Origin of the sequence: Mediterraneibacter torques (assembly GCF_044591705.1) — a bacterium.
Taxonomy (GTDB): Bacteria; Bacillota; Clostridia; order Lachnospirales; family Lachnospiraceae; genus Mediterraneibacter; species Mediterraneibacter torques.
Map to the genome: position 1 here is coordinate 2,133,849 of NZ_CP172594.1, position 461,373 is coordinate 2,595,221.

Annotated in this window: 385 protein-coding genes, 12 tRNA genes, 3 rRNA genes, 1 pseudogene, 2 riboswitches and 3 other annotated features (2 of these 406 running past the window's edge); of the genes and pseudogenes, 67 read left to right on the forward strand and 334 right to left on the reverse strand. The window is 42.2% G+C overall.

What is annotated here, in order from left to right; genetic code table 11:
- A protein-coding gene (aroB, locus tag ACH9UM_RS10105; RefSeq protein ID WP_004846269.1) for a 3-dehydroquinate synthase crosses the window boundary here: on the forward strand, positions 1 to 1,023 show its 3' portion. The gene continues 39 nt to the left of window position 1, outside the view; only the last 1,023 of its 1,062 coding nucleotides appear in the window; its start codon lies off the left edge, out of view; it ends in the stop codon at positions 1,021 to 1,023.
- Between the two features lie 190 nt (positions 1,024 to 1,213).
- Here aroB and ACH9UM_RS10110 read toward each other — a convergent pair whose 3' ends face one another.
- The 3 genes from ACH9UM_RS10110 to ACH9UM_RS10120 form a co-directional block, all read right to left on the reverse strand.
- A complete protein-coding gene (locus tag ACH9UM_RS10110; protein WP_044998050.1) occupies positions 1,214 to 3,493 on the reverse strand; it encodes a molybdopterin cofactor-binding domain-containing protein in 2,280 nt (759 codons plus the stop codon).
- A gap of 62 nt (positions 3,494 to 3,555) precedes the next feature.
- On the reverse strand, positions 3,556 to 4,035 hold the full coding sequence (locus tag ACH9UM_RS10115; protein WP_004846267.1) for a (2Fe-2S)-binding protein: 480 nt from the start codon (positions 4,033 to 4,035) through the stop codon (positions 3,556 to 3,558).
- Positions 4,035 to 4,838 carry a xanthine dehydrogenase family protein subunit M gene (locus tag ACH9UM_RS10120; RefSeq protein ID WP_044998049.1) on the reverse strand — a complete coding sequence of 268 codons (804 nt, stop codon included), beginning with the start codon at positions 4,836 to 4,838 and terminating at the stop codon, positions 4,035 to 4,037. Before ACH9UM_RS10120 ends, ACH9UM_RS10115 begins: the two co-directional genes overlap by 1 nt.
- A gap of 379 nt (positions 4,839 to 5,217) precedes the next feature.
- A riboswitch (Lysine riboswitch) is annotated at positions 5,218 to 5,391 on the forward strand.
- Positions 5,392 to 5,488: 97 nt separating this feature from the next.
- Here ACH9UM_RS10120 and dapA point away from each other — a divergent pair.
- Positions 5,489 to 6,373 carry a 4-hydroxy-tetrahydrodipicolinate synthase gene (gene dapA, locus ACH9UM_RS10125; protein ID WP_004846066.1) on the forward strand — a complete coding sequence of 295 codons (885 nt, stop codon included), beginning with the start codon at positions 5,489 to 5,491 and terminating at the stop codon, positions 6,371 to 6,373.
- A gap of 149 nt (positions 6,374 to 6,522) precedes the next feature.
- On the opposite strand, the gene ACH9UM_RS10130 is transcribed toward dapA, so the two are convergent.
- Positions 6,523 to 8,976, reverse strand: coding sequence for a hypothetical protein (locus tag ACH9UM_RS10130; RefSeq protein ID WP_009243442.1), 2,454 nt, complete (start codon positions 8,974 to 8,976; stop codon positions 6,523 to 6,525).
- Positions 8,977 to 9,275: 299 nt separating this feature from the next.
- Between ACH9UM_RS10130 and ACH9UM_RS10135 the strand changes: the two genes are divergently transcribed.
- Both ACH9UM_RS10135 and ACH9UM_RS10140 read left to right on the forward strand, forming a co-directional pair.
- A tRNA-Trp gene (locus ACH9UM_RS10135) sits at positions 9,276 to 9,346 on the forward strand.
- Positions 9,347 to 9,582: 236 nt separating this feature from the next.
- Positions 9,583 to 10,101, forward strand: a complete 519-nt coding sequence (locus tag ACH9UM_RS10140; RefSeq protein WP_004846077.1) for a DUF6560 family protein — start codon at positions 9,583 to 9,585, stop codon at positions 10,099 to 10,101.
- Positions 10,102 to 10,168: 67 nt separating this feature from the next.
- On the opposite strand, the gene ACH9UM_RS10145 is transcribed toward ACH9UM_RS10140, so the two are convergent.
- On the reverse strand, positions 10,169 to 11,146 hold the full coding sequence (locus ACH9UM_RS10145) for a DNA/RNA non-specific endonuclease (protein ID WP_009243443.1): 978 nt from the start codon (positions 11,144 to 11,146) through the stop codon (positions 10,169 to 10,171).
- Positions 11,147 to 11,370: 224 nt separating this feature from the next.
- On the opposite strand from ACH9UM_RS10145, the gene lepB reads away from it, so the two are divergent.
- Positions 11,371 to 11,946, forward strand: a complete 576-nt coding sequence (lepB, locus tag ACH9UM_RS10150; RefSeq protein ID WP_004846080.1) for a signal peptidase I — start codon at positions 11,371 to 11,373, stop codon at positions 11,944 to 11,946.
- A gap of 22 nt (positions 11,947 to 11,968) precedes the next feature.
- On the opposite strand, the gene ACH9UM_RS10155 is transcribed toward lepB, so the two are convergent.
- From ACH9UM_RS10155 to ACH9UM_RS10170, 4 genes are all read right to left on the reverse strand, one after another.
- A complete protein-coding gene (locus ACH9UM_RS10155; protein ID WP_009320977.1) occupies positions 11,969 to 12,658 on the reverse strand; it encodes a hypothetical protein in 690 nt (229 codons plus the stop codon).
- Positions 12,659 to 12,764: 106 nt separating this feature from the next.
- The gene (locus tag ACH9UM_RS10160) at positions 12,765 to 14,744 is read right to left on the reverse strand and encodes a DUF6449 domain-containing protein (protein ID WP_009320978.1); all 1,980 of its coding nucleotides are present in this window, start codon (positions 14,742 to 14,744) and stop codon (positions 12,765 to 12,767) included.
- On the reverse strand, positions 14,719 to 15,615 hold the full coding sequence (locus tag ACH9UM_RS10165) for an ABC transporter ATP-binding protein (protein ID WP_009243445.1): 897 nt from the start codon (positions 15,613 to 15,615) through the stop codon (positions 14,719 to 14,721). Before ACH9UM_RS10165 ends, ACH9UM_RS10160 begins: the two co-directional genes overlap by 26 nt.
- Before the next feature lie 15 nt (positions 15,616 to 15,630).
- Positions 15,631 to 16,614, reverse strand: coding sequence for a D-isomer specific 2-hydroxyacid dehydrogenase family protein (locus ACH9UM_RS10170; RefSeq protein WP_400091262.1), 984 nt, complete (start codon positions 16,612 to 16,614; stop codon positions 15,631 to 15,633).
- A 130-nt stretch (positions 16,615 to 16,744) separates the two neighbouring features.
- On the opposite strand from ACH9UM_RS10170, the gene pdaA reads away from it, so the two are divergent.
- A complete protein-coding gene (gene pdaA / locus ACH9UM_RS10175; RefSeq protein ID WP_129795027.1) occupies positions 16,745 to 17,530 on the forward strand; it encodes a delta-lactam-biosynthetic de-N-acetylase in 786 nt (261 codons plus the stop codon).
- Between the two features lie 8 nt (positions 17,531 to 17,538).
- On the opposite strand, the gene ACH9UM_RS10180 is transcribed toward pdaA, so the two are convergent.
- Positions 17,539 to 18,321, reverse strand: coding sequence for a ZIP family metal transporter (locus tag ACH9UM_RS10180; RefSeq protein ID WP_009320980.1), 783 nt, complete (start codon positions 18,319 to 18,321; stop codon positions 17,539 to 17,541).
- A 355-nt stretch (positions 18,322 to 18,676) separates the two neighbouring features.
- Between ACH9UM_RS10180 and ACH9UM_RS10185 the strand changes: the two genes are divergently transcribed.
- Positions 18,677 to 19,099, forward strand: coding sequence for a hypothetical protein (locus ACH9UM_RS10185; RefSeq protein ID WP_004846089.1), 423 nt, complete (start codon positions 18,677 to 18,679; stop codon positions 19,097 to 19,099).
- 85 nt (positions 19,100 to 19,184) lie between these two features.
- Here the strand turns inward: ACH9UM_RS10185 and ACH9UM_RS10190 are convergent, their stop codons facing one another.
- The 4 genes from ACH9UM_RS10190 to ACH9UM_RS10205 form a co-directional block, all read right to left on the reverse strand.
- Entirely contained in the window at positions 19,185 to 20,801 is a 1,617-nt protein-coding gene (locus ACH9UM_RS10190) for a hypothetical protein (protein ID WP_004846090.1), read from the reverse strand.
- Positions 20,802 to 20,844: 43 nt separating this feature from the next.
- Complete coding sequence (locus ACH9UM_RS10195) at positions 20,845 to 22,290, reverse strand: TrkH family potassium uptake protein (RefSeq protein WP_004846091.1); 1,446 nt, start codon at positions 22,288 to 22,290, stop codon at positions 20,845 to 20,847.
- A gap of 1 nt (position 22,291) precedes the next feature.
- Positions 22,292 to 23,665 carry a Trk system potassium transporter TrkA gene (gene trkA, locus ACH9UM_RS10200; RefSeq protein WP_004846092.1) on the reverse strand — a complete coding sequence of 458 codons (1,374 nt, stop codon included), beginning with the start codon at positions 23,663 to 23,665 and terminating at the stop codon, positions 22,292 to 22,294.
- Between the two features lie 263 nt (positions 23,666 to 23,928).
- The gene (locus ACH9UM_RS10205; protein ID WP_009243451.1) at positions 23,929 to 26,001 is read right to left on the reverse strand and encodes a translation factor GTPase family protein; all 2,073 of its coding nucleotides are present in this window, start codon (positions 25,999 to 26,001) and stop codon (positions 23,929 to 23,931) included.
- Positions 26,002 to 26,311: 310 nt separating this feature from the next.
- On the opposite strand from ACH9UM_RS10205, the gene ACH9UM_RS10210 reads away from it, so the two are divergent.
- The 4 genes from ACH9UM_RS10210 (at position 26,312) to ACH9UM_RS10225 (ending at position 30,458) form a co-directional block, all read left to right on the forward strand.
- On the forward strand, positions 26,312 to 27,421 hold the full coding sequence (locus ACH9UM_RS10210; RefSeq protein ID WP_004846094.1) for a prephenate dehydrogenase: 1,110 nt from the start codon (positions 26,312 to 26,314) through the stop codon (positions 27,419 to 27,421).
- 35 nt (positions 27,422 to 27,456) lie between these two features.
- Positions 27,457 to 28,746, forward strand: a complete 1,290-nt coding sequence (aroA, locus tag ACH9UM_RS10215; RefSeq protein ID WP_004846096.1) for a 3-phosphoshikimate 1-carboxyvinyltransferase — start codon at positions 27,457 to 27,459, stop codon at positions 28,744 to 28,746.
- A gap of 129 nt (positions 28,747 to 28,875) precedes the next feature.
- A complete protein-coding gene (locus ACH9UM_RS10220; RefSeq protein WP_009321477.1) occupies positions 28,876 to 29,079 on the forward strand; it encodes a hypothetical protein in 204 nt (67 codons plus the stop codon).
- Between the two features lie 137 nt (positions 29,080 to 29,216).
- Positions 29,217 to 30,458: an IS256 family transposase gene (locus ACH9UM_RS10225; RefSeq protein ID WP_009321026.1), complete on the forward strand. Its 1,242-nt coding sequence runs from the start codon at positions 29,217 to 29,219 to the stop codon at positions 30,456 to 30,458.
- A gap of 282 nt (positions 30,459 to 30,740) precedes the next feature.
- Here the strand turns inward: ACH9UM_RS10225 and ACH9UM_RS10230 are convergent, their stop codons facing one another.
- Complete coding sequence (locus tag ACH9UM_RS10230) at positions 30,741 to 31,727, reverse strand: diaminopimelate dehydrogenase (RefSeq protein WP_400091268.1); 987 nt, start codon at positions 31,725 to 31,727, stop codon at positions 30,741 to 30,743.
- Between the two features lie 226 nt (positions 31,728 to 31,953).
- Between ACH9UM_RS10230 and ACH9UM_RS10235 the strand changes: the two genes are divergently transcribed.
- The 4 genes from ACH9UM_RS10235 to ACH9UM_RS10250 all read left to right on the forward strand — a co-directional run bounded on the left by ACH9UM_RS10235 (position 31,954) and on the right by ACH9UM_RS10250 (position 36,448).
- On the forward strand, positions 31,954 to 32,724 hold the full coding sequence (locus tag ACH9UM_RS10235; RefSeq protein ID WP_004846099.1) for an ABC transporter ATP-binding protein: 771 nt from the start codon (positions 31,954 to 31,956) through the stop codon (positions 32,722 to 32,724).
- Entirely contained in the window at positions 32,714 to 34,690 is a 1,977-nt protein-coding gene (locus ACH9UM_RS10240) for an FtsX-like permease family protein (RefSeq protein WP_055159296.1), read from the forward strand. The genes ACH9UM_RS10235 and ACH9UM_RS10240 overlap by 11 nt, the downstream gene beginning before the upstream one ends.
- 103 nt (positions 34,691 to 34,793) lie before the next feature.
- The gene (locus tag ACH9UM_RS10245; protein ID WP_004846101.1) at positions 34,794 to 35,453 is read left to right on the forward strand and encodes a response regulator transcription factor; all 660 of its coding nucleotides are present in this window, start codon (positions 34,794 to 34,796) and stop codon (positions 35,451 to 35,453) included.
- Positions 35,441 to 36,448: a sensor histidine kinase gene (locus ACH9UM_RS10250; RefSeq protein WP_009243455.1), complete on the forward strand. Its 1,008-nt coding sequence runs from the start codon at positions 35,441 to 35,443 to the stop codon at positions 36,446 to 36,448. Before ACH9UM_RS10245 ends, ACH9UM_RS10250 begins: the two co-directional genes overlap by 13 nt.
- 4 nt (positions 36,449 to 36,452) lie before the next feature.
- Here ACH9UM_RS10250 and ACH9UM_RS10255 read toward each other — a convergent pair whose 3' ends face one another.
- A complete protein-coding gene (locus tag ACH9UM_RS10255) occupies positions 36,453 to 36,896 on the reverse strand; it encodes a C-GCAxxG-C-C family protein (RefSeq protein ID WP_004846103.1) in 444 nt (147 codons plus the stop codon).
- Between the two features lie 239 nt (positions 36,897 to 37,135).
- Positions 37,136 to 38,416, reverse strand: a complete 1,281-nt coding sequence (gene eno / locus ACH9UM_RS10260) for a phosphopyruvate hydratase (RefSeq protein ID WP_009243456.1) — start codon at positions 38,414 to 38,416, stop codon at positions 37,136 to 37,138.
- A gap of 146 nt (positions 38,417 to 38,562) precedes the next feature.
- On the opposite strand from eno, the gene ACH9UM_RS10265 reads away from it, so the two are divergent.
- Positions 38,563 to 39,402 carry a YitT family protein gene (locus tag ACH9UM_RS10265; protein WP_004846108.1) on the forward strand — a complete coding sequence of 280 codons (840 nt, stop codon included), beginning with the start codon at positions 38,563 to 38,565 and terminating at the stop codon, positions 39,400 to 39,402.
- A gap of 158 nt (positions 39,403 to 39,560) precedes the next feature.
- Here the strand turns inward: ACH9UM_RS10265 and ACH9UM_RS10270 are convergent, their stop codons facing one another.
- The 7 genes from ACH9UM_RS10270 to ACH9UM_RS10300 form a co-directional block, all read right to left on the reverse strand.
- Positions 39,561 to 40,052, reverse strand: coding sequence for a GNAT family N-acetyltransferase (locus ACH9UM_RS10270; RefSeq protein WP_009243457.1), 492 nt, complete (start codon positions 40,050 to 40,052; stop codon positions 39,561 to 39,563).
- Between the two features lie 27 nt (positions 40,053 to 40,079).
- Entirely contained in the window at positions 40,080 to 40,781 is a 702-nt protein-coding gene (locus ACH9UM_RS10275; RefSeq protein ID WP_009243458.1) for a cell wall hydrolase, read from the reverse strand.
- Positions 40,782 to 41,033: 252 nt separating this feature from the next.
- Positions 41,034 to 41,603, reverse strand: coding sequence for an ECF transporter S component (locus ACH9UM_RS10280; RefSeq protein WP_009320984.1), 570 nt, complete (start codon positions 41,601 to 41,603; stop codon positions 41,034 to 41,036).
- 146 nt (positions 41,604 to 41,749) lie between these two features.
- Positions 41,750 to 42,220 carry an IS200/IS605 family transposase gene (tnpA, locus tag ACH9UM_RS10285; protein WP_004845078.1) on the reverse strand — a complete coding sequence of 157 codons (471 nt, stop codon included), beginning with the start codon at positions 42,218 to 42,220 and terminating at the stop codon, positions 41,750 to 41,752.
- Positions 42,221 to 42,437: 217 nt separating this feature from the next.
- A riboswitch (FMN riboswitch) is annotated at positions 42,438 to 42,574 on the reverse strand.
- Between the two features lie 423 nt (positions 42,575 to 42,997).
- Positions 42,998 to 43,531, reverse strand: coding sequence for a hypothetical protein (locus ACH9UM_RS10290; RefSeq protein WP_004846117.1), 534 nt, complete (start codon positions 43,529 to 43,531; stop codon positions 42,998 to 43,000).
- On the reverse strand, positions 43,522 to 44,175 hold the full coding sequence (locus ACH9UM_RS10295) for a J domain-containing protein (RefSeq protein ID WP_004846118.1): 654 nt from the start codon (positions 44,173 to 44,175) through the stop codon (positions 43,522 to 43,524). Before ACH9UM_RS10295 ends, ACH9UM_RS10290 begins: the two co-directional genes overlap by 10 nt.
- Entirely contained in the window at positions 44,172 to 45,008 is an 837-nt protein-coding gene (locus tag ACH9UM_RS10300; protein ID WP_004846119.1) for a DUF5685 family protein, read from the reverse strand. The genes ACH9UM_RS10295 and ACH9UM_RS10300 overlap by 4 nt, the downstream gene beginning before the upstream one ends.
- Positions 45,009 to 45,393: 385 nt before the next feature.
- Here ACH9UM_RS10300 and ACH9UM_RS10305 point away from each other — a divergent pair, with 385 nt between their 5' ends.
- The gene (locus tag ACH9UM_RS10305) at positions 45,394 to 45,957 is read left to right on the forward strand and encodes a biotin transporter BioY (protein ID WP_004846121.1); all 564 of its coding nucleotides are present in this window, start codon (positions 45,394 to 45,396) and stop codon (positions 45,955 to 45,957) included.
- Between the two features lie 364 nt (positions 45,958 to 46,321).
- On the opposite strand, the gene ACH9UM_RS10310 is transcribed toward ACH9UM_RS10305, so the two are convergent.
- From ACH9UM_RS10310 to ACH9UM_RS10375, 14 genes are all read right to left on the reverse strand, one after another.
- Positions 46,322 to 47,500, reverse strand: coding sequence for an ABC transporter substrate-binding protein (locus ACH9UM_RS10310; RefSeq protein ID WP_009243463.1), 1,179 nt, complete (start codon positions 47,498 to 47,500; stop codon positions 46,322 to 46,324).
- Between the two features lie 132 nt (positions 47,501 to 47,632).
- On the reverse strand, positions 47,633 to 48,295 hold the full coding sequence (locus ACH9UM_RS10315; RefSeq protein ID WP_009243464.1) for an ABC-2 transporter permease: 663 nt from the start codon (positions 48,293 to 48,295) through the stop codon (positions 47,633 to 47,635).
- Complete coding sequence (locus ACH9UM_RS10320; RefSeq protein ID WP_004846125.1) at positions 48,292 to 49,143, reverse strand: ABC transporter ATP-binding protein; 852 nt, start codon at positions 49,141 to 49,143, stop codon at positions 48,292 to 48,294. Before ACH9UM_RS10320 ends, ACH9UM_RS10315 begins: the two co-directional genes overlap by 4 nt.
- A gap of 3 nt (positions 49,144 to 49,146) precedes the next feature.
- Positions 49,147 to 49,518 (reverse strand): GntR family transcriptional regulator, encoded by a 372-nt coding sequence (locus ACH9UM_RS10325; RefSeq protein WP_004846126.1) that lies wholly within the window; start codon positions 49,516 to 49,518, stop codon positions 49,147 to 49,149.
- A 220-nt stretch (positions 49,519 to 49,738) separates the two neighbouring features.
- On the reverse strand, positions 49,739 to 50,248 hold the full coding sequence (gene ilvN / locus ACH9UM_RS10330; protein ID WP_004846127.1) for an acetolactate synthase small subunit: 510 nt from the start codon (positions 50,246 to 50,248) through the stop codon (positions 49,739 to 49,741).
- A gap of 16 nt (positions 50,249 to 50,264) precedes the next feature.
- Entirely contained in the window at positions 50,265 to 51,983 is a 1,719-nt protein-coding gene (ilvB, locus tag ACH9UM_RS10335; protein WP_009243466.1) for a biosynthetic-type acetolactate synthase large subunit, read from the reverse strand.
- 262 nt (positions 51,984 to 52,245) lie between these two features.
- The gene (locus ACH9UM_RS10340; protein WP_004846129.1) at positions 52,246 to 53,067 is read right to left on the reverse strand and encodes a metal ABC transporter permease; all 822 of its coding nucleotides are present in this window, start codon (positions 53,065 to 53,067) and stop codon (positions 52,246 to 52,248) included.
- Positions 53,060 to 53,770 carry a metal ABC transporter ATP-binding protein gene (locus tag ACH9UM_RS10345; RefSeq protein ID WP_004846130.1) on the reverse strand — a complete coding sequence of 237 codons (711 nt, stop codon included), beginning with the start codon at positions 53,768 to 53,770 and terminating at the stop codon, positions 53,060 to 53,062. Before ACH9UM_RS10345 ends, ACH9UM_RS10340 begins: the two co-directional genes overlap by 8 nt.
- A complete protein-coding gene (locus ACH9UM_RS10350) occupies positions 53,770 to 54,801 on the reverse strand; it encodes a metal ABC transporter substrate-binding protein (RefSeq protein ID WP_044929796.1) in 1,032 nt (343 codons plus the stop codon). Before ACH9UM_RS10350 ends, ACH9UM_RS10345 begins: the two co-directional genes overlap by 1 nt.
- The gene (locus tag ACH9UM_RS10355) at positions 54,788 to 55,276 is read right to left on the reverse strand and encodes a dihydrofolate reductase (RefSeq protein ID WP_009320990.1); all 489 of its coding nucleotides are present in this window, start codon (positions 55,274 to 55,276) and stop codon (positions 54,788 to 54,790) included. The genes ACH9UM_RS10350 and ACH9UM_RS10355 overlap by 14 nt, the downstream gene beginning before the upstream one ends.
- A gap of 23 nt (positions 55,277 to 55,299) precedes the next feature.
- Positions 55,300 to 56,148, reverse strand: a complete 849-nt coding sequence (thyA, locus tag ACH9UM_RS10360) for a thymidylate synthase (RefSeq protein WP_009320992.1) — start codon at positions 56,146 to 56,148, stop codon at positions 55,300 to 55,302.
- Between the two features lie 61 nt (positions 56,149 to 56,209).
- Positions 56,210 to 56,644 carry a MarR family winged helix-turn-helix transcriptional regulator gene (locus tag ACH9UM_RS10365; RefSeq protein WP_004846134.1) on the reverse strand — a complete coding sequence of 145 codons (435 nt, stop codon included), beginning with the start codon at positions 56,642 to 56,644 and terminating at the stop codon, positions 56,210 to 56,212.
- A gap of 74 nt (positions 56,645 to 56,718) precedes the next feature.
- Positions 56,719 to 57,996: a homoserine dehydrogenase gene (locus tag ACH9UM_RS10370; RefSeq protein WP_004846135.1), complete on the reverse strand. Its 1,278-nt coding sequence runs from the start codon at positions 57,994 to 57,996 to the stop codon at positions 56,719 to 56,721.
- Between the two features lie 176 nt (positions 57,997 to 58,172).
- Positions 58,173 to 58,245 (reverse strand) — tRNA-Gly (locus ACH9UM_RS10375).
- Positions 58,246 to 58,493: 248 nt separating this feature from the next.
- Between ACH9UM_RS10375 and ACH9UM_RS10380 the strand changes: the two genes are divergently transcribed.
- Positions 58,494 to 58,772: a type II toxin-antitoxin system HicB family antitoxin gene (locus ACH9UM_RS10380; protein ID WP_004846136.1), complete on the forward strand. Its 279-nt coding sequence runs from the start codon at positions 58,494 to 58,496 to the stop codon at positions 58,770 to 58,772.
- A gap of 128 nt (positions 58,773 to 58,900) precedes the next feature.
- Here ACH9UM_RS10380 and aspS read toward each other — a convergent pair whose 3' ends face one another.
- The 16 genes from aspS to ACH9UM_RS10460 all read right to left on the reverse strand — a co-directional run bounded on the left by aspS (position 58,901) and on the right by ACH9UM_RS10460 (position 82,917).
- Positions 58,901 to 60,694: an aspartate--tRNA ligase gene (gene aspS / locus ACH9UM_RS10385; protein WP_155236793.1), complete on the reverse strand. Its 1,794-nt coding sequence runs from the start codon at positions 60,692 to 60,694 to the stop codon at positions 58,901 to 58,903.
- Entirely contained in the window at positions 60,687 to 61,937 is a 1,251-nt protein-coding gene (hisS, locus tag ACH9UM_RS10390; RefSeq protein WP_118188629.1) for a histidine--tRNA ligase, read from the reverse strand. The genes aspS and hisS overlap by 8 nt, the downstream gene beginning before the upstream one ends.
- The gene (gene hemZ / locus ACH9UM_RS10395; RefSeq protein ID WP_004846140.1) at positions 61,928 to 63,406 is read right to left on the reverse strand and encodes a coproporphyrinogen dehydrogenase HemZ; all 1,479 of its coding nucleotides are present in this window, start codon (positions 63,404 to 63,406) and stop codon (positions 61,928 to 61,930) included. The genes hisS and hemZ overlap by 10 nt, the downstream gene beginning before the upstream one ends.
- A gap of 98 nt (positions 63,407 to 63,504) precedes the next feature.
- Entirely contained in the window at positions 63,505 to 64,128 is a 624-nt protein-coding gene (locus ACH9UM_RS10400) for an MBL fold metallo-hydrolase (RefSeq protein ID WP_004846141.1), read from the reverse strand.
- A gap of 111 nt (positions 64,129 to 64,239) precedes the next feature.
- Positions 64,240 to 66,543 carry a bifunctional (p)ppGpp synthetase/guanosine-3',5'-bis(diphosphate) 3'-pyrophosphohydrolase gene (locus ACH9UM_RS10405; RefSeq protein WP_009243473.1) on the reverse strand — a complete coding sequence of 768 codons (2,304 nt, stop codon included), beginning with the start codon at positions 66,541 to 66,543 and terminating at the stop codon, positions 64,240 to 64,242.
- Between the two features lie 60 nt (positions 66,544 to 66,603).
- Positions 66,604 to 68,322, reverse strand: a complete 1,719-nt coding sequence (gene recJ / locus ACH9UM_RS10410; protein WP_009243474.1) for a single-stranded-DNA-specific exonuclease RecJ — start codon at positions 68,320 to 68,322, stop codon at positions 66,604 to 66,606.
- A 148-nt stretch (positions 68,323 to 68,470) separates the two neighbouring features.
- The gene (locus tag ACH9UM_RS10415) at positions 68,471 to 70,831 is read right to left on the reverse strand and encodes a protein translocase subunit SecDF (RefSeq protein ID WP_009321001.1); all 2,361 of its coding nucleotides are present in this window, start codon (positions 70,829 to 70,831) and stop codon (positions 68,471 to 68,473) included.
- Between the two features lie 101 nt (positions 70,832 to 70,932).
- Positions 70,933 to 72,336, reverse strand: coding sequence for a thioether cross-link-forming SCIFF peptide maturase (gene scfB / locus ACH9UM_RS10420; protein ID WP_009243476.1), 1,404 nt, complete (start codon positions 72,334 to 72,336; stop codon positions 70,933 to 70,935).
- Positions 72,337 to 72,440: 104 nt separating this feature from the next.
- Positions 72,441 to 72,584, reverse strand: coding sequence for a six-cysteine ranthipeptide SCIFF (scfA, locus tag ACH9UM_RS10425; protein ID WP_004846150.1), 144 nt, complete (start codon positions 72,582 to 72,584; stop codon positions 72,441 to 72,443).
- 123 nt (positions 72,585 to 72,707) lie between these two features.
- Positions 72,708 to 73,088 (reverse strand): TIGR04086 family membrane protein, encoded by a 381-nt coding sequence (locus ACH9UM_RS10430; protein WP_009243477.1) that lies wholly within the window; start codon positions 73,086 to 73,088, stop codon positions 72,708 to 72,710.
- Positions 73,089 to 73,198: 110 nt separating this feature from the next.
- A complete protein-coding gene (gene spoVT / locus ACH9UM_RS10435) occupies positions 73,199 to 73,741 on the reverse strand; it encodes a stage V sporulation protein T (RefSeq protein ID WP_009243478.1) in 543 nt (180 codons plus the stop codon).
- A 459-nt stretch (positions 73,742 to 74,200) separates the two neighbouring features.
- Positions 74,201 to 77,186 (reverse strand): 23S ribosomal RNA (locus ACH9UM_RS10440).
- Between the two features lie 505 nt (positions 77,187 to 77,691).
- A 5S ribosomal RNA gene (gene rrf, locus ACH9UM_RS10445) occupies positions 77,692 to 77,809 on the reverse strand.
- Between the two features lie 189 nt (positions 77,810 to 77,998).
- Positions 77,999 to 79,529 (reverse strand): 16S ribosomal RNA (locus ACH9UM_RS10450).
- The 16S, 23S and 5S rRNA genes sit together here, the layout of an rRNA operon.
- An 854-nt stretch (positions 79,530 to 80,383) precedes the next feature.
- Positions 80,384 to 81,409 carry a branched-chain amino acid aminotransferase gene (locus ACH9UM_RS10455; protein ID WP_270188322.1) on the reverse strand — a complete coding sequence of 342 codons (1,026 nt, stop codon included), beginning with the start codon at positions 81,407 to 81,409 and terminating at the stop codon, positions 80,384 to 80,386.
- 80 nt (positions 81,410 to 81,489) lie between these two features.
- Positions 81,490 to 82,917 carry a hypothetical protein gene (locus ACH9UM_RS10460; protein ID WP_004848111.1) on the reverse strand — a complete coding sequence of 476 codons (1,428 nt, stop codon included), beginning with the start codon at positions 82,915 to 82,917 and terminating at the stop codon, positions 81,490 to 81,492.
- A 226-nt stretch (positions 82,918 to 83,143) separates the two neighbouring features.
- Here ACH9UM_RS10460 and ACH9UM_RS10465 point away from each other — a divergent pair, with 226 nt between their 5' ends.
- Both ACH9UM_RS10465 and ACH9UM_RS10470 read left to right on the forward strand, forming a co-directional pair.
- The gene (locus ACH9UM_RS10465) at positions 83,144 to 83,545 is read left to right on the forward strand and encodes a DUF2752 domain-containing protein (protein WP_004848110.1); all 402 of its coding nucleotides are present in this window, start codon (positions 83,144 to 83,146) and stop codon (positions 83,543 to 83,545) included.
- Between the two features lie 22 nt (positions 83,546 to 83,567).
- The gene (locus tag ACH9UM_RS10470; RefSeq protein WP_270188321.1) at positions 83,568 to 85,073 is read left to right on the forward strand and encodes a DUF4234 domain-containing protein; all 1,506 of its coding nucleotides are present in this window, start codon (positions 83,568 to 83,570) and stop codon (positions 85,071 to 85,073) included.
- Between the two features lie 199 nt (positions 85,074 to 85,272).
- Here ACH9UM_RS10470 and ACH9UM_RS10475 read toward each other — a convergent pair whose 3' ends face one another.
- From ACH9UM_RS10475 to ACH9UM_RS10485, 3 genes are read right to left on the reverse strand one after another with little or no spacing between them, the layout of a single operon-like run.
- Positions 85,273 to 86,232 carry a serine hydrolase gene (locus tag ACH9UM_RS10475; protein WP_004848108.1) on the reverse strand — a complete coding sequence of 320 codons (960 nt, stop codon included), beginning with the start codon at positions 86,230 to 86,232 and terminating at the stop codon, positions 85,273 to 85,275.
- Between the two features lie 39 nt (positions 86,233 to 86,271).
- Positions 86,272 to 87,138, reverse strand: coding sequence for an N-acetylmuramoyl-L-alanine amidase (locus ACH9UM_RS10480; RefSeq protein WP_022003010.1), 867 nt, complete (start codon positions 87,136 to 87,138; stop codon positions 86,272 to 86,274).
- Positions 87,139 to 87,157: 19 nt separating this feature from the next.
- Complete coding sequence (locus ACH9UM_RS10485; RefSeq protein ID WP_270188320.1) at positions 87,158 to 88,387, reverse strand: YARHG domain-containing protein; 1,230 nt, start codon at positions 88,385 to 88,387, stop codon at positions 87,158 to 87,160.
- Between the two features lie 194 nt (positions 88,388 to 88,581).
- Here ACH9UM_RS10485 and ACH9UM_RS10490 point away from each other — a divergent pair, with 194 nt between their 5' ends.
- Positions 88,582 to 89,364, forward strand: a complete 783-nt coding sequence (locus ACH9UM_RS10490; protein WP_004848102.1) for an EFR1 family ferrodoxin — start codon at positions 88,582 to 88,584, stop codon at positions 89,362 to 89,364.
- Between the two features lie 208 nt (positions 89,365 to 89,572).
- On the opposite strand, the gene ACH9UM_RS10495 is transcribed toward ACH9UM_RS10490, so the two are convergent.
- From ACH9UM_RS10495 to mtaB, 9 genes are all read right to left on the reverse strand, one after another.
- Entirely contained in the window at positions 89,573 to 95,641 is a 6,069-nt protein-coding gene (locus tag ACH9UM_RS10495) for a beta-N-acetylglucosaminidase domain-containing protein (protein WP_009243252.1), read from the reverse strand.
- Between the two features lie 257 nt (positions 95,642 to 95,898).
- Complete coding sequence (locus tag ACH9UM_RS10500) at positions 95,899 to 97,134, reverse strand: U32 family peptidase (protein ID WP_009243253.1); 1,236 nt, start codon at positions 97,132 to 97,134, stop codon at positions 95,899 to 95,901.
- Between the two features lie 62 nt (positions 97,135 to 97,196).
- Positions 97,197 to 97,862: an O-methyltransferase gene (locus ACH9UM_RS10505; RefSeq protein ID WP_004848095.1), complete on the reverse strand. Its 666-nt coding sequence runs from the start codon at positions 97,860 to 97,862 to the stop codon at positions 97,197 to 97,199.
- Between the two features lie 3 nt (positions 97,863 to 97,865).
- Entirely contained in the window at positions 97,866 to 99,536 is a 1,671-nt protein-coding gene (locus ACH9UM_RS10510; RefSeq protein ID WP_009243254.1) for a ribonuclease J, read from the reverse strand.
- A gap of 16 nt (positions 99,537 to 99,552) precedes the next feature.
- On the reverse strand, positions 99,553 to 100,014 hold the full coding sequence (locus ACH9UM_RS10515) for a Fur family transcriptional regulator (protein ID WP_400091287.1): 462 nt from the start codon (positions 100,012 to 100,014) through the stop codon (positions 99,553 to 99,555).
- A gap of 147 nt (positions 100,015 to 100,161) precedes the next feature.
- On the reverse strand, positions 100,162 to 100,422 hold the full coding sequence (locus tag ACH9UM_RS10520; protein ID WP_004848089.1) for a DUF1292 domain-containing protein: 261 nt from the start codon (positions 100,420 to 100,422) through the stop codon (positions 100,162 to 100,164).
- 157 nt (positions 100,423 to 100,579) lie between these two features.
- A complete protein-coding gene (ruvX, locus tag ACH9UM_RS10525) occupies positions 100,580 to 101,017 on the reverse strand; it encodes a Holliday junction resolvase RuvX (protein ID WP_004848085.1) in 438 nt (145 codons plus the stop codon).
- 6 nt (positions 101,018 to 101,023) lie between these two features.
- On the reverse strand, positions 101,024 to 101,287 hold the full coding sequence (locus ACH9UM_RS10530; RefSeq protein WP_004848083.1) for an IreB family regulatory phosphoprotein: 264 nt from the start codon (positions 101,285 to 101,287) through the stop codon (positions 101,024 to 101,026).
- A gap of 114 nt (positions 101,288 to 101,401) precedes the next feature.
- Positions 101,402 to 102,697: a tRNA (N(6)-L-threonylcarbamoyladenosine(37)-C(2))-methylthiotransferase MtaB gene (gene mtaB, locus ACH9UM_RS10535; RefSeq protein WP_009243255.1), complete on the reverse strand. Its 1,296-nt coding sequence runs from the start codon at positions 102,695 to 102,697 to the stop codon at positions 101,402 to 101,404.
- Between the two features lie 119 nt (positions 102,698 to 102,816).
- Here mtaB and ACH9UM_RS10540 point away from each other — a divergent pair, with 119 nt between their 5' ends.
- On the forward strand, positions 102,817 to 103,050 hold the full coding sequence (locus ACH9UM_RS10540) for an HPr family phosphocarrier protein (protein ID WP_004848079.1): 234 nt from the start codon (positions 102,817 to 102,819) through the stop codon (positions 103,048 to 103,050).
- Positions 103,051 to 103,208: 158 nt separating this feature from the next.
- Here ACH9UM_RS10540 and thiI read toward each other — a convergent pair whose 3' ends face one another.
- From thiI to ACH9UM_RS10615, 15 genes are all read right to left on the reverse strand, one after another.
- A complete protein-coding gene (gene thiI / locus ACH9UM_RS10545) occupies positions 103,209 to 104,393 on the reverse strand; it encodes a tRNA uracil 4-sulfurtransferase ThiI (RefSeq protein ID WP_009243256.1) in 1,185 nt (394 codons plus the stop codon).
- A 42-nt stretch (positions 104,394 to 104,435) separates the two neighbouring features.
- Positions 104,436 to 105,593, reverse strand: coding sequence for a cysteine desulfurase family protein (locus ACH9UM_RS10550; protein WP_004848074.1), 1,158 nt, complete (start codon positions 105,591 to 105,593; stop codon positions 104,436 to 104,438).
- Positions 105,594 to 105,627: 34 nt separating this feature from the next.
- On the reverse strand, positions 105,628 to 106,395 hold the full coding sequence (locus ACH9UM_RS10555; RefSeq protein WP_004848072.1) for a 16S rRNA (uracil(1498)-N(3))-methyltransferase: 768 nt from the start codon (positions 106,393 to 106,395) through the stop codon (positions 105,628 to 105,630).
- A gap of 19 nt (positions 106,396 to 106,414) precedes the next feature.
- Positions 106,415 to 107,368: a 50S ribosomal protein L11 methyltransferase gene (gene prmA, locus ACH9UM_RS10560; protein WP_004848070.1), complete on the reverse strand. Its 954-nt coding sequence runs from the start codon at positions 107,366 to 107,368 to the stop codon at positions 106,415 to 106,417.
- Between the two features lie 3 nt (positions 107,369 to 107,371).
- On the reverse strand, positions 107,372 to 108,391 hold the full coding sequence (locus ACH9UM_RS10565) for a glycoside hydrolase family 25 protein (RefSeq protein ID WP_009243258.1): 1,020 nt from the start codon (positions 108,389 to 108,391) through the stop codon (positions 107,372 to 107,374).
- 78 nt (positions 108,392 to 108,469) lie between these two features.
- The gene (locus tag ACH9UM_RS10570; protein WP_004848067.1) at positions 108,470 to 108,934 is read right to left on the reverse strand and encodes an MOSC domain-containing protein; all 465 of its coding nucleotides are present in this window, start codon (positions 108,932 to 108,934) and stop codon (positions 108,470 to 108,472) included.
- 80 nt (positions 108,935 to 109,014) lie between these two features.
- Positions 109,015 to 109,986, reverse strand: a complete 972-nt coding sequence (moaA, locus tag ACH9UM_RS10575; RefSeq protein ID WP_009243259.1) for a GTP 3',8-cyclase MoaA — start codon at positions 109,984 to 109,986, stop codon at positions 109,015 to 109,017.
- On the reverse strand, positions 109,983 to 111,059 hold the full coding sequence (gene moaCB / locus ACH9UM_RS10580; RefSeq protein WP_009243260.1) for a bifunctional molybdenum cofactor biosynthesis protein MoaC/MoaB: 1,077 nt from the start codon (positions 111,057 to 111,059) through the stop codon (positions 109,983 to 109,985). Before moaCB ends, moaA begins: the two co-directional genes overlap by 4 nt.
- Positions 111,060 to 111,215: 156 nt before the next feature.
- Entirely contained in the window at positions 111,216 to 113,153 is a 1,938-nt protein-coding gene (locus ACH9UM_RS10585; protein ID WP_004848060.1) for an FAD-dependent oxidoreductase, read from the reverse strand.
- Positions 113,154 to 113,178: 25 nt separating this feature from the next.
- On the reverse strand, positions 113,179 to 114,123 hold the full coding sequence (locus ACH9UM_RS10590) for an NmrA family NAD(P)-binding protein (RefSeq protein ID WP_004848058.1): 945 nt from the start codon (positions 114,121 to 114,123) through the stop codon (positions 113,179 to 113,181).
- Between the two features lie 82 nt (positions 114,124 to 114,205).
- Positions 114,206 to 115,078, reverse strand: a complete 873-nt coding sequence (locus ACH9UM_RS10595; protein ID WP_227070116.1) for a LysR family transcriptional regulator — start codon at positions 115,076 to 115,078, stop codon at positions 114,206 to 114,208.
- Between the two features lie 336 nt (positions 115,079 to 115,414).
- Positions 115,415 to 117,250, reverse strand: coding sequence for an ABC transporter ATP-binding protein (locus tag ACH9UM_RS10600; protein WP_400091294.1), 1,836 nt, complete (start codon positions 117,248 to 117,250; stop codon positions 115,415 to 115,417).
- Positions 117,243 to 119,567 (reverse strand): ABC transporter ATP-binding protein, encoded by a 2,325-nt coding sequence (locus ACH9UM_RS10605; RefSeq protein ID WP_004848052.1) that lies wholly within the window; start codon positions 119,565 to 119,567, stop codon positions 117,243 to 117,245. Before ACH9UM_RS10605 ends, ACH9UM_RS10600 begins: the two co-directional genes overlap by 8 nt.
- Complete coding sequence (locus ACH9UM_RS10610) at positions 119,564 to 120,019, reverse strand: MarR family winged helix-turn-helix transcriptional regulator (RefSeq protein ID WP_004848051.1); 456 nt, start codon at positions 120,017 to 120,019, stop codon at positions 119,564 to 119,566. The genes ACH9UM_RS10605 and ACH9UM_RS10610 overlap by 4 nt, the downstream gene beginning before the upstream one ends.
- Before the next feature lie 136 nt (positions 120,020 to 120,155).
- On the reverse strand, positions 120,156 to 121,319 hold the full coding sequence (locus ACH9UM_RS10615; protein WP_004848049.1) for a DUF4317 domain-containing protein: 1,164 nt from the start codon (positions 121,317 to 121,319) through the stop codon (positions 120,156 to 120,158).
- Positions 121,320 to 121,650: 331 nt separating this feature from the next.
- On the opposite strand from ACH9UM_RS10615, the gene ACH9UM_RS10620 reads away from it, so the two are divergent.
- Positions 121,651 to 122,991 (forward strand): MATE family efflux transporter, encoded by a 1,341-nt coding sequence (locus ACH9UM_RS10620; RefSeq protein WP_004848047.1) that lies wholly within the window; start codon positions 121,651 to 121,653, stop codon positions 122,989 to 122,991.
- A gap of 75 nt (positions 122,992 to 123,066) precedes the next feature.
- Here ACH9UM_RS10620 and pflA read toward each other — a convergent pair whose 3' ends face one another.
- The 6 genes from pflA to ACH9UM_RS10650 form a co-directional block, all read right to left on the reverse strand.
- Entirely contained in the window at positions 123,067 to 123,819 is a 753-nt protein-coding gene (gene pflA, locus ACH9UM_RS10625; RefSeq protein WP_004848044.1) for a pyruvate formate-lyase-activating protein, read from the reverse strand.
- Positions 123,820 to 124,025: 206 nt separating this feature from the next.
- Positions 124,026 to 126,278 carry a formate C-acetyltransferase gene (pflB, locus tag ACH9UM_RS10630; protein WP_004848042.1) on the reverse strand — a complete coding sequence of 751 codons (2,253 nt, stop codon included), beginning with the start codon at positions 126,276 to 126,278 and terminating at the stop codon, positions 124,026 to 124,028.
- Positions 126,279 to 126,561: 283 nt separating this feature from the next.
- Positions 126,562 to 127,893: an MATE family efflux transporter gene (locus tag ACH9UM_RS10635; protein WP_009320016.1), complete on the reverse strand. Its 1,332-nt coding sequence runs from the start codon at positions 127,891 to 127,893 to the stop codon at positions 126,562 to 126,564.
- Positions 127,890 to 128,333, reverse strand: a complete 444-nt coding sequence (locus ACH9UM_RS10640) for a MarR family winged helix-turn-helix transcriptional regulator (protein ID WP_227077125.1) — start codon at positions 128,331 to 128,333, stop codon at positions 127,890 to 127,892. The genes ACH9UM_RS10635 and ACH9UM_RS10640 overlap by 4 nt, the downstream gene beginning before the upstream one ends.
- Positions 128,334 to 128,669: 336 nt before the next feature.
- The gene (locus ACH9UM_RS10645; protein WP_227077126.1) at positions 128,670 to 130,682 is read right to left on the reverse strand and encodes an immunoglobulin-like domain-containing protein; all 2,013 of its coding nucleotides are present in this window, start codon (positions 130,680 to 130,682) and stop codon (positions 128,670 to 128,672) included.
- Complete coding sequence (locus ACH9UM_RS10650; protein ID WP_227077127.1) at positions 130,675 to 131,949, reverse strand: hypothetical protein; 1,275 nt, start codon at positions 131,947 to 131,949, stop codon at positions 130,675 to 130,677. Before ACH9UM_RS10650 ends, ACH9UM_RS10645 begins: the two co-directional genes overlap by 8 nt.
- A gap of 468 nt (positions 131,950 to 132,417) precedes the next feature.
- Here ACH9UM_RS10650 and ACH9UM_RS10655 point away from each other — a divergent pair, with 468 nt between their 5' ends.
- Complete coding sequence (locus ACH9UM_RS10655; protein ID WP_227077128.1) at positions 132,418 to 132,897, forward strand: GNAT family N-acetyltransferase; 480 nt, start codon at positions 132,418 to 132,420, stop codon at positions 132,895 to 132,897.
- Between the two features lie 110 nt (positions 132,898 to 133,007).
- Here ACH9UM_RS10655 and ACH9UM_RS10660 read toward each other — a convergent pair whose 3' ends face one another.
- The 22 genes from ACH9UM_RS10660 to ACH9UM_RS10765 form a co-directional block, all read right to left on the reverse strand.
- A complete protein-coding gene (locus ACH9UM_RS10660; protein WP_155236733.1) occupies positions 133,008 to 133,634 on the reverse strand; it encodes an AAA family ATPase in 627 nt (208 codons plus the stop codon).
- Between the two features lie 15 nt (positions 133,635 to 133,649).
- A complete protein-coding gene (locus ACH9UM_RS10665; protein ID WP_004848031.1) occupies positions 133,650 to 134,360 on the reverse strand; it encodes an ABC transporter ATP-binding protein in 711 nt (236 codons plus the stop codon).
- An 11-nt stretch (positions 134,361 to 134,371) separates the two neighbouring features.
- Positions 134,372 to 135,130, reverse strand: coding sequence for an ABC transporter ATP-binding protein (locus ACH9UM_RS10670; protein ID WP_004848029.1), 759 nt, complete (start codon positions 135,128 to 135,130; stop codon positions 134,372 to 134,374).
- Positions 135,130 to 136,197, reverse strand: a complete 1,068-nt coding sequence (locus ACH9UM_RS10675; protein ID WP_004848027.1) for a branched-chain amino acid ABC transporter permease — start codon at positions 136,195 to 136,197, stop codon at positions 135,130 to 135,132. Before ACH9UM_RS10675 ends, ACH9UM_RS10670 begins: the two co-directional genes overlap by 1 nt.
- Before the next feature lie 12 nt (positions 136,198 to 136,209).
- Complete coding sequence (locus ACH9UM_RS10680; RefSeq protein WP_004848026.1) at positions 136,210 to 137,094, reverse strand: branched-chain amino acid ABC transporter permease; 885 nt, start codon at positions 137,092 to 137,094, stop codon at positions 136,210 to 136,212.
- A gap of 238 nt (positions 137,095 to 137,332) precedes the next feature.
- On the reverse strand, positions 137,333 to 137,977 hold the full coding sequence (locus tag ACH9UM_RS10685; protein ID WP_004848025.1) for an AAA family ATPase: 645 nt from the start codon (positions 137,975 to 137,977) through the stop codon (positions 137,333 to 137,335).
- An 89-nt stretch (positions 137,978 to 138,066) separates the two neighbouring features.
- Positions 138,067 to 140,217, reverse strand: coding sequence for an ABC transporter permease (locus ACH9UM_RS10690; RefSeq protein WP_009243267.1), 2,151 nt, complete (start codon positions 140,215 to 140,217; stop codon positions 138,067 to 138,069).
- The gene (locus ACH9UM_RS10695; RefSeq protein ID WP_400091302.1) at positions 140,214 to 140,978 is read right to left on the reverse strand and encodes an ABC transporter ATP-binding protein; all 765 of its coding nucleotides are present in this window, start codon (positions 140,976 to 140,978) and stop codon (positions 140,214 to 140,216) included. Before ACH9UM_RS10695 ends, ACH9UM_RS10690 begins: the two co-directional genes overlap by 4 nt.
- A 127-nt stretch (positions 140,979 to 141,105) precedes the next feature.
- Positions 141,106 to 142,098: a HAMP domain-containing sensor histidine kinase gene (locus ACH9UM_RS10700; protein WP_004848019.1), complete on the reverse strand. Its 993-nt coding sequence runs from the start codon at positions 142,096 to 142,098 to the stop codon at positions 141,106 to 141,108.
- Entirely contained in the window at positions 142,095 to 142,787 is a 693-nt protein-coding gene (locus tag ACH9UM_RS10705) for a response regulator transcription factor (protein WP_004848017.1), read from the reverse strand. Before ACH9UM_RS10705 ends, ACH9UM_RS10700 begins: the two co-directional genes overlap by 4 nt.
- 27 nt (positions 142,788 to 142,814) lie before the next feature.
- On the reverse strand, positions 142,815 to 143,237 hold the full coding sequence (locus ACH9UM_RS10710; RefSeq protein WP_004848015.1) for a GNAT family N-acetyltransferase: 423 nt from the start codon (positions 143,235 to 143,237) through the stop codon (positions 142,815 to 142,817).
- A complete protein-coding gene (locus ACH9UM_RS10715; RefSeq protein WP_004848013.1) occupies positions 143,238 to 143,996 on the reverse strand; it encodes an SseB family protein in 759 nt (252 codons plus the stop codon). It lies immediately after the preceding gene.
- 77 nt (positions 143,997 to 144,073) lie between these two features.
- Positions 144,074 to 144,472, reverse strand: coding sequence for a diacylglycerol kinase family protein (locus ACH9UM_RS10720; protein WP_004848010.1), 399 nt, complete (start codon positions 144,470 to 144,472; stop codon positions 144,074 to 144,076).
- 16 nt (positions 144,473 to 144,488) lie between these two features.
- The gene (locus ACH9UM_RS10725; RefSeq protein ID WP_004848009.1) at positions 144,489 to 146,072 is read right to left on the reverse strand and encodes an AarF/ABC1/UbiB kinase family protein; all 1,584 of its coding nucleotides are present in this window, start codon (positions 146,070 to 146,072) and stop codon (positions 144,489 to 144,491) included.
- 2 nt (positions 146,073 to 146,074) lie between these two features.
- Positions 146,075 to 146,398, reverse strand: coding sequence for a phasin family protein (locus ACH9UM_RS10730; RefSeq protein ID WP_004848007.1), 324 nt, complete (start codon positions 146,396 to 146,398; stop codon positions 146,075 to 146,077).
- 110 nt (positions 146,399 to 146,508) lie between these two features.
- Positions 146,509 to 147,066, reverse strand: coding sequence for an inorganic diphosphatase (locus ACH9UM_RS10735; protein WP_004848005.1), 558 nt, complete (start codon positions 147,064 to 147,066; stop codon positions 146,509 to 146,511).
- A gap of 105 nt (positions 147,067 to 147,171) precedes the next feature.
- Complete coding sequence (locus ACH9UM_RS10740; RefSeq protein WP_009320019.1) at positions 147,172 to 147,594, reverse strand: hypothetical protein; 423 nt, start codon at positions 147,592 to 147,594, stop codon at positions 147,172 to 147,174.
- A 173-nt stretch (positions 147,595 to 147,767) separates the two neighbouring features.
- Positions 147,768 to 149,396: a Na/Pi cotransporter family protein gene (locus ACH9UM_RS10745; RefSeq protein ID WP_400091306.1), complete on the reverse strand. Its 1,629-nt coding sequence runs from the start codon at positions 149,394 to 149,396 to the stop codon at positions 147,768 to 147,770.
- A gap of 261 nt (positions 149,397 to 149,657) precedes the next feature.
- Entirely contained in the window at positions 149,658 to 152,786 is a 3,129-nt protein-coding gene (locus ACH9UM_RS10750; protein ID WP_004847995.1) for an ABC transporter permease, read from the reverse strand.
- Positions 152,787 to 152,826: 40 nt separating this feature from the next.
- Entirely contained in the window at positions 152,827 to 153,531 is a 705-nt protein-coding gene (locus ACH9UM_RS10755; RefSeq protein WP_004847993.1) for an ABC transporter ATP-binding protein, read from the reverse strand.
- A 42-nt stretch (positions 153,532 to 153,573) separates the two neighbouring features.
- Positions 153,574 to 154,815, reverse strand: a complete 1,242-nt coding sequence (locus ACH9UM_RS10760; RefSeq protein ID WP_009320020.1) for an MFS transporter — start codon at positions 154,813 to 154,815, stop codon at positions 153,574 to 153,576.
- Positions 154,816 to 154,936: 121 nt separating this feature from the next.
- Positions 154,937 to 155,758, reverse strand: coding sequence for a zinc dependent phospholipase C family protein (locus ACH9UM_RS10765; RefSeq protein WP_004847991.1), 822 nt, complete (start codon positions 155,756 to 155,758; stop codon positions 154,937 to 154,939).
- A gap of 235 nt (positions 155,759 to 155,993) precedes the next feature.
- Between ACH9UM_RS10765 and ACH9UM_RS10770 the strand changes: the two genes are divergently transcribed.
- A complete protein-coding gene (locus ACH9UM_RS10770; RefSeq protein ID WP_004847990.1) occupies positions 155,994 to 156,251 on the forward strand; it encodes a helix-turn-helix domain-containing protein in 258 nt (85 codons plus the stop codon).
- A 139-nt stretch (positions 156,252 to 156,390) separates the two neighbouring features.
- Here ACH9UM_RS10770 and ACH9UM_RS10775 read toward each other — a convergent pair whose 3' ends face one another.
- The gene (locus ACH9UM_RS10775; protein ID WP_009320021.1) at positions 156,391 to 156,942 is read right to left on the reverse strand and encodes a S24/S26 family peptidase; all 552 of its coding nucleotides are present in this window, start codon (positions 156,940 to 156,942) and stop codon (positions 156,391 to 156,393) included.
- A complete protein-coding gene (locus ACH9UM_RS10780; RefSeq protein ID WP_004847983.1) occupies positions 156,935 to 157,216 on the reverse strand; it encodes a PqqD family protein in 282 nt (93 codons plus the stop codon). The genes ACH9UM_RS10775 and ACH9UM_RS10780 overlap by 8 nt, the downstream gene beginning before the upstream one ends.
- Before the next feature lie 170 nt (positions 157,217 to 157,386).
- On the opposite strand from ACH9UM_RS10780, the pseudogene ACH9UM_RS10785 reads away from it, so the two are divergent.
- Positions 157,387 to 158,773: pseudogene (locus tag ACH9UM_RS10785) on the forward strand (transposase).
- A 182-nt stretch (positions 158,774 to 158,955) separates the two neighbouring features.
- Here ACH9UM_RS10785 and ACH9UM_RS10790 read toward each other — a convergent pair.
- From ACH9UM_RS10790 to ACH9UM_RS10805, 4 genes are read right to left on the reverse strand one after another with little or no spacing between them, the layout of a single operon-like run.
- Entirely contained in the window at positions 158,956 to 159,678 is a 723-nt protein-coding gene (locus tag ACH9UM_RS10790) for a hypothetical protein (protein WP_009320024.1), read from the reverse strand.
- Positions 159,679 to 159,733: 55 nt separating this feature from the next.
- Positions 159,734 to 160,723: a hypothetical protein gene (locus tag ACH9UM_RS10795; protein ID WP_009320025.1), complete on the reverse strand. Its 990-nt coding sequence runs from the start codon at positions 160,721 to 160,723 to the stop codon at positions 159,734 to 159,736.
- A 56-nt stretch (positions 160,724 to 160,779) separates the two neighbouring features.
- Positions 160,780 to 161,949, reverse strand: a complete 1,170-nt coding sequence (locus ACH9UM_RS10800) for a nucleotidyltransferase family protein (RefSeq protein ID WP_009243276.1) — start codon at positions 161,947 to 161,949, stop codon at positions 160,780 to 160,782.
- A 32-nt stretch (positions 161,950 to 161,981) separates the two neighbouring features.
- On the reverse strand, positions 161,982 to 165,701 hold the full coding sequence (locus ACH9UM_RS10805; RefSeq protein WP_044998274.1) for an N-6 DNA methylase: 3,720 nt from the start codon (positions 165,699 to 165,701) through the stop codon (positions 161,982 to 161,984).
- 238 nt (positions 165,702 to 165,939) lie between these two features.
- Here ACH9UM_RS10805 and ACH9UM_RS10810 point away from each other — a divergent pair, with 238 nt between their 5' ends.
- The 6 genes from ACH9UM_RS10810 (at position 165,940) to tnpC (ending at position 171,082) form a co-directional block, all read left to right on the forward strand.
- Positions 165,940 to 166,155 carry a type II toxin-antitoxin system Phd/YefM family antitoxin gene (locus ACH9UM_RS10810; RefSeq protein ID WP_287501128.1) on the forward strand — a complete coding sequence of 72 codons (216 nt, stop codon included), beginning with the start codon at positions 165,940 to 165,942 and terminating at the stop codon, positions 166,153 to 166,155.
- On the forward strand, positions 166,152 to 166,583 hold the full coding sequence (locus ACH9UM_RS10815; RefSeq protein WP_303057175.1) for a PIN domain-containing protein: 432 nt from the start codon (positions 166,152 to 166,154) through the stop codon (positions 166,581 to 166,583). Before ACH9UM_RS10810 ends, ACH9UM_RS10815 begins: the two co-directional genes overlap by 4 nt.
- A 767-nt stretch (positions 166,584 to 167,350) precedes the next feature.
- A complete protein-coding gene (locus tag ACH9UM_RS10820; RefSeq protein ID WP_400091313.1) occupies positions 167,351 to 168,403 on the forward strand; it encodes a P-loop ATPase, Sll1717 family in 1,053 nt (350 codons plus the stop codon).
- A gap of 120 nt (positions 168,404 to 168,523) precedes the next feature.
- On the forward strand, positions 168,524 to 168,940 hold the full coding sequence (gene tnpA, locus ACH9UM_RS10825) for an IS66 family insertion sequence element accessory protein TnpA (RefSeq protein ID WP_009321018.1): 417 nt from the start codon (positions 168,524 to 168,526) through the stop codon (positions 168,938 to 168,940).
- Positions 168,934 to 169,272 carry an IS66 family insertion sequence element accessory protein TnpB gene (tnpB, locus tag ACH9UM_RS10830; RefSeq protein WP_009243282.1) on the forward strand — a complete coding sequence of 113 codons (339 nt, stop codon included), beginning with the start codon at positions 168,934 to 168,936 and terminating at the stop codon, positions 169,270 to 169,272. The genes tnpA (ACH9UM_RS10825) and tnpB overlap by 7 nt, the downstream gene beginning before the upstream one ends.
- Positions 169,273 to 169,405: 133 nt before the next feature.
- Positions 169,406 to 171,082 (forward strand): IS66 family transposase, encoded by a 1,677-nt coding sequence (gene tnpC, locus ACH9UM_RS10835; protein WP_009243281.1) that lies wholly within the window; start codon positions 169,406 to 169,408, stop codon positions 171,080 to 171,082.
- Positions 171,083 to 171,119: 37 nt separating this feature from the next.
- Here the strand turns inward: tnpC and ACH9UM_RS10840 are convergent, their stop codons facing one another.
- The 28 genes from ACH9UM_RS10840 to ACH9UM_RS10975 form a co-directional block, all read right to left on the reverse strand.
- Entirely contained in the window at positions 171,120 to 171,494 is a 375-nt protein-coding gene (locus ACH9UM_RS10840) for a hypothetical protein (protein WP_178832673.1), read from the reverse strand.
- A 155-nt stretch (positions 171,495 to 171,649) separates the two neighbouring features.
- Positions 171,650 to 172,189, reverse strand: a complete 540-nt coding sequence (locus ACH9UM_RS10845) for a VanZ family protein (RefSeq protein WP_282928588.1) — start codon at positions 172,187 to 172,189, stop codon at positions 171,650 to 171,652.
- A 185-nt stretch (positions 172,190 to 172,374) separates the two neighbouring features.
- On the reverse strand, positions 172,375 to 173,244 hold the full coding sequence (gene rfbA / locus ACH9UM_RS10850; protein ID WP_282928587.1) for a glucose-1-phosphate thymidylyltransferase RfbA: 870 nt from the start codon (positions 173,242 to 173,244) through the stop codon (positions 172,375 to 172,377).
- A gap of 109 nt (positions 173,245 to 173,353) precedes the next feature.
- Positions 173,354 to 174,430, reverse strand: a complete 1,077-nt coding sequence (gene rfbB / locus ACH9UM_RS10855; protein WP_303145171.1) for a dTDP-glucose 4,6-dehydratase — start codon at positions 174,428 to 174,430, stop codon at positions 173,354 to 173,356.
- Positions 174,431 to 174,487: 57 nt separating this feature from the next.
- Positions 174,488 to 175,594 (reverse strand): DegT/DnrJ/EryC1/StrS aminotransferase family protein, encoded by a 1,107-nt coding sequence (locus tag ACH9UM_RS10860; protein ID WP_306543513.1) that lies wholly within the window; start codon positions 175,592 to 175,594, stop codon positions 174,488 to 174,490.
- Positions 175,595 to 175,784: 190 nt separating this feature from the next.
- Entirely contained in the window at positions 175,785 to 176,990 is a 1,206-nt protein-coding gene (locus ACH9UM_RS10865; protein WP_306543514.1) for an ATP-grasp domain-containing protein, read from the reverse strand.
- A gap of 15 nt (positions 176,991 to 177,005) precedes the next feature.
- Positions 177,006 to 177,566, reverse strand: coding sequence for an acyltransferase (locus ACH9UM_RS10870; protein WP_306543515.1), 561 nt, complete (start codon positions 177,564 to 177,566; stop codon positions 177,006 to 177,008).
- 2 nt (positions 177,567 to 177,568) lie between these two features.
- On the reverse strand, positions 177,569 to 178,765 hold the full coding sequence (locus ACH9UM_RS10875) for an acetyl-CoA carboxylase biotin carboxylase subunit family protein (RefSeq protein WP_306543517.1): 1,197 nt from the start codon (positions 178,763 to 178,765) through the stop codon (positions 177,569 to 177,571).
- Between the two features lie 27 nt (positions 178,766 to 178,792).
- Positions 178,793 to 180,247 carry a lipopolysaccharide biosynthesis protein gene (locus ACH9UM_RS10880; protein ID WP_306543519.1) on the reverse strand — a complete coding sequence of 485 codons (1,455 nt, stop codon included), beginning with the start codon at positions 180,245 to 180,247 and terminating at the stop codon, positions 178,793 to 178,795.
- Between the two features lie 36 nt (positions 180,248 to 180,283).
- Positions 180,284 to 181,315 (reverse strand): glycosyltransferase, encoded by a 1,032-nt coding sequence (locus tag ACH9UM_RS10885; protein WP_306543521.1) that lies wholly within the window; start codon positions 181,313 to 181,315, stop codon positions 180,284 to 180,286.
- A gap of 12 nt (positions 181,316 to 181,327) precedes the next feature.
- Positions 181,328 to 182,347: a Stealth CR1 domain-containing protein gene (locus ACH9UM_RS10890; protein WP_349159124.1), complete on the reverse strand. Its 1,020-nt coding sequence runs from the start codon at positions 182,345 to 182,347 to the stop codon at positions 181,328 to 181,330.
- A 23-nt stretch (positions 182,348 to 182,370) separates the two neighbouring features.
- Positions 182,371 to 183,318 carry a glycosyltransferase gene (locus tag ACH9UM_RS10895; protein WP_306543525.1) on the reverse strand — a complete coding sequence of 316 codons (948 nt, stop codon included), beginning with the start codon at positions 183,316 to 183,318 and terminating at the stop codon, positions 182,371 to 182,373.
- The gene (locus ACH9UM_RS10900) at positions 183,319 to 184,344 is read right to left on the reverse strand and encodes an acyltransferase (protein ID WP_306543527.1); all 1,026 of its coding nucleotides are present in this window, start codon (positions 184,342 to 184,344) and stop codon (positions 183,319 to 183,321) included.
- 10 nt (positions 184,345 to 184,354) lie between these two features.
- Positions 184,355 to 185,026 carry a DUF1919 domain-containing protein gene (locus ACH9UM_RS10905; RefSeq protein WP_306543528.1) on the reverse strand — a complete coding sequence of 224 codons (672 nt, stop codon included), beginning with the start codon at positions 185,024 to 185,026 and terminating at the stop codon, positions 184,355 to 184,357.
- Complete coding sequence (locus ACH9UM_RS10910; protein ID WP_400091320.1) at positions 185,013 to 185,561, reverse strand: glycosyltransferase; 549 nt, start codon at positions 185,559 to 185,561, stop codon at positions 185,013 to 185,015. Before ACH9UM_RS10910 ends, ACH9UM_RS10905 begins: the two co-directional genes overlap by 14 nt.
- A complete protein-coding gene (locus ACH9UM_RS10915) occupies positions 185,551 to 186,087 on the reverse strand; it encodes a glycosyltransferase (RefSeq protein WP_400091323.1) in 537 nt (178 codons plus the stop codon). The genes ACH9UM_RS10910 and ACH9UM_RS10915 overlap by 11 nt, the downstream gene beginning before the upstream one ends.
- A gap of 6 nt (positions 186,088 to 186,093) precedes the next feature.
- Complete coding sequence (locus tag ACH9UM_RS10920; protein ID WP_278885449.1) at positions 186,094 to 186,966, reverse strand: hypothetical protein; 873 nt, start codon at positions 186,964 to 186,966, stop codon at positions 186,094 to 186,096.
- 27 nt (positions 186,967 to 186,993) lie between these two features.
- Positions 186,994 to 187,701: a glycosyltransferase gene (locus ACH9UM_RS10925; RefSeq protein ID WP_349159119.1), complete on the reverse strand. Its 708-nt coding sequence runs from the start codon at positions 187,699 to 187,701 to the stop codon at positions 186,994 to 186,996.
- A gap of 24 nt (positions 187,702 to 187,725) precedes the next feature.
- Positions 187,726 to 188,268 carry a serine O-acetyltransferase gene (locus tag ACH9UM_RS10930; RefSeq protein ID WP_400091327.1) on the reverse strand — a complete coding sequence of 181 codons (543 nt, stop codon included), beginning with the start codon at positions 188,266 to 188,268 and terminating at the stop codon, positions 187,726 to 187,728.
- A gap of 119 nt (positions 188,269 to 188,387) precedes the next feature.
- The gene (locus tag ACH9UM_RS10935) at positions 188,388 to 189,098 is read right to left on the reverse strand and encodes an acyltransferase family protein (RefSeq protein ID WP_400091329.1); all 711 of its coding nucleotides are present in this window, start codon (positions 189,096 to 189,098) and stop codon (positions 188,388 to 188,390) included.
- A complete protein-coding gene (locus ACH9UM_RS10940) occupies positions 189,076 to 189,273 on the reverse strand; it encodes a hypothetical protein (protein WP_400091332.1) in 198 nt (65 codons plus the stop codon). The genes ACH9UM_RS10935 and ACH9UM_RS10940 overlap by 23 nt, the downstream gene beginning before the upstream one ends.
- A gap of 7 nt (positions 189,274 to 189,280) precedes the next feature.
- Positions 189,281 to 190,162, reverse strand: coding sequence for a glycosyltransferase family 2 protein (locus tag ACH9UM_RS10945; RefSeq protein ID WP_400091334.1), 882 nt, complete (start codon positions 190,160 to 190,162; stop codon positions 189,281 to 189,283).
- A 16-nt stretch (positions 190,163 to 190,178) separates the two neighbouring features.
- Entirely contained in the window at positions 190,179 to 190,685 is a 507-nt protein-coding gene (locus ACH9UM_RS10950) for a hypothetical protein (protein ID WP_400091337.1), read from the reverse strand.
- 13 nt (positions 190,686 to 190,698) lie between these two features.
- Positions 190,699 to 191,280, reverse strand: a complete 582-nt coding sequence (locus tag ACH9UM_RS10955; RefSeq protein WP_400091339.1) for an acyltransferase family protein — start codon at positions 191,278 to 191,280, stop codon at positions 190,699 to 190,701.
- Positions 191,280 to 192,371: a glycosyltransferase family 1 protein gene (locus ACH9UM_RS10960; RefSeq protein WP_278885456.1), complete on the reverse strand. Its 1,092-nt coding sequence runs from the start codon at positions 192,369 to 192,371 to the stop codon at positions 191,280 to 191,282. Before ACH9UM_RS10960 ends, ACH9UM_RS10955 begins: the two co-directional genes overlap by 1 nt.
- Before the next feature lie 48 nt (positions 192,372 to 192,419).
- Positions 192,420 to 193,511, reverse strand: a complete 1,092-nt coding sequence (locus ACH9UM_RS10965; protein ID WP_278885458.1) for an EpsG family protein — start codon at positions 193,509 to 193,511, stop codon at positions 192,420 to 192,422.
- 27 nt (positions 193,512 to 193,538) lie between these two features.
- Positions 193,539 to 194,660, reverse strand: a complete 1,122-nt coding sequence (locus ACH9UM_RS10970; RefSeq protein WP_400091341.1) for a glycosyltransferase family 4 protein — start codon at positions 194,658 to 194,660, stop codon at positions 193,539 to 193,541.
- Complete coding sequence (locus ACH9UM_RS10975; RefSeq protein WP_400091344.1) at positions 194,653 to 195,576, reverse strand: transketolase family protein; 924 nt, start codon at positions 195,574 to 195,576, stop codon at positions 194,653 to 194,655. The genes ACH9UM_RS10970 and ACH9UM_RS10975 overlap by 8 nt, the downstream gene beginning before the upstream one ends.
- A gap of 278 nt (positions 195,577 to 195,854) precedes the next feature.
- Here ACH9UM_RS10975 and ACH9UM_RS10980 point away from each other — a divergent pair, with 278 nt between their 5' ends.
- Positions 195,855 to 197,024 (forward strand): IS110 family transposase, encoded by a 1,170-nt coding sequence (locus ACH9UM_RS10980; protein ID WP_009243756.1) that lies wholly within the window; start codon positions 195,855 to 195,857, stop codon positions 197,022 to 197,024.
- Positions 197,025 to 197,159: 135 nt separating this feature from the next.
- On the opposite strand, the gene ACH9UM_RS10985 is transcribed toward ACH9UM_RS10980, so the two are convergent.
- The 14 genes from ACH9UM_RS10985 to ACH9UM_RS11050 form a co-directional block, all read right to left on the reverse strand.
- Positions 197,160 to 198,158, reverse strand: a complete 999-nt coding sequence (locus ACH9UM_RS10985) for a transketolase (RefSeq protein ID WP_278885462.1) — start codon at positions 198,156 to 198,158, stop codon at positions 197,160 to 197,162.
- A gap of 16 nt (positions 198,159 to 198,174) precedes the next feature.
- Positions 198,175 to 199,161, reverse strand: coding sequence for an acyltransferase family protein (locus tag ACH9UM_RS10990; protein WP_400091346.1), 987 nt, complete (start codon positions 199,159 to 199,161; stop codon positions 198,175 to 198,177).
- Positions 199,158 to 200,096, reverse strand: coding sequence for an aldo/keto reductase (locus ACH9UM_RS10995; RefSeq protein WP_278885465.1), 939 nt, complete (start codon positions 200,094 to 200,096; stop codon positions 199,158 to 199,160). The genes ACH9UM_RS10990 and ACH9UM_RS10995 overlap by 4 nt, the downstream gene beginning before the upstream one ends.
- Positions 200,097 to 200,110: 14 nt before the next feature.
- Positions 200,111 to 200,770 carry a sugar transferase gene (locus ACH9UM_RS11000; RefSeq protein WP_278885467.1) on the reverse strand — a complete coding sequence of 220 codons (660 nt, stop codon included), beginning with the start codon at positions 200,768 to 200,770 and terminating at the stop codon, positions 200,111 to 200,113.
- Positions 200,771 to 200,921: 151 nt separating this feature from the next.
- Positions 200,922 to 202,862 (reverse strand): nucleoside-diphosphate sugar epimerase/dehydratase, encoded by a 1,941-nt coding sequence (locus tag ACH9UM_RS11005; RefSeq protein WP_004847937.1) that lies wholly within the window; start codon positions 202,860 to 202,862, stop codon positions 200,922 to 200,924.
- 281 nt (positions 202,863 to 203,143) lie between these two features.
- Positions 203,144 to 203,857 carry an LPXTG cell wall anchor domain-containing protein gene (locus tag ACH9UM_RS11010; RefSeq protein WP_004847933.1) on the reverse strand — a complete coding sequence of 238 codons (714 nt, stop codon included), beginning with the start codon at positions 203,855 to 203,857 and terminating at the stop codon, positions 203,144 to 203,146.
- A 43-nt stretch (positions 203,858 to 203,900) separates the two neighbouring features.
- Positions 203,901 to 204,653, reverse strand: a complete 753-nt coding sequence (srtB, locus tag ACH9UM_RS11015) for a class B sortase (RefSeq protein WP_004847932.1) — start codon at positions 204,651 to 204,653, stop codon at positions 203,901 to 203,903.
- A gap of 25 nt (positions 204,654 to 204,678) precedes the next feature.
- Entirely contained in the window at positions 204,679 to 205,671 is a 993-nt protein-coding gene (locus ACH9UM_RS11020; protein WP_004847930.1) for an LCP family protein, read from the reverse strand.
- A 40-nt stretch (positions 205,672 to 205,711) separates the two neighbouring features.
- On the reverse strand, positions 205,712 to 206,434 hold the full coding sequence (locus tag ACH9UM_RS11025) for a CpsD/CapB family tyrosine-protein kinase (RefSeq protein ID WP_004847928.1): 723 nt from the start codon (positions 206,432 to 206,434) through the stop codon (positions 205,712 to 205,714).
- Positions 206,416 to 207,174, reverse strand: coding sequence for a YveK family protein (locus ACH9UM_RS11030; RefSeq protein ID WP_400091351.1), 759 nt, complete (start codon positions 207,172 to 207,174; stop codon positions 206,416 to 206,418). Before ACH9UM_RS11030 ends, ACH9UM_RS11025 begins: the two co-directional genes overlap by 19 nt.
- A gap of 187 nt (positions 207,175 to 207,361) precedes the next feature.
- Positions 207,362 to 208,084 (reverse strand): CpsB/CapC family capsule biosynthesis tyrosine phosphatase, encoded by a 723-nt coding sequence (locus tag ACH9UM_RS11035; RefSeq protein WP_004847923.1) that lies wholly within the window; start codon positions 208,082 to 208,084, stop codon positions 207,362 to 207,364.
- A 402-nt stretch (positions 208,085 to 208,486) separates the two neighbouring features.
- Entirely contained in the window at positions 208,487 to 210,325 is a 1,839-nt protein-coding gene (gene glmS / locus ACH9UM_RS11040; RefSeq protein ID WP_009243572.1) for a glutamine--fructose-6-phosphate transaminase (isomerizing), read from the reverse strand.
- Between the two features lie 198 nt (positions 210,326 to 210,523).
- Complete coding sequence (locus ACH9UM_RS11045; RefSeq protein ID WP_129794948.1) at positions 210,524 to 211,477, reverse strand: hypothetical protein; 954 nt, start codon at positions 211,475 to 211,477, stop codon at positions 210,524 to 210,526.
- Between the two features lie 378 nt (positions 211,478 to 211,855).
- Complete coding sequence (locus ACH9UM_RS11050) at positions 211,856 to 213,499, reverse strand: Na/Pi cotransporter family protein (protein WP_009243574.1); 1,644 nt, start codon at positions 213,497 to 213,499, stop codon at positions 211,856 to 211,858.
- A 287-nt stretch (positions 213,500 to 213,786) separates the two neighbouring features.
- On the opposite strand from ACH9UM_RS11050, the gene ACH9UM_RS11055 reads away from it, so the two are divergent.
- Positions 213,787 to 214,530 carry a hypothetical protein gene (locus ACH9UM_RS11055; RefSeq protein ID WP_330578785.1) on the forward strand — a complete coding sequence of 248 codons (744 nt, stop codon included), beginning with the start codon at positions 213,787 to 213,789 and terminating at the stop codon, positions 214,528 to 214,530.
- A gap of 111 nt (positions 214,531 to 214,641) precedes the next feature.
- Here the strand turns inward: ACH9UM_RS11055 and ACH9UM_RS11060 are convergent, their stop codons facing one another.
- Positions 214,642 to 214,998: a SpoVA/SpoVAEb family sporulation membrane protein gene (locus ACH9UM_RS11060; RefSeq protein ID WP_004846688.1), complete on the reverse strand. Its 357-nt coding sequence runs from the start codon at positions 214,996 to 214,998 to the stop codon at positions 214,642 to 214,644.
- Between the two features lie 90 nt (positions 214,999 to 215,088).
- On the reverse strand, positions 215,089 to 216,135 hold the full coding sequence (locus tag ACH9UM_RS11065; protein WP_004846691.1) for a stage V sporulation protein AD: 1,047 nt from the start codon (positions 216,133 to 216,135) through the stop codon (positions 215,089 to 215,091).
- 233 nt (positions 216,136 to 216,368) lie between these two features.
- Here ACH9UM_RS11065 and spoVAC point away from each other — a divergent pair, with 233 nt between their 5' ends.
- Positions 216,369 to 216,830, forward strand: a complete 462-nt coding sequence (gene spoVAC, locus ACH9UM_RS11070) for a stage V sporulation protein AC (protein WP_004846693.1) — start codon at positions 216,369 to 216,371, stop codon at positions 216,828 to 216,830.
- Here the strand turns inward: spoVAC and malQ are convergent.
- From malQ to ACH9UM_RS11290, 44 genes are all read right to left on the reverse strand, one after another.
- On the reverse strand, positions 216,823 to 218,310 hold the full coding sequence (gene malQ, locus ACH9UM_RS11075; protein ID WP_044998113.1) for a 4-alpha-glucanotransferase: 1,488 nt from the start codon (positions 218,308 to 218,310) through the stop codon (positions 216,823 to 216,825). The two genes, spoVAC and malQ, sit on opposite strands and share 8 nt — an antisense overlap.
- Before the next feature lie 52 nt (positions 218,311 to 218,362).
- Entirely contained in the window at positions 218,363 to 220,630 is a 2,268-nt protein-coding gene (locus tag ACH9UM_RS11080; RefSeq protein WP_004846697.1) for a glycogen/starch/alpha-glucan phosphorylase, read from the reverse strand.
- A gap of 53 nt (positions 220,631 to 220,683) precedes the next feature.
- On the reverse strand, positions 220,684 to 221,700 hold the full coding sequence (locus tag ACH9UM_RS11085) for a molybdopterin-binding protein (protein ID WP_004846699.1): 1,017 nt from the start codon (positions 221,698 to 221,700) through the stop codon (positions 220,684 to 220,686).
- A gap of 130 nt (positions 221,701 to 221,830) precedes the next feature.
- On the reverse strand, positions 221,831 to 223,750 hold the full coding sequence (locus ACH9UM_RS11090; RefSeq protein ID WP_004846701.1) for an NAD(+) synthase: 1,920 nt from the start codon (positions 223,748 to 223,750) through the stop codon (positions 221,831 to 221,833).
- 114 nt (positions 223,751 to 223,864) lie between these two features.
- Positions 223,865 to 224,740 (reverse strand): Hsp33 family molecular chaperone HslO, encoded by an 876-nt coding sequence (hslO, locus tag ACH9UM_RS11095; RefSeq protein ID WP_004846703.1) that lies wholly within the window; start codon positions 224,738 to 224,740, stop codon positions 223,865 to 223,867.
- A gap of 114 nt (positions 224,741 to 224,854) precedes the next feature.
- Positions 224,855 to 225,733, reverse strand: a complete 879-nt coding sequence (locus ACH9UM_RS11100; protein ID WP_009243579.1) for a class I SAM-dependent methyltransferase — start codon at positions 225,731 to 225,733, stop codon at positions 224,855 to 224,857.
- Positions 225,734 to 226,310: 577 nt separating this feature from the next.
- Positions 226,311 to 226,724: a HEPN domain-containing protein gene (locus ACH9UM_RS11105; protein ID WP_004846709.1), complete on the reverse strand. Its 414-nt coding sequence runs from the start codon at positions 226,722 to 226,724 to the stop codon at positions 226,311 to 226,313.
- The gene (locus ACH9UM_RS11110) at positions 226,711 to 227,046 is read right to left on the reverse strand and encodes a nucleotidyltransferase domain-containing protein (RefSeq protein ID WP_009243581.1); all 336 of its coding nucleotides are present in this window, start codon (positions 227,044 to 227,046) and stop codon (positions 226,711 to 226,713) included. Before ACH9UM_RS11110 ends, ACH9UM_RS11105 begins: the two co-directional genes overlap by 14 nt.
- Positions 227,047 to 227,419: 373 nt before the next feature.
- Positions 227,420 to 231,706, reverse strand: a complete 4,287-nt coding sequence (locus tag ACH9UM_RS11115) for an InlB B-repeat-containing protein (protein ID WP_400091360.1) — start codon at positions 231,704 to 231,706, stop codon at positions 227,420 to 227,422.
- A gap of 351 nt (positions 231,707 to 232,057) precedes the next feature.
- The gene (locus tag ACH9UM_RS11120) at positions 232,058 to 233,002 is read right to left on the reverse strand and encodes an AEC family transporter (RefSeq protein ID WP_009320085.1); all 945 of its coding nucleotides are present in this window, start codon (positions 233,000 to 233,002) and stop codon (positions 232,058 to 232,060) included.
- 56 nt (positions 233,003 to 233,058) lie between these two features.
- Positions 233,059 to 233,226 (reverse strand): AAA family ATPase, encoded by a 168-nt coding sequence (locus ACH9UM_RS11125; protein ID WP_004846721.1) that lies wholly within the window; start codon positions 233,224 to 233,226, stop codon positions 233,059 to 233,061.
- A gap of 104 nt (positions 233,227 to 233,330) precedes the next feature.
- Positions 233,331 to 236,939 carry an ABC transporter ATP-binding protein/permease gene (locus ACH9UM_RS11130; RefSeq protein ID WP_009320087.1) on the reverse strand — a complete coding sequence of 1,203 codons (3,609 nt, stop codon included), beginning with the start codon at positions 236,937 to 236,939 and terminating at the stop codon, positions 233,331 to 233,333.
- A 210-nt stretch (positions 236,940 to 237,149) separates the two neighbouring features.
- Positions 237,150 to 237,614, reverse strand: coding sequence for a stage V sporulation protein AB (locus tag ACH9UM_RS11135; RefSeq protein WP_004846726.1), 465 nt, complete (start codon positions 237,612 to 237,614; stop codon positions 237,150 to 237,152).
- A complete protein-coding gene (locus ACH9UM_RS11140; protein ID WP_009243587.1) occupies positions 237,598 to 238,260 on the reverse strand; it encodes a stage V sporulation protein AA in 663 nt (220 codons plus the stop codon). Before ACH9UM_RS11140 ends, ACH9UM_RS11135 begins: the two co-directional genes overlap by 17 nt.
- Entirely contained in the window at positions 238,232 to 238,417 is a 186-nt protein-coding gene (locus tag ACH9UM_RS11145) for a hypothetical protein (protein ID WP_004846736.1), read from the reverse strand. The genes ACH9UM_RS11140 and ACH9UM_RS11145 overlap by 29 nt, the downstream gene beginning before the upstream one ends.
- Before the next feature lie 89 nt (positions 238,418 to 238,506).
- The gene (sigF, locus tag ACH9UM_RS11150) at positions 238,507 to 239,226 is read right to left on the reverse strand and encodes an RNA polymerase sporulation sigma factor SigF (RefSeq protein ID WP_009243588.1); all 720 of its coding nucleotides are present in this window, start codon (positions 239,224 to 239,226) and stop codon (positions 238,507 to 238,509) included.
- On the reverse strand, positions 239,205 to 239,660 hold the full coding sequence (gene spoIIAB, locus ACH9UM_RS11155) for an anti-sigma F factor (RefSeq protein ID WP_004846740.1): 456 nt from the start codon (positions 239,658 to 239,660) through the stop codon (positions 239,205 to 239,207). The genes sigF and spoIIAB overlap by 22 nt, the downstream gene beginning before the upstream one ends.
- Positions 239,657 to 239,971 (reverse strand): anti-sigma F factor antagonist, encoded by a 315-nt coding sequence (spoIIAA, locus tag ACH9UM_RS11160; RefSeq protein ID WP_004846741.1) that lies wholly within the window; start codon positions 239,969 to 239,971, stop codon positions 239,657 to 239,659. The genes spoIIAB and spoIIAA overlap by 4 nt, the downstream gene beginning before the upstream one ends.
- A 182-nt stretch (positions 239,972 to 240,153) precedes the next feature.
- Positions 240,154 to 241,476 carry a tetratricopeptide repeat protein gene (locus tag ACH9UM_RS11165; RefSeq protein WP_009243589.1) on the reverse strand — a complete coding sequence of 441 codons (1,323 nt, stop codon included), beginning with the start codon at positions 241,474 to 241,476 and terminating at the stop codon, positions 240,154 to 240,156.
- 20 nt (positions 241,477 to 241,496) lie between these two features.
- Complete coding sequence (locus ACH9UM_RS11170; protein WP_004846746.1) at positions 241,497 to 241,631, reverse strand: hypothetical protein; 135 nt, start codon at positions 241,629 to 241,631, stop codon at positions 241,497 to 241,499.
- 1 nt (position 241,632) lies between these two features.
- Positions 241,633 to 242,937, reverse strand: a complete 1,305-nt coding sequence (locus ACH9UM_RS11175) for a folylpolyglutamate synthase/dihydrofolate synthase family protein (protein ID WP_009321398.1) — start codon at positions 242,935 to 242,937, stop codon at positions 241,633 to 241,635.
- Positions 242,934 to 245,132 carry an LTA synthase family protein gene (locus tag ACH9UM_RS11180; RefSeq protein WP_009243591.1) on the reverse strand — a complete coding sequence of 733 codons (2,199 nt, stop codon included), beginning with the start codon at positions 245,130 to 245,132 and terminating at the stop codon, positions 242,934 to 242,936. Before ACH9UM_RS11180 ends, ACH9UM_RS11175 begins: the two co-directional genes overlap by 4 nt.
- Positions 245,125 to 247,770 carry a valine--tRNA ligase gene (locus ACH9UM_RS11185; protein WP_004846750.1) on the reverse strand — a complete coding sequence of 882 codons (2,646 nt, stop codon included), beginning with the start codon at positions 247,768 to 247,770 and terminating at the stop codon, positions 245,125 to 245,127. The genes ACH9UM_RS11180 and ACH9UM_RS11185 overlap by 8 nt, the downstream gene beginning before the upstream one ends.
- 208 nt (positions 247,771 to 247,978) lie before the next feature.
- Positions 247,979 to 248,253: a binding site (T-box leader), on the reverse strand.
- Between the two features lie 497 nt (positions 248,254 to 248,750).
- Entirely contained in the window at positions 248,751 to 250,004 is a 1,254-nt protein-coding gene (locus ACH9UM_RS11190; RefSeq protein ID WP_009242193.1) for an IS4 family transposase, read from the reverse strand.
- Between the two features lie 303 nt (positions 250,005 to 250,307).
- On the reverse strand, positions 250,308 to 255,143 hold the full coding sequence (locus ACH9UM_RS11195; protein WP_400091368.1) for an InlB B-repeat-containing protein: 4,836 nt from the start codon (positions 255,141 to 255,143) through the stop codon (positions 250,308 to 250,310).
- Positions 255,144 to 255,452: 309 nt separating this feature from the next.
- The gene (locus ACH9UM_RS11200) at positions 255,453 to 256,265 is read right to left on the reverse strand and encodes a glucosaminidase domain-containing protein (protein ID WP_004846754.1); all 813 of its coding nucleotides are present in this window, start codon (positions 256,263 to 256,265) and stop codon (positions 255,453 to 255,455) included.
- A gap of 137 nt (positions 256,266 to 256,402) precedes the next feature.
- Positions 256,403 to 257,149, reverse strand: a complete 747-nt coding sequence (locus ACH9UM_RS11205) for an SDR family NAD(P)-dependent oxidoreductase (protein WP_004846756.1) — start codon at positions 257,147 to 257,149, stop codon at positions 256,403 to 256,405.
- A 221-nt stretch (positions 257,150 to 257,370) separates the two neighbouring features.
- Positions 257,371 to 258,306: an N-acetylglucosamine kinase gene (locus ACH9UM_RS11210; protein ID WP_009243599.1), complete on the reverse strand. Its 936-nt coding sequence runs from the start codon at positions 258,304 to 258,306 to the stop codon at positions 257,371 to 257,373.
- Positions 258,306 to 259,529: an AGE family epimerase/isomerase gene (locus ACH9UM_RS11215; protein ID WP_004846760.1), complete on the reverse strand. Its 1,224-nt coding sequence runs from the start codon at positions 259,527 to 259,529 to the stop codon at positions 258,306 to 258,308. The genes ACH9UM_RS11210 and ACH9UM_RS11215 overlap by 1 nt, the downstream gene beginning before the upstream one ends.
- Before the next feature lie 9 nt (positions 259,530 to 259,538).
- The gene (locus ACH9UM_RS11220; RefSeq protein ID WP_009243600.1) at positions 259,539 to 260,687 is read right to left on the reverse strand and encodes an ROK family transcriptional regulator; all 1,149 of its coding nucleotides are present in this window, start codon (positions 260,685 to 260,687) and stop codon (positions 259,539 to 259,541) included.
- Between the two features lie 20 nt (positions 260,688 to 260,707).
- Positions 260,708 to 261,532, reverse strand: a complete 825-nt coding sequence (locus tag ACH9UM_RS11225; protein ID WP_004846763.1) for a carbohydrate ABC transporter permease — start codon at positions 261,530 to 261,532, stop codon at positions 260,708 to 260,710.
- A 4-nt stretch (positions 261,533 to 261,536) separates the two neighbouring features.
- Positions 261,537 to 262,403, reverse strand: a complete 867-nt coding sequence (locus ACH9UM_RS11230; RefSeq protein ID WP_004846765.1) for a carbohydrate ABC transporter permease — start codon at positions 262,401 to 262,403, stop codon at positions 261,537 to 261,539.
- Positions 262,404 to 262,446: 43 nt separating this feature from the next.
- Positions 262,447 to 263,775, reverse strand: coding sequence for an ABC transporter substrate-binding protein (locus ACH9UM_RS11235; RefSeq protein ID WP_009243601.1), 1,329 nt, complete (start codon positions 263,773 to 263,775; stop codon positions 262,447 to 262,449).
- A 305-nt stretch (positions 263,776 to 264,080) separates the two neighbouring features.
- Positions 264,081 to 265,367 (reverse strand): phosphoribosylamine--glycine ligase, encoded by a 1,287-nt coding sequence (gene purD / locus ACH9UM_RS11240; RefSeq protein ID WP_004846769.1) that lies wholly within the window; start codon positions 265,365 to 265,367, stop codon positions 264,081 to 264,083.
- 94 nt (positions 265,368 to 265,461) lie between these two features.
- Complete coding sequence (gene purN / locus ACH9UM_RS11245; protein ID WP_022002986.1) at positions 265,462 to 266,091, reverse strand: phosphoribosylglycinamide formyltransferase; 630 nt, start codon at positions 266,089 to 266,091, stop codon at positions 265,462 to 265,464.
- On the reverse strand, positions 266,085 to 267,110 hold the full coding sequence (gene purM, locus ACH9UM_RS11250) for a phosphoribosylformylglycinamidine cyclo-ligase (RefSeq protein WP_009243602.1): 1,026 nt from the start codon (positions 267,108 to 267,110) through the stop codon (positions 266,085 to 266,087). The genes purN and purM overlap by 7 nt, the downstream gene beginning before the upstream one ends.
- Positions 267,111 to 267,123: 13 nt before the next feature.
- Complete coding sequence (gene purE, locus ACH9UM_RS11255; RefSeq protein ID WP_055158712.1) at positions 267,124 to 267,630, reverse strand: 5-(carboxyamino)imidazole ribonucleotide mutase; 507 nt, start codon at positions 267,628 to 267,630, stop codon at positions 267,124 to 267,126.
- A gap of 25 nt (positions 267,631 to 267,655) precedes the next feature.
- Positions 267,656 to 269,749: an aminopeptidase gene (locus tag ACH9UM_RS11260; RefSeq protein ID WP_055158713.1), complete on the reverse strand. Its 2,094-nt coding sequence runs from the start codon at positions 269,747 to 269,749 to the stop codon at positions 267,656 to 267,658.
- A gap of 76 nt (positions 269,750 to 269,825) precedes the next feature.
- Entirely contained in the window at positions 269,826 to 270,212 is a 387-nt protein-coding gene (locus ACH9UM_RS11265) for a DUF6142 family protein (protein ID WP_004846779.1), read from the reverse strand.
- Positions 270,181 to 270,663, reverse strand: a complete 483-nt coding sequence (locus ACH9UM_RS11270; RefSeq protein ID WP_009243606.1) for a VanZ family protein — start codon at positions 270,661 to 270,663, stop codon at positions 270,181 to 270,183. The genes ACH9UM_RS11265 and ACH9UM_RS11270 overlap by 32 nt, the downstream gene beginning before the upstream one ends.
- A 246-nt stretch (positions 270,664 to 270,909) precedes the next feature.
- A complete protein-coding gene (locus ACH9UM_RS11275; protein ID WP_004846784.1) occupies positions 270,910 to 271,059 on the reverse strand; it encodes a hypothetical protein in 150 nt (49 codons plus the stop codon).
- 16 nt (positions 271,060 to 271,075) lie between these two features.
- Positions 271,076 to 271,756 (reverse strand): orotate phosphoribosyltransferase, encoded by a 681-nt coding sequence (pyrE, locus tag ACH9UM_RS11280; protein ID WP_004846787.1) that lies wholly within the window; start codon positions 271,754 to 271,756, stop codon positions 271,076 to 271,078.
- Positions 271,757 to 271,846: 90 nt separating this feature from the next.
- Positions 271,847 to 272,023, reverse strand: a complete 177-nt coding sequence (locus ACH9UM_RS11285; protein ID WP_330360047.1) for a tyrosine-type recombinase/integrase — start codon at positions 272,021 to 272,023, stop codon at positions 271,847 to 271,849.
- A gap of 659 nt (positions 272,024 to 272,682) precedes the next feature.
- Entirely contained in the window at positions 272,683 to 279,147 is a 6,465-nt protein-coding gene (locus ACH9UM_RS11290) for a glycoside hydrolase domain-containing protein (RefSeq protein ID WP_009320107.1), read from the reverse strand.
- 184 nt (positions 279,148 to 279,331) lie between these two features.
- On the opposite strand from ACH9UM_RS11290, the gene ACH9UM_RS11295 reads away from it, so the two are divergent.
- Positions 279,332 to 279,847: a DUF6512 family protein gene (locus ACH9UM_RS11295; RefSeq protein ID WP_004846805.1), complete on the forward strand. Its 516-nt coding sequence runs from the start codon at positions 279,332 to 279,334 to the stop codon at positions 279,845 to 279,847.
- Positions 279,848 to 279,925: 78 nt separating this feature from the next.
- Here the strand turns inward: ACH9UM_RS11295 and ACH9UM_RS11300 are convergent, their stop codons facing one another.
- The 7 genes from ACH9UM_RS11300 to ACH9UM_RS11330 all read right to left on the reverse strand — a co-directional run bounded on the left by ACH9UM_RS11300 (position 279,926) and on the right by ACH9UM_RS11330 (position 288,291).
- The gene (locus tag ACH9UM_RS11300) at positions 279,926 to 280,429 is read right to left on the reverse strand and encodes an 8-oxo-dGTP diphosphatase (protein WP_009243608.1); all 504 of its coding nucleotides are present in this window, start codon (positions 280,427 to 280,429) and stop codon (positions 279,926 to 279,928) included.
- A 76-nt stretch (positions 280,430 to 280,505) separates the two neighbouring features.
- Complete coding sequence (locus ACH9UM_RS11305) at positions 280,506 to 282,350, reverse strand: ABC transporter ATP-binding protein (protein ID WP_004846809.1); 1,845 nt, start codon at positions 282,348 to 282,350, stop codon at positions 280,506 to 280,508.
- On the reverse strand, positions 282,343 to 284,076 hold the full coding sequence (locus tag ACH9UM_RS11310; RefSeq protein WP_004846811.1) for an ABC transporter ATP-binding protein: 1,734 nt from the start codon (positions 284,074 to 284,076) through the stop codon (positions 282,343 to 282,345). Before ACH9UM_RS11310 ends, ACH9UM_RS11305 begins: the two co-directional genes overlap by 8 nt.
- A 1-nt stretch (position 284,077) precedes the next feature.
- Positions 284,078 to 284,701, reverse strand: a complete 624-nt coding sequence (nth, locus tag ACH9UM_RS11315) for an endonuclease III (protein ID WP_004846812.1) — start codon at positions 284,699 to 284,701, stop codon at positions 284,078 to 284,080.
- 18 nt (positions 284,702 to 284,719) lie between these two features.
- Positions 284,720 to 284,887: a nucleotidyltransferase family protein gene (locus ACH9UM_RS11320; protein ID WP_004846814.1), complete on the reverse strand. Its 168-nt coding sequence runs from the start codon at positions 284,885 to 284,887 to the stop codon at positions 284,720 to 284,722.
- 222 nt (positions 284,888 to 285,109) lie between these two features.
- On the reverse strand, positions 285,110 to 286,864 hold the full coding sequence (locus ACH9UM_RS11325) for a S8 family peptidase (RefSeq protein WP_009243612.1): 1,755 nt from the start codon (positions 286,862 to 286,864) through the stop codon (positions 285,110 to 285,112).
- A 203-nt stretch (positions 286,865 to 287,067) separates the two neighbouring features.
- A complete protein-coding gene (locus tag ACH9UM_RS11330) occupies positions 287,068 to 288,291 on the reverse strand; it encodes a 6-phosphofructokinase (protein WP_004846821.1) in 1,224 nt (407 codons plus the stop codon).
- Positions 288,292 to 288,501: 210 nt separating this feature from the next.
- Here ACH9UM_RS11330 and ACH9UM_RS11335 point away from each other — a divergent pair, with 210 nt between their 5' ends.
- The 5 genes from ACH9UM_RS11335 to ACH9UM_RS11355 all read left to right on the forward strand — a co-directional run bounded on the left by ACH9UM_RS11335 (position 288,502) and on the right by ACH9UM_RS11355 (position 291,149).
- Complete coding sequence (locus tag ACH9UM_RS11335) at positions 288,502 to 289,518, forward strand: glycosyltransferase family A protein (RefSeq protein WP_009243613.1); 1,017 nt, start codon at positions 288,502 to 288,504, stop codon at positions 289,516 to 289,518.
- A 327-nt stretch (positions 289,519 to 289,845) separates the two neighbouring features.
- Positions 289,846 to 289,917 (forward strand) — tRNA-Gln (locus tag ACH9UM_RS11340).
- Between the two features lie 35 nt (positions 289,918 to 289,952).
- Positions 289,953 to 290,026 (forward strand) — tRNA-Pro (locus ACH9UM_RS11345).
- Positions 290,027 to 290,230: 204 nt separating this feature from the next.
- On the forward strand, positions 290,231 to 290,701 hold the full coding sequence (locus tag ACH9UM_RS11350; protein WP_009320111.1) for an RNA polymerase sigma factor: 471 nt from the start codon (positions 290,231 to 290,233) through the stop codon (positions 290,699 to 290,701).
- Complete coding sequence (locus tag ACH9UM_RS11355; RefSeq protein ID WP_004846828.1) at positions 290,694 to 291,149, forward strand: zf-HC2 domain-containing protein; 456 nt, start codon at positions 290,694 to 290,696, stop codon at positions 291,147 to 291,149. Before ACH9UM_RS11350 ends, ACH9UM_RS11355 begins: the two co-directional genes overlap by 8 nt.
- Positions 291,150 to 291,271: 122 nt before the next feature.
- Here ACH9UM_RS11355 and dapF read toward each other — a convergent pair whose 3' ends face one another.
- The 7 genes from dapF to ACH9UM_RS11390 all read right to left on the reverse strand — a co-directional run bounded on the left by dapF (position 291,272) and on the right by ACH9UM_RS11390 (position 296,822).
- A complete protein-coding gene (dapF, locus tag ACH9UM_RS11360; protein WP_009243616.1) occupies positions 291,272 to 292,105 on the reverse strand; it encodes a diaminopimelate epimerase in 834 nt (277 codons plus the stop codon).
- Between the two features lie 99 nt (positions 292,106 to 292,204).
- A complete protein-coding gene (locus tag ACH9UM_RS11365) occupies positions 292,205 to 293,152 on the reverse strand; it encodes a GTP-binding protein (protein ID WP_004846835.1) in 948 nt (315 codons plus the stop codon).
- A gap of 82 nt (positions 293,153 to 293,234) precedes the next feature.
- Positions 293,235 to 294,389, reverse strand: a complete 1,155-nt coding sequence (locus tag ACH9UM_RS11370; protein ID WP_004846837.1) for a CobW family GTP-binding protein — start codon at positions 294,387 to 294,389, stop codon at positions 293,235 to 293,237.
- A gap of 24 nt (positions 294,390 to 294,413) precedes the next feature.
- Complete coding sequence (locus ACH9UM_RS11375; RefSeq protein WP_400091383.1) at positions 294,414 to 295,166, reverse strand: exodeoxyribonuclease III; 753 nt, start codon at positions 295,164 to 295,166, stop codon at positions 294,414 to 294,416.
- Between the two features lie 102 nt (positions 295,167 to 295,268).
- Entirely contained in the window at positions 295,269 to 296,051 is a 783-nt protein-coding gene (truA, locus tag ACH9UM_RS11380) for a tRNA pseudouridine(38-40) synthase TruA (RefSeq protein WP_118188543.1), read from the reverse strand.
- Between the two features lie 8 nt (positions 296,052 to 296,059).
- A complete protein-coding gene (gene nrdR, locus ACH9UM_RS11385) occupies positions 296,060 to 296,509 on the reverse strand; it encodes a transcriptional regulator NrdR (protein ID WP_009243620.1) in 450 nt (149 codons plus the stop codon).
- 58 nt (positions 296,510 to 296,567) lie between these two features.
- Positions 296,568 to 296,822, reverse strand: coding sequence for a PRC-barrel domain-containing protein (locus ACH9UM_RS11390; RefSeq protein ID WP_004846843.1), 255 nt, complete (start codon positions 296,820 to 296,822; stop codon positions 296,568 to 296,570).
- Between the two features lie 168 nt (positions 296,823 to 296,990).
- On the opposite strand from ACH9UM_RS11390, the gene ACH9UM_RS11395 reads away from it, so the two are divergent.
- The 3 genes from ACH9UM_RS11395 to ACH9UM_RS11405 all read left to right on the forward strand — a co-directional run bounded on the left by ACH9UM_RS11395 (position 296,991) and on the right by ACH9UM_RS11405 (position 299,963).
- Entirely contained in the window at positions 296,991 to 297,365 is a 375-nt protein-coding gene (locus ACH9UM_RS11395; RefSeq protein ID WP_004846848.1) for a DUF3783 domain-containing protein, read from the forward strand.
- Positions 297,366 to 297,432: 67 nt separating this feature from the next.
- On the forward strand, positions 297,433 to 299,007 hold the full coding sequence (locus ACH9UM_RS11400; RefSeq protein ID WP_009243621.1) for a DUF975 family protein: 1,575 nt from the start codon (positions 297,433 to 297,435) through the stop codon (positions 299,005 to 299,007).
- A 146-nt stretch (positions 299,008 to 299,153) separates the two neighbouring features.
- Complete coding sequence (locus tag ACH9UM_RS11405; protein ID WP_009243622.1) at positions 299,154 to 299,963, forward strand: PAQR family membrane homeostasis protein TrhA; 810 nt, start codon at positions 299,154 to 299,156, stop codon at positions 299,961 to 299,963.
- Positions 299,964 to 300,044: 81 nt separating this feature from the next.
- Here ACH9UM_RS11405 and ACH9UM_RS11410 read toward each other — a convergent pair whose 3' ends face one another.
- From ACH9UM_RS11410 to ACH9UM_RS11425, 4 genes are all read right to left on the reverse strand, one after another.
- Positions 300,045 to 300,788, reverse strand: a complete 744-nt coding sequence (locus tag ACH9UM_RS11410) for a DeoR/GlpR family DNA-binding transcription regulator (RefSeq protein ID WP_022003149.1) — start codon at positions 300,786 to 300,788, stop codon at positions 300,045 to 300,047.
- A 230-nt stretch (positions 300,789 to 301,018) separates the two neighbouring features.
- On the reverse strand, positions 301,019 to 302,935 hold the full coding sequence (locus tag ACH9UM_RS11415) for a fructose-specific PTS transporter subunit EIIC (protein WP_400091388.1): 1,917 nt from the start codon (positions 302,933 to 302,935) through the stop codon (positions 301,019 to 301,021).
- A 211-nt stretch (positions 302,936 to 303,146) separates the two neighbouring features.
- Complete coding sequence (gene pfkB, locus ACH9UM_RS11420) at positions 303,147 to 304,055, reverse strand: 1-phosphofructokinase (RefSeq protein WP_009243623.1); 909 nt, start codon at positions 304,053 to 304,055, stop codon at positions 303,147 to 303,149.
- Between the two features lie 260 nt (positions 304,056 to 304,315).
- A complete protein-coding gene (locus tag ACH9UM_RS11425) occupies positions 304,316 to 304,891 on the reverse strand; it encodes an HD domain-containing protein (RefSeq protein WP_004846865.1) in 576 nt (191 codons plus the stop codon).
- Positions 304,892 to 305,079: 188 nt separating this feature from the next.
- Here ACH9UM_RS11425 and ymfI point away from each other — a divergent pair, with 188 nt between their 5' ends.
- Together ymfI and ACH9UM_RS11435 are read left to right on the forward strand one after the other, a co-directional pair.
- Positions 305,080 to 305,811, forward strand: a complete 732-nt coding sequence (gene ymfI / locus ACH9UM_RS11430; protein WP_004846869.1) for an elongation factor P 5-aminopentanone reductase — start codon at positions 305,080 to 305,082, stop codon at positions 305,809 to 305,811.
- 129 nt (positions 305,812 to 305,940) lie between these two features.
- Entirely contained in the window at positions 305,941 to 306,810 is an 870-nt protein-coding gene (locus ACH9UM_RS11435) for an N-acetylmuramoyl-L-alanine amidase (RefSeq protein ID WP_350308062.1), read from the forward strand.
- A 107-nt stretch (positions 306,811 to 306,917) separates the two neighbouring features.
- On the opposite strand, the gene spoVG is transcribed toward ACH9UM_RS11435, so the two are convergent.
- The 3 genes from spoVG to ACH9UM_RS11450 are packed head-to-tail and all read right to left on the reverse strand — an operon-like array spanning position 306,918 to position 309,640.
- Positions 306,918 to 307,199, reverse strand: coding sequence for a septation regulator SpoVG (gene spoVG / locus ACH9UM_RS11440; protein ID WP_004846875.1), 282 nt, complete (start codon positions 307,197 to 307,199; stop codon positions 306,918 to 306,920).
- 51 nt (positions 307,200 to 307,250) lie between these two features.
- Entirely contained in the window at positions 307,251 to 308,369 is a 1,119-nt protein-coding gene (glgD, locus tag ACH9UM_RS11445; RefSeq protein ID WP_009243029.1) for a glucose-1-phosphate adenylyltransferase subunit GlgD, read from the reverse strand.
- Positions 308,366 to 309,640 (reverse strand): glucose-1-phosphate adenylyltransferase, encoded by a 1,275-nt coding sequence (locus ACH9UM_RS11450; protein ID WP_004846879.1) that lies wholly within the window; start codon positions 309,638 to 309,640, stop codon positions 308,366 to 308,368. Before ACH9UM_RS11450 ends, glgD begins: the two co-directional genes overlap by 4 nt.
- A gap of 320 nt (positions 309,641 to 309,960) precedes the next feature.
- Here ACH9UM_RS11450 and murC point away from each other — a divergent pair, with 320 nt between their 5' ends.
- From murC to ACH9UM_RS11480, 6 genes are all read left to right on the forward strand, one after another.
- Entirely contained in the window at positions 309,961 to 311,346 is a 1,386-nt protein-coding gene (gene murC, locus ACH9UM_RS11455) for a UDP-N-acetylmuramate--L-alanine ligase (protein ID WP_055158716.1), read from the forward strand.
- A gap of 565 nt (positions 311,347 to 311,911) precedes the next feature.
- On the forward strand, positions 311,912 to 313,102 hold the full coding sequence (locus tag ACH9UM_RS11460; RefSeq protein ID WP_187305819.1) for a DnaD domain protein: 1,191 nt from the start codon (positions 311,912 to 311,914) through the stop codon (positions 313,100 to 313,102).
- A gap of 47 nt (positions 313,103 to 313,149) precedes the next feature.
- Positions 313,150 to 314,148 (forward strand): ATP-binding protein, encoded by a 999-nt coding sequence (locus ACH9UM_RS11465; RefSeq protein ID WP_004846885.1) that lies wholly within the window; start codon positions 313,150 to 313,152, stop codon positions 314,146 to 314,148.
- Entirely contained in the window at positions 314,148 to 315,332 is a 1,185-nt protein-coding gene (locus tag ACH9UM_RS11470) for a ribose-phosphate pyrophosphokinase (RefSeq protein WP_004846887.1), read from the forward strand. The genes ACH9UM_RS11465 and ACH9UM_RS11470 overlap by 1 nt, the downstream gene beginning before the upstream one ends.
- A 45-nt stretch (positions 315,333 to 315,377) precedes the next feature.
- Positions 315,378 to 316,481 carry an ATP-binding protein gene (locus ACH9UM_RS11475; protein WP_004846890.1) on the forward strand — a complete coding sequence of 368 codons (1,104 nt, stop codon included), beginning with the start codon at positions 315,378 to 315,380 and terminating at the stop codon, positions 316,479 to 316,481.
- The gene (locus ACH9UM_RS11480) at positions 316,474 to 317,181 is read left to right on the forward strand and encodes a response regulator (RefSeq protein WP_278918843.1); all 708 of its coding nucleotides are present in this window, start codon (positions 316,474 to 316,476) and stop codon (positions 317,179 to 317,181) included. Before ACH9UM_RS11475 ends, ACH9UM_RS11480 begins: the two co-directional genes overlap by 8 nt.
- 473 nt (positions 317,182 to 317,654) lie before the next feature.
- Here ACH9UM_RS11480 and rpoC read toward each other — a convergent pair whose 3' ends face one another.
- From rpoC to ACH9UM_RS11545, 13 genes are all read right to left on the reverse strand, one after another.
- Positions 317,655 to 321,404, reverse strand: coding sequence for a DNA-directed RNA polymerase subunit beta' (gene rpoC, locus ACH9UM_RS11485; protein ID WP_009243035.1), 3,750 nt, complete (start codon positions 321,402 to 321,404; stop codon positions 317,655 to 317,657).
- A gap of 17 nt (positions 321,405 to 321,421) precedes the next feature.
- A complete protein-coding gene (locus tag ACH9UM_RS11490) occupies positions 321,422 to 325,285 on the reverse strand; it encodes a DNA-directed RNA polymerase subunit beta (RefSeq protein WP_009243036.1) in 3,864 nt (1,287 codons plus the stop codon).
- A 478-nt stretch (positions 325,286 to 325,763) separates the two neighbouring features.
- Positions 325,764 to 326,138, reverse strand: a complete 375-nt coding sequence (gene rplL, locus ACH9UM_RS11495) for a 50S ribosomal protein L7/L12 (RefSeq protein WP_004846905.1) — start codon at positions 326,136 to 326,138, stop codon at positions 325,764 to 325,766.
- 108 nt (positions 326,139 to 326,246) lie between these two features.
- Positions 326,247 to 326,777: a 50S ribosomal protein L10 gene (rplJ, locus tag ACH9UM_RS11500; protein WP_009243037.1), complete on the reverse strand. Its 531-nt coding sequence runs from the start codon at positions 326,775 to 326,777 to the stop codon at positions 326,247 to 326,249.
- A 132-nt stretch (positions 326,778 to 326,909) separates the two neighbouring features.
- Positions 326,910 to 327,052: a sequence feature (ribosomal protein L10 leader region), on the reverse strand.
- Positions 327,053 to 327,060: 8 nt separating this feature from the next.
- On the reverse strand, positions 327,061 to 327,828 hold the full coding sequence (locus tag ACH9UM_RS11505; protein WP_009321449.1) for a hypothetical protein: 768 nt from the start codon (positions 327,826 to 327,828) through the stop codon (positions 327,061 to 327,063).
- Between the two features lie 449 nt (positions 327,829 to 328,277).
- Positions 328,278 to 333,287 carry a discoidin domain-containing protein gene (locus tag ACH9UM_RS11510; protein ID WP_287500686.1) on the reverse strand — a complete coding sequence of 1,670 codons (5,010 nt, stop codon included), beginning with the start codon at positions 333,285 to 333,287 and terminating at the stop codon, positions 328,278 to 328,280.
- A gap of 303 nt (positions 333,288 to 333,590) precedes the next feature.
- Positions 333,591 to 334,832 carry a GTPase HflX gene (hflX, locus tag ACH9UM_RS11515; protein WP_004846915.1) on the reverse strand — a complete coding sequence of 414 codons (1,242 nt, stop codon included), beginning with the start codon at positions 334,830 to 334,832 and terminating at the stop codon, positions 333,591 to 333,593.
- A 153-nt stretch (positions 334,833 to 334,985) separates the two neighbouring features.
- The gene (locus ACH9UM_RS11520) at positions 334,986 to 335,570 is read right to left on the reverse strand and encodes a lipopolysaccharide assembly protein LapB (RefSeq protein ID WP_009243041.1); all 585 of its coding nucleotides are present in this window, start codon (positions 335,568 to 335,570) and stop codon (positions 334,986 to 334,988) included.
- Between the two features lie 7 nt (positions 335,571 to 335,577).
- Positions 335,578 to 337,443: a heavy metal translocating P-type ATPase gene (locus ACH9UM_RS11525; protein ID WP_004846917.1), complete on the reverse strand. Its 1,866-nt coding sequence runs from the start codon at positions 337,441 to 337,443 to the stop codon at positions 335,578 to 335,580.
- Between the two features lie 104 nt (positions 337,444 to 337,547).
- Entirely contained in the window at positions 337,548 to 337,913 is a 366-nt protein-coding gene (locus tag ACH9UM_RS11530) for a metalloregulator ArsR/SmtB family transcription factor (RefSeq protein ID WP_004846919.1), read from the reverse strand.
- 100 nt (positions 337,914 to 338,013) lie between these two features.
- Positions 338,014 to 338,733 (reverse strand): GTP pyrophosphokinase family protein, encoded by a 720-nt coding sequence (locus ACH9UM_RS11535; RefSeq protein ID WP_004846925.1) that lies wholly within the window; start codon positions 338,731 to 338,733, stop codon positions 338,014 to 338,016.
- A 90-nt stretch (positions 338,734 to 338,823) separates the two neighbouring features.
- Positions 338,824 to 339,879 (reverse strand): PTS transporter subunit IIC, encoded by a 1,056-nt coding sequence (locus ACH9UM_RS11540; RefSeq protein ID WP_004846927.1) that lies wholly within the window; start codon positions 339,877 to 339,879, stop codon positions 338,824 to 338,826.
- A complete protein-coding gene (locus tag ACH9UM_RS11545; RefSeq protein ID WP_055158720.1) occupies positions 339,876 to 340,340 on the reverse strand; it encodes a hypothetical protein in 465 nt (154 codons plus the stop codon). Before ACH9UM_RS11545 ends, ACH9UM_RS11540 begins: the two co-directional genes overlap by 4 nt.
- 204 nt (positions 340,341 to 340,544) lie before the next feature.
- Here ACH9UM_RS11545 and ACH9UM_RS11550 point away from each other — a divergent pair, with 204 nt between their 5' ends.
- The gene (locus tag ACH9UM_RS11550) at positions 340,545 to 340,808 is read left to right on the forward strand and encodes a hypothetical protein (RefSeq protein ID WP_009243043.1); all 264 of its coding nucleotides are present in this window, start codon (positions 340,545 to 340,547) and stop codon (positions 340,806 to 340,808) included.
- Positions 340,809 to 340,917: 109 nt separating this feature from the next.
- Here the strand turns inward: ACH9UM_RS11550 and ACH9UM_RS11555 are convergent, their stop codons facing one another.
- From ACH9UM_RS11555 to ACH9UM_RS11595, 9 genes are all read right to left on the reverse strand, one after another.
- On the reverse strand, positions 340,918 to 342,339 hold the full coding sequence (locus tag ACH9UM_RS11555; RefSeq protein ID WP_009243044.1) for an ABC transporter permease: 1,422 nt from the start codon (positions 342,337 to 342,339) through the stop codon (positions 340,918 to 340,920).
- Positions 342,305 to 343,933, reverse strand: a complete 1,629-nt coding sequence (locus tag ACH9UM_RS11560; protein WP_004846932.1) for a COG1361 S-layer family protein — start codon at positions 343,931 to 343,933, stop codon at positions 342,305 to 342,307. Before ACH9UM_RS11560 ends, ACH9UM_RS11555 begins: the two co-directional genes overlap by 35 nt.
- Positions 343,920 to 344,663 (reverse strand): ABC transporter ATP-binding protein, encoded by a 744-nt coding sequence (locus ACH9UM_RS11565; RefSeq protein ID WP_004846933.1) that lies wholly within the window; start codon positions 344,661 to 344,663, stop codon positions 343,920 to 343,922. Before ACH9UM_RS11565 ends, ACH9UM_RS11560 begins: the two co-directional genes overlap by 14 nt.
- 235 nt (positions 344,664 to 344,898) lie before the next feature.
- Complete coding sequence (gene ung / locus ACH9UM_RS11570) at positions 344,899 to 345,567, reverse strand: uracil-DNA glycosylase (protein WP_004846934.1); 669 nt, start codon at positions 345,565 to 345,567, stop codon at positions 344,899 to 344,901.
- Positions 345,568 to 345,659: 92 nt separating this feature from the next.
- On the reverse strand, positions 345,660 to 346,421 hold the full coding sequence (gene hisF, locus ACH9UM_RS11575; RefSeq protein WP_004846935.1) for an imidazole glycerol phosphate synthase subunit HisF: 762 nt from the start codon (positions 346,419 to 346,421) through the stop codon (positions 345,660 to 345,662).
- Between the two features lie 12 nt (positions 346,422 to 346,433).
- On the reverse strand, positions 346,434 to 347,039 hold the full coding sequence (gene hisH / locus ACH9UM_RS11580) for an imidazole glycerol phosphate synthase subunit HisH (protein ID WP_004846936.1): 606 nt from the start codon (positions 347,037 to 347,039) through the stop codon (positions 346,434 to 346,436).
- A 93-nt stretch (positions 347,040 to 347,132) separates the two neighbouring features.
- Entirely contained in the window at positions 347,133 to 348,536 is a 1,404-nt protein-coding gene (locus ACH9UM_RS11585) for a sodium:alanine symporter family protein (RefSeq protein ID WP_009320117.1), read from the reverse strand.
- A 188-nt stretch (positions 348,537 to 348,724) separates the two neighbouring features.
- Positions 348,725 to 350,206 (reverse strand): HAMP domain-containing sensor histidine kinase, encoded by a 1,482-nt coding sequence (locus ACH9UM_RS11590; RefSeq protein WP_004846939.1) that lies wholly within the window; start codon positions 350,204 to 350,206, stop codon positions 348,725 to 348,727.
- A 17-nt stretch (positions 350,207 to 350,223) separates the two neighbouring features.
- Positions 350,224 to 350,901: a response regulator transcription factor gene (locus ACH9UM_RS11595; RefSeq protein ID WP_009243052.1), complete on the reverse strand. Its 678-nt coding sequence runs from the start codon at positions 350,899 to 350,901 to the stop codon at positions 350,224 to 350,226.
- Positions 350,902 to 351,100: 199 nt separating this feature from the next.
- Here ACH9UM_RS11595 and ACH9UM_RS11600 point away from each other — a divergent pair, with 199 nt between their 5' ends.
- The 4 genes from ACH9UM_RS11600 to ACH9UM_RS11615 all read left to right on the forward strand — a co-directional run bounded on the left by ACH9UM_RS11600 (position 351,101) and on the right by ACH9UM_RS11615 (position 359,457).
- Positions 351,101 to 351,661 carry a manganese efflux pump MntP family protein gene (locus ACH9UM_RS11600; protein WP_009243053.1) on the forward strand — a complete coding sequence of 187 codons (561 nt, stop codon included), beginning with the start codon at positions 351,101 to 351,103 and terminating at the stop codon, positions 351,659 to 351,661.
- A 65-nt stretch (positions 351,662 to 351,726) separates the two neighbouring features.
- Entirely contained in the window at positions 351,727 to 353,076 is a 1,350-nt protein-coding gene (locus ACH9UM_RS11605; protein ID WP_009243054.1) for an MATE family efflux transporter, read from the forward strand.
- Between the two features lie 70 nt (positions 353,077 to 353,146).
- The gene (locus ACH9UM_RS11610) at positions 353,147 to 353,803 is read left to right on the forward strand and encodes a YoaK family protein (protein ID WP_055158722.1); all 657 of its coding nucleotides are present in this window, start codon (positions 353,147 to 353,149) and stop codon (positions 353,801 to 353,803) included.
- Between the two features lie 242 nt (positions 353,804 to 354,045).
- Positions 354,046 to 359,457 carry a glycosyl hydrolase family 95 catalytic domain-containing protein gene (locus tag ACH9UM_RS11615; RefSeq protein ID WP_238102424.1) on the forward strand — a complete coding sequence of 1,804 codons (5,412 nt, stop codon included), beginning with the start codon at positions 354,046 to 354,048 and terminating at the stop codon, positions 359,455 to 359,457.
- 102 nt (positions 359,458 to 359,559) lie between these two features.
- On the opposite strand, the gene ACH9UM_RS11620 is transcribed toward ACH9UM_RS11615, so the two are convergent.
- From ACH9UM_RS11620 to glf, 13 genes are all read right to left on the reverse strand, one after another.
- A tRNA-Leu gene (locus ACH9UM_RS11620) sits at positions 359,560 to 359,639 on the reverse strand.
- Between the two features lie 139 nt (positions 359,640 to 359,778).
- Positions 359,779 to 359,851: transfer RNA gene (locus ACH9UM_RS11625), tRNA-Lys, on the reverse strand.
- Positions 359,852 to 359,881: 30 nt separating this feature from the next.
- A tRNA-Gln gene (locus tag ACH9UM_RS11630) sits at positions 359,882 to 359,953 on the reverse strand.
- A 52-nt stretch (positions 359,954 to 360,005) separates the two neighbouring features.
- Positions 360,006 to 360,079, reverse strand: a tRNA-His gene (locus tag ACH9UM_RS11635).
- 5 nt (positions 360,080 to 360,084) lie between these two features.
- Positions 360,085 to 360,158 (reverse strand) — tRNA-Arg (locus tag ACH9UM_RS11640).
- Between the two features lie 46 nt (positions 360,159 to 360,204).
- Positions 360,205 to 360,275, reverse strand: a tRNA-Gly gene (locus ACH9UM_RS11645).
- Positions 360,276 to 360,283: 8 nt separating this feature from the next.
- A tRNA-Pro gene (locus ACH9UM_RS11650) sits at positions 360,284 to 360,358 on the reverse strand.
- Between the two features lie 163 nt (positions 360,359 to 360,521).
- Positions 360,522 to 361,004 carry a metallophosphoesterase gene (locus tag ACH9UM_RS11655; protein WP_004846950.1) on the reverse strand — a complete coding sequence of 161 codons (483 nt, stop codon included), beginning with the start codon at positions 361,002 to 361,004 and terminating at the stop codon, positions 360,522 to 360,524.
- Positions 361,001 to 361,615, reverse strand: coding sequence for an RdgB/HAM1 family non-canonical purine NTP pyrophosphatase (gene rdgB, locus ACH9UM_RS11660; protein ID WP_004846951.1), 615 nt, complete (start codon positions 361,613 to 361,615; stop codon positions 361,001 to 361,003). Before rdgB ends, ACH9UM_RS11655 begins: the two co-directional genes overlap by 4 nt.
- Complete coding sequence (locus ACH9UM_RS11665; protein WP_004846952.1) at positions 361,612 to 362,781, reverse strand: class I SAM-dependent RNA methyltransferase; 1,170 nt, start codon at positions 362,779 to 362,781, stop codon at positions 361,612 to 361,614. The genes rdgB and ACH9UM_RS11665 overlap by 4 nt, the downstream gene beginning before the upstream one ends.
- Positions 362,782 to 362,943: 162 nt before the next feature.
- Positions 362,944 to 363,201, reverse strand: coding sequence for a hypothetical protein (locus ACH9UM_RS11670; protein WP_004846953.1), 258 nt, complete (start codon positions 363,199 to 363,201; stop codon positions 362,944 to 362,946).
- Between the two features lie 498 nt (positions 363,202 to 363,699).
- Positions 363,700 to 365,037, reverse strand: a complete 1,338-nt coding sequence (locus tag ACH9UM_RS11675; protein WP_004846955.1) for a tol-pal system YbgF family protein — start codon at positions 365,035 to 365,037, stop codon at positions 363,700 to 363,702.
- Positions 365,038 to 365,275: 238 nt separating this feature from the next.
- Complete coding sequence (glf, locus tag ACH9UM_RS11680; protein ID WP_400091407.1) at positions 365,276 to 366,376, reverse strand: UDP-galactopyranose mutase; 1,101 nt, start codon at positions 366,374 to 366,376, stop codon at positions 365,276 to 365,278.
- A gap of 234 nt (positions 366,377 to 366,610) precedes the next feature.
- On the opposite strand from glf, the gene ACH9UM_RS11685 reads away from it, so the two are divergent.
- From ACH9UM_RS11685 to ACH9UM_RS11700, 4 genes are all read left to right on the forward strand, one after another.
- Entirely contained in the window at positions 366,611 to 367,843 is a 1,233-nt protein-coding gene (locus tag ACH9UM_RS11685; RefSeq protein ID WP_004846958.1) for a 6-phosphofructokinase, read from the forward strand.
- A gap of 250 nt (positions 367,844 to 368,093) precedes the next feature.
- Positions 368,094 to 369,359, forward strand: coding sequence for a dihydroorotase (locus ACH9UM_RS11690; RefSeq protein WP_004846959.1), 1,266 nt, complete (start codon positions 368,094 to 368,096; stop codon positions 369,357 to 369,359).
- Positions 369,360 to 369,825: 466 nt separating this feature from the next.
- Positions 369,826 to 370,377: a hypothetical protein gene (locus tag ACH9UM_RS11695; protein WP_004846960.1), complete on the forward strand. Its 552-nt coding sequence runs from the start codon at positions 369,826 to 369,828 to the stop codon at positions 370,375 to 370,377.
- Positions 370,378 to 370,438: 61 nt separating this feature from the next.
- Entirely contained in the window at positions 370,439 to 371,083 is a 645-nt protein-coding gene (locus tag ACH9UM_RS11700) for a hypothetical protein (protein WP_009243064.1), read from the forward strand.
- 71 nt (positions 371,084 to 371,154) lie between these two features.
- Here ACH9UM_RS11700 and ACH9UM_RS11705 read toward each other — a convergent pair whose 3' ends face one another.
- Together ACH9UM_RS11705 and ACH9UM_RS11710 are read right to left on the reverse strand one after the other, a co-directional pair.
- On the reverse strand, positions 371,155 to 372,654 hold the full coding sequence (locus ACH9UM_RS11705) for a hypothetical protein (RefSeq protein WP_227069757.1): 1,500 nt from the start codon (positions 372,652 to 372,654) through the stop codon (positions 371,155 to 371,157).
- An 87-nt stretch (positions 372,655 to 372,741) separates the two neighbouring features.
- Positions 372,742 to 374,031 carry a helix-turn-helix domain-containing protein gene (locus ACH9UM_RS11710; protein ID WP_004846964.1) on the reverse strand — a complete coding sequence of 430 codons (1,290 nt, stop codon included), beginning with the start codon at positions 374,029 to 374,031 and terminating at the stop codon, positions 372,742 to 372,744.
- 268 nt (positions 374,032 to 374,299) lie between these two features.
- On the opposite strand from ACH9UM_RS11710, the gene ACH9UM_RS11715 reads away from it, so the two are divergent.
- Positions 374,300 to 374,383: transfer RNA gene (locus ACH9UM_RS11715), tRNA-Leu, on the forward strand.
- A 282-nt stretch (positions 374,384 to 374,665) separates the two neighbouring features.
- Positions 374,666 to 375,490, forward strand: coding sequence for a hypothetical protein (locus tag ACH9UM_RS11720; RefSeq protein WP_022002984.1), 825 nt, complete (start codon positions 374,666 to 374,668; stop codon positions 375,488 to 375,490).
- A gap of 241 nt (positions 375,491 to 375,731) precedes the next feature.
- On the opposite strand, the gene ACH9UM_RS11725 is transcribed toward ACH9UM_RS11720, so the two are convergent.
- The 6 genes from ACH9UM_RS11725 to ACH9UM_RS11750 are packed head-to-tail and all read right to left on the reverse strand — an operon-like array spanning position 375,732 to position 382,863.
- The gene (locus tag ACH9UM_RS11725; protein ID WP_155236775.1) at positions 375,732 to 376,691 is read right to left on the reverse strand and encodes an N-acetylglucosamine kinase; all 960 of its coding nucleotides are present in this window, start codon (positions 376,689 to 376,691) and stop codon (positions 375,732 to 375,734) included.
- Positions 376,688 to 378,001, reverse strand: a complete 1,314-nt coding sequence (locus ACH9UM_RS11730) for an alpha-glucosidase/alpha-galactosidase (RefSeq protein ID WP_004847470.1) — start codon at positions 377,999 to 378,001, stop codon at positions 376,688 to 376,690. Before ACH9UM_RS11730 ends, ACH9UM_RS11725 begins: the two co-directional genes overlap by 4 nt.
- 17 nt (positions 378,002 to 378,018) lie before the next feature.
- Positions 378,019 to 378,834, reverse strand: a complete 816-nt coding sequence (locus tag ACH9UM_RS11735; protein ID WP_009243072.1) for a carbohydrate ABC transporter permease — start codon at positions 378,832 to 378,834, stop codon at positions 378,019 to 378,021.
- A 12-nt stretch (positions 378,835 to 378,846) separates the two neighbouring features.
- Positions 378,847 to 379,743 (reverse strand): carbohydrate ABC transporter permease, encoded by an 897-nt coding sequence (locus ACH9UM_RS11740; protein ID WP_009321436.1) that lies wholly within the window; start codon positions 379,741 to 379,743, stop codon positions 378,847 to 378,849.
- 51 nt (positions 379,744 to 379,794) lie between these two features.
- A complete protein-coding gene (locus ACH9UM_RS11745) occupies positions 379,795 to 381,111 on the reverse strand; it encodes an ABC transporter substrate-binding protein (RefSeq protein WP_009243074.1) in 1,317 nt (438 codons plus the stop codon).
- 18 nt (positions 381,112 to 381,129) lie between these two features.
- The gene (locus ACH9UM_RS11750) at positions 381,130 to 382,863 is read right to left on the reverse strand and encodes a glycoside hydrolase family 2 protein (RefSeq protein ID WP_009243075.1); all 1,734 of its coding nucleotides are present in this window, start codon (positions 382,861 to 382,863) and stop codon (positions 381,130 to 381,132) included.
- A gap of 307 nt (positions 382,864 to 383,170) precedes the next feature.
- Between ACH9UM_RS11750 and ACH9UM_RS11755 the strand changes: the two genes are divergently transcribed.
- On the forward strand, positions 383,171 to 383,896 hold the full coding sequence (locus tag ACH9UM_RS11755; protein WP_004847482.1) for a GntR family transcriptional regulator: 726 nt from the start codon (positions 383,171 to 383,173) through the stop codon (positions 383,894 to 383,896).
- Between the two features lie 164 nt (positions 383,897 to 384,060).
- Here ACH9UM_RS11755 and ACH9UM_RS11760 read toward each other — a convergent pair whose 3' ends face one another.
- The 58 genes from ACH9UM_RS11760 to ACH9UM_RS12045 all read right to left on the reverse strand — a co-directional run bounded on the left by ACH9UM_RS11760 (position 384,061) and on the right by ACH9UM_RS12045 (position 435,493).
- Positions 384,061 to 384,366 carry a hypothetical protein gene (locus ACH9UM_RS11760; RefSeq protein ID WP_400091414.1) on the reverse strand — a complete coding sequence of 102 codons (306 nt, stop codon included), beginning with the start codon at positions 384,364 to 384,366 and terminating at the stop codon, positions 384,061 to 384,063.
- 27 nt (positions 384,367 to 384,393) lie between these two features.
- Positions 384,394 to 384,636, reverse strand: a complete 243-nt coding sequence (locus ACH9UM_RS11765; protein ID WP_400091417.1) for a TetR/AcrR family transcriptional regulator — start codon at positions 384,634 to 384,636, stop codon at positions 384,394 to 384,396.
- Between the two features lie 60 nt (positions 384,637 to 384,696).
- The gene (locus tag ACH9UM_RS11770; protein WP_009243077.1) at positions 384,697 to 385,452 is read right to left on the reverse strand and encodes an aminoglycoside phosphotransferase family protein; all 756 of its coding nucleotides are present in this window, start codon (positions 385,450 to 385,452) and stop codon (positions 384,697 to 384,699) included.
- A gap of 268 nt (positions 385,453 to 385,720) precedes the next feature.
- Positions 385,721 to 388,339, reverse strand: coding sequence for a bifunctional acetaldehyde-CoA/alcohol dehydrogenase (gene adhE, locus ACH9UM_RS11775; RefSeq protein ID WP_009243078.1), 2,619 nt, complete (start codon positions 388,337 to 388,339; stop codon positions 385,721 to 385,723).
- A 279-nt stretch (positions 388,340 to 388,618) separates the two neighbouring features.
- Positions 388,619 to 389,137: a bL17 family ribosomal protein gene (locus ACH9UM_RS11780; RefSeq protein WP_400091420.1), complete on the reverse strand. Its 519-nt coding sequence runs from the start codon at positions 389,135 to 389,137 to the stop codon at positions 388,619 to 388,621.
- A gap of 261 nt (positions 389,138 to 389,398) precedes the next feature.
- Entirely contained in the window at positions 389,399 to 390,361 is a 963-nt protein-coding gene (locus ACH9UM_RS11785; RefSeq protein ID WP_009243080.1) for a DNA-directed RNA polymerase subunit alpha, read from the reverse strand.
- Positions 390,362 to 390,420: 59 nt separating this feature from the next.
- Entirely contained in the window at positions 390,421 to 391,014 is a 594-nt protein-coding gene (gene rpsD, locus ACH9UM_RS11790; RefSeq protein ID WP_009243081.1) for a 30S ribosomal protein S4, read from the reverse strand.
- Positions 391,015 to 391,099: 85 nt separating this feature from the next.
- Positions 391,100 to 391,495, reverse strand: a complete 396-nt coding sequence (rpsK, locus tag ACH9UM_RS11795) for a 30S ribosomal protein S11 (protein ID WP_005613028.1) — start codon at positions 391,493 to 391,495, stop codon at positions 391,100 to 391,102.
- A gap of 151 nt (positions 391,496 to 391,646) precedes the next feature.
- The gene (gene rpsM, locus ACH9UM_RS11800) at positions 391,647 to 392,015 is read right to left on the reverse strand and encodes a 30S ribosomal protein S13 (protein WP_009243082.1); all 369 of its coding nucleotides are present in this window, start codon (positions 392,013 to 392,015) and stop codon (positions 391,647 to 391,649) included.
- Positions 392,016 to 392,406: 391 nt separating this feature from the next.
- Positions 392,407 to 392,520, reverse strand: coding sequence for a 50S ribosomal protein L36 (gene rpmJ, locus ACH9UM_RS11805; protein WP_003497809.1), 114 nt, complete (start codon positions 392,518 to 392,520; stop codon positions 392,407 to 392,409).
- A 286-nt stretch (positions 392,521 to 392,806) separates the two neighbouring features.
- Complete coding sequence (gene infA, locus ACH9UM_RS11810) at positions 392,807 to 393,025, reverse strand: translation initiation factor IF-1 (protein WP_004847497.1); 219 nt, start codon at positions 393,023 to 393,025, stop codon at positions 392,807 to 392,809.
- Positions 393,026 to 393,072: 47 nt separating this feature from the next.
- Positions 393,073 to 393,717, reverse strand: coding sequence for an adenylate kinase (locus tag ACH9UM_RS11815; RefSeq protein ID WP_044929484.1), 645 nt, complete (start codon positions 393,715 to 393,717; stop codon positions 393,073 to 393,075).
- Positions 393,718 to 393,873: 156 nt separating this feature from the next.
- The gene (secY, locus tag ACH9UM_RS11820; RefSeq protein ID WP_004847499.1) at positions 393,874 to 395,226 is read right to left on the reverse strand and encodes a preprotein translocase subunit SecY; all 1,353 of its coding nucleotides are present in this window, start codon (positions 395,224 to 395,226) and stop codon (positions 393,874 to 393,876) included.
- Complete coding sequence (gene rplO / locus ACH9UM_RS11825; RefSeq protein ID WP_004847500.1) at positions 395,226 to 395,666, reverse strand: 50S ribosomal protein L15; 441 nt, start codon at positions 395,664 to 395,666, stop codon at positions 395,226 to 395,228. The genes secY and rplO overlap by 1 nt, the downstream gene beginning before the upstream one ends.
- A 20-nt stretch (positions 395,667 to 395,686) precedes the next feature.
- Entirely contained in the window at positions 395,687 to 395,869 is a 183-nt protein-coding gene (gene rpmD, locus ACH9UM_RS11830) for a 50S ribosomal protein L30 (RefSeq protein WP_004847501.1), read from the reverse strand.
- A gap of 59 nt (positions 395,870 to 395,928) precedes the next feature.
- On the reverse strand, positions 395,929 to 396,438 hold the full coding sequence (gene rpsE / locus ACH9UM_RS11835) for a 30S ribosomal protein S5 (RefSeq protein ID WP_004847502.1): 510 nt from the start codon (positions 396,436 to 396,438) through the stop codon (positions 395,929 to 395,931).
- Between the two features lie 15 nt (positions 396,439 to 396,453).
- On the reverse strand, positions 396,454 to 396,822 hold the full coding sequence (gene rplR / locus ACH9UM_RS11840) for a 50S ribosomal protein L18 (RefSeq protein ID WP_004847503.1): 369 nt from the start codon (positions 396,820 to 396,822) through the stop codon (positions 396,454 to 396,456).
- 17 nt (positions 396,823 to 396,839) lie between these two features.
- Positions 396,840 to 397,382: a 50S ribosomal protein L6 gene (rplF, locus tag ACH9UM_RS11845; protein ID WP_004847504.1), complete on the reverse strand. Its 543-nt coding sequence runs from the start codon at positions 397,380 to 397,382 to the stop codon at positions 396,840 to 396,842.
- A 179-nt stretch (positions 397,383 to 397,561) separates the two neighbouring features.
- Positions 397,562 to 397,963 (reverse strand): 30S ribosomal protein S8, encoded by a 402-nt coding sequence (rpsH, locus tag ACH9UM_RS11850; protein ID WP_004847505.1) that lies wholly within the window; start codon positions 397,961 to 397,963, stop codon positions 397,562 to 397,564.
- An 88-nt stretch (positions 397,964 to 398,051) separates the two neighbouring features.
- Positions 398,052 to 398,237, reverse strand: a complete 186-nt coding sequence (locus ACH9UM_RS11855; RefSeq protein WP_004847508.1) for a type Z 30S ribosomal protein S14 — start codon at positions 398,235 to 398,237, stop codon at positions 398,052 to 398,054.
- A 12-nt stretch (positions 398,238 to 398,249) separates the two neighbouring features.
- Entirely contained in the window at positions 398,250 to 398,789 is a 540-nt protein-coding gene (rplE, locus tag ACH9UM_RS11860; RefSeq protein WP_009243084.1) for a 50S ribosomal protein L5, read from the reverse strand.
- A gap of 23 nt (positions 398,790 to 398,812) precedes the next feature.
- The gene (rplX, locus tag ACH9UM_RS11865) at positions 398,813 to 399,124 is read right to left on the reverse strand and encodes a 50S ribosomal protein L24 (protein WP_009243085.1); all 312 of its coding nucleotides are present in this window, start codon (positions 399,122 to 399,124) and stop codon (positions 398,813 to 398,815) included.
- Positions 399,125 to 399,138: 14 nt separating this feature from the next.
- Positions 399,139 to 399,507 carry a 50S ribosomal protein L14 gene (gene rplN, locus ACH9UM_RS11870; RefSeq protein ID WP_004847511.1) on the reverse strand — a complete coding sequence of 123 codons (369 nt, stop codon included), beginning with the start codon at positions 399,505 to 399,507 and terminating at the stop codon, positions 399,139 to 399,141.
- Positions 399,508 to 399,529: 22 nt separating this feature from the next.
- Positions 399,530 to 399,808 carry a 30S ribosomal protein S17 gene (gene rpsQ / locus ACH9UM_RS11875; RefSeq protein WP_004847512.1) on the reverse strand — a complete coding sequence of 93 codons (279 nt, stop codon included), beginning with the start codon at positions 399,806 to 399,808 and terminating at the stop codon, positions 399,530 to 399,532.
- Between the two features lie 24 nt (positions 399,809 to 399,832).
- Entirely contained in the window at positions 399,833 to 400,033 is a 201-nt protein-coding gene (rpmC, locus tag ACH9UM_RS11880) for a 50S ribosomal protein L29 (RefSeq protein WP_009243087.1), read from the reverse strand.
- Positions 400,023 to 400,460: a 50S ribosomal protein L16 gene (rplP, locus tag ACH9UM_RS11885; RefSeq protein ID WP_004847514.1), complete on the reverse strand. Its 438-nt coding sequence runs from the start codon at positions 400,458 to 400,460 to the stop codon at positions 400,023 to 400,025. The genes rpmC and rplP overlap by 11 nt, the downstream gene beginning before the upstream one ends.
- Entirely contained in the window at positions 400,460 to 401,116 is a 657-nt protein-coding gene (gene rpsC, locus ACH9UM_RS11890) for a 30S ribosomal protein S3 (RefSeq protein ID WP_004847515.1), read from the reverse strand. Before rpsC ends, rplP begins: the two co-directional genes overlap by 1 nt.
- A 9-nt stretch (positions 401,117 to 401,125) precedes the next feature.
- Positions 401,126 to 401,512 carry a 50S ribosomal protein L22 gene (rplV, locus tag ACH9UM_RS11895; RefSeq protein ID WP_004847516.1) on the reverse strand — a complete coding sequence of 129 codons (387 nt, stop codon included), beginning with the start codon at positions 401,510 to 401,512 and terminating at the stop codon, positions 401,126 to 401,128.
- Between the two features lie 31 nt (positions 401,513 to 401,543).
- The gene (rpsS, locus tag ACH9UM_RS11900; RefSeq protein ID WP_004847517.1) at positions 401,544 to 401,825 is read right to left on the reverse strand and encodes a 30S ribosomal protein S19; all 282 of its coding nucleotides are present in this window, start codon (positions 401,823 to 401,825) and stop codon (positions 401,544 to 401,546) included.
- A 26-nt stretch (positions 401,826 to 401,851) separates the two neighbouring features.
- Positions 401,852 to 402,694, reverse strand: a complete 843-nt coding sequence (gene rplB / locus ACH9UM_RS11905) for a 50S ribosomal protein L2 (RefSeq protein WP_009243089.1) — start codon at positions 402,692 to 402,694, stop codon at positions 401,852 to 401,854.
- A 68-nt stretch (positions 402,695 to 402,762) separates the two neighbouring features.
- Positions 402,763 to 403,062, reverse strand: a complete 300-nt coding sequence (rplW, locus tag ACH9UM_RS11910) for a 50S ribosomal protein L23 (protein ID WP_004847519.1) — start codon at positions 403,060 to 403,062, stop codon at positions 402,763 to 402,765.
- Entirely contained in the window at positions 403,062 to 403,682 is a 621-nt protein-coding gene (gene rplD, locus ACH9UM_RS11915; RefSeq protein WP_004847520.1) for a 50S ribosomal protein L4, read from the reverse strand. The genes rplW and rplD overlap by 1 nt, the downstream gene beginning before the upstream one ends.
- Positions 403,683 to 403,711: 29 nt before the next feature.
- On the reverse strand, positions 403,712 to 404,395 hold the full coding sequence (gene rplC / locus ACH9UM_RS11920; RefSeq protein WP_009243092.1) for a 50S ribosomal protein L3: 684 nt from the start codon (positions 404,393 to 404,395) through the stop codon (positions 403,712 to 403,714).
- A 96-nt stretch (positions 404,396 to 404,491) separates the two neighbouring features.
- Positions 404,492 to 404,809, reverse strand: a complete 318-nt coding sequence (rpsJ, locus tag ACH9UM_RS11925) for a 30S ribosomal protein S10 (protein WP_004847522.1) — start codon at positions 404,807 to 404,809, stop codon at positions 404,492 to 404,494.
- A gap of 411 nt (positions 404,810 to 405,220) precedes the next feature.
- On the reverse strand, positions 405,221 to 406,621 hold the full coding sequence (locus tag ACH9UM_RS11930; protein WP_044998211.1) for a glycoside hydrolase family 1 protein: 1,401 nt from the start codon (positions 406,619 to 406,621) through the stop codon (positions 405,221 to 405,223).
- 25 nt (positions 406,622 to 406,646) lie between these two features.
- Positions 406,647 to 408,602, reverse strand: coding sequence for an FAD-dependent oxidoreductase (locus ACH9UM_RS11935; protein ID WP_004847525.1), 1,956 nt, complete (start codon positions 408,600 to 408,602; stop codon positions 406,647 to 406,649).
- A 2-nt stretch (positions 408,603 to 408,604) separates the two neighbouring features.
- Positions 408,605 to 409,963 (reverse strand): PTS transporter subunit EIIC, encoded by a 1,359-nt coding sequence (locus ACH9UM_RS11940; protein ID WP_004847526.1) that lies wholly within the window; start codon positions 409,961 to 409,963, stop codon positions 408,605 to 408,607.
- Positions 409,964 to 410,104: 141 nt separating this feature from the next.
- The gene (locus ACH9UM_RS11945; RefSeq protein ID WP_207634938.1) at positions 410,105 to 410,794 is read right to left on the reverse strand and encodes a PRD domain-containing protein; all 690 of its coding nucleotides are present in this window, start codon (positions 410,792 to 410,794) and stop codon (positions 410,105 to 410,107) included.
- The gene (locus ACH9UM_RS11950) at positions 410,755 to 410,934 is read right to left on the reverse strand and encodes a CAT RNA binding domain-containing protein (RefSeq protein ID WP_004847528.1); all 180 of its coding nucleotides are present in this window, start codon (positions 410,932 to 410,934) and stop codon (positions 410,755 to 410,757) included. The genes ACH9UM_RS11945 and ACH9UM_RS11950 overlap by 40 nt, the downstream gene beginning before the upstream one ends.
- Before the next feature lies 1 nt (position 410,935).
- Entirely contained in the window at positions 410,936 to 411,439 is a 504-nt protein-coding gene (locus tag ACH9UM_RS11955) for a PTS glucose transporter subunit IIA (RefSeq protein ID WP_004847529.1), read from the reverse strand.
- 2 nt (positions 411,440 to 411,441) lie between these two features.
- A complete protein-coding gene (locus ACH9UM_RS11960; RefSeq protein WP_022003196.1) occupies positions 411,442 to 411,570 on the reverse strand; it encodes a hypothetical protein in 129 nt (42 codons plus the stop codon).
- 81 nt (positions 411,571 to 411,651) lie between these two features.
- The gene (hydF, locus tag ACH9UM_RS11965; RefSeq protein ID WP_004847530.1) at positions 411,652 to 412,878 is read right to left on the reverse strand and encodes a [FeFe] hydrogenase H-cluster maturation GTPase HydF; all 1,227 of its coding nucleotides are present in this window, start codon (positions 412,876 to 412,878) and stop codon (positions 411,652 to 411,654) included.
- 52 nt (positions 412,879 to 412,930) lie between these two features.
- Entirely contained in the window at positions 412,931 to 414,154 is a 1,224-nt protein-coding gene (gene tyrS / locus ACH9UM_RS11970) for a tyrosine--tRNA ligase (protein ID WP_004847531.1), read from the reverse strand.
- A gap of 515 nt (positions 414,155 to 414,669) precedes the next feature.
- Positions 414,670 to 415,464 carry a copper homeostasis protein CutC gene (locus tag ACH9UM_RS11975; RefSeq protein ID WP_004847532.1) on the reverse strand — a complete coding sequence of 265 codons (795 nt, stop codon included), beginning with the start codon at positions 415,462 to 415,464 and terminating at the stop codon, positions 414,670 to 414,672.
- Between the two features lie 12 nt (positions 415,465 to 415,476).
- Entirely contained in the window at positions 415,477 to 416,208 is a 732-nt protein-coding gene (gene nagB / locus ACH9UM_RS11980) for a glucosamine-6-phosphate deaminase (RefSeq protein WP_004847533.1), read from the reverse strand.
- Between the two features lie 105 nt (positions 416,209 to 416,313).
- Positions 416,314 to 417,129, reverse strand: coding sequence for a tRNA pseudouridine(38-40) synthase TruA (truA, locus tag ACH9UM_RS11985; RefSeq protein WP_129794729.1), 816 nt, complete (start codon positions 417,127 to 417,129; stop codon positions 416,314 to 416,316).
- A gap of 220 nt (positions 417,130 to 417,349) precedes the next feature.
- Positions 417,350 to 418,174: an energy-coupling factor transporter transmembrane protein EcfT gene (locus tag ACH9UM_RS11990; RefSeq protein ID WP_004847536.1), complete on the reverse strand. Its 825-nt coding sequence runs from the start codon at positions 418,172 to 418,174 to the stop codon at positions 417,350 to 417,352.
- Positions 418,171 to 419,016 (reverse strand): energy-coupling factor transporter ATPase, encoded by an 846-nt coding sequence (locus ACH9UM_RS11995; protein ID WP_004847537.1) that lies wholly within the window; start codon positions 419,014 to 419,016, stop codon positions 418,171 to 418,173. Before ACH9UM_RS11995 ends, ACH9UM_RS11990 begins: the two co-directional genes overlap by 4 nt.
- Entirely contained in the window at positions 419,001 to 419,852 is an 852-nt protein-coding gene (locus ACH9UM_RS12000; protein ID WP_004847538.1) for an energy-coupling factor transporter ATPase, read from the reverse strand. Before ACH9UM_RS12000 ends, ACH9UM_RS11995 begins: the two co-directional genes overlap by 16 nt.
- A 166-nt stretch (positions 419,853 to 420,018) precedes the next feature.
- Positions 420,019 to 420,900: a YitT family protein gene (locus tag ACH9UM_RS12005; protein ID WP_129794730.1), complete on the reverse strand. Its 882-nt coding sequence runs from the start codon at positions 420,898 to 420,900 to the stop codon at positions 420,019 to 420,021.
- A gap of 77 nt (positions 420,901 to 420,977) precedes the next feature.
- Complete coding sequence (locus tag ACH9UM_RS12010; protein ID WP_004847541.1) at positions 420,978 to 422,015, reverse strand: DnaJ C-terminal domain-containing protein; 1,038 nt, start codon at positions 422,013 to 422,015, stop codon at positions 420,978 to 420,980.
- A 272-nt stretch (positions 422,016 to 422,287) separates the two neighbouring features.
- On the reverse strand, positions 422,288 to 423,481 hold the full coding sequence (tuf, locus tag ACH9UM_RS12015) for an elongation factor Tu (RefSeq protein ID WP_009243125.1): 1,194 nt from the start codon (positions 423,479 to 423,481) through the stop codon (positions 422,288 to 422,290).
- Positions 423,482 to 423,604: 123 nt separating this feature from the next.
- The gene (gene fusA / locus ACH9UM_RS12020) at positions 423,605 to 425,722 is read right to left on the reverse strand and encodes an elongation factor G (RefSeq protein ID WP_009243126.1); all 2,118 of its coding nucleotides are present in this window, start codon (positions 425,720 to 425,722) and stop codon (positions 423,605 to 423,607) included.
- Between the two features lie 95 nt (positions 425,723 to 425,817).
- Entirely contained in the window at positions 425,818 to 426,288 is a 471-nt protein-coding gene (gene rpsG / locus ACH9UM_RS12025) for a 30S ribosomal protein S7 (protein WP_009243127.1), read from the reverse strand.
- 388 nt (positions 426,289 to 426,676) lie between these two features.
- Entirely contained in the window at positions 426,677 to 427,096 is a 420-nt protein-coding gene (gene rpsL, locus ACH9UM_RS12030) for a 30S ribosomal protein S12 (RefSeq protein WP_004847546.1), read from the reverse strand.
- A gap of 358 nt (positions 427,097 to 427,454) precedes the next feature.
- On the reverse strand, positions 427,455 to 431,948 hold the full coding sequence (locus ACH9UM_RS12035; protein ID WP_400091450.1) for an alpha-L-fucosidase: 4,494 nt from the start codon (positions 431,946 to 431,948) through the stop codon (positions 427,455 to 427,457).
- Positions 431,949 to 432,174: 226 nt separating this feature from the next.
- The gene (locus tag ACH9UM_RS12040) at positions 432,175 to 433,644 is read right to left on the reverse strand and encodes a response regulator (RefSeq protein WP_238095069.1); all 1,470 of its coding nucleotides are present in this window, start codon (positions 433,642 to 433,644) and stop codon (positions 432,175 to 432,177) included.
- On the reverse strand, positions 433,637 to 435,493 hold the full coding sequence (locus ACH9UM_RS12045) for a histidine kinase (protein ID WP_400091452.1): 1,857 nt from the start codon (positions 435,491 to 435,493) through the stop codon (positions 433,637 to 433,639). Before ACH9UM_RS12045 ends, ACH9UM_RS12040 begins: the two co-directional genes overlap by 8 nt.
- 136 nt (positions 435,494 to 435,629) lie before the next feature.
- Between ACH9UM_RS12045 and ACH9UM_RS12050 the strand changes: the two genes are divergently transcribed.
- Positions 435,630 to 435,887, forward strand: coding sequence for a helix-turn-helix domain-containing protein (locus ACH9UM_RS12050; protein WP_009321419.1), 258 nt, complete (start codon positions 435,630 to 435,632; stop codon positions 435,885 to 435,887).
- 80 nt (positions 435,888 to 435,967) lie between these two features.
- On the opposite strand, the gene pgmB is transcribed toward ACH9UM_RS12050, so the two are convergent.
- From pgmB to ACH9UM_RS12065, 3 genes are all read right to left on the reverse strand, one after another.
- On the reverse strand, positions 435,968 to 438,862 hold the full coding sequence (pgmB, locus tag ACH9UM_RS12055) for a beta-phosphoglucomutase (protein WP_317305135.1): 2,895 nt from the start codon (positions 438,860 to 438,862) through the stop codon (positions 435,968 to 435,970).
- A gap of 17 nt (positions 438,863 to 438,879) precedes the next feature.
- Positions 438,880 to 439,563 carry a carbohydrate ABC transporter permease gene (locus ACH9UM_RS12060; RefSeq protein ID WP_009243138.1) on the reverse strand — a complete coding sequence of 228 codons (684 nt, stop codon included), beginning with the start codon at positions 439,561 to 439,563 and terminating at the stop codon, positions 438,880 to 438,882.
- Positions 439,564 to 440,099: 536 nt separating this feature from the next.
- A complete protein-coding gene (locus tag ACH9UM_RS12065) occupies positions 440,100 to 444,032 on the reverse strand; it encodes an exo-alpha-sialidase (RefSeq protein WP_009243139.1) in 3,933 nt (1,310 codons plus the stop codon).
- 279 nt (positions 444,033 to 444,311) lie between these two features.
- Between ACH9UM_RS12065 and ACH9UM_RS12070 the strand changes: the two genes are divergently transcribed.
- Positions 444,312 to 445,481, forward strand: coding sequence for an IS110 family transposase (locus ACH9UM_RS12070; protein ID WP_009243756.1), 1,170 nt, complete (start codon positions 444,312 to 444,314; stop codon positions 445,479 to 445,481).
- Positions 445,482 to 445,870: 389 nt separating this feature from the next.
- Here the strand turns inward: ACH9UM_RS12070 and ACH9UM_RS12075 are convergent, their stop codons facing one another.
- From ACH9UM_RS12075 to ACH9UM_RS12095, 5 genes are all read right to left on the reverse strand, one after another.
- Complete coding sequence (locus ACH9UM_RS12075) at positions 445,871 to 446,590, reverse strand: hypothetical protein (RefSeq protein WP_009243760.1); 720 nt, start codon at positions 446,588 to 446,590, stop codon at positions 445,871 to 445,873.
- 157 nt (positions 446,591 to 446,747) lie between these two features.
- Complete coding sequence (locus ACH9UM_RS12080) at positions 446,748 to 451,214, reverse strand: alpha-L-fucosidase (RefSeq protein WP_238102377.1); 4,467 nt, start codon at positions 451,212 to 451,214, stop codon at positions 446,748 to 446,750.
- A gap of 293 nt (positions 451,215 to 451,507) precedes the next feature.
- Positions 451,508 to 452,950, reverse strand: a complete 1,443-nt coding sequence (proS, locus tag ACH9UM_RS12085; RefSeq protein WP_118188831.1) for a proline--tRNA ligase — start codon at positions 452,948 to 452,950, stop codon at positions 451,508 to 451,510.
- Positions 452,951 to 453,214: 264 nt separating this feature from the next.
- Positions 453,215 to 453,426: a binding site (T-box leader), on the reverse strand.
- Between the two features lie 111 nt (positions 453,427 to 453,537).
- Positions 453,538 to 454,680, reverse strand: a complete 1,143-nt coding sequence (locus ACH9UM_RS12090; protein WP_400092451.1) for a toxic anion resistance protein — start codon at positions 454,678 to 454,680, stop codon at positions 453,538 to 453,540.
- Between the two features lie 139 nt (positions 454,681 to 454,819).
- Positions 454,820 to 456,340 (reverse strand): 5-bromo-4-chloroindolyl phosphate hydrolysis family protein, encoded by a 1,521-nt coding sequence (locus ACH9UM_RS12095; protein ID WP_055159357.1) that lies wholly within the window; start codon positions 456,338 to 456,340, stop codon positions 454,820 to 454,822.
- 105 nt (positions 456,341 to 456,445) lie between these two features.
- On the opposite strand from ACH9UM_RS12095, the gene ACH9UM_RS12100 reads away from it, so the two are divergent.
- Positions 456,446 to 457,234, forward strand: a complete 789-nt coding sequence (locus ACH9UM_RS12100) for an RluA family pseudouridine synthase (RefSeq protein WP_022003274.1) — start codon at positions 456,446 to 456,448, stop codon at positions 457,232 to 457,234.
- Positions 457,235 to 457,384: 150 nt separating this feature from the next.
- Here ACH9UM_RS12100 and ACH9UM_RS12105 read toward each other — a convergent pair whose 3' ends face one another.
- Positions 457,385 to 461,373, reverse strand: partial view of a discoidin domain-containing protein gene (locus ACH9UM_RS12105; protein ID WP_400091460.1) — the 3' portion only. Its footprint extends 2,320 nt past the window's final position; the window shows 3,989 of its 6,309 coding nt (coding positions 2,321-6,309); the start codon falls outside the window, past its right edge — the gene reads right to left on this strand; the stop codon is at positions 457,385 to 457,387.

Consider the following 461,373-nt stretch of genomic DNA (forward strand, 5'->3'; position numbering starts at 1 on the left):
ATCTATATTGAAAACGGGATTTTAAATCGCGCGGGAGAATACATCGCCGATCTGTTTCACGGACAGCGTATTATGATCGTCTCCGATGACAATGTATTTCCACTGTACGGAAAACAATTATGCGATTCCCTTTCTGGCTACGAGTGTCATTCTCTCGTCCTCCCTCATGGAGAACCGACAAAAAGTTTCGACACACTTCCGAAAGTCTACTCCGCAATGCTTGACGCAAAACTGACCCGAAGCGATCTTGTGATCGCTCTCGGAGGCGGAGTGATCGGGGATCTGACCGGATTTGCGGCATCTACCTACTTGCGAGGAATCAAATGTGTGCAAATACCGACTTCTCTTTTGGCACAGGTAGACTCATCCGTCGGCGGCAAAACCGCCGTAGACCTTCCTCAGGGGAAAAATCTTGTAGGCGCGTTCTTCCACCCGAAAATGGTGCTGATCGATCCTCTTGTACTGAACACACTGCCTGATCATTTCATCCATGACGGCATGGGCGAAGTGATCAAATATGGCTGCATCAAAGACTCCGGGTTGTTTGATCTTCTCCTTTCTCATTCTTCATTTGAAGATCTCAAACCGGATCTGCCAAAGATCATTGCCAGATGTGTTGATATCAAACGGATCGTTGTAGAAGCAGACCAGTTTGATACCGGAGAGCGGATGCTTTTAAATTTCGGTCATACACTGGCCCATACGATTGAACAATATTATCAATATGAGCGGGAAAGCCATGGAGAAGCCGTCGGAATCGGCATGTATCAGCTTACGAAAATGTCAGAAAAACGCGGCCTTACCGCAAAGGGATGCGCTGAAAAGATTCGGAAAGCTTTAGATATCTACAATCTTCCGACAAGCTGCAAATTGACTGTTTCCGAACTGATCAAAGCGATCTCCCTTGATAAGAAAAACTTAAACGGACACTTAAACCTCGTCCTTTTAAAAGAAATCGGCGACAGTTATATTTATCCTACAAAAATCGGTTTTTTTGAAAACGAGTTGAACACATTTATGTGAGAATGTTGTACCTATAGTCTTCATAAACGAATAAACTTTTACATAACGACAAAAATAAAGCAGGAGATGCCGCAAATCAACAGCGCATCTCCTCTATTTTTATATCTTTTATATCTTTATTTTTTATATCTTTGTTTTTAATATTTTTTTAATATCTCCATTTTATATACTTGCTTTTACATACTTGCTTTTATTCTTTTTCCGCCATTCCTTTATACACTTTCTCCGCCGTGATCGGAAGCTCCCTCACAATTACTCCGACTGCATTTTGAACTGCATTTGAAATTGCAGGAGACGGAGTATTGATAACGATCTCTCCAATGGATTTTGCGCCGAAAGGTCCTGTCGGTTCATAACTGCTCTCGAATTCCACACGGATCTCTCCGACATCAAGACGGCTCGGTATTTTATACTGCATAAAGGAATTACTGTAGTTCTTTCCTTTTTCGCTGTAAATGATATCCTCATAAAGCGCCATTCCGATTCCCTGGGCGATTCCCCCTTCAGTCTGCACTCTTGCAAGATTCGGATTAACGACCGTTCCGCAGTCTACAACAGCGGCATAATCGATTGGTTCAACAACTCCCGTCTCTTTATCGATCTCCACTTCTGCAATACCGACCATGAACGGCGGCGGAGATACAGGAGAAGAAAAGGCTTCTGTTGCGGACAGCGGCGCGTTGCTGCTGCACATTACTTTGTTTCCTATTTCTTTTCTCGTTATCTCTTCTTTTGTTTTCAGATTGACAACTTTTTCTCCGTCAAACTCCACATCATCAGGACTGCATCCGAGATATTCCGCCCCTCTTTCGCATATCTTTTTCCGAAGTGTCTCACACGTTTTCACAACTGCCATTCCCGTAACATATGTCGTACTGGATGCGTAAGATCCGCAGTCATACGGGGAATTATCTGTATCTACTCCATGCACGACAATATCTTCCATCTCACACTCAAGACATTCTGCAGCCATCTGTGTCAGTATCGTATCGCAGCCCGTTCCCATATCGGTCGCCCCGATCATTAAACTGTAAAATCCGTCATCGTTTACTTTAATTTCAACCGCGCCTGTATCTACTCCCGAAATTCCCGATCCCTGCATCGCCATAGCAACGCCGACACCGCGGACTTTTCCGTTTCCACAGTCATAACAGGGATATTTTTCATCCCATCCTATCATTTCTTTCGCACGTTCAAGACATCTGTCGAGAGCACAGCTTCTCGTCGTCTCCCCATAGTAGGCAGGCATCATCTGACCTTCCCGCACCATATTTTTCGCTCTGAGAACGGTCGGATCCATATGAAGTGTCTGTGCCAGTTCATTTACCGCAGACTCTAAGGCAAAAATACCTTGTGTCGCCCCATATCCCCTATAAGCTCCCGCAGACATAACATTTGTATACACTACGTCATAACTGAACCGAAACGCTTCTGCGCTTCCGTAAAGAGGAATCGATTTATGCCCGGATAACCCGACCGTTGTGGGGCCGTGTTCACCGAACGCGCCTGTATTTGACAATGTATACAGATCAATCCCTTTGATATTTCCCTCTTTATCCGCTCCTAAACGAACATGGATTTCCATTTCGTGGCGAGGTGACGAAGCGATCAGAGACTCTTCTCTTGTGTAAATAATCTTTGCCGGTTTTCCTGTTTTCCATGTAACAAGCGCCGGATAAATCTCCGAAACCGACGTCTGTTTTGCCCCGAATCCGCCGCCAATACGCGGCTTTATAACACGGATTTTATGCTTCGGAATATCAAGCGCATTTCCGAGAATGCGGCGGACATGGAAAGGCACTTGGGTAGAAGATACAATATTCAGCCTTCCGTATGCATCCATATATGTATATGTACGAAATGTTTCCATCATCGCCTGCTGATTTGCTTTTGTATGGTATACCCGATCGATCACATGGTCGCAAGATGCAAGGACTGCATCTACATCTCCGCTCTCACTTACGTCATGAGCACACAAATTACGTTTGTTATCCGCTCCGACAGGACAAAGACTTCTCCAGTTTTCTTCCGGATGAACGAGGATCGGATGATCTTTTGCCGTTCTGAAATCTAAAACCGGCTCCAATACTTCGTATTTTACTTTGATCAGCCTCATAGCCTGCTTTACAACCGCTTCCGAAGTTCCAGCGACGATTGCGACCGCATCTCCTACGAACCGGATTCTCTGATCAAGAATAAGCCGGTCGTACGGACTTGGCTCAGGATATGTCTGACCTGCCAGCGTGAAACGTTTATTCGGACAGTCTTTATATGTAAGCACACATTCAATTCCCGGGAGCGCCTCCGCACGTGTAGTATTAATCTCTTTGATCAGCGCATGAGCATGAGGGCTTCTTACAAGCTTTACGATTAAGCTGTCTGAAGATGCGATATCATTTGTATATACGGCGCGTCCTGTCACGAGCGCTTTTGCGTCAACTTTCCGGATTCCTTTATTTACAACACGCATCTGCCGCATCGTTTCTCTTATTTCCTTGTTCTCACTGCACACATTCTGTCCTTCTGCCATGTCTACTCCTCCTTTCCGCCTTTTTTCTCTGCATTTTTTACTTCTATATATTTTTTAATCGCGCGAAGCTGTCCCATATATCCCGTGCAGCGGCAAAGATTTCCCGCAAGGTATTCTTTGATCTCGTCCAATGTCGGGTTCTGAAGTTCTCTTGCCATTGCGAGCACGTTCATAATAAATCCCGGAGAACAGAAACCGCACTGCTCCGCTCCTTCATCTGCCAAAAATTCTCCGAACTGCGCAGCCTCTTTTTCAACGCCTTCCAAAGTCGTAACGCTCTCTCCCTCGATACTTGCGGCAAGAACCGAGCAGGAAAGGCGGGATTTTCCGTTGATCCAGACTGTACACAATCCACAGTTTGTCGTCTCGCAGCCGCACTTTACGCTCTTACATCCGAGATCTCTCAACACATTTAACAAAATCGTATCTGCGCCAACTTCTGCTTTTACCTGTTTGTCATTTAAAACGAACTGTATCTCCATTATATTTCCTCCGATAAAATCGACATTATTTCTCTCTTGATAAGGACCTTTGCCAAATGCTGTCTGTACCCGGCGCTTCCGCGCATATTTGTACCGTACTTAAATTCTGCCGCTGCCAAAGCCGCATATTCCTCGATTTTCTCTAAAGACGCATCTTTTGCGACAGACCATTTCTTTTCGATCATATCTGCCTTCATCGGTCTTGCGCCTACCGCAAAATACCATGTCTCCTGCCCGTTCGCTTTCTCTCTTGACACTGAACAGGCGATCACAGGGAAATCCGTCTTCGTCTGACGGATGGAATCATAACGGAACTGTCTTTTCTTCTTCTTAACAACTATGAAAAGAAGCAGATCATTATCCGGTTTTTTCTTTGCAAATTCAGCTAAGCAGATTCTTCCTCCGTCATAAAGTTCTACATATGTATCCAGTGCCAAAAATGCAGTTAATACGTCTGAAAAACCGAATCTTCCGTAAATGCTTCCTCCAACCGTCGCCTGATTCCGAAATTGAACTCCGACAATGTGACGCACAGCCTCCTCTATTCCGTCTCCGCATAATTTTTTAACTGCTTCGCTTTGCTCGATCTGACGCAGCGTACACATTGCTCCGATTCGTATCTCATCTTCCGTTTCTTCTATTTGATCCAATCCTAAACCTGAAATATCGATCAATGTTTTCACTCTTGCATTTGAAAGGCGCATCCACATCATTCCGCCCATGATCCTGCTGCTGCGCGCCTGATTTAATTCATATGCTTCTTCCGGCGTTTTCGCCTTTACATAATTTCCAATCGTAAGCACAATCGTTCTCCTTTCCTGATACATACATAACAAAGTGAGCTAACATACCTCAACGCCCTCCTTCCCTTACTCATAAAGGGCTTGGCCTTTGCGCGCCGCAGAGCGGCAGACTTCCTCGATGCGGCATACACATCCTCCCGGAGGGTTTTATGCTGTAAGAAATTAAAATTTGCTACAGCATAAAAAAAGTGCAAATGAAAATCTTGTCATTCACACTGCAGATGTATATATTTTACCATGAAATAATTTGCTTGTCAAAGAGCAAAACAGTTGACATCATTCCACGTGGGTGTTATGATTTTTTTATATTAGATGAAGCGTTTTGTATAACTCATTTCAGGTTCGCAAAACAATTTTTTTCATATAATAACTAATAAAGGAACGAGATAGAGGTCGCATTTTTCATAAGTACGATGACGGATGTATTCAAGAGCAGAAGAACTCATCAGAAAGGGGAAGATGCCGAAAGGATATGGAGACTTGAACCCTTTTCCTTGGGCATGTCGTCAACAGCGCCATGACTGTCATCGCAAGATGGAGAGCTATCGAAGTATACCGTAAAGTATATTTTGAGACGGCGCATCCTGCCGTTTCTTTTATTTACGCAAAGCACTATCAAACGAACGCAAACATTTAAGGAGGATTTAATTATGTCAATTTTCAAAGGCGCAGGCGTAGCGATCGTTACTCCTATGAAATCAGATCTTGAAGTCAATTACGATAAACTTGCGGAACTACTCGAAGAACAGATTGCAGGAAAAACAGATGCGATCATCATCTGCGGAACGACCGGAGAATCTGCAACAATGTCCGAAGAGGAACACAGCAAAGTGATCCGTTTTGCCATTGAACGTGTAAACCACCGTATCCCGGTGATCGCAGGCACAGGATCCAACTCTACACGCACAGCGATCCAGCTTTCTCAGGAAGCAGCCAAAGACGGTGCAGACGGACTTCTTCTTGTCACACCGTACTACAACAAAGCGACGCAAAACGGTTTGATCGCACACTATACACAGATTTGTAACTCCGTCGATATCCCGGCGATCCTTTATAATGTGCCGAGCCGTACAGGATGTGCGATCCAGCCTACAACTGTAGCTCATCTTGTAAAAAATGTAGATAACATCGTCGGCATCAAAGAAGCTTCCGGCGATATTTCGGTCGGTGCAAAGATCATGCATCTGTGCGACGGAAACATCGACCTTTACTCAGGGAACGATGATCAGGTAGTACCTCTTCTTTCCCTTGGCGGAATCGGTGTTATCTCCGTACTTTCCAACGTAGCTCCGACTTACGTTCACGACATGGTAACAAAATATCTTTCAGGCGATACGGCAGGAAGCTGCAAAATGCAGTTAGACGCGCTTCCGATCTGCGACGCTCTTTTCTGCGAAGTCAATCCGATCCCTGTAAAAGCCGCTATGAACATGATGGGCAAAGAAGTCGGTTCTCTTAGAGCTCCTCTTACAGAATTAGAAGAGCCTCACAAAGAACTGCTGAAAAAAGCAATGACTGAATTCGGTCTGCTGTAAAATTTTCTGTTTTGAATCTTTTTACTGCATATATTCTGCTATAATTAATCATTAAAGAGGTCTGCTCCACTTAGTGGAACGGACCTCTTGCTTTTTCATTGTTTCGATTTTCTTCTGTTCGATTTTCTTTTATTCTATTTTCATCTATTCTATTTTCTTCTGTTCTTTCTGTTCCCTGCCGATAAGATTGCGATCATCCCGCCTGTCAAAATGACAAAGAAAATATAAACTGCCGGATCTGTTTTGTCACCGGTTTTCACAGAAGCCGTTTTGTCTGATTCTTTCCGCGGCTCTTCTGTTTTGCCTGCTGCTTTTATCACCGCCGTTTCTTTATGACCACATACAGTACAGCTCCGCTCTTTTCTTCCGTCCTTTTTCTCTGTCGCTTTCTCTGTCACTTTCCATTCTCCGAATGTATGCTCTGCCACATCAGTTTTATTTTTACAGATCGTACATTCGTGCCAGTGAACCTTTCCGTCCGAACTCCATTTTTCTTCATATTCATGCGGCGTCACCGTACATTTAACAGGATCGCTCTTCGCGCCTAAAGAAGTTAACGTTGTTCCGTCTTTTTCCAGAACCGCAAATACTTCAACAGCGTAGTTTCCGCTTTCTGTAACTTCCAATTCCGCAGAAACAGCTCCATTTAACAACGCTCCGTCTTTGTACCACCGATAAAGATAATTCACCTGCTTTGTATCGTGTTCTGCCGAAGCTTTCAGCCGGATCTTTTTGCCGATGTGTACAGTCTTGCAGTCTGCCGTAACGGTTACATTTTTCGGTGCTGAAAGTTCTTCTGCATTAACAAGTTCATATGTTTTAGATCCGTCTTCATGAACAGTTTCTTTTACGATCATTCCGTCAATTCCGGATGTCACTTCCAAAACGACTCCGGGAGCAACTGTCAATATTACGTTTTCTCCTTCCAAAGCTTCCTGTTTTACAGAAGAGTTTTCGTTAATATATATGTGAATATTTCCGTCTTCCGTATTCGATCCAAGCGCTTCTTCTACTGTATTATAATATGTTGTCTTTCCGTCTCTGTCCGTTGCCGCAGCAGCTACATCCTTTGCAACTTTTACGGTAGTATTGGATTTCATTGTGTCAAGAGTCTTTTTATCCGGATCAAAACGGGTCGTATTATCTCCGCTTGTAATTACTTTGACCGCACCTTTTCCTGCTGCCGGCTGCAAAGATCCGCCTGTCACAGAAATATCTGCTCTCACATCTGATTTTTCTTCTGTATTATAGATCGTGACCGCATTACCGTTTACGCTTTTAAGCGTTCCACCGAGAATATTAACGACAAGAGAAGAATCATTGATGCAGCCGTCGTACATCTGCGCCGATCCAAGAAACGCTGAACCTTCAGGATTTGCCCCACCGTTTTGCGGCTTTTCTTCTTTCCATTCGCCGCTTCCTGTGATGACCGCATTATCCTTGATCGTAATTGTTCCCATTTTTGCTTCGATCCCGGTTCCTCCTTCGATCACCGCATTGCCGCCGATCGTAAGTTGTCCTTCCATCGGCCAGTAAATAGCTGTTCCGCCCGATATATTTTTCAGGCTTCCGCCTGTGATCGCAACTTCCGCTCCTGCCGACTCCTGATTGTTTCCCGAAACCGGAAAATCTTTTGTCTCGATCCTACCGCCTGTAATCTCTACTTGCGCCGATACAGTACCTTCTTCGTTTCTGTTGCTGTTAAACACATCGATCCCGCCGTTTCCTGACAGCACCGCATCCCCCGAAAGAGTCATCTTTGCTCCGATCAACTGAACCGCAGATTTCCCTTCTCCTGCTGCCATAAGATGGGCCGATGCGCCTATATGCACTTCGCCGAACTGTGAAAGAACCGTATTTCTTGCTGATGCCGTCAACGTACCGCCTGTGATGTTCACGATTCCGCCTACATTCTGCACAACTCCCTGACCGGTGATCTCACTGCTTTGGATATTTAAAACCGCGCCGCCGGTATTATTGATCATGATCAGCGGGTACGTTCCCACACTGCCATCAATCTTTCCGCTTCCGACAATATTGAATGTTCCCCGATTCGTAAACATAAAATTGCCTTTGAATCCTGCTGCCGCCGATACAGTAAATCCATTTGTATCTAACGTCACATTCTTTGTCAGCAAGATCGGTTGTGAAACTTCTGCATTTTCTAAAAGCCGCAGTACGTCCCCGTCTTTTGCCGCTGCAAATGCTTCGGTAAGAGTCGGATATATCTGCTCTCCGATCTGAACTTCCCCTGCCGTCCTTTCCTCCGCCTGTACATCGACTGCATCTGAAGCTTCTTCGGCTTTTTCTGTATTCTGCCGTACCGCTTCCAAAACACCCTGTTTTGCCTGATTTTGTCCTTCTGCCTGCACATCCGATTTTTCTTCATTCTGTGTTTCTGCCGTCATATCCGGCATTTCTGCTGATATTTCTTCCTTTTGTGTTTCTGCTGTCACATTCGGCGTTTCTGCTGATATTCCCGCTGTCGGCGCGATATTTTCGCCTTCTTCCACTGTTTCTGCATTTGCCGGAATTCCAGCCGGGATCATCATAGCCGCCACAGTTAAAATAACCAGCCATTTCCTAATAAATTTGTTTTTCATCTTACTCTCCTTTCCCACCATACATAATCGTCATGCATTAAGTGTTTTTTCTTTAATAATACGATGCTTTTTCTGCTTCTTCAATATATTTTCAGTAAATTCCGACTTTATTTACAACAATTAACCATTCTATCTCAAAACGCCTGTTTCATGACCTCTCCTGAAATCCATTTAAGTTATGTTCCGTTTTTATCGAAACTTTTCAAATTTTTTCAAAAAATAACTATATTTTTCTTGACAAATCCGATATGAATAGGTATTATATACAAGTGACTTGCGATAAGAAGTCAAACATACATAGGGGATTGGTCAAATGGTATGATAGGGGTCTCCAAAACCTTTGGTGGGAGTTCGATTCTCTCATCCCCTGCTTTCAGAAACGCCGGAAGCCTTGATTTTTTCAAGGTATCCGGCATTTTTCATTTTCCGGAAAATTCCTATAAGGAATGAAATAAAAAGAAAAATCAAACTATTTATTGACACAGTGCTTAGATTCAATGCAATGATATTAAATCATTCGTTTTCGATAAATCAAATCTAATTTAAAGCAAAGACAAACAATAGATAAAAAAACAGCGAACAGCGCTTAGCAAGGAGGAACATGGGATGGGAGAGATAATAAAATTTCTTATATATGCTATTTCTATGTGCGCCATAGAGCTCGTGATCAATTCTTTATATAACCGAAAAAGTATCACTGACAATGCCGGCCGGAATGAATTCCATTATGTGCTTAAAATCCCCGGAGCATTAAAATATACATGCATGGCTTTCTTCATTTTAGGATTATGCATGTTTTGCATCTTTTTTGTATTTAAACTACAGAATAATCCAACTGTAACAAACGGACACCTATGGATGTGTTTGGGGGTAATGGCAATCGGTCTTCTTGGCATAATCCGGGCAAGCAAATGGAAGATCGCGGTAAACGGAAATCAGATGGAGATACAACGTTTATTTCGGAAAAGTATAGTTTTACAGATAAGTGAAATTGAACGTGTGGAAATCGGGAAAAAGAACCAACTACTTTTATACGCCAGCGGTAAAAAACTGATAACGATTGATTTTCTTACCGAGAATTATGAATACCTGGAAGAGACATTAAAAAGAAACGGGAAGTATTGACCGGCTCTGCGTATTTCCTCGCAAGCCGATCCAACTTCCCGCCTTAACATTTCAAAAGTGTAACCTTTCAGGGATTACAGCTTTTACAGGGGCTGTACCCATCCTCAAGCAGCTTAGATCTTTTTCCTTTATATGGTTTCTTGTTTTTCTCTTTCATATCTTTCACCCCCGCACAATCCGGCCTGTGGAATTTATGTGTACTCGTATTTAAAATATACTCGCTCTCTACAGACACTTTTCCGGCGCCGGATGTCCCCGCCGCCTCTTTTTCATCGTCATCTTCTGCTCTGTTATCTCCTGTTTTATAGTCAATGATAATATCCGGCTGTATATTGTACACATAAACATTAAACTTGATTCCCTTTCCGCCATCTTCTACAGATTCCGCTTCCATCTGTACTCCTGAAGCAACAAGATTTTCATTTTCAAATATAGGCGTTACACGATACATCACATGATTATCTGTTTCATGCACATATTCTGCCACAAGATTTTCAAAAGGGAGCATTCCCTCTGTATTCATATACCGTGTTCCGGTAATCAGATTTTCTTCATTTGCATTTTCTCCGGACAACTGATACGCGATCAAATGGCAGCGATTATACAGCGATCCTCCCTCCACATTTTCATACCGAACAGACTGCCATCCCGTCGGCTTTACACTGCTGATATCACCGCGCTTTTCATCAGGCATCAGTTCTTCTCCCACGCACGCTTCTGCCGTCTGACATCTCCCGTAGCTGTCCAAAGGACTGTACTGCTCATAAACTGTCGTCGTCATCTCGTCCTCTGTAAACGCCGGCTCGTTTCCGTCCAATATCACGTATGGTTCTCCTTCATATTCCGGCACTTCAACAGCAGAATCATAACTTTCTTCACTATATGCAGAATCAAAAATTTCTTTCTGAAGATTCTGCCATCCCTGCTGCCTGCCAACCCCGTTACCGCCTGTACCGCCGCCAAGCGCCAGTTCGGCAATGACTGCCGCTCCTGCTAACAGCGCACATGTACTCGTAATAATAATCCCTTTTTTTCTCTTTGCCATCTTTGATACTCCCATTTTTCCCGATCAGATATATTTTTTGCAATACCTGTTTTATCTGCCGGCTGTTCTTCTTCGTTTATACGAAATCTTATTTATGAAAAATCATTGTATCACAGAAGATTCTTTTCTGCAAAATCAGATCATGACAATACTGCATCTTGCAAATTTTTCATACACTCGTTATTATTGAAGTACATAAAATTTACGGAAAGCAGGAATACACTATGGCAAATCAATGTTTTGACCAAAAACAAGAATCACTCGAACCGGAACAAGAACCTTCCGACAAAAACGAACTCTTCCACTGGATACTGACACTCGCAATCGCAGTTATCATTGCCCTTTGCGTCAACCGTTTTGTCCTTGTAAATGCGGAAATTCCTTCCGGTTCTATGGAGAATACGATCATGACCGGAGACCGTGTTTTCGGAAACCGGCTTGCTTATATATTCGGCGAACCGAAACGGTTCGATATCATTATCTTCCGATACCCGGATGACGAAAAGCAGCTTTTTATTAAACGCATCATCGGACTTCCCGGTGAAACAGTGGAAATCCATGACGGACAGATCTTCATCGACGGCTCGAAAACCCCTCTTAAAGATGTAACGACAAAAGAATTTATGCAAGGTTCTTTCGGTCCTTATACTGTACCTGACAACTGTTATTTCGTCATGGGGGATAACCGAAACAACTCAAAAGACTCCCGCTACTGGGAACATACTTTTGTTACGGATGATGAAATCGTCGGAAAAGCTTTCCTACGGTACTGGCCTCTCAACAAAATCAAATTCCTCTGATCAAATCCCGCTTAAGCAGATCTCACTCAATCGGATGGACTTCTTCAATCAGAAGTCCATCCAGTTTTTTCATGTCTTTCTGACGGATTTCGTAATTCCCGCGCCCTTCTTTTTCTATATGCAGTACAACATCTTCCGCTCTTCCATAAAGCATTCCCACCTCTGCCTGTTCTTTTAGCACCTCATAATAAATCTGATAAATCTTTTCCTGCATTTCTTCATCCGTAGGCATCTGCGCGCCTTTCGTCACATGATCTGTAACTTCTTTCGCATACTGCTCTGCACGACTCAAAAACAGATCATATGTATCAGTAAAAAGTGTGATCGGTTTTACTTTCACCGAAACGATATATGTTCCGTCTTTTTCCTTTTGCGCCTCCCCTACTGTATAATTTACTTTTTTTGCAATTTCACCGAAGAGTTCTCTGTATTTTCCTTTTAACGAATCCGGCATATCAGATGCATCAAACCCCTGCATCGTCGCATCCAGATTCTTTTCAAATACTGCTTTTGCCTCCTTTTCAGACACATCTGCCACTTCCTGATACAAGGTTGTCTTATTTTTATAAGACACATCAAGCACAGCCTGCACATACTTTGATGCATCAAACCTGTTCACATACAGATAAACGCCAACTACAGAGGCCAGAATCATAACCCCCACAGAAACACCTATCAATATTTTCTTTAAGTTACAACCCTTTTTATTCATACTTTTCCCTCCTGTCATTTCGCCACAGTATAACATCTTCCAAATAAAAAAAAAGAAGAACTCTGTCATATAGACAAAATTCTTCTTTCTATTATCCATCACTTTATTATTTCAATATACACTTCACTCTCACATAAGAAGCCGTCTCCTCATCTGTCACTACCGCCTCTGCGTTTTGGGTGTGATCTGTCGGATAGAGAATCTGCTGCACATCAAATGCTTTCGGGATCAGCTTTTCTTTCCATTGATCTACTTCCTCAGGTTCTTCATAAAAATGCACATAACTTCCGCCGCTTACATTCGGCAAAACCGCAGAAGTTTTCTTTATTTCTACAGATTCAACAGGATAATCTTTTATCTGTTTTTCCGGATCAATCCCCCGGCTTTCAAGGAAATCGCATGTTTTTTCAAAAAACGGATATACGATAAGCTCGGTTTCTTCTCCGTCTGCCGGAGACGAGATTTCAAGAATTCCGCATGGACAGGCTTTCGTAAGCTGCTCCATCTGAAATCGGAACACGTCTTCTTTGTACCGCTTTAAAAGCTCCTCTTTTTCCTCAGCTTCTATTTTCATAGTCTGCGAGAAAACGCCGTCTTTCCAACTAAACTTATCTTGTCCCACTTCCTCAAGCGAAACTCCTTCATAAGCAAGCGTCTTATACTCTTTTGTTTCATAAACGGAGGAAAACTTGCGCAGACTTTCTTCTGTCACCGGATAAGTCCGATAATGTCTGCTCCCGCCTTCTGTTTCATAACAAACAGTCGCTTTCGTCACCGATTTTTGTTCTTCCGCATCTCTGCCGTTCACAGCAACCGCCAAATCTTTTGCCCATTGAAGCGTCATTTTTTTACCTTCTCCCGTCATACGGAAGCGATATAAATACTTTTCTGTCACCGTATTTTCCTGTCCGTCGAGCATTTCATATTCATCGCGGCTCATTCCCACTCCCTCGATCACAACGCTTACCGCTTCCGCTTCTTTCGGAAAATATCCGTCATAAAAACGTGCGCCAAACATCATAGCAGGGCCTATACAGGCGGCGGCAATACTTACTGCCGCAAACTGCCCCTTCCTCCGCAGAAGACTAACCCCCTGCTTCTTCACAGCCAGTTCTATCAGGTACTGTACAAAAAAAGCTGCCGCCGCCCCACACAGCGCTTCCACAAACCCGAAAAGTAAACTGTCTGTTTTCGTCAATTCCGCTGCAAATGCCGCAAACCACGCTCCTGCCAAAACGGAAAGCAATATTTCTGTCAGTCTTTGCACATTGCGAAACATAAACGGTGTTCCTACATATTCCGGTTTTCTTTTCTTCTGAGCAGCAGAAAACAAAACGAACAGAACAGCCGCCCATACAACAGCAGCGATTATGTAAGGCGCCGGAACCGGATACTGCAGAGCTATCCTCTTCTCATATATTCCAAGTCCCGCCAGCCGTTTTGCCAATCCAAACGGAGATAGTATATTATTTAGTTTTTCAAGCAATTCAATTTTGTAATAAGTAACAAAATAATGTTTTGCAAACACTTTGATGACATTTTCAATAAATAAAGAAGAATACGCAATGATCGAAACACAGAGTGAGACTGCACATATAAAATTGCCGCATACCGAAACACACAAAATCCCTATATGATAGAAGATTAAAAAAGCAAATCCAAACGCAAGAATACTTTTCGCGGTATAACTTCCGACAAAAGGAGCAAATTCCGGATCGACCATCGCCTGCCATATTCCACATACGGAAATCATGAGCAAAAACGGAAGAAAGAAATGGATCACCCCATGCGTATATCTAGACCAAAAGATCATTCCTTTTTTCACCGGAAGACTGTAATAAAAATCCTGTTTCTTCTGCTGCAGCAAATAAAAGAACTCCAGAAAAGAAAACAGGACGCCCAGTCCCATACTCAGCCAAAGCAGAACTGTATTTCCAATCCCGAAAAACGTATAGGAAGTATCAAGACTTAAACGCATTACAAGAAGGACAGTATATATAAAAAATGTTGTCCATCCAAACAACGCGGTAAGGTGTCCTCTTCCGGCTTCTTTCAGCCAACTACCGAAGCACTTTACGGATGTCATACTCTTTTCCCTCCATTTCGGCAATAAAAATCTCTTCTAACGTCATCGGCACTTCTTTCATAAACACAGGCGAAAAACTGTTCAGCCGGGCCATTGTTTCCGGCTGCATACGAACGATAAGCGTCACAAAATATCCATCCGCATGAAAACGAATAAGATCGACCGCCTTTTTTACTTCTTCAAGATCGGTCTGTTCCGAAAATACACACTGATATTTGCATATATTTCCGGCCTGATGCCTCATATCTTTCGAGGTCAGGACTCCTCCTTTATGAAGGATCGCGATACTGTGGCATATATCCTCAAGTTCCCGAAGTTTATGAGATGCCACTACCACCGTAAACTTCCGTTCTTTCATTTCCTGACGAAACAGGTTTTTCATCACTTCCGTCACGATCGGATCAAGACCGTCGAACACTTCATCACAGAGAAGGTATTTTGTTCCGGCACAAAGGGCAAGGATAAGAAATGCCTGACGTTTCATACCTTTTGAAAATGTACGAAGTGGGCGCTTCGTTTCCAGATTCAATTTCCCCGCCATATAAGCCGCCGCCTCAGCATCCATGCGAGGATAATATTTCTTATAAAACAAAATCATTTCTTCCATAGAGGCGTTCGGAAAAAAATAAGGATCATCCGGCAAATAAAAAATCTCTTCAGATACGTCTCCGGATGTGATATTTGCACCGTCAACGACAATGCTGCCGCCATCGGCTTCCAGCACTCCCGCAATCATACGGAGGAGCGTTGTCTTCCCCGCTCCGTTCGTTCCGAGCAGGCCGAGCATCTCTCCTTCCGGAATATTTAAAGTAATATTATTGACCGCACATACATCATCAAAATTTTTCACAAGTTCTTTCACGCAGATCATCTGAATCCCCTTTTCTTAAACAACCTCCCACGGGTCTTTCTTTCCGGCTTCACGGAGAATACAGCTTTCTATCGAATGTTTTACCATATCGCTCACAGCCTGATCGGTATAAAACGCCATATGCGGCGTGACGATCACATTCGGGAAACCACGCAGAACATACAGATCTCTTTTGGACAATATATCTGATTTCCTGTTGTAATAATACATTCCAAGTTCATCTTCGATCACATCCAGACCGGCTGCGCCGACTTTCTCGGATTCCAAAGCTTCGATCAATGCCTTTGTGTCGATCAGACTTCCCCTCGCTGTATTGATAATAACGACACCGTCTTTCATATTTTTCATCGCAGACGCATCGATAATATGGAAATTATCTTCCGAAAGCGGCATATGCAAAGTAATCAGATCACACTTTTCATAAATCACCGAAAGATCCGCATACTCCGCGAACTGTTTTACCGCTTCATTCTCATATTTATCGTACGCATAAATCTTACACCCGAAACCGTGCAGATCCCGGATCACCGCTTGTCCGATCCTCCCCGTACCGAGAACTCCTATTGTAAAATTAGGAAGCTCACGTCCTTGAATCCCCGGCAATGAAAAATCATTGATCTCCGCCCTCTGCATGATCCGTTTCATTTTTCGGATCGACATCAAAATAAGCATCATCGTATAATCCGCCACACATTCCGGCGAATAGGATACGTTGCTCACGCGTATTCCGAGCTGCCGCGCCGCCTCCAGGTCAATGTGATCGTATCCGACTGTCCTTGTCGATATCATCTTCACCCCGAACTCACGGAACTTTTCCAAAAGAGGTCGGTCGATCTTCGTTGTGATAATGCTTACATATTCATACCCTTTTACAAGATATGCATTTTCAAGCGATGGCGCCTCTTTGCAGATACCAAGCTCCACATGATACTCTTTTGAAAATTTTTCAAAATATTCCGCCTCGTCAAACTCTCTGTAATTATATACAAAAATTTTCATTCTCATCACCTCGCACAATAATATTTGCCTTATTTTACTCCCCTTTTCTCGAAATGTCTACCTCTGTTTTGTTCATACTTTTCCCTGCCTTTTCATATAAATATGACAAAACTTAAGAGGTTTATCTACTATGTTTTCAAACATATCTAAAAAAACTTTTTTCTTACTTCCCGCTCTTTTTCTCTCATCCTATGTGATCGGAGCCGGAGCCGGAAGCCTCACCTCTGCCGCTGCCGAAGGAAACTGGGGATTAAGTTTTCATGAAGAAAACACACCGCCGACAGCTAATGCTTCCACAGATGAACTTGCACAGTATGACGCTTATTATATGCAAGATACAGATGAAAAAATACTCTATCTTACATTTGATGCAGGATACGAAAACGGAAACACAGAAAAAATTTTAGACGTATTAAAAAAGCATCACGTATCCGCTGCTTTTTTCGTTGTCGGAACATATATCGAGTCAAATCCCGAACTCGTCAAGAGGATGTGCAAGGACGGACACATCGTAGGAAACCATACATGGCATCATCCTGATATGTCGCAAATGTCAACTCTTGAATCATTTCAAAAAGAATTAACGGATGTAGAGAAAATATATAAAGAAACCACCGGAAAAGATATGGTTCGTTTCTATCGTCCTCCGCAAGGAAAATACAGCAAAGAAAACTTAAAAATGGCTCAAGATCTCGGATACAAAACTTTTTTCTGGAGTCTTGCCTATGTCGACTGGTACGATACAGATCAGCCTACAAAAGCAGAAGCGTTTGATAAACTGCTCAAACGCATCCACCCAGGCGCGATCGTCCTGCTCCACAGCACATCAAAAACAAACGCCGACATCTTAGATGAATTACTGACAAAATGGAAAGAAATGGGTTATCAGATCAAGCCTTTAACCCAACTTCCTTAAGTTTTCGCTTATCCAAGCGCCACATCAAGTATCATCATCAGAACAAAGCCTGCCGCCACTCCGATCGTTCCGATATTGGAATGTTCTCCGGCCTGAGATTCGGGAATGAGTTCTTCTACAACGACATAGATCATGGCTCCTGCCGCAAAAGACAAAAGATAAGGAAGGAGAGGCACGGCGATTCCGGTCAGAAAAATGGTGATCACCGCCGCAATCGGTTCTACAATGCCGGACATTGCCCCGTATAAAAATGCCTTTCCTTTTGACAATCCATGACTTTGCAGAGGCATGGATATAATTGCCCCTTCCGGAAAGTTTTGAATTGCAATCCCAATCGAAAGCGCCAGCGCGCCGGCAAGAGAGATTACCGAATTTTCTGTCATTACTCCCGCAAACGTCACTCCGACCGCCATCCCTTCCGGAATGTTATGAAGCGTTACCGCAAGGACAAGCATCGTCGTTTTTTTTAACTGAGACGGAACTCCTTCCGGCTTCTCTTCCGTAAAGTGGAGGTGTGGGATCAATGTATCCAAAACAAGAAGAAAACCCATTCCAAATAAAAAGCCGACTGCCGGAGGCATCCATGAAATTCCTCCCGCCTGCTCTGACATGTCAATGGCCGGAATAAGAAGCGACCAGACCGACGCCGCGATCATTACTCCCGACGCAAATCCGAGAAGCATTTTCTGCAGGCGGACATTCATTTCCTTTTTCATAAAAAATACCATTGCCGAACCAAGTGTCGTTCCGATAAACGGAATCATTATTCCTAATAAAATATTACTGTTCATCTCTATTCCTCCGATTTTTATACTGCCGCGGACAATCTTCTTCACCATATCCACCGCCGACTGTAATATAGAATTACACCGATACTTTATCCTATGCATATGCCCAAAACTCTGACACATATATTCATAATTCATATATCGGATCATATCATACGTTTCTGCATATTGCAATTATTTTGATATCTATTCTCATTTCGTCTTTTTCAACGCTCTTCTTTATAGTAATATTGTTTAATTTTTTTTATTTTTTTATCCTTTTTTTAGTTGTTTCACACATAGAATTAGTGTATAATAAGTTTAACACATTTGAGAGGTGATATTCTCAAACAATACTTACATAAAGGAGAGATTCGCCATGGTATATTTAGTAACAGGCCCGAGAGGCAGCGGAAAAACTCAGCAGATGATCGATCTTGCTAACGAAAAAGTAAAAACATCTAACGGTAATGTAGTATTTATCAAAAAAAGCCATAAAGATACTTACACGGTTGACTTCAATATCCGTGTAATCCGCATGGCTGATTATCCGGACGTTCTAACGCTCGAAGAATTCGTAGGTTTCCTTTACGGTATGGCAGCCGGAAACCATGATATCGAAGCAGTCTTTATTGACAGTGTTTTAAAACAGGCTAACATCACTCTTGAAAGTCTTGCCGCTTTCCTTCACAAATTAAACAAGATTTCAACAGAAAACAATATTGATTTTTATCTCAGCATCAGCGCGGATAAAAAAGATATTCCCGGAATCGATTCATCTGATTGTACAGTTGTCAGCTAACTGCTGCATCTATATTTTATCGACAGTCACCTGTACAGCAAAACGGTTCACAGCGCTATTGACTGTGAACCGTTTTTTAATTCTTTTATTGTATTGTTTTCACTTCGGTAAGCGACAGAACCGTATTGCTCTTTTCGCCTTCTTTATATTCTATCGTCACCTGATCTCCCACGTTATAGCGGATAATGTCAATAAAATCAACAACCGACACATCAAATATATCGTCAGATCCTTCCACCATAATATAGTAATGTGAGTTTCCTTCCACTACTCCCTGAGCAATTTTCGTAATCGGAGCCGTAATCGTCTGTACTTCCCTTACGTCTTCCTCTTCTTCTTTAATACCGTTTTCATACATTAAATCTGTATAAACGCTTTCACACTCGCTTACAGTATCGCCGATCGCAACGATCTGATATTTCTGAACATTTACCATCGCATACTTTTTCACAAGTCCCGCATCATCTTTAAGTGCAATAAAATATGTCGGTTCTCCTGAAATATTTAACAGTAAAGGAAACGTCGCAACATATTTCAAGTTCTGTACCTGTCCTTCTGCAGAAGACATCGCAGACGCCTCTGTCGCACCTTCAACTTCGTAAAATTTAGTTTCCATCGTACGCTGATTCATCAGAACAAACCCGACATTCGACTGATCGCCTGTGATCGAAGTAACTCCTGTATAAACCCATACATCATCGTTGATCGCCAGATAATTATATCCGTCCGTTGTGGCAAGACAGTCTTTCTGTCCGAGCACGCTGTTAAAATATCCATGCTTCAATGTTCCGTAATAATCGTATAATTGAACAAGAAGATCTGCCGAATATACGCGATCTACCCACTGCGGAACGTCTTTGACTTTATAATCTACCGTTTCTCCGGTAACTGCGTTGCAAAGCACAACCCGATCCACTGTCACACCGCCGAAAAGACCGATATTATATTTTTTCACAGGGCAAACCCAATACGGCGTACCTTCTTCGTCTACTTCAAAGCTTAAATCATTAAAAATATATGTCGGATACTTAAATCTCAAATGACGATAAATATTTCTGTTAAAATGATCGCTTGTCGTATATTTCATCCCTTTTTCAAGTTTCACAAGCTCCGTATTCTGTGTTGCCATATCAATCTTGATATACGCCGGTATTCCATCTGACTGATTCGTAAACCATTTGATGACGCTTGCGTATTTCAGCGGAGAAACACGTACAGGACGATCCTGGTAATTGATCTGTGAATAGAGCTCATCCACTTCAAACTGAGAAACCATATCAACCATACTTCCCATCTTTCTGTTACCCAGAAGCGTCGCAGAATCACGGTCAAGAAGCGGAATCTGATCAAAAGAAAGTTCCTCTATATCCTTTGTAAACTCTCCGGTCTCCACTTTCATAAGCTTTTGATATTTCTTTGCGTTCACTATCGGAGAGGAAAGAAGAGATCCCAACAGATATACCGCTACGATCACTACAAGAACCGTAAGAATCGCTTTTAATCCTTTCGATTCCTTCATCTCGTATCTGTTTAACTTTTTCTTCCTGACATAGATCAGCGCTGCCAAAACAACAAGAATCACAAGGAAGATCCAAAATTCTGTCGCATGAATGTTAACTGCAGGAAGAGCTACGTAATAGTAAACACCAAGCAACGCGATCACCGCCAGTACAACCGCTATCTTTCCACCTATTTTTTTCATATACTTTTCTTACCTTTCTGGAATCCCATTTTAAAGCTTCTCTCTAAAACCTCTTTCGCCAAAGATCAGGTGACAGTATCAGAAGATAAGGGAATATTTCCAATCTTCCGAATAGCATATCAAAACTAAACACAATCTTCGACAGCGCAGAAAACGCATGGAAATTATCGGTAGGGCCTACTTGTGAAATTCCCGGTCCTACGTTGTTTATTGTTGTCAAAACTCCGCTGAATGATGTGGCAAAATCAAAATTATCAAGCGAAACAAGCAGCACTGACACAATAATGATAAATACATATGCCGAAAAATAAATATTAATGCTGCGCATCGTATCTGCGCCTACTTTCTTTCCGTTCATCCTAACCATCGTCACCGCATTCGGATGAAGCATCTTATGAATTTCCTGACGGATCGATTTGCAAAGGATCATAAAACGACTTACTTTAATACCGCCTCCCGTTGATCCCCCGCATGCTCCGATCACCATAAGCATCATCAGTATCGTTTTAGATAACTCGGGCCACTGTTCAAAATCGGCCGTATAAAATCCCGTTGTCGTAATGATCGCCCCTACCTGGAACGAGGCATAGCGAAACGCGTGCGCCACTGTTTCATACATACTCAATATATTGATCGTAATCGTTACGATCGCCGCGGCAACTACTCCGAGATACACTCTAAGCTCTTCATTTTTCAACACGCTCTTCCAGTCTTTAAGCAACAGCAGAAAGTAGAGATTAAAGTTGATTCCGAACAAGATCATAAACACGGTGATCACGCCGTCAATATATGCGCTGTCATAAAATGCAACGCTCGCATTTCTGTTGGAGAATCCTCCTGTTCCCGCCGTACTGAACGAATGAACGACAGCATCATACAAATTCATTCCGCCAAACATAAGGAAGATCACTTCCGCGATCGTCAGAACAAAATACATCTGATACAACAGTTTTGCCGTATGACGAACTTTCGGAACGAGTTTATCCATCTCCGGTCCCGGCACTTCGGCCCGCATAAGCGACATAGAATTATCCGTATCAAGAGAAGTGATCATCATCACAAAAACGAGCACTCCCATTCCGCCGATCCAATGTGTAAAGCACCGCCAGAAATTCATTCCTTTCGGAAGAGCCTCTATATTCTGCAAAATAGTAGATCCGGTCGTCGTAAAACCGGAAACCGTTTCAAAAACCGCATCAATATAATTCGGAATACAATCCGACAAAAAGAACGGAAGCGCTCCGAACAACGACCATAAAATCCACGCAAGTCCGACGATCACAAAGCCTTCCTTCCCGTAGATCTGTTTGTTCTCCGGCTTTTTCCTTCCCAATCCAAGATAAAGAGCAAATAATACCGCCGCCACTACAAGAAAATAAACTCCCGTTTTTTCTTTGTAAAGGAGAGACACCACCGCCGGTATAAGAAGCAAAAGCCCTTCCGTACCAAGCATTTTCCCCAGTATATACACTATCATCTTTTTATTCATCTTACTGTACCTGCGCTATAATATCCGAAAGATCTTCCAGATGTTTTTCCATCGTAACAACAATCACGCTGTCTCCTGCCTCTATGCTGTCATTTCCATTCGGTATGATAATCTGACGCTTTCTTACGATACATGCGATCAGATTATTCGGTTTCACTTTCAAATCTTTCAACGTTATACCTGTATAATTCGTTTCATTTTTCACAATGAACTCCAATGCTTCTACTTTTTCGTCCACAAGTTGGTACATCGTCTCTACATTTGCGCTCTTTTGGGAGTTCTTTCTCGCTCTGACGTAACTTAAAATCGCATCTGCCGTTGCCGTTTTCGCCGAAACGATACTGTCGATACCGAAATCCGCTACCATTCTCGCCCTTCTGTCTTCATTCACTTTGGCAATAATCTTTCCCGCGCCCTGGCTTTTCGCATAAAGCGAAAGAATAATGTTTTCTTCATCGATTCCTGTCAGCGCAACAAATGCATCTACATTCTCCACGCCTTCTTCACTTAAAAGATCATGATCTGTCGCATCTCCGTGGATCACTGTTACTTTCGGAAGACAATCGCATAATTCTTCACACCGATTTTCGTCTTTTTCGATGATCTTTACATGCATTCCGATCTTACAAAGTCTCGCCGCCAGATAATAGGCCACCCGGCCTCCTCCGCAAATAAGAACTTTCTTGATCTTTGTCTGAAGCTGACGTTTTCCATGCATTTTGAAAAACGCTTCCATCGCCTCATGCGCACCGGTAATATGAAGTTTATCCCCTGCCTGAAGTACATATTCCCCATCCGGTATAAATACTTTTCCCTCATGTTCTACCGCGCAAACAAGGATTTTGATCTGAAACTTTTTATAGATTGCCGCAAGAGACATTCCTACAAGACGATTGTCCTCCGAAACAGTAAACTCTATCAATTCAACTCTTCCTTTTACAAACGTCTCAATCTTACTCGCAACCGGAAACAGAAGCAGACGACTGATATCATTCGCCACGATCAATTCCGGATTCACCGCCATACTAAGATGAAGCTCTTCTTTTAAAAGACCGATCTGTTTAAAATAAATCGGATTACGCACGCGGGCGATCGTATGACGAGCTCCGAGCTTTCTTGCAATAAGACAGCTCAACATATTACATTCATCTGCCGATGTACATGCGATCACCAGATCTGCATGCGGCACATCCGCCGCTTTTTGCACGTCGGCATCCACCCCGTTTCCGTGGACGCAGAAAATATCAAGTCTGTCGATAGCAAACCGAAGTTTTCTCTCGTTACTGTCGATCATCACAATGTCATAATCATCCGCCGAAAGCTGACGGGCCAGTTTATATCCGACTTTCCCATCACCTATAATCACAATCTTCATTCTCTTTCCCTCTAACTGATTCTCTTAAATATCATTTTATAATTTTAAATTTTATGTCTGTATTTCTTGACAGTAGAGCAATTATAGCACCTTTACACATAAAGTACAATGATCTTTGCAAATTCTTAACGAACCGCCGTCATAAGAAAAGCAGAATACCGCACACCATAAAAGATGCGCGGTATTTGATCCTTTTTATAACAGAAATACCTGCCGGTCCGCAAACTGAGCATACCGTTCTTTTCTGTTCTTTTTTTTCTGTTTTACTCTTCCGCTCTTGCTGCGATCTCTTTCTCCTGTACATCAGACGGAGCCTGCTCATATCTTGCAAATTCATATGCGTATGTTCCTCTTCCGCCTGTCATGGAGCGAAGCACCGTACAATACCCGAACAATCCTGTCATCGGAATGTCCGCTTCGATCACTTGCTTTCCACCTGCGATCGGAGTCATGCCAAGCACTCGTCCGCGTCTCTTATTCAGATCTCCCATCACATCTCCCGTATAATCGTCCGGAACAGTCACTTTCAAAGAAGCGATCGGCTCAAGAAGTACCGGAGATGCCTCAAGAAATCCTTTCTTAAACGCCTGGGTTGTAGCTGTTTTGAACGCCATTTCCGAAGAATCTACCGGATGATAAGATCCGTCATACAAAGTCGCTTTTACACCGACCACCGGATATCCGGCAAGAGGCCCTTTAAGAACCGATTCCTGCAATCCTTTTTCTACAGCCGGGAAATAGTTTTTCGGAACTGCTCCGCCGACTACGCACTCTTCAAATACATACGGTGTATCAAGATCGTGAGACGGTTCAAATTTCATCTTAACGTGTCCGTACTGTCCGTGGCCGCCGGTCTGTTTCTTATATTTCATATCTACATCCGAATTTTTGCGGATCGTTTCGCGGAATGCAACTTTCGGTGTCTCAAGCGTGATCTCCACTTTATATCTCGCCGCAAGTTTGCTTGCTGCGATCTCGAGATGCTGATCTCCCATTCCATAGAGAAGCGTCTGACGGTTCTCACTGTCATTTACCGACTTCAGAGTAACATCCTCTGCCGTCATTTTTGCAAGCGCCTGTGAAACCTTATCTTCATCGCCCTTTGTTTTCACCGTATACTTCATATATGTGTAAGGAACAGAATAATCTGTTTTCGCATAAGATACCGGATTTGCCTTTGTAGAAAGCGTATCGCCCGTGCGTGTACTGCCGAGTTTTGCGATAGCCCCGATATCTCCTGCAAACAGTTCGGAAACTTCCGCCGGTTTATTTCCGCACATTGTGTAAATCTTTCCGGGTTTCTCTTCTGCGTCTGCGTCTGCATTATATAAAATATCATCGCCTTTCAACACTCCGGAGCATACTTTTACGAATGAATATTTTCCAATGAACGGATCGACCATCGTCTTAAATACATATGCGGTCTTTGCTTTTGAGAATTCATAATTGCCTTCAAAAATCTCGTTTGTTCTGCGATTAATACCTGCGCATTTTCTTTTATCCGGACTCGGGAAGAATCTTACAATGTCAGAAAGCAGATTCGCAACGCCTTGCGCCTGCACGTTTGATCCCATAGCGACAGGAACGATATCTCCGTCCATCACTTCCGTACGCATTGCAGAGCGTATCTCTTCTACCGAAAATTCTTCGCCGTTGAAATAACGCTCCATAAACTCTTCACTTGTCTCTGCGACAGCTTCCATAAGAGAGTCTCTCAAAATCTCAAGATTCGGTTTACAGTAATCAGGAATCTCGCACTCTTCTCTTTGCCCGATCTCCGTATATCTTCTTCCTGCATTTTTAATAACATTGATATATCCGACAAGTTTTTCGTTCTCGCGGATCGGCTGGAAATGCGGCGCGATCTTTTTGCCGTAACGGGTAGTCAGATCTTCTACTACCTGACGGAAACTTGCATCGTCAACGTCCATCTCTGTCACATAGATCATTCGCGGAAGGTTATACTTATCACACAGCTCCCAGGCTTTCTCCGTGCCTACCTGAACTCCCGCTTTGCCGGAAACAACGATGACCGCTGCGTCCGCCGCGCTTACCGCTTCTTCCACTTCTCCCACAAAATCAAAATATCCCGGTGTATCAAGAATGTTGATCTTCGCCTTTTCCCATTCGATCGGAACAAGACTTGTGCTGATCGAAAAACCACGTTTCTGTTCTTCTTTATCAAAATCACTGACCGTGTTAGATTCTGTCACTTTCCCCATTCGGTTCGTAACGCCTGATACATACAGCATCGCTTCAACAAGACTCGTCTTTCCGCTTCCGCCGTGTCCGAGCAATACCACATTTCTAATTTCGTCTGTTCTGTAAACTTTCATGCTGCCGCCTCCTTGATATGTAGTTATTTTGCATGTATTTCTTTCCTCTCGCCATGCACATCATAGGTATATTGTACTAAATTTTTTTATAAATTACAACTATTTTATATATTTTTCACATATTTCTTGTGCAGTTCAACATTGCAGTTCTCTTCCTGTTTCTGAGGAAAACAGTGTCGTCATACACGATAAGCATACGGTGCGGTTTTACGAACCGGATCGGCTTAACTATTACCATTACTTTGTTTACTTTTACAAGTCAGCGTGTTAAAATACCTCTATATTATAATAAGGAAAGGATTTTACTTTTATGTTTTCAGACATCACTCCTGCAAAAATCGGCTTTATCGGGCTCGGACTTATCGGCGGTTCTGTCGCAAAGGCGATCCGCACATACTTCCCCGATTATGAGCTGATTGCATTCGATAAAAATAAAGAAACTCTCGCTCTCGCAGTCCAGGAAAACATCATCGACACTTCCTGTTCTGCGATCGATGACAATTTTAAAGGCTGCAGCTATATTTTCTTATGCGCCCCCGTTTCATACAACACCGCCTGCCTTACCCAGCTAAAATCTCTGATCGATCCAGACTGTATTTTAACAGATGTAGGAAGCGTTAAAACTTCAATCCACGAAGAAATAATCTCGCTTGGTATGGAAGAAAATTTTATAGGCGGTCATCCGATGGCAGGTTCGGAGAAAAACGGATTCGCCAACTCAAAAGCTCATTTGATCGAGAACGCTTACTATATTCTCACCCCTTCAGCTAAAGTATCCGAAGAAAAAATCAATGCTTACCGGAACTTTGTTTCTTCTTTAAAAGCGCTGCCTATTGTCCTCGACTACAGGCAGCACGACTGCATAACCGGAACGATCAGCCATCTGCCTCACATCATTGCTTCTACACTTGTAAACTTCGTCCGGGATACCGATACGAAAGAAGAACTGATGAAAGCGCTTGCCGCCGGCGGTTTCAAAGACATTACGAGGATCGCATCCTCGTCCCCGGTTATGTGGCAGCAAATCTGTCTGAAAAACGGAAAAAATATCTCGCATATTTTAGGACAGTATATCGAAGCACTCATACAAGCTAAACTTTCTATAGATACGGAAGATGAAAATGCGCTTTATACTTTATTTGAATCTTCCCGCGATTATCGTAATTCTATGCCTAACACCTCGGCAGGGCCGATCAAAAAACAGTTTGCCGTATACTGTGATATTATTGATGAAACCGGAGGAATCGCGACGATCGCAACTATATTGGCAAGCAATAATATCAGTATTAAAAATATCGGCATTATCCACAACCGCGAATTTGAAGAAGGCGTACTCCGAATCGAATTTTATGATGAATCCTCCTCTTCCAAAGCTTCTGCGCTGCTGAAAAAATACCGATATATCGTATACGAAGTCTAAGAAAGAAACAATAATTTAAACAGGAGGAAAAAGCAATGGAATTAGCCGGTATTCAAGGATTAAAGGGAACAGTTTCCGTTCCCGGAGATAAATCAATTTCCCACCGATGCATCATGTTCGGATCGATTGCAAACGGAACGACGGAAATCCACAATTTTCTGAAAGGCGCGGACTGTCTTGCCACGATCCGCTGCTTTCAGTCTATGGGCATTAATATAGAAGAAACAGATCATACGATCACGGTCCACGGGAAAGGATTACACGGACTATCCGCTCCCTTAAATATCCTCGACGTCGGAAACAGCGGCACTACAACCCGCCTTTTGTCTGGCATTCTCGCGGGACAGAAGTTTGAATCAAAACTTTCGGGAGACGAGTCTTTAAACTCCCGCCCTATGAAACGGATCATCGAACCGCTTACAATGATGGGCGCAAATATTTCAAGTATTCTCAGAAACGGATGCGCTCCGCTGTACATCGCTCCGGGAAATCTGCACGGAATCCACTACGATTCCCCCGTCTCTTCCGCACAGGTGAAATCATGTATCCTGCTTGCCGGATTGTACGCAGAAGGAGAAACTTCGGTTACAGAACCGTCGCTTTCCAGGAACCACACTGAACTGATGCTGAAAGAATTCGGCGCTGACATACGGACTCTTCACTCGCTGTCAGGAACAGAAGCAACCGCATATATTAAACCGTACCCAAAACTATACGGTCAAAAAATCGTTGTTCCGGGAGATATTTCTTCTGCGGCATATTTTATCGCAGCAGGACTGATCGTTCCCGATTCGGAAATATTGATCGAACATGTGGGGATCAACCCGACCAGATCCGGTATTTTGAAAGTATGCGAAGATATGGGCGGCGATATCACACTTCTTAACGAACGATGTGAGGCCGGCGAAAAAATTGCCGACATCCTCGTCCGCACGAGCAGTCTGCACGGAATTACGATCGAAGGCGATATTATCCCGACATTGATCGACGAAATTCCGATCATCGCAGTCATGGCTGCCGTCGCAGACGGAACAACTGTCATCAAAGACGCCGCTGAACTGAAAGTAAAAGAAACTGACCGCATCGAAACTGTGACAGATAATTTAAAAGCGATGGGATGTAACGTCACCCCCACAGAAGACGGAATGATCATCACAGGCGGAACACTTCACGGCGCTTCGATCCACACCCTTCTCGATCACAGGATTGCAATGGCGTTCAGCATCGCGGCTCTTGTCGCTGACGGAACAACGAAAATCCTTGACAGTAAATGTGTGGACGTATCGTATCCTACTTTTTATGATACATTTGAACAATTATTATAATCGTATCCGAATTCATATAACTTCAAAAAAGTTATTTAACTTCCTTATTTTCAATGGTAAAAATCACGTTTTTGCTATATTGGAATTGAATAATATCAGTTTCTTAATAGAAAAAGGAGGGTACAATTTATGATTAAAAAGCTAATAAAAAAAGAAAAGAAGCAGCTTATCGCCCTATTCATATCACTTATATCTCTTATTATATTTTCTTTGATAGACAATAAAATAGATAAAATTTTTCTATTTTTCTTTATCGGGGATTTAATTATTATATTTGTCGACGTTTGTTTGGAACTTAAAAAAGATTGGAAAGGTAAAAAAGATAAAAAATAGCATTTTAAAAGAGACATTCATCGATCGCACTGTTTTCATTCGATCAGAAACAGTAGAGAATGTGAAACTTTTTCTGTAAATAATGTTTTAGAAGGTCTTCTATGGTAAAATATTTTATCATAAGGAGGCCTTTTATTATGGCAAGAGAAAAGAAACCTGTACACAAAGTACAAATGACAGAAGGAAAACGTAACATCATTCACCAGCTCTTGAAAGAATACGATATCCAATCAGCAGAAGATATCCAGGATGCGCTGAAAGATCTTCTTGGTGGAACCATCAAAGAGATGATGGAAGCGGAAATGGATGACCACTTGGGATATGAAAAATCACAACGTTCTGATAGCGGTGATTATCGCAATGGTTATAAGCGAAAAAGAGTGAATAGTCGTTATGGTTCTATGGAGATTGAAGTTCCACAAGACAGAAAATCAACTTTTGAACCTCAAGTAGTAAAGAAACGTCAGAAAGACATTTCAGATATCGATCAGAAGATTATTTCTATGTATGCAAAAGGTATGACAACCCGGCAGATTTCAGAAACAATCGAAGATATTTATGGTTTTGAAACATCCGAAGGTTTTATATCAGATGTTACAGACAAGATTCTCCCACAAATTGAAGACTGGCAGAATCGGCCATTAGATGAAGTTTATCCAATCCTGTATATTGATGCGATTCACTATTCCGTCCGTGATAATGGAGTGATCCGGAAGCTTGCTGCGTATGTCATTCTTGGGATTAATGCGGAAGGTAAGAAAGAAGTGCTTACTATCAGTATTGGAGAAAATGAAAGTTCCAAGTATTGGCTCTCCGTCTTAAACGAATTAAAAAATCGTGGTGTAAAAGATATCCTGATCATTTGTGCAGATGGACTCACAGGTATCAAAGAAGCGATTGCGGCAGCATTTCCTAAGACAGAATATCAAAGATGTATCGTTCATCAAGTGCGAAATACCTTGAAATATGTTCCAGATAAAGACAGAAAAGCATTTGCCACAGATTTGAAAACGATATATCAGGCAGCGGATGAAAAGAAAGCTTTGGCAGCTTTGGATCGGGTAATGGAAAAATGGACTGCAAAATATCCGAATTCCATGAAACGCTGGAAGGATAACTGGGATGCTATTTCCCCAATCTTCAAGTTTTCAGCAGCGGTTAGAAAGGTCATTTATACAACAAATGCCATTGAATCTCTGAATTCCACTTATCGGAAGCTGAACCGTCAGAGAAGCGTCTTTCCAAGCGATACAGCCCTTTTAAAAGCCCTTTATCTGGCTACCTTTGAAGCTACAAAAAAATGGACTGCAACAATCCGGAACTGGGCTCAGGTTTATGGAGAGTTAAGTATCATGTATGAAGGTCGCTTGCCAGAGTAATAAAAAAAGCAGAAAAACAGGCGGATTACCCGCCTGCTGTTGACATGCAATTTTGTAACTGTTATATATAAAGCAAGGGCGAAAAGCTGATTTTGTTTAAGCCTATCGCCCATTCTTATCATAGAAGATCATATTTACAGACTTTTCTTCATAGTCTCAAACAGTAAGATCATCGATGTCTCTTTTTTGTGACGGCAATAAACTAAGGTCCGGGCAACCCCGGACCTCAGCGACTGTTTACAATCGCGAAATGTGCCTTTTGGCACTTCAGACGATTGCTTTTTACAGCATCTCTTTTCTTAATTCTTCTCCGCTTTTTGCGCTTAAATATGCCGGAGCGATATCGAACACTGTCTTGCATCCGCTCTGACCTTCCGCAGCAAGTCTGTAAGCTGCGCGGGCATATGCAACGATCACGGACGATGTAAACTCAGGATTAGAGTCTAATTTTAAGCTGTACTCGATCAAATGGCTGTTTTCTCCGTCCCAGCCTGTCTTTCCGCTTCTAAGTACGAAACCGCCGTGCGGGATTCCGCTGTGATCGCGTTTTAATTCTTCTTCACTTATAAAATGAACCGTCGTATCATAATCGACAAAATAGTTCGGCATCGATTTGATCTCCGCTTCTACTTTTGCCGCGTCCGCGCCCTCTTCAAGGACAACAAAACACTCTCTTGTATGTTTCTGACGTGTCGTAAGTTCCGGGTTTTCTCCGTTTCGCACTGCCTCAAGAGCTGCTTCTGACGGAATCGTATACTGTTTTCCGTCTTTTACGCCTTCTACTCTTCTGATCGCATCTGAATGACCCTGGCTTACTCCTTTTCCCCAGAATGTATAATCTTTTCCGTCAGGAAGGATCGCGTTTGCATACAATCTGTTTAAAGAGAACATACCCGGATCCCAGCCTACGGAAATAATTCCGACTTTTCCACTCTCCTTCGCCGCAGCATCCACATTCGCAAAATGCTCCGGAATGCGGGCATGTGTGTCAAAACTGTCAATTACATTAAACAGCTTTGCAAACTCCGGCGTCTGTTTCGGAAGATCTGTCGCGCTTCCTCCGCAAAGAATCAATACGTCGATCTTATCTTTCCAGTCTGCGGTGTCATCCACACTGCATACCGGAACTCCTTCTGTCAAAATTGTCACGCCTGAAGGATCTCTTCTTGTAAATACTGCCGCAAGTTCCATATCATCATTTTGTTTTACTGCACATTCTACACCTCTGCCTAAGTTACCATATCCCAAAATACCAACTCGAATACTCATTGTCTGCACTCTCCTTTTTGAATATTTTTCGCATAGCCCTTCCCGTGACAACTCACGTTTTTCAAACTATCACTTTGCTATTATACAATCGTCAAGATAAGTTTTCAATGCCATTTTTTTGAATATTTTGTGAGTATTTCTGATCTCTTACTTTCAAAACTGTAAGTGTATAACGCGCCGTTGATTGTTATAATCTAAACAGACAGAAGCCGAAAGGAGTATTCTTATGGAACATATATTAAAACTGGAACAAGTCAAAAAATATTACGGCGGAGCTGCCGGAAATATTACGAAAGCGGTAGACGGCATTTCCATGGAAGTAAACAAAGGAGAATTTACTGCGATCATGGGTGCAAGCGGATCAGGCAAAACAACGCTTCTAAACTGTATTTCCACGATCGACACCGTAACCGCAGGACACATTACTGTCAATCATCAGGATATTACAAAAATCAAAGAAAAAGACTTTGCCTCATTCCGACGAAAGAATCTGGGATTTATCTTTCAGGACTTTAACCTTTTAGACACATTAACTATAGAAGAAAATATTTCTCTCTCGCTCATCATCAATAAAGCGAACCCGTCTTCGATCGAGCGGCGTGTCCATGCGATTGCCGACAAATTAGGTATCCGCGATATTTTATCGAAATTTCCTTACGAAGTTTCCGGCGGTCAGAAGCAGCGCTGTGCCTGCGCAAGAGCATTGATCAACGAACCGAATCTAATCTTAGCCGATGAACCTACCGGTGCTTTAGATTCCCGTTCATCGAGATTATTACTGGAAACAATGTCTGATATTAACCGGAAAATGCATACGACAATTTTAATGGTAACTCATGATCCGTTCAGCGCCTCTTTTTGCGAGCGTATCCTGTTTTTAAAAGACGGAAAATTATTCAACGAAATATTCAAAGGAGAAAAAAGCAGAAAAGAATTTTTCAATGAAATATTGGATATATTGACCTTGCTCGGAGGTGAATTGGGAAATGTTAGGTAAACTGGCTTATCGAAACGCAAAAAGAAGTATCAAAGATTATTTGATCTATCTGATTACAATAACACTTTCTTTTTCTTTAATACTTGCGTTTAATCTTGTGGCAAGTTCTGATGAGGTTGCAGCGCTGTCATCCGGAATGAGCACATTTAAAAATGTATTGATCTTCGTAAATATCGTCATCGTATTTGTAGTATGTTTTTTAATCAACTACACGACGAAATTTATGTTTGAAAAAAGAAGCAAAGAATTCGGAACATATATGCTGCTCGGTATCAAAAAAACATCAATCGCCCGTCTGCTTGTAACGGAAAATATATTAGTAGGAATCTTTGCATTTATTTTGGCAATCCCTATCGGCTTTGTATTCAGTCAGTTTATATCTGTAATCATCGTAAAACTGCTCAAAATACCGAAAACAATCTTCATCTTTGTAAACTTTGTGTCTATCGGAATGCTGGCTGTTTACTTTCTGCTGATCTACCTTTTAGTTCTTCTAAATCTGTTAAGACGAATAAGGAAAATGACTGTACACGATTTTCTTTACTTTGAAAAGCAAAATGAAACGAAAATGTTTCACGGAAACAGAAAACGAAACATTTTATTTCTATTGAGTATCATACTCGGAATTGCCGCTCTTGCCCTTTGGGCTTCCCGGTGGACACTGGAAAAAAACGGAGCACAGGAAACGCTCACTTATTTAATTATCAGTATGTCGATACTGATCGTAAGTATGTACGGCATTTGTGCCACATGCGCAGACATGTTATTGTCCGCTTTATTGAAAAGCAAAAAAATAAAATACAAAAAAGATTACCTTTTTACAGCCAGAACGTTTGCGTCAAAGGCGCGGACAATGAGTTTTACGTTCGGAACTCTTTCTATGCTGATCCTGCTTTCTTTATTATGTTTAAATTATTCAAGCATATGCAAAGGAGTCTATCATAGAAGTATTGAATTAACAGCTCCTTACGACGTTGATATTTTCGATTATGAACAGCCTTTTGACGATTTTAACGAATATCTTCGTGTGATAGATGAAGATTATACGATAAACGAATCAATCGAATTTAATATTTACAAAGATCCTGCCCATCAAATACAAAATTACTACGATGTTCAATTTTATAATTTTGATCCGGTAATGAAATTAAGCGACTATAATAAATTATTAAAAATGCGCAGCTTAACTCCGATCGAGCTAAAAAGCGACGAATATTTCCTTGTCACCGACCGCCAGTTGTTATATAAAGTGGAAGGTAACAACGAGATCCAAAATATCCGGTTCGCAGATCAAAAGCTGCATTTAAAAGGAATCGATACAAACTCCTTTTGGTATACTATGAATAATACAGGCAGATTTACGGTAATTGTTCCCGACAAATATGTCAGCGGATTAGAAATAAGCGAAAAGCATCTGATCGCAGACACGAAAGAAGATACAACATCTAAATTGGAAGAAAAAATAAAAACGGATTTAAACCATCTGCTCGTCACAAAAAATGATGACAACGAGACAATCCGCGAATATTACAGAGTCAATGTAAGAGGTACTGCTGTCGAGGAACAAAATACAATGACTGCAATGATCGCAAGCCTCTGCCTGTATATTGCTTTCATCCTGATCTCTGCAGTAGGTACAATTCTTGCGATACAATCGTTGAGCGACTCTGCAAAATATAAATACCGCTACACGACACTGCAAAGGCTCGGCGTAAACGATTCTTCTATTTTTCGGACGATCCGCAGACAATTACTTATCTTTTTCTTTGTACCTGTCATTTGTCCTGTGATTGCCGGATTTTGTATGTTAGCTTCTATGAATAATGTTTATCATATCATGCTGGAAAGCAGATATACTTACCTGCTCTATTTTATAAGCGGATTAGCGATTTTCTTTTTCATATACGGTATTTACTGGATCACGGCTTACATCGGCTTTAAACGAAATATCAATGAGGAGAGTTAGATTTTTCTGGCTCTCCCGCCGTAATTTTATTATAATAATAAATCAGGAATACTAAGCAAAAGGATCACCGCAATTACAAAAAGCAAATCAAGAGGTACGGAAAATGAAAATTGCAATTATAGAAGATGACAAAATCACCCGTCTCGAACTTTCCAAATTACTGAACTCGCACGGATATGAAACTGTTTTATTAACAGATTTCGAGAATTTATCAGAAGAATCAAAAAAATATTCTTTCGATCTGATCTTACTGGATATTAATCTTCCATACGAAAACGGATATGAAATATGCAGGAAGATGAAAAAGCTCATGTCTGTACCGATTATTTTTGTGACAAGCAGGGACACAAGCGCCGACGAACTGCTAAGTATTCAGGCAGGAGGGATCGATTTTATCACGAAACCATATGACACACTTATTCTCCTGGAGAAAATCAAACGGGCACTTCAATTATCAAATCCGAATAATTTCCGGGAACTTACAAAAAAAGACTGCACTCTCGATCTTCATTTGTCCGTATTAAAATACGAAGGAAAAAGTATCGAGCTGACAAGGAACGAATTTCGCATTTTATATTATTTTTTCATGAACGAAGATAAGATCATCAGTAAAGAAGAGCTATTAGAAAAACTATGGAACGATAAATATTATTTAGATGAAAACGTACTGCTTGTTAATATGACCCGGTTAAAAAAGAAAATGAAAGAAATCGGAATTATTCATCTATTAGAAAATATAAGAGGAAAGGGGTGGAAGTTGTGAGCTTTTTGACATTTTTAGAAGGGAAAATATCCGAATTATTATTTCAAATTTTCTTTCTTTCAGGCATTGTATTTCTCTTGATTTTCTACGATGTAGATTCATCATTTATTATTTTATCGGCAGTCCTTTTTCTTTCGGCGCAAATCTCTTTTCTATGGTTTTCATTTCAAAAGAAACAAAAAGATTCACAACGCATTATTAATCTTGCAGATGAGCTTCAAGAGAGCTATTATATCTCAGATATTTTGCCAAAGCCGGGCGACCCTCAGAACAAAGCCTACTATTATGCGTTAAAAAAAGCGTGCAAAGCTATGAATGACAAAATCTCACAAATCGAAAAAGAAAAACAAGAATACGAAGAATATGTAGAAAGCTTCGCGCATGAGATCAAAATTCCGATCGGCGCGTTATCTTTGACTTTTGACAACACAAAAAACTATGCGCTGAAAAAAGAAACCGACAAACTCTATCGCCTTACAGAACAGATGCTTTATTATGCGCGAAGCGAAAGTACAGAAAAAGATTATTTTGTAAAAAAACTGAACTTAGAAGAAGTCATACACAACGTCATTTTAAAGTTCCGCCATGATCTGATCGATCACAAAGTCATAATAGAAACTCATGCGATTGACCAGATCGTCTACACAGATGAGAAATGGCTGACTTTCATACTGTCACAGATCATACAAAATTCGATCAAATACTTTGACAAACAAGAAAATAAACTTACGATAACCGGTCAGGATAACGACACAAATATTATCCTTTCGATCAAGGACAACGGCTGCGGCATCTCCTCTTCCGACCTGTCAAGAGTATTTGAAAAAGGGTTTACCGGATCTGACCGGAGCAAATCGAACTCAACAGGCGTAGGGTTATATCTCGCCCGAAAACTTTCCTTTCGTCTGGGACTAAAATTAGATATTGCATCCGAAGAAAAAGAATATACCATATTACAGATCACTTTTCCGAAAGGAACGGTTCACCGGATCTGAAAATCTATCCTCTGTTTGCCAGGTAGCTTTCCGTCAGCGCAACCGCATCTAAAATGCATTGGTCGCAGCTTACTCTTTGCTTTCCGTCCACAACGCTTTTGAGTTCACGGCAGTAATATGTTCCGTTTTTCTCTTTAAACCGATTGGCGTATTCTTTTACTTTCTTATATGTATCTGCTTTTGTAAGTTTTCCGTTGTCAGGATTTCCAACGCTATTATCCAGTCCCATCACCATAAACATACCAGTAACCGCACCGCATATGTCCATCATGCCCATACCGAAACCAAAACCTTCAGCAATACGAAACATCGTTTCTTCATCCACTCCAAACTCCTCACAAAAAGAACATGCCACTGCTTGTGAGCAATTATATCCTTTCTTATGATATTCCAAAGCTTTCTTTGCTCTTTCATTCATTTCTTGCATTTCATTGATTTCCATACTCATCCGTTTCTCCTTTTTTATCTTATCTTGTTCTTTTCAAACTCATTTCCAACTTTGTTTATCGCCATAGCCTGCGTCATCCTCCCAATAAAATATCAGATCAAAACGGCGTTTTGCCAGATGGCTTCCGCGTAAAAGTATAACAGGTGAAGAAAAGATATGCAACCATTCCCGTATCTTCACCTGCACAGCCCTCACTACACGTCTCTTACGCTTCTTCCGCCGCTCGCTGCATATCGTTCCTACATCTTTTCTTTCTCACCGATCTGTTCTTCGATCCGTAAGAGTCTGTTGTATTTTGCCACTCTCTCAGACCGGCATGGCGCTCCTGTTTTGATCTGCCCGGTATTAAACGCCACGGCGATATCAGCGATGATCGTATCTTCTGTTTCTCCGGAACGATGCGATACAATTACATTATAACCTGCTTCCTGAGCTGTTTTTATCGTCTCGAACGTTTCACTTAAAGTACCGATCTGATTAACTTTTATGAGTATCGCATTAGCGGCTCCAAGTTCGATCCCTTTTCTCAATCTCTGCGCATTTGTGACAAAAAGATCATCTCCTACAAGCTGGACTCTGTTTCCAATCTTTTTCGTAAGCTTTTTCCACCCGTCCCAATCTTCTTCATCAAGCGGATCTTCGATCGAAAAAATCGGAAATTCTTCAACAAGTTCCTCATAATAAGAGATCATCTCTTCTGTCGTCCGCACGACAGGTTCTCCTTTTTTCCCTTCTCCCGCGAAAATATATCCGCCTTTTTCTTCAATATACAGCTCAGACGCCGCCACATCAAGCGCGATCATAATATCCCGCCCCATACGGTATCCTGCCCTTTCTGCCGCATCCCTTATCGTCCGAAGCGCTTCTTTCGTATCTGCAAGTTCAGGCGCAAATCCGCCTTCATCCCCAACTCCTGTCTGAAGACCTTTTCCTTTCAGAACCGCTCTTAGCATATGATAGATTTCCGCACAAATACGAAGTCTCTCCCGAAAAGAAGTCTCTCTTACCGGAACGATCATAAACTCCTGTATGTCTAACGGGTTATCGGCATGTACTCCGCCATTTAAAATATTCATCATCGGAACCGGCATCTTCTTCGCCTGAACCCCTCCCAAATATCTGTATAAAGGAATATTCAGTCCTTTCGCCGCCGCTCTTGCCGCCGCCATGGACACTCCTAAAATCGCGTTTGCACCGAGGTTGCTTTTATTTTCTGTTCCGTCCGCTTTACAAAGAGCACGGTCGATCTCCTTTTGATCGAACACGTTCATTCCTATCACCGCTTTTGCCAGACAACTGTTCACATTTTCAACTGCCCGCTCCACTCCTTTTCCTCCGTAACGCTCTTCCTGATCCCGAAGCTCCACAGCCTCATATTTTCCTGTTGAAGCGCCGGATGGAACTGCGGCTCTGCCGACGATATTTTCCCCTGCGAGAACTTCAGCCTCAATCGTAGGATTTCCCCGTGAATCTAATATTTCCCTTGCAAATATATCCCGAATCAACATCTCTTTATCCATATACTGTCTCCTTATTTATTTTCTTTCTTTCTATTCTTTTATTAATACATTATCTCCTCATTTTTATACTTAATGCGTTGACTTTTTATTTTTAGAAGATTACAATTCGAGTAGAGTTTTTAATTTCATACTTTGGAGAAAATAAAATGAATAAATTAAAACATTTCTTTATGCTTACATTCAGCACGCTTCTTATTGCATTCGGAACATACTTTTTTAAATTTACGAATAATTTCACTTTTGGCGGAATTACCGGTCTTGCCGTTCTTATCGCTAAAACCGGACTCATTTCGGCAGGTGACTTTAACTTTATCGCAAGCATGATTCTGCTCATCATCGGAATGTTCATCCTCGGGAAAAAATTCGCCGCAACTACCGCCTACTGCAGCATCCTTCTCTCCGTTTCGCTCTCGGTGCTGGAACGGCTCTTTCCTATGCACTCTCCTTTTACCGATGAACCGATGCTTGAATTATGTTTTGCCATAGCTCTTCCGGCGCTTGGATCGGCGATTCTTTTTAACATCGGTTCTTCCAGCGGCGGAACAGATATCATCGCAATGATCCTGAAAAAATATTCCAGCTTCGACATCGGCAAGGCATTATTGATTTCAGATGCATTGATAACGGCATCCGGATTTTTTATTTTCGATATAGAAACCGGACTGTTTTCCCTGCTCGGACTTTCTATTCGTTCTTTCATGATCGACACATTTATCGAAAGCTTTAACCTGTCGAAATATTTTAACGTCGTATGCGATAACCCTGAGCCGATCTGTGATTACATCGTACATACGCTCGGACGAAGCGCCAGCGTGTGTCTCGCCAAGGGAGCGTATTCAGGAAATGATAAATACATCATCCTCACTGCTTTAAACAGAATGCAGGCTGTGCATCTTCGCAACTTTATCCGTGAAAATGATAAAGAAGCTTTCATCCTTATCTCAAACACAAGCGAGATCATCGGAAAAGGCTTTCACAGCGTATAAATCACAAAACGCGCAAAAAAGCATTCCAAAATCATAAGCGGCTGGCAAAGCCTTAGGAAAACCCGGACTTTGTCTCGTCGCCGTTACAACAGGAGGCTGTAATTCTAACAATTAAATTCTTGTCAGAATTACAGCCTCCTTACAATACATATCATTAATTATAATTCATGATAATGCGGAATAATATCTTCATAATGTCCGTCATTCATTTCAAACCCTTTTGGAATCGTTCCTAAACGGACAAAACCAAGCTTTTCATAAAGTTTCAAAGCTCCTGCATTGCTTTTCACAACCGCATTAAACTGTAAAATGCGAAAGCCGAATTTTTTTCCCATTTTCATGCAATGTTTTACAAGCATTTCCCCGATATGAAGTCCCCGCATATCTTTTCGGACAGCATAACTTGCATTACATATGTGACCGCATCTTCCGATATTATTCGGATGCAAAATGTACATTCCGACAATTTCTTTTTTCTCTTCGTCATAAGCGATCCCCGTAAATGTCTGCTCTTTAAAAAACAGATCTCCTGTCGACTCTGTAAGAGTCTCTTTCTGTGGAAATGCGATCCCTTCTTTTACAACTTCGTTCCAGATGGCAATCGTTTCTTTTACATCCTCTTCCGCATACTGTCTGATCTTAATATCCACACTATTTCCTTCTTTCGTATCTATGATTTAATGAAAAAAATGATCCCCGATCTGGATTCCCCAGTTTCCGTTTCCGAAGGAAAGGCAATCGCCAATCGGATTACTTCCCGCAAGAGCGTCTGCCGCTGCCTGCATCGCTGTCTCTGTATAGCCTCCCGACGAAAGAACCGAATCAAGCCACCCTGTCATCGCCGGTCCGAACTGCCCAGACTGATAGATCACTTCACTGATCGTATTCGGATAAGAACCGCTTCTCACACGATTCATTACAACTGCTCCGACTGCAACCTGACCTTCATATGGCTGATTTCCCGCTTCGCAATAGATAAGAGCGGCAAGAAGTTCCTGCTCCCCTGCCATAACATTCGCCGCTTCCAACTGTGTCGCTTCCAAAGCCGCTGCCTGTGCTGCTTGTTCTTCGGCAATTCTTGCTTCTTCTGCGGCTCTTTCTTCCTCTGCCCGAATCATTTCTTCAATACGGACAGCCTCTGTTTTCCATACGTCTCCTGCCGTTTGAACGCTTTGCGAAACCTGTTTCGTTCCTTTGATCATACTAATCGTACCGTCCACAACTGAATCCCCGATCTGAACGGCTATTTCACCTCCCGCATAACGGAGATCTCCGGCGGTATTCATCTTTGTCCCGGGACTTGTAAATCCCGAAAGCAGCATAACACTTGACACTGTAAGATGCAGCGCCACAATCATTCTTTTTTTATTATAATTCATATACTCCTCCTCGTAAACATTTGCAATATCTTCACAATATATTTTTAATAATCCCCTTTTAAAATATATGTGTTGTTTTCATATTTATTACAGATATTACAAAAATGTTACGACTGGGATTGTACTACAAAGAAAAGAAGTTGTCAACTTTTTTCTTTCTCATTTTTTGCTGCATCTTTTTCTGCCGCAAAAAAACAGTCCTATCCGCATCTTTTCAAAACAAAGATACAGATAAGACTTTCATCTACTTGATCATTTACGCAAAAACATTGCGATCCGCTTATACAAAAGAAATGTAACCGCCCCGTTTATTCCCGCTTTTATCACATTGAAGCCGATAATAAACGGCATTAATTTCCATACGACATCTTTTGATACTCCCATAAACATCGGAGTAATCAATAAATTTGCCCCGACCATAACAACTGCCATTGCAGCCATTCCCGCCGTCAATCCAAAAACAGCCGTTGCCTTTGTCTTTTTTCTGTTGTAGATCATTCCAGATACGAGGACAAGAACACCCGTAGCGATCATATGCATCAATATCCCATACAGTCCGCTCCCCGCACTCACTGTCAGTCCCTGAACAACCGCCGTCACAACTGTCAAAACAAGCCCAGCCTCCGGTCCGAAGGCAAATGTTCCGATCAGAATAGAAATATCCGCCGGATCATACTCTAAAAACGGCACTGCCGGAAAAATCGGAAAATGAACAAGATATACCATCGCTACCGATATGGCTACCATCACTCCCATTTTTACCATTTTCACTGTTTTCTTCTTACTCATCACCATTTTTACCGTTCCTGTTTCCTCTTCCATTTTTTCTTCTCCTTTTTTTCGTTTCTGCAATTTTATAAATAAACATCCACCCGCCTAGCGGGTGGTTTTTCATTTTCGGGCATAGCCCTAATATTACTAGCCACGCACAAGTGCGTCTTTTATTGGCCTGCCAGCCACGCGCAGGATTACTTGCTACCCGTAAACGGGTCTCGCGGATCGAATAGACTAATCTGATCCATTTCCTTATCTTGTTTTAGCTGGTTGGCTATGTAACTTTTTATTGCTGCCGTGTTCTTCCCTACTGTATCAACATAGTATCCCTTACACCAAAACTCGCGGTTTCGGTATGCAAATTTCATATTTCCGAATCTCTGAAATATCATTAGGCTACTCTTTCCTTTTAAGTATCCCATGAATCCCGAAACGCTCATTTTGGGCGGGATACTCAGAAGTAAATGAATATGATCCGGACATACTTCTCCTTCGATGATTTCAACACCTTTCCATTGGCACAGTGTTCGGATTATTTCACGAATTGCTTCTTTCTTTTCGTTATAAAATACTTTCCTTCGATATTTAGGTGCAAACACTACATGATATTTGCAATTCCATTTTGTATGTGCTAAGCTTTTTACGTCTGTATTTTGTTCTGACATTATACGGTCCTCCTAATGTGTTTTTATTTACGTAACTGGCAGGTCACGTTTTTATTATACACATTAGGAGTTTTTATTTCTGAATACACCGCTAAAGCTTTCACGGAACCACGCGACTATCGCGTGGTTTTCTTGATACAAAAAATCCCGAACATATATCATGTTCGGGATAAACTGCACCTGTGTAACTTACCGCCCTTTCCTGAGCAATAAGCGGCACTATCTTCTCTCATCCAGACTATACTGTCGGTATCGGAATTCTTTCTGTTTAAGAAAGTCACCGATTCCACCGCATCGCTGCGGGTCGCGGACTATACCGCCGGTTGGGACTTGCACCCTACCCCGAAGATCGTATTCCATTTACTCTATTCATTATAAATCTATAGTTCTCTATTTTCAAGGACTTTGTTTTCTTTTTAACCTCTATTTTCACATTTTCACAAGCACAAATCCTCCAAAAAAACAAATTTTCTTATGGGTAGTCACTTTTTTAATTTACTTTATCATCTTTTTATTTCTTTTATCACTTTTTCATGTATATAAATATTGTAATAATATCATTTTTCTTTCTGATGCCTTGATTTCTCCGTCAAAGATTCCTCTTTATCCGTTTTTTTCATATTTGGTTCAAATTTTTTCATATTTGGTTCAAAAGTTCCTCACATTTTTTACACATTTTCTGTGTATACTAAAAGTGTTCTCAGATGAGAACACTTTTTCATAAACTTTTTCCCCCATGAGCCGCAGAAATGTGGCTCATCCTTTTTATATCGTTCTTTATGACATCACTCTTCCGCGCATCTTTCCCCAAAGGCGAACCTGAACATAATCATATGCCTTATCATAGATAAGTATTCCTATCTGTCCGGCTATCATAACACCGACAAGAATCGGGGTCGATACTGCTTTTGCAAATAACATTTCTCTGAAAATAACAACGATCGGGATATATACAAGATTAAAGATTCCGTATTTAAAAAGAAGAAACGCCGTCCTGCTCTTTTCTTCCCGCACATGCCGCACGATCCATCTCCATGCAGCTTCTCTCCCCCATATGTATAATCCCATCGCCGCAAATGTAAACACATAAAACTTATTCGGCGCTGTAATAAATCCAAGTATCACTCCTGCCGCATAAAATGCCGCTCCTATCCTAAGTCCGAACTCCCGGATAATGATCCCGACAAAAAAAGATGCCGCCGCCAGCAGAAATAATGTGCTCGTCTCGATCACACTGCCCAACACCATAAAGATCACAGTCAGCGCAAGAAGAAGTCCGCTAAACGCCATTGTTTTTGCCTTTACATGCATGAACACAAGTCGCCTCCCATACATTCGCACAACGAATCCGCAACAAACAGATCACAACACATATTGCCTGTACCGCACGGTGTAGTACCGCTGCTGTATCCATTGCCATAAGAGCTGTTCTGATAACGGCTGCTCGCATAATTCAACTGATTCAAAAGCTGTCTGTACTGCATATTGTTCGGCTCCATATTCACAGCCTGAGCCGCATGGTCTCTTGCCAGAACATTATTGCCAAGTCCCGCATTCGCACAGCTGCTTAAATAATACCAGATTGCAGATCGTTCGTTAATCTGATCAAGCGTGTTGAGCGCTTCGCGAAATCTTCTGCTGTTAATATAATTCACAGCCGCCTGAAGCCTCGGATCCTGCTGTGCGTTCTGATAATTACCGCCCGCACCATAAGAAGAACTGCCCGAGGACGACCCGTAACCATAAGAATATCCGCCGCCCGAAGCTCTCTCTTTCATGATCATATCATAAGCTTCCTGTACTTCTTTAAACTTTTCTTCTGCAAGATCTGCAAGAGGATTATCAACATTCGCATCCGGATGATACTTTCTTGTAAGATCACGATATGCTTTTTTTATCTCATCATCTGACGCGCTTGGAGAAACGCCGAGCACTTCATACGGGTTATTTATCATTTTTTCTGTTCCTCACTTTTCTTTCTCTGTATCTTATTATAACAATTCCACACTCCATCATACAATATATTCCGCAAAATGTCTATATCCGAAAGGCATGGAAGCTTCTCAAATTCTGCCGTACTCTCTGCTATCATCATGCATAAGATCTGTTTGATCCGCTCTTCATATCCTTCTTCTTCGGCAATCTTCTTCAACGGGTTATAGCATCCTTTTTCCAGATCATTCGGCAGATCTTCATATGCGTCCATAAGATAAATAAACTTTCCCATAAAAAATCCCATCTTCCGAAGAGTTTCTTCCCACCGGTCTTTTTTATATAAAAACAGCTCTTCCATCAGTTTCCCGAAACATCCTGCCGTTTTATCCAAATCTGTACTTCCTTCTCTTTCGCAAACAGACAATTCATTCAGAGCCGATTCGATTGCCCTGCTCTGCCTCGGATATTGTTCCATGATTTTTTTTACTTTACCTCGAAGCATCGTTTTTACAGTCAGGCTTGAAACTTTCCTTTCATCCTGCCAATCATCTTCCATATGATAATATGCCATCAACACGTTCATGGCCGCACCATATGACGTAATCTCGTTTGTCAACATTATCTGCTTTTTTACCGGATGCACTTTGCAGCAATGCATATCTGCTCTCGTGTCACTTTCATATAGCGAAGATAACAAAATAATTGCAAATGTCATATCATATGTAAGTGTCATCTGACCTATAAACCCATACTCTTCTTTTAATACATGACACAAACCGCAATAATATGCCTTATATTTTTTTAAATCTTTCACCTTTAATTCCGGTTCACATACCGTCACATACCCAAACATCACTCTTCTCCTCAAACACTTCTTCATTTTCTACATTGTCTTGCTTTGACATGCTTTCATTGTAAAACAATATTTTCCGTCACATTCTTATCGCATTATAACACGCATTCGGCCTGCTGTTTATAAAAATACGGTGAATTATAACTGTGTACTGTTACACAGCTTGCTGATATTAACTATAAATAGCCTTTACAATGTTTTATAAAGTATTTTCAACGTCAGATTCTAATTGTAAACCTGTTTTTATTTTAGGTTGACTTTTGTTTCATTTTCTATTATACTACGCTCGGATACACCAATAAAACCGTGTTCTTTTTCATAACAGTTTTTATGTGCTTTCGTTCTTTTTTATCAAACCATACATTTTACGTAAAGGAGTAATCTTATGAACCAGCGCCTCACTGCCTCACAGGCAGAAAAAACAAAAAAAATCACAATGATCGGACTTATGACAGCTGTAACATGCATTCTCGGACCTCTTTCCCTCCCGCTTCCATTTAGTCCTGTGCCGATCACTCTGACAAACTTTGCGGTTTTTCTTTCTATTTATATACTCGGAATGAAATACGGAACGATCAGTCTGCTCATTTACCTTGCTCTCGGTACAATCGGACTTCCTGTCTTTTCGTCGTTCAGCGGCGGTCTTGGGAAGCTAGCCGGACCGACCGGGGGATATTTGTTCGGTTTCATCTTCCTTGCACTCATCCATGGATTTTTTATGCTGAGATTTCATAAAAAAACGTTTGCTTCAATCATCGGCATGACTCTCGGCATGATTGCCTGTTATCTATTCGGAACGATATGGCTTGCACTACATATGAGCCTTACTTTCAAAGCTGCCCTTATGATCGGAGTCATCCCTTATCTTCCCGGAGATGCTGTCAAGATCGCTCTCGCAGCAATCATCGGACCGAAACTATCAAGCGCAATACAAAAGACACAGAAATGATTATATACTTTCTTAATTCCCTGTTTATAATTTTTCGTATTCTTTTATAGTTTAAACATACTTTTGACATATTTGTTCTTTATAATCTGAGTTAGATAGTTGATAAGCAACTATCTTCCCCTCATAAAGTTGAAGTGTCAAAAGCACTCTACTTTAACTCTCATTCCTTTAGATAACTATAAAACAACGAAACCCGTTAGCCGGAAGGTTAGCGGGTTTTCGCTGTTTATCGTATTCTATGCATCATTTAAAACTATCAAAACAAACTGTCCTATACAAAAAGATCCCGCTTAACGCAGGATCTTTTTCTCACATATAAGAAGCACTTTCACATAACATAACCGTTCTGCTTCTGTTTTTCTTTTTATTCTGCATGAAGGATTTTATAAACTCCGCCCTGAACAATTACAACTGTCGGATCTTTTGTCGGTTCTCCGTCTTCACTCCATGTAATTGATTTTCCTGTCATTCTGTCAACTTTGATCTCTGTCATCGCTTTTTTCAAAGCATCACTCATATCGGAAACGCTCATATCAGGTGTAAGTTCAGCCTTTTCTGCTGCCTCTTTGATCACATATACGCAGTCATAAGCATCCGCTGCAAACTGATTCGGAGTTCCCTTGAAAGCAGCTTCAAAATCGGATACAAATTTCTGTGTCGCTTCATCTTCCGCATCTGCCGTAAACGGTGTAAGGAACATTAAATTCTCAGCCAACGCTGCATCAAATCCGTCTAATGCAAGCAGTCCGTCCATTCCGTCACATCCGAACCACTTCGGTGCAAATCCCATTTTGTTTGCCTGAGCAAGAATCAAAGATGCCTCCTGATAATAAATCGGCAGGAAAACAAGTTCTGCGCCTGCGTCTTTCGCTTTCTGAAGCTGAACGGAAAAGTCTGTCTTACTGTCTGCCGTAAACGCTTCTGCCGCTACAATATCAAGTCCGAGTGTTTTCGCCTGCTCTGCGAATTTCTGATAAACTCCCGATGAATATGTGTCGGAACTGTTGTAAATAACCGCTATCTTTTTCGCCAGATTATTCTCTGAGATATAATCAGCCGATGCTTTTCCCTGATCCGGATCTGAGAAGCACATACGGAATGCATTGTCATACTGAATACTTTCTACAGCCGTTGCCGACGGTGTGAGCTGGAACATATTATCTGCATGTGTCTCTTCTACAACTGCCGTACACGGTGTTGATGTCGTCGTTCCGACTAACATCTGCATTCCCCAGTCTTTCAGCGTATTGTACGCATTAACCGACTTTTCGGAATCAGACTGGTCATCCTCAAATTTAAATTCGATCTGATATCCGTTGATACCGCCAGCTTCATTGATCTCGTCAATCGCAAGCTGGATACCGTTTTGTACTGCCGTACCATAAATCGCCGCATCTCCTGTTGTAGGTCCGATACCTCCGATCTTAAATGTATCCGCGTCTGCCGAACCCTTGTCACTTCCGCCGCCGTTTCCGCAAGCCGCCATTGATACTGTCAGAGCTGATACAAGCGCGATACTTGCTGCTTTCTTCCACATTTTCATAACTAAAACTCCTCCTTGCTAACTTACTGTGTTACTATGGTAACTTGCAGAAGCAGTTTTGTCAAGAGAAAAAACAGATTGTACTCTGTTTTTTCCCTCAAGCTTTTTCACCGATAAAATCAAACCGCTGATTTAAAACTCTTTTTTTTCTAAAATCCGCTGACTCCAAAACCACGAAGCAATCGTAACAATAACTGCCGCCACTATGACAATCGCTGCAATCCCATATTCTCCTATATTGAAAGCAGCCAGAAGAAACTTCTCTTTTAAAGTTTCCGACAGCATTCCTGCTAATTTTGCAGCAATCAGGGCAATCACCATTGCTCCTCCGAATACAATAGGAATAACCAAGCGGCCCTTCTCGCTTTCAAATCTTAATTTCAAAGGAATCATAATATCGTTTAAAATCAATACGGTGATTGTATAAACTCCGTACATCAAGATAAGTTCAGTCAAGCTTTCTTTCGGAGTAAGTAAGAAAAACTGTACAACGACTGAGATTATGCCGACCAAAAACGAAATCGCTGTCATGATCAAAACAAACACGTACTTTTCATTTACATACTGTCTTCTTGTAATCGGCAGAGTAAACAAAAACGGATAACCGTTATCATATTCATCATAACTGATCGTACTTACCGTAAACAAAGTAAAAATAAAAGTGACATATCCAACTGCCGCATAAAGTTCTTTCGTCATGATCCCCATCATCGTTCCGATGATCAAAAAGACCAGCAGCAGATTTTTCCCATTATTTTTCATTAATTTCAAATCTTTGATCAAAAGTCCTTTCACAGTTCGTTCCCTCCTATCATCATCGCAATCAATTCGTCTACAGTGCCTTTTTCCACTACAATATCCGGATAATTTTCGATATAATATTGTTTCTCTTTTGTCAGACAGGCATATCCATAATGTTCTTTCCTTTTTTTCAGCAAATACCTCTTGTCAAGTTCCTCAAACTGCTTTTCATCTACTTTCAGCAATCCGTATTGATTCAGAAGTACATCCGTATCTTCATGAAAGATAATCCTTCCTTCATGAATCATATAAATATCGTCGCACAAACCTTCCAGATCAGAAGAAATATGGGAACTGATCAAAATTGTTCTCTCCCCGTCTTCCTCCATATATTCTCTGAACAGATTCAAAATACTTTCTCTCGCCATCACATCCAGACCTGCTGTCGGTTCATCAAGAAGCAGAAACTTCGCTTTATGCGTCAGCGCGCAAAGCACTTTCAACTTTGCTTTCATTCCGGTTGAAAACTCTTTAATCGATTTATTAAGAGGAATATCCAACTTATTACACAAATCCAGAAAACGCGACTTCTCAAATTCGGTATATAGCGACTCCATCACCGGTATGATATCTTTTACTTTTAAATATCCGCTGAATCCCGAATCTGTCAAAACAATTCCCATCTTCGCTCTGTCTTTCGCTGTTAGCTCCAAAGGTTTTTTCCCGAAGATAGTGATTTCTCCTCCATCCGGCTTTATAAGGCCGAGAAGCGCTTTAAATGTTGTACTTTTTCCTGCTCCGTTTTCACCTACGAGCGCCGTAATATACCCTTTTTCCACCTTCATCGAACAATTCAGCTCGAAATTTTCATATTTTTTTTGCAATTTATTTATTTCCAACATCTTTTAGTCCTCCATGATCAACTCTAACATTTCCCTAATCTGACTGTCATCCAGACCACATCCTCTTGCCTTTTGAACTACTTTTTCCAGATCGCTTTCTATCTCTCTTTTCAATTCCTCTAATATCCGCTCTTTATTTGAAGCCGCGACATAAGTTCCCTTTCCGTGAATCGTCACTGTAAATCCTTCCTGTTCAAGATTATCATACGCTTTCTTTACAGTCAGCGCACTGATCTTCAACTCTTTTGCAAGAGTTCGGACTGAAGGAAGAGCATCATTTTGCTTCAGATCTCCGCCTGTAATAAGTGATTTGATCTGATCCATAATTTGTTCATAAATCGGTACCATCGACGAACTGTTGATTATAATCTTCATATACTTCCTCCTTTCGTCAAACAGTATATAACAGTATATAACTGTTTGTCAACTGTTATATACTGTTTATTTGAAAGTTCATCATAACTTTTCCAAAATGCAAATCCATTTTCTTACATTAACCCAGAAATATCAGAAGGCACATTTCCGTTACAAAAAGCGGGATCGACTGTTTTTTCAACAATCGATCCCGCTATACTAACCGTCCCGGCGCTTCGGACTATCGTTCCATCATACTGATAGACTCTATTCCTACGCTTCCTCCCCGGACAACTTCTATTGTTTTAAATTCTTCCTTCATTAATTTTACGACCGCGTCGTTTTTCGTAGCAGTCTGAACAAACTCCACAAGCACACTGTCTTTTCCGTAATCGATCACTTTCGCCTTAAACGTTTCCGCAATCTGAAACACTTCAACTTTATCCTCAGGTGTGCATTTAAACACTTTCACATATAAAATTTCTTTCATACGCACAAAGATATTTGTAAAATCAATCACTTTGATCACTTCTACCATTCGGTTCAGCTGTTTTTTGATCTGCTCAAAAGTTTCATCATCGCTCACTGTAGCGATCGTCATTCTTGATACTGTCGGGTCTTCCGTTGTTCCTACTGTCAGACTGTCCAGATTATATGTCTTTCCGGAAAAAAGTCCTGTAATTTTTGAAAGTACGCCGACTTGATTTTCAACATAAAGGGAAATCCATCTTTTTTTCATTTTATTTTCCATATTCACGCGCTCCCTTCTAACATTCCACAATCATTTCTTCCAGTGTTCCGCCCGGTTTTATCATCGGATAAACCATCTCTTCCGGATCAATGATAAACTCGATCAAAGTTGGCACAGTTGTATTTTTTCCGGCTTCTTCAAAAGCCTCCTTTATCTCTTCTTTCTTTGTCACGCGGATTCCCTTTGCGCCGTAACTTTCTGCCAGACGCACAAAATCCGGTGTATATTCCGGCATTTCTTCCCCATTTGTTCTTCGGAACAACGCCCCGGAACGCAGATTCGTCATCCCGTAGCGTTTTCCATAAAACAGTTTCTGCCACTGACGGACCATACCGAGATATTCATTATTAAAGACGCACAGAATCAACGGAAGTTCCTCCAAAACAGCAGTCGCAAACTCCTGTATATTCATCTGCATTCCGCCATCACCGGAAATCGCGATCACGGTTCTGTCCGGATTGCCTATCTTCGCTCCGATCGCAGCGGGGAATCCATATCCCATAGTTCCGAGTCCGCCTGATGTAACGAGCTGCTTCTTTTCCGTTATTTCTGCATACTGCGTCACAAACATCTGATGCTGTCCTACATCCGTTGTAATAATAGCATCGTCAAACTGTCTGTTCATCTCTTCGATAATATCTCTTGGTCCTATCGAACCGTGAACTTTCATTGTAAGCGGATGTTCTGCATTCCACTGCGCGATACGTTCTAACCACTCTTTTGTCTCACATGGTTCCACATATTCTCTCATCTTCGCCACAGCTTCTTTCGCATCGGCAACAATAGGCACATGCACATGAATATTTCTTGATATCGACGCTGTATCAATATCTATATGTACAATCTGTGCATTCGGTGCAAATTCATGAAGTTTCCCTGTAATCCGATCATTAAAACGAGTACCGATAGAAAACAACAGATCGCATTCGCTCACTGCCATGTTCGCGGCATACGCCCCATGCATTCCCAGGTTTCCGATAAACAGCGGATGATCTGTCGGAACCGCGCCTCGTCCCATGATCGTCGTCACTACAGGAACGTTTGTTATATTGACTACTTCCGTAAACTCTTTATTCGCTCTTGCGATATTCACTCCGCCTCCTGCAAGAAACAGCGGTTTTTTCGCCTTATTGAGCATCTTAAGCGCGCGTTTAAGCTGCCCCATATGAACGCTCGTATTCGGCTTATATCCACGAAGATTTACCGTTTCCGGATATTCCGGGCTTCCAAGCTCACTCATCACATCTTTCGGAAGGTCGATCAGCACTGGTCCCGGTCTCCCTGTCCGCGCAATATAAAACGCCTCTTTAATGATCCTTCCAAGATCTTCTCTTTTACTCACGGTCACACCGTACTTTGTAATACTTCGTGTGATTCCTACGATATCCACTTCCTGAAACGCATCGTTTCCGATCAGATGGCGGGCCACCTGACCTGTAAAACAAACTAACGGCACACTGTCATAATTCGCCGTTGCCAACCCGGTAACAAGATTCGTCGCTCCCGGACCGCTTGTCACAAGGCACACGCCGACTTTCCCCGTTGTCCGCGCATATGCATCTGCCGCATGTACAAGCGCCTGTTCATGTCTTGGCAAGATCACTTTGATCTCATCTTGTCTGTATAACTCATCGCTAATATCAATCGTACACGCTCCCGGATATCCGAAAATCGTATCGACTCCTTCTTCTTTTAACGCTCTTACGAGCAGCTTATTTCCCGTAATCTGTCTCAAAATCTTACCTCCTCAAACTAAGGGTCTGTCTCTCATACTCTCATTGCCTGAAAAAACAACAACTCCGAATCCAAATTTTCTCTTCCGGCATCTTAAGCAATATGATACTTTGTATCCGGTATCTTGTCAATTTCCTATCCTTGATCTTTTTTATCTATGGCAGCAGTTCAGCCATACAGACGTCCGCCCGTTCATGAGTAAAACAGCAGCACCGGCCACAAGAAGCACCCGTGCGGTTTTACGAATGACGCAGTCGGAACTGTTACTTTCTGCATCGTATCATTCCGACAATAGAATACACCGCTAGAGCCGCAGCATTTACGATGACAACACTTGCTCCTGCGGGAGTTGCCCATACATAAGAAATCGCAATCCCGATCACAAGACATAAAACAGATATTACGGCGGAATTTATAATGACAGACCGAAATGTTCTGCATACACGCATCGACGTCAGCGCCGGAAAGATGATCAGACTGGAGATCAAAAGAGCTCCCATCATCCGCATCCCAAGCACGATTGTCACGGCTGTCAGCACAGCGATCAGCGTATTGTACAGATTGGCTTTTACTCCCGTTGCCTGCGCAAATGTTTCATCGAATGTGACCGCAAATATTTTATTATAAAAAAGAAGATACAAAACGAGAACGATTCCCGCCAAAATAACACTCAGCCGAACATCTTCGGCGCTCATAGCCAAAATACTGCCGAACATATAATTGTACACATCTGTATTCATTCCTGTCGTCATGGAAATCACCATGACTCCAAGGGCAAGAGAGGTTGTCGAAATAAGCGCGATTGCCGCATCACCTTTGATCTTGCCGTTTCCCTTTATCCTTAAAATCAAAACAGCAGCAAGTACAACAACCGGGATCGCAACAGAAAGCGGAGCTGCCTGAAACGCAGTTGCCACCGCAAGAGCGCCAAAACCAACATGAGACAAGCCGTCTCCTATCATCGAATATTGTTTCAGCACAAGACTGACGCCAAGCAGCGCGGCGCAAAGGGCAACTAATGAACCTACCGCAAACGCCCGTACCATAAACGGATAAGAAAACATTTCCACAATCGTATCAATCATGCTCTTCACCTCCGAGGAATTTCTTTCCGATCCGGCTTTTACGATAGTCTTCTGCCGTTCCGAAAAATCGGACCGTCTCCTGCAAATGAAGAATATGACTTGCATTTTCCACTGCAGTTTCTATATCATGAGAGACCATCACAACCGCGATATTTGATTCCTGATTGATCTTTCGGATCAGATCATAAAATTCTCCTGTTACGATCGGATCAAGTCCCGTCACAGGTTCATCAAGTAAAAGTAGGCTTTTCGTCGCACAAAGCGCCCTTGCAAGAAGCGCTCTTTGCTGCTGTCCGCCCGAAAGATCCCGAAAGCATTGGCGCGCCAAATCTGTGATTCCTAACATTTCCATCTTTTCTGCCGCAGCTTCTTTATCTTCTTTCCTATAAAACGGCTTCCACCCACGGCCGTTTAATCTTCCCGACAAAACGACTTCATAAACGCTGGCAGGAAATCCTTTTTGCTCTTCATTTTTCTGCGGCAGATATCCGATCTCATTTTTCTTCAGTCCGTCTCCGTATATGATTTTCCCCCGGTCTGCGCCTTTTAGTCCGAGCAGGCTTTTGACAAGGGTGCTTTTACCTGATCCATTCTCTCCGACAATGCAGAGGTAATCTCCCCTTTCAATAGAAAAATTCAATTCTTTTACAACCGTTTGTCCTTCGTAACCGATGGAAACATTTTCACACGTTATCAGCGCCATCAGTTCAAAACCTCCTTTAACGTATCTGCGTTCTTTTGCATCATCGTAAGATATGTCTCGCCTTTTTCAAAATCTTCTGCCGAAAGGTTATGGCAGCTATAAAATATTCTCACTTCCGTACCGGAAGCTTCGGCTACCGCATTTGCAATGTCTGCATTGCTTAACTCCATTTTAAGCACTGCCGGAACGTTCTCGTCTTTTGCCTTTTCAATCAAAAATACCATTGTCGCCGCGCTCGGCTCTGTATCACCTGCGCATCCCGGAAATGCCGCATAATATTCCAATCCATACTCTTTTGCAAAATAAAGAAACGGAAAACGATCTCCGAATATTAATAAATTTCTTTTTGACTGTCTCACAACTTCTCGAAACCGCTTATCCAATTGTGCAAGCTCTGTCTGATATCTATCTGCGTTTTCCTCATACGCCGCTTTATTTTCAGAGTCTTTTTGAATGAGAACTTCTTTGATCTTCTCCACGATCACAGATGCATTGACAGGAGACGTCCATACATGTTCGTCAATTTCATGGACAGATCCCTCATGTTTCTCTTCACCGTGCATTTCATGGTGAGAGTCTCCTGCCGGTTCTTTCATTCCTTCTACATGTTCTTCTTCCTCCGTTTCAACACAATCGAGAAGTCTTATCGAAACCCGGTCTTTATCCGGCATGGAACTTAAAATATCTTCAACCCACACATCATTTTCCCCGCCGACATAAATGAACACGTCACTGTTTTCAATAGCGATCATATCTTGCGGCGTCGGCTCATAAGAATGACTTTCCTCCCCGGGTTTTAAAAGCATTTTTAAGTCTACGCAGTCTCCGGCGATCTCCCTTACAAAATCATACGGAGGAAAAATTGTCGTCACAACACTCAGCCGCCCATTTTCATTTGTTTTGTTTTGTTCTCTATGCCCCCCGTCTTTATCAGCCGGGTACCCCGCACATCCCTGCACAATAACAGCAAGGCACAGAACGAGAACCGCCGGTCCCCGTCTGCGCCATATTTTTTTCTTAACATCTTTCATATGTTGTAAAACAAAATTCCAGATCAAAACAAGTCTGCTCCTCACTTTCCTGCGTCATCTTCCACTCGCTCATCTCATCCAAATTCGGGAAATAAGTGTCTGCCTGAAATGCACGATCCACTTTTGTCACATAAATTTTATCACAATGCGAAAGCATCATCTTGTAGACGCTCTCTCCTCCGATAATGTAGATTTGTTCCGTATCATACTTTCCGAGTTCATTCATCAATTCTTCTTCATCGTGAACGATCACCGCACCTTTTGCTTCATAGTTTCTGTCTCTTGTAAGCACAATATTGATCCTGTTTTTAAGCGGCATCCCATTCGGGAAACTTTCCAGTGTCTTTCGACCCATTACGATAACTTTACCTGTCGTTGTTTCTCTAAAAAACTTCATATCAGACGGAATACTCACAAGAAGCCTGTTCTTGTATCCGATTCCCCAGTTTTTATCGGCACATACGATTGCTCTCATACTCCGCACACTCCTTTCTCTACTCAAACAGCAATCGGAATATTTTTAATCTGCGGATGCGTCTCATAGCGATCCAGTCTGACGTCATCCGGTGTAAAATCATAAAAGTCTGTAATCTCAGGATTCAGCCAGAACGTCGGCGCCGGAAGCGGTTCTCTGGAAATCAGTTCCTCGATCATCGGAACATGCCTGTCATAAATGTGCGCATCTGCGATCACATGCACAAACTCTCCTGCTTTCATTCCGCATACTTGTGCAAGCATATGAACGAGAACCGCATACTGACACACATTCCAGTTATTTGCCGCAAGAACGTCCTGAGATCTTTGATTTAAAATAGCATTCAGCGTCAATTTCTCACTGTCTTTTTCTTTTGTCACATTGAACGTCATACTATATGCACACGGATAAAGATGCATCTCATGCAGGTCATTATGAACATAAATGTTCGTCATGATACGTCTGCTGTACGGATTATTTTTCAGATCAAATATGACACGGTCCGTCTGATCCATCCGGCCTTCTTTATACTGATGCTTCACTCCCATTTGATAGCCGTAGGCTTTTCCGATCGACCCTGTCTCATCCGCCCAACTGTCCCAAATGTGGCTTTTTAATTCATTTACATTATTTGATTTTTTCTGCCAGATCCAAAGCAGCTCGTCCACACAGCTTTTTATCGCTGTACGGCGCAGTGTCAACGCCGGAAATTCTTTCGATAAATCATATCGGTTCACAACGCCGAATCGTTTGATCGTATATGCAGACGTTCCGTCTTCCCAGACCGGACGCACTTTTTCTCCTTCTGTGCTCGTACCGTTGTCAATAATATCACGGCACATATCGATAAACACTTTATCTGCGTAACTCATATATCTTCTCCTTTTATCAATTCCTTTTCCGCTCTTCCGGCTCATTTACTTCCGCCTGCTCTCACGGATCTGCAATATTATTCAATATCTTATCCAAATTCTTTCTAAGAGCTTCTGTTTCCCTCTTTGTCATCCCTCTCGTCAGTTCTCTGTCCAGCTTGCGCCTGTCAGCTTCCATTTTTCTTCTAATATCATAAGCTTTTTCCGTAAGATAAATTATCTTTTTTCTTCTGTCGTTTGCATTCGGTACACAGAAAATATATCCTTTTTCATCTAAGCGCTTCAGTATTCCGGTCACAGTCGGATTTTTCAGATTCAGATTTTTCTCCACATCTCTCTGACTCACTTCATCTTTACTCGTATGAAACAAATAATCGAGCACCGCGCACTGGGATGATGTGATTCCTATTTTTTTCAATCGTTCATTAAGATCTTTTTCATATACATTATTGACCTGTTTTATGATAAAACCGATCGGCAAACTCCGATTTTCCATCTGCACTCCTTATTCGGACTTTTTGAAAATTCAACTGCTCCCGCCCGGCATCTAAAATCCGGCGGCAGTTTCTATCAATACTCTCTGATCATGCTGCTCACTTCAAAAATACTTTTCATTTCCTTCAACTCACAAAGCGCGCTTCCCATATGTTTTTCTTTCACTTTCTCCGTTACGATCACAAGCTCCGCTCTGTCCGTCTTGGCGTTTTTCTGTACGACTCTTGCAATACTCACCTTATGTTCCCCGAACACCTTCGCGATCTGCGCCAGAACACCCGGGCAGTTTTCAACCTGCATCCTAAGGAAGAATTTATTTTTCACATCTCCGAAATCTTTTACGGCAAGCTGCTGATAACATGTACAGCTTATCCGTCCGCTGCATCCGTATTCAATATTTCTCGCCTCGTCGATCACATCCCCTACAACCGCGCTTGCCGTCGGCATCTCTCCTGCGCCTCTTCCGTAGAACATCGCATCGTCCACTGCATCTCCGTGAATAAATACAGCGTTAAAAGAATCTCTTACAGATGCCAGCGGATGATCTCTCGCGATCATGACCGGGTAAACTCCGACCTCGATTCCTTCCGGCGTATTTCTCGCCACACCAAGCAGCTTGATCACGCTGTCAAACTCTTTGGCATAGGCGATATCTGCCGCCGTAATTTTTGTAATTCCTTCCGTATACACATCCGCAAACACGACTCTTGAATGAAATGCAATAGAAGCCATGATCGCCATCTTCCTTCCGGCGTCAAGACCTTCTACGTCCGCCGTCGGATCTGCTTCCGCATAGCCGAGTTCCTGCGCTTTTTTCAAAGCATCCGAAAATTCCATTCCATCCTCAAACATCTTCGTTAAAATATAGTTCGTCGTACCGTTCACGATTCCGAGTATGTCTGTCAGGTCGTTGCCCGCAAGACACTGTTTCAGTGGTCGGATGATCGGAATACCACCTGCCACTGCCGCCTCAAACAGAAAATCTTTTCCCGCTGCCTGTGCCGTGTCAAAAATCTCTTTTCCTTCTTCCGCAATCAGATCTTTATTTGCAGACACAACGTTTTTCCCTGCTTTTAAAGCCTCCAGTATCATCGTTTTCGCCGGTTCGATACCGCCGATTACCTCAATTACGATCTGAATCTCATCATCTTCTATAATTTCTTTCCAATCATCTGTAAGAAGCGTCTCATCGACTCCTTCTCTTTTCTTATTCTTATTATGGACAAGAATCTTTTTAATCTCAAGCTGCGCACCGATCGTCTTATCCATCGTCTCCGCCCTCTTACGAAGAAGCTTGTACACACCCATTCCGACAGTTCCAAGTCCGAGAAGTCCTACTTGTATTTTACGCATATCGAAACCTCACCTTTTCTTTCCGTTCTTTTATAAATCTAATCTCTGAGATACATGTTATTTATTATACTTTGAAAAAAACAAATTGTAAAAGACTTTTTAACGTATATCATCTATTATATAGTATAAAATAAAAAGCACTCGCATCTCATCTGAGATATCAAGTGCTTTTTAAGAGCGACAGACGGGGTTCGAACCCGCGACCCCGACCTTGGCAAGGTCGTACTCTACCAGCTGAGCCACTGTCGCATTTTCTCCGTTCCGTTGACCGGAACAATACATACTATACTACGCACAAAGAGAAATGTCAACACCTTTTTTTATTTTTTTATCATAAATTGCATTCATGGATTGTATTCCAAAAATTCTCAAAACTTTTTTATTTTCTCATTACTTTTAAAGAGTTTTCAGCTCCATATATTTTCGCATTGCACCTCACCCACTTCGATGCTATACTTTTTATGTATTTGTATTACTCAGAAAGGAGTCCTATCATTATGAAATTTATATATCCTGCGGTCTTCCGCAAAAACGAAAGCGGCGGGTACGATGCATATTTCCCGGATCTTGAATGCTGCGAAGCATCGGGAGATACTCTCGACGATGCAATCGACAATGCAAATGAAGCCGCCCGCAACTGGATCATGGTAGAATTTGAAGAAGAAAATCCTGTCTTCCCATATATTTCAGATATCAATGATATTGAAACAGAGGCGGGCGATATCGTTCGGAATATCTCGGTAAACATCCGGTTCTATGAAGGCTGGGATGAATAAAGACGCATCCGGCGATATACGCTGAAATTCGTTTAGCTATAATAAAATAAAACCTCACTGCAAAAACGTACCGGGCTTTGATCTGACTTTTTCAAAGCAGTACAGTTAAGGCAGTGAGGTTTTTATTCTTATTTTTCTGTTTCGGCTGTTGTTTCAAGACCAAGTTCATTCAGCTGTTTTACATCAACGACACTTGGCGCTTCCGTCATAAGGCAAGACGCATCTTTCACTTTCGGGAATGCGATCACATCACGAATGCTGTCCTGTTTTGCCATAAGCATAACGAGACGATCCAAACCGTAAGCAAGTCCTGCATGAGGCGGAACTCCATATTTAAACGCATCAAGAAGGAATCCAAACTGGCTGTATGCCTGCTCTTTTGTAAAGCCGAGCACTTCAAACATCTTCTCCTGAATATCATCCTGGAAGATTCGGACGCTTCCTCCTCCGATCTCATTTCCGTTCAAAACGATATCATATGCTTTTGCGCGCACTTTTCCCGGATCGCTGTCGATCAGCGGAAGATCTTCCTCCATCGGCATCGTAAACGGATGATGCATTGCCACATAGCGGTTCTGCTCTTCACTCCACTCAAGAAGAGGGAACTCTGTGATCCATACAAATCGGAATTCATTTTTATCAAGCAGTTCAAGCTGTTTTGCCAGTTCCACACGAAGCGCTCCGAGGCTGTCCCACACAACCTTGTTCTTATCTGCCGCAAAAAGCAGTAAATCACCGGCTTCTGCTCCCATCGCCTTGATCAGCGCATCCATCTCTTCTTCCATCATAAATTTTGCAAAGGAAGATTTTATACTTCCGTCTTCCTGGATCGCAATATAAGCGAGTCCTTTTGCGCCGTAATCTTTCACAAATGCCGTCAGTTTATCAATCTTCTTTCTCGGCATCCCGCCCTGACCTTTCGCGTTGATACCGCGTACACTTCCGCCATTTTCGACTGCTCCGGTAAATACGGAAAAGCCGCAGTTTTTCACGACGTCTGTCACATCTGTAAGTTCCATGCCAAAACGAAGATCGGGCTTATCCGAACCGAAACGATCCATCGCTTCCTGCCATGTCATTCTCTGGATCGGAAGCGGTACATCTACGCCGAGAACTTCTTTAAATACTCTCGCAAGATAACGTTCATTTACATCGATCACTTCATCTACATCGACAAAAGAAAGTTCCATGTCGATCTGTGTAAATTCCGGCTGTCTGTCCGCACGGAGATCTTCGTCACGAAAACATCTTGCAATCTGAATATACCGGTCAAATCCCGAACACATCAAAAGTTGTTTATAAAGCTGCGGCGACTGCGGAAGTCCGTAAAAACTTCCCGGATGCACGCGGCTTGGCACTAAATAATCTCTCGCGCCTTCCGGCGTACTTTTTCCGAGTACCGGCGTCTCTACCTCAAGAAATCCTTCCTCTGAGAAAAACTGTCTTGTCAATGTCATCACTTGACTTTTCATCATCAGATTTCTCTGAAGATCGGCTCTTCTAAGGTCAAGATAGCGATATTTCAAACGAACTTCTTCTTTTGTCTTAGAGTTTTCCTCAATCGGAAACGGCGGTGTCAAAGCCTCTGAAAGAATTCTGAGTTCACTTGGGATAACCTCGATCTCCCCTGTCGCAATCTTATCGTTTACAGCGCCGGAACGCATTGCCACCTCTCCGACGATCGCAACGACATATTCGGAACGAAGTCCTGCTGCCTTCTCGATCAGCGCCGCATCTGTCTTGCCTTCTTCACATACGACCTGAATGATTCCCGAACGATCACGCACATCTACAAACACAAGCCCGCCTTTATTTCTGTTCTTTTGAACCCATCCCATAATGGTCACTTTTTCACCTGCGTTTGCCGCAGATAATTCTCCACATCTGTGAGTTCTCTTAAGTCCCTGCATTGATTCAGCCATTGTACACCTCCGTAATATCTGTATATCCCTGTTCTGCAAGCTGTTCCTTTTGGAACTTCTTGTTTTTCTTCATATTTACTATCATAACCTGTCTGCCTGCTTCCCGCTCTTTGCGCGCTTCTTCAAGCACCTCCAGAAGTTTCTCCTGCGGAAGTTTTTTCTCGATCAGAAACGCTTTTTTCGGTTTGCTCGTCGGCACTTCGTATCCCCGTTCCAACAGCAGCATGACGATCCGCTCAAACCCGATGGAAAATCCAACTGCCGGCGTATCCTGTCCCGTAAATTTTCCGATCATCTTATCATAACGTCCGCCTCCGCCGACGCTTCCGCCGAATTCATCCATGGAAATCTCAAAGATTGTTCCTGTATAATAAGACATTCCCCGCACAAGCGTCGGGTCAAAACTCATCTTAAATTCAGCTTCTTTCTGACTCTCCACACTCGTGATGATCATTTCCAGTGAATCCGCCGCCTCAGGCGCAAGATAGCCCTGTAATTTTTCTTTGCAGAGACGGACGCCTTCCACATCATTCGTAATCTCTTCAAAAAGCGAGAGGTATTTTTCCACCGATTCTTCCGCATATCCGTTTCCTTTCAGCTCTGCCGCCACGCCGTCCAATCCGATCTTGTCCATCTTATCGAGCGTAATAAACACACTGTCATAATCTTCCTCTTTGAATCCGCTGTACGCAGCCATTGCTTTCAGAAAACGCCGGTCGTTGATACGGATTGTAAAATTCTTAAAATCTAACTTTCCAAGCAGCGCTGTTGTGGCAAGAATCAATTCAATCTCTGCCAGATTCGACGGTTCTCCGAGGATGTCTATATCGCACTGCATAAACTGACGAAAGCGTCCTCTCTGCGGACGATCCGCTCTCCACACATTTCCCATCTGAAGTGCCTTAAACGGAGACGGCAGTTCATTCGCATGATTTGCATAGTATCTTGAGAGAGGAACAGTCAGGTCGTAACGAAGTCCTCCGTCCACGAGATCTGCCTCTTCTTTCGCTGTATCAAGTTTTAGCTTCTCCCCTCTTTTTAAAATCTTAAAAATAAGTTTTTCATTATCTCCGCCCTGCTTACTGCATAAGTTCTCGATATGTTCCACACACGGAGTTTCCATAGAGGAAAACCCAAATGTTTTATATGTCTCTTTGATAAGACCGATAACATAATCCCGAACTTCCATTTCCGCCGGCATCATGTCTTTCATGCCTGTAACCGGTTTCTTTTTCAGCGCCATAACCATTCTCCTTTTCGTTCTATCATTTCATCGACCCTGTCGATATATTCCATAATATTTTTCACGTTTTCACAGCGAACCAGATTAATCTCTTTCCCGCTATCTGTCCGGATCGGATCTTTGAGTAATATCTTCGTCGACGCTCCCGCTCCGGCTGCCAGTATCGTCTGTTTTTCTTCCATAATCAGTATATTGTATATTCCGGCTTTGTCAAGTTCTGCATAACCGACATTTTCAAAATTTCCCGCAATATTTTTCTGCCTGTATAAATAATACGGCTGCAGTCCAATCCGCTTGGCACAATCAGCTGCCGACATTATCATCTGCGAAATCTCAGAATGAAGATCCTGTTTTCTTCCCTCCTGTCCGTATCTCGCCGCTCTTTTGATCGCCAGCGCATGAACCGTCAGACTGTCAGGATGCATTTCTTCCACCTGCCGAAGCGTATCTTCCATATCAGAAGCATCCTCTCCCGGAAGCCCGGCGATAAGATCCATATTAATATTGTCAAATCCCAGTTTCCTCGCCAGATAGAATGCATCTTTTGTCTGTGCCACCGTATGATTTCTTCCGACCAGATCTAATGTCTTTTGCTGCATTGTCTGAGGATTTATTGAAATACGAGTCACCGGGTATTTTCTGATCACCGCAAGCTTTTCTTCCGTAATGCTATCCGGTCTTCCTGCCTCCACTGTAAATTCAAGTACGTTTGACAAGTCGAAATTCTCCGTGATCGTCTTTAATAAACGATCCATCTGCTCTGCCTCCAAAGTCGTCGGCGTTCCTCCTCCGATATACACGCTGTCCGGTCTGTGCCCTTCCGACATTTTCCCGATTGCCCGGATTTCTTTCAACAAAGCAAAAAGGTAACTTTCCACCTTATCTTTCCACTCTGCGATCGGCGAAGAACTAAACGAACAGTAAGAGCATACGCTTGGGCAAAACGGAATCCCTACATATAAACTAAACCCATCCTTATAATCCAATTTGGACAAAAGTTTCTTTTCCCTCACAGCAATCTCACATGCAAGCTGCGCTTTCTCTTCACTGACAAAAAATTCATCACGAAACGCTCCGACTGTCCTGCGGACTGCTTCCGCTTCCGTCATCGATTCATATTGTTCCAATTTTGTCATGGCAAGTTTTGTCGGCCGCACTCCTGTAAGTGTTCCCCATGCAAGCGTTGTCCTTGTCTGTTGTTCGAGATATCGGTACAACAAACGAGTCAGTTCTTTTTTTATTGCCTGTTCTTTCGCCTCTTCTGTCTCCATTTCCGAAAGATCACCTGCTGCCGCTTCCACTTCCTCAAGCGCAATGGAAAAGCAAGACCCTCCGGGCAGATTTAATGCCACAAGAGATTCCTGCTTTTCATCTACATTCTGTATGATCTCTTCATTGGGGAAAAAGGCTTTTACAAGATGATATACATTGTATGTATATTTATTTTTCTTACTTGATACTTTAATCATCGTCTCTTCCCATTTCCTATTATCTCTGCGAAGCCTATTCCATCGCCACCTGTTATATCCATTCCTATATTCCAATCATTCCCGTTCACTTATTAACTTTATATGAAAGGATTATATTTCTTTTCATGCGAAATCGTTGTCTCTTCCATATGTCCGGGATATACTCTCGTATCTTCCGGCAAAACCAGAAGTTTTTCTCTTACCGAACGGACAAGCTCACTTCCGCTTCCCGTAGGAAGATCCGTTCTTCCGATAGAATTATGAAAAAGGGTATCTCCGCTGAACAATACATGTTCTTCTCCGATATAATAACAGCATCCGCCCTCTGTATGTCCCGGAGTCGGAATAATCTCCACCTGAAAGCCTGCGGTTTCTATCTGCGTATCCGCTTTTACATACTCTGCTTTTGTAAACACATATGACTGTCCGAGCATCGTCGCCGATGCATTCAGCACCGGATCGCATAAAATATTTTCTTCCCCTTCATATGCATAAACCGGACATCCGAAGATTTCCGCAAAGCGTTCCGCTCCCATAATATGATCAAAGTGACCATGCGTCAAAAGCAGCGCTTTTACGCAAAGTCCTGCATCTTTTATATGCTTTACGAATTCCTGAGGACAATCCGCCATATCTACGGCAAAACATTCCGAAGTCATCTCGTTTATTACGATATAACAATTCGTTCCTACAGGTCCGAATACAAATTTCTCAATGCGCATGAACTGTCTCTCCTTTTTATCAACTCTGACTTTGTTCAAACTGTCATTTTACTCCCGCCGCCTCCGCAACGGGAACGCTATTGCTTCTTACTTGAAAGGCTTCATATAAGATCAACCCGTCGTTCTCTCAATATCAAGAACTCCCTGAAGCTGACGCAGTTTCTCTATGATCGCATGGAGTTCCTCTCTTCCGTTTACAATAAATCCCATATCGATCGTTGCTGTTCCCTTTTTGCTTGTGCGAACATTCATAGACTTCACATCTATTTTCGCTTCTGTAAATACTTTTGAGATATCCATAAGGAATCCTTGTCTGTCGTTTGCGTACATCTTAAGCTCTGCCAGATATTTTCCGCCGCCCTCTGTCTCGGACGTATCTTCCCACTCCGCGTCGATCAAACGCGCCCTCTCTACATCAGAAAGGTGGAGCATATTAATACAGTCCGTCCGATGGATTGACATTCCCCGTCCTCTCGTGACAAATCCGACGATCTCGTCTCCGGGAACCGGATTGCAGCATTTTGAAAAACGCACTGCCATATCATTAATTCCTTTTACAACAATACCGCTCTTTGACTTTGCAATGTGAACTTTTTGAGAGTTTGCTTCTGAGATTCTCTCAAGAATCGTCTCGTCTGTAATTTCTTTCTTATGTTCTTTTTCGTACTCCTCAAAAAGTCTGTTTACAACCTGTCCTTCCTTTAAACCGCCATGACCGATCGCCGCCAAAACAGCGTCCCAATCCCTGAAGCCGTACTTTTTCTGAACAACCTGCTGATACTTCGGTTTCAGTATATTTTGGAGATTAATTGATTTCCCCCTGCAATAGGAAACGATCAATTCTTTTCCCCGGATAATATTATCTTCCTTAAACTCTTTTTTGAACCACTGGTTAATTTTATTTTTTGCCTGTGTACTCTTAACGATATTCAGCCAGTCGCGGCTCGGTCCTTTTGAATTCTGCGACGTAAGAATCTCGATCCTGTCGCCGTTTTGTATTTTATAATCTATATTGACAAGTTTTCCGTTTACACGTGCACCGACCATCTTATTTCCCACGGCGCTGTGTATCGCATACGCAAAGTCAACCGGTGTGGAACCGTTCGGCAAATTCTTCACGTCACCGTTTGGCGTAAAACAGTAAACGTCTTCAGCAAACAGATCAAGGTCGCCTTTTAACAGGCTTAAAAACTCCCGGTTATCCGACATGTCTCTTTGCCATTCCAAAATCTGACGCAGCCAGTTCAGCTTAGCCTCCTGAGATTCCATACTCTTCGCTGAATCTCCGCCTTCTTTATATTTCCAGTGAGCCGCAATACCGTATTCAGCCGTCTTATGCATCTCTTCTGTTCTGATCTGGATCTCAAACGGCTGTCCTGACGGTCCCATCAGCGTTGTGTGAAGAGACTGATACATATTCGGTTTCGGCATCGCAATATAATCTTTAAACCTTCCGGGAATCGGCGTGTACATCTCGTGGATTACTCCAAGCGCCGCATAACAATCTTTTACAGAATCAACAATTATCCGCACCGCAAACAGATCGTATACCTGATCCAGCGTCTTATTTTGATTCACCATTTTCTTATAAATACTGAAAAAATGCTTTACACGTCCATATACTTTCGCCTCTATATGCGCATTTTTCATATGTTTCGAAACTTCGGCTACTATCTGCTGCACAAATTCCTCGCGTTCTGTTTTCCTTCGGTTCAGATCCCTCACGAGATTATAATAAACTTCCGGTTTCCAGTATTTTAAAGACAAATCATCTAATTCTGTCTTAATCTTGGAAATTCCGAGTCTCTGCGCGATGGGAGCATAAATATCCATCGTCTCTCTCGCTTTTTCCTGCTGCTTTGTCGGAGTCATAAATTCAAGCGTACGCATATTATGCAGTCGGTCTGCCAGTTTAATAATAATAACCCGGATGTCCTTCGCCATCGCAAGAAACATTTTCCTGAGGTTCTCTGCCTGAACTTCTAATTTGTCCTGTGAATAATTCAACTGGCCAAGCTTTGTAACGCCGTCCACAAGAAGAGCGACTTCTTCTCCGAACTCACCTGCCACATCGTCAAGCGTCATATCCGTATCTTCTACTGCGTCGTGGAGCATTCCTGCCACGATCGTCTCTTTGTCCATCTCAAGATCCGCCAAAATAATACCGACCCAGAGAGGGTGGATAATATACGGCTCTCCTGATTTTCTCACCTGATCACGATGCGCTTCTTTCCCTATACGATAAGCTTTTTCGATCATGGTAATATCCGCAGACGGATGATACTTTCTCACTCTTTCAATAAGAACATGATAAAGCTGCTCCGGATCTTGATAATCCTCCGGCGCTTTTACTGCATGACCGTCCACGATCTCCAGATTTTTATTCAATTCTTCATATTCTGCCGTTCCTGCCATAGTAAAGTCCCCTTCTCTCATGCAGCTCATTCAACAAAGTTATAAGATCGTTTAATTATATCATTTCTTTTGATAATTTACAATCGTAAGCTGTATGCTTCGTCTGCCCATATATTCGTTAATTGACGGAAAATAAGTAACCGCGGTGACTTTTCCTGCCAGCATCTCTTTCAGGCAAGTCTTTACATCGCCGAAATAAACCGCTTTCATACGATTTCCCTGCTTATCTTCCAATATACACTGCAAAACATTCTCGTTTTTCCCTACAATTTTAGGTTGAATCACCTTCAGATCTTTCTCCGCAAACAGCGGTCTTTTATTTCCTTTTCCGAAAGGTTCCATCACCTGAAACTGCTCGATCAAATCTTCTGTTAAATACGGAAAAGGAACTTGCATATCGATATATACTTTCATTTGAAGGTCTTCTTCTGTCAATGTACAAAGAGAATTGATCGTTTCTCTGAATCGCTGAACATTCTCCTCTTTCAGGGACACGCCTGCCGCCTGCCTGTGGCCGCCGAATTTTGTAAACAGCGCCTGACATTTACACAATTCTGTAAACATGTCATACTCTTCCGTAGACCGTCCCGATCCTTTCACTCCGTCTTCTGCCTTTGTTAAGATGATCGTAGGCCTATAATATCTGTCTCTGATCTTTCCTGCGATAATTCCCGCAATACTTTCATGACAGTCCGGCAGATAGATCACAAATACTTTGTCCTCTTTCAGCGAGGTAGTTTCTATCATCTCTGCCGCTTCTTTAATTCCTCGTTCCGTCATTTCCTTACGGCTGTCATTTAACGCCTTTAAATCTTCCGCCAACATGACCGCATCCCGCCTCGTCCGTGTACTCAGCAGTTCCAATGCTCTTTTTGCGGTGTCCAGTCTCCCGCTCGCATTAATACATGGTCCAAGAACAAACCCGAGATCGTATGTATTCAAATATTCGGGATTGATTCCCGTACATTCTATAAGCGCTTTTAACCCTTCATTTTTTGTGCGCTTGAGCATCTCAAGTCCCTGTTTCACAAAAATACGATTTTCTCCCTTTAGCGCCATCACATCACCTACTGTTGCAATCGCCACATTTTCCATAAGATAATCAACGTCTTCCGGATCTCGGAGCATAACATTATACAATGCCTCTACTAACTTATATGCGACCGCTGCCCCGCACAGATTTTTAAAAGGATACTCACAATCCGGACGCCTTGGATCTACAACCGCATCAGCCTGCGGCAGGAGATATTCCCGTTCTTTGTTTATTTCTACAAAAGGAACTTGATGATGGTCTGTCACGATCACCGTAAGACCGTTTTTTCTTCCGTAAGTGATTTCTTCCGCAGCCGCAATCCCGTTATCACATGTAATAATCGTATCGATCCCATCATCTAACGCCCGGTCGATCAGCATTTTATTTAATCCGTATCCGTCTTTAATCCTGTCGGGAATATCTGTATCAACATCTGCTCCGAGTCCTTCCAGACCTTCTTTCAAAATATAAGCTGCATTCACACCGTCAATATCATAATCTCCGATCACCCTTACGGGTTTTTCTTCCCTGATCTTCTCCGATAAGATCTCAACCGCCTTATCCATGTCCTTCATTAACATTCCGTCATACAGGTCGGCAATCGTTCCGTTCAAATAAAGATTAATCTCTTCATCTTCTATAATATCTCTGTTTCTGATCAGGCGGGCAATGACCGGCGAAATATTATATTTCGCTCCGATACTGCTGAAATCAGCTTTCTTCATCATTACATACCAGCGTTCCATCGTTTGTTCCTCCAAGTATATCACGTACATTTTTGTATTATAGTATCATAATTTTCAAAATATCACCATAGAGAAAACCGGCCGTAAAACGTTTCCGCTTCACGACCGGTCTTTTCATTTTCGTTTCAAACAATCTTTTAACGAAAATTTATCTTCTCTTTTTTTTCTTTTTTGTTTTTGATTTTGCTGCTTTTTGAACATTTCCGTCCGATGAGCTTTCTTCTGACGACTCTGTCTTTACACTTTCAACCTGTTTCGCCGGTACGGAAGCAGCCTGAACTTTTGCATTCTTCCCGGTCTTCATAACATACCAGAGCGCGCCTGTGATACATACAGATGAATAAGCTCCGCAAACGATTCCCGCCATAAGCGGAAGTGCGAATTCTTTGATCGAACTTACACCCATCACATACAGAACCGCCACCATGACAAATGTTGTCAGCGATGTATAAATACTTCTTGTCAGCGTCTGTGTGATACAGCGATTTACAAGATCTTTCAGATCTGTGTTTCTGGAACTGTTCTTCATCTCCTCACGGATACGGTCGAAAATAACGATTGTCGCATTAATAGAGTATCCGACGATTGTCAGCATACATGCGATAAATGTATTTCCCACGGAAACACGGGCGATCGCATAAAATGCAAGTACGACAAGCACGTCGTGCAGAAGCGCCACTACCGCGCTCGTAGCAAAACGAATATCTTTAAATCTGAACCAGATATACAAAAGCATGAAGATCGTCGCGATAATAACTGCGATCACCGCATCCATTCTCATTTCGGAACTTACCGTAGAACTGATATTTTCTGTGGCAATCTCTTCTTTTACGCCAAACTCGTTCTGCATATAAGATTCAAAAGCTTCTCTCTTTTCAAGGTCAAGAGTCTGTGTTTTAAACACTACCTGATTTGTTCCCTTTACAGTCTGTACCTGTACGTTTTTATCGCCTGTGATCTTTTCAAGTTCAGGCACCATCTGACTGTCAACTTCTTCTAATGTATACTCTTTGTCAAACGTTACCGTTGTCGCCGTACCGCCGACAAAATCAAGGCTGTAATTCAGCGCTCCCACGTCCCTTGCGGAATTGATTCCCATAACAACAAATCCGCTCAGGCAAAGTGCGATAGAAACGACAAAGAACACTTTTTTCTTTCCGAGAAAATCGATCGGTTTTCTCTCTTCTTTTACTCTGCCGTATACTTTCGGATTGCGGATGCCGATAGCATAGAAAGAATATACGAGCAGTCTTGTTACAACAAGCGCCGTAAACATCGAAACGACGATACCAAGAGCCAATGTCTGTGCAAATCCTTTTACCGGACCGCTTCCTCTAAGCCACAATACTGCAGCCGCGATCAATGTTGTAATATTTCCGTCAAGGATTGCCGACATCGCTTTATGAAATCCTGCCCGAAGCGCTGAATGAACAGACGCTCCTGCTGACAATTCTTCTTTCACACGAGCAAAAATGATAACGTTCGCGTCTACTGCCATACCGATACCGAGGATAATACCTGCGATACCAGGAAGTGTAAGCGTGATGTCAAACGCATTTAACAGAAGTAAGATCAAGCCGACATAAATGACAAGCGCGATACTTGATGCAAATCCCGGAAGCAGGTACACAAAGATCATAAACAGACATACGGCTGCAAGACCGATCGCTCCTGCCTTAAGACTTGTACTGATCGCTTCTTCACCGAGCTGTGCGCCGACTACTTTTGAACTGATCTCTTCCAGTTCCAGATTCAGACCTCCGATACGGATCGTAGATGCGATATTATCCGCTTCTTCGTATGATGCAGAGCCTGTGATCTGTGCCTGTCCGTTTTCAATGATTGCATTTACACTCGGAACACTGATCAATTCTCCGTCATAATAGATTGCGATCGTATCGTTTCCGTTGTTGTATGCTTCTGTTGTAGCTGCCGCAAACGCATCTGTTCCTTCTGCATTCAGCGTAAGATCTACCCCATACATTTTCTTACCTGTCTTCTGATCGTCCCATGCGCCTGCCGTAGCGGATTTCACTTCCGATCCTGTTAAAACGATAGAACCGTTCGCTTTCAGTTCATCGATCGTTTTATTCAATACATAACCTTCTGCTCCAAGTGTGTAGTTCTCATTTCCATCAGCATCTTTGTGCTTAATGAAATACAGTGATCCCGGCTGTCCTAATTCTTCAAGGATTGCATTCGCGTCTTCTACGCCCGGGATCTCGATGCTGATCCGGTTGTCACCTTCCTGATATGCCTGTGCCTCTGTACTGTACTGCTCTACACGACGCTGCATTTTATATACAGTGTCATCCATGTCTTCCTGTGACGGTTTGTCGCCTTTTACCTGATATGTAATGCTGACTCCACCCTCAAGATCCAGTCCCAAATTAATATTTTTCGCTGCGCCCATTCCTTCGGAATCCAATCCGCGGATCGTAGTCACACCGAGCAGGACTGAAAGTGCTGCCACGAGAATAAGGCTTAATATACCTCTGCTCTTTTTCATGACTTCTTTTCCTTTCTTACTTTTCTTTTTTATCTACATTTATGCAGACGTTTTATTCCGTCCGCTCATGTACCTTTCTTTATGCTCTATGCGCTTTTCCGTTACTGTGCGTCGGCGTCGGCCAATGCAGCTTTGATCATGATCGCACATTCAACACGTTTTCTCTCCATCTCGCAACTTACTTCATATGTATCATTGATCGAATGATTGAACTTATAAGAGTTCGCCATACAGCCGCCGCTGCAATAAAATCTTGCGAAACAATTTTTGCAGCTTTCTTTTGAATATACGCTGCATCCTCTGAATTCATCCGCAATCTCCGTATGCGTAATACCTTCGTCCACATTTCCCATAAGGAATTCTTCCTGTCCGACAAATTGATGACATGGATACAAATCTCCCCACGGAGTTACTGCAAGATATTCTGTTCCCGATCCACATCCCGACAGACGTTTTGAAACGCACGGCCCGCCTTCCAAATCGATCATAAAATGGAAAAATGTAAAGCCCCGTCCGCTTCTTTCACGCTCTACCATGATCTTTGCCAACTTGTCATATTCTTCAAAAATCTTCGGAAGATCTTCCTTTCTGATCGCATAAGGATCTGTATCTTCTCCTACGACCGGCTCGATTGAAATCTGCTCAAATCCAAGATCCGCAAAATGAAGTACGTCGTTGGAGAAATCCAGGTTATTTCTCGTAAATGTTCCTCTTATGTAATACTTCTCCTGATTCCGGCTCTCTGCAAGTTTCTGAAATTTCGGCACAATGAGATCATAACTTCCCTTTCCGTTTCTAAACGGACGCATTTTGTCGTTAACCTCTTTTCTGCCATCCAAACTAAGTACGACGTTATCCATCTCTTTATTGACAAATTCCTGGATCTCATCATTTAGAAGCACTCCGTTTGTCGTCACTGTAAAACGGAAATGCTTATCGTGGATTTTTTCCTGCTCTCGCCCGTAAGCGACAAGATCTTTTACAACCTGCCAGTTCATAAGCGGTTCTCCGCCGAAAAAGTCTACTTCCAGATTTCTTCTTTTTCCCGAATTCGCAATAAGGAAATCAAGCGCTTTTTTTCCTACTTCATAAGACATAAGCGCCCGGCGTCCATGATATTCCCCTTCTTCTGCGAAGCAGTATCTGCAGGCCAGATTACAGTCATGTGCGATGTGCAGGCAAAGCGCCTTGACAACTGTTTTTCTCTGCTTCACTTCATCAATGTAGTCTTCATAAACATCTCTCGTAAAAAGTCTTCCCTCTTGCGTAATCGTTGCGACAGCTTCCAAAATATCTCTTATATCTTCTTCTGCGTATGTACTTCCGAGTTTTGATCTTAAGAACTCAAAAGTTTCCGGTGTTTTCAATGTTTCTGCCGTATGTAATTCATTTTGCTCTTCTAACGCGCCGATCACATCGTACGCTGCCTTATCTACGACATGCACTGCACCGCTGTTGACATCCAACACTATATTATATCCGTTATTCTGATACAAATGTATCACGAAAAATACCTCTCTTTCATTTCGTTCAAACAAGCATAAGGCAGCGGCTTTTAAAGACCGCTGCCTTCTTCACCCTATTGCCCCGTATTCTTACGATATTTTAATTATTTCTTCTGCTCGCAAGTCTGGTTTCCAACAGTACAAGATGTCTTACATGCTGACTGGCATGATGTCTGGCACTCGCCGCATCCGCCTTTTTTTACTGTGTGATTCAATGTCTGTGTATTTAATGTTTTAATATGTTTCATGTCCTGTCCTCCTAATCTTATAACATTATTACGCTCATAAAATTATAGCACAGTATGCGCCATTTTTAAAGAGTTTTTTAACTGCTCTGCAAGATTGAGAAATGATTGAGATATGAACTGTTTTCAGGCAATCATTCCTCCGAGCATTCCCCCTCCGGCGCACAGCAAAAATGTCACAGCAATATTTGTCACATTCCCTTGAAACGCATGGTATACTCCCAAAGTAATCAGCATAAGCAGGACAAAATATGTTATTCCGGCAAACAGCCCCCATAAGAATTTTCTTTTTCCCGCCAACTTCCCAAGTACAAAACCCGCGGAAAATGTTGAAATCACATAAATTAAAACAATTCCGGCATTGACATTTTGTTCACTCAAACCAAGCTTATAAAGCATCAGCGCCAGTATCAAAAGTAAGAATCCTGTCACAATATAACCACACAAAAGTGATTTCACGAACCAGATCGCCTTTTTCCCAACATTTCCATATTCTTTTGCTTCCATCACAAACCTCCCGTTTCGTATCATCACTAATAAAGCATATGTTTGTCCCGAAAGATTTATGACTGGTGAAAATACTTATTTCCCTCATATTTACCAAGCTGTTCTTGCTGTTATTCCATTTGTCTTCCCAAAAAATCCGCTGCGCTGACGGCAACTCTTTGTTCTACTTCGCCAAAATGTTTTTTCTTATCTTTGTTTAATAAAACGACTGCCCCGATTATATCTCCCGCGCTGATAATAGGAGATATAACTTCATCCTCATATTCATTCATTTCTTCCGTCACTTTTACATATCTGTCATCTCCTTGACACGCCGTTAAAACTTCTCTGTCTCCCAAAACCTGAAGAAACTCTTTTCTTACAAATCTTTCTTCTAAATCTTTTTTACCTGCTCCCGAAACAGCGATAACCTGATCTGTATCTGTAATACACACTGTACACCCCATTGTCTGAGATAAACTTTCCGCATACAATTTTACAGGCATTCCAAATTCACCGATCGGAGAATACTTTTTCAAAATAATTTCGCCTTCTCTGTCAGTAAATATTTCCAAAGGATCTCCCTCGCGTATACGAAGCGTTCTTCTGATTTCTTTCGGAATTACAACTCTGCCGAGATCATCAATTCTTCTTACGATTCCTGTTGCTTTCATAAAAAATCCTCCGTTTTGCAAATTTCTATCTTTATCATATTTCTGTCAATAAAGGTAGTATCTGTAAAACTAAGGTTTTTATGCGTTTCTCCGGCAGGAATACAAAAACGACACTTGTTTTTAAAAAATCAGAACTGATCATTATACAATGTCCATTCTTGAAGAAAATCAAATCATTAATCAGTGTTTCCTTAAATATTTAACCGGCACATATAATTATTAGAATATTTCTGACAAGCCCGACTTTAGCTTGCCTCTGCCGCAAAAAAAGACAACGCCTTTTCAGACGCTGCCTTCTCTCATTCCGTTTGGAAAATATTCTCTTCTTATTTATATCTCGTTTACATATACCTTCAAAACTACATACAAAGAATCTTTTTCATCCTACCCTTACGGGTACCGTCTTTGATAAGCATCTAAAACACAGATGCTAACCAACGACATGTGCCTATCTCCGCTTTGGTTATGCCCTCGACCTATTAGTAACAGTCAGCTCCATGTGTTGCCACACTTCCACCTCTGCCCTATCTACCTCGTCGTCTTCAAGGGGTCTTACTAACTTGACGTTATGGGATATCTCATCTTGAGGGGGGCTTCACGCTTAGATGCCTTCAGCGTTTATCCCTTCCCGGCTTGGCTACTCTGCTATGCACTTGGTAATACAACAGATACACCAGCGGCCAGTCCACCCCGTTACTCTCGTACTAAGGGCAGCTCCTCTCAAATATCCTACGCCCACGCCGGATAGGGACCGAACTGTCTCACGACGTTCTGAACCCAGCTCGCGTACCGCTTTAATGGGCGAACAGCCCAACCCTTGGGACCGACTACAGCCCCAGGATGCGATGAGCCGACATCGAGGTGCCAAACCACTCCGTCGATGTGAACTCTTGGGAGTGATAAGCCTGTTATCCCCAGGGTAGCTTTTATCCGTTGAGCGATGGCAATCCCACTTTATACCACCGGATCACTAAGTCCTACTTTCGTACCTGCTCCACCCGTCGGTGTCGCAGTCAAGCTCCCTTCTGCCTTTGCACTCTTCGAATGGTTTCCAACCATTCTGAGGGAACCTTTGAGCGCCTCCGATACCCTTTCGGAGGCGACCGCCCCAGTCAAACTCCCCACCTGACATTGTCCCCCAGCCGGATCACGGCTGCTGGTTAGAAACCCAATACTGCAAGGGTGGTATCCCAACATTGACTCCATGGCAACTGGCGTCACCACTTCCTAGTCTCCCACCTATCCTGTACATGCAATATCGAATCCCAGTATCAAGCTAGAGTAAAGCTCCATGGGGTCTTTCCGTCCTGGCGCAGGTAACCAGCATCTTCACTGGTATTTCAATTTCACCGGGTGCATTGTTGAGACAGTGCCCAAATCATTACGCCTTTCGTGCGGGTCGGAACTTACCCGACAAGGAATTTCGCTACCTTAGGACCGTTATAGTTACGGCCGCCGTTTACTGGGGCTTAAGTTCAAAGCTTCGCTTGCGCTAACCTCTCCCCTTAACCTTCCAGCACCGGGCAGGCGTCAGCCCATATACCTCACCTTTCGGTTTCGCATAGACCTGTGTTTTTGCTAAACAGTTGCTTGGGCCAATTCTCTGCGGCCATTCGCATGGCACTCCTTCTCCCGAAGTTACGGAGTCATTTTGCCGAGTTCCTTAACAATGCTTCTCCCGTCGGCCTTAGGATTCTCTCCTCATCCACCTGTGTCGGTTTACGGTACGGGTATCCTGTAAACAATAGCGGCTTTTCTTGGCAGCCAGCTCACACACTTCTCTACTTCTTTTCGATCCGCATCACGTCTTCGGATTGCACACCGGATTTGCCTGATGTACTCCTACCTCGCTTGCACCGGTCTTTCCATTCCCGGCTTGTGCTCTCTGTCTGCGTCCCCACAGTTCTGTTACAGGATAGTACAGGAATTTCAACCTGTTATCCATCGACTACGTCTTTCGACCTCGCCTTAGGCCCCGACTTACCCAGGGCAGATCAGCTTTACCCTGGAAACCTTAGATATTCGGCCAAGAGGATTCTCACCTCTTTCTCGCTACTCATTCCGGCATTCTCTCTTCTTAAAAATCCACTGCTCCTTTCGGTACAGCTTCGTCTCTTTAAGAATGCTCCTCTACCGATGAACAGTGATCAACGCAGACCAACAGCAGTCTGTTTCATCTGTTTTGGAATCTTCTTGATTTCATCAAGAAGCTTTCCTCTTGCATTGATCTGTATTGATCACTGTTCATCCCTGAGCTTCGGCAGTGTGTTTCAGCCCCGGACATTTTCGGCGCAGGACCTCTCGACTAGTGAGCTATTACGCACTCTTTTAATGGATGGCTGCTTCTAAGCCAACATCCTAGTTGTCTTCGAAATCCCACATCCTTTTCCACTTAACACACATTTTGGGGCCTTAGCTGCAGGTCTGGGCTCTTTCCCTTTCGACTACCCAACTTATCTCGGATAGTCTGACTCCCATACATCATCTACACGGCATTCGGAGTTTGATATCCCTTGGTAAGCTTTGACGCCCCCGTAGGAATTCAGTGCTCTACCTCCGCAAGACTTGTATGAGGCTAGCCCTAAAGCTATTTCGAGGAGAACCAGCTATCTCCGGGTTCGATTGGAATTTCTCCCCTATCCACACCTCATCCCCACCCTTTTCAACGGATGTGGGTTCGGTCCTCCATTGCCTTTTACGGCAACTTCAACCTGGACATGGATAGATCACCCGGTTTCGGGTCTACTCCGACTGACTTTCGCCCTATTCAGACTTGGTTTCCCTTCGGCTCCGCACCTTCAGTGCTTAACCTCGCCAGCCAGCGTAACTCGCCGGACCGTTCTACAAAAAGTACGCGGTTCATCATATAAAGATGTTCCACAGCTTGTAAACATATGGTTTCAGGTTCTTTTTCACTCCCCTCCCGGGTCCTTTTCACCTTTCCTTCACAGTACTATGCGCTATCGGTCACTAAGGAGTATTTAGCCTTACGGGGTGGTCCCCGCATATTCAGTCAAGGTTCCACGTGTCTCGACCTACTCTGGATACCGCCATGTCAACTCGCCTTTCGCTTACGGGACTTTCACCCTCTTTGGTCAGCTTTCCCAAAACTGTTCTGCTAAACTTGTTGAATCAATTCCGCGGTCCGAACCCCGGGATGCACGCATCCCGGTTTGGGCTCTTCCGTTTTCGCTCGCCGCTACTCACAGAATCACATGTTGTTTTCTCTTCCTCCGGCTACTTAGATGTTTCAGTTCACCGGGTTCCCTTCCTGACGTTATGGATTGGCGTCAGGATAACTGAGGTTTGCTCAGTTAGGTTTCCCCATTCAGAAATCTCCGGATCGATGGGTATTTGCCCCTCCCCGAAGCTTTTCGCAGCTTATCACGTCTTTCATCGGCTCTTAGTGCCAAGGCATCCACCATACGCTCTTATCAGCATAACCAAACGATAGTTGTTCACGGGAATGAACTTCTATCCACACATGTATAGCGTTACATGTGTTGGTTCTAGGCCAATTTATTTTTAGTTTGTTTTCTTCAAACTTTATAGTAATTGTTAAATAACATTACCTCGGATGTCTTGATTAGATATTTTATCTTATCATTGATTTTCTCTGTATGCAGTTTTCAAGGTACATAAAGATGCGAGCGTAACAAAAATCGGTATCGCGTGGAAAATTCATTTTCCTAAGCGATCTTGATTTTTGATGCATTGGCATGTAATGCCATGAGCGATAAAACCAAAGGTTTTTGAGCTTCGCATCCTGACTGACTGTTCATCAGTCATTAGAACTTAAAATCTCTTTTAAACTCTAATCACTGGTGAACCCAGTTATTCCAACAGCACTGCCCTGCTGATTGGGTTGGCTTTGATAAGTTGTTGCTCATCCCTGCCTGTATTTATTCTAAACTTCGACAGCGTTTCTGTCTTCGTTTTTTCTTTTTTTGATTTGGCGGCCACCTACTCTCCCACACCGTCTCCAGTGCAGTACCATCGGCCGTTCAGGTCTTAACCATCGTGTTCGGGATGGGAACGGGTGTTACCCCTGAACGCATCGCCACCAAAAAGTTTTGTCATCCTTGATGACTAAACAATAGACAACGACTCACTCTACTTCTTCTTCCGTTTTAGTTGGATTGTTCCAGACGAAAGAAGTTATTTCTTCCGTTTTAGTTGGATTGTTCCAGACGAAAGAAGTTATTTCTTCCGTTTTAGTTGGATTGTTCCAGACGAAAGAAGTTATTTCTTCCTTAGAAAGGAGGTGATCCAGCCGCACCTTCCGATACGGCTACCTTGTTACGACTTCACCCCAGTTATCGGTCCCGCCTTCGGCAGCTCCCTCCTTACGGTTGGGTCACTGACTTCGGGCGTTACTGACTCCCATGGTGTGACGGGCGGTGTGTACAAGACCCGGGAACGTATTCACCGCGACATTCTGATTCGCGATTACTAGCGATTCCAGCTTCATGTAGTCGAGTTGCAGACTACAATCCGAACTGAGACGTTATTTTTGGGATTTGCTCCACCTCGCGGTCTCGCTTCCCTTTGTTTACGCCATTGTAGCACGTGTGTAGCCCTGCTCATAAGGGGCATGATGATTTGACGTCATCCCCACCTTCCTCCGGGTTATCCCCGGCAGTCTCTCTAGAGTGCCCGGCCTGGCCGCTGGCTACTAAAGATAGGGGTTGCGCTCGTTGCGGGACTTAACCCAACATCTCACGACACGAGCTGACGACAACCATGCACCACCTGTCTCCGCTGCCCCGAAGGGAAGGACGCATTACCGTCCGGTCAGCGGGATGTCAAGAGCAGGTAAGGTTCTTCGCGTTGCTTCGAATTAAACCACATGCTCCACCGCTTGTGCGGGTCCCCGTCAATTCCTTTGAGTTTCATTCTTGCGAACGTACTCCCCAGGTGGACTACTTATTGCGTTTGCTGCGGCACCGAATGGCTTTGCCACCCGACACCTAGTAGTCATCGTTTACGGCGTGGACTACCAGGGTATCTAATCCTGTTTGCTCCCCACGCTTTCGAGCCTCAACGTCAGTTACTGTCCAGTAAGCCGCCTTCGCCACTGGTGTTCCTCCTAATATCTACGCATTTCACCGCTACACTAGGAATTCCACTTACCTCTCCAGCACTCTAGATGAACAGTTTCCAATGCAGTCCCGGGGTTGAGCCCCGGGTTTTCACATCAGACTTGCCCATCCGTCTACGCTCCCTTTACACCCAGTAAATCCGGATAACGCTTGCACCATACGTATTACCGCGGCTGCTGGCACGTATTTAGCCGGTGCTTCTTAGTCAGGTACCGTCATTTTCTTCCCTGCTGATAGAGCTTTACATACCGAAATACTTCTTCGCTCACGCGGCGTCGCTGCATCAGGGTTTCCCCCATTGTGCAATATTCCCCACTGCTGCCTCCCGTAGGAGTTGGGCCTGTGTCTCAGTCCCAATGTGGCCGGTCACCCTCTCAGGTCGGCTACTGATCGTCGCCTTGGTAAGCCGTTACCTTACCAACTAGCTAATCAGACGCGGGTCCATCTCATACCACCGGAGTTTTTACCCCCGCACCATGCGGTGCTGTGGTCTTATGCGGTATTAGCAGTCATTTCTAACTGTTATCCCCCTGTATGAGGCAGGTTACCCACGCGTTACTCACCCGTCCGCCGCTCAGTCACAATCCTCTTCATCCGAAGAATCTAAGCAAAGTGCTTCGCTCGACTTGCATGTGTTAGGCACGCCGCCAGCGTTCATCCTGAGCCAGGATCAAACTCTCGTTAAAAGTGTTTGTCTTGGTCAAGAATCACTACTAGCAATTCTTTCCCTCTTTACTGTTTTGGCATTGAACACTTAATGAGTCTCTCACGAATTTAGTGTGAAAGCCGAACCTCATCTTGTATCAATGTAGTTCTTAAAAATTTTTCTCTTTAAAGAAATTTTCAAGGGTTGTTGTCTATTGTTCAGTTATCAAGGTTCTTTCTCTGTTCTGTCTCAAGCGACAGTTTTTATATTCTATCAAAAGCTTTATCATTTGTCAAGAACTTTTTATTTTTTTGCTGACCGTTCAAGCGACAGCTTTAATAGATTACCACATCGCTGTGATATTGTCAACAACTTTTTTCACTTTCTGATCTTCCGCCTCCGCGTCTTCAGATAAGTTTTTCTGTTGTCTCCCGCTATCCGATCGTTTACAGTTCCCATTCTTTGGCTGTTCCGCCTCCGCGTCTCCAAAAGTCTGTTCCTGTATTTCGTATAGCCGTCATCAGCGACAAGTGATATCCTATCATGTATGGAAGTAATTGTCAATGTTTTTCTTGTTTTTTATTTATTTCAGATAATTCAAACAATTACCCTTTTTACCGCTTCTTTTCAGTCATAGCTGCTGCCCTAAAAACAAGCGAATCACCGGAAGTGCCAAAAGGCATCTTCTGGAATTATAAGCAGTTACCAAGTTCTCGGACGAGCCCGGAGGGTTTTGTTCTGTAGGAAATCGAAATTTCCTATAGCATAAAAACAGCCCGCTTCAGGGATTCCCGGTCGCGGAACTGTTTTTATATTTCAATCATTACTTATATTACTTTTCTTTATACTGTCTTCTATACTATTTTCAAATTGCTTTTTATACTGCACTTTCTGTCATTCGATTACTTTCAGCCATCCTTCCGGTGCCTCGATATGTCCCATCTGGATTCCTGTCAACGTCTCATACAATTTCTGTGTGATTGCTCCCATTTTCTCCATTCCGCTTGGGAAACAGATTTCGTTACCATGATCTACCACTTTTCCGACAGGCGAAATTACTGCTGCCGTTCCGCACAGACCACACTCTGCAAAATCTTTTACTTCATCAAAATAAACGTCTCTTTCTTCCACTTCAAGACCAAGATAATGTTCTGCTACATACATAATAGATCTTCTTGTAATAGACGGAAGAATCGTATCTGAATGAGGTGTTACAATTTTATTATCTTTTGTTACGAAAATAAAGTTTGCGCCTCCCGTTTCTTCCACTTTTGTTCTCGTTGCCGAATCAAGATACATGTTTTCATCAAATCCGTTTGCATGAGCCGTAACAATCGCATGAAGACTCATTGCATAATTAAGCCCCGCCTTAATATGCCCCGTTCCGTGAGGAGCTGCCCGGTCAAAATCAGATACACAGATCGTAATCGGTTTTGCACCACCTTTAAAATACGGACCTACAGGTGTTGTAAACACTCTGAACTGATATTCATCTGCAGGCTTTACTCCGATTACAGGATTAATCCCAAACATATATGGTCTGATATATAATGAAGCGCCTGAACCATAAGGCGGAACATAAGCGGCATTTGCCTGAACCGTCTGCACGATTGCATCAACAAATCGGTCTTCCGGAAAGACCGGCATTTCCAAACGTTTTGCCGAATCCACCATGCGCGCCGCATTCAGATCCGGGCGAAAGGTAACGATACGTCCATCTTCTGTCGTATACGCTTTCATTCCCTCAAATACAGTCTGTGCATATTGAAGCACTCCGGCACATTCATTCATTACAATGTTAGCATCCTCTGTAAGCGTTCCCTCATCCCATTTTCCGTCTTTATAATTTGCAACATATCTCTTATCTGTCTGTACATATTCAAATCCTATATTTGCCCAGTCAAGATTTTTCTTTTCCATAATAAAGCGCCTCCATTCCTCCATTTTAGAAAACAATCACTTCTTTCTTTAAGACATTATAATACCGCCGTTTTTAAAAATCAAGAGTGCACTCTGTTTTTTTCTTGTACAATCTTCTCATACCATTTCTCTGCCGCGCCCTTTTCTTTACTATTAATAAATATGATTTCATCTGAAGTATTTATCTGCAAAATCGGTGTACACTCTACATAAATATACATTCTGCATTTTCCAGTCTTCTTTCCTCTGAATTTCCCGATTTTCTTTTGACCATCATCAGATCCATTTACTCGTTTGTATTCATCATTCGGAAGCTTTGGTAAAAGTTCTGCGCTTTGCACTTCATCAATATCAATTTCCATATCGGAATAGCCGGATGTAATCTCGATTTTATCAGATCCGACAGAAACTTTTATCGGAGTAAAATCAATCCGAAACATCAGCACACACACCCACAGAAGACATACTATCGTAATGACTATCCCTGCCGCAAACGAAATTTTCCCTGCCGGACGCGCCATATTCGTCGTATAGTTAAAAGAACACGCCCAATCCTGCACGATCAGCCGTTTATCATTCGGATTACTGTACCATCCGTTTTTCCAATAAATATCATCATCAACATAATGCAAAGTTTCATTATTCTGCAGAATCCGGTTTCTTTTTTTCTTTATATAAAATACTCCGCTCATAAAAATGAAAATCGGAACACTTTCAAGTATAATGTATACAATATATACTTCTGATCCGATCCACATCTTCTCATCCATAAAATATGTTACCCAAAGATACGCTCCGGTATTAAAAAGACTTCCGGCTATCAGTGACCATGACCAAACATTTTTCTGCAACCGGTTCACCGCCAGATTCATCTTAACATCTTCACTGTACACCGTATTGCGCGTTCGCAATATAACCGCATGTACAGCAGCAAACACAAGATTAACTGCAAATCCGCACAAAAATAAGATCCATCCATCTTCCGACTCTTTTAAATATAGTCTCACTTGCGGTAATAAACATGGCAGGACGATCAATCCGCAAAACAAAATATGCCACAACGGAGACATTCCCATTTTCTCCGATTGTGCAGACACTGTTGCATCAACTGCCGAATCCGCAGTCATAATCTTGCTTCCATTACTCCCGATCCAACCGTTTTTCATCTTCAGATCATACAGTTTTCTGTGCGTTCTATATAATAGAAGAATCGCTCCGATGCACACCTCCACAAGCCATATACTCCACACGATCATAAAGACCGAAATATACCAGAAGCAAAATCCGCATACCGCAATTCCTGCCAGCAAGTTCAAAGTATAAAACCATTTTGTCCATGTACGGTATTTTTTCATAAGCATTTTTACTTCTTCGCTTTCAGCCGCCGAACCCGGCAAATGCACTCCCATAAGCATCCCTTCCTCATACTTACGTTTCGTTCCGTAAACACCGTAAAAAATACCGATTGTACCTACATTCACGATCAAAAAAATAACAAACATCATCATCTGTCATCCCTCCGTTCCTGCAAAGTTCCGATCATACAAACCGGCAAGATCTTCCCTTTTTTTGATACGATCTCATACTTTATTTTGTATTATCTACAATAATACAAAATATGAGGAAAATCAACTTCTTCCAAAGCCATATCCTGATTGTGCGTCCACAATTATGTACACAGATTGACAATATTTTTCACCTATTGTAAACTAGAAAAATAAGGGAGAAACCAATATGAAAAAACGGCAGAATATAAGCGCACTTTTTACAATCGCAGTGTTTTATCTTATTTTAGAATCGGTATTTGGAATTACCTGTCCGATTCTTTTCCTGACCGGAATTTCCTGTGCCGGCTGCGGAATGTCGAGAGCATGGTTTTGTGTACTCCGTATGGACTTCACCGGAGCTTTCCGATACCATCCGCTTTTTTGGATATTACCGATAGGAATTATGCTGTTTCTCTTTTGGGATAAGATACCAAAAAAGATACAGAAGATCTTACTTATAACTGCCTGTGTACTATTTGGGGCAGTATACATCTTACGAATGTTGGATACGGCCGATTCCATCGTTGTCTTTCAGCCGGAAAAGGGAGCGATTTTTTCATTGATTTCTCAACTCTTTACAAAAAAATAAAGGAAACGAGGAGGGCTTTTATATGCAATGCAAGACATGCGGAAGAGAAATCTCAGACACCGCAAAGTTTTGTCCGTATTGCGGCAGCAAAACTGAGCCGCCGCATAATTCTGCTGAAAACAAAACAGCAGAAACAGCTTATGAAACCACTGCGAACACAAACGCCGAAACAGCTTACGGTACAGAAACAAACAAAAATGCGGAAACAGCTTACGGTACAGAAGCAAACAAAAACTCAGAAACAGCTTACGGTACAGAAGCAAACAAAAACTCAGAAACAGCTTACGGTACAAAAACAAGCAAAACACCAGAAACAGACAGAGAAACTTTTAAAAACAATACAGAAGACCGCTTTCAAACAGCATCAGCAGGCGACTTAGATGAGACGAAGAAATTTTTACAGATCGGCTTTTTCATTTTAGCAGCACTCTGCTTCGTTATGGCTTTCCGCAATCTACTCTCAGGCATTCAGAATTTTTCTTACAGCCTCATCATGCAAGGTCTGGGAAATCTTCTTAACATGGTATGTTATGCAGGAATAGCGGCAGTATTGGTAATGATCGCACTTTCAAAAGAAAAACAGAGGATCAAAACATTTTTCGTAATCTTAAGCGGATTAGCGGCAATCATAGCGCTGTGCGGAATCATTGAATTTATTACATCTATGTTCCGAAGCTTCAGATATTATTTTTCTTTTGATACATTTTTCTGGATCTTATCTTCTTTATTATTAACGTTAACCATTATGGCGGCGGTTGTCGGCATCACTTATACGCTCCTGCATCTCTCAGGATCGACACCGGATTTATCAAATATCACAGGAGTCATCGGCGGATCTGCCCGCAGCAGTCAGACATCCGAAACAGCACAGGGCAATACAAATAAAGAAACCAACTATCAAAACGCCGGAACAGATCATATGAATCAAAACAGCAAGACAAACTGCGAATCACAAGCCGGCAGTACAAACTATGAGGGGCAGAACATGGGTACAAACTACAACAATCAAGGTACAAACTATAATAACCAGGGTACAAACTACAACAACCAAGGTACAAACTATAATAACCAGGGACCAAATTACAACTATCAAAGTTCCGGTCCGAACTATTCAGGACCGGGTGTTACGCCACTGAAAACCGACCGCGGACTGCTCGGTTATATCGTTCTTTCGATTCTTACATGCGGAATTTACAGTTATTACTTTATATACACAGTTGCCCGCGATGTTAATACTGCTTGTGCCGGAGACGGAAAATCAACAGGCGGATTAGTACAGTTCATCCTGCTTTCCATCCTCACTTGCGGAATTTACAGTTGGTGGTGGCAGTATTCTCTCGGAAACCGCCTTGCAGCAAACGCACCTCGTTACGGTCTGTCATTTACAGAAAACGGTACTACTATTTTATTATGGCTTCTCTTTGGCTCTTTCCTCTGTTTCATCGGACCGTTTATTGCAATGAATATCATTATTAAAAATACAAACAGCATCTGTATGGCATACAATCGTTACAACGGATTAATTTAATCATTTAACATTATAATAAAAGGTTCTGCCCGAACGATCTGCATCCTGAAACTTCAGATACAAGTCAAACATAAAATTCGGTCAGAACCTTTTTTTATTTCTCCTATGATCTTTTCACAATCTCTTTACAATCTCTTTTTACCATTTCCTAATATATATCCGAAAATAATATCCCGCAGTCAAAATCAAAATATTCCTGTCACGGACACATATACTCATAAATCTGCGCCGAAATCTCTCGGATAACAGATCTTGCGGCAGAAGTATCAGATAAACCGCTCATCATCACACAAACTGTATATGCTCCGTTTTCCCCAAATATAATTGCCGCGTCATTTTCCACATCGGAAAGTTCCCCCGTCTTATTTGCAGTCTCAATATTTTCCGGCACTCCTGCCGGGATCTTCCCCGTACGTTCCTGCTGCCGCATCAGATCAAGAAGTTTTTCTGATCCAACCAGCACATTTCCGTTCATTTCCCGCAGAAACTTTCCGCAGTCGTTGACAGAAGTATAATTATCATCCATATCATTCGGTGCAAGAAGCAGCCTTCCCATATGAGTATCTGCAAAACCGTGCAACCGACAAAACTCATTCACAACTTCCATTCCCGCCGAAGCATCCCCAAAACCAAGCTTACGAACAAGCTCATTTGCCGCGTCATTGTCGCTTACCGTAATCATCAAACGCAAAAGTTCTTCTGTTTCTCCTGCGTAAACCTCCTGTTCTTTCACAAAATCCATCTGTTCGTATACACATCCCGCAATATAAAGCTTGATCAAACTTGCCGCTGGCATCTGACTGCTGTTGATCGATGCCCTCGCTCCGTCAGAAAGATTTTCTGCATATACAGAAACCGAAGCTCCTGTACTTTCAAGCGGCGCCGCCGTCAACTGTATCCGATCAATTAAGTCATTTAAAATAGGAAACGCGGCTTCCTCTTCTAGTTCCGGATCGGATGATCCGACTTCTTCTGTATCTTCAATATCATCTTTTTTAATCACAATCTCTTCCTTGTTTTCTTTTTTGTTTTCTTTTTTGTTCTCTTCCTTTTCTTTTACAGTTTCTTCCTTGCCGCAGGCAGTGAACATAAAAACCGCCGTCACAAAAACAAACAAGAGCGCGCATAAGAAACTGTATCTGAAAACTTTTCGCCTCATACTTATTTTTACTCCGTCACATAAAAATATCTAAAGAACTCAAAACCCGTAATATGCATTGATCCCATCTACAATCCCATCGACCATCAACTCCCGATAGGTGGCATCCGACATGTTTGTATCATCTTGTTGATTCGTCATAAATCCCATTTCTAATATCACAACCGGTATCTGACTCCAGTTGATCCCTGTCATCGTATCATTACACCGAATCCCGAGATTCTGCATTCCACTCGCACTGCAATAACAATTTAAAATCGTTTCCGCCAAACGATAACTCTCTTCGTAAACTCCGCCTACATAAGGATTTTCAGCAGAACCGATCAGAGCCATCGCACCGTTTACCGATGGATCTTCACTTCCATTTGCATGAATTCTCAAAGAAAACTCCGCCCCTGCATCATTTGCAAGACAGGCTCGTTCCGCATTGCTTATAGCTGTTTCGTTATTTTCCCGCGTCAGGATTACATCATACCCTTGTTCCGTCAGACGATCTCGAAGCATCAATGCGATTTCAAGATTAAGTTCATATTCCGGTATCCCGGTGAATCTGCCGACAGTACCGCCGGCAGATTTTTGTTTAAAATCACCTGACCCAGGAGCATTTGGCTCTTGCCCGCTCATATCTATATCCGGGCTTTGATGCCCGGGATCTATCGCGATCAAAATATCTTTTTTTACCGGTTTTTGTATGTCAGTTTGTCCTGAATGTTCCTCTGCGCTCACAGACGCCTCCGTTTGTTCCGATGTTTGTTCTGATTCTTCTGATGACCGATCAGTAGTTTTGGGATTCTCAGCCGAAGCTTTCTTTCCTTCTGAAGGATCGGAAACATTTTCCCTGCCGCACGCCGAAACACCGAAAACAAGAAGACAGATAAATACAAAAAATGTAACCCCTTTTTTCATAATTATGATCCTTTAACAATTACTCTGCATCCAACTGATATCCTTTCGGATCCATACCAAACTCGACCTGAGCCAGAAAATCTGCATTTTTCCGTTCAATTTCAGAAAGCATCGAATTGTTAAATTCTTCCGGACTGACCGTACCGTGATACCATTTCTTACTATTAAAATAATTCTGCAGTTCAGCCGATTGGAAAAGCCGGCCATGCCTCGCATAGATTTCATTTTTGGCATAATTAATCTCGCGGATATCCAAGCCTTCAATATCGCTTTCAGTTAAAAGATAAGAAGCGCTCTGTGGAAGAATATAATCTTTATTTAAAACTTCATCCTCCTCTTTTGATTTTTCAAAATCTTCTATCAGGTTTTCCCCATATTCATCCCAAATTACAAACGGTGTTATATAAAGCTTATCGTTGTCAAAATAAAATTGTCCTTCTATCTCTATCGTCTGATTAGATTTAATGCTGTCGAGCATTCCTTCCGGAAGAACAGATTGATCGATATATACGTTTCTCGCATCTTCCAGCAAAACTTTTTCACCGTAAAAATCTTCTCCGTAAAAAGTATATTCTTCTTCCAAGCGCAGAACATAATCGCCATTTTCTGTCTTTTTAATAAAGCCTTCAAAGAATAACTCATCTTCATCAAGCAGGTTATAATCTACATCATTCAAAATCTCATTTTCCGACGGTTCTGTAATATCCGTGTTGACGGAATCAGAAGACGGTTTCGGATCTTCTTTTTTCAAAACGAAAAACAACACAGCAATCACTATAGCAACTAAAACAATTCCTCCGATGACCACACCGATTATAATCGGCGCTTTGCTCTTTTTCTTCCCATAAGACTCATCCAAAGACTGCCGCATATCCGGCACATTTCCTTGATTGCCCATGTCACCCCGACCGTCTCTTTGTGATCCGAACTCTTCAAACTCTTCTTCATCCCGCACCTTTAACAACTCTTCAGAGTCTTCCGGAGACGATATATACGGCATTTCCTCAGTATCCTCAAACCGCGTACCACTCTGCTGCTCTGACCGTGCATAAGGCGTACCACATTCAGGGCAAAACAAAGTTCCCTCTTCCATCACAGTGCCGCATACCGGGCAAACTTCCGGCTTTGATTCCTGTGTTGAATCAAAACTTGACTCTGCATGAAACGATAGCTCTTCCTGACGCTGTCCACATTCCGGACAAAATGCAGAATCATCAGGAATTTTTCTTCCGCAATATTGACATCTCATAATCGTGTCCCTCCTTATAAATAACTGCTGCTATATTTATAGTATATTTTTCCATCCTTCCGGTCAAACAAAATTTACGAATGGCGGGGACTGAACTATTGCTTTTGTTCGATATTCTATATTTATTTCTTCGTGCATTTTTATCCGTATTATGATATCATTGTAATATTACTTACAAAGGAGTCTGTTGATTTATGAAAATGAACGAATTAAAACTTATTTATTTCAGCCCTACAGGAACGACCCATAAAGTCGTTATGGAAACGGCAAGAAGTATCGATTTAAAATCAGTCTCTTTTGACCTTACGATCAAAAAAGATCTGAAACCTGTCGCAAAATTTGCGCCAAACGATTTTGCCCTGTTTGCGATCCCCGTATACTACGGTCGTGTTCCGGCGCTCTTTCTCAAATATCTTGATCTCTTTTCCGGAAACGGAACACCTGCCGCTCTTGTCGCTACATACGGATGCCGCGAATACGAGGATGCACTTTTAGAATTAAAGACCGAAGTAGAAAAAAGAGGATTCAAAGTAATCGGAGCTGCCGCATTTCCGGCAGAACACTCTATCGTGAACTCTATCGGCGCAAGACGTCCGAACAAGGCGGATTTAAAAGAAGCTTCCGAATACGGAATTTCACTGAATCGGATCATTAAAAAAGAAGATTCTTTCGCTTCTTTCGATCTGAAAGTACCGGGAAATACTCCTTACAGAAAATACGGAAAAAACGTACTTTTTCCGAAAGCCGACGTTTCGCTTTGTACAGAATGCAGCGCCTGCGCAAAGATCTGTCCGGCAGGAGCAATCTCTCTTGATAATCCGAAAAAGACAGATCACGATAAATGTATCGGATGTATGAAATGTGTCCGCTTCTGCAAACAGAAAGCCAGATATGTCAGCGCTTTTAAGTTGAATATGGCAGCAAAGAAATTAACAAAGGTCTGTCAGAGCGATAAAAAGGCCGAGATATTTCTTTAAGCTACACCGTCATCTGTTATTCAAAACAGCGGTTCAAAAATATATAAACAGATATCGATCGGTCGTCAAGTTTCCGGGCTTTCCCGCCCTTTGGCTTACCGCCTTCGCAAAAGAATCGCCGAATCCGGCTTTACTGCCGGATCCGGCGATTCTTAACTCCAGGTCATCTTATATCTTTTAATATTATCATGTGAACCTGTTTTAAATCTTATTCATCTTTTTCAAAAAATCCCAGAAAAGTTTTACGTTTCATAAACGCCGCTATCATCAAGAGTGACAGGAATAATCCGGCTAATGCTGAAACATTCACTGTATCTCCGGTTGCAACTGCTCCGTTTGAAACAGTTCCGTTTGAAGAACTTCCTGTTCCGTTGCTTCCCGGTTTCTGTACAAGACCTGCCTGTGCAGCTTCAAATGCAGACTTCGCATTTGCAAACATTTCTGCCGTTGTCTCCTTTGAATCCAGAGCCATCAGCGCATCATATGCATTTTTATATGCCGCATAGCTTTCTTCTGTATAACCTTCCGGTTTCTTCAATACGATAGAGTCTCTGTACTCATCCAAACCAACTGCACGTTTGTCCAGACCCTTGATCGCCGCACGGATTGCAGCCGCCGCATTGGCAACCTCTTCTTTTGTACCGTTTACTTTCAACGGCTCTGCATTTGTCACAGCATCTTTCAAAAGCTTATAAGAACTTACCGTATAAGTACCTGCTTTATGCTGAGCAGCTTCATTAAGAGCAGCCTTCAAATCTACGATACTTACAAGCGCCGCTTTCGCTTCTTTCATTGCAGTGATATTCGCCTGATCTAATGCCGGATCGTTCTGATCTTTATCTGCTTTTGCTTTGCTGATCGCATCCTGAAGTGCGCCGAAACTTACTTCAGTGTAATCTTTGCCGTTTATTTTTTCCATTTCTGCAATGACATCATCTACAGTTACTTCTGTTTTTTCTACCAGACCATTCACTGCATTTTCCAGATCGGAAACCGCTTTATCTACCTGATCTTTTGTTCCGTTTTCCAGATAAGCCTCTGCATTCTTCACTGCATCTTGAAGCTCTTTCCAACTGTCTTTCGTATAAAGATTCTCATCCAGTTTTCCAACTTCTGCAAGTTTTGCTTTCAATGCGGCTACATTGACAAGACCTTCTTCTGTCTGCGCAAAAGTATTTCGTGCAGTATAGACTTCTTTCGGGTTCTTCCGCTCTGTCTTATCTGCTTTCACAATCGCATCTAATGCTGATTTCGCGTCTGTATATGCTTTGTAAGAAACAGTTGTATAGTCGTCTTTATTATATTTTACTGCGTTTTCTAACTCTGTTTCTGCCAGCTCTCTCTGGATCGATGAATATACTAGTGCTTTTTCGGCTTTTTCAAGTTTTGCCGTCAGATCTTGCGCTTCTTTCTCCGAAACATTTTCTTTATCCTTTAACGCCTCTCTGATCTCATTCATCACCGACTCATATGCCGCATAAGTTCTCGCCGAATAGATCTCTACATAAACAGGAGCTTCCTCTGCTCCGACGTTTTCTTTGCCTGCTTTCATGTTGTTCAAAGCGTTTTCCAATGCAGTAACATCGCCTTTGACAACCGCGTTTTTGTGTGCGGCAAGAAGCGCTTTTTCTGCCAGATCTACAACTTCCTGAGTCACGTACTCATTTGCCGCGATCTCTTCTGCCGCTGCTTTTGCTTCTTCTGCCGCCCGTTTGCTGTCTGCAGTCCACTTATCGTCGATCGGCTTTTTGATTGCCTCATTCAGCGCATCTTTATTGACCGCTGCTTTTTCCTTTTCACTTGTCTTTATAATAGAAATCTCCGGAATGTCTTCTGCCCATGTCACGATAACTTCCAGAATCTGACTGTCTTTTCCAACCGCAAATTCATTGATCGTCTGATTCAGCTTTCCGATCGCAGCTGCTTCTTGTTTTGCTCCGTCTTTATAGAGAACTGCCTGTACATCTGCATTCGACGCCTTTCCGTTCTGTATGATACGGATCGTTCTCTGATCCGGCTCACTGATGCGATATGTAAACGAACCGTTTGCCGCAGATGGTTTGTATGTTGTCGCAAAGTTTCCGTCAAATACATTAGACGGGATCTTGCCCGCTTCTTCCGCTGTTTCTGATATGATGTCGCGGTTTGACTCTGTCGTCATATAAGCTCCGCCGTTGATCTGAAGCTCGTACAGCTCAACCCATCTCTCTGTATATGTTGTAAGCGGTACGATTCTTAAGTAACGTCCCGACACATTCAATCCGGTTGCCTCTGCATACATATTTCCCGGATTTGTAGTATCATGAAGCAGATAGTCTGCATCTTTCGCTGTCGCATTAGCCGACATCTGCACAGCCTCTGCGTTTCCGACTTCAAGGATCTTTGTCCACTGATCGTCTGTGGCATCTTTCCTGTCAGCTACTTCAAATTTTGCATGTCTTAAGAAGTCAAGACATGTCTCTTTTACATAGTATCTGAACGATTCAAAATTCACAGTCTGTCCGAGATCGAATACGATCTTTTTCCCTGCATCCTGTGTTCCTGTGATCTTGCCAAGCGTATTAAGCTTTCCGTCGAATACATTTCCGACTTGTCCGTTGCTTCGCATATCGTTTGCCGAATCTTTCTGAGCAAAATCACTTTCTACCGTTTTCTCTCCGATAAACGCATACGTCACTTTGAATTCTTGAACCGAAACATTTTGTGTCTCATTTCCCGCATTGTAAAGTCTTACATATCTTGCATCTTCCAATGCTCCTGCATTAACATCAGTCCAGATCACTCCGTTCATAGAGCTTTGCAGTTTCACATTCGCATTTTCTCCTGCGTTCACTGCAATGTTTTCGATCGCTTTGATGTTCTTTAAGTCAACACCGATATACTGATCTTTTTTCAGACTGATCGTTCCCGGCTGCAAAGAAGACATACCTGCTTCTGTCGTTCCGAGCATTCCGTGATCCTTTACATTTGTATAAATATTCTCTGTTGTTCCTGTCTGATCAACTTTCTGTTTTACAGTAAACTCAGAGAATTTTGCCCACGTAGGTTTCTTCTCCAGATTGCGGATACGGATGTAACGCGCCGTCACACCTTTCAGATCAATGTTCAGTACGTCTTTTCCTTCTGCCGCTCCAGTATACTCTGCATATCCTTCTGCCGGAGTCCATGTGCTGTTATCTACAGACGTCTCAACCGCATATTTTACAAGCTTGTCTCCGCCTGTATGTCCGACTACGATATGAGCGCTTTCCAATACAGCTTCTGTTCCGAGGTCATATCCTAAGAAATCATCTTTCAGAACAGAGTCACTTGTTGAATTTCCGTCTCCATCAGGATCGTACCATACGAATGTATTGTCATCTCCGTCATAAAGACTCGTTTCTTTCCCTTGCGCTACTTTCCAACGCTCCGTCTTGATCACTTTGTATGTGATCGGAGTCGTCATATTCTTCGGCGCGCGGATATCTAATTCACCGATGCGTACCCAGCCTGCCGTCTGCTCTTTATTCACAAGACGGATTCCTTTGATCTTGTCAGTTACGTTAATGTTTACTGTCTGATCTTTCGCGTTCGTAAACTCTCCTGCCTTTTTCCAACCGCTCTGTCCGTCTGTGCTATACTGTATTTCTACTTTTTTAAACACATCCGCAGAAGAAGTTTTGCCCTGTGTCATTCTTATGCTTCCGATCTGCTTCGCTTCCGGGAAGGTAATCTGGATATAAGCGTCTGCCGCGATCGTATCTTTTCCTTCGCCGCTGTACGGTCCTTTAGCGATCCACATTTCTGTAGACAGATCTCCGTCAAACATTTTTGCCGCCGTATGATCATTTCCCTGTGTGGAAATACCGCTGAACGTCACATCTCCTGTGTAACGCTCTGTATCTTCGGAAACTTCTTCTTTTTTGTTGATCTGGATTTCGCGTACCTCAAGCCAGCAGTCATTTACATTTGCCGCTGTCGCAATGAGGCGGATTCCTTTTGCTTTCAGATCACTCGGAAGATTTGCTTCTTTTACATTGATGTCCTGAACTTTACCGAATTCTCCGGCAAAATTGTTTTCCATGCCTGTCAACGTCAGATCTTCCCATGTTCCTTCTTCTGTCATATACTGCAGTTTTGCATGTTCAAAATGATCTTTTCCGCCTCCGAGAAGGAAACGAATGCTGTCAATATCGATTACTTTGTTGTATTCTACACCGATATAATCATCTTTCGACAATGAATTCGGCGTTTTGTAAACTGCACTTGTAGACTCGTCGCCGTCAAAAATATTTTCTTTAGAACCTGTCGGCGCGTCTTTTCTGCTTGTAATGAATTTTGGGATCACTTTGTCGGGATTGACCGCTGTTTCCGCTTTTGCAGATACATACTCTGCCAATGTATTGATAAACGGAACAATGTGCTGTACGCCGACCTCGGCATATTCCTGATGATCCACATATAAAAAGTCATATGTTTTTGAACGGTCGAACGCCGTCTTTCCTGCTGTATTATAGCTGATCACAGAAGATACGTCTCCTGCCAGAGCGCTCTTTACGCCGTTTAAGTATGCGATCGCCGCTTCTGTCGTGTCATCCCAGCAGTTCAGCCAATATACGATCTGACCTTTGATCGCCTCGTTTCCGCCTGCACGATATGTCTTTGAAGCTTTTTGAAGCACTTCAAACTCTGCGATTACCGCATCTACTTCTTCCGCCGTGAGAGTCTCTGCTTCCAGTTTTTCTTTAAATGCATTTAACTTCTCTTTCAGTACAACAGATTCCTGCAAAGGTGTTACACGCGTATCCATCGCCTGATTGATCATATGCTTTGATAATTCACGCAGGGCGTCGCTCGCATCATTCATAATTGCCGAATTATGATCTACAAAGGAAAATGCATCATTCCATGACTTGTCTGCCTCTTCCTTTGTCTCCCAAATATTCCATGCATAATCTGCATTACCGAAAATAGCAACCTTGCTCGGTTCCGACTGCTGCATCGGGTTAAGCATGATTCCCTGGATTTTAGACGGCTCTACTCCCGGATGAAGGAACGTATCATAACCGCCCATGATCAAATGTTTCTTAGAGTTATCCGTACACGGCCAGTTGATCCACATAAACGGTCCGCGTCCAACGTTATTTGTAAACGTAGAAGTAAAGTTATTTGTTACTTCTCCCCATACTCTTCCGCCGGTCATAACGATCTGAACATTAGCCGGAGCCTTTTTCAACTCCTGAAGTTCTGCGCTGCTTCCGTTGCCCATATAGTCATACGGAACATAAGGGATCGTCATCTTCATATCAGGATACTGCTTTTTCACCTCTTCAAGCCATGCAGTCATATCGTTTAACAGACGTACTCCATTCGGTCCGCCCGGATTCCAAAAGTCGTCTGCAAGGATTGCGATCTGACGTACGCCCTGATCGATCACCTGTTTGAATTTTGCCTGAAGTTTCGCCAAATCAGCTTCATAATTATCATCAAAACGAAGATGATTGCCCTGCGGGAACGGATGAAGGGCATAAACAAATCGGCATTTTGATTCATTTCCCGCCTCTGCAAGCGGTCTGATCTTATTTGCCAGCTCTTCTTCCGTATAAAGCTGATCCCACTGTGTACGATGTTTCGGGTCGTCTTTCGGCGCATAGAAATACGCGTTTAATTTGTAATATCCACCCCATTTCATCAAGTTTACACGATCTTCTGTAGACCACGGATTTCCATAATAGCCTTCAATAAAACCACGGCTTACTACGTCCGCATAGTCCTCGATCTCAAAGTTTCTGATTGTCAGGCTGTCCATCTGTGCAAAAACATGATACAGCGTAGTCAATCCATAAAATGCAGAATCTGCATCTTTTCCAAGTACGGATATTACATTCTCATCACTTGCCAGAAAGTAAGAATCCGTCTTTCCAAACAAAGAGTCTTCCGGCTGATATTCTTCTGTAATATAATCTTCTGCCGTTCCGTCCTGTCCATGTACACCGACATATACATTGGTTGCGCCTTCTTTTGGCTGCTCTGCTTCGTTTACCTCGATTCCTTTGAGGTCTGCCGCCTCTTGCAGACGGTTCTTTGTCGCCTCATCGATTCCTTTGTCATAGATTACATTCAATTCTTTTCCGAGAATGTAATCTCCTTCCTGATACTCCACCTTATGTGGATTCGGATAAATGAGGTAGTCTTCTTGCGGTTCTTCCGCTGCCTGCGCCGGAACAAAATTGCCCGGTATCACAACGGCGACTGTAAGAACCCCTGCGAGCAGTCTTTTGATCACTCTTCCTGCCATAAACCTTTTCCTTCCTTTTCTCATAATATTATCAGGATACTACCATCTATCATTATATCATTTTTTACTCATTTACGATGTACTTTTTTTGTTTTTTTCATCTATTTTCATCATATTTACTTCCTTTTCTATCAATCATTTTGTCATTTCACCGTCTTTTTGAACAGTTTCGCTCTCTTATTTCCTCCATTACAAAACGGCATAGCCAAAGATACGATAAACGCCTTTGTCTATGCCGTTTCTATTTATATTTTCTTCTATTTTGATTCCTCTTCTTTTCTTCGCAAAATATCATATACGTCCGGGATTTCACTTAGTTCAACATAGAGCAGCTGTTTCGAGTGGGGCGCACTTTCCTGCTCTTTTCCCTCTTCATTCAGGATGCGCAGCACTTCCGCTTCTATGTTTCTGCCGTCCGGCTTCATAATTTCAATCGTTTCCCCGACAGAAAATTTGTTTCTCTGCTCTATCCTGCACAATCCGTCTTTGATCTCCCCGACAATGCCAAGATAAGTATACTCTTTATTGTATGTGTTGCTGTCATAGATCTGTGTCGTCTCATCCGGTTTCCCAAAGAAAAATCCGGTCGTAAACTGGCGGTAAGTACAATTTGAGATCTGTTCTTTATACCAGGGCATGTTCTGTTCATATAACTTCGGATCTTTCTTATAGTCATCGATTGCTTTTCGGTACGTCCTTGCCACTGTCGCCACATACAGAGCGGTTTTCATTCTGCCTTCGATTTTCAGACTGTCGATCCCCGCATCGATCAGCTCCGGTATATGTTCGATCATACACAGGTCTTTTGAGTTAAAAATGTAAGTTCCTCTTTCATTTTCATAAACAGGAAGGTACTCTCCCGGTCTTTTTTCTTCCACGACCGCATATTTCCAGCGGCACGGATGAGTACATGCTCCTCTGTTCGCATCTCTTCCCGTAAAATAATTACTCAAAAGACATCTTCCCGAATAAGAGATACACATCGCCCCGTGAATAAACGTCTCGATTTCCAAATCTTCCGGAATATTTGCCCGAAGTTCTTTTAGCTCTTCCATCGACAGCTCTCTGGCAGATACGACTCGACTCGCCCCCTGTTTATACCAGAAATTATAGGTTGCATAATTTGTATTATTTGCCTGAGTGCTTATATGCCTTTCTATCTCGGGGCATATCTCTTTGGCAATCTCAAATACTCCCGGATCTGCAATGATCAGTGCATCCGGTTTGATTTCCTTTAACTCTTCAAAATACTCACGCACCCCGGCAAGGTCATCGTTGTGCGCCAGAATATTAGCGGTCACATATACTTTCACACCATGCTCATGGGCAAATTGAATTCCTTTTCGCATCTCTTCCGTTGAAAAATTCTTCGCTTTTGCTCTAAGACCGAAAGCTTCTCCTCCGATATAGACCGCATCAGCTCCGAAAATAACTGCCGTTTTCAACACTTCCAGACTGCTCGCCGGAATTAATAACTCAGGATGTCTGCTCATCTTTCTCTTCATTCTCCTACTTCTTCTTTTTCTGTTTTTATGGCGGCTTATAATTTTGCGCTTTACTGCGCAATGTCCGTTCCGACTTCCTTTTTCACACTCAGCGCCACCCCGTCTCCTAAAGGAATGATCGATGTTACAAGCGCATCGTTATGTTTTAATTCGTACAGATATTCCCGCATCCGCGCATGAATCGTACGATCCCGCCGTTCTACCGCGAAACGTGACTCGATCACATCACCGTCCTGCATCACATTATCCGAGACAAGGATACCGCCCTTTGCAAGCAGACGCAGTATCTCCGGCAGATAATGAATGTACTGACCTTTCGCCGCATCCATAAAAATAAAATCATACGGTCCTTCCAATGTTTTCAGCACATCCATCGCATCGCCTTCCAGCAAAGTGATTTTCTTCTCTTTTCCTGCACGGACAAAATTTTGTCTTGCGATCGGTATTCTCTTCTCATAATTTTCAATCGTTGTGATCGCACATTCTTCCGGTACATATTCACTCATCAATAACGCAGAGAAACCTACGGCAGTTCCGACTTCCAGAACGCGCATAGGTTTTTTTACCATAAGGAGCACCTTTAAGAAGCTCTGCATCTCACGGCGTATTATAGGCACGTTATCAGCCAGAGCCTCTCTCTCGATGTCCTCTAATATTTCACTGTTTTTCGTATCCAGCGAATTGATGAATGTAATAATACGTTCATCTACTATCATAATTTACACATCCACATCCATGATGATCGGAATCACCATCGGTTTTCTCTTTGTCTTTTTCCAAATATAGTCGTTCATGGAATCGCGGATCACAAGTTTGATCTTATTCCAGTCTGTATGACGTCCCGAGAGACACTTATCCACCGCCTCGGATACCGCTCTTCTCGCATCATCCATCAGTTCTTCTGATTCTCTTACATAAACGAAGCCTCGCGATACGATATCCGGACCTGCAAGCAGGCGGTTCGTTCTTCTCTCAAGCGTAAGCACAACAATGATAATACCGTCCTCTGCCAAATGCTGTCTGTCCCGAAGCACGATGTTTCCTACGTCTCCTACCCCGAGTCCGTCTACAAGAATCGCTCCCGTGTGTACTTTATCTACTACTTCCGCACTGTCATCGCACAGTTCCAGCACATCTCCGGACTGAATGATAAATACATTTTCCTTCGGAATTCCAAGTGATTTTGCCACTTCCGCATTTGCTTTCAAATGACGGTATTCTCCGTGGACCGGAATGGCATATTTCGGCTTCACAAGAGAATAGATCAATTTCAGTTCTTCCTGACAGGCATGTCCCGATACATGGGCATCCTGGAAAATAACTTCCGCCCCTTTGGAAGAAAGTTCGTTGATCACACGGGAAACAGACTTCTCATTTCCCGGAATCGGATTAGAACTGAAGATAATCGTATCGTTTGGCTGTATCGTCACTTTTCTGTGCACGTCCGCCGCCATTCTCGACAGAGCCGCCATAGACTCTCCCTGACTTCCGGTTGTGATAAGAACCATTTTCTCCGGCGGATAATTCTTCATCTGATCGATCTCGATCAATGTGTTTTCCGGCACATCCAAATATCCCAATTCTGACGCTGTCGCAATGATATTCACCATGCTGCGCCCTTCCACAACTACTTTTCTTCCATACTTATATGCCGAATTGATAATCTGCTGCACACGATCCACGTTAGAAGCAAACGTAGCGATGATCAGCCTTGTATTCTGATGTTCCGCAAAAATATGATCAAACGTAATACCGACCGTCTTTTCCGACTGGGTAAATCCTCGCCGCTCCGCATTCGTACTGTCTGACATCAGAGCAAGCACACCCTTTTTTCCGATCTCCGCAAACCGCTGTAGATCGATCGCATCTCCGAACACCGGCGTATAATCGACTTTAAAATCTCCTGTATGGATTACGACACCGGCAGGCGAATAGATCGCAAGGGCAGACGCATCCTGAATACTGTGGTTCGTTTTAATAAATTCAATCCTGAATTTTCCAAGATTGATCGACTGTCCGTGGCGGACAACTTTTCGCTTCGTCGTCCGAAGAAGATTATGCTCCTTTAGTTTGTTTTCAATAATGCCCATCGTAAGTTTCGTCGTATAGATCGGCAGATTGATCTCTTTGAGCACATACGGAAGCGCGCCGATGTGATCCTCGTGACCATGTGTGATAACAAACCCTTTCACTTTCGATGCATTGTCTTTCAAGTATGTTACATCAGGGATCACAAGATCGATCCCAAGCATATCATCCTCCGGGAATGCCAGACCGCAGTCCACGACAACAATACTGTCTTCATACTCAAAGGCAGTAATATTCATACCGATCTGCTCTAATCCTCCAAGCGGTATGATACGCAATTTTCCGTTATTCTGTTTTTTCAAAAAATAAACACCTCCACTATTTCCCCTTTTTCATGCATTCTCTGCATATTCCGTAAAACTTTACTTCATGATCAAGAACATGAAGTCCAATCGTACGTTCAATGTGACGTTCCGCTTCTTCCAGAAGGTCATCATCGAAAGGAATGATTTTATTGCAAGTTCTGCATATAAGATGATGGTGGTTATGTTTCGATCCGCCGTCCAGCAGATGTCCGATCTCGTAACGCACACATCCCTCATCCAAATTAATCTTGTCTATGAGCTGCATATCCCATAAAAGCTGGATCGTACGGTACACAGTTGCAAGTCCGATTTCCGGATGCTCCTGCGTCACCAGCTCATAAATATCTTCCGCAGTCAAATGCCTGCCTTTATTCTGCTCCAAGACAGAAAGGATCAAAATTCTCTGATTCGTAACTTTCAACCCTTTTTCTCTTAATTTTTCTTTGAGCAGTTCTTCTGTCCTGTTCTTTTTCATTCTATCCTCACCCGAAACATCCAAAAGACATTTTTCACTGCGATTTCACGCATTTTGCCATACTGTCATATCTTATATATCACTGTCCGATTTCCCGTGGAAACTCTCAGAAGTTCCCATAGCATACAATGTAATTTTCTTCTTAGATCAGAGTTCAATACTGACATCTTCAAGAAGTTCCTCAAACACCTTGGAGACCGCCTGTAACTCTTTCTCATTTTCAACGATCTCATAAACGCTCTCGCCTGATTCTTCATCACGAACGTCTTTTAATATCAGACATTCCGCATCGTCATCCTCCGACTCCGCAACAAGAATATACGCGCTCCCGTTGATCTTTGTTTCTTCAAGTATAAAAAATTCGTCCTCACCGTTTCCATCCGCAAATGCAAACTTTACTTTTTCCATATCCGAACCCCTTACATCTTTTATTTTTCTATCCTGATATCCTGCACAAAATCACCGAAAGCGCCAAAAGACACATCCCGGGATTGTAAGCAGCCGCCAAGGTCTTAGCATATCCCGAACTTTGGCTCATTGCCTATACAAAAATGACAGACTTCATTCATTCTGCCTGTTTTTTCATATGCATCAGATCAAGATAACCCTGCAAAATAAACACTGCGGCGATCTGATCTATATGTTTCTTTCTGTTTTCACGGCGCACGTTGCTCTCGATCAGAGTACGTTCTGCCTCTACGGTCGTCAGTCTCTCATCCCACAAAATGACCTCTAACCCGGTTCTGCGTTTGAGCATCTCTCCGAATTCCATAGACTGCTGCGCACGCTCTCCGATATCGTTATTCATATGTTTCGGAAAGCCGAGGACGATCTTCTCCACATCATACTTTTTGATCAGTTCCTCTATCCTCGCGCAAGTCCGCCGAAGTTTATTTTCTTCTTTTCTCTCGATCGTCTCCACTGCCTGAGCCGTAAGACGAAGAGCGTCGCTGATCGCAACGCCTACCGTTTTCGACCCATAATCAAGTCCCATAATTCTCATATCTGATTATTCCCACGAATGATGTTCGATATACGCTTTTAACAGCTCCTCGACCAACTCATCTCTCTCTACTTTCATGATCAGGCTTCTCGCTCCGTTAAAACTTGTAACATATGTCGGATCTCCCGACATGATATATCCGACGATCTGATTCACCGGATTATATCCCTTTTCTTTCAGCGCCTTAAACACGATCTCCAAAATGTCTCCGGCCGAAATCTGCGGTCCCGGTTCTACCTGAAAGAATTGTGTATTGCTGAGATCACTCATCTTGCTGTTCCTCCTTACCTTCTGTCTTTTTGTATAAGAATTCTATTCCTCATTTTTCATTTTCGGAAACTCCGAAATCACTACCTACAATTCTAATATACTCCCATTCAAAATTCAACGTATAATTTGTGAATGATTTTCAATTCTCACTTTTACGATACAATTAGAAATATTTTTTTCGGTTTCTAGTGCAATTTTCATATACTCTTTTGTATGTCCTGTCATAACAGCCTTTCCCTCGATCTGCGCGCGTTCTTCAAAAAGAACTTCCACTTCTTTTCCGATAAAGCTGTCCTCGTATGCCTTTTTCTTCCGTTCGCCGAGGGCGATCATACGGGCGCTTCTTTCCCCTTTGATCTTCTCATCAATCTGGCCGTCCATCACTGCCGCTTTTGTCCCTTCTCTCTTCGAGTATTTGAAAATATGCGTTTCATAAAAATCAACCCGGTCGACAAACGCATAGGAAGCTTCAAACTCTTCCTCTGTCTCCCCCGGAAATCCGACGATCACATCTGTCGTAAGAGCCGGATGATCAAAATATTTTCTCAATATCTGACACCTGTCATAATATTCTCCGCTTGTATACTTTCTGTTCATCCGCTTCAGCGTCGCGTCACATCCGCTTTGAAGAGAAAGATGAAAATGCGGACACACTTTCGGCATCTCGGAAAGCTCTTTTGCAAACTCTTCCGTAATAATCCCCGGCTCAAGAGAACCGAGACGGATCCGTTCGATCCCTTCGACTTTGTGTACTTCTTTTATAAGGTCAAGCAGATGTCTCTGCCCGTCAAAATCGATACCGTAAGAACTCAGATGGATTCCCGTAAGAACAACTTCTTTATATCCGTTTCCGGCAAGATCTCTCACTTCTTCCAGCACGTCCTTTGTCTGCCTGCTCCGCACTCTGCCCCTCGCATAAGGGATGATACAATACGTACAAAATTGATTACATCCGTCCTGCACTTTAATATACGCTCTCGTATGATCTCCCGGTTTTGTCAAATGCAGTTCTTCATACTCTTTCGTACGGTTGATATCTTCCATCGCATATTCTGTATGACCGCTTTTTTCCATTTCATATTGTTTCAATAATTCCGGCAGATCTTTTTTATGATTATTTCCGATCACAATATCAATACACGGATCGATCTCCTTACCCTCCTGCGCCTGTACATAACACCCCGCCGCCACAACGACCGCGTCCGGGTTTAATTTTCTTGCTCGGTGCAGCATCTGCCGAGATTTCCTGTCTGCTATATTTGTCACCGTGCATGTATTGATAATATAAACATCCGCCCCTTCTTTAAAGGGAACGATCTCATAACCTGCCTGTTCAAGCATTTCCTGCATTGCTTCCGTCTCATATGCGTTTACTTTACATCCAAGATTATGAAGTGCCGCTTTTTTCATAAGTTTACCTCTTTTTCCTATTCTTTCTATCATTGTTCCTTGACTTTTAGTTCCCTATCCCGTAGAATATTCATAGGGTTTTGACCCTATTTTATCACATATTTCAAGGAGGTAGCAAAATGAAAACTGTACAGATTTCATTAAATTCAATCGACAAAGTAAAATCTTTCGTAAATGAGATCACAAAATACGACAACGACTTCGATTTAGTATCTGGAAGATACGTTATAGACGCCAAATCCATTATGGGAATTTTCAGTCTTGATCTCTCCAAACCGATTGATCTTAACATTCACGCAGACGGCGACGTTGATGCAATCCTCGCTGCACTTGACCCGTATATCATCAAATAATAACAGTCAAACATATTTATGCGTAAATGCACAATGCAAAAAGCTGTCTCTTTTGAGACAGCTTTTTTGTAATGGCGACGAGCCAAAGCCCGGGATATACCAAAACTTCGGCAGCCGCTTACAATCCCTGAACATGCCTTTTGGCACTTTCGGTGATTCTATGCCCCTACGGTGATCACTTCTGCAGTTTCAAGCGCCGTCTTCATCAGATCATCGATACAATCTGCCAGATTGATCTCCGACTTTTCGATTCTTTCTACATTCGGCTTTGTCACCGGATGCTTTGCCACGAAAATCGTGCAGCAGTCTTCAAACGGCTGGATTGAAACTTCGTATGTGTCGATCTTTTCAGATATTTCCACAATCTCTTTCTTATCAAATCCGATAAGCGGACGGTATACCGGCAGTGTGCAGACAGCGTTTGTCGCCGCAAGACTCTGCATCGTCTGACTCGCCACCTGTCCGATGCTCTCTCCCGTAACAAGACCGAGACAGCCGTTTTTCTTCGCAAAATGTTCTGCGATCCGCATCATATACCGACGCATGATGATCGTCAGCTCATCGTGCGGACATTTTTCATAAATGGCAAGCTGAATATCGGTAAAATTAACAATGTGAAGCTTGATCGGACCTGAATAAGCAGATACGAGTCTTGCAAGATCTATCACTTTTTCTTTCGCTCTCTCACTTGTATACGGCGGTGCGTGAAAATAAACCGCCTCCAGCTCAACGCCGCGTTTCGCAACCATATAACCGGCTACCGGACTGTCGATCCCTCCCGACAGCAGAAGCATCGCACTGCCGTTTGTTCCGACAGGCATTCCTCCCGGACCCGGAATGATCTCGGAATAAATATAAACTTCTTCTCTTATCTCTACATTCAGACGTACTTCCGGATCGTGCACATCAACTTTCATCTCAGGATATGCATCAAGAACCGCCTCGCCAAGCGCACAGTTTAATTCCATCGAATTCATCGGATAGCGTTTATTCGCGCGTCGCGCTTCTACTTTAAACGTCTTGTCTGCCTGAGGATACATCTCGCCTACATAAGCAGTCACGTCTTTTTTCAATCCTTCCGGATCTTTCACTTCTTTGCGGACAACCGGACAGATCCCTACAATGCCGAATACTTTTTTGAGACTTTCAACCGTCTCCTCATAATCATATTCACCCTCGCAGTCCACATAGACTCTTCCGTGACATTTATGAACAAGGAATTCTCCGTCTACGCTCTGAAGAGCATACCTGATCTGACGCACAAGCGCATCTTCAAATATATAACGATTCTTTCCCTTGATCCCTATTTCTCCATATTTAATCAAAAATGAATGAAACTCCATCTTCTTCTCCTTCTTTGCGCCATATCTTTCTGTCATGTGAAATCAGCGCCGTGTATATTTCCGAAGCATCGGAATACAATTATATAGTGTTTCCAACGTATAGTCAATTTCTTCTTTTGTCGTAAACTCCGACAAACTGAACCGCAGCGTCGAATCAAGATATTCTCTCGGCGTTCCTATCGCCTGAAGAACACCGCTTATCGCCGGATGATTAGATGCACATGCCGAGCCTGCCGACACACAGATTCCACGATCTTCCAGCGTATGGAGCAGGACTTCGCTCCTCACTCCGGCAAATCCCGCGCTGACAATGTGCGGAGCGCTTCCTTCATCTGTAAGTCCATGCACTTTCACATTGCCAATCTGTGAAATACAGTCTATAAAATGCGTTTTCAGTTCCCGCATATGCTCCGTTTTCAGCTCAAGATCCTGATAGATCATTTTTGACGCCAATGCCAATCCTGCGATTCCAGGTACGTTTTCCGTTCCTGAGCGCATATCTTTTTGCTGACCGCCTCCGAAAATGATCGGTTTTATCTTCACACGGCTGTCCACATAAAGAAATCCCGCCCCTTTCGGTCCGTGAATCTTATGTCCGCTGGCCGAAAGCATATCGACTCCAAGTCTTTTCGGATAGATCTTATACTTTCCGAATCCTTGAACCGCATCCGTATGAAATAAGATTGACTGTTTATACTGCTTCACGATCCGGGCTGCCTCAGCAACGGGCTGTACCGTTCCGATCTCGTTATTGACATACATGACCGATACAAGGATCGTCTCCGGACAAAGCGCTTCTTTCAGCGCGTCAAGCCGAATTCTTCCGCATTCGTCAACAGGAAGATACGTGACGCGAAATCCTTCTTCCTCTTCCAGATAATGCATTGTATTCAAAATGGCAGGATGTTCCACACAAGAAGTGATCAGATGATTTCCGTTCCTTCGATTGGCCCGCGCACATCCTATCAGCGCCTGATTATCACTTTCCGTACCTCCGGAGGTGAAAATAATTTCTTTAGCATTTACTTTTAAAAGCTTGGAAATCGTTTCTTTTGCTTCTTTTATATATCTTTCAGCTTCCATTCCCTTCCGATACATTGCCGACGGATTCCCGTAATCCCGACACATGATATGATAGACAAGCTCTCCCACTTCCGGATAACACATCGTTGTAGCTGAATTATCAAGATAAACTTCCATGATTCCTTTCCTTTACTGATTTCTTACTATTAAATTATGACTCTTCTCTTTTCGGTGACACAGCGCGGCTTTCTATATGATACATCAAGATCGAAAGTGTCGTAAGACCCGCAGTCTCTGTCCTTAAAATCCGCTTTCCAAGCGTGACCGGCCGCGCCCCTTTCTCTTTTGCCCTGAGCACTTCCGCTTCTTCAAAACCTCCTTCAGGACCGATAAATATTCCGACCGACTGTCCCGGTTCTATTTGTTCGATCACTCTCACAGTCTCGGCCATACCTTCTTCCAGTTCATACGGGATAAGAACGACGTCAAGACTTTCTGCCTGTTCTAATGCTTCCGTAAAAGAACATACTCCGCAAACTTCCGGAATCACGCCTCTTCCCGACTGCTCTGCCGCTCCTTTTGCGATTAGCTGCCAGCGTTCCTGCTTTTTCACCGCTTTCTTCTCATCTAACTTTACGACCGAACGTTTTGCCGAAAACGGAACGATTTTGTGAGCGCCCAGTTCTACCGACTTTTGTACGATCCATTCCATCTTATCGCCTTTCGGAAGTCCCTGAAACAAAATAATTTCCGATGGAAGTTCCGTCTCGGTATCCAGCTTTCGGAACACATCGAGCACTGCCTGATCTTTCTCATACCGATTCAGGCAGCAAAGATAAGTCGTCCCCTGACCGTCATTGATCCTTACATCTTCTCCCACTTTCATGCGAAGTACATTTTTCATATGGTTGAGATCCGCGCCCCTGATCAAAATTTCACTTTCTGTGATCCATGACGGCTCTGCAAAAAACTGCTGCATTCCTCTTCTCCTTACCGTTTTAATTTTTTCGGGCTGTCACACAGACCCACTCGCCTTGATATGTAATGTCAAGCACTTCCAGACCTGCTTTTTTCACAGCTTCCACAACCGTTTCTTCTTTATCATCGATAATACCGCTTGTAATATAGATTCCGCCCTTTTTTATCTGATTCACGACAACCGGAGTCAGCGCTACAAGAACGTCCGCTAAAATATTGGCCGCAACAATGTCATAACACTCATATCCGACTTTATCCTGTACTTCTTTGTCATCGATAATGTTTCCGATCATCACCTCATAACGGTCTTTTGAGATTCCGTTCACTTCCATATTTTCATGAGTTGCATCGATAGCACAAGGATCTAAGTCTGTTCCGACCGAATATTTTGCACCGAATTTCAACGCAAGCATCCCGAGGATCCCGCTTCCGCACCCTACGTCAAGAATCTTCGTATTCTCCGTTACATATTTGCGGATCTGGCGGATGCAAAGCTGAGTTGTCTCATGCATTCCCGTTCCGAACGCCGTACCCGGATCGATATGGATGATCATTTTATCTTCGTCTTCCGGCTTTACCTCTTCCCATGACGGAATGATCAAAACATCGTCTACATAAAACTGGTGAAAATACTGCTTCCAGTTGTTCACCCAGTCCACATCTTCCGTTTCCGACTCTTCGATCAGACACTCTCCGACGTTTACATAAGCCGACATTTCCTCCAGTTCTTTTCTTACATCCGACAGGATCTTCTCTTTGTCTTCTTCCGGTTCCAAGTAAAAACTCAGATACGCCACGCCGTCATCCGCTTCTGTCTGCGGAAGGATATCTACAAACATCTGCTCCTTGTCCGACTGAGTAAGAGGAATTTTATCCTCGATCTCCACTCCCTGAATTCCGAGATCCATAAGCATACTGCTTACAATATCTTCTGCTTCCGTCGTCGTCTTTAACCGAAATTTATTCCATTTCATTTTTTAATCCTCCTGAAACCATAAATTCAAATCTACATTTCCCGTGATACCGGGAACTGCGCCCGTTTCACTGTACTGCCATATTTTATATTCATACGGACACTGCGGCGTCTCATGATAATCCGCATACCAGAAATCATACTCTGTAAGCTGCTCCATATCAAGCGTAAAAGTCATCCATTTTAAATTTGCGTAAATCATCGGATCGTATCCCGCATGTTCGATCGTATCACAAAACACTTTGCAATAATTCGTAAAATCCTGCCGCGTATTTCCATCTGTTCTCGCGCTGTCCCACTTGATCTCTTCTGTATCAAAAACAACAGGACCCGTAATATTATAATGCTTCAAATGCTCAAGCACAAATTCCGCTTCCTCCACTGCCTCAGCCGGAGAAACTGCCTGTGAAAAAAAATACACGCCTACCTGCAGCCCTGCTTCCAGAGCGTTCTTCACGTTTTGCTCGTACATCGCATCCAATACAAGAGAGCCGCTCTCTCCGTAAGCCCGATACCCGAGACGAACCATAACAAATTCGACACCGGATTCTTTCACCTGCTTCCAGTCGATCACTTCTCCTTGAAATTCAGATACGTCGATCCCAAGTTTTGCCTTTGCACCTGTTTCCGGGTCCTGATAGCTTTTATAACCTGTCTGCTCATCTGTCTTTAAATCGGAAAAATCGTAAGTACATTTCGGAACATCCGAAAGCAGCGGCGCTTCATAACGGTTCTCTTCCACATCTTGAAAACAGTATCGCTTCTTTTCCCCGTCCTGATTGCCGCCTGCATTTTGTATGAGAGAACCGTTCTTCTGAACAATCCACTCTCCCGAATCGTATGTTTTATCCTCATTTCCTGTTACAGACTGCGAAATCACCTCTTTTTTCGGAGAACAGGCTGCCAGCATAAGAATCGTACAGCTTACAACCGCAATCATCTTTGCCGTTTTTCTCATACTGATTTTTATTTTCAGACTCGTCCTCTCCCCGTTTTCATCTGTCTTCTTTTTGAATCTGTCCATAGATACGCCTCTTTCTTTCCGATTCATCTATATACGCGCTTCTTCACTCCCGCCCCTTCTCATCCTTTAAATGACCGCTTACTTGAAACTTTCCGCTCTCTCTGCGAACATAATATCTCCGATTTTGATTTCTCCGCCTCGGATCACTTTTGCAAAAACACCTTCTCTCGGCATAATGCACTCTCCCATCTTCTGAAAAATAAGACACCCGTGATGACACTCTTTTCCGATCTGCGTCATCTCTAAGATCACATCGCGGCATATAAGCCGTGTTCCGACCGGAAAAGAGCGAAAATCCAAGTTTGTTACTACAAGATTCTCTCCGAAAGCGCCGTCGATCACTTCTGCTCCTTTTGCCCGAAACGCTTCGATCTTATCATGAGAAAGAAGACTCACCTGCCGATGCCATTTTCCGGCATGAGCGTCGCCTTCTATCCCAAAATCTTCTATAAAATGTGCGCTGCCCACATTTTGCTTCTGCGTTCCTTTTTCTCTGCTTACACAGACTGCGAGCACTGTTCCGCTTTCTGCTTTTTCTGACATTTTTCTCACACTCCCCGCTATCTTTGTTTTATCTTCTTTATCTTATTGCTCTGATTTTTTGTTCTGATTTCTTTTTCCTGTCAACCGCCGATCTGAGACATCTTTTTTGTTTCGATTTCTTCGCCTTTTCCAGATCTTCCGAACTCATGACCGTCAGGTTTAAAAAACACCGCTTCTCTCATCTTCTCCTCGATCAAACTGTCATCCGCCCCGTTTCTTAACATTTCCCGAACGTCTGTGCCGTTTCCGTATTGCAGACACGGCTTTAAAAATCCTTCCGAAGTGAGTCTGATCCGATTACATTTATAACAAAATTTATGCGAAAGGGCGCTGATAAATCCGATTCTCCCATCAAAATTATGAAAACGAATATACTCTGCCGGTCCGTTTCCTACTCTTTTTTTATATATTTCATAATCGCCGAATTCGTTGTGAAGCAATTTATATATTTCTTCAGACATTTTTCCGTTGAAATTTTTCCCATTTCCAATAGGCATCATCTCAATGAATCTGACATCTATTTTCCTTTTTTTCGCCAAAAGCGCAAGAGAAATGCAATCTTCTTCACAGAAAGGCACACAATTTACTTTCACTTTCAGATCAGGATATTTTAACGCAGATTCCATGCCTTCCAACGCCTTTTTTATATCACCGCCCCGCGTCATCCGAAAATAACGTCTTTCGTCAAGCGTATCAATGCTTATATTAACAGAAGCAAGCCCGTTTGAAACTAATTCGTTTATTTGTTCTTTTAATAATATCCCGTTTGTTGTCAACGTCACTTCATCTATACCCGGAATACCCTTTAACTTCCCGACAAGATCCGGTATTCCCCGCCGCACAAGCGGCTCTCCGCCTGTCAGCTTGATTTTCGTAATGCCAAGTCTTACCCCAATCCTGCACACTCTTTCAATCTCTTCAAAAGAAAGGATGTCTTCATGCGGAAGAAAGGAAAAGCCCTCTCCCGGCATACAATAAACACACCGCAGATTACACCTGTCTGTTACGGATACCCGCATGTAATCAATCCGCCTGCCGTACTGATCGTTCATCGTCCGCACTCTCCCGCCTGTCCTGTCAATATTTCAAGTCCATGTTCCACTACCGGAAGAACTGCTTCCAGATTTTCTTTTACCGCTTTCGGACTGCCCGGAAGATTCACGATCAACGTATGATTTCGGATCGCGGAAACAGCTCTGCTCAACATTGCCCTCGGCGTCACTTCCGCCGAAGCTGCTCTCATCGCCTCTGCGATCCCCGGAACATTCCGATGTGCAACTGCCATTGTAGCCTCAGGAGTACAATCACGCAAAGAAAACCCTGTACCTCCTGTCGTAAATACGATATCAACCTTTTCATCATCACAAAGTGTACATAGACACTTTTCAATTTCTTTTTGCTCATCCGGGAGAAGTTCCGTTCTCACAACATCGTATCCCTGATCCGCGATCATCTCACAGATCAACGGGCCGCTCTTATCTTCTCGTTCTCCCGCAAATCCTTTATCACTCATCGTAACGACCGCAGCTTTCCATCTGCGCGTCCGTTTCTCTTTTTTGCGGCACACGTTCTCCACATCTTCTGCCTCTGCATTTCCCGCAGATCTGTTTTCTGCCGACAGATTTTCACCGACAAGTCCGGCACACCGGTCAAAATCGTTCCATATATCTCCGCTTTTGCCTCCGGTCTTTTTCAAAAGACGGATATCGGTAATCTCCATCTTCTTATCCAATGCTTTACACATATCGTAAATCGTAAGAAGCGCGGCGCTCACTCCTGTCAAAGCCTCCATCTCAACTCCGGTCTTTCCTGTCACTTTCACTGTACAGGTACAGAAGATCGCACATTCTTTCTCATTCATACGAAAATCCACCTTACAATTCGTAAGCGGCAATATATGACACATAGGAATCAGATCTGAGGTCCGCTTCGCCCCTGCAATACCCGCCGTTGCCGCAACAGCCAAAACGTCGCCTTTACCGACTGTCCCTGCTTTCACAGCCTGAAAAACATCCCGGTTTACAAGAATCTTCCCTTCTGCCACAGCCTCTCGTGCCGTCTCTTTTTTGTCGGTCACATCGACCATGACCGCTTTTCCGTTTTCGTCAAAATGTGTTAATCCCATATAGAGTCCTTTCCGTTCTCTTACATTTTTCCAAATCATTTTTTATTCTACCACAGTTTCATAAATTTTTCGACGACAAGATTGTAAAAAAAGAATGCCCTGTACCGTGTTGCAGTACAAAGCACTCTTTTTGAATCTTCTTTCGTATATTTACATTTATAAAACAGACGCCGCTTCATGAGCGGTATGAACCGCATGATATAATGTTCCTATTTTCGTATTACAGTCTCCGACGAAAACAACTTCTCTCCCCGCATCCGCAAATGCCTGTACTTTCTCTTCATTTGCTTTTACCCCCAGCGAAAGGATGATCTGTTCATATGAAAGTTCTATCGTTTTTTCATTTTTTACAAATACGATGCGGTCGCCCTCAATGTTCATTTTGACACCGCCGATCATCTTGACCTGTTCTGCTTCCAACAGTCCGCGCAGGGCAATTTGATTAAATTTGGCGCCTCCTCTTCCAAAATCACAGACATCGATCATGTCAACCAAAGTAACTTCTTTTCCCGCTTTTGCCAAAGACAGCGCTGCTTCGCATCCGGTAAGTCCTGCGCCTACGATCACAACTTGCTTCTTTGCAGAAACTTTCCCAAGCTCCACATCTCCGACCCATACGACATCCTCTCTGCCTTTCGCAAACTTCGGAATAACAGGCTCTGCTCCGACTGCCACGATCACCGCGTCATAGTCTTTTCCCTTCAGATCTTCCGCCCGAACTTCACTGTTCAAATGAACAGAAACCCTCTCTTGACCGGAAATAGAATGAATCGTCCATTCTACATATTTTTTGATATCTTGCTTGAATTTCGGAGCGCCTGCCATTGTGAGGACTCCGCCTAAATGATCTTCTTTTTCATAAAGATCTACTGTATGCCCTCTTTGCGCCGCCGTTCTCGCCGCCTCGATTCCCGCAGGTCCTCCGCCTATCACGGCAATCCTCTTAGGCAAAGTGTTCCCCAGATTCATATACAATGTTTCCATCCCAAGTTCTGCGTTTACAGAACACCTCACCGGAGCAAGATCATAATGCGTCCGGTTAATACAATAATTGCATCTGACGCATGGTCTTGTATTCTCAGGGCATCCGCTTTTGGCGTTCTTAACCACCATCGGATCTGCCATCAGTCCTCGCGCCATAGAAACCATATCGGCCTTTCCTTCCGCAATATACTGTTCCGCCTGCTCTAATGTAACCGACCCGACTACCGTCACCGGAACAGAAATCTCTTTCCTGATTTTTGCCGCGTCTTCGATGTTGATTCCATGATCGTAATAGATCGGCTGATTCATATAAGGAGCAAGTTTTTGCTCGGAATGCATCCCTCTGGATACATGAAGAAGATCGATATACGGCTCAATCCGTTTTACAAATGCGATAACTTCATCCAGGGAAGGCGAACCCTCGATCATATCATTTGCATTGATCCGATATTCGATAGCCAGACGATCTTTGATCTTCTCACGAACCGCAGCGAGCAGTTCCACCGTAAATCTTGATGCATTTTCAATCGTATCCGCGCCATATTCATCTGTTCTTTCATTGATCCTCTTGTTCAAAAAGCATCCCGGAAGCTGCCCGTGAGCTCCATGGATCACAAGACTGTCAACTCCGCATCTTACCGCGCGCTCTGCCGCCAACGCAAAATCTTCAATATATTCCTTGATCTGTTCTTTCGTCATATAAGTAGGGTCAAGCTCTACCGCCGGCTTATCGCCGTTGTGATCTCTGTCTGCGAAGTTTCCGCCATACATATTAATGGCAAAAAGTTCTATTCCGATCTTGCACTGATACATATGGACAAGATCTGATAAGATCGTCATTTCATTTACGACACTTTCTTCGCTCATTCGCAGCAGATGAGTGACAAATGGAGGGAGATTTCGATTGACGCAGCCACATCCGATATTAATACATGCCGCTCCGCCTTTTACGATATCCCTTACCCATTCAATCAATTCACGGTTTACATGACCGTCCGCCGTCGCAAAGGACGGCCATACAGGAGTGAAAGAAACTCTGTTTTTCAATGTCATGGGGCCGATTTTGATAGGACTTAAAACATGTTCGTAGTTCATTTTCTGTTCATTCATTTTCCGATGTTCCTTTCAAAAGTATTTAATCATCTTTTGAATGTCTTGCACCGATCTGAAAATCTTCGTTATGATCGAACATATATTTCACGGTGATTGGATCATCCCCTGTCAGTTTTTTGAAATCATCAGTAAAGATATCCATTTTTCCTTCTCTGATCGCCTGCGCAAACGTCACCATTCCATCGCTTGAAAACGGAGCTTCACTGTCTTCCAGGAATACGCCGTCCGTCGTTCTTGGCACTCCCATAGCATCCCATATCTGATAATTTTCTTCATCCGTTACATTCTGGAACGTCAGATTGTTTCCTGTGGATTCATTTCCAATCTCAATAAACTGAGTAATCGTCATCAGCTCCGGTCCGTTAATATCCCAGACTTTCTGTGTAAACTCACCTGATCTGTGAAGCGCGTACGCTACAGCTTTCGCACAGTCTTTTCTTGAAATATAAGCCATTAATCCATCACCTTGTGAATTTGTAAGCGGAGTTCCCATTTTTACATAAGTAAAGTAATTTGTGACCATCGCCTCTGCATACTGTGAATTTCTCATAAACTGATAATCTAAGCCGACCTCTTTTATATAATTTTCTGTATAAATGTGGTCTTTCTTTTCAACACTAGGATTTGTCTCATCGTCTGCATTCACTAACGAAGTATAAATAATCTGTTTTACTCCTGCCGCTTTTGCCGCATCTATCGCATTTTTATGAGCTTTCTGCCTTTTCGCTCCTACAAACGGCATCGAAATAAGAGCCAGCGCATCTGCTCCTTTGAATGCCTCCGACAATCCATCTGCGTTGTTAAAGTTTGTCTGACGAGTCTCGACTCCCATATCTGCATATTTTTTGAGCGCCTCTTCACTATAACCACAAAAGATCAGATTCTCTTTCGGTTCTAAAGTAAGCAAAATTTCAGCGGCAGTTTCACCTAAATTTCCGTCAACACCTGTCAATAATAATTTACCCATCGTTTCATTTCTCCTTTGCTTTTCATACTGTAATGATAATATTTTAACAAGCAAAAAGAAACTACCTGCTTTTCTATAAAGACTATAAGTTTTTCTTATAATCTTTAAAATATGCTACAATATATTCATAAAACTGAACAACACTTTGTTTTTTATTTTCTTTTAAATAAGCCACCGCAAAATCTGCATGATGATGACTTCCTACTATTTTTACAGTGCACAGATCTTCCTCTTCCGGCACAACCTCTCTGCCTGTATATCCTATTCCTTCATCCAGTTTTATAGATATAAAATACTCCGAAAGAGAATTCACTTCTTTTACAATATTCGGTTCAAACCCATCCAATATAAACGCCTTCATAAAATCATCATAAAACTTTCTGCCCATCTGCGAAGATAACGTGATCATCGGCTCGTCTTTTACTAAAATGGGGTTGATGCTTTTATACTGACTTAATCTGTTTTTTCTGCTGCATACAATACACGTTTCCGACTGATGAATCGTTTCATAAGAAATATCCGGGTTTACAGAAAACTCTGATGACAGACCAAAAGCAATATCAATATCTCCTGCCTCCAACAGCTTTTTCCCCTCTTCAAATGTATAAACACGAACATCAAAATGCGTTTCATGCCCTTCTTTATATTCATTGATAATACGGGGAAGATATTTATTTTCAAACGGACCTGTAATCCCCACTACTATTTTCTGCGAATTCTTTTTTTGAATATAACGCGTCTGTTTCTCGATTTTCTCATATTCCTCAGATAACTGTTTGATCTTCTGATAATAATATTTACCGGCTTCCGTCAATTCAGGGCGGTATTTACTCCTGTCAAATAAACGAACTCCGACTTCTTCTTCCAGTTTAGAAATCTGCTGGCTAATGGCAGCCTGCGACAAATAGTGCTTTTTCGCCGCCTGCGAAAAGCTTCCTGTTTCTACAACTGACATAAAAAAATAAAAACTCTTTTTTAACATGTTGCCACCTCACCTGTTCCTGAGAATACTCGTTCTTTAAACTGCTTTCCTTTTTAGTATTCTTTCGTGTTATATGTGCGAAAGATCTTGCACTCAAGCTTCGGTTGTAAAAACTCAGTGCAGTTCAACTCCCATCATACCACATACAAAAATCATTTGCATCCGATCAGAACTCAACTCCACCGTCCGATCAGACCCCAGTTCGATTTCATCGCTTCACTCTTCATCTCACTGATGGGCGTCCGCCCTATGCTTAAAAAAGAGGACTCCGCACCTTGTAAGCAAGCTTACGCTGCGGAGTCCTCTTTTTTATGCGCAGGTCTGATCTGTTGATTCAAACTGTGAATTGTATAGTTCGGCGTAGAAGCCGTTTTGGGCGAGGAGTTGTGTGTGTGTTCCTTGTTCGATGATATCGCCGTCTTTCATAACGAGAATGAGATCTGCGTCTCGGATTGTCGATAATCTATGGGCGATAACGAAACTTGTTCTGCCTTTCATCAAATTATCCATTGCTTTTTGGATTCTTACTTCTGTTCTTGTATCGACGGAACTTGTCGCTTCGTCAAGAATGAGGATCTTCGGATCTGCAAGTATTGCTCTTGCGATCGTAAGAAGCTGTTTTTGTCCTTGTGAGATGTTTGTTGCTTCTTCATTGATTTCCATCTGATAGCCTCCCGGAAGTGTCTGGACGAAACGGTGAACATGTGCTGCTTTTGCTGCCTGTATAACTTCTTCCTCTGTTGCGTCGAGTTTTCCGTAACGGATGTTATCCATGATCGTTCCGTGGAAGAGCCATGTATCTTGAAGTACCATTCCGAACATTTCTCTTAGTTCGCTTCTGTTGAAGTCTCTTACGTCATGGCCGTCGATCTTGATCGAACCGCTGTTTACATCATAAAAGCGCATGAGCAGTTTGATCATCGTTGTTTTTCCGGCTCCTGTAGGACCGACGATTGCGATTTTCTGACCTTCTTTTACATTTGCAGAGAAATCGTTAATGATGATCTTTTCCGGATTGTATCCGAAATGAACATTTTCAAACTGTACATTTCCGTGAAGTCCTTCTACCGAAACAGGGTGTTCAACCGTCTGATCTTCTTCCTTTTCTTCGAGGAATTCAAACACCCGCTCCGATGATGCCGCCGCAAGCTGAAGCATGTTTGTCACCTGAGCAACTTGTTGGATCGGCTGTGTAAAGTTTCTCACATACTGAATAAATGACTGGATATCTCCGACTTCTATTGTCTTTTTAATCGCCAGAAAACCTCCGAGTATCGCTACTCCTACATAACCTAAGTTCCCTACAAACTGCATGACCGGCATCATCATTCCAGAGAAAAACTGGGATTTCCATGCAGATTCATACAATTTATCATTTGTCCGGTCAAATTCACGGATCACATCGTCTTCTTTGTTAAATGCCTTGATCACGTTGTGTCCGCTGTACACTTCCTCGACCTGACCGTTTACATTTCCGAGATATTCCTGCTGTCCGCTGAAATATTTCTGCGAATGTTTCATAACGAATGAGATCAGGCCAACGGAAATCGGCAGGATCAACAGCGCCACAACCGTCATAAGCGGACTGATCGAAAGCATCATAACGAGAACTCCTATCAGAGTCGTCACAGAAGTAATAAGCTGCGTCGCGCTTTGGTTCAAACTCTGTCCGAGAGTATCTACATCATTTGTCACACGGGAGAGCACCTCTCCGACAGGCTTCGTATCAAAATAATCCATCGGCATCCGATTGACCTTTTCCGTAATATCTTTTCTCAATCGGTACGTCGTTTTCTGTGAGATTCCGGTCATAATCATTCCCTGAATAAAGGAACAAAGCGCGCTGACTACATACAGACCGAGAGTAATAAGAAGGATCTGTCCGATTTTTCCGAAATCCATTCCCGATCCGCCCGATACTTTACTGACAAGCCCGTTAAAAATCTCTGTTGTAGCCTTACCTAATATTTTCGGTCCGACAATGTTAAATACCGTTCCGCATACTGCGAAAACAGCGACAAAAAGCATCTGCACTTTATATACGCTCATATATTTTACAAGTTTTTTAAGCGAGCCTTTAAAATCCTTTGCTTTTGCTCCTCCTCGCATTCCTCCATGAGCACCTTTCATTCCGTGCCTAGACATCGCTTCTCACCTCCTGTTCCGCTGTTTTTGCACTGATTGCTTCTTTTCTTTCTTCTGTTTTTATCGTTTCACTTTTTATATCTTCCGTTTTTCTGTCTTCACTTTGCATTCCATCTTGAAGTTCTTTTTCAGACAACTGGGATGCCGCAATCTGTTTGTAAACTTCACAGTTTCTAAGAAGCTCTTTATGTGTACCGATTCCTGCAATCTTTCCATCATCAAGTACAATGATCTGTTCTGCATTTAAAATCGTACTGATTCGCTGTGCCACGATCAGCACCGTACTTTCTTTCGTCCGCTTTTTCAAAGCTTTCCGTAGAGCAACGTCTGTCTTGAAGTCAAGCGCCGAAAAACTGTCGTCAAAAATAAACACTTCCGGTCGTTTTGCGATCGCCCTTGCGATTGAAAGTCTCTGTTTCTGGCCTCCGGACACATTCGATCCGCCCTGCGAAATAGGACTTTCATATTTGTTCGGCTTTGCTTCGATAAACTCTGTTGCCTGCGCTATCTGCGCAGCTTCTTTCATCTCCTGCCCGCCGCCTTCCGGATTCCCGAACATAATATTCGATGCGATATCACCTGAGAACAACAGTCCTTTCTGAGGAACATACCCAAGTTTATCTCTCAAATCATGCTGTGTCACTTCACGAATATCTGTTCCATCCAAACGGATACTTCCGTCCGTCACATCATAAAAACGGGGGATCAGATTGACAAGCGTTGATTTTCCGCTTCCGGTACTTCCGATAATCGCTGTCGTTTCTCCCGGTTTTGCCGTAAATGTAATATCTTCAAGAACATTTTCATCCGCACCCGGATATTTGAAAGAAACATGGTCGAATGTGAGCACACCTTTTTGTTTTTCTTCAAATTTTTTCGGTGTTTTCGGATCATGGATCACCGTCCTGCTGGACAGAACCTCATCCACACGATCTGCCGCAACAGCCGCTCTTGGAAGCATAACCGACAACATGCATATCATAAGGAATCCCATAATAATCTGCATCGTATACTGGATAAACGCCATCATATCTCCGACCTGCATCTGTCCGTCGTTGATTCCTTTTGCACCGGACCACATGATCAAAACCGAGATCCCGTTCATAATAAGCATCATGATCGGCATCATAAACGTCATCGCGCGATTTACGAACAGATTTGTTTTCATCAGATCCATATTTGCTTTGTCAAACCGCTTTTCCTCATGCTTCTCTGTACTAAACGCCCTGATCACAGGAAGTCCGGTCAATATTTCTCTCATAACAAGGTTCACTTTATCAACTAATTTCTGCAGGCTCTTAAATTTCGGCATTGCAACCGCAAACAAAACCAAAACGACTAAAGCGATCAAAACAACTGCCAGACCGATGATCCAGGACATTGAAACATTTGTCTGAAATACCTGCACAATGCCTCCGATCGCAAGAATCGGCGCATAAAGTACAATTCTAAGCAGCATCACGATAATAAACTGTACTTGTTGGATATCGTTTGTACTTCTCGTGATCAAAGACGCCGTGGAAAAATGATCGAACTCATTGCTTGAATATCCTACGACTTTCTTAAACACTCTTCCTCTTAGATCGCGTCCTGCCGCCGCTCCGACGCGGGATGCAAGAAATCCGACAAGAACGCTTGCCACCATTCCGAGAAATGCAAGACCGATCATTTTTGCTCCTGTTGAAAACAGATAGCGAAACTGCAATTCATCCATATCGATACCGAGATCTGCATAAGCTTCTTTTACATAATTTACGGCAGCCTGCTCTGTGATCGTATCAGGAAGTTCTTCCGTCTTTTTTTCTATCTCCGATACAAATGCCTGTTTCTGCTCCTGCGGCATCATTTTCAAAATATCCAAAACCGTCATATCTTCCGATATCATTTCCGGAGGAAGCTGTGCTTTCAACTGTTCTTCGATATCTGCGGTCATATCGCTTCCTGATTCAAATCCTGCCGCCATCATCATAGGCGCTGCCAGAATACCGCTTAATTTTTCCGTCCTATCCGTATCTTCTTTTACAGTATCTTTTAAGACATAAGCCTGTTCTTCATATGTTTTGTCATCCTTTTCATATGCCGACAAAACAGTTTTTCCGTCTTTTTCAGAAGTAAAAAGCAAAAGTGTCTCCATATCTTCCGCGGAAATCGCATCCGGTATATGATCTTCAACTCCGCCTTGTTGGATTCCCACATTGACGATGTCCGAAGTATATGCAGGCAAAGACAGATCACAATACGCCTGCACGATCAAAATGGCCACGATCGCAAGAAGCGCTTTCCAGTGCTCGGACGCATACTTAAATAAGTTTTTCATATCTTTTCTTTCCTTTCATATTGATCAATATTATTGTTTACATGAACTAAAAGCCTGCGAAACAATATTTTTTCTTCTACGCTCATTCCTTTAAGCAGGATCTCCTCCATTTTATCCGTCACGTCTTTTATAGATTGAATGCACGAACGTCCTTTCTCTGTAAGCGCCAACCGCATAACTCTCTGATCCGCAGGATCTGTCTGTCTTGCAATATATCCAAACTGTTCCATTTTACGGATCGATGATGTAATCGACGGAGCGGTAATATTCAACTGCTTTGCCAGATCCTTCTGCGACATAGACTCACAGTGATGAAGCGTAAGTAAAATACTTGCCTGACTTCTGTTTAGATCAAATACACTGTACATATCTTTTGCCGCAACTTTCGCCCGGTGCGACACAATTCCCAATATCCCGATCACCGGAGCATCGTTTATATCACATTGAAACATGTTATGCCTCCCTCTTACTTTTTATTTATTAGTTAGATAACTAAATAATATATTAGTAATATAACACAAAAAAGTCAACATATACATGTTGACTTCACATTTTTTTCATACTTTTTGACTAATTTTATTTAGTAGGTTAATTATATGTCTCCTGATTTTCTTCCCGTTCTTTCATTTTGATCGTCTGCACATTGATTCCGTTTACTTCTATATGATCGTCCACCGGTATCACAAGACAGCGGCGTCCGTCAATGATCCTCGTCTCAACGAGATCCGCTCTTTCCGGATTTACCTTAATAACGATGTCCGGAGTTTCAATCTGAAACTTTCTCGTCTCTGCAATATTAGATGCTAAAAGCGATGTTTTTTCTCCTGCATTTTCCGTGAAATTGCGGTCGAAACTTTCCATCTTTTCCGCCTCTACACCGCTTTGCTCAAACACTTTCTTCATATCTGTCAGATCAAGCGCCAGCGGTTCCGGTTCTTCCTTATGTTCTTCTATCAACTGATTCAGCGTTTCATGAATATTTCTGACGGTCTCATAATCTCCGTCCTCACCAAGCGTGTCTTCGATCAACATTTTAAACGTTTCTTTCTGCGTATCGGCAGACATCGGCATCTTCGTTCCGAAAAGCTGATCGATCATTCCGGGCTGTAAATCTTCTGATTTCTTCGTATAATATAGCATACTATGTAAATCCGTGCTTCGGTCATTAAAGGCAGGGAACAAAAATCCTTTATCGGGCATATCTACGATCCAGTCTCTTATCCGATCCTGAATGCAGTTGCTTTCCGCATTATAACTCAATCCTGCTTTCGACAAAGACACCGGGCAGAGACTCATAAGCAAATATTCATACACTTCGTCAGACGCGTCGAACATTTCGATCCCGTCGGAAGATTTTCCCGGAACATCATACATCGCATGGATCAAAATAATGTAATAATTCTCGGCACAGTCGTATGCCTCGATGACTTTATCATAAAACTCTTCCAAAAGCATATCATCCTGAAGCTTGCTGCTGCGAAGCTTCAAAAGAAACTCCTGCGTTCCCCCGGGCATCTCCGCATCGATCGGAAATTCCATATTCAATATATTTTTCCCGACCGTACCGGAAAGCGTCTTTTTAAAAATGTCAAAATATTTAAACGCCTCTTCTTCCGGCAATGACAAAAAAGCTTCTTTTGATTCCATCTTCTTTTCTTTCTCATGATCTACATAACACCCGCATATACGTGTAATCGCACAATTTGCCGGAGTAAACTGCTTTCTTATCTCTAATATTTCCTTCTTATTCATATTATAAACCCCTTTCCGTCATTCTTCTGTCTGTTTCTTTCGCGCCTGCTTTCATCGCATCTGTTTCTTTCGCATCTGCTTCCGTTTTGCTCATTTTCCGGCGCTATTTCCGTTTGCGCCGATCTATTATATCATACACCTGATCGGGGAATTAAAAAAGATTTGATTTTCCCTTTGTTCTATGGTACGATAGCGTCGCAAACAATAAGACCATACAAAATAGACTTTTGATAGAAAGCTTACATTTCAACGCATTTGGCTTCGCACTCTTTCTTGAAATATTTTCAGAGAAAATGCATCGTCAGATGCCTTTTTTACGGAAGGAACTTTTATGAACGCTGCAAGACAAAACGAACAATCGATCTTCCATACTTTTTTTAAATATGTATCATCAAACGTCCTCGGCATGATCGGATTTTCCTGCTATATTCTGGCCGACGTTTTTTTCATTGCAAGGGGAATCGGCGCAGACGCCCTCGCGGCGCTCAATCTGACGCTCCCTGCATACAACCTTATGAACGGGATCGGTCTGATGATCGGTATGGGCGGAGCCGCCCGCTACTCGCTTTCATCGACACGCCCGGACAGCGATACACACCGCACTGCTTTTACACATGCTCTGCTTTTGGCCGCTCTCTGCGCACTTTTCTTCTCCTTTGCGGGAGCATTTTGTTCAGAAGAGATTTCCGCCATACTCGGCGCCGATCACGACACGATCGGTTACGCCTCCGACTACATCCGCATACTGCTTCTCTTCTCCCCGCTCTTTCTCGGAAACAATCTTCTTCTTTGTTTTGTGAGAAACGACGGAGCTCCCAGACTTTCTATGGCGGGAATGCTTATCGGAAGTCTTGCCAACATTGTACTGGACTATATTTTTATCTATCCGCTTGGCATGGAAATGGCAGGAGCCGCCACTGCGACTGCAACTGCTCCTGTGATCAGTATGCTCATCATGTCTGTCCATTTTATAAAGAAAAACAACCGGTTTCATATTACAAAAATACGGCTGTCATTAAAACGCGCCGCTGATATTTGTTTCCTGGGAGTTTCCTCTCTTGTACTGGAGCTTTCCTCTGGAATCGTTATTATCGTATTCAATTTCCTGATCCTTAAGTTGAACGGAAATACAGGTGTTGCCGCCTACGGAATCCTTGCAAATATCGCCCTTGTCCTCACTTCTGTTTTTACAGGGATCGCGCAGGGCATACAGCCTATCGTCAGCAGACATGCCGATGCAAAAGGAAAGCATGTACAAAACAGTATACGAAAATATGCGCTGATCACAAGCCTTCTCCTTTCGCTTGTTTCCTACATAACGATCAGTCTTTTTTCTGTTCCTATCGCCGAAGCATTCAACAAGGCGGATGATCCTCTGTTGACAACTATCGCTTCCGGAGGCATGAGAATTTATTTTATCAACTTATTTTTTGCCGGAGTGAACATTATAGCATCTGCATTTTTATGTTCATGCGACAAACCAAAACTTGCATTTGTCATCTCTGTTTTAAGAGGCTTTATACTGATCATTCCTGCCGCATGGATTTTGTCGTCATTATTTGGATTGACAGGGATCTGGCTTACCGTTCCTGTCACCGAAGCGATTGTATGCCTGTTTTCATTCCTGTTTCTTTTTCGCGGCACACACACTCAAATAGTACAGTCAACATAAAACGCCCACTCTTTCAGGCGTATCAAAAAGTATCGGGATACAAAATTCATCTTCTGTATCCCGATACTTTCGTTTTTACTTACATTCCGCTGTACGCAGTATTTTATTTGCATTTTCAATCCGCTCTTTTGTCGGAGGATCAATCCCCTCCAACGGATACTCATATCCGAGTTCTTTCCATTTATATGCTCCGAGCGTATGATACGGAAGGACTTCGACTTTTTCCACATTACTTAGTCCGTCAATGAATTCACGGAGTTTTCCAAGCGCTCCGTCATCGTCGCTCCTCTGCGGAACAAGGACATGACGAATCCAGACAGGTTTTTTAATCTCATCCAAATATTTAGCGAAATCAAGAATATTTTCATTCGTACATCCTGTTAATATCTTATGCTGCTCATCATCGATATGTTTTATATCGAGCATCACAAGATCTGTATATTTCATCAGTTCCTGTACTTTCCCGAAAAACGGTTCTTCTCTCGTAAACGGATTTCCACTTGTATCAAGCGTTGTATGGACTCCGGCTTCCTTCGCTTTGCGGAACAATTCAATCAAGAAGTCAATCTGAAGAAGAGGCTCTCCTCCGCTTACCGTGATCCCGCCTTTATCTCCCCAGTAAGTGCGATAGCGCAGAGCTGTTTTCAGAAGCTCATCTGCCGTATACAGCGTTCCTTTCTTAAGATTCCATGTATCCGGGTTATGACAGAACTGACAGCGCATAGCGCATCCTGTCAAAAAGATCACGTATCGTACTCCCGGTCCGTCTACTGATCCAAAACTTTCAAGTGAATGAACGTATCCTTTTATTTCGTTTGCCTGTTCCATTCCGGCGTCTCCTTTTCATTTTATAAAGATTTATAAAGAAACCGGTTCTTCTGCCAAAGATCATATCTCAAGCAAAAGAACCGGACTTTCTTCATCTTATAGTCACATTTTTCTTTCTAAAGAAATCTGCAGACCTTTATTTATTGTAACAGTTCAGCCATACAGTGCAGTTTTACGAATGGCGCGGACTGAACTGTTACTATTTATTACATAGACTCGTGGCAAGTTCTTGCGATTACGTCTAACTGCTGCTCTCTTGTCAGGTCGATAAACTTAACGGCATATCCTGATACACGGATTGTAAAGTTTGCATATTCCGGTTTTTCCGGGTGCTCCATAGCGTCGATCAGTTTATCTGTACCGAATACGTTTACGTTCAGGTGGTGTGCTCCCTGATGGAAGTATCCGTCCATTACGCGGGCAAGATTTACTTTACGCTCGTCATCATCATGTCCGAGTGCATTCGGGCTGATCGTCTGTGTATTAGAGATTCCGTCAAGAGCCAGCTCGTACGGAAGTTTTGCTACAGAGTTCAGGGAAGCAAGAAGACCGTTCTTCTCTGCGCCGTAAGACGGGTTTGCTCCCGGTGACAGCGGCTCGCCTGCTTTTCTTCCATCCGGAAGAGTTCCTGTTGCTTTTCCGTAAACTACGTTTGATGTAATTGTCAGGATCGATGTTGTAGGCTCAGAATCTCTGTATGTGTGGCATTTGCTCAATTTGTGCATAAATGTCTTGAGCAGCCAGATCGCAATATCGTCTGCACGGTCGTCATCGTTACCGTATCTCGGGAAGTCTCCCTCGATCTCAAAGTCTGTTGCAAGACCGTCTTCGTCACGAATTACTTTTACTTTCGCATATTTGATTGCGCTTAAGGAGTCTACTACATGTGAGAATCCTGCGATACCTGTTGCAAATGTACGTCTTACATCTGTATCGATAAGAGCCATCTCTGCTGCTTCATAGTAGTATTTGTCATGCATGTAGTGGATCATGTTCAATGTATCAACATACAGTTTGGACAGCCACTCCATCATCTCGTCATATTTCTCCATTACTTCATCGTAATCAAGATACTCTGATGTGATTGGTCTGTAAGCCGGAGCTACTTGTACTTTTGTTTTCTCGTCAACACCGCCGTTGATCGCGTAAAGCAGGCATTTTGCAAGGTTTGCTCTTGCTCCGAAGAACTGGATCTCTTTACCTGTCTGAGTTGCGGATACACAGCAGCAGATGCTGTAGTCATCGCCCCAAACCGGACGCATAACATCATCGTTTTCGTACTGTACGGAACTTGTCTTTACAGAAATCAAAGATGTATATTTCTTGAAGTTTTCCGGAAGTCTTTCTGAGTAAAGAACTGTCAGGTTCGGCTCCGGAGACGGTCCCATGTTCTCAAGTGTGTGAAGGAAACGGAAGTCGTTCTTTGTTACCATAGAACGTCCGTCCTGTCCGAGACCACCCATTTCAAGTGTTGCCCATACCGGGTCTCCTGAGAACAGCTCGTTGTATGACGGGATTCTTGCGAATTTAACCATACGGAACTTCATAACCATGTGGTCGATCAATTCCTGAGCTTCGCTCTCTGTCAGAACACCGTTCTTCATATCTCTTTCAATATAAATATCAAGGAATGTAGAGATACGTCCGACACTCATTGCAGCTCCGTTCTGTGTCTTGATCGCCGCAAGGTATCCGAAATACAGCCACTGTACTGCTTCTTTTGCATCTTTTGCCGGCTGTGAAATATCATATCCGTAGATTGCTGCCATCTCTTTCATCTGCTGAAGTGCGCGAATCTGATCTGCGATCTCTTCACGAAGACGGAAGTCTGTTCCTTTCATGCCGTGTCTTGCATAACGCTCGAAGTCGTACTGTTTTTTCTCGATCAGGAAATCAATACCGTACAGAGCAACACGACGGTAGTCGCCTACGATACGTCCGCGTCCGTATGTATCCGGAAGTCCTGTGATGATCTTGTTGTGACGGGCTTTCTTCATCTCCGGTGTGTAGATGTCGAATACTCCCTGGTTATGTGTTTTATGATATTTTGTAAAGATCTCTTTCAATCTTTCATTCGGCTCATAACCGTAAGTTGTACAAGCCTTTACTGCCATGTTAATACCACCGTAAGGCATAAACGCTCTCTTAAGCGGTTTGTCTGTCTGAAGTCCGACAACTTTCTCCAGGTCTTTCATGCTCTCGTCGATATATCCCGGGCCGTATGCTGTAAGACCGGATACAACTTCTGTCTCCATGTCAAGAACGCCGCCTTTTGCACGTTCCTCTTTCTGCAGCTCCTGAAGTCTTCCCCACAGTTTATCTGTTGCCTCTGTAGGTCCTTCCAGGAATGATTCGTCTCCGTCATACGGTGTGTAGTTCTCCTGAATGAAATCGCGTACATCTACAGAATTTTTCCAGTTCTTTCCGGAAAATCCTGCCCACTGATCAAATTGTGCCATAATTTGAAAGCCTCCTCTGAAATCTTAATAAATTTATTCGTTTCATACCGAAGCACATCATCTGCGCTTTCGGTTCATGCAATGAGCGGTTAAACAGTCCAAATGATATCGTAATTTGTATCTCATTGCCACATGCGCTAGTATAACATCACCCGAAGGAAAAAACAACCATTATAACGAGAATCCTTCTCAAAAACGCCTTTGTTCTTGATTTAGTACAATTTTGCCTGTATACGCTCTTATATTTACTATATATTGTGTTTGTTAAATCATTATCATACTTTCAGTAGCGGTACTTTTTCTTCTCCTTTATTAAAAATATAATTGTCACCGCCAAAGCCATCGTTTCTGCAGCCAAAACGGACGTCCACACTCCGTCGATACCGATAATCAGAGGAAGGAAACATACTGCCGCCACCTGAAACAAAAACGTTCTCAAAAACGAAATAGCCGCCGACACAAATCCGTTATTCAATGCCGTAAAGAAAGAAGACGCCCATATGTTGATTCCCATAATCAAGAACGAAAAAGAAAACAGGCGGAATCCGCGAACGGTCATCAAAAGAAGCTCTTTATCATAATTTACAAAAATCCTGACAAGAGGCATTGAAAGTATCTCCGCCGCTATCGTCAGTACAATTCCCGCTACAATCAAAATATTTTTACTTTTCCTGTATAAATTATGAAGCTCTGCGTCATTCCCCGCTCCGTAATGATAACTTACAATCGGAGCGCTTCCGACCGAATATCCCATAAAAACCGCAACGAAGATAAAATTCACATACATAATGACTCCAAACGCAGCCACACCGTCTGCACCTGCAAGTTTCATCAACTGAAAGTTATAAAGAATATTCACAAGAGACGTCGACAAATTCGTCACCATTTCCGACGAACCGTTCATGCATGTTTTCAGAAGAATATCTTTATACAGTTTCGTTCTCCAAGTGATCCGCAGCCCATTGCGGCTTCCTTTCGCAAAAAAGAAAAACGGCGCGATCCCTCCTACGATCTGTCCCATTCCTGTAGCGATCGCAGCTCCTGCCACTCCCCACTCAAATACTGCGATAAACAAGTAATCAAACACAACGTTCGTCAGTCCGGCCGCAATATTGATCTTCAGGCTCAAAACCGGCTCTTCCGCGGCAACGAGAAAGCTTTGAAACATATTCTGCAAAATAAACGCCGTCTGCGTCGCAAAAAGAATTCTTCCGTATACGATGCAATGTTCCAAAAGTTCGCCATCCGCTTTGAGCATCCGGGCAATTTGCGGCGTAAAGATAAAACAGATAACCGAAAAAATAACGCTGACGATAATACCGAAATAAAGAATCATCGAAAAATATTGATTCGCTTTTTCCTTCTTACCTTCCCCAAGCGTTTTTGCTACGATGGCGCTTCCGCCTGTTCCGAGCATAAATCCGATTGCTGCGATTCCCATAGATACCGGCCAGATCAGATTTGTCGCCGCAAATGGCATTTTCCCGACATAGTTTGACACAAAAAGTCCGTCTACAATACTGTACATCGACGTACAGATAAGCATAAGAACTGTTGATATTGTAAAGCGAATCAGTCTGCGGTATGTAAAGTGATCCGAAAGCTGTATGTTCATAATCTTAATTCTCCTACCTTTTGTCTGAAAATTTCCATATATTTTGCATTCAAACGTAAAAGTTTCTTTCTCTCCTCTTCTGTCATATGCATAAAAACGCCTGCCTCTGCCTCCATCACGGGAATGATCTTTTGTTTTGCCATCGCTTTTCCTTTTTCGGTCAAAACAATCTGCTTGTCATGCCCTTTGCCGCTTTCCAATACAACGCAGCCGTTTTGCACTAATTTTTTCACCGAAGAATTCACTGTCTGCCGACTGATAGAATACTGTTTTGCGATTTCCCTCTGGCAGCAACCGTCTTCAAACTCTACGATACTATACAGCACAATAAAGTCAGTGTCCGATATTCCCGCTTTTACACATATTTCATGGTAGATACTCTCCATCTCCCGATAGATCCTGTTGTTCTCTTTTAATTCTCTCGACTGCGTATAATTCATGCCAAACCTCGCTTCCTATTTTCTTTCATTTATCCTTACACATCTTTTTTCTTTATTATTTTCCTTTTCAATATCCGGGGTTATATATTTAATATAATCCGATATCGGATTGTTTTATTGTAATCCAGTTTCGGATTCAGGTCAAGCAGAATCTCTGAAAATTTCAATCGGCTTCCCAAATGAAATGAGCGCACCACCGGGCGCGCCACAATAAAAACGGCATAGCCGCTATTAACGACTATGCCAATTTTTTAGCTGTTAAAAATCCTTAAGTCTGATTTCATTCCGAACGTTTTCTCATAAACCCGGTCAATATTCTGTTTATTGACGGATCGTTTATCGTTTTTTACGATACAGACCGCACAAAAGTCCAACGCTTGAAACGCCAAGCAGCATCACCCAAAGAAGGACGTTTGTTCTGTCTCCGGTTTGTACGCTTTTATTTGCATCTGCATTTTCTTTGTCCGCCCCATTCTGATCAGGCGTATTTCCCTTGTCCGGCATATCCCCCTTATCCGGTATATCGTCTTTATCCGGCGTATTCGGATCTTCCGGTTTTTCTTCTGCTTTTACATGGATTTTGATCGTCTTTCTAACAGAAGCATTCTGACTGTCTGCCACCTGATAAACTACTTCGTACGTTCCCGCTTTTCCCGTATCGACTGTATTTTTTACTACATTAATTTCAGATGTAAGATCGCCGTCTTCTTTATCTTTTGCAGTCACATCTTTCAATGGATCAAACTTTTCTCCAAACTTGATCGTTTTATCGCTTGCGCTGATTGTCGGCACATGATTGATGACAGACAGCGCGGGAACAACTTGTACGTCAATCTTTGTTTCTACAGTCTCGTAATTCACTATATCTTCCGGAGTATAAATTGCCTTAAACGGATGTGTTCCGAGTTCTTCGGCTATCTGCGTTTCATCTTCCCATCGAAACTGTTCCGGCAGTTCAAGTTCACTTAACGGATGTCCCTGCACGATGATAAGACCTGTCACTTCATCCGGTGTCGGGATTGCCTTCTTAATAACAAACTCTTGAACAGCTTCTAATCCCGTATAATTTTCTGTTCCTGCTACAGCCGCCTTGACATACCATGTTCCTGCATTTTCCGGCGCTTCGTTTTTGTATGTTCCGTCTTGTTTATCGCTGTATGTAAATACAACGTCTCCGAATTTCGCTTCTGCACTTGGAACATTTTTTGTCTCATCATAACTTCCGTATGTCCAGCCTTCAATCGAAAGTTCCTCTGTCCATACATTTTCCGCCTTTGAAATCACAAACTTTAACGCCGCTTCGGCAGATTTATAATTGTTATCTTCCGCAAGAGTCACAACCACACGATAATTTCCAACTTCGCTCGGCGCGCTATCGATATTTTCCCACTTAGGCGCGTCAACCGTACCTTTATTTTCCTGCCATGTGATCGTTTTCTTTCCTTTGCTTCCCGATGTCGTATACTCAGGAGCGCTCACCGCACCTCCGTCATATGGTTTGTCAAGAGTTTTTGTTATGATCGTAACGGTACTTGTTCCTTTTTCTACGATTACCGAAATCTTGCGTTCTACTCTGTGATTGTCTTTATCGTATCCTTCTACAGCCGAGAAATCATGTGTATTTTCTAAACCCGATGTATCGAAATATGCCGGATATTCACCCGTTCCCACTGTCAAAGCGGCATCTCCATCTGCCCATGTCCAACCGGTTGAAGACAAATCCGCATCAGACAATTTCAGTCCTTCTTTATATGTGACTTTCAATTCCTTCGGTACAGTAACGCTTCCTTCTTTCATTGTCTTAACTTGAAGATCGGCTTCCTCAGACATCAGATAAAAACCGTTTCCCGTAAAACGAACAGCCAGATCATACGTTGTATCCGGCGTCAGATTGGATACTGCGCTCTTATTTTCTTCCCAGTTTCCGTCTCCCCATTTGTATTCGATTTTACCATACTCATCTTTATGATTCGTAACATTTACCTCAACGGAAGTAGATGTGACCTTTTTCAACTCCACTGCCGGAGTTTCCGCCTTTGGAAAAGGAGCCGCTGACGGAAGAGTCACATTTACATTTCTTGTCGGTGTACCTGAAATTGTAAACCCGCCTTTTGTTTCATTTAAAACGACCGTCAAACCACTATCTTTCAAACCTTGAATACTGTTGATATATCCTTCAGGTAGGTAAAAGCCATCTGCCACTTCTACTGTAATATCCTGTATTGCCTTGCCCAGTCCAACTTTTTGGCTGCCGTTTTCATCCACAATAATTAAACTTTTACCTTCGTCAGCCGCAATATTTACATCATGCCCTTGCTCCCATTCTGCCATTTCTGCATAACTAAGCATTCCACCCCCCCTCGGGGATGCTTTCTAACCACACTTTACCGTCTACCAAAGGACACGAGTTAGGTATCATATCGTCTACCGAAACAACAGTGTCCTCGCTTATTCTTTTTGCAGCTGTATAAAGATATCCGCTATCATACCCCACCATTAAATATACAGGCCTGTTTTTCGGGACATTTTTTACCGTAATCTCCGTTTTATCATAAGATACTTGTGCCGAACCCAAATCCTCTTTTGCACGAAATCTGGGTATGAGACAGCCGTCATGCCCAAGATAAGGGTCCTCATCTTTAAACGGTTGTGGCGTATTGCATGCAAAGAGAAGATCTGATATATCGTATTCACAAGCTGGGCGTATGCGTCCCGCGCCGTTAAGACTAGCCACATCCGACTCTTTCACCCTTTCAGCTACACCCCAATAAAGCCCCCAATTATTATGTCTTTGATGCGGCGCACGAAGCCACATACTATAGCCATCAGGGAAGAAACTAATACCGCTATTTAAATCCTCCGGACTATTTGCTCCTATTGTAATAGACTTCTCTCCAAACATGCCATAAGGAAGATATAATATATCGGTTGTAGAATACACAGTATTGTTTTTCATATCCTCTGTATAAATCGTTGTCGGTCTCAGGTGTTTTCTTTCTTCTTCTGTAAAATTAGTCTTTTCTATTTTTTTCAAAACTTTTCTTATCCGAGACCCTCCATAATGGTTTACAGCAACCTCTGTTGGCGTTTCTCCCTGATAAGTACACCCCCACTCCTCATCATATGGTTTTGTCTCATTTTCAGAAGGTTCATCAAATATTTGCTTATACGCCATGTCAGCGTTGTCTTCAACACTTAGCATAATCCCCTCAGCCCATAATATCAAATTATCACCGCGACTTCCTAAAATCCTCCAGCTCTGCGACGACTTACTGTGAGCACGTCCACAGCGAAAAGGCAGATAGTCGCTTTCGTCGTTAGGATTCTCAGGTTTATACGACTTTATATCTTCCGGTGTCATCCACATTATCCTGTCCATCATTTCTTGCCCATCTGCTCTTTCTACCGCTTTCTCTTCCGCAAATACCGGTGTACCGAATTGCGGAAATGTAGAAACCGTCATCGCCGCAGCAAGCAATAAACAACTCACCGCTTTTTCTATTTTTTTCCGTTTCATTTTTCCTGTTTCCCCTTTCCCTTTTATCGCTTTATTGTATATATTAAAAATCATAGAAACCACTAAAAAGCTCATAATGCCTTTTATCGTTTTATTCATTAAAAAAAGACAGCTTTTACCCTCATCTGTCTGTCTGTCTGTCTGTCTGTCTGTCTGTCTGTCTGTCTGTCTGTCTGTCTGTCTGTCTGTCTGTCTGTCTGTCACAAGCGTAATTCTTTCCCTCACAACTGTCAACTCCTTTTCCTTATTTCCTTTCGTTACAATACAACAGTCAGTTTCTTTAAGGTTGAAAACCGACTGTTACAGTTTCGTAACTTTCACTATCAAGAACAGTTCAACCGCTTTTCAAAAAAGATAAACGCATATATAAATATATTATATTTCTTAAAAAAGCATTGTCAATATACAGTTTTCCGATTCTGTTAAAGTATCTGAAAATCGGATAGGACACCGGCTTTCTTCCTGTTGAGAAACAAAAAGCATTATGGCATAATATATTTCAAATCATAATATCTTCATCGTTAAAGAACGAATGACGATCACAATACAGCAGAAAGGACTTTTATTATGCACATCCGAAAAGCAGCACAACAAGATTTACATTCTATTATGAAGTTATATGAAAACGCCCGCATATTCATGCGCGAACACGGAAACCCCGATCAATGGGGAACAGCGTATCCTCCTCAAAATATGATTGAAGCAGATATCTGCTCCGGAGATTTATACGTCTGTACCGAAGACGATGCGATCGAGGCGGTTTTCTTCTATAAAGAAGGCATAGATCCAACCTATCTGAAAATTTATGACGGACAATGGAAAAACGATGCTCCCTACGGCGTTGTCCACCGGATCACTTCATCCGGCAAAGTAAAGGGCGCAGCCTCTTTTTGTCTTGACTGGGCATTCTCACAATGTGGAAATTTAAAGATCGACACCCATGAAAACAATGTTGTCATGCAGAATCTGCTGAAGAAAAACGGATTCACTTACTGCGGACGCATCTATGTAGATGATGGCGGAGAACGGCTTGCATTCCAAAAATAAAAAAGAGCCGCAAAAGATTTGATACTATCATTTTCAGCATCTGTCTTTTGCGGCTTTTTCTATTTTGTTCTTTTTAACTTATGTCTTATCCACTTATTGCCCGGCAAAATCTACGCTTCGCCAAACCGTACTTTTATATACGCTTTGATCTCTTCTACGCATTTCTCAAATCCGAGTTTTCCACTGTTCAGACACAGATCGTAATTTCTTGCATCGACCCATTCATGACCTGTATGGTATCTGTAAAAATCACCTCTGTACTGATCTGTTTTCTCAATATATTTCTGCATCTCTTTTTCCGTCATGCTGTGACGTTCCATTGAACGATCCAGACAGAACTTTCTGTCTGCATGCACGAATACGCTGACTACATTCGGATAATCTTTTAAAACATAATCTGCGCATCTTCCGACAATAACGCACGACTCTTTTGCCGCAAGCTCTTTGATCACCTTTGCCTGATAATTGAACAGGTTATCGTCCGAAGTAAACTCTCTGTCTTCCGGCGGGATCAATCCGCCCTCATACGGACGGCTCAAAAGCTTAAACCATCCTGCCCTGCGCACCTTTTCGTCCGACATACCAAACAGTTTTTCATTGATTCCGCTGTCCTCGGAAGCCATACGAAGGATCTCTCTGCTGTAGCAGTTGATGCCAAGTTCTTTTGCAAGCATCGCCCCGATCGTTTTCCCTCCGCTTCCGTACTGTCTTGAAATTGTGATGACGATATTTCTCATTAAAACACGCCTCCTTTACTCTCCGAGATAAGCCTTTTTAATCGAATCATCTTCCAGAAGTTCTTTTGCATCTCCCGAAAGGACGATCTTTCCTGTCTCCAACACATATGCTCTGTCGGCGATCGAAAGAGCTTTCTTCGCATTCTGTTCTACAAGAAGGACTGTCGTTCCGCTTTCGCTCACCGCACGGATAATATCAAAGATTTCATTTACCATGATCGGAGAAAGTCCCATCGACGGTTCATCCATTAAAATAATCCTCGGTTTGGACATAAGCGCGCGCCCCATAGCGAGCATCTGCTGTTCGCCGCCGCTTAATGTTCCCGCCATCTGGTTTTTACGTTCCTGCAAACGCGGAAAACGCTTATAGACACTTTTTAATGTTTCTTCAATCTCCGCCTTATCTTTTCGTGTATAAGCGCCCATTCTCAAATTCTCATAAACGCTTAATTCTGCGAACACTCTTCTTCCTTCCGGTACATGCGCCATCCCCATAGAGACGATCTTATGAGCCGGAGTTTTTGTAATATCTTTTCCTTCAAACAGCACCTGTCCGCTCTTCGGGGAGATCAGACCTGTAACTGTATGCAGCGTCGTCGTCTTTCCCGCGCCGTTTGCTCCGATCAAAGCGATGACCTCTCCTTGATTTACTTCAAAAGAAATGCCTTTGATCGCCTGGATCATACCATAATATACTTGTAAATCTTTTACTTCGAGCATTGCCATAACGATTCCCCCTATTCTCCAAGATATGCGGTAACAACCTGCGGATCGTTCAAAACATCCGACGTTTTACCTTCACAGAGCACCTCTCCGAAGTTGAGCACCGTCAACTTCTCGCAAATGCCGCTTACCAGTTTCATATCATGTTCGATCAAAAGGATCGTCATATGGAATTTTTCTCTCACAAAACGGATCATGTCCATCAATTCCCCCGTCTCGTTCGGGTTCATGCCCGCAGCGGGCTCGTCGAGCAGCAAAAGCTTCGGTTCTGTCGCCATCGCTCTGGCGATCTCAAGCCTTCTTTGCTGTCCGTACGGAAGATTAGAGGCGGCAACATGCGCCACATCTTCCAGATTGAACACTTTCAAAAGTTCCATTGCCTGCTCATCCATCTCTTTTTCCACTTTTCTGTAACCGGGAAGTCTTAAGACTCCCGAAAGAGTAGAATAATGATGTTTATTGTGAAGTCCTACTTTCACGTTATCAAGAACACTTAACTGCTTAAACAGCCGGATATTCTGAAATGTACGGGCGATTCCCGCCTTATTGATCTCAATCGTGTTTTTCCCTGTAATATCCGTTCCGTCCAGCAGCACTTTTCCGCTGTCCGGCTTATATACTCCTGTAAGAAGGTTGAATACAGTCGTCTTTCCCGCGCCGTTCGGACCGATCAGTCCGTACAGAGCTTCTTTTTCAATCGAAATGTCAAACCCGTTTACCGCACGGAGACCGCCAAATGAAATCCCGAGATTTTTAACTTCCAGTAACGCCATTATTTTACAGCCTCCTTTTTCTTCTTTCCGAAAGAAAGATATTTTTCTCTCCACTCGATCGCTTTCGGCGCCCAGTTAAAGAGCATCATGACAATGAGAACGATCGCATAGATCAGCATACGGTAATCTGACAATCCACGGAGCATCTCCGGAAGAAGTGTCAGGATCACTGCCGCTATGATCGAACCTCTGATATTTCCGATACCGCCCAAAACGACAAAGACAAGGATCATGATCGACATATTATAACCGAAGTTGTTTGTATTCGCCGTCAGCGTAGACAGATTGTGAGCGTAAAGCACGCCTGCCGCTCCTGCCATCGCCGCAGATATCGTAAACGCCATCAGTTTATATTTTGTAATATTAATACCGACTGATTCCGCCGCGATACGGTTGTCACGGATCGCCATGATCGCGCGTCCGTCTCTTGAATGGATCAGATTAAGCACGATAAACAACGTAATCAGAATCAGTATAAATCCGATAAAAAACGTCGCATCTTTCGGCGTTCCCGTAATCCCCTGCGGACCGTTAATGATAACCTTTCCGTCCGGTTCCATATTCAGCGCCATCACATCTTTTGTCGAAAAATGAAAACCGTTGGAATCTTTACCTATATACAATACGTTTACGAGGTTTTTAATGATCTCTCCGAATGCCAATGTCACGATCGCCAGATAGTCGCCTTTCAGACGCAGAACCGGAATTCCGATCAGAATGCCGAAGATCGCAGCAGCCGCAATTCCGATCAAAAGAGCCAGAAAGAAGCGCAGTGAAGCCGATTCGATCGTATCTCTCATGCATTTTGAAAAGAATGCACTTGCAAACGCGCCGACACACATAAAGCCCGCATGTCCGAGGCTCAATTCTCCAAGTACGCCGACTACGAGGTTCAGCGACACAGCCATAATAATATAAATACAAAGCGGAACCATCAATCCTTCAAGAAGGCTGGAAATACTTCCGGCGTTGATCAGTGACTGCATGATCACAAATGCCGCGATAACAAGAGCATATGTGATGATATTATTTTTTGTAGTTTTTTTCATATTTTTTAATTTATCCATCGCTCTGATCACCTACACTTTCTCTTGAATTTTCTTACCTAACAAACCTGTAGGTTTCACAAGAAGCACAATGATAAGTACCGCGAATACGATCGCATCCGCCATCTGTGACGAAATGTATGCTTTTCCGAAAATCTCGATCACACCGAGCAGAATTCCTCCGATAAACGCTCCCGGTATCGAACCTATTCCTCCAAATACAGCCGCTACGAACGCCTTAATACCCGGCATCGCTCCTGTATACGGCGTCAGGCTCGGATATGCCGAACACAAAAGCACACCTGCAACAGCCGCCAGCGCCGACCCGATTGCAAACGTAAGAGCGATCGTTCCGTTTACATTGATTCCCATAAGCTGAGCCGCGCCTTTATCTTCCGATACAGCGCGCATTGCCTGACCCGGCTTTGATTTCTGCACGAACAGCATCAGTACGATCATGATCACTACACATGCCGCGATCGTCACGATCGTCTCCCCTGAAATGTTCAGCTTGCCGCCTGCCAAAGACAAACCTTTCCACTTAATAACCGACGGAAACGTCTGTGCGTTCGCCCCGAATACGAGAAGCGCCGTATTCTGGAGAAGGTAGCTTACGCCGATCGCCGTGATCAATACGGCAAGTGAAGACGATGCGTTACGCAGCGGTTTGTACGCGATACGTTCGATCAAGATTCCGAGTACCGTACACACGATTACAGCGGCAACGATCGCAAGGATCGGCGACATCCCCGCCTTCATCATCGTGATCAGCGCCATATACGCACCGATCATAATAACGTCGCCATGGGCGAAGTTCAGCATCTTCGCAATCCCATAAACCATCGTATACCCAAGCGCTATGATCGCATAGACACTTCCAAGACTGATTCCATTAATCAAATACGATATAAAACTCATGTCTCATTCCCTTTCATTTCTCTTATTGTTCCGATAAACGATCTCTTCTCTGTTTATCATGATTAATAAGGATTATACCACAAAAAATATAGGATTATCAATAAGAAAAAACGAGTACGCTCGGTTTTTTTCACGTACCCGTTTTTAACTGCTTTATTTTGTATCTATCCGGCTTTTTCTTCCGAAATAAAAACTCCCCTGCATGACGTGTCATTCATTTTACATATATGCCGGCATTTTATGACTCGACGTCTCTCCCGGCATCCCATTTGCGGTAAATAGCTTCGAGAGCATCCACCGCTCCGTCGATCCCTAAAAGACTCGTATTAAACATCATGCTGTTCGACTCGATTCCACCCCATTCGCGGCCGGTCCTTGCCTCATAATAAAGCTTCCTTTCGCGGTCTGTCTTTTTGATCTTATCTGCCGCCTGCTTTTCGTTTAGTTCATAAAGCTTCATGATTCTGCGGATACGATCGTCCTTATATGCATAAATAAACGTATTGATGCAGTTTGAATAATCTCCGAGGATATAATCCGCACATCTTCCGACAAAAATTCCCGGACCTTTCTCCGCAAGTTTCCTTATGATCGCCGACTGCCTGTTAAAGACGAGATCACTTAGAGGTTCTCCCGACTCGTCTCCGCTCATAAATGCAGTATAGTTTCCTGTACTGACTATATATGCCGTGAGAAATCTTCCGAGAATCGTCTCGTCTACCTGCGTCGCATCTTCACTGCTGATCCGAAGCTCCTGCGCCGCCATGCGGATCAGATTATGATCGTAAAGCGGAATGTCAAGCCGTTCTGCCAATCGATTTCCTACTTCATGCCCGCCGCTTCCGAATTGCCTTCCGATCGTGATAATCGTGTGTTTCATCATATGTGCCACTCCTCTCTGCGGATCGCTGTATTGATATACTCAAGTATAACATTGTTTCCCGGGTATGAATAGAAATTTATTGATTTTTTCTATTTTTCCTTACTGCTTATGATCGTATAATAGCTTTTTGACGTTACGACATAAACAAGTACATAGAAGAGTGCAAACACGAGATAACATCCGATCGTCACGATCACAAATACTTTCGCTTCCACGCCTGACATAAGCATCAGTATTTTCTGAATCATCGGAAATGCAAACGCAAGATGAATTCCCGCCATGATCAGAGGCATGAAAAATACAGTAAGCACCTGAGAGTTGATCGTCTGCTTCACTTCTTTCTTTGTCATTCCCACTTTCATAAGAATATTAAAGCGATCCTGATCTTCATATCCTTCGGAAATCTGCTTGTAGTACATAATCAGCACAGTACCGAACAGGAATACCGCTCCGAGAAGCACTCCGAGGAAAAACAATCCGCCGTTGAGCGCAATGAAATCTCCTTTACCGTACGCTTTACTGTCCGCATAATAATTTGCCAGCGAATCTCCCATCCGATTGCCCTGTTCATCTGCCGCTTCGGATATATGCTCAAAAGATTCCAAAATATCCTTGTAAATCTCTATCTGTTTTTCTTCATCACATTTCAGATCAAAGTCATAACATTCTTTCAGGGAAAGCAGGTACAATGTTCCGTCCTGCAAAGGTTTTGCATTGATCGTTTCGTACGCAGTCGCTATTTTTTCGATCACAGACAAATCTTTTACAACAACCTGATATGACCCCTGCATATTCGCCATGGCGTTGCCTACCCCTATCGGAGGTTCTTTCATTGTCTCTACTTTCCATGTTCCGACGCCGTCGATCGTAAAGGAATCATACTCATAATCTGTTTTATATGAGTAGAGCATCATCTCATCTTCAGCCAAAGTCTTGTCTGTGCCTTTCAGTTTGTTGTAATCATCCATTGTTGTAAAATACATCGTCTTCACAGATCCTGACATCCCTGCATTAATCGAGGAAATCTCCCCTTTCATCTTTTCAAAATCAATACTTAAAACATCGTCTGACTGTACTCCGGAAAGAGAGTAAAGATTATAATTTTCCAAGTTCTCAGCCTTTACTTTATGAGATTCAAGCACCTTTTCCACAGCCTCTTTATACGTCATGGTCATCTCCGGCGTCAAACGCTGCACTACGCTGTCTTTTAATTCTGTATCTGTTCCGTCCTCATTTTGCGGAAGGGATGTTTTCCCGCTCCACTCGATCGTGATGTCATGTGGATAACGGTTTCTGATCGACGATTCCGTATCTGCATAAATACACATCGTAGACGAGATCGTCACAAGCACCATCGTAGATAAAATACAGATCGACGCCAGACCCGCTCCGTTTCTCTTCATTCGGTAAACCATCTGTGACAAAGATACAAAGTGTCTCGTCTTATAATAATACTTTTTGCTCTTTTGCAGCAGCTTGCAAAGAGCGACCGAACCTGCAATAAACAGAAGGTATGTGGCAATGATCACCATAACAACCGCGAGAAAGAATACAAGCATCGCAGTTGTCGGATCGATGATCTTCACAGCCAGATAATATGCTCCGGCAAGGATCACCGCTCCCGCAAATGCAAAGAGCCAGTTTGCCTTCGGCGGTTTTTCGCCGACATTCTCACTTCTGAGCATCTCAATCGGACGAAGTTTATATACCGACACAAGCATGCGGATCATAATAAGCAGAAAGATCGCAAGAAACAGACCGACTGTCATAAGGATCGGCTTCATTTCTATATGAACTCCGAATCCGGTCGCCCCGTCAAGAAGCTTAATTGCCAGAAGTTCCGCAAGTTTTGAGAACAGAATTCCGAACACGATTCCGATAACCAGAGAAATCACGGCAGTCAGTATATTTTCCCACAAAAGAATTCTTACCAGATTACGTTTGCCCATCCCGAGAATATTATATAATCCAAGTTCTTTCTTCCTTTTCCTTATAAGAAACGAGTTCGTATAATACAGAAAGATCAATGCGAATACCGCAACTACAAACACTCCCATAGAGAGCAGTCCCTGAAGCATTTCCCCGCCCCGGATAGACGCCAGTTCTTTACTTATCGACAGAAAAGAAACGATATAGTACATCATGATCATACAGATACATGTCAAAATATACGGAAAATACAATTTTCTGTTTTTTGAAATGCCTTCCCCTGCCAGCCTGATATAAAATCCTTTTTTCATCGTCTGTCACCACCTGTCGCAAGCATCGTCAGCGTATCCGAAATCTTCTGATAAAGTTGTTCGTCCGTCATCTGACCTCTGTATACCTGATGGAACACTTCTCCGTCACGGATAAACAAAACGCGTCCGGCTTTGCTCGCCGCTTTCACTGAATGAGTTACCATAAGGATCGTCTGACCTCCTGCGTTGATCCGCGCAAACAATCCGAGCAGTTCGTCTGTTGAACGAGAATCAAGCGCTCCTGTCGGCTCATCTGCCAGGATCAGCCGCGGTTCTGTGATCAGCGCCCTTGCAACAGCGGCTCTTTGTTTCTGACCTCCGGAAATTTCATACGGATATTTTTCAAGAAGCGCCGAAATACCAAGTTCCTTTGCAATCGGCTGCAGCTTTGAATCCATATGCTTATAATTTTCACCTTTCAACACAAGAGGGAGCAAGATATTGTCCTTCACATTAAACGTATCCAACAAGTTAAATTCCTGAAAAACAAATCCAAGATTGTCGCACCGAAACTGTGCGATATCTTTGTCTTTTATAGAAGACAACGGTTTGCCGTCAAGAAGGACTGTTCCTTCCGTCGGTTTATCCAAAGCCGCCATAATATTAAGAAGCGTCGTCTTACCTGAGCCGCTCTCTCCCATGATCGCCACATATTCTCCTTCTTCCACAGAAAAGTTTACACAGGATAATGCCTGCACCTGATTGCCGCCGAAACGCGGTCTGTATATTTTCTTCAAATTTTTGACATCTAAAACTGCCATTTCATACATCCTCCTCTTTTTTACTTGATAGTGAAAGTATAACAAAAGAGCCGGAATGCCAACATCGAATTTGGTGACATTCCGGCCCGCCTATGTGACAAATTTGTAAGGCATTTCCATGCAGCCTTTATTCAACTTCTAACGGATAGGACGACAGATCGATCGTAAAGCTGCTTCCCTTTCCTACAGTTGACTGCGCCGTCAGCTTATGTCCCAGCTTATCCGCCGCCGTCCGGCAAAGGTAAAGTCCTATTCCTGTAGATTTTTTATCCAGCCTTCCGTTATATCCGGTATAACCTTTTTCAAAAATACGGGGAAGATCTTCAGGTGAAATACCGATTCCCGTATCGCTGATACTAAGCTGCTTTTTCTCTCTGTCTACCGTGATCGTCACATTTCCGCTTACCGTATATTTTACTGCGTTCGACAAAAGCTGCTCAATAATAAACACAAGCCATTTTTCATCTGTGAGAACGCAGATATCCGTTCCTTCGTATATGACCCTAAGTTTCCTTCTGATCAACTGTCCCGCATACTTTCGGATCGCTTTTCGGATCATATCATCCAGAGGATATTCTTTGATCACAAGATCGGACGCACCTTCTCCTAAACGCACGTAACAAAGCGCCATTTCCACATACTGTTCTACCCGGAACAATTCTCCTGTAAGCTCTCTGTTGATCGGAGTATCTTCCTGTTGAAGCAAAACCCGCATCACTGCGATCGGAGCTTTGATCTGATGTACCCATGTCGCATAATAATCATTCATATCTTTTCTGGCTGCCTGCCATTCTTCCCTCTGCTTTCTGTACTCTTCTTCGGATCTAAGCAATATCTTCTGATATTCTCTTTCCGTCATACAGTCCGGTTTTGGCAGACTTTCCGATACGATACCGCCGGTCTCACTGATCTGAAAAAGACGTTTGTACTTTTTCTCCCGTCTCAGATACCCTAAAACGAAAAACAGAATCCCAAACACCGCGCTTAAAAGCACGGGATATACCGCCGCTTTAAGCTCCACTTCGTACAACGCAAAACAGAGTACGAAAGCGCCCCCGCTCAAAATAAACCAAATCCACATATAACGGCAGTCATACAGATAGCCTAAAAATCGTTTCATTCGCTCACCTGCCGTTCCTGTCTGATAATATAACCTTCTCCGACTTTTGTGGAAATAAAATCCGTAAGTCCCGCTTTGTCCAGTTTTCTGCGCAGTCTGGCGATATTGACCGTCAACGTATTTTCTTCAATATAATTATCCGTCTCCCACAGCCGGGTCATCAAAGTATCTCTGCTTACGAGACGGCCTTTATTTTCCATCAGTGTCTGAAGAATACGAAATTCATTTTTCGTAAGATCGATCTTCTCCCCATTATAAGTAAGCGACGCGTCATTCAAGTTCAGTATTGCTCCCTGATGCTCAAGAACCGGTACTTTTCCGGACAGGTCGTATGTTCTGCGAAGTACCGCCTGGACCTTCGCCGTCAGCACACTGAGATCGAACGGCTTCGGAACAAAATCATCTCCTCCCATATTCACAGCCATGATAATGTTCATATTATCAGCCGCCGAAGAAATAAAAATTACCGGTACGTTCGATATTTTCCTAATCTCGCTGCACCAGTGGTACCCGTTGTAAAATGGCAGAGTAATGTCCATAAGAACAAGATGCGGGTCAAATTCCGCAAAAGTTTCAAGTACGTTTTTAAAATCCTGAACGTACTGCGCGTCGTTTCCCCACATCTTCATCTCTTTTTGGATTGCCTGCGCCATTGTCAAATCGTCTTCAATAATCAGTATTTTATACATGCCGCCGCTCCCTTTATTCGTCTTTTTTCAGTCAAGGATCTTCATCATCAGATCTCCGTCTCCGCTTGTCGTAAATCCTGTTTTCTCATAAAATCCCGCCATCAGTTCCTTGTACTGCGCCGGACCTGTATAACCAAGCGGAGCAAGATCATAACCTGTCGGAGCATAGATTAAAGTAATCCCTTTTTTGCCAAGCTCTGTCACGATCTCATTCATACATGCCGTTCCATAGCCTTTCCCACGCAGTCCGAAATCTGTCAGGTAAAATTCAATGACTCTTACTTTCGTCCTGTTTTCCATCACGTATTCCATATGAAATACGGACAATCCTTTCTCGTACACGTCGACCGTTTTCGGCATATATTTAAACTCCAATATATGTCCGCTCTTATCTGTAAGATCGACTGCCCTGAAATATTCTTTTCTCAAATACACTACTAATTCTTCCATTTACTCTCTCTTTCTTCGTGCCACCTGAAGCTGCACATTCACTCCGAGAGGATTCAGCACAACGCCTTTTACATCTTCCATCAGCAATTCTGCGATCTTTTCCCCCGGAACAACTGCCGATCTGACCGGTCTTCCTTTCGTGAACTTCTGAAATTCCAGCACATCCGTAAAAACAGGCTGATACAGCGAACCGTCTTTTTGCTTCAGTATCGGAATCTGACCGTTCTCTTCAACAGGAATCAAAAACGTTCCCTTTCCGTAATGAGCCAAAAGTTCTTCCTGAAGTTCTTTTAATTCTTCCGTCATCTGCGGCTGCTCCTGTTTTCTAAGTTCCTGCATAAAATAAGCCGCCGTCAGATGGAGCGCCGGGTTTTCCACGATCTGCTTTCCTTCCGGAAGTTCCTTCGGTATATTTCTCGTTACCAGATCTGAAAGCTGAACTGTAATTTCCATATCTGTTCCGCTGTTGACCGCCAGTGCGTTTACTCCCATTATATAAAGACTTGTGAAAAAAGGAAGCAGCTGCTCTTTCGCAAGCTTTGCCACAGCGCTTACATATTTTTCATCAAGAAGCTTACGCGCCTTGTCTTTTGCATCTTCCATCTGATAATAAAGGAAGATCTCATCGTCAAATGTCTCCTCGTCACATTTTACAAACGGCATCTTTGTCGCTGCCGACATAATAACATATAATTCACCCGGATTGCGCAGAGCCGCCAATGTCTCCTGTTTTGTCACTTTTGTTTCTTTCTCGCTCATTTTCAGCTTTTCCTTTCCTGTCTTCTCTCACCTTTGTCTGTCCTGATGCATTTTGAGTGTCTGTCAATAATAATACACTATCTCTTTGATTTTATCAATTCTAACAAATATGGAACAAAAATAATGCATCCGATGATCGCTGCGGCGATCGCCGATACAAGAACCGCCCCTGCCGCTGTATCTTTCGCGATCTTCGCCAATGGTTTTTTCTCCTTAGTCACAAGATCTACCACCGCTTCCAACGCCGTATTCACAAGCTCCAGCGACAGGATCAGACCAAACAACAGCAAACAGATGCACCACTCGACAGGTTTAATATGAAGAAAAGTTCCGGCAACGGTTACCGCAATCACTGCCAGACAGTGGATCTTCATATTTCTTTCTTTACGGATTCCGGTCCGGATTCCTTCAAAAGCATACCCAAAACTTTTATTCAGAGGATTTTTTCTGTTGTTTTCGTTTCTGTTTTTTTCCATTACTTTGTACCTGATTTTATTTTCTCGAAAAAATATGTTTGATAAATACGTATAGTACGATCAAAAACGCAAGAATATATCCGATCGCCCCAAGCGCCGGAATGCCGAGTATTTTCGGACTCATATCTGTCGTACAGATAATACTTGAACTGATCAGAAGCGCCATGACCCACAAACCCATAACAATGTTTCTTACAAGTCTGCGCAGCAGAAAGGCAAGATCATCCGATGCCCGCAGATCAAGATTCACCTTTGCCTGTCCTTTTAAATATCCCGCCATCATATCAGACACCATCGACGGGATATCCAACGCCTTTCGCATCGATTTCACTGCGCTTTTTCCGCTGCTTTTCAATTCTTTTTTCCAGTCAAAATTACGGAAAAAATCTCCCGAAATACGGGCGGCGGCAATTTCCGCCATATTAATATCAGGCGCGATCGCTGCCAGAACTCCTTCCATATGGGTCAGGCCTCTCGCCAAAAGCGTCAGCCCGTGAGGCATTCTGATCTTATTGACTTTCATCACATCCATCAGATCAACCGTAACTTCCCCGACATTGATCTTGCCCATATCTTCATGACCGTACTTCAACATCAGTCCTTCGATACCTTCGTATAATTTTCTCTGATCCGGACGCTCTTTAAATTCTCCCAGACCGAGCACTGCCTGCCGGATCAAACCGATATCGTTTAAAGCGATCCCTTCGATTGCCTTGCCAAGCATCTCTCTGTCACGCTCCGTAAGCCGCCCCATCATTCCCATATCGATCCATACGATCTTGCCGTCTCGTATCTTTACATTTCCCGAATGAGGATCTGCATGAAAAAATCCGTCGTCCATCACCTGTTTAATGTAGTTATCGACAAGTTTGCTGCCGATCTCCTTAAGGTCATATCCCTCTTCCTTCAGCCGCTCCTTATCGTCTACCGCACATCCATCGATGTATTCCATAACAAGTACATGGACAGTCGTATACTGCTGATATAATTTCGGTGTTCCGACAAAATGAACGTCTTTGTTTCTCCTTGCGAATTCTTCCATATTAGATGCTTCTGTAAGAAAGTTCATCTCGTCTCTTGTCACAGTCCACAATTCGTCTAAAACGAGATCAAAATCAGCCATATTTTTCAAACTGACAGGCGGCATTAATTTGATCGCTTTGCGAAGAAGCTCAATATCCCTTGCCATCTTTTCATAAATTCCCCTGCGCTGGACTTTTACGACAACTTCTTCTCCGCTTTTTAACGTGGCGCGATGCACCTGCGCGATCGACGCCGCCCCCTGACAGGATTCATCTATATGGGAGAAAACTCTTCTCCACGACCGCCCGTAAGATTCTTCTATGACCGATAAAACTTCCTCAAACGGCATCGGTTTTACATCTGAACAAAGCTGCATCAGCTCATCGCAATAACGCTTCGGTAAAATATCAGAATGCATCGCCATGATCTGACCGAGTTTAATAAATGTCGGTCCGAGATCTTCTATGATTTCCCGAAGCTTTAAAGGCGTCACTCCCTTTGTAATACTATGTTTGCGGAGCACAGCCACAATTTCCTTCAGCCTTGAATTATATTCCATCGGTTCTATACTGCTCATAATTATGCTTCATCCGGCGCAGTTTCGCTCGCTTCTTCTTTTTTCAGGATCTGCTCTTTCAAAGCGGCAATCTGCTCCGGCGTCATCTTATCAAGAAGATCCGAAAGTTCCTCTGCCGATGCCGGTTTCAGCGCATTCACCTTCTCTTTTACTGTCTTTTTCACATTGTGCTTTAACTCTTCATTCAGCACTTTTCCCTGCTCTACTGTCAGTTCTCCCTTTTCTACCATTTCATCAAGAAGATCTTTTGACTTTTCGGCAGTAACGGCAACTGCTCCGATCCCTGCCAGAAAGATCTTTTTCAAATTATCACTGAGTTTATCCATAATAGCCTTCAGCTCCTTTCAGCCGGCCTACATTTCGTACGCCTCTGTGCTTTGATACTACGTTTATTGTTCTGCCTTACTCTATCTTTTTATTCTTCTTATTATTCTTATTATTCTGTTGTTTTATCAGACTCGCCCGAACCGTATTTCTCTTTATAGCGGTCGATGCATTCTTCGATGATCTTTACTGCGCCAAGCGCGCCTTCAAACTCGTCCACCGCCGTTCTCTTACCTTCCAGATCTTTGTATACGGTAAAGAAATGTTTGATCTCTTCAAAAATATGTTTTGGAAGCTCGGAAATATCCGTATACGCCTCATATGTAGGATCTGCCCACGGAATCGCTATGATCTTCTCATCTCCCGCTCCTCCGTCTGTCATCTTCATAACGCCGATCGGATAACATCTTACAAGAGTCAAAGGCTCAAGCGGCTCTGAACACATCACGAGCACATCGAGCGGATCGCCGTCGTCTCCGAGGGTTCTCGGGATAAATCCGTAATTCATCGGATAATGCGTTGACGTATACAAGATTCGGTCAAGGATGATATACCCTGTTTCTTTATCTAATTCGTATTTTTTCTTGCTTCCTTTTGAAATCTCGATCACCGAGATAAAATCTGTCGGAAAAATCCTTTCCTCACTGATATCATGCCATATACTTCCCATACTAACCTCCTCACTATTCCCGCATATCAGACGCGCCGTGTTCTTACAGATCCTGTCCGGCTATTTGCTCTGCGGAAACGTCCTGTTTAAATTCATAATATGATTTTACCTCTTTCCGTTGATTCCGTCCAGTATTATATCTCCGTCTTGATAGCGAATCTGAAACAATTCTTCTTTTTCCCCTATCTCTTCCCTTCTTAAATAAACATGAAAGCGAACCAAATCAATATCTTCTCCTAAATCTACCGAAAACTTCGTTGTGCGAAATGAGTTTTCTTCGTATTTTTGAACAACTTTTTCCGCAAATGCTTCTGCATCTTTGATTTCATCACAATTCGCCGCAACGGTCAGATCATACACATTATTTTCACATCGGCTCGCCACAACATCCGGTTCGTTTCCCTCCTGCATCTGCGCGTGACGCATCACCCATATCACAATACACAAAACTGCCGCCGCGCAAAAAATCAACGCCGGAATTTTTCCTGCCGCACCCCTGCATCTTCTCTGATCTCTTTTTCGCTTCACTTTGCATCACCTGTCTTTTTCGTCAATATTTGTATCACTTTTACAACCGATTATATAATCTGTTTTTGCCGGAATCAAGAAAATCGGTTGAAAATATGAGACATTTTTATAACAGATGATTTTCACATATAAAAAAGACACCCCACTTCCTGTGAGATGTCTTCTCTTCTATTCTATTCCATTTCTCTGTACTGCTGTGCGATATTCAATGCGTGATCGCCCATTCTTTCAAAATCTGTCAGTATTTCAGAAAAGACGATACCGCTTTGCGGCTTACATTTTCCTTTTTTCAGACGCTGCATCTGCTTTTTAAAATACTTATCCCGCATATCGTCCGTTTTCTGCTCTATGATAACTGCCTGACTTAGTATCCGTTCTACATTTTCGGAAGTTACTTCTTTCAGATTATCAAGCACCGCAATACACTGCGCTTTCATCTCATTGAGTTCTTCTTTAACCGTATCTGAAAAATCAATCTCCCATTTTCTCATATCGTCGCCATATTCTGCAAGATTGACAGCATGATCTCCGATCCGTTCCAGATTGCTTATAATCGCATAATATCCGTTGATCTTTCTCGAATCTGACATATTCATCTCGCTTGCCATAAGTGAAACGATATATTCGGATATGCCTTTATTGAGGAAATCAATATATTCTTCTCTCTCAGACACTTTTTTGCGAAGTTTCTCATCATATTGAACAAGCGAGTCAAACGAGTCGCTTATATTTTTCGCCACCATATCTCTCATTCTGTTAACTTCATCACGAACCTGTGACACTGCCACCGCGCTGTGGCCGATCGCATAGGAAGATTCAAACGGACGGATATATTTCAGGCGAAGGTCTTCATCGTCTGCCTTTTTGCTGTCCGGAAGAATGCGAACCGCTATATTCGCCATATGTGTTCCAAACGGAAGAAGCAGCAGTGTCGTCACGATATTAAAGACTGTATGGGCATTTGCGATCTGCGCCACCGGATCTCCGGGCGTCATCGCTTCGATCCATGTCACATACGGCGTCACAAGACAGATCACCGTAAATAATACCGTGCCGATTATATTAAATAACAGATGGATAACCGTCGTACGCTTTGCATTTACCTTCATTCCGATCGATGCCAAAACTGCCGTGATACATGTTCCGATGTTTTGTCCGAACAAAACGAACACCGCGCTTGAGAGCGGGATCATACCGGTAGACGCAAGCGCCTGCAAAATACCGACCGATGCAGAAGATGACTGGATCACTGCCGTAAAAAGCGCGCCTACCAAAATACCGAGAAGCGGATTGTCGAACTTCGTCATCAGACTGATAAACGCTTCCGACTCTTTCAAAGGCGACATTGCCGCCCCCATCATATCCATTCCCATAAAAAGAATACCAAGTCCGGCAAAAATACTGCTGATATGATGTACCTTTTCACTTTTGATAAACATGATCGCTCCTACGCCTGCGATCGCAAAAAGCGGAGCGATCGCTCCGATATCAAGAGCAATGAGCTGACCTGTAATCGTCGTTCCGATATTGGCTCCCATGATCACCCATACCGCCTGTTTTAATGTCATCAATCCTGAATTTACAAACCCTACTACCATGACCGTCGTTGCAGAAGACGACTGAATGACCGCTGTGATGGCTGCTCCGACAAGCACACCTTTTATACGGTTCGATGTCAGTTTTTCAAGGATCGACTTCATCCGGTTGCCGGCTGCTGCTTCCAATCCCGTGCTCATCATCTGCATTCCGTATAAAAACAATGCAAGACCGCCGAGCAAAGCAAGTACGTCTGTTATTCCCATTCCATTTTTCTCCTTTTGTAAATCGTCTTATTTTTTCTATATTCTGTTTTTCTTTATACACACGTCTGCTTCGACGCGCTTTTTTAAATTAACATCCGCCAACCGGTATGTCAATTCCATTTTACCCTTTCCCTACATTTTCCTAACACTTTCTTAACGCTGCCTTAACAGACCGCTCATTGCCGATAATATAAAGCTGCGCGGTGAGGACGATCCGGAATCGCTTCAACGCACAGCCTTGACAAAATGCTTTTTAGGTTTTTATTCCACACTTTTCAGTGATTCGACCATATTGATCTTTTTAAGTTTAAAATACATCGCTCCGTTTACGATCATAGAGAACGCAACCGTCAAAAGAAAACTGTATACAAAACTGCTCATATCGATATTTCTGCCAAACATAACCGTATCTATCTCGACAGTGACAATGATAAAGCGATGAAGTATCTTTCCGAGAGCGACGCCGAAAAGAGCGCCTAAAACCGTAAGTACGATATTTTCCCGATATACATACGCCGAAACTTCATTCGGATAAAATCCTAAAACTTTCAGCGTTGCCAGTTCTCTCTTTCGCTCTGTAATATTAATGTTGTTCAGATTATACAAAACGACAAATGCCAGCATTCCTGCCGATATTGTCAGAACAACGATCACAATGTCAAGCGCTCCCAACATATCGTCTACCTGTTGTTTCAAATCAGTCGTATAGCTCACACTCAACGCTCCCGGAAGCTGAAGAATATCTTCGCCGACACTTTGCGCTTCTTTTGTCGTTCCTGAAACCGTCTTATAGAAAACGGCATTGTACTCCGGTTTTTCGTTATAAACAGCCTCATACGCATCTGCCGTCATGTACAGGTAATGTCCCATATAATTTTCGCAGACAGCTTTGATCTTGACCTTGAGATCTCCTTTCTCTTCATCACGGATCGTAATCATGTCTCCTGCCTGTACTTCCAGTTCCTTCGCGATTTTTTCTGTCAAAACAACTTCTTTTTCATCCAGAGAATATCTTCTATCCGTCGTCCTTTCTTTCAAAGTCACAAACTCCGGGAATTGCTTTTTATCTTTCGGCACATCCAGATAGACATCGTGCCATTTACTTCCGTTTCCGATTGTAATCTGAGTCAGTATGCCTTCCATCGCATCGTCTACTTCTGTTTCTTTTCCAAGCATCTGCGCGACTTCACCTTTTTCTTTTTCCGAAGCGCCTTCCGCCATAATGACCGTTCCGTCATATCGCTGAATCTCGCCGTACTGAATATCGACAACCGCAAAGATCGAATCTTTCAAACCGAACCCTACGATCATCAGTCCCATACATCCTCCGATGCCGAAAATCGTCATAAAAAACCGTTTCTTATATCTGACAAGATTACGCACGCTTGCTTTCCAGGAAAAATTCAGCCGCTTCCACAAAAATGTAATCTTCTCAAAAACGACTCTCTGACCCTGCTTCGGCGTCGGCGGACGCATCAGTTGAGCCGCCTGTTCGCGCAGTTCCTTATAACATGCCAGTATCGTCGCCGCCAATGTACAAAACAGCGCCGTTCCCGCCGCTCCTATCCCGTACATCACATTATACGGTATGAGCAGTTCATTCATGTGTTTATACATTATCCCGTATGCATTGATGATAATATACGGAAATATCTTCTCCCCGGTAAAGATACCGGCCGCGCTTCCAAGAAGGGTCGCCAGAAACGCATATCCCAAATATTTCCCCGCTATCGAATGTCTCGCGTATCCAAGCGCTTTTAATGTTCCGATCTGAGTCCTCTGCTCTTCTACCATACGGGTCATCGTCGTAAGACTGATCAGTGCCGCCACTAGGAAAAATATCACCGGGAACACTTCGCCGATCGCTTTCATTCGGTCCGCATTATCACCGTATCCCGAATAATCCGGAAGGTCATTTCGGTCATAAATGTACCATTTCGGCTTTTCCAGTTCTGCAACTTCCGCTTTCGCATCAGCCAGCTCTGCCTGCGCTTCCGCTATCTTTTGCTCGCCTTCGGCGATCTCGGCGTTTGCCTCTGCTTCACCTGCATAATACTCTTCCCATCCGGAAGCAATCTCCTGCTCGCCGGATATGATCCCGGCTTCCGCGCCTGCGATCTGCTGCCTTGCCGCCTCAAGCTGTGCATACCCGTTATCAATCTGCCCTTGCGCATATTGAAGCTGAGCTCTCGTCTGATCGATCTGCGCCTGTGCCTCGACCACAGCTGCGTCTCCGATCTGGATCTGCATGCTCATCTGCTCCAACGCCGCAAGCGTTTCTTCGTCTGTCATTCCGCTTTCTTTCAAAGCCTCATACTGCGCTTTCACCGCATTTAATTGTTCAATCTGCTGATTCAACTGCACAATTCCCTGATCAAGCGCCGCTGTTCCGTTCTGAACTTCTGTCTGCTTCTGTGCCAAGGTCTGCTCTGTTGCGGCAACCTCCGCTTTGGAGTTCTCCAACTGCACTTTCCCACTATCGATCTGTGCCTGCGCGTTTTCCAGTTTCTGCCTTGCATCCGCCAGCTTTGCCGCCGCTTCCGCTTTCCCGTTTTCCAGCTTCGTCTGTGCATCTGTTACTTCGGCTTCCGCCTCCGCAATTTTCCCGTTCGCCTCATCGACAATTTCCGTATACCGGGCTTTTTGTCTCTGCTCCTTGATCTTCTCAATATTTTCTTTTGCTTTCGCGACCGTATCTTCATATTCCGAAGTAAATGCCGTCAATTCTTTTGCTCCTGCCGCCTGAATACAAATCTCTGTATAGACGTCCATTGCAAAGCTTTCTTCCTGTACATATACAAACGCCCGCACACTTCCGTTTCCGATTGTCGTACTGCCCCGCTGAAAAGCAATATACTCCGGACTGCTCACTGTACCTGTGATCCGAAACGTATCCGTTTTCAAAGAATCTGTAACCTCGGCATCCGTACCGCTTGAAAACGTGATCGTATCTCCGATCTTCAGTTTGCTTTTTTCCATGTAATCCACATCAACGACACATTCATTTTCCTTATTCGGAAGCCTGCCGTCCTCAAGCTGTATCTCATTCATCGTCGGAAGCATAGACATGACATGAACAACGATTTGATTATCACCGTCTGCCAAAAGAGCGTCCACAGAATACCGGCCTTCCACATGCCCGATCCCTTCTGCTTTTGAAGCCGCCTTTACGTCATCTTCCGTCAATCCCATCGTACTGATGATCCTAAGATCCATCATATTCTTATTATCAAAATACGCGTCTCCCGAATAACGCATATCCGGCTCCGAGGCACGTATTCCCGAAAAGAAGGCACATCCGATCGCAACGATGAAAAAGATGGAAAGGAAACGCCCGAGGCTGCGTCTGATCTCCATATAAAAATCTTTTCTCAGCGCACGTTTTTTCATTCACACCGCCTGCCATTTCCATTTCTTATTTTTATCCGAACTACCACTCGATCTCATCGATCGACATCGGGTTTTCATTTGTTTCCATATGAGACACCTGCCCGTTCTTAATATGAATCAATCTGTCTGCCATAGGTGCAAGAGCCTGATTATGGGTAATCACGATCACTGTCATCCCCCGTTCCCGGCACATGTTTTGTAAAAGCTTCAAAATTGCCTTTCCCGTATTATAATCAAGCGCTCCTGTCGGCTCGTCGCAAAGGAGCAACTTCGGGTTCTTCGCAAGAGCGCGGGCAATCGAAACACGCTGCTGCTCGCCTCCGGAAAGCTGCGCCGGAAAATTATCCAATCTGTCGCCAAGCCCTACATCTTCCAATACCTTTTTTGCATCAAGAGGATCTTTACATATCTGAAGCGCAAGCTCTACATTTTCAAGCGCGGTCAGATTCGGGATCAGATTGTAAAACTGAAATACGAATCCGATATCATCCCTGCGGTATCCGGTCAACTGTCGGGAATCATACGCCGTAATATCTTTTCCGTCCACTGTCAGCGTTCCGCCTGTCGCGGTATCCATGCCGCCTAAAATATTAAGCACCGTCGTTTTTCCCGCGCCGCTTGGTCCGACAATTACAACAAACTCTCCTTTTTTGATAGAGAAATTAATATTGTCTGCTGCCCGGATCTCCACTTCTCCCATATGATAAACTTTCGTGATATCCTTTAATTTGACAAATTCCTCCATCCTGTCACCTCTTTCATCCCATATGTTTTCCTCATTCGATTTTCATCGCACGCTATTTAATTTTGCCGAATATCTAAATAATACAAGCCCAACTAAAAACATCACGGAAAGTGCGCTGACAGCAATATTGATGCTCCCCGTCATCTGACTGATAAAAGATACGAGCGCCGTTCCGATAACCGATGCGCCTTTGCCGCAAATGTCATAAATGCCGAAATATTCTCCCGACTTCTCCGCCGGTATGATCTTCGCAAAATATGATCTTGAAAGCGCCTGTATCGTTCCCTGGAACATTCCCACAAGAACTGCGAGCATCCAGAAATCAAACTGAGTATCCAGCCAATATGCATACACTGCAATTCCAAAATATGCCATGATACAGACAGTAATGATCTTCTCCGGAGAAACTTTCTTTACGATCCTTCCGAAAATAAGTACAGACGGAAACGCAACGATCTGTGTCACAAGAAGGGCGAGCAAAAGTCCCGTGCTGTCCAATCCAAGAGCCTGTCCGTACGCTGTCGCCATATCAATAACGGTATACACACCGTCAATATAAAAGAAAAACGCAAGTAAAAATACAAAAATATGCTTTTCCTTAACCAACTCCGCAAAAGTTTTCCCAAGCCGCTTAAAACTGTCTTTTACAACATGTCCGTTTACTTCGGCAAAATATTTCTGTCTGTAAGAGCGAAGAAGCGGTACAGACGATAACAGCCACCAAAGCGCAGTAATAATAAACGCAATGATCATCGCAGTCTGCATTCCGATCCCCAACGGTTTTGCTCCGAGCACAACGCCGAGACATGCCACAAACGGAATACAGCTTCCGATATATCCCCACGCATAGCCGTGAGACGAAACTGCGTCCATCCGTTCCGGGTCGGTCACATCAGTAAGCATCGCGTCATAAAAAATCAGACTTGCCGAATATCCGGTCTTTGCCAGTACAAAAATACCTAAAAACCAAATCCACGATGACAGAAACCCTAACAAAATACATCCGAAAACACCTACTCCCATCGCAACAAAAAACACTGTTTTCTTAAAATTTTTCGTATCCGCAATCGCTCCGAGCGTCGGCCCTAAAACCGCCACAAGAAGCGTGCACACAGAAGTTGCATATCCCCAGTACGCCAGATAATCTACGTCCGATATACCGGCGTTTCCCGCAAGATAATTAAAATAAATCGGAAATATGGTCGATACCATCATTGTAAACGCCGAATTTCCCACATCATAAAGAACCCACTTTTTTTCCAAAGAAGTCAGTTTAAATTTCATCGCCTTGTCTCCCTTTCCCTCATTCTGCCATCGCCAGCCCCGAACCGCATGACGGCTGTACCGCATCCTTTCCACATCTGCCCGGTCTTCGGCTCATGTTTTGCTTTAGCTTATCGCCTGTTTATAAAGGCAGATCTTTCCATCCCTCACCTGCGCCGAACGTTCTTGTAAAACGTTCCGGAATTTCGTCTCCCTCAAACAAAACTTTCTGGTAACGGATGATCAGTCCCGCCGCCAGCGGAACTGCCCCGGCAAACAGCCTTTTTAAAAGACGGCAGTACTCTTTACACGCCGGATTCGGTTCAAGACTCATAACCATCCCATGCAGAGAATCATACTGCCCTGATAGCCGCATTCCGCCGAAAAGGATCTTCCTTTTTACCGCGCCGGGCGCCAGCAAAAGCTTATGATACATAATCATCCCTTTCAAAGCTTTTTGTACCGTCTCTGCTGTCAGATCTTCAAAAAACGGCGCTATGACCGCCCCGTTCTCCTTCGTCGGACGGATATGCTTTGTGGCAAGATAACGCACAGGATTAATATAATCTTCCTTTAAGAGAAGCCGGTCAAACTCCATCTCGATCTCCGAATGGCTGATTCCGCTTTCATGGATCATCTTCTCAACATACGGATGGCACTCACTGTCTAAAGCAAAATGACAGATGACACCGTAAATATATGCTCTTGCCGCTGCCGGATCTTCCGCTTTTTTCACAGTTTCCGCAGCGTGGCGGAAAAACAGATCCGCCGGCTTATCATGAAGGTCATATCCCTGACCGTTCACTGTATTTCTCTTCATCGGATGATAATAAAAAAGAATATCAGGACCATGAAGTCCGATATCAAATAATTCTCTGTGATTCTCAACTGTGCTGCGAAGCGGCCTCGGAAGCGCGCTGATCACTTCTTTTCCAAATTTGTAATGTGCATATGTCGTAGGCATAAATCTTCCTCTTTTCACGTACTTTTTCTTTTAATTTTATTATCACATATTCAAGACAAAAAATCCAGAATTACACTCCGTTTGATATGTTAAATTTTTGCAAACTTCTCGTTCGATATCCGATATTTTGTATCACTTTTACAACCCCGCGCAGATCTTTTCCCTTGTAAAATCAATAAAAAGTGCAGAAAATGAGACATTTTCAAGCGCACCGTTCTCAGAAAGGAATATACTTATGCCGAAACCAAGAACATCTACCGGAGAAAAAAATCTGATCAGTAAAAGACTCATCAAACTTCGAGAGAAGCATAATATGTCGCAGCGGCTTTTAGCTTATCAGCTTCAATTAAACGGCTATGATATGGATAAAAACGTCATTACAAGAATCGAAACAAATAAACGCTATGTCACAGATGTGGAGCTAAAAGCACTCTCTGAGATTTTCCACGTTTCATACGATTATCTCATCGACGGAAAAGAAGACGAGATATAATATTCGATACTTCCGCCTTGCTTCCCGCGGAGAATCTTATAAATCCATTGCCGAAATATGCGGCATTACCGCTGAAAATGCAAAAGAGATTCTGGAGTAGGCATCCGCCTGTTCCAACTCATTATTGTGCCGCGCCGACTCATCTTTTGCTTGCCCGGCTTCGTATTTTCATCACCGCTTTTACTGCCCATACGGCACACCGTCTCGGAAACAGCGGACTGCACCATAACTTTACGTATTGTTTATATTTTTTATTTTTTTCACAATCTATATACTGATTCCCTCTGTAAAATCCGGTCAGCGCAGCCAGAATCTGCTCCGGCTGCACGCCATATTCTTTCCGATACTGATTATCTCCGCAAAGAACGTAACTATTATGATCCGAATTTTCCATCACTCTGTGCAATACATAAGCGCCGTTCTCTCTTCGATACAAGATTACTTGATGACGACAAACCTCTTCTTTTACAGGTTCTAAGATCAATACGTCCTTTTTCGGGCGGATACATGGCAGCATGCTGTTTCCCTCAGCCGTAAGAACCAGCTTCCCCTGCTCTTTCAGGATTTCTTCTAATCCACGGCTTTTCAAATTCTTATCTTCCCTGCCTTCTTCCTTTTTACCCTCTTGTTTACTTTCCTGTTTATCTTCTTTTTTACTATCCTCACATTTTTCTGTTTTAAATTCACTCATTTGTTTCTTCCAATATTTCCGCATTTCGCAGTTGTTGTAAAAAGCGGTCCAAATCATCGGCCGCAACGCTTTCATCAACTTCGTATTTTTCTGCCATTGCCTGTAAAACCTGTTCCTTCGTCGTTTCCTTTCGGCACTGTTCCCACAAAAATGCGCCTGTATCATTTAACCGGATCATCCCGTGAAATACTTTTCCCGCTTCACCGACCGGAACTACGACATGATCTCCTGCCACCTTGCGAAGCAAAAAACCTTCTTTTATTTTTATCTTCATTTTTCTTCTCCTTTCATACAAAAATATGCTATAGGTGTTTGCGAAACGCCACAAGCCGCATAAATACGGCATTTTAACTTTTATAAAACAAAACATCTCCTCAACGGATTGTGGTAAAATAGAGTTGCCTAGAAACTATAAACCAACCACCCGAAAGGAGATGTACCTATATGATACCATATAAGCAGCTCGCTTTGGCAGAAGTTTTTGAAGATTGCCAAAATAAATTCGATAATGACAAATATCAGTTTCTTTCTCTACTTGACCAAACCATTAATCTTGATGAAATTGTTCCTGTTTCTTTTGTTACTCATTTTCACGCTTCTACAGGAAGACCTCGTAAGCATCCACTTTATCCTATGATTAAGGCTCTCCTTATTCAGCGCATTTTCTCAATCCCGACAGATACTCTTCTGATTATATTTTTAAAATATTCTCAGGAACTACGGGATTTCTGTGGCTTCCGTGTTGTTCCTGATGCCTCAAAATTTACCCGCTTTAAACAGGACTTTCTTATGGACTTACAATCGATGTTCGATCACTTAGTTGATATCACTGAACCGATCTGCCAACGTATTGATTCTAACCTTGCTTCCATGAGTATCTTTGATACTTCTGGAATTGAGGCATGGGTAACAGAAAATAATCCGAAATACGCAAACCGTATCATAAAACAGTTAAAGGCCTTTGCAAAGGCTCACAACTTTGATAAAAACTTTGATCCTTACAAAGCTGCTTACGGCTCAATGCCTGCACACGCTACTGCTAACCCAGCTATCCAACAGATGTACATCAACGGACATTTCTGCTATGCCTATAAGTTTGGTATTGTCACTAATGGTCTTGGTATTGTTCGCGATATTACCTTCTACAATAAAGATTTCCTAAATGCTCATCCTAATATCATTGTTGAAAAGAAATCCGATTCACCAGATGAAGATAAATCACTTGCGGACTCTAAGGCACTGCTCCCTGTTTTGATTGATTTCTTTCAGAAGCATCCTTTGATCAACCCTAAAACTTTTCTAGGCGATGCCGCTTTTGATACCATTGAAATCTACAAAGCCCTTTTGGATGATCTTGGCTTTGAAAAAGCATTTATTCCACTCCGGACAAAACTATCAATGGAAGAAAATGGCTACACCTTCAACGAAAATGGTGTTCCTTGCTGTCCGCATGATTCCACACTTCCTATGAAACGGGAAGGGAGTAAATCTCATCTGAGAAGCAAACTTCCCAGCATGAAGTTTGTATGCCCTAAAATGAAATGGGAATACAACCGTGAAACCAAAACGAAACGCCGTGTCTGCCGCTGTGAGAACCCCTGTACCACATCTTCCTGTGGAAGAATGATTTACATTTACCCCGAAAAGAATCTGCGTGCCTATCCCGGTGTGGAACGTGGTTCCGTAGAATGGGATGAGACCTATAAAATCCGTGTAAACGTTGAAAAATCAATCAACCATTTTAAAGACAGTTTCTGTATTGCCGGTCGTAAAACCCAAAATGAGAAAACACTACATGCAGATTTGTTGCTTGCAGGAATTTCTCAGTTAATAACTGTCATGGTTGCTGATAAAATTCACCAGCATCAATACATACGAAGTTTAAAACCACTCATAGCATAGGACTTACCAACTTCATAAGCCCATGAGGTTTATTTGTTGTGCCAAGAAATGAACGATTTTCACTTCCTATCCCAAGAATCCTGCATGACAGGAGCCTTCGCCTGTTTTCAGTCAGGATTGCGGACTTGTTTCGCAATTACCTAAAAAATATGCCGTCTTAGCCGCTTCTTCTTCCATAGTACACTCCATTTTGTAAACCGGAACAGACTGTAAAAAACGATCTAAAAAAGAGAGCAGCAAATTCGTCTCTTCTTCATCTCCGTAAAATAATGTCTGCGGCAATATCAGAGGAAGAGCTTCCCCCGAAGTAATCTTCTGTATTTTATTTGTTTTTCCTCTATGCAGCATACAAAGTCCTTGTATCGGCGCTTTGCGATTCTCATTTTTATCGGTTTTCCCGCTGAACGGAGTCCCGCATGCATAAAATACGCCGTTTTGCAGACAAACTGCGGGCTTGTCATCGTTAATGATCCGAATCGGTTCTCCTTTGAACGTCTGCCGCCAAAGCTGCGCATGCGTAGATTTCCCTGTTCCGCTCGGAGCCGAAAAAAGATAGGCTTTTCCCTCTTTTTCTACTGCCGAAGCATGGATCATAAACCCTTGATGTTTTAACAGTTTCATATAAAATTCAGCTCCGGCACAACTATATTCACACTCTTCTATAGACAGGTGCGGATATTGCTTTCTCAGTTTTTCATAATCTTCTTTCGTACCGTCAAGCGTTATATCAGGCTGCCTCTCTGTATCCGACCGATACGTCTCCATACGCCGCCGAAGCAGACCGTAAAGCGGTTCATAAGATACAACACATCCTGCAAATTCATAAATCCCCACTGTACTTCCTCCCGAATCACAAATCTAATCTGTCCTTTTTCCGAGAAAACTCCCTCTATTTTTTCACTTCTTGTTTTTCAAGCGCTTCATCACGCTGTTTTGTTAACTGTTCGATTTCTTCCAGACACTTCTGTTCGTATTCCGAATATTTCTGACGACGCTGTTCTATTCTGTTCGCTCTGTCTTCTAAAGTTCCTTCATAACATGTAACGCTTCCGACTACAAGATCACTTTCACTTTGTTTTTGTAAGAGCAGATCAAGTATTTCCTCAAAATGCTCCAGCGAAGCCTCGCCTGCAATCTCCATCTGCCGTTCCAAACTAAAATCCGATAAAACAACTACGCTTCTCGCTTCTATGACCTGATCCAAAATATTTTCGATCGTTTCCATATCTTCACGCATGGAAATATTCTGGCATTCTTCTATCTCCATATTGTAATCTGTATTTTTTCCATGCTTCAAAGAAGATGCATCTTTCGCAAAAGCCACCCCGATCTTAAAATCCATTTCTTTAAAATTCGGATATAAAATCTTGCTTCCTCTTCCATATTCCTTACCGTTAAAAAAATAGGCGCCCGCAATCTTTCCCGTACTTTCTTCGTATTGTTTGACAGTACTTTTCAGCATTTCTATATAAGCGTCTTTCTCCTCCCCGATCTCACCTCCAAAAGCGAAATCCCAGCCTTGCTGTCCTAAATACGTCACTGTTTCCTGATGATGCTCCGCTGTGTTTTTCAAAACAAGAGTGGCCTGTATCCCTCTGCCTTCAAGAGCCGGAACGATCCGATCCATCAGTTCCTGATCTTCCTCTGAAAATGCAAGAATTACGTTCGCCGGTTTCTCAATATCATTCACTTCTGCTTTTTTATTTTCCATGTCATTGCGTATCTCTCGGATCTTTTTATCATACTCCTTGTACGTTTCCTGCAACCCGTTTAAGCTCTCCATCTGCTTTTTTTCCCCGTATCTCCAATAGAAAAGCAGACCGAAAAGTCCGATTGCCAAAACAAATACGAGCAAAATCTGTATTTTCTTATTTCTCATAACGCTCCTTAAGTAATCCTGTTATCACTGTGTCTAAAATCTCATTTTGTATTTTATCAAAAATTCTCCGAAACGTCTTCTAAACCGCATCTTTCAAAAAACTGACACCGTTCTTTTTGCTCCTGATCTTCAACACGGTCAAAAGTTTTTGCTCTTTCAATATGATATCCTATATTTCCCCTGCTTGCTGTCAATGCTCTTTTATATCTAACCAACCACGCAGCCGGAAGCAAAATCGGTGTTTTCAGCCACGGACAAGATGTCTTCATCACCTCATAAGACGGAAAGACCAACTGTTTTACAAACTTGTTCTTTGATTCATACAGCACAGTTCCGTTCCTGCGCGCTGTTTCCCTGCTGCCGAAAATACCGCCTGACAAAGCATAGTTTTCCAGTTCATCCGATACTTCCGTTCTCACAGTTTTCTCATCATCCGAAAACCAAAGCTGTGCCAAAGACCTGATATTCTCCTCAAACTTCTGAAGTTTCAAAGCTTTGAGCTGCCGCTGCACATATGCTTTATCCATTCGTGGCGTTTCCGACAAAATATAAATATCAAGAACCATTCGGATTCCGATGCCGCCTCTCACAAAATGCTCGGCAAGATGGCACACCGAATGCAAGTAATGATCTTCCAAACTCATTTCATATATATACTGTTTCCCTTTTGCATGAATTGCCCGCTCCCAAATATCAGCAAAATAGTCGTATGCATTGGTCAGTCTGAACAGAACATCTCTGTGCATTTCAATCGTCACGCCGTCTTTTTCATATTCGTCATGCTTGATGTTATATCCCCCGAACTTGTATCCGGCATCCTGCATAACCTGTTTTAATTTCTTTGTCTGATCTTCTTTATATAAAATATCCAGATCTCCCATCGTACGAAATTCCGGGTACGGATAAAACTGCTTTGTCCGTATTCCTTTCAATGGCATACAATAAATCCCGTTTTTTTCAAACAACTCAAACAACGTCTCTGCCGCATACGCCTGCTGCGCGTCTTTGTATGCATAATCTTTCAAATAAAAAAACAGTTTTTCCCGATACGGTTCCTCCATAAATACAGGACATTCCTGCAAAAACGGTAAGACTCCGTGTACTCTTGCACACTTTATCACACGTTCGATTTCCTCTTTTGAAATCTGCATCGACCACTCGGACTTGTTTTTCCCCGCCAGTACATCTCTGATGATTTCAATTAATCTTTTTTCTTCTTTCTTCAAAACAATCTCCTTTGCGGCAGTCAAAAATATATTCACCTGAAATATTTATGGACAAAAGCATCCTTTTCAATTTCAAACTTTTCCTTTTTACCGATACATTCAAACTTCGATTTCTCAACGGACTGCACAAAATCAGCAAACTCGTCCTGCAGTTGTCTTGTCGGAACAGGTACTACGATTTTCTTCATAGCGTCATTCATCAGCTTATTATTTCCCACACGACTTACAAACTTATAAGCGATCCGATTCAACAAATATGCCAGATATCTCATATTTACCTTATCGTTTTTTGCTTTCAGTGTTCCACATACATTTGTACAGTTGAATTTTCCGTTTCTGTAAAAAACAGTTCCTGCTTTCGCGCCGTCAGTCGTCCACGTAATATACTCTCCGTCAAAATCAAACGTATCAATAGATCCGAATATACCGTCGTTTGTTGTCTGAGAAGAATATACCGGATATGGACCTTTATGATTTTCTATATACTGCTGATTGATCACTCTGCCTCTCCCGTCAATACATAAATCCTCTACGGAATACCCTTCATACTTTGAAAATACTCCATCGGAAATAAACTCCTCCAAATGAAATATTTGATCAAATTTTGTCCTGATACTATTCTCGTATTTTTCAATTTCAGCATTTTGTCCGTTTATCTTATCATCTAACGCTTTAAGCTCATCGATTATATTCTTCTGGATCTTTGTTTCCGGCGCCTGAACAACCAACGATCTGATCCTTTGTGCGGAAGCTCTGTTGTTTCTGGAAAACCTTTCATATTCACCTTCAGCCTGAAGCGCATACATCATATATTCGGGAAGGATTTTTTCGGTTTTGATCCTTAACACGCCGCAATGATCCGTAGGATAAAAAGGCACACCGGCCGGAATGATATTCACCATCCAATCACCGTCGATTCCCCATATCACCGAAGGACGGCTGTAATCTTTCATATTTTCTTTGTCGATCCTGCCAAACTCTTCATACACATTCGCGCTGTAAACAGGCACTCTTCCTCCGGAAACGATCTCTTCCGACAAAACCCGGTCTCCGATCGTTATATCAAACGTCTTTTCATCAGAAAGGGAATATACCGTCAGGCCCGGATCATCTTTCAGAAGCCGCGTCTTCGTAGTTTTTATAGCTTTGTTAAAATACACCTCGCTAAAACTGATCATATCTTTCGTATGAAGATAATAATAATACTCTTCCAGATCATCTAAAGACACTTCCTCTCCGTTAAACATTTTTCGGATCAGACTTGCAATCGTACGATCAGACATCCTGTTTTCCGCATCATACAGCATCCCGCCTTCATCTATGATCTGTATTCCTTCCTGCCCCTTTCGATTGCTCCATTTATAACCTAAAAACTTCTCCTGACCTTTGTTATCATCCGGAGCTGCCACGATCAATGTCCTTTGATCATAAACAAAAGAGAAATATTTCATTTTTTCCCGTTCTATCTTTTTTACATATTGATAATACTGCTTTGTCAGCAGTTTTTTCTGCTCTTTTTCTGATAATTTACCGAACGTCTTTTGTTTCTGCTTTTCTTTCGTTTTTGATAATGCCAAAAAAGCTTCTTTATACTTTAAAAAATATTTATCTTCTATATCGCCGATATCAACCGCTTCTGATAAGAACCGTTCATAGACTTCAGAACTTACGTCGATCTTTTTCAAATACTGTTCCAATATCGCTTTGTCTTCCCATCCGTCCAAATTACATCCGTTAAAAACAGCGTCGATGCTGTCTTCGATCAAATCGGCTTTTTTCGGCGGTTCATTATATTTTTCCAGAAACAACACAACCGTATTCGTTCCTGTCGCGCCAAACGTCTTATTTCCCATAAGAACGATCGCCCTTATCTTGAAATTCTTTAATATAGATTCCCTTGCGCAGATAAAACTTTCATTTTCCTTATTCAATATACTGCTCGGCAAAATAACCGCCGCCACTGCGTTCGGTTTCAAAAGCTGGGAAATCCTCTCGACAAATAATGTTTCTATTTCAGATCCGTTATTTGAAATAGTATCTAATATAGAAAACGAATTATTTTTAAGCTTTAAATGGGGCTTAAACGCAGATACAGAATACGGAGGATTCGCTACTAAAATGTCAAATGTATTCGGTTTTATATTTTTGTCAGGATAGTTTTCCAGACCGTCTCCGAATATAATATTTCCCTCGCCTGCACCATGCATAAACAGCGAGATCTTAGATACGCGGGCTAATCTGTAATCTTTCTCAATCCCGAAAATATTGTTCTCGGCAAAAGATCGGTCAAGCTCTCTTAAACTATCATTTGCCTTAACACATGCTGAGACAGCTTCAAACCCTTCCGTCAAAAAATGTCCGGCTCCGCAGGCATAATCGATGATCTTCGGCAAGCCCGCACCTTCTTCGGTTTTAAGTATTTTCTCGACGGGCAGACTGTTCCATATAAATCTTGTGATCGGAACAGGAGTAAAAAACTGACCTTCATTCTGCTTAAAGCCTTTGCTGAGCAGTTGTTCAAACAAATCTCCTAACATCTGAAGATTTTCAGATCCTATTATTCTGAATTTTTCAAACAACTGAACAACTTCTACTAATATTTTACCGTTTTGTAAAAATAATTGTTCGTTGTGAACGTCTTTGAACGCAAAATCATTGTTTGTATAAAATTTCAATATACGCAGCGTATGTTTCAGATGAGCGATCATATTTTTTCTCTCTTGTCCGGTATATTGACGAACTAAATTTTCGGCATAGTCATCAGGCACATAAAAAATTTCTTCTTTCATAAATTTTTCCATGCCTTCTTTATGTAGACGCTGAAGCCTGTCCTGCAAACTTTCGTAAGTATCCGTGCCGACTTTGTACTGAAAATCTACGATCTCCTCCATATCTTTTTGAATCTCATCGACTAATTTACAAATAAACAGAGCCACTAAACGGTTAAATGCATTTTCCTTATCCGAAACATTATTATGACGTAAAATCTCTTCAAACTTATTTACAATTTTATTATTGTCCGCAAAATCTTTCAGATCCGCTTTTCTAAGCGGTTTTACCCCGATTTGATATGCGCTTGAATCATCTCTGAAAATTACATCTCCCGAAAATCGCTTTTCATACGTTTCATCCCACACCGAATATAATTCCGAAACTGTATGTGCATTTTTAAATAATTTAATAGAGTCATCTTTTTGGGATAAAGCAACAATATTCGCATCGTCAGAACAATCAATACTTTCCGTATCCCATTTTATCTGCTTGCCTTCATATTTCGACGCATAAAGAACGAGAAACTTACAGCTTCTTTCCTGCTGCCAATATGAGAATAACTGGCCACCATCATTTACTATATTTTTATATTCCTTTTCATATTCTCTGCCGTAAGTTTTACACTCAACAATAAACAGCGTATTCCCTTCCTGATCAGATACGCAAATATCAGCCCGTCCGCCTTTCGACTCATGCCCCAGCGTCCACTCTTTTTCTAAATTTAAATGCTCCGGGCGATACCCCTTGTCAAACAGCCTTGTCACACATTCCAATACGACAAAATTTTCAGGAGCGGAAAAATTGCACGTCGTTCTATTAGAAATCGTCATTCCCCGATCTTCAGGATAGATTATTGTTCTGTTTTTCAAATCCACTTTAATATAACAATCGACAGATGGGAAAAATTTTTCATAAATATGATTTTTCTTTATGTAACCCATTGATAAGAGAAGGTCTTTAATATAACTTTCTGATATCATTTTCGTTTCTCCTCCGGTATAATATTCCGATTTATTATTTTTCTTCATCGACAATTATATCACGGATAAATAATACAGTCATGTATTTTCTAAGATAGCGAAAAATGGCTAATCGATATTATAAAATCACACGATTCTGTTGATAAAATCGTGCGATTTTCATATAATATAATTGAAACAAAGAATTGTATGTTTCAAATGATGATTATGAATATTTCAATGGAAAGGGGATGACGATATGTCAATTACCGCAACTGAATTAAAAGTTAACCTTGGCAAATATCTGTCACTTGCAGAAACAGAGGATATTTATATAACCCGCAACGGAAAAGTCGTAGCAAAACTATCTAATCCATATCAGGACAGAGTGGAGGTTGCTAAGTCGCTGTTCGGAATTCTTCCTGCAGATATGACTTTAGAGGAAGCACAAGAAGAAAGGTTGAATACAATATGAAAGTCTTAGTTGATACCTGTATTATCATTGACGCCTTGCAATCTCGCGTTCCGTTTGCAGAAGCTGCACAAAAGATTTTTATACATTCTGCAAATAAGCATTTTGAAGGATATCTCACAGCAAAGTCAGTTACAGATATATACTATCTGACACATCGGTTAACTCATAGCGATGTGGAAACACGCAAAATTTTGAGCAAACTTTTTACATTGTTTCATTTGTTGGATACTGCTTCTTTGGACTGTCGAAAAGCAATATCTTCTGAAATAAATGATTATGAGGATGCTATTATGGTAGAAACCGCTATCCGTTCAGAGATGGATTGTATTGTTACCAGAAATGTGAAAGACTATACGAAATCATCTATTAAGGTATGTGAACCCTTGGAATTTCTGAGATTATTAGAAGCAGAAAACGAAACTGAATAAAAAATCCATTAGAGATTAACTCTTATATTTCTAATTAAGATACACTCCTTATATATTATTTATGAGGATAATCGAAAATTAGATGTAAAAATTTACTACAATTATATTATATGAAAATCGCACGATTTTATCAACAGAATCGTGCGATTTTATGATATAGATTAGTCATTTTTCGCTATCTGATACTGCACTCGCCAGAGTGCTTGAGCGAGAATCCCCATCTTTAGATGGTGGGAGTATGTCACATCTGTTATAAGTTTAGCATTGAAAGAATTGGAGAAAATATAAAGTGAACAATACTTCTCCATACACATATCTGTTAGGTGGTACAAAGAGGATTTTTATTGTAGAATTCACATACTTTCTTAGAAAAGTAGAGTGGAGGGGAAAGGTGATTTTGGTGTAAATTCGAGGAAGCAATATATTGATTAATCAATATATTGTGCTATAATTAATTCGTGGTGTAATATATGAACAGGTAATAATTATCTTATTTTAGTAAAAAAGGTATTTTATTACCTGTTTTTGTGTTTTGAACCAATATGTAAATTGTTTGTTTGCAAAATGTATTTTGTAAGTATAAAAACGTATTAGACTTACACTGAGCAGTGAAGCAAATAAAATAATTTAGAGGAAAAGAGCAATAATATGCTTTGGTTAAATATTGGGATTATAAGAAAAATAGGTCGAGATATTAAAGTACTGTTTAAGAAAAATGAAAGGATTATGTTGTTTGGTTCTTTATAAACATCATATAAGAGTGAAAAATGGATAGTGGATATAAAAAAATTACGGATATAAATTTTGGAGAATATGATGCTACTAACTATCGCGATAGTTCAAGTAGAGATTTATTTAATCGTATTTTTTATCGTGATAATAGAGTGGATCAAATCTTGGAAAATAACAAGTATTTTGTATTAGGCGATAAAGGTACTGGAAAAACGGCATATTCTGTTTATTTGTCTAATAATATTGTAGATGATACATATGCTTCTATTGTTTATATGGGTGAAACAGAATATGGAAAGTTTGTGAGATTAAAAGAACAAAGGGATTTAATTTTGAGCGATTATACGGATGTGTGGAGAGTGATATTACTTCTTCTTATGTCAGATAAGATATATAAAACAGAAGATCGCAGTATTTTTAATGGTAAATCATTTAGCAAGTTAAAAGAAGCGATTGATGATTTTTATTATTGTGCTTTTAAACCAGAAATAAAATCGGCGATTGAATTTGTAGAACAGGCAAAAGATTCTGCGACAATGGTTTTTGAACATTTGCGTGGAGAAATGGGAGATTCTAAAGAAATTAAATTTAGTGACACTAGATTTCAAAGTAATTTAATGTTTCTTGAAAAGCAATTTATTAGTGCATTAGAAGGTATTAAGGTATCTAAGAAGCATATAATTTTTATCGATGGTATTGATGTTAGACCTGACAATATAAATTATAATGAATATTTAGAGTGTATAAAAGGGTTGGCACAAGCTGTATGGGTGTTAAATACCTCTACTTTTCAAAGTAAAAAATCATTAAAAAAACTTAAGATTATATTATTGATTCGTCCTGATATTTTTGATCAGATGGGGTTACATAACATGAATAATAAATTAAACGATAATTGTGTTTTATTGGAATGGCGAACCACCTATCAGCATTACAGAACATCAGGTTTGTTTGAAGTTGTTGATAAATTATTTCGATCTCAGCAAGACGTTCCTGAATTAAGAAATGCAAAGGTAGGAGAAGCGTGGGATCACTATTTCCCATTTAAAGTGTTTAATCATAAAGAACATGCATTAAGTGATTCGTAAGCGCTTAAATCTTGGGTAGCTTTACTGTCTACGTTTTTAAACTCATAATGATAGTAAATAGATTTTTTCTACACTCCCCTTGATAGGAGATAGAAATTTACTACATTTGGAGGTTTCATTATGAGTAATAAACGTGCTCCAGGACGTTCCTTGGATGAATGGATGGAACTGGTAACCGAATGCAGACAAAGTGGCCTGACAGATGCTGCATGGTGTAATGAACACGGGATATCTCCCAGCTGTTTTTACAATGCAGTTACCCGTCTCCGCAAAAAAGCCTGCCAGATACCGGATCCAGTTGGAAAAGCTAGCACTCTTGACCTTACGTCCCATAAACAGGATGTAGTCCAGATCGCTATAGAACCGGAGTCTTCTCCGGCAGGACTGATTCCAGATAATGGAAACAGTCCTATGCACCTTGACAATTCACATACGATTGAAATCGAAGCAGACGGATTGCTTATACGAATGAGTAATGAGATCAAACCGGTACTTCTGAAGATGCTTATGGATACGCTGAAGGAGTCACTATGTTAGCGGATATCTCAAGTGTTGATGCAATCTATATCGTCTGTGGCAGAACCGATATGCGCAAGTCCATTGATGGATTGTGTGCGATCATCCAGGAACAGTTTTCGATGGAGATCGACCATGCACTTTTTCTTTTTTGTGGACGTAAATGTGACCGCATCAAAGCTATTTTAAAAGAACCGGATGGAATCGTTATGATCTACAAAAGACTGACTGCCCAAGGTTCTTACCGGTGGCCCAGAAATAAATCTGAAGTCCGGAATCTTACATGGCGGGAGTTCGACTGGCTGATGTCTGGCCTTGATATTGAGCAGCCAAAAGCGATTAAGTCAACATGAAAAAGATGCACATAAAACTCGCATTTTTTGCTGTATTTTCAGCACTTTCAAGTCTTGGTAAATCCGCTGTTTTGCTGGGAAAAGTCCCTGTTTTCTGGTATAATGGAAATATCAGAAACAGGAGGAAAAAGCAGTGGCAGACAGTTCTAAAGATATCCAGCTCCATGAGCTGAAGGACATGATAAACGATCTCAAAAAGATGATAAAAACACTTCAGGCAACTGTCGATGCTGCCAATAAACGGGAAGAGTCTCTTACCCAGGAACGGGATAACCTGAAAGAAGAGATAGACCTTCTCCGTAAAAAACTGTTTGGCACCTCCAGCGAAAAAAGAACCATCGATATTCCAGGCCAGTTAAACTTTTTCAATGAAGCGGAACTGGAACAGAATCCAGAAGCTGTAAAAGCAGAGGATCTTGAAGCACTTCTTCCGGAAAAAACAGCAAAAAAACGAAAAGCAAGAGCTACAGACGCTGAACGGTTTAAGGGAGTTCCTGTTGAGAAAAAGTATCTGGAACTTTCTGAGGAAGAGAAACTCTGCCCTTCCTGTGGTACTCCACTGAAAGAAATCGGGGAAGAGTTTGTCCGCCGGGAGCTGGTTTTTGTACCGGCAAAACTGAAAGTATATGAATACTATAGTAAGAACTATGAGTGTCCGCAGTGCAAACTTCAGGATATTCCGGTCATTAAAAAAGGAAAAGATGGCAGAGCCCATATGCTTTATGGAATGGCTTCTGCCGGAACAGTTGCCTGGGTAATGTACCAGAAGTTTTGTAATGGTCTTCCATACTACCGTCAGGAAAAGGACTGGAAACAGTATGGCGTAGAGATCACCAGAGCTACTATGGCAAACTGGGTGATCCGGAATTCCGAAGCGTTTTTTCTTCCTATGTACGAATACTTCCACAGGAAACTTCTGGAACGTGGATTCGCGATGGCAGATGAAACGCCACTTCAGGTTCTGCATGAACCGGAACGCCGCGCTCAGACAAAGTCATATATGTGGCTGTTCCGCAGCGGTGAAGACGGAGGAATACCTATTATCCTCTATAAATATTCGGAGACCCGGGCCGGAGACAATGCTGTGGATTTTCTTCACGGCTTCAAGGGTTATCTGATGTGCGATGGCTATAGTGGGTACAATAAAGTTCCAGATGCCAAACGCACAGCTTGCTGGGCACACATCAGAAGATATCTGGCAGATGCCATTCCCAAAGGAAAAGCTTTGGATTATACCCTGCCATCCGTACAGGGAATGCTGTACATTAACCAGCTCTTCCATCTGGAAGATGTGATCAGATCAAAGTATTCTTCCTTCGATGCTATCAAAAAGGCGCGTCTTGAAAAAGAAAAGCCGGTAGTAGAAGGCTTTTTGTCGTGGCTTGATCAGCAGAACCCTACCCGTGGAAGCAGAATGGATAAAGCTGTCACCTACATTCAGAACCGCCGCTCCTATCTGTCCACCTATCTAGAAGATGGCCGCTGCAGTTTTTCTAATAATCTCAGCGAAAATGCGATCCGTCCATTTACAGTAGGCCGTAAAAACTGGTTGTTCTGTGACACACCAAATGGAGCCCAGGCCAGTGCTGTTGTGTACACTATGGTAGAAATGGCAAAAGCCAATGGAGTAAACGTCTATCACTATCTTACTTATCTGCTGGAAAAAGTGCCTAATGATAGGATGAGCGATGATGAATTAGAACTTCTGGCTCCATGGAACGAAACTGTCAAAGCTGAAATCGAACATCGTGTAAACGAATCAAATCAATTATATGTGAACTGTCAAGGTGCTCCGGCTACTGAAAAGTAGTCGGGGATTTTTTCTATCATACCTAAAAATTAAGCGCTTACTTTTTATCTACTCTTCTTTTATCAATATATGGTTTTAAACGATCATATAGCTGAAGCGCCGATTCCCCTGGCTCTCCTTGAAAAATCCACTTAGGTAGAAAACCTTTTTTCACCATCAAGCCCCAAAAATGATAGTGCGAAGCAACTTGCGTAAGATATATTTCCTTAACTTTAAAAATATCTTTACATGAATAAATTGCATGTCTTGCTTTAAAAAGTTCTTCTGAATTTTCCGCCTCCATAAATTGTTTCGCCGCATCTACTTTTGACGTTTTCCAACTTTTATATCCAAATATTAACCCGGTTAAAGCTGTTAACCAAGATGCAATACCGGAAACTATAACTAAAATTGTATCCAAAGTAAGTTTCATCCTTCATCTCCCTTATTCGTTACTTGAAATTTCACGAAATCATCTTCTCCTGCATGTTAAAAAATATTATTGACTTTATATGGTTAGCTCTAATTCTTTCACCTCTAAACTTATAACTGATTTAAAAAGCTTGTTCAAATATGATCCACATATATTTAATAATCTTCAAATTTACATTTTAAACCATACAACCTTTTCACAATCAGATAACCGCACACACATCCTAACATATTATGAATCATATCATCCCACTCAAACCAGCCCCGGCATAAAATCAACTGGCTCAATTCGATTACAGCAGATATTCCTAATCCTATAGCTGCTGCATGCTTCCATTTAATTTTCTTTGAACAAAGCTTTAATAACCCTCCTATAGGAAAAAATAAAAGTATATTCAACAGATTTTCCTCTAGAAGCATAAAATCATGCTCAAAAATCACCCTTCTCCACGACCAAAACGGAAGTAATTCATACATTCTTTTTCCGGGAGTCCGTGTAAATACTGTGGATGCAAAAACGATACTCAAGAAAATATACAATGCAACCCCCGCAAAAAACTGAATTTTTTTCAATTTTCCACGCTTTAGTTGTATCAACAATACCCCCGTGATCAAAAACAGCAGCACAAGAAATATTATAATCTCCCGAGCCGACCATAAACGATTATGTGTAATAAATATCTGATATAAATCCATCTAATTTATTTTTCTCCAAACCATTTTATTCACAATACCGGTATAACTTTGAATAATCTTTACTACCTTTGTGGATACATTCTCTTCTACGTAATCAGGCACAGGGATGCTTTTACACTGCTTTCCGGCGTCACATGAACTTCTTTTTTATACATGATATAATCTCTTAAAAAACAACATATTTTTTACTTTCCTTCTGCAATTTCCATCAAGTATTCTCCGTAAGGCGTCTTCAACAAATCCTGTGCCACTTTTTTCAACTGCTCTCTATTAATAAATCCTCGTTTATAGGCGATCTCTTCGATACAAGACACGTACAATCCCTGTCTTTTCTGAATTGTCGCAATATAATTAGCGGCTTCCATCAAAGCATCCGGATTTCCTGTATCCAGCCATGCAAAACCACGGCCAAGAAGCTGCATCTTCAATTTTCCGCGCTTCAAATATTCATTATTAACACTTGTAATTTCCAATTCGCCTCTTGCGGACGGAGTAATCGTCTTTGCAATTTCTATAACATCATTATCATAGAAGTATAACCCCGGAATTGCATAGTTAGACTTCGGATGTTCCGGTTTCTCTTCGATTGAAATTACATTCATCTCCGCATCGAATTCAGCAACACCGTACTCTTCCGGATTCTTCACATAATAACCGAATACAGTTGCTCCTTCTTCTCTTTCAACAACTTTCTTCAGAGTCGATGAAAAGCTCTGTCCATAAAAGATATTATCTCCGAGAACAAGCGCCACACGATCGTCTCCGATAAATTCTTCCCCGATAATAAATGCTTCAGCAAGTCCTCTCGGTTGTTCCTGCAACGCATAGGAAAGTTTTAGCCCTATCTGCTCTCCGCTTCCGAGAAGTTCCTGAAACACCGGAAGGTCTCTGGGAGTTGATATAATCAAGATCTCATTGATCCCCGCAAGCATCAATACAGATAACGGATAATAAATCATTGGTTTATCATATACCGGCATAATTTGTTTTGAAATTGCTTTTGTTAATGGATATAATCTTGTTCCTGAACCGCCCGCCAATACAATACCTTTCATATACTCTCTTCTCCTTTGTTAAACCTGACAATAAATTCCACTTTTGACAAATGCGCAACCTTCTTAAACTATCGTTCAAGAAGGATTCTCCGCTTCATGCGGTCACTTCTTATTTGTACATTTCTTCATAATATTTCTGATAATCGCCGCTTGTCACATTTTTCATCCATTCTTCATTTTCAAAAAACCATTTGATCGTAAGTCTGATCCCTTCTTCAAACATCGTATCCGGAACCCAACCTACTTCTTCTTTTATCTTATCCGGCGCGATTGCATATCTGCGGTCATGACCTTTTCTGTCTTCCACATATGTAATCAACTGTTCACTTACTAACTCTTTTCTCGAATCTCCTGCCGGAAGCATCTCTTGAAGCGTATCCAAAATAATGTGGATGATCTCAATATTTTGCTTCTCGTTATGACCGCCGATATTATATGTCTCAAAGAGTCGCCCTTTTTCCTGAACCATATCAATTCCTTTTGCATGATCTTCCACATACAGCCAGTCTCTCACATTTTTTCCATCTCCGTAAACCGGAAGTTTTTTTCCTTGCAATGCATTATTAATAATCAACGGAATCAGCTTTTCAGGGAACTGATACGGTCCATAATTGTTGCTGCAATTCGTAATATTCGCTGGGAATTTATAAGTATCCATATAAGACTTCACTAACATATCTGATGAAGCCTTGCTTGCAGAATACGGACTGTGCGGATCATACGGTGTTGTCTCATAAAAATATGTTCCGTCATCTTCCAATGAACCATACACTTCATCTGTAGACACATGAAGGAACTTCTTATCCGGCTTGAATGTTCCGTCAGGAAGCTCCCATGCAGCTTTTGCCGCATTCAGCATTACAAGCGTTCCTAACACATTTGTCTTCACAAATACTTCCGGATCACGAATGCTTCGGTCTACATGGCTTTCTGCCGCAAAATGTACGACACGATCAATTTCATTTTCCTGAAAAATCTTATGAATCGCTTCCGAATCACAAATATCCGCTTTCACAAAGGCATAATTCTCTCTGTCTTCTATGGATTTCAAATTTTCCAAATTTCCTGCATAGGTCAGTTTATCTACATTGATAATACGAATTTCATCTCCATACTTTTTAAACATATAATGAATATAATTCGATCCGATAAATCCTGCCCCGCCTGTCACTAAATAAGTTCTCATTCTGCATTCCTCCTGCTCTTTCAGCTTACTGCTGCTTCCCTCGTTTCACATTCTCCCTTATCTTTTCTGCTCCAATATAATACCGCAGATTCGTTCCACATCTTCCTCTTTTAAATCTGCATACATCGGAAGCGTCAGCACTCTCTTGGAAATATGAAGCGCTGTCGGTGTCTCATTCACATCATACATTCCATTAAAACAATCAAACGTGTTTGTCAGCGGATAAAAATATTTACGGGCAAAAATCTGCTGCGCTTTCAATGCTTCACACACTTCATTTCGAGATGAGCCAAACTCTTTTTCATGAAATACAACCGGAAAATACGCATAATTCGGCTGTACATCTTTCTGCGGTTTTAATAACTGAATTCCGTCCACTCCCGACAACAATTCCATATATTTCTCAAATACTTTTTTCCGCTTTTCGATCTCCTCATCTACATGTCTCAAATTACAAAGTCCCATTGCCGCCTGAAATTCATTCATCTTTGCGTTTGCACCGATACTGTCTATCACTTCTTCTCCGCGTATACCGAAATTCTTAAGGCGATACAAATCCAAGCCAAACTCCTGATCATGAAACGTAATCGCTCCGCCTTCGATCGAATTATAAACTTTCGTCGCATGAAAACTAAACATAGACGCATCTCCGTAAGATCCGATTCCTCTTCCTTTATATCTCACGCCAAATGTATGAGCCGCGTCATAAATCACTTTCAAACCATATTTTTTTGCAATTCTTTCAATTTCCTCAACATTACATACGTTTCCATAAACATGAACAGGAATAATTGCAGATGTCCGATCCGTGATCAAACTTTCCAACTGTTTCACATCGATTGTATAATCTTCCGGATCAATATCACAAAATACCGGTGTAAGACCATTTCTCACAATCGCGTGAGTTGTCGATGCAAATGTAAACGGAGTTGTAATTACCTCTCCTGATAAATTCATTGCCTGAATCGCAAGTTCTAACGCCATATGTCCATTCGTAAATAAAGAAACGCCTTCCACTCCAAGATAGTCCTGCAATCTTGCTTCTAACTCCTTGTGTTTTGCTCCCATATTTGTCAGCCAATGGCTGTCCCACAATTCTTTAATCTCATCCACATATTCCTCAAACGGAGGCATAGATGATCTTGTCACCAGTATTTTTTCCATCTTTTTCACTTCTTTCAAAATAATTTATTTCTGTTTTTGATAATTTCTAGTTTCAATAAAATGATGAGCAATAATCAAAAGCATAAATATAATTCTGAACAATTCAAAATTTGAGTCACGCCCCTAATTTTCTAGCACTTTCTTTGCTCATCACTCTTCTCCTTTATTCCTCAAAATAAAGCCTTAAATTTTATTCTAACTCGATGTGCAGCCACTCATGCGCTTTCGCCATTACTGCATCTAATTCTTCTCGCGTATCAAAACGGAAAAACATATCTCCGAGAGCCATATTGGCTCCTGTAAAGGGTTTTACATAATCACCTTCTTTTGCTGAAAGATCTACTACTTTCAAATACTTTTTTTCTACCTCGGGATCGACCCAAATCTTTTTCAAAACACCACTCTCTCCCGGTCTGGCATGTACTACCATTTCACACCAATGACCATCACATTCTGTTTGTTTTACAGCTTCAACCGGAAGCCCAACTGCCTTTCGCACCTCATTCTCAATCAAATCAACACCAAAAGCTAATCTCTGTAATTCTGCAATCTTACAGCCCCCTCCCCGAGGAGAAACTTCCATAATATATGGTTTTCCATTTGCAACACACGTTTCTATATTATAGATTCCTGTCTGCATTCCTAATAATTTTACAAGCCTCTGAGTTTCATCTGTCAGTACTTTCTGATGCTCCTCTTTCATCGATGACGGCCATATAATATAAGCAGGAGTATACGGATTGTCCGCCGCAGGATCAAACAACTGATCTGAATATGTTACAAATTTCAATTCTCCATCAACAGTAAACGGATCAGCGCTGGAGTGATATCCTTCAAATGTCAAAAAGTCTTCTATAATAAATGCTCCATTATGCGCTCCGTCTAGTGCTATTTCAATCGCTTCTTCCAAATCCTCCGGTCTTTCTACTCGAGTGACCCCTTTACTTCCTGCCGAATCTGTTGGTTTAACAATCACAGGCCACTGGAAGAACTCAACGTCAGCAAAAGGTGCTTTTTTATCTTCGTATCGCTTTGCATGTGGACAATTAAAGTGATTATCCGCCAAAAATTTGCGAAATAATCCTTTATCCTGTAAGATAGATGCAGCCTCATAAGAGCATTGGAATGGCAGATTCATCTTTTCTGCAACATATGCAGCCGTCACAACTCCCGGATCACACGCAAAAGACATAATTCCATTAATCTGCATTTCTTCAGCAGCGGCTAATACGGCATCTTTATCAATAATACTAATATTTCGATATTCATCAGATAATTTATGAGCATCGTTATCCGGCAAATAATCACATGTAATAACATACACTCCTAATTTATGAGCAGCTTCAATAATCGGAACTAAATATCTTGATCCACCCAAAAGTAATAATTTTTTCATTATTCTTATTCTCCTTTATAACTCTTGCTTTACTTGTTCATACAATCTTGCCACATCTCGATAACGATTTTTTATCTTCTTTGCAGGAACTCCTGCACAAACGCTCCATTCTTCTGTATCATCTTTTACGAAACTCATAGCTCCTATCGATGTACCTTCACTTATGACAACTCCCGGCATAATTACCGCTCCGTCTCCTATCAATACATGACGCTTTATTGTAACCTGTTCAGCATACCTATATATTCTATATTCCATTGGCGCAAAACATCCAAATAAACTTCTCCCACTATAATCATCTGTTCCTGAATGAATGGATACTCTTGCTGCTATCGTCACATTGTCTTCTATCACAATTCCACAATTTCCATCTAATAAACAAAATACACAAATCATCACATTATTACCTATTGTAATATTACCATTTAAAACACAGAAATCTTCAATTCTTACATTATTTCCGATTTCCATTTCTTCTGTATGATATAAACTTGCCTTTCTACTGATAGAAACATTCTTACCTAGAGATTTAAAATGCATTGCTTCCAATTCTTCTTTTGAATAAAACCCGCTCATTTTCATTTCACCTCCACAGTATAATAATGATAAAAGTTTTCCATAACCCGCATCATTACTTCATCCGTAGGAAATTCCAATAAGAGTAAACCTAAACGATCTCTCAAGTGTTGAAACTCAGATATTTCATCTCCAACTTCTTTAAATATCAACTTATCTACAACATATTTTTCCAGTTCCTCTGATAATGTCAATTTCTTCAATATCCCATTTTCTTTTGAATATAAAATACCATAAGCATACGCCTTCTCTTTCATGTTCATGTCCAAATTCATTGGTATATTTTTATTCAATGCTAAATTAACAGCCAACTTACTCATTGAAATACTCGCGCATTTTGACATTAACTCATAAATTCTATTCCCGCTATGTCTTGGATTAATTTCAATGAAATAAATCTCTCCATTAGCTTTTACACGAAGCTCTACATTTAATATTCCAGTACAAACATTAGACGCCTTTATCACTTTCCTTATTTCATTATCAATTTCTTGTTTTAGCTTTTCACCAATTACCTCTTCCGAAAAAATTGTTGCATACGGAATTATACTCTGTTCAACCTCATATACATGTTTACCTAAAAAACTTCCTTTCAGCTCTCCATTTACAACAATACAATCCCCATTAATCTGAAAATCAGATTCAATAAATTCCTCAATAATCGCGCGGCTTGTCCGTGAATTTTCAAAAGCTGACTTAACTGCTAAGTCCAACTCTTTCACATCACTTGCTTTACTTACTCCCACATTTCCACCAATACCATCAACTGGTTTTACAATAACCGGAAATTCAATTTTCTTAAAATCTAGTTGTTCATATTTCGTTATGATCTGATATTTAGGATAATTCATGCCATTTTCTTCTAATAGTATTCTAAAGTTTCCTTTATCTGATATTTTGCTGTAGGTATCCACAGTAATACCTTGCACCCCTAAGAACTCATCTAATTGACTCGCGGCATATAACCCATGTTCTGATGTGAAATATATAATTCCTGCTATTTCTTCTTTCCCAAAATGTTTTTTTAAAGACTCAACATCATATGTACTAATAAAAACATTTTTATCAGCATATTTATGTCCTTCATGCTGAGGATTATTGTCACAAGTTATGGCATAATACCCTGCTTCCTTTGCATACTTTATAATATCTATAACTGTATCATTTGCATCAAATATTAGTAACTTCTTCTGACTCATACTACTCTCCATTCCATCCCACAATCATCATTCTAAACTTTTAGTCTTTTTTCTAATCCCTTTTACCATATTCAGCAAATATAAAAAACTCTCTAACTTAAATAACGCCGAACCGCCTATATATATAATTGCTCCTGCAACTACCTGTGTTACTAATGTAATAATATCCGGCAATCCCAAATATTGAATTGGATATATACAAATCCCCATTCCAACTGCCAATGCTATCCCCGGTAAAATATCTTTCACCTGTTCCAAATACCCATAATTAAGCAATCTTTTATTCGGCCATGAGTTAATAATTTGCCCCAAAACACTTGTCACTAATAAGCTGTATCCCATTGCCATTACACTGATCGGAACAGTAATAGCTAAAGCAATCAAACCGACAATCTTCTTTATAATCTCTAACTTTAGGAACAAATCGCTTCGCCCCATTGCTTTAATTGCATTTAAGTTTGCCGTATGTATCGGATAGAACATATATGTAATACAGAAAATCACCTGAAAAGGAACACAAAACAACCATTTTTCAGTCAGTACTAGCCGTACAAGAGGTGTTCCACAAAATGCGAGACCCATCATCAACGGGGCTATTACATATGTACTTGTCTTTATCGCCCTTCGAGTCATCATTTTCACACGCTCTCTATCGCTCTGTGACGCTGACATACTCGGAAACAGCACACTATCTATTGAGGAATTAACATTTTCAATAATCAGGTTAGGCCAACTTTGTCCTCTATTATAAAATGCCAAATCTTTTGACGAGTAGACTTTTCCGATAATTAAGGATCTTAAATTGTTATAAACCGTATCCAACAAAGAAGAAAACAACAACTTCCAACTATAAGAGAACAGTCCTTTCAATCGTTGAAAAGAAAATACTCTTTTGGGTTTCCACTTCACCGTAACCCACAAAATAATTGTATCTACTGTATTATTGAATAAACTCTGTCCAATCAAAGCCCATGCCCCAAATCCGGCAACCGCAAGTCCAATTCCTACAAAAGCTGCCCCTATCGTTCCGCCAAGCGTTGCAAAAAAGAAACGCTTAAACTGCATATTGCGAGAAACATATGCTGTTTGTATACTCTTAACGCCTGCAATAATCAATGTTAAACCTAACACACGAATCATCCATGTCATTTGAGGATCATTATAAAATTGTGCAATATATGGAGCGCTTATAAATAATATTATATATATCACTATACAAAATAGCATCTGCGCATAAAACACCGTAGAAAAATCCGTATCGTCTGCATCCTTTTTTTGAATGAGAGCACTTGTCAAACCACAATGTACAAAAATTCCTAATACGGAAATAAAAACATTCATTAACGCGATTGTTCCGTAATCCGTTGGCGCAAGCAATCGCGCAAGAACAATCGAAACTACTAACTGAACTATTTGAGCACCAGATCGCTCAAGAAATCGCCATATAAAATTAGAAAGCACTTTCCCTTTTATGTCTTCCAAAATCACACATCCCTTATCTATATAATACTTTTGAAACTATAAACTTTTTTTATTGTTATCTGGACTGTACCATCTCTTCATTTTTATCCATATATTTTTCAATCCACCTCCTCTTAATATAAAAATGTAATACAGTAATTTTTTATATAACATCAATTTCTGTGTTTTAGCTGATTTATCTGCTATACTTTCCATTTCTTTTCTTACAATAACTGCCTTTAATTGAAATATATCTTTTTCTATCTTCCCTATTTCATATTTAATACAATCATGAAATTTATAATTTGAATATACATCAAACAACTGAAACCATTCTTTAAAGTTCTGCTTTAATAAGATATATTTCTTTTCATCACAAACATTATTAGAGGAAAAACTATTTATTGAAAACATTCTATAAGCTGACATTTCTTTATCTATATAATATAACTTCCCTTGAAGCGCAGAGTACATTTGTAAAACTAAATCCCCAACCCTTGCTTTTTGCAAGAAAGCCGGATTTTCTTTAAACAAGTTATGTACTATATTTTTTCGTACAAGAAAGGAACTCGTCTGAAATCGTACTCCTTTTTTTCCTATCAGCAATCTCATAAATTCATCAGAATCATATTCTTTAGATGAAATATCAATAGGCGGTAATTCTATCCCATTTTCTTCTCCGTTTTCATTTGCTCCTTTCACTTTATGCATAGAGAATACCCTTTCCTCATCCGCCTCTAAAGCATTCACTTGCAACTGCAATTTTTGATCATCCGTCCAAAAATCATCCCCCTCACAAAAAGCAATATATTTTCCTTTTGCATTGGGGTACAAATAGGTTTTAGATATCCCTACGCCTTTAGAATACTGATTCTCTACTTGGTAAATAGGTTTTATAACTTTCGGATATCTCTTTTCATATTCTCGAATAATATCAGCAGAACAATCTGTAGATGCATCATCATGAACTAAAACTTCAAATTCAAAATTTGTTTTTTGCATAACAATACTCTCTAAACAATTCCTCAAGTACTTTTCATGATTATAAACTGTGCAACACACACTAACTAAAACATCATTATCTTTCATCTTGTAATTTCCTTATAACTCATATTTTGACTTTACGGGTAAAACCTTTTCAAAGCTTTCTACAATGCTTTGCTTTACTTTTTCAAACTCTTTTAATTGAATACTATCATTAATACAGATTAACTTAGCTTTCTGCTGCTCGATTGTACTACACAATTCTTCATTGTCGGAATCTGTAACAAAAAATTCTTTTCCATATTCCATAATATTAGTTGGTTCAAAAGTTCCTTTCATAATTTCCCAATATCTAAATATATACTGTGTAATATCCCTTTGATTTCTAAATCTATGTTGGCAAGTTTCTGTCATCGCCTGAGGAATTGTATCCCATACTTCTTTCATTGTTGATTTTCTCAATGAACTTGGAACATGCGGTGTATATAAGCCTGAAACATTATGAAATCGATACAACAAAAAATTATTTAGAAGATATTTCTTATACTTTAAATTAAACCATTTTGATTTATTTTTTCTAATCGCATCATGCAAATCAAAATGTTTATTCACTTCCCCCATCATCCGAAATAACATATACTGAAAAGTATCTTCCGCCCCATTATTAGCTAACAAATACATTGTAGCCATTTCTCTTGGAAGTCCATTTACGAAAAAATCTGATTTTTCCATTGAACGAATTACAAACATATCGTCATTGAAATATACAAAATGTTCCGACAAATCTTTAATATTATGAAAATTTATTTCAATTGGATTTGCACTAAACGTCGGCAAATATTGAGAATCTATATAATCCCTATGATTTACTATCTTCAACTTGGGATGATGAACATTCAACCATTCAGGAACATGCTCCCATGTAACAAAAAAAATCTGATTGACCCACGGAGTAAATTTTTCAACAGCTCGAAACCAATATCTTAAAATGTCCCAATCTCTGAATCTTGCACTCTCATTTCCATCAAGAAAAGGAGTATTTCCCTCTGAAACCCAATACTTTTCCTTCTCTTTCAACCAATTTATGTCACTTCCATCAACCCACGGAATGACAAAATCAATTTTATAATTCTCCATATGCTCACTCCCTTATATCTCTATCATTTATTCAACAAATAATAAATCCTCGTCTTCCAATAGATCTCTTTATTAAATATTGCTTTTCTCGCATACGCTTTAATAAACTGTTTCATCTCCTGCAAATTTTTTTGCATCTGTTCTTGTTCATCATTTGAAAGACTACTCATTTTTCTTTTTGCCTCATTATATTTTAATGTACACACATCTAACAAAAATGCCTGACTGTGATTTTTCAAATCTGGATATTTCTTAACTGCATCTTTGTACATCTGTTCATGTGCTTCAAAAGATTCAGCTAAACTCTGTATACTTAATCCCCCATGTGTTGCGCTTCCCTGTCTTACCAAGTTCTTATAATATGGTTGATGTACAATTACAGCTCTTTGTATTTTTTGCACATACTCATTTAAAAAATATACATCTTCTGATGAATGCAGTCCCACTTTGAATTTTTGTTTATCTAATAAATCTTTTCTAAACACTTTATTCCAAACAACATGACGTATAGATGGCGGCATATCAGAAAAACGATTCATTATCTCCTTTTGATCCACCACCTCATTGAAACGTACTTTATATCGTCTCTGTTCATCAACATGATAGTCTTCATCATAATACTCATATCCGCAAATTGCCAAATCTGATTCTGAACTTTCAAGTTCTGAAATCATTTTTTTATACATTTCAGGCGCAATCCAATCATCTGGATCAACAAATCCAATATACTCACCTTTTGCTTTTTCAAGTCCTGCATTTCTCGCAGCCGACACCCCTGCATTCTTTTGGTGAATTACAACAACTCTTTCATCTTTACTTGCATATGTATCACAAATTTCCGGGCACTTATCCGGTGAACCATCATCAACAAGAATTAATTCAAGATCAAAGTATGTTTGCTTGAAAATACTTTCAATACATTTTGATAAATATTTTTCCACCTTATAAACAGGTATGATAATACTAACCATTTATTTTCTCCCTACTAAAATATGAATATTTTTCTCCAAATACTGTCTAACCCATTCAATAATAATTCCGACTGTAAAAACTAGTACAATACTACCTACTATATGTACTGGAAACGATATATCTGCAATGTACTTCTTATTATCTAGTAATTTTTCCCACAAAAAAGTCCTAATTTGTGGATTGTCGTGCAATAAATATACTCCAAAAGTACATGCAGCAACTTTATTAATAAATAAATTTTGCTTTCTATCCCAATTTTTAAATCCAAGAAATAATAATACTGCACAAATGATTGCAGGCAACTTATTCATCTCTGCAAATAGATAGACTGCATTACTTCTAAAAAACATTGATGAATATCCAAAGCAATATGTTCCTACCGCCAAAATACATATTCCTATCAGCCATACTATACCATGCCATACTTTTATCTTCTTGCATATAGGAGGTTCATAAACCCGTATATACGCGCCTAACAAATACACATATGCAAGCCACCCTAAATTACTATATCCTGGTGATCCGATCAGTAGTGTAGGTATAACCGACCACAATATTCCAAACACAATTAAAATACCTTGCAACTGCTTTCGCGATAACTTCTCCATACACGCCTGAAAACACGGACTCATTAAAATCAACAACATATAACATGTTGCAAACCAATACTGCGATGTTGATATCGGTAATACCATGGAAATAACCGTTTTCAATCCCACCGGAATAATCCCAAACACCATCATACTCCCAGTAACTAATACCGAATATGTCCATATCTGTATATATAATTTTTTTATTTTTCTATTTGATGCTGTTTTTTTCACAGAAAAATAACCTGAAAGAAGTATAAATATATCAACGCCTATTCTCGCCCCCTGCGTAAGAACAACAGCCATCATTCCATTAATAGTCAATGGAATTTCGGTGAAACCGCCATGTGTTATCGAATGTCCAGTCACAATCAATAACATACTAATAATCCTTAAAATTTCAAAATTCGTTGCTCTGCTCTCAAATTTTCCCATCCCTCTCCTCTTAAATGCAATCCTTTCCATCTAAAAAATTCACATAATCAAACTGATCAATCGGTCTCAACCCTTTCCAACCTTCTGGATCAGTAATAATCCCTACGCTCTTTTCCTCTTCAAACCCCTTCAGATAAAAACAACTCGTATGTTTCTTATCCGGTTTGTTCACAAACATTACTTTTCTATACGGAAGCTTCTCAAAACGATCCTTTAATTCTTCTGTCATCCCTTCTCTATCTGTATTAAAAATCGCAATATTATCCCAGTTGATGCGCTGTTTTCTTTCATTCCACTTCTTTTCTGCTTCTTCTACAGATGAATAATGGACCAAATATAAGGTTAAATCGCCCAAATATGCTATCGGATAATCTCTCCCACCTATCACATTCTGATCTGTACATTCCCGCATCTTCTCAATACTCATATAATATTTTAGATTTTCACAAAATTTCATAAAATCCTCTGCATTCATATATAAATTCACAGTCGGTGACAGAAATTGAAGACCTAAATTATGAGAGATAATTCCACCTGTACAGTTCATTGAAATAATAGAAGTAGTTTTTATTTTGTCTGTAAGCCGTTTTCGATCTCTTTTATCAATCTTTAGACGATATTTCTTCCATATAAGAAGTTTAATTTTTCTTACAATTCTATGTATCACTTTACTTTTCCACACTTTCTATAATTTCACATACCTCTGCCGCTGTATTTTCAATAGAATATCCTGCATCAATCAAATTTTGCAAATAATCTTTCCTTGCATTGTCACACGCAGAAAGCGCTGCTTCTGCCCAAGCATCTTCACCTACATCTAAATCAATGAACTGAAGCACCCCTGTAAAATCAGCTTCTTTTGATACTGTAGAAGAAACAACACACGGCAAACCTGCAGCCTGTGCTTCAACTAAAACAAAAGGCAATCCTTCAAACAACGACGGCATTATGAGACAGTCAATCGCTGACATCCACTCATTTACATTGTCAACTGCACCAGCAAAGAGAATCTTTTCTTCCAATTTATTTGCTTTCACGATGCTTTTCACTTCATCTGACAGCTCACCATCACCGATAAACACAAATTTTGCTTGCGAATCTTTTTTCAGAATAGATTCAGCTATTTTTTCCGCATATATCGGATTCTTTTGAGGGTCTAATCTTCCGATGCATCCTATTACTCTTTCCGATCTTATTCCGTGTTCATCACGAGGCATCTCGTCTTTTTAAATCATATTTATATTTAAAAAGATCAATTCCATTATGAATTATTTGATATTGATGTCCGCCGAACATCCAATCTCCTGCTGATTTTGAACACGCTAACAGATAAGTCGCATACTTATTAATATTTTTACGATTCGACCTTTCCATCATCCTATGCGGCAAGCTCATTTGCTTATCTATTCCCAACTGATTTCCAGTATTGTGAGAATGAATAATTCTAACCGAAATCCCTGCTTTTTTTGCGAACTTCAATAAATCAATACTTACAATATCGCAAGTATTATAATACAGAACATCGAAATGATTCTCTCTGAAAAACTGTTTCCAAAAATTCCTATAAGCAAGATAATTATGTCTATTTTTCGGACGAATCCATGTTTTCCCATCTATTTTCATTGTCGGCCAATCATAAATCACTTCATATTTCTCTTTTGGCAACTGACTGCATAAATTTACAATATAGGCTTCTACGCCGCCCTTATCCGTACTATACCCCACCATAAAGATCCTTTTCATAACTGACTATCCTTTCCGCCGAACTTTTCCCAATATCCGAAACAAAAAATTCAGGATATTAAATCTTCTCGTTTTAATATCTATCACTTCATAGTTTGAAGATCCATTATAAGTATGCATCCCATCCCGATACAATTTATATGATAGACTCAACTGTTCCGGTGAGAGCATTTCACACGTTTTTTCTGAATATTCTCCATGTTCATCCATTTGAAATTCATAAAAATACAACCCTTTTCCATAACCTTTTTCACAGTCTTGTGCCGGTCTGATCCATTTTCCTTCTAATAAGAAAACAGCTCCCGCAGGTCTTCGGCAATTTATATTCTGACAAGAAATTTCTCTGTCTTTATCTTCATTCTCTAAATCTAATAAAACTAATTTGTAATTTACGTTTTCCACATCATATGTCAATGCATATTTATGACCTTCCCATTCAAACGGAGTTGTATCGCCGTATTGAACATTTTTTCGTAACACATCGACTTTTTCCCATTTATCAGGAAATGAAACTGCTTTATACAATGTCAGCTCCTTATTCGCTCCTGATTCCGGCATTATAAAAATACCTTCTTTGTTTTCAAATATGTAAGGATATGATAAATGGTAATCTTCTTCAATAACCGATACCCATTTCGGAGATGAACTGCTCAATTCATAATATCCCAAGCAACCTTTACATTTAACATAATCATAAAGTTCTGCAAATATATATGTTTTTTCCCCATGTTCAAATACAAAAGGATCTGCCGCCCAATATCTAAAAGCATTTTTTATCACATTAAACTCTGTTTTTTTATCACTTAAGATACTTCCTCTCGACTTTTGCCTCCATGCTACATTCCAACTTTCTGCATACAGGCTTGTTTCTTTTAACATTGTTCTCCTCCTGTTGACACTTCTTATCTATCTGCGAAATCTTTTAAAACAATCTTCTCCGAATATCCTATGTATCGGCTGGGTAATTTTCGATCTTACTTTCGCCTTCCAATCAAGCGCACTTTTAGCATACCAGTGAATTGAATACGTGTCCTTTTGAACATTTAATTTTCCGGTAGAATTTTCATATGGATTAAAAAAACGAATTGGTAAAATTTCTGCACCAGCTACATTTTGCAATTTTCCGTTCTCTTTTAGTCCCAATTTCACCAAAGCCTTCGTATTCAAAATAGGACATCCTATAAATGCCAAATCCCCATTCTCATCAAAATTCAACAGATGATATTCCTCTAACATTGCTAAAATAGTTTTATGTTGAGCTTCTGCGCCAAATCCCAACCCCGAAGCTACATACTGATCATTTTCAAAGCCATAAAATGCTTCATATTCTAATAAATCATCAAATGATCTCACTACTTCTACATCTGTATCAAAATAAATTCCTCCATGCTCTGCAACAACTGCTAACCGAACATAGTCGCTTAAATATGCCCATTTTTTATGTTCATAGCAATATTTCGTATACTGATTTACATTCACATCAAATGTTTTTTCATTCCACTCAATAATTTCATAATCTGAGCAATATTTTTTCCAACTTTCTATGCATTTTTTTGCCAGTTTCGGCTTTTCAGCCATACCAAACCAACAATAATGTATTTTCTTTGGTATCATATAACTCCCCCTATTTTTCTATAACTACTCTACACAAAAACTTACATATCCTTTCGTTGCATCATCTTTATGATGTATCACTCCCGGATTACCTATTACGATTGAGTGATCCGGAACGTCAAAATTCACAAAACTATTCGGCGCTATCATAACATCATTTCCTATATGAATATTTCCAATCACAGTAGCGTTAATTCCCACTGCGACATTATCACCTATTGATGGAACACCTTCTCTCTTTCCACGGTTCTCTCTTCCGATCGTACAGCCTTTATGTAAATTCACATTATCCCCAAACCGCACTCCTCCACCCACGGTAATATTATAGGGATGTCCCAGATAAAGTCCTCTGCCGATTTCCGCATTTATTGAGATTTCTAATCCATATTTTTTAGAATATTTCTTTAAAATAAACTTTTTCAATACTGACGGTTTATCTTGCGCTTTTCTCAACCAATATACATATCTGATCTGATGGGATACGAACCATTGTATCAGGCTTTTGATTCCAAACTTATATTCCGTTCCAGTCATTCTGTAATAATCTTCTTTAAACATCTTATTCATTTCAATATATCCTTCATATCTTTTTCAATACCATGTCACTAAATTTATTCATTATATATGCAATGACCGCAGAGAGTAAAATAATAATCACACAATTTAAAGAATAAAATCTTGTTAAATCAGAAATTTTTATTGGTTAGTACTCCAAACATACAATGATACAAATATATCTCAAAACTAATATTACTAACTGTTTTTACAATTCTTGTAGGTTTTTTATTGGAAAAGTAATAAATGAAAATCACTGCAATACAAAATGCCACAATATTATGTTCGTATACTACAATTACATAATCATATAAAATTGTCCCATCCAATATAAAGCGCCCTATGATTCGTAGCAAAAACATCACCGCTATAATTAGCATCGCACCTATCATTTTTGACTTATTTATAGCATATTTAATTTTATTCCAATTTTTTCCACAAAAATATGCTAAAAAATACCACACAATCGGAGTAACAAATGATGCCGCTTCTCCTATAATAAATGGTATTAGAGCTGGAAGAAATAAAACCAATGTCAAAATTACTTTTTGAATTATTTTGGTTTTTTTACACAAAAGATCTGAGAAATATGCAATTCCCGGTGTTACTAAATAGCATATTAATATTGCAGTAATAAACCATGTCTGCTCTGCACCTCTTACACCTGAAAAACCCTGAATTCCCAAAATAGTTCTTACCCACTGAATCACCTTTATTTCTTGTTTAGTCATAATATGTAAGACTAACAAAACTACCATAAAAATTTCATATGGAATAAAAATTCTTTTGATCCGTTTTATATACCACTGTACCGGATTTTTATTTTGCCCCCCCAATTCCAAATAGGAAGCCTGATAATATAAAGAATATAGGCACACCTACATTTAAAATTTGAGACATAATCAACAATATTCTATTTTCGCTCCATGAAGCCAAATGACACGATAAAATTAAAGCAACAGCTACCGCGCGTAACCATGTCACAAAATATATTTCCCCATTTCTTCCTTTACTCATTTCTCCCCTATCCTTTAACCTTCGATTTAATATAAAGTGTCAACAATATGCCTGCTGGAATAGCTAAAACAGTTTTGCCTTTTCTAGGCGATTCTTTAATAAAATGCCAGTTTCGGCTTAACAAACTACTTGAAACATAATGTATACAATCTTGAAATACTCTTTGTTCAGATTCGGGAAACTGCATGCATATCTTTCGCCAAAACGCAAAGCCCTTTGGATTTTTAATATATTGTCGAAGCATACTATTCGACGAACCGTCCGGCTGATACTCCACATTACAGAGAATCTCATCTAACACTGCCAGCTTATATTCTTGATCAATCAAACGATACTTATATCCTAAGGCAACATACTTTTCTCCTTCAAATACAGGATAAGAGGGATATTTCTTTATAATATCTGTTCGATATACTAATTTTTTATCTCCACTTCCACCATTTGCATAGTATCCTACTAAAGTGGTCTCGGTCATATCTTTTGAAAAACCCTTTCCAATAATATTACCTGAAAAATCAGCATCTAACCCAATAAGTCCTGCATAACCTTTCCCCTTTACTTGATTCCACTTTTCCAATATCTTCTCTATAGCATCATCTGCCAACGCATCATCAGAATCAATACATACATTTAATTCTGTATTTATATTTTCATATGCTACATTATGTGCTGTATGCATTCCGCCATTTTCTTTATATATGTATTGAATTTCAAAACCATTATCCTTTTTCTGCCATTCTTGCACAATTTCCCTTGTATTATCTGATGAACCATCATCCACAATAAGCCATTTGAAATCTTTACACTTTTGTTTCACAAGTGATTCATATGTGCGTGGAAGTGTTTGTGCACGATTATACGCAGGTGTAAATACTGTTATTGTTTTCATTCGTTCCCCATCCCTTTTATCCATTAATTAAAATGTTTAAATGCTTATTATTTATTTTCTTAATAGGCAAGAACAATACTATGCATGCACCTATAATTATTAAAAATTTAGGAAGAATCATAATCGGCTCATATGTTGGAAGTGTTGTAAAATTATCTAAAATTCGATTTAATATTTCATAAAGTAAAATTACATGTGAAAAATATATAAACGAACTTAATTGTCTTATCGACAACGATCTTTTCTTACTAATTTTAAAAGCCATGCTTTCCGCTATTAGGAAATACGCGATTGCCTGTACAATAAACGCAAGAAAAATTCTATTATTTATCCAAAAAGCACTTGGAATAATTCTAGGCAAACTATATTCTACCATACTAAACAACGTTGCAATAATAAGTAATATCGAAGCCTTTTTTTTACTCATATGAATTTTCTTTTTACTAAAAAAATATCCTATTCCCATAAACGGAATACCATACATTAAGAAATTATATTCCCATGAAAAAATTCCATAAATCACCTTAAAAAACATCTCAAAAATAAATATTTTTGAAAACGCCCCTCTGAAACAAGAATATAAAATCTGCATGCAAAATCCAACCATTATAGCTATAAACAAGAAATTTTCTTTCTTTTTTACATAACAAAAATAAATAAACAACGAAGACCAAAATAATGTTACTAAGTACCAATATGCAACCGGAACCAATAATAAAGATTCTACGAATCAACATTCCTACTATTCTTAAACTTGACTCACCTACGTTATTTGTAATATAGGAATAAACAACAAATGGCGAATACATAACTACTGCCCATACAAAAAAGATCTTTAAAATATTCTTTTCATATTTTTTAATATAGCTTACCTTACTTTGAGCTTTTTCCAACCCTTTCTGGAAAAAAAATCCAGAAGCTATAAAAAAGAATGGAACTGCCAAACGTGTAAACACTTCTTTTATAGCACATGCATAGTAATTAGATGTTTCTACAGTATGTAACAATACAACTAATACTGCTGCAATCAATTTGAATACATCAATTCCGGTATATACTTGAGTTTCTTTTGCTTTATTCTCACTCATACCACAACGCTCTTTTACTATTTCTCTCATTAATCCCTTCCCATTTTCAAATAAAAATCTACCAATTCTTCTGCATTTTTTTCGATATCATATCCACTTTTTTCTATTTCTTCATACATATCTTTTCTTTCTGTTTCTGATACTTGTATCGCATTTTCTGCCCAATGCTCTGCCGGCTTATCCAAATCTATCTGCGTCACCAAATCTGTTTTTTTACATTCAATCGGAACTTTATCTGAAATCAGACAGGAAAGTCCTGCTGCCTGTGCCTCTATAATAGTTACCGGTAACCCCTCATATATAGATGGAAAAACAAAGACGTCCATTGCTTGCAATAATTCCGCTACATCGTTCCTTACTCCGGTCAAAATCACCTTATCCTCTAAATGAAGTTGTTGAATTTTCTTTTCAATGTCTGCCCTTAAACGTCCATCCCCCACCAATAATAATTTAGCATCGGTCTTATCAGCTATCTTTTGAAATATATCAAGTAAGAACATATGATTTTTAGGATACCAAAAACGCCCTACATGGCCTACAACTATCGTATCCTCTTCAATTCCAAATTCTTTTCGTCGTTTTGCCCTAACTTCCGACGAATAAATATATCTTTTGGCATCAATCGCATTATTCAACACATCAAAATCAGCCCCACAAAACATCCACTTACCAGCTTCTTCAGAACATGCAAACAGTTGCGTAGCATATTGCGGAATTTTTTTCATATAATACAACTTCAATAAATATTTTAAATTTTTATCTTGATTGCTACTATGACTATGTGCAATTCTCACTTTAACACCACATTTTTGAGCAGCTTTTAATATAATAGAGCTCAAACAATCCTGATGTACATGAACAATCTGATATTCCGGATGGTCTTTAAAAAATTCATAAAGCGCTGATTTATAATGAATACTAAATGGATTTAATCTTGGAATTCTGTGAATCTTCCCACCCATTTTTTTTATTTCCCGATCGTAGTCACTTTCTTCTTGTCTATGTTCCAAAAAATCAAACTGAACTTTATTTCGATCTATTTTGCGATAATAGTTCATCAACATTGTTTCTAATCCACCGCGCCGCATATCGGTTACAACATGTAATACCCTCACTGTCATCCTTTTATCTCCTCGCATAACGTCTGATTCTATCATCTATCCCCAGTTTCAATATATGCGTCCTGTAAAATCAGACGAATAATACATTCCTCGAGTCATTAAATAAAAATAAAATAAATAACAAACTATACTTACTGCATATAATAACTTTTTACTTCTTACTGTAAAACATCTTTCAATTACATATGGCAATAGTATATATCCATACATTTCTATATATATAGGAAGTCTTCCAACTAAAACTCCTGTTGTAACCATTCCTACCACATATAAGCATGTTGTTAAAATTGACATATTAATAAATATATTGATTTTTGCATCTGCATCATTTTTTAAATACCGCCTTCCAACAAATGCCAAAATTGTAGGAACAGAAAAAACTAATACTCTTAATGGATTTACTCCATCATCATTTAGAAATTCTTCATTCGTGCTCACAGTAGCCCATTTTGTATCCGCCAACATTGTATCCATTAAATTTGTAAATTGAGTTGTGAAAACTAAAACTAGTATTGTCGCAGTTATTAACAATAATGTCTTTCTTGACCACGGCTTTCCTTGTACAACAAAATAGATCGGTATCATTATTATGCATGTGGCGTGTATCGTTGTGCATAAAAGTACAACAATACAGTAAGGAAGCCACTTTTTTTTCTCTATTAATGGCGTACATGCAAAAATAATCGCTACTGCTAAAAATTGACGAATACCATTCATCAACCATGTAAAACCTATCATTGACAGAAAAAGAAACACCGTATAATAATAATTTACTGAATACTTCCAAAATACTACAGCTAAGCAAGTCCCGCTTATAATTGCTATAAACATTAACCACACATGGTAATTTTGTGAAATAAATGTCTTAAAAAGAATCATCAGCAGATCAAATCCCCATCCACTATCAAAGGATATGTCCAAAAATTTCAAGTCCACCAAACTGCATCCTAAAAACTTAGAAATATACGCAGCTGTATCCACAAACGCATTTCGTATCCCTGCCCAAAAAATAATATATCCAAATGTTACAAAAACCATTAATTTCATAGTTTTTACTTGTGCAATAGTCTTATTTGTTTTCAGTTTTTGTATACAATACCCAAAAAACACTACCATTATCATAGATATATATATAATCATGTTTGCTTCCTTTTCTTTTATGTCACCCTATACTCTATTGATAAGATTAATTATTTCCTTCTTTGTTTCTTCAATACAATACGGTTTCACTGTTTCTTTATTATGTTCCCCCATGTTTTCACGCATTGACGGATTCTCTTTTAGTTTTTTAATTCCCTGGGCAAATCCTTTTATATCTTCTGGCCGGCACATATACCCTGACTTTCCATTTTCCATCACATCAGTCAATCCTCTTATATTCGATGTCACTAACGGAAGTCCACAATACATTGCTTCCAATGAAGCTACCGGTAATCCTTCTCGTTTGGACGGCATTACATATACATCAGACTGACTGCAAATATCAACTACATCTTTTCTATACCCAAGAAAATGAACATTCTGCTCTAAGTGTCGCTCTGCCACAAGTTTTCTCAATGCGTCTGCCTGATTTCCTTTGCCACAAAGTAAATAATGTATTTTCTTATCATTAAGAACAGATAATGCCTCTATAATCACTTTTTGATTCTTGTTTTCATTCAATTCACCAACAGACAGTACAATAAAATCATCCTTATTTAATCCAAGTTCAAGCCGGATATCATTTTGCTTTTTTCCGGGAGTCAAACGCGCAGTGTTTATTCCTATCCCATGGATATATCGAACTTGCTCAACGTTAAATTTTTGCGTCCTTTTATAATCTTCACGATTCACCGTACAAATCACATCTGCTTTAGATGCCATGATTTTTTCAATCGGATAATAAATCATCCAGTTTACACGGGGCGCGCCCTTATAAAAGTGAAAACCATGAACCATATAAAGCACTTTCGTTCCTGATTTTCTCACTCGCCGCGCTGCTAATCTCGTAACAACCCCCATTACCGGTTCATTTGTCCAAATAATATCATAATGCCCTTTTTCAATGATTGCTTTCATTTGCCGATACCCTTTGAAATTCCCCGGTGCAGCCGGACTTCTATGTAAATCTACCGTATGAATTTTTCTTACACAGTCTCTGATTTTTTCATGAATTTCATCCATCCGTCCGCCCACATCCGAACAGGCGACTTCTACAACATATCCGTTTTCAAACAAGTTCCTAATGTGGGGCAGTAAAAACTGAACCATCATTAGATCTGTCGATGTAACAAGAATTTTTTTACTCATTCACAGTTTCCTCTATTTTTCTTGCTATAGCTTTGCTATCCATACCATATTGTTCTCTTAAATATTCTTGATTTCCTACTTTAACAGAATATTCATCATTTAATCCTATTCTTAACAAATACGCTTTTTTAGCCTGCATCTCTGCCATTACTTCTGCAACAGCGCTTCCAAATCCACCTACGATATTATGCTCTTCACAAGTCACTATAACTTCAAATTCTTTGGCGCAATCTTCAATCACTTCTTTATCTATCGGTTTTACTGTCGGAAATGTATAAACTGCAGGACTATATCCTTTAGACACAAGTATGTCATATGCTGCATTCACCTCTTCAAAAATAGCTCCTGTAGAAAAGATTGCAATTTTTTCCCCTGATTTTACTTTAATTGCTTTCCCGATCTGGAAATTTTCTATGTGATCATGAATTCTTTTTTCTCCGCCTCTGCCAAGTCGAAGATACGCTGTTCCTGGATATGCTGCCAATGCTTTCGTACATTCTTCTGCTTCAACCAAATCTGCAGGTGCCATAACAACAACATCCGGCAATGCCCTAAGAATTGCCAAATCCTCTGTCGCCTGATGACTCATTCCAAGCGATCCATATACAAATCCTCCGCCAATACAAACAACCTTTACATTAGCATTATGATAAGCACAGTCATTTCTTATCTGCTCTAAACATCTTAATGTCGGAAAATTACCTATTGAATATGTAAACACTATCTTTCCTTCTAATGCCATACCAGCCGCTACAGTTGTCATATTCTGCTCCGCTATACCGGCATTTGTAAATTGATCCGGAACAGTTTCCCAAAAAGGCTTTAATACGCCAAATCCAAGATCTCCTGTAACCAATTCAATATTTTTATCTTCTTTTGCTAAGTCAACCAACGTTTTGACAAATGTATCTCTCATTTTTTCTCTTGTATGATAATTAGGAAGTTAATTATCACACGTTTCCTTTCTTTTAATATCGTGGTTCAATACAATTCAGATACTATGGACTTTTGATTTTTCCCTGTAGCCTTGACTACTCGACTGGAGTGTATTGCCGCTACCTTTATCTGAATTGTTTATTAGCTGGATGTTGCCGGAGTGTTTTTCACTCAGAGTACTTATTTCTATCAAGTCTACGATGATAATCGATGGTGGACATCATGGTATCAGACTTTATGAAAGGGAGGTACAACCTCATGAAAATTTTTGTAGGCATTGATATTGCCAAACTCAACCATTTCGCCGCTGCGATTTCTTCGGACGGTGAAATACTCATTGAGCCGTTCAAATTCACAAACGACGCTGATGGCTTCCAACTGCTGGTCTCTAAGCTCGAATCATTCGATAAGAACAGCATCATCATCGGTCTTGAGTCGACGGCACACTACGGTGACAACCTTGTTCGATACCTTGTTGCTGAGTTCTACCAAGTGTGTGTGTTGAACCCCATCAAAACCTGTCAGATGCGTAAGAACAATGTTCGTAAAACAAAGACAGATAAGGTCGACACATTTGTTATTGCTAAAACTCTTATGATGCAGGATGACCTAAGATTTATTACCTTCTTTGATCTCGATATGATGGATCTTAAGGCCTTGGGGCGCTTTCGGCAGAAAACCATTAAGCAACGCACCCGATTGAAAATCCAACTGACAACCTATGTTGATCAAGTATTCCCGGAGATTCAATACTTTTTCAAATCCGGTCTGCATCAGAATGCTGTCTATGCTCTTTTAAAAGAAGCACCTTCTCCAAAAGAGATTGCTTCCATGCATATGACTCATCTGGCAAATCTGCTCAAAGTGAACTCGCACGGACATTTTACTAAAGAGCAGGCCAAAGAATTAAGAATTCTCGCACAGAAGTCTGTCGGTGCCAACGACAGCGCTATATCTATTCAGATAACTCAAACCATTCAACAAATCGAGTTACTGGATAGCCAATTAGAAAAGATTGAAGCTGAGATGACGGATATCATGAAATTTAACGATTCTGTCATCATGACCATTCCTGGTATCGGTTATATCAATGGTGGAATGATCCTTGGTGAAATAGGCGATATTCACCGTTTCTCCAATCCAAACAAGCTGCTTGCTTTTGCAGGCCTGGATCCTTCTGTTTATCAGTCTGGTAACTTTCAGGCTAAGACAACAAGGATGTCCAAACGTGGCTCTCGTGTTTTACGATATGCTCTTGTAAATGCAGCTTGGAACGTTGTCAGGAACAACGCAACCTTCAAGGCTTATTATGATGCCAAGAGGGCTGAAGGCCGGTCTCACTACAATGCACTTGGGCACTGTGCCGGCAAGCTTGTCAGAGTCATCTGGAAGATGCTCACTGACGAAGTAGAATTTAACCTCGAGTAAGAGATCTGTATACCTATATCGATAGATTTTGAAAAAGCACCCTAAGGGAGCTCTATTAAAGTTACCCTTTTTTACCACCGATATGAAAAAGAAATTTTTTGCTAATTTATGGTTGACTTTTCATAGCTGGTCTCCTTATACTCTGTGTTCTCTTTCACTGCTTCCTGATTTTGCCTCTACACGACGCATTTTCTCCGGATAAGTTGTGTTCCATGTATAAGAAAACGTATGATCATTTCCAATATCATCTTTTTCATCAGGCTGCACCGGATTTTCAATTCCATTTGGTGTATATGGATCTTCTATTCCTTCCGGTTTATGCCTATGCAGTTCCGCCACCGCACAATCATATTCCCAACCCTCATGCGGAAAACGATAATGCCACAAAATATCATTTTGCATAAAAGATACTCCACACCCTTTAATTGTATTTGCAATAATCACAGTTGGTTTATGCGCTTCTGCTTTACTGTTCTTTTCTGCCTGTTCAAATGCTGTTCTTAATTCTTGATGATTATTTCCATCTATTTCAATTACATTCCAACCAAATGCTTTCCATTTTTCCCCAAAATCTTCTATTTCAAGTGTATTCTCTTGGAAATCCATACTCTGCATATGATTGTGGTCTACGATTGCTATCAAATTACTCAAACGGAAATGATTTGCAAATAGAGCCGCTTCCCACACAGATCCCTCATCACATTCTCCATCTCCTAAAACCACATAAACCTTATGATCTTTCCCATCTTTTTTCGCTGCATAAGCCATACCTGTTCCAGCTGAAAGTCCATGTCCAAGCGATCCCGTAGAAAAATCAACTCCCGGAACGTGATGGGAAACATGCCCTGACAATCTGCTTCCATTCTGATAATGTGTTTTTAACTCTTCTACCTCAAAAAATCCATTTTCCGCTAATGCGGCATAAATTGAAGCGCCCGCATGCCCTTTACTTAAAATAAATCGATCTCTGCTATCTTTCTTAGGATTGCCGGGATCTATATTCATAACCCCGCTATACAAAACTGCAATAATATCTGCTACAGATAAAATTGCCCCTATGTGACTACCTCCTGATAAATGTGTCATTTCAATTCCGTGTCTTCTTATCTTCCATGCCAGTTGTTCACTTGTCATATGTCTTCCCTCCTACTTATTTCATGCCTAATATAAGATCAAACACCTTATTATGTATCCGATCAAATTTTTCATATGTATATACTAAACAAATCGGCCCAAACAAACCTATTACAGACATCAAAAAACTTGTTACATACCACTTCATTTGAATCTTATCACAAACCGCCATCATAATCGCCTGAAATGGCCATGAATAAATATAAATAGTAAAATTATGCATACCAATCCATAAGGCAAATTTACTTTTACCAATCTTTCCCGCCAACTGCCAACAAGAGTATATCATTATCAATGCAATTAATAATAAAGTACTCTTATTTTTAGGAACATTTTGGAAAATAATAATTGATACAACAATCCCTATTCCACATTTTATCACATAGGGAACTCTTCTTTTCTTGAAATCCAATGTCTTAACTATCATACCAACACAAAAGAATACACAAGAATTAAGAAGATCTTTAATACCCAGCCACTGAATTGAAACAGGAAGGAAATACCCTATAATTGACAACACCGTAACTATAAAGATCATTACATATTTATTATTTTCTGTCACAAATACCCGCCATATTCCAAACAGCGCGTAGCACAATAATAAAACCGGAATAAACCAAAAATGCCCCCATACACCTGCTCTAGGATTAAATATTGCTTCTATTACATAGTCTATTTTCACAAAAGTATGATACTCTACATAGTACTTAGGTACCAATGCTGCAATCGAAAGTACAAGATACGGAGTTAATAACTTCATACTTTTCTCTTTTATCCACTTTCCGTACCCCACTCTCTCTATAGATTTAGAGTTAATAAACAAATAACCGGCAATAAAGAAAAACAAAGGCATATGAAAAGTATATACAAACTCTATTGCACTTTGTAAAATAGTGCCTTCAAAAGTACTCCAATCACTAGAATGCGAATGTCCAAAAAGAACCAGTAAAATCCCGATTGTATATAAAATATCTATCTTAGGGTATCTTTTTGATAAATTCATTTGGAAACCTCATCCAATCGTTTTATATCTTCCCTTTCCAGATTCCAACCAAGTCCTTCTATATTTCCTAATATCTGAGAAGGTCTTTTTGCTCCACAAAGTACGACAGAATCCGAAAGAAAATCTAAAATATATCTAATTGCAACTGCTGCAACCGGTTTTTCATATTTATCAGCTATCGTTCTCATGACTTCAACGATCTCTAAATTTTTCAAAAGCTTTTCGCCATGAAAATTCACATAAATATCCCTGCTTCTTCTATCGTCATTTCCAAAATTCACATTTTCTTTTGTATATTTTCCGGTTAGAATTCCCTGACCTAAACTTCCCCATGTCAAAATTGTCATTTCCAAATCTTGAGCAATAGATTTCATATCACTTTCATTTTTTCTGCAGGCCAAACTGTATTCATCCTGAAAACTAACAAATTTTCCGCGGAACGGCTTTATTTCTTCTATATCATCTTCATGAATGTTTGAAAGACCATAATATCGTATATATCCCTTTTTTTTCATTTCTTCTAATGTTTCTATCACTTCACCTATAGGCGTTTTCCCGTCACGGTAATGAATTTGATATAAATCAATATAATCTGTTCCTAATCTGCGAAGACTTCCTTCCACAGCTTTTTTTATCCATGATGAACTATTATCGTAAAAGGTTTTTCCATTCTCTATACGCACTCCAAACTTAGACGCAATCACTACATCTTTCCGATGACTTCCCAACGCTTTTCCTAAAGTTTTTTCTGACTGACCAAGTCCGTATGTATCTGCGGTATCAAAAAAATTAACCCCTTGATCTACCGCCGTATGTACTGCTTCTATCAGCTCGTTTTCCTGGGTATCTCCCCATCCATAACCTCCCATAGGGCATCCTCCCATGCAAAGTCTGGAAACTTTTAAATCTGAATTTCTAAGCATTGTATATTCCATAAACAAACACTCCTCTATCTATGCTCATTTCTAAACAAAAAGCCAAAACTCTTATGTAACACTGCTCCTAATGTTCTGAATAATATAGAAACATCCGTCTTAAACGATACTTCATGAGCATATTTAATGCGTAATTGATTTTTCTTTTTTAACACATATTTTTCATACATCTCATCCGCATTCTCACCGCCTACGATTTCATCTAAATTAATAAATTCCACAGAGCTGAAATCTGTAATCCCCGGACGAACTTTCAAAATATCCTTTTCTTCTCCCTCATACTGATTCGTATATCTTACTAATTCCGGTCTTGGACCAATCAGACTCATCTTTCCGATAAACACCTGACCTAATTGGGGAATTTCATCCAATTTTGTTTTTCTTAAAACATTTCCTACTTTCGTTATCCTCGGATCATTCAAAGCAGTCGTTCCACCACCCACTTTATCCGCATTCTTAATCATCGTTCTAAATTTACATATCTGAAAAGTCTTGTTTTTATAGCCCCCTCGATCGGCCTTATAAAAAACCGGAAATCCATCTTCAACTACAATAACTAATGATAAAATCAAATAAAGCGGCCAAAGGATAAGAAGCGCTAAACCGGTGATAACAATATCCAACCCTCTTTTAATAAACTTATTATAAATCCCGTCATAAGCTTTCCTCTTCATTTTCTCTCTCCTGTAGATTCTTTCTTTTTACTTATGTTTATTATATTATTTTCCTTTTGATTACTCCTGCCGCACACTTTATCTGCCAATGCCGATCCGCACTTTTCATCGTATCTCTTCACCTTATCCAAGAATTTCAGGCTTTCATTCTTCACCGAAGGAAGCTGTTATCCTCCGGCTCTACTTCATCGCCTACTTCCCGGTTCACTTCTTCCGGTCTTTTAAATGTCGGCACAACTTTGCGCAGCATTTCTCTTGCCTGCTCATCGTCTCCGTTTTCGCAGACGTCTTTGAGCATTCTTAATTTTTCACGGATTGCTTCTGTCGGCAATGGCTTATCTTTTTCTCTGAAGATGAGATCGTTTTCGGTCTTATCAAGTTCTTCTGTTTTAACAAGAAGTTCTTCATACAGCTTTTCTCCCGGACGGAGTCCTGTCTCTACGATCTTAATATTATTTGCTCCTGACAGATGGATCATATTTTCTGCAAGATCCAGTATCTTGATCGGTTTTCCCATGTCGAGAACAAGCAGTTCGCCATTGTGAGCAATCACGCCGCTCTCCAACACGAGCTGAGACGCCTCCGGAATCGTCATAAAGTAGCGGATGATCCTTTTATCTGTAAGTGTGATCGGTCCACCGTTTTGGATCTGACGTTTAAACAGAGGAATTACACTTCCTGCGCTTCCTAATACGTTTCCGAATCTTGTCGCGCTGTATTTTACTTTTCCGTTAATGCTGGCGCTTTGCACGATCATTTCGCACATTCTCTTCGTTGCACCCATCACGTTAGTCGGATTAACCGCTTTATCTGTCGAAACCATCATAAAGCGTTCTGCGCCGTATTTCTCGCACATCTCAACGACAACCGCCGTTCCGAACACGTTGTTATTGATCGCTTCGATGCAGTTATTTTCCATAAGTGGAACATGTTTATGGGCAGCCGCATTAATAACGATCTGGGGATGATATTTTGAAAATACACGCTCCATTGCTTTTGAATCTGTAATCGAAGCGATTTCCACACTGATGCCCGGTTCGTTGCCATATGCGATTCTTAACTCCTGTTGAAGATCGTAAGCTCCGTTTTCATAAACGTCAAGGATGATCAATTTTTTCGGCCCCATTTTTACAATCTGTCTGCACAGTTCCGATCCGATCGACCCGCCTCCTCCTGTGACGAGGATTACTTTATCATTATAATAAGCATCTGTCTTTTCGTTCGTAAGCTTTCTCGGAGCTCTAAATAGCAGTTCTTCTATATCAAATTCTCGAAGCGATCTCTTTCCGCCTGCCATCTGCATCTTAGGATAATCGTACATCTTCACTTTATATCCGGCATTTTTATAATAAAGATATCGCTCTGTTCTTCTTTCATCCGCCATAGACGGCAGCGCAAAGATAATTTCCTGTATTCCGTATTTTTTCAGTTTCTGAAACGTCGCCTCGTTTTCAGATAATACGGGAAGTCCCTGTATCTCTCGTCCGCCTTTTGATTTATCGATATCCACAAAACATTTCGGCACATAGGATGCCATCTTGTTTGCCAACAGTTCCCCTGCCAGAGTAACTCCGACATTTCCTGCCCCTATGATCGCCACTTTGATCTTCTGATCGTCTCTTGTTTCCCCCACTTCAATTCCGGCAAATATTTTCAGCAGTGCGGCTAAAATTTTACCTGAAAAAGTTTCCAGGTTGCTGCACTTATACGCATAACGGTAAGACATTCTCATGATCAGCGCTCCCATGGTGTTTACCGTACTCAACACCAGAAGGCGCGGAAATGAGATATGAGCGACCGGAAGAACAGATTCCAAAATCACATATATTAAAAATGCCACACAATCCGTACAAACTAAACGCATGTAGCATTGAATTCCCCCGTATCTCCATATCTGCCCATATATCTTTCCGACCAGCCGGCAGGCAAATACGCATACAAATGCAAGAAGCATCTGCTGCAATTCCCCTCTCTGCGTCAATTTTACCGGTCCTTCATATAATACAAGCAGAAATACAGACGTCACTGCAAATACGATCACATCGTAAAAAAATAATTTCCATCTTATATGAAATGTAGTCTTTCCTCTCATCTGTAATTTCCTCTGTTATCTCTCCAAATCCATCTTTCATGTTTTGATGTTTTTAACTGCTGTCCCTCTAGTTTATCTTTCATACTTCTTTAACTGCTATTTCTTTCTTTTTCTTTTTACTGTTTCGTAAATTTTTGTCTTTTGCGTATCCGGTTCTTTTGTTACTATACATTACCGGAAAATAGCCGTTTTTCCCCTGATTTTTGCAAGAAAATAGCCCGAAAATATTTCTTATCATCGAGCCATTCCTTACCGTCAGCCTTTCAAGGCACATTCAATATTTATTTTTCTTTGCGTTTTCTTAACACAATAACGCCTGTCGCACCAAGGATTACTGCTGCACCGATCCAAAGTACGGAAACAGGGAATCTTCCTGTCTGCGGAGACGTTCCGATCGCATTGTCTGCGGACGTATCTACTTTTGCGATCACGGCAACCGGCGAAAGATCTTTAAAGGACGCAGTGATCTCTTTGTTTGTATAATCTACGTCTGACGCTTCCACAACTTCCCATGCCGCGCGGTCTGTGCTGAAGTGAAGAAACGCTACTTCTGTCATAGCTGTGGAAATTGCCGGCACGCTTAATGTTACAAGGTAGTCTCCGTTGTCATCTTTAATCCCGCCGTTTACAGGCTCAAGGTCAAAAAACTTTGTGACAAACGTTCTGGAACCCAGATCTGCCGCCAGAGCGTCGACCTGTTCTTCTGTCATCTTCAGTCCTGCTGCGCCTTCTGCTTTGAGCAGTTCTTTCATATCTGCAACAAGCTGTGCAAGAGTCATGCTTCCGTTATTTACTTCTATGATCGCGTCAACTGTCTGTGGGGAAACTGCCTCTGCCTCTGCAAATGCCTCTCTTGTTCCTTCCGTTACGGTATAATAAGCCGCAAAATCATTCGGAAGCACAACTTCTGACGTTTTACTTCCTGCAAACGCCGTTACTGCCTGTGATACGATAAGCGTTGCCGCCAAAATTACACCCATGATTTTCTTTTTCATATTGTTCACTCTTCCTTTCTCTGATAAATGATTTTCTTTTGCCTTATTGTTCTATGGAAACCAACACTGCCTGAACAAGAAACCTCATATCCGGCTGGTTTGCATAGCATGTTGATAAGGTCAGGATCTTATCGTCCGTCCCCACCTGCGCTGTTGTATCAATGCTCGCATTCATATCGCGGATTGCAAAGATACGGTATAAATACTGCTGATACACTTCTTTATCTGTAAAGTCAAAACTTCTAAGCAAATGTCTGCTGTCATACGGATACGCAGCGAATATTTTATAATGTCGTATTGCATCCGGCGTATAGATCAGCACTTCTTTGTTTTGATCAAAAAATGTTTTATCCCGATAGTCGAGCAGTCCTTTAAACATCGAACCGTTTCTCATGTCATGCCCGTAAATGACCGTATTCGGATCTTCAAAATCAGTATTGTTGTAATTCTCCGTAAAAATCGCTCCTTCGGTCTTTTCTTCATGATCGATCGTGTGATCCAAATAGTATGTGTTGTCATTCTCCCTTTGGAGAACCGGATAGTCTATCGCCGTTCCCGGTATACTGATCCACGCATACACATCGGGATTCTTTTCCTTTAGCGCCGCAAAATCGATCGGGATATCAACTTTTGATTTTGAACCTTCATCTTCCGGTTCTTTTTTCACTTCTTCCGAAAGATCCTGATACCCTTTTCCGGCGTTTTGTTCTTTCGTAAATTGATAAACTCCGATGCCAAGGCAAACTGCTGCGGCTGTGATAAGAACGCTTCCTATTATCTTAGATATCTTTTTCATATGCCGTCTCTGTTCTTTCTGCACTTTATTTTTTCTCTACATAAAATGTCTCAACTGTCTTTTCATACAAAGCATCATCATCTACGACGTATTCATCATATTCTTTACCTTGAATTCCTTCTCCCGGAATCGTCCATCGGTTCACCTTTTTGCCTTCTGATACACTTTCCGTCAGATCAACAAAACGACTTTTCCCCATATTCGTTACCATATACGGTTCAATCGCCTTGTACAGATCGGTAACAAGCGCTTTATCTGCAGATGCCTTTTTTAAAGCTTCGCCGAATGCTCTGATATATTCCTGCTGGCGCTCCATACGTGCGATCGCGCTCTGGCTGATCTCCGTATTTCTGTATCGAACAAACTGTTCTGTATCTTCACCTTTCAAAGTGACCACCGCTCCTTTTGCATATCCGGGGTCAACTTCCGCCAGACTGTCGTTCGGCACGGTTACTGTTACGCCTCCGACGCTGTCTGTCAAAACAGGAAGTCCATCCATATTCAAAGCACAGTACCCGTCTATCGGCAGTCCGTAAAGCAATTCGGAAACTGCATTTTCCGCCAGCTCACAGCTTTCATATCCGCCGTCACCGTATGCATAAGATAAACTGATATGATCTTTGCTCTTTCCGAGACTTTTTCCGCCCGGACCGAACGTTTCGATCTGAGTCATCGTATCTCTCGGAATGCTGATCACTGTAATATCTCCTTCCAGCCGATTCCATGACAGAAGATACAACGCGTCCGCCTGCCCGGCGTCTGCCTGACCTGTTTTTGTCTCTGCCTTTTCTTTTGTATCAATACCGAGGAACAAAAAGTTACTCAAATGTTCATTGTAACTGTATGTCTTGCCGTTCCATGTAATATCCGATGCCGAGGCGGATGTTCCGTCTTTCGTGGCGACGTCTCCCGACGTCTGTGCCGCCTTATACTGCGTATATACAAATATTCCCGCTCCTACAATGAAAACCGCTGATACCGCCGCGATCCACCATTTCAAATATTTTTTCTTTTTCATCTGTTTCTTTCCGATCCCCTCCCATTATCTGAGTACCGTTTTATTTTTCTTTATTTTTCTTTGTAACTTCCTTTTTTTCCTGATATCCATGATAGTAATAGTCATATCTGTGATAGTATTTATTCTTCTTTACATCTACCTTATTAAGCACGGCTCCGATCAGTCTGCACCCTGTCATCAGAAGCTGTTCTTTGACTCGAGCCGCCTCCTTACTGCTCACAAGTTCGCTTTCAAATACGAGCACCGCCCCGTCGCACTGTTTTGCGACGATCGCCGCATCGATAATACTTCCGATCGGCGGCGTATCTACAATGATATAATCATAATGTTCTCTCACCGCTCCCAAAAGCGTTCCAAACGCTTCCTGCCCAAGCAGTTCTGACGGATTCGGCGCAAATGAACCTGAAAAAATGATATCCATATTCTCATAGTTCGTACGATAAATAATCTCCGCGATAGAAGCCTGACCGCTCAAGTAATTTGATAATCCCTGAACCTGTTTTCCCACTCCGTACCGGGATGCGAGTATCGACTTGCGGATATCGGCGTCGAGAAGAAGTACCTTTTTCCCTAATTTTCCGATCTCCTGCGAAAGTTGGAACGTAATATCGCTCTTTCCTTCGTTCGGATAGCAGCTTGTAAACAGAATTGTCTTTACATCCATCCCGGCAAACTGGATATTCGTTCGCAGCGTCTTAATTGCTTCCTGATAAAAATAATCCTCTTGTCTCGGATCTGTCATTATCACCTTTTGTTCCGCCATTTACTCTGCCTCCTTCTTTTGCCTTTCTTCTTTTTACTGCCGCCATGATCATCTATATAATCTTTTCTGTCCGGAATCACGGCAAGTGTCGGAATGCCGAGCGCTCTTTCGATATCATCCTCTGTTTTGATCGAATCATTCATGATCGCAAACAAAATCACGATCGCCGCCGCAAGAGCAAATCCTGCCAGCGCGCCCATCATAACGTTTTTATTCATACTCGGGCTGACCGGGGATGACGGAACTTCCGCCTCTTCGATGATCTTAGGAGGAGCCACCTCCATTTTTTCTTTTATATACTGCGCTGAAACAACCGCCATAGTGTCCGCAATCTTTTTTGCGGTCTCGGGATCGGAACTTCTGGCCGTCACTTCCATAATATGCGTTCCTTCCGGATTGGTGATCGTAATACTTCCTCTCAGTTGGTGATGATTCATGTTCAGACCCAGATCTTCGATCACCTCTTCAAGAACGCTCCGGCTTGTCGCAAGAATACTGTAATCTCCCGTAAGAGCGCTTCCAAGCTGAAGGTCCACAATAGACGTAAGCGTTGTTTCCTGTGTTGTCACAAGCATCGATGATGTCGCCGTATACATCGGGGTGATGCAAAGTTTTGTATATACACCTGCCACAACACCGCCAAGCAGACACGCCGCCAAAATAATCAGCGCCCGCTTTTTCAGTGCGGAAATTAACTCCCACAGGTCGATTGCCATTTCTTCATCATGTGTTTTTTCCATATTTTATCACTTCCTCTATTATCCGTCTCTCTGTTCGTAATATATTAATCCTTCTAATTATATATCATATTTTTCTATAAGGAAATAAATTAATTCCATTTACCAGTATTTTCTTCACTTTTTCCCTGTTTCTCATTTTACAATGCGTCTTTTTTACATAAATTGACTATGTTTTACAATGTTTTTCTTACAAACGCTCGTTTCTTAAAATCTTCTCGGGATTTTTTAAAAACAGTTTTTTTACATAATCCGGCTCCAGATGCTTCTCCATCCACACTACTGCGGATTCTGTCTCCGGTTTTCTCGTTCTCATATTATGCATATCCGTTCCGACAAAATGAACAAATCCTTCTTTCAGAGCTTTCCTGCACCAACGTGTTGTAAAATCATGCCACTTTCCCCCGATCGCCCTGAAATTCAACTGTATATATGCTCCCTGCTTTCGTAGTTCTTCCAGACGCCCGATATCTTTCAGCGCTTCATATCTCTCTGCATGAGCGATGATCGGACTGTATCCCGACTGTGTAAAGCGCTGTACTGCCCGAAAAATTCCCGAATACCCGATTCCCTGATAAAATTCAGCCAGTACATACCGGCTGTCCGCCAATGTAAGGATCTCGCCGTTTGCAATCCTGTCCGCCGCTTCCTCGGTGTACATCACTTCCTGCCCCTGATAAATTTTCACACTGATATTGTGACGTCTTGCTTTTTCCTGTAATGTAAAACAGAGTTCTCTGATCTGCACCGGATCGGTATAACCGAAAGGTCCTCCCCAGTGAGGAGTTGCGATCACTCTTCTGATTCCCTGAGCCTGCGCTGTTTTCAACATGCAAAGCGCTTCTTTCCATGAACCAGCCCCGTCATCGATCCCGGGTAATATATGACTGTGTGTATCAATTATTTTTGCCATTTTGTGCGCCGCTCCTTAACTTTGAATTCCAATACCTAGTTTCAACATTTTCACGGCGCTTCATTCTATCATTGCGATAACGCATTAATGTGTTTAAGTTTTTTCATGACACGCCAAAACAGCATATCCCTATGTCATTTATCAACTTTCAATAAAACACATTAGATAGATATGCTGCCTTTTATAGACCGCTGTTTAAATTCACTATAAACAAACATTACTTTTATCATAATTTTCACGATACATTTTTAATAATAGGCTAACATCTGTTCCTTGTCAACTCTCCAAAATGTATATTTTCAAATACAAAATGCATATTTTCTCTTATAAATATATTAAAAAGAGAGAATATGCATTTTTATTCAGATATTAAAAGTATAATTTCTTCACACGATGTAAAAATTATTCTACTGTTACGGATTTTGCCAGATTCCGCGGTTTGTCAACATCCAAACCTTTTGCGACACTGACGTAATATCCCATAAGCTGAAGCGGCACGATCGCAAGACTTGCGGAAAAATATTCTTCTGTTTTCGGCACATAAACGGAAAAGTCCGCCGTATCTTCCACGCTGTAGTTTCCATATGTCGTAAGTCCCATCAAATATGCGCCTCTGCTTTTTACCTCGACCATATTGCTCAATGTTTTCTCAAACAGATCGTTCTGAGTTAAGACTCCCACGACAAGAATTCCGTCTTCGATGAGACTGATTGTTCCATGCTTCAGCTCTCCTGCCGCATATGCTTCTGAATGGATATAACTGATCTCCTTCATCTTGAGGCTTCCTTCCAGACTGATTGCATAATCGATGCCGCGCCCGATAAAAAATACATCTTTTGCATTCGCATATTTACTTGCAAACCACTGTATCCGCTCTTTATCGTCAAGCGCTTTCTGAATCTTATCGGGAATTCTGCACAGTTCCTCGAGCAATTCTCCATGCCGTTTCTCATCTATTCTGCCTTTTACTTTTGCCATCTGTACGGCGAGAAGGTACATTGCCGCCAACTGTGCGCTGTACGCCTTTGTCGTCGCAACCGAGATCTCGGGGCCTGCATATGTGTATAAGACATGATCGCTTTCTCTTGCAATGCTTGAGCCGACTACATTGACGATCCCGATAACCGGAATTCCTTTCTCTTTTGCAAGACGCAAGGCGGCAAGACTGTCTGCCGTCTCTCCTGACTGTGATACGACGATCAACGCCGAATTCGGCGCAAGAATCGGGTTGCGATAACGGAATTCAGATGCGAGATCCACTTCTACCGGAATACCTGCCAGACTTTCCGTCACATATTTTCCGACAACTCCGACATGATACGCCGATCCGCATGCCGCAACATAGATCCTCTCAATGCTTTTTAGTTGCTCGTCTGTCAGACCTGCTTCCGAAAAGTCAATCGCACTGTCTTTTATATAAGCGCCCAGCGTATCCTGAACGGCTTTCGGCTGCTCATGTATCTCTTTTAACATAAAGTGTTCATACCCGCCTTTTTCGGCTGACTCGGCATCCCACTTGATCTCTGTCATTTCTTTTTGTATCTCTTCCCGGTCAATATTATAAAAATGCACTTCCTCCGAAGTCATCTCCGCTATTTCAAGATTGCCTATATAATATACGTTTCTTGTACGATCCAGAATCGCCGGAACGTCTGACGCGATCAGGCAGCCTTTTTTACTCTTTCCGATAATAAGCGGGCTGTCTTTTCTGGCCGCAAACAATCTGCCCGGACAATCGCGGAACATCACTCCGAAAGCATATGATCCTCTTATTCTAAGCATAGCCCTTGTAAGCGCCTCAAGAGGTGTTCCGGTCTTCTTATAATAATAATCTATCAGTTTTACCGCGATTTCCGTGTCTGTCTGTGAATAAAACGTATATCCCGTTTTCTGAAGCTTTGTCTTTAATTCTTGATAGTTTTCGATAATCCCGTTATGCACAAGAACAACGGATTTATCATCCGTGCAGTGAGGATGTGCATTATTCTCGGAAGGTTCGCCGTGAGTGGCCCATCGTGTATGACCGATCCCGCATGTGCCTCGCACACTTTTCCCGTTATCTGTTTTTTCTGCAAGGATCTTCAAACGCCCCTTTGCCTTTACTATCGCGATCTTATCCGTCTTTTCATTACGAACCGCGATTCCCGCCGAATCATACCCTCTGTACTCCAGCTTTGAAAGCCCTTCCAAAAGAATCGGCGCTGCCGGCTGTTCTCCGATGAATCCTACAATTCCACACATTGTTCCACATCCTCCTTTGATGCCTGTATTTATACATAAAAATTTTGTGCATAATAGTACCACCACTTTTTATGAAATGTCAATAGAACAAACGAATTTTTTTTATTTTTTTTGCTTTTGTTTTTATTTCTTTTGCTGTTTCGGGAAAATCTGTCTGCATATGGGCGCTATCCGATCTCTTGATAAACTGCCGCCGCTCTACACCCGAAGATGAAACTCTTCGATCAGGTGAGCAATATTTTCTTCTGTATCTTCAAGATCATCTGCGATTTGAGAAATTGTTTTCCCCTTTTCAAGTTTTTTCTGAACGAGAGCTCTTTTTTCTTCTTTTCGACCTTCTTCTCTGCCTTCTTCCTTCCCTTGCTTTCTTCCCTCTGCTCGTCCTTGTTCTCGTCCTTCCTCTCTGCCTTCTGCTCGCCCTTGCTCTCTTGCTTCTTCTCTCTGCACTTCGATATCTGTTTCATAATCATATTCATCCAACAGCATATTGACAACCTCGCTTCCTTTTCGCATTAAATAATCAGCAAGAATTCCTTTTTCAACGCACTCTTTAATTGCCTTTTTATACGGTTCTTCCACGCCGGAGATCTGATAGTTCTGTACCGTTTCCATAAACTGGCTGTATTCTTTCAGCACCTGACATTTCTCCAGGATCTCATGATGCTCTTCCGGTCGGATATTGATGACCTTTACTTTTAATTCCAGACTCGGTTCACCGTCTTTTACAATATAGGCGTCTGACAGACGGAGCTCTTTTTCCTTCTCCCATTTTTCTTTTCCGTTATAAAATGTGTAAAATTCCGGCGTCGGAAGGGGAACGAGTTTCTTTTTATATCGGCTTCTCGGCGGCACGAGCCTTTCATATGCCCGTCCGATGTACAACAGACTGCGAAGGGGCATGTTTTCGTTGATCGTAGACTGATGCTCGCCGAATACGATCACTTTCCCACCTGCATCGAAAGAAATGTCGTTTTGAAAATTCATATAGATCGTATTGTCTACGCGGAATTTCCGGATCTTCGTTCCTTCCGGGAGGGGCTCGTCGTGGATGGCGTTAAAGAGCGCGATTTCATTTGCTTCTGCTGATTCGTCTTCATAGAACAGATCTACGAAGACGCTGTTTTTGATTTCTCTGTTTTCTTTTCCTGTCATAGGCTTCTCCTTTCATGCACATGAACGAGTCCTATGAACTAAGAGAAAAGTTTTCACAATAAACTTTATTTTCTTTCTTAAGAATCAGTATACGAAAAAAAGCGGTGCTCTACAAGACTCTCCATGCAAAAATAATTTTGTTAATCGGGTAACTTTGAGGGAATTCCTCGGACTGACGATACTGTCAGCATTCTCCGCGGACAGACGAGACTGCCGGCGCTTTTCACAGAAAGAATTTCTGTGAGTGGATTTATCATAACATATTTACAAATCAGGAACAATGATATTTTATTACAAGGATCTGCACTCTAACGTCAGTATACGATAAAGAATACGGCTGCACCGCAGCTTTCACTGCCATGCAGCCGGAATAAGTTTTTATTTATTACTTGCCGAAAGCACTTCTTCCGCAATATTTCTTGAGTGATCGGAAATCCTCTCTAAGCCGACAAGCGCGTCAAGAAATACGATTCCCGCCTCCGTATCGCACTGCTTATTTGCAAGACGCTGCATATGATCTGCCCGAAGGCGGATCTCCAGATCATCGGCGCTTCTTTCTTTTTCAATCACTTTCAGCGCCTTCTCCGCACTGTTCTCTTCAAATGCTTCAACCGCATAAGTGAAACTGTCTGAACAGACTTCCAGCATCTCTTTCATTTCTGCTGCCCCGACACCCGAGAACTTCTTTTTCTGGTTCGCAAGGTTTTCTGCATACTCGGAAATATTTTCACAATAGTCGCTGATTCTTTCGATGTCTGAAACAATCTGAAGAAGGCTTGCCACGTGCTGATGCTCTTTTTCATTAATCGCCAGAGAGCTGATCCGTATCAGATAATCTGTAATTCCCTTGCAGAGCCGGTCCGCGATACTTTCTTCCTCTCGGATCTCGTTCATCGTCTCTTCATCCTGAGTAAATAATACTCGGCGAGTCTTGTCCATCGTTCCTTTTACAATATATCCCATCCGGCATACTTCGCTTACAACAGACTGAATCGCAATACTCGGAGTCTCTAACATCCTTTCATCAAGGAGCACACGGCTTTCATCTACTACTCCGTCTTCCTCTTTCTGGAGTTTTCTTGCCAGTTTGATGATCCAGTCGGATACCGGGAAGAGCAGCAGTGTCGTTCCGATGTTGAAAATTGTATGTACCGTACTGATCTCTGTCTGCGTAATCATACCCGCGCCCATACCCGGGTTGAGCACTTTGAAGAAAAAGATCGCCGCAACACTGAATATGATTGTTCCGATCACATTGAACAAAAGATGCATGATCGCCGCTGTCTTTGCTGTCTTTTTCGCTCCGATACTTGACATGATCGCCGTCACACATGTTCCGATATTCTGCCCCATGATAATATATACCGCCGCATTAAACGGTACAAGTCCTGCTGCCGCGAGACTCTGCAAGATGCCGACCGATGCAGACGAACTCTGGATGATCGCCGTCACAAGCGCACCTGCAAGAATACCAAGGAACGGATTGTGTCCAAGCTTCACGAAAATGCTGCAGAATGCTTCTGATTCCTGAAGCGGCGCAACCGCCGACGACATCGTTGTAATTCCGACGAAAAGGATACCGAACCCTACGATAATGCTGGAAATATCTTTTGATGAACGTCTCTTGCCCGTCAGCATGATGATCACACCGATAATAATCGCAATCGGCGCGAGATTGGCAGGACTTAAAAACTTCGCCCATTCCACACTCGACACGAGCCAGCCCGTTACCGTCGTTCCGATATTTGCTCCCATGATGACGCCCATCGCCTGAGACAGATTCATGATACCTGCGTTTACAAACCCTACGACCATAACTGTCGTTGCCGACGAACTCTGGATCACTGCCGTAATAAATGCGCCGAGCATCACTCCAAAAAGTTTATTTTTCGTCAGCGCTTCCAATAGAGACTTCATCCTGCTGCCCGCGGCATTCTCCAAACCTTGCGCCATGATCTGCATTCCGTAGATAAACATTCCCAAGCCACCCACAAACGGGATGATAATAGATGCATAGTTCATAATTCTACTCTTTCCTCCGTAGCTATAAGAGTTTTTTCATTCACTTTTTTCACATAATTTATGCAGAGCTGCAAAAGTGTGCAACCCTGCATTCTTACGATACCATTATCAGCGTCAAAAAACAACAAAATCTTTGCATTTTCTTAGCGCAATTTTCACAGACGTTTTGTGGATGTAATATACACATAAAAAACTGGCGTTTTCTACACTTTCATGCTATGATGTCGATAAAGCATTATACCGATCCAGAACTGTTGGAAATCAACACCTTAGAAAACGCGATCTATATGGCAATGCAGAACGATGTTTCATTCATGATCGGACTTCGGCTGTCTTTATACGAACATCAGTCAACTTTTAATCCTAATTTACCGCTGAGATATCTGTTTTATATTTCGGACTTATACTCGGGTATGATCGACAAAAACAAATTATACGGTTCACGAAAAATTTTGATTCCGCCGCCGGAATTCGTCATCTTTTATAATGGGATCCAGGATCAGCCGGACCGCCGGATCTTACGATTATCCGATTTATATTCCATACGGGATCAACACTGCAAATTAGAATTAGAAGCTGTCATGCTCAACATTAATCTCGGACATAATCCAGCCTTAATGAATGCATGTACGATGCTGCATCAATACGCAGAGTATACAGACCGGGTTCGTCGGTACACAAAAACAATGTCGCTTGAAGATGCGGTTGAACATGCCATCACAGAATGTATCCACGAAGGGATTTTAAAATCATTTCTTGAGAAAAATCGAGCGGAGGTGAAAAACGTGTGCATTTACGAATATGACGAAGAAGAACATATCCGGCTGGAACGCAGTTACGCCTGGGAAGACGGAAAAAAGGAAGGACTTAAAGAAGGTATTCGGAAGGGCGAAAAAGGGAAAACTTGCAATCTCATTCAGAAAAAACTCGAGAAAGGAAAAACTCTTTCCCAGATTGCAGACGAGCTTGAAGATACGGAAGAAAATATCGGACGCCTGATCGAACAGTTTCATCTTGAAATACCCCAATAACCGAAGCGACTTATATAGAGAAAAACAATTATAATTCTCTGCAGACACAGTGTGTACAGAAATCTTCTTTATTTTATTTTTCTTGATTTCTGTACACATTTTCATAAAAATCTATTTTTTCATTTTCGGTTCAAAGATAAAGGACGCAATATAACCGAAGATCAGCGCTGCGGAAATACCGACGGCACTCGCCTGAAATCCACCCATGAACACACCCATAAATCCATATTTGTCAACAGCTTCTTTCACGCCCTGCCAAAGCACATTGCCGAATCCCGGAAGGGGAACGCCTGCCCCTGCCCCGGCAAGTTTCTGAAACGGATCGTACAGTCCGCAAAATCCAAGCAAAGCTCCGCCACATACTAAAAGCACCATAACCCTTCCCGGCATCAGCTTTGTCCTGTCTAATAAAATCTGCACAGCCGCGCATATAAGACCTCCTACGATAAACGCTTTTACATAATCCATTTTGTTTCACCCTTTCTCTTTTCTACTCTGCTCATTCTTCTTGCTTTTATCATTTTGCCTTCTATCTTCTTGCTTTTTAATTTCCTTATGCTATGCATCGCTTTCCAGAACAATTCCGTGAGCGATCCCCGGTACGCTCGCCCCCTCGTTGAAACTGACGGTAGACATAAGCGCCCCTGTAGGAACAAACAACACCCGCTTCCATTCTCCTTTTTCTAATTTAGGAAGTACATACGATGCCAGCGTTACGGCGGCGCAGCCGCATCCGCTTCCACCGGCATGCGTATCCTGCCGTTCTTTATCAAAAATCGTCATTCCGCAATCCATATGTTTTTCGCATATATCGTACCCTTTTTCTCTGATAAGATCGAATAAAATCGTTCTTCCGATGCTTCCTAAATCTCCTGTAATAATCCTGTCGTAATCTTTTTCTTTTCTTTCCATATCCTGAAAGTTCTGTACAATCGTATCCATGGCCGCCGGAGCCATACACGCGCCCATATTTTGAGAATCCTTCAAGCCATAATCTACGATCTTTCCGACAGTTACTCCTGTAATGCGAATATTAGAAAAGTACGACTTTGTATTTTGTTTTCTGTATTCCTCTGCCGACTGCACAAGAAACGCGCCGCTTCCCGTCACTGTCCAATGTGAAGAAAGAGGTCTCTGATTCGCATATCCTAACGGAAAGCGAAACTCTTTTTCCGCACTTCCAAAATGACTTGATGTGACGGCGATCATCGTTCCTCCGTATCCTGCGGCAGCGCTCATAGATGCAAGCGCAAGCGCTTCTCCTGATGTAGAACATGCTCCGTAGAGGCCGAACATCGGAATCTGCAAAGCCTCTACCCCCATTGAAGTTGCTATTCCCTGCCGCAAAAGATCCCCTCCAAAAAGATATCGGATCTTTTTCAAGTCCACATGTGCCTTTCCTGCCGCAAGAACACACGCTTCTTTCTGCATGTTACTCTCCGCTTCTTCCCATGTCTGTGCTCCGAACAGGTCGTCTTTATCTGTCACGTCAAATAATTTCCCGATTGGTCCATCCGCCTCTTTGCTGCCTGCGACAGACGCAGCGCTGATAAGATACGGCGCTTCCCGAAACATAATGCTTTGCGCCCCTTTTATCTGATCCATAATCCTTCCTTTCCCTGACTCCGTCTTCCATCAGCCATGTTACGCACACATTGCGTTTTACACATGGCGTGGGCTGAACTGTTACAGTTTTATTTTTATTATTTTTATTGTCGGCATATTTGCGAAAAATTATTATGAATTTATATACATATTCGGAAAATTATTTCAGATACTAACAGAAAAGAAATTAAAAACGCGCGTGTTGCGCGAAATGCAAGGAGTGTGTTTCATCTATGGATAAGATACAAAAACTGAAACAAGAAAAACAATATGAACAATATGTAAAAGAAAAAACGCCCCGACATAATCTTTTTCTGAATATGTGCAAAGCGTTTTTCCTCGGCGGGCTGATCTGCCTGCTCGGACAAGTTATTTATCATTATTTTGAATTACGAAATCTTTCTCCCGATGAGTGCAGCCGCTGGATGTCTCTGTCGCTCATCCTTTTAAGCGTTTTGTTCACCGGAACCGGAATTTACCAGAAACTTGCAGCCTGGGGAGGCGCCGGAGCGCTCGTGCCGATCACCGGATTCGCAAATTCAGTAGCTGCCCCTGCCATCGAATACAAAAAAGAAGGTCAGGTATTCGGCATCGGATGTAAAATTTTTACGATCGCCGGTCCTGTTATCCTGTACGGTATTTTCACAAGCTGGGGACTGGGACTGATCTACTGGTTCGGAACTTTATTTAAGTAAAACGCAGCCGTCCGTATATTTTTGTCATTCGCTCCATCTCCCGAACTGTCCCTTCATCCGGCTCTCCCGGTTTCATACGCCATTCCCAATTCCCGCCAAGTGTGGACGGCGTATTAATTCGTGCATCGCTTCCAAGTCCCAGATAATCCTGCATCGGAACGATGCACAGATCCGCCGCGCTTCCCATTGCCATAGCAATAAAATCTCCCGCAAGCGTATCTTCATCAAGACGGGGCTTATACATGTATTCTTTTGCAAACTGCCGTGTTGATCCTGCCGCCGTGTGATACCATCCTTTTGTCGTATCATTATCGTGAGTTCCCGTATATACAACGCAGTTTCTTGTATATGTATGCGGGAGATAGTTTGAATCTTCCCTTGAATCGAATGCAAACTGAAGCACTTTCATCCCCGGAAATCCACTTTCTTTTAAAAGCTGTATCACACTCGGAGTTAAAAAGCCGAGATCTTCGGCAATAATCCTTTTTCTGCCGATCTTTTCTTCCAGCGTCCGGAACAGCTCTATCCCCGGTCCCGGCATCCACTTTCCGTGTACTGCCGTTTTTTCTCCGTACGGAACAGCATAATATTCATCAAAACCGCGGAAATGATCGATCCGCACGACATCATACAGCCGGAAACAGTGTTCGATCCTGCGAATCCACCAGTCGTACCCTGTTTTTTTATGATATTCCCAATCGTAGAGCGGATTCCCCCACAACTGTCCTGTCTGCGAAAATCCATCCGGCGGACATCCCGCAACATCGATCGGTTCAAGAGCGTCATTAAAACGGAACATCTCCGGCGCCGACCATGTATCCGCGCTGTCAAACGCAACATAGATCGGAATATCTCCGATAATCTCTATGCCGTTTTCGTTCGCATAAGAGCGAAGGCGTTTCCACTGTCTGTCAAATTCATATTGCTGAAATTTGTAAAAGGCAATCTGACGCGACAGCTCTGCTTTTGCATTTTCAATCGCCTGTGACTCTTTGTTTTTAAGCGGTTCTTCCCATTCATTCCAACTCACGCCGCCGTTTCGGTCTTTGATCGCCATATAGAGGCTATAATCTTCCAGCCAAAATTGATTTTCCGAAACAAATGCGCGGTATTCGTCATTTTCTCCAAAACGCGAAAACGCTTTCTCAAGTATTTGAAACCGTATCTTATATATTTTTTCATAATCTATCTTATCTTCCCGTATTCTCTCACATCCGTATTCGCACTCCTGCGCTGTCAACAAACCTTCTCCTGTAAGCGTTTCAAGATCGATAAAATACGGATTGCCTGCAAATGTAGAAAAAGACTGATACGGAGAATCTCCGTATCCGGTCGGCCCTAACGGAAGAATCTGCCAGTAACTTTGCCCTGCCGCCTTAAGCCTGTCAATAAATTGATAGGCTTCTTTTGAAAAACATCCGATTCCATATTTTGACGGCAGTGAAAATATCGGAAGCAGCACGCCGCTTGCCCGTTCCATAACCATCCCCCTTTTCATCAATATACCGTTTTACTAATATTTTTCTTTAATCTTATGATCTTGTTAATTTCCAAATATCTCTATTATACTGTTCAATCGTTCTGTCTGATGAGAAGTAGCCTGCTTCGGCAATATTGACAAGCATCTTTTTCGCCCATTCCTTTTGATCTGTATACGCCGCCAGCGCCTTGTCTTTTGCCTTTTTGTACGCATCAAAATCAAGAAATGTCATAAACCAGTCTTTTCCTATCAGCTCTTTTTGCAGACGCTCCAGACTTTCTTTGCATCCGATCTTCATCATCTGTTTTTCTGTAATGAAATCAACCGCCGCTTTGATCTTCGGATTCTTTTTATAATAATCTTTTGCCGAATAATCCGCTTTTTTATAATGTTCGATTACTTCGTCGCTTGACGCTCCGAACACGAAAATATTATCGTCTCCTACAAGTTCATGTATCTCTACGTTTGCCCCGTCCTCTGTACCGAGAGTGACTGCACCGTTTAACATAAACTTCATATTCCCCGTGCCGCTTGCCTCTTTTGACGCAAGAGAGATCTGCTCGGATATATCACATGCAGGAATCAGTTTTTCAGCCTTTGTCACATTATAATTCTCTACCATGACAACTTTCAGATAAGGACTTACTTCCGGATCATTATTAATGATCTCCTGCAGGCAAAGTATAAGATGAATGATATCCTTTGCGATCACATATGCCGGAGCCGCTTTCGCCCCGAAGATCGCTGTGATCGGAGTTTTCGGAAGAATCCCCTCCTTGATCTCCAAATATTTATCAATAATATACAGTGCATTTAACTGCTGCCGTTTATACTCGTGAAGTCTTTTTACCTGAATATCGAAAATCGTATCTGCGTCTATCTCTATTGCCTGTGTCTCTTTCAGATACGCGGCAAGATCTTTTTTATTTTCTTTTTTAATCTCTAAAAGGCGTTTCAAAACAGTCTCGTCGTCTTTGTATTCAAGCAGTTTGACAAGTTTAGAGGCATCTTCTTTATACTCGTCTTTGATTGTTTCATCAAGCAGCGCCGTAAGACGCGGGTTGCAGTGAAGAAGCCATCTGCGGAACGTAATCCCGTTTGTTTTATTATTGAATTTATCAGGATAGATTTTATAAAAATGATTCAGTTCCGATTGTTTTAAGATGTCCGTATGAAGCGCCGCCACTCCGTTAACGCTGAATCCGTAATGAATGTCGATATGCGCCATATGAACAGTATCGTTTCTGTCTATGATGGCTGTTGATTCATCGCTGAATCTTCTGCGAACTTTATCATCAAGTATCTCAATGATCGGAACGAGCTGCGGCACAACCTTTTTTAAATATCCGATCGGCCATTTTTCAAGCGCTTCTGCCAAAATCGTATGATTCGTATACGCGCATGTACGGGATACGACATCGATCGCTTCATCGATATCAAGCCCTCTTTCCACAAGAAGCCGGATCAGTTCGGGAATGACCATTGTAGGATGAGTGTCGTTGATCTGGATGACAGCATAATCCGGCAGATCATACAATGTACTTCCTTTTTGCACACATTCATCCAAGATCATCTGTGCGGCGCTGCTTACCATGAAATACTGCTGATAAATGCGCAGAAGCCTTCCTTTTTCATCGCTGTCATCAGGATATAAAAACAACGTCAGATTTTTTGCGATATCTTCTTTATCAAAATGAATTCCGTCTTCCACGATTCCCTCATCAACAGAATCGATGTCAAAAAGGTGCAGTTTGTTTGTCTGATCATGATATCCCGTCACTGCGATATCGTACATTCTTGCATTAACTTTCAATCCTCTGAAAGAAACCGGATAGACAACATCCGTTTTTGTCAGCCATGACTGTTTCTCAATCCACGGATTCGGAAGCTCTTTTTGAAGATGGTCTTTAAACTCCTGTTTGAACAGGCCGAGGTGATAATTCAGTCCGATCCCGTCTCCGGGCAGTCCGAGTGTTGCGATCGAATCAAGAAAACATGCCGCCAGTCTCCCAAGCCCTCCGTTTCCAAGAGATGGCTCCGGCTCAACCTCCTCGATCTGACATATATCTTTTCCGTTTTGAAAGAGCATTTCTTTTACTTCATCATAAATACCGAGATTGATCATATTGTTTGACAACAGTTTTCCGATCAAAAACTCTGCCGAAATGTAATAAAGCTTCTTTTTCCCTGCAGCTCTTTCTTTTCCTGCCGCCAGTTTCTGCACAAACAAAAGCAACGCTTCATAAATCTCTCTGTTTGATGCCTGCGCCACAGATTTACTCATATACAATTCTAATTCTTCCTGTATACCGGTTCTCATTTTACTACCTCCGAAAATTTTCCTCTCATTCCTTTTATGATTTATTTTTCTTCCTATTTTCCGAAACTGCAGTTCGGGAAAGTACACACCGGACAGTTCAAACACAAACCGCCTTCTCCGAGCGCGGTAAAATCTTCTGCTTTCAGCCGTTCCCCCGCCGCAATTCTCGGCAGTATCAGATCGAATATCGTCCGTTTTGCATACATTACGCATCCCGGGAGTCCCATGATCGGAACTTTTCCTGCATATGCGAGCATAAACATCGCGCCGGGTAAAACCGGAGCTCCATAAGTGATCACTTCATCTGCCGCATTTCGGATTGCAAGAGGTGTACGATCATCAGGATCAACGCTCATTCCTCCGGTGCAGACAACCAGTTCCGCCCCCTGTTCGATCCACTTTTTCACAGCTTCTGTAACCATATCGGCATCGTCACTGCAAAGAGTATCGCCGATTACTTCCATACCGCACTCTCTTAGTTTTTCTTTTACAACAGGAGTAAATTTATCTTCGATCCTTCCGTGATACACTTCGCTTCCGGTTGTCACGACCGCCGCTTTCATCTGACAAAACGGCAGAATCGTAAAAATCGGTTCGTTTCCGCACATCCGGTTAACCTGTTCCATCTTTTCTTCTTCGATCACGAGAGGTACGACACGCATTCCTGCGACCTTGTCTCCTTTTTTCACAGGAAAATTCCCGTGGCGTGATGCGATCACGATTTGTCCTAACCCATTTACCGCGTTCAGTTTTTCTTTATCAACTTTAAGCAGTCCGTCTGTTTCCGCCGTCAGCTCAATCTTCCCTTCTTTCGGCTTTGACGCTTTCAGAAATCTCCCCTGACATACTCGTCTTAAAACTTCCGCCGCCTCGTTTTCATGAAGCATTCCTTCTTGTTTCTCCCATACATACAGATGCTCTTTTCCAACCGAGAGCAGTACCGGAATATCCTCTTGCGTTACCACATGCCCTTTTCGGAAAACTGCGTCTTTTACAACGCCGGGAATGATTTGTGTAATGTCATGGCAGAGTACACTTCCGACCGCTTCTTCTGTCTTGATCAGTTTCATATATTCTCACACTTTCCCACTCATTTTATATAACAGTTCCGTCAACACCTCGTTTCCCAAAGAGATGTTCCGATGATTCCTGTTGTTTCTATCTATCCTTGTTGTTTCCGGTTATTCCTGTTATTTACAGTTATTGCAGTTGTTCCAACTCTTTCAGCCATAACGCCGCGCATGCGTCGCTTGGCATTCTCCAGTCGCCTCGCGGCGAAAGAGCTACGCTTCCGACTTTCGGTCCGTCCGGCAGACAAGAACGTTTGAACTGCTGCGAGAAAAATCTACGATAAAATATTTTCAGCCATTTCAAAATCGTCTCTTTTTCATAAACGCCTGCAAACGCATTCACCGCCAAAGTAAAAATTTTCTCCGGTGAGAAACCGAAGCGGAGCATATAATAAAGGTAAAAGTCATGCAGTTCGTACGGTCCGACAAGATCTTCTGTTTTCTGTGCTATGTCTCCGTCTTTCGGCGGAAGAAGTTCAGGACTTACAGGCGTATCAAGCACATCATAAAGCACCTGTCTTAATGATTCATTTTCTGTTGTATCCGCCGCATGCTGAACAAGATGACGCACAAGCGTTTTCGGTACAGACGCATTGACGCCGTACATAGACATGTGATCTCCGTTATATGTCGCCCACCCTAAAGCAAGCTCCGACATATCGCCTGTTCCGATCACCATACCGGCTTCCCGATTCGCAATATCCATAAGCACCTGAGTCCGCTCTCTTGCCTGTGCATTTTCATAAGTTACATCATGCACATCGGGATCATGTCCGATATCTCTGAAATGAACGTTCACCGCTTCTCCGATCGGCACTTCAATCAACGTCGCTCCGGTCTGTCTCGTCATCTCACACGCATTATTATATGTGCGGTCTGTTGTCCCAAAGCACGGCATCGTAACCGCAATAATCTCTTTTTTATCCCGTCCCAGCATATCGAACGCCTTTGCCGTGACAAGCAGAGCCAATGTAGAATCCAGACCGCCCGAAATGCCGACAACCGCTGATTTTGCATTCGTATGCGACAACCTTTTTTTCAGACCCATTGCCTGAATTGTCAAGATTTCGTCACAAATATGCGCTCGCGCCGCCTCGTCAGACGGCACGAACGGATGCTGTGAAAAGTTTCTCGTAAGAACAGTATCGCATATTCCCACATGAAACGGCACAACTACCGGACAACCGCAATTTAGCTTTTCCGGTGAAAACGTCGTATTTTTACGTCTCTCTCCTACAATTTTTTCAAGATCGATCTCTGAATAAATGATCTCGTTTTTATAACGTTCTGACTGCCGGAGGATCGTTCCGTCTTCCGCAATGATATTATGTCCTCCGAAAACGAGATCCGTCGTTGACTCTCCTTCTCCCGCGTTCGCATAGACATATCCCGCGATCAGGCGCGCGGACTGACCTGCGATCAGACGGGTTCTGTAACTTCCTTTTCCGACCGTTTCGTCACTTGCAGAACAGTTGACAATGATCGTCGCTCCTGCCAAAGCCTCCTCAATACTCGGAGGAACAGGAGACCAGACGTCTTCGCATATTTCCGCGCCTACTATAAGATCCGCCGTCTCATCATCCTGAAACAGGATCTTCGGCCCGAAAGGAACCTTTTCTCCGTCAAACTGAATCCACCTCACACTGTCCGGTCCCGGAGTGAATTGACGCATCTCGTAAAACTCTCCGTAATTGGGAAGAAATGTTTTCGTTGTAAATCCGATCACTTTTCCATCGTTGACTGCCGCCGCCGTGTTATAAAGCTTCCCGCCTTCTGTAAGCGGCATTCCCACAAACGCCAGAATGTTTTTGCCTTTTGTATGCCCTGCAATCTTTTTCACTGCGCCGTATGCCGCGTTCAGCAAAACGTTCTGCGTAAAAAGATCTCCGCATGTATATCCTGTTACGCATAATTCGGGAAATGCGACGATCTTCGCCCCTTTTTCATATGCCTGATCGATCGCCCTGCATATCTGTTCTGTATTATATTCCACATCTGCCACTCGAATATCAGGCGTGGCAGCCGCTACTTTCACAAAACCATGTCTCATCTTTAACTCCACCTTTCCGCTCCCGGCTTTTCTGGTTTCCCCATCATCGGCACAAGCCGTCTTACTCTATTTTCTATCTTCATCCGTAATAACTGTTTTGCCTGATTTTCTGCCTTATCTGCTTTTTTTCAGTAATTCTTTCAGCTCGTCTACAGTGTAATTATATGCTTCATTACAGAAATGACATTTTACTTCGATATCTTTTCCATCATCGATCATTGACTGAATATCTTTTTTACCGATGCTGATAATTGCCTTTTCGATCCGCTTCTTTGAACAGTTGCAATAAAATTTTGCAGGCATCGTATCTGTAATCTCAAGATCAAGTCCTTCTAATACTTGCGCAAGCATTTCTTCCGGCGTATGTCCATGATCGAGCATAGAAGTTACAGATCGGATGTTCTGAATATTTTCTTCCAGTTTGTTCAACACTTCATCTTCGATAAACGGCATTACCTGCACAATGAATCCGCCTGCACAGCGCACCGTATTGTCTTTTTCCATGAGAACGCCCAACCCTACGGAAGACGGAACCTGTTCTGACGTAGCGAAATAATACGTCAGATCTTCCGCGATTTCCCCTGTCTGAAGAATCGTCTGTCCTGAATACGGCTCTTTAAGCCCCATGTCTTTTATCACCGTCATTACGCCCTGTCCGAGCGCTCCGCCTACATCGAGTTTTCCGTTTTTCGGAGGAAGAATCACATTCGGTTCATGCACATAACCTTTGACATTCCCTTTGCTGTCCGCTGTCACTGTAAGACCTCCGATCGGACCGGAACATTTGATCTGTATCGTCAGCATATCTGTGTCATTTTTCATCATGCTTCCCATCATTGCTCCGCCTGTGAGCAGTCTTCCGAGAGCCGCCGTTGCGACAGGACTTGTCTCATGACGCTTGCGAGCCTCCTCTGTCAGTTCTGTTGTCACTGCCGCAAATGCGCGGATCTGTGCATTCGCCGCAGATGCTCTTACAATATAATCTTTCATCAATCTTTCTCCTGTTCTGTTTTATTTTATCATTACTTCATTCTATTTTCTTTTTGTCGCTTGCTCTGTTTATTTATCATGAATTTATCGTTATTTTATTATTACTCATTCTGTTTATTTTCCGTTTTCACGGGCGATCACGCATATTCTCTCGCTCGTATCGTTCGGCGTCTCTTTCGTATCCGCATCGTAAGCCTCTATAAATACAAGACCTGCACGTTCCAGAAGTTCTTGTATCTCGGCAAGCGTATACCCTCTTTGATAATGCGTCTCCGTATATCTCCGATATAAACTTCCGTTTTCGCCACCCTCTTCTTCTGAAAACATAGTATCTTCCAAGTCACCCGCTCCTTCTTCTGAAAGCAGAGCATCTTCCGAATCTGCCGTTCTTTCTGAAACATATGCATTTTCCATAGGGTTAAAATCTTCCGCGATAAACAGCGTCAGATCGTACTCGTTGATCTGTTCTTTCTCATAGTATCTGTTATCCCAAATAAAGCTGCACACGCCGCGGTCTTCCGCGATCGTACTGTCACCGATCACATCGCGGTATTTGTGAACAGTATTGAAGTCAAATAAAAAAATCCCTTTCGGATCAAGGTAATTGTTTACAAGTCGGAAGACTTCTTCCAGTTCGTCTGGTTCTGTTATATAGTTAACGGAATCGCAGACGCTTACGACCGCCCGAACGGTTCCGTACAGCTCAAACCCGCGCATATCCTGAAGCAGATAGAGGATATCATATCCTGACTCCGTTTTCTTTTCCATCGCAAGTTCTAACATTTCCTCCGAATTATCGACCCCTATCATATCGTATCCATATCCGGCAAGCCGTTCCGTCATCGTTCCTGTTCCGCATCCGAGGTCGAGCACGATCCCGTCTGTCACGCCATGTTCGCAAAGCTTCTCGCGGATGTGCCTCGCCCATTCGCCATAAGGAACATTATCCATAAATGTATCATAAACATACGCAAAACTTGTATACGCTTCCACAGTCGTTCCCTCCTATATCAACACAGCATACAAAAATCAGCCTATCAGCTCCGCCGCGCTCATCGTTCTGCCATTATAGAAACCGATCAGCCTGCGGTGATAAATCAAAAGCTATTTTTTGCTGTATTAGAAGTGTAACACATTTTACGGACAATTTGCACTGTAATTTCACAATAGAATGTTTAGAGGATAACAGAGATATTCTTCGTTGTCTGCATAGAGTCTTTTCGTATGTAGAAACAGTGTTTCATTTTCACAATCTTTACAAAAAAGAAGTTAATCTACAGAAATTGTTCGTTTGTTTTCTTTCATATCAAAACACCTTTCTTCTATGTATCTCATAGCAACAGTCTCCTTTTCTTTATTCTTATTTTTATATATCAGATTATAACACAAACGAAAAAGTGATACCTCCGCGCTTATGCAAACGATATCACTTTCTGTGTAGGATAATAATATATTATTTTGTCACAATTCTATAAGTCTATATTTATATATATCAGTATCTTCTAATACCCACAATGCATTTTGCTCTTCAAAAATCTCCATAGATATTTCATGAATGATACAAAAACGATTATCCCATCTCTTTCAAGACGTATTCTTCTATTTTTTCAACCAATTCTACTGCTGTGTCAATTTGTTCCTCAGCTTCTTCTCTAGTCGCTATATAGAAGTCATCATAATCGCTGGCATGTCGTATTTCTTCAGCCTCAGCAATTTTCCTTCCCAAAATTCTTGGGAAGATTTCTGTCTTGATATAATTTTTATTAAAATTTGCAAGGGCATCCTTATGCCTCTTATATGCGTTTCCATCTAAAGCATGAATAGCTGAAATAGCATGATAAATTCCATAATAGGCTCTGTTATTCGCTCCCCTGCATTCTCCTGCATCTAAAAGAATTTTTGCTGATTTTATATCACTTTTAGCAACTTCCAACCTATATAGAACCAAATCTCGCCTTGTGCCTTTTTCATTATGCTGCGTCAAATAACTTTACCCCCTCACTTGCCACATTTGAATAAAACGGATACACTTCTACCCACTTATTAAAATGCTCTTGATTCTTTGCTATCGGCTTAATATCTACATCATAATCCATATTAAAATCATAGGTTGCACCAGATAACTCATGACGATACTTTTTAATGTCTATATCACTTAAATCCAAAAGCACCATAATATCTATATCCGAGTCCTTTGTATAATCGCCCCTTGCATAAGAACCATACAGAATAACTGTTTTCAAATGTTTTCCGTATATTTTACAGAGCACTTCAACATATTGACTCACTAACTCTCTTGTTGTCATAGATATACCACCTCTTTTACCAACTCTCTATTATTAAAAATCATACTTTCCAATACCTTAAATTTGTATTTTATGAACATTATCCTTTATTCCACGAAATCAATCGTTCATAAGCATTCATTTCAAATATCTATCCATTTTTATTTGCTCCACCAGTCAACCTTCTTATACTTATTATAACCGATTTTTATTTCTTTTCCTATCTTTATTTGATACCTGATTATAAATATGTAGCAGTTCAGCCCGCGCCATTCGTTATACAGAAAGAGACGCCGCATAGCGCGGCGCCTCTGGTTTTGTTTCATTTTTTGCTTTTTATCAAGACAATCTTTATGCTATCCGATCTGTTTTTCAGACTGTTCAAATATTCAGATTAGTCTTCTTTTTTGCGAAGAGCTACGACTGCCGCTCCTGCCGCTAACATCAACCCTGCAAGCGGAATGATCGGTGATACGCCGTTGTCTCCTGTCTGAACTGCTTTATCCTCATCCTTCGGATTCTCCGGTTTCGGATCTTCTGACACTTTTACAAAGTTTGCTTGCAGCTCCGCTGCTCTGTCAACCTTAAACTTGTACTCTGCTTTATCAGAAACTACTTTGCCGGCTACTGTCCAGTTCACAAACTTGTATCCTTCTTTTGCTGTCGCAATCGCTGTTACAATTTCGCCGTTTTCATAGCTTTCTTTTGCAGGATCAAGTTTTACCGTTCCCATCTTAGAGTCGTTTGCTTTTACTGTTATTGTAACCTTCTCTACCGGTTTTTCTGTCTTTTTAAAGTTCGCTGTCAGTTCTACGTTCTTATCTACTAAGAATTCATATGTAGTTTCTGTAGAAACCGCTTTCCCTTCTACTGTCCAGTTCACAAACTCATAGCCTTCTTTTGCCGTTGCTGTTGCCGTTACTTTCTCTCCCTTAGCATATTCTGCTTTGTCAGGATCAAGTTTTACTGTTCCCATCTTAGAGTCATTTACTTTTGCTGTTACTGTAAACTTCTCTACCGGCTTTTCTGTCTCTTTGAAGTTCGCTGTCAGTTCTACGTTCTTATCTACTGTAAATTCATATGTAGCTTCTGTAGAAACCGCTTTACCAGCTACTGTCCAGTTCACAAACTCATAGCCTTCTTTTGCCGTTGCTGTTGCCGTTACTTTCTCTCCCTTAGCATATTCTGCTTTGTCAGGATCAAGTTTTACTGTTCCCATCTTAGAGTCATTTACTTTTGCTGTTACTGTAAACTTCTCTACCGGTTTTTCTGTCTCTTTGAAATTCGCTGTCAGTTCCACGTTCTTATCTACTGTAAATTCATATGTAGCTTCTGTTGAAACTGCTTTACCAGCTACTGTCCAGTTCACAAACTCATAGCCTTCTTTTGCCGTTGCTGTTGCCGTTACTTTCTCTCCCTTAGCATATTCTGCTTTGTCAGGATCAAGTTTTACTGTTCCCATCTTAGAGTCATTTACTTTTGCTGTTACTGTAAACTTCTCTTCTACCGGAGCTTTTGCTTTAAAGTTAGCTGTCAGTTCTGTGTTCTTTTCTACTGTAAGTTCATATGTAGTTTTTGTAGAAACTTCTTGACCGTCTACTGTCCAGTTTACAAACTCATAGCCTTCTTTTGCTGTCGCTGTTGCTGTTACTTTTTCGCCTGCATTGTATTTATCTTTTACAGGGTCAATCGTTACAGTTCCCATATCATTATTATTTGCTTTTGCTGTTACTGTATATGTCTCCGGTGCAGGCGGATCCACTTTTTCTTTCACTGTAATTGACATTACGGAGTGTGCTTTTGCCGTCAGCTCAAGATCTGTGCCTTCTGCCGTAACTGTTGAGTTTTCAATCGTTACTTTATCCGGCTCTGCCAAGCTGTTTTCATCAACGAAGCTTTCACCCGCGAGCGTCTGTACTTCTACTGTTTTGCCTGTCAGGTCTACGCCTTCTACTTTCACACGAAGTTTCTTATCATTCTCACGATCTGTATTTACTACAGTTACATATAATGTTCCGTCATCACCTTTACTTGCGATTGCGGAATATGCTTTTGTTCCGTTTGCCAATGTTTCTACGTGTTCAAACTCTGTTCCGACTACTTTCGTTCCTTTTGCAAATGAGTTAGAGAATAACTCGAACACTTTTGCTGAAGGTGTTGAGAAGAAACGGAAGTTCCCTTCTCCTGTTCCCTGATTAGCGCCCGTCTGCGGTACTGCCTGGATAACCGCCTGCTGTGTAGGTCCAAGTGAGTCTGCACCACTACTATACCAGTCTACAAGACAGTGTTTCTGGATGTACGGACTACCGAGACGAACATACTCCATAAGCACTTTTGCAATATATACTGCATGTGTCTGAGAACGAAGAAGCGGCGATGTAGATCTGAAAATACCATACTCAGATATAACCGGAACTTTTCCTTGCGGAAGCATGTTTACATAATTTTTAACTTTCTGAATACCTACATTTTCCGCAAGACGCATTGCCGAGTCATAAAACGCACCTTTGTCCTGATCCGCACCCGGATCTCCACAATATGGATGAATTGTCAGACCATCATAATAATCGTTCCAGTTACCTGCTGCCATCTTATCAATAAAACCTTTTGTTTCCCAACTGGAGTATACATAGCAGGATGCCTTTTCTGCACTTCCGCTTTTAGCATTGATTTCGTTAATCTCTGCCGTCATATCTTTCATCGCTTTAGAAACAGCTACAAATCCGTCTCTTTTAACTTTATATGTTACATAGATTTGTTGTCCCTTCGCCGGGATTTTACCATGTGTTCCGTCTCCGAAGTGGATTGATCCGTCTCTGTAGTCGATTGTCACTTTCTGGTCATTCGCTCCTGCGTTGTCAAGACTTTCTACAACCTCCCATTTATGATTGTTTCCTTCACCGTCAGTGCCTACCCATACTTCAACGCTTCCTTTTTGAACAGCTTCAAAGTTCTCAACCAATGTCTTTCCATCTTTTCCTGTCATCGGATTCGGGTTTGCATAACGCATGTAACGAACCTGATTTGCAGTTCCGTCACTGACAGATGCTGCCTTATTCCAGTCATCTTTTTTCACCGCATACTGTTTTGTAAAGCTTGCAACTCCACCTTCTACATACGCTTTTTCGGCATCCTGCGTTCCTATCATCCAATACTGCTGAGATGTTGTTCCATCAGTACCCGGTTGATTATTTTCATTTCCAATCTCAAAGTAACGTACGTTGTACGGCTCTGCATGTCCGTTTTCTTTTCGGATATCTGCCCATGCAACACCACCGCCCGGATTACTTCCTGCCGGAGCGTTCAGATACTCTACAAGATCTGCCGCATCCTGCGCAGAACCACGTCCGAAACCGTATACATAAACGATTTCTGACTGAATGTCATCACGGTACGCGAAATCGGCAACTTCTGTCAAACCGAAGTTCGGAGCAATTCCCCCTTGTCCCGGATTATTGTAGAATCCGTGAATCTGATTTACACGTTCTTCCTTTGGTCCTATTGATTCTTTCCAACGGAACAGGTTCGAGATCGTTCCTCCCGGATAACGGATAGATCCGAATCCTGCTTCTTTGTAGAGATCCGTGAACTCTTCTTTCATTTCCATCTTTGTACTGTCAAAAGAGCCATATCCGTTGAAAGCATATCGATGGTTAATACCTATCGTCGACTTTTCAATCGAACGTTCTTCTTTCGTAGGTGAAACTGTAAGTACAACTCCGATTGCCGCACGGTAATTCTTCATTGCCTCTTCCAGTTCTTTAATTGTCTCTGAAATTTCAGACAACTGACTTTCGGCAGTTAATTTTTCCGCTTCTGCAATCGCCTCTTTCAGCACTTTTGCCTCTTCTGCTTCTGTGTCCAAACTTCCTAATGCATCTAACTCTTTTGCTTCTTTAAGCGTTTCTTGTAACTGCGGGAAGAGCATTGCTCCTGCTTTTGATTCATAAACAGCTTTTGCCTCTTCTGCTGTGAGAACTTTATCATATACACGGATTTCGTCCACAAGACCTCTCATAGAAAGCGGGTCATTTCCTGCATTTTTATGACGCCCGATCAAAAGGTTTGTCAACTCATTAACAACCTGATTACCTGCATCTTTCTCGCTATCCTTTTCTCCGTTTATATAAAACGCAATTTTCTTTGTATCTTTATTGTATGTAGCCATTACATGCTGCCACTGGCTAAGATCAACCGTCTTATCGCTATATACATTCGTCGCATTTACATAAGTCGCATACTTATTATCTTTCGTAAACTGTAAAAATGTACGCCCCTGTCCGCTCTGCTGAAGCAGAACTGTATTTTTCCCTTCTCTATTTGTATTCGTATCATATTTGAACCACAAAGAAATCGAATAACTGTTCTGAGACGTCTTCATAATCTGAGGGATTTCCATAGTACCTTCAGTTCCCTCTGTAAATTTCAGGGATTTCCCAAAAATCGTATCTGATGCAATCGAAACATTTGAACCTTTCAATTCACCCTCATATTTTGACTGATCTTTTACGTTCGGAACTTTCTTCTCATTCACATTCTCAAAGTCATAATACGCAATGAGTCCGTTATCAATGTTCGTGTTTTGGGGTTCATCTGCCGCCCATGCCAACGCCGGCATAGTGAACAACATGCTGCACGCTGTCAATCCGCACAACCCCGTCCTCCACATTTTCTTTTTCATACTTTTTCTCCATTCTACGATACTGTTTTTTCTGCTATTGCTAAACTGTCTTTTGGTTTTTCTCCTCCCACGAAAGACCAGTATTGTTTATATTCTATCATAAATTAATTTTTTTTAAAGTTTTTTATGCATTTTTCCTTATAGATTAGAGTAAAAACGGAATTTTTTATGATTTCCCGTAATAATATGTGCCTATTTTCGTTTGTTTTATGTGAGTTTTGTACACAAAACACAACTGATGCAATGCGCTCCTAATCTCACACAGATAATTTTATACTGTATGAGACCAACTTCAGGTTTTCCAAAGAGAAGCGGATACGAAGTTTCACTTTATAAGGAAACCATTCTTATTCATACCAAATTCATACTTTTTAAAATGAACAGCCACCCTGTTAATGTAAACGCACTGAATACTGTAGTCAGCATGACGACGCCTGACGTCAGCGTGCCTTCATGTCCCATATTTTTTGCCATAACATAGCAGCTTACTGTTGTCGCCGATCCAAGCATGACGAGAATCGCGATCAATTCTTCTCTGCGAAATCCGAGCATCACCGCAAAAGGCAGAAACACCGCTGTAAATCCGACAAGCTTCAACATACAGGCAGCAATGACAGGTTTGATCTTTCCAAGCGCTTTTTGAACATCAAAAGAAGCGCCGAGCGCCATCAATCCAAGAGGCGTCGCGACAGCGCCTATATTTGACACTGTTTTTTCTATTACATACGGCATCGGTATCCGAAGCGCCGACCAGAAAAGACCTGCGGCTATGCCGATTATGATTGGATTGGTCACGATCCCTTTCAGCGTCTTTTTCCATAACAACTTATCTCGTTTTCTTTGTTCCGGCTGAAAGAAGGACAGGACGACGACTGCCATCATGTTATATAACGGCACGCTTCCGATGATCATAAGAGGCGCCAGACCCGCATCTCCGTATATATTTTGGATGAATGCGATCCCAAGAAGCGCCGCGCTGCTTCTGTATGACGCCTGTATAAACTCTCCTCTTATTCCCCTGTCCTTCCATAATAACGAAAGTATACCGGCAAGAGCAATGCTTGCAAGAGTCACGAAGAAACAAAATAAAACGAATTTTAAATTCCACACTTTCTGAAAATCGACAGATGCAAGATCTTCAAACACAAGAAGCGGAAGCGGCACAAGAAAGACGAACTGATTCATTTTCGATGCAAATACTTCGTCGAGCCATCCGAGTTTCCGAAAGAGAAACCCAAGCGCCATTAACAGGAAAACCGGTACTGTCGCATTTAAACTAAAGATTAAATTTTTCATTTTTCTTCCACCTCATATCTTATCGGTATTTCTTTTTGTAATATGGCATCCGTTCTTTAGACAAAAGATATATTTTCTTCTATATTTTGAACAAAATATACCACCTTGCAAATTGTGCTTTTACCGGAAGCCTGAGCGCCTATAAATATCTGAAATTTTTTATTCAAATTAATCTGTGCCTCTTTTACCGGTCCAAAATTCTGTATGACAATTTTATTTTCCATAATCAAAAATCACTTCTCCATCGCTTTTATAGTTCATATCAAGATTTTCTATACATACACAGCCGCAAGCATTGGTTATCTGTCTTGATTGCTTATGCAAGAAATTATTCTGTCCGAAGGGCAGTTACAGGATCACTTTTCGCAGCTTTTTTAGACGGAAGCAGTCCTCCGAGCAGCGTCAGTATTACGCTGAGAATAATAAGTATGATCGCCGGAATTACCGGAAGAACCGCACTTACGTCATTCGTTCCTGCCAAATGATGGATCAGAGCATTTCCCGGGATCAAAAGCAGAAGCGTTATCCCGATCCCGATCACGCCCGCACACAAACCGATAATAAACGTCTCGGCATTAAATACTTGTGAAATATTACTTTTAGAAGCTCCGATTGCGCGCAGTATCCCGATTTCTTTCTTTCGCTCAAGAACACTGATATAGGTGATCACACCGATCATGATCGATGATACGATAAGGGAAATCGCTACAAACGCAACGAGCACATAACTGATAACGTCTATGATCTGTGTCACAGACGACATCAGCGCGCCGACCATATCCGTATATGTGATAACCTGTTCTTCTTTTCCTTGTTCTTCCATTTTTCTGTTATAATCATCAAGAATTCTGACGACTTCTTCTTTGCTTTCAAAATCTTTCGGATAGATCGAAATCGTAGTCGGAACAGCGAAATCAACATAACCTAACTGTTTGAGATTATTGTCATACGTCGCATTTTTCGCAGCTCCCATAGACATCATCAGTTCTGCCAGTTCCTCTCCTGTCATATTCATCTGAAACGCCTCGGCAAACGCATCTTCATCTACATGCATAGCATTTTGCAGACTGCTTCCGATCTGTGTCATTGCCTGTCCTACAGAAAACTGCAGTCCTTCTGCCATCTGATTCATAACCTGCTCCATAGCCGATGTGATCTGCCTCTCAATCGCTGTTCCTACGGCTCCCGCATAAGAGGAAACCGCGCCTTTCATATAAGAACCGAACGCGTCTGTGATCTGCTGTTCCAGACTGTCCGCGTCTACGATTCCTTTCATCCCGTCAGACAGTCTTTGCCGTCCGTCTTCCGTTTTTAAATATGCAATAAAATGCTCTCCGATCTTTGTCGGATCAGCCAGCCCGTTTTCCGCCGCATAGGGAAGATACCCTTCCGTGAGCTCTTTTGAAAGCTTCTGAAGCTGTTCTGCGGTAATCTGAACATTACCTGCAATACCTCCGAAAATCTCATTTGCATATCGGTTCAATATCGCTTTCGCTTCTTCTGTCTGCATATATTCCGCCAAATATTCATCAAACTTAGACGGATCCTGATAGCCGTTTTCAACGATAAATTTTCCGTATCCTTTCGCTATTTCTTTCACCATTGCCTGAAGCTGTTCCATCGTCACGGACATCCCGCCGCCCGACTGGATGATCTCACTGATATTTCTTCGTATGATTTCCTGCGCTTTTGGCGTTCCAAGGTATTGTCCGAACTGTTGTGCAAGCGCAGAATAGTCCGCCTCCGGATGCGCGGCCGCATATTCTGCGTACCCTTCTGTCAGGCTTTCTGCCAGCGGCAAAAATCCTTCCGGCGAAACTGTAAGATCAAGGTCTCCCAGCAATTCTTCCAGATTCATCTGCGGCAGTTCGGGAAGCTGAACTTGAATCTTACTTAGATCTAACATTCCCGAAAGATTGACTGAACTTCCGGCAGAACGGAAAATCTCAGAAAGACCATCCGTTTTTTGCATTCCCGAAAAGGCATTTTGATCAAATGCAAATGCCCGGGCAAGTTTTTGTTCGTCGATCGTAATCAGAGAATCCATATTAACGTTGCCCTTTACATTTTCTGTCCCGAAATGTTCCCCTGTAAGAACGTTTCGTTTCGGATCTGCCTTCTGATCTTTGACTATTTTTGAGTTTTCCGCTTCTTCTGCGACATGTTTTGTCAATGAAGCTGGATAATTGATGCCTGACATCAAAGCTGCTCCGTTTGCATCTTTTACAGGCTGAACGATGCCGACGATCCGGATCGGCTCGGCATTTTTCACAACTTTGTCCATGTACGTCTGATCTCCCGAACGATCTTTCCACACATGATAACTGTTGTCATACTCATAGTAATCCGCACTGTTTACCAGTTTAAACTCTTTTCCGAGAATATCATCATATGTATAGACAGTTGAATCTTTCGGAACTTCGATCTGCTCTTCCTCGACGAATCCCGCAACCATCTCTTCCAGCTCCAACGGATCTCTTAAGCCCAGCGTGTACAGCAAAAGGTCGCTCATACCTCCGCCGGACGTCAGCACAAGCACGCATTCATTGTATGATTTCGGCCACCTGCCGGCTTTCACATCGTACTGATCTTTATACAGATCGGAATCTGCCGGCATCTGATAAAAGACGTCTGTACTCATCATCGAAGACATCAGACTGTTTGAGCCGACAGACGAACCAAGCCCTGCCGCCTCGAAAGAGCGGTCCGGATGTACCTGACGGACTTTCTCCCCGTCTTGCGCATAGATCTGCGGAACAACCTGATAAGAATACTCAACTGCATTTGTGTATTGATCGATCCGGCTTTCTTTACTGTCTAAAAACTTTTTCAAAGATTCCAGATCATTTGAATCCATTGTCGAAAACATATTCGTGACCATGTCGATCACCCATATATTTTCTTTTTCCCGCCGCTCTTTTGAAGATGTTCCCGTTCCCGCAGACACCGCTTTTACTTCTTCCGAATCTTCCCCGCCTGTCATCATCGAAGTAAAATCAAATCCTGTACTTTGGATCTGAAGCGGATATTGGGAAAGCGTTTCTCTTTCTATATTTTTTATGTAGTCATTCACTCCTGCGGACAAAGAGAGAATAAGCGCAATGCCGATAATTCCGATCGATCCGGCAAAAGAAGTCAATAATGTTCTCGCTTTTTTCGTCTTGAGATTATGAAAGCTAAGTGAAAGCGCCGTCAGAAACGACATGGATGATTTCCCCATATTTTTATGTTCCGGAACGTCTGCCGTTTCTTCATCCACATAAAATGCATCGCTGTCCGAACGAATCTTTCCGTCTTTTAACTCAACGATTCTTGTAGCATACTGCTGCGCCAGCTCGGGATTATGAGTTACCATAACAACAAGCCTGTCCTGCGCAACCTCTTTAAGAAGCTCCATCACCTGAATACTTGTCTCGCTGTCAAGCGCCCCTGTGGGTTCATCGGCAAGGAGGATATCCGGGTTATTTACAAGCGCTCTTGCAATGGCAACTCTTTGCATCTGTCCGCCGGAAAGCTGACTCGGGCGCTTGTGGATCTGCTCGCCTAAGCCAACTTTCTCCAACGCCTGTCTCGCACGTTCTCTGCGCTGCGCTTTGCCTACTCCCGAAATCGTAAGCGCCAGTTCCACATTTGCCAAAAGTGTTTGATGAGGGATCAGATTATAACTTTGAAACACAAAACCGATCGTGTGATTCCGATACGAATCCCAGTCCCGGTCTTTGTATTTCTTCGTCGAAATCCCGTTTATGATCAAGTCTCCGCCGTCATACCTGTCCAATCCTCCGATGACATTTAACAGCGTCGTTTTCCCCGAACCGCTTGGTCCTAAAATCGCCACGAACTCATTATCACGCAGATTCAGGCTCACTTTATCAAGCGCTTTTTGAACAAGACTTCCCGTCCGGTATTCCTTACATATTTCTTTTATCTGAAGCATACTGTTTTCGTTCCTTTCCGTGTCTTAAATCTATCGTCATCTTCCAAACAATATCTCATACACCCTATATGACAGACTTTCTGCAGTGAACTACCATTGTCTGAAGCCAAGGGGCTTCCTGTTTTCAGAATACTAAGATTAATGATAGTCCAAAACCCTGCCTCTTTCAAGATAATTTTCCTGTTGAAATCCCGCCTTGTCTTTCATCTTCTACCAGCCTTTTAAGAAAAACAATCCTGCTCCCAATCCTTTTCCTATGGCTGCGCCGATCACAAAAACAGACGCGTATCTGACGATTCGCGCGCGGCGCATAAAGATCGGAAAAACATTTAATATCTCCGCAAGCGCCATCGACCAGCATCCGACAAAAATCCCGGCAAAAATCCCAAACAGAACTTGTACCGCCCCGGACGCAAAAGACGCAGAAGCAAACGATACCGCATTCGGCGCAAAAGAGTAAAAAAGAAAAACGATATTTCCGATTATTCCGCCAAGCGCCACACATGTTTCATAGAAAAGCAATTTGTCTCCCGTGTGTGTCCGATCGGCAAAATCAGCGATCACTCCGAGTTCCACGATAAAAGAAAATAAGCCGCCTGCCACAGCCGCCCCTGCACTCAATCCGACAAGAGCCAGCACAAGCTGTTCCACGATCACCTCAGCCGCCTGTCCCATGAATACCGCCTCCTTTTCCGACATCGATCTCTTTTTCTTTTCTTGCCGCATTTTCAATAAGCGTTGTCTGAATATCGTTTTCATACACCCGCATCTGCACTTCCATCGGCGTAGGGTCTACTGTAAAACGGCGTTTCCCGAAATGATTGAAAAAGATCAAAATACCGATCATAAGCCCGGCAGAATATGCGATTTCCAAAATCGTTATGCCGCCCGGCTTATTTCCGGTGACAAGATGATAAATCTGATCAAACAGTTTCGTTACATCTACATCGTTATTAAACGCCATGATCGAAAATGCCGCCCCGCAAAATGTCACAGCCGTCACAAAGGCAGTTTTTGTAAGATGCCATGCATAAGACGGTGTTTTCTGATCTTCGTATGTTACGATCATATCTGTTTCTCCCAGATTCTGCACTTCCATATCCGGATATTGGCCGTGGATACATGCGATTATTTTCAGCACCGAAATCACACATCTTTGATTGCCCGTTTTCTTAAACTTCAATATTTTCATTGTTTTAAGCTTCGGAAGAAGCGACTGATCGGAGCACTCCATAGAAAGCAGATCTGCAAGTGTTACATCCGGCTTAGTCACCTCCACATCTCTATCGCCTTTAATATAGAGCGTTTTCCCTGATGCCATCCGCACAGTCCTCGCTTTCTCTCCGGATTAAAAATCCTTCTTCCGAGTGTTCCTTCGGCATATTCATGTAATACACTGCTCCGATTACAACCGCCGCAAGCACGACAATCGACAGACAAATCCATACTTTTTTTCGTCCGTTTCCATCTTCCATCATATGATCCGACTCCTTTTCACTGCATTTTTCAGTAAATCCACTTCTTTTTACTGTAGTATGCTGCCTTTGCCGGATTTTATACGATTCTTTTATCTTCCTCCTTTTTTTCTTAATTTTTCAATGATCCGTTTCTCGGATCTCGACACCTGCACCTGAGAAATTCCCATGATCTTTCCTACGTCGCTCTGTGTCCGATCAGCAAAATACCGAAGAAAAATCAACTGTTTTTCTTCTTCATCCAGTGTCTCGAGAAGTTCTTTGAGAACGATCAGATCCAAGATCTTGTCTTCTCTTTTCTCTTTTTCTTCTAATTTATCAAGAAGCCGTATCTCGCTTCCTTCTTTTTGATGAACCGGCCGGTAAATGGATTCAATCTCGCATCCCGCCTCCATCGCCTGTACAAGTTCTTCTCTTTCCACTCCGACTTCTTCTGATAACTCTTCTATTGTCGGCTCGCGCCCCAGCGAACTGATGAGACGTTCTCTTGCCTGTACGCTTTTATAAGCGATCTCTTTTAGCGAACGACTCACTTTTATCATTCCGTCATCCCGCAGGAAACGCTTGATTTCCCCGGAAATAAGCGGAACTGCATAAGTAGAAAACTTTACATTATATGTCAGATCAAACTTATCGATCGCCTTAAGCAAGCCGATGCTCCCTATCTGGAACAAGTCTTCGCGTTCCGCGCCCCTTTCAAGAAAACGTTTCACGACACAGTGCACCAGTCCGACATTTTCTTTTACAAGCTGTTCTCTTGCCGCCTTATCCCCACTGTGTGACTTTCTGATCAAAGCGATTGTGTCGTCCATATATCCCTGCCTTTTCCGACTGCCTTTTTCATCCGCACCCGCGTTCCTTTCCCGAGTTCAGACTCTACTTCCACGCTGTCCATAAACGCCTCCATAAACGCAAATCCCATACCTGACCGATCCTGATCCGGTCTGGTCGTATACATCGGACACATTGCCTCCTCGATATTCTCAATTCCTTTTCCCTGATCGCACACTTCCACTGTAAATATGTTTTCTTCAATCATACATTTGATATATACTTTGCGTACTTCTTTTTCATATCCGTGGATAATGACGTTTGTCACAGCTTCCGACACGGCGGTTTTCACATCTGCAACCTCCTCTACCGTCGGATTCAACTGCGTCATAAACGCCGCTACCGCCACGCGGGCAAAGCCTTCGTTCGCCGACCTGCTGTCAAACTTTAATTCCATTTCATTTGCAGGTGTCATTCTTCTTCCTCCTCATAGATCTGCATTATTTTTGTCACCCCTGACAAAGTCAGTATTTTACGGATGCGTGCATTTGTATGCACCGCCCACACTTCTCCTCCGATCAGAGAAATCGTTTTATATCGCCCCATAATAACTCCGATACCGGAACTATCCATAAAATCTGTATTTTCAAAATCAAAGATCACGTATTTAATGTGATTTCGATCGATTAGTTTATCTGCCTTACGCTTCATCTCCTCCGCATTATGATGATCCACTTCTGCCGGAAGATAAATCGTCAGACAATTTTCCTGTACCTGATATTCCATCGCTTCGTCGTCTCCTTTTCGGCATCTTAAATTCAAAAATCTATATAATCACCGGAAGTGCCAAAAGGCACATTCCGGGATTGTAAGCAGTCGCCAAGGTCTCGGGCAAGCCCGGACTTTGGCTCGTTGCCTATACAAAAAAAGGACATGCCTCCCGGCATCTCCTTTTCTTTCGTAATGTATTAATTATTTTCATTTGTAATCTCAGCAAGTCCGCTCTGAGCTTCTGCGGCATATTCCGAACCCGCGTATTTTTCTATCACTTTTTGGAAATAAACTGTCGCGTTTTCGTTATCTCCGCTTCCTTTATAAGCCTGCGCCAGATTCAAAAGCGCCTGCCCGTCGTTATATCCTTCGTTCATGAGCACAACTTTAGACAAGGGGTCTATCGCCCCTGCATAATCACCTGAATTCAGCGCCTGTGTTCCTTCTGCTAATTTCACCTCACACGCTCCGGGATAAACGGCAGCCGCTATCTCATCATACTTGACCTGTCCTGTCTGTTTCAACGTGTCTCTGCTAATCCCAAGAAGAGCATCTGCCAATGCGGCGTCATCATAATCATTTGAAAGGAACTGCCCTTCCACACTCAGCAGTTTTTCATAGCCTTCCGCTGTCTTTTGTGCCAGCTCGGCATTCGCCTGCGCATCTTCGCCTGAAGCTCTGTAATTGTCAAGCGTCCGCGTCTGAGCGCTGACCTGCGCTTCTAACGACTTGATCTCGTCTGCGTATTCTCTCATCTGATCGTTCATCCGCTCAGATCTGGACTGATTCACGGCAGGCGCCACAAGAAACCAGATGATCGCCGCTCCGATCGCCGCTCCGATAAAGATATTGGCAACCGCAAGCTGGGCCGTAACTTGTCTGAATCTGGAATGCTTCGGCTGTATGATCGTCTCGTTTCCAAGACTGTATTCAACCGCTTCTTCTTTCTTTTTCTCTTCTTTTGTTTTCTTTTTCCCCTTTTTTGTCAGCTCATGCATATACAAAAGAGTGATCTCATTCGTCGTGTCAAGTTTTCTCGCCGTCTTGATCGTCTGTCTCGCCTGAGAATACTGCCCCGTATGCAGATAGATCAAGGTTAAAAGCTGATACGCCTTTAAAAATGTCGGATGTGCCGCGATCACCTGTTTTAACTGAATCGCCGCCAGATCCTCCCCGTTTTGTCTGCAATATGTAAGACACTGATTGTATTTCTTGATCGCAAGATCGATCTGCTCAAGCTCCTTGGCGGACGACTGAACATTTTTAATGTAATAATCCGCAATGTTGTCCCGGGACTTTAAATTCTTGCTGATGATCCATTCCACAAGAGCTTCCGGCACTTCTCCGATCCCATAATACACGAGACCGAGAAGATTTCTCGCGGCTATATTCTCCCTGTTGAACTGAAGACTTTTCCGCAAAGACATGATCGCTCCCGACATATCGCGGATCTTCGCCTTTCTCAGACCGTCGTTATACCAGTAGTTTGACTGATATACGATCTTTTTCGTATATTCCATTTATACCCACCATTATCTTTCTACTTCTTCTGATCCATTACCTGCTTTAACAGATCGGTCATATCCGTCAAGTCTTCCTGATAAACCGCATTTTCAATATCATCCACTTCAAGGCTTGGCTTGAATTTTTTTAATTCTTCTTCGTAATCCAGCATTTTATCTACCTCCCCGAATCTGGTTTTCCCTGCTGCCGAGATACCCCTCGATCATTCCGGTCAGATACAGCGACCCAAGACAGTATACATTGCCGCCTCTTCTGCTGCTCACCGCATATTCAAAAGCATCCTTCACCGAACCGATCACACGGACGGGTTTGTCGGTGTACTTCCGAAAAACTACTCCCAGTTCGTCCGCCCGCGTCCCCCTCGCGTCTTCAATCTGCGTCACGATATAGCATGCCGCCTCTGTATGCTCACAGAGATATTTTATCATTTCTTCATAGTCTTTATCCCGAACCGCGGAAAACAAAACCGCATCTGCAAACCCGGCCTTTTCCACTGTCTCTGCAAACGCCTTGACCGCGCTTATGTTATGTGCTCCATCCACATATACTCCGGGCAGAACTTCTTCCATCCTTCCGCGCCATCTCACCGCCTCAAGAGCCTCTTTCCATAAATGCGGATGTCCGTTTTCTCCGAACAGACCACGCATCACCTCCATCGCAAGCAATGCGTTATGCGGCTGGTACAAACCGATATTGTTCAATTTCCACGTGGTAGTTCCATAATAATCATTCAAACATGAAAATGCAATATGTTTGTCTTCGATTCCAAGAATTTCGTACGCATCTTTCCCTATTTTTTTACAGAAACTTCCGCGCTTTTTTGCTTCTTTTTCAATTACCGAATCGCTTTCTCCCGTCGTCTGCGCATAATATACGGGAACATGAGGCTTGATAATGCCCGCTTTTTCAGATGCGATCTTCTCCAACGTATCTCCGAGATACTGTTCATGATCAAAACCGATCGAAGTGATCACTGATGCCGCCGGAGATTCCACGGCGTTCGTCGCGTCAAGCCTTCCCCCCAGTCCTGTCTCAAGAACGGCATATTCCACGCCGCTTTCTGCAAATGCAAGCACCGCCATACCGAAAAGGAACTCGAAAAAAGTAGGATGAGAAAGCCCTGCTTCTTTCATCTTGTCCACTGCCTGCATCGTTTCTTCAAATACTTCGAGAAATCTTTCATCCGAAATCATCTGTCCGTCTATAACGATCCTCTCGTTGATCTTTACAAGATGGGGAGACGTAAAAAGCCCCGTTCGTTTCTGTTCCGAACGGAGCATTCCGTCCAGATACGCGCACACAGAACCTTTTCCGTTTGTTCCCGCCACATGGATGATCCTCATTTTCCGCTGAGGATCTCCGAGCGTTTTCAGAAAAGCTTTCGTGTGTGCCGCATCATTTTTTTTTGTAAATTTGGGAATGTCCAGTATATAGTCTACTGCTTCACTGTATGTCATTTTTCTTTTTCTTCCTTCTCAACGACAAACGCCTGTCTGCCGTTTTCCGGCGCATCTTTTTCCGGCGGCATCTCGGTCAGCGTTCCGGCGTTATACTTATACGTCTTCGTCGTCCGAAACGTCGTATTGCTCGATCCGACCTGCGCTACCATGATCGTGTCTCCGTCGGAAAGTTTTGACTCTTTCAGATCCAGACGGGTGTTATTTAAAAACGTCGTCTTTTGCTTTTCCCCGTTAATAAATACTTTACTTTGTTTCGTAAAATTCTCTCCGTAAATACTGTATGTTTTATTATATTGTTCTGTCACCTGTGAGATCACGGCGTCTTTTACGCCCATATACATATGGCCTTCTTTCATCGGAGAGCCTTCTTCTGCGTAAACGTACTGATCGCCGTACATGATATCGTACTGCAGCAGTTCCAGGTCTGCCAGATAATTTTTCGTATGGCGGCGCTGCTGATGATAGTTGAATACTGTTCCGGCATGGATATCCAGTCTTTCAAACACATCTGCCATCACCTGATATGCCGCTACGTTTCCGTCCTTTTTCTCTAACCCGATGTTATCCCATATAACATAATTTGTATTGTACAGATATCTGCTCTTTAGGTCTTTTGCTTCCAGATTCATCGTCGGAAGATGATCGCCGTAGAACACAAGTACAGTCGGCTCGTTTCTTTCCTCCACGGCGCGTACGAGATCTCCGGCAAATTCATCCATTGCATGGACAAGATTTACATAATATTCCCATGCATTTCTTTCGCCTTCATCTTCCACGCCGCTTACAACGATCTCCGGATCTTCCAACACTTTTTCTGTCGGATACTCTCCGTGACCTTCTACGCTGACTGTAAACACAAAGTCCTGCCCTTCGGTCGTATCCATAGACTCCATAATATTCGGAACGAGAATATCGTCTGTCGCCCATCCTTTCGGCGTTGTCTGGAGTATATTCATAAACTCCTTACTTGTGTAATGATCAAATCCCATGTTGTTAAATACCTGGGCGCGGCTGTAGAAATTTCCTCCGTTATTATGAAGAGCTTCGGCGCCGTATCCAAGCCCTTTAAGGGCAGACGCCGCGCTCTCTAACGTACGAGTCTTTGCATATGTTTTATATGGGTATTCTCCCGGTCCGAAGAAACGCATACTCATTCCTGTGAGAACTTCAAATTCTGTGTTTGCCGTTCCCGCGCCGACTGACGGCACTTTAAAGTATCCGCTTGAATATTCGCTGAACATTTTTCTCAAATTCGGGATCGGATCTTCGGAGAAGCGAAGCCACTCTACCTCTGTCGGATCGAAAAACGACTCAAGCTGTACGAAAATAATATTCGGACGCTGTTCTTCCGATCTTCCCGTCGAACTTTTCGTCAGTTTTTCTTCTTCGTTGATCTTCTCCATCGTCTCTTTGCCATATCCTGTCGGCTCGTTGATCCCTGTATTAAACAAACTTGCCGAGAAGCAATACGGAAATCCATAATCTTCATATGCAAACGCAATGTTTCCGAAGTAATTAGAAATGACACGTTTGTCAATCGCCAGATTTGTCAGCGCCATACAGCCGACAAAGGAAGCGACAACTCCGCCAAGCGCGATCCAGCGGTGCATCTTTCCTGTGTACTGTCCGCCCCGTTTCCACATCGAAACGACCCATACGATCAAAGCGGTCACACCGATAATGATCATAATAAGCTCAAACGTGTTAAAATAATTTCCCGTCAACTCCAATGCGTCTGAAAGGACTTTCAAATCTTGTGCATTAAAGGGGGTTACACGCTTCGTCAGCAGATATCCGTTGCAGATTCCCAAAAACAGCCAGAACACGCTGAGCAATATTCTTGTAAACACACGCCTTCGCACCAGATAAACGATCGTAAATGTAACGAATATCATGCATGAATTATACAAAAACACAAGCGGCGTTTTTGTAAGATACGCCCACGCCTCTCCAAACGAAAGTCTTGAGATGACTTCGATGAAAAAGTTAATGATACATGCAAGCAGAAACTGAAGCGGAACAGACAGCCGGTTCATCCACTTATAAACCGGCTGCATCTTCTTGGCGAACTTTCCATTGCGCCGTTTTTCCAAGATCATCTGCCTGCGTTCTTTCCTCTTTTTAAAGTGTTCCTTAATATCTTCTTTTTTCAGATTTCTGACTTTTGTAAAAAAACCTTTTATATTAGCCAAGACCTACCATTCTCTCCTTTACTTGTGCGAGCATCTGCTCGTATTTCTCGAGTTTGTCCCTCTCTTCCTGAACTTTTGCCTCCGGAGCTTTGCTTACGAACTTCTCGTTTGCAAGCATTCCTTTCGCACGTTTGATCTCTTTGTTCAGTCTCTCTTCTTCCTTTGTAAGTCTCTCTTTTTCCTGCTCGAAATCCACAAGATCCTCAAGCGGCAGATATACGACCGCATCAGGAACTACGATGGATACCGCATTGTCCTCTATTCCCTCTTTTGTGCTCTGCACGATGATGTCGGACGCCAACATAAGCGGCATTACCGACTGTTTAAATCCTTCAATCGCTTTTGTCAGTTCTTCTTTTTCGCTGACGATGAATACGTTTGTTTTACGGTTGTTCGGAACGTCCATCTCCGCACGGATGTTTCGGATGCCTCTTGTCACCGCTTTCACGCGTTCCATGACAAACTCATCCTGCGCAAAATTCCACTCTTCTTTGTATTTCGGCCACTCGGACATCATAAGCGACTCTTCCTCCGGAACGAGCGCCCCGTAAATCTCTTCTGTTATAAACGGCATAAACGGGTGAAGCAGTTTCAATCCCTGAGCCAACACAGTTTTCAATACCCAGAGAGCGCAGTTTGCGGCCTCCGGAGCTTCCTCTTTGTGGTAAATACGGAATTTTGCCATCTCTACATACCAGTCGCAGAACTCATCCCATATAAAGTCATATACTTTCTGAACCGCAATACCAAGCTCAAATTTGTCCATATTGTCCGTCACGTCTTTTGCAAGCGTATTCGCAGCCGATAAGATCCATCTGTCTGCCGGAGTAAACAGATCATGAGACGGTTCGTCAATAATATTTTCATCCATATTCATCATAATGAAACGGGATGCGTTCCATACTTTATTGGCAAAGTTACGGCTTGCCTCAACTCTCTCATTATAGAAACGCATGTCATTTCCCGGTGCATTTCCGGTAACAAGAGTCAGACGAAGTGCGTCCGCGCCGTACTTGTCGATGATCTCCAGCGGATCGATTCCGTTTCCTAAAGACTTACTCATCTTTCGGCCTTGTGAATCTCTTACAAGTCCGTGGATCAGTACTGTGTGGAACGGAGATTTTCCTGTATGCTCATATCCTGAGAATACCATACGGATCACCCAGAAAAAAATGATGTCGTATCCTGTCACAAGCACGTCTGTCGGATAGAAGTAATCAAGATCTTCCGTCTTATCAGGCCAGCCGAGTGTAGAGAACGGCCAGAGCGCTGATGAAAACCATGTATCAAGCGTATCTTCATCCTGTGTAAAATGCGTGCATCCGCAATGCGGGCATTTCTCCGGAGCGTGTCTGTCTACGACAAATTCTCCGCATTCGTCACAGTAATATGCCGGAATTCTGTGTCCCCACCAGATCTGTCTGGAAATACACCAGTCTTTGATATTTTCAAGCCAGTGAAGATAAATCTTATCGAAACGTTCAGGCACAAATTTTAATTCTCCGCTTTTGAGCGCCTCGATCGCCGGTTTTGCAAGCTCTTCCATCTTCACGAACCACTGCTGTTTGATGAGCGGCTCAACTGTCGTACCGCATCGGTCGTGTGTTCCGACTGCATGTGTATGCGGAACAACTTTCACGAGATATCCCTGCTCTTCAAGATCTTTTACGATTGCCTTTCTCGCCTCATAGCGTTCCATACCTGCGTATTTTCCGCCCTTTTCATTGATCGTAGCGTCATCGTTCATTACATTGATCTCTTCCAGATCATGACGTTTTCCTACTTCAAAGTCATTCGGGTCATGTGCCGGAGTGATCTTTACCGCTCCTGTTCCGAACTCTTTGTCTACATAGTAATCCGCCACGATCGGGATCTCTCTGTTTACAAGCGGAAGGATCACGTTTTTGCCGATAATATCCTGATATCTCTCGTCATCAGGATGTACCGCGATCGCCGTATCTCCAAGAAGCGTCTCCGGACGCGTTGTCGCGATCTCAAGGAAACGGTCTGTTCCTACGATCGGATATTTGATATGCCAGAAATGTCCTTCCTGCTCTTCATGCTCTACCTCTGCATCTGAAAGAGATGTCTTACATTTCGGACACCAGTTGATGATCCTTGATCCTTTGTAAATATATCCTTTTTCATATAATTTGATAAATACTTCTTCAACCGCTTTCGAGCATCCCTCATCCATCGTAAAACGCTCTCTGTCCCAGTCGCAGGAAATACCGAGCTTCTTAAGCTGATTCTCGATTGTTCCGGCATACTCTTCTTTCCACTGCCATGTACGCTCAAGGAATCCTTCCCGTCCAAGTTCTTTCTTATCAATACCTTCTTCTTTGAGCTGATTCGTAACTTTTACTTCTGTAGAGATAGCCGCATGGTCCGTTCCCGGAATCCATAACGCATTGTAGCCTTCCATTCTCTTATAACGGATCAGGATATCCTGCAATGTGTTGTCAAGCGCATGACCCATATGAAGTTTTCCGGTAATGTTCGGAGGCGGCATCACCGTTGTAAACGGTTTTCTGCTCCTGTCAACCTCAGCGTGAAAATATTTGTTTTCACACCACTTCTCATATAATTTTTCTTCGATCGCTTTCGGATCATATGTCTTTGCCAGTTCTTTGCTCATTCTTTTTTCCTTTCTTTGCTTTCCCTCATTTTATTGAACAAAGTGAGCAAGCCCACTTCAACTCTCCGCCCCTCATAAGTGAGGGGCTTGGCACTTTGCACGCGCCAAAATTTCGGACAAACCCGACTTTGACCAGCCGCCGATACTCAAAACAGTCCACCGGACTGTTTTATCGCATGCTTGGCAACAAAAAACGCCCTTTACATCTGTAAAGGGCGAATTCTCCGCGGTACCACCTTATTTCATATATGCTGTCACACATATATCTCTCACATTCTATAACGGGAACTACTCCGGGATAACCTACTTCAATCGTTCAATCATCCGGTTCAGAAGCTACCTTCCATCATCCTTTTTCCGAAACTGCCTTTCAGCCGGATCTTCTTCATCTTTTGCTCAATCTCCTGCAAAGCTTCCTTAAATTCTCCGGGCAGTTCTCTCTGGCGGTTGGAATAATGTACTCCTCTTCATCAATACCTTTACCTTAAAATAACTACCACATACTATAGACATAAGCGCCGTATTTGTCAAGATTTTTAGAGAATCTTAAGACTTTAACGCAACAGTTCAGCCATATAGTGTTCGGGAAGCACAAAACATGCTTGCATGTTTTTGCGAGCGGACATCTGTATGTGCTGAGCGCCTTTTTATGAGTAAAACAGTGGCGGCAGCCACAATAAGCACGCAGTGCGGTTTTACGAATGGCGCGGGCGGAACTGTTGCTCTCAACCAAGCCTGCCATACAGTGTTCGGGAAGCACAAAACATGCTTGCATGTTTTTGCGAGCGGACATCTGTATGTGCCGAGCGCCAGTCGCCCCCCCCCACCCGTAAAACGGGCAATGTCGTTAACTTAAGAGTATTTGTTAAAAAAAGCTGTATGCTAATAAAGTGATTGGATTTATTGTTACAAATAATCGCATCACAAATAGGACTGCTGATTTTTTTAACAGTCCGATAGCCTTTTGGTTATGTTTTTATTTAAATACAGCTTTTCATATGGCTGTAATATCTCCGACGTGTATGTTTTCGGTATCTACCAAACTTTCTATCAGGGCGGATAATGGGACATGTTTTGGAAGCTTCTTCCACTATCCGGCATATCATCTCGTAACATATGGACAAGGGCGACCGCAAAAGGTGTACGATACAGTTTTTTATACGGTTTAATATATAACTACGGTTAGCCTGGTAAGCATGCCTATTATTGATAGACACAATGATTTTTGAATCTGATTCCGACTTTATAACCGCAACTAGATTGGATAAATACATTGCTGCAAAGAACTCCTGTTGGATACTGGCAGGCTTAATGCTGTTAAAGGCTTCTATTTCAAGCCTGTTCTTAAGTTCTCTATATTTGCTTTCAACTCCCCAACGAAACTGGTATAAATCTGGAAAGTTCTCCTTAGCTATCTGCTCGGGCATCAGATTTGTCACTAGATATTCTGTGCTGCCGTCTTCCAATAAAAAGTGAATGCTCCTTAAAGTAAGGGATTCTTTATTACAAGAAGCAGGATATGTAAACAAAGCATCTTCCTGTTCCGATATAGCTTTCTTAAACGTCTTTGGCACACGCATAAGAAACAGAATTCCTTTGGAGTTTAGATAGTGAAACATGTCTTCGGAAGGATATCCTCTGTCAAAAAGTATGATACTGTTTGGAAACCTAGGTAAAAAATCTACATGAGCTTTAGCCGATTCCCGTTCATTGTAACGATAGGGATGAAGAGAAACGTCAATCAGAATATCGTTTATTACATCATAAAGAACGGATGCGGAAGCAAGAGGCGATATGATTTTTGTCTTGTTTGGGTTACCTCCAAACACTTCATAATTCTCTTTTGATTCCGGAATCTGTATCGTACTTCCGTCAACGGCATAAATATGGAAACCATTCCAAGTGCGTAAATTTACTGGTTGAAAATAGAATTGTTTCACAGAAAGACGGAATAATTCAAGAAATGCTTTATGAGAAATACCCTGTCTTGCCTTTGAAATTGCCTGTTTTGATACAAATATTGGAAGATCAGATGGAAAATTTTCTAAAAATCGGGCATAGTTTATAGGAATGGATTTATGAACCGACTGGAGCACAAAATAAATCAAGTTAGAAAAAGAAAGCTTTCCAGAACGTGTAAAAGCATTACCTATACGATGCCTTGTCAAGAAATCTTCTGATGTAATAAGGTCATTGGAAGATTGTAAAATGGATGTTAAAAGTTTTGTATTCATAAAATCACCTCGCATTGAAAAAGTAATCAACGCAAGGCAACATTTTTTTCGCATTTTATCAAGTGCTTTTAGACATTTTTATTTTATATTTTTGATATATCTTAAGTTGATGACATTGCCCGCATAGCAGGTGGATTTTAGTCTCAAATAACTGCACACCACGCACTTATTTGAGACAGGCTAAAGCCTAATATGTAAAAACGACGCTGATCCGTAAAATAGATCAGCGCCGTCTCACTGTTTTAAATCTTTATTTTTTCATTCTGATTTCAAATTATTCTCATCAGTTTGAATATCCGGCGATTAGTCTTCTTTTTTCCGAAGAACTGTAACTGCCGCTCCTGCCGCTAATGCTAATCCTGCAAGCGGAATGATCGGTGATACGCCGTTGTCTCCTGTCTGAATTGCTTTATCCTCATCTTTCGGATCCTCCGGTTTTGGAGTTTCAGGTTTCGGATCTGCCGCTACTTTTTCAAAGTTTGCTTTCAATGTTACATCTCTGTCCACTTTAAATGCATACTCTGCTTTATCGGAAACTTCCTTACCGTCTACTGTCCAGTTCACGAACTTGTATCCGTCTTTTGCCGTTGCAGTTGCCGTTACGACATCTCCTGCTTTATAGCTTTCTTTTGCAGGATCAAGTTTTACTGTTCCCATCTTGTCGTCGTTTACAGTTACGTTCAGCTTGAATGTATCTTCTGTTACCGGCGGTTTCGGCTCTTCTTTCGCTTTGAAGTTCGCTGTCAGTTCCATATCCTTTTCTACAGCAAACTCGTACGCTGCAGAATCGGAGAATACTTTACCTTCCGATGTCCAGTTTACAAACTCATATCCTTCTTTTGCTTCTGCGATCACGATTACTGTATCGCCTTTTGCATAGTTTTCTTTCACCGGATCGACCGCTACAGTTCCCATCTTGTCGTCATTTGCTTTTACTTTTACTGTAAATGTTTCTTCTACAGGATCTTTTGCTTTGAAGTTCGCCTTAAGCTCCATGTCTTTGTCAACTGTAAACTTGTACTCTGCTTTCTTAGAAACTTCTTCATTGCCTACTGTCCAGTTTACGAACTCATACTTGCTTTCGTCTTTTACTTTCGCAGTTGCCGTTACTTCTGTTCCTTCTTTGTACTTATCAGCTTCCGGACTAAGCTTTGCCGTACCCATCGCTTCATCGTTTACTGTTGCCGTTACTGTGTATGTCTTTTCTACAGGCGGCTGCGGCTCTTCTTTTGCTTTGAAGTTCGCTTTAAGCTCCATGTCTTTGTCAACTGTAAACTTGTACTCTGCCTTCTTAGAAACTTCTTCATCGCCTACTGTCCAGTTTACGAACTCATATTTGCTTTCGTCTTTTACTTTCGCAGTTGCCGTTACTTCTGTTCCTTCTTTGTACTTATCAACTTCCGGGCTAAGCTTTGCCGTACCCATCGCTTCATCATTTACTGTTGCCGTTACTGTGTACTCTTTTACTTCAGGAACGTCTTTTACCACCGTGATCTTATAGTTTATTCCTTCTGATGCCGCTACAGTTACTGTTCCTTCTTTCACACCTGTTACTACGTTTCCGGCAGATGCTTTGTAGAAGCTCCATCCGTTATCATCACTCGGATAAGCTGCAACTTTATTATTATTTCCTGCCCAGTTGTTCAGATAATAATTATTTGCCGAAACAGAGAATCCTCCGTTTGCTCTTGCTCTGATCGTCAATACCTGCTCTGCATCCTTCAGTTCCACATTATTTCCAGAAATATTAATGTATTTGCCTGACGCGGCATCTTTCATCGTATAGCCTTCGCCTGATTTGGTAAGCGTCCACATAAAGTCTTTCGCAGTCTCATCATTATTAAAGTTGACCGCTTTCATTCCAAGACCTTTTTCAGAACCTGCTGCTGTACTTACCGTATTCAGCATGATATGACTATTATTTCCGAATAAATATGTTCCTTCTGTGATTTCTGAAATTGCTTTGTAAGGCGGCATGTTCTCACGTTTTTCCAAACTTACGATACCGTCTTTTGTCACTTCGGATTCATTTAAAATCTTGCCCGGTACGTTATATGTCTCGCCGATCTTGATTGTTACTTCTTCCACATCATTTTTCACGAAGATGAAGTATGTCTTGTTACCGATCTTCACAGATGTTTTGCCTTCTGCTTTTCCGGTAATTGTGATATCTGTCTTAGCACCGATTGTCTCATCTTCATACATTTTGCCTGTTACCTTCGCAACATAGCTATATTTTTCATTTCCCGTTGCCGGATTCAACAAATAGTAATTATTGCCTTCTACAGTTGCCTTCATAGCGATCAAGTATTGACCACCGTTCTCAATTTCTGAGAGTTCACTGATTTTTGTATATCCTGGGATCTCACTATCAACTACATTGTCATCTTTTCGATAAAGTTCAAAATCACATTTGCCTTTACTATCTACAGAACCATTTCTATCGAAATGGAATTTACTTGCATCATCTTTCCAAAAATACAAATATTTGCTGTTTGAAGCGTCTTCTGCCTGCTGTAACGTAAATGCTTCTCCATTTTTAGCAACCGTAATAACCGCCTCTGTCTCGACAAGTGGTCTGTTAGCTCCTGATGATGATTTTGGTCCGAGATAAACCTTTTTCCCATCCTCTGTTACTGCTGTGATCTTATACTGGTTTTCTGTTCCCTCCTGTTTATCAAACGTAAACAGGCATTTACTGATCTTCTTCTCACCGCCATTATCAAACTGTGCATTAGTTCCAAGCGCTACCGAAGCCTCTTCTTTTATCGGGATATTTTCTTCAACTACTTTTGCAACATGATTAAAATTACTGCTTGCAGCAGATGGATTTACCGCATAATAAGTTCCATCATCCGCCTTTGCCGTAATTAAATATTTCGTACCGCTTGTAAGTTGAGAAATATCTGTCACTTTCTCATACCCCGGCATTCCCAGATCATTTTTTGCACCTGGCGCCGCTTTCCATAATTCCATGTGACACTGTGCCACATCACTGCTGTATCTGTCAAAGTGCAGCTTAGAAGTATCGCCCTTCCAGAAATAAAGATATGCACCGCCTGTTCCTTCTGTCATATCTTTTAAAGATACCGTTCCATCCTCATGTGACTCTAATAAAATTTCTGTCTCTGTCTCTGCGCTTACACACTGTGACGGTGCTTTTTTATGGTTCACATATACTTTCTTATCTCCAGCCTGTGCGGAAATTTTATATGTATTTTCTTTATTTGCCACACTCTCAAATGTAAACATGCAGTTATCCAAGGAGACTTTCTCTCCATTAAAATTCGCCTGTGCAGTTGCAAGCTGTGCTTTTACCTGTTTCTCAACTGCCTGTGCATCCTCTCCTACCAATGTCACATCTGCAATATTTTTATCAAGACCGTCTAATGTGCTGTCACTGTAATTTCCTGTCTTGTCTGTATATGTTTTCGTATCTCCTACACGAAGATCTACGATCTCATAATCTTTTTCATCTGTTACGATTACATCGACTGTCGTCTTTTCACCTTCAGACTCAACTGTTACAGTCGCTTTTTCCATTCCTGTTACTGTTTTAGATGTCAATGTCACTTCGCCGTCAGCATATGCTGCTGTTACTGCGTTTTCATTGTCAGAAGAAACTTCCACTTTTGCGCCATCTTTTAAGCCGTTTACTGTCAGTTTTTTCGACATATCAGATGTCATTGTAACATCTGCCACAGTACCGTTTTCGTCTGTGCACCAGATATTTCCGATTGCTGCGCCTTTTGCAACGTCTTCAATATCAAAATCTTCATACGTAATCACAGTTCCGTCACTCTCATAAAGAAGACCGATCGTTCCGTCAGGAAGAATTGTCAGACAAGAGTATGCGTAATATGCAGATCCGTTAATGCTGTAGTTATATTTCCAGTCAAGTGTTCCGTCATCCTGCACTAAGCCTACGAAAATCTTTCCCGCCGCACGTCCCGATGAAGACGATGGAGTTGCAAACAAGATTGCTGTTTTACCATCAATTTTCTTCGGATATGTAATTGCTGTCAACTGACAATTCAGCCAGTAACTAATCCCCATATTTTTTTGCGTTGACCATGTTTCTCCAAAATCATCCGATGTATAATATCCGCCATGGCGAGTAAACATATACAATTTTCCATCTGCCTCAGTTACAACTGCTTCTGAACTCCATCCAGATACAGACTTTCCTCTTTCCCACGTCTTACCGCCATCATCCGAATAAATAGCCACGCTATTTTTATCTGAACCTGTAAATTCATATGCCGTAAATAAGATCCTGCCTTTAGAAGTAACCATACCTCGTCCCGGTCCTACTAAAAGAGACTGCTCATGATCTTTTCTCATATTGACAATCGTAGGTACAGACCACGTTGCTCCTGCATCTTCCGATGTTGTCAGGTACAAATAATCTGTCGGCCATACCTGAAACGGCGAATCAGCTTCAAACAGATTCGCATCTACATCTTTCCCTTTAATATTAAAATAAGCGTCAACTGTATAACCTTCTACGATTGCGTCATTCGCATCTTTAATCACATATGCAGAATCAGATTCTTTCTTATCATTCTTTTCCAAATGATATGTATAGTTAGCTTCATTCTGACGATCATTTACCCAACAATTCTGCCATTTCCTTGCGTCTGCCAGAAGAATATTTCCGTTCTCATCATGACTTTTACCTGCGACCAGTACATGACTCGCGCCATTCAGCGCATATCCTGCCGGAAAAAGGTCTGCAATCATGTACACCTTTTCTCCGTCCGTTGCCATGGCAGGATCGATAAACGTTGTAGAATTGTTATTATGCGTGTTCCCGTTATCACCAAGGTAATTAGCAAACGTATAGTGCCATGTCTTTCCTTTGTCTGTCGAACGGGATACGATCGTATCCAGTCCACCACCGTCTAAACTCGTATTCCATCTGGCATCGCAGCCGGCTACCAATGTGCCGTCATCAAGAGATACAAGACACGGAATTCTAAACCTTGTACTTCCTCCCGTTCCACTCCAGAATGGCTGTTCTTTCGTTGTTCCGTCTTGGGGCTTCACGCCATCTGCCGCCATAACTGTTCCCGGCACACTACTGACCGTTAAAACCGCGGCAAGCAGAAGCGCTAAAGCCCTTCCTCTTTTTTTCATACTTTTTCCCTCCGTTTATTTTTAGGCTCATGTCAATCCCCCCGAAGTGCCAAAAGGCATATTCCGGGATTGTAAGCGATCGCCAAGTTCTCGGCGAACTCAGACTTTGGCTTATCGCCATTACAAAAAAGAAAAACCGTATTAAACCATCTACGATTTTCCATTTTACACCTTATTTATATTATACTATTCGCCATATTGTTTTTCAATGAGATTGCCCTTGACAAAACCACTGAATTTTTCGTGCTAAACAACAGTGTTTCCCTTCAATTTTTTGTGTATTTTACACAATTTTAGCTAACAATATTTCTATTTCTTCATATCGTGGATCATTCGGACGATATCATATCCGTAGTTATCTCCCGTTGCCCAGCCAAGCCCTTCAGGATTTTCCTGCTGCCCCAGCCATTCCACATATGGAGCCGTTCCTTTTTTTACATACTCATACCGATCATCTACACACTTCCCATTCAAAGGGTCTGCTGTGGCATATGCTTTCAGATGTTGAATCTGCGCCCTGATCCCGGTCCGCACATCAGGATAAGAGTTCCCGGGCACACCCCCGCCTGTTGTACCTAATCCCGCAAAATTAAACTGTTCGACAGAAGCATCTCCGCCATACTGCAAAAATCCCGTTTCTTTCATCGTCTGCACAAAAGCAACTTCCGGACGAACGCCTTCTGCCACCGCTTCATCATAATACATCCTGCAAAACACTTCTATAGACTCTGCTCCACCTTTGGAAAGAGCTTCTTTCGGATAAGGTTTTCCTGCCGTCTGAAAATAATCTACCATCTCATCAACTGTTACGCGGCTGTTTCCCATAATCGGATACTGTCCGTCAGCGATCGTTTCCTGTGATTCTTCAGCATTTCCCGCTGTATTTTGAGCGTTGTTTTCCCTTTGGTCTTTCACTTCATTTTTCTCTTGATCATTTCCTTTGTTTTTTTCGTAAACTTCCGCTTCTCCTTGTACAGCCGCTTCCTGCTTATTCTTGTCCTTCTCATGTGCCTGCGAAGAGAGCCGCCCTGATACTGATGCCAGTGCAATCGTTAAAACAAGAAGTACCGCCAGACCCGCTTCCATATATAATTTCATTTTCCGCTCATTTTGACGCGCCATATATTCACCATCCCAGAAATTTAAAATATCTCAACGGAACAACTTCCGCTGAGATATTATATTAGCACATGTTCAAATATATGAAAAGGAATCCCTTCCCGGTAAATTATTTTGCAAACAATATTGCAACGCCATATTTACGCGCGCGCCATTCCATCTACACTAAGAACTACGCCTGTAATATAGGACGCTTCATCAGATGCAAGAAATACAAATGCATTTGCAATGTCTTCCGGCTGTCCGAGTCTGCGAAGCGGAATCTGTGCGATCATCGGCTCGATCACGTTTTTCGGAACGGCTTTCATCATGTCTGTTTCCGTAATTCCCGGAGCAACTGCATTGACACGGATTCCTTTTGGCCCAAGCTCTCTTGCCAGAGAGATCGTCGTACCGTTTACCGCAAACTTAGACGCCGGATAAGCAAATCCGCTCGGCTGACCGGAAATACTTACCATTGAAGACGTATTCAGGACAACCCCGCTGTGATTTTTAATCATTCCGTCAACTACCGCGCGTGTTGCGTTAAATACACCTTTTACATTCAGATCGATCACACGATCAAAATCAGCTTCTGTATAAGATGTAAACGGAGTGCTCTCGGAAACCCCCGCATTATTCACCAAAATATCAATACGTCCGAACTGTTTCTCTACTTTATCAAATTCTTCTTTCACACTTTCAAAACTTCCGAGGTTCGGACTGATCCCTACCACTTCTGCATCCGGATGAATCGCTTTTAACTTCTCGACTGCCGCTTCCGCGTTTTTTTCACTGCTCGCCGCAACAGCAACTTTCGCACCCTCTCTTAAAAATGCATCTGCTGTCGCAAATCCGATTCCACGGCTTCCTCCTGTAATAATCGCTACTTTATCTTTTAATCTCATAAATCGTTCCTCCTGTTTTTCTCTTGTTTTTATGTGTCGATCTTACTCTCTTATAATTTTCATTGCACATTATATAAGTATAATAACACATAATAGAAATTATGTCTGTGATTTTATCACCAAATAAAAATATCCGGCAAAATAATTATAAACATAATATAAAATAAAAGAGAATATCTCGCAGCAAAAAATCGCAATCTGCCGCGGATATTCTCTTTTTCTTATTCTAAGCCTGCTTTTATTCGTGATAAAAATTCACCGTCTCTGCTATATTCTCTCGCCGCCAAAAGCGCCGCTCCCTGTACAGGCGAATATTTAGGAGGACAAAGACAAATTCCATTTTCCTCGAGCTTCCGCACCAGTGGCTTTAATATAAAATCTCCTGCATGAAACAATCCACCTGAATAAGATACGATCGTGTCTCCCGAAAATTCCAGTTTTCTATAAACAGCGCCTATGATCAGCGCTAATTCTTCTGCCGCAGCCTCATACAAACGTATTGCTTCTTCATCTCCTTGCATCGCTGCCTGTAAAAGCAATTTTTGAAGTTCAGCTGTTTTTGTACGATTATTTTTATACACTTCATCAAAAATGTCTATAAGGTCAAAGTCATTTTTTAAATTAAAATTGTATCGGAAAATCTCGAGTAACTTTCCTTTTTTTACCCTTCCGTCACTCTCTTTTGAAAACAGCTCCAACGCTTTCTTTCCCAACCAATAACAAGAGCCTTCATCAGAAAAACCATCATCCCATCCGCCCGCACGAGCTTCTGTGCCAAACTTATTTTGTCCATAAGCGATCGAACCTGTTCCTGCCACAAGATTGATCCCCTCTTCTAATCCCAAAGATCCTGCCCATCCCGCGGCGCTGTCGTTTACAATTTTCATCGGCCTATCTGTAATTTTGTCAATCCGGCATAAAAAGCGTTCATCATTTACTCTTGATTCTCCCCAATTCGGAAAGGCAAGACATATATAGGCATCATTCCCGTCTAATATTTGATTTATATTTTCTCTCAGTAATTCTGTCACATAATCCATTCCAACGTGCTTATAAGAAATAGTTCCTATCTTGCGCTGTGCAATCGTTTTTCCGTTTTCATCTAACAGTAAAAAATCAGTTTTTGTTCCCCCTCCGTCAATCCCCAGAAAATACACTATACCGCCTCCATTTCCGAAAATGCTTCTAATGTAAACACAAGCGCTCTCACAAGATGAAACGCACATTTCCACGGTGTTCCTTTTGCACTGTTTTTTACGGTTCCGTCATATTCCAGTCGTTCAAACCACTCTTTATATTGTGAATCAAAAAACTTTTCTTTACAATAATTATGCTGATCTAAAAATTCTTGAAGAAAATAACTATCTTTCGTATAGCAATACGCCTGTGCATAAGCTGTCAACGCCTCTGCATTCGGCCACCATACTTTTTCATTCCATAAAGAGTTCGTTTCTTTAAACCAGTCGATCGGGCGAGGTGTTTCCCCCAATGCGTCTGCATATGAAATAATTCCACCATACTCTTCATCTTTTCCGACGGCATTTGCCCAACGGGCAATCTGTATACCGCGCATAGTAATCTGCTTGTCTTCCAGCAATACTCCTGCCTTCATAAGAAACCATGCTGATTCATGCATATGTCCCGGATTAATAAAGCGGCCTTTGTCTGACTCAATATCAATTTTATTTTCTCTTGTAACCGCTTCAAACACTACGTTATATTCATCATTTGCAAACCAGTTAGCAATCTTATCGACACATTCATTCAAAAGTTTTTTTGTAACATCCGTCCCCAATACTTCCGCACATGTTTCCGTTGTAGACAGACATGTCAGATACATGTCATGCCATATAAAAACCGGGCTCCATGTATTTTCATATATTTCTTTAAACCATGGATCAAATACATTTTTTTCCATCGTTTCATAACAAGTTTTTAAAAGTTCCATATTTTCCGGCGTTCTTACTTCTTCTATTTTAAGGTATTCTGCCACCCCCTGCAAAACATGAAAATCAGAAAATATTGAGATTGTACCTTCCAAAACATTCCCTTTTCTGTCCAATACATAATTCCATCTTCCATCGCCCGCATACCCATATTTTACAAGAAATGAAAAACCATGCTTTGCATTTTCCAACCACTCCTTCTTTTTGCGTACTTTGTTATAAAGCAGTGAATATATATATAGCTGACGCCCTTGAAACCAAATATATTTCTTATCATCTGTCATCTTTCCTTCTCTGTCAAAACAAGTAATATATCCACCGTATTCTTTATCTATGCACCTCCGATCCCAAAATGGCATCACATCTTCTAAAATATGTTTTTCATAATAAGATACCAGTCTTTCTTTCAGTAATATGTCCATATATGCCTCCATATCATTCTCCTATGATTTCCAGAGCATAATGATCTGCTCTTCCGCATAATCCAATGCAACTTTTATCCCACCTATGATCGGAGCATCTGCGCCTAACTTTGAAGTTACGACTTCAGGAACAAACGGACAAACTTTTTCTAATATTTTCTTGATCTCAACAATATTTTCCTCTGTAAAAATTTCTGAATCTCCGCCTAATATCACCATCTCAGAGTTTAACATCAATACGGTATTGGCGATGACAACGGCGATTTTTCTTATAATTTTTTTCACAATGGCATCTGCCGCCTCATCACCTTGTTCAGCTCGCAAAATAAGATCTGACAAGCCGTTTTTTTCACCGCATTCTGAGAAAATATTTTGACACACCTTTTTTTCAAATCGTCCGGGACATACAAACTCATCTGTCATCTCTTCCAATGATTCTAGATAATAACCTAATTCTCCCGCCGCCATATTATTTCCTTTTAGAAGATATCCGTCCACAATCGCCCTTGCCGCAAAGCCTTCTCCGTATTTTATGTAAACAATATTCGTCTGTTTTTTTCCTACGCCTCTTTCACGTTCTCCGATCAGCGCCAATTCAACGTCATTTACAATAATCGCTTCTACATTATATTTCTGTAAAATATGCTCTTTCAAATCGACATTTTTCCATTCCGGCAAATATGTTCCAAAGAGATCGTTTAAATCATTCTGGCCTGTCAGCGCAGGAACACCTACTGCGATCGCAATCACATCTACATCCTTTTTTCGCTTTTCAAGCAACTCGTCTATCGCAGAATCCAACTGCCCGAGAACCTCGTCCACTCCGTTTTCTACTATGATCTCCTTTTCTGTCCACTGCTGAACTTCACCGTACAGATCTGCAATACCTGCACGAACTTTTTTAGGCATCAATTCAACCGAAATCACATAATAAAGGTCTCCTTTATAACTTAATTGTCTCGGCTTTCTTCCCAAGCTCGTATCGTCACAGCCGTTTTCATATACAATCCCGTTTTCGATCAAGGCCGCTACATTATTACTTACCGCCGGTGCACTTAAATGCATCCTTTTTGAAATTTCCTGTCTGGAAATTCCATCATATACTTTTATCAGCCGTAAGATCATTAGTTTATTTCGATCTCCTATATCTGTCGGATTATAGATTTTCAAAGCATATCCCCCTTTATTTCTTACTCTTTGACCGAACCTGCCAACATACCTTCAACAAGATATTTCTGCGCAAATATATATATCAACACGATCGGCACTGTCGCAATAACCAACCCTGCCATAATAACAGGTATATTTAATGTGAAACGTCCTTTAAATAAAGTAATCCCTACCATTAAGGTTCGCAATTCTTCTTTCTGAAGAAAAACAAGCGAAATCAACAGCTCGTTCCATACCCATACAAGATTTACAAGTGATGAAGTAATAAGCGCCGGAACGCTCAGCGGAATCATAATCTTTGTCAACGCCTTCCGCTTACTGCACCCGTCAATCTCCGCTGCCTCTAACAAAGAATCCGGTACTGTTTTCATGAAATTTCTCATCAAATATATCGTCATAGGCAACATAATTCCTATATATATTAATATCACAGAAACACGTGTATTTACCAGACCCAATATTTTAATAATCCGGAACTGCGGTATAATCATAACAACCGGAGGAACAGACATCAGCGGAACGATCATGTTGAACAACACTTTTTTCCCTTTAAACCTCATCTTTGCAAAGGCATATCCTGCCAGCAGTGCAATGATTCCCGTAATAAAAACCGCTGCAACTGTAAGAATCAAACTATTCATAAACCATTGTCCGAACGGTTTTCCCCGGAAAGCTTCCACAAAGTTTTGTACTGTAAATGTTTGCGGAAGGCCTGCCATATTATTGACATATTCTTCATGCGTTTTAAACGAATTCGCTGTCATAAAATATAACGGAAAGATAATAACGACCACAAGTAAAATCATCAATAGCTGGGAGACTATTCCTCCTCTTTTTCGTTTCATTCTTTCACTCCTCTTTTCTCATAACAATCTGATGTATTACAATCAATATTGCCGCAATAGCAAGAAGTACTACGCTGATCGCCATTGCAATATTGAAATCACCACCGCCAAACGCTTTCTTATAAATCAAATATTCCAACACAAGCGTCTTATTTCCCGGGCCGCCTGCCGTCATGACATAAATGAAATTAAACACCCAACTCAACATTTCAATAAGAGTGATGATCACATAAAATTCAATAATCGATTTTGTCTGCGGCACGGTAATGTGCATAAATTTCTGAAACCATGTAGCTCCGTCTACATCAGCCGATTCATACAATGTTTTATCTATTGACATCATTCTCGCCAAAAACAAAACAACTCCGAAACCGATCTGCTTCCACATAATAACTATTGCCACACTCGGGAATGCCAAATTCGGATCTCCCAACCAATCCAACGCCATATTCTCCAACCCGATTGTCCGCAAAATAGAATTGATAACTCCGTTGTACTGCAGTAAATATGAAAATACAATGCCCACAACCGGAATTGCCAGTATGTACGGAATAAAAATAACGCTTCTGTAAAACCTCCACCCTCTGATTTTGTTATATAAAATTGATGCAATGGCAAGTGAAAGCACTGTCAATATCGGAACGCATAAAAATAATTTCAAGTTGTTCTTCAACGCAGTCAGCAAAAGTTCGTCTTCAAATGCCATCTTATAATTTCTCAGACCTACAAAAACACTCTCATTTGCAAAGGTCGTATAGAAGCTTTGGATAATAACATAAATAATCGGAATTACAATTACAACCGCCAAAATGATAAAGGTTGGTAATATATAGAAATACGGCGTGAACTTTTTCATCCTGTTCGTTTTCATATCAATCCCTTCCTTTGAAACAGAGGCTTTCCTCTTTTCAGAACTATTCTTCTACACTCCATTCTAAAAACGCATCATGAACCTCAGGATTTTGTTCCATACATTTCCCGAGTGCCTCATCTAATTCCACCGCTGCATCCTTTGGCGCTAACCCTTCTGAAAACATCTTCTGTACCGTCGGAATCAGACCATCTGTTTCAAACATAGGTGCAAAATACAACTGATAACAAAAATTATTGTCTTCTTTCTGCCATTCCAAAACTTTTCTGTCAATTTCGCTGGATACCCAGCTTTCATCAAAGTTATTATTCGGCATCATCGCATTTGCCGATTCATACAGATATTTAATATTATCTTCTTCCTGTAAAAACAATAAGAAGTCTGCCGCCTCTTCTTTATGTTTCGCACTGTTTGGTATTACATATACCTGACTCGGAGTTGCAACTGAATCCGCAAATTTTCCGGTTCCGAATACTGGCGCTTTTGCAAAACCGATCTGATCTGACCCTAATGATTTTTCCAATGATACCGCATACGGCTGTGTATGAAGTGTCATTGCCGCTTTTTTGCTTTCGATCAACTGCTGCCCCTGATATAAGTCTAATGAAAGTATATCTTCGTTAATATATCCGGCTTCTTTCAGCTCTGCAATTTTTTCCAGCCATTCAGAGTATTTTTTATCTGTAAAGCTTTCTTGTCCACTCATAAGGGAAATCATATCATTCACGCTGTCCATATTTTGCTGTCCCAAAAAAATCCCGATCCACGCCGGTAAATATCCGTCTTTTAACCCCATTCCTAACGGCGTAATTCCTGATGATTTTAATTTCTCACAACACTCTAAAAATTCATCCCATGTAGTAAACGGATTTTCCGGATCTACTCCGGCAGTACGCATTGCTTCTTTATCATAGGCAATCCCATATGTAAATCCATATGCCGGGATTCCCCATTGTTTCCCGTTCCAATTCGTCTGAGCCAATGCCGACTTCGGAATAACCGAGAGTTCTTCTTCAGAAATATAGTCACTAATCGGAGCTACGTTTCCTTTCCAAACATCTTCCATTGCCTGAGTTCCGCCCCACATATATTGAATATCCGGACCTTCCCCTGCCGCCTCTGCCGTACGAAATGCCGTATACAGATTATCACTTTCCTGAAGAACAGCTTCCACTTTAATATCAGGGTTCTTTTTTTCATACCGTTTTACCATCTCTTCCATATACGCCTTATATCCCGGCACTTCTTGTTCTCCCCAATACCAAACGCTCAAAGTTGTTTTCCCTGTACCTTTCGCATCGTCGCTCTTTCCACATCCAAAAAGCAAAGATACGACCAACGCCGCAATCAACACCACAGAAATCTTTTTCATACTTTTCTCCTTTCTTTTATTTAAGTACATTTATTAATTTAATTAAATAATATCATAAAATATATATTTGTCAATATTTGTCTGAATATTTATGTATTATTTTATGTTTTTCTGTTTTGCATTGTTTTGTACTGTTTTTTTCTGATTAATTCCGGGTGGAGGATTCAAAAGATAGTATAGCTATATCATAAGCAAGATTCCTATTTTGAAAACCATATACAAAAAACTATCCCCCTTACTATCATTTTCTAAATAGTAAGGGGGATTGCAGTCATTCTGAATATGGATTTTCTTTTATTTTTGCATTACTGACCGTCAGAAAAAGCTTCATCTATCGCTTTTCCGATATCATTACGCTTATATTTGTTTTTAAACTGTACCCATTCTGTCGCTGCGTAGGCATTTTTTCTTGCTTCTTTCAGATTAGCGCCTTTTGCAGTTACACCAAGCACACGGCCTCCGTTTGTCACGATGTTTCCGTCCTCAAATTTTGTTCCTGCATGGAAACAGTAATACCCTTCATGTTTACTGAATTCTTCAAGACCTGTGATAGGATAGCCTTTTTCGTACTGAACCGGATAGCCTTCAGATGCAAGCACAACGCACACGGCCGCATTATCTTCAAACTGAAGATCGATCTGATCCAGAGTTCCGTCCACACATGCTTCAACAACGTCCAAAATATCATTTTTCATACGCGGAAGCACAACCTGAGCCTCCGGATCTCCGAAGCGGGCGTTGTACTCCAACACTTTCGGTCCTTCTTCTGTAAGCATCAGACCGAAGAAAATAACGCCTTTAAACGGGCGGCCCTCTGCAGCCATAGCATCTACCGTTCTCTGGTAAATATATTTTTCACAAAATTCTTCTACTTCTTTTGTATAGAACGGACTTGGTGAAAATGTTCCCATTCCGCCTGTATTCAGCCCTGTATCACCGTCACCGGCACGTTTGTGATCCTGCGCGCTTGTCATCGTTTTGATCGTCTTTCCGTCTACAAATGAAAGAACAGATACTTCGCGACCTGTCATGAACTCTTCAATGACCATCTCGTTTCCGGCTGTGCCGAATTTTTTGTCAAGCATGATCGTCTTTACGCCTTCTTTTGCCTCTTCAAAATTCTGACAGATCAGCACTCCTTTACCAAGTGCAAGTCCGTCTGCCTTCAATACGATAGGGAACTTTGCATTCTCAAGATAGGCGATTGCTTCCTTTGGATCTGTAAAATTCTCATATCCTGCCGTAGGAATATCGTATTTTTTCATAAGATCTTTTGAAAACGCTTTTGATCCTTCCAAAATAGCGGCGTTTTTCTTTGGACCGAACGTACGGATTCCCGCATCTTCCAATACGTCCACAAGACCTCCGACAAGCGGATCATCCATTCCGACGATGCAAAGATCGATCTCTTTTTCTTTGGCAAATTCTGCCAGTTTTTCAAATTCCATTGCTCCGATGTCCACGCACTCTGCGTATTCTGCAATTCCCGCGTTTCCGGGCGCGCAGTATATCTTATCTGCTCTGGGACTTTTTGCCACACTTGCCGCAATGGCATGTTCTCTTCCGCCGCTTCCGACGATCAATATTTTCATGATAGATTCCTCCTGTCTGTACAAACCGTTTTACGTTCCGAAATGACCGCCCGGTTTTTTCGTCCCGGCGGTCATTTTTTAATGCTTCGACATTCTATAAATTTTTTATAAAAGCATGTCCGTTTTCAACATGCACTTTTCCGTTCGCGATCAAATGGATCGCTTCCGGAAGGATTTTCCACTCTGCCTGCTCCATCACTCTTCTTTGAAGCATCTCCGGTGTGTCATCCTGCTCAACTTCTACTGCTTTCTGCAGGATGATCGGCCCTGTATCGGTTCCTTCATCTACAAAATGAACGGTCGCGCCGACTACTTTAACACCTCTTGCAAGCGCTGCTTCATGCACTTTTAATCCATAATATCCTTTCCCGCAAAACGCCGGAATCAACGACGGGTGAATATTAATCATCCGGTTTCTGTAAGCTGCGATCATTTCCGGAGGGATAACAACAAGAAATCCTGCCAAAACGATCAGATCCGGTTCGTACTCGTTGACGGCTTCCAAAAGTTTTTCATTAAACACATCCCTGGATTCATAATCTTTCGGCGAGATACATTTTGCCGGGATGTGATTCTCTCTCGCCCGCTCAAGCGCATATGCATTCTTGTTATTGCTGATAACTCCGACGATCTTTGTATTCCTGATGACGCCGCCTTTTACGCCGTCAATGATCGCCTGCAGATTCGTACCTCCTCCGGATACGAGCACAACGACCTTTAGCATAAGTCTACTCCTTTTTCTCCCGCTTCGATGCGGCCGACTACATACGGCGCATCTCCTGCCGCTTTGATCGCTTCCAGAGTTTTCTCCACATCTGCCGGATCAACGGCAACGATCATTCCAAGTCCCATGTTAAACGTATTGTACATCATCTGCTCTTCGATATCGCCTTCTTTTGCAAGCATCTTGAAGATCGGCGGGATCGGATAACTGTCTTTTTCGATCACCGCTCGAGTACCGTCGATCAGCATACGCGGAACATTCTCATAGAAACCGCCGCCTGTAATATGGCTGCATGCTTTCACCGTTATTCCCGCTTCTTTAATACTCTTAAGCGCTTTCACATAAATTCTTGTCGGAGCGAGAAGCGCCTCTCCGAGAGTACATCCCAATTCATCGTAATATGTATCAAGAGATTCTTTTGTAATATCAAATACTTTTCTTACAAGTGAAAATCCGTTGCTGTGAACTCCCGTAGACGCCATTCCGATCAAAACGTCTCCGGCAGACAGATTTTCTCCTGTGATCATATCTTTTTTATCGCATACTCCTACCGCAAATCCGGCAAGATCGTACTCGTCTTCTGCCATAAGTCCCGGATGTTCCGCCGTTTCGCCTCCGATCAGCGCCGCTCCCGACTGAAGACATCCTTCTGCCACTCCGCTTACGATTGATGCGATCTTCTCAGGCTCATTCTTGCCGCATGCAATATAATCAAGGAAAAACAGTGGTTCTCCTCCCGCACAGGCAATATCATTCACACACATTGCCACAGCATCGATTCCGATCGTGTCATGCTTATCAAGCACCATCGACAGCTTCACTTTCGTTCCGCAGCCGTCTGTTCCCGACAGCAGTACCGGCTCTTCCATTTCTTTGATCTTATCAAGAGAAAATGCTCCCGAAAATCCTCCGAGTCCTCCGAGCACTTCCGGACGCATCGTCTTTTTCACATGCTCTTTCATAAGTTCTACTGATCTGTAACCGGCCTCTATGTCAACTCCTGCTTTCTTATAATCCATACCACTTTCTCCTTTACTTTAAATACTCCTCATATCCGACCTCGGCAAGACGATCGGCTTTCGCCTGAACGGTATCTTTCATCTCTGCCGAATAGTCTTTTAACTTTTTTAATACCTCTTCATCTGATACAGCGAGGATTTTTGCCGCAAGAATCGCAGCGTTCATTCCACTGTCAATCGCAACAGTCGCAACCGGAATTCCCGGCGGCATCTGAACGATCGAGTAAAGAGCGTCCATACCATCCAGATTCTTTCCTGACATCGGCACTCCGATCACCGGCATCGGGAACAGCGCCGCACACATTCCCGGAAGATGTGCAGCCATTCCGGCTCCTGCGATGATTACTTTAATCCCTTTTCCTTCCGCAGCTTTTGCCCACTCAAAAAATACATCCGGCATACGATGTGCGGAAATGATCGTCATTTCATAATCAATTCCGAATTTTTCCAACATTGACGCAGCTTTGCTCATCACTTTCAGGTCAGAGTCACTGCCCATTACGATTCCTACTTTTGGCACGTTATTTCCTCCTTAAAATCTCAAATCAATTTTCGAGTTGTTTTAATGGTTCATTTAAAATCTCAGTTCCCGGAAGCACAAATCTTCCGTCTTTAATTAGTATAATGTGTTTCCCGTCTTTTGTCACTACACTTATTTCTTCTAACTCTTCATAAGGTACGGTTATATCTGTATGACATTGAAAGTATGCCGCAGACGGATCTTCTTTTCTTTTCAGCGAACAAGAATTATCCTTTGCAACGATTTCTTTTCCGTTCGGATTATATACACGGACGTCTTCGCTCCATGAATAGCATGTGTCGCCCACTGCAAAATGAGGTCCTGTTTTCTCTGCGATCAAAATCGGCATCTTATCTTCGATCCCGTATTTTTTTCCCGCGGCATAAGCAGTCGTATTTGTTCCGATCGCGAATTCGCCAAGCGGAAGAGTATCATGATTTTTCAAAACATTATCAAAAATATATCGTCTGCCTTCTTCCTCGTCTTTAAAATTGCCGCATCTATAATCAACGATCTTTCCGTCTTTAAATTTCAATTCAAGGTCTTTATACTGCAAACCGTCAAGATACACCCGGCTGACATGCAAAACTCCGTTCGTTCCTTCCAGCACCGGTGATGTAAACACCTCGCCTACCGGAATATTTACATCTGCCACACAGTTTTCAAAAATCGTCTCTTTCCGAGCATCTTTTAACGACCAAAGCCGAATCTCCATATCCGTCCGGTTCTCTCCCTTTCCGATCACACGGACTTTTTCTCCCTGATCGAGCGCATCGATCATCGTCTGTTGAACTTTCTCATATAATTTTGCATCTAACGTATTAATTCGTATTACTTCATCGAAAATTTCTTCATATTTCGGACCGATCTCCGGCACAGGATATGCAATGATCGTAAAACTTCTCTCTTCTCCTTTGATATATTCATTTGTGATCTGACCGGATCTGCTGTCGTATTGAAGCGCAAGCTCCCTTTGCTCTTCACAGTAAGCCGGAGCTTCCGGTACTGCTTTCGGTGAAAACGGCTTTTCTCCGAATGTTTCCATCACGGCAGGTCCTGCGAACTGCGCTGCCTGTTCTTTATTTTGTTCATAAACAGTATGCATCACTTCCAGACGCCGTTCAATATAGCGTTTATCCATAAATAACGCCTGATCTTGTCTGTGATCGTACTCATACTGCCAGTTTGCCACAGCGCCGAAATATCCGATTTTGTGATGCTCTCTTTTCGTGATCACACCCGACGCCGCCCTGTATATTACGGGTTTTAACCCCATAGCGCGAAAATTTGCGATCGCCGCTCTTATGACCCGTTCAAATCCGAGGCTGTAACGAATATTTACGACTGATTTTTTGGACAGATCTTTTCCTGTATTGATAAATCCGATCCGATATCCTTCCGTGTAAACGTCCGCCATCTTTTGAATCGTCTCTTCGGGAAGCGACCTGAGACGGCGCGCAGTTCCCAGCTCATTTTCTGTAATATATTCTCCGAAACGATACAAATACCTGTCGCTGCTCAAATCTGCATTTTCGATAATATCTGCCGCAAACGAATACGACGGATCGATCTGTTCTTTAATCCGATCTGCCAAAAATACGTCGCAATAATCGCTTGCATACCAATACACGATATCTCTTACTCTTCGTATTTCCGGTTCAGCGCCATCTGCCCGGCAATTTTCAAAATACGTATATACCTCGATAAACAATTCATACAAAATCGTCAGATAATCAAGTCTGCCTTCAAACGCATAAGGGATGCCGGAGCGCATTTCCACATAGAGAAAACTCAAAAGCCTTCCCATCTCCGGCTCAAACCAGCTGCATGCATATTTCGGATTTGCATAGCTTTTTTCGTAAGCATCCCCGACAATATCACTATAAAGGATTTCGTTGATCTGTCTCATGTCTTCTTCATTATATTGATCCCATTTTCCGCTTTCCACCTGAATCCGCACATTTTCCACTTCAAGCAAAAACAGGGCAACCAATCTGAAATACGCGATATAAGAATCTTCCACAGATTCCTCAAAAGGCAGCGTGCGAAGACGTTCTACCGACAACGCATGCCGTTCCCTATATGAATCGTTGTTGTATTTTTCTGACACTTCCTGCATTTTCCTTTCCCTCCCGCTCATCTGTTTACTTTTCTTTATTATTTATCTTTTTTCACTACTTTTTATCTTTTGCTTACTAATTCAAACCTCTGATAAATACCGCAAAAAATGAAATAATCGCCGCCGCATTCATGACAATACCGATCTTACACGTCAGATAACTGCGTTCTCTCTCCCGAAATCCTATAATTGCCGAATAAATTCCGTATCCTGCCAGTATCAAAGAAATAATCGTAATACCTCCTATGATCCCGGGGGCTTCTCCTCTTCGGACAAACGCGTATGCTATACATCCCGCCAACACTGCGGCCGAACCTAATCCGAACAGACACGAAAGATTTCCGTTGCCCGCCTGTTTTTGCTTTGGCTTTTTATGTTTCACCCCGCTTTTTTTCCGGTTTTCCTCCCGTTTCAAAGCAGTTTCTTTTTTCTTATCTTCTGCCTTTTTTTCCTTTCCGAACATAACGTTTTCTCCTTATCCGACTGCATACCACAAACAAAATATATCCTAAAACTCCGCCGATTGTATTTAATAAAATATCATCGACATCAAAACTTCCTACTCTCGTAAAAAGTTGTATTGTTTCCACGCCCAGACTCAGCGCCATACTGAAAAATAATATTTTAAAAAATCCCATGGACTTTCCCGCCATGGAAATAAAGAAACCATAAGGAACAAAGATCATAATATTCCCGAGAAGGTTCGCAAGCACCGTAAACATGCCAAGCTGTTCTCTATAAGTAAGAAAACGTCTGATTTCTTTAAATAATTCAAGATTATATCTATACTCTTCCGTCACTTCCGTTCTTCCGTACCATTCCGCAAGAAACAGAAAATAAATCAAAAAAACAATATATAGTAAAAACAGGATTTTCCCAAATATCCTATAAATCCGCTCTTTTTTTATACTCAAAAATAACTCTCCTCACACAAGGAACTCTCCCTATCAGTAATTTTTTCAAATCACCGGAAGCGCTAAAAAAGCGCGCTCCGGGACTATACACGGCCGCAAAGTCTCAGGCAAACCCAGACTTCGTTCCGCCGCCGTTGCAAAAAGGGACTGCCTGTATTCCGGCTTAGTCCCTTATTTTTCTTTCTGTTTATTTATCTCTCTTTCATCCGTGTCCTTTCACAGTTTCCCTGAAAGCTGTCAAGCTGCTTAAAATGTAATCTCTTTTTTATGTTTGAGTAATTTTGCTCCGTTCACGATTGCAAGTATTCCTGTTGCCACTCCGACAACGAGAACGATAATCCCAAGTGTAATGCTACTTGCACCACTGTTTTTCATTGTAAGATATGCCTTTTCCATAAAGCGCCTCCCCGTTTTATTTTACTCCATATGTTTCATAGTATGTATCGATCGCAGCCTTTAATGTATCGTCGATCACAACTTTTCCGTTATACGGCTTGTTGTACAAGTGTTCCACGACTTCTTCCATCGTCACGATCGCGGCCGTATCGAAACCATACAGATCTTTCACCTCGTCAAGGGCGCATTTTTCTCCCCCTTTTCCGACCTCCATACGATTAAGAGATACGATTAATCCGACGATCTCCACATCAGCGGCCTGCTTTACTTTCGGAACGGTCTCTTCCATCGACTTTCCTGACGTCGTTACATCTTCGATCATGATAACTCGATCGCCGTCTTTAAATTTACTTCCGAGGAAGCTTCCTTTGTCTGCTCCGTGATCTTTCTCTTCTTTTCTGTCCGAGCAGTATCGTACTTCTTTTCCATACAACTCACTGTAAGCGATCGCAGTTACAACCGCAAGAGGAATCCCCTTATAAGCAGGTCCGAACAACACATCAAAATCATCTCCGTATGTGTCATGGATCGCTTTCGCATAATATTCGCCGAGCTTTTTAAGCTGCGAACCTGTCACATATCCGCCTGCATTCATAAAAAACGGAGATTTCCTTCCGCTTTTCAATGTGAATTCTCCAAATTTCAGCACATCGCTGTCCACCATAAACTCAATAAATTCCTGCTTATAACTTTCCATCTTTCTTAAAACCTCCGTATTTACGGGCTTTTCTCGCCCTTACTTTCTATGTTTCATCCCCTGCTACACCATTTTTACACCACTTCATGCTCAACTACACCTTCTCTTAAACTTCTCCGTTTCCAAAAACAGCGTATCCTCTGTTACGTGGCAGTACAAACCCATTGTCATTTGTAATGTACCATGTCCCAGAAGTTTCTGCAATATTTTGGGGTTCATGCCATATTCGATTGCTCTTGTAGCAAAAGTATGCCGAAGTGTGTGCAATGTAAAGGGGGCAAAATCGGGAAAAAACTATTAAACCTTCTCAATTTTATCATATATTTCCTGTTATTTCAATTAAGGAACTTCCTTAAAAATGTACGAAAAACTGTCAAATAGTCCTTTTCTTACTCTACAATCGTACTAATGATACTTAGTATTGTTGTAACGATTTTGATAGCGTATATAAATCAATCAAAAAAGTAACCGCCCCTCGCCCAAGGAATGCGGTTACTCTTTTGAGTAATTAGATAATTTGGACTAACCAACTATCAATAGTGTCTTTTTTTTATTATTATTTAAACAAATACCTATTCAAATGTCAAATTTGACGCTCTTACAATTTTGCTATCAAATTTAATAATTCTTTCCGATTTACTACACCATTTAGTACACCATTTTCATATCAAACCACACCACTTTATGATACAATACACCACTTTACCGTTTTTCAAAATCTTGCAGAACACCAGTAAATACAAGGCTTTGAGAAGTTACATCAATTTATGAAAGAGCATTGTCAGAAATTCACATATTTTCCGTTATTTCAATCGAGAAACTCCCCTAAAAATGTACGAAAAACCGATCTCATAAAAATCCATATACAAACAGGGCCGCCACTAAGTGACAACCCTGTATTTTTCCGTACTGTTTACGGATGAAGCTTATTTTCTTTTGTTCCTTTTGAAAATTGTCAGAGCCGTTCCGCCTGCAGTCACGCCTGCAAGAACTACAAGTCCGATCAGCAGCGTTACGTTAAAATTATCTCCTGTCTGAACCGCTCCGCCTTTGTCCGGTTTCTCTGTATTCGGTTTCTTATCCGGATCTACCGGCTTCTTATCCTCTGACGGATCTGCTTTCACCGATACGGCTACGTCTGCCGACTGTCCGCCGTATGTTACTGTTACTTTCTTCGTATCCGCTGTCAGTTTTGTATTAAGACTCGGATTAAAGGAGAAATCTTTTGCCGTCTCCGGTCCGTATGCAACAACTTTTGTTGTTCCGTCTGACATCGTTACTGTAAGCACAAGTCCTTTCGGATCGAATTTCTCCCCTTCTTTGTACTCTGTCTTAGCAGGATTTGCTTTAATTTCAACTTTGTCTACCGTTGGCGTCTCCGGCTCTACCGGCGTGTCAGCTTTCACTTCAATACCGATTTCTACCGTCTTGCCCGCATATGTTACATCAACTTTGCTCACACCTTCTGTAAGCGCTGTATCAAGTGACGGATTAAATGCGAAGTCTGCCTTTGTTGCATCACTGTAAGCTACTTCTTTGTCCTCGCCTTTGTTATATTTCACTGTAAGCACAAGTCCTGCCGGGTCGAATTTCTCCCCTACTTTGTAAGTTGTCTTAGCTGGCACTTTTTTAACGGCAATTTTGTCTACCGTCGGTTTTTCCGGCTCTACCGGTGTGTCAGCTTTCACTTCAATACCGATTTCTACCGTCTTGCCCGCATATGTTACATCAACTTTGCTCACACCTTCTGTAAGCGCTGTATCAAGTGACGGATTAAATGCGAAGTCTGCCTTTGTTGCATCACTGTAAGCTACTTCTTTGTCCTCGCCTTTGTTATATTTCACTGTAAGCACAAGTCCTGCCGGGTCGAATTTCTCCCCTTCTTTGTACTCTGTCTTAGCAGGATTTGCTTTAATTTCAACTTTTTCTACCGTCGGTTTCTCCGGTTCTACCGGTCTTTCTTCCAAACCTTCAAATGCTGAAGTTAATACTTTCAGCGCTTCATCAATCTGAATCTGCTGTGCGGAATAATCTGCAAATACTGTCTGTGCATCCGTCAGCGCTTTTGCAAATGCCGCATAAGAAGTGTCTGTGTACCCTTCTGCCGACGTATCTTTTACTTCATTGATTTTTGCTTCCAGGGCGCTTCTGTCAATCAGATCGTTTTCATTCTCGATTTCACCAAGTTTGAATTTTGCCTGTTTGATATAACATAAATCTGTTCTTACATTATAATTACCTGATTCAAATGCATTCTTAGAAAACTCTTCGTCAAAGTGTCCGTAAGAATCCATGATAAATGTTCCATCATCCAGAACTAAAATTCCCGCATATCCCGTATCACCGGATTTTGCATTCATTGCCCAGTCTTCTTCGATCAGTATACGGTATTCACCTTCGTTTTGCTCTAACAGGTCTTCATATGTTCCAACCCATGCAACCCAGTCGCCTGCCATCCAGTTGTTATCAAGCTTACCGTCTTTGTATACGATCTCACGGAATGTGATCAAAAGACGTCCGCTGATCGGATCATATACAGCTTTATGTCTTTCCCCTGCAAGCGAACCTTGCATTTCTTCCGGTTTACTCCATGTTTTTCCTTCATCATCAGAATAGAACATCACGGATAAGTTTGGTTTTTTATCACTTCTTGCCAGCGCCATGATCCGTTTTCCATCCGGTGAGCGGAACATTCCGACTTCACAGATTCCATATTTGCTTTCGATACTTCTATAATCAGCTAAATATCTTTCCGGCTCGCTCCACTGTTCATTTCCGTCTTCATCAAATGTCAGATAGCTCTTGAAGTTGACATAACCATAATCATGGAAAACACCCATCCATTTCTGAATGTAATTTCCCTGTTCATCTTTTAACTGCACAAGACTTGCCATTGCTACGATTGTATGTTTTTTCTCTGCTCCGTCAAAAGAAGGCCAGTGATTCTTATATTCTGTCCAAGTTTCTCCGTCATCATCAGAGTAGGCAGTATCCCATCCGCCTCTTTGTAAATCCCAGTTCGGACATGCTGAAATCAGCATAATTCTTTCTTTTCCATTACCCATATCCAATGTATATAAGGTAGGTGTTTCCTGACAAGTTGCAAACGATGCCGGAATATCTTTCTTCTCCGTCCAAGTCTCGCCTTCATCATCACTAATCTGCATAATAATCGGTCCATGACCGTGTCCTGTCGGATAAGCAGTAATCAGTCTGCCTGTCTTTGTCTGAACCATGTCCGGCTGTCCAAGATACTGTCTAGGTGTATTCGGAGCTTTTTCAATATCTTTCAGATATTTATCCGCCAATTCATACTGTGGAATCCTTGAATTTGCATACAATACTTTCTTACAGTTTACTGTAACTTTTTCCGTATATCCGCCGCCTGTTACAGTAATGACCGCTTTTCCTTTCTTGTTCGCCGTTACTAAACCGTCCTCATTTACACTTGCAATTTCCGGCTTGTTTGAGACATATGTAATCGTCTTATCTTCGGCGTCTGTTATCAAGTTTGTTGTAATCTGATACGTTTCTCCGATATTTACCGTTGGATTCGTATCCGCAATGTTTAATCCTTTTACTTTCATTGCGGAAAGTATTTCACTTTCATTCAATACACGGTTATAAACTTTCACTTCATCGATCAGACCTGTAAATCCAGTACCGCCGATCACATCCGCAGGTGTTTTAATAGGATTATTTTTTGTCCATGCATTGATATCACCGACTCTTGTACCGTTTACATACATGGCAAGACCCTGATCTTTATCCTGCACCCATGTAATATGATACCACTTGTCTTTCTCGAAATCATACTGATACGACAAGACGTCTCCGCCATTATTTCCTACACGGAATCCGGATACTCTGTCTGCCGCCATCTTCAATGAGAAGGAAAATGCTTTTGTGGAATCTTCCAATACAGAAATCTCTTTATTAAATTCTGACGTAGTCTTTACCCAATACGAAATCGTCCAGTCTTTGTCATTCAGATCGCCTGCCGTCTGCGTAATCACTGCACCTTTTCCGTCTTGTGTTACGTTCAGCGCTTTTCCTGATTTGCCGGCTTCGGTTGTGCAGGAAGCATCAAGAGTACCGTCACGTTTTCCCCATTCATCCTCTAACTTCTGTCCTTTCACATCGTCAAATGAATAGTAAGAAACCTGCGCTCCTTCTTCAACCTCAGCTTCTTTTACAACGATCGTAACAGAATCTTTCTTTTCTTCATTTTGGTTAGATGTCACCGTAATAACAGCGCGGCCTGATCCCTTCGCAGTTACCGCTCCGTCTTTCACAACTGCAACTGCCGGATTATCGGTCGACCATGTGACTGTGTTATTCAATACATTTTCCGGAAGGACTGTAACTTCAAGCTGAGTTGTACCTCCCTGCTGTAATTCAACCTCTTTCTCTCCGTTGATCGATACTGAGTCAACCTCGGTCACTCCCGCTTTCTTTAATGCGACATATTCTTCTGTCAGCTCGGCAATTTTTGTTTTGATCGTATTCATATCCGACGCAAGTTCTTGTTTTCCCGCATCTGTCAGATAATACGCGCTTGATGCATAAGTCGGTTTTACAGAATCCATCAAAGCATCCACTTTTGCCGCCATGCTCGGAACATCTGATTTCATTTTAATAAGTTTATTTACATCGCGTACACCTTCTGCCATTTTTTCAAAACGTGTACTTGATTTTGTAACTTTTGCTTCAGAATCATCCGGGAATACAAGGAAACAATCCCCGGCTTCAAATGCATTGTGAGTCGTGTCTTCCAATGGATTCTCAACCCATGAGTCATATGCCCAGCGAAGATATCCTTCTCCGCCTACGGAATAAGAATACATCATTGTCCAGTAGCTTTCTCCCGGCGCACTTAATGAAAAGTTACCCGGTTTATGACCTGTACATGTATAAATAGTTGTACGAAGTCCCGCATCTTCACGAGCCTGTCTTATTTCTTCAAACTGCTGAGGATGGGCCTTTACCGCGATAGAACCTACATTCAGGTCGTCTACGCGCATTGCAAGATCTTTTTTCTCAACAAATCCATCCATCGCTCCCGCACTCTTTAATTTCAAAGGTGTCGGAATGCCGCGTTTAATTGAATCGATCAAATCAAACGCCGCCTTATTAAATCCTCTTTCATCGATACCGATATAAGCGTCGTTAAACCAGCCTTTTTCATATAAATGGTCTGCAAGATCATTCAGAAATGCCGTCCATATCGTTGTCCATTCTTCTGAACCCGGAGTCAATCGTTTTTTTACTGTTGTCTTTGTCGCTTCATCATAATAAACAACTGAGTTTGTCCAAGGCGCAATACTGTAACATACGATCTTGTCCCCGATTTTCATAACGTCTTTGTTAAACGTTACCCATTTATCAAAATCCGTATAATCAAAACTCCATTTTCCATCCGCTTTCTTTGTCCATTTAACCATAGAAGGGAATTTAACAGTTCCTTCCCCGTATGTCTGACCTGCCCACGCCTCTTCTACGATTGTAGTTGTAATGGCATGTCCGCCGGCATTTTTATATAATCCCATGTGGGATTTTAAAATTTCAAAATGCTCTTCAGAAAACGGCGTTACATCATAATATTCTGCGATACGATACGGGTTCTGCCACAATTCCATATCAAAACCATCTTTAAACTTCGTCGCATCCGGAAGTTCTGCATCAGCTACTTTTAACGTATAAGTAAATGTAAGTGGTTCTGCTAATTCTTTTGCCGTTACCGTAACCGTTCCTGTATAACTACCTGCCGCTGTTCCTGCCGGAACTTTCACAGATACCCAGATATTCTGAAGTTTGTTCGTTCCAATATTCATCGCTGTTCCGGCATCCTGATAAAGCACTTCATTTGCTTCCTGTCTGCTTCCTTTCGGAACTTCTCTGTCAGGATCACCGTATCCCGGCATTCCTGTATAAGCCTGAACTGATTTAATAAATTTTAAATCCACATTTGCTTTCGGAATCGTATTGCCGTTTCCGGTGAAATCACTTGCCGTCGCTGTTACATCTGTATAAGAAGAATCTATCGAAGCTAAAGAAATCTCAGAAGTAACCGTATCATTCTTCCATGCATTCAAAGTATCTTCTGTTTTGTTTGCTGCTTTTACCTCAGTTAATTTATCCTGGGTATACTGAAGATTATTATCTGTAATTGTTCCGTGAAGTTTTGCTTCTTCCGGTTCTCTGTAAGTATATACATACACCTCAGCGGCATCGATCAGAATGTCCGAACCTGTTCCTGATGCATTTCTTTCCCCTGTAGCCACCGCTTTTAATGTGTGTTCTTTTTCTTCTAAATCGGAAATCGTTGTAATGAATGTAGAATTGATATTAGTAGCATTATAAAGGTCTCCCTCTGCTTTTTCCTCACCGTCGATCAGATACTTCACTTTTCCCATCATTCTGTTTTTACCGGAATAGATATCGATCTTATGTCCTGTAAATTTCACTTCATAATAGGTTGCTTCAGGATGCGCCGGATCTACTTTTTTTGACCATGTATGCTGCGCATCTCCTGCCTCCCATTTTCCTTCTGCGAATGTGAAGTAGTTTGTTTCTCCGCTCTGCTGTGTATGCGGAATTTTCACCTTTTCTTCAATCGGAGCTTTTTTTCCTGTAATCTTTTCATACATGCATTCTGCTATGTACAGATATCCTGCATCTGTAAAATGTACTTTATCTGTATTATAAAGATTTTCTTTTCCTTCGGTCTTTTCATACATATCAATGAAATCCCATGCGGCATTTTCTTTAATCAATGCCTTCTGAGCCTGATAGACTTTTTCGACCTTTTCCTGAGTGATATCGTTTCCCGTCGTCTGATAACATTTCGGAGACGTGGCAAAAATAACTTTGTTATTCTCCGTCTTATACTCATTATAAAACGCTGTCATCTGTGTTTTATAATTTTCTTCGTTCCAGTTTTTGGAATCATTCGTTCCAAGCATAATAATTACAATGTCTGCATTATAAGCTTTACTTTGTTCGTATTCTGTACCGCTTTTATATGGATTACTTGTCCCCTCCATCAAAAACGCACCTGTTTCCCCAAAGTTTTTTACTTCATATCCGCTTCCAAGTAAACTCTGCAAACGTGCCGGATATGCATTTGGTCCTTTCTTTCCTGAATTCGCGCCCGTCGAAGTGTACCCTTCCGTCAGGCTGTCTCCCACGCATGCCACCTTGATCTTCGCGGCGGCATCTGCCGTCTCACCTTCTGCCCATGCGATCGTGCCGCTTCCTAGAATACACCCTAATGTAAGCACAACACTTAAAACAATTCCCATTGCTTTTCGCATTAGTTTTTTGACATTTTCCACAACTATTTTTCCTTCCTTTCTTAGCATTTTGCCCACATACTCATACAGAACCATATACCCTTTTGTTCAATGTGTCAACATTATTTTTACCCCCCCCGCTCCATATGTCGTATTTTCATCATTTTCCATATAAAATACATTTATTTTTATGCATAATGACGAGTTTTTCGAGGGCTGATTTTCTAACTTCTGCATATACTATATAAAATACTTTTCTGCTTATGAAAGGAGACTTGTTATGCTTGCTTCCTATAAACTTTCCGGTAAATACATCTTTATCTCCGGTTTTCTGTTCACGTCTGTTCTCGGAACACTGTCGCACTTTTTCTATGAATGGTCCGGCGATTCAACTTTTATAGGTCTTGTCTGCCCAATCAGCGAATCTGCATGGGAACATATGAAACTTTTGTTCTTTCCGGCTCTGCTCTACTGCTTTCTTTTCAAACTAATATATAAAAACGCCGTTCCAAACGTATCTTTACCACTTTTATCCGGCATTCTGACAGGAACGACACTTATCCCTGTTTTCTTTTATACTTACTCAGGCATACTCGGCTTTACGGTTGTCTGGATCGATATTGCTATTTTTTACCTTTGTACTGGAATCACTTTTTCAATGGCATCCAAATTATATGAGCAGAAAAATATCGCACGTTTCCGCTTCCTCATATATGGACTGACTATATTATATTCCATCCTTTTCTTTATATTTACCTTTATTCAGCCGGATATTGCCCTGTTTCAAAATCCATGACTTTTCATACCGCGTCCGCTTACGCCTGCTTCTTTTTTCTATCTGTCTTTCACTTCATTTTTCAGTCTGTTTTCCGGTTCATTTTCCAATCCACTTTCCATCCTCGGTAAGAGGAAGCGGCTTCCCGTCAAGAACAGCGCTTTTTAAAATATCTTCTATATTATAAACAAGTTTCAGAGAAAAGAAGCCGCAGTCTCTCTCCAACAGATCAAAGAAAATCTTATCTCCCTCCCATAACTTCAGCGTCTCGATCTTTGATTTTTCAACCCATTCCAACTCGCCCTCATCACAGTCGATCGGTTCTCCTTCAAACCCGTCAGCCGTATAAAGCGACATGTATTCTACAACATCTTCACCGTAAACAAATGTCACGATTCCCCGGTAAGCCCACGAAGTCAGCGTATATCCCGTTTCTTCTTTCACTTCTCTTAGCAAGCACTCTTCAGGACTTTCTCCATATTCAAAATGTCCGCCGACACCGATCCATTTATCTTTATTCACATCATTTTCTTTCACCGTACGGTGAAGCATTAAATATTTATCGTCTTTTTCTATATAGCATAATGTACTTAATTTTGTCATAGCCATCCTCCTTAATACGGTCTCTATATTTGTATCTTTATCCGTTTTCAGACTTTTTTATTTTCTTCACTTTTTATCATTTATCCTCATCTTTTCCCCTAAGAAACTGCGATTCATACAAATGTCTGTAAAATCCGTCTGCAGCCATCAAGCTCTCGTGATTGCCCTGCTCAATAACTTTTCCGTCTTTCATAACGAGAATCACGTCCGCCTCGCGGATCGTTGACAGACGATGCGCCACAATAAACGTCGTCCGCCCTTCCATCAATTTTGTAAAAGCCGCCTGTATCTTTACTTCTGTTCTTGTGTCGATCGATGACGTCGCTTCATCGAGGATCAGCATAGGCGGTCTGCACAGCATAACACGCGCGATGCATAAAAGCTGTTTCTGTCCTTGCGACAGCCCGTCTCCGTCTTCTGTCACCCACGTGTCATATCCGTTTGGCAGACGCAGGATTACATTGTGAATATAAGATGCTTTTGCAGCTTCTATCATTTCCTCTTCTGACGCGTCGGACCTTCCTAAAAGAATATTTTCCCGGATCGTTCCCGTTTTCAGCCACGTTTCCTGAAGCACCATGCCATATGCACAGCGCAGACTTTCCCTCGTAACCTCACGCACATCCTTTCCGTCTACTGAAATACAGCCGCCGTCTACATCATAAAACCGCATAAGCAGATTGATCAGCGTTGTTTTTCCGCATCCCGTCGGTCCTACAACAGCGATCTTTTGTCCCGGCATAACTTTCAAATTAAAATCCGTGATCAGATTCTGTTGTGGCATATACGAAAAATCAACATGCTCTGCCAGTACATGTCCCCGGACATGAGTCAGAACCGCCGCATCTTTTGCATCTTCCGGCTGAGGAATTTCTTCTATTAACTCAAAAATACGACCGGCACATACAACCGCGTTTTGGAACTCTGTCACAACTCCGGATATTTCATTAAACGGCTTTGTATACTGATTTGCATAACTCAAAAAACTTGTAAGCTGCCCTACTGTCAGCGTTCCGTTTACTACCGCAAACGCACCTGCGATCCCGACTCCCGTATATACGAGACTGTTTATAAAACGGGTCGCCGGATTTGTAACGGAAGAGAAAAATGTCGCTCTCAAATATGCGCTTCCTAATTTTTCATTAATCTTATCAAACCGCTCCGTCACTTTTTCTTCCTGCCCAAACGCCTGTACTACTTTCTGATTGCCGATCATTTCGTCGATCAGACCTGTCTGTTCTCCTCTGATTTCAGACTGAAGACGAAACATCGCAAATGTTTTGCGGGCAATAAAGTTCGCCACAAAAAATGAAATCGGAGTGATCAAAACGACGACAAACGTAATATTTACATCAACCGACAACATAAATCCCAGCGTGCCGATAATCGTTGCAGCTCCTGTAAACAACTGGGTAAATCCCATCAAAAGTCCGTCCGCAAACTGATCTACATCCGCAATAACACGGCTTACTATTTCTCCGGATGGATGATTGTCGATGTATTTCAGCGGAAGGATCTGAATCTTCCGAAAAGCTTCGTTTCTCACATCCTGCACGACCTGATAAGTCATTTTATTATTGCACACATTCATCAGCCACTGCGCAAGCGCCGTAATACCCGTACATATTCCGATCTGAAACAGAATTCGGAATATCCCGGCAAAGTTTACCGCTCCTTTTCCTATGATCTCATCTACCGCATAACCGATCAGTTTCGGAATGTAGAGCGTAAGGGCGACGCTGACTGCTGCCAGCAAAACAGAAAAAACAACAAAAATACGATACTTCCCAAGATGCCCGAATACTTTTTTTAATATTTCTCCCCGGCTCATTTTCCGATCTTTGCTCTGTGGCTTACTCTGCTCTGCCTGCACTTTTGACTTCTGTATTTTATCTTCATTGACTGTTTGTTTTTTAAGCATGTAAAACCGCCTCCTCCGGAAATTGTGAATAATAAATCTCCTGATAAGCCGAACAGTTTTGCATCAGCTCCTCATGTGTTCCGACCGCCACAGCTTTCCCTTCTTCCAGCACAACGATCCGATCTGCATATCTGACCGATGCCGCCCGCTGAGAGACAAGAAATACTGTCGGATTTTCTTTCATGTTTTTAATCGCGTCACGCAAAGCCGCGTCGGTCGCGAAATCAAGCGCCGACGCACTGTCGTCCAATATAAGAATATCTGGTTTTCTTACAAGCGCTCTTGCGATCGTCATACGCTGTCTCTGCCCGCCGGACAAATTTCTCCCGTTTTGTTCTATCATAAATTCAAGCTTTCCCGGCTTTGAATCAACGAACTCTTTCGCCTGTGAAATTTCAAGCGCTTCTTCCAGTGTTTGTTCCGATGCATTTTCATCTCCCCACCGAAGATTCTCCGCAACCGTCCCTTTAAAAAGCACCGCTTTTTGAGGAACCACGCCGATATGACTGCGCAAACTTTCAATCTCATATTCTCTTACATCATGTCCGAAAACCTTCACTTCTCCTTCCGACGCGTCATAAAACCGAGGGATCATGTTTACGATCGATGATTTTCCAGCCCCTGTTCCGCCGATAATCCCTATCGTCTCTCCCGGCATTGCCCGAAACGAGATGTTGCTCAACGAAGGCGCTCCCGCATTTTTATATGTCAATGACACATTGGAAAATTCCACCGCAGGAATCCTTTTTTCTTCTGTATACAACAAACTTCCCGACTGCATTTCCGGTTTCATTGCCAACACAGCTTCGATCCGTTTTCCGCATGCAGCCGCTTTCGTCACCGTAATGATCAGATTCGCCAGTTTCACAAGCTCCACAAGAATCTGCGACATATAGTTGACAAGAGCCACTACTTCCCCCTGAGTCAGACTCCCCATATTTACACGAACCGCGCCGACATAAATAAGAACTATAATACCCACGTTCACGATAATATACGTCAGTGGATTCATAAGCCCGGAGATACTTCCGACAAATTTTTGTTCCTTTGTCAACATTTGATTGTTTTCTTCAAATTCAGCCTTTTCTTTTTCCTCTTTATTAAAAGCACGAAGCACTCTTACACCGATAAGATTTTCTCTCGTTTTTAGAAGAATTTCATCTAAATATGACTGCACTTTCTTATAAAGAGGCATTGTAATCAGCATGATCCCAAATACAACTACCGACAAAAGAGGAATTACAACAACAAAAACCATTGCCGCTTTGACATCTACCATAAAAGACATTGCCATTGCGCCGAATACAATAAAAGGCGAACGTAAAAAAAGACGAAGGACAAGGTTCACTCCTGCCTGCGCCTGATTTACATCACTTGTCATTCGGGTCACAAGCGTAGAACTGCCGATTTCATCCATTTCCGAAAAACCGAAATGTTGAATATGTTCAAACAGCGCATGCCGCAGTCCTGTTCCGAACCCAGCCGCCGCTTTTGCCGAAAAATATTGAGCTGTAAGAGAACATATCAGCCCGACGATTCCCAATACAATCAAAACAAGACACATTCTTATAATATACGGGCTGTCTTTTTGAGCAATTCCTTTATCGATCACCGCAGCCATAACAAGAGGAACAAGAAGTTCAAAAGATGCCTCCAGCATTTTAAACAGCGGAGCCAATATAGTCTCTTTCTTATAATTTTTTAAATAAATAAAAAGTGATCTCATGTCATTTTCTCCCTGTGCAATATTTCTTTAAGAAGCATTCCCCGCATTTAGGATTTCTTGCTGTACAGATACTTCTTCCAAACGTAATGATCTGAATATTATACAATATCCAATGATCCTTTGGCAGTTCCTTCATCAGATCCTGTTCTATCTTTTCGGGATCAGATTGTTTTGTAAATCCCAGTCTGTTAGAAATCCTTTTCACATGCGTATCCACAACTACGCTGGCATCATGATAGATGTTCCCTCTGATCACATTCGCCGTCTTCCGTCCGACGCCTGCTAAAGAGGTCAGATCTTCCAGACTCCTCGGCACTTCACCGCCAAACTTCTCCCTGATATCTTTCATACAGGCAATGATGTTCTTCGCTTTATTGCGATAAAATCCTGTCGGCTTGATATCCTGCTCCAACTCCTTTAAGTCCGCGTCGGCAAATGCGTCCACAGATGTATATTTTTGAAACAAATCTTTCGTCACAATATTCACTCTGGCATCCGTACACTGAGCGCTCAACATCGTTGCGATCAGCAGCTGCCACGGCGTCTCATAATTCAGATAACAAATATATTCCCGTCCATATTGTTCATCTAAAAGATTCAAAATTTCTTCGGTTCGCTTTTTCATGCAGCTTTTATCTTCTCCTTATTTATAATCCGTCAACTTGCATCTGTATACAACAAAATCAACGTCACTTGTATCGGTTGTAGTCCCTGTTGCAAAAGACCCAAATAGATCCAACCTTTTTACACCATTTGCTTTACAAATTTCCGTAACTTTATCAATCAATTCCGTTATCGGCATAACATTCATCGTCTATCAGTCTTCCTTATTCTTCACTTTTGTTATTAACACACTTGGAGTTTTACAATTAATACTTCCTTTTATTTCATACAGATCAGATTCAATGCAATATTTCATTCCCATTGTATCAGAACTTTTTACTCTTTTCTATTAATGTTCCGCACTTCATCGTCATATTTGCAATATTTTATATATCATCAGTTATCGAGGACAGCGCCTGACTAACGAAACTTAACTTGAGCCCAATCCCGGCAGGCTATCCCGCACGCACAGCGCTCCATACCCAAGCAGCGCATTCGGCCATCGCTCGTATCCCGCAAGCTGCTTTGCGCCTTTTCTTAAATAAGCTTTTACTTTTTCTCCATAAAGATATGGATCGTTTCCTCTGACAATTCCCCACTCCATCAAAAGCGCAGCGCTCCCGGTCACAAAAGGAGCAGCAAAAGAAGTTCCGCTAAAAGACTGATATCCGCCTCCCGGGACAGGCGCTGTAACGCGCACTCCAGGTGCGGCAATATCCGGTTTCAGCACGTTCTCACCTTCGTACATCCCCGCCGGACCTCTTCCCGAAAAATCCGCATACGAAAATGTCCGGGCATCATATGCCGCCACGGTAACAGCAAGCGACGCCGTAGATGGAATCGTCAATGTCGACATACTGTTCGGCTGTAAAAACGCTGTCCCCATATTTAATGACGACTGTGTCGGAAGCCACATTTGATACTCCCCGTCCACAATACGGCCGGGAGTTAAAACAATTTTCCACACGCCGCTTTCTATATACTGTTTTCCGGGAAGAAGCGACAGATAAATCTCCTGTTTCACGCTGTACGGCTTCGGTTCTCCATAATAAATCAAAAGTTCTGTATCTCCGAGTATATACCGCTGAGCTCCCAAAAATTCATAAAACGGTCCTGCCTGCCTTCCCGACGGACTGATCACCGAAACTCCCATCTCGTCAACATACGATTTCCATATTTGAATACTCAGCGCCGGTTCTCTTTGCTGAACGGCAAGTTCTACCGTCTCAGATATCTGCCGCCGCACTTTTCCCGACACATGACCTGCCGACGCCCCCTCATTTCCGCTTCCGATGCAGATTACATTTTTCCACATGTCCGCAATATCGTTCAAAAAACGTTCTACAAGAGAAGTTCCGTCATGAGATCCATATGTGTTGCCAAAACTGATGTTTATCGCCACCGGACGACGAAGTTCTACAGCCTTACGGACAATATAATCTACTCCCCGCATCAGTTCTGTTGTTCTCGGAAAACCGCCTTCTCTGGGGGCTCCCATCTTTACGATGATCAGTTCCGCCTCAGGCGCAGCTCCCCGAAACCTTCTTCCCTCACTTCCCCGGCCATTCCCTGCCGCGATTCCCGCCACCGCTGTTCCATGACCACTGACATCGGATGTTTTCACCATCTGCCGCCTTACCTCTTTGTCCTCTGTTGCTAACGCCGCATCGATCTGCTCCCGTGTATACTCTGTTCCTGCCAAATATCCTGCCGGAGGCCTCCCATTAACAGACTGATCCCAAAGAGACACAATCCGCGTTGTTCCATCCTCATTTCTGAACTCTGCATTTTCATAATCGATCCCACTGTCAACAATTCCGATAAGAGTCCCTTTTCCTCTCAAAGATAACGGCATATCCTGTACAATATCTATGCACGACACCTGCCTGCCTACATCAGTTTGAAAATACAGCTTTTTCGGTTTTTCTATAAATTCCACTTCCGGGAGCTGAGCCAGTTGTCCGATCCGTTCTTCCTCGATGACAATAACCGCATAGCCGTTCAACAGTTCCGTAACCGATCGCGCCGTTTGCCTGACCGCTTCAAGTGTTCCCGAATATTTTACGATCAGTTCCCACACATTTTCTTCTTTATCATATCCAACATCCAGCTCTTCGGAGCGTTCTCTTTCTCCCTGATCGGCATCCAGAGCCAGATTTAAAAGATTTTCCAGTTTTTGACTCATTCATTCTCCTATGACTGCAGCACATTCATTTTTTGCATTATATGTACTTCAGGAAACTTTCAACATAAAAAATCATGATCTTTACCAACCTTTTTATCTCCGGCAAAGACCATGATCTTCTTTTTTCTTTATTACGTCGTCTATTTATTTTCTTTTCTTGATTTTCTTTTCTTTAGTTCCTTTTCTTTAGTTCCTCTGTCCGTTTACTTCCTGTATGCAAACAGCGGAAGTCCGTCCTGCTGCGGAACTTGTACTTCTCCTTGAATAAGCGGTTTCGCATAACGGATAAATTCATCACTTACGTCTGATCCGTCTTTAGTGATCCACCCGGCAGGCACACCTTTTTCACGATTGCAGATTTCATTCACATCTTTTGCCTCGTAACTAAGTTTATATTCTTCACCGTCCGCTCTCACAAAGGCGATCATCTTTCCGCTTTCGCCATGCAAAGCACATTTTACGCCATACGCTCCCGAATCAACCGCCTCCTGCAAATCCGTCGCAGAAAGCATTGCCGAAGAACATCTCTGACTTACGTTCAATTCAACAGAACGAACCTTTACGCCAAGACGGTCTTTTATCAGGTTTTCCAAATATTTTCCTGATCCGGTCAGCATTTTATGCCCGAAAGTATCCACTCCTACCTCGCTTGCAAGTTCACAAATAAACGTTCCTTTGCCATCGTTAATTCCTTCCGAGATACAAACGATCACATTTGACACTTTTTCAAGAGACGCGCTCACATCCTGTATAAACCGTTCTGTATCAAACGCCACTTCCGGCAAATAGATCAGAACCGGATTATCTCCTTCAAATTTTCGTGCCAATGCGCTTGCCGCTGTAAGCCATCCCGCATGACGCCCCATGATCTCGACGATTGTCACTGATTTTTTATTATCATATACCGATGCGTCAACTGCAATCTCCCGCACGGTTGAAGCCACATATTTTGCCGCGCTTCCAAACCCCGGCGTATGATCTGTATTGACAAGGTCGTTATCGATCGTTTTCGGTATACCCAGAAAGCAAATATCGCTTCCGACCATCTCCGCATAACGCGACAGTTTGCTCACTGTATCCATCGAATCATTTCCTCCGATATAAAAGAAATAACCGATGTCATATTCCTTAAATCTTTCAAATAATTTCGGATATACTTCGTCGTTTAGATCTTTCGGTAATTTATATCTGCAAGAGCCAAGATATGAACCGGGCGTTGTCTTTACTAATTCCAGTTCTCCCGAGCGCTTCAATTCTTCCATATCCATGACCCGGCCTTCGGCAAACCCTTCGATTCCGTTAATCATGCCGAACACTGCACCAAAAGAATCTTTTCTGTTCAACGCTTCATTGACAACTCCGTATAAGCTTGCGTTGATAACTGCCGTCGGTCCGCCCGACTGTCCTACGATCACATTTTTTTTCATCTCTTCCTCCTTATTTTAATCACCGAAAGTTCAAAAATCACATTCCGGGATTGTAAGCATCTGCCAAGATTTCGGATAATCCCGGCCTTTAGCTTTTCGCTATTATAAAAACACTTTTACTATATATGAAAAAATTGAATTTTACAATATAGAATAACTAATGTATACTACACCTTAGACAACATGACAGATAAAATCAGGAGGTATGATATGAAATACATTTCATTTGCAATTCCTTGTTATAACTCAGAAGCCTATATGGAAAAAGCGATCAACTCAATCCTTATCGGAGGAGAAGATGTCGAAATTCTTATCGTCAACGATGGTTCAAAAGACGGAACGCAGGAAATCGCCGAACGGTACGAAGCTCAATATCCGACGATCGTCAAGGCGATCCAAAAAGAAAACGGAGGACACGGCGATGCAGTCAACTGCGGACTTTCTCATGCCACAGGAAAATATTTTAAAGTAGTAGACAGCGACGACTGGGTTGACGAAAGCTCTCTGTTTAAAATTCTTGAAACAGTAAAAACATTTGTGAAAGAAGACACACTTGTCGATATGGTAATCTCAAACTATGTTTACGAAAAAGTCGGCATGGAACATAAAAAAGTGATCCGCTATGACAATGTGCTTCCCGAAAATACGATTTTTCACTGGGATGAGATCGGACATTTCCGGCTCGACCAATATATTTTGATGCACTCCGTTCTTTATCGGACAGAGATGCTGAAACTGTGCCAGTTAAAATTACCGAAGCACACTTTTTATGTTGATAATATTTACGTGTATTATCCGCTTCCGCATGTACGCACCCTTTATTACCTGAATGTCGATTTCTACCGCTATTTTATCGGGCGGGAAGATCAGTCCGTCAACGAAAAAATCATGATCGGAAGGATAGATCAGCAATTATTTGTAACCAAGACAATGATCTCCATGTATGAACTGCGGATGATCTCAAGTAAAAAACTGCGAAAATATATGGTTAATTATCTTGCGATCATGATGACTGTTTCATCCATTTTATGTATCCGCTCTAAAAAACCGGAGAACTTAACTAAAAAGAAAGAACTGTGGAGCTACTTAAAACGAAAAGATTACAAAACTTATATGAAGATCCGCTACGGTATACTCGGACAGACGATGAATCTCCCGGGAAGATCCGGACGTAAAGTATCTTCTCTTGCATACAGCGTTGCAAGACGCCTGATCGGATTTAACTAACTTAAAAAACGGTGCATCGGAAGCTTTTCCATGTACCGTTTTCTTAATTTTCAATTTTTTGTAACAGTTCAGCCATACAGTGTACGGGAAGCACAAAACATGTCTGCATGTTTTTGCTAACGGACATCTGTATGCGCTAAGCGCCCATTTATGAGTAAAACAGTGGCGTCAGCCACAATAAGCACGTGGTGCGGTTTTGCGAATGGCGCGTGCTGAATTGTTACAATTTTTTCATTTTTTCATTTTTTTTAAAAAAACACTTGATTTTTTTTTAGAGTCTGATATAATAACCATGTTGCTTACGGGAAACAACACAAAACGGTACAATGCGGAATGGTGTAATTGGCAGCACAGCAGACTCTGACTCTGTTAGTAGGGGTTCAAGTCCCTTTTCCGTAGCTTGGAATTTGTAATAAACAAATTCCTTATTTTATCGGAGTGTGGCTCAGCTTGGTAGAGCGCTACGTTCGGGACGTAGAGGCCGCAGGTTCGAATCCTGTCACTCCGATTCATCCTCCATTTTATGGAGGATTTTTTATTTTTCATAATGTAAAAGCTGATTGAATTTCGTTAAGGTTATCCGATGCATGTCAGATTCTTAAATTGGAAGCTGCATGTTTGGATAATCTTTTTTATTTACTTTTTTACTAAGATAATTGTAACAAAATGAAAGAATTCGGCACTAACTGGCAGAAGGAGGTTGAAAGCACAAGTGATCGAAGAAATATACGAGATGTATTCAAGAAAAGTCTTTTTGTTTTTATTGAGCAAGACGAATAATGAAGATATTGCAGAAGAACTTACTCAAGAAACTTTCTTTCAAGCTGTCCAATGCATCGATCGGTTTAAGGGGAATAGTTCCATATTAACCTGGTTATGCGGAATCGCGAAAAATGTTTGGTTGAAAGATTTAAGAAAACGTCAAGAAATCTTATCTACAAATGATCATATTCAGGAAATAGCGGATGAAAAAGAAGTAAACGTTCAATGGGAACAAAAAGAAATCTTACAGTTGATACACAACATGAATGAACCGATACGAGAGGTCATGTATCTAAGATTGGTCAGCAACTTGTCTTTTGCCGAAATCGGAGAAATAATCGGCAAAACAGAAAATTGGACAAGAGTAACTTTTTTTAGAGGAAAACAAAAAATTGTAAAGGAGATTTTAAAAGATGAATAAAAGACTTCCATGCTACATCGTTTCCGACCTGTTACCACTATATCAAGATGATATATTATCGGAACAAACGAAAAAAGATATTGATAAACATTTAACCGAGTGCAGAGAGTGCCAAAAAAAGATGGCCGCAATGAAAACACAGCTAGACATTCAAAACACCAACGTTGACCTAAAGATCAATCCATTAAAAAAGGTAAGATTTTATCAAAAAATACTGACAGTCTTGGGAGCGGTTATAGCATTCATTTTAGGTGCATGCATTCCGATCGCTATATTAGGGTTTACTGTTCTTGAACGAGGAGAAATAGCCGCTTATCAAATCGAGAGAGTAAAAGGCCTTTGGTATGTACTCACTTCATGGAGCTGCGCTTCGGGAATTGTAGTATGCGTAATTTATTTTTTGCTCATACTGCTTATCAAAAAAATAATCAAAAAAAAGGGAAAGTAAAAATTATCTCAGTTTTTCCGGACATAAAAATACCCCCATATCGGACTTTTATACATCATTGTCCTATATGGGGGGCATCATATCAGTCAAAGCGGCAGCCTTAAAATCTGTCAACAAAGAAGCTACTTCCACTCCCCGTCAAATACAACTTCCGCAGGGCCTGTCATATATACCGTATTCTTTTCTCTGTCCCACTTGATCTGCAAATCTCCGCCAAGCAGTTTTACTGTCACCTCATCTTCCGTCAATCCGTTCAACGCACAGGCAACGGCGACTGCGCATGCTCCGGTTCCGCACGCCAGCGTCTCTCCCGATCCCCGCTCCCACACGCGCATCTGCGCCGTATGACGGTCAAGAACATTTACAAACTCCGTATTCACCCTCTTTGGAAACCTTTCATGATTTTCAAATTTTACTCCGACTGTTTCAAGCGGAAATTCTTTTACATCTTGATCTATAAATACGACTGCATGAGGATTTCCCATAGAAACACATGTCATCCTATATTCCTGTCCATCCACGGTAATCGGTTCATCTATCACTTCTTCCTTTTCCGAAACAACAGGCACTTCTTCCGGACGCAGCATCGGTTTTCCCATATCAACTTTGACAAGGACAACTTTCCCGTCTTCTACAGTCAGATCAAGATATTTGATACCTGCCAATGTCTCTACAGAAATACTTGTTTTATCTGTTAAGCCGTAATCATATACATATTTCGCCACGCAGCGAATCCCGTTTCCGCACATTTCTCCACGAGAACCGTCCGCATTATACATCTCCATTTCAAAATCGGCTTTATCAGATGGATTGATCATAATAAGCCCGTCCGAACCGACTCCGTAATGCCGATCACTGATCTTCTTTGCCAGTTCCGATGGATTTTCTATCGTTTCCTGCAAACAGTTCACATAAACATAATCATTTCCTATGCCCTGCATTTTTGTAAATTTCATAGGTTTTCTCCTTTTCTCTCGCGTTCCTCTTTTTTTCTTCAAATCCAGTCCGACTCTTCTGCCGGTCTTCTTTTCGTCTTTTCAATACTCATTTCATCTCTAATTAAAATAGACAAGTTCTTCTATCGGTTCTGCCGCCTCGATATGTTCCGCTTCGAGAACAGGCCCTTCTCCGCGATAAACCGATACATTCGCAAACCGTACTTTCGCCCGTACTTTTACCCATTGTCCTGCTTTTAATTTCGGAGCGTACGCACTTCTGCATACATATCCCAGAAATGTCGTATCATCCGCACAACATGTCATCGCCATCCGCCCCGGAAGAAACACTTTTGACGGAAATCCGGAAGGTTTCAACACCTTCGCTGTGATTTCAATAACTTTTCCACGATATCGGGCGGGATTTTCCATCATATCCACATACCAGATACCATAATCTTCTCTCGGAATCTCGATTACAGGCGCATCCAGATCATACGGCACGTCATCTTCAAAAATATTTTCCACTTCTCCTTGTTCATCTTCAAATATAACTTCCGCCTGAGGGCTGACTACTTTGACGCTTCTCCTGTATCCCGCCAGAGGCTTAATATCTTCACAGCGGTTAAAAAGAACCATCTCGGCGCCTCTTACCATTTCTACAAAGAGCGGTTTTAAATTAGTCAGATATGTCTGAAATGTGCTTGCGTCCACTGTTGTGATCTTCTGCTCGATCCCCCAGCCCTTAGGAAGCTTCATATTTTCAAAATCACTGACCTTCCACATTCCGTTATATTCAATGACAACTCGATCAGGCTCGTGCTTTCGATCTAATTCCGCCAAATACTCCTCTGTCAGTTCTTCTCTGTCTTCCAGCCGCTCTATTACAACGCCGTATCTTAACATTTCCATCGCATCATACTCATCTTCTCCATCTTCGCAAAGAATGAGCAATGTTTTTCCATCGATCTGAAAATAATCCTGCTTCAATGTAAATTTTAAAAATCCGGTCTTTCCACTGTCTAAAAATCCCGTCATCAAATAAACCATTACATCCGGTTCATTCATGTTTTATTTTTCCCTCCTTATTTTTTCATTCCATATTTTCCGGTTCTCGCTCTTTCATTCGTTTCCTTTGTATGTTCGCCGATTAAAGGCCGAACAGTTTTTCCAGTTTTTCTTCATTTATCTTTGCTCCGATCACACAAATACGTCCCGTGTATTCCGGCGCTCCGGTACGCACTTCATATTCTCCCGGAACCATGTCAAAGTAGATCCATGTTCCGTCTTCTCCTTTGACCATTCCTTTTGCTCGAAGGATATCGCCATACTCTTCTTCATTTTCAAGACTCTTTAAAATCTCCCCGACCTGTTCTTCCGAATACACATGGATCGTCTCACGCCCCCAGCTCGTAAACACTTCGTCTGCATGGTGGTGACCGGCATGATCATGACCACATCCACAGTCATGATGATGGTGGTCGTGGTGATGCCCGTCCTCTCCGTGGTCATGATGGTGATGCTCGTGATGATGCTCGCACTCTCCGTGATCATGATGGTGATGTTCGTGATGATGCTCGCACTCTCCGTGGTCATGATGGTGATGTTCGTGATGATGCTCATCCTCTCCATGGTCATGATGATGCGCTCCGTGGTGATGACCGCACTCCGGGCAGACAACCTCCGCAAGGAGTTCCTCCTCCATTGATCTGACGGATTCCATCGTTTCCAAAATTTTACTTCCCGCAAGTTGTTCCAAAGGTGTAGTAATAAACGGCGCCTTCGGATTCAATTCTCTTAAAATAGCAATACTTTCTTCGATCTTTTCCGGTTTTGCCTTATCTGTCCTGCTCAAAATAACCGCGCCCGCATATTCTATCTGATTACTGAAAAATTCACCGAAATTTTTTCTGTAAATTCTGCATTTCGTCACATCCACAACAGTCGTAAAACTATTTAACTTAGCGTCGATCTCACTTTGTACGTCTTGAACCGCCTTTATGACGTCTGATAATTTTCCGACCCCCGACGGTTCTATCAAAATACGATCCGGATGATAAGTATCCACAACTTCTCTCAAAGATTTGCCGAAATCTCCGACAAGAGAACAACAGATACAACCCGAATTCATTTCCCTGATCTCGATTCCTGATTCTTTTAAAAATCCGCCGTCAATCCCGATCTCTCCAAACTCATTTTCGATAAGAACAACCTGTTCTCCCGCAAACGCCTCCGAAAGCAGTTTTTTAATAAGCGTTGTTTTTCCAGCTCCTAAAAAGCCCGAAATAATATCAATCTTTGTCATTTCAAACAACCTCCCATATTATATTCAATCCATATCCAGCTCAATAGGACAATGATCCGATCCCATCACATCTGTCAAAATCTTCGCATCTTTCAGACGCTCTTTCAAACTTTCCGAAACACAGAAATAATCGATCCGCCATCCGGCATTTTTTGCTCTTGCGCTGAAGCGATACGACCACCAGGAATAAATTCCTTCCCGATCGGGATAAAAATACCGAAACGTATCAATAAATCCCGCGTCAAGAAGTTCGGTAAACTTTCCTCTCTCCTCATCTGTAAATCCGGCATTTTTTCGATTTGTCTTTGGATTCTTCAGATCAATTTCCTTGTGCGCCACATTCATATCTCCGGTTACGATGACCGGCTTTTTTTCTTCCAGTTTTTTCAGGTACATACGAAAATCATCTTCCCATCTCATGCGGTAATCAAGTCTCGCCAATTCATTTTGCGAATTGGGCGTATATACCGTAACAAAGTAGAAATCTTCAAATTCGCATGTGATCACTCTGCCTTCCTGATCATGTTCTTCGATTCCGATACCGTAAGTTACAGACAACGGTTCCTTTTTCGTAAACACCGCCGTTCCCGAATATCCTTTTTTCACCGCATAATTCCAATACTGATGATATCCCGGCAAATCGAGTTCCAACTGCCCTTCTTGCATCTTTGATTCCTGTATGCAGAAAATATCCGCATCTGCCTCAGTGAAAAAATCCAAAAAACCTTTTTGCACACACGCTCTTATTCCATTTACATTCCACGAAATAAATTTCATTATCATCCACCTCTCTCACATAATATTAATATCACTCTGATAGAACCTGTTTCCGGGTAAAGCATAAAAGGACAGATGCTTTCACTACCTGTCCCTCTCTTCTCATTCATACCGTACTTCTCTCAAAAAAAGTCCGCCTGCCGGAGCCAGAAACCCCGCTTTTGATCTGTCTCCTGTCAAAAGCGCCTCTTTCACACTTTCGGCGGTACGTTCCCGCATCCCGACTTCAAGCAAAGTTCCTGTCAATATTCTCACCATATGATACAAAAATCCCGTTCCGTCATATCGAATGACAATACAGTTTCCATTCCCGATCTGATCGGATTTTCCGCACGGCAAAAAGTCTTTTCTTTCATCTCTGATCATGATCGAGTAAATCGTACGTCTGACAGATCTGTTATCTTTTTTATCCGTATACCCCGCAAAAAAATGTGTGCCTGTCAAATATCCGGCCGCCTCCCTCATCCTTGCAAGATCCGGTTCTCCCGGAAAATGACCGCTGTACTTCCGTGTAAATACATCTTGTTTGATCCCCGTATCGATCCGATATTCATAAACTTTCCCTACCGCACTTTTCCGGGCATGAAATCCGTTCTTCACAAGCTCCACATCAAGGATGCGTATATCAGGCGGAAGACACCCGTTCATTTTTTCCGTAAACAAAGCCGTATCCACTTTTCCCGGCAAAACAACGCTCGCAGTCTGGCCGCTTGCATGAACTCCGGCATCGGTTCTCCCGGAGCCGTCGATCTGCACCTGATATCCTGTGCAGTTTTCCAGCGTCTCTTCCAAAATCCCCTGTATCGTCCGATCTGTATCTGACTGCCTCTGCCAGCCTTGATAGTTTGTCCCGTCATAGGCGATCGTCAATTTATATGTTCTCATAATTTTATCTACTGCAAAAACTTCTTAAGCTCGTCCATAAATGTGCCCGCATCTTTAAACTCTCTGTACACAGAGGCAAAGCGTACATATGCTACCGGATCAAGCTCTTTTAGTTTTTCCATAACGATTTCCCCGATCTCACTGCTCGGGATTTCTTTCTCCTCACGATTAAAAATCTCAAGTTCGACCGCATCGATCGTTTTCTGGATTGCTTCTGCGGGAACAGGGCGTTTATAACATGCGCTCAATACACCTTGTTCAATCTTAGACCGTTCATACTGCTCTCTGTTATTATCTTTTTTTATAACAATGAGCGGAATCGTCTCTACTTTTTCGTATGTCGTAAATCTTCTGCCGCATTCATCACACGAACGTCTTCTTCTGATCGAGTTTTTATCTTCTGCAGGACGAGAATCAATCACTCTCGTATCCGGATTTCCACAATATGGACATCTCATGAGCATTTCCGCCTTTCTCTTTCCATTTTCTATATGCGCAATTATTATACCACACGCTTTAAAATTTTTGCAAAAATTTTTCTTCTTTAATCTCCACAAGCACGATATCCGGACCGATCTTTTTTATGCAGGAAAAGGGAATCACATATTCACAATCTGTCCCGAAAAATCCGCATATTTTCCCCGGTCCGGGTATTACGATCGCCTCGATTTCTCCTGTACATATGTTGATCTCCACATCTGCGATACAGCCGAGACGCCTTCCGCTGCATACATTGATCACTTCTTTTTCCTTCAGTTCACAGATTCGCATACCGCCTCACCGCCATTTTACGCTCTTCTTAATTTATTATATGAACGAACAGTTCCACCATGCACAAAGCCGCAATCCATTTCTCTTTCTTTTTTCCAGTTTATGCGATACAATAACATCAGTAAAACAAATAAAAATATATTTATATAAAATGAAAGGATTTCACACATGAAAGAAATGATCTTATTATTTAATCCACCGGCAAAAGAACAACTGCTGAAAATCCGTTCTGCCCTGCTGCCTCTGCATATCCGCATACAGCTTATCAAACCGGAACAGTACAATCAGCCGCTCGGATATCTTGCCGGCATGAAAGATATCTCTCCTGTCGAAGGAAATTACGCCGGAGAGGAACTTCCGGATACAATGTTTCTCTTCTCTTCTTTAAGCAGCAGCCGTCTCGATCAGGTTCTGGCAGCCCTTCGCAAAAGCGGAGCCGGCCCGTTCCCGTATAAAGCCGTCCTGACTGCAACTAACAGCAAATGGAATGCTCTTGACTGCTTCAACGAGATTCGTCGCGAACATGAAGCACTCCATCCTTAAAACACTTTTTTCAAACCAATCAGGCAGACTGCCGATATTGTTATAACTTTAGAGGGGGACTATCATTATGTGGAAACAAAAAACATTAAAAAAATCTTCTAAATCATGCATGAAACCGGCGTATACAAGGATGGTTTCCGTCTGTTTCATTATCTCTTTGCTTACGACAGCATACCCTGTTTCCACAACATTTTTAAATCTGCAGAAACTTTCCGGTCCTGCCTATACAGACGCCGCATTTTCTCTTAGCATTACGAATTCCGAAGCGTTTGCCGAAACACTCGGTCTGATCTTAGGCGGGAACGCTTTTCCAAAACTTTTACAAAATACTGTATTTCATGTATTTTCTTTTGTGATCGATCTATGTTCCGCCGGCATATCCATATTTTTTAATGTCCTTAGAACAGTCAATGCATTTTTTACAGAACCGTTAGGCACATCTTTTGTATTTCTTATAATAGGACTGTGTATAACATTTCTCTATCAACTGTTTGTGAACTATGTGCTTATCATCGGAGAAATGCGGTTTTTTCTTGAAGTACGCAAATACAAAAGAACTTCTATCTCAAAGATTTTCTTCTTATATAAACTTCGGTGTATAGCCGCCCCTGTGTGGGTCATGTTCTGCAGATCTGTATTTCAGTTTCTTTGGAATTTCACGATCGCAGGAGGGATCATAAAACATTATGAATATGCCATGATCCCGTACATACTCGCCGAAAATCCAAAAATAAGCCGAAAAGACGCCTTCTTTTTATCCAAACAGCTCATGAATAAAAACAAATGGCGTGTGTTTCTGCTGGACTGCTCTTTCTTAGGATGGAAGATCTTATCAATCTTAACACTCGGTATTCTTGACTTCATATTTGTCAATCCATATATTACGGGATGTAAGGCTGAACTTTATGCGTCGCTTCGCAGAGACTATGTCCTCTCGCGGTCGCCGCGCTATGAAATGCTAAGCGATTCTTATTTGGAACATGTTCCTTCCGAAGACGAACTGCTTATCAGCAAAGCTCTTTATGACGATTCCCAGGGACCGTATACGAAGACTTCCTATTTTGAACCGGAACAATACCCTGTCTTTCTCTTCTCCGTTCAGCCAAAGACAGTAAAACCTTCCGCCCGTGTATTTCGGAATTACGATATTTTGTCCTGCATCTTCCTCTTTCATGCCGCATCCTGTTTCGGATGGATCATGGAAATGCTCATACACCTTATGCGCGACGGAACTGTGGCCGACATCCATCTGCTGTTCGGCCCGTGGCTGCCCCTTTACGGCATTTACGGAATCATTATTCTGAAAGCATCAAAACGCCTGCTCAAAAAACCGGTTTTTGTATTTTTCCTGAATTTCATTGTGTTTTCATTCCTGCAATATATTTTCAGTTTTACGGTTGAACTTTTTTCAGGATACAAACTTTGGGATTTCAGCGAATTCTTTCTGAACATTAACGGCAGAATTTATCTCGGAGGATCTGCCGCATTTGCGTTACTCGGATGTGCGTTTATTTACTACCTCGCCCCGAACTGGACAAATTATTTTTCAAAATTATCAAAAAAGACACAAACCGTTTTCTGCGTAATCTTAAATTCTTTATTTATTACGGATGTCATTTTAACTTTGATCTTTTCATACTAAGTTGTTAAAAATAGTTTTATCTTCCTAAAGCAACTTTTTAAATTTGTGGTTGATTTCCATGAATTGATGGTGTAATATATGCATATACTTAATGTAGTTTCAAAAACTACATGTTGCGTTTAACTAATTCGGAGGTGCATATTATTATGGGAAATACTCATGCCATTGCTAAAAAATCAACCTTTATAAAAAAACATCCTACGCTTCATATACAAAATTACGCAGGGAACAGCTATTCTGCCGCCGGTTATAAAAAAACCGGTTATAATTCCGGGAAATCCGCCTCTTTGAATGAACTTCGGGGGAAATTTTATATAAAGGAGCCCGGCAGCGCCATCACTCATTTTATCGGAATGATCATGGCGCTTATCGCCGCTTTCCCTCTGCTTATAAAAGCCGCGGCGCAGCCTGATCCGGTTTACCTGATCTCCATGTCCGTTTATGCCGCAAGTCTGATCTTATTATATGCGGCAAGCACAACTTACCACACATTTGACATTTCCGAAAAGGGAAACACTGTCTTAAAAAAGATCGACCATATGATGATCTCCGTCCTGATAGCAGGAAGTTACACGCCTGTCTGCTTACTTGTCTTAGAAGGCCGTATGCGGATCATTTTACTTGCTGTTGTATGGACTCTCGCATTGACAGGTATACTGATCAAAGCTTTTTGGGTATTTTGTCCGAAATGGGTTTCTTCCGTTCTTTATATCGGAATGGGATGGACGTGTGTCCTTGCATTTGCACAGATTTTCCGCAATATGCCTTTGGCCGCTTTCGGATGGCTGCTTGCAGGAGGTATTATCTACACAGTCGGCGGTATTATTTATGCATTGAAAGTACCGATTTTCAATAACAAACATAAAAACTTCGGAAGCCACGAGATCTTCCACCTCTTCGTTATGGGCGGAAGCATCTGCCACTTCATTGTAATGTACGGATACCTGCTTCCGTAAAAAATTAAAAAATCAACAGACATCTCATCTCTGATTTGACGTCTGTTGATTTTTTCTGTATGACCGGCTCTTAGAATCGTCTTATCTGCACACGATCAGCCGTTCATTTTCTTTATATCCGTCTACTGTTTCTTCCGTCAGTATCACACTGCCGGAAAAGGGAGCAAACGTCACGGCGCTTATATTGCCGAACTTTGTACTGTCGGCAAGAATATACGACTTTTGACACTGTTGTACCGCCGTTTGTTTCACCTGCGCTTCTCCTACGTCCGGAGTCGTAAACCCTTCCTCTTTCGTAATACCGTTTGTTCCGAAAAATCCTTTTGTGAAATGATATTTTCTTAAAAGTTCTATTGCCTGCGCTCCGACAACAGCCTCAGTCGAACTTTTCAGTTCACCGCCTATAAGTAAAACACGATTTCCCTGAGCCGCCAGACGCTGCGCGTGTGCGACTGCGTTCGTTACAAACGCCGCCCGTTTCTTCGCCAAAAATTCTACCATATAGCCGACTGACGTTCCCGCATCAAGATAAACAAAATCATTGTCTCCGATCATATCTGCCGCATATTGTGCGATTTTGATCTTTTCCTCTTTCCTGACGTTCACTTTTTGTGCCACTGTCGGTTCTTTCATCTCATAAGTATGCTCGGCAGCAACCGCTCCGCCAAACACTTTCGTCAGCTTCCCCGCCTTATCAAGCGCAGTAATATCCCTCCTTGCCGTGGATTCCGAAATTCCGAGATCTTCTGTAATTTCAGCTACTGTAATACTTTTCTTTACTTTCAGCCGTTCTAATATCCGTTCAAACCTTTGCTCTGTTAACATAATGCCCTCTGTGCATATAATAAACTATACTATATGTTCTTTATCTTTTTCCAATACGAGGGTCATCTTTCAATCTATATTTTTTGATGACCCTCGTATTTACTATTTGACACTATTCTATCATTTTTTCACTTTATACGCTTCACTTTTTCTTGTTTTTTTGCTTTTTCTTATTTTTCTGTTTCCCGCTGAGGACAAACAGTTTTTTATTCTTTATATTTTTATACTTTTTAAGCTTTCTTTTTCAATACTCCGAGCAGCAATGCCGACACAACTGTTCCCGCAACAAGCGCGATCAGATATTGAAGCGGATTTCCTACAACCGGGAATACGAAGATTCCGCCGTGCGGCGCCATCAGCGTACAGTTAAACGCCATGGAAAGCGCTCCTGCAACCGCCGATCCTGCGATACAGGCCGGGAGCACATGAAGGGGATCAGATGCAGCGAACGGGATCGCTCCTTCTGTAATGAAAGCAAGACCCATAATAAAGTTTGTCGGACCTGCGTCTCTTTGTTCTTTTGTAAATTTGTTTTTAAAGAGCATTGTCGCAAGCGCGATCGCGCACGGCGCCGTCATTCCTCCGACCATAACCGCCGCCATAATGTCATAATTTCCCGCTGCGATGGACGCAGTGCCGAACACATATGCCGCCTTATTAAACGGACCTCCCATATCGATCGACATCATTCCTCCGACGATCATTCCGAGAAGAATCTTGCTCGTTCCGCTCATGCTGGAAAGTCCCGCATTCAAAGCGGTGTTGATGCCTCCCATAACCGGTTCGACCGCAAACGTCATCAGTAATCCCATGATCAAAATACCAAATACCGGATACAATAATACAGGCGCGATTTTCTCGACTGCTTCGGGCAGCTTGCCGCACACTTTTTTCAGACCTACGATAATGTATCCTGCCGCAAATCCTGCTACAAGCGCTCCTAAGAATCCTGATTTTCCGCCTGCTGCGATCATTCCGCCTACAAATCCGACTGCAAGCGCCGGACGATCTCCGATCGCCATCGCGATGTAGCCCGCAAGCACCGGAAGCATAAATCCAAACGCAACTCCTCCGATCTGTTTAAACAAAGCCGCAGCCGGCGTGATCGTACCAAAAGCCGCTCTTTCATCCGCCGGAAGAGAATTAAGGTCGATACTTAAACCGTCGATCAAAAATGCGATCGCGATCAGGATTCCTCCTCCTACTACAAACGGAAGCATATGAGAAACGCCGTTCATAAGCTGTGTATAAATTTTATGTCCGATTCCTCCTGATTTTCCTGACGAAGACACCGCTGTCGAAGAGGACGTTTCGTTTCCGCTGTGATATACAGGAACGTTGCCGGACATTGCCTGATCGATAAGCTGAGGCGCTTTACTGATTCCGTCTGATACCTGACAGATGATCACTTTCTTTCCGTCAAAACGATCCATCGGAACTTGCGCGTCTGCCGCTACGATAATACAGTCCGCTTCTTTGATCTCTTTCTCTGTAAGAACGTTTTTCGCTCCGCCCGAGCCTCTCGTCTCGATCTTCACGAAACAATCTTTTTCCTTCGCCGCTTTCTCAATACCTTCCGCCGCCATATAAGTATGGGCAATTCCTGTCGGACAGGACGTTACGGCAAGAATTTTAAATCCGTTTGCAGAAGCTTCATTCATATCTGCAAGACGCTCGTCAATATCGCCCTGCTCCGCATCTGCCTTATCGATGATCTCGAGAAATTCATCGGCGCTTTTTGCATTTCTCAGCGCATCGGCAAACACTTCATCCATCATCAGTACCGATAACTTGCTCAACACGTCCAAATGTACGTTATCTTTCGTATTCGGCGCCGCGATCAAAAACATCAGCGTAACCAGCTGTCCGTCCAACGCGTCGAATTCTACTCCGTCTTTTACTACCATTGCCGCAAGACCCGGTTTCGTTACCGCATCACATTTTCCATGAGGAATGGCAATTCCTTCTCCGATTCCTGTGGTGCTTTCTTCTTCTCTTGCGTATACTTGTTCTCTGTATGCTTCACGGTCGTTGATCTTTCCGCTTGCAACCATAAGATCAATAATCCTGTCAAGCGCTTCACTTTTCGTTTTCGGAGTCTCGCTCAACGAAATACTCCTTTTATCAAGCAGATCTGTGATCCTCATTCTCAAAACCTCCTGTTCATCTTCGTTTTCTTCCGTTTATTTTTTTGCTTATTTGCTTCTGTTTATTTATGTTTGATTCTGTTTGCTTATGTTTGGCTCTGTTTGTTTCTTTCTAACTCTGTTTGTTTCTATTTATTACTGTTTACTTCTGTTTGTTTCTGTTTACTTTTCTTTTCTGCTTACATCTTTACTGTACACAGTTCGTTTTTATTCATTTTGAAACCTTTTCGTACAGATCCATGATTTCTTCTTTTGTTGCAAGATATTCAGAAAATGCACTTGCACTTCCTGCGGATACCCCCATATAAAATGCGTGTCTGTAATCTTTCTTCTCGATCCATCCTGCCGTAAATCCGGCAACCATGGAGTCGCCTGCACCTACTGCATTTACCAAAGTTCCTTTTGGCGCCGGAGCTTCATACACACTGCCGTCTTCCGCTACGAGTACCGCGCCTTCACCTGCCATAGAGATCAGAACGTTTCTCGCGCCCTGCTTTTGAAGTTTTTTCCCGTAAGGAATCACCTCTTCTCTTGTCGTCAGTTTGACATCGAACAATTCTCCCAGTTCATGATTATTCGGCTTGATCAAAAACGGCTTGTATTTTAATACATTAATAAGCAAATCTTTTGTAGCGTCTACAATAAACGTTACATTTTTATGCTGAAGCCGTTCCATGATCGTACTGTACATGTCCGCCGGCATCGACGCCGGAATGCTTCCCGCAAGAACAAGAATATCTCCCTCTCCCAAAATATCCAGTTTCCTCAATAGTTCTTCGATCTTCTCTTCGCTTATTTCCGGCCCTGAACCGTTAATTTCCGTACCGTCAATATTTTTCAGTTTCAGATTGATCCGTGAAATCCCACTGTCGATCTTAATAAAATCAGAACGGATTCCCATCGCTTCTACTTCTCTGATAATCTCTTCTCCCGTAAATCCTGCCGCAAATCCAAACGCTGTACTGTCAATTCCGAGATTCATTAAAATTGTCGATACGTTGATTCCCTTTCCTCCGGGAAGGATCAATTCCGAATCCGTCCGGTTCGTAAGTCCAAGCTGAAAATCATTTACAGAAACGATATAATCCAAGGACGGATTAAATGTAACTGTATAGATCATCTCCATTCCTCCTTTTCTTTTTGCGTCTTTTTGTTTTCTTGATGTCATTATATAATCATATTCAGTCAAATTCAATCATAATAATTCACATAGTTTTCATTTTATTTTCGTTGAATTTGCACAAATATAATCTTTTTTGACTTATTTTGACCGAATTAAATATAATAACCGGACAGAACACAAATATTTATCTGCATTCTGCCCGGTTATTTATAGTTATTTGTATTCATTTATATCTGAGCAAACAGATCTCTGTCGCGTCAGACATCCTGCTTGTCCCATGACATGTCTATCTCAGACGATCCGAAATTTTTCTCGATCAAACCGCAATACTCTTTATACTCTTCCTCTTCGGAAAAGTTTTCTTTTAAAGCGTCCCGAACCCCTTTATAATACCACTCCAACGCCGCTTTGCTTTTCATCCGAAAACGCTCCCATAACTTCTCTCCTACAACCGGATAATCTCTGTCGATATCCCGCATATTTGAGAGCTTATCTGCAAGACCGATCAACTGTACTTCTCTTTGTGCGTCTTTTAATCTGGCGATCGTCGCGCTCTTGCGTTCTTTCCAGCTAAGCGTCTTATCCTCACTTTCCTGTGCTACAAGCTCTGCAACTCTGTCTCCGAAACGGAGCTTCAAAACGTCTTTTGTAATCCCCCTGCAGTCTTCAATCGTATCATGCAGCACCGCCGCACATATCACTTCTTCATCATCTGTCATTGCCGATACAATCTCTGACACCTCTATCGGATGAACAATATAAGGTTTCTTCGTACCTTTTCTCAACTGTCCCTCGTGTGCCTTTGCCGCAAATTCGATCGCCTCATTTATCATACCGCATCCTCCGCTTTCTTAATTTTCGCACAATTCACTTTTCTCGATAAATTTATTTATAAATTTTAGCACAACCGTAATCTAAGTACAAGACAATTACGACGTTCAGCTTTTCCTCATTTGCGCCTCTTAATTTTTCCTGATATACTGTTCTCTGACAATCAATTATTTTGAAAGGTACGAAAACAATGAAGAAAAAATATGTCCTTATCACCGGATCTTCCAGAGGAATAGGGCGCGCCTGCGCCGTCGCCTTTGCCAAAAACGGTTATCATGTATTTATAAATTGTAAAAACTCAGTCGAACAACTGGCTGAAACCGAACATGAAATTCTTGCTTCCGGCGGCGGCTGCACAGCTCTCCCCGGCGATGTAAGCGATCCCGACGTTGTCCGCAGCATATTTTGCAAAATAAAAAAAGTCTGCCAAGGCGTTGATGTCCTCGTCAACAATGCCGGAATTTCCCATTTCGGCTTATTAAGCGATCTTTCCGACTCGGAATGGAAAAATCTGATCGACACAAACCTTTCTTCTGCATTTTACTGCTGCAGAGAAGCTATCCCTCATATGGTATCTGAAAAATGCGGGAAAATCATCAATATTTCTTCCATGTGGGGAACGGCGGGCGCTTCCTGTGAAGCCGCTTATTCTGCTTCCAAATCAGGACTCCACGGCCTGACAAAAGCTTTGGCAAAAGAGCTTGCGCCAAGCGGCATTTCGGTAAACGCCGTTGCCTGCGGCGTCATTGACACAGATATGAACTCCCGCTTAAATGAAGAAGAAAAAAATATGCTTTGCGAAGAAATTCCCGCCGGCAGATTCGGAACTTGTGAAGAAGTTGCAAGGACAGTCCTTGCCCTTGCCGAAAGTCCCGCCTATCTCACCGCACAGATTATAGGCATTGACGGCGGATTTTTATAAACAAAGCACAAAATGGATCAATCCCGAAAGTACCAAAAGGCACATTCCGGGATTGATCCATTTTGTAACATTACTTATCTGAGCGCATATTTTATATAGATCAGATAAAAAATTCAGGAGGATATTACTTTGCCGTACTCAATCATGCTTGACGCCGGACATGGGGGACGCGATCCGGGAGCTGTATACAACGGAAGACAGGAAAAGATCGATACACTTTCTCTTACACTTGCCATCGGACAGATTCTGCAGGAGCGGGGAATCGATGTTCTCTATACACGCACGACAGATATTTACGAGTCGCCTTATCAAAAGGCAATGGAAGCAAATGAAGCCGGAGTCGATTTTTTCATCTCTATCCATCGTAATTCTTTTCCGCAAGATAACGCTGTCTCGGGAGTCGAATCTCTTGTCTACGACAAATCCGGCATTAAACTGGAGATGGCGGAAAATATAAACGAACAACTTGAGGGGATCGGTTTTGTAAATCTCGGAGTAAAAGCCCGCCCCGGGCTCGTTGTCCTCCGACGCACAAAAATGCCTGCGGTTCTTGTCGAAGTCGGATTTATCAATTCTGACACGGACAACATGCTCTTTGACGATAACTTCAGCGATATCGCCCTTGCCATAGCTGAAGGCATCCTCGATACACTCGGCATCAATACCCCTGTTGTTCCTCTTCCGGATGAAAATGAAGCTCCGGTCGCTCCGCTGCCTGATGAAAACACATATCCTGATGATGCCTTTCCTGATGAAGACAACGTTCCTGTCGTTCCTCTTCCGCCTCGCTACACAGTTCAAACAGGCGCATTTCGTAATCCCCTGTATGCCGAACAACTCCGCCGGGAGTTGTCCGAACTTGACTTTCCTGCCTCTGTCGTCGAGGGAAACGGATTATACCGAGTCATGGTAGGCGTTTTCCCCACACTTCACGATGCGGCAGAAACAGAACGTCGGCTGCGAAGCGCCGGTTATCAAACAGTCATCGTCAGCCAATAAATAAAACTAAAACGTACCCTAATGATCCGACACGCTTCTTGATATGCGTTTTCTTTTATTAGGGTACGTTTTATATTTCATATTATCAGGTATCTATCATACATTATCTATGGATTTTCCCCATCCGGCTCTTCTGCTAATGCCTGCTCATATTTTTCTAAAATCATAGACTGAATCCGTTCTCTCGTATTAGAATTGATCGGATGTGCAATATCTCTGTACTCACCGTCCATTGCTTTTTTACTTGGCATGGCAATGAACATTCCTTTCTCTCCTTCTATAACTTTAATGTCATGAACAACAAATTCATCGTCGATCGTAATGGATACAACCGCTTTTAATTTTCCCTCTTTCGCAACTTTTCGCACTCGTACATCTGTGATCTGCATAGGTTCAGATCTCCTTTCTTTTCTGCCTTTTCGGAGTATTACGCCGCTTTTTTACAATGCGTAACGCTCATTTTTCTCTACTACAACTTTTACGCCGTTTTCTCCGACGTATCTTGTATTCGCTCTTATTGTATCCCTGCTCTCTACGATACAATTTTCGATATATGTATTATCTCCCAGATATACATCATTCAATATAATTGAATTTTTGATCACACAATTATTACCGACAAATACTTTTTTAAAGATAACGGAATTTTCAATCGTTCCGTTTACGATGCTTCCGCTTCCGATAAGACTGTTTTTCACAACTGCGCCCGGATTATATTTTGCAGGCGGCTGATCGCTTACCTTTGAATATACGCTTGGAAGCTCTCTGAAAAAGTAGTTTCTTACTTCCGGTTTCAGGAAATCCATATTTGTCTTATAATACGCATCTACCGTTGAGATATTATTCCAATAACTGTTGATCTTATATCCGTATATTTTTTTCAGATTTTTATAACGAATCAAAATATCGTTTACAAAATCATGTCTTTCATCTTCCGCACAATGCTCGATCAGATCGATCAGTTGTCTTCTGCGGAGAACATAAATTCCTGTTGAAATCGTATGCGAATGAGCCACCATCGGCTTTTCTTCAAACTCTTCGATCCTTGATTCTTCATTCATGCGAACCGTTCCAAATCTCGTGGCATCTTCTCCCGGTTCAAGATCCTTGCACACAACCGTTATGTCTGCTTTCTTCGCAATATGATACTCAAGCACTTTATTATAATCCAGCTTATAAACCGCATCACCAGAAGTAATGATCACATATGGTTCATGACATTTTTTCAGGAAATCCAGATTCTGGTAAATGGCATCTGCCGTTCCTCTGTACCAATATCCGTTGTCAGCCGTAATCGTAGGCGTGAACACGAACAATCCTCCCTGTTTCCTTCCGAAATCCCACCATTTTGATGAGTTCAGATGCTCGTTCAGCGATCTGGCATTGTACTGTGTCAGCACGGCAACTTTCTGAATATGAGAATTTGTCATATTGCTGAGTACAAAATCAATCGCACGATAGCTTCCCGCTACCGGCATCGCAGCCACCGCTCTTTTTGCAGTCAGCTCGCGCATCTTCCTGCTGTTTCCTCCTGCCAAAATAAGTCCTACTGCTCTCATACTCTCTCACCTGCCTTTATCAAGGTTTCGCCGCTTGCAAGTACGCCGTCCTCATAATCTTCCGCCGCTGTCACTCCGCTGATCGCAGTATTTTTTCCGATCTGCACGTTTGACGGAATCACAGAGTTCTCGCCGATCGTAGCAAGTCCTCCACTGTAAATGTTCGGTTTCATCTTGTTCGGCACATCGCTTCCGATTCCGATCACAACATTATCTCCGATTACCGTATCTTCTGCTATGATCGCCCTGTCTATCACACAGTTCTCTCCAATCGTTACTCCCTGCATAATAATCGAATCACGAACGACACTTCCCTTTCCGACGCGCACTCTTCCGCCTAAAACCGAATTATGCAGTTCCCCGTACACCTCTGTTCCGTTGCTGATAATACACCGATCTACCACTCCGTCCTGCGCAATATACTGAGGTGGGATATTCGCGCTGTTCGTATAGATCTTCCAGAATTCTTCATATAAATTAAATTCAGGGATAATATCAATCAGTTCCATATTGGCTTCCCAGTACGAACTCAATGTTCCTACGTCTTTCCAATAACCGTTATATTCATATGCAAAAAGCCTGTCCCCTTTGTCGTGACAATACGGAATAATATGTTTTCCGAAATCACAATTCGGTTGATCTTTCAACTTGATAAGAGCTTCTTTTAACACCGGCCAGCTAAAGATATAAATACCCATCGACGCCAGATTACTGCTTGGTTTTTCCGGTTTTTCTTCAAACTCTTTAATCCTGCTCTCATGATCAGTAACAACGATGCCGAACCGGCTCGCCTCTTCAATCGGAACAGGCATTGCCGCGATCGTCACATCCGCATGATTCGCTTTGTGAAAATCAAGCATCACTTCGTAATCCATTTTGTAAATATGGTCGCCTGAAAGAATAAGAACATAATCCGGATTATACGTCTCCATATAATCAAGATTCTGATAAATCGCGTTTGCCGTACCGGTGTACCATTCACTGTTAGAACTCTTCTCATAAGGAGGAAGTATCGATACACCTCCGACATTTCTGTCTAAATCCCACGGAATTCCTATTCCGATATGAGTATTCAGCCTCAGCGGCTGGTACTGAGTCAGCACTCCTACTGTATCAATTCCTGAATTAATACAGTTACTCAGCGGAAAGTCGATAATACGGTATTTTCCGCCAAATGCTACGGCAGGTTTTGCAACTTTTGCTGTAAGAACCCCCAATCGACTGCCCTGCCCGCCTGCTAAAAGCATTGCAATCATCTCTTTTTTAAACATTACGTCACCTCATTTCTAGTTAGATATATTTATTATATCATATTTTCATGTTTATCCAATCATTTTTTACAATTTTTTCTTTAACATTTTTAACTTTTTGTTTATTTCGCACAAAAAGAACTTCTTTCAATTTTTTGCATATATAGTATAATATAGTAGGTTATGATATTTTATGACTAATTTTTAAAAAACGATTGTTACACATAAAAATAACGGTGCATTTTAATTGTAACAGTTCAGCTATACAGCGCGATTTTACGAATGGCGCAGACGAAACTGTTACTTTCAACCCATTTAGGTGAAAGAAAAGAGGAAGCATTATGTATAAAATTGATTTTAACGAACCGATCCATATCCATTTTATAGGAATCGGCGGTATCAGCATGAGCGGACTTGCGGAAATCCTTTTAAAAGAAGGATTCACTGTATCCGGCTCCGACACAAAGGAATCTCCTTTAACGAAGAAACTGGTTTCTGAAGGCGCTCATATTATCTATGGTCAGAAAGTGGAAAATATCACACGGGATATCGGTTGTGTCGTTTACACTGCGGCAATCAATCGAAATAATCCTGAACTGATCGAAGCAGTTGCGCTGAAAATTCCGATGCTGACCCGCGCAGAACTGCTCGGACAGCTTATGAAAAACTACGATACGCCGATCGCAGTTTCCGGAACTCACGGGAAAACAACGACAACGTCCATGATCTCTCATATTTTACTGGAAGGAGATCTCGACCCGACGATTTCAGTCGGAGGTATTTTGAAGGCGATCGGAGGAAATATCCGTGTCGGAAATTCAGGTACGTTTATTACGGAAGCATGTGAATATACGAACAGTTTTCTTCATTTCTTCCCAAAAATCAGCGTAATCCTTAATATCGAAGAGGATCACCTCGATTTCTTCAAAGATCTGGAAGATATTCGTCATTCATTTCATCAGTTTGCGGAACTGCTTCCTGAAGACGGAACTCTTATTATCAATGCCGAGATTAAAGATTATGCCGAGATATACGAAGGTCTTTCCTGCAATGTCGTGACATACGGAACAAACGGATGTTTTGATTACAGCGCGAAAAATATTACTTATGACGAAAACGGACATGTCGCATTTGACTTGTTCCGCCGCGGTGAATATGCGGATCATATCCAGTTGTCGGTAACAGGCGACCATAATGTTTCAAACGCTCTGTCCGCCATTGCCGTTGCTGATATTCTTGGTCTTTCTATAGATATCACTAAGAGAGGATTGTTGTCTTTTACAGGAACAGACCGCCGTTTTGAATATAAAGGGGAATTTAACGGAGTAACTGTTATTGATGATTATGCACACCATCCGACAGAGATTCTTGCCACATTAAAAGCAGCGCAGCACTCTTTGCACAACAGTGTGTGGTGTGTATTCCAACCTCATACTTATACAAGGACAAAAGCGTTCTTCCATGAATTCGCAGAGGCGCTCTCTCATGCAGACCACCTCGTACTTGCCGATATCTTTGCTGCAAGAGAAACAGATACTCTCGGCATCTCCTCGGCAGATCTGGCGAAAGAAACCGAAAAACTCGGAACAGATACGCACTACTTCCCAAGCTTTGCACAGATCGAAGCATTCCTGAAAGAAAACTGCCGTCCCGGTGATCTGCTCATCACAATGGGAGCCGGAGACGTTGTTACAATCGGTGAAAATCTGCTAAAACAAACATCGTAGAAGCTATTTTTAAGTTCTCCACATAGTTATCTACAAAAAAGAGCAAGTTACCAACAAAAAAGCCCTTTTTTACCCGGCAGTAAAATGATACTATATAAGAAACACCTGACAAAAGCGGATTCCATGTCCGCTTTTTGTTAACCCCAGTTCAGCCCATCTCCGTGCTTGTAAGCATAAGTCATACTCGTATGACTTTGCGAACAAGTACCGAGATGGAGTGAGCGCCTTTTCATGAGCAAACCGCGGCAGCGCCGCTTTGAGTCCGCAGGACGTGTTTGCGATTGGCGCGGGCTGAACTGGGAGACTCCCTATACGGCGAGCGCCTTTTCATGAGCAAACCGCGGCAGCGCCGCTTTGAGTCTGCAGGACGCGTTTGCGATTGGCGCGGGCTGAACTGGGAGACTCCCTATACGGCGAGCGCTTTTTCATGAGCAAACCGCGGCAGCGCCGCTTTGAGTCCGCAGGACGCGTTTGCGATTGGCGCGGGCTGAACCGGGAAAAACGCGGCAGCGCCGCTTTGACCTTCACAAAACACTTAAGAATAATGAAACAGGATGGAGTAAGTATGAAAACACTGACATTAAAAAATAAATTTCAGACAAACGCGACGCTGCTGCCAAACGATTTTATCGACAATTACATGGTCAATGCCAACGGCGAATTTATAAAAGTATATCTTTTTCTTCTGCGGCATGCCGAAGACGACAATCCTGCGCTGACACTTTCTATGATTGCAGATTGTCTCAACAATACGGAAAAAGACATCTTGCGGGCGCTTAGATATTGGGAATCCGAAGGACTGCTCCGATCAGAATATGCGGCGGACGGAAAAATCACATCTCTCGAACTGCAAAGTTTTGCATGTGCATGGACTCCTCCCGCGTCCCGGAATACCGATTCTCCTGCCGGAGGCATTGCGCCGCAGACTGTCCGCTCCACGATACAAAATGTGTCCGACCGGAATCTTCCTTCTCAGCCTCAGTCAGATATTTCTTTATCTGCAGGTCTGACAGATCCGGTTCACTCTATACATAATAAAGAAGGGCTGCACACAGCTTCACGCCAGACAGCATCCGCTTCAAATGCATCCATTCAAAAAGCCGTCGCTATTGACGAATTTCGGGCACAAAAAGAAATAAAATCTCTCCTCTTTATTGCAGAACAATATTTGGGAAAAACATTAACACATACTGAAATGGAGACAATTACTTATTTTTATGATACACTGCATATGTCGGCAGATCTGATTGAGTATTTGATCGAATCTTGTGTAGAAAACGGACATAAAAGCATCCACTATATCAAAAAGGTCGCTTTTTCATGGGTCGAAGAAGGAATCGAGACAGTCTCTCAGGCAAAAGAGCAGTCTATGCTCTATTCCAGAAGCTGCTACACTGTACTGAATGCGTTCGGTATCAAAGGCAGAGGACCTGCTGCCTCAGAACTTGAATTTATCAAAAAATGGTCTGAGCAGTATGCATTTTCCTCTGACATTATCGCAGAGGCGTGCAGACGCACGATTACCTCTACACACCAGCCGAGCTTTGAATATGCCGATTCTATTCTGACAAAGTGGCATGAACACAATATCCGTCACTTAAAAGAGATCTCGGCGCTTGACGAAGCTCATCAGAAACAGACCTCTGCCGTAAGAACTGCCGCGCGGCAAAAACCTGTAACAAAGAATCTGAACAATTTTGAGCGCCGCAGTTACGATATGGAATCACTTGAAGAACAACTGCTGAAAAGCAATTAACAAAACGATTATCATTGAGCCAGACGGCAAGTAGAAGGAGTATCTCCATGGCACTTAAAAATTCACAATATTATGCACTGATGCGGGAGTACGAACAAACCAGATTGAAAAATCACGATCTTCAAATGAAGCGTTATGAAGAAGTTTACAAAAAACTTCCGGAATTCAAATCACTGGATGAATCGATTTCCATCCTTTCAGTGCAGTATGGCAAAAAAATGCTAAACGGCGATCCGAAAGCATTGTCTTCTCTCAAAGAAGAGCTTGCAATCCTGCGGCAGAACAAAAAGAACCTTCTTACTTCTGCCGGATTTCCCAAAGATTATCTGGAACCGATCTACGATTGTCCCGACTGCATGGACACCGGATATATCGGAAACGAAAAATGTCACTGTTTCAAACGCTCCGTTATTGAGCTTTTATATGAACAGTCCAATATCAAAGAATTTCCGACAGAAGCATCTTTCGACTATTTTGACCTTGATTTTTATCCGGCTTCCCAGTATGATAAAACAACGGGAAAAAACGCCCGCGCTATGATGGAAGAGACATTAAATATATGCCATCGCTTTATAAATAACTTCGGAAAGGAATTCAACAATCTCTTTTTCTATGGGAGCGTCGGAGTCGGAAAGACTTTCCTTTCCACCTGTATCGCCCGCGAAATCATGGAACGTGAATTTTCGGTTCTCTATTTCTCGGCGCCGCAGCTTTTCAGTGTACTTACGCAGACAAAATTTGACCGCAATGACGTCGATTCAAAAAATATGAATGACTATATATTCAACTGTGATCTTCTGATCATTGATGATCTTGGAAGCGAGTACACAAATGCGTTCATTGCCGCACAGTTTTTTACATGTATCAACGAACGTCTCATTCACAAGAAATCAACGATCATCTCAACAAATCTTTCTCTTGAATCGCTTGCCAATCTTTATACCGAGCGCTCTTTCTCGAGAATCACAAGCAGCTATGCATTGTTAAAGATAATCGGTGATGATATACGAATCAAGAAAAAATTAAAAAATAGGGAGGTACATTAATGTTACGCCGAACAGAACGAATTTTGGAAAATATTCCGGTAGGAAGTCTTGGTCTTATTTCCCTCACGGGATGTGAAGAACTGGGAAAGAAAGTAGATGACTATCTTGTAAAATGGAGACACGAAAGCGGAAATGCTTTTCGCGACGATATTGCATTTTCGGGATATGAAAAAGATTCTTATCTTCTTGATGCCCGCGTTCCGCGCTTTGGCTCAGGAGAAGCAAAAGGAGTTCTCGGAGAGTCCGTTCGCGGAAAAGATCTGTATCTTATGGTAGATGTATGTAATTACAGCATTACTTACTCTCTTGCGGGAAAGACAAATCACATGTCTCCTGACGATCATTTCCAGAACTTAAAGAGAATTATCGCTGCCATTGGCGGAAAAGGACGACGTATCAATGTTATCATGCCGTTTTTATATGAGAGCCGTCAGCACAAAAGAAGTTCCCGTGAATCACTCGACTGCGCTCTTGCTTTGCAGGAACTTGTACGCATGGGAGTTGAAAACATCATTACTTTTGACGCTCATGACCCACGTGTACAAAATGCGATCCCGCTGAGCGGATTTGAAACAGTTTCTCCGACATATCAGTTTATAAAAGGGCTTCTGCGCAATGTCAAAGACTTACAGATCGACGCAGATCATATGATGGCGATCAGTCCTGACGAGGGCGGAACAAACCGTGCCGTATATCTTGCCAACGTACTTGGCCTTGACATGGGTATGTTCTATAAACGCCGCGATTACACAAAGATTGTAGACGGACGTAATCCGATCGTTGCTCATGAATTCCTTGGCTCTTCCGTAGAGGGAAAAGATGTCATCATCATCGACGATATGATTTCTTCAGGAGACAGCATCATAGATGTCGCTACGGAACTGAAACAGCGTAAAGCAAACCGGATTTTCGCTGCGGCTACATTCGGTCTGTTTACAAACGGTATGGAGAAATTCGACAAAGCATATGAAGACGGTATTATTCACGGTATCCTTACGACAAACCTGATCTACCAGACACCGGAGCTTTTGTCTAAACCATATTACATCAACTGTGATATGAGCAAATATATTGCTCTTATCATCGATACATTGAATCATGACGGATCTCTTAGTTCTATTTTAAGTCCGAACGAAAGAATCCAGCATGTTCTTCAGAAATACAAAAACGGAGAGCCGGTCTAAGACCGCTCTCCATGCTTTTTTCATACTTTAAGCGAATAAATTACTATGAACAGACAAAACAACAAAACAGAACGAAAAAAAACGATTTCTGACACACTATTTACAGCTTTCATGCTCTTCACTGCGACTGCTGTTTCTTTTTGTTTCTTTCACTTAGGAAATAAAAATTCAGCAAACATCACTGTGATCTATACGCTTGCGCTCATTTTGACCGCTCTTAAGACGTCCGGATATGTATACGGCATTGTCGCCTCTTTATTCTGCGTCATCGCCGTTAATTTCCTTTTTTCTTATCCATTTTTTAAATTTAATTTTTCATTGGACGGATATCCTGTCACGTTTATCGGGATGCTCGCGATCACACTAATCACAAGCGCAACAACAACTTCTTTAAAACAACATCAAAAAGCCGCTGCGGAACGAGAAAAAGCGCTGGCAGAAGCTGATAAAGAAAAACTGCGTGCAAATCTTTTACGTGCCGTATCACATGATCTGCGAACACCACTCACAAGTATTATCGGCTCTTCCTCTTCTTATTTGGAAAACGGATCAGATATGACCGAATATGAACGAACCGAACTTGTATCAAATATTAAAGAGGATTCTGAATGGCTGCTGAATATGGTCGAGAATCTTCTTACGATCACGCGCATAGACAACAACTCTCAAGACAAAGTGAAGAAGTCTCCGGAAGTCGTCGAAGAAGTCGTTTCAGAGGCTATACAACGGCTCAGAAAACGGCTTTCGGACGTCCGTATCAAAGTCCATATGCCGAATGATTTTCTTATGATTCCCATGGACGCCACATTAATCGAACAGGTTCTCATTAATCTTCTGGAAAATGCTTCCGTTCATTCTGAAAGTACGGAAGAGATCGATCTGATCATTACACAGACAAAAGAGTGTGTTTCTTTTTCTGTCCGTGACTACGGAAAGGGAATCGATCCCGAACAGCTTCCTTATATATTTGAAGGTCAGCGCAGTTCCGGAAAAAATTCAGACCACCATAAAGGAATCGGAATCGGTCTGTCAATCTGTAAGACGATCATAGAAGCTCATGGAGGGAAATTAACCGCTGTCAATCACAAACACGGCGCCGAATTTATTTTTACACTTCCAAAAGAAAAGGAGGTTGAAGCAAATGCCTAAATTTTCAGTCTTAATCATTGAAGATGAAAAAAATATACAAACTTTCATGGGAAAGGTTTTAAAACGTCATGACTATCAGGTTCTTTATGCCGATACCGGTAAGCAAGGACTGGAAATGATCCGTTCCCGATGCCCGGATCTTATCCTTCTTGATCTGGGACTTCCGGACATGGACGGCTGTTCTATTATCCGGAACGTCCGTACATGGGCAAGTACTCCGATCATCGTTATTTCCGCCCGCACTGCCGAACGGGAAAAGGTTGCGGCTCTTGATCTGGGTGCTGATGATTATATTACAAAACCATTCGGAACTTCCGAGCTTCTTGCACGGATCCGCGCTTCCCTCAGACACAGCAATCGTCTGCTCACTGACAGCACCTTCTATATCCGTCCTTACCGACATAAGGATTTAATACTTGACTTTTCCAAACGGCTGCTCACGATTCGCGGCAATGCTGTCCATCTGACTCCGATCGAATATAAGATTGTAGCATATCTGGCGCAAAATTCCGGAAAAGTCATTACATATGCATCGATTCTTTCAAATGTATGGGGACCTTACGCTGATAATGACAATAAGATTCTTCGTGTCAACATGGCCAATATCCGCCGAAAAATCGAAGAAGATCCCGCACAGCCTCAATACATTTTTACCGAAGTCGGAGTCGGCTATCGTATGGCTGAAGATGAAGATGAGTAAATGTTAAAAACCCGCTAAGGTTTTTGCCGCTTTATTCCATTTTACACTTTGCTCCTTTAAAATAGAGACTGATTTGTTTTTATTTCATTTGTTTTGCACAGAAAATTATTTTTTTGTGTAAAACCGCAAAATTTATTTTAAGGAGTGACCTACAATGAATATCGGTTTAATTTTACTTATGCTAATCGGAGGCTCTGTCGGAGTTTTTTCTACACTCTACATTCTGATCAGCCTTCCTGTCATAATTTTTCTGAAGATTTATCGAAAAATTCGATTCGGAGCTTCTCTTTATGATTAAATAAAATCAATGATTTTCTTATCTTATGCATGTTTTTTACAGAGCTGAACAAAAAACTCCGTATACGTCACCGGGTTTTATCCCGAATCTGTATACGGAGTTTTTATTTTATCTTATTCTTTGTCTTTCTTGTTTATTATTCTTGCACTTTCTTGCTTAGCAGAACAATGATCTTTTATTCTTCTGTGACAAAAGCCTCTTCATCATCTGCTTCTTCTGTATCCATCACTTCATCCGTCAACGCTGTCTCTTCGTTTTCCAAACTTTCATTTACTGCATCTGCGCTTACTGCCTCAGCGTTTTCCGCTTCTGCATTCTCTCCTTCTGCGCTCTCTTCAGTTTCAAGTTCCTCTGCCAGCATCGCTTCTGCTCTGGCATCTGTATTTAACGCTACGTCACGATATTTTTTCATACCCGTACCCGCCGGAATATGTTTACCGATAATTACGTTTTCTTTCAGACCGACAAGATGATCGACTTTTCCTTTGATTGCCGCTTCGGTAAGAACTTTCGTTGTTTCCTGGAAAGATGCGGCTGAAAGGAAGGAATCTGTAGCAAGTGAAGCTTTCGTAATACCAAGCATGATCTGCTCGCCTATAGCCGGCTCTTTTCCTTCTTCTTCAAGACGCTCGTTTACTTCATTGAATTCAAGAACGTCAACCATTGTTCCCGGAAGGAATTCTGTATCACCCTTCTCTTCGATGCGGACTTTCTTCAACATCTGGCGAACGATAACCTCGATATGCTTATCGTTGATCTCAACACCCTGCAGACGGTATACTCTCTGCACTTCCTGAAGCATATAATCCTGAACGGCTCTAAGACCTTTGATCTTCAGAATATCATGCGGATTTACACTACCTTCCGTCAGTTCGTCTCCGGCTTCAAGCATCACGCCGTCCTGTATTTTAATACGAGAACCGTACGGGATCAAATACGCCTTTGATTCGCCTGTCTCATCATTTGTAACGATGATCTCACGTTTCTTCTTCGTGTCGGAAATCATTGCGCGTCCGGCAAATTCCGTGATGATCGCAAGACCTTTCGGCTTTCTCGCCTCGAAAAGCTCCTCGACACGCGGAAGACCCTGTGTGATATCGTCACCGGCAACTCCTCCTGTATGGAACGTACGCATTGTAAGCTGTGTTCCCGGCTCACCGATCGACTGGGCAGCCACAATACCAACTGCTTCTCCGACCTGAACCGCTTCTCCTGTCGCCATGTTTGCTCCGTAACATTTTGCACATACGCCGTTCTTACATTTACATGTAAGGATCGTACGGATCTTCACTTTCTTCAGTGACTCGCCGTTCTCATCCACGCCTTTTTTCATAACGCGTTCCGCGCGGCGCGGTGTGATCATGTGGTTTGCTTTTACGAGTACATTTCCGTCTTTATCTTTGATGTCCTCACAGGAATAGCGTCCTGTAATACGCTCCTGAAGGCTCTCAATCTCTTCATTTCCATCCATAAATGCAGATACATACATTCCCGGAATCTCTTTTCCTTCTTCTGCACAATCAGAATCATGGATAATCAATTCCTGAGATACGTCTACAAGACGTCTCGTCAGGTAACCTGAATCGGCTGTACGAAGAGCCGTATCTGACAGACCTTTACGAGCACCATGAGCAGACATGAAATATTCAAGTACGTCAAGACCTTCACGGAAGTTTGATTTGATAGGCAACTCGATCGTACGTCCTGTCGTATCTGCCATAAGTCCACGCATACCTGCAAGCTGCTTGATCTGCTTATCAGATCCACGGGCTCCGGAGTCAGCCATCATAAAGATGTTATTATATTTATCAAGACCTGTCAGCAGAGCCTCTGTCAGCTTATCATCGGTTGCTTTCCAAGTTTCGACAACTTCTTTATAACGCTCTTCTTCTGTTATAAGACCACGTTTGTAATTCTTTGTGATTTTATCTACGGTATTCTGTGCTTCCTCGATCATCTGAGGTTTCTGCGGCGGCACCGTCATATCTGAAATTGATACAGTCATAGCCGCTCTTGTAGAGAATTTGTATCCGATTGCCTTTACATTGTCAAGCACTTCCGCTGTTTGTGTTGCTCCGTGAGTATTGATTACTTTTTCAAGAATCTGTTTCAACTGTTTCTTTCCGACATGGAAATCAACCTCGAGAAGCAGCTCGTTTCCTTCTACCTCTCGATCTACGAATCCAAGATCCTGCGGAATAATCTCATTAAACAAAAGACGTCCGAGTGTCGCATCGATCGTTCCTGTCTTCTCAGTTCCGTCCGGCATCATTCTAGTTACACGAACTTTGATTCGCGAGTGGAGCGTAATATATCCGTTCTCATATGCAAGAATTGCTTCGCTCATGCTCTTAAAGAACATTCCTTCGCCCTTTACTCCCGGTCTTTCCTGCGTCAGATAATAAATACCGAGAACCATATCCTGTGAAGGAACCGCCACCGGTCCTCCGTCGGACGGTTTCAGCAGGTTGTTCGGTGAAAGAAGCAAGAAACGGCACTCTGCCTGAGCTTCCTGTGACAGCGGAACGTGTACCGCCATCTGGTCACCGTCGAAGTCGGCATTGTACGCTGTACAAACGAGCGGATGGAGCTTGATTGCCTTACCTTCTACAAGAATCGGCTCAAATGCCTGGATACCGAGTCTGTGAAGCGTGGGGGCGCGGTTAAGCATAACCGGATGTTCCTTGATCACTTCCTCAAGAACATCCCAAACTTCCGGCTGAAGTCTCTCTACCATTTTCTTTGCATTTTTTATATTATGTGCTGTTCCGTTTGCCACAAGTTCTTTCATAACAAACGGTTTAAACAGTTCGATTGCCATCTCTTTCGGAAGACCGCACTGATAAATCTTAAGTTCCGGTCCTACGACGATAACGGAACGTCCCGAATAGTCGACACGTTTTCCAAGCAGGTTCTGACGGAAACGTCCGGATTTACCTTTCAGCATATCTGAAAGTGATTTCAGCGCTCTGTTTCCCGGGCCTGTAACCGGACGTCCACGGCGTCCGTTGTCGATCAAAGCGTCTACCGCTTCTTGAAGCATACGTTTTTCGTTTCTTACGATAATGTCCGGCGCTCCAAGCTCAAGCAGTCTTTTCAGACGATTGTTTCTGTTAATGATTCTTCTGTACAGATCATTCAAATCACTTGTCGCAAAACGGCCTCCGTCAAGCTGTACCATAGGACGAAGATCCGGCGGAATAACCGGAATTGCAGAAAGGATCATCCATTCCGGACGGTTGCCCGACTCACGGAACGCCTCAACAACTTCAAGGCGTTTCACGATTCTCGCTCTCTTTTGACCTGTCGCATTTTCCAACCCTGCCTGAAGTTCTGCATATTCTTTTTCAAGATCGATGCTTTCCAGAAGTTCTTTGATTGCCTCGGCTCCCATGCCTACGCGGAATGAGCCGCTGCCCCACTTCTCTTTCTGTTCCTGATACTCTGTCTCAGAGAGAATCTGTTTATACTGAAGATCCGTCTCTCCTTTGTCGAGAACAATGTATGAAGCAAAGTAAAGCACTCTTTCCAATGTTCTCGGAGAGATATCAAGGATCAATCCCATACGGCTCGGAATTCCCTTGAAATACCAGATATGAGACACCGGAGCGGCAAGGGCGATATGCCCCATACGCTCACGACGCACACTTGCCTTTGTAACCTCGACGCCGCATCGGTCACAAACAACACCTTTGTAACGGATCTTTTTATATTTTCCACAATGACACTCCCAGTCTTTGCTCGGTCCGAAGATTCTCTCACAGAACAGTCCGTCTTTTTCCGGTTTTAATGTTCTGTAGTTGATCGTCTCCGGCTTTGTAACCTCACCTCTTGACCATTCCATGATCTTTTCCGGTGAAGCCAGACCGATCTTGATCGCGTCAAATGTTAACGGTTGATATTGTTGTTCATTATTGTTTGGCATATATTTGGATCCTCCTCTTATTCTTCCTCATAATCGGAATACTCGTCAAACTCAATGTCCACCGGGGCATCATCATCCGGCTCTTCCTCAGGTTCAACATCCTCGAGTTCCTCGCCTACAAACTCCTTCTCACTAAATCCGTGATCACCGAAAGATTCATTCTCATCACGGTACTTTCTGTCTCCTTCGATAATGTGACGCAGATCTGTCTCGCCGTAATCTACGTTCTCCATAATCTCTACTTCTGTATTGTCATCACGCAGGACACGCACATCCAACGCAAGAGACTGAAGCTCTTTTAAAAGCACCTTAAATGACTCCGGAATACCCGGTTCCGGTATATTTTCTCCTTTGATGATCGCCTCGTAAGTCTTCACACGACCTACAACGTCGTCGGACTTCACTGTCAGGATCTCCTGCAGTGTATAAGATGCGCCGTACGCCTCCAGCGCCCAAACTTCCATCTCTCCGAAACGCTGTCCGCCGAACTGTGCTTTACCACCGAGCGGCTGCTGCGTAACGAGGGAGTAAGGACCTGTAGAACGCGCATGGATCTTATCATCTACAAGATGGTGAAGTTTCAGGTAGTGCATGTGTCCGATTGTTACCGGACTGTCGAAATACTCACCTGTACGTCCGTCTCTCAAACGCACTTTACCGTCTCTTGAGAGCGGAACGCCTTTCCAAAGGTTTCTGTGTTCTCTATTGTCAGACAGGTACTGCAATACTTCCGGAAGAAGCTCCTGTCCATGCTTTTTCTCAAACTCTTCCCACTCAAGATTGACATAATCATTTGCCAGATCAAGAGTATCCATAATGTCGATCTCGTTTGCTCCGTCAAAGACAGGCGTAGAAATGTTAAATCCAAGAGCTTTCGCCGCAAGACTCAAGTGGATCTCAAGCACCTGTCCGATATTCATACGAGACGGCACACCAAGCGGATTCAAAACAATATCCAGCGGGCGCCCGTTCGGAAGAAACGGCATATCCTCTACCGGAAGCACACGGGAAACGACACCCTTGTTACCGTGACGTCCGGCCATCTTATCTCCTACAGATATCTTTCTCTTCTGCGCGATGTAAATTCTGACCGCCTGATTTACCCCGGGTGAAAGCTCGTCGCCGTTTTCTCTTGTAAATACTTTCGCATCTACAACGATACCATACTCACCGTGCGGCACTTTCAAGGATGTATCTCTTACTTCACGGGCTTTCTCTCCGAAAATCGCACGGAGAAGTCTCTCCTCAGCCGTAAGCTCTGTCTCTCCTTTCGGAGTTACTTTTCCGACGAGAATATCTCCGGCGCGCACTTCCGCACCGATACGGATGATTCCTCTCTCATCAAGGTCTTTCAACGCATCATCGCCGACGCCCGGAATATCTCTCGTGATCTCTTCAGGTCCGAGTTTTGTATCTCTTGCCTCTGCCTCATATTCTTCGATATGAACAGAAGTATAAACATCATCCTGTACAAGTCTCTCACTCAGAAGAACAGCATCCTCGTAGTTATAACCTTCCCATGTCATAAAACCGATGAGCGGGTTCTTACCAAGAGCCATCTCTCCGCCTGATGTAGACGGTCCATCTGCAATAACCTGTCCTGCCGCAACAACGTCGCCTTTATTAACGATCGGACGCTGATTGTAACAGTTACTCTGGTTGCTTCGCTGGAATTTTGTCAGCTTATAAGATGTCTTCTTGCCGTCTTCTTCGCGGACAACGATCTCTTTTGACGTAGAGCTTTCTACTGTTCCCGCCCGTTCTGCGACAACACATACTCCCGAGTCAACGGCAGCTTTTACTTCCATACCCGTACCGACTACCGGAGCCTCTGTCGTCAGAAGCGGAACTGCCTGACGCTGCATGTTCGATCCCATAAGAGCACGGTTGGCATCGTCGTTTTCAAGGAACGGAATCAGAGCCGTAGCGACTGAGAATACCATCTTCGGAGAAACATCCATGTAATCGAACTTGCTTCTCTCGTATTCCTGTGTTTCCTCTCTGTAACGACCGGATACATTTTTATGAATAAAGTGGCCTTCTTCATCAAGCGGTGTATTCGCCTGTGCCACATGATAATTGTCTTCTTCGTCAGCTGTCATATAAACAACTTTTTCTGTAACGACCGGATTTTCCGGATCAGACTTATCAATCCAACGATATGGCGCTTCAACAAATCCATACTGATTAATTCGCGCATATGTTGCCAAAGAGTTGATCAGACCGATGTTCGGACCTTCAGGCGTCTCGATCGGACACATTCTTCCATAGTGTGAATAATGTACGTCTCGAACCTCGAATCCGGCGCGATCTCTGGAAAGACCTCCCGGTCCAAGTGCGGAAAGACGTCTCTTATGTGTCAGCTCTCCAAGCGGGTTGTTCTGATCCATAAACTGAGACAACTGAGAAGAACCGAAGAACTCTTTCACCGCTGCCGTCACCGGTTTGATATTGATCAGTGACTGCGGGGAAATTCCTTCCTGATCCTGTGTCGTCATACGCTCACGGACAACTCTTTCTAATCTTGAAAGACCGATTCTGTACTGATTCTGGAGCAATTCTCCTACTGCGCGGATACGGCGGTTACCCAAATGGTCAATGTCATCATCCGTTCCCATGCCATATTCAAGATGCATATTATAGTTGATGGACGCGAGGATGTCCTCTTTTGTAATATGCTTCGGGATCAAATCGTGAATGTCACGTTTGATCAACGCTTTCATCTCTTCGATGTCTCCTGCGGACTCTTCGATAATTCCCGCCAAAACCGGATAATATACCTGCTCCGTAACACCTACTTCTTCAGGATCGATATCTGTAACAGCCTGAAAATCTACCATCATATTAGAAAGGATCTTGATGTTTCTCTCTTCATCTTCACCTTCTACCCACAGATAAGGAACGGCATTGTTCTGGATCTTATCTGCAAGTTCACGAGTAATCTTCGTACCTTTTTCAGCAACTATCTCTCCCGTAAGCTGACTCACCGCATCCTCTGCAAGTATGCAGCCTGCAATACGGTTTTTCAGCATCAGTTTCTTATTGAATTTATAACGTCCAACCTTTGCGAGATCATATCTTCTCGGATCAAAGAACATGCTGTTGATCAGACTTTCCGCGCTGTCTACTGCAAGCGGCTCGCCCGGGCGGATCTTCTTGTACAGTTCCAAAAGACCTTCCTGATAACTCTCCGCAGTGTCCTTTGTAAAGCTTGCAAGGATCTTCGGCTCTTCACCGAAAAGATCAACAATCTCTGCATTCGTTCCGATACCAAGTGCACGGATCAGCACTGTGATCGGAACTTTTCTTGTACGATCGACGCGCACATAAAAAACGTCGTTGGAGTCTGTCTCATATTCAAGCCATGCGCCTCGGTTTGGGATCACTGTAGATGAGTACAGTTTCTTTCCGAGTTTATCATGAGCAATGCCATAATAAATTCCCGGAGAACGCACGAGCTGACTGACGATAACACGCTCTGCACCGTTGATAACAAATGTACCCGTCTTTGTCATCAGCGGAAGATCTCCCATAAAAATCTCATGCTCGTTAATCTCATCAGTCTCTTTATTGTGGAGACGGACTCTCACTTTTAAGGGAGCAGCATAAGTCGCATCGCGCTCTTTACACTCATCGATCGTATATTTCACATCGTCCTCGCAAAGTGTGAAATCTACGAATTCCAGACTTAAGTGTCCGCTGTAATCAGCGATCGGGGAAATATCGTCGAACACCTCTTTGAGTCCTTCGTCAAGAAACCATTGATAGGAATCTTTTTGAACTTCAATGAGGTTAGGCATCTCCAATACTTCTTTCTGCCGTGAGTAACTCATGCGGAAACTTTTTCCGGTTTTAATGGGACGGATTCTGTTTTTCTCCATTGACGTTTCACTCCTCTATCATTTTTTCAATCATTCCTCTTTCGTTGTCCGCATCTCCTTTGTCGGACAACATCGAATGACCTGAATCTTTACAAACGGGACTTCTCTTGCATCTCAATTATTCCCGTTATCGTGGCAGTCGCCAAAACACCGTATAAACAGAGATTTTGGCACGTTGCTTCGCGTAAATGAAAAGAGCCTTGTAATAGTAATAACGCTTCTAATACGGCATACCTTTCCATAATAGTGCATTTTTAACTATAACACAAAGCTCTTTTCGTTGTCAATAACATTTCCCATTTTTTTCTTGACATTTTTCTTCATATATGATATTATGCGTCACTTTTCGACAAACGGCGATGTTTAACGTAAACGCACAACAAAGACAAAAGAACCGCAGAAGCATTTTATCTTCTGCGGTTGATTTTCTTAAGACCGTCTTACTTAAAGACGTTCATAAAGTTATCGGAAACTCCGATTATTTCATGCTAACTTCTGCACCTTCTGCCTCAAGTTTAGCTTTGATCTCCTCAGCCTCTGCTTTGGAAACACCCTCTTTGAGTGTCTTCGGAGCGTTGTCAACAAGCTCTTTTGCTTCTTTCAGTCCAAGACCTGTGATCTCGCGAACTGCTTTGATAACTTTAACTTTGGAAGCTCCTGCAGATACGAGTTCTACGTCAAACTCATCTTTTTCTTCTGCTGCTGCGCCACCGTCTGCTGCTGCTGCAACTACAACGCCTGCTGCTGCAGATACACCAAACTCTTCTTCACATGCTTTTACTAATTCATTTAACTCTAATACTGATAACTCTTTGATCGCTTCGATCATTTCAGCTGTTGTCATTTTAGCCATTTTTGATATCCTCCATTTTTAAATTTACTCTGCCGGACTCTTCTTCTGATCTCCGGTTCAGATTTTGTTCCTTTTTACATTGCGCCGCATATCCGGCACATCTGTATTTTACTCCTCTGCTGCCGCTTCTTCGGCCGGAGCCTCTGTTGCTGCCTCGCCGTCTTTCTCAGCGATCTGTTTAATAACACGAGCAAAGTTTGTAATCGGTGACTGCAAGCTTCCGAGCAATTTGGAGAGAAGTACCTCTCTTGACGGAATCTTAGCCAGTTCATTCAATCCGGCTACATCATATACAGTTCCTTCAATTACACCGGCTTTCATCTCAAGTTTGTCTGCTGTCTTAGCAAACTCTGCAAGAATTCTGGCCGGAGCTGTCGCATCTTCCTTAGATACGCAAAGTGCGCTCGGTCCTTCTAAATACTCATCCAGACCCGCGAACTCTGTTCCTTCAAATGCTCTCTTCATCATTGTGTTCTTACATACTTTGTAAGTAACGCCGGCTTCTCTGAGCTTTTTACGAAGCTCTGTATCCTGTGCTACTGTAAGTCCACGGTAGTCAACGATAACTACAGACTGAGCATCTTTGATGTCTTCTGCGATAGCTGCTACGATCGGTTGTTTTAATTCAACTTTTGCCACGTCCAGGTGCACCTCCTTATAGATTTTAAATGACTGCGTCCTGAGACCTTCAATCATCGGAAGCGCCGAAAGGCACATCCCGAGATTGCAGGCGATTACCAACATCCCGGGCAACCCCGAACTTTGGCTCGTCGCCTATACAAAAAACCTCTGCGACAGAAGACACAGAGGTTTACAAATGTTCTTTTTAAAAAGAATTCGTATCTTCCTCGGCAGGCGTTCTCAACCTTATGCCTAACGGCACCTGCTGTCTTCGGCAGTCAATTACTTTTATAAAATATCACTACTCATCCAAATTGTCAAGCACTTTTTTCACATATTGTTCCGCTTCACCTTCCGATAAAGAAAACTCTTCCTCATTATATTCCGTCAAAATCATATCGATTACCTCCGACCGATTTTTACGAAGTATTTCAGACAAAATTCCCTGACGGATGCAAGTGTCTACCGCCCGCTCTACCGCCTCTTCAAACGGAAGTTCTCCTGACATCTGCTGACGGATCATTGCGACAAACCGGGAATATTCCCGCAGTGTCACACACTTTTCCATAAGTTCTCTGTTGTGACCAAAATTAATATTCAGCACAACCGCTTTACATTCAAGCGCCGGCGGCACTTCTTTTCCCGTCTTAACAAACAAGTCGCTTAGTTTCAGTTCCTGTCGTTCCGGCTCTTGTTTCGTTCCGTTATAAAAAACAATATACTGCGGGAACGGGATATGTAAAGGAACGTTCATATAGAGCTTTTGTTTCACATCTTCGATCCGTTCCCGATAAAGCGACGCAAAGTAAAACAATCCTCTCAGCGGCAGATTTGGACTATATGAACTTTGATGTTCATATAAATTCATCACATCACCGATAATAAAGGACAAGTCATTCTTCATTCCCATGTACACAACATCTTCAATCGTTGTGATCGTCAGTTCATCGGGATTCGTATACGCGCTGTCATTAACCACGTTATACAGCTCCGGAAGTTCCTTTTTATCTCGAAAAATAATACGGAAAACCCTGTCTTTATACTTCCTGTGTATTCTTTTATTTTTCAACCGATTTCCTCTTTCATTGTAGCAAACATAATTATATGAAGCAATCAAAAATACGCGCTTTCCTCAGCGCCTTTATCCCTTTTTCTTTTCTCATGTTTTTTTACAAATTTGATTTTCACTGCAGCGACTGCCGCAAGATTATTAGAATTCAACGAAATAAAACCGGTTCTTTTTCTTCCCACATTCTCAGAAAACTGAATTTGTGATAAAAGAATAACACATCTTCTATTTTTGCACAAATATTTTATCTTTTTTCAATGACAGAATTCCTGTCATTAATTCACCATTACAAAATCTGTATCTGGGAGATGTCTGTATCTTATTTCGATTGTACGAACTACTATTTCGATATCGGAAGATCTGATATGGGATTACTCATACACAAAAGGCGATGCTTTACACGCACCGCCTTTTGTATTTCATACAGCATCTTACGAATCAGATGTTTTTTATTTCACTCTTTTTCTTCTAAAGAATGTTACTACAGCGATTCCACCTGCTGCCAGAAGAACTGTCAGATATCCTGCGATATTTGCGCTGTCTCCTGTGACAACCGCTGTGCTGCCAACGTTTCCGCCGTTTCCGCCCGGTGTCGGATTCGGCTGCGTCTTAGGAACAAGACCTTTATAAGCTGCTTCCAGAGCCGCTTTCGCCGCATTCACATCATCTTGTGTCGCATTCGGATTTGCAAGGATCTTTTCTGCTTCTGCACGGGCTTTATCAAATGCCGCCCAGCTTTCTGCTGTGTACCCGTCCGATTTAATGTCTTTATACGCTTCATAAAGATTCTTCAGTCCGCTTACATCTGCAGCGCCCGGGTCTGGATCCGGTGTCGGGTCTGGATCCGGCTTCGTTTCCTCTTTCTTGAGTGATTTAAACGCTTTTTCAAGATTCTCCGCCGCTTTATCCACTTTTTCCTGTGTTGCTTTTTCATTTGCAAGAACCGTTTCCGCCTCTGTACGTGCTTCAGCAAATGCCGTCCAACTTTCTGCTGTATACCCGTCTGCTTTGATACCTTTATATTTATTATAAAGCTCCTGCAGTTTGCTCTTATCCACTTTGCCCGGTTCTGGATCTGAAGTTACCTTGTCCTCTAAAATGAGAGATGTCATTGCTTTTGATAATTCTCTCTTCATGATTTCCACATCATTCGCATCTGCATTTTCCGCAGACGCCAATTCTTCTGCCTCTGCAATCTTGTTCTGAAGCGCATCCCATGATTCTTTTGTAAATCCTTCATTCTTGATTGCTTTTGCCTCGGTGATCACAGCAGTCAAACCTTCAATATCTGCCGGAACGTCGGCCTGATGCAGTTTTAATTCTGCCGCAGCGCCATTGTTATTTGCCGCCTCCAGATAAACCAGACGCACATGTTTCGTAGTAACTTTGTTAAAATCAATTACTTTTGTATCCGCATTATTTTTCAATGTGCCTTCTGCATGCTTCGTATAATTTGTTCCGTCATTGCTGATCTGAATCTCATACTTAGTCACATTTCCGTTTGTTCCTGTCTGACGCGGCACATAAGTAAGTCCGTCAACCGCCATTGGTTCTTCCATTTCAAGATCGATCCAATGGGGCATAGTTGTGATATCCCACTTTGAATGCCAGATTGTGTTTGTGTCTCCATCCAGCGCTTTATCCGGCGCAGATCCGTTATCCTGATGCGAGGATGCTGTCGCCGTAAGTTTTGCATTATCTACATAGTTGACATTTCTTTCTTCAACCAGTGTCAGACCTGCCAGAGCATCTGCCAGCATTTTCTCATAACCGTCTACCGTACTCTGCATTTCTTCCGGCAGTCCGGTACGAATCTGCGAAAGCACGTACTCAAGCCATGCCGCCGATTCTTCTGTAAACGGAGAAAGATCCGACGGGATTGTCTTCTTGAGCGTTTCAATTCTGCTGTAGTCCGCTTCTTTGTAATCGCTGTCGTCTAAAACTGCTTTTATCTCTGCCGCCAAGTCATTGATTGCCGACGCGTCAGGATTATAAGCTGCAAATATCGCCTCTGCCTCTTTTACAAGCTGGGCAAGTTGTGCATTTTCCGTTTTTCCGATTACCTGATTTGCAGTAAGCACTGCGTAATCAAGCGGCATTGTAGACGCAAAATCAGCATTCGTTCCAAGGCGGACGTCGTCCACGTAACCTGTGAACGCATTCTTAGTACTTCCGATTCTTTCGATCGGGAACATCGTTGTCGCAAGCAGCGGTCTTCCCTCTACCCGTTCATCGTCTCCAAGTACGTCTCTTAACTCTCCGTTGACATAGAGATATGTCTTATTCTGCTCATTTTTAAATTCCAGTTCTACCCATTCATTGACAGGCAGTTTATAGTTAAAGGAATAATCATGATTTTCTCTTGTGAAACCAACCTTTCCGGTTTCTTTTTGAACTGCTTTGATCGTTCCGTAGCTGCTTTCAAAGAGAATCTGTTCTTCGTCGCCGTCTGTTGTCCTCTTTACTTTTACGCGCAAATCATTTCCAAGTCCTGCCGTCGCAAGATCTGTACTTACATAGCTTTCTTTGCCTTCGAGCTTCAGCGCGTTTCTTCCGTCTACGCTTTCGATAGCGGCATTCTTTCCTTCTTTAAGATCCTGTCCGCTGCCGGAAGCATCTTTCATATTATCCATCGGATAATGAACTGCCGCGCCTTCTTCGTTTTTCTCTGTCTCGTATGTAAAGTTTGTCCGCGGAGCTGTTCCAAGCGCCGCATAATCTTCTTTTGCCGCGCTTAAGTCTTTATTTCCTTTTCCCCACAGCTTTGCGCCAAACAATGCGATCTCATTGTCGATACGATCATATACGTCATATTCGCTGACACCGTTTTCCAGATAGTCTGTCATGTCGTTCCATACCGCAATAGCGCCGCCGATCATCTGTTTATCTCCTGCCGGAATTGTCACTCCGCCGATAGAGTTGATTGCCAGATTATATAATGTATCTTCATTCAGATAATCATAGTAATAGCCGGCATTCGGAACAATGTAGTAATTTCCGTCGTTGCAGTTGATCAAATCGTAACCCTGCTCGTACATCTTGTCCATATTTGCCCAGCCAAAGTTCCACAGGTTCATCTGCACGCCTTCGCTGCGCACCGAAGTTTCTCCCTTGATCGTGGAAAGACTTCCCCAGATACGCGGCGTACGTCCGCTGTCCTGCACATACTTAAGCATGTCGTCCGCAAACTTTCTGTATGCTTCCGGCGCCGCCGTATATTCATCCGCGCCGACATGTACGACCGTATCTTTATCGAATACCGGATCGGACAGATCTTTTCCCATATATTCATTGAAAATACTCTGTACGAATTCCAGACTTTCATCATATTTTTCTTTCAGCGCAAGATGATCGTTGTCTCTTCCGTATGTACCGTGACGCAGATCCGGTCTTACCTTTGTCAAAGCAAGAGAATGTGCCGGCGTATCGATCTCCGGTACAATATCCACTCCGTATACCCTTGATTCCTGAATCAGGTTTCGGAACTCGTCTTTTGTATAGAATACGTCTTTACTCGTCAGATCCGCCTTATACAGACCGTCTTTTCCGCCTTCTTTAATATCAGATTCCAGACGGAATGCAGAATATGCCTGCATCGGATCTTCTCCGATCTGGGAATAGTGCTCCAGCGGGATCAGGTTATCGTTCAGATGGATCTGGAAGTCGTTCATCTTATACCATGACATCTGTTTTACCGTATCTTCCAGCCAGTCCATTGTAAACGTCTTACGTCCGACATCCAAAAAGAATCCGCGTACTTTATAAAGCGGGTAGTCTCTTGCAACACCCTGCGGAATATTTCCGTTCGCTTTCAGGCTCTGTAAAATCGTTCTTGTTGCCCAGAATGCTCCTGTTGTTGTCTCCGCTTCTACCGCAGTCTTTTCATCTACCGTCATAAGGTAGCCTTCCTCCTGCAGTCCCTTTCCTTCTTTTGTCAGCGCAAAGAAAAAGTCGCCTGCATTCGCCGAATCTGCAGTTACTACAGGGAGCGTCTGTCCCATAATTGCCTCATAATCTTTTGCAAATGCATCTGCCATTTCCTGAAGTTCTGCATCTTTAATGACAATACGGCTTCCCGCATTCGGAGCAAACGTTCCGGCATTTCCCTTCCATTCTCTGATTTCCGGCAAAACGTCCGGCGCTGCGTTATCTCCTTCTTTCGTTTCATATTCTCCCGGAACTGTTACCGGAATTTCCTTGAAACGATAAGAGCCGTTTTCTTTATTCTCGATTTTAAAGGAAACTTTCACTGTCGTATCTACAACCGGCTGATAAAGATTCAAATCCGCATCTACAACCTGTTCATAATCCGTTCCGTTATATGTTACCTTTTCCGTTTTTGTTTCTTCCGGAATATGGACTGTCAGCTTCTTATCACCCTTTTTCGGAGTATCAACCGAGATTCCTTCCTCGATATCTACCTTAGGCTCGCCGCCGTATACTTCCATTTCATAAATCGAGATCGAATTCCAGCTTGCCCCTTCATTATCAGGATCATTCTTTGTAAATGAATTGATGTACAAGCGCACATATCTTGCTTTCTCAACTTTATCCAACACGATTGCATCTTTCAATGCCTTCGGACGATCCTGTACGTGCTTCACATCTTTCCAATCGGATTCCGCCGGCGCTTCTGCCGTGTTTGCGATCTGGATCTTATAGTCCGTCGCTTTTCTTGTTTCCCAGAAAATACAGACTGTTTTTACATCCATTTCTTTTCCGAGATCGACATAAATCCAGTGCGGGGCGTCCGCTACCGCGCTACTCCATCTTGAGCTTCGATCTTTTGTGTTGCCGTCAAACGCTTTCGCCGCGATCAAACTATTATCTTCTGTAGAATCTGCTGCTGCCGTTTTTTTCAGAGCCACGTTTTCTTCCGGGTCTTGCGGTTTTTCCGGAGTTGTCTCTTCTTTATCACGGATCTCAAATTCGCGAATCGAAACGCTGTCAAAAGCTCCTGTTTTCAACGACTCCACCGTCAGCTTCACGTATCGGTAACTTACCGGTTTTTCCAGCGTTACCACTGTATCCTGCGGAAAACCTTCCGCCTGTTTATCCTCCGACTGATGGATCAAAGTCCACTTTGAATTGTCGTTAGAACCTTCGATTTTGAACTTCCCGATCAACTGTTTTCCTACGGTAACTCCTGTACCGCCTTCACTTAAGATGCGGAACTGCGTAAAGGACTTTTGTTCTCCCAAGTCCACTTGCAGCCATCCCGGGGCCGCACCTTCAGAAGACCACCGCGTTTCATCGTTGCCGTCAACTGCCTTTGACGCGCTCATATCATTACCGTTTTGATTGTACTGGGCATTTGCAGTCGCCTGACATCCCAAAGCCAGATTCACCGCCTTGTCCTCTGCCCCTTCCGCAAGAGAAAGCATCCCATTTGACAAGACGCAGCTTGCGCATAATGATACCGCCAATAGTCTTTTGAATGACTTTTTCACGTTATGCATTGCTTCCTTGTTCCTCCTTTTTCATAACTTTTTCTCGGAAATAATCCCCTGATTTCCTCATAATACAAGAAAAAATGCAATCCCTGCTTTACCAACCATATAATCAGTTAAAAAGGTCTTGCCTGCTCTGTACAGCAATACTCTGTCACATATTTTCTTGTATCATCTAAATAATGTTACCAATTTTCAACAAAAATGTCAAATTATTTTCCGCTTTTTGCACCACTTTCCCTACCGGTTTCATTACTATCTTACAGCTTTAAAACTATCGTTCCCTCATATTTCCCCCTTTATTTTTGGTAATTATATACAAACCTTCCCATAAATATCTTTCGGAACGTACGCTTTCACTTCAATCCCTTCCGGAACATACTTCTCCGACAAAAGTTGTCCACGACTTCGGATAAGCTGAATTTTCGATGCTTCCGAGAAATCATACAAACGCTCCACATAGATCTGTTCTCTTCGTACGATCTCGAGAAGCGCCTTTTTTAGTTCTGCAAGACCTTCTCCTGTTTTTGCCGAAGCCGGAATTGAATATTCCGCCTGAAAATCCCGATAGCTGCCTGCCGACTCGAGTTTATCCTGCTTATTAAAAAGTGTGATCACCGGTCGGTCTGCCGCTCCAAGCTGACGCAATGTATCGTAAACGACATGCATTTGCTCATCCATTTGCGGATTAGACGCATCTACCACATGAATAATAATGTCCGCATACTTCGCTTCTTCTAACGTACTTTTAAACGCTTCCACAAGGTGATGAGGCAGTTTTCTTATAAAACCGACCGTATCTGTAACTAATATTTCCTGCGTATTATCGAGAACAAGAGAGCGGGTTGTAGTATCTAATGTAGAAAACAGCATGGCGTCTTCTAAAATGCCGGCATTTGTCAGCGCATTTTCTATACTGCTCTTTCCCGCCGATGTATATCCTACTAAAGCCGCCACCTTTAATCCCGACTGTTTTCTCTGTGTCCGTATTAATTCCCGATGCTTTTCCACGTCTTTTAGTTCTTTTTTCAGTCTGCTGATCCGTTCTCTGATCAAACGCCTGTCCATCTCCAGCTTTTTTTCTCCCGGACCTCTCGTTCCGATCCCCCCGCCGAGACGGGATAAAGATCTGCCAAGCCCCGCCAGTCTTGACGCTCTGTATCGAAGCTGAGCAAGCTCCACCTGGATCTTTCCTTCTCCCGATACTGCCCGCGCCGCAAAAATATCAAGGATCAAAAGCGTCCTGTCTATAATTTTACATGACAGTTCTTCTTCAAGGTTGCCTAATTGTGCGCTCGTCAGCTCATCGTCGCAAATAATCCCCGTCGCGTCAGTCTCCCATATAAGATCTTTGAGTTCCGTCAATTTGCCTTTCCCGATATATGTTCCCGGATGCGCGCTCTCTCTTGGCTGGATCAGCCTGCCGACTACAGCCGCTTTTGCAGTTTTCGCCAATTCCGAAAGTTCGTCAAGCGAACGGTTTGCCGCATCTTCATTTCCCGTATCGATTCCGACGAGGATCACCCTCTCGTCGATTTGCTCCATCTCATACATATTATTTCTCCGAATTTTCTTTTATGAGAATTTTCCCTTCACAAAGATTTTCCCTCCACATAGATTTTCCCTCCACATAGATTTTCCCTTTACGTAGATTTTCCTTTCACGAAAAATTCCCTTTCATGAGAACTTTCTTTTGCCAAACGGTGTTTATCTCGTTTCCAAAAACTCGGCTTCTCTTTCCATCGCCGTATCTTCCGGATATTCGATCAGATACTCGGACGCTTTTTGCTTCGCGTTTTCCCAATCAGCCAGTTTTTCATAACAGACAACTTCGTTATATCTCATCTCCTGAATCATTTCAGCAGAATCTTTTCCATTTTCCGAATTCTTCTCTTCTTCACCTGACATATCTGTTTCCGCCATGGCAAGACCCGCCTGTATATATTCAAGAGCCGCCTCGTAATCCTCTGTCTTCATTGCACAAATACCCATCAGATTATAGATCTGAGTCGTCTGTACTACTCCTGTGTCAACAGCTTTTTTAAACGCATCGAGAGCCGAGCTATACTCCTCCTGCTCATAATATGTCATCGCAAGTCCCCGATACCCCTCTGCCGATTTCTTCTTATCCTTTTCTTCAGTCAGTTTTTCAAACTGTGCCTGCGCCTCTTTATAATCTCCTGCCTCCAATGCCTCTACACCTGATTTCGCACTGTTTGCACAGCCTGATGCCACAGTCGGCACAGCCATACAAAGAACTGCCGCCAACACGATCTGTTTTTTGATTTTCACGATTCGTTTACACCCCCGATTCCGGATACTTCATCATCCAAAATGAATTCAAAATATTAATTACCATCACAACCATGTCTGCTATAATAGCGCTTTGCATCGTCACAAGACCGAAAAACGCAAGTATGACTAAAAATACTTTCATACCGATCGCAAACAATACATTTCCCCGTACAGACCGGATCGTTCCTTTTGCGATCCGCACCGCATTTATAATCTTCGACGGCTCATCTTCCATAAGGATAATGTCCGCCGCCTCAAGCGCGGCATCCGCGCCGAGACCGCCCATCGCGATGCCGATGTCTGCAAGCGCCAAAACAGGCGCGTCATTCATTCCATCTCCTACAAACGCCAATTTTTCATTTTCCATGCGGTCATTGCAAAACTCTTCCAGAAGCTGCACTTTATCTTCCGGCATCAGCTCCGCATAAACGCTGTCGATTTTCAGCTCTGCCGCCACTTTTTCCGCCGTACGCTCGTTATCTCCGGTCAGCATAACCGTTCCCATATTTTTCTTTCGCATCCAGCGCATCAGTTTTCCCGTATCTTTACGAATCGTATCCGCAATCAATATGTATCCCGCATACTTTCCGTCAACAGCCACATGAACGGCAGTTCCGTCTTTTTCCGTCTGTGCGTAGAGGATTCCTTCCCGGTTCATCAGCCTTGTGTTCCCGGCATAAACTTCCAGTCCGTCCACAAACGCATGAACACCGTACCCCGGTTCTTCTTTCACATCTTTGATCCGCGTACTTTCAGCCGGCTTTCCATAAGCTTCCGCAAGAGACAGCGCCACCGGATGCTTTGAATAACTTTCCGCCAAAGCCGCAAGCTCCAACAGTCTTTCCTTTTCAAACTTATACGGAACAATATCTTTCACATGAAATACGCCTTCCGTCAGTGTTCCCGTTTTATCAAAAACATATGTGTCTACCCGGATCAGATCTTCCAAAACAGCTCCGCTTTTTATCAGAACGCCCTGCTTTGAAGCAGATCCTATCCCGCCCAAAAACGCAAGCGGTATAGAAACCATCAACCCGCACGGACATGCCGCCACAAGAATGATCAATCCTCTGTATATCCACTCAGCCTTCGCCTCCACAAACATCATAGGCGGGAGAATGACAGTTAAAAGCGCGATCAAAATAACGATCGGCGTATAATATTTTGTGAATTTATCTACAAAATGTACGCTCTCCGATTTGTTTTCATTTGCGCTTTCTACAAGCCGCATAATCTTCGCCGCAGTAGAATCATTGTACAGTTTCTCAACTCTGGCTTCCAACACGCTGTTCAGATTGATGCTTCCGCTGAACAGCCTGTCTCCGATCCGCACAGTGACAGGATCCGGTTCTCCTGTCAGCGCTTTCATATCAACTGTTCCCGTTCCGCTTGTCACAACCGCATCAACCGGGATCTTGTCTCCCGGATGCAGTACGATCGTCTGTCTCAAATTCAGCTCCTGCGGCGGAACAATCTTTTCTGTGTTTCCGATTTTCAGGTTCGCATATTCCGGACGAATATCAATAAATTTCGCAATAGATTTTTTCGTCCTGCTCAGAGAGATTTCTTCTACAAGTTTTCCGACCTGATAAAAGAGCATCGCCGCAACGGCTTCTTTGTAACGTCCTACAAAAAATGCTCCTACAGTCGCTATGATCATCAGTAAGTTTTCATCCAGAAACTGCTTTTTCAAAAATTTCTCTGCCTGCTCTTTATAAATACTGATCGCCGATACAATATACGGCAGTAAAAACAAAAGCATCTCCGCCTTTGATTTCATCTTTGCCTGCATGCTTATTAAGAATGCCAGCAAATATAAAACAAGACCGATACCGATCTCCAATTCCCTTTTTCTGGTTTCTCTCGTCATCCCTTTTTCCCTTTTCCGTCAACTTTTCCCTGTTCGTCAGCTTCCCCTTGTTCGTCGGCTTTCTCCTGTTTGCCGGCTTTCCCTGCCCGCCGGCTTTTCTTTTATTACTCTTGTATATGTTCCATTCCCTGATTAATAATCGTTTTAATGTGCCCGTCTGCAAGAGAATAGAATACTGTCTTTCCTTCCCTTCTGTTTTTCACGAGCTTCATCTGTTTCAAAATGCGGAGCTGATGAGAGATCGCCGACTGAGTCATATTCAGCGTCTTTGCCAGATCGCACACGCACATCTCCGAATGAAACAACACGCTTAACAATTTCAGTCTCGTCACATCTCCGAACACTTTAAAAAATTCCGCAAGATCATTCAGCTCTCTTTCTGCCGGAATGTGTTCCTTTACTTTTTTTACTACATCTTCATGAACATGTATAAAATCGCAGCGTTCTATTTCTGTTTTTTCTTCCTGCATTCGTCTTTTCCCTCCAAATATACAGTATAACGAAAAGAGGCAAAAGCATCAATATCTTTTGCCCCCAAAGCTTAAAACTTAAGATTACTTAAGATTTTCTTTACTGTTTTCTTCTTTCGCCGATCACATTGTCAAACACATCTTCCATACTTTCTTTTCTCTGATCGTCTCTGATCATGCAGGCCTGAATCGCCTCATTCAAAGAGAGCATCTTGTCGTCAAGTTCCGACACCATCTTCGCACACTCTTTCAATTCTCTGCTTATATAATCAGGCGCATTCCCTTCAAACTTATAATAAATCTTATGTTCCAAACTCGCCCAAAAATCCATCGCTATCGTTCGGATCTGGATTTCCACTTTTGTATCGACTACGCTGTCGGAAAGAAAGATCGGAACGGATACAAGCATATGATAACTTTTATAACCGCTTTCTTTTGGATTTTTAATATAATCTTTGATCGAAAGAACTTTCAGATCGCTTTGATTGCCGATCATCTCCGCCAAACGGTAAATATCAGATGTAAAGGAACAAATAAGACGTACCCCCGCAATGTCATTGATATAGCGTACCATGTTCTCGATCGACGTCTCATGGCCATACCGCCTTAATTTCTTCACAATGCTTTCCGGCGTCTTTATCCTTGTCTTTATATGCTCGATCGGATTATATTGATGTACATGCTGAAATTCGTCATTCAAAATCTCCAGCTTTGTTCCTACTTCTTTCAGCGCTGCGTTATACAGAAAAATGATCGTCTTCCAGCTATCGACATCCTCATAGCTTTTCAGCGCAGCTTCTACTTGTTGTTCACTCGTCATTTCAGACTGCCTCCGCCAGTTATTTTACTTTTTCATTCTAACATAAATCCTAAGGCATGTCATAGATTTCATTGTTTTTTAAGACTTCTCTTACAACTCTAATTTCATATCTCCCTGACGGATCCACTTCTTTTTCCGCATAAACTCAGAAATGAGAAGCGTCACCGCCGCAGGAAGGATAAACTGGATCAAAATGATCTTTCCGAGCACGATCACTCCCGCTTCACTTTGCGTCATTACCTGCCATGTCATAAGCGGACCGACAAGTCCGGCTGTTCCCATACCCGATCCCGTAGCGTTGTTCGTCATATGAAGAAGCATTGTTCCGATCGGACCTAAAACGGCGCTTGACAAAATAACCGGAAGCCAGATCAAAGGTCTTCTTACGATATTCGGTATCTGAAGCATCGACGTTCCGATTCCCTGCGCCAGAAATCCGCTGAATTTATTTTCTCTCCAACTAGCCACCGCAAATCCGATCATATTACAGCAGCATCCGATCGTCGCCGCCCCTGCCGCCAGTCCCGACAGATTCAGGATTACTCCAAGCGCCGCTGAGCTGATCGGAAGCGTCAGGATCATTCCCATTAAAACGGAAACGACAATTCCCATCAAAAACGGCTGCTGCTCTGTTCCCCAGTTGATCAAGGAGCCAAGCCATAACATAAATTCAGAAATCGGCGGACCGACAAACAGACCGACTGCCGATCCCGTTCCGATGCAGACCAGCGGAGTCAGTATAATATCAAGTTTTGTTTTACCCGAGATCAAGATCCCGATCTCGATCGCCAGATACGCCGCCGCAAAAGCGCCTAACGGCTCTCCCGGCCCTGCCAGAACCAGATTTCCATCCACAAGAACCTGTCCGGATAAGATTTTCCCGGCAAATGCACCGATCATACCGACAACCGCGGCCGAAACGATTACGAGATGTCCTGCTTCTAATTTTCGCGCCACACCGACTCCGATGCCTGCACCTGTCAAACCTGCGGCAATCTTTCCAAGTTCATAAATAAGATCTCCTGTGCCGCCTCCCATAAACAACCCGATCTGCTGAATGATCGTTCCTATGATCAGCGTAGCAAAAAGTCCCTGTGCCATGCCGCCCAGACCATCTATAAAAATCCGATCTAAAAGTTTTTTCATTTCTTAAGATACCCCCACTCGCCTGCATACGCTTCTTTTGCCGCAAAACACGGAGTCGTTTTTCCTTCTGCGTCCACGATTTCGGGGATCATGTCCGACTGCTTAAAATGATAATCCGTCAAAAGCCAGCTTACGATATTTACATTGTCCTTCCTTCCCACAACACAGTCCGGCGCAGCCATAAAAATCATCTGTTCAAGAAAATCTATATCGACTTTATTTTCTTTACTGTACAAAAGAAGATTTTTATGAAACCACAAATACACCCCTTTTACCGTCTCTTCTGTTTCTTGCTCTCCCTCGGTGTCAAGATTTCGTTTTTCCGAATCAAGATATACTGTCTGAAACTTTTCGTCAAATCCAAACTCCTCGATCGCCGCCAAAATTGCTCCGGCATACGGCTCTTCCTGTAAATACTTTTCCAATATTTCTTTGTCATTTATCGCGCATACTCTGATCATCTTTTTACTCCTTTACAAACTCCTGCGTCACATCATGTTTTCTTTTTTCATTTCACCGCACAGACACGATATAAACTTGCCGGCTTTCCCTGCATGTATATTTTGTCCGAGCGCCCGAACTGATACTAATATATCAAAAAGGGCTTGCACAAGCAACGGGATTTTTGTATGATAAATTTCATAAACTTTGAAAGGAGCTTCGTTATGTTTCGTTTATGGGGAAAAGAATTTAAAGAAAACAGGCTTCTGCGCGATACTGTCATTTGCGATGAGACAACAGACACCCGCACACATAAGATTTTCAACGCTTTGGACGCCATCTGCTATGAGTTCGATCTAAGCAAGCCTATCTGGCTTGACACAACGATCGCCGACTTCAAACGGCACGCAAAAGCTCGGTTTTATCAGGATAACTTTGTAGACAGCATTGATTTTGATTATTTAGAAATAGAGGTGATCGAGGAATAATCCCCGGTCACCTCTGTCTTTTACCATTTTTCGTTATTATCCGATCTATCTGCGCCTCTTATCATCGGCTGATCGTCACTTATTTCTAACCGCCGCCTGTTTCCGGTTGTCATTCATTTCTGATCGCCGCAAGCGGACTTAACTTCATCGCCCTTCTCGCCGGGAAATATCCCGCCGCCGTTCCGACAAGCATTGCAAACCCAAGAGAAACAAGAACAAGCCACAAAGGAATATAAGAAATCTGCCCTGTTGTCATTCCCATCTCTTTGCCCTTCACAAGAGCATTGATCGCCGCAGACATAAGGAAACTTAAAACATTTCCGATCACACCTCCGCCAAGTCCGATAAACGCCGCTTCCAAAAGAAACATCTGACGAATATTTCCAAGACTGCATCCGATCACTTTCATAACGCCGATTTCTTTCGTTCTCTCATAAATAGACATCATCATCGTATTTGCGATTCCGATTGCCGCAACAAACAGCGAAACGGCTCCGATTCCGCCAAGCACCGCCTGAACCATTGCAAACTGTTTCTTCATGCTGTCGATATATTCGATATTCGACGACACATTATATCCCATCGCCCGAATCGCGTCTGAGACAGCCTCTACGTTTTCCATGTCGTCCGCCTGTACTTTTGCCGACGAATATACAAACTTATTATATGGTTTTCCGCTCTTTGTCGTCGGCTGCCCCGGAATCGCTCTTCCTCTGAATTCTTTTTCAAGATACGTCCTCAGCTTATTGATATCGCAAAACGTCATATAAGAATTCACCGTATAGGTATCCGGTCCGCCTTTTAAAACTCCGCTTGCAGATACGACATGTTTTTTCGGCGGCGTTTTTGCCGACGCTGTTCCGCCTTCTCCGCTTTCTCCGGCAGAGCCGCCGATATCCGAAGCCGCGCTCTGCGACTGATAATAGCCGTCCTGATCGAGTATAAGAAAAACGGAATCCGTCTGCAGATCTATATCAGGAAGTTCTCCCGAATCCCAATATCCTCTTCCTGATGTTTTTTCATAAAAATTCGTTATTACTGTATTTCCATATACAAGTTCCAGCTGGGCGCTGTTCGGATCAGGAAGCCGCCCGCCATCCTCCAGCTCCAGATTCAATGTCTTCAAACCTTCAGGCGTCATTCCTGTCAATTCGATAAAGCCTTCATATTTTCCTTTCAGCGCGATTACCGATATGCTTAAGATCGGCTCTGCACTTTTCACATGGGCTACGTTTTTCAACTCTTTGATCACATCATCTGTGATGTATTTCTGCGATTCTTCTTCGTCCGAAGACATTCCCGAATAACCGTACATCATTCCGCCCGAATCTTTTCCCGTCACGGTAATACTTGTCGTTCCTCCGTTTTGCTCCACCTCTTTATACATGGATTCCTGAAGTCCGAGTCCGAGCGATATCATAACTACTATAGAAGCCGTTCCGATCACAACGCCTAGTACCGTAAGAAACGTTCTTAATTTTCTGCGCCGCAGGCTGCTAACGCTCATCCTCAGCAGATCGCTCCACCTCATCAAACAACTCCTCCTCTTCCGCTTCCAGACGTTTTGCTTTTTTCCTCTTCATAATAAGCACGATTGCCACAGCCACAGCAACGATCACAACTACGGCTGCTGCCAAGATCATTCCGATCGGCAGCCCCCCCTGTTCTTCCGGTATATCTGCCATAGCGTCCAGGTCTCCGGCATCTGACATCGGCATAACAGTAAGGTCAAATTTTTCCTCCGCTGTCGATACATTTCCCGCATCATCTTCATAAGTTAAGATCAGCTTACACTCTGTATTGTCCATCGTCTCTTCTTTCGCCGTCACGATGGCGTCGATCATGCCTGTCGCGCCGGAATCAAGATTTCCGATAAACTGTTCGTCTGACTCGATCATCTTGCCTTCAAAACGAGCTTTCACATTGTACATCTTCACCCGTCCGAGATTGTACAGACTGCAGGAAATATTCGCCTCTTCTCCGACCGCTACTGTCTCCGGCGCGATCTCGATCTTACTGAACTCAAACCGGGCGTCCTGTATGACCGGGATCGCAAGGCTTGACTGCGCCTCATACTGCGCCGCGCTGCTGTCTTCATACTTCATAGACATGCTGATACTGTACGGCTTTTTCACAAGATCTGCCCGTGCATTCAATTCGATTGAAATGTCGCTCGTTCCTCCGGCAGAAATTCCGTCAAGATAAACAGAGCTTGAACCCGATGCCGGAAGAAACGCCGGAGCTTCCGCCGCACCTTCTGAACCTGATGACGGAGCCTGCATATCAAAAAGCATATTTGAAACAGCAGTTTTTGAAGAAGTATTTTTCAGGTGGACGATCAATTTAAAATTACTTCCCGCGCGAACTTCCGCCGGCTCTGTATTAAATCCTGTTACAATCACCCGCGGAACAGATGCGCTTGACGCATCCGCGCCGCCTGCCGAGCCGCCTGCCATGACCGGATCGCTGGTATATACTCCTCCGAACACCGCGCCCGAATCGTCCGGCGTTCCCTGCGCATTTCCCGATCCGCCGCTTCCGTTTCCGGTATTTCCGTTGTTTATCTCTCCGCCGTTTGCATTTCCACCCTGATTTTCCGATGGCTTTTCTTTTGCGGTCGTTTTTACAAAGACATACTTATCCGTCTCATAGGATTTCTCTCCGTCATCGTAAGAAATCTTAAATTCCAGTTTATAAGACTTCCCTGTCACATCTCCTCTTACGATAAGAGGTTTCTCTTCACTCCCCCACACAGCCGCAGTCTGTCCGCCGCTTTTGATCGTAGACAACTCTTTTTCATAATTCAGCTTATCAAGTTCAAAGGGCCAGTCGGATGCATTCTTGATATCCGGTTCTATCCGCACGTTGTGCGCGTCTACATTTCCGTTGTTTTTTACATTGATCCGAAACTCGGATACCTTCTGCCCCGCCTTAAACACAGGCGTCTCCTGCCCGTCGCCGACACTGATCTGAATGTACGCAAGCTCTCTCTTTGACACCTGACTTCCGGACTCTGTTTTTTCCTCTGCAAATGCCACGAGCGGAGCAAGCATAGACAACACAAACACCATGCATAAAATTCCGATTCCGATCCGTTTCAACGTCATTTTTCTATGCTCTCTCATTTTCCTCTTTCCTCCTGTTTTCTGTAATGTGTACAATTTTTCCGTCTATAATCTCCAATACCCGGTCTGCATATTCCGCCTGACTTCGATCATGCGTGACCATGACAAGCGTTCTTTTCTGCTCTCTTACGAGTCTTTGCATCAGGCGCATCACATCTTGAGACGTATGTGAATCAAGCGCTCCTGTAGGTTCATCCGCAAAAATAATCTTCGGATCGTTCACAAGCGCCCTTGCCACGCTTACTCTTTGCTGCTGTCCTCCTGATAACTGGTTCGGCAGATGTTTTTTATGTTTTTCCAAGCTCACCAGATCCAGCATTCTGTCGGCTTTTTTTATTCGTTCTTTTCTCGGCTCTCCGCGAAATGTAAGCGGAAGCGCCACATTTTCCAGTGCATTCATCGTTCCCATCAGATGAAACGACTGAAATATAAAACCAACGTTTTCTCCTCTGAACTTTACAAGTTCATTTTCTTTCATCTGCTCGATATGCTTCCCCGCTACGATCACTTCCCCGCGAGTCGGTTTTTCCAGTCCGGCAAGCATATTCAAAAGAGTCGATTTTCCGGAACCGGACGTTCCGACGATCGCACAAAATTCTCCCTCGTACACTGAAAAACTAACGCCGTCCAATGCCCGGACGACCGAATCGCCGACACGATACAGTTTATACAGGTTTTTCACACTGATAATCTCCCTCACTGTCTCCTCCTTTTTGCTTTCTTTACTCATTCTGTCTGTTTGTTTTATCTCCTGTCTCAACACATACGAATCTTCGGCAGTCAGATCTGCCTTTTTACGAAACAGCGATGCATTGTTATTTGTATCGTATCATATGTTTTGTTAGATTTCGCTATGTATTTTATGAATAATTTCTTAATATCCGAATCTCATCTGCGCAAAACTTCTGTTTTCCCCCTATAACAAAAAAGGCCGCAAAACATCTGCAGCCTTTCTGCTTTCTTTTCTATTCGATCTGCCAGTCAATAGGCTCTTCGCCTTGCGACTCTAAAAACTCATTCGTTTTACTAAACGGTCTGCTCCCGAAAAATCCACGATATGCCGACAGCGGACTCGGGTGCGGCGCTGTCAATATCAGATGCTTCGGATTGTTCAGCATCGCCTTTTTTCTCTGCGCCGGAGCGCCCCATAAAATAAATACGATCGGACGGTCCTGACCGTTTAACGCCATGATCGCCGCATCCGTAAATTCTTCCCAGCCGATGCCCCTGTGGGAATTTGCCTGATGAGCACGAACAGTCAGCACAGTATTCAACATGAGAACTCCCTGATTTGCCCATTTTGTAAGGCATCCGTGATCAGGGATCGTACACCCGAGATCATCATGAAGCTCTTTATAAATGTTGACAAGAGACGGCGGCACATCCACTCCCTTTTTCACTGAAAAGCAAAGCCCGTGCGCCTGTCCGTTATTGTGATAAGGGTCTTGTCCGAGTATCACTACTTTCACCTTTTTCAGCGGAGTCAAATGAAATGCATTAAATATATCCTCCGCCGGCGGGAAAATCAATCTTGTTCTATATTCCTCGTTTACCGTCTGAAATAATGTTCTGTAATATGGCTTTGAAAATTCACCTTTCAGCGCTTCATACCAGTCTCCGCTTATACCTGACATCTTTATCACCCTCGTCTTTCTTTCCGTTTGTATCTCCGCCGCTTTTATCGGTATTGTCTCTTCATGCAGTCTTTCCCCTTGTTCCTCTAAGATCACAATCTTACAGAAACGCCTTCTTTTGCCAAATACTCTTTCACCTGTCTGATTTCCAGTTCTTTATAGTGAAACAGCGACGCCGCCAGAGCCGCATCTGCCATTCCTTCTGCAAGAGCATCCTTAAAATGTTCTAATTTCCCCGCTCCTCCCGAGGCGATCACAGGAATCGACACGCTTTGCGCGATCGCTTTTGTCAGTTCCAGATCGTATCCCGACTTCGTTCCGTCACAGTCCATGCTTGTAAGTAAAATTTCTCCCGCGCCGAGTTGTTCCACTTTTTGCGCCCACTCTACCGCATCGATCCCAACGTCTACTCTACCGCCGTTTTTATAAATATTCCACCCCGAACCGTCCTGACGTTTTTTCGCGTCGATCGCCACTACAACGCACTGACTGCCGAATTTATCCGCCGCATCGCGGATCAGCTCCGGCGTATTGATCGCCGAAGAGTTAATGGAAATCTTATCTGCCCCTTCGCGAAGAAGCGCCCGAAAATCATCGACCGTGCGGATTCCTCCGCCGACAGTAAATGGAATGAAAACACATTTTGCCACTTCTCTGACCATATCGACTACCGTTTTCCGCTGATCGGAAGACGCCGTAATATCAAGAAATATAAGTTCATCCGCTCCTGCCGCGTCATATGCCTTCGCGATCTCCACCGGGTCTCCGGCATCTTTCAAACCTACAAAGTTGACTCCTTTTACGACCCGTCCGTCTTTTACATCCAGACAGGGAATAATTCTCTTTGTAAACATCACATTCACCTCTTATAATTCCACGAAATTTTTCAATATCCGAAGTCCCGCCGTACTGCTCTTTTCCGGATGAAACTGACACGCAAAAACATTTTTTTGTTCTACCGACGCATGGATATGTACACCATATTCAGCGGAAGCTTTCACTATTTGCTCATCCTCTGCTTTCAAATAATAAGAATGCACAAAATAAACATACGGATCATCTTCTATCCCTTTGAACAGCCTTCCGTTATTCTCTAAATGCAGAGAATTCCACCCCATATGCGGAATTTTTAATCCTTCTGCATTCGGGATCCTGCATATCTTTCCTTTTAAAATCCCAAGTCCTTCCACCCCCGGCGCTTCTTCGCTTTGTTCAAACAACACCTGAAGTCCAAGGCATATCCCCAGAAACGGAATTTCCTTTTCCACTGCTTCCCGGATCACAGCGTCGAGTTGTCGCTTTCTCAGATTCTCCATAGCGTCTCCAAACGCGCCTACCCCCGGTAAAACAATCTTATCCGCGCCCAGTATTTCATCTTGTTTCGCCGTAACTGTCACTTCCTGTCCGAGACTTAAGAGCGCTTTTTCCACACTTTTAATATTTCCTGCGTCATAGTCTATAATTGCGATCATATTTTCCTCTCCCTGCTTTTGTTTTTCATTCTATATTTCTCTTTTTCGTTTCTTTATTCCGTACGGCAGTTTTCCGCTTCTCGTTTCGTGTTTCTATCTTCTTTTTCCTCTTCCTGTTTTTACGACCGGAATCGGCGTATGATCTACCGCATCCAGATTTTTAATATATTTTTTCGTCTCTTTTACGATAACCGGAGAAAGGAGCAGCACTGCGGTCAGGTTCGGTATCGCCATCAACGCGTTCAGTATATCCGCCACCTTCCACACAAGATCAAGCGCAAGCACCGGAGCGACAAGAAGCACCGCTACATAGAGAAGCCGATATGGAAGAAGTCCCGCTTTTCCCGCAAAATATTCTACGCACCGCTCACCGTAATACGCCCATCCCAAAATCGTCGAATACGCAAATGAGATAATACCGACAACAAGAATAAGAGAACCGAAAAAGGGAATCTGACCAAACGCCATCGTTGTCAGTTCGCCTCCGTTTACCGCCTCGTCAATATTGATCGCCGGATTTTTCATAATCGTTGTCACAAGCACAAGTCCGGTCATCAAACAGACGACAACCGTATCCCAAAACGTTCCCGTGGAAGAAACAAGAGCCTGACGGACCGGATTTTTTGTCTTTGCCGCCGCAGCCGCGATCGGAGCCGAACCAAGTCCCGATTCATTTGAGAAAAGTCCTCTTGCGACTCCATACTGAATGGCATACCGGATACCTCCGCCTACAAGTCCGCCTGCGGCCGCTCCTTTTGTAAACGCAAGCCGGCAGATCGTCGTGACCGCCGGAATGATGTAATCATAATTGATAAACAATATAACGACGCAGCCTATCACATAGAAAGCCGCCATAAACGGAACAAGCTTTTCACATACTTTCGCAATACTTTTTATTCCTCCGAAAATCACAACCGCCGTCATCCCTGCCACAACAACGCCGACAACAAACGGATCGATCCCAAGGTTCTTACTGCACACTTCCGCGATCGCGTTTACCTGAGTCGCGCATCCGATTCCAAAAGAAGCAAAACCTGCCAAAAAAGCGAACGCCAAACCGAGCCACCTCATATTCAGTCCGCGCTCCAGCGCATACATCGCACCGCCCTGCATTCGCCCGTCTTCTGTTTTTACTCTGTACTTTACCGCAATAAGCGATTCGGCATACTTCGTTGCAATTCCGAAAATGCCCGTGATCCAGCACCAGAATACAGCTCCCGGACCGCCCAGAGCGATCGCTGTTCCGACACCGATGATATTTCCCGTTCCGATCGTGGAGGCAAGCGCTGTTGCAAGCGCTCCGAACTGACTGACTTCTCCGTCTGCCCCCTCTTCTTTTGCAACCGAAAGCCGAATCCCTTTTGTAATTGTCTTTCTCTGGATAAGTCCTGTGCGAACTGTCAAAAACAGATGCGTTCCCAGCAAAAGTGCGATCATCCCCCAGCCCCATACGAAATCGTCTGCCGATTGAATGATCTCGTATATTTTATCATACATACTTATCCCGCCCTCCTTCTTACTTTTACACTCTTTTTTACATTTTTTACTATTGCAAAAAGGGCATACGATATACCGACCGCTGACAGCCGGCATGCCGTATGCCCTCTTACGCAACTATCCTTGAATTATTAGTTGCATTTTAGCACATTTACGCGCTAACGTAAAGCATTGAACTTATAAGTTTTTCACGCTTTTGCATCCAATTCAAACCAAAACGCTACTCCATTATCAAAGTTCTCTACTCCGTATTTCTGGTGGAACGATTCCATGATCGCTTTCACGATCGACAGACCGATTCCGTTGCCGCCATATTCTCTTGTATGCGCTTTGTCCACTTTATAGAACTTATCCCACAACTTCGGAATATCTTCTTCCGGAATCGGAGTTCCGCTGTTAAACACAGTGATCCGCACTTTTCCGTCCCCATTTTCTATACGGACTTCTATGCGCTTCTCATTGCCGACATGGTGGATCGCATTCGTAAGATAATTTCGTACAACCTGCTCTGTTTTAAACTCATCCGCCCACACACAGATACTTTCATCGGAAATAAAACTGATCTTTGCCCCTGCCTGCTGAACAAGGATCTCACAGCTTACAATTACCCCCTTTACAAGGCGCACGATATCAAACCGCTCAAACTGTACTTCATCAGAGCCGAATTCCAACTGATTCAGCGTCAGAAGATTTTTCACCATCACATTCATTTTCGCCGCTTCGTCTATGATCACATCACAGTAAAATTCGCGGCTTTCGGGATCTTCGCTGATTCCTTCTTTCAGCCCTTCCGCATACCCCTGGATAAGGGCGATCGGCGTCTTTAGTTCATGAGACACGTTTCCGAGAAATTCATTTCTCATATCCTCGATCTTTTCTTTCTGTTCGATATCTTTCTGCAGCTGATTATTCGCCTGCTTTAGTTCTGACACCGTTCTTTCCAGCTTCTCCGACATTTTATTGAAATTATTCCCGAGCACACCGATCTCATCCATGCCGCCGCGCGTATACTTGGTATCGAAATTTAAGTTTGCCATCTCCTGGGATAATCCGGCAAGTTCCATGATCGGTCTTGTAATACTTCGGGAAAACATCCATACTAACAGACCTCCGATAACCATTCCGATACATCCGAGATAGATCAAAAAGCGGTTTGCAAGAGATGCACTTTCCGTAATACTCGCATAAGGACACTGCATGATAAACCATGAGCCGTCCATAAATCTTCCCCACATTTTCAAATACTCTACATCTCTTTGTACTTGACTGCTCTTATCTCTGTAAATCGTGTAGTCCTCATTCCGCTTCAGTATGTTTTCATGATCGACTCCTTCCATTCCGAATAAGCCGCTGAACATTTCTTTCAAACGCGGATCGCTTTCTCCAAGTGTCGTAAGGATCGCATTTCCACCTCCGTCCACCACGACAAGGTCAACGTTCGCCCGCTCAAGCTGTGTCAGAATATCCCTCACCGAATCAGAATCTGACAGACTTCCGGACTCCAGCTTCGCATTGACGTCATTGTATGTTCGGATCAGATCATCCGCTTTGTGAGACAGATAATAATGTCCTAAAAAAGCGTTATTTATAATAAGGACAAGACCTAAAATAAGACTGAACAATCCGATAAAAATCGCCGTCATCTGACGCCTGATCGAATACTTTATCATCCTTGTATTTCCTCCGGTTAATTGACTTCAAATTTATATCCCATACCCCATATCGTTTTGATATACTCGCCCCTGTCGCCTAATTTACTACGGAGTTTTTTCACATGAGTATCGATTGTTCTCGCATCACCGAAATAATCATAATTCCACACATTATTCAATATTTTTTCCCTGGACAGCGCAATCCCCTGATTTTCCACAAAATATGACAACAGTTCAAACTCCTTATAACTTAAATCGATCATCTTGTCATTGATCTTAACAATATGCGCCGCCTTATCAATCTTGATATCTCCCGCTTCGATCACATCTCCGGCCGTATTTCCGAGAGTTCGTCTTAAGATAGCGTTTACCCGCGCCACAAGAATCTTCGGGCTGAACGGCTTTGATATATACTCGTCCACTCCAAGTTCAAACCCTTGAAGTTCGTCACGTTCTTCCGATCTTGCCGTCAGCATGATGATCGGTACTTTGGACGTCTCTCTGATCTCCCGGCAAACCTGCCAGCCATCCATCTTCGGCATCATCACATCAAGGATCACAAGGGCAATCTCCTTATCTTCATAGAAAATGTCCATCGCTTCCATGCCGTCTCCCGCCTCAAGCACAGCATATCCTTCCCGGGTAAGAAAGTCTTTCACAAGTTTTCTCATCCTGCTCTCGTCATCTACAACAAGCACTTTTATATTTTCCACAATATCCACCTCTCATATAAAAATGTACCGGCAAAAATATTCCGATAATTTCTCTTTTATTTTCAGATTACCATACAAATATGTCAATCCTGTGAATTTGTTTTATTTCTCGTCCCAAAACCCCCGTTCCTTTCTCTTGAAAAACAGTATTTTTAGTGCTATTATTTTTAAGATTTATAATTCCTAAGGAGTTTTTTATATGGGACTTACAGAACTTTTCATCCTGGCAGTCGGACTTTCCATGGATGCTTTTGCCGTTGCCGTCTGTAAAGGACTTGCTATGCCGAAAGTCACCTGGAAAAAGATTACCGCCGTCGGTCTTTGGTTCGGCGGATTTCAGGCTCTTATGCCTGCAGCAGGCTACTTTCTCGGCATCCGGTTTAAAGACGGCATTACCGCTATAGATCACTGGATTGCGTTTATGCTGCTTTCCATCATCGGAATCAATATGATCCGCGAAGCTTTCTCCGGCGACGAAGAATCTTCAAACGACCTTTTAGATTGCAAAACGATGTTCCCTCTGGCTGTTGCGACAAGTATTGACGCTCTGGCCGTAGGCATCACCTTCGCCTTTTTAAATGTACATATTATTCCTGCCGTTTCATTTATCGGCGTAATAACGTTTATCATCGCTGCCGCAGGTGTAAAAATCGGAAACATATTCGGGACAAGATACAAAGCGAAAGCAGAGCTTGCCGGAGGTATCATCCTGATTCTTCTCGGCGTTAAGATCCTGCTCGAACATCTCGGCATATTTTAAATGACAAACTTTTGATCCGATATTTTTATCGGCAAAAGTATTACATCAGGGAGACTTTTATTATTATGGAAAAGAAAAATTCATTCATGCAGACGAAACCTGTTTTTTCTCTTCTGCTTTCTATGTCTGTACCTATGATGCTGTCCATGCTTATTCAATCGCTTTATAACATCGTTGACAGTATCTACGTTTCCAGACTTGGCACAGATGCTCTGACTGCCGTTTCGCTTGCCTATCCGCTTCAAAACGCGATCTTATCCGCAGCGGTCGGAATCGGCGTCGGGATCAGCTCCGCTATCTCCATTCATTTAGGAGCGGGAAATCGGGAAAAAGCTGACCGGGCGGCGACTCTGGGAATCGCCCTTACATTGATCCACTGCATCTTTTTTATCATTGCAGGTCTGACGATCTCCGAACCGTTTTTAAAACTTTTTACAGACAACCCGAAAATATTAAACGACGCATCCATATATACGGAAATCGTACTTTGCCTTTCTTTCGGCTCTCTTTTTCAAATTGCATTTGAAAAGATCTTCCAGGGAATCGGTGAAATGAAGATTACAATGTACCTTCTCATCGCCGGCTGTGTCGTCAATATTATACTCGATCCGATCCTGATCTTCGGATTGCTCGGTTTCCCGGCGCTTGGCGTTGCAGGCGCTGCCATCGCCACCGTGATCGGACAGATCAGCGCCTTACTCTTATACATCATCGTATATAGAAGAAACTCTTACGCGGTACACATCAGCTTCAAGCATCTTGTCTTTGATAAAGCGATCATCAGACAAATTTACAGTGTCGGAATCCCCTCTACTGTTATGATGCTCCTGCCGTCTATATTGATCAGTGTACTAAACAGTATACTTACTGCATTTTCAGACGTTTATGTCGCAGTTTTAGGCGTTTATTTCAAACTTCAGACTTTCATCTATATGCCTGCAAACGGAATCGTACAGGGAATGCGTCCGATCATCGGGTACAATTACGGCGCCGGTGAAAGTTCCCGCGTCAAATCAACAATACGATACAGCCTGCTCACTGCGGCAGGATTGATGTTGACAGGAACGATCCTCGCTCTTGCCCTTCCGAAACAGATTCTCGCTCTGTTCGATGCAGACGCCGCTTTAATGAGCGCCGGAGTCACTGCTCTTCGCATCATCAGCCTCGGATTTCTTGTTTCTTCTGTCGGTCTGATCTATTCCGGCGTATTTGAGGCGATAGGAAACGGGCGGAATTCTCTGATCATCTCTTTGCTCCGCCAATTTGTGATAACAATCCCGTTAAGTTTCATCCTCACCCGCTTTTTCGGACCTACGGGCGTATGGATCTCATTCCCTGTAGGTGAGCTCTGCGCTTCCGCCGCGGCGTTCTGCCTATTAAAAAAATATCAAAACGGAGCATTCTCGCCTCTTTGACGGGATGCTCCTTCTATATAATACGACATCCTCAGCAAAACCATTTTAATTACCGAAAGGAGATTTCCCTATGAAACACTCTTTGCAAATGTCTGAAACACTCCGCTTAGGAATCATCCTCGCCTTATCCGGCGGATTTATGGACGCCTACTCTTATCTTGAACGGGGAAACGTATTCGCAAACGCCCAAACCGGAAATCTGCTCCTATTCGGTGTAAATCTCGCGGAAGGGAACTATTTTGCCATGCTCAGCTATCTCCTCCCTGTTCTCGCGTTTACTCTCGGCATCTTACTTGCCGATACTGTGCGCTGCCTCAACATACGACTCCACTGGCGTCAGCTTTCCGTTCTGTTGGAAGCTGTTATTTTAATATGTGTAGCCTTTTTCCCTCACTCTTTAAATCCCCTCGCAAACTCACTCACCTCTTTTGCCTGCGGCATTCAGGTCGAAAGCTTTCGCAAGATCCGCAACAGAGGAGCGGCTACAACTATGTGTATCGGAAACTTAAGAAACGGAACCGAGAATCTGCACCGCTTTCTGCGAACCCATGACCGTAAAGCATTCTACAACGCCCTTATTTTCTACGGCATTATCCTCTGCTTTATAATCGGAGCAGTCCTCGGAAACTTCGTCATCAAACGCTTTCATGAGAAATCGATCCTCGTATGTTCAGCGCTTTTGTTTATTGCATTTTTCATGATGTTTGTCAACAAAGAGCAAAAATAAATTCTGCAGACCGACACCGGTTTCCACAGTTATAACTCGATTTATCAATGCTCAAAAAAACAATGACCACAAACTCAGTTTTTGAATTTTCAGAATTTTTTGTTAATTGTCCATTTCAATCCGGAATGTGTTAAAAAACAGCTTTTAATATCCTGTTTTAAATTGACAATCTCCTCTCCAAACGATATATTCATAATAGAATTTTATACTTATTTATGAATCTACAGAAATTAGAGGAGACAATGATGAAAACAAGAATGAAAAAATTGCTTGCGGGGATGTGTGCGGTTCTCATACTTCCCATCGGTTCCGCGCAAACTGTTCTTGCCGAAGAGCCGGAACAAAACTTCCCGATATCCGTAGAAAAAGCGGTAAATCAGACATTAAAACTATGGTACGGTTCTCCTGCCAAAATTAATACTGCCGAATCCAGCGGCGGCGAATGGATGCAGCAATCTCTGCCTCTCGGAAACGGGAATCTGGGAAATTTGATTTTCGGCGGAATCTCAAAAGAAAGAATCCATTTCAACGAAAAAACACTTTGGACAGGCGGTCCTTCATCGAGCCGTCCCAACTACCAGTTCGGAAATAAAGCAACGGCATATACTGCCACAGAGATTGAAAATTATCGAAAACTGCTTGATGACAAATCTTCTAATGTATTTAACGATGACCAAAGTCTCGGCGGTTACGGTATGGGGGCAAAAATCAGATTTCCGGGCGAAGACAATCTAAACAAAGGCAGTTATCAAGATTTCGGCGATATTTGGCTTGATTTTTCCGCAATGGGAATCACTGACGATAATGTGCAGAATTATCGGAGAGAACTGAATTTACAAACCGGAATTGCATCAACAGAATTTTCTTATAAAAATGTTTCTTACAAAAGAGAGCATTTTGTAAGCAGTCCGGATCAGGTAATGGTAACAAACCTCTCCGCTTCTGAAAAAGGAAAACTTAATTTCAGCGCAAAAATGGAACTAAACAACGATAACTTAGAAGGAAAGCTTACATTCGATGTCCGGAATCAAACTTGCACTATCGAAGGAAAAGTAAAAGATAATGATTTAAAATTCCGTACAACTATGAAACTCCTTCTAACCGGCGGCGAGATAACGGCAGATGAAAAAAATCAGGTTTACCGGATTAAAAATGCAGATCAGGTCACAATCATAATGGCTGCCGAGACAGATTACAAAAACGATTATCCTACTTACCGGGACAAAGAGAAAAATCTGTCGAATGTTATCGACACCCGGATCAATGACAGCTCGAAAAAATCTTACGATGAATTAAAGCAGACGCATATAGAAGACCACCAAAGTCTTTTCGACAGAGTAAGTTTAGACTTAGGAGAGTTTCAGACATCCGTTCCGACAGATCAGTTGATAGACGAATATCGAAACGGCAGCTACTCGCACTACCTGGAAACTCTTGCATTCCAATACGGACGTTATCTGACAATAGCCGGTTCCAGAGGTACGCTCCCAAGCAACCTTGTCGGCTTATGGACAGTAGGTCCTTCCGCGTGGACGGGAGATTATCATTTTAACGTCAATGTACAGATGAACTATTGGCCGGTATATTCAACGAACCTTGCCGAATGCGGAACAACTTTTGTAGATTACATGGATAAATTAAGAGAACCGGGACGCCTGACGGCAGAAAGAGTTCACGGTATTAAAGGGGCTGTCGATAACCACACCGGATTTACCGTACATACGGAAAACAATCCTTTCGGCATGACCGCTCCTACTAACGCGCAGGAATACGGCTGGAATCCGACAGGAGCGGCATGGGCTGTCCAAAACCTTTGGTGGCATTACGAGTTTACGCAGGATGAAGCATATTTAAAAAATACTATTTATCCGATCATGAAAGAGGCGGCACAATTTTGGGACTCTTATCTCTGGACGTCAGAATACCAGAAAATCAACGACGAAACTTCGCCTTATCACGGTGAAAACAGACTTGTAGCAGCGCCTAGTTTTTCAGAGGAACAAGGACCGACCGCAATCGGAACAACTTACGACCAATCTCTTATATGGGAATTATATAACGAATGTATCCAGGCAGGCAAAATCGTCGGAGAAGATGAAGCTGTTCTGCAATCTTGGGAAGAAAAGATGCAAAAACTTGATCCGATTGAAATCAACGCTACAAACGGAATTAAAGAATGGTACGAAGAAACCCGTGTAGGTCAGGAAACCGGACATAACAAATCTTATGCAAAAGCAGGAGATCTGGCAGAGATCGCAGTACCTAACAGCGGATGGAATATCGGACATAACGGAGAGCAAAGACACGCCTCCCATCTGGTCGGACTCTTTCCCGGAACATTGATCAACAAAGAGAATCCGACTTACATGAACGCCGCTATTCAATCATTGACCGAACGAGGAGAATATTCTACAGGCTGGTCGAAAGCAAACAAGATCAATCTCTGGGCGAGAGCCGAAAACGGAGAAAAGGCATATAAGCTTTTGAACAATCTGATCGGAGGAAATTCTTCCGGTCTCCAGCATAATCTCTTCGATTCTCACGGATCCGGCGGAGGAGACACAATGATGAACGGAACTCCGGTATGGCAGATCGACGGCAATTTCGGTCTTACTTCCGGCGTAGCAGAAATGCTTGTTCAATCGCAGTCAGGCTACACACAATTCCTCCCCGCAATTCCAGACGCATGGGAAAAAGGAGAGGTCAGAGGTCTAAAGGCCAGAGGTAACTTCACGATCGGCGAAAAATGGGCGAACGGCATTGCGGAAGCCTTTACCGTACGTTATGACGGCAATAAAGACAGCGCTGTTTTCACAGGATCATATAAAAATATTACTTCTGCAAAGATCTACGAAGACGGCAAAGAAGTTCAGGTGACAAAAGATACCGATAAAGATCGTATTTCCTTTGAGGCAGACGCCGGCAAGACATATACGATCGATATATCCGAAACAAATATAAACGAACTAAAAGAGCAGGCGTCTACATTTTTAAATCAGCTTCACCCTGATCTCATCAATGCCAAAAACGAACTGCAGACAGCAATCGATCTTTCTTCAAAAGAATTAGGTACAGTTCTGACAAAAGTCAAACTAATGGATCAGTTATATCGCTCCTATCTGAATAAGGCAGAAAACATATATTATCTGACCGACAAAGATAACTTAACCTATTCACAGATCGACACGCTTTACAATCAGCTTCGCAAACTGCGCAAGACTCTGTTGGAAAACACCGGAGATTTAGAGGATTATCAAAACGCCGAGAACCAATTTACAGATCTTAGCGCACAATTAGAAAAACCGATGGCAAACCGGATCATTTCATTCAGCAAAGATTCCGGTGTCATCACAGGAAACGACCGGACACTTACTTTGAGTAAGAGTTCAGACGCCAAAGACTTTGAGATCCGTTATACAACAGACGGAAGTATTCCGAGACATACATCTGACCGGTATGAACACCCTCTGCAATTAGACAATAAAGAAAATACCGTTGTCAGAGCGGCGCTGTTTTATAACGAACAGAGAGTCAGCCCTGTATACACAAAGAAATACATAGCAAAAAGCATAAAGATCCAAGACGTAACCGTATCTCATACAGAGGACTGGGGCAATAACTATGTAAAAGCCGGTATGATCGATCAAAACACTTCGACACGGTGGGCATCCAAAAACGTAGACGCTTCTAAACCGTTGGAAATCACATTGAATTTCTCCGAAAAAGAAACGCTCGATCAAATGAATTTCGATCTGTTCGTATCCAAAAATAACGGAATCGGCGCTTTTGAAATTCAGGCGCTTTCTGACGGAACATATCGAACTGTGTATGAAGGAACAAAAATGGGAAATATCGACGACAAAGTCGGCGATATCGACGGCGGAAGCGGCGGATATCACGCTTATTACTTCGCCGAATTTCCCGAAACAACGACAGAATCCGTAAAGGTAATATTAAAACCGGGATTCTTAGGCGAACCGTCTCTATATGAAATAGCGCCTCTTTACACAGGCGTACAGGCAGACGGCGCCGGAGATACGTCAGAATTAGAAAAAATGATACGTTCGGCAGAAGAAGCCGACAGAACTGCCGACCATTATGTAAACGCGCCGCAAACATTAAAAACCGCGTTTGAAGAAAGTATTTCAGACGGGAAAGAACAACTGAAAGCATCGCAGGATATTATTGATTCCCGTACCGAATTTTTATCTGACAGATATCACCGTCTCGGATTCGGAACGACAGATAAGTCAAAATTAAACTCGCTGATCACAAAAGCAGAACAGGAACTAAACGGAAACTATACAAACGATTCTTTATACCAACTGAAAAAAGTTCTCTCAGACGCTAAGAAAACAGCCGATGACGAAAACGTAAAACAACCAGCCGTCGATCAAATGACAGAAAAACTACAGGCAGCATTAAACAGTCTCGAACAAGGCGGTTTTTCCGAAACATCCATCCCGGCAGGAGATCTGCAAGGTTCCGGAAAGTGGATCCAGGCAGGAGATTTCAAAGCAACAGAAGCAGATGATGCGGGGCCTCTGACTTATAAATTCAACGGAAATTCGATACAAGTTTCCACGGTCAAAGGAGATGATCACGGCGTTATCCGGGTGACGATCCTAGATCAAAACGAGAAACAGATCTGCCGAGAAGAAATTGATACATATGCCGAAAAACGCATAGAGGGCGCCGAACTGATACAGAAAGACTTTCCGGAGGGCAGCTACACAATTCAATTTGAACGTGTCGGAAAAAGTCCAAACGGATCACCGGAAAAAAGAGGATGGGTCGAAGTCGGAACACTGAAGATCCGTACAGAAAAGAAAGAAATCGTAGACCGAAGCCAATTGGAAGAAGAACTGACGATCTGCGACGGGCTGAATAAAGACAAATACACAGAAGAAAGCTGGAACAAATTACAAAAGGCAGTCAACAGCGCCAGAGAACTCCTAAACAAAAAGGATGAAGAAACGTGTACTTCCGAAATGAATGATAAGGCAAATGAAGTTCGGAATGCAAGAAATAGTCTTCAGGAGATAAAAGTTGATACGTCCGCATTAAACGACGCGTTAAAAGCCGCAAAATCCATTTCCCGGGAAGGATATACGGAAGAAAGTTTTGAAGCATTAACACAAAGCATTTTAGAGGCAGAAGCTTTATTAAACGGCACATATACCCAAAAAGAAGTCGATGAAAAAACCGCCGTTTTAATACAGCGTATGAAGGATCTACGCGCAGATAAAACTTTGCTTCAGGAAAAATATAACAAAATAAAAGATATGACTCAAGGCAACGCAACAGATGCTTCCTGGAATGATTTCACCAGACTTCGAGAGCTTGCAAATGCGATCTTAACCGATCCAAACGCAACGCCTGCGGAAGTATCCGATATACTGAATCAATTAAATACATTTGAATTCGCATACAAAGATGATCCTGATGAGGGCGGAAATAAAGACCCACAAGAACCACTCGAGCCGCAAAACCCACAAAATCCCAATAGCGGAAATCAGGGAAATACAAACACTTCACATGCGGATACCAGTGTAAAAACAGGAGACAGCACACCTCTTTTGCTTCCTCTTGCCACAATGTGCAGCATCATAGGATTGCTTTATATAATGCACAAAAAACGAAAACTCGGATAAAACATTTTATCCGTCAAGATCTCGGATAAATCCGGATTTTGGCTCATTACCGTAACAAAAAAGCCGTGACCTCTGATTACTCAAAGGTTACGGCTTTTGTAGTGCGGATGACAGGAATCGAACCTGCACGGTCTCCCACTAGATCCTAAGTCTAGCGCGTCTGCCAGTTCCGCCACATCCGCATGTTATATTTCGATCACCGAAAACGCCAAAAGGCATATCTCGGGACTTTGTAAGCAACCTCCAAATTTCCGGGCATCCCCGGACTTTAGCACGTCGCCTATACAAAAAATAAAACAAGCATATTCGCTTGTTTCACAGTGAGCGTGCGGGGATTCGAACCCCGGACAACTTGATTAAAAGTCAAGTGCTCTACCAACTGAGCTACACGCCCTCACTATTTCTTCTCAGCTTCCCGAGATAACTGGGCTAGCTGGATTCGAACCAGCGAATGCAGGAGTCAAAGTCCTGTGCCTTACCGCTTGGCGATAGCCCATTAAAGACTTTATTTCTGACACTGCATGCCAGTTTGAATTATAAAAGAAAAGGGTGGGTAGTGGGACTCGAACCCACGATATCCAGAACCACAATCTGGCGCGCTAACCAACTGCACCATACCCACCATAACGAGCCTGGGGGGATTCGAACCCTCGACCTACGGCTTAGAAGGCCGTTGCTCTATCCAGCTGAGCTACAGACTCATTTTAATATCCCCTTTTCAAAAGGCTCTCCGTATTTCTACGGAAAAGCGGGTGATGGGAATCGAACCCACGTATCCAGCTTGGAAGGCTGGTGTTCTACCATTGAACTACACCCGCAGAGTTTATCGGGGTGACAGGATTCGAACCTGCGACCTCCTGGTCCCAAACCAGGCGCTCTAGCCAAGCTGAGCCACACCCCGGCATTTCCTACGTTCCTGTCTCTCCCGTAGCGCAATGCCTATTATATTATAAGGTTTTTAGATTGTCAATATTTTTTTTGCATTTTTTTATTTTTTTAATGACTTTTTATTTCATCCTGTTTTTACACGCAATTTCCCGTCTTTTACTCTGCCGGACATTCCGTCAATCCAAGTATTTCTGATTGAAATGAGCCTTTCCCTCCTGATCAATCTCCATAATCATATAGCTTCCCTTTCTGCCTTCCTGCCTCGGATATGCCAAACTGCCCGGATTCAGCACAGTGATTCCATCCTTCTGTTCAAAATACGGCTTATGTGTATGACCAAACATCACGATATCGACTTTTCGAGCTGCGCCTTCCTCTCTTATATACTCTGAATCCAAAGACACATAATACGGATGTCCATGAGTAATAAAGGCTTTATACCCACCTATATCGATTTCCTCTTCCCGCGGCAAATCCGAGAAAAAATCATTGTTTCCTCTTACCATATGCTTCTCACATTCCACAACCGAATTAATATAGCTTTCTCCGCCTTCTATATCACCTAAATGAATAAAAAGATCGATCTTTCCTTCTTTTTCAAGAACACGGTCTAATCCTGTATGTCTGCCGTGTGTATCGCTGACTATCAGTACTTTCATAATAAATCATCTCCGATTTTCCCTTTTAATTTGCGTTTTATCGCACAGAGCGCTTTGCCTCGGTGACTTACTTCATTTTTTTGTTCCGGGCTAAGCTGCGCCGTTGTACAGCCATATTCAGGAAGATAAAAGATCGGATCATAACCAAAGCCGTGCGTTCCCGCCGACTCATGCGCAATCCTTCCCTCGATCGTCTCCCTTACTACGTCTACGCTTCCGTCAGGAAATACAGCCGCTACCGCACATACGAATCTCGCAGTACGCTCTTCATCCGGAACCCCTTCCAGACGATCCAGAAAAATACGGTTTTTAATATCATAGGATGTGTCTTCCCCTGCAAATCTTGCAGAATAAATTCCCGGAGCTTTATCGAGATAATCGATTTCCAGCCCGGAGTCATCCGCAAGAACAATATCGTTTGTAAGAATTCTCGCTACCGATCTCGCCTTAATCTCTGCATTTTCTTCAAAAGACATTCCGTCTTCCACAATATCGATATCCACTCCCGCTTCTTTCATCGAAACGATCTCCGTATTCAGATCTGAAAGGATCATTCGTATCTCTTTCATTTTATTTTCATTTCCCGTTGCAAATACAATTCTTCTTTTCATAATGCCATCCCCTGCTCTCTTACCGTTTTCCGCGGCGGTCTTGGACCTTGAAATTGATAGAAATAAGTCCGCAGCATCCCGTTGTAGATTTTCCGGTTTTTATCTGCCTTCCGTCCGAAATACCGTTCCGCTTCCTCATAGCTTGTAATCATATACGCCGACCAACTATCCAGATTTTTAAAGGCGTCTCCGAATTCTTTATATAATTTCGGAAGAGCTTCTTTTTCCTCAAGACGTTCGCCGTACGGCGGATTCGTAATAATAAATCCATACTTTTTCGGATGACTGAGATCCTTTACTTCCCTTTGCTGAAAATGAATCAGATGACCAACCCCTGCTTCCTCTGCATTTCTGCGAGCCGCACGAAGGACAGATGCATCTGCGTCATATCCTTGGATATCAGTCTCTATATCGTCGTCTATCATATCCGTCGCCTCATCGATTGCTTCATACCATGACTTTTTCGCAATGATATTTGTCCATGTCTCAGCCGTAAACGATCGGTTCATTCCCGGAGCAATGTTGGCTGCGATCATCGCCGCCTCGATCGGAAACGTACCGCTTCCGCAAAACGGATCTACGAGAATCCGGTCTTTTTTCCACGGAGTGAGCATAATAAGCGCCGCTGCCAGATTCTCTGCGATCGGCGCTTTTCCCGCCACCGGGCGATATCCTCTCTTATGAAGCGATACTCCGGTCGTATCAAGCCCTACCGTCACCGTGTCTTTCATAAGAAACACGCGCACCGGGTAAGACGCGCCTGTTTCTTCAAACCACTTGATCCCGTATTTGCCCCGCAGTCTTTCCACCATAGCCTTCTTCATGATCGACTGAATATCAGATGGACTAAACAGCTTGCTTTTTACCGATGCCGCTTTTGCCACCCAGAACTTTCCGTCTTTCGGTATGTAATTTTCCCACGGCAGCTCCTTCGTTTTCTCAAACAGCTCGTCAAATGTCTTTGCCTGAAAACTGCCGACTTTCATCAATACACGCTCCGCAGTCCGCAAAAATATGTTTGCCCTGCAAACAGCCTCCGCGCCTCCGCGAAAAGTAACCCTGCCGTCTTCCACCTGTACGATCTCGTATCCGAGTTGTTCAACCTCTCGTTTGAGTACCGATTCCAAACCAAAGTGACAAGGGGCTATCCATTCTATTTTATCCATGAACTTATCCGTCCTTACCTTTTTCTTCCTACAATATTACTATAAAAACAGGGCAGAGTAAAGTTGAAGTTTACTCCGCCCTGCCATTGTTTTACTATTATTTTACCGAATAAAACATTTCACATCGTATTCTGTAAATACGAGATGTTTTTCACCTAATCTTTAGTATTTGTCAGATTCGTCAAACGCGTCTCTGATCTTACCACAGTTTTTATTTCCGCCGTAGCTCATAGCAGACTTTGCGCTGTTTTTATCTGCATTTTTGTTTGCGTTTTTACTTGCATTTCTGCTTGCATTTTTTGTTGTGTTCTTATCGCAATTTTTGCTGCTGTTCTGTGACTCTGAATAAGAAGAGAAAGCTCCGTTTTTTGACTGTGCGTTTTTGTCTGAATTGTTTGCATTACTGTAGTTTTTTGCCATTGTATTTTCCTCCTGTTTTTTTGATTCAAAACTAGTATTTCTCCTTATTATTTTTTTATTCCTCTTTTTATTTGTGTTTTTCTTTGTATTTTATTAAATTTTTCAAATATTTTTGTTCAATTTTTTAATTTTTTGCTTGCTTTTTCCATTTTCCTATATTATACTGTCTCTTGTAGAAAGGTTATTTTCTACAACCCCTTATTAATTATTTATACTCCCCTCAAAAGACCGATGGCTCCCCCATCGGTCTTTTACTTTCTTTTCTCTTCTTAAAGCGGGATGTTCATATTTTGTTCATTTATTATTTTAAATTCTTTCATTTTCTCCTCACGTTTTCTTCATTTATATCGCATATACTAAGCTTACCGAATTAAAGGTGATTACAAGTTGTTTTTGCATAAACTTTTTCATAATACATGCCGGGAATCATATTGATTACCCGGCATCCTCCCTTTTCAGAACTATTTTTCTCCATATTTCGTATTTTCACTCTGACGCTTACGATTCTCCTTCTTCGCCTTTATATAACTCATACCCTTTAAGCATCTTTGTGATTTTTTCCGACGCCTCAATCCGTTCCAAAACTTTCTTCCCGGTCTCCGCCGCTTGTTTATAATCGCCCTGCGCTGCTTCCAGCTTCATTTTTCTTACGCCGGCCTCTTCTAATTGTATCGGATCTTGCTCCCATTCGATCAGTTGACCGTATGTTTGAATCTGCTCCGTCTTCATTCCCGACCGCTCATAAGCATCGGCCAGTTTCCACAAAACGGACAATCTCGCTTTTTCCCCTATCTCTATCGCCTTTTGATTTCCACTATCCGTATGTTGATCCAAATACAATTCCATCCATTCCGCAGCGGCATCTGTTTTTCCACTCTCGTCTGTCACATTTTTCTTCACTTCATCCGCATCTGCCGTATCTTTTTTTCTTTCCTCGTTTTCTGTATCTCCGTCTCTATCTGACCGCACCTCCGCTTCTCTGTTTGCTCTTTTATCTTTGCCCATATCTGTTTCTGTCATTTCCACACCTGGTTCTGTCGTTTCTGAGCCTGTTTTTGTCGTTTCTACATCTGTTTCTATTGTTTCTATATCTGTTCCCGTATCTGTTTTTATATCCTCCCCTGTAATCTTTTCTCCGTTCGATACAGCCAGATCTGTGTGAGCGTCTCCCATATAAACCGCCGCCAAAATACATCCCGCCGCACCTGCCGCGATTCCCGACCATACTCCGACACGCTTTTTGTCTGTCTTTTCTGTTTTGTTCCTCACTGTAGGAAGTTCTTTTAAAACTTGCAGAAACGAGCTGTATTTTTTTCTTGTCTCTCCGATGCATTTCCCACATATACGAAAAAGACGGATTTCTTCCCGTTTTGTCAGCGCCGGAACTACTTTCATATATGCCAGCATAAAACGAAGCGTATTCCCGTATCCAAACAGATCAGGCTCTCTGCTGCCGCAAGTATCCATTTCGTATACCGGTCTGATAAAATGACTTCTGACAGCTCTTTTCTGCATCTGCTTCATCACCTCGGCATTTTCTCTCGATTCTGTATCCAGAAACAACACTTCTCCTTCATCAGACAACACAATTCCATACGGATTCAAATACTTATAATTCTGTCCTTCACCGCATCGCTCATACTGCTCTGCACAGACTGCCATTTTTCGGAACCATCCAAATAAAACTGCTTTATCGACGACCGCTTCATTCTTCATACGATCGATAAGCAGCATACCATGTACACAATCCATGCTTCTGCGGCAGTAACCTCCGTATTCGACAAATTTCAATACTTCATACATTTTTTCCAAGTTCACTGCATTCATTTTTTCCATATTCACTTTTTCATCGGGTGCACATAACCGGAAGCGGGGCGTCCCTCCTGCCCCGTTCCCGAATGAGCTTATTATTCTTGGCGAAATCCGGCGAAACAACTGCCGTAAAAGATGTGTCTTGAATCAGACTCATTTAATAAGTATTTGTATCTTACTTGAATTTATACAGAAAAGCAAGTGTCTGCATTATCTTTTTTCTTTTGCTTTTTTGCCTTTTTCTTTTGTCTCTTTCTTACGTCTACACAATCCGGTCAAGCTGTTCAAGAGCCGCTGCGATCACTTTATCCATATCATAGTATTTATAATTCCCGAGTCTTCCGCCGAAAATCACGTTTTCCTCTTCGTCCGCCAGTTTTTTATACTGTTCATATAAAGCGTTGTTTTTTTCGTCGTTGACCGGATAATAAGGCTCCATTCCAACTGCCCACTCCGAGGAGTATTCTCGTGAAATCACAGTTTTCTCCTGCTTTCCGAACTCAAAATGCTTATGTTCGATCACACGTGTATAAGGCACTTCACCATCGGTATAATTGACAACCGCATTCCCCTGATAATTGTCACAGTCAAGTGTCTCCGTCTCAAATCTCACCGAACGATACTCAAGCGCTCCGAGTCTGTAACCAAAATATTCATCGATCATCCCCGTAAATATGATCTTGTCTGCAATATCCGCATTCTGAGCACGAAATTCAAAAAAGTCTGTTCCCGTAAGAACATCCGCTTTTTCAAGCATTTTTTCCACGATCGGAGTATAGCCGCCGATCGGGATTCCCTGATATCTGTCGTTGAAATAATTGTTGTCATACACAAAACGAAACGGAAGCCTCTTAATGATAAATGCCGGAAGTTCCGTACATTTTCTTCCCCACTGCTTCTCTGTATATCCCTTGATCAGTTTTTCGTAAATATCCTTCCCACCGAGGAAAAGCGCCTGCTCCTCAAGGTTTTTCGGTTCTGTTATCCCCGACTCTTTTCGTTGTCTTTCGATGATCTTCTTTGCCTCTTCCGGTGTTTTTATTCCCCACATCCTGCTGAATGTGTTCATATTAAACGGCAGATTATACAACTCGTCTTTATAAACTGCTACCGGAGAATTAATATAGTGATTAAACTCCGCAAATTGATTTATATAATCCCATATTTTTTTATCAGACGTATGGAAAATATGCGCTCCGTACTTATGCACATGAATCCCTTCTACATCTTCACAGTAAATATTTCCGGCAATGTGATCTCGTTTATCGATCACAAGACATAACTTTCCCTTTTTTCCAAGCTCATATGCCATAACTGCGCCGTATAATCCCGCACCGACGATCAGATAATCATATTTTTTCATACCAAGCCTCTCTTTCCGCGCCGCAAAATATCAGCGCTGATTTATCCTGTATTTTAACAGCATAACATCTTTTCCGCAATTTTTCTTATAATGTATCACTTTTTGTCATTTTCGTTATTTTGCCTATGTTTTTGATTTTTTTGTTTACAAATTAGTCATTATGCACTAAAATAATTGTATATCCGTCCGCAGCAACAACCTGCGGGCAAACATACAGAACGGAGGTACTTCATCATGAAAGGAAATGTAATTGTCGGACAATCCGGTGGTCCGACAGCGGCAATCAACTCAAGTCTCGCGGGAGTATACCGCACTGCCAAAGACAGAGGCGCAAACAAAGTATACGGTATGCTTTTCGGCATTCAGGGACTCCTTCAAGAGCGTTACATTGATTTGTCCGAGTACATTACGAACGATCTTGATACAGAACTTTTGAAAAGAACCCCTGCGGCTTTCCTCGGATCATGCCGCTATAAACTGCCTGAGATCCACGAGAATAAAGACGTATACGAAAAAATCTTTTCAATTCTCGAAAAGCTTGACATTGAAGCCTTTATTTACATCGGCGGAAACGACTCAATGGATACGATCAAAAAACTTTCTGATTACGCCATTGTAACAGGTTACCGCACCCGATTTATCGGATGCCCTAAGACGATCGACAACGATCTTGCTCTTACAGACCACACTCCGGGATACGGAAGCGCCGCAAAATATATCGGAACATCTGTAAAAGAAATCATCCGCGACAGCTTCTGCCTTGAATATGGAAAAGGGCTTGTTTCTATCGTTGAGATCATGGGAAGAAACGCCGGATGGCTGACCGGAGCGGCAGCTCTTGCAAAGGGCGAGGACTGTTTGGGACCAGATCTTATCTATCTGCCTGAACTTCCTTTTGATATCGAAGCTTTCAGCGAAAAAGTAAAAGATCTTCTGGCGAAAAAACCGTCGGTTGTTGTCGCCGTTTCGGAGGGAATCCGTCTCGCCGACGGAAGATATGTATGCGAACTCGGACAAAGCGTTGATTTTGTCGATGCGTTCGGTCACAAACAGCTTTCGGGAACTGCGAACTATCTCGCAAGCTATATCGCCGGAGAATTCGGCTGCAAAACCCGTGCGATCGAATTGAGCACGTTGCAGCGCTCCGCTTCCCACTGCGCTTCCAGAGTCGATATTCTCGAAGCTTATCAGGTAGGCGGCGCGGCAGTAAAAGCTGCGGATGAAGGAGATTCCGGCAAGATGGTCGTTCTCCAGCGTCTTTCCGACGATCCGTATCAATGCGGAACAGAAGTAAAAGATGTGCATAAGATTGCAAACGACGAAAAAGTCGTTCCGCGCGAATGGGTTACAGAAGACGGATCTTATGTAACCGACGATTTTGTTTCATATGTACGCCCGCTCATTCAAGGTGATGTATCTCCGGTAATGGTTGACGGTATCCCGCGTCACCTCTACCGCAAAAATTAATTCACATACTGCCGCTCCTGATATCTATGATATGTTCACGATCAGGATGCGGCAGTTTTTTATATCCGGTTTTATAACACTGCTCCTTTTTATTCTCTTGTCTCTTTCTTATTCTTCCTTTATACTTTACCTATATACAGATGCGTTTTTCACTTATATATGATTACATATGAATCCATTTATTTCCGTTACGCGTCTTTGTTTCGCATAATAATTATTACAGCAATCTTATATTCAAGGAGGTTTTTTCATGCTTATTAAAAACGGTTTTCTTATAGACCCTGCCACTAAAAAATCTGGAAATTACGATATCCGAATCAAAAACGGGATCATTACAGAAATCGGAAACACTCTTTCACCTGCCCCAAACGAGCAGGTAACAGATGCCGCCGGTCTGACTGTCGCGCCGGGACTTATCGATACGCATATCCATTTCCGTGACCCCGGATTTACTTACAAAGAAAATATCCACACAGGTTCACAGGCCGCCGCCGCAGGAGGATTTACTTCTGTCATCTGTATGGCAAATACGTCTCCGGTCGTAGACAATACAGAAACTTTAACAGATATTTTAGAAAGAGCGAAAGACGAAAAAATACACGTCTATCAGGCCGCTTCCGTCTCTCATAAACTGCGCGGCGAAGAAATGACCGACATGGAAGCGTTGAAAACTGCCGGAGCATGCGGATTTACCGACGATGGCATTCCGTTGAAAAACGCCGCGTTTTTATACGAGGCAATGGAAAAATCCAAACAGCTAAACGTACCGATCAGCCTTCATGAAGAAGATCCGTCATTTATTAAAAACAACGGCGTCAACCACGGCGCGGTGTCTGAACAGCTCGGCATTTACGGTTCTCCCTCTATCGCCGAAGAATCCCTCGTCGCAAGAGACTGCATGATCGCGCTGCATTCAGGCGCCGACGTTGTTATGCAGCATATCAGCTCGGGACGTTCCGTAGACATTATCCGCCACTTTAAATCACTCGGCGCAAATATTCACACGGAAGCAACGCCGCACCATTTCACACTGACAGACGAGGCTGTTCTGACATATGGAACACTTGCAAAGATGAACCCGCCGCTTCGCTCCGAAGCTGACCGTCAGGCAATCATCGCCGGACTCGCCGACGGAACGATCGATATTATCGCAACAGACCATGCCCCGCACAGCAAAGAAGAAAAAGAACGCTCCATCACTGCCGCTCCAAGCGGAATCATCGGTTTGGAAACATCACTGGCGCTCGGGATCACTTCTCTTGTACGCAAAGGGCATCTGTCACTTATGCAGCTTCTCGAAAAAATGACGATCAATCCCGCCAGACTGTATCATTTAGACGGCGGAAAAATCGAAAAGGGCGCTCCTGCCGACCTCGTGATCTTCGATCCCGAAGCAAAATGGATTCCTGAATTCTTCGCTTCCATGTCGTCAAATTCACCGTTTATCGGCTGGGAATTGTACGGGAAAGTGAAAATGACTGTATGCGGCGGAGAAATTGTATACACTGCCATTTAATTACTTTTAAAAATCTCCATCCTTCAAGTAAGAATGGAGATTTTTTATATAATACTATAAAGACTCCTTGACCAAAAGAAAAGCGATGACAAACATCTAAAACATGTAAGTTATTACCATAACCTATGCATTTTGTTACATTTCAAAAAAAAGAGTAAAAATAGTGTTATAATTAAGGAGAAAAAATATCATCTATTCAAACTCTCAAATAAATTGACAGCAACACAAAGTCAATCACATATATATCGGAACGTGATGATACTTATCAAAAAGCAATCGCAAAAGTTTATGATGTAACTGACGAAAAGTTTTGGGCATATTTAGAGAAATTAAAAAACTATAAACAAAGCAACCTATTAGAATTAAAAAAGAATTCTATAAAGAGTTATGCCAATGAAAACTTTACTTTTAGTTTTCATTAAATTCACTACTTTTAAATATTTGATGTACGAGGAAGGGAACAGATATGAAAAATTTTTTTAAAAAAACTACATTAATTCCAATTTTATTTGCTATGTTAATTTACTCTCCACTCATCACAAGCCATGCAACGCACTTAGAAACTCAAACCAAACGTCAGTCATTGCAAAAAGGAAGCGTAGTTCAAGATCAACATGTTTTTGCAATACCCGATAATGGATGGAATGTAGTGGACATAGAATTAGACTATTACGAATCTTATTATTCTTCCACTAATACACAGAATGCATTTCCATTTCGTCAAAAATTTTATATGATAAAAAGATCTGGCGCTGGAGCTAACAATATTTCTGTAGATGTATCTAACGCATTACATACGGATGGAACTAACAAAGTTATTATATCACCGTTCCAACAAGGCGATTTGTTGGTAGATACTAGCAAGTGGGAATGGGGATGGTACTATTTTAACACTACAGTAAAATATTATCCTAAAAACACTACCTACAAAGGACAAATCACATATTTATTAACCTGTCCAGATGGAATTCCTATGGCCTACTCAAACTCAGCAACCATACCATTAGCAACAAAATAATTTTGTGATCACCCTTAAAAATTTAAAATTGCTATTAAAAAGCAAAGAAATGGAGTCAATTATGAAAAAACGAATACTAATAGCTACATCATTACTTGTTATTTTAATCATAGGATCAATATCTGTATATGCCACATCATTTGAGTCCAATATTGATATCATGGAAAAAGTCGGACAGTTATTTAAATCTCATAAGGAAAAAAGTGATAATTCTATTTTTGCAAAAGGGAAATCAGGTGGAATTATTACAAAAGACGATATTGAACAGGCTACCGAATTTTACATTTTAGCCGGATATACCGAATCTACTGCTCGCGAAAAAGCAATTAAATATATGTTAGAACGTGATGCTACATATCAAAAGGCAATTTCAGAAGGCTATTCTGTAACCGATGAGGAAGTTTGGGCATATTTGGATGAATTAAAAGAGATCATAAACGGAGCAACAAATAAAGACGAAGCACAAGCTTTAATTAATCAGTTCGATTCTGAAGAAGAATATTGGCAACACGAATTTGAAGTTTATAAAATCAATCTACCGATTGAGAAATATTTAAACTCCGTAAAACAAGATTACTTAAATAACGCTGCAACCATCTACTCAGAATCAGAACACGAAACAGAACACTTGAACAGCTGCAATGAGTACCTTCAAAACCTCCAATCTGATTTAGCAGAAAAAGAAGATTATGAAATAATGGAATAAAAATGTTTAATAACAACTTAAAATATCGCATCTTAAACCTGTCATTTAAGATGCGATATTTTTATGCCCCCCTATCCATTCAAATGAACTGTTCCTATATAGCTTTTTTCAAATTTCCATCCGCTCTTCAAATCTGTACTTGTAAAATCAGCTTTTTTATTTCCATACTCCCCCTGACCGAGGGTTAAGTAATAAACTCCATTCTCATATTTCAAACTGTCCACTTTATTCAGAAACATCACTTCTTCCGAAACAGTATCCCACGGAAGCTCTATTTCCGCAAATGACGCCCCGCCGTTTTCTGTCACAAGTACATGCGGCCACGAATTTTCTCCAAATTGTTCATCCATCGTAAGCATCCCGGCTGACTGATCGGCAAATGCAAGTCCCGACAAAATCCATCCGTTTTCCACAGCTACAGGTGTTGTCTCCCAAGTTGCGCCGCCGTCATGCGTCCAGCCGATGTAAGTAGCTCCTCCGGTTCCCATTGACCAGTCTGTTCCAAGACCTACATATCCGTTTTCAGGATCAAGAAAACGAACAATTCTCGAAGTGCATAGTCTCGGATACTCCTCCTGAAATACAAAATCAGTCCAAGTCTCACCGTCATCTTTTGAGACATGAAGCGTCGGGGTCTCGCCCCAAAATACTGCAAACATTCCGTTTCCGTCTGCGTAAACACTGTTCTCCGGAATCATATTTCCTTGACCGTATACCGCTTTCGTTTCTTCCAACTGCTTTGTCGTCAAACCGCTTGCAACCCATGTTTCCCCACTGTCATCTGTCAGCATAAGTTCCTCTCCCCTGAAATAATAATCGGTCTGCATCACTGTCTCCGTCTGACCGACAAGCGCATTTTCATCTGCCGGAGCACAGATATATTCGATCCTCTCTCCCATCACTCCTCCACCGTCAGTCAGAGAGATCACAACCTGCGAACTTCCGTCGCTTGCCCCTCCTGCTCCCTGCTGATATTCTTTCTGTGTCAGCACGGAAAATCCGTTTCCGTCTCTTCCGTCTATCACTACATCCACATCTTGAAGCCGTCTGTCCTGACTGTATTCCACGACATATCTGTCAAAATCCAACTCCTTCATCTGCGCCATTAGCGGGAGCATTTTTATCTGGCTGTCCAAATAATCCACTTCTGCATTCGGGTCATACTCAGTCGGAAACGCCTCGTTTACATTTTCTGTTTTACTAAGCTTTCCTTCTCTGCTGTCATACCTGTAATAAATATCTTTCATGTATTCATCTGATTCGTCAAATTCTTGAATATTAAACGCAAAGTCGTACACTTCTCCGTTTTTCCACAACTCTGCCTCGATATCGGAAACAAGAAATTTTTTCGGAAGTTTCTCTTTTTCTTTCTCAGACATCCATTCGATCATTCCTTTCAGTCCGTCTTTTTCTAAAACCACTTCCGTACTTTGTTTCGACGCATATTCTATGTACTCCCTTAACAAATGATAAGCATACTTTCCTGCAAAAAATGTAACTGCTGCCATTATGATCACTATGACAACAAACACAATAAGAAATTTTGCGCCTCGTCCTGTTTTTCTGTTCATTCCCATATTTTCTCCTCTCTATTCTAAGCGCTCCGAATCTGATTTACTCTTTTTGACATTCCATCCTTTCATTCCAAATGGATTTCTCTAATGCATAATGATCGGAGCTGTTTTTTCCATCGCTACTTTGCACAAAGTAACTGTTCCGCCTTCTTCTATCCGGCTTCCTCCCGCTTCCACTACGCAGTCTTTATTTAACACAAGCGTCCATTTCGGATCATCACTGGGAAATACAACTGCAAGCGTTCCATACTGAAGACATTCTTCCGGTTCATAATGCTCTTTACCTTCCGGTGTTTCAATATCGATTCCGCCGTTTTCTCCTGTTCCTACTTCCAACTTATAATTTTCTCCCCGGTCTTCCGGCATCCATGTACCATAAGCCACATTTGCCACATAATAATAAGATACCGCTTCATTTCTGTCTCCGTAAGTCGCCACAAACTGATGCACCTGATCATCTTCCGGCGACTCATATGTAAGAGCACACACATCGTTTTCAAGCCACTGTACTTTCACATCATCTTTCACAGTAAACGGAAATACATCAGACTGCGCTCCGAACAGCAGCCCCCGCTGCCGATAAAAAACCGCTCTTCCGTTTTCATCAATTTTCAGACACATTGTATTTGAAAAATCAGGTGCAAGATCAACGATTTCCCTCTGCTTTAGAAAACAAAATGGACAAACCTCAATTCCTGCAGCTAATAAAATCGCCGTTACTGCAATAACAGATTTTCTTTTCCATATCGGGCGGAGTTTTTCAATGCACATGCCGCCGGCCCCAAAAAGGAAAACTGCCGCCGCGTTTATCACATATGGAGTTACATTCCTTATATAGATCAATCCAAGTTCTCTTCCCTGAGTCAGAGTCCAAATCTGCACTATGATCAACCCCACCGCAGACAAGATTAGCAGACAGCCAAAAACATCTTTCCATGTGATCCGAATCGTTTCCGCCTTTCTTTCGGCTCGCTCCAACACAATTTCCAAAAGCTTCTTATCCTCATCCGATACGGCAGTTTCCGCTCTTTTCTCTTGTTCAATCTGTTCTCCCATTAAAATTTCATCAACTGTCACTCCAAGCGCCTTTCCAAGTTCAGGAAGGATTCCGATATCCGGCATTCCCTGACTTGTCTCCCATTTTGACACAGCCTTATTCGTAACCCCAAGCAGCTCTGCCATTTCCTTCTGAGTCATTCCGCGTTCCTTTCTCTTTCGCGCAATAAATTCTCCTGTCTTATTTCCTCCTTTATTTTTTACTCTTTTCTCCGGTCTGTTTTCTATTACATTTTCCGATGTATTATCCTGTCCGCTTTTTCTCCCATAGTCAACTTCTTTTTCATTTCCTGCTTCACTGTTTTTTCTTTCTTGCATTTTGTTCCTCCTTCCGCATCGTCTCGCAGAAAGTAAAATATTTTACTGACCTAATCATATCAAACTATGAAAATTTTACAATACACGTTCATTTTCCATCGGTCTACGCTGCGTAGACTCCCTAAATCAAACGTAAATCATTCGGTTTTCATAAAATTTTGAGAATCCCCCGGCTGATCATACAAAAACAGACAAGAAAAAACAGAATACAAATACAAATTTAACACTTTACAAACATCTTTTCTTATGATAAAATATCATTTGTCGAGCGGAAGTGGCGGAATGGCAGACGCGCTAGATTCAGGTTCTAGTGGGAGTTTATCCTGTGAGAGTTCAAGTCTCTTCTTCCGCATTGCTGACGAAAGTCGAGAAACCTTATTAAATCTAAGGTTTCTCGTTTTTTTATGCTTAATTATCCCATCCATTTTTCGCAAAAACTTTATTCATCCGCAGCGCCCCCGATCAACTCTTCCATCCGAAATAAGCCGTCTTCTAATTGTTTCTTAGACTTCATAAGCCATTTATCCAATATTACAAGCGCACCTTTTTCCTTTTTAATATCTCATAAATGATGATATACTTATTTACAACAACCGTTAAAACTTTTTATATCAAACAAGGGGGAAAACAGATCATGAAAGGAAAATACTTAAAAAAATGGATGTCTGTCTTTTTATCAACAGCACTGGCAATCAGCAGCATTTCAGGTTGCGGAAATTCAGACAAAGAACCTACAGACTCCACAGACAAATCTGCGAACGAAACAACAGATACAGCAAATAAAGACACCGCATCGGACGAAGCATCAGATGTACAAGATGGCGATACGCCTCTGATCGGATCATGGATCGATCTTAGTTACGGTATACAAGTGAAAATTGAAAAAGACGGAACTTTTGTCGTTTGGAATGATGAACAAACAGCCAAAGGAACGTACACATACGAAAACAACTATTTAGTAATGACATCAAAAGACGTCCAAAACGAAGAAAAAGGATATGTGAAACTTTCAGATGATCATTTTGCGTTATTTACTTCTGACTCTATGATCCTAGATTACACTACTGATTGTTTTGTACGCAGCAGCGCCGCTGACAAATATGATCCTGCAAAAGATTTTAGCAGATATAACCAGGCATGGACTATAGCATCCGGTCCTGACCAATTTGTAATCAACAATGAAACATACGACGCCAACGAACTGTATATTATTTTAACAGAAGGAAACCGATTGAGAATAGGAAAACCTGAAAAAATCGGCGATTCTAACTACGAAGTACTGACAGAAGGTCTGATTGAGTTTTCAGATAACTATAATAAGCTGGAATTTATTTTCAGCGATCCTTTTACAGGACAAGACGGAACTGACTACAGATCCGAATTAAAAGACGGTCAGTGGATCATTTCCCCTGAAGGAGAGATTGCCGACAATCCTCAGCTTGTTTTATCACCTTTGTAAAAATGCTCTAAGGTGATCATTGCAATCATCAGAAGCGCCAAAAGTACGTTCCAAGATTGACAGACGCTCACCACGTAAAAAGGAGCTGTCAGTAAATACTGTTTTTTAGCTGCTAAATCTTAAAATAAGAGAATCTCCTACAGAAATCAACATTTTTGATACTTGATCTTCCATGGGAGATTCTTATTTTTTTGTATATGTTTTCGAGCGCCCCTTCAAGATGATAATTGAACGTTCCTCTCTACTTTATGTCAAATCCTCTTCTAATCGCCTCTATGTATTGTTTTTCACCATCGAACATCTCCGCCGCTAACAAAGAGGCGCCTTCTACCGGCGTATATTTAGGCGCGCATAACCGGACGCCTTCTGTTTTCAACTGTTCTCGTAACGGGCCTAATATAAACTCTCCTGCATGAAACAAACCTCCTGAATAAGATACAAGTGTTCCTTCGCCGAATTTCAACTTCCGGTATACGGAACCAACGATCATTGCCAACTCATCCGCCGCAATCTCATACATTTTCACAGCTTCCAAATCTCCTTTTTGGGCAGCTTCTAACAAATATTTTTGAAGGCCTGCTATTTTCGTTCGATCATTTCGGTACCGCCGATTAAAAATATCAATAATATCAAAATCACATTTTAACTCAAATCTATTCCGAAAAATCTCCAAAAGAGCGCCTTTTTCCGCCCTTCCATCGCTTTCTTTTGAAAAAAGTTCTAAAGATTTCATACCAAGCCAGTAACATGATCCTTCATCCGAAAATCTTTCATCCCATCCGCCGGCACGAGCTTCCTCACCCGCGTCATTTCTTCCATATGCAATCGATCCGGTGCCGGCAACGAGATTAATCCCGGAAGATAATCCGAGGGATCCCGCCCACCCCACCACACTATCGTTCACAATTTTCACAGGGAGTTCTGTTATTTCTTTAATACGGGACAAAAATTCACCATCACCGTCTTTCGACTCTCCCCAGTTAGGAAGAGCGAGACAAATGTACGCTTCCCGGTCATTCAAAATTTCGTGAACCGTTTCTTTTAAAAGCGCAATCGAATTGTCCATTCCTACATGTTTGTAAGATACTGTAGCAATCGTCTTTGCTTCAATAATATCTCCATTTTCATTTATAAGCAAAAAGGCCGTTTTCGTTCCACCGCCATCTATCCCTAAAAAGAACACCCCGTTTCCTCCATTCAACAATGTTTTTCCCAAGCTTCCGGAAGCAAATCAAGATTTGCACGGATAAGATCTTTTAACAATAATTCCGGATATTTGCAATTAGATACAAGCGGATCCAAAAACATCGCCTGCCGTGCAAGCTCATAATTACATGTTGCCGCCGCTTCTACCATTAACAGATATTCTCTCCCAAGGCGATCGCACTGTGCTGCAATCGCATCCGGAAGTTTTCCGATTTTCTGCGGATGAAGCCCAAACTCATCAATATAAGTAGGTAATTCTACAATGATACCCGAAGAGACATTATCGATATAACCATTGTTGATCACATTGACCATTTCATCAGAAATATCTCCTGTTGCAAGCGAACGAATAAAATAAGTCGCTGTTTCTCCTGAGCCTTTCAGGAATTCTTCATATCCCTCTTTTTTTGTCCTTACTTCATCAAACAGAACTCTTGCCTCTTCTCTCCAACCGTCAACAACTTTAAAATCATTGTTTTTCCACTCATAATCCTGTTCCATAAGAACTTCTTCTTTCATGTAATACGGAAAAAACTCTCCCACATGACGATCACCGGGCGCCGGATATAAACCATATATGTCATATAACTGCTTTGAAATAGGTTCTTTTTTATCAAATCCGCTCTCTTTTAATTTGTCATGTAACTTAGGATAAACGTCTTTGCCATCAATCTTCATATCCGTAAACCACGTTAAATGATTAATTCCTGCGGCACGATATGTAAATCTTTCTATCGGAACTTTAAAAACTTCTTCTGCAAGTTGTTTTGCCATATCCGGCGTTCCATGACATAAACCGAAATTCTTAATTTTTGTATATTTCTGAAGCGCAAGGCAGATTGCCCCCTCGGGATTGGCATAATTAATTATCCATGCATCCGGGCAGATCTCTTCCATTGTTTTAGCAACATCAAGGATGACCGGTATCGTTCTTAATGCTCGAATAATCCCGCCCGGACCTATTGTATCTCCAACCGACTGAAGTACTCCGTGTTTTGTCGACACCTCTATGTCACTCTTCCAACGCTCGTACCCTCCTGTTGCAATCGTATTAAACAAATAATCCGTTCCCGGCAGCGCCTCTTTATAGTCAATATGCGCTGTAACTTCAAATTCCTGACCCGAAAATGCAACAAGCTCTTTCACAGCTTCTTCCGTCTCTCTAAGCAGCTTTTCATCCAAATCCACAAGTGCGATATGCCCCTTTTTTATAGTATCTTCTTTCAGAATATCTCCCACAAGTCTCATTGTAAAAACAGAACTTCCCGCACCCAAAAAAACAAATTTAAAAAACTCTTTTTTCATTCTCTCCAGTCCCCTTTCTATTTAATTCCAGTCATTGTAATTCCTTCTATAAACTGCTTTTGGAAAATAAAATATATAATAATAATCGGTATCATAACCAAAACACCCGCACTCATCGAAGTACAGTAATCCGTTAACAAGCTGGAATTAAAGAAATTCAACGCCAGCGGCAACGTCATTTTATCTTCATCTACAATCGCTATTAACGGCCACAAATAATCATTCCATCTTCCCATAAATATAAAAATGCACAGTGCCGCGATTGCAGGTTTGATCGTATGAATTACAATGCCAAAAAAGATTCTCCATTCCCCTGCCCCATCGATCCTAGCCGCCTCTAATATATCATTCGGAATGCTTTCCGCAAATTGACGACACAAAAATATTCCAAATCCCGATACCATGAAAGGTATAATCAGCGCTGACATAGAATTTAAAATATTCAACTTGCTGCAAATGATATATGTGGGAATCATCGTTACCTGAAAAGGAACCATCATCGTAATCAACACACAAACAAACAGAAAATTTTTCCCCTTAAAATTAAATTTACCAAAAATATATCCCCCAAGACAACTCGTAAATACTACGATAGCTGTTGATACGACAGATGAAAACAAACTGTTCCACAGCCAGGTCATAAATGGGGCTTCAGTCAATACTTTCTTATATCCGGATACGATCCATTCTGATGGGAAAAATGTTGTCGGTATACTCATAATTTCCGCATTGCTTTTGAAAGACAGCATCAAACACCAAAAAAACGGAAATGCAACAACTATAAAGGCAACTGCTAAAATAATAATTTTCCCTATTCGCACAAGCTTTTTCACCTTCGACACCTCCTAGTATTCCCAGTCTTGCTTTCCGACTTTTAACTGAACTAATGATACTATTAATATAATACCAAGCAACACAACTGCCATCGCCGATGCATATCCCATCTGCGAATATCTGAACGCATAATTATAGATATTTAATCCTATGACATTCGTATGGTTTTCCGGTCCTCCCTGCGTCATAATCTGCACCTGAGCAAAAACCTGAAAATACGAAATGCATGTCATAATGACAACAAAAAGCATATTCCTCGACATCAAAGGCAATGTAATTTTAAAAAATTTCTGTATACTGTTTGCCCCGTCAATTTCAGCCGCTTCTAAAAACATATTCGGTATATTATCTAACCCTGACATCAATATGACCAAATTGTATCCCAAATCGCACCAAAGCGTAACCAGTACAATACTAAACAAAGCCGTTCTCGGATCATTTAACCAGTTAATCGGATGATCCATTCCAAGTGCCATCAGTGCCTGATTTAAAACTCCATTCGCAGGATCGAACATAATCAACCAAACATAACACACTGCAACAATCGGCACTACTGCCGGCAAAAACATCCAGCCACGAAAAAAGCTTCTTGCCCCTTTTTTTCGAAGTGATTTAATCAATACCGCTAAAAATGTGGAAATACAAATATTTAAAACTACTGCGACTAAAACAAATACTACTGTATTTTTAAGCGCTCCTAAAAACTCCGGATCTTGAAATAACATCTTATAATTCGCCAGTCCCACAAAGGGAGCTCCCGGAAATCCATTATAATTATAAAATGACATTACAATGCTGAATATGATAGGAACTACAGAAAATATAAAAAACAGCAGCATTATCGGAGTAAGTCCACATACAATAAATCGTCTTTGAAGACGTTTTAATCTGCTTGTCTTTTTTTCCACCGCCACTCCTCCAATCAGTTTGAGAGGAGACAAACGTCTCCTCTTAAATACTTATTTTGCCTGTTTCAATAATTCCTGAATATGGTTATTGATACTTGTCTCCATTTCCTCCAACGCTTCATCTGTACCAATACTTCCAGATGCCGCTTTTGTAAATGTATCTAATAAAGTTTTCTTAACAAAGTCCATATCCTGAACAGGTCCTACGCTTCTTGCATACTGTAAATACTGATACTGATCGCTCACTCTTACATTTCTTTCATCCGACTGATAACCCTCATCATCAATAATCGCTTTTAAGGACGCAACTGTTCCTGTTCCCAAATTAAACTCTTTTGCATTTTCAGGTTCCATACAATATTTTACGAAATCCCACGCGGTATCTTTATTTTTACTGTTTTCAGAAACAACATATCCCCAGCCTGATTCAACTGCAAAATATGGAATATCGCCTTTTACAGGAGGCATAAATACATATTTCCAATTTTCATTTTCCAAATCATCTCCAACTGCAGATGCCCAGGAACCTTTTACTAATTGAGCCGCTTTGTTTGCAAAGAAATACTGCTCTGTCGGCATTTTTGCAGTAATGTGTTTCGTATCTGTTACTTTTTCCACCGTAACGAGATCTACTAATTTTTGCCACGCTTCTTTCGCTTCCGGAGAAGTCAGAACAAACTTTGTCTGATCCTCATTCCAAAAATCTCCACCATTTTGCATAATCCATGACAAGAATAATGCCGCAAAGTTATCTCCGTTATAAAACTCAAGTCCGCCATACTCCTGAACATCCCCATTGAATTTTGCGCTATTTTTCGCAATCTTCATCACATCGTCGAATGTTTTCGGTCCGTCAGGAACGCCTGCCGCCGCCGCATCTTCCCGATTATAGAATAGTCCATACTCAACATTCATCTCAATCGGAACTCCATAGTAAGTTCCGTCCTTTGCATATCCATCTACAGCGCCCTGTAAATAATCTGTCTCAAAGTTTGCAGATAATTCTTCCGGAACTTCCGCCAGCAGTTTCTGATTCATGTAAGTCGGAATCCACGCTCCAAACACTTGCATAATATCCGGTTCATTTCCGGCAGTAAAAGCTGCTTTCATTTTCTGACTCATGGCATCATAAGGAAATGTCTGAATATTAATCTTTACTCCCGTTTCCTTTTCATAATTCTCCGCAAGTTTCTTTGTCTCGTCAACAAATGCCTGTCCATTATGCATCCACAAATTCAATTCCTTAGACGCCTCTTTGTTTCCGCCGTTTTCCTTGTCTCCGCCTGCAGAACATCCGCCTAAAATCATTCCCGTAGTCATAACTCCCGCCAATACTACTGACATAATCTTTAACGATCTCTTTTTCATTTTCTTACTTCCTCCTTTTTAATGTCCTTTTTTGTTCCAAAATACACCTTCAGGCAAATCATTAATTGCTCTTATTTTTTCCGGATTTACCTTAAACCTCCTTTCTTCCGTCAGAAAACCGTTTTTCTCTTGCTGTACGTCGGATAATTGCGTATAACAGTATCCGCAAACATATGGCAGAGATTTGATTCCTACCGTAAGAGCTTTATATCTTTCCAGAAAATCTTCCTCTGTTTTTACTTTTTCACCGTATCCCCATGACTCTTTATCATTATCCTCAAAGGCAATGCCTCCGTACTCACTAATCAGAACAGGTTCTCCTTTATAACCAAACCCTTGCGCATAAGCTGCCCTGAAATTATTATGATAAATCTCGCAGCTTAACACTTCTTCTTTTTTAGTTAAGTATTTACGCCGCATTATTTCTCCGTCTTCTTCATAATCATGAAGTGTTAAAATATCCGACGTAGTGTGTTCCCAGCCATCATTAGAAATAACAGGTCTTGTGCTGTCCAACGATTTTGTCAAATGATAAACCGCCTGCGAATAGTTTTGCTGGCAAACATCTCTTTCAATCGCGGGCACTCCCCATGATTCATTTAGCGGAGTCCATATGATAATGCAGGGGTGATTATAATTTTGCTCAACAATCTCAGTCCACTCTCTCACAAAATTTTTCGCAGCTTTATCAGAATATTTATAGAAAGATGGACCTTCTCCCCAAACAAGAAGTCCGTGCACATCACACCAGTACAAAAAACGATCGCTTTCTGTTTTCTGATGTTTTCTCACGCCATTAAATCCCATCCGTTTTACATATTCTATATCCTTTAGCAGCACGTCATCGTTTTCCGGCGTTAATCCGGTATCTTTCCAATACCCTTGATCAAGAACCAATCTCTGATACAAAGGCTGCCCATTCAATAGGACAAGACCGTTTCTGATTCGGATATCTCTCATACCAAAATAAGATTCCACTTCATCTTTACAGTTATCATCCTCATCTAAAATCGAGATTTTTAATGTATACAAGTTCGGAGCGTCAGGACTCCACAGTTCGATCCCCCACTCCCCAACGTACTTGTTATATACGTCTATATCCATCTGACAGACACCTGCTTCTAATTTTCCGGAAACACTATTAATAAATTTCCCTTCAAAATAAACGTCCGATTTCATTATTAAATTCTCTTTATTTGAATGACACATTGTATGAATGGTAACTGTCTTTTTATAAATATCGGGCGTAATCTTTATTTTTTCCACATAATCATCAGAAACCTGTTCAAGCCATACGTCTTTCCATATACCAGTCGTCTGAACGTACCAGCATCCATAATTATCAGATAACCAACGTTGTTTTCCCCGAACCTGCTCTTCACTATGCGGATCTTCAACTCTTATGCTAAGAAGCACTTCTTCGCCTTCTGCAAATTTTCCAAGTTCAAACGCAAATCTTGTATATGCTCCGTCATGTGATCCTTTATAAACTCCATTCACCCAAAGATCTAAATGATAATCGCACCCCTCAAAATTAATTTGAATACTTTGATCTTTTTTAAACTCATTTGTTATGGTTATGTTTTTCCAATACCATATAACTCCATGCGGTCTTTCATCTCCGATCCCACTTTTACCCGTTTCATATGTGAAGGGAACATTGATTTTACGATCCCCTCTGACGGTATGACTCCATCCCTCTAAAACCCCTATATTCTCATCATCAAACGCAAAATCCCACTGTCCGTTCAATAAGAAAAAAGACTCTCTTTTTAATTGTGGCCTTGGATACAAATCTTTCGTTCTTATTTTGGATCACCTCCTCTAATTGGTATTATAATAGTATTACATTTATTCAATATTTGCAACAATTAGATATTAACCTTAGTATTTTTATGCGAATTGCATATATTCTTCCACTACTCATTGTGTATTTCGATAATTTTTATTCTATTTCATTGATTTTTTTGTGCGTTTATTATATTATTTTATTATCAGTATAATTAGCACTCACCCATGAAATGATATTGTTTCAATTATTTACTATTACGAGGGGCTTATGAAAGAAAATAACAACAATACAATTTACAAGTATTCTCAGCTATATGACATTTTGCTTGAGAAAATACTCGCAAACGAATGGAAGGCTAATGATAAAATGCCTACTGAGCGAGAATTGAGCATTAGATACAACGTAAGCCGAGTCACAGTCCGAGACACACTAAACCGGCTGGCTCAAGCCGGATACATTTATCGGATTCAAGGAAAAGGAACTTTTGTATCTGTTCGAAAAATAGAAAAAAAATTAACAAAACTGTATACTCTCAGGAAACGTTTTGAAGAAAAAGGCGTTGTGCATGAAGTTAAGACACTTCAATTTGAAGTAATCTCTCCCTCTGACGATATCCGAGAAAAATTAGAAATAATAGAAAACGAAGATGTGTATAAACTTATACGCTGCTTTTATGCAGATCATATTCCATATGCTATTGAGATTTCATTCGTACCAACAGGCCCTTATCCTGATTTGAGCGCAAATGATATAGAAAAGCAGGGATTGTATAAAAGCATGCAAATGTATAACATTATTCCGGAACATGCAAGCGAAAATATTTTCGCTGTAAAATTAACAAATGAAGATGCCCTAATATTAGGTCTGAAACCACAGGACATAGCAATACAAATTGAGAGAACAACCCATTCAAACAATCGTATCATTGAATTTACAACATCACTAATAAAAACAGAATACTTTTATTACACATCGGAACTTAGTTCTACATAAATACCCGGCAGTTCCTTCGGGTGTCCCTGTGCATAGAAAGACTCTTCGACTGTAATACAACAAAACTGCCGCTTTAACGATTCATGAAATCGTAAAGCGGCAGTTCCATATTCTCATTCCGATGTATTCCTACAATTTCGCATTTTAACAAAACCGTATTTAATCTATTCTGTCAAAATCCCTGATCTTAGCACCTCTTCCAACAGACACTGCGTTTCTTTTTTCGTCTGCTCAAGAGAATTTCCTTCCCTCCGGCATTCATTCACAAATCCTAACATTCCGAAACAGACAAAACCTGCTATCTTTTTTGCGGAATATTTCAATTTACTCCGCACATGAGCTGTATGCATCTCAACCGTCTCTAAAATAATACTGTAAAGGCGAGATGCCAGATACGGATTCACCTCCGGATTCGTATACTGAAAGAAATCAAACCGGGCATAATAAAGATCCAAAATCGCATTCAGCATATTTACATACCCGAGTACAAGTTCCCCCTACGGATTATTCTCCTTCTGCCGTCTGTAATAATCTTCTCTGCCTATACTACGCATATCGTTAAAGATATCGTCCAAAAGAGATTGCTTGTCACTGTAATGCGAGTAAAACGTAATTCTGCTGACCTTTGCCTCTTTACAGAGTTCCGTAACAGAAATGTGTTCAAAATCTTCGATCGAAAGCATTCTGATCATCGCATCCTTAAGATTATGCTTTGTTCTTATGATCCGCTTATCTTCCATATCCGGTAAAATTCCTTCCTCTATCCACTCCTTTTACTATTGATAATAATATCGAAACTTCTATTGATAGTCAATAACATCGATCCATTTCATCAGGAAGTCTTTCTCCAGTTCATTGTCTTTTGTAAGCTGCGCTGCCGCCACGATCGGAAGCCACTGCTGTACATACTGTCTTGCCGTATCGCTCTTTTTGCAGAACAATTTCAAATACAGATCTGCTGTTTCCTGATCTTTCAATGCAAAGAGAAGATATGTCATAGCCGCGTCCGCACTTGCATTTCCCTGTGTTGCATGCGCCCAGTCCACAACCGTCATCTTGCCGTTTTTACCTACGATCACATTACTCGGATTGAAATCGCCGTGGCATACTTTATTATGTTTCGGCATACTTTCAAGTCTTGTAAGAAGCTCGTATCTTGTTGTTGCATCCAAATCTTTCAGGCTGTTGATCTGGCGGGCAAGCTTATCTTTCATTCCTTTCAGAAGAGGAGATGTTTTGCCGTGAATCTGAAGCTGAAGGTCTACAAAATCTTCCATATACTTCTCAATATTCTTTTTGTCGGAATTCATCATATCTTCCATTGTCTTTCCGTCTTTATACTCGATCTCGAGCGCCCACTTGCCTTCAACCAGGGAAACTCCTTTCACCTTAGGAATATCCAGTCCTGTTTCTTCGATCCGCGCCGTGATCAAAGCTTCGTTAAATACATCTGACTTCGGATGCTCTTCGTTAAATACTTTCACAATACTGTCGTCACATTTATAGACGGTTTTATACGAACGTTTTACGATAATGTTGTTTTCTTCAAGTTTCATGGTAGGTTCCTCCTTAAATGGGTTTTTGTTTTTCGTTTTTGATGAGCTCATTATACACCGTAATTTTCAGGAAAGAAACCCCTTAAAGCAAACTTTGTGCAATTTTTAACTATTTTTTTATTATTGATCTAATTGTTAATTTTTTATCATTCCTTCTGTTTTGTTTTTATTTTGTACATAGATTTATATGTTTGAACCGAAATAATTTGAAAAAAGCAAACAGAGCGCTGTGAAAGCAGCGCTCTGTTATTATTCGCAGTTACGGTTCTTATTTACCGTAGTAGCATTTCAGGTAGATTTCTTTGATCTCCTTCATAAGCGGATATCTCGGGTTTGCTCCTGTACACTGGTCGTTAAATGCCTGTTCGCACATATCATCCAAAGTATCAAGGAAGTATTTCTCGTCAATACCGTAATCTTTAATTGTTTTCTTAATACCGATCTTTTCTTTCAGATCTTCAAGTTTTGCGATGAAGTTCTCAAATACTTCTTCGTCTGTGTTTCCTGTGCATCCTGCAAAACGTCCAAGCTCTGCATATCTTGCAAGTGCATGCGGATACTGATACTGTGAGAATGTTCCCATCTTTGTCGGAACTTCTGCCGCATTATATCTCATAACTTCCGTAAGGATTACAGCGTTTGCAACACCGTGCGGTAAGTGATGGAATGCACCAAGTTTATGAGCCATAGAGTGGTTCACACCAAGGAACGCATTTGCAAATGCCATACCTGCCATACAGGAAGCGTTTGCCATCTCTTCACGAGCTTTCGGATCGTTTGCTCCGTTCTCGTATGCTGACGGAAGGTTTTCAAATACCATTTTAACAGCTTTCATTGCAAGACCGTCTGTATAGTCTGTTGCCATGATAGATACATATGCTTCGATCGCATGTGTCATAACGTCGATACCTGATGCGCTTGTCAGTCCCTTCGGAGCTGTCATTGCATTGTCAACGTCAACGATTGCCATGTTCGGAAGAAGTTCGTAGTCGGCGATCGGCCATTTAACGCCTGTTTCAGCATCTGTAATGATCGCGAACGGTGTAACCTCAGAACCTGTTCCTGAAGATGTCGGAATAGCTACGAAGTATGCTTTCTCTCCCATTTTCGGGAATGTAAATACTCTCTTACGGATATCCATGAAGTCCATAGCCATGTCTTCAAAGTTTGCTTCCGGATGCTCATACATAAGCCACATGATCTTAGCAGCATCCATTGCAGATCCACCGCCGAGTGCGATAATTGTATCCGGCTCGAATGCTCTCATCTGAGCAACACCTTCCTGAGCACACTGCAGAGTCGGGTCCGGAGCTACGTTATAGAAGCATGTATGCTGAATTCCCATCTCATCCAGTTTCTTCTCGATCGGATCTACATATCCGTTTTTGTAAAGGAATGTATCTGTAACGATGAATGCTTTCTTTTTGTGCATTACTGTTCCCAGCTCGTCAAGCGCTACCGGCATACATCCTTTCTTAAAGTAAACTTTCTCAGGTGTTCTAAACCACAGCATATTCTCTCTCCTCTCGGCAACTGTTTTCACGTTCAGAAGATGTTTTACACCAACGTTTTCTGATACGGAGTTTCCACCCCATGATCCACATCCAAGTGTAAGTGACGGAGCAAGTTTAAAGTTGTAAAGATCTCCGATACCACCCTGTGAAGCCGGTGTATTGATCAGAACACGGCAAGTTTTCATTGCTTCGTAATGTTTCTGGATCTTCTCTTTCTCTGCCGGATGTACATACAGAGAAGATGTATGTCCGTATCCGCCGTCAGCTACAAGCTGTGCAGCTTTATCAAGAGCTTCGTCAAATGTTTTTGCTTTATACATTGCAAGTACCGGTGACAGTTTCTCGTGAGCAAATTCTTCTGCGATATCTACAGACTCAACTTCACCGATAAGGATTTTTGTATCTTCCGGAACATTTACACCTGCAAGTTTTGCGATTTCATATGCAGATTTTCCCGGAATTTTGCTGTTAAGAGCTCCGTTAATGATGATTGTTTTACGAACCGCATCAAGCTCTTTTCCAGGTTTCAGGAAGTAGCAGCCTCTGTAAGCGAACTCTTTTTTCGCCTGCTCGTATACGCTCTCCAGAACAGTTACAGACTGCTCGGAAGCACAGATCATACCATTATCAAATGTTTTAGAATGGATAATAGAGTTTACAGCCATTCTTACATCTGCTGTGTCATCAATGATAACCGGTGTATTTCCGGCGCCAACGCCAAGAGCCGGTTTTCCTGAAGAGTAAGCAGCTTTTACCATTCCCGGGCCACCTGTTGCCAGAATGATGTCTGCGTCTCTCATAACTGTGTTTGTGAGCTCCAGTGACGGTGCATCGATCCATCCGATGATTCCTTCCGGCGCTCCTGCTTTTACAGCAGCTTCAAGTACAACTTTTGCAGCTGCGATCGTACATTCTTTTGCAGCCGGGTGTGGGCTGATGATGATCGCATTTCTTGTCTTCAAACAGATCAATGTTTTGAAGATTGCCGTAGAAGTCGGGTTTGTTGTCGGGATAACCGCAGCAACAAGACCGATCGGCTCTGCTACTTTTTTGATTCCGTAAGCTGTATCTTCTTCGATCACGCCACAAGTTTTTGTGTTCTTGTATGCGTTATATATATACTCTGCAGCATAGTGGTTTTTGATAACTTTATCTTCAACAATACCTCTCTGCGTCTCTTCTACTGCCATCTTTGCAAGCGGGATACGCTGTTTGTTGGCTGCCATAGCTGCTTCATAGAAAATCTTGTCAACCTGCTCCTGAGTAAATGTCGCGAAAACTTTCTGTGCTTCGCGCATTGCTTTCATTTTTGCTTCAAGCGCTTCTACACTGTCAACAATCTCAGGTACGACTGTTTTTTCTTTCTTTGCCATTTGATAATTCCTCCTGTAATTGAGTTCCGGTTTATCTTTTCAACCGTTATCTATCTTGTTTCTCACAAGTTCAAGTATATCTGTTTGTTAAATAATTGTCAACAACATATTTGTTAATATTTTAACGGTATTTTTTTTGTATTATTTGTGCATTTTCTACAAAACAGTAAAAATCCTATGAAAATTATCATTGTAAAAAAACTCCTCCTATGAATTTCATAGAAAGAGTTTCTCATTAATTCAATATTAATCTGCCGAAAATATTCGGGAACTCAGCTATTATACAAGCTCAAGAAGAACTTCCATCGCCGCGTCACCTTTACGCTGACCGATCTTCACGATTCTTGTGTAACCACCGTTACGATCTGCATATTTCGGAGCGATCTCATCAAATAATTTTGCAACCATATCGACTTCTTTTGCCTTTTTGTTCTCGCCCTCTTTAACCGGGTAAAGAACTTTCAGCATCTCACGTCTTGCGTGAAGTCTGCTCGGCTGATCTTTTTTGATCTTTTTCTCTACTTCATCGTAAACAGTAACTTTCTTTCCGTCTACAACTTCTTTTACTCTCTTGCCGTCTTTATCTTTGCGGGCAACTTTTGCCATTACTGTTACTTCATCGAAATTATCTTTCTCTTTCACAGCCAACGCGATAAGACTTTCTGCTGTTTTACGGATTTCTTTTGCTTTCGCCTCAGTTGTAACGATCTTTCCGTTGTTAAGCAGAGCTGTTACCTGATTTCTGATCAATGCTTTTCTCTGGCTGGATGTTCTGCCGAGTTTTCTATATTTTGCCATTCTTATATTTCCTCCTAATCTTTCCGTCATAATTCGGATGCGCCGTCTGCAGAACCGCGCTTCGCACGTCTGCCGCTATTGTTTATAAACAAAACCTTAACGCATACTCGTTCTTTTTGAAAAACACGCCGGCACGCATTTTCCCTCCCGGTATATGTCTGAACTATGACTACACATTCAATTATGCATCTTCGGGCTTATTAATCAAATGCTCGCGGATCGTCCCGTATTCCGAACAATCCACGATTTTCTATAAAGCGATTATTCCTCGCCCTGATTCAACTCAAGATTGAGTTCTTTTAACTTAGCAAGCACTTCCTCAAGTGATTTACGTCCGAGGTTACGAACTTTCATCATATCTTCAGGAGTCTTATTAGTAAGTTCTTCTACCGTATTGATTCCGGCTCTCTTCAGACAATTATAGGAACGAACGGAAAGTTCAAGTTCATCAATGCTCATCTCAAGAACTTTCTCTTTCTCATCGTCTTCTTTCTCGATCATTACTTCCGCAACCTGAGCAACTTCCGAAAGATCAACGAAAAGTTTCAAATGTTCGCTCAGCACTTTTGCCGCAAGGCTTACCGCCTCATCAGGAAGCATTGTTCCTTTTGTCCAAACATCAAGTGTTAATTTATCATAATCCGTAATCTGTCCGACACGAGTATTCTCAACAGTCAGATTCACACGTTCAACCGGTGTATAGATCGAGTCAATCGCAATCACTCCGATCGGCATATCTTCTGTTTTGTTCTTATCAGAACTTACATATCCTCTGCCCTTTGTGATCGTCAATTCCATATTCAGCCTGCAGTCTTTGCCGCCGCTCAATGTAGCGATCACCTGATCCGGATTTACGATCTCAATATCAGGGTCATTAATATTGATGTCTGCTCCTGTCACAACACCTTCGCCTTCAAACTCAATATATACTGTTTTCGGCTCGTCTGACTCAGACATATTTCTTATCGCGAGAGATTTCAAATTCATGATAATCTCCGTAACGTCTTCTTTTACGCCCGGTATCGAACTGAATTCATGAAGAACTCCGTCGATCTTAACGGAACTGATCGCAGAACCCGGAAGAGATGAGAGCATGATTCTTCTTAGAGAATTTCCGAGTGTTGTACCATATCCTCTTTCAAGCGGTTCTACAACAAATCTTCCATATTTTTTATCTTCCGAAACATCCGTAATCTCAATATTAGGTTTATTAAAATCAAACACTACACAGACCCTCCTTTTGGGTTTTAAAATGTTGAAGGGATACGCTGTTGCAGCCGATATTATTTAGAATATAACTCGACAATCAACATCTCATCTACCGGAACATCGATCGCTTCTCTTGCCGGAAGTTCTTTTACAGATCCTTTCAGGTTCTCTGCATCAACATCGAGCCATTCCGGAACCATGTTGCTGCCAGTCGCTTCAAGAATGTCTTTATATCTCTGTGAGCCTTTTTTGTTTTCTTTGATCTCAATCGTATCTCCTGCTTTTACAAGGTAAGACGGAATGTTTACCTGTTTTCCGTTTACGAGAACGTGTTTGTGATCAACGATCTGTCTTGCTTCTTTTCTTGTTCTTGCAAGTCCCATGCGGAAGATTACGTTGTCCAGTCTGGACTCAAGAATTCTCATCAGGTTTTCACCTGTCATTCCTTCCATCTGTTTTGCTTTCGCATAGTAGTTTCTAAACGGTTTTTCAAGTACGCCGTAGATGAATTTCGCTTTCTGTTTCTCGCGAAGCTGCAGACCGTACTCGCTCATTTTTCTGTTTGCTCTTTTTAACTGTCTGTTAGATTTTTTATTAATTCCGAGGTAAATCGGATCCATGCCTAAAGAACGGCATCTTTTAAGAACAGGAACTCTGTTTACTGCCATGTCTATCCTCCTAATTTATACATACGAGCGGTTTCATACCGCTTTCCAAGTTACTTTCCGGTGTATGATAATGTTCAGCCGTCGATTACACTCTTCTGCGTTTCGGCGGGCGGCATCCGTTATGCGGAACCGGTGTTACGTCTTTGATACTTACTACGTCAATACCGCATGCCTGAAGAGCACGGATTGCCGCTTCACGTCCTGATCCCGGTCCTTTTACGAATACATCTACAGACTTAAGTCCGTGTACCAATGCCGCTTTAGCTGCTGTCTCAGCTGCCATCTGCGCTGCATATGGAGTAGATTTTCTTGAACCTCTAAATCCCAGACCGCCTGCACTTGCCCATGAAAGAGCATTTCCCTGTGTATCTGTTAATGTAACGATTGTATTATTAAAAGATGACTGGATATGTGCCTGTCCTCGTTCAACGTTTTTCTTGACACGTTTTTTTGTTACTTTTTTTGCAACTTTCTTTGCCATTTAAACTAACCTACTTTCTTCTTTCTCTTTGATTTAATTCCTTGTTATAACAAGTTTGTTCGCTCAGCTAAGCTCATGCTTCGCATTTGCTAAGATTTGCGAACGGCTTCGCACTAAATTCAAACTTCGTTTTCATTAAGTTGCTTTCAGCTTATTTTTTCTTGTTTGCTACTGTTCTCTTCGGACCTTTACATGTTCTTGCGTTTGTCTTTGTCTTCTGACCACGCACCGGAAGTCCTTTTCTATGACGGATTCCACGGTAGCATCCGATTTCTTTCAGTCTCTTGATGTTAAGCTGGATCTCTCTTCTAAGATCACCTTCTACAACCTGAGTTTCATCGATCACTGCGCTGATCTTTTTTACTTCTTCACTTGTAAGATCTCTTACACGAGTATTCGGATCTACTCCTGCATCTGCCAAAATACGGCTTGCGCTTGTTCTTCCGATTCCATAAATATAAGTCAAGCCGATCTCTACACGTTTGTCTCTTGGTAAGTCTACACCTGCAATACGAGCCATGTGTCTTTCCTCCATTTTCTTTGTTTATACTGTCTTTAATTGAGGCTGCGGACGCTCTGCTTATTATAATGCCGCATCCTACCGGCCTTTTGCCGATATCCCAGCCCAGACGCGTTCTCCTCGCGCCCTTTCCCGGCACGGATCTTATCCGTCAATGCAAACGCCGGGTATTAGAAGCAATATACAATCGCATCCGTTCAAGCCATATGCCGGCTCTGCCTATGATCGTCACAAATGGACGAAACGGGCAAACTACGGAAGCGGGACACACGCACTGCCGGTACCTGATGGGCAGATACGGTGTAACCTTACTGTATATTAAACAGCTCTACACACATCCTCGTGTGTCATGCTGTCAGCCGCCTAAATCACTTCACAAACTTCCTGTCAATTAACCCTGACGCTGTTTGTGTTTCGGATTTTCACAGATTACTCTGATGCTTCCTTTTCTTTTAATAATCTTGCATTTTTCACAAATTGGTTTTACTGATGATCTAACCTTCATGTCAAATCCTCCTTCCCTTCTTTGCTTACCTACAATTTCCGGTCATTTGGGCACACCTCACCAGAAATGACCATTTCATAGTATATCACCAACCCCGCATTTAAGTCAACCCTCTATTTCTTATACTTTCCTATTTCTTTTTCGCTCCGCTTTTTAATCGCAAATATTACGCAAAAAAGTTGTTCTGTACATAAGCCCTGACTCTTCGTCACTGCAGTCTCACAGAACAACTTCCCGTAAATACTCAAATTCCGCCCGGCTTTATTGCACCGGCTTCCTTTATGCTTTATTTATCTCTCCAGATAATTCTCCCCTTGCTAAGATCATATGGCGACATCTCGAGCGTCACTTTATCTCCCGGAAGAATTTTAATAAAGTTCATTCTTAATTTTCCGCTGATATGTGCAAGAACGATATGTCCGTTCTCGAGTTCCACTTTAAACATTGCATTCGGGAGCTTCTCTACTACTACTCCCTCGATTTCTATTACGTCAGCTTTTGACATATTATTTAATCCTCCTGAATTTCGGCATCACATGCCGTTTCACATTTTTACTCTCCCAGAATCCTTACAATTTCCGCAAATACATCATCAATATCGATCGTTCCGTCTACTTCCTTTAAAATACCGGACTGTGTATAATAATCGATCAAAGGCTGCGTCTGGTCATGATAGACGCCAAGTCTTTTCAGAACTGTTTCCGGCTTGTCATCGTCGCGAAGAATCAAACCGCCTCCGCATTTATCGCAAATTCCTTCTTCTTTCGTAGGGGCATATACGAGATGATATGTTGCCCCGCAGTCTACGCAGGCTCTTCTTCCCGACATTCTGTTTACGATATTTTCATCCGGAACTTCTACGTCGATAGCATAATCTATCTTCTGTCCCATGTCGGCAAGAGCTTTGTCTAATGCTTCTGCCTGCGGAATCGTACGCGGAAAACCGTCAAGCACATATCCGTTCGCACAATCATCCTGATTCACTCTATCTACAACAAGATCGACTACTAATTCATCCGGCACAAGAAGACCCTGATCCATATATGTCTTCGCCTTTTTCCCAAGCTCCGTTCCGTTTTTGATATTGGCACGGAAAATATCTCCCGTGGAAATATGTGGAATCGAATATTTTTCTGCAATCTTTTTAGCCTGTGTTCCTTTTCCGGCTCCCGGCGCTCCCAGCATGATAATCTTCATAACTTCTACCTCCGATCGATATGCAAACAGTTCTTTTGCCCCGAAATATTTTCCTGCATACAGAACTGTTTTTTGTTTTATCTTAAAATACACCTTGAGCCCGCTGCGTTTTGCCTTTTTCAAGGCAAAACAGGGCGAGCTGTTAAACATTGTTATTTAATATCCAAGAAAGCTGTTTGACGCGTTGCTTCCTTTATTATTTAAGAATCCTGTGTAATTTCTCACAAGCATCTGCGACTCAATCTTCTTGATCGTTTCAAGCACAACACCTACGATAATGATAAGCGATGTTCCTCCGAAAGAAACGTTTGCGCCGAACATACCATTGAAGAAGAATGGGATTACCTGAACGATAATCAGTCCGCATGCGCCTATGAAAATAATGTAATTCAAAATTTTCTGCAAATATTCAACTGTCGGTTTTCCCGGACGAATACCCGGAACAAATCCGCCGCTCTTCTTCATATTATTTGCAATCTCCAAAGGATTAAATGTAATCGATGTATAGAAATATGCAAAGAAGATTGTGAGCAGAATATATACAAGCAGTCCAACCGTATAAACCGGTTTTGCCGGATTACACCAGTTGTTTGAATTCATTGCAGCAAGGATCTGGCTTCCGATGCCTGTTCCGTTTCCTTTTCCGAGGAACTGGGCAATGACGATCGGAGTCTGCATCAAAGATGATGCAAAGATAACCGGGATTACTCCGGCAGTGTTTACACGAAGCGGAATATGTGTAGACTGTCCGCCGTATGTTTTTCTTCCCTGTACTTTTTTAGAATACTGTACCGCAATTCGTCTTTCTCCGCTCTGAAGAAGAACAACAAAGACTACTACTGCAAGAATTACCGCTAAAATAATCAATCCCGCAAGACCTGCCTGAGCAAGTTTCTTTCCACTCATGAATTTCTCGTAAAGTGTGTATAAATCACTCGGAACACGAGAAATAATATTGATCAGAAGAACGATAGAAATACCGTTTCCGACACCGTTTTCAGTGATGCGCTCACCGATCCACATCATAAAGGCACTTCCCGCCGTCAGTGTACATACGACAACTGCACAGCTTACGAAATTGTATTCTTCGAGAAGACCCTGTCGACCGAATCCAACTGCCATTGCAGTAGACTCAATAAGCGCCAGCGCAACTGTCACATAACGTGTAATTGCGGCAATCTTCTTTCTTCCTTCTTCTCCTTCTTTTTGCATCTCCTCTAATTTCGGAATTGCGATTGTGAGAAGCTGCATAATAATGGATGAAGTGATGTACGGTGTGATGCTCAATGCAAAAATGGAAAAGTTTGTAAACGAGCCTCCGGTGAACGCTTCAAAAAAGTTGAAAGCGTCCCCCGTCTGCTGTGCAAAAAATTCCTTGATAAATGTCGGATCTACCCCCGGAGTCGGAAGCTGTGATCCAAGTCTTACGATGACAAGCATTACGAACGTATAAAAAATTCGTTTTCTGATATCCTCAATCTGAAATGCTTTACGCACTGTCTTCAGCATTAGATCACCTCTGCTTTTCCACCAAGCGCTTCAATTTTCTCAGCAGCTTTTGCACTAAATGCATTTGCCTGAACTGTAAGCTTCTTAGTTAACTCTCCATTTCCAAGAATTTTAACTCCGTCTCTCGGGTTTTTCACGATACCGCTCTCGATCAGTGTTTCAACAGATACTGTAGCTCCGTCCTCGAATCTTTCGAGTTCGCTGATGTTGATACCTACGATCGTCTTAGAGTTTCTGCAAGTGAATCCTCTCTTCGGTATTCTTCTGTACAAAGGCATCTGACCGCCTTCGAATCCGGGTCTTGTAGCGCCGGAACGTGCTTTCTGTCCCTTATGGCCTTTACCGGCTGTCTTACCGTTTCCTGAACCATGTCCACGGCCTCTTCTGAAATTATCACTCTGTTTTGAACCGTCTGCCGGTCTTAAGTTTGATAAGTCCATGACGTTACCTCCTTATCTTTTTATGCCTCTTCTTCAACCTTAACTAAATGTCTAACCTGCTGTACCATACCTCTGGTAGCTGCATTGTCCGGCAGTACGACTGTCTTGCCGGTCTTCTTGAGACCAAGAGCCTCAACTGTTCTTTTATGCTTTGGTATGGCTCCGATTGTAGACTTTACTAACGTAACTTTTAAGTTTGCCATTTCAATCTTACCTCCTTATGCGATAGGATAGAATCTGTTATTCAACATTTTCTATCGTCTTAGCCCATGATCTCCTCGATCGATTTGCCGCGAAGTCTTGCAACATCTTCCGGAGACTTAACGTCTTTGAGTCCTTCGATCGTAGCAAGTACGACATTCTGTTTATTGTTTGATCCGAGAGATTTTGTACGAATATTTTTGATTCCCGCCATCTCGATCACGGCACGAGCCGGACCTCCGGCGATTACTCCTGTACCATCCGGAGCTTTTTTCAGAAGTACGGATGCACTTCCGAATTTTCCGAGTACATCGTGTGTGATACTTCCGTTCTCATCGAATGTGATCTCGATCATTTTCTTCATAGCGTCTTCTTTCCCTTTGCGGATCGCTTCCGGGATTTCAGTAGCTTTTCCCAAACCTGCACCAACATGACCATTGCCGTCTCCGACAACAACTAAAGCTGTAAATCTGAAGTTACGACCACCTTTAACAACTTTGGTAACACGTTTGATTGATACCACTTTTTCTAATAATTCCATCTGACTAGCATCAATGCGTTCCTGTCTCATCTGTGTTCTCCCTTCCTAGAAATTCAGCCCGGCTTCTCTTGCTGCGTCTGCCAGTGCTTTGATCTTACCCTGATAAATGAAGCCGCCTCTGTCGAATACAACTTCTGTAATACCTTTTTCTTTTGCTTTCTCGGCAATTACTTTTCCGAGGCATGCTGCTGCTTCAACGTTGTTTGTTTTCTCAAGTTCTGCTTTCACATCTTTCTGAAGAGTGGAAGCCGCAACCAGAGTATTTCCAACAGTGTCGTCGATGATCTGAGCATACATATGATTATTACTTCTAAAAACAGCTAAACGCGGTCTTTCAGCAGTGCCGCTGAAACGGTTGCGTAATTTCATGTGTTTTTTTCTACGAATTTCGCTTCTTGATTTCTTACTAACCATTTTCACACTCTCCTTATTTATTTCTTACCGGTCTTACCTACTTTACGTCTGATTACTTCGTCAGCATATTTAATACCTTTGCCCTTATATGGCTCCGGTCTTCTCTTATCTCTGATCTCAGCCGCATACTGTCCAACTTTTTCTTTGTCGATTCCTTTTACAGTGATCTTGTTCTGACCTTCCAGAACTGTCTCAACGCCTTCCGGATCGATCATCTCAACCGGATGAGAATATCCAAGGTTCAGTGTCAGTTTATTTCCTGATTTTGATGCTCTGTAACCTACACCGTTTACTTCAAGGACTTTCTGATATCCTTCTGTAACTCCGACAACCATGTTGTTGATCAGTGTTCTTGTCAAACCGTGAAGAGATTTCATTTTCTTGAGATCGTTCGGTCTTGTTACAGTTACTTCTTCGCCTTCAACCTTAATTTCCATTTCTGTCGGAAGCTCTCTTGTAAGAGTTCCTTTCGGACCTTTCACAGTCACTACATTGTTCTCTGCAACTTCTACAGTTACTCCTGCAGGAATTGCAACCGGCAGTCTTCCTATACGTGACATACCCTATTCCTCCTTAACTTAGATTTTCGGAGGAGCTGCTTTGGCTCCTCTGTTTTCAGTTGCATTGAGCACTTAGCGAAGTACTTTCGAGCTTAGTGCGAAAGTACACCTCGACGCTTAACGAGGTCTCCCACGAGTTTAGCGGCGATGGTGTTTCCTCTGTACTCAACGGATTTAAATTACCAAACGAAGCAAAGTACCTCTCCGCCTACGCCGAGTTTTCTTGCTTCTTTATCTGTTACAACGCCTTTGTTTGTAGAAATGATCGCTGTTCCAAGTCCGCCGAGTACTCTCGGGATATCTTCTGTGTTTGCATAAACACGAAGTCCCGGTTTTGAGATTCTCTTAAGTCCTGTGATAACTTTCTCGTTCTTATCAGCACCGTATTTCAGTGTGATATGAATTGTCTGAAAGTGTCCGTCTTCTACAAGATCATATTTTGCGATATATCCCTCATCAAGAAGAATATTTGCGATAGCAAGTTTCATCTTGGATGCCGGTACATCAACTGTATCATGTTTTGCAGTGTTCGCATTACGGATTCTTGTAAGCATATCTGCAATAGGATCGCTCATAGTCATGTGGATGTATCCTCCTTTTATATTCTATCTGTTCTACATTTTCTGCCCCGCGGAAAATTTCTTTGCGATGCGCCAAACTGCTTTCGGCTTACCAGCTGGCTTTCTTAACTCCCGGGATCTGTCCTTTGTATGCCAGTTCACGGAAGCAGATACGGCAGATTCCATATTTTCTCAAATACGCATGCGGACGTCCGCAGATTCTGCAGCGGCTATATTCTCTTGTGGAGAATTTAGGCTTGCGCTGCTGTTTGATTTTCATAGATGTCTTTGCCATGATTTTCCTCCTTTATTTTGCAAACGGCATATTGAACTGTTTCAATAATTCACGTGCTTCCTCGTCAGTTTTGGCTGTTGTAACAAAGATTACGTCCATACCTCTGACTTTGTCGATCTTATCATATTCGATCTCCGGGAAAATCAACTGCTCCTTGATTCCAAGTGCATAGTTTCCTCTTCCGTCAAATGCGTTCGGGTTTACACCTCTGAAGTCACGCACACGCGGAAGCGCAAGGTTAATCAGACGATCAACGAACTCATACATTTTCTCGCCTCTAAGCGTAACCTTACATCCGATCGGCATACCCTCTCTGATTTTGAAGTTAGCCACGGAGTTCTTTGCTCTTGTAACAACGGCTTTCTGACCTGCGATCTTTTCCATATCGGCGATTGCAGACTCTAAAACCTTTGCATTTTCTTTTGCTTCGCCAACGCCCATGTTGATAACAACTTTGTCGAGCTTCGGCACTTCCATAATATTTTTATATCCGAATTTTTTGATCATTGCGTCAACGATCTCATTCTGGTACTGTTCTTTCAGTCTACTCAAAGTCCTTGGTCCTCCTTCCCGAATTAATCAATAACTTCGCCAGTCTTCTTTGCGAAACGAACTTTTTTGTCTCCATCCATTTTGAAGCCTACTCGTGTTGCCTGACCTTTGTGCATAAGCATTACGTTAGATGCATCGATATAACCTTCCTGATGTACGATGCCACCGTTCTGGTTTGCTGCGCTCGGCTTTGTGTGCTTTGTCAGCATATTGACGCCTTCAACGAGGACTCTTCCGTCTTTTTTATTTACGGCGATAACTTTGCCCTCTTTGTCTTTATCTTTTCCGGCGATAACCTTTACAGTGTCGCCTGTTTTAATTTTCATAGTTGACATTCTTAGGCACCTCCCTACAGTACTTCCGGAGCAAGAGAAACAATTTTCATAAAGTGCTTCTCTCTAAGCTCACGGGCTACTGGTCCAAAAATACGTGTTCCACGCGGATTCAAATCGTCTTTTATAATAACAGCAGCATTTTCATCGAATCTGATATAGGAACCGTCTTTACGACGAGCGCCTTTTACAGAACGAACAACAACAGCTTTTACGACATCGCCTTTTTTAACAACGCCGCCTGGTGTTGCATCTTTTACAGTTGCAACGATCACATCACCGATGCTCGCATATCTTCTTGTAGAACCGCCAAGCACACGGATGCACAGTAATTCTTTAGCGCCTGTGTTGTCTGCTACTTTCAGTCTGCTTTCTTGCTGTATCATGCAGGTAAACCTCCTTCAAAAATTATTTTGCTTTCTCCATGATCTCCACAAGTCTCCATCTTTTGTCTTTTGACAGAGGTCTTGTTTCCATAACTTTTACTGTATCACCGATCTTACACTCGTTATTCTCATCATGAGCTTTCAGCTTGTAAGTTCTTTTTACGATCTTCTTATAAAGCGGGTGTTTTACATGGTCTTCCACGGCAACAACGATTGTTTTGTCCATCTTGTCGCTTACGACCTTACCCGTACGGGTTTTTCTCAGATTTCTCTCTTCCACTTCTATTCTCCTTTCAATCATTCTGGCAAAGAAGCTGATATCCGCTTATCGTCCAGCCTCTGTGATCATCGTCTGGATACGTGCGATATTTTTTCTTACTTCTTTGATTCTGCTTGTATTGTCCAACTGGTTTGTGGCATTCTGGAATCTCAAGTTGAAGAGTTCCTTCTTAGCAGCTACTAATTCCTGATTTAATTCCTCTACGGATTTTCCTCTTAATTCTTTTACAAATGTATTAGTTTTCACTGTTATCACCGCCTTCTAAGTCTGCGCGAGAAACGATTTTGCATTTGCAAGGTAATTTATGCATTGCAAGTCGAAGTGCCTCTCTAGCTGTTTCCTCTGGTACTCCTGCAATTTCAAACATCACGCGGCCCGGTTTTACTACAGCTGCCCAATACTCAACTGTACCTTTACCGCTACCCATACGAGTCTCAGCCGGTTTTGCCGTGATCGGCTTATCCGGGAAAATTTTGATCCAAACTTTACCGCCACGTTTGATGTAACGTGTCATGGCAACACGGGCTGCCTCGATCTGATTGGAACGAATCCAGCACGGCTCTGCCGCTACGATACCGTACTCACCATATGCGATCGTGTTACCTCTGAGAGCTTTTCCTTTCATGGTACCACGGAACTGTTTACGACGTTTTACTCTTTTTGGCATTAACATTATTTATCTCTCCCTTCCTTATCTGCTTTAGTCGGAAGAACTTCGCCTTTGTAAATCCAAACCTTTACACCGACTTTTCCGTAAGTTGTGTCAGCTTCTGCGAATCCATAGTCAATGTCTGCTCTAAGTGTCTGAAGCGGAATTGTTCCCTCGCTGTAGAACTCTGTACGAGCCATATCAGCTCCGCCGAGACGTCCGGATACAGAAGTTTTAACTCCAAGAGCTCCTGCTTTCATTGTTCTGGACATGCAGGATTTCATAGCACGTCTGAATGAAATACGGTTCTCAAGCTGCTGGGCAATGTTCTCAGCTACAAGCTGTGCGTCTTTGTCCGGTCTTTTGATCTCTTTGATATCAACGATAAGTTTCTTATCTGTGAACTGAGCAAGCTCTGCTTTTACTTTTTCGATCTCGGAACCGCCCTTACCGATAACAACGCCCGGTTTAGCTGTATAAACAATGATCTTCACGCGATCGGAAGCTCTCTCGATCTCGATTTTGGAGATTCCGGCGCTGTATAATCTTTTCTTTAAAAATGTTCTGATCTCGTGGTCTTCAACCAAGTTGTCAGCGAAATCTTTCTCTGCGTACCATTTGGAATCCCATTCTTTGATAACGCCGACTCTCAAGCCATGAGGATTTACTTTCTGTCCCATATTGTCCTCCTATCTTTCATTCAGCACGATTGTGATGTGGCTCATTCTCTTCTCGATTCTATAAGCTCTACCCTGTGCTCTCGGTCTGATTCTCTTCATTGTCGGTCCTTTGTTTGCGTAGCACTCCTCAATGTAAAGGTTGTCAACGCTCATACCGTTGTTGTTCTCAGCGTTAGCAATCGCTGATTTCAGTAATTTCTCTATAACTGCTGAAGCATATCTCGGATTGTAAGCTAAAATACCGAGTGCTGTCTGTACATCCTTACCTCTGATGGCATCAAGAACGTAGCATGCCTTCTGAACAGATATTCTTGCGTAAGAAATCTTAGCTGAAGGTCTTGTATCTCTCTGCTCGTTTCTTTCTCTCTTGATTTGGGATCTGTGTCCTTTTGCCATGGATGAACCCTCCTTTCAAAATATATGAATCTTATCTGACTTTCGACTTCTTCTCGTCTTTGCCGTGTCCTCTGTAAGTTCTTGTCGCAACGAACTCACCGAGTTTGTGTCCTACCATATCTTCTGTAACATATACCGGTACATGTCTTCTTCCGTCATGTACGGCAAATGTGTGGCCTACAAATGACGGGAAGATTGTAGAACGGCGTGACCATGTCTTAATAACTGATTTATCACCTGCAGCGTTCATAGCGTCTACTTTTTTCAGTAAGCTTTCGTCTGCAAATGGTCCTTTTTTAAGTGAGCGAGCCATAGGTTCTAACCTCCTTGTGAATCTAATTATTTAATCGCTTTACCGTCTCTTCTTCTTACAATCAGCTTGTTAGAAGCTTTGTTTTTCTTGCGGGTCTTAAGACCAAGTGCCGGTTTACCCCACGGTGTACACGGACCCGGGCGGCCGATACCTGTCTTACCTTCACCACCACCATGCGGATGGTCGTTCGGGTTCATAACAGAACCACGTACTGTCGGGCGGATGCCCATGTGACGCTTACGTCCTGCTTTACCTACATTGATCAGGTTGTGCTCTCCGTTTCCTACCACACCGATAGATGCGCGGCAGATGATCGGAACCATTCTCATCTCACCTGACGGAAGTCTGAGTGTTGCATATTTTCCTTCTTTAGCCATAAGCTGCGCGCTGTTTCCTGCTGAACGAACAAGCTGTCCGCCTTTTCCCGGATAAAGCTCGATGTTATGGATCTGAGTACCTACCGGAATCTCAGAAAGCGGGAGGCAGTTTCCTACTCTTACTTCGGCATCTGCACCGTTCATAACTGTCATTCCGTCTTTCAGTCCTTCAGGAGCAAGGATATATGCTTTTTCTCCGTCTGCGTAGCAGATCAGCGCAATGTTTGCAGATCTGTTCGGATCGTATTCGATACCTACTACTGTTGCCGGGATTCCGTCTTTCTTTCTCTTGAAGTCTACGATTCTATATTTTTTCTTAGCGCCGCCGCCGCGATGTCTTACAGTAATCTTACCCTGTGCGTTACGACCTGCTTTTCTTTTTTTGGAATCAAGAAGTGATTTTTCCGGAGTTGTCTTTGTGATCTCGGAGAAATCAGATCCTGTCATCTGTCTTCTGGAAGGTGTATATGGGTTATATGTTCTGATTCCCATTACTTTCTCTCCTTTCATTTCGTCTAATTATTTGTTTCACGGATTTGCACCGTATATAGTTTCTGATCTTACAGTCCTTCAAAGATTTCGATTTCTTTACTGTCTTCTGTAAGCTGTACGATCGCTTTCTTTGTCTTAGCTGTTTTTCCGACTACCATTCCGCGTCTTCTGTTTTTTCCTTCAAGGTTCATTGTGTTGACACGAGCAACCTTTGTTCCTTCAAACATTTTTTCAACAGCTTCTTTGATCTGAGCTTTTGTAGCCTCTGTGTGTACAAGGAATGTATATTTCTTGTCAGCCATCAGATCCATGCTTTTCTCTGTGATAACCGGTTTAAGGATTACATCATAATACTGAATGTTTGCCATTATGCGTACACCTCCTCGATTGTTGCAACAGCAGCTTTCGTTGCGATCACTGTGTTGTATTTCAGGATGTCATATACGTTGATCGTATTTGTGCGTGCTGTCTTAACGCCAGCAATGTTTCTAGCAGAAATCTCTGCGTTTGTATTTCCGTCTTCCAAAACAACAAGCGCTTTGTTTACGTTCAGGTTGTTCAGGACATTCTGGAATTTCTTTGTTTTGATCTCATCGAAGTTCATCTCGTCAACTACGATGAATTTGTTCTCTTCTACTCTGGAAGAAAGTGCGGATTTAAGAGCAGCTCTCTTCTCTTTTTTATTCATCTTGAATGAGTAATCTCTCGGAACCGGAGCGAATACAACACCGCCGCCTGTCCACTGCGGAGCTCTTGTTGAACCCTGTCTTGCGTGTCCTGTTCCTTTCTGTCTCCACGGTTTTCTTCCGCCGCCTGAAACCTCAGAACGTGTTTTGGCTTTCTGTGTTCCCTGACGATTGTTTGCAAGCTGATTTACAACTGCCATGTGTACGAGGTGCTCATTTACTTCAACACCGAATACAGCATCGTTTAATTCGATTGTATCAACTTCTTTACCTTCGATATTGTAAACAGATACTTTTGCCATCTGTGTGTTCCTCCTTTCTTATTGTCAGCTTAGTTTCCTTTTACTGTTTCTTTGATCGTTACAAGACATTTCTTCGGTCCCGGAACTGAACCTTTTACGAGAAGCAGGTTGTTCTCTGCATCAACTCTCACGATTTCAAGGTTCTGAACAGTAATCTTCTTGTTACCCATCTGTCCAGGCATTTTTTTGCCTTTGAATACTTTACTCGGATCAGATGCCGCACCATTGGAACCAGCGTGACGATGGAACTTGGAACCATGTGTCATAGGTCCTCTGCTCTGTCCGTGACGTTTGATCGCGCCCTGGAAACCTTTACCTTTGGAGATTGCTGTCGCATCGATGTGATCTCCCTCTGCGAAGATATCAGCTTTGATCTCCTGAGCAAGAGCATATTCCTCTGCATTGTCAAATCTAAATTCTTTTACATATCTTTTTCCGGATACGCCTGCTTTGTCAAAGTGGCCTTTTTCAGCTTTTGTCACACCGTTTCTGTGTGCGATCGCTTTTCTTCCGCTTCCGTCTTTTGTGACAATCTTATCTTTCTTGTCAACATATCCAACCTGCACGGCGCTGTAGCCATCGTTCTCAACTGTTTTAACCTGTGTAACCACACACGGTCCAGCCTGCAGAACTGTTACCGGAATCAGAACTCCGTCTTCGTGATTGAAGATCTGAGTCATTCCAACTTTTGTAGCCAAAATAGCTTTCTTCATTATAAATACCTCCTGTGATTTACAGCGGAACGCTTTCGCGCTCATCCTAAATGTTAGGATTGTTACTGTTAATTTGAATGTTCAGCGGTTTTTCGCTTACTTATTTTTCATTTTGATATCGATGTAAACACCTGCCGGCATTTCCAGTCTGGAAAGAGCATCCACAGTTTTCTGTGTCGGTGTAACGATATCGATGAGTCTCTTATGAGTTCTCTGCTCGAACTGCTCTCTTGAGTCTTTGTACTTGTGTACCGCTCTAAGAATTGTCACTACCTCTTTCTTTGTCGGCAGCGGCACCGGTCCGCTCACCTGTGACCCATTCTTTTTTACAGTTTCGATGATTTTCTTTGCGGATGCATCAACGAGCTGATGATCATACGCTTTCAATGTGATTCTCATTACTTGACTTGCCATAAAAAAAGTCGCCTCCTTTTCGTACTTTTGACTTCAGTACGACAAGCGGTGACTGTACACTCTCCCGTGTGTGTCGTGAGAAACTCACACGTTGTTTCATACTTTTCCCTTGTGGTAATCAGTAATCAGTTGTGATTCGTACAGTGACTTGTCGCCAGTTTCCTAACTTGACATTCGCTCCACGGAAAACCTGCCTCAGCTTATCTTTTTGCCGGGCAGCAACCTCACGCTTCACAGCTATCATGTCACAGCTTTTTTAGTATATAGGAAATAACATTGTATTTCAAGCTATTTTTATGAAAAATTGTATTTTTTTCAATACAATATCATTTTTCTCTTTTTCCCTATTATATATGGAAACAACAGATGTCATACAGTTCGGACATCTGTTGTTTTTCTCAATTTTGACTTTTATAATTCCCTTCCATTTTTAGCTATTACATTTTGATACCAGCCAAAACTTTTTTTCTTCCAACGCTTTAACGTTCCGCTTCCGTCATCATTTCTATCTACATAAATCATCCCATACCGTTTACTCATTTGGGCCGTAGACGCGCTCACAAGATCAATACATCCCCAAACCGTATATCCCATAACATCGACGCCGTTTTCAATCGCCTTTTCCATTTCCGCAATATGTTTTCGTAAATACTCTATCCGGTAATCGTCGGCAATTTCCACGCTTCCGTCCTCTTTATGAATCGGATAATCTTTCGCTCCAAGTCCGTTTTCGACAACAAACAACGGTTTTTGATATCTTTCCCAGTATATTTCCAATACATATCTCAATCCTTTCGGATCTATCTGCCATCCCCATTCGCTCGATTTCAACATCGGATTAGGAACGCCTCCCAATATATTTCCTTCACCTCTTCGCATCTTTTCCGAATGTGCAGTCGCGCACGCGCTCATATAATAACTCAATGAAATAAAATCTACCGTCTCTTTCAAAACTTCCCGATCCGCTTCTTCTATCTCTAAAGAAATTCCATGTTCTCTAAAATATCTCAGCGCATATCCCGGATATTTTCCCCGAACATGAACGTCTGCAAACATTAAGCTTTTATGCTCCTGTTCTTTTGCCGCCAGGACATCATCCGGTTCCGGAGTCAGCGGATATACAGGCACGCTTAAAATCATACACCCGATTTTAAAATCCGGATTAATTTTATGACCGATCTTCACTGCCCATGCGCTTGCAGTCAGTTCATGATGCGCCGCCTGATAAAGCTGCTCTTCCGTCAGTTCATCTTTCGGAGTCATGATCGCTCCACTCATAAAAGGAGACTCCAGTATTGAGTTGATTTCATTAAATGTAAGCCAGTATTTCACTTCATCTTTATATTCTTCAAATACTGCCTTTACATATGTTTTATAAAAATCAATCATCTTTCTGCTGCGCCATCCATCGTATTTTTCCGCTAAATACAACGGAGTTTCGTAATGCGACAATGTCACAAGCGGTTCGATTCCGTATTTTCTGCATTCTGCAAACAAGTTGTGATAAAATTCTATTCCCTTCTGATTCGGTTTTTCTTCATCTCCACGCGGAAAAATCCGACTCCATGCAATCGATGTCCGAAAAACTTTAAATCCCATCTCAGCCATCATTTTTAAATCTTCTTTATACCGATGATAAAAATCAATTCCTTTTAACTTTAAATTCTCTTTCACCGGCTCTTCTGTCATTCCACCTTTCAACCCTTTCGGAAGTACATCTTGTATGGAGATTCCTTTTCCCTCTTCATCAAACGCACCTTCGCATTGATTTGCGGAAACCGCTCCGCCCCAAAGAAAATGTTCAGGAAACATATCCACATCGCCCCTTTCGCCAAAGTCATAATCCCGCGCTAATATAATATCCGTCCTCCATCGCATTCCATACCGTTCCTACCCGATTTGCATCGCCGATTATATTCGTGTCCTGCGCGATTCCGAAAAATGTATTCGCCTCATCGGTTCTAGCCTTCATCCCTGCCGCAAAAATAATTGTATCTGCTTTTATTTCAAATTCTTCCCCATCCTTAGATGCCGCAGTTACGAATCCCTCCTCTATCGAAACACATCGAGTCTCTGTCAGCACGGTTAATGTTCTGCATTTTTCCATTTCTGTTTTTAAAGCAGTTTTCATAATATCATTCAAAGTTCGGTTCAACACTTTTTCAATTTCAAGAATCGTCACCTGTTTTCCTTTTCTGCTCAATTCAACCCCCAACTCACATCCGATAGATCCGCCGCCTATAACGACCACATTTTCACCAATCTTTTCCTGATATTTATAAGCTTCTATGCATGTAAAAACATGATCATTCTTTTCTGTGCCCGGAAGATTTAACTGTATCGGATAAGCTCCAAGCGCAAGGATCAGACTGTCAGGACTCAATTCCTTAACCATTTCCGGTGTAGCGGTTACATTTAATCTTACTTCTACTTCCGCCTTTTGAACTTGAAGGATCAAATAATCTTTCAATCTCTTTAAATCCTGCTTTACCTCATCATACTCTGAGCAGATCAACTGTCCGCCCAATTCCCCTTCTCGTTCTAAAAGAATCACCTGATGTCCTCTTCGTGCCGCCGTCAACGCAGCCTGCATTCCGGCAGGACCTCCGCCGACTACTACTGTCTTTTTCTTTACAGACGCTTCCGGCAGTTCATTCGGGACGCGATCTTCATGCAAATATCTCGGATTCACCGAGCAGCACGGAACTGTATTGAGCCCGACATGCTTTCTTCGTTCTTCCTCTGTTTTATATTGATATGGATTATAACAGTTCATGCATCTGATACACGGAACAATATCTTCCGATCGGCCTTCCCATGCTTTTTTCACCCACCATGGATCGGCGATCAACTGACGTCCTATGACAACAGCATCGGCACATCCGTCCTCAAGTATTTCTTCCGCCTCTTCCGGAGTCATAATCCCTCCCACTACCGCTACAGGTATCTTCACTTTTTCTTTCACAAGTTTTGCCATTTTCGCATTGATTTTATGCGGTGCATATGCCGTAGGCGACATGTAGATTTTTGTACGATTATCTATTTCCACTCCGCAGGAAATATGAACCATATCTATCTTATCTTCAATCCTTTTTATAAATTCCGCAACTTCATCAATCTCCATGCCGCCTTCTATATGCTCTTCTCCACTTATCCGCATATCCAACATATAATCTCGTCCAACCGCCTGCCGCACCCTGTCTACGATCATCATCGGGAATTTTATTCTATTTTCAAAGCTCCCCCCATACTCATCTTTTCTTTTATTAAAATACGGAGAAAGAAATTGTGCCGGAAGCCATCCGTGTCCGAAATGAAGCAATACCCCATCAAACCCATACTCTTTTGCGTCACATGCCGACTTTGCAAATTTATCTGCGATTTCATCCATCATTTTTTCATCCATAGCCCGCACCTCTGTTCCATCGTTTCTTACGAAGGATACCGGCCCTATGGCATAATCACCTTCTTCCACAACCGCAAACTGACCGCAGTGACACAATTCAAACTCCGCTTTCGCACCGCGCTGTCTGATCAATGAAACTTCTTCTCTGACTTTAGCCGCCTGGAATAAATCTGCAAAACAATACGTTCCCGGAGTTAAACGCATACGCGTATCATCCACCGATCCGCTCGTTCCTCTGATAATCATCCCTATCCCACTTAATGATTTATCTGTATTACTTCCCAATGGAGCCGAAATAATCCTGTTTTTCAAAACAATTTTGTTCACTTTCAACGGTTGAAACAAAAGTGGATATTTACATTTTCCCCTTTCCCTTTCAATATTCATTTTTACGCCTCCTCTTCCGGTATATCTTTAAACCCGATCAATATCGTAATCAAAAATGCTCCGACAAAAGAAACCGCCATCAAAATACACCAAATAACAAATGTATCTCCGAAGAATGCCGGCAGGCCGCCAAGTCCACACATACTTAGTGCCGTACATTTTACTCCGAACATCAAAGAAACCGCCGAGCAGACCGCTCCCATAACTCCTAATGCGATGAGTGGTTTTTTCGCAGGGAGCAACACCCCAAACAATGCCGGTTCTGTAATCCCCACTACAGCCATTAAGCAAGACGACATTGCTGTCGTTTTCAAACGATTATTTTTCGTCTTAAACCAAACGCCAAGAGCAGCTCCTCCGACCGCTATGTTGCCATATGCCAACAATGGAAAAAAATAGGAAAAACCCTGACTCGCAAGTTCCGACAAAGTTATCGGCAAAGCAATTCCATTATGAACGCCGGTCAAAACAAGATACGGCGCAGCCCCTCCGATAAGCAGCCCTCCTACAACCGACATCTTTGTAAATATAAACGAAACAACTCCGCATAATCCGTTTCCAATCCACGTTGCCACAGGACCTGTTACAATCAAAACAACCGGTATTGATAAAATCATTGTAATAATCGGAATCAAAAGACTTGACAATACTTTGGGACTAATTTTTTTTGCTAGTTTGTTGATCCACATGACAACCGGCATAGAAATCAAAATAGGAGTAATTGATGACGCATAAGATACAAGCGTAACCGGCACTCCCAAAAATGATGCCGTACCCCCTGCGCTTCCTGCTTCGATTATCGCAGGATAAACCATTACCGCTCCTACCAATGCCCCAAGATAAGGATTGATCCTTAATTTTTTGGCAGCTGCAAACGCAAGGAATATCGGGAGGAAATAGTATCCCGCCTGTCCTATAGAATTCAATACCTGATATGTATATGTCGTCGTGTCAATATCAAGGTAATTCAGCATCGCCAACACACTCTGTAAAAATCCAGACGCTATCAAGATCGGAACAACAGGCTGTATCGAGTTTGCTATATAGTCAATCACTACCGCCCATACAGACTGCTTCTTAACAATACTCTTTTCACCGTTCGCTTCCGTCTCCGTAATATGAACAATTTTCTCTAATTCATCATAGACATCATTACATCGTCCGCCGAAAATAATCTGCACTGTATTTCCGACCCAATTCACGCCCTGACATCCATCCGCTTCTTTTAGCTTTTTCTCATCAACCTTTGTTTTATCTTTTAGTTCCACACGAACACGAGTAAAACAACTCATAATACTGATGATGTTCTCCTCTCCTCCCACATTTTCCAAAACTTCTCTTGCCGTTCTTTTCAGATCCATATGCCTTCTCCTTTCTTTTAACTTTTTATTTTTATATAAGCAAACAGACCCAAAGGCAGAGGCATATTCCACCTTTGAGTCTGGCCTAATCTAATAGTGACCACCTCATCACTCCATGTTTTATTATTTATTACATTTCCATTATTCTTTATTGGCAACACAGTTTCTCAAATGCAATACAAGATAATTTTCTTCTGACACAGTAACCGGTCTTCCATACTTCCTATATAACATTTCCGATAAGCCTTCAATGCAGCAAACTTCTCTTTGAAACCGTTCTTTTATCGTCTGATCCAAAAGTTCGTCTTCATCCATACTTTCTTTGTTATCTACATACCGTTGCGCAAAATATTTTACATGAGTAACCAATCTTGTATAAGCCAATGAATCTTCTTTTACATCTGTCAAATAATTGTCCCGTATATATTTCAGCGCCAAATCGATCACTTCAAATGTTTTGCTTACAGTACGTCTGCTTTTTTGAAATTCCGAAGCAATTATATGCATTGCTATATATCCGACTTCTGCATCCGGTATCTCTATCCCAAATCTTCTTTTTATACATTTCTTCGCATATAATCCAATTTCCCACTCTTTCGGATAAAACTGCCTGATTTCCGTTTCAAACGGATTATCAAGCACCAGATTTTCCTTCATTCGCTTTATCGCAAAATGTATATGATCCAGCAATGCAAGAGTTTCCTTTTCTTTCGGCAAAAATCCATACTCCTCTTTCGCCTTCTCAAAAATCTCTTCTACAAGCTCAAAGTATTCCGGCGGTATCGCCCCTATCATTTCCAGTAATTGTTTATTTTCTCCTGTAATAAACATTTTTTGAATTTTACTTTCATCAACCTGATCACCTTTTTTGCCCGAAACCCAATGCCTGTTCCGATAATAATAACTTCGCCTTTTTTTCTGTCATATCCCATGACAACATTATTATTCAATGGCTGTACTATTTTAATCATTTCATATGATCCTTTCCAACGTCAATAATCGCCCGCCTGCCCGAATTTGTTTATCCCTTGTACATGCAACTTTAAACTCGTCTGTTTTTTCTAAGATCACCATAACTGTCGCAGGATGGTGCTTTCTGATAAACGGGAGATTTATTTTCATCAACAACTGCCCCGCCTCTACTTTATCTCCCTGTTCCACTTTCACATCGAAGCCTTTTCCCTTAAGTTCTACCGTATCGATCCCGATATGAAGAATGATATTAGCCCCTTCTTCTGTCGTAATTCCCACTACATGCTTTGTCGGAAACACAACCGAAACAGTACCTTTCACCGGAGAATAGATTTCTCCCTTATCCGGTTCCACAGCCACTCCGTCTCCAAGTATTTTTTCAGAAAACACAGCATCATCCACTTCGTCTAACGGAATTACTTCTCCTTCGACAGGCGCATACACTTCGTTCGATTTTATATTTTCTATCTTTACTTTTTCTACATGATTCTTCAAAAAAAACATTTTTATTCCTCCAAAAGCAAAACGTTTATTACCATTTGGCTGGTTCTTTTACCGCTAATATTAACTCTTAATATCAAAAAAACCAAAATCAGCTCTGCTGATTTTGGTTTAGCCTGCATTACCAGTGACATTCCCAATGTCCCTCTTTAATTAAATTCATTATAACAACAACATATAATATTGTCAACCAAAACAATTCCTGTTTTACAGTTTTACAGTATTTCATAAAGCTCGGGAAACAATTCTACGCTTCGCTTTAAAATACCGTTCACATAGGCGATCATAATTCCGTAATTCGTTATCGGAATCCCCTGATCCGCCGCGCAGCTATAACGGTACTTCATCTCCCGCTCATTCAGCATACAGCCGCCGCAGTGAATGATCAACTTATATTTACTTAAGTCATCCGGAAATTCCGTTCCCGATGTTGTCTCTATCTGAATCTCTTTGCCTGTATATTCCCTGATCCAGCGGGGAATCTTCACCGTTCCGATATCCTCGCACTGTCGGTGGTGCGTACATCCTTCGCTGATCAGCACGACATCTCCGTCTTTTAATCGATCCAGTTCTGTCACACCCCTAACTGCCTGTTCCAGATTGCCTTTATACCGCGCCATCAATATCGAAAAAGAAGTAAGCGGCACATCGGCAGGAGTATCCTTTGACACCTTTTTAAAGACCTGACTGTCCGTAATCACCATTCTCGGATTTTCTTTTAACTGATCAAGAATATTTTTCAGTCCGTTTTCTTTTACAACTACCGATACCGCCTCTGCTTCAAGAATATCACGGATCACCTGCTGCTGAGGAAGGATCAGTCTGCCTTTCGGAGCTGCCGAATCGACAGGCACTACAAGAACGACGATATCAGAAGGATGAAGCAGATCTCGAACAAGAACATTCTCCGTCTCCTCCTGATGCACTGCTGCCGCAATCTTCTCTTTCAGCTCACAAATACCGTCGCCTGCCGCCGCGCTCACTTCGATGATCCAGCCACCATCCGAATCAAGTTCTTTCTTGATCCGTTCCATATCCTCTTCTTCTGCAAGTTCTTTTTTATTCAGCGCGACAACATAAGGAATTTTCTTTGCCTTGATCTTTTCAAGGAGCTTTTTGTCTTCCCCGGAAACTCCCGCTGCCGCATCGATAACAAGTACAGCCGCGTCTGTCTTATTAAGCGTCTGGTAACTTTTTTTCACCCGCAGTTTCCCAAGTTCTCCTTCATCGTCTATTCCCGGTGTATCTATCATCACAACCGGACCGATCGGAAGCAGCTCCATTGACTTATATACCGGATCCGTCGTCGTACCTTTCACATCTGATACAACTGCCAGATCCTGCCCTGTAACGGCATTCATAACACTCGACTTTCCGGCATTCCTCCTTCCGAAAAATCCAATATGAACCCGTTCAGACATCGGTGTGTTATTCAATCCCATACCGCCACTTCCTTTCCTTCTTTGATCTGATCCGTTCTTTTTTCGCCGCTTCTTACTCTGCAACAACCCGGCGGAAGTTTTTCTTTCCTTTTTTCAAAATAATTCCTTCGCCCGAGAGTTCCTCTTTTCCGAAAGATGCGGCAATATCAGAAACTTTTTCACCGTCTACGGCAACGCCTCCCTGCTGTACCGCGCGTCTTGCCTCGGATTTAGATGTAACAAGTCCGCTCTTCACAAGCATTGTAAGAATATCGATCTTTCCGTCTGTAAGATCTTCTTCTGTAAGCTGTGCAGTCGGCATCTCCGCCGCATTACCTTTACTAAACAAAGCTCTTGCGCTTTCCTGCGCTTTCTTCGCTTCCTCTTCTCCATGGACAAGTTTTGTCAGCTCATATGCCAGAATCTCTTTCGCAGTATTAAGCTGCGCTCCTTCCCACGAATCCATCTTATCTATTTCCTCAAGCGGAAGGAACGTAAGCATACGAATACATTTCAAAACGTCTGCATCCGCAACATTTCTCCAATACTGATAAAAATCAAACGGCGATGTTTTATTTGGGTCAAGCCATACAGCACCTGACTGTGTTTTTCCCATCTTCTTTCCTTCGGAATTCAAAAGCAGCGTAATAGTCATCGCGCCTGCATCTTCTCCCAATTTTCTGCGGATAAGCTCTGTTCCCGCAAGCATGTTGCTCCACTGATCGTCGCCGCCGAATTGCATATTACATCCGTATTTCTGGAACAATGCATAGAAATCATAAGCCTGCATGATCATGTAGTTAAACTCAAGGAAACTTAATCCTTTTTCCATCCTCTGCTTATAACACTCTGCCGTAAGCATACGGTTTACCGAAAAATGCGGTCCGATCTCACGAAGCACTTCTACATAATTCAGATCAAGAAGCCAGTCCGCATTATTTACCATAAGCGCTTTTCCTTCTGAGAAATCAATAAACTTGCTCATCTGCTCTTTAAAGCAATCGCAGTTATGACAGATCTGCTCCGGCGTCATCATGCTTCTCATATCTGTTCTTCCTGACGGATCTCCGATATATCCCGTTCCGCCTCCGATCAATGCGATCGGCTTATTTCCCGCTTCCTGTAAACGTTTCATAAGACACAGCGCCATAAAATGTCCTACATGAAGACTATCTGCCGTAGGATCAAACCCAATATAAAATACAGCCTTTCCACTGTTTACTAAATCGCGGATTCGTTCTTCATCCGTCACCTGCGCAATCAAACCTCTTGCCTGAAGTTCCTCGTAAATTCCCATTTTCTTTCTCCTTATTCTCTGTAAAATATCAAATGTTTCTAAATCACCGGAAGTGCCAAAAGGCACATTCCGGGATTGTAAGCAGTCGCCAAGGTCTCGGGCAAGCCCGGACTTTGGCTCGTTGCCTATACAAAAAAACCGCCCTTATCGCTCACGCAATAAGGACGGATATTTCCGTGGTACCACCTTAATTCACCGAATCGCCGAACATCGGCGCTTTCAGTCTCATTCCGGTACGATAACGTATACCACTCCGTCACAGCCTACTCATCATCTGCCATTTTACATCCGCGGTAATGGTTTCTCCTGTACCGCAGGACAGACTTCTTTTCAGTGCGAAGCTCCGGGATGTATTCACAGATTCGTCTCACGCGCCTCTCATCAACCGGCTGCTTTCTGTCATCACGTTCACCTGTTACTTCTTCCCTTCAAAGCCTATATAATATGAAGCATATCTTAGCTTACACTTCTTCTTTTGTCAAGAGCCGACTACATATTGATCAACCACAAATTCTTCACCGGTCATTTTTTAACGACTCTTCTTGTAAATCAATCAATATCCGCTTTGCATTCCCGACCAGCCCGGCATCCGTCTGCCAAATGTCAAATTCAGGAAAACCCGGTATTCCCATCGGCACGTCTTCTCTGCGAAACTCCATCTTACTGTCAGTCACTTTTTTGCCCGACATATGAAAAGACGTCACGCCTGCATAGTCTGCCAGTTTTCCGATTACTTCAGGACTTATCCCGGCTCCTGCAAGAATCTCAATCTCCCCGGCAGCTTCCCTCACAAGTTCTTTTAAAAGTTCCCTGCCATTCCATGCGCTGTCTTTCTGCCCGCTCGTAAGAATTGTATCAATTCCCAGCTCTATACACTGCCTCAGCGCTTCATACGGACTCCGGCACACATCAAAAGCTCTGTGAAAAGTGACCGCACATGGGCGTTTCCCACTTTTACTTTCGGACTTTGCACATTCGACAAGTTCCTTCATCCTATCTGTATCAAGCCTTCCGTCCGGTTTTAAAATACCGATAACAACACCGTCGGCTCCCGCCTCTCTAAACAGACAGACTTCTTCCTTCAGCGTCTCGAATTCATATCCGTCATAACAGAAATCTCCGAATCTCGGACGAAGCAGCACTCTTACAGGAATATCGACATTTTTCTTTACCTGTTCAAACATCGCGACCGACGGAGACAGACCTCCGATCACAAGACCCGAACACAATTCTATGCGATCCGCTCCGCCCGCCTGCGCCTCAACCGCAGATCTTACACTGTCGGCACATACTTCAAGTAAATACGACATCGCCGCGCAGCCTTATCTCGGAATCTTCGACAGAGCCGCTTTGTCTCCGACGATCACAACATCGTTATGAAGCTGAAGAATCGATGCCGGAACTTCCGGAGTTACCGGTCCGAAAAATGCCTTTGCAACGATGTCGGCTTTTGCCTCTCCGTTTACAATAAGCAAGATTTTCTTCGCACGCATGATCGTTCCGATACCCATCGTATACGCCTGACGCGGCACGTCATCGGCAGATGCGAAAAATCTCTTATTCGCTTCAATCGTACTCTCCGTCAGATCAACACAGTGTGTTGTCTGTGCAAAAGCGCTGTCCGGCTCGTTAAATCCGATATGTCCGTTGTGTCCCAGACCGAGAAGCTGAATATCAACGCCTCCCATTGATTCGATCAGTTTTTCGTATCTTTCACATTCTTTGTCGGCATCCGGCTCTGTACCGTTCGGAACATTTGTATTCTCAGGATCGATATTCACACGGTCAAACAAATGCTCATGCATAAAATAGTAGTAGCTCTGATCGTTATCACGAGTCAGACCTCTGTATTCATCCAGATTCACTGTCTTTACTTCCGAGAAATCAAGATCACCTTTTTCATACCACTCTACAAGTTTATCGTATGTTCCGATCGGTGTAGATCCCGTTGCAAGACCGAGTACACAATCCGGTTTCAAAATTACCTGTGCGGAAAGAATATTTGCCGCTTTTCTACTCATTTCTTCATAATTCTCTGTTTCATAAATTTTCATATCTTTCGCCCTCCTATCGCTACATTTAAGTCTAACAATCTGCCTTATAAAAGTCAAGCAGAAAGAACGCTCTTCCTACCTGTCTATGCCTGTATCTTTCTGTATCTATCTGCCGTCCGCATCTTCCCGCATCCGGCTGCTGTCTGTATCTTTCTGTATCTGTCCTCTTTCTGTATCAGCCTGCCCGTCATACACGATTCCTAAAAGGACAAGACCTTGCGGCGGCGCAGTAGCTCCCGCTCTGCCTCTTTCTTTTTGCTCAAGCATCTCTTTTACTTCTGAAGGAGCAAATGCACCCCGTCCGACTTCTACAAGCGTTCCCGCAATGATCCGAACCATATTATACAAAAACCCGTTTCCGCTGATGCGTATTTTTATTCGTTCTCCCTTTTTTTCAACATCCAGACTGTCGATCCTGCGCACCGTTGTTTTTACACCGGTATGAACGCTGCAAAATGTTTTGAAATCATGTTCGCCGATAAAATACCTCGCCGCCTTTTTCATATCATCAATATCCAGCGGAAAAGAAACGAACCACGAGTCTCTTCTTCTGAGCGGATCCGGCATTTCACGGTTTACTATTGTATATTCATACGTTTTTATCGAGTTTTGATATCTGGGGTGCCAGTCACATCCGACTTCTTCCGACCGCATAACTACGATATCATCGGGAAGAAGCGCGTTGACTGCATACGCAATCCTCTCCGGCGGAATCGGCGACTTTGTATCAAAGACAGCCACATTCCCCCGCGCATGAACGCCTGCGTCCGTTCGGCTTGCACCGATCACCTTCACAGTTTCTTTTGTCAGATCGGACAGCGCTTTATTTAAAACTTCCTCTACCGTAATCCCGTTTGGCTGTATCTGCCACCCGCAATAATCCGTTCCGTCGTAGGCGACAGTTAATTTAATCCGTCTCATATTTTTATTCGTTCCCCTTTATTCTGTCAGATCATATGCGTTTTCAACTTTCCACCGTGTCTTTTCCTTCTTCGCCGTCTATCCCCGGAAAAGCAGACCTGCACAGACCTGTCATGCCAAATACTTTTTCAGCCTCCGCATCGGGCTGCCTTTGGAGAATCCACAACTGAAACCGAAGTCCGCCAGATACTCTGTATTCTCCTCCGTCACCAGGCTGCTTTTAGAAAATCCACAACTGAAACGGCACGAATTTTCCGACCGCAAACACTCCCGCTGCATAGAGAATCGTAATCAGATACGCCGCTTTGTCTCTTCCGTTATATTTCAGCGGCTTCATCCTCGTCCTTCCCTCTCCTCCGTGATAGCAGCGCGCTTCCATCGCCATTGCAAGATCGTTTGCCCGGCGGAAAGCAGAAACAAACAACGGTACAAGAATCGGGATCATCGCCTTTGCCCTCTGAATAATATTCCCGCTCTCAAAATCTGCTCCTCTGGCGATCTGCGCTTTCATGATCTTATCCGTCTCCTCCAAAAGAATCGGAATAAAGCGAAGCGCGATCGACATGATCATCGCAACCTCATGAACCGGAAGATGAAGCTTGTTCAAAGGATTCAGCAGTTTTTCCATTCCGTCCATCAATCCGTTGGGAGATGTCGTAAACGTCATAAGAGACGATCCCGCCACAAGATACATTAAGCGAAGCGCCATAAACACCGAAGTACGAACGCCTTCTTCCGTAATCGTAAAAATCCAAAAATGCAGCAGCGTTTCGCCGCCTCTTGTCAAAAACAGATTCATAACGACCGTAAACATCAGAAGGATCACGATCGGTTTTAACCCTTTTACAATATATTTCAGAGGGACTTTCGACATATAGATTACCATTCCGAGAAACAATGTCGCAATTACATACCCAAGGAAAGAACTCTGAACAAACAAAGAGACAAGAAATAAAAGCGTGCAGATAATCTTCACCCGTGGGTCTAAACTATGTATCCGGCTTTTTACCGGGTAATACTGCCCGATCGTAATATCTCTGATCATATAAAACTCCTCATTATCTCATCCGCAGCTTCTTCAATCGTTGTCGCATCAGGCGACACATCAAATCCGCGGTCTTTCAAGTCATGCATCACATAAGTAACCTGAGGCGCCGCAAGTCCGACCTCCTCCAACTCTTTATAATGCCGGAACACTTCTTTCGGAGTACTATCCAGCATCTTTTCCCCCTTATTCATCACAATGATACGGTCTACATACCGCGCCACATCTTCCATACTGTGCGACACAAGAACGACCGTCATCCCTGTCTCTTTATGCAGTTTTGCAATCTGGTCAAGAATCTCGTCTCTCCCTTTCGGATCAAGTCCCGCCGTCGGCTCATCCAAAATAAGCACTTTCGGCTTCATAGCCAACACTCCCGCAATCGCCACACGCCTCTTCTGTCCTCCCGAAAGCTCAAACGGAGACTGCTTATAATACTTTTCGGGAAATCCGACTAATTCCAGAGCTTCCCTCGCATTTTTCTCACTCTCTTCCTCCGACAATCCCTGATTCTTCGGGCCGAAACAAACATCACTTATCACATCGACTTCAAACAACTGATGCTCAGGATACTGAAACACAAGACCTACCTGACTGCGCAGTTTTCTCATGTCGTACCCTTCCGCATAAATGCTTTGTCCATCGTACAGAATATCCCCGGAAGTCGCCTTCATAAGTCCGTTTAAATGCTGAATCAGCGTAGATTTTCCTGATCCGGTATGACCGATGATCCCGACAAACTGCCCCTGCCCGATCTCCAAACTGATATCATTGAGCGCACGTTTCTCATAAGCCGTGCCGGGACTGTATATATAATTTACATGCTCTAACGCAATCGACATAACGCTTCCACCAACTCTTCCCTTCTTAGAATTCCTTTCGGAATATCAAGACCACGTTTTCTAAGTTCCTCCGCAAGCATCGTAACTTGCGGAACATCCATCCTGTATGATTTCAGCTCATCTGCACGGCCGAAAATTTCTCTCGGCGTCCCGTGCATTACAATATGACCGCTGTCCATAACAAACACCTGATCCGCATCGATCACTTCTTCCATATAATGAGTGATAAGAATGACCGTTACGTTCTTCTCTTTTCTCAAACGCGCAACCGCCTGAAGCACCTCCTTGCGCCCGTTCGGATCAAGCATGGCAGTCGGTTCATCCAAAACAATACACTTCGGCTCCATCGCGATCACTCCTGCGATCGCCACACGCTGCTTCTGACCGCCGGAAAGTTTATTCGGAGAGGACGCCCGATATTCCGTCATCCCGACAAGACGCAGACTTTCCCCTACTCTTTCCCATATCTCATCTGTCGGTATCCCTATATTTTCAGGTCCGAAACCAACATCTTCTTCTACGACAGTTCCGATGATCTGGTTGTCAGGATTTTGAAATACCATTCCCGCACTCTTTCGCACGTCCCACAGATTCTCCGGATCTTTCGTATCCTGTCCGTCCACCCATACAGTACCGCCTGTCGGGATCAATATTGCATTCATATGCTTTGCAAGAGTAGACTTTCCCGAACCGTTATGACCGAGAACCGCCACAAAAGAACCTTGCGGCACATCAATATCAACCCCGTCAATGGCGCGGTTTGTTCCGATCACATTTCCTTCCTCATCACGTTTATCATATTCATATACAAGCTTTTCCGCATGTATCATATTCATAGGCAGACCGCCTTTCCCGGTTTTATTTCACCTTAATTCTTCTCAATCTCTCCGCACTTACAAAAACTGCGTTTTCAGACAGATTATGGATTCCATTTTACTGCATGAAAATGTTTTTTTCAACCCGCCACAAACGCATTTTTTCTCCCTGCCAGAAACAAACGCTTCAATCCGAACTGCTCCGAAACCCTTCTCCAAACACTTCACTCGTCTCCATAAACATTAAAAACATATTCTCATCCGCTTCTTCCGCCGCACATTTCACGAGAAATGCCTCAGATTTGCTGCATGCACAAAGCAAGACATTCTTTTTCTTTCCCGTGTATGTTCCCGTCGCTTTGACAGACGTTACCCCTCTCTTTGTCAGCTCTGCGATCTTTGCCGCCACTTCATCTCCCTTTTCGGTTACAACAAAGGCCAGCGTTCCTGCTCCGAGTCCATACAACACTTTGTCAATCACAACAACCGATGCAAATGTAGAGACCAATCCATAAAGGGCCGCATCTACATCTCCGAATACAGGCCATCCCAGAAGAATGATCCCAAGATCAATGATCATCGTAATTTTCCCGACAGATAGATGAGGGCGTTTTTTCTTGATCGGCATGATGACAAAATCAAGACCTCCCGAAGAAGAGCCCCGCATATAGAACATAACCATCCCGGCTCCCATCAGCGCTCCGGAACAAAGCGCAGCCATCATCCTCTGTCCTTCATACATCGGAAACACCGGAAAAACGACATCAAGAAAAAATGTTGTGATCACCATTGATTTCGCCGTTTTCAAAAGAAAACGTTTCCCCAGTGTACGATAACTGATCACGATAAGGGGCAGATTTATAAAAAGAGTAAGTGTTCCGACCGGAATCCCGAAAACATGATTCAGCAATAGAGATATTCCCGTAATTCCGCCGGGAGCAAAATCGGCGTTTCCCGCAAACGTATATACCCCTGCCGCAAACAATACCGCCCCCGCAATATCATAAAATAAATCGCCCCACAATAATTTTGCAGTTTTCCATTTCATTTCCTTTGTTTTTTTCCACATAAAAACCTCTGTATGCCATACTTATTCACAATGCTTAGTTACACTGTATTCAGTATATGCAAAACAGAGGTTTCTAATCATGCGCTTTTTCTGCGTTCCGAGCTTCTTCCCGCGCATACATTTTCAAATTCACGAAGCTTTTGCTCAGCTTCGGGATTCAGATATTTCGGTACTGCAATCTGGACTGTTACGTATTGATCGCCTCTCACTTCCGGATTTTTCATCGAGACGATTCCTTTTCCTTTCAGGCGGATCTTCGTCCCCGACTGCGTTCCCTTTGCGATCTTACATAAAACATCCCCGTACAGCGTCTGCACTTTCGTTTCTCCGCCAAACACTGCCGTCGTATACGGAACAAAAACTGTCGTATAAACATCGCTGCCTTTCCGTTCGTAGCCTGCTTTTACTCCCACATTTACTTTTAAAAACAGATCTCCGTTCTCTCCGCCGTTCACCCCTGGCATTCCTTTTCCGCGCAGACGGATACTCTTACCCGTATCAATCCCCGCAGGAATATGAACCTGCAAACTCTTAGAAACGCCCTGACTATTCGGATCTTTAAAGGTAAACGTTTTATCACATCCAAAGACAGCTTCCTCAAAAGTTACCGCTATCTCCGCGTGCAGGTCTTCTCCTTTTGCATCCCTCTGCCGCTCATATCCGCGAAATCCATGAAATCCGCGAAAATCCTCTTCCCCTTTGCTTCCATGCATTCCGCGGCCGAAAATATCTCCAAACATATCTCCGAACATATCATCCATATTTCCGCTTTCAAAATGGTACTCCTGATATCCGCCGTTTCCGTTCGTATAAGCTCTGTGATAAGAACCTCCCGAAAACGGATTGCCTGATGTATCTTTGCCAAACGGATCAGCCGATGCTCCCTGATCAAATGCCGCATGGCCAAACTGATCGTACATCTTTTTCTTCTCCGGGTCGCTCAGTACCGTATACGCCTCCGTCACTTCTTTAAACTTCTTCTCCGCCTGTTTATCGCCTTGATTCGTATCAGGATGATATTTCTTCGCCAGCTTTCTGTAAGCCTTTTTTATCGAGCCGGCATCTGCTCCTTTTGATAGACCGAGCACTTCATAATAATCTCTTTTTACTGACATTTTCCTTCCCTCCCACAATTACAAATTCAAGATCACTGATTTTATTCTTGTTCCATTCTACTAAAAATCATTATTTACACAAATTATCTCTTTGATATAAAACCACCCCGGAGAAATTTCCGGGGTATCTTTAGTTCTGTTCTATTTGTAATATAGCAGTTGTCTTTTTAAATGTCAATATTTTCGTAAATATTTTTCCGAAATTACAAAAACCCGCAGAGCAAACACTCTGCGGGTCATATCGCTATATCAAATCTATATTCAGATTATGATTACTCGATGATCTTAGCTACAGTACCTGATCCTACTGTACGTCCACCCTCACGGATAGCGAAACGAAGACCTTCTTCCATAGCTACCGGATGAATCAGTTCAACTGTCATCTCTACGTTATCTCCAGGCATACACATCTCGATACCAGCCGGAAGTTCGCAAACACCTGTTACGTCTGTTGTTCTGAAGTAGAACTGTGGACGGTAGTTGTTGAAGAATGGAGTATGACGTCCACCTTCGTCTTTTGTCAGTACGTAAACCTGGCATGTGAATTTCTTATGGCAGTTTACTGTACCTGGTTTGATAAGAACCTGTCCTCTTTCGATCTCTGTTCTCTGGATACCACGAAGAAGTGCTCCGATGTTATCTCCAGCCTGAGCCTCATCAAGAAGCTTACGGAACATCTCGATTCCTGTTACAACAGTCTTCTTAACATCATCATGGATACCGATGATTTCAACTTCGTCAGATACGTGAAGTGTTCCACGCTCTACTCTACCAGTTGCAACTGTTCCACGTCCTGTGATAGAGAATACGTCCTCTACTGGCATCAGGAATGGCTTATCTGTAGCACGCTCTGGTGTTGGGATCCATGTGTCAACAGCGTCCATGAGTTCCATGATCTTGTCTCCCCACTCTCCGTCTGGATCTTCAAGAGCCTTAAGAGCTGATCCCTGGATGATCGGTGTGTCATCTCCTGGGAAGTCATACTCGCTAAGTACTTCACGGATCTCCATCTCTACGAGTTCAAGAAGCTCTTCATCGTCAACCATATCACATTTGTTCATGAATACAACGATGTATGGTACGTTAACCTGACGGGACAGAAGGATATGCTCTTTAGTCTGAGCCATAACTCCGTCAGTAGCAGCTACAACAAGGATAGCTCCGTCCATCTGAGCAGCTCCTGTGATCATGTTCTTAACGTAGTCAGCATGTCCTGGGCAGTCAACGTGTGCGTAGTGACGGTTAGCTGTCTCATACTCAACGTGAGCTGTAGAAATTGTGATACCACGCTCTCTCTCTTCTGGAGCTTTATCGATGTTCTCGAAATCTACAGATGCGTTACCTTCTACTCTGTGAGAAAGTACTTTTGTGATAGCAGCTGTAAGAGTTGTCTTACCGTGGTCAACGTGACCGATAGTACCGATATTACAATGCGGTTTGTTTCTTTCAAATTTAGCCTTTGCCATTTTGAATATCCTCCTTAAAAATATAGCCCGATATGGGGCAACCTAGTTTTGGTTTCGATTTTAAACCTGGCTAAGTTTGATTATATTTCAAACTTAGCCGATTTTCAAGCCTTTTATAATATTTTAGGCATTTTTATTGGATAATACCTTCTCCTGTACAGACTTCGGTACTGGCTCGTATTTCTCGAAGAACATTGAGTAGTTACCACGTCCCTGAGTTCTGGAACGAAGGTCTGTAGAGTATCCGAACATTTCTGACAGCGGAACATACGCACGTACAATCTTTCCACCACCGAGATCATCCATACCTTCGATACGTCCACGACGTGAGTTCAGGTCTCCGATGATATCTCCCATATATTCTTCAGGCATTGTAACCTCTACCTTCATGATAGGCTCAAGAAGTACAGGTGATCCCTGCTTCATTGCATCCTTGAATGCAAGAGAACCAGCGATGTGGAATGCCATCTCACTGGAATCGACTTCATGGTAAGATCCGTCGTATACGTTAGCATGAACACCAACTACCGGGAATCCTCCAAGGATACCAGATTTCATAGCTTCCTCAATACCTTCACCTACTGCCGGGATGTATTCCTTCGGAATAGCTCCTCCGACTACAGTAGACTCGAACTTGTATGTCTCCTCACCGTTGACATCCATTGGCTCGAATTTAACTTTACAGTGTCCGTACTGTCCACGTCCACCTGACTGTTTCGCATACTTGCTGTCAACATCAACCGGTTTTGTGATGGACTCTTTGTAAGCAACCTGAGGTGCACCTACGTTAGCCTCAACTTTGAACTCACGAAGAAGTCTGTCAACGATGATCTCAAGGTGAAGCTCACCCATACCAGCGATGATTGTCTGTCCAGTTTCCTGATTTGTATGAGCACGGAATGTCGGGTCTTCTTCTGCAAGTTTTGCAAGAGATTCTCCAAGTTTTCCCTGAGAAGCCTTTGTCTTAGGCTCGATAGCAAGCTCGATAACCGGCTCCGGGAATTCCATGGACTCAAGAATTACAGGATGCTGCTCATCACAGATTGTATCTCCTGTTGTAGAGAACTTGAATCCGATTGCTGCAGCGATATCTCCTGAATATACTTTATCCAGCTCTTCACGCTTGTTGGCATGCATCTGAAGGATACGTCCAACACGCTCTTTTTTACCTTTTGTAGCGTTGAGCACATAAGATCCGGAATTCACTGTTCCCGAGTAAACTCTGAAGTAAGCAAGTTTACCTACAAACGGGTCAGACATGATCTTGAATACAAGCGCTGAGAACGGCTCTTCATCAGAAGAATGTCTCACTGTATCATTTCCGTCCATATCTACACCCTGAATAGCCGGAACGTCAAGCGGTGACGGCATGAATTCGATTACTGCGTCAAGAAGCTTCTGAACACCTTTGTTCTTGTAAGCTGTACCGCAGCATACCGGAACAGCAGTACATTCGCATGTCGCTTTTCTCAGCACTTTCTTCAGCTCGTCTATCGACGGCTCTTCACCTTCAAGGTACATCATCATAAGCTCGTCATCCAGCTCGCAGATCTTCTCTACGAGTTCTGTATGATACAGCTCTGCGTCATCTTTCATTGCTTCCGGAATCTCTTCGATGGAGATGTCATCTCCCTTGTCATCGTTGTAGATGTAAGCTTTCATTTCAAAAAGATCGATGATTCCTTTGAACTCGTCTTCTTTTCCGATCGGAAGCTGAAGACAAATTGCGTTTTTACCTAATCTTGTTTTAATCTGCTCTACTGCGTTGTAGAAATCAGCGCCCATGATGTCCATCTTGTTAATGAACGCCATTCTCGGTACGTTGTATGTGTCAGCCTGACGCCATACGTTTTCTGACTGAGGCTCAACACCGCCCTTGGCACAAAATACACCTACCGCACCATCAAGCACACGCAGGGAACGCTCTACTTCTACTGTAAAGTCAACGTGTCCCGGTGTATCGATGATGTTGATACGATGCTCTAACGCGCCTGCTTTCGGCTTGCAGTTTTCCTGCAGCGTCCAGTGACATGTTGTCGCAGCAGATGTGATCGTGATACCTCTTTCCTGCTCCTGGGCCATCCAGTCCATAGTTGCAGTTCCTTCGTGAGTATCACCGATCTTATGGTTAACACCTGTATAATAAAGAATACGCTCTGTTGTCGTAGTCTTTCCGGCATCAATATGCGCCATAATACCGATGTTTCTGGTTCTGTCTAATGGATATTCTCTACCAGCCAAGATCTTTTCCTCCTCTATTTGGTCATTCTTCGGGATAATTTCCGAAGAATATGCCTCGCACCTGCCTCGCTAAGAGGCGCAGCAGTGTCCGGCTCTTAGAAACGATAGTGTGCAAACGCTTTGTTTGCCTCTGCCATCTTGTGCATATCTTCTTTTCTCTTCACAGCTCCGCCTGTGTTGTTCGCTGCGTCAAGAATTTCGTTTGCCAGTCTCTCTTCCATTGTCTTCTCGCCTCTCTGACGGGAATACATAGTCAACCAGCGAAGAGCAAGCGCCTGTCTTCTGTCAGCTCTAACCTCGATCGGTACCTGATATGTTGCTCCACCGATACGTCTTGCTTTTACTTCCAGAACCGGCATCATGTTGTTCATAGCTTCCTCGAACACTTCGATCGCCGGTTTCTCAGCCTTTGCCTCTACTCTTTCAAATGCTCCGTATACAATTTTCTGTGCTACACCTTTCTTACCGTCAAGCATGATGTTGTTGATAAGTTTGGTAACAACTTTATTGTTGTATATCGGATCCGCTAATACATCTCTTTTCTGAGTATGTCCTTTACGTGGCACGGTCCTTCCCTCCTTAATCATTTTTTCCGGTTATACCGGGATTAATTCATCGGTACTCACATGTGTCTTCTATGAAATCACATACCATGTGCTCGCGGCCGCGGGACGTCTATCTTTGTCCGCACCTCCGGTACTCCTTCGGAGCGGAATCTCAAATCCGCAACCCTTTCTCACTGAACGATCAATGAGGCACGATAATCATAGTTCTGTTTGTGATACGATTTAACTACTTAGTTACTGCTCTTGTTCTTTTACGCTTATCGTCCACTCGAAAATCCGATTCGCTTACGCAGCCTTTCGTACTGACGTACTTCCGATCTTCTCATGAAAACCTCGGATGAAAACAAATACGCCGCTGTGCTTATACCTGTTTTCCTTTCTCAGTTTTTTATTTTGCGTCTTTCGGTCTTTTTGCACCGTATTTAGAACGAGCCTGTCTTCTCTTAGCAACTCCTGCTGTATCAAGTGTACCACGGATAATGTGGTATCTTGTACCCGGCAGGTCCTTAACTCTTCCTCCGCGGATCATAACAACGCTATGCTCCTGAAGGTTGTGTCCTTCACCCGGAATGTAGCTTGTTACTTCGATTCCGTTAGAGAGACGAACTCTGGCGATTTTTCTCAGAGCTGAGTTCGGTTTCTTCGGAGTAGCTGTCTTAACTGCTGTACAAACACCTCTTTTCTGCGGTGCAGATACGTCAGTCGCACGTTTCTTCAGGGAGTTGTATCCTTTCTGAAGAGCCGGTGCTGTAGACTTTTTCTCTGAAGTCTGGCGACCTTTTCTAACTAACTGGTTAAATGTTGGCATTCTTTTTCACCTCCTATGAATTATTCGTTTCCTCATGACTTATGTCATAAGGGGCTGCGGATAATATGTCTTTATCCTTTTCGGCGCACAAAAAGAACAACGTCTTTTTCTGCACGCTAGGTTAGTTTATTACGTTTTTTTAAGAAAGTCAAGGGATTTGCCAACTTTTCCGCCTTTTTCATGTCTTTTTTCTTTTTTTCATTCTTTCTTTATAAAATTGCTCCGTCTTTTCACAGTCATATCTTTAAAATAAATGATAAAAAACGGGAAAATCACGGTTATCTTCTCAGATAATCCATAACTTTCCCGTCTCTGTTATCTCTTTATTCAGATTGTCCGAATGCCTTCGGCATCAGAATTATTTTTCCTGATTTCTTCTTCTGAATCCGAATACGAACGCTGCCGCTGCAAGGAGTAATGTTCCCGCATATACAAACAGGTTTGAGCTGTCGCCTGTCTGCACTGCCGAATTTCCTGTGCCGCTGCCTCCTGTACTTCCATTTCCGCCTGCGTTTCCACTACCGTTTCCGCTTCCGCCTGTGCTTCCACTGCCGTTTCCGTTTCCGCCTGTGCTTCCATTTCCGTTTCCTTCACCGTTTCCATCGCCGCTTCCGCCGTCGACCGGTTTCAGATTCTGGATTGCCGTATTCAATGCAAGCGCTGCCTGATCGACTTCATCCTGATCTGCATCTGCTTTTTCAAGAACTGCCTTTGCATTTTGAAGAGCCGCATTAAACTCTGCCTTACCTTCTTCTTTATACTGTGTCAGATCAAGCGCTTCCGCCTTGCCGATTGCCTCCTTAAGCGTATCTTTATTCACCTGAGGAGTCTGATCTTTTTCATTCAAAGCCTCCTGTGCAGCTTTCAGCTCTTTTGCCATCTGATTCACATCGTCCTGTGTTCCCGCAAAGCTTCCGCCGGCAATGTCTGCAAGAAGTTTTTCCGCCTCTTCCAGTTTTGCAGTAAATGCAGTTTTGGCATCGTCATCTTTGTAATCATTCAGATCTAATCCCTTAGCCGCCTTAACTGCCGCTTCAAGCTCTACTGCAGAAATCGGAGGAACCGGTGTTCCCGGACTCTTGATATCGAATTTATCCAACTGCGGAGCTTTTGTATCGAACGCCGTAAATACGAGGCATCCTTCGCCTGCTGTTTTCACATTCAGTTTGAATTCTTTCGTATGTGTCGCATCTGCGCTGCTTGCGCCTGCCGTTACTTCTCCGGCTTCGATCTTGCCGTCTTTTTCTGCCCATTTGAATCCGTTCTGAGTGCTTCCGCTTCTGTAAGACAACGTAACTGTATATTCTCCCGCCTGCGGAGCATTGTAGTAAAGTGTCAGCGTATCGCCTTTGTTCATCGAGTTGACAAACTTACCGCCGCTTGCCCAATCAGCTTCCTTTACTTCCATCTTCCACTGACCGTCGCTTGGGTCTTCTACGTTTTTAGCTTCAAGTCTCTCTGCTTCAAGAGTCTTTGCATTTCCGTCTACAGGGAATTCAAATCGATTGTCTTCCGCATACATCTCTTTTTCAAATGTAGCAGTGATCGTATGTCCGTTTGCCAAAACTTCCTCAAATGTATATTTCGTTCTAGAACCTACGGATTTTCCGTCTACGACTACATCCTTCACTGCATAGCCTTCATTCGGCTTCATTTCAAATTCCTTTGAAGAACCTTCTTCTACTTCCACTGCTCCAAGCGGTGAAATCGTTCCCTGCTCGCCTTCTGCAACGGATGAAGTGATCGTGTATTTCTCCATCGGAACTTCTTTTGCCGTTACTTCAAATTTATCAAGGTTCGGAGAACCTTTGTCGTCTGCAGTAAAGATCAGTTCTCCGTCGCCTGCTGCCGTGATCTCTACATCAAACTCTAACGTCTCATATTTCGTTCCGTTAGACTCTGTTCCATATATGTCAGCCTTAGATCCTGCTGTCACGTTCTTGCCAGACCAGTTCAAAGAGTTCGGCTGTTTTCCGCTTGCCAGTCTTCCGCTCTGGTATGTTGCTTTGAACGTATATGTTCCCGCTTTATCTGCATGGAACGGAACTTTGATGATGTTGCCTTTTTCAAACCAACCGACTTTCTGTCCGTTACTTGCTTTATCATCTGCCACAAGGCGAACGTGTTTACCATTTTCCGATGTTCCTTTATCTAATATGAAGTGCTCTGCCTCAAGCTGTTTTGTTCTTCCTTTCAGACGAGGCATAATAAATCTATCTTCATCTGTGTATGTAGATCGCTTTGTAAGACTGTTCAGAGCCGCTTCCAGTTTCGTACAAGCTTCGGCATAATCCTGTGCTCCTGCATTTGTTTTTTCCATAACTGCTTTCGCATCTTTTATCGCCGCCTGAAGCGCTTCCCAGCTTCCGCTTGTATACTGCGCTTCATTATATCCTGCTTTCTCGATCTGAGCTAATTTTTCTTTTACTTTTTCTTTTGTATACTGCTCAGAGTCAGCGATCGTCACTGTCACCGGATTATTGAATCCGATAATCGTTCCGTTCGTCGGATCTGCAAGAACAGCAGTAAAGGAAAGATCGCCTGTCTCTCCCGGCACTCTTCTTGTCTCAACATGAGCTTGCGCCTCTGTCTGACCGTCTGCAAACTTCAACTCCATATTTCCGTCTGCATTAAAGTGATCCTGCCATGCGCTTCCCGGATTTACCTGGAACTGTACCGTAGCTTCGCCTTTTGTTCCTCCGAGACGTTTTACCATGATCGGAGTCTTTGTGTTTTCATTAACACGATAGCTCGGATACTCGATCTGGAACATACCTTTTCCGCCGTTGTTCAATACTAACGCGGCATCTACTCCGATTGCCTCTGTACCCGTTCCTGTATTAACAATTTTTAATGTATGCTTTCCTTCTTTTAACGTATCAGACTCAAAGATTCTTTGCTGAAGCTTTCTCTTATCTGACTTCGTATTAATAGACGCCACCTTGTTGCCGTCGATATATACGTCTGCCGGACCGTGGCTCGGATCGATCGTACCTACAAGCCATACTTTCGTTCCTGTAAACTTCACAGTTGCCTCTGCATTCGGACGACACCACATACCTGTGCCTTCGATAAACTGATCTCCCGACTCCTTTGACCATCCGTCTGCCGTAAACGCTCTGTCATCGACTACCTGAAGTCCTTCCGGAATTCCGTTCGGAGCTTCCATACCTGCCGCCGCTTTATAAACGCCGACCTCACTGATCATAGGAATTTTATTTTCCGCGCTTTCATGCGCCGTTACCGTGATCCTGATCTTACTTGATTTTACAGGGCTTCTGCGGCTGAGACGTTTCGCGCCAACCGTTGTTCCCTCGTCAAACTTCTTCCACTCACCGTTCGCAGTCTGATACTCAACTTTAAACTTGCCGATTCTCTGTCCGAACTCAATCGACTCTTCGATAGACACAACATCGAACAGTGTATCTTTTTTCAGGTCGATCAGAAGTGTGCCTGATTTTGTCTCATCATTCACAGTCCAATATGTATCATCTTTTCCGTCCAATACGTTCTGCGGAGAATAAGTTGTGTCCTTTCCGCGAACTTCTGTTGCGGAAACCTCAGCATCTTTTGCAAGGTTCTTCTCAAACGTTTTATTAATAGCCGTACCGAATTCCGTTACACGTCTTAAGATCGCATCGTCAACTTTTCCTTTATTATTCGGAGGAACATTCAAAAGAAGCGGAGCATTATGACCTACAGAGCGGAAGTACATCTCTGATAATTCTTCCATTGTCTTCGGTGTCTTCTTACTATCTCCCCAGAACCATCCTGACGTGATTCGTGCGTCCGCTTCCGGAACTGTCCACTGATTTCCGTCTGGGAAACCTTTCGTATATCCGCCCGAAGAGTTGCTGTTAATCGTATTTTTCTCTTTATCTACATTCGATTTTGACCAAGTCTCCTCTGCCGCAAATCCGTTCTCGTTTCCGATCCAACGGACAGTTGTGTAAGCTTCTGCTCCGAACAGCATACAGTCGTCAACCTGATTTCCGGCAATTCCTTCATATTGCTGAATTGTGTCAAACCATTTTTTAAAGTCGTATTCCTGATATCCGGCGCCGCTTCCTTTCGCACCATCCATCCATACTTCTTTAAAATGCCCTTTATTTCCGTATTTGTCGTTTCCAAGTATCTCGATCAACTGATCATTATAATATTTATTGTAATCTTTCGCATCTTGCTGTTTTACTTGTTCCCAAGTCAAACCATTGACCGGTTGGTTTTTATCTGGTTTTCCATCATTATTAGTATCCACAAACTCTACTAATGCCTTACCGGATGCATCTTTATACCCATAGCTTTCATCATGGATATCCCACGGGGACAGATATAAGCCCATGTCCATATCATGTTCTGTACATGCTTTTGAAATGTCGGCAAGGACATCACCTTTTCCACCCTGATAATTTGTCGCGCCGGAAACGTCGTACTGCGTTGCTTCACTTGCCCATATACAGAAACCATCATGGTGCTTCGCAGTCACGATCAATTTCTTGAAACCTGCTTCTTTCAATGTTTTAACAAGTGTGTCCGCATCAAAATCTTCCGTCAGTTTAAAGATCTCATTCGGAGTCTTATCGCCGTAATGTTCTCCCCATTCGATCTCATTAAATGTATTCGGTCCAAAGTGGCAAAATGCAGCCAGTTCCTGTTTCTGATACTCATACTGATTCTTTGACGGTATCGTCTTGTCCTTCTTCGGCGCCGCCGTATCGTTGTCTGTCAGCTCATCCGTTTTAACGTATGTGTCTTCGGCAGCCTGAACCTGCACAACTCCGCCGGTCGAAAGAGCTGTCTGCACGATCATTCCGGCAGCTAATAACAATGCCAGATACTTTCTCTTTTTCATACTTTTCCTTTCCCCTTGATCTTTTTTTATTTTTTCAAGTTTCACAAGTATTAGAATTTTACCATATTCGCACAAAAATATCAGTATTTTCTTTGTTCTTTCTATATTTTTGGAACTTTTTCACAGCATTTCCATTACAGATGTAGTTATCTCTTATTATATTCTGTGCAAATCGACACCACATCGACCGTTTATTTTCTTGTAAAATTTTGACTGATTCATAAATTTATCGATTCATAAAATCCGACGGACTTTTTCCTTCATATTTCAAAAAAACATGTGTAAAATATGCCGGATCTTCAATCCCCACCATTTCCCCCACTTCACAAACTCTATATTCTCCTGTTTCGAGAATTTCTTTTGCCTTTTCAATTCTATATGAATTAATAGCGTCAGTAACTGTATACCCTGTCTCTTTTTTGTATACCCGACTCAAATAACTACTATTTACAAACAACTCTTTACCAATATCTTTCAGACTTATTTTCCCTCTATAATCCCTTTCAATAATAGAATTTACCTTTCTTGACAAGCTGCTTCCTTCTTTTTGTTCTTCTTCCAAAATAGTCGAAATAGCCTCGCAGGTTTCTCTCATCACCTCCGCAAGCGCAGCTTTTGATTTACTTCTATAAACTGCATCAAGCGCCTTCTCAGGCACCAATATCTTTTCCATTTTTTCCTTGCTTTTCACCTTTCTGACAAGGTACAATATTATTGCATGCGTATCCGACCGGCATTGCTCTATAGGACGAGTTTCCTGTTTTAAATATTCCTCAAACTCCTCTGCACATAACTTCTTGTTCTCCTCCATTCCACTGCGCAGCGCAACATACAAACGCCTCATATAACTTTCCACATCATTTTCATCTTTCCAATACTGAATATATTCCGTATAGTTTTCCTTTACATTAACAGGACTATTATCTGTATATATATCGGAAAGGTTTCTTATAGCCTGTTTTTTCCCCACTCTTCCCCATTCCGCACTCTTTACAACCTTTCCCGCTCCAATCCTCAATCTTATATTCTGAAATATCTTTGCTATCGAAACAACTTTTTCCAGTCTTCTTTGAAACCACGCAGCATTCTCCTCCGAGCCTTTATATTCTATAACGAAAATAAGCATCCCGCTTTCTCCCTCAGCCACCACAACTTTGTGATCTAAAAAAGTACTATTCAATATCTCTTCTATTCTATTTTTGCACACCTCATAATCATAACGTTCAATATCTCGCATTTCACACGCACATACCCTGCATGCTTCGCCTTGGAAAAAGGGGATCTCTTTCTCTCTGCCCACACATTTTTTTGCATCCACTTCACACTGCTCAATTATTTTTTTCACTGCTCTAGGCAATTCTAAAAAAAAATCGTTTTTCACTACAAAATCAGAAACCTGAAATTTTATTGCCTGTTGTGCATATGTAAAATCACTATATGCCGTCAAAATGATCACTTTAATATCCGGAAATCTTTCATTAAGCATTCCGATTAATTCCATTCCATCCATAATCGGCATCTTTATATCTGTTATTATAATATCTACATGTATTTTTTCTTCTTCTAAATATTTCAACACTTGCGCGCCATTTTGCATAGAAGCGCAAACTTTACATCCAAGCTTTTCCCACTCTATTAATTCCACAATTCCTTCCCTGATATTTTTTTCATCATCCGCAACAATAACATTATACATTTTCTTCTCTCTCCTCAATCGGTATCTTAATGTAAATAATGGTGCCTGTATTTATTTTGCTCTTAATTTTAATCCGGTACTCTTCTCCATAAATATGTCGAAGTCTTAAATCTACATTTTTTAGGCCTATTTTTTCTCTTGACGAACCGTTCTCAGCCTGTTCAAGTGAATTAAAATATTCTTTCACATCAAACCCCGCTCCATTATCCTGAACCGTCACAAGCAAATCCGTCCCCATTTTTTTTAATACAATTCGTATCACACCCTCGTTTTCTATATTTTCAATCCCATGAATCACCGCATTTTCCACAATGGGCTCAATCACAAATTTGGGTATAATACTCTTTTTTAGTTCTTCATCCTCAACAATAATTTTATAAAAAAATCTATCCTCAAATCTCATTTTCTGAAGATATAAATAGAATTCTGTATATTCAAGTTCTTCTCCCACTGTGATTCTATCAACATTGTTCGTATAAATACTGGCTCGCAAAAGTGCGGACAATTTCGATACCATTTTATAGATTGTTTCGTTCCCACTTCTCTTCGCTTTAATTTGTATTGTCAACAATACATTAAAAAGAAAATGAGGATTCATCTGATGTTGAAGAAACCTTATTTCCATTTCATTAAGCAATATCTGCGACTCATATTTATTGCGAATCAACTCCCTTAGCTCATCCATCATTTCATTAAATGCTCGGCCCAGACTATTTATCTCTGCATTTTTATATTCTTTGATCCGAATATCATAATTTCTATTCCGCACACTTTCCATCGCATGTATAAATTCATTTAGAAATCCCGTTGATTTCAAACTAATTACAACAGCCGCAATAAGACATATTATAATCAGCATAACCCCCAAAATGATATACGTCCGTATCCCTTCCAAAACTTTTTTTATCAGTAAACTTTGTGGATAAAGGTGAACAAGGCGTACTCCCTTTCCCAAATTTTCCACTTCTCTGGAAGTCATCATATATGTTTCGTTCAAATAGACTTCCCCGGTATCACATTCTGTAATTTTTTCATCTATATACGAACCTATTTCATCTTCTTTATTACTTGACAGTACTTTATTTTCCTCATCTATCAAATATACTACTTCACCTTCATTTTGAACGAGATTCTCATACTGTGATGCAATATCTCTTTCATTTGTCGCAACCATTATAATAAGCGGAACATCTCTTTCAAAATCCGATCTCATTCTGCGTATATGAAAAATCACATTTTCAGAGCCCATCACAAGTTCCGAATAAATGTATTTTTCTGTTTCTTGTTCTGCCGCTTCATACGCCTTATAAACTTCTCGCTGTACTTTATTTCCACCGACTGACTGCACATCAACATAATCCAAAAGATAACCATCATTAAATACCGCCGCATATTCAACTACATCTAATTTTTTTGCATTACTGTATATTAATATCCTGTTTAACTCTCTGCTAAATTCTGTTTTTCTAAGATAAAATTCAGAATTTTCCCGATCATAATAATGACTGTCATCCAGCCAATTTTGCACCCCGTTACTCGCAGCCAACTCTAACACCAAATTTTCCATCACCAAAAAAGATTGATCCATTACCTCTGAAACCGCCGTAACTGTTGTATCAATATTATCGGAAACATTTTTCTTGGCATTTATATACAGATAAAAAGACATAACACATCCGAATAACAGCAACTCAACAAACAAAGTTCCCACAAACAAAAAAATCAATTTATCTCTAAGCGATATTGATACAAATTTTGATTTTATCGACTTTTGTTTGAAGTGCCCTCCCCCTGACACTCTCATTACAGCATCTCCTTCCACTAATTGATGTTCTCTGTTTTCCGCCATGTAATATACTTTCTAAAAAGCAATCCAGAGTAATAAAACTCATTTATACGTATCTTTAACACAATTATGCGTTCAAAATATGTTAAAGTCAAGAAAATTTCTGATTATTACCACGCAAAAGAGGGCCGATAAATATATGAAAATCTATAACTATGAAGGAAGAAAAAATCTCTGTGGCGAAAAAATCAAACTTGCCAGAACAAAAAAACGCATCACTCAAAGAGACTTGGCCGCCCGCCTGCAAACTCAAGGAATCACAATAGAAAGAGATAGTATTAGCAGAATTGAAATCGGCACCAGATTCGTCACCGATTATGAGTTAAAAATTCTTGCAAAAACTTTAGATGTAAGTATGGAATGGCTGACCGATGAAGAAACTATGAAAACCTGCTAAACACTATTGCTCTGAGAATTCTGCCGTGAAACTGCAAATAGCGGAATGACTTTCTAAATCAGACCGCTATTTGTCAAAACTTACTTATAAAGTAAATTTTCTATTTTTTCAATAGACAACTCTTCCGTATTATCCAAGAATACGTCCGGAACAGCCGGTTTAACACTCGCTCCAATACCGACAGCAGCTATGTTTGCCGCCTGAATCGCTTCTATCCCTGCCGCCGCATCTTCAAACGCAATACATTCCCACGGTTGTAGTTTTAAGTGTTCCATGCAATCTATAAACACTTCCGGATCCGGTTTCGTATATCGTATTTTAGAAGCATCAGCCACATAATCAAACATAGACAGAATTCCAAGTCCCTCAAGAACCGTTCTCGCATTCTTGCTCGCCGAAGCTACCGCAAGAAGAATTCCCTGCTTTTTCGATTCATTCAAAAAATCCATCACTCCCGGAAGAATATCTTTTGACGTCACCTGCTTGATCAACGCTTTATAGTATTCATTTTTCTTGTCTATAAATTTCGCTTTATCCTCAGATAAAAATGTTTCCTGCGCCCCATTTACTTCTAAAATTATCTCAAACGAACGCTCTCTGCTTACTCCTTTCAACCGCTCATTTACTGTTTTATCAAACGCAAGTCCCAATTCATCCGCCAGCTTTTTCCATGCGAGAAAATGATATTCAGCAGTATCCGTCAACACTCCGTCTAAGTCAAACAAAAACCCTCTTTTTTTTACCGGCATTTCCTGCACAGATACTTTTTCACCTTGTACATGTACCTTATATTTTCTTCCTTTCCATGTAAGCGTCGTCTCCATACTCTTTATAAACGATGGCATATGTGGTTCAAATCGAAGTTTCTCTCCCTGATAAGCCGGCAGCATCCCCATAAACCCTTGAACAGCCATTTGCCACAGCGCGCCACAATTTGCTATATGGATTCCATCTTCCGCTCCTCTGCGCACAAGTTCCATATCTACCGCTATTGTCCGATCAAGAAATTGTTCTGTTTCTTCTTCCATTCCCAATCGATTTGCCACAAGCATATGCACTGCCGGAGATAAAGATGAATCATGTGTTGTCAAAGGTTTATAATATTCATATGCCACCCTCAACTGCTCCTCTGTAAATTTTTCCGGGAAAATACTCATTAACGCAATTATATCCGCCTGCTTGATACACCTGCTTCTATAAATCTTTTCCTGAGAAGCGTAATGACCAAACGCTTTCTTCTTATCCTTCCAAATGGAATCCATATCTATTAGTGCATAATCTTCAAAATCTGCACTTTGCAGATACAATTTTCGTTTTTCATCATAAGGAACGACAAGAGAATCTGCAATCTTCTTGAAAATCTCCAATTCACTTTCCAAAGTGTTTGTCTTTTCCATAACTTCGCGATAACGGTCCGGTTTCTTTTCTTTCAAAAGGCGTAATGTTTCCAATGCAGAAATAAGGTTGAATTTCACCATATAGTTCGTAAACCCATTGTCCCTTGTCATAGGAGAATATTCATCCGGTCCCATCACATTCAAAAGATGATATTCCCCGTCTTCGCCTTTATCCACACGTTCACTCCAAAACCTTGAAGTTTCCAACAGAATTTCAGCCCCCTTATCAAAAAGGAACTTTTCATCACCCGATGCAAAGTAATAATGCATTACCCCAAATGCTACATCTGCTGTAATATGAACTTCATTATCCGCATATTCCCACATAGAACACTGCTCTGTTCCTGTAAGCCCTGACTGCCACGGATAACGTGCTCCTCTGCAATGATATCGCTGCGCATTTTGTTTTGCTCCTTCCAAAGTCCAATATCTATAGCCGATTAAACTTTTCGCCGATAGCGGATCCGTATACAGATAAAACGGAAGAAGATACATTTCACTATCCCAAAAATATCTTCCATAATATGCCTCGCCGGCAAATCCTTTCGCGCATACCTGAATACGTTCTTCCTCTTTTCCGCCACATCTAAGTAAATGATAAATCGAAAACCGAAGGCTATCCTGCAGCTTTTGGCATCCCTCTACAAGCACATCGGAATCTTTCCACTTCTGCTCCCAAATGATTTTACTTTTTTCAAGTAATTGTTTATACTCTAATCTCTCTGTTTGTTCAAGACACTCTTTCATTTCTTTGATGTAGTCTTCTGTCCGGTCTCTCGAACATCCCAGCACACTATATTTCACTAATGTCGCATTTTCAGTCAAAGCCCCTTCATAAATTACATCTATTGTTGTTTTCTCTAACTCTGTATGACATACCGCATCTAAACCACGCAACTGATTTTCACACATAATAGATGCTCTTTCTCCAACATCTGTCTTAACTGTAACACCAATTTTATTCTCTTTTTCAAACAGGCTGGATTCTGTAAAATGACAGTAACCATTTGTAGTAACTCCGGCATCAATTCCACTCTTAACAGTAATGTAAGGCGTTCCTTTTCTTGGTTTCAAGTCTGCCTGCTGTACAAACAATCGCTTTTCATCAAGACTTGCAAACCTTGAAAATTTAACATCAATCTCCTCTCCGGAAGCTGTAATCCAAGTGAAGGATCTCGTCAATTCTCCTGTTTTCATATTAAGAACCCGTCGGTAATCTCTAATATCACTTCGGATCATGTCCAGCTTCTCATTACCTGCCGCAATTTCTATCCGCATAAAATACGGTAAATTAATGATCACCTCTTCTAAAAAAGGATGCTTTCCCATCATAAGCGGCAAAAATGTTCCCTGCTTTGAAAGTGGATGTCGCTGCTGCTCCGTAGTGACACTCTTCATCGTTCTGGTGTACACTTCATTTTGCGGAGCATCTGCAAGTCCTTCTTCAAAACTTCCTCTCACATGAAAATATCCGTTTCCTTGTGTAAAAATTCCTTCATAATATTTATTTTTGTCTTGATCAAATCCATCTTCTACAATTTCAAATCCATTAATCCGCAAAATTTCATCATTCATCATCCGCATTCCTCCGAATTCTATTCTTTTACAGAACCGGCAGCCAATCCGGATATTACTTGCTTCTGCATCAACATATAAACAATAATACTTGGAACTGTAACAAGCACCGTAGCTGCAAACATAGCTCCATAATCACTTGCAAACGCACTCTTGAAATAATATAACGCAATTGGAAGCGTTCTTTTTTCAGTTCCCGTAGTCAATGTCAACGCAAACTGGAATTCATTCCAACAAAGCAGGAACTGAAGTACCCCGGCAGTCGCAAATGCCGGTCTCGTAAGCGGCAAAATAATTTGTACAAATGTTCTGAAAAATCCTGCTCCATCAATATATGCAGCTTCCTCCAAAGTAGGAGAAATTGTCTTATAATAGCTCATCATAATATATAAGGTAGTCGGCATTCCAAGCGCCGCATATACAACTATCAACCCTGTCAACGTATCGTAAAGATGTGCCGAATTTAACGTTTGATATAACGGCTGCAAAAGCGCGGCTCCCGGAATCACAAGAGCTGCCGAAAACAGCATTGTAATCAAACCCTTAAATCGAAATCTACATCTTACAAGCACATATGCTGCCATACTGAAAATCAACAAATTCAATATTGTTGCTATAATTGCCACCAAAATACTATTTTTGTAAAATGTCGTCAGCGGAGCAATCTCGAATGCTTTCACATAATTATCAAGCTCCTTGCTCATTCTATCTCTCCTTTACTTTTCTAATTGTCTATAATATAAATAACGCCCTTTACTAATGTAAAGGGCGAAAATCTCGCGGTACCACCTTATCTTACAGACAATTTTCTGTATCTCTTAAGTTCTTTAACGGAAACCACTCCGGGAAATCCTACCTGCCCTGCCTCTGCATTCTGAAATCCTGAATCCAGGAACCTCCACAGACTTTCCAGCCCTTCAGATATCCGGTTTAGAAGCTACCTTCCATCATCCCTCTCCGAAACCGTCTTTCAGCCGGGTGATCTTCTCTCCCAACCGGTCTGACCGGCAGCTTTGCTCCTCTCCCCGAACGGTTCTCTCTGACGGCAGTAACGATGTACTCCTCTTCCTCAGCACCTTTAATTCTTTACTAAATTGTTAAATATTTTTTAACTACAAATACTATAGCGGTCATGTGCTGATTTGTCAAGGGATTTCAGGTGGTTTAGAGAATCTTAAGAATGCATCTGCTTCCGCTTTCTATTCTTTTTCTTCTGTATTTCTTTTAACAAATCAGACTCTTATTTCATCCATTTTCTTCTGAAAAGGACTCCTGCCACTACTGCACCTGCAAGCAGCATCACTGCTGCAGGGAATACAACGTTTGTCATATCTCCTGTCTTAGCTGCTTTATTTACTGTACTATTTTGATTCTTGTCGGTTGTAGTGTTTTTGTTATCTGACGGCTTGTTATTTCCGGCATTTCCATTATTACCATTGTTGTCATTTCCGCCGTTATAGTTATTACCGCCGTTATTGTTATTACCGCCATTATTGTCGTCTTTATTTTCAGACTTCGTTGTTACGCTGAGTGCTGCTGCCGCATACTCTGTTGCATTCTCGTCTGTTCCGACTGCAACAACCTGGATCTGATAAGTCTCTCCTGCCTTCAGACCGGAAAGTGTATATCCTACTGCTTCTTTGGAAATATCGGTTGCATATACGGCTCCGTTGACATAGATCTTATATCCTGCGATTCCTTCTGTTGATGCCGGTGCATCCCAGGTGATCTTAATGGAATCTTTTGTCACTTCACTGCTCGCTACATTTTCCGGTGCTGACGGTGTTGCCGGCTGATCCGGGTCTTCTTTATCCGGAAGTTTTGCGATGGTCTCTGTCTCTTTTGTCTGGCATACAGAGCAGGTTCTTTCTTTCGATCCTTCTTCAGTTGTCGTAGGTTCTTTGACTGTTACCCACTCACCAAAAGTATGTCCTTTTGCTGCGATTTCCTGTGCTTCCTGTACAACTGTTCCACAATCCACGCAAACTACTTCGCCTGTAGATCCTTTTTCTGTACAGGTTGCTTCTTTTGCATCAAGAACAACTGTTGTAGAATGTGTACACTCAACTGCGTCATCGGTTACGATCACATAGTAAACTACGTCACCGATCTGTACGGATGTTGTTCCTGCCGCAACTCCTGTAAAATTGATCGTTGTGCTGGCTTCTGCGGCAGGATTCCGGTAAATCGTATTTGTAACCTTGGCAACATGTCTGAAGTTTGAATGATCCAGTGTCGGGTTCATCACATAGTATGTTCCGTCAACCTCTGCCGCGATCAGATACTGTCCTCCATCTTCAATCGCTGATGCTCCGGTGATCTTCTCATATCCCTTGATCGGTGAATCGGCTGAAGCTGTTGCGGACTTTTTAAACAGTTCAAATGCACATGCTGTTGTATCAAGTGTTCTCTGTCTGTCATAATGAAGTTTGGATGCATCCCTCCAGAAATACAGGTAACGTGAAGCTGATCCGTCATACAGAGATACCTTGCCATTAGAATTTGTAACATCAGCAACTGTAATATTGGCTTTTGCTGTTTTGTTCGGGATTCCTACTGTTCCCATTGTTACAAATGTGGTTGCTCCATCTGCTGTATGTCCTGAAATTGCATAAACTCCATTGCTGATCTTCTTGAATGTATACTGACACTCTGAAAGTCCCCTTACATTCGTATCCCCAAATACTGCGGTACTTGTTCCCGGATACGCTGCTCCCTCTGTAGCCGCTGCTGTCTGCTTTACCAGTTTTGCCACATGATTATACTTCTGGCTTCCTGTAGTAGAAAGCAGGATATATCTGTTACCCTGTGCATCTGCTTTTGTCACAATCAGCACGCTGACTCCGGCTTTCAGTTCTTTTTCACTTGTTATTTTCTTAAATCCATTGATCAAGTCATAATCTTCCGCTGATGTGGACGGTGTATATAACTCAAACCAGCAGTTATCATCTGCCACATTCTGTCTGTCGAAATGAAGTTTTGTCGCATCGGTACTGTGGAAATACAAATACTTTCCACCGCCGCCTGATGAATTATCCATAATACTGAATGTCGCATCAGAAGGATTTTTTTCAAAGGTAATATTGGCTGCTGTTGTTACATTCGGGATACCGGCAGTAGAAGATGCCTTTGGTCCAAGGTAAATCCCGTTTCCATTTGCAGCCGTAGCTTTTACTTTATAAGTGTAGCTGTCACTTCCTGATTCTAATGTATACATACATTTGCTCAGATCTACAGTTGCACCATCAAACGTTGCCATCGCTGTGGCAATCTGTGCCACCGTCTTTTCATATGTATCCTGTACATCCTTACCTGTTACGGTAACTCCCGCTACTGCTGTATCAACAGAAGATGTATCGGCATCTGCATAGTTTCCGTCTTTTACTGTCAATGTCCTGGTCTCATCTTTTTCAAGGCTGACCACTTTGTACTTTTCTGCATCTGTAATCGTCACATTCATAATAAAAGATTCTTCACCTGCTTTAACAGTTACTTTCACCTGTTTCAGACCGGTTACATTCCCCTTGGATGTCAATGTCAGTCTTCCATCTGCATAAGTTGCATCCAACACTGCTCTGTTAGATGAAGAAACCGTAATGTCAGCATCTGCATCAAGGCATCTTACAACATAAGAAGCCGTTGCATCTGTATTGATCACAGAAGAATTAACTACAGCACCGTTATCATTTTCAACCCATACGCCACTGGTCGCTGCACCATTTACGATATCATCAATTGCAATTTTATCAAACTCAAGCTGCTCATCTTCATCTTCATACAAAAGACCGATCTGTGCATCTGATGTCTCTGTAATACAGGAGTATGCATAATGCGTACCATCATTGACTACATACGGATTATCCTGCCACTGAAGGCTTCCGTCATCCTGTACCAGACCAACCCAGATACGTCCTGAATTACGTGCTGATGTATCAGATGGACCTGCAAAAAGAATTGCAGTCTTTCCGTTTACTTTCTTTGAATATGTAATGGCACTTAACTGGCAATTGTTATTATACTTAAAACCTGTCTCTTTTGGTTCTGACCATGTAAGCCCATCATCCTCAGATATATAATAGGCATTGGACATACGCACAAACAGATACAATCTTCCATCTGCTTCTGTAATAACTGCTTCAGAGCTGTTGCCTGATACAGTAGCTCCGCGATGCCAGGTTGTTCCATCATCATCAGAATAGATTGTAGATGTCCTCTGAACTCCACTTGTATACTGATAGCACGGGAAGATCAGTCTTCCCGTAGAAGTTGTAATTCCTCGTCCCGGTCCGATCAGAAATACCTGCTCGGATTCATTCTTGGCATCTACAAGCTGCGGTGCTGACCATGTGGCTCCGTTGTCCGTTGATTTTGTAATATAAAGAAAATCCGTTGGAAACTGGAAGTACGGTGTATCTCCACAGAACAGGTTTGTATCTACTGCTCCGTCTGCACTCTTAATGTTAAAATGATCATCGATCGTATAGTCTCCGTCTACAACTTCACTGGTACTGTTATTCTTGATCTCATAACAGGACTCAGATGTCGCATCGGCTTTTTTTTCCAGATGATAATCATAACTTGCAGCAGCACGTGCTGTTGAACTGGAAAGACCATTTACACTGGTTGTACTGAGTGCAAGAAGCAGATTTCCATTTGTATCATAACCTGTACTTCCTGCCTTCGCCGGATATCTTGCTGCATTTGCAACTGCCAGACCTGCCGGCAACAAATCACATGCGAGGTAGATTGTATCTCCGTCAGCAAGCAATGCAGGATCAATAAATGCTGTTGAATCACGATTAAACCGGTTTCCGTTATCTCCCAGATAATTAGCTACCGTATAAGACCAGGTTGCTCCATTATCTGTGGATCTTGATACTGCCGTATCCAATCCTGCTCCGTCTCCGCAAATATCCCATCGGATGTCTGTTGCTGCAATTAATGCTCCATTACCTGCAGTTACCAAGGCAGGAATACGGAATCTTGTAAATCCTTTGGATGAATTATGTTCCTCCAAAAACAACGTTTTCGGGAACGGCTGCTCCACTGTTGTTCCATCTGCCGGCTTTGTTCCGTCCTTTGAGTTATTCGTTGCTCCGGCTGTCACCGGAAAGCACCCCAAAGTAAGAACACCTGCCAGCAGAAATGATAATACTTTTTTTCTGTTCTTCATTTTTCTCCCTTGTATGATAATTAGGAAGTTAATTATCACACGTTTCCTTTCTTTTAATATCGTGGTTCAATACAATTCAGATACTATGGACTTTTGATTTTTCCCTGTAGCCTTGACTACTCGACTGGAGTGTATTGCCGCTACCTTTATCTGAATTGTTTATTAGCTGGATGTTGCCGGAGTGTTTTTCACTCAGAGTACTTATTTCTATCAAGTCTACGATGATAATCGATGGTGGACATCATGGTATCAGACTTTATGAAAGGGAGGTACAACCTCATGAAAATTTTTGTAGGCATTGATATTGCCAAACTCAACCATTTCGCCGCTGCGATTTCTTCGGACGGTGAAATACTCATTGAGCCGTTCAAATTCACAAACGACGCTGATGGCTTCCAACTGCTGGTCTCTAAGCTCGAATCATTCGATAAGAACAGCATCATCATCGGTCTTGAGTCGACGGCACACTACGGTGACAACCTTGTTCGATACCTTGTTGCTGAGTTCTACCAAGTGTGTGTGTTGAACCCCATCAAAACCTGTCAGATGCGTAAGAACAATGTTCGTAAAACAAAGACAGATAAGGTCGACACATTTGTTATTGCTAAAACTCTTATGATGCAGGATGACCTAAGATTTATTACCTTCTTTGATCTCGATATGATGGATCTTAAGGCCTTGGGGCGCTTTCGGCAGAAAACCATTAAGCAACGCACCCGATTGAAAATCCAACTGACAACCTATGTTGATCAAGTATTCCCGGAGATTCAATACTTTTTCAAATCCGGTCTGCATCAGAATGCTGTCTATGCTCTTTTAAAAGAAGCACCTTCTCCAAAAGAGATTGCTTCCATGCATATGACTCATCTGGCAAATCTGCTCAAAGTGAACTCGCACGGACATTTTACTAAAGAGCAGGCCAAAGAATTAAGAATTCTCGCACAGAAGTCTGTCGGTGCCAACGACAGCGCTATATCTATTCAGATAACTCAAACCATTCAACAAATCGAGTTACTGGATAGCCAATTAGAAAAGATTGAAGCTGAGATGACGGATATCATGAAATTTAACGATTCTGTCATCATGACCATTCCTGGTATCGGTTATATCAATGGTGGAATGATCCTTGGTGAAATAGGCGATATTCACCGTTTCTCCAATCCAAACAAGCTGCTTGCTTTTGCAGGCCTGGATCCTTCTGTTTATCAGTCTGGTAACTTTCAGGCTAAGACAACAAGGATGTCCAAACGTGGCTCTCGTGTTTTACGATATGCTCTTGTAAATGCAGCTTGGAACGTTGTCAGGAACAACGCAACCTTCAAGGCTTATTATGATGCCAAGAGGGCTGAAGGCCGGTCTCACTACAATGCACTTGGGCACTGTGCCGGCAAGCTTGTCAGAGTCATCTGGAAGATGCTCACTGACGAAGTAGAATTTAACCTCGAGTAAGAGATCTGTATACCTATATCGATAGATTTTGAAAAAGCACCCTAAGGGAGCTCTATTAAAGTTACCCTTTTTTACCACCGATATGAAAAAGAAATTTTTTGCTAATTTATGGTTGACTTTTCATAGCTGGTCTCTTTTCTCAAAACTTTTTCATGCTTATCAAAATATTGAGATGCCAGGGTCAAAAGGTCTAAGCCCACATGAGCTTGCTCATAGGTGGGTGAAAGACCTTAGAACCCGCCCTGCTATGAGCATAAAAGTGGGATGATAATCCCACGATATGCGAATATTGGGTAGGATTGTGGGAGTGCGTAGCACGGAGCAATCCGTAGGCATCAAAGTCGGGGGCTTTTGACCCCGACATCATTTTATTTCATTACAGGTCGTTCTTATGGCTTCATCCTCTCCCATGCCATAACTGCTGCCTCCTCCGATATCGTACAATGCATCTCATATAGCGGAAGTCTTTCTGCCATCTGTTTAATCATCGAAAGTGTCTTTAACATCTTGTCCTTTTCACCGGGACGGTAAGTCTGCTTATACAGATCCGGATATCCATCTATTGCAGAAATTTTTCTGATCATATTTTCTTCTCCTCTTCTCAAAATACAGATCCCCTGCACCGGCACTTCCACGTTTGTCTGCAATCCATGCTTCCCGCACCACGGAGTTCCACATACATAAATTCCATCATCTTTTATCCGAAGAATCGGTTTATCGTCATTAACCATCACTGCCCTGCCGCCGAAATGCTGTCTCCACATCCTTGTATGCGTGGATTTTCCTGTTCCGCTTGCAGCCGTAAACAAGTATGCTTTTCCATCCACAGCAACAGCAGAGCAATGAAACAGGACACAATTTCTGTCCAGTATTTTTTCACACAATTTTCTGTAAATTGCCAATGACTCAATAATTCCTTTTGATGCCCCCGGTTCACTTTTCTTTTTTTCTCTTTCAACTTCCTCGTCTGTAACTTCAATTACAAAATCTGGTTTGCCCTCTGCCTTCACTTCATAATCCCGGCATATTATTTCTGTATAATTTTCTGTAAATGCAATTTCAATTTCCGCATCTGCAATCCGATATCTTTTTCTTTTTCCATCATTCACCGTTCCAAAATACCATTTTTTTCAAGGGTTTCTGTAAAACTTCTTATATCTTTTCGTGCTGTTGCACTGTCAATATCATATCTTCTCAGATAATCCATAACTTTCCCGTCTCTGTTATCTCTTTATTCAGACTGTCCGAATGCCTTCGGCATCAGAATTATTTTTCCTGATTTCTTCTTCTGAATCCGAATACGAACGCTGCCGCTGCAAGGAGTAATGTTCCCGCATATACAAACAGGTTTGAGCTGTCGCCTGTCTGCACTGCCGAATTTCCTGTGCCGCTGCCTCCTGTACTTCCATTTCCGCCTGCGTTTCCACTACCGTTTCCGCTTCCGCCTGTGCTTCCACTGCCGTTTCCGTTTCCGCCTGTGCTTCCATTTCCGTTTCCTTCACCGTTTCCATCGCCGCTTCCGCCGTCGACCGGTTTCAGATTCTGGATTGCCGTATTCAATGCAAGCGTTGCCTGATCGATTTCATCCTGATCTGCATCTGCTTTTTCAAGAACAGCCTTTGCATTTTGAAGAGCCGCATTAAACTCTGCCTTACCTTCTTCTTTATACTGTGTCAGATCAAGCGCTTCCGCCTTGCCGATTGCCTCCTTAAGCGTATCTTTATTCACCTGAGGAGTCTGCTCTTTTTCATTCAAAGCATCCTGTGCAGCTTTCAGCTCTTTTGCCATCTGATTCACCTCGTCCTGTGTTCCCGCAAAGCTTCCGCCGGCAATGTCTGCAAGAAGTTTTTCCGCCTCTGCCAGTTTTGCAGTAAATGCAGTTTTGGCATCGTCATCTTTGTAATCATTCAGATCTAATCCCTTAGCAGCCTCAACTGCCGCTTCAAGCTCTACTGCAGAAATCGGAGGAACCGGTGTTCCCGGACTCTTGATATCGAATTTATCCAACTGCGGAGCTTTCGCATCCGGTGCTGTGAATACAAGACATCCCGGACCTGCCGTCTCTACATTCAGTGTAAACTCTGTCGTATGTGTTGCCGCTGCACTATCTCCTGCTCCTGCTGTCACATTTCCTGATTTGATTTTTCCATCTTTTTCAGCCCATGTAAGACCATTCTGCGGATTTCCGCTTCTATAATATACCGTCACTGTATATTCGCCTGTCTGCGGTGCATCATAGTAAAGGGTAATCGTATCCCCTTTATTCATCGCATTTACAATCTTTCCGCCACTTGCCCAGTCTTTCGCAGTTACTCCGCAATGCCATTCACCATCTGTCGGATCTTTTACATCATGAATCTCAAATCTCTCTGCCTCAGCTGTTTTTGTATTACCATCCGTTGGGAATACAAATCGGTTATCTTCTGCATAAACTGCCTTTTCAAACTGTACTTCAATCGTATGGCCATTTGCCGTCACATCATCAAATGTATAAGAATCTACCGCGCCAATCGAGTTGCCGTCTACGATAACATCTTTTACCGCATAATTTTCATCCGGTACAAACTTGAACGTATGGCTCGCGCCTTCTTCTACTGTCACTTCCGTACCTGTAACGCCTTCAATCTTACCATGCTCTCCTGCTGTCGCCGTAATCTTATATGTTGCAGCAGAAACTTCTTTCGCTGTGATAACAAACTTGTCAATATTAGGAGACGAACTTGCATCTGCAGTAAGCACTAACTCACCATCACCTGCTTTTGTCACATTAATGTCAAATGACTTCTCTTCAAAAACAGGATTCTGTGTATTCTTTCCTACTACATTGACCGAACCGCTGTCTACATTCGTTCCACCCCAGTTAATTTTATTCGGATTGCCAGAATCTCTTCCACTTTGGTATGTCACAGTTACTGTATATTTTCCTTCTTTTTCAGCATGGAATGGCGCTTTTATCACATTACCTTTTTCAAACCATCCTACTTTTGCCCCATTACTTGCACCTGTATCCGGCTGAATGCGAACCTCTTTACCTTTTTCAGCTTTAGACGAATCTAATACAAAATATTCCGCTTCTACAGTCGTACTACGTCCTTTTACTTTAGGGAACTGCAGTCTGTCTGTTTCACTGAATGTACTTCGTTTTGTCAAACTTGCGATTGCCGCATCAAGAGCCGCACATGCTTTTGCAGCTTCTTCCTGAGTCAAGTTTGCTTTCTTTGCCGCTTCTTTGGCTGCTTTTAATGCATCTACATAATTTTTATAACTTGCTGTTGTATAAAGTGATTCCTGATATCCCGCTTTCTCTGTTTCTTTGATCTTGTCAAGAAGTTCCTGCTTGTCATAAGATTCTGTATCTGCAATCGTAATCTTTGCTTTTGTAATGAATCCCAGAAGAACATCTTCTGTCGGAGCGCTTAAATAAGCAGAAAAATAAACGTCACCTTCTTTTTCCTTCACACGCTTCGTTGTGACAAATGCTTCTGCCTCTTCCTGTCCATCCTTAAATGTTACTGTCATATTTCCATCAGCATCAAAATGCTTCTGATATGCGCTTCCCGGAGCAACCTCAAACTGCACTGTCAATTCACCGTTCGTACCTCCGACGCGTTTCAGCTTAATTGGGTATTTTGTATCTTCATTCACTCGATAGGCATCTTTTTCAAGTTCTACCATTCCCTTTCCACCGTTATCAAGATACGCAACTGCATCTAATCCTACAGCCTGAGTATTAGACCCTGTATTTACAATCTTAAGAGTATGCTCTTTGTCTTCTAACGTATTCGTTTCATATAAAATCTGTCCCAACTTTCTTGTTGCAGAATATGTATTAATCGATGCAACTTTCTTCCCGTCAATATATACATCTGCCGGACCGTGTTTTTGATCGATCGTACCGATAACCCATGCCTTCGTACCTTTAAACTTCGTCTCCGCATATGGCGCATTCGCCCCATTTCCGTTTCCGTTGATCCAGATACCCGTTCCTTCTATCATCTGATCGTTCGTTTCCTGATGCCATCCGCTGCTAAGCGTAAATCCACGGTCATCTTTCGTCTGCAGACCTGACGGGATACCCGTTCCAAGTTCAAATCCTTCCGCAGCCTCATATACGCCAATCTCGCTTAATATCGGAACTTTATTTTCCGCCTGGTTATGAGCAGTAACTGTAATACGAAGCTTATCCGCTTTTACAGCTTTTTTACGACAGAGACGTTTTGCTCCGATCGTTGTTCCCTGGTCAAACGTCTTCCATTCTCCATTACCGTTTTTATATTCTACTTTGAAAGATCCGATACGCTGTCCAAACTGGATTGCCTCTTCTATCGACACAACATCGAACTTTTTGGATTCTCCCAAATCGATCAATACTTTTCCGCTTGTCGTACCGTCTCCTACTGTCCAATAAGTCTCATCATTTCCGTCGAGCAGATTCTCCGGTGAATATTTCTTTGAGTTTCCTCTTACTTCTGTCGCAGAAACAGACGCTTTTTCAGCCAAGTTCTTATCAAACGTATTTTGAACTGCTTTTCCGAACTCTGCCACACGAGCAAGAATATCCGCATCTACCGTTCCTTGTTTATTCGGGGGAACATTCAGTAACAATGTAGCGTTGTGTCCAACCGATCCGAAATAAATACCTGCAAGCTGCTCCATCGAAAGAGGCGTTTTCTTGCTTTCTCCCCAGAACCAGCCTGACGTAATCTTTGTATCCGCCTCCGGCACAGTCCACTGATTTCCATTCGGAAATCCTTTCGTATATCCGTCTCTACTGTTACTATTGATCGTATTATTCTCTCTGTCGATTGTTGACTTTGCCCACGTTTCTTCAGCCGCATATCCTCTCTCATTTCCGATCCATCTTACAGTTGTATAAGATTCCGCGCCGAAAAGAAGGCAATCATCCTCGTACTTTCCGCTTGCTTTTCCCTCGTATTGCTGAATTGTCTTAAACCATCTCTGGAAATCATAATCCTGCGCATTGCTCTTGTCGTTCGTATCTTTTGCGCCGTCCATCCAAACTTCTTTAAAATGACCGTTGTTTCCGTACTTATCATTTCCAAGAATCTCTTTCAACTGATTATCATAGTATTCGTTATAATCAAGAGCGTCTTCTTGTTTTACCTGATCCCATGTTTTTCCATTCAACGGCTGTCCGTCAGCTCCGACAAGTTTTTTTCCATCCTTATCTTTGTAACCATAATATTCACTATTTACATCCCACGGGGAAAGATACAGTCCCATGTCAATATTATATTTTGTACACGCTCTGGAAAGTTCTTCTAAAACGTCGCCTTCATAACCTGCCGTTTCGGTATCATGTGTCGTCATTTCACTTGGCCATATGCAGAAACCGTCATGATGCTTTGCCGTAATGATCAGTTTCTTAAACCCTGCGTCATGAATCGCTTTTACATAAGTTTCTTCATCAAAATCATTTGTCAGCTGAAACTGATTCGGATTTTCTTTTCCGTTCCCCCACTCGCTTCCGGTATATGTATTCATTCCAAAATGACAAAAAGCCGCCAGTTCCTGTTTCTGATACTCATACTGATTCTTTGACGGTATAACACTATCCTTCTTCGGCGCCGCCGTATCGTTGTCTGTCAGCTCATCTGTTTTAACGTATGTGTCTTCGGCAGCCTGAACCTGCACAACTCCGCCGGTCGAAAGAGCTGTCTGTGCGATCATTCCGGCAGCTAATAACAATGCCAGATACTTTCTCTTTTTCATACTTTTCCTTTCCCCTTTTTTCACAATTTTATTTTTCATAGACCTTATAACCTTATCACATTTAAACAAAATTGTCATTATCACCCCCCCATTTTCGTCATTTTGCATATTTAGGATTTCAAAAAAGGCTATAGTCGTTCATTTTCCAAAACGATTATAGCCTTTTTGTACAACACTATCTTATTTCTTCTATATTATTTATCGAGAAGCAGCGCTGTAAAACAGAACGTATTTCTTCCAAAAGCGAAGAAATCCACTCCTGTTTTAAACTGCCCATTTACAAATAATGTATTTTAGTATGCTCTTCCCCAGTAAACCATATGTTTCGCAGGTTTTCCACAGCAGACGCATACATCAGACAGATGTTCTTCTTCCATAGGAATGCATCGTGATGTCACTCCGCCTGTCTGTGCTTTAATCTCATCCTCACAAGCTTCGTCTCCACACCACATTGCCTTTACGAAACCTTTCTTTTCGGAAACCGCATCTTTCATCTCATCCATAGTCACCGCAGAACTGATGTGGTCATCAAGGAACGCTTTTGCTTTCGCATAAAGGTCTGCCTGGATCGTCTCAAGGATTTCACCGAGTTTCGTTGTAATCTCATCGATTGCCACAACGATCTTCTCTCTTGTATCTCTGCGCACAACAACAACCTGACCGTTTTCGATATCTTTTGGTCCGATCTCGATACGAGTCGGGATTCCGAGCATCTCCTGCTCACTGAATTTCCATCCCGGACTCTTTTCGGAATCATCGATCTTCGCGCGATATCCGGCTTTATTAAGAGCGTCAAGAAGTTCATTTGCCTTATCGAGAACACCTTCTTTATGCTGCGCGATCGGAATAACTCTTGTCTGTACCGGAGCGATTCTCGGCGGAAGTACAAGACCGCTGTCATCGCCGTGAACCATGATGATCGCACCGATGATTCGGGTGGATAATCCCCATGATGTCTCGTACACACTGTGCAGTTCATTATTTTTATCTGCATACTTAATGTCAAATGCATCCGGGAAAGAATTTCCGAAGAAATGGCTTGTCGCCGACTGTAAAGCCTGACCGTCGTGCATCAGCGCTTCAATCGTATAAGTGTCCTGCGCTCCCGCAAATTTTTCACTTTCTGTTTTTCTTCCGGCAACAACCGGAATCGCAAGATCTTCTTCTACAAAGTCTTTATATACTTTCCACATTAATTTTGTACGTTCTTCCGCTTCTTCATATGTCGCATGAATCGTATGACCTTCCTGCCAGAGGAATTCCCTTGAACGAAGGAACGGTCTTGTCGTTTTCTCCCAACGAAGAACCGAGCACCACTGATTCCATACTTTCGGAAGGTCTCTGTAAGACTGAACCGTCTTGCTCCACACGTCACAGAACAATGTCTCAGATGTCGGACGGATACAGAATCTCTCCTGAAGCGGCTCCGCTCCGCCGTGTGTTACCCACGCTACTTCAGGCGCGAACCCTTCGATGTGGTCTTTTTCTTTCTGCAAAAGGCTTTCCGGGATCAAAACCGGAAGATATACGTTTTCCACACCTGTGTCTTTAAAACGTTTGTCAAGATCCGACTGAATATTTTCCCATATTGCATATCCGTTCGGAAGATAGTTCAGACATCCCTTTACGCCTGAATAATCACATAATTTTGCTTCCCGCACAACATCTGTATACCACTGTGCAAAATCTTCGTCTCTCGATGTGATCGACTGTACAAGTTTCTTTTCTTTCGCCATTTTCTTACCTCATTTCCCAAATCATTTTCGGAACTTTTTATCTTTTGTTCCGACTTTTCTTCCATCGCTTCCATAGCGCAGCAGTTTAGCCATATCCGTCCGAATCGACCGTTTCGACCGTTTCTTCCGTTTTGCCCGTTTCTCCCGGATCGTAAAAGTCTCCGGTAACGCGGCAGATTCCCGGATAGCGCCAAAACTTCTCTGCCGGAAAAGCGTCTCATTTCCTATATGCGCCTATATAAAAACGCCGGGACGCTCTTCCCCACAAGGGACCGAGCATCTCGGCGGTACCACCCTTATTAACACCGCAGACGTCCTGCCTGCCGTTGTTCTCTCTTTTATCTTTAACGCAGATATACGCTGTATTTTCATACAGAGCTCCGGAGCCGGTTCAATGTGTTCCTGCAAAGGCTTTCACCAACCGCCTTCTCTCTGATGCATTCCACACATATACTATTCTCTTTCCTCGCCTGTTTGCATCTGTGATTTTACCCAAAATCCGGCAGAATGTCAACCGAAACCGCCGTTCCAAGTATTCATTCCGAAAATACCATCCTAAACGTGCATCTAAGACCTTATCCCAAACATTATCCGTGAAGCTGCAAAAGCTTTCCTTTTAATTCCTGCTCCATATTGCGAAGTTCCGCCTCCGCAGCCTGACGTTTTTCCCTGCCTTCACGCTGGATTGCCATTACTTCATCAAGCGTAGAGATCAGAGACTCGTTCGTTGCTTTGAGCGTATCCATATCCACGATTCCCCGCTCGGACTGCCGAGCCGTTTCCATCGTTGCGATCTTCAGTTTCTCTGCATTTTTCTTCAAAAGCTCATTCGTCACATCCGTAACACGCCGCTGCGCTTCCGCTGCCTGCGTCGAATGTTCTACCCCAAGCGCAAGAACCATCTGACTCTTCCAAAGAGGAATCGTATTTACGATTGTAGACTGGATCTTTTCAACCATCATTGTATCATTATTCTGAACGAGCCGAATCTGAGGCGCAGTCTGAATAGAAATCATTCTTGTCAGTTCAAGATCATGGATCTTCTTCTCAAACCGAATGCACATCTCATCCAAATCTTTCGCCGCCTGCGCATCTTCCGGCAGTCCTGATGCCTGCGCCCTGCTCATCAGATCCGCAAGCTGTGTTCTTTTCACTTCCGCAAGTTTCTTCTTTCCCGCAAGAATATACATCGACAATTCCTTAAAATATGTCAGATTCAGTTCGTACATCTTATCAAGAAGCGCTGTATCCTTCATAAGCTGTACCTGATGCTTCTCCAGCGCCTTGATAATCTCATTTACATTCGTCTCGGCTTTTGCGTATTTTGCTTTCATAGAATCAATTTTGTTCGACGCTTTCTTAAAAATGCCGAAAAAGCCTTTTTCTTCTTCATCTTCATCAAAACTTTTCAACTGCGTCACAACGCCGGTAAGGAGAGCCCCCACCTCGCCGAGATCTTGAGATTTCACATTATCCAACGCCGATTCGGAGAAATCCGCCATCTTCTTCTGCGTTCCCGCTCCGTACTGAAGGATCAGCGATGAATTCGTCAAGTCGATCTGCTTTGCAAATGCCTCGACCGTCTGACGCTCTTCTTCTGTCAAAACGCTGTCGTCCAGCACCGGTTCTTCTACCTGCTGCACGGCCGGAGTTTCCTTTTTATCCGCCGCCTGAAACGGATCTAACGTCAATGTCGGAGTGGTGTCTAAGTCCTTAAATTCTGTTCCCATTTCTTTAATCTCCTTTTCCATTTCTTTCTTCAGCCCTATCTTACTTATCTTCACTCATCATTCCCCGAGCTTCTATTTTATCTTCTTTACTCGCTGCGAACATCTTTTCTATCTTATCTTCTCCACTCGCTGCGCGCTTTTACTTTCTGATCTCGTCTTCCGTAAGTCCTTCCTGTGCCAGCATCGTATTCAGAACCGATATATCCGACGACACGTCCCACGCCGTATCCTGAAAAAGATCGTCCAACAACTTTTCAAACGCCACATTAAGAGTGTCAATCGTCTTTTCGATCTCTATTTTGGAAGAAATAATATTTTCTCCCTGTACAGGCTGTGCATCCAAATCTTCATACGCCTGCAGCAGTTTCATCGTCATCGGAAGATAATAATCCATTAATTTTCGGATATCACTGACCGTATCGGGTTTCTGCTCGACCCGGTCAAATATCCTGTCTACAAGCATTTCCATACGGGCGATTTTCTCCGAAATTTCTTCTCCGGGTATTGCGTCATTCGCCGCTTTGATCGCCCTCACATATTCGTCGCCTGCTTCGATGATCTTCTGGACTTCCGGAGAAAGTCTGGAAAACTCTTCCTGTTCCTTCGCTGCCCGCTCTTCTTTTTCCTGTTTTTCCCGACGCGTTCTTTCCATAAGCGCCGTGTATTGGCGATAAGCTTCGTTGCTCGTCATAAGACATGTTTCCTGCTCATCAAGATGACCTTGCCGAAACCAGCCTTTTTTAATCATCTTTTTCAAATCTTTCACAACTGCTTTCACAGAACGTCCGCTCTGCTGTGCAAATTCTTTTACGTCACAATATTCCCTGTTTCCGATCATTTTCACATATTTTCCAAAACGGCTCACCGTACACGCATTCGATGTTCCGATAATTCCCATCACTGCAAACGCAACAGAAAAACCGCCCATCAAAGCCGCCATGACATTTATCTCCATCTGCCAGCCTGTTACCGAACTTCCCAACAGAAGCATCAGACCGATGATCAGAGTAACGATCATCCCAAGGTATCCCGTAATCGCGAGGAAGATACCGCCGACCTTTATTGCCGTTCCCTTCAGATAAAGGATTCCGCCTCTGTGCACGGAATTCCCCGCTGTTCCCGTTCTTTGATCCTGCGCGAAGCCGCCTGCTGAGCCCGCTCCCTGATTATGTGTAAATCCGCCCGCTGCGCCTGTCCTCTGATTCTGTGTAAATCCGCCTGCTGAGCCTGTCCTCTGATTCTGCGTGAATCCGCCAGTTGCGCCTGTCCTCTGATTCTGCGTAAAACCGCCAGTTGCGCCTGTCCTCTGATTCTGCGTGAATCCGCCCGCTGAGCCTGTCCTCTGATTCTGCGTGAATCCGCCTGCTGAGCCCGCTCCCTGATTCTGCGTGAAACCACCTGCTGATCCTGTTCCCTGATTATGAAACGGCGGTGTGTTTCCCGCTTGTCTCTGCCTCTGTGCAAAATTATCCGCAGCGGCATTCATCGCATCGCTTCCGTAACGGATTCCGTTTCTTAGTCCTCTGGAGAGTCCTTCCATCGCACGTCCGATCGTATCCGTCACATTCTGATTTAACCGTCCGTAATTTTGATGATCGATAGCGTCCTGAATCGTCCGATTCAATTCATCCAACGATCTTTCCCACTCATTATTTATCATGAATTTCCTCCTTAAAGGGTTGACCTGAAAATTCTTTTATATGATAATCAGTTTAGCCGTAACACATTGAAAAGTCAATAATACGAAGGAGCGAAAATAAGACAAATGATAAAAAATGCATCCCCGCTTATTATATACGAAGACGAGCAGATCATCGTCTGCCATAAACCCGCAGGAACGCCGACTCAGAGCAGTCATATCGGAACTTCCGACATGGAAAGCCTGCTCAAAAACCATCTTTTTTCTTCACGTAAATTTCACCGGGCAAAATCAGGCGAACCGTATCTTGCGATCATTCATCGCCTCGACCAGCCTGTAGAAGGGATTCTCGTCTTTGCAAAAACACCTGCCGCCGCAAAGGAACTAAACCGCCAGCTCACTTCCCAAGAATTTGGGAAATATTATCTTGCAGTAATATCAGGCATTCCCGAACCGCAGGAAGGCTCTCTTGAAAACTATCTCGTCAAAGATGCCCGTACAAACAGTTCCGCAGTCTGTACGAAAACGACTCCGGGAGCAAAACTTGCCAGACTTCACTACAGAACAATAGAAACATACGGCGCGCCCGGAAACGAAAAATTTACCGATTCCAAATCGACTGACACGCCAAAACACACGTCCCGAAACCACAGGCAGCCGCCATTGCAAAATGAATCTTCTGCCTTAGTAGAAATCCATCTTGACACAGGCAGACATCATCAGATTCGTGTGCAAATGGCACATTTCGGACACCCCCTTATAGGCGATCGGAAATATGGCAAAAAAATCACCGATCATATGAATTCCGTACAATCTTCGACAAAACGATTTCAGGCAGGACAACTTCATCTCTGCGCTTACAAGCTAACATTTCGTCATCCCAAAACCGGAAAAGAGATGGAATTTCAGATTTGAAACTCCATCTCTCATAAATCCGATCTTCCTGTTTGGAAAGATCTCTTCTCCTGCAATCCCGAATTTTAACTCGTCGCACAAAAAAGACGGTGCCTTACGCGCACCGCCTTTTTTGTTTCATATAATCTTCATCTTACGAATCAGATATTTTTATTTCACTCTTTTTCTTCTAAAGAATGTTACTACAGCGATTCCGCCCGCTGCCACAAGCGCCATCAAATATCCTGCGATGTTTGCGCTGTCACCTGTAACAACAGCTGCATTGCCGCCGTTTCCGTTGCTTCCATTGCTTCCGCTATTTCCACTGTTTCCACTGTTTCCATTGCTTCCGCTGTTTCCGCCACTACCGCCGTTTCCATCCGGATTCGGGTTCGGGTTCGGATCAGGAGTTGTGTCTTTTACAAGACCGTCATAAGCTGTCTGCAATGCTTCTTTTGCTGCATTTACTTCATCCTGTGTTGCATTCGGATTTGCAAGAACACTCTGTGCTTTCATAAGAGCTTCATTGAATGCTGTCCAGCTTTCTGCTGTATATCCGTCTGCTTTGGTGTCTTTGTACTGATTATAAAGAGTCGTCAGTCCACTCTTATCTACATCGCCCGGCTGCGGATCTGGATTAAGTTTCACAAGTCTGTCATGTGCTGTCTGCAATGCTGTCAAAGCTTCTCCTGCTGCTGCGTTTGTTGTATCTTTTGCTTCGATGAGAGCTTTCGCTTCATTCATCTTCGCTTCGTATACTGCCCATGATTCTGCTGTGTAGTCTGCTTTATTCAAGTTTTCTGCCACATAGCTGTCATAGAGAGCTTTCAGAGCTGCTGTCGTTTTCTCTCCATAGAAACGGATCTCTGCCATACTTGCGAATTTATCCTGTGCTCCTGCTTCAAGAACTTTGAACTCTACATATCTTACATCTTTCGCATCAAAAGCAATCTGCTGATACTGATCTCTGTTTACAAGAACATTGCCTTCTTCATCGAACTCATATGTTCCGACGGATTTCATATCTTCTTTGTCGCTTCCTACAAAGATCTGCGCTTTCAGGATATCGCCGTTCGTTACTCCCTGACGTGCAAGGAATGTAATGTCTGTCAAGTTGTAAAGTCCGCCGAGATCAAAATTGAGGCTCTGCGGCAATACATCTTTGTTGTACTCTGTATGCCAGTAATTATCTTCTTTTCCGTCAAGTACGTTTGTTGCAAGTCCATCCTCAAGTTTATCAGGATCACATTCACTTGTTGCCGTCACTGTGAATCCTTCTGCTTTTGCATCAAGCAGTTTTGTCTCATCAAGTGGACGGAATGTAAGTCCGTCGATTGCCTCGTAAATTGCCATCTGCGCTTCAAGTACCTGATTCTTCGTATATTCGCCCTTAAGTAATTCTGTAGCTGCATTTACTGCTGCTGTAAGCTGTCCATAACTTTCTTCTGTGTAAGCAGATGACTGATATGTACGAGCTTTAGCAAGCGCTTCATTTAATCCTGAAATATCAACGCCGGCTTTAACATTGATATCGTATGTTGCTTTTACTTCTTTGTTTCCTGCGGCTGTCAGAGTGATCGTACTCTTTCCTTCTTTCATCGCTCTCGCTTTGTAGATCGGATAGCCATTTTCATCTGCCAGCGTAATGATCTTCACAACGTCCTCATTAGAACTTTCTACTGTGAAGAATTTGTTTGTTGCATTGTCCGGCTGAACTGTTGCATTAATGTCTGCCAGTGTTCCGACATACATCTCTTTTGCATTGTTCGGATCTGCTGTGATTCCTGTAACCGGTGTGTTAGACAGATTTGACAGTTCAAGTTCTGCAAGTGTGAGCATGTTCTTCACATCACTTGTTGATTTTGCATCTAAGAATGTAATCTGAACTTCTTTTACCGCCTTGTCTCCTGCAAATTCAAATGTATATTTCTCCTGTTTTGTTTCAAACTTGATCTCGTCTGATGATGTATCATCTGTATAGATCAGTTTTGCAGATACTTTATTCAAGTAACCGTTTCCTTCATTTGCATTAGATACGACTACTTTATTAAGTGCTTCCGGATTCTTCAATGCAAGATGCATTGTTGTCGGAAGGATGATATAGTCCGGAAGTTTTCCGTTTACATGGTTGGATGAAATATCCCACTTAAACTCAAAATCACGCCCAAATGTTCCATCAAACAGTCCGTTGTAATTATTCTGTTGGATCAATTTATTTACATTCGGATCATCTGTGTTATCTTCTGTGAGTTTCTCATTTGTCATTGTGATATCGAAGTCTGCCTGTCCAAACTTCTTCTCTGTTGCCGGAACATCCGGGATCTCAACTTCTGTATCTACCTCTGACTCGATCGTGCTGTAGTTCGGTCCGATCAAAGTTACTTTAGAAAGATCGATCACTTTCGCATCTGTTGTAGAGATGTTCTCTTTTGCTTTCATTGTGATTGTAGCAAGCACGTCACTTCCGGCATAAAGTTCTTTGTCTCCACGGTTTGCAAATGCAAGGTTTACATATGCTCTGTCATCATACTCTTTATTAGCCGTCAGATTTTCCATCTGAGCAAGAAGAGGTGATACTTCACAAGAAACATATTGCACTTTGCTATTATCATAATTAATTACCTGTCCGAATGCATTAAGTCCTGCTACATTCTGCGCGTAAACGTCGATTGTAAACGTCTCGCCTTTCTTCACGCTGTCGCTGCTTGCAAGAAGCATAGCTTCTCCCGAAACACTATCCGTCTTCTTCGTTCCGCCATCTAACTGGAACATTGTGAATGCGTAATCATAAACATCATAGATATTGTTCATGTTAATATCGCCGTAACGGCTCTTGATCTGATCTGCAAACAACTTATCTTTTTCACATACACCAAGATAATTTTTCATATTTGTATAATCAGCATCCGTAACCGCCTCAGCCTTATTGGTACTTCCGACAGCAAACGCCCCTGTGTTTTCTTTCTTATATACTTTAATCTCACTTGCCGAGAAGAAATTACCGAGCGCTTTAAGTGGTGTAAACCGGATATAGCGCGCTCCGCAATCCAGCTTATCCATCAACTTCATATCTTTATTTACTGCCCATTTGTATGTTTTTGCCTCTGACCAATGTACACCATCGAGACTTGTCTCTAATTTCATTTCCTCAACAGTTCCATTGCCTGCATCATCACGCGGATAATACTCAATCTTATCAATTTCATATGCTTTTCCGTAATCTACAGTAAGAGTCTGTCCGATTGCATTTCCATCTGAATGGAAACCACCATCAGATTTCTGGAACGTTCTGTCAAATGCCAAATCAGCACTGTGATTTCCGTACAGACCGCCTGTCCATGTGATTGTCTGCGGAGCCGGTGTATCTTTCCACGGATCTTCTGCTGACTGGAACGTCTTCTCTTCGCTCCATTCAGAATATCCTTCTGCATTTCTAGAACGAACTTTATACTTATGCTCTGAGTGATATCCGAGATCTGTATGTGTATATGTCTCCACATCTCCTACAGAGAATACAACTCCGTCAACAAGAAGCTCGTAAGTTGTCGCATCAGCTACTTTATTCCATGCAAGAGTGATGCTTGTCGGTGTCTTTGCTTCCTCATTTTCTGTCAGAGTAGGAACTGTAAGGTTCTTATTCAGTTTATCCTGCGGAAGTTTTCCGTCATTTTCAAATCCTTCAAGTACTAATGTCTGAGCAACACTCTTCGCATCTGCCTGTGCAAATTTCACATACAGTTTCGGTGTTCTCTTCACATCTTTTACAAGGTTCGCAATCTCTGTTTCTTTTTCCGATGCATATGTCTCGATTGCTGGAGATTCATCATAGAAGTAGACTGCTTTACCTGCTTCAGCCGATTTTTTATCAAAGTCTGCTTTGCTCTGCACTTTATCGAGAGTCAATGAATCACTTCCGTTTTTCGCTGTAACTTTTGTAGGTTCTTTGGATACATTTACAACAAATGTTGTATTTTTGTCTTTCTTGTATCCAGTGTAGTTTCCTGTTGATTTTTCAGCAGTAAGCGTTGCTGTTCCATCTTTTACCTCAGATGTATACTTGGTAGATACATGAGCGCCGTAAGAAGTTTTCGTAATTTTTCCATAATCGCCATCTTCTTTCAGATCATTTTCCACAAATTTTCCGTCATCTTCAAACATCG

Bases quoted from the DNA above. Each gene is read 5' to 3' on its own strand.
- rplV (WP_004847516.1), bottom strand. From the start codon at position 401,512: ATGGCAAAAGGACACAGATCCCAAATCAAGAGAGAAAGAAACGAGCAG.
- ACH9UM_RS10520 (WP_004848089.1), bottom strand. From the start codon at position 100,422: ATGGAAAAAGTAAAGTTTGCATTTGCGGATGGAAACGGTGAGGACGAA.
- ACH9UM_RS11465 (WP_004846885.1), top strand. From the start codon at position 313,150: ATGGCACTTAAAAATTCACAATATTATGCACTGATGCGGGAGTACGAA.
- ACH9UM_RS11025 (WP_004847928.1), bottom strand. From the start codon at position 206,434: ATGGCGGAACAAAAGGTGATAATGACAGATCCGAGACAAGAGGATTAT.
- rpsM (WP_009243082.1), bottom strand. From the start codon at position 392,015: ATGGCTCGTATTGCAGGTGTAGACTTACCAAGAGACAAACGTGTAGAG.
- ACH9UM_RS11930 (WP_044998211.1), bottom strand. From the start codon at position 406,621: ATGTTTCCTGAACATTTTCTTTGGGGCGGAGCGGTTTCCGCAAATCAA.
- murC (WP_055158716.1), top strand. From the start codon at position 309,961: ATGTATAAAATTGATTTTAACGAACCGATCCATATCCATTTTATAGGA.
- ACH9UM_RS10155 (WP_009320977.1), bottom strand. From the start codon at position 12,658: ATGAATAAAAAGGGTTGTAACTTAAAGAAAATATTGATAGGTGTTTCT.
- ACH9UM_RS12065 (WP_009243139.1), bottom strand. From the start codon at position 444,032: ATGAAGAACAGAAAAAAAGTATTATCATTTCTGCTGGCAGGTGTTCTT.
- ACH9UM_RS10845 (WP_282928588.1), bottom strand. From the start codon at position 172,189: ATGGATTTATATCAGATATTTATTACACATAATCGTTTATGGTCGGCT.
- pdaA (WP_129795027.1), top strand. From the start codon at position 16,745: ATGTTTTCAAACATATCTAAAAAAACTTTTTTCTTACTTCCCGCTCTT.
- ACH9UM_RS10345 (WP_004846130.1), bottom strand. From the start codon at position 53,770: ATGGCGCTGATAACGTGTGAAAATGTTTCCATCGGTTACGAAGGACAA.
- ACH9UM_RS11365 (WP_004846835.1), bottom strand. From the start codon at position 293,152: ATGAATGAACCGGATGTAATGGTTTATTTGATGACGGGATTTTTAGAC.
- rpsQ (WP_004847512.1), bottom strand. From the start codon at position 399,808: ATGATTGAAAGGAGAATAGAAGTGGAAGAGAGAAATCTGAGAAAAACC.
- ACH9UM_RS10195 (WP_004846091.1), bottom strand. From the start codon at position 22,290: ATGAATAAAAAGATGATAGTGTATATACTGGGGAAAATGCTTGGTACG.
- ACH9UM_RS10600 (WP_400091294.1), bottom strand. From the start codon at position 117,250: ATGTCTAGGCACGGAATGAAAGGTGCTCATGGAGGAATGCGAGGAGGA.
- ACH9UM_RS10190 (WP_004846090.1), bottom strand. From the start codon at position 20,801: ATGAAAAAAATAGGTGGAAAGATAGCGGTTGTACTGGCGGTGATCGCG.
- ACH9UM_RS10505 (WP_004848095.1), bottom strand. From the start codon at position 97,862: ATGATAGTAGATGAACGTATTATTACATTCATCAATTCGCTGGATACG.
- ACH9UM_RS10755 (WP_004847993.1), bottom strand. From the start codon at position 153,531: ATGGAGGAATTTGTCAAATTAAAGGATATCACGAAAGTTTATCATATG.
- ACH9UM_RS10865 (WP_306543514.1), bottom strand. From the start codon at position 176,990: ATGAAAAAATTATTACTTTTGGGTGGATCAAGATATTTAGTTCCGATT.
- rpsH (WP_004847505.1), bottom strand. From the start codon at position 397,963: ATGACTATGAGCGATCCTATTGCAGATATGCTTACAAGAATCCGTAAT.
- ACH9UM_RS11730 (WP_004847470.1), bottom strand. From the start codon at position 378,001: ATGAAAAAAGAGTTTTTTAAATTTGTTTTTTTGGGTGCGGGAAGTTCT.
- ACH9UM_RS10485 (WP_270188320.1), bottom strand. From the start codon at position 88,387: ATGAGATGTCAATATTGCGGAAGAAAAATTCCTGATGATTCTGCATTT.
- ACH9UM_RS11400 (WP_009243621.1), top strand. From the start codon at position 297,433: ATGTGGAAACAAAAAACATTAAAAAAATCTTCTAAATCATGCATGAAA.
- ACH9UM_RS10745 (WP_400091306.1), bottom strand. From the start codon at position 149,396: ATGGGAATAACAGACGTACTTGCTTTGCTCGGCGGTCTTGCATTGTTT.
- ACH9UM_RS11260 (WP_055158713.1), bottom strand. From the start codon at position 269,749: ATGCAGGAAGTGTCAGAAAAATACAACAACGATTCATATAGGGAACGG.
- ACH9UM_RS10810 (WP_287501128.1), top strand. From the start codon at position 165,940: ATGTCAATTACCGCAACTGAATTAAAAGTTAACCTTGGCAAATATCTG.
- tnpA (WP_009321018.1), top strand. From the start codon at position 168,524: ATGAGTAATAAACGTGCTCCAGGACGTTCCTTGGATGAATGGATGGAA.
- ACH9UM_RS10255 (WP_004846103.1), bottom strand. From the start codon at position 36,896: ATGAGTATGGAAATCAATGAAATGCAAGAAATGAATGAAAGAGCAAAG.
- ACH9UM_RS11710 (WP_004846964.1), bottom strand. From the start codon at position 374,031: ATGCAAGAAAGAAAAAACAGTGAAGCAGGAAATGAAAAAGAAGTTGAC.
- secY (WP_004847499.1), bottom strand. From the start codon at position 395,226: ATGCTGAAGACAGTGCGTAAAGCATTTCAGATTGAGGATATCAGAAAA.
- ACH9UM_RS11060 (WP_004846688.1), bottom strand. From the start codon at position 214,998: ATGGATTATGTAAAAGCGTTTATCGTAGGAGGTCTTATATGCGCGGCT.
- ACH9UM_RS11590 (WP_004846939.1), bottom strand. From the start codon at position 350,206: ATGATAAAGTATTCGATCAGGCGTCAGATGACGGCGATTTTTATCGGA.
- ACH9UM_RS11130 (WP_009320087.1), bottom strand. From the start codon at position 236,939: ATGCTTCAGATAAAAGAAATATGTAAGGAATACCGGACGGGAAGTCTT.
- ACH9UM_RS11450 (WP_004846879.1), bottom strand. From the start codon at position 309,640: ATGTTTAAAAAAGAGATGATTGCAATGCTTTTAGCAGGCGGGCAGGGC.
- ACH9UM_RS10295 (WP_004846118.1), bottom strand. From the start codon at position 44,175: ATGATAAATAACCCGTATGAAGTGCTCGGCGTTTCTCCAAGCGCGTCA.
- ACH9UM_RS11110 (WP_009243581.1), bottom strand. From the start codon at position 227,046: ATGACAACAAGAGAGTTAGTGAGTCAATATGTTGAAGTGCTCTGTAAA.
- ACH9UM_RS11175 (WP_009321398.1), bottom strand. From the start codon at position 242,937: ATGACATACAGTGAAGCAGTAGACTATATACTGGACATTCCCAAATTT.
- ACH9UM_RS10455 (WP_270188322.1), bottom strand. From the start codon at position 81,409: ATGGAAAAGAAAAATCTTGACTGGGCAAATATAGGATTTGAATATGTA.
- ACH9UM_RS10920 (WP_278885449.1), bottom strand. From the start codon at position 186,966: ATGTTAAAAGAAACAAGCCTGTATGCAGAAAGTTGGAATGTAGCATGG.
- ACH9UM_RS10985 (WP_278885462.1), bottom strand. From the start codon at position 198,158: ATGACAAGTGAACAACTGGCATGGAAGATAAGAAGACACGGAATTGAA.
- glf (WP_400091407.1), bottom strand. From the start codon at position 366,376: ATGAAAAAATATGATTATCTGATCGTCGGTGCGGGATTATACGGCGCA.
- ACH9UM_RS11855 (WP_004847508.1), bottom strand. From the start codon at position 398,237: ATGGCAAAGACATCTATGAAAATCAAACAGCAGCGCAAGCCTAAATTC.
- ACH9UM_RS10325 (WP_004846126.1), bottom strand. From the start codon at position 49,518: ATGAAGATTATAATCAACAGTTCGTCGATGGTACCGATTTATGAACAA.
- ACH9UM_RS11530 (WP_004846919.1), bottom strand. From the start codon at position 337,913: ATGCAGGAAGAAAAAACAGAAATAGAACGCTGCGATTTTATACATGTT.
- rfbB (WP_303145171.1), bottom strand. From the start codon at position 174,430: ATGAGAACTTATTTAGTGACAGGCGGGGCAGGATTTATCGGATCGAAT.
- ACH9UM_RS10735 (WP_004848005.1), bottom strand. From the start codon at position 147,066: ATGGGAAGTATATGGCATGATATCAGTGAGGAAAGGATTTTTCCGACA.
- rpsL (WP_004847546.1), bottom strand. From the start codon at position 427,096: ATGCCAACATTTAACCAGTTAGTTAGAAAAGGTCGCCAGACTTCAGAG.
- ACH9UM_RS10460 (WP_004848111.1), bottom strand. From the start codon at position 82,917: ATGATGATGTTTGTTATTTTTTTGATCGTGAATGTAGGTACAATCGGT.
- ACH9UM_RS11185 (WP_004846750.1), bottom strand. From the start codon at position 247,770: ATGAGCAAAGAACTGGCAAAGACATATGATCCGAAAGCGATCGAAGAA.
- pfkB (WP_009243623.1), bottom strand. From the start codon at position 304,055: ATGATCTATACAGTTACATTTAATCCGTCCTTGGATTATATCGTTTCT.
- ACH9UM_RS10550 (WP_004848074.1), bottom strand. From the start codon at position 105,593: ATGGAAGTTTATCTTGATAATTCAGCTACAACGATGTGTTATCCGGAA.
- ACH9UM_RS11480 (WP_278918843.1), top strand. From the start codon at position 316,474: ATGCCTAAATTTTCAGTCTTAATCATTGAAGATGAAAAAAATATACAA.
- ACH9UM_RS10750 (WP_004847995.1), bottom strand. From the start codon at position 152,786: ATGAAAAAACGTGCGCTGAGAAAAGATTTTTATATGGAGATCAGACGC.
- ACH9UM_RS12000 (WP_004847538.1), bottom strand. From the start codon at position 419,852: ATGAATATGATACATGCGGAAAAGCTTGTATATGAATATGATAAACGT.
- nrdR (WP_009243620.1), bottom strand. From the start codon at position 296,509: ATGAGATGTCCATATTGTGGAAATCCGGATACGAGAGTGATTGATTCT.
- ACH9UM_RS10490 (WP_004848102.1), top strand. From the start codon at position 88,582: ATGAAAATGAACGAATTAAAACTTATTTATTTCAGCCCTACAGGAACG.
- truA (WP_129794729.1), bottom strand. From the start codon at position 417,129: ATGAGACGGATTAAATTAACTGTCGCCTACGACGGAACGGATTATTGC.
- rplW (WP_004847519.1), bottom strand. From the start codon at position 403,062: ATGGCAAACATTCAGTATTATGATGTAATCCTTAAACCGGTTATCACA.
- ACH9UM_RS11765 (WP_400091417.1), bottom strand. From the start codon at position 384,636: ATGGAAGATAAGCGGATCATAAGAACAAAGCATAATCTTAAGGATGCG.
- tnpB (WP_009243282.1), top strand. From the start codon at position 168,934: ATGTTAGCGGATATCTCAAGTGTTGATGCAATCTATATCGTCTGTGGC.
- ACH9UM_RS11085 (WP_004846699.1), bottom strand. From the start codon at position 221,700: ATGAAACTGATCAAGACAGAAGAAGCGGTCGGAAGTGTACTCTGCCAT.
- ACH9UM_RS10605 (WP_004848052.1), bottom strand. From the start codon at position 119,567: ATGAAAAACTTATTTAAGTATGCGTCCGAGCACTGGAAAGCGCTTCTT.
- ACH9UM_RS10915 (WP_400091323.1), bottom strand. From the start codon at position 186,087: ATGAAAAGGATCTTTATGGTGGGGTATAGTACGGATAAGGGCGGCGTA.
- ACH9UM_RS10980 (WP_009243756.1), top strand. From the start codon at position 195,855: ATGAAAATTTTTGTAGGCATTGATATTGCCAAACTCAACCATTTCGCC.
- ACH9UM_RS10700 (WP_004848019.1), bottom strand. From the start codon at position 142,098: ATGAAACGATTTTTAGGCTATCTGTATGACTGCCGTTATATGTGGATT.
- ACH9UM_RS10930 (WP_400091327.1), bottom strand. From the start codon at position 188,268: ATGAATAAGATGTTTAAAGAAGATTATTACAGAATGACTGGAACGGAA.
- ACH9UM_RS11300 (WP_009243608.1), bottom strand. From the start codon at position 280,429: ATGACAAAATTAAGTACATTATGCTATATAGAAAAAGACGATAAATAT.
- ACH9UM_RS11605 (WP_009243054.1), top strand. From the start codon at position 351,727: ATGGAAAAGAAAAATTCATTCATGCAGACGAAACCTGTTTTTTCTCTT.
- ACH9UM_RS11780 (WP_400091420.1), bottom strand. From the start codon at position 389,137: ATGGCAAAATATAGAAAACTCGGCAGAACATCCAGCCAGAGAAAAGCA.
- rpsC (WP_004847515.1), bottom strand. From the start codon at position 401,116: ATGGGACAGAAAGTAAATCCTCATGGCTTGAGAGTCGGCGTTATCAAA.
- ACH9UM_RS11510 (WP_287500686.1), bottom strand. From the start codon at position 333,287: ATGCATAACGTGAAAAAGTCATTCAAAAGACTATTGGCGGTATCATTA.
- hydF (WP_004847530.1), bottom strand. From the start codon at position 412,878: ATGGGATTGAATAACACACCGATGTCTGAACGGGTTCATATTGGATTT.
- ACH9UM_RS10910 (WP_400091320.1), bottom strand. From the start codon at position 185,561: ATGCCTCGTGATGAACACGGAATAAGATCGGAAAGAGTAATAGGATGC.
- ACH9UM_RS11205 (WP_004846756.1), bottom strand. From the start codon at position 257,149: ATGAGATTAAAAGATAAAGTAGCGATTATTACAGGAGGAAGCCGTGGA.
- ACH9UM_RS10970 (WP_400091341.1), bottom strand. From the start codon at position 194,660: ATGAGTAAAAAAATTCTTGTTACATCGACAGATCTAATGATGGTTCAG.
- ACH9UM_RS10640 (WP_227077125.1), bottom strand. From the start codon at position 128,333: ATGAATTATACGCAGTCGAGAGAATTAAAAGAGAACAACAGGATCTAT.
- ACH9UM_RS11695 (WP_004846960.1), top strand. From the start codon at position 369,826: ATGAAAAATTTTTTTAAAAAAACTACATTAATTCCAATTTTATTTGCT.
- ACH9UM_RS11200 (WP_004846754.1), bottom strand. From the start codon at position 256,265: ATGGCGCGTCAAAATGAGCGGAAAATGAAATTATATATGGAAGCGGGT.
- ilvN (WP_004846127.1), bottom strand. From the start codon at position 50,248: ATGGAAAATAAAATGAAAAAAAGATGGATTTCCCTTTATGTTGAAAAT.
- pyrE (WP_004846787.1), bottom strand. From the start codon at position 271,756: ATGGAAAGTTATAAGCAGGAATTTATTGAGTTTATGGTGGACAGCGAT.
- ACH9UM_RS10670 (WP_004848029.1), bottom strand. From the start codon at position 135,130: ATGGCGTTACTGGAAGTTAAAAATCTCGGGATTTCATTTGGCGGTCTC.
- ACH9UM_RS10280 (WP_009320984.1), bottom strand. From the start codon at position 41,603: ATGGAAGAGGAAACAGGAACGGTAAAAATGGTGATGAGTAAGAAGAAA.
- ACH9UM_RS11050 (WP_009243574.1), bottom strand. From the start codon at position 213,499: ATGAACTATGCATCTATTATCATCCCGTTTGTGGGTGGCTTGGGAATG.
- ACH9UM_RS10170 (WP_400091262.1), bottom strand. From the start codon at position 16,614: ATGAAAATTTTTGTATATAATTACAGAGAGTTTGACGAGGCGGAATAT.
- tuf (WP_009243125.1), bottom strand. From the start codon at position 423,481: ATGGCAAAGGCTAAATTTGAAAGAAACAAACCGCATTGTAATATCGGT.
- ACH9UM_RS11410 (WP_022003149.1), bottom strand. From the start codon at position 300,788: ATGTTAACAGAGCAAAGGTTTGAACGGATATTAGAACGGCTGAAAGTA.
- ACH9UM_RS11940 (WP_004847526.1), bottom strand. From the start codon at position 409,963: ATGGATCTGAAAAGAACGGCAAGAGAAGTTTTGGAAAATGTGGGAGGA.
- ACH9UM_RS10895 (WP_306543525.1), bottom strand. From the start codon at position 183,318: ATGGTTAGTATTATCATACCTGTTTATAAGGTGGAAAAATATTTATCA.
- rplD (WP_004847520.1), bottom strand. From the start codon at position 403,682: ATGGCAAAAGTATCTGTTTACAATATCGAAGGTAAAGAAGTTGATACA.
- ACH9UM_RS11745 (WP_009243074.1), bottom strand. From the start codon at position 381,111: ATGAAAAAGAGATCGTTAAAGATTATGTCAGTAGTATTGGCGGGAGTT.
- ACH9UM_RS10310 (WP_009243463.1), bottom strand. From the start codon at position 47,500: ATGAAAATGTGGAAGAAAGCAGCAAGTATCGCGCTTGTATCAGCTCTG.
- ACH9UM_RS11120 (WP_009320085.1), bottom strand. From the start codon at position 233,002: ATGAAAAATTTAATCTTTAGTTTAAATGCGACAGTACCGGTTTTCCTG.
- ACH9UM_RS11215 (WP_004846760.1), bottom strand. From the start codon at position 259,529: ATGGAGGCATATATGGACATATTACTGAAAGAAAGACTGGTATCTTAT.
- ACH9UM_RS12070 (WP_009243756.1), top strand. From the start codon at position 444,312: ATGAAAATTTTTGTAGGCATTGATATTGCCAAACTCAACCATTTCGCC.
- ACH9UM_RS11655 (WP_004846950.1), bottom strand. From the start codon at position 361,004: ATGAAAGTACTGATAGTCAGCGATACACACGGCAGACATACAGGATTA.
- spoVG (WP_004846875.1), bottom strand. From the start codon at position 307,199: ATGCAGATCACAGATGTACGAGTGCGAAAAGTTGCGAAAGAGGGAAAA.
- ACH9UM_RS10875 (WP_306543517.1), bottom strand. From the start codon at position 178,765: ATGAGTCAGAAGAAGTTACTAATATTTGATGCAAATGATACAGTTATA.
- hisS (WP_118188629.1), bottom strand. From the start codon at position 61,937: ATGGCGCTGAAAAAGAAACCGGTTACAGGCATGAAAGACATGATGCCG.
- ACH9UM_RS11370 (WP_004846837.1), bottom strand. From the start codon at position 294,389: ATGACAAAGATTGATATTATTTCGGGCTTTTTAGGAGCTGGAAAAACA.
- ACH9UM_RS10210 (WP_004846094.1), top strand. From the start codon at position 26,312: ATGTTTTCAGACATCACTCCTGCAAAAATCGGCTTTATCGGGCTCGGA.
- ACH9UM_RS10645 (WP_227077126.1), bottom strand. From the start codon at position 130,682: ATGCTTAGTTATGCAGAAATGGCAGAATGGGAGCAAGGGCATGATGTA.
- rplF (WP_004847504.1), bottom strand. From the start codon at position 397,382: ATGTCACGTATAGGAAGACTGCCGGTTGCAATTCCTGCAGGAGTAACT.
- trkA (WP_004846092.1), bottom strand. From the start codon at position 23,665: ATGAAGATTGTGATTATAGGTGATGGGAAAGTCGGATATAAACTGGCC.
- rplP (WP_004847514.1), bottom strand. From the start codon at position 400,460: ATGTTAATGCCAAAAAGAGTAAAACGTCGTAAACAGTTCCGTGGTACC.
- ACH9UM_RS10370 (WP_004846135.1), bottom strand. From the start codon at position 57,996: ATGCGTAAAATACAAGTAGGACTTCTCGGACTTGGAACTGTCGGAATG.
- spoIIAB (WP_004846740.1), bottom strand. From the start codon at position 239,660: ATGACACCTGCAAATGAAATGGAATTAAAGTTTGACAGCAGGTCGGCG.
- rplL (WP_004846905.1), bottom strand. From the start codon at position 326,138: ATGGCTAAAATGACAACAGCTGAAATGATCGAAGCGATCAAAGAGTTA.
- ACH9UM_RS11535 (WP_004846925.1), bottom strand. From the start codon at position 338,733: ATGACGAGTGAACAACAAGTAGAAGCTGCGCTGAAAAGCTATGAGGAT.
- rpoC (WP_009243035.1), bottom strand. From the start codon at position 321,404: ATGCCAAACAATAATGAACAACAATATCAACCGTTAACATTTGACGCG.
- hisF (WP_004846935.1), bottom strand. From the start codon at position 346,421: ATGTTTACAAAGAGAATTATTCCCTGTCTGGATGTAAAAGACGGACGG.
- ACH9UM_RS10185 (WP_004846089.1), top strand. From the start codon at position 18,677: ATGGTATATTTAGTAACAGGCCCGAGAGGCAGCGGAAAAACTCAGCAG.
- ACH9UM_RS11700 (WP_009243064.1), top strand. From the start codon at position 370,439: ATGAAAAAACGAATACTAATAGCTACATCATTACTTGTTATTTTAATC.
- ACH9UM_RS10140 (WP_004846077.1), top strand. From the start codon at position 9,583: ATGGGAGAGATAATAAAATTTCTTATATATGCTATTTCTATGTGCGCC.
- ACH9UM_RS10480 (WP_022003010.1), bottom strand. From the start codon at position 87,138: ATGAAAAAAGGGGTTACATTTTTTGTATTTATCTGTCTTCTTGTTTTC.
- ACH9UM_RS11720 (WP_022002984.1), top strand. From the start codon at position 374,666: ATGAAAGGAAAATACTTAAAAAAATGGATGTCTGTCTTTTTATCAACA.
- ACH9UM_RS11705 (WP_227069757.1), bottom strand. From the start codon at position 372,654: ATGAACAGAAAAACAGGACGAGGCGCAAAATTTCTTATTGTGTTTGTT.
- ACH9UM_RS10660 (WP_155236733.1), bottom strand. From the start codon at position 133,634: ATGAGAAATATCGTCATCACAATTTCAAGACAGTACGGAAGCGGAGGG.
- aroA (WP_004846096.1), top strand. From the start codon at position 27,457: ATGGAATTAGCCGGTATTCAAGGATTAAAGGGAACAGTTTCCGTTCCC.
- ACH9UM_RS11755 (WP_004847482.1), top strand. From the start codon at position 383,171: ATGAAAGAAAATAACAACAATACAATTTACAAGTATTCTCAGCTATAT.
- ACH9UM_RS10760 (WP_009320020.1), bottom strand. From the start codon at position 154,815: ATGAAATTTAAACTGACTTCTTTGGAAAAAAAGTGGGTTCTTTATGAT.
- rpsD (WP_009243081.1), bottom strand. From the start codon at position 391,014: ATGGCAGTAAACAGAGTTCCTGTTCTTAAAAGATGCCGTTCTTTAGGC.
- ACH9UM_RS11675 (WP_004846955.1), bottom strand. From the start codon at position 365,037: ATGGAAAAAATGAATGCAGTGAACTTGGAAAAAATGTATGAAGTATTG.
- ACH9UM_RS12045 (WP_400091452.1), bottom strand. From the start codon at position 435,493: ATGGCGGAAAACAGAGAACATCAATTAGTGGAAGGAGATGCTGTAATG.
- ACH9UM_RS11065 (WP_004846691.1), bottom strand. From the start codon at position 216,135: ATGGATCAGATAAAAGGGGCGCAAAGCATTATGTTTCGGGAAGCGCCG.
- ACH9UM_RS10275 (WP_009243458.1), bottom strand. From the start codon at position 40,781: ATGAATTATAATAAAAAAAGAATGATTGTGGCGCTGCATCTTACAGTG.
- adhE (WP_009243078.1), bottom strand. From the start codon at position 388,339: ATGGCAAAGAAAGAAAAAACAGTCGTACCTGAGATTGTTGACAGTGTA.
- ACH9UM_RS10320 (WP_004846125.1), bottom strand. From the start codon at position 49,143: ATGTTGGAAATAAATAAATTGCAAAAAAAATATGAAAATTTCGAGCTG.
- ACH9UM_RS10655 (WP_227077128.1), top strand. From the start codon at position 132,418: ATGCACATCCGAAAAGCAGCACAACAAGATTTACATTCTATTATGAAG.
- ACH9UM_RS10675 (WP_004848027.1), bottom strand. From the start codon at position 136,197: ATGGATAAATTAAAAAATATGAAAAAAACTACAAAAAATAATATCATC.
- ACH9UM_RS11090 (WP_004846701.1), bottom strand. From the start codon at position 223,750: ATGAGACATGGTTTTGTGAAAGTAGCGGCTGCCACGCCTGATATTCGA.
- ACH9UM_RS10245 (WP_004846101.1), top strand. From the start codon at position 34,794: ATGAAAATTGCAATTATAGAAGATGACAAAATCACCCGTCTCGAACTT.
- mtaB (WP_009243255.1), bottom strand. From the start codon at position 102,697: ATGAAAAAAGCGGCACTTCATAATCTTGGATGTAAAGTAAACGCATAT.
- ACH9UM_RS11960 (WP_022003196.1), bottom strand. From the start codon at position 411,570: ATGTCACTGGTAATGCAGGCTAAACCAAAATCAGCAGAGCTGATTTTG.
- ung (WP_004846934.1), bottom strand. From the start codon at position 345,567: ATGTCAGGTATAAGCGGAGACTGGTATGAAGCGCTGAAAGGTGAATTT.
- ACH9UM_RS10540 (WP_004848079.1), top strand. From the start codon at position 102,817: ATGAAAACTGTACAGATTTCATTAAATTCAATCGACAAAGTAAAATCT.
- ACH9UM_RS11230 (WP_004846765.1), bottom strand. From the start codon at position 262,403: ATGAAAACGAACAGGATGAAAAAGTTCACGCCGTATTTCTATATATTA.
- ACH9UM_RS11145 (WP_004846736.1), bottom strand. From the start codon at position 238,417: ATGATGGAAGATGGAAACGGACGAAAAAAAGTATGGATTTGTCTGTCG.
- ACH9UM_RS11295 (WP_004846805.1), top strand. From the start codon at position 279,332: ATGCTTGCTTCCTATAAACTTTCCGGTAAATACATCTTTATCTCCGGT.
- ACH9UM_RS10715 (WP_004848013.1), bottom strand. From the start codon at position 143,996: ATGAGCGAGAAAGAAACAAAAGTGACAAAACAGGAGACATTGGCGGCT.
- ACH9UM_RS11275 (WP_004846784.1), bottom strand. From the start codon at position 271,059: ATGGAAAAGGCATATCTTACAATGAAAAACAGTGGTGCAAGTAGCATT.
- purM (WP_009243602.1), bottom strand. From the start codon at position 267,110: ATGGATTATAAGAAAGCAGGAGTTGACATAGAGGCCGGTTACAGATCA.
- ACH9UM_RS11425 (WP_004846865.1), bottom strand. From the start codon at position 304,891: ATGATAAATGAGGCGATCGAATTTGCGGCAAAGGCACACGAGGGACAG.
- ACH9UM_RS11545 (WP_055158720.1), bottom strand. From the start codon at position 340,340: ATGATCAGAGTATGCGCGATAAATGACAAAGAAATATTGGAAAAGTAT.
- ACH9UM_RS11990 (WP_004847536.1), bottom strand. From the start codon at position 418,174: ATGATCAGAGATATTACGATCGGGCAGTATTACCCGGTAAAAAGCCGG.
- ACH9UM_RS11975 (WP_004847532.1), bottom strand. From the start codon at position 415,464: ATGTCGTATTTACTTGAAGTATGTGCCGACAGTGTAAGATCTGCGGTT.
- ACH9UM_RS10110 (WP_044998050.1), bottom strand. From the start codon at position 3,493: ATGCGTGTTGTAAATAAAGGAATCCGGAAAGTTGACGCAAAAGCGCTC.
- ACH9UM_RS10115 (WP_004846267.1), bottom strand. From the start codon at position 4,035: ATGGAGATACAGTTCGTTTTAAATGACAAACAGGTAAAAGCAGAAGTT.
- ACH9UM_RS10495 (WP_009243252.1), bottom strand. From the start codon at position 95,641: ATGGCAGGAAGAGTGATCAAAAGACTGCTCGCAGGGGTTCTTACAGTC.
- ACH9UM_RS11140 (WP_009243587.1), bottom strand. From the start codon at position 238,260: ATGGCATCAGGGAAAACGCTCTATATTAAAGGCGATAGAGATGTGGAG.
- ruvX (WP_004848085.1), bottom strand. From the start codon at position 101,017: ATGAGAATTATGGGACTTGATTATGGGTCGAAAACGGTAGGCGTTGCG.
- ACH9UM_RS11475 (WP_004846890.1), top strand. From the start codon at position 315,378: ATGAACAGACAAAACAACAAAACAGAACGAAAAAAAACGATTTCTGAC.
- ACH9UM_RS12095 (WP_055159357.1), bottom strand. From the start codon at position 456,340: ATGATAAATAATGAGTGGGAAAGATCGTTGGATGAATTGAATCGGACG.
- ACH9UM_RS10355 (WP_009320990.1), bottom strand. From the start codon at position 55,276: ATGAGAGCAATCGTATGTGCCGATAAAAACTGGGGAATCGGATACAAG.
- ACH9UM_RS10620 (WP_004848047.1), top strand. From the start codon at position 121,651: ATGAACGCTGCAAGACAAAACGAACAATCGATCTTCCATACTTTTTTT.
- rplO (WP_004847500.1), bottom strand. From the start codon at position 395,666: ATGGACTTATCAAACTTAAGACCGGCAGACGGTTCAAAACAGAGTGAT.
- ACH9UM_RS10815 (WP_303057175.1), top strand. From the start codon at position 166,152: ATGAAAGTCTTAGTTGATACCTGTATTATCATTGACGCCTTGCAATCT.
- ACH9UM_RS10990 (WP_400091346.1), bottom strand. From the start codon at position 199,161: ATGAATTTATCAAAAAGATACCCTAAGATAGATATTTTATATACAATC.
- ACH9UM_RS10945 (WP_400091334.1), bottom strand. From the start codon at position 190,162: ATGAAAACAATAACAGTATTTACACCTGCGTATAATCGTGCACAAACA.
- ACH9UM_RS11080 (WP_004846697.1), bottom strand. From the start codon at position 220,630: ATGAGAACCGGTATACAGGAAGAATTAGAATTGTATATGAGTAAATCT.
- ACH9UM_RS11010 (WP_004847933.1), bottom strand. From the start codon at position 203,857: ATGAAAAAGAAAATCATGGGTGTAATTTTGGCGGCAACGCTTATCGTA.
- sigF (WP_009243588.1), bottom strand. From the start codon at position 239,226: ATGGACGACACAATCGCTTTGATCAGAAAGTCACACAGTGGGGATAAG.
- ACH9UM_RS11320 (WP_004846814.1), bottom strand. From the start codon at position 284,887: ATGAATGTTATGCCGATAACGGAATTGATTGATAAAGTTACGGAAATT.
- ACH9UM_RS10975 (WP_400091344.1), bottom strand. From the start codon at position 195,576: ATGAGAGATACATTTGTCAAAACGTTGGTTGACTTAGCAAAAGAAGAT.
- thiI (WP_009243256.1), bottom strand. From the start codon at position 104,393: ATGGAGTTTCATTCATTTTTGATTAAATATGGAGAAATAGGGATCAAG.
- ACH9UM_RS10470 (WP_270188321.1), top strand. From the start codon at position 83,568: ATGCAATGCAAGACATGCGGAAGAGAAATCTCAGACACCGCAAAGTTT.
- ACH9UM_RS10840 (WP_178832673.1), bottom strand. From the start codon at position 171,494: ATGAAACTTACTTTGGATACAATTTTAGTTATAGTTTCCGGTATTGCA.
- ACH9UM_RS10160 (WP_009320978.1), bottom strand. From the start codon at position 14,744: ATGACATCCGTAAAGTGCTTCGGTAGTTGGCTGAAAGAAGCCGGAAGA.
- rplC (WP_009243092.1), bottom strand. From the start codon at position 404,395: ATGAAGAAAGCTATTTTGGCTACAAAAGTTGGAATGACTCAGATCTTC.
- ACH9UM_RS11770 (WP_009243077.1), bottom strand. From the start codon at position 385,452: ATGAAACTTGAAGAAAACAACATTATCGTAAAACGTTCGTATAAAACC.
- ACH9UM_RS10235 (WP_004846099.1), top strand. From the start codon at position 31,954: ATGGAACATATATTAAAACTGGAACAAGTCAAAAAATATTACGGCGGA.
- ACH9UM_RS11935 (WP_004847525.1), bottom strand. From the start codon at position 408,602: ATGAATATTGAAAGGGAAAGGGGAAAATGTAAATATCCACTTTTGTTT.
- ACH9UM_RS10665 (WP_004848031.1), bottom strand. From the start codon at position 134,360: ATGGCAATGCTCGAAGTAAAAGATTTACAAGTATATTATGGTATGATC.
- ACH9UM_RS10570 (WP_004848067.1), bottom strand. From the start codon at position 108,934: ATGTCAGAAAAAGCAGAAAGCGGAACAGTGCTCGCAGTCTGTGTAAGC.
- ACH9UM_RS12050 (WP_009321419.1), top strand. From the start codon at position 435,630: ATGAAAATCTATAACTATGAAGGAAGAAAAAATCTCTGTGGCGAAAAA.
- ACH9UM_RS11395 (WP_004846848.1), top strand. From the start codon at position 296,991: ATGAAAGAAATGATCTTATTATTTAATCCACCGGCAAAAGAACAACTG.
- ACH9UM_RS11225 (WP_004846763.1), bottom strand. From the start codon at position 261,532: ATGAAACGAAAAAGAGGAGGAATAGTCTCCCAGCTATTGATGATTTTA.
- recJ (WP_009243474.1), bottom strand. From the start codon at position 68,322: ATGGAACGCTGGTATGTAATGATGAAGAAAGCTGATTTCAGCAGTATC.
- ACH9UM_RS11955 (WP_004847529.1), bottom strand. From the start codon at position 411,439: ATGTTTTTTTTGAAGAATCATGTAGAAAAAGTAAAGATAGAAAATATA.
- srtB (WP_004847932.1), bottom strand. From the start codon at position 204,653: ATGAAAAAGATATCTAAGATAATAGGAAGCGTTCTTATCACAGCCGCA.
- ACH9UM_RS10305 (WP_004846121.1), top strand. From the start codon at position 45,394: ATGAACCAGCGCCTCACTGCCTCACAGGCAGAAAAAACAAAAAAAATC.
- ACH9UM_RS10290 (WP_004846117.1), bottom strand. From the start codon at position 43,531: ATGCATGTAAAGGCAAAAACAATGGCGTTTAGCGGACTTCTTCTTGCG.
- ACH9UM_RS10530 (WP_004848083.1), bottom strand. From the start codon at position 101,287: ATGAGTGATCTCAGCAATACACAATTCTTTCAGGTAGAACCGGGACCG.
- ymfI (WP_004846869.1), top strand. From the start codon at position 305,080: ATGAAGAAAAAATATGTCCTTATCACCGGATCTTCCAGAGGAATAGGG.
- rfbA (WP_282928587.1), bottom strand. From the start codon at position 173,244: ATGAAAGGTATTGTATTGGCGGGCGGTTCAGGAACAAGATTATATCCA.
- ACH9UM_RS10820 (WP_400091313.1), top strand. From the start codon at position 167,351: ATGGATAGTGGATATAAAAAAATTACGGATATAAATTTTGGAGAATAT.
- ACH9UM_RS11195 (WP_400091368.1), bottom strand. From the start codon at position 255,143: ATGAAAAAAAGAGGAAGGGCTTTAGCGCTTCTGCTTGCCGCGGTTTTA.
- rdgB (WP_004846951.1), bottom strand. From the start codon at position 361,615: ATGAAAAGAAGAATTGTATTTGCAACGGGAAATGAAAATAAAATGAAA.
- ACH9UM_RS10475 (WP_004848108.1), bottom strand. From the start codon at position 86,232: ATGAGGCGAAAAGTTTTCAGATACAGTTTCTTATGCGCGCTCTTGTTT.
- nagB (WP_004847533.1), bottom strand. From the start codon at position 416,208: ATGAAAATTTATGAAACAGAGAATTATGAAGAAATGAGTAGAAAAGCG.
- ACH9UM_RS10775 (WP_009320021.1), bottom strand. From the start codon at position 156,942: ATGAGTGAATTTAAAACAGAAAAATGTGAGGATAGTAAAAAAGAAGAT.
- spoIIAA (WP_004846741.1), bottom strand. From the start codon at position 239,971: ATGGAATATCAGGTACAGGAAAATTGTCTGACGATTTATCTTCCGGCA.
- ACH9UM_RS11945 (WP_207634938.1), bottom strand. From the start codon at position 410,794: ATGTTTATTACAGGAGAAAATAAACAATTACTGGAAATGATAGGGGCG.
- moaCB (WP_009243260.1), bottom strand. From the start codon at position 111,059: ATGGGATTAACACATTTTGACGAAAACGGAAAAGCGGTCATGGTCGAT.
- ACH9UM_RS10465 (WP_004848110.1), top strand. From the start codon at position 83,144: ATGAAAAAACGGCAGAATATAAGCGCACTTTTTACAATCGCAGTGTTT.
- ACH9UM_RS11415 (WP_400091388.1), bottom strand. From the start codon at position 302,935: ATGAGGATCACAGATCTGCTTGATAAAAGGAGTATTTCGTTGAGCGAG.
- hisH (WP_004846936.1), bottom strand. From the start codon at position 347,039: ATGATCGCAATTATAGACTATGACGCAGGAAATATTAAAAGTGTGGAA.
- infA (WP_004847497.1), bottom strand. From the start codon at position 393,025: ATGTCAAAAGCTGACGTAATAGAAATCGAGGGAGTAGTAGTAGAGAAG.
- tyrS (WP_004847531.1), bottom strand. From the start codon at position 414,154: ATGGGAATTTACGAGGAACTTCAGGCAAGAGGTTTGATTGCGCAGGTG.
- ACH9UM_RS10500 (WP_009243253.1), bottom strand. From the start codon at position 97,134: ATGAGCAGACATCCTGAGTTATTAATTCCGGCGAGCAGTCTGGAAGTG.
- ACH9UM_RS10180 (WP_009320980.1), bottom strand. From the start codon at position 18,321: ATGAACAGTAATATTTTATTAGGAATAATGATTCCGTTTATCGGAACG.
- ACH9UM_RS10615 (WP_004848049.1), bottom strand. From the start codon at position 121,319: ATGAATAAGAAGGAAATATTAGAGATAAGAAAGCAGTTTACTCCGGCA.
- ACH9UM_RS10230 (WP_400091268.1), bottom strand. From the start codon at position 31,727: ATGAGTATTCGAGTTGGTATTTTGGGATATGGTAACTTAGGCAGAGGT.
- ACH9UM_RS10860 (WP_306543513.1), bottom strand. From the start codon at position 175,594: ATGGAAAAAATACTGGTGACAAGATCATCTATGCCTCCGTTTGAGGAA.
- ACH9UM_RS11325 (WP_009243612.1), bottom strand. From the start codon at position 286,864: ATGAGTCAAAAACTGGAAAATCTTTTAAATCTGGCTCTGGATGCCGAT.
- ACH9UM_RS10940 (WP_400091332.1), bottom strand. From the start codon at position 189,273: ATGAGTAAAGGAAGAAATGGGGAAATATATTTTGTGACATGGTTACGC.
- purN (WP_022002986.1), bottom strand. From the start codon at position 266,091: ATGCTAAAGGTCGTTGTGCTCGTATCCGGAGGAGGTACGAATCTGCAG.
- ACH9UM_RS11330 (WP_004846821.1), bottom strand. From the start codon at position 288,291: ATGAAAAAAAATGTGATCGTAGGACAGTCGGGCGGACCGACGGCAGTT.
- ACH9UM_RS10890 (WP_349159124.1), bottom strand. From the start codon at position 182,347: ATGGAGAATTATAAAATTGATTTTGTCATTCCGTGGGTTGATGGAAGT.
- proS (WP_118188831.1), bottom strand. From the start codon at position 452,950: ATGGCGAAAGAAAAGAAACTTGTACAGTCGATCACATCGAGAGACGAA.
- ACH9UM_RS10730 (WP_004848007.1), bottom strand. From the start codon at position 146,398: ATGGATAAACTCAGTGATAATTTGAAAAAGATCTTTCTGGCAGGGATC.
- ACH9UM_RS11375 (WP_400091383.1), bottom strand. From the start codon at position 295,166: ATGAAATTTATTTCGTGGAATGTAAATGGAATAAGAGCGTGTGTGCAA.
- ACH9UM_RS10685 (WP_004848025.1), bottom strand. From the start codon at position 137,977: ATGATGAAACACACGATTATCACGATCGGAAGGCAATTCGGAAGCGGC.
- ACH9UM_RS11055 (WP_330578785.1), top strand. From the start codon at position 213,787: ATGGCAATGCAGAACGATGTTTCATTCATGATCGGACTTCGGCTGTCT.
- ACH9UM_RS11265 (WP_004846779.1), bottom strand. From the start codon at position 270,212: ATGTTCGGAAAGGAAAAAAAGGCAGAAGATAAGAAAAAAGAAACTGCT.
- ACH9UM_RS11020 (WP_004847930.1), bottom strand. From the start codon at position 205,671: ATGAAAAAGAAAAAATATTTGAAATGGTGGATCGCGGCGGTATCAGCG.
- ACH9UM_RS10770 (WP_004847990.1), top strand. From the start codon at position 155,994: ATGCCGAAACCAAGAACATCTACCGGAGAAAAAAATCTGATCAGTAAA.
- ACH9UM_RS11165 (WP_009243589.1), bottom strand. From the start codon at position 241,476: ATGGAATATACGAAAAAGATCGTATATCAGTCAAACTACTGGTATAAC.
- ACH9UM_RS10720 (WP_004848010.1), bottom strand. From the start codon at position 144,472: ATGGAAAAAAACAGAAACGAAAACAACAGAAAAAATCCTCTGAATAAA.
- aspS (WP_155236793.1), bottom strand. From the start codon at position 60,694: ATGGCTGAATCAATGCAGGGACTTAAGAGAACTCACAGATGTGGAGAA.
- hslO (WP_004846703.1), bottom strand. From the start codon at position 224,740: ATGAAAGATTATATTGTAAGAGCATCTGCGGCGAATGCACAGATCCGC.
- ACH9UM_RS11490 (WP_009243036.1), bottom strand. From the start codon at position 325,285: ATGGAGAAAAACAGAATCCGTCCCATTAAAACCGGAAAAAGTTTCCGC.
- malQ (WP_044998113.1), bottom strand. From the start codon at position 218,310: ATGGAACGGGCAAGCGGCGTGCTGCTTCCGATATTTTCACTGCCGTCA.
- ACH9UM_RS10240 (WP_055159296.1), top strand. From the start codon at position 32,714: ATGTTAGGTAAACTGGCTTATCGAAACGCAAAAAGAAGTATCAAAGAT.
- scfA (WP_004846150.1), bottom strand. From the start codon at position 72,584: ATGAAACATATTAAAACATTAAATACACAGACATTGAATCACACAGTA.
- ACH9UM_RS11000 (WP_278885467.1), bottom strand. From the start codon at position 200,770: ATGAAGAGGAAAGCTTATGACGGGATTTATAATAAGTTTATTAAAAGA.
- ACH9UM_RS10405 (WP_009243473.1), bottom strand. From the start codon at position 66,543: ATGGCAGGAACGGCAGAATATGAAGAATTGAATAAAAATCTGGAGATC.
- ACH9UM_RS11950 (WP_004847528.1), bottom strand. From the start codon at position 410,934: ATGATTAAAATAGTACAGCCATTGAATAATAATGTTGTCATGGGATAT.
- ACH9UM_RS11170 (WP_004846746.1), bottom strand. From the start codon at position 241,631: ATGCTGGATTACGAAGAAGAATTAAAAAAATTCAAGCCAAGCCTTGAA.
- lepB (WP_004846080.1), top strand. From the start codon at position 11,371: ATGGCAAATCAATGTTTTGACCAAAAACAAGAATCACTCGAACCGGAA.
- ACH9UM_RS11305 (WP_004846809.1), bottom strand. From the start codon at position 282,350: ATGCTTAAAAAACAAACAGTCAATGAAGATAAAATACAGAAGTCAAAA.
- ACH9UM_RS11390 (WP_004846843.1), bottom strand. From the start codon at position 296,822: ATGCGAATCTGTGAACTGAAGGAAAAAGAAGTGATCAATGTATGCAGC.
- ACH9UM_RS10965 (WP_278885458.1), bottom strand. From the start codon at position 193,511: ATGATTATATATATATCTATGATAATGGTAGTGTTTTTTGGGTATTGT.
- ACH9UM_RS10900 (WP_306543527.1), bottom strand. From the start codon at position 184,344: ATGGGAAAATTTGAGAGCAGAGCAACGAATTTTGAAATTTTAAGGATT.
- ACH9UM_RS10265 (WP_004846108.1), top strand. From the start codon at position 38,563: ATGAATAAATTAAAACATTTCTTTATGCTTACATTCAGCACGCTTCTT.
- rplX (WP_009243085.1), bottom strand. From the start codon at position 399,124: ATGTCAACTATGAAAATTAAAACAGGCGACACTGTAAAGGTTATCGCC.
- ACH9UM_RS10165 (WP_009243445.1), bottom strand. From the start codon at position 15,615: ATGATCTGCGTGAAAGAACTTGTGAAAAATTTTGATGATGTATGTGCG.
- ACH9UM_RS10610 (WP_004848051.1), bottom strand. From the start codon at position 120,019: ATGTTTCAATGTGATATAAACGATGCTCCGGTGATCGGGATATTGGGA.
- ACH9UM_RS10955 (WP_400091339.1), bottom strand. From the start codon at position 191,280: ATGAGAGAAATAGTAAAAGAGCGTTGTGGTATGAGTGAGAATAAAGCA.
- rpsK (WP_005613028.1), bottom strand. From the start codon at position 391,495: ATGGCAAAGAAAGTTGCAAAAAAAGTAACAAAAAAACGTGTCAAGAAA.
- ACH9UM_RS10565 (WP_009243258.1), bottom strand. From the start codon at position 108,391: ATGGACAGATTCAAAAAGAAGACAGATGAAAACGGGGAGAGGACGAGT.
- hemZ (WP_004846140.1), bottom strand. From the start codon at position 63,406: ATGATTAAAGTATCAAGTAAGAAAAATAAATATACATACAATGTATAT.
- prmA (WP_004848070.1), bottom strand. From the start codon at position 107,368: ATGAAATGGAATAAATTTCGGTTAAAGACGACGACGGAAGCAGAAGAT.
- ACH9UM_RS12100 (WP_022003274.1), top strand. From the start codon at position 456,446: ATGATAAAAAATGCATCCCCGCTTATTATATACGAAGACGAGCAGATC.
- ACH9UM_RS10995 (WP_278885465.1), bottom strand. From the start codon at position 200,096: ATGGAATATACAATGCTTAGAAATTCAGATTTAAAAGTTTCCAGACTT.
- ACH9UM_RS11035 (WP_004847923.1), bottom strand. From the start codon at position 208,084: ATGGCAAAAATAATTGATACACACAGTCATATATTACCCGGGATCGAT.
- glgD (WP_009243029.1), bottom strand. From the start codon at position 308,369: ATGAGAGCAGTAGGACTTATTTTGGCAGGAGGAAACAGCAGGAAGATG.
- ACH9UM_RS10885 (WP_306543521.1), bottom strand. From the start codon at position 181,315: ATGAAAGATAATGATGTTTTAGTTAGTGTGTGTTGCACAGTTTATAAT.
- spoVAC (WP_004846693.1), top strand. From the start codon at position 216,369: ATGGATAAGATACAAAAACTGAAACAAGAAAAACAATATGAACAATAT.
- ACH9UM_RS11405 (WP_009243622.1), top strand. From the start codon at position 299,154: ATGGGAAATACTCATGCCATTGCTAAAAAATCAACCTTTATAAAAAAA.
- ACH9UM_RS11125 (WP_004846721.1), bottom strand. From the start codon at position 233,226: ATGGAAAATAAAATTGTCATACAGAATTTTGGACCGGTAAAAGAGGCA.
- ACH9UM_RS11030 (WP_400091351.1), bottom strand. From the start codon at position 207,174: ATGGAAAAAACACATGATGAAGAAATGGCAATCGACCTGTGGGAGTTA.
- ACH9UM_RS11560 (WP_004846932.1), bottom strand. From the start codon at position 343,933: ATGAGAGAGCATAGAAAAATGACGTTGAAACGGATCGGAATCGGAATT.
- ACH9UM_RS10585 (WP_004848060.1), bottom strand. From the start codon at position 113,153: ATGAATGAACAGAAAATGAACTACGAACATGTTTTAAGTCCTATCAAA.
- ACH9UM_RS11470 (WP_004846887.1), top strand. From the start codon at position 314,148: ATGTTACGCCGAACAGAACGAATTTTGGAAAATATTCCGGTAGGAAGT.
- ACH9UM_RS10415 (WP_009321001.1), bottom strand. From the start codon at position 70,831: ATGAAAAAGAGCAGAGGTATATTAAGCCTTATTCTCGTGGCAGCACTT.
- truA (WP_118188543.1), bottom strand. From the start codon at position 296,051: ATGAGAACATATAAATTGACGATCGCCTATGACGGGACAAACTATCAA.
- ACH9UM_RS11995 (WP_004847537.1), bottom strand. From the start codon at position 419,016: ATGTCGATTGCGTTAGAGCATGTAAATTATATATACAGTCCCGGCACG.
- ACH9UM_RS10365 (WP_004846134.1), bottom strand. From the start codon at position 56,644: ATGGAAAATCGGAGTTTGCCGATCGGTTTTATCATAAAACAGGTCAAT.
- ACH9UM_RS10145 (WP_009243443.1), bottom strand. From the start codon at position 11,146: ATGGCAAAGAGAAAAAAAGGGATTATTATTACGAGTACATGTGCGCTG.
- pgmB (WP_317305135.1), bottom strand. From the start codon at position 438,862: ATGATGAATGATGAAATTTTGCGGATTAATGGATTTGAAATTGTAGAA.
- spoVT (WP_009243478.1), bottom strand. From the start codon at position 73,741: ATGAAAGCAACAGGAATCGTAAGAAGAATTGATGATCTCGGCAGAGTT.
- ACH9UM_RS10225 (WP_009321026.1), top strand. From the start codon at position 29,217: ATGGCAAGAGAAAAGAAACCTGTACACAAAGTACAAATGACAGAAGGA.
- ACH9UM_RS12035 (WP_400091450.1), bottom strand. From the start codon at position 431,948: ATGAAAAAGAGAAAGTATCTGGCATTGTTATTAGCTGCCGGAATGATC.
- ACH9UM_RS10710 (WP_004848015.1), bottom strand. From the start codon at position 143,237: ATGGAAGAATTAGTAGTGTATTTGAGAAAAGAATATTTCAGGGCAGTC.
- ACH9UM_RS12060 (WP_009243138.1), bottom strand. From the start codon at position 439,563: ATGAGCAAGGAGCTTGATAATTATGTGAAAGCATTCGAGATTGCTCCG.
- thyA (WP_009320992.1), bottom strand. From the start codon at position 56,148: ATGAGTTACGCAGATAAAGTGTTTATCGATATGTGCCGTGATATTATT.
- moaA (WP_009243259.1), bottom strand. From the start codon at position 109,986: ATGAACGATCAGTACGGCAGGCGGATTGATTACATGCGGGTATCCGTA.
- rpsS (WP_004847517.1), bottom strand. From the start codon at position 401,825: ATGGCTCGCTCACTTAAAAAAGGACCATTTGCAGACGAAAGCTTACTG.
- ACH9UM_RS11335 (WP_009243613.1), top strand. From the start codon at position 288,502: ATGAAATACATTTCATTTGCAATTCCTTGTTATAACTCAGAAGCCTAT.
- rplB (WP_009243089.1), bottom strand. From the start codon at position 402,694: ATGGGAATCAGAACATATAACCCATATACACCTTCCAGAAGACAGATG.
- rpmJ (WP_003497809.1), bottom strand. From the start codon at position 392,520: ATGAAGGTTAGATCATCAGTAAAACCAATTTGTGAAAAATGCAAGATT.
- ACH9UM_RS11670 (WP_004846953.1), bottom strand. From the start codon at position 363,201: ATGGCAAAAAACTACAGTAATGCAAACAATTCAGACAAAAACGCACAG.
- ACH9UM_RS11665 (WP_004846952.1), bottom strand. From the start codon at position 362,781: ATGGATAAAATAGAATGGATAGCCCCTTGTCACTTTGGTTTGGAATCG.
- ACH9UM_RS10695 (WP_400091302.1), bottom strand. From the start codon at position 140,978: ATGGCAGTTTTAGATGTCAAAAATTTGAAGAAAATATACAGACCGCGT.
- nth (WP_004846812.1), bottom strand. From the start codon at position 284,701: ATGAAAAAGCGAACCGAAGAAATTTTGAATCTTTTAGATGAACAATAT.
- ACH9UM_RS10650 (WP_227077127.1), bottom strand. From the start codon at position 131,949: ATGAATAAAACGATAAAAGGCATTATGAGCTTTTTAGTGGTTTCTATG.
- ACH9UM_RS10340 (WP_004846129.1), bottom strand. From the start codon at position 53,067: ATGATTGATACGATTGTGGAAATGTTTTCTTATCCGTTTATGGTACGG.
- ACH9UM_RS11550 (WP_009243043.1), top strand. From the start codon at position 340,545: ATGTTTCGTTTATGGGGAAAAGAATTTAAAGAAAACAGGCTTCTGCGC.
- ACH9UM_RS10515 (WP_400091287.1), bottom strand. From the start codon at position 100,014: ATGAAAAAGAACAGGACAGAAGAACTGCTCAAAGAAAAATTAAGAGAA.
- ACH9UM_RS12005 (WP_129794730.1), bottom strand. From the start codon at position 420,900: ATGTGGAAAAAAACAAAGGAAATGAAATGGAAAACTGCAAAATTATTG.
- ACH9UM_RS11135 (WP_004846726.1), bottom strand. From the start codon at position 237,614: ATGGGACAGGCGGCTGAGGTGATCGTGGAACAGCTTGTGCTGGCTCTT.
- ACH9UM_RS10590 (WP_004848058.1), bottom strand. From the start codon at position 114,123: ATGGGTAAATTATTATTGACAGGTGTTGACGGAAATTTAGGTGAAACT.
- rplN (WP_004847511.1), bottom strand. From the start codon at position 399,507: ATGATACAGCAAGAAAGCAGACTGAAAGTAGCAGACAACACAGGCGCT.
- ACH9UM_RS10205 (WP_009243451.1), bottom strand. From the start codon at position 26,001: ATGAAAGTTTACAGAACAGACGAAATTAGAAATGTGGTATTGCTCGGA.
- purD (WP_004846769.1), bottom strand. From the start codon at position 265,367: ATGAAAATATTGATCGTCGGAAGCGGCGGAAGAGAACATGCCATTGCG.
- glmS (WP_009243572.1), bottom strand. From the start codon at position 210,325: ATGTGTGGAATTGTAGGATTCATCGGAGAACAGCCGGCAGCGCCGATT.
- ACH9UM_RS11565 (WP_004846933.1), bottom strand. From the start codon at position 344,663: ATGAGTAAAGAAAGCAAAAAGGAGGAGACAGTGAGGGAGATTATCAGT.
- ACH9UM_RS11525 (WP_004846917.1), bottom strand. From the start codon at position 337,443: ATGACGAGAGAAACCAGAAAAAGGGAATTGGAGATCGGTATCGGTCTT.
- ACH9UM_RS12080 (WP_238102377.1), bottom strand. From the start codon at position 451,214: ATGAAAAAGAGAAAGTATCTGGCATTGTTATTAGCTGCCGGAATGATC.
- rpsJ (WP_004847522.1), bottom strand. From the start codon at position 404,809: ATGGCAAGTCAAGTAATGAGAATCACATTGAAAGCGTATGATCATCAG.
- ACH9UM_RS10780 (WP_004847983.1), bottom strand. From the start codon at position 157,216: ATGAAGATAAAAATAAAAGAAGGTTTTTTGCTTCGCAAGGTGGCAGGA.
- ACH9UM_RS11005 (WP_004847937.1), bottom strand. From the start codon at position 202,862: ATGAGAGGAAAGACTACATTTCATATAAGATGGAAATTATTTTTTTAC.
- ACH9UM_RS10400 (WP_004846141.1), bottom strand. From the start codon at position 64,128: ATGCGCATTGAGAAATTTGTATTCGGACCTGTAGGAACGAATTGTTAT.
- ACH9UM_RS10555 (WP_004848072.1), bottom strand. From the start codon at position 106,395: ATGCAGCAGTTTTTTGCAGAGCCGTCATGGATCACAGAAAGTGAAATT.
- ACH9UM_RS10870 (WP_306543515.1), bottom strand. From the start codon at position 177,566: ATGAGCGGGTTTTATTCAAAAGAAGAATTGGAAGCAATGCATTTTAAA.
- eno (WP_009243456.1), bottom strand. From the start codon at position 38,416: ATGGATAAAGAGATGTTGATTCGGGATATATTTGCAAGGGAAATATTA.
- ACH9UM_RS11115 (WP_400091360.1), bottom strand. From the start codon at position 231,706: ATGAAAAAGAAAATGTGGAGGACGGGGTTGTGCGGATTGACAGCGTGC.
- dapF (WP_009243616.1), bottom strand. From the start codon at position 292,105: ATGAAATTTACAAAAATGCAGGGCATAGGAAATGATTATGTTTATGTG.
- ACH9UM_RS12040 (WP_238095069.1), bottom strand. From the start codon at position 433,644: ATGTATAATGTTATTGTTGCGGATGATGAAAAAAATATCAGGGAAGGA.
- rpsE (WP_004847502.1), bottom strand. From the start codon at position 396,438: ATGAGACAGGAACGCATTGATGCTAGTCAGATGGAATTATTAGAAAAA.
- ACH9UM_RS11555 (WP_009243044.1), bottom strand. From the start codon at position 342,339: ATGAGGTGGAGCGATCTGCTGAGGATGAGCGTTAGCAGCCTGCGGCGC.
- dapA (WP_004846066.1), top strand. From the start codon at position 5,489: ATGTCAATTTTCAAAGGCGCAGGCGTAGCGATCGTTACTCCTATGAAA.
- ACH9UM_RS10795 (WP_009320025.1), bottom strand. From the start codon at position 160,723: ATGAGAAATAAGAAAATACAGATTTTGCTCGTATTTGTTTTGGCAATC.
- ACH9UM_RS10220 (WP_009321477.1), top strand. From the start codon at position 28,876: ATGATTAAAAAGCTAATAAAAAAAGAAAAGAAGCAGCTTATCGCCCTA.
- ACH9UM_RS10300 (WP_004846119.1), bottom strand. From the start codon at position 45,008: ATGTTTGGGTATGTGACGGTATGTGAACCGGAATTAAAGGTGAAAGAT.
- ACH9UM_RS10635 (WP_009320016.1), bottom strand. From the start codon at position 127,893: ATGAACATACAGCTTTCGGATCACTTTACATACCGCAGACTGATTCGC.
- ACH9UM_RS10130 (WP_009243442.1), bottom strand. From the start codon at position 8,976: ATGAAAAACAAATTTATTAGGAAATGGCTGGTTATTTTAACTGTGGCG.
- ACH9UM_RS10595 (WP_227070116.1), bottom strand. From the start codon at position 115,078: ATGTCAGTTGTAGAAACAGGAAGCTTTTCGCAGGCGGCGAAAAAGCAC.
- ACH9UM_RS10765 (WP_004847991.1), bottom strand. From the start codon at position 155,758: ATGCCTACGACATATGCACATTACAAATTTGGAAAAGAAGTGATCAGC.
- ACH9UM_RS11290 (WP_009320107.1), bottom strand. From the start codon at position 279,147: ATGGTTCTGTATGAGTATGTGGGCAAAATGCTAAGAAAGGAAGGAAAA.
- ACH9UM_RS11815 (WP_044929484.1), bottom strand. From the start codon at position 393,717: ATGAAGATTATCATGCTGGGAGCGCCGGGAGCCGGAAAAGGAACACAG.
- ACH9UM_RS10350 (WP_044929796.1), bottom strand. From the start codon at position 54,801: ATGAAAGATGTTAAGAAAAAAATATGGCGCAGACGGGGACCGGCGGTT.
- ACH9UM_RS11045 (WP_129794948.1), bottom strand. From the start codon at position 211,477: ATGACAGGAAAAGAAAACAGAGAAATCAAAAACAGCGTCTTCGTAGAT.
- ACH9UM_RS11610 (WP_055158722.1), top strand. From the start codon at position 353,147: ATGAAACACTCTTTGCAAATGTCTGAAACACTCCGCTTAGGAATCATC.
- ACH9UM_RS10705 (WP_004848017.1), bottom strand. From the start codon at position 142,787: ATGTATAAAATACTGATTATTGAAGACGATTTGACAATGGCGCAGGCA.
- ACH9UM_RS10380 (WP_004846136.1), top strand. From the start codon at position 58,494: ATGAAATTTATATATCCTGCGGTCTTCCGCAAAAACGAAAGCGGCGGG.
- ACH9UM_RS11310 (WP_004846811.1), bottom strand. From the start codon at position 284,076: ATGAGATCACTTTTTATTTATTTAAAAAATTATAAGAAAGAGACTATA.
- ACH9UM_RS10805 (WP_044998274.1), bottom strand. From the start codon at position 165,701: ATGATATCAGAAAGTTATATTAAAGACCTTCTCTTATCAATGGGTTAC.
- ACH9UM_RS10680 (WP_004848026.1), bottom strand. From the start codon at position 137,094: ATGAGTTTTATATCGTATTTGATTAATGGAATCAGTCTTGGAAGTGTC.
- ACH9UM_RS11585 (WP_009320117.1), bottom strand. From the start codon at position 348,536: ATGTATGATAAAATATACGAGATCATTCAATCGGCAGACGATTTCGTA.
- ACH9UM_RS11460 (WP_187305819.1), top strand. From the start codon at position 311,912: ATGAAAACACTGACATTAAAAAATAAATTTCAGACAAACGCGACGCTG.
- ACH9UM_RS11690 (WP_004846959.1), top strand. From the start codon at position 368,094: ATGCTTATTAAAAACGGTTTTCTTATAGACCCTGCCACTAAAAAATCT.
- ACH9UM_RS10690 (WP_009243267.1), bottom strand. From the start codon at position 140,217: ATGAAAAAAGGATTTTATATCAGGCTGGCAGGGGAAGGCATTTCAAAA.
- ACH9UM_RS11760 (WP_400091414.1), bottom strand. From the start codon at position 384,366: ATGCTGAATGCGATTTTGGATCTTTATTATGCCCGGTTTGATTTCTTT.
- ACH9UM_RS10960 (WP_278885456.1), bottom strand. From the start codon at position 192,371: ATGACAGTGAGGGTATTACATGTTGTAACCGATATGCGGCGCGGTGGA.
- ACH9UM_RS11235 (WP_009243601.1), bottom strand. From the start codon at position 263,775: ATGAAAAAGATTTCTGTGGTGTTGATTGCGGCGTTGGTCGTATCTTTG.
- tnpA (WP_004845078.1), bottom strand. From the start codon at position 42,220: ATGTCAGAACAAAATACAGACGTAAAAAGCTTAGCACATACAAAATGG.
- ACH9UM_RS10725 (WP_004848009.1), bottom strand. From the start codon at position 146,072: ATGAGCAGTATAGAACCGATGGAATATAATTCAAGGCTGAAGGAAATT.
- rpmD (WP_004847501.1), bottom strand. From the start codon at position 395,869: ATGGCAAACTTAAAAGTTACGTTAGTAAAGTCTACAATCGGAGCCATA.
- ACH9UM_RS11615 (WP_238102424.1), top strand. From the start codon at position 354,046: ATGATGAAAACAAGAATGAAAAAATTGCTTGCGGGGATGTGTGCGGTT.
- ACH9UM_RS11355 (WP_004846828.1), top strand. From the start codon at position 290,694: ATGAATAAAAGACTTCCATGCTACATCGTTTCCGACCTGTTACCACTA.
- ACH9UM_RS10430 (WP_009243477.1), bottom strand. From the start codon at position 73,088: ATGGAAGCAAAAGAATATGGAAATGTTGGGAAAAAGGCGATCTGGTTC.
- ACH9UM_RS11685 (WP_004846958.1), top strand. From the start codon at position 366,611: ATGAAAGGAAATGTAATTGTCGGACAATCCGGTGGTCCGACAGCGGCA.
- ACH9UM_RS12010 (WP_004847541.1), bottom strand. From the start codon at position 422,015: ATGTCAGTAAAAAGAGATTATTATGAAGTGCTCGGTCTATCAAAAGGA.
- ACH9UM_RS10925 (WP_349159119.1), bottom strand. From the start codon at position 187,701: ATGATACCAAAGAAAATACATTATTGTTGGTTTGGTATGGCTGAAAAG.
- rplR (WP_004847503.1), bottom strand. From the start codon at position 396,822: ATGGTTAGTAAGAAATCAAGAAGCGAAATTCGTAGAAAAAAACACATG.
- pflA (WP_004848044.1), bottom strand. From the start codon at position 123,819: ATGGAACAGGCAAACGAAATAAAAGGATACGTTCATTCACTTGAAAGT.
- ACH9UM_RS11190 (WP_009242193.1), bottom strand. From the start codon at position 250,004: ATGAATACAAAACTTTTAACATCCATTTTACAATCTTCCAATGACCTT.
- ACH9UM_RS12090 (WP_400092451.1), bottom strand. From the start codon at position 454,680: ATGGGAACAGAATTTAAGGACTTAGACACCACTCCGACATTGACGTTA.
- pflB (WP_004848042.1), bottom strand. From the start codon at position 126,278: ATGGCACAATTTGATCAGTGGGCAGGATTTTCCGGAAAGAACTGGAAA.
- ACH9UM_RS11600 (WP_009243053.1), top strand. From the start codon at position 351,101: ATGGGACTTACAGAACTTTTCATCCTGGCAGTCGGACTTTCCATGGAT.
- hflX (WP_004846915.1), bottom strand. From the start codon at position 334,832: ATGTATGAGATGGAGCAAATCGACGAGAGGGTGATCCTCGTCGGAATC.
- ACH9UM_RS11540 (WP_004846927.1), bottom strand. From the start codon at position 339,879: ATGAAAAAACTTTTAGATCGGATTTTTATAGATGGTCTGGGCGGCATG.